The organism is Variovorax sp. CCNWLW235, assembly GCF_037204085.1.
In the GTDB taxonomy this organism is placed as follows: domain Bacteria; phylum Pseudomonadota; class Gammaproteobacteria; order Burkholderiales; family Burkholderiaceae_C; genus Variovorax.
The window spans coordinates 57,672-469,004 of sequence record NZ_JBBCBW010000002.1; the positions used below are offsets into that span (position 1 = coordinate 57,672).

At 65.9% G+C, this 411,333-nt stretch carries 401 protein-coding genes, 3 tRNA genes and 1 riboswitch (1 of these 405 cut by a window edge); of the genes, 188 read left to right on the plus strand and 216 right to left on the minus strand.

All coding sequences use genetic code 11. From position 1 onward, the window contains the following. The 21 genes from gyrA to mnhG all read left to right on the plus strand — a co-directional run. Positions 1-2,206 carry the 3' portion of a DNA gyrase subunit A gene (gyrA, locus tag V9L21_RS02725; protein ID WP_281149808.1) on the plus strand. Its footprint begins 440 nt before the window's first position, so only the last 2,206 of its 2,646 coding nucleotides appear in the window; its start codon lies off the left edge, out of view; it ends in the stop codon at positions 2,204-2,206. After that, on the plus strand, positions 2,203-2,790 hold the full coding sequence (locus V9L21_RS02730) for a DUF2059 domain-containing protein (RefSeq protein ID WP_337308954.1): 588 nt from the start codon (positions 2,203-2,205) through the stop codon (positions 2,788-2,790). The genes gyrA and V9L21_RS02730 overlap by 4 nt, the downstream gene beginning before the upstream one ends. 1 nt (position 2,791) lies before the next feature. Further along, entirely contained in the window at positions 2,792-3,931 is a 1,140-nt protein-coding gene (gene serC / locus V9L21_RS02735; RefSeq protein ID WP_337308956.1) for a 3-phosphoserine/phosphohydroxythreonine transaminase, read from the plus strand. A 24-nt stretch (positions 3,932-3,955) separates the two neighbouring features. Then, complete coding sequence (pheA, locus tag V9L21_RS02740) at positions 3,956-5,077, plus strand: prephenate dehydratase (RefSeq protein WP_157613000.1); 1,122 nt, start codon at positions 3,956-3,958, stop codon at positions 5,075-5,077. Positions 5,078-5,091: 14 nt separating this feature from the next. Beyond that, a complete protein-coding gene (locus tag V9L21_RS02745) occupies positions 5,092-5,973 on the plus strand; it encodes a prephenate dehydrogenase (protein WP_337308958.1) in 882 nt (293 codons plus the stop codon). Position 5,974: 1 nt separating this feature from the next. After that, positions 5,975-7,987: a bifunctional 3-phosphoshikimate 1-carboxyvinyltransferase/cytidylate kinase gene (locus V9L21_RS02750; protein WP_337308960.1), complete on the plus strand. Its 2,013-nt coding sequence runs from the start codon at positions 5,975-5,977 to the stop codon at positions 7,985-7,987. Positions 7,988-8,191: 204 nt separating this feature from the next. Beyond that, the gene (rpsA, locus tag V9L21_RS02755; protein WP_126747498.1) at positions 8,192-9,880 is read left to right on the plus strand and encodes a 30S ribosomal protein S1; all 1,689 of its coding nucleotides are present in this window, start codon (positions 8,192-8,194) and stop codon (positions 9,878-9,880) included. Between the two features lie 71 nt (positions 9,881-9,951). Further along, positions 9,952-10,278 carry an integration host factor subunit beta gene (locus tag V9L21_RS02760; RefSeq protein ID WP_337308962.1) on the plus strand — a complete coding sequence of 109 codons (327 nt, stop codon included), beginning with the start codon at positions 9,952-9,954 and terminating at the stop codon, positions 10,276-10,278. 49 nt (positions 10,279-10,327) lie between these two features. Then, positions 10,328-10,669 carry a LapA family protein gene (locus tag V9L21_RS02765; RefSeq protein ID WP_337308964.1) on the plus strand — a complete coding sequence of 114 codons (342 nt, stop codon included), beginning with the start codon at positions 10,328-10,330 and terminating at the stop codon, positions 10,667-10,669. Beyond that, a complete protein-coding gene (lapB, locus tag V9L21_RS02770; RefSeq protein ID WP_337308966.1) occupies positions 10,659-11,837 on the plus strand; it encodes a lipopolysaccharide assembly protein LapB in 1,179 nt (392 codons plus the stop codon). Before V9L21_RS02765 ends, lapB begins: the two co-directional genes overlap by 11 nt. A gap of 147 nt (positions 11,838-11,984) precedes the next feature. Continuing rightward, positions 11,985-12,332 (plus strand): ComEA family DNA-binding protein, encoded by a 348-nt coding sequence (locus tag V9L21_RS02775; RefSeq protein ID WP_337308968.1) that lies wholly within the window; start codon positions 11,985-11,987, stop codon positions 12,330-12,332. 209 nt (positions 12,333-12,541) lie between these two features. Continuing rightward, on the plus strand, positions 12,542-13,510 hold the full coding sequence (locus V9L21_RS02780; RefSeq protein ID WP_258505043.1) for a TRAP transporter substrate-binding protein: 969 nt from the start codon (positions 12,542-12,544) through the stop codon (positions 13,508-13,510). 21 nt (positions 13,511-13,531) lie between these two features. After that, positions 13,532-14,041, plus strand: coding sequence for a TRAP transporter small permease (locus tag V9L21_RS02785; protein ID WP_258505041.1), 510 nt, complete (start codon positions 13,532-13,534; stop codon positions 14,039-14,041). Continuing rightward, positions 14,034-15,335, plus strand: coding sequence for a TRAP transporter large permease (locus V9L21_RS02790; RefSeq protein WP_337308971.1), 1,302 nt, complete (start codon positions 14,034-14,036; stop codon positions 15,333-15,335). Before V9L21_RS02785 ends, V9L21_RS02790 begins: the two co-directional genes overlap by 8 nt. Before the next feature lie 30 nt (positions 15,336-15,365). After that, positions 15,366-15,743 (plus strand): fluoride efflux transporter CrcB, encoded by a 378-nt coding sequence (gene crcB / locus V9L21_RS02795; RefSeq protein WP_337308972.1) that lies wholly within the window; start codon positions 15,366-15,368, stop codon positions 15,741-15,743. An 82-nt stretch (positions 15,744-15,825) separates the two neighbouring features. After that, positions 15,826-18,768, plus strand: coding sequence for a monovalent cation/H+ antiporter subunit A (locus tag V9L21_RS02800; RefSeq protein WP_337308974.1), 2,943 nt, complete (start codon positions 15,826-15,828; stop codon positions 18,766-18,768). Next, on the plus strand, positions 18,768-19,121 hold the full coding sequence (locus V9L21_RS02805) for a Na+/H+ antiporter subunit C (protein ID WP_157612988.1): 354 nt from the start codon (positions 18,768-18,770) through the stop codon (positions 19,119-19,121). Before V9L21_RS02800 ends, V9L21_RS02805 begins: the two co-directional genes overlap by 1 nt. Then, positions 19,121-20,821, plus strand: coding sequence for a monovalent cation/H+ antiporter subunit D (locus tag V9L21_RS02810; RefSeq protein ID WP_337308976.1), 1,701 nt, complete (start codon positions 19,121-19,123; stop codon positions 20,819-20,821). Before V9L21_RS02805 ends, V9L21_RS02810 begins: the two co-directional genes overlap by 1 nt. Next, positions 20,818-21,309, plus strand: a complete 492-nt coding sequence (locus V9L21_RS02815; RefSeq protein ID WP_337308977.1) for a Na+/H+ antiporter subunit E — start codon at positions 20,818-20,820, stop codon at positions 21,307-21,309. The genes V9L21_RS02810 and V9L21_RS02815 overlap by 4 nt, the downstream gene beginning before the upstream one ends. Next, on the plus strand, positions 21,306-21,584 hold the full coding sequence (locus V9L21_RS02820) for a K+/H+ antiporter subunit F (protein ID WP_337308979.1): 279 nt from the start codon (positions 21,306-21,308) through the stop codon (positions 21,582-21,584). Before V9L21_RS02815 ends, V9L21_RS02820 begins: the two co-directional genes overlap by 4 nt. Then, positions 21,581-21,946, plus strand: coding sequence for a monovalent cation/H(+) antiporter subunit G (gene mnhG, locus V9L21_RS02825; protein WP_337308981.1), 366 nt, complete (start codon positions 21,581-21,583; stop codon positions 21,944-21,946). Before V9L21_RS02820 ends, mnhG begins: the two co-directional genes overlap by 4 nt. 27 nt (positions 21,947-21,973) lie before the next feature. Here the strand turns inward: mnhG and V9L21_RS02830 are convergent, their stop codons facing one another. The 7 genes from V9L21_RS02830 to V9L21_RS02860 are packed head-to-tail and all read right to left on the minus strand — an operon-like array spanning position 21,974 to position 29,647. Next, entirely contained in the window at positions 21,974-23,005 is a 1,032-nt protein-coding gene (locus V9L21_RS02830; RefSeq protein WP_337308983.1) for an XdhC family protein, read from the minus strand. A gap of 14 nt (positions 23,006-23,019) precedes the next feature. Next, positions 23,020-23,628 carry a CoxG family protein gene (locus V9L21_RS02835; RefSeq protein ID WP_337308985.1) on the minus strand — a complete coding sequence of 203 codons (609 nt, stop codon included), beginning with the start codon at positions 23,626-23,628 and terminating at the stop codon, positions 23,020-23,022. Positions 23,629-23,659: 31 nt separating this feature from the next. Further along, complete coding sequence (locus V9L21_RS02840) at positions 23,660-24,874, minus strand: vWA domain-containing protein (protein ID WP_337308987.1); 1,215 nt, start codon at positions 24,872-24,874, stop codon at positions 23,660-23,662. A 28-nt stretch (positions 24,875-24,902) separates the two neighbouring features. Next, a complete protein-coding gene (locus V9L21_RS02845) occupies positions 24,903-25,805 on the minus strand; it encodes an AAA family ATPase (protein ID WP_337308989.1) in 903 nt (300 codons plus the stop codon). A gap of 60 nt (positions 25,806-25,865) precedes the next feature. Further along, positions 25,866-26,657, minus strand: coding sequence for an FAD binding domain-containing protein (locus V9L21_RS02850; protein WP_337308991.1), 792 nt, complete (start codon positions 26,655-26,657; stop codon positions 25,866-25,868). A gap of 22 nt (positions 26,658-26,679) precedes the next feature. Further along, complete coding sequence (locus V9L21_RS02855) at positions 26,680-29,130, minus strand: xanthine dehydrogenase family protein molybdopterin-binding subunit (protein WP_337308993.1); 2,451 nt, start codon at positions 29,128-29,130, stop codon at positions 26,680-26,682. 13 nt (positions 29,131-29,143) lie between these two features. Beyond that, the gene (locus V9L21_RS02860; protein WP_157612977.1) at positions 29,144-29,647 is read right to left on the minus strand and encodes a (2Fe-2S)-binding protein; all 504 of its coding nucleotides are present in this window, start codon (positions 29,645-29,647) and stop codon (positions 29,144-29,146) included. 181 nt (positions 29,648-29,828) lie between these two features. Between V9L21_RS02860 and V9L21_RS02865 the strand changes: the two genes are divergently transcribed. Further along, positions 29,829-30,965, plus strand: coding sequence for a helix-turn-helix domain-containing protein (locus tag V9L21_RS02865; protein WP_337308996.1), 1,137 nt, complete (start codon positions 29,829-29,831; stop codon positions 30,963-30,965). Between the two features lie 10 nt (positions 30,966-30,975). On the opposite strand, the gene V9L21_RS02870 is transcribed toward V9L21_RS02865, so the two are convergent. The 11 genes from V9L21_RS02870 to V9L21_RS02920 all read right to left on the minus strand — a co-directional run bounded on the left by V9L21_RS02870 (position 30,976) and on the right by V9L21_RS02920 (position 41,365). Then, a complete protein-coding gene (locus V9L21_RS02870) occupies positions 30,976-31,353 on the minus strand; it encodes a nuclear transport factor 2 family protein (protein WP_337308998.1) in 378 nt (125 codons plus the stop codon). 131 nt (positions 31,354-31,484) lie between these two features. Further along, positions 31,485-32,342: a substrate-binding domain-containing protein gene (locus V9L21_RS02875; protein ID WP_337309000.1), complete on the minus strand. Its 858-nt coding sequence runs from the start codon at positions 32,340-32,342 to the stop codon at positions 31,485-31,487. Further along, complete coding sequence (locus tag V9L21_RS02880; protein ID WP_337309576.1) at positions 32,339-33,040, minus strand: ABC transporter ATP-binding protein; 702 nt, start codon at positions 33,038-33,040, stop codon at positions 32,339-32,341. Before V9L21_RS02880 ends, V9L21_RS02875 begins: the two co-directional genes overlap by 4 nt. Before the next feature lie 14 nt (positions 33,041-33,054). Continuing rightward, complete coding sequence (locus V9L21_RS02885) at positions 33,055-33,813, minus strand: ABC transporter permease (protein WP_157612973.1); 759 nt, start codon at positions 33,811-33,813, stop codon at positions 33,055-33,057. A 95-nt stretch (positions 33,814-33,908) separates the two neighbouring features. Then, positions 33,909-35,381, minus strand: a complete 1,473-nt coding sequence (locus V9L21_RS02890; protein ID WP_337309002.1) for a M81 family metallopeptidase — start codon at positions 35,379-35,381, stop codon at positions 33,909-33,911. After that, the gene (locus V9L21_RS02895; RefSeq protein WP_337309005.1) at positions 35,378-36,634 is read right to left on the minus strand and encodes a Zn-dependent hydrolase; all 1,257 of its coding nucleotides are present in this window, start codon (positions 36,632-36,634) and stop codon (positions 35,378-35,380) included. Before V9L21_RS02895 ends, V9L21_RS02890 begins: the two co-directional genes overlap by 4 nt. Positions 36,635-36,669: 35 nt before the next feature. Beyond that, entirely contained in the window at positions 36,670-37,380 is a 711-nt protein-coding gene (locus V9L21_RS02900) for an ABC transporter ATP-binding protein (RefSeq protein WP_337309007.1), read from the minus strand. Positions 37,381-37,525: 145 nt separating this feature from the next. Further along, a complete protein-coding gene (locus V9L21_RS02905) occupies positions 37,526-38,299 on the minus strand; it encodes an ABC transporter ATP-binding protein (protein WP_337309009.1) in 774 nt (257 codons plus the stop codon). Beyond that, complete coding sequence (locus V9L21_RS02910) at positions 38,296-39,264, minus strand: branched-chain amino acid ABC transporter permease (protein WP_337309011.1); 969 nt, start codon at positions 39,262-39,264, stop codon at positions 38,296-38,298. The genes V9L21_RS02905 and V9L21_RS02910 overlap by 4 nt, the downstream gene beginning before the upstream one ends. A gap of 8 nt (positions 39,265-39,272) precedes the next feature. Next, positions 39,273-40,133: a branched-chain amino acid ABC transporter permease gene (locus tag V9L21_RS02915; protein WP_337309013.1), complete on the minus strand. Its 861-nt coding sequence runs from the start codon at positions 40,131-40,133 to the stop codon at positions 39,273-39,275. A gap of 26 nt (positions 40,134-40,159) precedes the next feature. Next, positions 40,160-41,365 carry an ABC transporter substrate-binding protein gene (locus V9L21_RS02920; RefSeq protein ID WP_337309015.1) on the minus strand — a complete coding sequence of 402 codons (1,206 nt, stop codon included), beginning with the start codon at positions 41,363-41,365 and terminating at the stop codon, positions 40,160-40,162. Positions 41,366-41,557: 192 nt separating this feature from the next. Here V9L21_RS02920 and V9L21_RS02925 point away from each other — a divergent pair, with 192 nt between their 5' ends. Next, positions 41,558-42,343, plus strand: coding sequence for a FadR/GntR family transcriptional regulator (locus V9L21_RS02925; protein WP_337309017.1), 786 nt, complete (start codon positions 41,558-41,560; stop codon positions 42,341-42,343). 170 nt (positions 42,344-42,513) lie between these two features. On the opposite strand, the gene V9L21_RS02930 is transcribed toward V9L21_RS02925, so the two are convergent. Further along, positions 42,514-43,482, minus strand: coding sequence for a LysR family transcriptional regulator (locus V9L21_RS02930; RefSeq protein ID WP_337309019.1), 969 nt, complete (start codon positions 43,480-43,482; stop codon positions 42,514-42,516). A gap of 108 nt (positions 43,483-43,590) precedes the next feature. On the opposite strand from V9L21_RS02930, the gene V9L21_RS02935 reads away from it, so the two are divergent. The 3 genes from V9L21_RS02935 (at position 43,591) to V9L21_RS02945 (ending at position 47,615) form a co-directional block, all read left to right on the plus strand. Then, positions 43,591-44,946 (plus strand): aspartate aminotransferase family protein, encoded by a 1,356-nt coding sequence (locus tag V9L21_RS02935; protein ID WP_337309022.1) that lies wholly within the window; start codon positions 43,591-43,593, stop codon positions 44,944-44,946. A 75-nt stretch (positions 44,947-45,021) separates the two neighbouring features. Further along, on the plus strand, positions 45,022-46,128 hold the full coding sequence (locus V9L21_RS02940; RefSeq protein WP_337309024.1) for a substrate-binding domain-containing protein: 1,107 nt from the start codon (positions 45,022-45,024) through the stop codon (positions 46,126-46,128). 50 nt (positions 46,129-46,178) lie between these two features. Then, a complete protein-coding gene (locus V9L21_RS02945; protein WP_337309026.1) occupies positions 46,179-47,615 on the plus strand; it encodes an MFS transporter in 1,437 nt (478 codons plus the stop codon). A 32-nt stretch (positions 47,616-47,647) separates the two neighbouring features. On the opposite strand, the gene V9L21_RS02950 is transcribed toward V9L21_RS02945, so the two are convergent. Beyond that, positions 47,648-48,937: an SUMF1/EgtB/PvdO family nonheme iron enzyme gene (locus V9L21_RS02950; RefSeq protein WP_337309028.1), complete on the minus strand. Its 1,290-nt coding sequence runs from the start codon at positions 48,935-48,937 to the stop codon at positions 47,648-47,650. Positions 48,938-49,129: 192 nt separating this feature from the next. On the opposite strand from V9L21_RS02950, the gene V9L21_RS02955 reads away from it, so the two are divergent. Both V9L21_RS02955 and V9L21_RS02960 read left to right on the plus strand, forming a co-directional pair. Further along, complete coding sequence (locus V9L21_RS02955) at positions 49,130-49,729, plus strand: TRAP transporter small permease subunit (protein WP_258504994.1); 600 nt, start codon at positions 49,130-49,132, stop codon at positions 49,727-49,729. Positions 49,730-49,740: 11 nt separating this feature from the next. Then, positions 49,741-51,555: a TRAP transporter large permease gene (locus V9L21_RS02960; RefSeq protein WP_337295444.1), complete on the plus strand. Its 1,815-nt coding sequence runs from the start codon at positions 49,741-49,743 to the stop codon at positions 51,553-51,555. A gap of 100 nt (positions 51,556-51,655) precedes the next feature. Here V9L21_RS02960 and V9L21_RS02965 read toward each other — a convergent pair whose 3' ends face one another. From V9L21_RS02965 to xseB, 4 genes are all read right to left on the minus strand, one after another. Beyond that, positions 51,656-52,738, minus strand: a complete 1,083-nt coding sequence (locus V9L21_RS02965; protein WP_126749767.1) for a TRAP transporter substrate-binding protein — start codon at positions 52,736-52,738, stop codon at positions 51,656-51,658. Between the two features lie 113 nt (positions 52,739-52,851). Next, positions 52,852-54,708, minus strand: a complete 1,857-nt coding sequence (gene dxs / locus V9L21_RS02970) for a 1-deoxy-D-xylulose-5-phosphate synthase (RefSeq protein ID WP_337309579.1) — start codon at positions 54,706-54,708, stop codon at positions 52,852-52,854. 39 nt (positions 54,709-54,747) lie between these two features. Next, positions 54,748-55,662, minus strand: coding sequence for a polyprenyl synthetase family protein (locus V9L21_RS02975; protein WP_337309030.1), 915 nt, complete (start codon positions 55,660-55,662; stop codon positions 54,748-54,750). Then, positions 55,659-55,925: an exodeoxyribonuclease VII small subunit gene (gene xseB / locus V9L21_RS02980; protein WP_126749770.1), complete on the minus strand. Its 267-nt coding sequence runs from the start codon at positions 55,923-55,925 to the stop codon at positions 55,659-55,661. The genes V9L21_RS02975 and xseB overlap by 4 nt, the downstream gene beginning before the upstream one ends. A 282-nt stretch (positions 55,926-56,207) precedes the next feature. Between xseB and V9L21_RS02985 the strand changes: the two genes are divergently transcribed. Genes V9L21_RS02985 through V9L21_RS03015 form a run of 7 tightly spaced genes read left to right on the plus strand, consistent with a single transcriptional unit; the run spans position 56,208 to position 62,490 of the window. Then, the gene (locus V9L21_RS02985) at positions 56,208-57,350 is read left to right on the plus strand and encodes an aromatic ring-hydroxylating oxygenase subunit alpha (RefSeq protein WP_258504985.1); all 1,143 of its coding nucleotides are present in this window, start codon (positions 56,208-56,210) and stop codon (positions 57,348-57,350) included. A gap of 22 nt (positions 57,351-57,372) precedes the next feature. Further along, positions 57,373-58,290: a DMT family transporter gene (locus tag V9L21_RS02990; protein WP_258508319.1), complete on the plus strand. Its 918-nt coding sequence runs from the start codon at positions 57,373-57,375 to the stop codon at positions 58,288-58,290. Positions 58,291-58,327: 37 nt separating this feature from the next. Beyond that, positions 58,328-59,236 carry a sulfurtransferase gene (locus V9L21_RS02995; RefSeq protein ID WP_337309032.1) on the plus strand — a complete coding sequence of 303 codons (909 nt, stop codon included), beginning with the start codon at positions 58,328-58,330 and terminating at the stop codon, positions 59,234-59,236. Continuing rightward, positions 59,233-59,823 carry a DUF2796 domain-containing protein gene (locus tag V9L21_RS03000; protein ID WP_337309034.1) on the plus strand — a complete coding sequence of 197 codons (591 nt, stop codon included), beginning with the start codon at positions 59,233-59,235 and terminating at the stop codon, positions 59,821-59,823. The genes V9L21_RS02995 and V9L21_RS03000 overlap by 4 nt, the downstream gene beginning before the upstream one ends. 4 nt (positions 59,824-59,827) lie before the next feature. Beyond that, positions 59,828-60,574, plus strand: coding sequence for an ABC transporter ATP-binding protein (locus tag V9L21_RS03005; RefSeq protein WP_337309036.1), 747 nt, complete (start codon positions 59,828-59,830; stop codon positions 60,572-60,574). Positions 60,575-60,584: 10 nt separating this feature from the next. Then, positions 60,585-61,847, plus strand: a complete 1,263-nt coding sequence (locus tag V9L21_RS03010; RefSeq protein ID WP_337309038.1) for an ABC transporter permease — start codon at positions 60,585-60,587, stop codon at positions 61,845-61,847. Positions 61,848-61,851: 4 nt separating this feature from the next. Continuing rightward, positions 61,852-62,490, plus strand: coding sequence for a DUF3299 domain-containing protein (locus tag V9L21_RS03015; protein WP_337309040.1), 639 nt, complete (start codon positions 61,852-61,854; stop codon positions 62,488-62,490). A gap of 22 nt (positions 62,491-62,512) precedes the next feature. Here the strand turns inward: V9L21_RS03015 and V9L21_RS03020 are convergent, their stop codons facing one another. After that, a complete protein-coding gene (locus V9L21_RS03020) occupies positions 62,513-63,214 on the minus strand; it encodes a helix-turn-helix domain-containing protein (RefSeq protein ID WP_337309042.1) in 702 nt (233 codons plus the stop codon). 201 nt (positions 63,215-63,415) lie between these two features. Between V9L21_RS03020 and V9L21_RS03025 the strand changes: the two genes are divergently transcribed. After that, complete coding sequence (locus tag V9L21_RS03025) at positions 63,416-64,597, plus strand: NAD(P)/FAD-dependent oxidoreductase (RefSeq protein WP_337309044.1); 1,182 nt, start codon at positions 63,416-63,418, stop codon at positions 64,595-64,597. 25 nt (positions 64,598-64,622) lie between these two features. On the opposite strand, the gene V9L21_RS03030 is transcribed toward V9L21_RS03025, so the two are convergent. The 5 genes from V9L21_RS03030 to V9L21_RS03050 form a co-directional block, all read right to left on the minus strand. Further along, positions 64,623-64,838: a hypothetical protein gene (locus V9L21_RS03030; protein ID WP_126749779.1), complete on the minus strand. Its 216-nt coding sequence runs from the start codon at positions 64,836-64,838 to the stop codon at positions 64,623-64,625. Between the two features lie 133 nt (positions 64,839-64,971). Next, positions 64,972-65,946, minus strand: coding sequence for a ZIP family metal transporter (locus tag V9L21_RS03035; RefSeq protein ID WP_337309046.1), 975 nt, complete (start codon positions 65,944-65,946; stop codon positions 64,972-64,974). A gap of 106 nt (positions 65,947-66,052) precedes the next feature. Next, positions 66,053-66,952 carry a dienelactone hydrolase family protein gene (locus tag V9L21_RS03040; protein WP_337309048.1) on the minus strand — a complete coding sequence of 300 codons (900 nt, stop codon included), beginning with the start codon at positions 66,950-66,952 and terminating at the stop codon, positions 66,053-66,055. 131 nt (positions 66,953-67,083) lie between these two features. After that, on the minus strand, positions 67,084-67,821 hold the full coding sequence (locus V9L21_RS03045; RefSeq protein WP_337309050.1) for an aspartate/glutamate racemase family protein: 738 nt from the start codon (positions 67,819-67,821) through the stop codon (positions 67,084-67,086). 18 nt (positions 67,822-67,839) lie between these two features. Next, positions 67,840-68,727, minus strand: a complete 888-nt coding sequence (locus tag V9L21_RS03050) for a transporter substrate-binding domain-containing protein (RefSeq protein ID WP_126749783.1) — start codon at positions 68,725-68,727, stop codon at positions 67,840-67,842. Between the two features lie 234 nt (positions 68,728-68,961). On the opposite strand from V9L21_RS03050, the gene V9L21_RS03055 reads away from it, so the two are divergent. Next, the gene (locus V9L21_RS03055) at positions 68,962-70,188 is read left to right on the plus strand and encodes a D-amino acid dehydrogenase (RefSeq protein WP_443304495.1); all 1,227 of its coding nucleotides are present in this window, start codon (positions 68,962-68,964) and stop codon (positions 70,186-70,188) included. Positions 70,189-70,213: 25 nt separating this feature from the next. Here the strand turns inward: V9L21_RS03055 and V9L21_RS03060 are convergent, their stop codons facing one another. The 3 genes from V9L21_RS03060 to V9L21_RS03070 are packed head-to-tail and all read right to left on the minus strand — an operon-like array spanning position 70,214 to position 73,374. After that, complete coding sequence (locus V9L21_RS03060; RefSeq protein WP_337309055.1) at positions 70,214-71,116, minus strand: LysR family transcriptional regulator; 903 nt, start codon at positions 71,114-71,116, stop codon at positions 70,214-70,216. A 3-nt stretch (positions 71,117-71,119) separates the two neighbouring features. Further along, positions 71,120-72,415: a M20/M25/M40 family metallo-hydrolase gene (locus tag V9L21_RS03065; protein ID WP_337309057.1), complete on the minus strand. Its 1,296-nt coding sequence runs from the start codon at positions 72,413-72,415 to the stop codon at positions 71,120-71,122. Next, positions 72,412-73,374 (minus strand): LysR family transcriptional regulator, encoded by a 963-nt coding sequence (locus tag V9L21_RS03070; protein ID WP_337309059.1) that lies wholly within the window; start codon positions 73,372-73,374, stop codon positions 72,412-72,414. The genes V9L21_RS03065 and V9L21_RS03070 overlap by 4 nt, the downstream gene beginning before the upstream one ends. Positions 73,375-73,457: 83 nt before the next feature. Between V9L21_RS03070 and V9L21_RS03075 the strand changes: the two genes are divergently transcribed. Further along, on the plus strand, positions 73,458-75,005 hold the full coding sequence (locus tag V9L21_RS03075; protein ID WP_337309060.1) for an MFS transporter: 1,548 nt from the start codon (positions 73,458-73,460) through the stop codon (positions 75,003-75,005). Here the strand turns inward: V9L21_RS03075 and polA are convergent. Next, a complete protein-coding gene (polA, locus tag V9L21_RS03080; RefSeq protein ID WP_337309062.1) occupies positions 74,961-77,783 on the minus strand; it encodes a DNA polymerase I in 2,823 nt (940 codons plus the stop codon). The two genes, V9L21_RS03075 and polA, sit on opposite strands and share 45 nt — an antisense overlap. A gap of 97 nt (positions 77,784-77,880) precedes the next feature. On the opposite strand from polA, the gene V9L21_RS03085 reads away from it, so the two are divergent. The 3 genes from V9L21_RS03085 to V9L21_RS03095 are packed head-to-tail and all read left to right on the plus strand — an operon-like array spanning position 77,881 to position 80,173. After that, positions 77,881-78,243 carry a hypothetical protein gene (locus V9L21_RS03085; RefSeq protein WP_337309064.1) on the plus strand — a complete coding sequence of 121 codons (363 nt, stop codon included), beginning with the start codon at positions 77,881-77,883 and terminating at the stop codon, positions 78,241-78,243. Positions 78,244-78,286: 43 nt separating this feature from the next. Continuing rightward, the gene (locus tag V9L21_RS03090; RefSeq protein ID WP_337309066.1) at positions 78,287-79,333 is read left to right on the plus strand and encodes a homoserine kinase; all 1,047 of its coding nucleotides are present in this window, start codon (positions 78,287-78,289) and stop codon (positions 79,331-79,333) included. A 9-nt stretch (positions 79,334-79,342) separates the two neighbouring features. Next, complete coding sequence (locus V9L21_RS03095) at positions 79,343-80,173, plus strand: BPSS1780 family membrane protein (RefSeq protein ID WP_337309068.1); 831 nt, start codon at positions 79,343-79,345, stop codon at positions 80,171-80,173. A gap of 36 nt (positions 80,174-80,209) precedes the next feature. On the opposite strand, the gene V9L21_RS03100 is transcribed toward V9L21_RS03095, so the two are convergent. The 3 genes from V9L21_RS03100 to V9L21_RS03110 all read right to left on the minus strand — a co-directional run bounded on the left by V9L21_RS03100 (position 80,210) and on the right by V9L21_RS03110 (position 88,060). Then, positions 80,210-81,733, minus strand: coding sequence for a DUF3999 domain-containing protein (locus tag V9L21_RS03100; protein ID WP_337309070.1), 1,524 nt, complete (start codon positions 81,731-81,733; stop codon positions 80,210-80,212). Beyond that, positions 81,730-85,533, minus strand: a complete 3,804-nt coding sequence (locus V9L21_RS03105; RefSeq protein ID WP_337309072.1) for a DUF2339 domain-containing protein — start codon at positions 85,531-85,533, stop codon at positions 81,730-81,732. The genes V9L21_RS03100 and V9L21_RS03105 overlap by 4 nt, the downstream gene beginning before the upstream one ends. Before the next feature lie 121 nt (positions 85,534-85,654). Further along, complete coding sequence (locus V9L21_RS03110; protein ID WP_337309074.1) at positions 85,655-88,060, minus strand: UvrD-helicase domain-containing protein; 2,406 nt, start codon at positions 88,058-88,060, stop codon at positions 85,655-85,657. A 205-nt stretch (positions 88,061-88,265) separates the two neighbouring features. Between V9L21_RS03110 and V9L21_RS03115 the strand changes: the two genes are divergently transcribed. Beyond that, positions 88,266-89,243 (plus strand): GMP reductase, encoded by a 978-nt coding sequence (locus V9L21_RS03115; RefSeq protein WP_337309076.1) that lies wholly within the window; start codon positions 88,266-88,268, stop codon positions 89,241-89,243. A gap of 21 nt (positions 89,244-89,264) precedes the next feature. Here the strand turns inward: V9L21_RS03115 and V9L21_RS03120 are convergent, their stop codons facing one another. Further along, positions 89,265-90,131 (minus strand): alpha/beta hydrolase, encoded by an 867-nt coding sequence (locus V9L21_RS03120; protein WP_337309078.1) that lies wholly within the window; start codon positions 90,129-90,131, stop codon positions 89,265-89,267. A gap of 103 nt (positions 90,132-90,234) precedes the next feature. Between V9L21_RS03120 and V9L21_RS03125 the strand changes: the two genes are divergently transcribed. The 4 genes from V9L21_RS03125 (at position 90,235) to V9L21_RS03140 (ending at position 93,057) form a co-directional block, all read left to right on the plus strand. Then, positions 90,235-90,310 (plus strand) — tRNA-Ala (locus tag V9L21_RS03125). After that, the gene (locus V9L21_RS03130) at positions 90,283-90,498 is read left to right on the plus strand and encodes a hypothetical protein (protein ID WP_337309080.1); all 216 of its coding nucleotides are present in this window, start codon (positions 90,283-90,285) and stop codon (positions 90,496-90,498) included. The genes V9L21_RS03125 and V9L21_RS03130 overlap by 28 nt, the downstream gene beginning before the upstream one ends. A 155-nt stretch (positions 90,499-90,653) precedes the next feature. Continuing rightward, the gene (locus tag V9L21_RS03135) at positions 90,654-92,342 is read left to right on the plus strand and encodes a sensor histidine kinase (protein ID WP_337309082.1); all 1,689 of its coding nucleotides are present in this window, start codon (positions 90,654-90,656) and stop codon (positions 92,340-92,342) included. A 22-nt stretch (positions 92,343-92,364) separates the two neighbouring features. Continuing rightward, the gene (locus tag V9L21_RS03140) at positions 92,365-93,057 is read left to right on the plus strand and encodes a response regulator transcription factor (RefSeq protein ID WP_337309084.1); all 693 of its coding nucleotides are present in this window, start codon (positions 92,365-92,367) and stop codon (positions 93,055-93,057) included. Between the two features lie 16 nt (positions 93,058-93,073). Here the strand turns inward: V9L21_RS03140 and V9L21_RS03145 are convergent, their stop codons facing one another. From V9L21_RS03145 to V9L21_RS03220, 16 genes are all read right to left on the minus strand, one after another. After that, a complete protein-coding gene (locus V9L21_RS03145; RefSeq protein WP_337309086.1) occupies positions 93,074-93,982 on the minus strand; it encodes a type II secretion system F family protein in 909 nt (302 codons plus the stop codon). Between the two features lie 12 nt (positions 93,983-93,994). Then, positions 93,995-94,987: a type II secretion system F family protein gene (locus tag V9L21_RS03150; protein WP_337309088.1), complete on the minus strand. Its 993-nt coding sequence runs from the start codon at positions 94,985-94,987 to the stop codon at positions 93,995-93,997. A gap of 10 nt (positions 94,988-94,997) precedes the next feature. After that, positions 94,998-96,371 (minus strand): CpaF family protein, encoded by a 1,374-nt coding sequence (locus tag V9L21_RS03155; RefSeq protein ID WP_337309090.1) that lies wholly within the window; start codon positions 96,369-96,371, stop codon positions 94,998-95,000. Positions 96,372-96,424: 53 nt separating this feature from the next. Beyond that, complete coding sequence (locus V9L21_RS03160; RefSeq protein ID WP_337309092.1) at positions 96,425-97,576, minus strand: AAA family ATPase; 1,152 nt, start codon at positions 97,574-97,576, stop codon at positions 96,425-96,427. 20 nt (positions 97,577-97,596) lie between these two features. Next, positions 97,597-98,025 (minus strand): TadE/TadG family type IV pilus assembly protein, encoded by a 429-nt coding sequence (locus V9L21_RS03165; protein ID WP_337309094.1) that lies wholly within the window; start codon positions 98,023-98,025, stop codon positions 97,597-97,599. Then, entirely contained in the window at positions 98,022-98,483 is a 462-nt protein-coding gene (locus tag V9L21_RS03170) for a TadE/TadG family type IV pilus assembly protein (RefSeq protein ID WP_337309096.1), read from the minus strand. Before V9L21_RS03170 ends, V9L21_RS03165 begins: the two co-directional genes overlap by 4 nt. Before the next feature lie 5 nt (positions 98,484-98,488). Next, positions 98,489-99,712, minus strand: a complete 1,224-nt coding sequence (locus V9L21_RS03175; RefSeq protein WP_337309098.1) for a pilus assembly protein TadG-related protein — start codon at positions 99,710-99,712, stop codon at positions 98,489-98,491. A gap of 49 nt (positions 99,713-99,761) precedes the next feature. Beyond that, complete coding sequence (locus tag V9L21_RS03180) at positions 99,762-99,938, minus strand: Flp family type IVb pilin (RefSeq protein WP_258504929.1); 177 nt, start codon at positions 99,936-99,938, stop codon at positions 99,762-99,764. Positions 99,939-100,032: 94 nt separating this feature from the next. Then, entirely contained in the window at positions 100,033-100,218 is a 186-nt protein-coding gene (locus tag V9L21_RS03185) for a Flp family type IVb pilin (RefSeq protein WP_258504927.1), read from the minus strand. A gap of 86 nt (positions 100,219-100,304) precedes the next feature. Further along, on the minus strand, positions 100,305-100,520 hold the full coding sequence (locus V9L21_RS03190; protein WP_337295475.1) for a Flp family type IVb pilin: 216 nt from the start codon (positions 100,518-100,520) through the stop codon (positions 100,305-100,307). Between the two features lie 138 nt (positions 100,521-100,658). Further along, positions 100,659-100,940, minus strand: a complete 282-nt coding sequence (locus V9L21_RS03195; RefSeq protein WP_337309100.1) for a hypothetical protein — start codon at positions 100,938-100,940, stop codon at positions 100,659-100,661. Positions 100,941-100,968: 28 nt separating this feature from the next. After that, a complete protein-coding gene (locus tag V9L21_RS03200) occupies positions 100,969-102,471 on the minus strand; it encodes a type II and III secretion system protein family protein (protein WP_337309102.1) in 1,503 nt (500 codons plus the stop codon). 24 nt (positions 102,472-102,495) lie between these two features. Next, positions 102,496-103,338 (minus strand): Flp pilus assembly protein CpaB, encoded by an 843-nt coding sequence (gene cpaB, locus V9L21_RS03205; protein ID WP_258504918.1) that lies wholly within the window; start codon positions 103,336-103,338, stop codon positions 102,496-102,498. Between the two features lie 42 nt (positions 103,339-103,380). Further along, a complete protein-coding gene (locus V9L21_RS03210; protein ID WP_337309104.1) occupies positions 103,381-103,965 on the minus strand; it encodes an A24 family peptidase in 585 nt (194 codons plus the stop codon). A 37-nt stretch (positions 103,966-104,002) separates the two neighbouring features. Next, the gene (locus V9L21_RS03215; protein ID WP_337309106.1) at positions 104,003-104,149 is read right to left on the minus strand and encodes a hypothetical protein; all 147 of its coding nucleotides are present in this window, start codon (positions 104,147-104,149) and stop codon (positions 104,003-104,005) included. Positions 104,150-104,417: 268 nt separating this feature from the next. Further along, a complete protein-coding gene (locus tag V9L21_RS03220) occupies positions 104,418-105,128 on the minus strand; it encodes an SDR family NAD(P)-dependent oxidoreductase (protein WP_337309108.1) in 711 nt (236 codons plus the stop codon). Positions 105,129-105,266: 138 nt separating this feature from the next. Here V9L21_RS03220 and V9L21_RS03225 point away from each other — a divergent pair. Continuing rightward, positions 105,267-105,342: transfer RNA gene (locus V9L21_RS03225), tRNA-Lys, on the plus strand. 310 nt (positions 105,343-105,652) lie between these two features. After that, complete coding sequence (locus tag V9L21_RS03230) at positions 105,653-105,937, plus strand: hypothetical protein (RefSeq protein WP_337309110.1); 285 nt, start codon at positions 105,653-105,655, stop codon at positions 105,935-105,937. 22 nt (positions 105,938-105,959) lie between these two features. Here V9L21_RS03230 and V9L21_RS03235 read toward each other — a convergent pair whose 3' ends face one another. Next, positions 105,960-107,204, minus strand: a complete 1,245-nt coding sequence (locus V9L21_RS03235; RefSeq protein ID WP_337309112.1) for a glycerophosphodiester phosphodiesterase — start codon at positions 107,202-107,204, stop codon at positions 105,960-105,962. Positions 107,205-107,393: 189 nt separating this feature from the next. Here V9L21_RS03235 and V9L21_RS03240 point away from each other — a divergent pair, with 189 nt between their 5' ends. Then, complete coding sequence (locus V9L21_RS03240; protein WP_337309114.1) at positions 107,394-108,803, plus strand: GAD-like domain-containing protein; 1,410 nt, start codon at positions 107,394-107,396, stop codon at positions 108,801-108,803. Positions 108,804-108,839: 36 nt separating this feature from the next. Here V9L21_RS03240 and V9L21_RS03245 read toward each other — a convergent pair whose 3' ends face one another. After that, positions 108,840-109,238, minus strand: a complete 399-nt coding sequence (locus V9L21_RS03245) for a hypothetical protein (RefSeq protein WP_337309116.1) — start codon at positions 109,236-109,238, stop codon at positions 108,840-108,842. 225 nt (positions 109,239-109,463) lie between these two features. Between V9L21_RS03245 and V9L21_RS03250 the strand changes: the two genes are divergently transcribed. Continuing rightward, positions 109,464-109,643 (plus strand): hypothetical protein, encoded by a 180-nt coding sequence (locus tag V9L21_RS03250; RefSeq protein WP_337309118.1) that lies wholly within the window; start codon positions 109,464-109,466, stop codon positions 109,641-109,643. A 113-nt stretch (positions 109,644-109,756) separates the two neighbouring features. Next, positions 109,757-110,146 (plus strand): hypothetical protein, encoded by a 390-nt coding sequence (locus tag V9L21_RS03255; protein ID WP_337309120.1) that lies wholly within the window; start codon positions 109,757-109,759, stop codon positions 110,144-110,146. A 9-nt stretch (positions 110,147-110,155) separates the two neighbouring features. Here the strand turns inward: V9L21_RS03255 and V9L21_RS03260 are convergent, their stop codons facing one another. From V9L21_RS03260 to V9L21_RS03365, 22 genes are all read right to left on the minus strand, one after another. Then, the gene (locus V9L21_RS03260) at positions 110,156-110,614 is read right to left on the minus strand and encodes an acyl-CoA thioesterase (protein ID WP_337309122.1); all 459 of its coding nucleotides are present in this window, start codon (positions 110,612-110,614) and stop codon (positions 110,156-110,158) included. Next, positions 110,614-111,141, minus strand: coding sequence for a MarR family winged helix-turn-helix transcriptional regulator (locus tag V9L21_RS03265; RefSeq protein WP_258504903.1), 528 nt, complete (start codon positions 111,139-111,141; stop codon positions 110,614-110,616). The genes V9L21_RS03260 and V9L21_RS03265 overlap by 1 nt, the downstream gene beginning before the upstream one ends. Next, on the minus strand, positions 111,141-111,917 hold the full coding sequence (locus tag V9L21_RS03270) for an SDR family NAD(P)-dependent oxidoreductase (RefSeq protein ID WP_337309124.1): 777 nt from the start codon (positions 111,915-111,917) through the stop codon (positions 111,141-111,143). The genes V9L21_RS03265 and V9L21_RS03270 overlap by 1 nt, the downstream gene beginning before the upstream one ends. A 41-nt stretch (positions 111,918-111,958) precedes the next feature. After that, positions 111,959-113,557, minus strand: coding sequence for an ATP-dependent acyl-CoA ligase (locus tag V9L21_RS03275; protein ID WP_337309126.1), 1,599 nt, complete (start codon positions 113,555-113,557; stop codon positions 111,959-111,961). Continuing rightward, entirely contained in the window at positions 113,547-114,278 is a 732-nt protein-coding gene (locus V9L21_RS03280) for an ABC transporter ATP-binding protein (protein ID WP_337309128.1), read from the minus strand. Before V9L21_RS03280 ends, V9L21_RS03275 begins: the two co-directional genes overlap by 11 nt. Positions 114,279-114,360: 82 nt before the next feature. Next, positions 114,361-116,148, minus strand: a complete 1,788-nt coding sequence (locus tag V9L21_RS03285) for a branched-chain amino acid ABC transporter ATP-binding protein/permease (protein ID WP_337309130.1) — start codon at positions 116,146-116,148, stop codon at positions 114,361-114,363. After that, a complete protein-coding gene (locus tag V9L21_RS03290) occupies positions 116,145-117,200 on the minus strand; it encodes a branched-chain amino acid ABC transporter permease (protein ID WP_337309132.1) in 1,056 nt (351 codons plus the stop codon). The genes V9L21_RS03285 and V9L21_RS03290 overlap by 4 nt, the downstream gene beginning before the upstream one ends. A 37-nt stretch (positions 117,201-117,237) precedes the next feature. Beyond that, positions 117,238-118,401 carry an ABC transporter substrate-binding protein gene (locus V9L21_RS03295; protein WP_337309133.1) on the minus strand — a complete coding sequence of 388 codons (1,164 nt, stop codon included), beginning with the start codon at positions 118,399-118,401 and terminating at the stop codon, positions 117,238-117,240. A 40-nt stretch (positions 118,402-118,441) separates the two neighbouring features. After that, positions 118,442-118,909: an aromatic-ring-hydroxylating dioxygenase subunit beta gene (locus tag V9L21_RS03300; protein WP_337309135.1), complete on the minus strand. Its 468-nt coding sequence runs from the start codon at positions 118,907-118,909 to the stop codon at positions 118,442-118,444. Next, the gene (locus V9L21_RS03305; protein WP_337309137.1) at positions 118,906-120,225 is read right to left on the minus strand and encodes an aromatic ring-hydroxylating dioxygenase subunit alpha; all 1,320 of its coding nucleotides are present in this window, start codon (positions 120,223-120,225) and stop codon (positions 118,906-118,908) included. The genes V9L21_RS03300 and V9L21_RS03305 overlap by 4 nt, the downstream gene beginning before the upstream one ends. 22 nt (positions 120,226-120,247) lie before the next feature. Continuing rightward, entirely contained in the window at positions 120,248-121,393 is a 1,146-nt protein-coding gene (locus tag V9L21_RS03310; protein ID WP_337309139.1) for an ABC transporter substrate-binding protein, read from the minus strand. A 347-nt stretch (positions 121,394-121,740) separates the two neighbouring features. Further along, positions 121,741-122,907, minus strand: a complete 1,167-nt coding sequence (locus tag V9L21_RS03315; RefSeq protein ID WP_258504886.1) for an ABC transporter substrate-binding protein — start codon at positions 122,905-122,907, stop codon at positions 121,741-121,743. Between the two features lie 49 nt (positions 122,908-122,956). Beyond that, complete coding sequence (locus V9L21_RS03320; RefSeq protein ID WP_337309141.1) at positions 122,957-123,679, minus strand: SDR family oxidoreductase; 723 nt, start codon at positions 123,677-123,679, stop codon at positions 122,957-122,959. Positions 123,680-123,818: 139 nt separating this feature from the next. Further along, positions 123,819-124,631 carry a cyclase family protein gene (locus tag V9L21_RS03325; RefSeq protein WP_337309142.1) on the minus strand — a complete coding sequence of 271 codons (813 nt, stop codon included), beginning with the start codon at positions 124,629-124,631 and terminating at the stop codon, positions 123,819-123,821. A gap of 14 nt (positions 124,632-124,645) precedes the next feature. Next, the gene (locus tag V9L21_RS03330) at positions 124,646-125,899 is read right to left on the minus strand and encodes an SDR family NAD(P)-dependent oxidoreductase (RefSeq protein WP_337309144.1); all 1,254 of its coding nucleotides are present in this window, start codon (positions 125,897-125,899) and stop codon (positions 124,646-124,648) included. Further along, entirely contained in the window at positions 125,896-127,068 is a 1,173-nt protein-coding gene (locus V9L21_RS03335; protein ID WP_337309145.1) for a thiolase family protein, read from the minus strand. The genes V9L21_RS03330 and V9L21_RS03335 overlap by 4 nt, the downstream gene beginning before the upstream one ends. After that, the gene (locus V9L21_RS03340) at positions 127,065-128,699 is read right to left on the minus strand and encodes an AMP-binding protein (protein WP_337309147.1); all 1,635 of its coding nucleotides are present in this window, start codon (positions 128,697-128,699) and stop codon (positions 127,065-127,067) included. The genes V9L21_RS03335 and V9L21_RS03340 overlap by 4 nt, the downstream gene beginning before the upstream one ends. A 7-nt stretch (positions 128,700-128,706) precedes the next feature. Further along, entirely contained in the window at positions 128,707-129,207 is a 501-nt protein-coding gene (locus V9L21_RS03345) for an aromatic-ring-hydroxylating dioxygenase subunit beta (protein ID WP_337309149.1), read from the minus strand. Beyond that, positions 129,207-130,520 (minus strand): aromatic ring-hydroxylating dioxygenase subunit alpha, encoded by a 1,314-nt coding sequence (locus tag V9L21_RS03350; protein ID WP_337309151.1) that lies wholly within the window; start codon positions 130,518-130,520, stop codon positions 129,207-129,209. The genes V9L21_RS03345 and V9L21_RS03350 overlap by 1 nt, the downstream gene beginning before the upstream one ends. 16 nt (positions 130,521-130,536) lie before the next feature. Then, the gene (locus tag V9L21_RS03355; RefSeq protein WP_337309152.1) at positions 130,537-131,529 is read right to left on the minus strand and encodes a PDR/VanB family oxidoreductase; all 993 of its coding nucleotides are present in this window, start codon (positions 131,527-131,529) and stop codon (positions 130,537-130,539) included. Between the two features lie 18 nt (positions 131,530-131,547). After that, positions 131,548-133,056 (minus strand): indolepyruvate oxidoreductase subunit beta family protein, encoded by a 1,509-nt coding sequence (locus V9L21_RS03360; RefSeq protein ID WP_337309582.1) that lies wholly within the window; start codon positions 133,054-133,056, stop codon positions 131,548-131,550. A 7-nt stretch (positions 133,057-133,063) separates the two neighbouring features. Beyond that, positions 133,064-135,256 (minus strand): indolepyruvate ferredoxin oxidoreductase subunit alpha, encoded by a 2,193-nt coding sequence (locus V9L21_RS03365; RefSeq protein WP_337309154.1) that lies wholly within the window; start codon positions 135,254-135,256, stop codon positions 133,064-133,066. A gap of 159 nt (positions 135,257-135,415) precedes the next feature. Between V9L21_RS03365 and V9L21_RS03370 the strand changes: the two genes are divergently transcribed. Beyond that, a complete protein-coding gene (locus tag V9L21_RS03370; RefSeq protein ID WP_337309156.1) occupies positions 135,416-135,892 on the plus strand; it encodes a MarR family winged helix-turn-helix transcriptional regulator in 477 nt (158 codons plus the stop codon). On the opposite strand, the gene V9L21_RS03375 is transcribed toward V9L21_RS03370, so the two are convergent. The 6 genes from V9L21_RS03375 to orn all read right to left on the minus strand — a co-directional run bounded on the left by V9L21_RS03375 (position 135,889) and on the right by orn (position 142,600). Continuing rightward, positions 135,889-136,767: a quinone oxidoreductase family protein gene (locus tag V9L21_RS03375; RefSeq protein WP_337309158.1), complete on the minus strand. Its 879-nt coding sequence runs from the start codon at positions 136,765-136,767 to the stop codon at positions 135,889-135,891. The two genes, V9L21_RS03370 and V9L21_RS03375, sit on opposite strands and share 4 nt — an antisense overlap. Beyond that, positions 136,764-137,564, minus strand: a complete 801-nt coding sequence (locus tag V9L21_RS03380; protein WP_337309160.1) for an alpha/beta fold hydrolase — start codon at positions 137,562-137,564, stop codon at positions 136,764-136,766. Before V9L21_RS03380 ends, V9L21_RS03375 begins: the two co-directional genes overlap by 4 nt. Further along, complete coding sequence (locus V9L21_RS03385; RefSeq protein ID WP_337309162.1) at positions 137,561-138,568, minus strand: 3-hydroxybutyryl-CoA dehydrogenase; 1,008 nt, start codon at positions 138,566-138,568, stop codon at positions 137,561-137,563. The genes V9L21_RS03380 and V9L21_RS03385 overlap by 4 nt, the downstream gene beginning before the upstream one ends. Next, positions 138,558-139,631: an NAD/NADP octopine/nopaline dehydrogenase family protein gene (locus V9L21_RS03390; RefSeq protein WP_337309164.1), complete on the minus strand. Its 1,074-nt coding sequence runs from the start codon at positions 139,629-139,631 to the stop codon at positions 138,558-138,560. Before V9L21_RS03390 ends, V9L21_RS03385 begins: the two co-directional genes overlap by 11 nt. A 213-nt stretch (positions 139,632-139,844) precedes the next feature. Further along, complete coding sequence (locus V9L21_RS03395) at positions 139,845-141,773, minus strand: DEAD/DEAH box helicase (protein ID WP_337309166.1); 1,929 nt, start codon at positions 141,771-141,773, stop codon at positions 139,845-139,847. A gap of 230 nt (positions 141,774-142,003) precedes the next feature. Then, on the minus strand, positions 142,004-142,600 hold the full coding sequence (gene orn, locus V9L21_RS03400) for an oligoribonuclease (RefSeq protein WP_157612882.1): 597 nt from the start codon (positions 142,598-142,600) through the stop codon (positions 142,004-142,006). 59 nt (positions 142,601-142,659) lie between these two features. Between orn and V9L21_RS03405 the strand changes: the two genes are divergently transcribed. Genes V9L21_RS03405 through rsgA form a run of 3 tightly spaced genes read left to right on the plus strand, consistent with a single transcriptional unit; the run spans position 142,660 to position 145,276 of the window. After that, positions 142,660-143,925: a M48 family metallopeptidase gene (locus V9L21_RS03405; protein ID WP_337309170.1), complete on the plus strand. Its 1,266-nt coding sequence runs from the start codon at positions 142,660-142,662 to the stop codon at positions 143,923-143,925. A gap of 31 nt (positions 143,926-143,956) precedes the next feature. Beyond that, positions 143,957-144,304 (plus strand): 4a-hydroxytetrahydrobiopterin dehydratase, encoded by a 348-nt coding sequence (locus V9L21_RS03410; RefSeq protein WP_258504861.1) that lies wholly within the window; start codon positions 143,957-143,959, stop codon positions 144,302-144,304. Positions 144,305-144,319: 15 nt separating this feature from the next. After that, positions 144,320-145,276 carry a ribosome small subunit-dependent GTPase A gene (rsgA, locus tag V9L21_RS03415; RefSeq protein ID WP_337309172.1) on the plus strand — a complete coding sequence of 319 codons (957 nt, stop codon included), beginning with the start codon at positions 144,320-144,322 and terminating at the stop codon, positions 145,274-145,276. Positions 145,277-145,296: 20 nt separating this feature from the next. On the opposite strand, the gene hisC is transcribed toward rsgA, so the two are convergent. The 7 genes from hisC to rpsP form a co-directional block, all read right to left on the minus strand. Continuing rightward, positions 145,297-146,385 (minus strand): histidinol-phosphate transaminase, encoded by a 1,089-nt coding sequence (hisC, locus tag V9L21_RS03420; RefSeq protein ID WP_337309174.1) that lies wholly within the window; start codon positions 146,383-146,385, stop codon positions 145,297-145,299. 14 nt (positions 146,386-146,399) lie between these two features. Next, positions 146,400-147,401, minus strand: coding sequence for a CobD/CbiB family protein (locus V9L21_RS03425; protein ID WP_337309175.1), 1,002 nt, complete (start codon positions 147,399-147,401; stop codon positions 146,400-146,402). 48 nt (positions 147,402-147,449) lie between these two features. Further along, positions 147,450-148,169 (minus strand): CoA pyrophosphatase, encoded by a 720-nt coding sequence (locus V9L21_RS03430; RefSeq protein ID WP_337309177.1) that lies wholly within the window; start codon positions 148,167-148,169, stop codon positions 147,450-147,452. A gap of 159 nt (positions 148,170-148,328) precedes the next feature. Further along, positions 148,329-148,703, minus strand: coding sequence for a 50S ribosomal protein L19 (gene rplS / locus V9L21_RS03435; RefSeq protein ID WP_337309179.1), 375 nt, complete (start codon positions 148,701-148,703; stop codon positions 148,329-148,331). 123 nt (positions 148,704-148,826) lie between these two features. Then, positions 148,827-149,573 (minus strand): tRNA (guanosine(37)-N1)-methyltransferase TrmD, encoded by a 747-nt coding sequence (gene trmD / locus V9L21_RS03440; RefSeq protein WP_258504852.1) that lies wholly within the window; start codon positions 149,571-149,573, stop codon positions 148,827-148,829. A gap of 25 nt (positions 149,574-149,598) precedes the next feature. Further along, positions 149,599-150,153: a ribosome maturation factor RimM gene (rimM, locus tag V9L21_RS03445; RefSeq protein ID WP_281149661.1), complete on the minus strand. Its 555-nt coding sequence runs from the start codon at positions 150,151-150,153 to the stop codon at positions 149,599-149,601. A 16-nt stretch (positions 150,154-150,169) separates the two neighbouring features. Continuing rightward, positions 150,170-150,433, minus strand: coding sequence for a 30S ribosomal protein S16 (gene rpsP / locus V9L21_RS03450; protein ID WP_028259818.1), 264 nt, complete (start codon positions 150,431-150,433; stop codon positions 150,170-150,172). 183 nt (positions 150,434-150,616) lie between these two features. On the opposite strand from rpsP, the gene V9L21_RS03455 reads away from it, so the two are divergent. Both V9L21_RS03455 and V9L21_RS03460 read left to right on the plus strand, forming a co-directional pair. Further along, positions 150,617-151,141 carry a GNAT family N-acetyltransferase gene (locus V9L21_RS03455; RefSeq protein WP_337309180.1) on the plus strand — a complete coding sequence of 175 codons (525 nt, stop codon included), beginning with the start codon at positions 150,617-150,619 and terminating at the stop codon, positions 151,139-151,141. After that, positions 151,138-151,584 (plus strand): NINE protein, encoded by a 447-nt coding sequence (locus V9L21_RS03460; protein WP_337309182.1) that lies wholly within the window; start codon positions 151,138-151,140, stop codon positions 151,582-151,584. Before V9L21_RS03455 ends, V9L21_RS03460 begins: the two co-directional genes overlap by 4 nt. A gap of 25 nt (positions 151,585-151,609) precedes the next feature. On the opposite strand, the gene V9L21_RS03465 is transcribed toward V9L21_RS03460, so the two are convergent. From V9L21_RS03465 to hda, 6 genes are all read right to left on the minus strand, one after another. Then, positions 151,610-152,620, minus strand: a complete 1,011-nt coding sequence (locus V9L21_RS03465) for an inorganic phosphate transporter (RefSeq protein ID WP_258504846.1) — start codon at positions 152,618-152,620, stop codon at positions 151,610-151,612. Between the two features lie 13 nt (positions 152,621-152,633). Continuing rightward, positions 152,634-153,278, minus strand: coding sequence for a DUF47 domain-containing protein (locus V9L21_RS03470; protein WP_012746613.1), 645 nt, complete (start codon positions 153,276-153,278; stop codon positions 152,634-152,636). Positions 153,279-153,402: 124 nt separating this feature from the next. After that, on the minus strand, positions 153,403-153,585 hold the full coding sequence (locus V9L21_RS03475; RefSeq protein WP_337309185.1) for a TRIC cation channel family protein: 183 nt from the start codon (positions 153,583-153,585) through the stop codon (positions 153,403-153,405). 11 nt (positions 153,586-153,596) lie between these two features. Continuing rightward, on the minus strand, positions 153,597-154,256 hold the full coding sequence (gene folK, locus V9L21_RS03480) for a 2-amino-4-hydroxy-6-hydroxymethyldihydropteridine diphosphokinase (RefSeq protein WP_337309187.1): 660 nt from the start codon (positions 154,254-154,256) through the stop codon (positions 153,597-153,599). Further along, positions 154,253-155,878 carry a polynucleotide adenylyltransferase PcnB gene (gene pcnB / locus V9L21_RS03485; protein ID WP_337309189.1) on the minus strand — a complete coding sequence of 542 codons (1,626 nt, stop codon included), beginning with the start codon at positions 155,876-155,878 and terminating at the stop codon, positions 154,253-154,255. Before pcnB ends, folK begins: the two co-directional genes overlap by 4 nt. An 18-nt stretch (positions 155,879-155,896) precedes the next feature. Then, positions 155,897-156,583 (minus strand): DnaA regulatory inactivator Hda, encoded by a 687-nt coding sequence (gene hda, locus V9L21_RS03490; RefSeq protein WP_278189369.1) that lies wholly within the window; start codon positions 156,581-156,583, stop codon positions 155,897-155,899. 132 nt (positions 156,584-156,715) lie between these two features. Between hda and purM the strand changes: the two genes are divergently transcribed. The 5 genes from purM (at position 156,716) to V9L21_RS03515 (ending at position 161,145) form a co-directional block, all read left to right on the plus strand. Next, positions 156,716-157,756 (plus strand): phosphoribosylformylglycinamidine cyclo-ligase, encoded by a 1,041-nt coding sequence (gene purM / locus V9L21_RS03495; protein ID WP_258504841.1) that lies wholly within the window; start codon positions 156,716-156,718, stop codon positions 157,754-157,756. 43 nt (positions 157,757-157,799) lie between these two features. Beyond that, the gene (locus V9L21_RS03500; RefSeq protein WP_337309191.1) at positions 157,800-158,864 is read left to right on the plus strand and encodes an AI-2E family transporter; all 1,065 of its coding nucleotides are present in this window, start codon (positions 157,800-157,802) and stop codon (positions 158,862-158,864) included. A gap of 108 nt (positions 158,865-158,972) precedes the next feature. Beyond that, the gene (locus V9L21_RS03505) at positions 158,973-159,557 is read left to right on the plus strand and encodes a cysteine hydrolase family protein (protein ID WP_337309193.1); all 585 of its coding nucleotides are present in this window, start codon (positions 158,973-158,975) and stop codon (positions 159,555-159,557) included. Beyond that, complete coding sequence (locus V9L21_RS03510; RefSeq protein WP_337309194.1) at positions 159,554-160,180, plus strand: DJ-1/PfpI family protein; 627 nt, start codon at positions 159,554-159,556, stop codon at positions 160,178-160,180. Before V9L21_RS03505 ends, V9L21_RS03510 begins: the two co-directional genes overlap by 4 nt. Further along, the gene (locus V9L21_RS03515) at positions 160,147-161,145 is read left to right on the plus strand and encodes a GlxA family transcriptional regulator (protein WP_337309196.1); all 999 of its coding nucleotides are present in this window, start codon (positions 160,147-160,149) and stop codon (positions 161,143-161,145) included. Before V9L21_RS03510 ends, V9L21_RS03515 begins: the two co-directional genes overlap by 34 nt. A gap of 13 nt (positions 161,146-161,158) precedes the next feature. Here the strand turns inward: V9L21_RS03515 and V9L21_RS03520 are convergent, their stop codons facing one another. The 6 genes from V9L21_RS03520 to murJ all read right to left on the minus strand — a co-directional run bounded on the left by V9L21_RS03520 (position 161,159) and on the right by murJ (position 166,510). Further along, positions 161,159-162,457, minus strand: coding sequence for an RNA polymerase sigma factor (locus V9L21_RS03520; RefSeq protein WP_337309198.1), 1,299 nt, complete (start codon positions 162,455-162,457; stop codon positions 161,159-161,161). Positions 162,458-162,518: 61 nt separating this feature from the next. Next, the gene (locus tag V9L21_RS03525) at positions 162,519-162,944 is read right to left on the minus strand and encodes a YciI family protein (protein ID WP_337309200.1); all 426 of its coding nucleotides are present in this window, start codon (positions 162,942-162,944) and stop codon (positions 162,519-162,521) included. Between the two features lie 29 nt (positions 162,945-162,973). Beyond that, positions 162,974-163,402: a YciI family protein gene (locus V9L21_RS03530; protein WP_337309202.1), complete on the minus strand. Its 429-nt coding sequence runs from the start codon at positions 163,400-163,402 to the stop codon at positions 162,974-162,976. A 133-nt stretch (positions 163,403-163,535) separates the two neighbouring features. Further along, positions 163,536-163,964 (minus strand): bleomycin resistance protein, encoded by a 429-nt coding sequence (locus V9L21_RS03535; RefSeq protein WP_337309204.1) that lies wholly within the window; start codon positions 163,962-163,964, stop codon positions 163,536-163,538. Continuing rightward, on the minus strand, positions 163,964-164,815 hold the full coding sequence (locus V9L21_RS03540) for a SirB1 family protein (protein WP_157612858.1): 852 nt from the start codon (positions 164,813-164,815) through the stop codon (positions 163,964-163,966). Before V9L21_RS03540 ends, V9L21_RS03535 begins: the two co-directional genes overlap by 1 nt. Positions 164,816-164,956: 141 nt before the next feature. Further along, complete coding sequence (gene murJ, locus V9L21_RS03545; protein WP_337309206.1) at positions 164,957-166,510, minus strand: murein biosynthesis integral membrane protein MurJ; 1,554 nt, start codon at positions 166,508-166,510, stop codon at positions 164,957-164,959. Positions 166,511-166,616: 106 nt separating this feature from the next. Here murJ and rpsT point away from each other — a divergent pair, with 106 nt between their 5' ends. Beyond that, positions 166,617-166,931 carry a 30S ribosomal protein S20 gene (gene rpsT, locus V9L21_RS03550; RefSeq protein ID WP_007831346.1) on the plus strand — a complete coding sequence of 105 codons (315 nt, stop codon included), beginning with the start codon at positions 166,617-166,619 and terminating at the stop codon, positions 166,929-166,931. Positions 166,932-167,059: 128 nt separating this feature from the next. On the opposite strand, the gene V9L21_RS03555 is transcribed toward rpsT, so the two are convergent. Further along, on the minus strand, positions 167,060-167,389 hold the full coding sequence (locus V9L21_RS03555) for a DUF3579 domain-containing protein (protein ID WP_337309208.1): 330 nt from the start codon (positions 167,387-167,389) through the stop codon (positions 167,060-167,062). Between the two features lie 160 nt (positions 167,390-167,549). On the opposite strand from V9L21_RS03555, the gene V9L21_RS03560 reads away from it, so the two are divergent. The 8 genes from V9L21_RS03560 (at position 167,550) to V9L21_RS03595 (ending at position 174,733) form a co-directional block, all read left to right on the plus strand. After that, positions 167,550-168,758, plus strand: coding sequence for an aspartate aminotransferase family protein (locus V9L21_RS03560; protein WP_337309210.1), 1,209 nt, complete (start codon positions 167,550-167,552; stop codon positions 168,756-168,758). Next, positions 168,755-169,690 carry an ornithine carbamoyltransferase gene (argF, locus tag V9L21_RS03565; RefSeq protein WP_126749237.1) on the plus strand — a complete coding sequence of 312 codons (936 nt, stop codon included), beginning with the start codon at positions 168,755-168,757 and terminating at the stop codon, positions 169,688-169,690. The genes V9L21_RS03560 and argF overlap by 4 nt, the downstream gene beginning before the upstream one ends. Positions 169,691-169,711: 21 nt before the next feature. Then, positions 169,712-170,020, plus strand: a complete 309-nt coding sequence (locus V9L21_RS03570) for a YkgJ family cysteine cluster protein (RefSeq protein WP_337309213.1) — start codon at positions 169,712-169,714, stop codon at positions 170,018-170,020. A 74-nt stretch (positions 170,021-170,094) separates the two neighbouring features. After that, positions 170,095-170,748: an arylformamidase gene (kynB, locus tag V9L21_RS03575; protein WP_337309215.1), complete on the plus strand. Its 654-nt coding sequence runs from the start codon at positions 170,095-170,097 to the stop codon at positions 170,746-170,748. Between the two features lie 11 nt (positions 170,749-170,759). Continuing rightward, entirely contained in the window at positions 170,760-172,046 is a 1,287-nt protein-coding gene (kynU, locus tag V9L21_RS03580; protein ID WP_337309217.1) for a kynureninase, read from the plus strand. Between the two features lie 15 nt (positions 172,047-172,061). After that, entirely contained in the window at positions 172,062-172,547 is a 486-nt protein-coding gene (locus tag V9L21_RS03585; protein WP_337309219.1) for a hypothetical protein, read from the plus strand. Positions 172,548-172,563: 16 nt separating this feature from the next. Beyond that, positions 172,564-173,400 carry a tryptophan 2,3-dioxygenase gene (gene kynA, locus V9L21_RS03590; RefSeq protein WP_337309221.1) on the plus strand — a complete coding sequence of 279 codons (837 nt, stop codon included), beginning with the start codon at positions 172,564-172,566 and terminating at the stop codon, positions 173,398-173,400. A gap of 82 nt (positions 173,401-173,482) precedes the next feature. Beyond that, positions 173,483-174,733, plus strand: a complete 1,251-nt coding sequence (locus V9L21_RS03595; RefSeq protein WP_337309223.1) for an SMI1/KNR4 family protein — start codon at positions 173,483-173,485, stop codon at positions 174,731-174,733. 22 nt (positions 174,734-174,755) lie between these two features. Here V9L21_RS03595 and V9L21_RS03600 read toward each other — a convergent pair whose 3' ends face one another. From V9L21_RS03600 to V9L21_RS03615, 4 genes are read right to left on the minus strand one after another with little or no spacing between them, the layout of a single operon-like run. Beyond that, positions 174,756-175,940 carry an FAD-dependent monooxygenase gene (locus V9L21_RS03600; protein WP_337309224.1) on the minus strand — a complete coding sequence of 395 codons (1,185 nt, stop codon included), beginning with the start codon at positions 175,938-175,940 and terminating at the stop codon, positions 174,756-174,758. Positions 175,941-175,946: 6 nt separating this feature from the next. Continuing rightward, entirely contained in the window at positions 175,947-176,234 is a 288-nt protein-coding gene (locus tag V9L21_RS03605; protein ID WP_126749245.1) for a DUF6587 family protein, read from the minus strand. Positions 176,235-176,262: 28 nt separating this feature from the next. After that, positions 176,263-178,158 (minus strand): ferrous iron transporter B, encoded by a 1,896-nt coding sequence (gene feoB, locus V9L21_RS03610; RefSeq protein ID WP_337309227.1) that lies wholly within the window; start codon positions 178,156-178,158, stop codon positions 176,263-176,265. Beyond that, the gene (locus V9L21_RS03615) at positions 178,151-178,456 is read right to left on the minus strand and encodes a FeoA family protein (protein ID WP_337309230.1); all 306 of its coding nucleotides are present in this window, start codon (positions 178,454-178,456) and stop codon (positions 178,151-178,153) included. Before V9L21_RS03615 ends, feoB begins: the two co-directional genes overlap by 8 nt. Positions 178,457-178,759: 303 nt before the next feature. On the opposite strand from V9L21_RS03615, the gene V9L21_RS03620 reads away from it, so the two are divergent. The 22 genes from V9L21_RS03620 (at position 178,760) to V9L21_RS03715 (ending at position 198,165) form a co-directional block, all read left to right on the plus strand. After that, positions 178,760-179,155: a TcpQ domain-containing protein gene (locus V9L21_RS03620; protein WP_337309232.1), complete on the plus strand. Its 396-nt coding sequence runs from the start codon at positions 178,760-178,762 to the stop codon at positions 179,153-179,155. Beyond that, positions 179,155-180,129 (plus strand): virB8 family protein, encoded by a 975-nt coding sequence (locus V9L21_RS03625; protein WP_337309234.1) that lies wholly within the window; start codon positions 179,155-179,157, stop codon positions 180,127-180,129. The genes V9L21_RS03620 and V9L21_RS03625 overlap by 1 nt, the downstream gene beginning before the upstream one ends. After that, a complete protein-coding gene (locus V9L21_RS03630) occupies positions 180,126-180,905 on the plus strand; it encodes a TrbG/VirB9 family P-type conjugative transfer protein (protein WP_337309236.1) in 780 nt (259 codons plus the stop codon). Before V9L21_RS03625 ends, V9L21_RS03630 begins: the two co-directional genes overlap by 4 nt. 32 nt (positions 180,906-180,937) lie before the next feature. Continuing rightward, positions 180,938-182,149 carry a TrbI/VirB10 family protein gene (locus V9L21_RS03635; RefSeq protein WP_337309238.1) on the plus strand — a complete coding sequence of 404 codons (1,212 nt, stop codon included), beginning with the start codon at positions 180,938-180,940 and terminating at the stop codon, positions 182,147-182,149. Between the two features lie 15 nt (positions 182,150-182,164). Next, positions 182,165-183,205 (plus strand): P-type DNA transfer ATPase VirB11, encoded by a 1,041-nt coding sequence (gene virB11, locus V9L21_RS03640; RefSeq protein ID WP_337309240.1) that lies wholly within the window; start codon positions 182,165-182,167, stop codon positions 183,203-183,205. A 19-nt stretch (positions 183,206-183,224) separates the two neighbouring features. After that, positions 183,225-184,031 carry a lytic transglycosylase domain-containing protein gene (locus V9L21_RS03645; protein ID WP_337309242.1) on the plus strand — a complete coding sequence of 269 codons (807 nt, stop codon included), beginning with the start codon at positions 183,225-183,227 and terminating at the stop codon, positions 184,029-184,031. A gap of 39 nt (positions 184,032-184,070) precedes the next feature. Beyond that, the gene (locus V9L21_RS03650) at positions 184,071-184,520 is read left to right on the plus strand and encodes a TrbC/VirB2 family protein (RefSeq protein WP_337309244.1); all 450 of its coding nucleotides are present in this window, start codon (positions 184,071-184,073) and stop codon (positions 184,518-184,520) included. A 7-nt stretch (positions 184,521-184,527) separates the two neighbouring features. Next, positions 184,528-184,821, plus strand: a complete 294-nt coding sequence (locus V9L21_RS03655; RefSeq protein WP_337309246.1) for a type IV secretion system protein VirB3 — start codon at positions 184,528-184,530, stop codon at positions 184,819-184,821. Between the two features lie 22 nt (positions 184,822-184,843). Beyond that, positions 184,844-187,333, plus strand: a complete 2,490-nt coding sequence (locus V9L21_RS03660; protein ID WP_337309248.1) for a VirB4 family type IV secretion/conjugal transfer ATPase — start codon at positions 184,844-184,846, stop codon at positions 187,331-187,333. Between the two features lie 434 nt (positions 187,334-187,767). After that, positions 187,768-188,568, plus strand: a complete 801-nt coding sequence (locus V9L21_RS03665) for a hypothetical protein (RefSeq protein WP_337309250.1) — start codon at positions 187,768-187,770, stop codon at positions 188,566-188,568. A 12-nt stretch (positions 188,569-188,580) separates the two neighbouring features. Next, positions 188,581-189,633, plus strand: coding sequence for a type IV secretion system protein (locus tag V9L21_RS03670; RefSeq protein ID WP_337309252.1), 1,053 nt, complete (start codon positions 188,581-188,583; stop codon positions 189,631-189,633). Between the two features lie 98 nt (positions 189,634-189,731). Beyond that, positions 189,732-190,148: a DUF4189 domain-containing protein gene (locus V9L21_RS26370; protein ID WP_443304501.1), complete on the plus strand. Its 417-nt coding sequence runs from the start codon at positions 189,732-189,734 to the stop codon at positions 190,146-190,148. Between the two features lie 185 nt (positions 190,149-190,333). Beyond that, the gene (locus V9L21_RS03675) at positions 190,334-190,816 is read left to right on the plus strand and encodes a hypothetical protein (RefSeq protein ID WP_337309254.1); all 483 of its coding nucleotides are present in this window, start codon (positions 190,334-190,336) and stop codon (positions 190,814-190,816) included. Between the two features lie 27 nt (positions 190,817-190,843). Next, on the plus strand, positions 190,844-191,344 hold the full coding sequence (locus V9L21_RS03680; protein WP_337309256.1) for an NlpC/P60 family protein: 501 nt from the start codon (positions 190,844-190,846) through the stop codon (positions 191,342-191,344). 151 nt (positions 191,345-191,495) lie between these two features. Next, entirely contained in the window at positions 191,496-191,873 is a 378-nt protein-coding gene (locus tag V9L21_RS03685) for an XVIPCD domain-containing protein (RefSeq protein ID WP_337309587.1), read from the plus strand. 93 nt (positions 191,874-191,966) lie between these two features. Beyond that, positions 191,967-192,947 (plus strand): type IV secretion system protein, encoded by a 981-nt coding sequence (locus V9L21_RS03690; RefSeq protein ID WP_337309257.1) that lies wholly within the window; start codon positions 191,967-191,969, stop codon positions 192,945-192,947. A gap of 45 nt (positions 192,948-192,992) precedes the next feature. Next, complete coding sequence (locus tag V9L21_RS26375) at positions 192,993-193,469, plus strand: DUF4189 domain-containing protein (protein WP_443304502.1); 477 nt, start codon at positions 192,993-192,995, stop codon at positions 193,467-193,469. Positions 193,470-193,590: 121 nt separating this feature from the next. After that, a complete protein-coding gene (locus V9L21_RS03695) occupies positions 193,591-194,145 on the plus strand; it encodes a hypothetical protein (protein ID WP_337309259.1) in 555 nt (184 codons plus the stop codon). A 28-nt stretch (positions 194,146-194,173) separates the two neighbouring features. Next, entirely contained in the window at positions 194,174-195,211 is a 1,038-nt protein-coding gene (locus V9L21_RS03700; protein ID WP_337309261.1) for an XVIPCD domain-containing protein, read from the plus strand. Between the two features lie 141 nt (positions 195,212-195,352). Further along, on the plus strand, positions 195,353-195,961 hold the full coding sequence (locus V9L21_RS03705; protein WP_337309264.1) for a hypothetical protein: 609 nt from the start codon (positions 195,353-195,355) through the stop codon (positions 195,959-195,961). Then, positions 195,958-197,376, plus strand: coding sequence for an XVIPCD domain-containing protein (locus V9L21_RS03710; protein WP_337309265.1), 1,419 nt, complete (start codon positions 195,958-195,960; stop codon positions 197,374-197,376). Before V9L21_RS03705 ends, V9L21_RS03710 begins: the two co-directional genes overlap by 4 nt. A gap of 51 nt (positions 197,377-197,427) precedes the next feature. Then, a complete protein-coding gene (locus V9L21_RS03715; protein WP_337309267.1) occupies positions 197,428-198,165 on the plus strand; it encodes a hypothetical protein in 738 nt (245 codons plus the stop codon). Between the two features lie 48 nt (positions 198,166-198,213). Here V9L21_RS03715 and V9L21_RS03720 read toward each other — a convergent pair whose 3' ends face one another. Then, the gene (locus tag V9L21_RS03720; RefSeq protein WP_337309269.1) at positions 198,214-201,081 is read right to left on the minus strand and encodes an aconitate hydratase; all 2,868 of its coding nucleotides are present in this window, start codon (positions 201,079-201,081) and stop codon (positions 198,214-198,216) included. A gap of 162 nt (positions 201,082-201,243) precedes the next feature. Continuing rightward, a complete protein-coding gene (locus tag V9L21_RS03725) occupies positions 201,244-201,657 on the minus strand; it encodes a hypothetical protein (protein WP_337309271.1) in 414 nt (137 codons plus the stop codon). 132 nt (positions 201,658-201,789) lie between these two features. Here V9L21_RS03725 and V9L21_RS03730 point away from each other — a divergent pair, with 132 nt between their 5' ends. Beyond that, a complete protein-coding gene (locus tag V9L21_RS03730; protein ID WP_337309273.1) occupies positions 201,790-202,632 on the plus strand; it encodes a helix-turn-helix domain-containing protein in 843 nt (280 codons plus the stop codon). A 51-nt stretch (positions 202,633-202,683) separates the two neighbouring features. On the opposite strand, the gene V9L21_RS03735 is transcribed toward V9L21_RS03730, so the two are convergent. The 5 genes from V9L21_RS03735 to V9L21_RS03755 form a co-directional block, all read right to left on the minus strand. Then, the gene (locus V9L21_RS03735; protein ID WP_337309275.1) at positions 202,684-205,287 is read right to left on the minus strand and encodes a bifunctional aconitate hydratase 2/2-methylisocitrate dehydratase; all 2,604 of its coding nucleotides are present in this window, start codon (positions 205,285-205,287) and stop codon (positions 202,684-202,686) included. Between the two features lie 80 nt (positions 205,288-205,367). Continuing rightward, positions 205,368-205,919 (minus strand): hypothetical protein, encoded by a 552-nt coding sequence (locus V9L21_RS03740; protein WP_337295539.1) that lies wholly within the window; start codon positions 205,917-205,919, stop codon positions 205,368-205,370. Between the two features lie 31 nt (positions 205,920-205,950). Next, complete coding sequence (locus tag V9L21_RS03745; RefSeq protein ID WP_337309277.1) at positions 205,951-206,949, minus strand: HpcH/HpaI aldolase/citrate lyase family protein; 999 nt, start codon at positions 206,947-206,949, stop codon at positions 205,951-205,953. Further along, complete coding sequence (tam, locus tag V9L21_RS03750; protein WP_337309279.1) at positions 206,946-207,725, minus strand: trans-aconitate 2-methyltransferase; 780 nt, start codon at positions 207,723-207,725, stop codon at positions 206,946-206,948. The genes V9L21_RS03745 and tam overlap by 4 nt, the downstream gene beginning before the upstream one ends. A gap of 19 nt (positions 207,726-207,744) precedes the next feature. Further along, complete coding sequence (locus V9L21_RS03755) at positions 207,745-208,731, minus strand: malate dehydrogenase (RefSeq protein WP_309950168.1); 987 nt, start codon at positions 208,729-208,731, stop codon at positions 207,745-207,747. Positions 208,732-208,915: 184 nt separating this feature from the next. Here V9L21_RS03755 and V9L21_RS03760 point away from each other — a divergent pair, with 184 nt between their 5' ends. From V9L21_RS03760 to accD, 19 genes are all read left to right on the plus strand, one after another. Beyond that, a complete protein-coding gene (locus V9L21_RS03760; protein WP_337309283.1) occupies positions 208,916-209,671 on the plus strand; it encodes a GntR family transcriptional regulator in 756 nt (251 codons plus the stop codon). Positions 209,672-209,896: 225 nt separating this feature from the next. Further along, positions 209,897-210,343: a succinate dehydrogenase, cytochrome b556 subunit gene (gene sdhC / locus V9L21_RS03765; RefSeq protein ID WP_337309285.1), complete on the plus strand. Its 447-nt coding sequence runs from the start codon at positions 209,897-209,899 to the stop codon at positions 210,341-210,343. A 13-nt stretch (positions 210,344-210,356) separates the two neighbouring features. After that, on the plus strand, positions 210,357-210,722 hold the full coding sequence (sdhD, locus tag V9L21_RS03770) for a succinate dehydrogenase, hydrophobic membrane anchor protein (RefSeq protein ID WP_281149609.1): 366 nt from the start codon (positions 210,357-210,359) through the stop codon (positions 210,720-210,722). 7 nt (positions 210,723-210,729) lie between these two features. After that, entirely contained in the window at positions 210,730-212,538 is a 1,809-nt protein-coding gene (sdhA, locus tag V9L21_RS03775) for a succinate dehydrogenase flavoprotein subunit (protein WP_337309288.1), read from the plus strand. A 21-nt stretch (positions 212,539-212,559) separates the two neighbouring features. Further along, a complete protein-coding gene (locus tag V9L21_RS03780; protein WP_055804283.1) occupies positions 212,560-213,261 on the plus strand; it encodes a succinate dehydrogenase iron-sulfur subunit in 702 nt (233 codons plus the stop codon). Positions 213,262-213,280: 19 nt separating this feature from the next. Further along, positions 213,281-213,616, plus strand: a complete 336-nt coding sequence (locus V9L21_RS03785; protein ID WP_337309290.1) for an FAD assembly factor SdhE — start codon at positions 213,281-213,283, stop codon at positions 213,614-213,616. A 23-nt stretch (positions 213,617-213,639) separates the two neighbouring features. Further along, complete coding sequence (gltA, locus tag V9L21_RS03790; protein WP_126745779.1) at positions 213,640-214,950, plus strand: citrate synthase; 1,311 nt, start codon at positions 213,640-213,642, stop codon at positions 214,948-214,950. A gap of 146 nt (positions 214,951-215,096) precedes the next feature. After that, complete coding sequence (locus V9L21_RS03795; protein WP_126745778.1) at positions 215,097-215,237, plus strand: entericidin A/B family lipoprotein; 141 nt, start codon at positions 215,097-215,099, stop codon at positions 215,235-215,237. 243 nt (positions 215,238-215,480) lie between these two features. Next, a complete protein-coding gene (locus V9L21_RS03800) occupies positions 215,481-216,434 on the plus strand; it encodes a LysR substrate-binding domain-containing protein (RefSeq protein ID WP_337309292.1) in 954 nt (317 codons plus the stop codon). 43 nt (positions 216,435-216,477) lie between these two features. Then, positions 216,478-217,899, plus strand: a complete 1,422-nt coding sequence (leuC, locus tag V9L21_RS03805) for a 3-isopropylmalate dehydratase large subunit (RefSeq protein WP_337309294.1) — start codon at positions 216,478-216,480, stop codon at positions 217,897-217,899. A gap of 25 nt (positions 217,900-217,924) precedes the next feature. Beyond that, a complete protein-coding gene (leuD, locus tag V9L21_RS03810; RefSeq protein ID WP_337309296.1) occupies positions 217,925-218,575 on the plus strand; it encodes a 3-isopropylmalate dehydratase small subunit in 651 nt (216 codons plus the stop codon). A gap of 37 nt (positions 218,576-218,612) precedes the next feature. Next, a complete protein-coding gene (gene leuB, locus V9L21_RS03815) occupies positions 218,613-219,701 on the plus strand; it encodes a 3-isopropylmalate dehydrogenase (RefSeq protein ID WP_258504774.1) in 1,089 nt (362 codons plus the stop codon). Positions 219,702-219,790: 89 nt separating this feature from the next. Continuing rightward, a complete protein-coding gene (asd, locus tag V9L21_RS03820) occupies positions 219,791-220,933 on the plus strand; it encodes an aspartate-semialdehyde dehydrogenase (RefSeq protein WP_337309298.1) in 1,143 nt (380 codons plus the stop codon). Between the two features lie 261 nt (positions 220,934-221,194). Further along, a complete protein-coding gene (locus V9L21_RS03825) occupies positions 221,195-223,912 on the plus strand; it encodes a FimV/HubP family polar landmark protein (protein WP_443304496.1) in 2,718 nt (905 codons plus the stop codon). A gap of 27 nt (positions 223,913-223,939) precedes the next feature. Beyond that, complete coding sequence (gene truA, locus V9L21_RS03830; protein WP_337309302.1) at positions 223,940-224,752, plus strand: tRNA pseudouridine(38-40) synthase TruA; 813 nt, start codon at positions 223,940-223,942, stop codon at positions 224,750-224,752. Further along, on the plus strand, positions 224,749-225,444 hold the full coding sequence (locus V9L21_RS03835) for a phosphoribosylanthranilate isomerase (RefSeq protein ID WP_337309304.1): 696 nt from the start codon (positions 224,749-224,751) through the stop codon (positions 225,442-225,444). The genes truA and V9L21_RS03835 overlap by 4 nt, the downstream gene beginning before the upstream one ends. 49 nt (positions 225,445-225,493) lie before the next feature. Continuing rightward, complete coding sequence (gene trpB / locus V9L21_RS03840; RefSeq protein WP_126745769.1) at positions 225,494-226,780, plus strand: tryptophan synthase subunit beta; 1,287 nt, start codon at positions 225,494-225,496, stop codon at positions 226,778-226,780. Beyond that, the gene (gene trpA / locus V9L21_RS03845) at positions 226,780-227,625 is read left to right on the plus strand and encodes a tryptophan synthase subunit alpha (RefSeq protein WP_258504767.1); all 846 of its coding nucleotides are present in this window, start codon (positions 226,780-226,782) and stop codon (positions 227,623-227,625) included. The genes trpB and trpA overlap by 1 nt, the downstream gene beginning before the upstream one ends. A gap of 64 nt (positions 227,626-227,689) precedes the next feature. Next, complete coding sequence (gene accD, locus V9L21_RS03850; RefSeq protein WP_126745767.1) at positions 227,690-228,562, plus strand: acetyl-CoA carboxylase, carboxyltransferase subunit beta; 873 nt, start codon at positions 227,690-227,692, stop codon at positions 228,560-228,562. Positions 228,563-228,584: 22 nt separating this feature from the next. Here the strand turns inward: accD and V9L21_RS03855 are convergent, their stop codons facing one another. Next, a complete protein-coding gene (locus V9L21_RS03855) occupies positions 228,585-229,142 on the minus strand; it encodes a YggT family protein (protein ID WP_126745766.1) in 558 nt (185 codons plus the stop codon). A gap of 49 nt (positions 229,143-229,191) precedes the next feature. Here V9L21_RS03855 and V9L21_RS03860 point away from each other — a divergent pair, with 49 nt between their 5' ends. The 4 genes from V9L21_RS03860 (at position 229,192) to V9L21_RS03875 (ending at position 233,326) form a co-directional block, all read left to right on the plus strand. Beyond that, positions 229,192-229,839 carry an LON peptidase substrate-binding domain-containing protein gene (locus V9L21_RS03860; protein ID WP_337309309.1) on the plus strand — a complete coding sequence of 216 codons (648 nt, stop codon included), beginning with the start codon at positions 229,192-229,194 and terminating at the stop codon, positions 229,837-229,839. Between the two features lie 123 nt (positions 229,840-229,962). Continuing rightward, entirely contained in the window at positions 229,963-231,525 is a 1,563-nt protein-coding gene (lysS, locus tag V9L21_RS03865) for a lysine--tRNA ligase (protein ID WP_337309311.1), read from the plus strand. After that, positions 231,522-232,790: an Hsp70 family protein gene (locus tag V9L21_RS03870; RefSeq protein ID WP_337309313.1), complete on the plus strand. Its 1,269-nt coding sequence runs from the start codon at positions 231,522-231,524 to the stop codon at positions 232,788-232,790. Before lysS ends, V9L21_RS03870 begins: the two co-directional genes overlap by 4 nt. Then, on the plus strand, positions 232,787-233,326 hold the full coding sequence (locus tag V9L21_RS03875; RefSeq protein ID WP_337309315.1) for a YgjP-like metallopeptidase domain-containing protein: 540 nt from the start codon (positions 232,787-232,789) through the stop codon (positions 233,324-233,326). The genes V9L21_RS03870 and V9L21_RS03875 overlap by 4 nt, the downstream gene beginning before the upstream one ends. A gap of 7 nt (positions 233,327-233,333) precedes the next feature. On the opposite strand, the gene nagZ is transcribed toward V9L21_RS03875, so the two are convergent. The 22 genes from nagZ to V9L21_RS03985 all read right to left on the minus strand — a co-directional run bounded on the left by nagZ (position 233,334) and on the right by V9L21_RS03985 (position 252,789). Continuing rightward, on the minus strand, positions 233,334-234,428 hold the full coding sequence (nagZ, locus tag V9L21_RS03880) for a beta-N-acetylhexosaminidase (protein WP_337309317.1): 1,095 nt from the start codon (positions 234,426-234,428) through the stop codon (positions 233,334-233,336). Next, complete coding sequence (acpS, locus tag V9L21_RS03885) at positions 234,425-234,826, minus strand: holo-ACP synthase (RefSeq protein WP_126745761.1); 402 nt, start codon at positions 234,824-234,826, stop codon at positions 234,425-234,427. The genes nagZ and acpS overlap by 4 nt, the downstream gene beginning before the upstream one ends. A 13-nt stretch (positions 234,827-234,839) precedes the next feature. Continuing rightward, positions 234,840-235,604 carry a pyridoxine 5'-phosphate synthase gene (locus V9L21_RS03890; protein WP_337309319.1) on the minus strand — a complete coding sequence of 255 codons (765 nt, stop codon included), beginning with the start codon at positions 235,602-235,604 and terminating at the stop codon, positions 234,840-234,842. Next, the gene (gene recO, locus V9L21_RS03895; protein ID WP_337309321.1) at positions 235,601-236,374 is read right to left on the minus strand and encodes a DNA repair protein RecO; all 774 of its coding nucleotides are present in this window, start codon (positions 236,372-236,374) and stop codon (positions 235,601-235,603) included. Before recO ends, V9L21_RS03890 begins: the two co-directional genes overlap by 4 nt. A 1-nt stretch (position 236,375) precedes the next feature. After that, on the minus strand, positions 236,376-237,344 hold the full coding sequence (gene era / locus V9L21_RS03900; protein WP_337309323.1) for a GTPase Era: 969 nt from the start codon (positions 237,342-237,344) through the stop codon (positions 236,376-236,378). 7 nt (positions 237,345-237,351) lie between these two features. Continuing rightward, positions 237,352-238,038 (minus strand): ribonuclease III, encoded by a 687-nt coding sequence (gene rnc, locus V9L21_RS03905; RefSeq protein ID WP_126745757.1) that lies wholly within the window; start codon positions 238,036-238,038, stop codon positions 237,352-237,354. A gap of 17 nt (positions 238,039-238,055) precedes the next feature. Beyond that, complete coding sequence (locus tag V9L21_RS03910) at positions 238,056-238,424, minus strand: DUF4845 domain-containing protein (protein WP_337309325.1); 369 nt, start codon at positions 238,422-238,424, stop codon at positions 238,056-238,058. Positions 238,425-238,455: 31 nt separating this feature from the next. Continuing rightward, the gene (gene lepB / locus V9L21_RS03915; RefSeq protein ID WP_337309327.1) at positions 238,456-239,421 is read right to left on the minus strand and encodes a signal peptidase I; all 966 of its coding nucleotides are present in this window, start codon (positions 239,419-239,421) and stop codon (positions 238,456-238,458) included. Positions 239,422-239,429: 8 nt separating this feature from the next. Further along, a complete protein-coding gene (lepA, locus tag V9L21_RS03920) occupies positions 239,430-241,241 on the minus strand; it encodes a translation elongation factor 4 (RefSeq protein WP_126745754.1) in 1,812 nt (603 codons plus the stop codon). 521 nt (positions 241,242-241,762) lie between these two features. Next, the gene (locus V9L21_RS03925; RefSeq protein WP_337309329.1) at positions 241,763-243,262 is read right to left on the minus strand and encodes a DegQ family serine endoprotease; all 1,500 of its coding nucleotides are present in this window, start codon (positions 243,260-243,262) and stop codon (positions 241,763-241,765) included. 93 nt (positions 243,263-243,355) lie between these two features. Then, the gene (locus V9L21_RS03930) at positions 243,356-244,423 is read right to left on the minus strand and encodes a MucB/RseB C-terminal domain-containing protein (protein ID WP_443304497.1); all 1,068 of its coding nucleotides are present in this window, start codon (positions 244,421-244,423) and stop codon (positions 243,356-243,358) included. A 20-nt stretch (positions 244,424-244,443) separates the two neighbouring features. Then, entirely contained in the window at positions 244,444-245,109 is a 666-nt protein-coding gene (locus V9L21_RS03935) for a sigma-E factor negative regulatory protein (RefSeq protein WP_337309333.1), read from the minus strand. A gap of 17 nt (positions 245,110-245,126) precedes the next feature. Continuing rightward, complete coding sequence (gene rpoE, locus V9L21_RS03940; RefSeq protein WP_258504745.1) at positions 245,127-245,801, minus strand: RNA polymerase sigma factor RpoE; 675 nt, start codon at positions 245,799-245,801, stop codon at positions 245,127-245,129. Between the two features lie 9 nt (positions 245,802-245,810). Then, complete coding sequence (locus V9L21_RS03945) at positions 245,811-246,005, minus strand: hypothetical protein (protein ID WP_337309335.1); 195 nt, start codon at positions 246,003-246,005, stop codon at positions 245,811-245,813. Positions 246,006-246,306: 301 nt separating this feature from the next. Next, entirely contained in the window at positions 246,307-247,551 is a 1,245-nt protein-coding gene (fabF, locus tag V9L21_RS03950; protein ID WP_337309336.1) for a beta-ketoacyl-ACP synthase II, read from the minus strand. A 96-nt stretch (positions 247,552-247,647) separates the two neighbouring features. Next, positions 247,648-247,887 (minus strand): acyl carrier protein, encoded by a 240-nt coding sequence (acpP, locus tag V9L21_RS03955; protein WP_007830471.1) that lies wholly within the window; start codon positions 247,885-247,887, stop codon positions 247,648-247,650. A gap of 103 nt (positions 247,888-247,990) precedes the next feature. Further along, positions 247,991-248,734, minus strand: coding sequence for a 3-oxoacyl-ACP reductase FabG (gene fabG / locus V9L21_RS03960; RefSeq protein ID WP_258504739.1), 744 nt, complete (start codon positions 248,732-248,734; stop codon positions 247,991-247,993). Between the two features lie 27 nt (positions 248,735-248,761). Beyond that, positions 248,762-249,715: an ACP S-malonyltransferase gene (gene fabD / locus V9L21_RS03965; RefSeq protein ID WP_337309338.1), complete on the minus strand. Its 954-nt coding sequence runs from the start codon at positions 249,713-249,715 to the stop codon at positions 248,762-248,764. Positions 249,716-249,766: 51 nt separating this feature from the next. Then, positions 249,767-250,744, minus strand: a complete 978-nt coding sequence (locus tag V9L21_RS03970; protein ID WP_337309340.1) for a beta-ketoacyl-ACP synthase III — start codon at positions 250,742-250,744, stop codon at positions 249,767-249,769. Next, positions 250,744-251,841 carry a phosphate acyltransferase PlsX gene (plsX, locus tag V9L21_RS03975; RefSeq protein ID WP_258504735.1) on the minus strand — a complete coding sequence of 366 codons (1,098 nt, stop codon included), beginning with the start codon at positions 251,839-251,841 and terminating at the stop codon, positions 250,744-250,746. The genes V9L21_RS03970 and plsX overlap by 1 nt, the downstream gene beginning before the upstream one ends. A 61-nt stretch (positions 251,842-251,902) precedes the next feature. Continuing rightward, positions 251,903-252,085: a 50S ribosomal protein L32 gene (gene rpmF, locus V9L21_RS03980; RefSeq protein ID WP_007830466.1), complete on the minus strand. Its 183-nt coding sequence runs from the start codon at positions 252,083-252,085 to the stop codon at positions 251,903-251,905. A 146-nt stretch (positions 252,086-252,231) separates the two neighbouring features. Then, on the minus strand, positions 252,232-252,789 hold the full coding sequence (locus V9L21_RS03985) for a YceD family protein (protein WP_337309342.1): 558 nt from the start codon (positions 252,787-252,789) through the stop codon (positions 252,232-252,234). An 81-nt stretch (positions 252,790-252,870) separates the two neighbouring features. On the opposite strand from V9L21_RS03985, the gene V9L21_RS03990 reads away from it, so the two are divergent. From V9L21_RS03990 to V9L21_RS04000, 3 genes are read left to right on the plus strand one after another with little or no spacing between them, the layout of a single operon-like run. Further along, positions 252,871-253,452, plus strand: a complete 582-nt coding sequence (locus V9L21_RS03990; RefSeq protein ID WP_337309345.1) for a Maf family protein — start codon at positions 252,871-252,873, stop codon at positions 253,450-253,452. Further along, the gene (locus tag V9L21_RS03995; protein ID WP_337309346.1) at positions 253,449-254,213 is read left to right on the plus strand and encodes an SAM-dependent methyltransferase; all 765 of its coding nucleotides are present in this window, start codon (positions 253,449-253,451) and stop codon (positions 254,211-254,213) included. The genes V9L21_RS03990 and V9L21_RS03995 overlap by 4 nt, the downstream gene beginning before the upstream one ends. A gap of 2 nt (positions 254,214-254,215) precedes the next feature. Further along, complete coding sequence (locus V9L21_RS04000; RefSeq protein ID WP_337309348.1) at positions 254,216-255,373, plus strand: MFS transporter; 1,158 nt, start codon at positions 254,216-254,218, stop codon at positions 255,371-255,373. Between the two features lie 21 nt (positions 255,374-255,394). Here the strand turns inward: V9L21_RS04000 and V9L21_RS04005 are convergent, their stop codons facing one another. From V9L21_RS04005 to V9L21_RS04020, 4 genes are read right to left on the minus strand one after another with little or no spacing between them, the layout of a single operon-like run. Next, on the minus strand, positions 255,395-256,438 hold the full coding sequence (locus tag V9L21_RS04005; protein WP_337309350.1) for a S49 family peptidase: 1,044 nt from the start codon (positions 256,436-256,438) through the stop codon (positions 255,395-255,397). A 2-nt stretch (positions 256,439-256,440) separates the two neighbouring features. Next, complete coding sequence (locus V9L21_RS04010; protein ID WP_337309352.1) at positions 256,441-256,812, minus strand: Rieske (2Fe-2S) protein; 372 nt, start codon at positions 256,810-256,812, stop codon at positions 256,441-256,443. A gap of 14 nt (positions 256,813-256,826) precedes the next feature. After that, positions 256,827-257,498, minus strand: a complete 672-nt coding sequence (locus V9L21_RS04015; protein ID WP_126745738.1) for an HAD family hydrolase — start codon at positions 257,496-257,498, stop codon at positions 256,827-256,829. After that, positions 257,491-258,603 (minus strand): RluA family pseudouridine synthase, encoded by a 1,113-nt coding sequence (locus V9L21_RS04020; RefSeq protein WP_337309354.1) that lies wholly within the window; start codon positions 258,601-258,603, stop codon positions 257,491-257,493. Before V9L21_RS04020 ends, V9L21_RS04015 begins: the two co-directional genes overlap by 8 nt. A gap of 559 nt (positions 258,604-259,162) precedes the next feature. Here V9L21_RS04020 and V9L21_RS04025 point away from each other — a divergent pair. Next, a complete protein-coding gene (locus V9L21_RS04025) occupies positions 259,163-262,408 on the plus strand; it encodes an Rne/Rng family ribonuclease (protein WP_337309355.1) in 3,246 nt (1,081 codons plus the stop codon). Between the two features lie 124 nt (positions 262,409-262,532). Here V9L21_RS04025 and V9L21_RS04030 read toward each other — a convergent pair whose 3' ends face one another. The 4 genes from V9L21_RS04030 to hemC are packed head-to-tail and all read right to left on the minus strand — an operon-like array spanning position 262,533 to position 266,627. Continuing rightward, positions 262,533-263,816, minus strand: coding sequence for a heme biosynthesis protein HemY (locus V9L21_RS04030; protein WP_337309358.1), 1,284 nt, complete (start codon positions 263,814-263,816; stop codon positions 262,533-262,535). A gap of 2 nt (positions 263,817-263,818) precedes the next feature. Further along, positions 263,819-264,913 carry a uroporphyrinogen-III C-methyltransferase gene (locus tag V9L21_RS04035; protein WP_337309360.1) on the minus strand — a complete coding sequence of 365 codons (1,095 nt, stop codon included), beginning with the start codon at positions 264,911-264,913 and terminating at the stop codon, positions 263,819-263,821. Continuing rightward, positions 264,910-265,683, minus strand: a complete 774-nt coding sequence (locus V9L21_RS04040) for a uroporphyrinogen-III synthase (protein WP_337309362.1) — start codon at positions 265,681-265,683, stop codon at positions 264,910-264,912. Before V9L21_RS04040 ends, V9L21_RS04035 begins: the two co-directional genes overlap by 4 nt. 17 nt (positions 265,684-265,700) lie before the next feature. Then, positions 265,701-266,627, minus strand: coding sequence for a hydroxymethylbilane synthase (gene hemC / locus V9L21_RS04045; RefSeq protein ID WP_337309365.1), 927 nt, complete (start codon positions 266,625-266,627; stop codon positions 265,701-265,703). A gap of 81 nt (positions 266,628-266,708) precedes the next feature. Between hemC and ppc the strand changes: the two genes are divergently transcribed. From ppc to V9L21_RS04060, 3 genes are all read left to right on the plus strand, one after another. Then, complete coding sequence (ppc, locus tag V9L21_RS04050) at positions 266,709-269,555, plus strand: phosphoenolpyruvate carboxylase (protein ID WP_337309367.1); 2,847 nt, start codon at positions 266,709-266,711, stop codon at positions 269,553-269,555. 31 nt (positions 269,556-269,586) lie between these two features. Next, the gene (locus V9L21_RS04055) at positions 269,587-270,126 is read left to right on the plus strand and encodes a hypothetical protein (protein WP_337309369.1); all 540 of its coding nucleotides are present in this window, start codon (positions 269,587-269,589) and stop codon (positions 270,124-270,126) included. A gap of 160 nt (positions 270,127-270,286) precedes the next feature. Further along, positions 270,287-271,534, plus strand: a complete 1,248-nt coding sequence (locus tag V9L21_RS04060; protein WP_337309371.1) for an MFS transporter — start codon at positions 270,287-270,289, stop codon at positions 271,532-271,534. Here V9L21_RS04060 and V9L21_RS04065 read toward each other — a convergent pair. Next, the gene (locus V9L21_RS04065) at positions 271,506-272,471 is read right to left on the minus strand and encodes a LysR family transcriptional regulator (protein ID WP_337309373.1); all 966 of its coding nucleotides are present in this window, start codon (positions 272,469-272,471) and stop codon (positions 271,506-271,508) included. The genes V9L21_RS04060 and V9L21_RS04065 overlap by 29 nt on opposite strands. Positions 272,472-272,520: 49 nt before the next feature. Between V9L21_RS04065 and V9L21_RS04070 the strand changes: the two genes are divergently transcribed. Beyond that, a complete protein-coding gene (locus V9L21_RS04070; RefSeq protein WP_337309375.1) occupies positions 272,521-273,045 on the plus strand; it encodes a GNAT family N-acetyltransferase in 525 nt (174 codons plus the stop codon). Continuing rightward, a complete protein-coding gene (locus tag V9L21_RS04075) occupies positions 273,032-274,288 on the plus strand; it encodes an MFS transporter (RefSeq protein ID WP_337309377.1) in 1,257 nt (418 codons plus the stop codon). Before V9L21_RS04070 ends, V9L21_RS04075 begins: the two co-directional genes overlap by 14 nt. Positions 274,289-274,311: 23 nt before the next feature. On the opposite strand, the gene V9L21_RS04080 is transcribed toward V9L21_RS04075, so the two are convergent. Genes V9L21_RS04080 through V9L21_RS04090 form a run of 3 tightly spaced genes read right to left on the minus strand, consistent with a single transcriptional unit; the run spans position 274,312 to position 277,423 of the window. Next, entirely contained in the window at positions 274,312-275,583 is a 1,272-nt protein-coding gene (locus V9L21_RS04080; RefSeq protein ID WP_337309379.1) for an AI-2E family transporter, read from the minus strand. Continuing rightward, a complete protein-coding gene (locus tag V9L21_RS04085) occupies positions 275,580-276,326 on the minus strand; it encodes a LytR/AlgR family response regulator transcription factor (RefSeq protein WP_337309381.1) in 747 nt (248 codons plus the stop codon). Before V9L21_RS04085 ends, V9L21_RS04080 begins: the two co-directional genes overlap by 4 nt. Further along, entirely contained in the window at positions 276,323-277,423 is a 1,101-nt protein-coding gene (locus V9L21_RS04090; protein WP_337309383.1) for a sensor histidine kinase, read from the minus strand. Before V9L21_RS04090 ends, V9L21_RS04085 begins: the two co-directional genes overlap by 4 nt. Before the next feature lie 22 nt (positions 277,424-277,445). Between V9L21_RS04090 and argH the strand changes: the two genes are divergently transcribed. Continuing rightward, positions 277,446-278,843, plus strand: coding sequence for an argininosuccinate lyase (gene argH, locus V9L21_RS04095; RefSeq protein ID WP_337309385.1), 1,398 nt, complete (start codon positions 277,446-277,448; stop codon positions 278,841-278,843). 13 nt (positions 278,844-278,856) lie between these two features. Continuing rightward, positions 278,857-280,332 carry a rhomboid family intramembrane serine protease gene (locus tag V9L21_RS04100; protein WP_337309387.1) on the plus strand — a complete coding sequence of 492 codons (1,476 nt, stop codon included), beginning with the start codon at positions 278,857-278,859 and terminating at the stop codon, positions 280,330-280,332. Positions 280,333-280,345: 13 nt separating this feature from the next. Here V9L21_RS04100 and V9L21_RS04105 read toward each other — a convergent pair whose 3' ends face one another. The 3 genes from V9L21_RS04105 to V9L21_RS04115 form a co-directional block, all read right to left on the minus strand. After that, the gene (locus V9L21_RS04105) at positions 280,346-281,647 is read right to left on the minus strand and encodes a tetratricopeptide repeat protein (RefSeq protein ID WP_337309389.1); all 1,302 of its coding nucleotides are present in this window, start codon (positions 281,645-281,647) and stop codon (positions 280,346-280,348) included. A gap of 18 nt (positions 281,648-281,665) precedes the next feature. After that, positions 281,666-282,202 carry a hypothetical protein gene (locus V9L21_RS04110; protein ID WP_258504697.1) on the minus strand — a complete coding sequence of 179 codons (537 nt, stop codon included), beginning with the start codon at positions 282,200-282,202 and terminating at the stop codon, positions 281,666-281,668. Between the two features lie 98 nt (positions 282,203-282,300). Next, positions 282,301-282,846, minus strand: coding sequence for a DUF3455 domain-containing protein (locus tag V9L21_RS04115; RefSeq protein WP_337309392.1), 546 nt, complete (start codon positions 282,844-282,846; stop codon positions 282,301-282,303). 265 nt (positions 282,847-283,111) lie between these two features. On the opposite strand from V9L21_RS04115, the gene V9L21_RS04120 reads away from it, so the two are divergent. After that, entirely contained in the window at positions 283,112-283,918 is an 807-nt protein-coding gene (locus V9L21_RS04120; protein WP_337309589.1) for an SGNH/GDSL hydrolase family protein, read from the plus strand. 6 nt (positions 283,919-283,924) lie between these two features. Here V9L21_RS04120 and opgC read toward each other — a convergent pair whose 3' ends face one another. After that, positions 283,925-285,067, minus strand: a complete 1,143-nt coding sequence (gene opgC / locus V9L21_RS04125; protein ID WP_337309394.1) for an OpgC domain-containing protein — start codon at positions 285,065-285,067, stop codon at positions 283,925-283,927. Positions 285,068-285,221: 154 nt separating this feature from the next. On the opposite strand from opgC, the gene V9L21_RS04130 reads away from it, so the two are divergent. Beyond that, positions 285,222-291,230 (plus strand): alpha-2-macroglobulin family protein, encoded by a 6,009-nt coding sequence (locus tag V9L21_RS04130; RefSeq protein WP_337309396.1) that lies wholly within the window; start codon positions 285,222-285,224, stop codon positions 291,228-291,230. Positions 291,231-291,257: 27 nt separating this feature from the next. On the opposite strand, the gene V9L21_RS04135 is transcribed toward V9L21_RS04130, so the two are convergent. The 7 genes from V9L21_RS04135 to selD form a co-directional block, all read right to left on the minus strand. Next, a complete protein-coding gene (locus tag V9L21_RS04135; RefSeq protein WP_337309398.1) occupies positions 291,258-291,779 on the minus strand; it encodes an O-acetyl-ADP-ribose deacetylase in 522 nt (173 codons plus the stop codon). Between the two features lie 47 nt (positions 291,780-291,826). Further along, positions 291,827-292,495 carry a potassium channel family protein gene (locus tag V9L21_RS04140; RefSeq protein ID WP_337309400.1) on the minus strand — a complete coding sequence of 223 codons (669 nt, stop codon included), beginning with the start codon at positions 292,493-292,495 and terminating at the stop codon, positions 291,827-291,829. After that, positions 292,485-293,816, minus strand: coding sequence for a TrkH family potassium uptake protein (locus V9L21_RS04145; protein ID WP_337309402.1), 1,332 nt, complete (start codon positions 293,814-293,816; stop codon positions 292,485-292,487). The genes V9L21_RS04140 and V9L21_RS04145 overlap by 11 nt, the downstream gene beginning before the upstream one ends. A gap of 63 nt (positions 293,817-293,879) precedes the next feature. Beyond that, positions 293,880-294,155, minus strand: a complete 276-nt coding sequence (locus V9L21_RS04150) for a DUF3297 family protein (RefSeq protein WP_337309404.1) — start codon at positions 294,153-294,155, stop codon at positions 293,880-293,882. Between the two features lie 41 nt (positions 294,156-294,196). Then, complete coding sequence (locus V9L21_RS04155) at positions 294,197-294,640, minus strand: ribonuclease HI family protein (RefSeq protein ID WP_337309406.1); 444 nt, start codon at positions 294,638-294,640, stop codon at positions 294,197-294,199. Between the two features lie 13 nt (positions 294,641-294,653). Further along, positions 294,654-295,139: a hypothetical protein gene (locus tag V9L21_RS04160; protein WP_337309408.1), complete on the minus strand. Its 486-nt coding sequence runs from the start codon at positions 295,137-295,139 to the stop codon at positions 294,654-294,656. A 95-nt stretch (positions 295,140-295,234) separates the two neighbouring features. Continuing rightward, complete coding sequence (gene selD / locus V9L21_RS04165; RefSeq protein WP_337309410.1) at positions 295,235-296,314, minus strand: selenide, water dikinase SelD; 1,080 nt, start codon at positions 296,312-296,314, stop codon at positions 295,235-295,237. Between the two features lie 119 nt (positions 296,315-296,433). On the opposite strand from selD, the gene V9L21_RS04170 reads away from it, so the two are divergent. The 9 genes from V9L21_RS04170 to V9L21_RS04210 are packed head-to-tail and all read left to right on the plus strand — an operon-like array spanning position 296,434 to position 302,821. Continuing rightward, complete coding sequence (locus tag V9L21_RS04170; RefSeq protein ID WP_337309412.1) at positions 296,434-297,291, plus strand: putative selenate ABC transporter substrate-binding protein; 858 nt, start codon at positions 296,434-296,436, stop codon at positions 297,289-297,291. A gap of 31 nt (positions 297,292-297,322) precedes the next feature. Then, positions 297,323-298,162, plus strand: coding sequence for a phosphonate ABC transporter ATP-binding protein (locus V9L21_RS04175; protein ID WP_337309414.1), 840 nt, complete (start codon positions 297,323-297,325; stop codon positions 298,160-298,162). Then, positions 298,159-299,013: a PhnE/PtxC family ABC transporter permease gene (locus V9L21_RS04180; RefSeq protein WP_337309415.1), complete on the plus strand. Its 855-nt coding sequence runs from the start codon at positions 298,159-298,161 to the stop codon at positions 299,011-299,013. Before V9L21_RS04175 ends, V9L21_RS04180 begins: the two co-directional genes overlap by 4 nt. Next, positions 299,010-299,813, plus strand: coding sequence for a phosphonate ABC transporter, permease protein PhnE (gene phnE / locus V9L21_RS04185; protein WP_337309417.1), 804 nt, complete (start codon positions 299,010-299,012; stop codon positions 299,811-299,813). Before V9L21_RS04180 ends, phnE begins: the two co-directional genes overlap by 4 nt. Further along, on the plus strand, positions 299,806-300,879 hold the full coding sequence (gene mnmH / locus V9L21_RS04190; protein WP_337309419.1) for a tRNA 2-selenouridine(34) synthase MnmH: 1,074 nt from the start codon (positions 299,806-299,808) through the stop codon (positions 300,877-300,879). The genes phnE and mnmH overlap by 8 nt, the downstream gene beginning before the upstream one ends. 28 nt (positions 300,880-300,907) lie before the next feature. Further along, on the plus strand, positions 300,908-301,333 hold the full coding sequence (locus tag V9L21_RS04195) for a GNAT family N-acetyltransferase (RefSeq protein ID WP_337309421.1): 426 nt from the start codon (positions 300,908-300,910) through the stop codon (positions 301,331-301,333). Positions 301,334-301,355: 22 nt separating this feature from the next. Further along, entirely contained in the window at positions 301,356-301,850 is a 495-nt protein-coding gene (locus V9L21_RS04200; protein ID WP_337309423.1) for a GNAT family N-acetyltransferase, read from the plus strand. Positions 301,851-301,897: 47 nt separating this feature from the next. Then, positions 301,898-302,167, plus strand: a complete 270-nt coding sequence (locus V9L21_RS04205) for a DUF2277 domain-containing protein (RefSeq protein ID WP_281149528.1) — start codon at positions 301,898-301,900, stop codon at positions 302,165-302,167. A gap of 27 nt (positions 302,168-302,194) precedes the next feature. Next, entirely contained in the window at positions 302,195-302,821 is a 627-nt protein-coding gene (locus V9L21_RS04210; protein WP_337309424.1) for a LysE family translocator, read from the plus strand. Positions 302,822-302,839: 18 nt separating this feature from the next. Here the strand turns inward: V9L21_RS04210 and V9L21_RS04215 are convergent, their stop codons facing one another. Continuing rightward, positions 302,840-303,049 carry a thrombospondin type 3 repeat-containing protein gene (locus tag V9L21_RS04215; protein WP_258504674.1) on the minus strand — a complete coding sequence of 70 codons (210 nt, stop codon included), beginning with the start codon at positions 303,047-303,049 and terminating at the stop codon, positions 302,840-302,842. A gap of 271 nt (positions 303,050-303,320) precedes the next feature. Here V9L21_RS04215 and pbpC point away from each other — a divergent pair, with 271 nt between their 5' ends. From pbpC to V9L21_RS04235, 4 genes are all read left to right on the plus strand, one after another. Further along, positions 303,321-305,612 carry a penicillin-binding protein 1C gene (gene pbpC, locus V9L21_RS04220; protein ID WP_337309426.1) on the plus strand — a complete coding sequence of 764 codons (2,292 nt, stop codon included), beginning with the start codon at positions 303,321-303,323 and terminating at the stop codon, positions 305,610-305,612. Continuing rightward, positions 305,609-307,012, plus strand: a complete 1,404-nt coding sequence (locus V9L21_RS04225; protein WP_337309428.1) for a TPM domain-containing protein — start codon at positions 305,609-305,611, stop codon at positions 307,010-307,012. The genes pbpC and V9L21_RS04225 overlap by 4 nt, the downstream gene beginning before the upstream one ends. Positions 307,013-307,096: 84 nt before the next feature. Next, complete coding sequence (locus tag V9L21_RS04230; RefSeq protein ID WP_337309430.1) at positions 307,097-307,777, plus strand: FadR/GntR family transcriptional regulator; 681 nt, start codon at positions 307,097-307,099, stop codon at positions 307,775-307,777. 10 nt (positions 307,778-307,787) lie between these two features. After that, positions 307,788-309,068 (plus strand): CynX/NimT family MFS transporter, encoded by a 1,281-nt coding sequence (locus V9L21_RS04235; protein ID WP_258504670.1) that lies wholly within the window; start codon positions 307,788-307,790, stop codon positions 309,066-309,068. 17 nt (positions 309,069-309,085) lie between these two features. Here V9L21_RS04235 and V9L21_RS04240 read toward each other — a convergent pair whose 3' ends face one another. The 7 genes from V9L21_RS04240 to V9L21_RS04270 form a co-directional block, all read right to left on the minus strand. Then, positions 309,086-310,270, minus strand: coding sequence for a M20 aminoacylase family protein (locus tag V9L21_RS04240; protein WP_337309432.1), 1,185 nt, complete (start codon positions 310,268-310,270; stop codon positions 309,086-309,088). A 50-nt stretch (positions 310,271-310,320) separates the two neighbouring features. Beyond that, the gene (locus V9L21_RS04245) at positions 310,321-311,823 is read right to left on the minus strand and encodes a M81 family metallopeptidase (RefSeq protein ID WP_337309433.1); all 1,503 of its coding nucleotides are present in this window, start codon (positions 311,821-311,823) and stop codon (positions 310,321-310,323) included. Positions 311,824-311,870: 47 nt separating this feature from the next. Beyond that, on the minus strand, positions 311,871-313,487 hold the full coding sequence (locus V9L21_RS04250; RefSeq protein WP_337309435.1) for an ABC transporter ATP-binding protein: 1,617 nt from the start codon (positions 313,485-313,487) through the stop codon (positions 311,871-311,873). A 2-nt stretch (positions 313,488-313,489) separates the two neighbouring features. Next, the gene (locus tag V9L21_RS04255; RefSeq protein ID WP_443304498.1) at positions 313,490-314,437 is read right to left on the minus strand and encodes an ABC transporter permease; all 948 of its coding nucleotides are present in this window, start codon (positions 314,435-314,437) and stop codon (positions 313,490-313,492) included. A gap of 21 nt (positions 314,438-314,458) precedes the next feature. Next, the gene (locus tag V9L21_RS04260; RefSeq protein WP_337309437.1) at positions 314,459-315,400 is read right to left on the minus strand and encodes an ABC transporter permease; all 942 of its coding nucleotides are present in this window, start codon (positions 315,398-315,400) and stop codon (positions 314,459-314,461) included. 24 nt (positions 315,401-315,424) lie between these two features. After that, the gene (locus V9L21_RS04265) at positions 315,425-317,008 is read right to left on the minus strand and encodes an ABC transporter substrate-binding protein (protein WP_337309439.1); all 1,584 of its coding nucleotides are present in this window, start codon (positions 317,006-317,008) and stop codon (positions 315,425-315,427) included. Between the two features lie 192 nt (positions 317,009-317,200). Beyond that, a riboswitch (glycine riboswitch) is annotated at positions 317,201-317,330 on the minus strand. Between the two features lie 164 nt (positions 317,331-317,494). Then, positions 317,495-318,280, minus strand: a complete 786-nt coding sequence (locus tag V9L21_RS04270) for a hypothetical protein (protein ID WP_337309441.1) — start codon at positions 318,278-318,280, stop codon at positions 317,495-317,497. A 108-nt stretch (positions 318,281-318,388) separates the two neighbouring features. Between V9L21_RS04270 and V9L21_RS04275 the strand changes: the two genes are divergently transcribed. Next, the gene (locus V9L21_RS04275) at positions 318,389-318,979 is read left to right on the plus strand and encodes an NADPH-dependent FMN reductase (protein ID WP_337309443.1); all 591 of its coding nucleotides are present in this window, start codon (positions 318,389-318,391) and stop codon (positions 318,977-318,979) included. Between the two features lie 32 nt (positions 318,980-319,011). Here the strand turns inward: V9L21_RS04275 and V9L21_RS04280 are convergent, their stop codons facing one another. Next, positions 319,012-319,806, minus strand: coding sequence for an IclR family transcriptional regulator (locus tag V9L21_RS04280; protein ID WP_337309446.1), 795 nt, complete (start codon positions 319,804-319,806; stop codon positions 319,012-319,014). Positions 319,807-319,873: 67 nt separating this feature from the next. Between V9L21_RS04280 and V9L21_RS04285 the strand changes: the two genes are divergently transcribed. The 4 genes from V9L21_RS04285 to V9L21_RS04300 are packed head-to-tail and all read left to right on the plus strand — an operon-like array spanning position 319,874 to position 323,175. Beyond that, a complete protein-coding gene (locus V9L21_RS04285; protein WP_157612752.1) occupies positions 319,874-320,326 on the plus strand; it encodes a type II 3-dehydroquinate dehydratase in 453 nt (150 codons plus the stop codon). Between the two features lie 47 nt (positions 320,327-320,373). Beyond that, positions 320,374-321,363: a TRAP transporter substrate-binding protein DctP gene (gene dctP / locus V9L21_RS04290; protein ID WP_337309448.1), complete on the plus strand. Its 990-nt coding sequence runs from the start codon at positions 320,374-320,376 to the stop codon at positions 321,361-321,363. Between the two features lie 10 nt (positions 321,364-321,373). Further along, positions 321,374-321,877 (plus strand): TRAP transporter small permease, encoded by a 504-nt coding sequence (locus V9L21_RS04295; RefSeq protein WP_337309450.1) that lies wholly within the window; start codon positions 321,374-321,376, stop codon positions 321,875-321,877. Beyond that, entirely contained in the window at positions 321,874-323,175 is a 1,302-nt protein-coding gene (locus tag V9L21_RS04300; protein WP_337309451.1) for a TRAP transporter large permease, read from the plus strand. Before V9L21_RS04295 ends, V9L21_RS04300 begins: the two co-directional genes overlap by 4 nt. A 366-nt stretch (positions 323,176-323,541) precedes the next feature. Here V9L21_RS04300 and V9L21_RS04305 read toward each other — a convergent pair whose 3' ends face one another. Beyond that, the gene (locus V9L21_RS04305) at positions 323,542-324,552 is read right to left on the minus strand and encodes an alpha/beta fold hydrolase (protein WP_337309452.1); all 1,011 of its coding nucleotides are present in this window, start codon (positions 324,550-324,552) and stop codon (positions 323,542-323,544) included. Between the two features lie 199 nt (positions 324,553-324,751). On the opposite strand from V9L21_RS04305, the gene V9L21_RS04310 reads away from it, so the two are divergent. Then, positions 324,752-325,114: an Atu4866 domain-containing protein gene (locus tag V9L21_RS04310; protein WP_337309454.1), complete on the plus strand. Its 363-nt coding sequence runs from the start codon at positions 324,752-324,754 to the stop codon at positions 325,112-325,114. Positions 325,115-325,257: 143 nt separating this feature from the next. Further along, on the plus strand, positions 325,258-326,010 hold the full coding sequence (locus tag V9L21_RS04315) for an SDR family oxidoreductase (RefSeq protein ID WP_337309456.1): 753 nt from the start codon (positions 325,258-325,260) through the stop codon (positions 326,008-326,010). Positions 326,011-326,038: 28 nt separating this feature from the next. On the opposite strand, the gene cynS is transcribed toward V9L21_RS04315, so the two are convergent. The 7 genes from cynS to V9L21_RS04350 all read right to left on the minus strand — a co-directional run bounded on the left by cynS (position 326,039) and on the right by V9L21_RS04350 (position 332,199). Next, the gene (cynS, locus tag V9L21_RS04320) at positions 326,039-326,482 is read right to left on the minus strand and encodes a cyanase (RefSeq protein WP_157612740.1); all 444 of its coding nucleotides are present in this window, start codon (positions 326,480-326,482) and stop codon (positions 326,039-326,041) included. A 46-nt stretch (positions 326,483-326,528) separates the two neighbouring features. Further along, positions 326,529-327,356, minus strand: a complete 828-nt coding sequence (locus V9L21_RS04325; protein ID WP_337309459.1) for an ABC transporter ATP-binding protein — start codon at positions 327,354-327,356, stop codon at positions 326,529-326,531. 22 nt (positions 327,357-327,378) lie between these two features. Beyond that, positions 327,379-328,248: a nitrate ABC transporter permease gene (gene ntrB, locus V9L21_RS04330; protein WP_337309461.1), complete on the minus strand. Its 870-nt coding sequence runs from the start codon at positions 328,246-328,248 to the stop codon at positions 327,379-327,381. A gap of 3 nt (positions 328,249-328,251) precedes the next feature. Beyond that, complete coding sequence (locus V9L21_RS04335) at positions 328,252-329,607, minus strand: CmpA/NrtA family ABC transporter substrate-binding protein (RefSeq protein ID WP_337309463.1); 1,356 nt, start codon at positions 329,605-329,607, stop codon at positions 328,252-328,254. A gap of 148 nt (positions 329,608-329,755) precedes the next feature. After that, positions 329,756-330,424, minus strand: a complete 669-nt coding sequence (locus V9L21_RS04340; protein WP_337309465.1) for a response regulator transcription factor — start codon at positions 330,422-330,424, stop codon at positions 329,756-329,758. Between the two features lie 10 nt (positions 330,425-330,434). Next, the gene (locus tag V9L21_RS04345) at positions 330,435-331,616 is read right to left on the minus strand and encodes a sensor histidine kinase (protein WP_337309466.1); all 1,182 of its coding nucleotides are present in this window, start codon (positions 331,614-331,616) and stop codon (positions 330,435-330,437) included. A gap of 160 nt (positions 331,617-331,776) precedes the next feature. Then, on the minus strand, positions 331,777-332,199 hold the full coding sequence (locus V9L21_RS04350; RefSeq protein WP_337309468.1) for a nuclear transport factor 2 family protein: 423 nt from the start codon (positions 332,197-332,199) through the stop codon (positions 331,777-331,779). Positions 332,200-332,296: 97 nt separating this feature from the next. Here V9L21_RS04350 and V9L21_RS04355 point away from each other — a divergent pair, with 97 nt between their 5' ends. The 3 genes from V9L21_RS04355 (at position 332,297) to V9L21_RS04365 (ending at position 335,108) form a co-directional block, all read left to right on the plus strand. Then, positions 332,297-332,899, plus strand: a complete 603-nt coding sequence (locus V9L21_RS04355) for a TetR/AcrR family transcriptional regulator (protein ID WP_337309469.1) — start codon at positions 332,297-332,299, stop codon at positions 332,897-332,899. Positions 332,900-332,923: 24 nt separating this feature from the next. Next, positions 332,924-333,808 (plus strand): LysR substrate-binding domain-containing protein, encoded by an 885-nt coding sequence (locus V9L21_RS04360; protein ID WP_337309471.1) that lies wholly within the window; start codon positions 332,924-332,926, stop codon positions 333,806-333,808. A 142-nt stretch (positions 333,809-333,950) separates the two neighbouring features. Next, positions 333,951-335,108: an alpha-hydroxy acid oxidase gene (locus tag V9L21_RS04365; RefSeq protein ID WP_337309473.1), complete on the plus strand. Its 1,158-nt coding sequence runs from the start codon at positions 333,951-333,953 to the stop codon at positions 335,106-335,108. 22 nt (positions 335,109-335,130) lie between these two features. Here the strand turns inward: V9L21_RS04365 and V9L21_RS04370 are convergent, their stop codons facing one another. Further along, positions 335,131-336,015, minus strand: coding sequence for a LysR family transcriptional regulator (locus V9L21_RS04370; RefSeq protein ID WP_337309475.1), 885 nt, complete (start codon positions 336,013-336,015; stop codon positions 335,131-335,133). A 126-nt stretch (positions 336,016-336,141) separates the two neighbouring features. On the opposite strand from V9L21_RS04370, the gene V9L21_RS04375 reads away from it, so the two are divergent. Both V9L21_RS04375 and V9L21_RS04380 read left to right on the plus strand, forming a co-directional pair. Then, complete coding sequence (locus V9L21_RS04375; protein WP_337309476.1) at positions 336,142-336,984, plus strand: DMT family transporter; 843 nt, start codon at positions 336,142-336,144, stop codon at positions 336,982-336,984. A 184-nt stretch (positions 336,985-337,168) separates the two neighbouring features. Then, complete coding sequence (locus tag V9L21_RS04380; RefSeq protein WP_337309478.1) at positions 337,169-338,503, plus strand: MFS family transporter; 1,335 nt, start codon at positions 337,169-337,171, stop codon at positions 338,501-338,503. 26 nt (positions 338,504-338,529) lie between these two features. Here the strand turns inward: V9L21_RS04380 and V9L21_RS04385 are convergent, their stop codons facing one another. Continuing rightward, entirely contained in the window at positions 338,530-339,093 is a 564-nt protein-coding gene (locus V9L21_RS04385) for a putative glycolipid-binding domain-containing protein (protein WP_337309480.1), read from the minus strand. A 58-nt stretch (positions 339,094-339,151) separates the two neighbouring features. Here V9L21_RS04385 and V9L21_RS04390 point away from each other — a divergent pair, with 58 nt between their 5' ends. Continuing rightward, on the plus strand, positions 339,152-339,781 hold the full coding sequence (locus V9L21_RS04390) for a YiiX family permuted papain-like enzyme (protein ID WP_337309482.1): 630 nt from the start codon (positions 339,152-339,154) through the stop codon (positions 339,779-339,781). An 87-nt stretch (positions 339,782-339,868) separates the two neighbouring features. Continuing rightward, positions 339,869-340,492 carry a hypothetical protein gene (locus V9L21_RS04395; protein WP_337309484.1) on the plus strand — a complete coding sequence of 208 codons (624 nt, stop codon included), beginning with the start codon at positions 339,869-339,871 and terminating at the stop codon, positions 340,490-340,492. Between the two features lie 16 nt (positions 340,493-340,508). Here the strand turns inward: V9L21_RS04395 and V9L21_RS04400 are convergent, their stop codons facing one another. Then, complete coding sequence (locus V9L21_RS04400; RefSeq protein WP_258504624.1) at positions 340,509-341,348, minus strand: RNase A-like domain-containing protein; 840 nt, start codon at positions 341,346-341,348, stop codon at positions 340,509-340,511. Between the two features lie 72 nt (positions 341,349-341,420). On the opposite strand from V9L21_RS04400, the gene dinB reads away from it, so the two are divergent. The 3 genes from dinB (at position 341,421) to V9L21_RS04415 (ending at position 344,805) form a co-directional block, all read left to right on the plus strand. Then, on the plus strand, positions 341,421-342,713 hold the full coding sequence (gene dinB, locus V9L21_RS04405) for a DNA polymerase IV (protein ID WP_443304499.1): 1,293 nt from the start codon (positions 341,421-341,423) through the stop codon (positions 342,711-342,713). A 12-nt stretch (positions 342,714-342,725) separates the two neighbouring features. Further along, the gene (locus V9L21_RS04410) at positions 342,726-343,418 is read left to right on the plus strand and encodes a TIGR02117 family protein (RefSeq protein WP_337309487.1); all 693 of its coding nucleotides are present in this window, start codon (positions 342,726-342,728) and stop codon (positions 343,416-343,418) included. Positions 343,419-343,524: 106 nt separating this feature from the next. Further along, positions 343,525-344,805: a DNA topoisomerase IB gene (locus tag V9L21_RS04415; RefSeq protein ID WP_337309489.1), complete on the plus strand. Its 1,281-nt coding sequence runs from the start codon at positions 343,525-343,527 to the stop codon at positions 344,803-344,805. Here V9L21_RS04415 and V9L21_RS04420 read toward each other — a convergent pair. Continuing rightward, positions 344,751-345,428 carry a hypothetical protein gene (locus V9L21_RS04420; RefSeq protein ID WP_337309491.1) on the minus strand — a complete coding sequence of 226 codons (678 nt, stop codon included), beginning with the start codon at positions 345,426-345,428 and terminating at the stop codon, positions 344,751-344,753. The genes V9L21_RS04415 and V9L21_RS04420 overlap by 55 nt on opposite strands. Before the next feature lie 236 nt (positions 345,429-345,664). Further along, positions 345,665-345,844: a DUF3606 domain-containing protein gene (locus V9L21_RS04425; protein WP_337295628.1), complete on the minus strand. Its 180-nt coding sequence runs from the start codon at positions 345,842-345,844 to the stop codon at positions 345,665-345,667. A gap of 209 nt (positions 345,845-346,053) precedes the next feature. Here V9L21_RS04425 and V9L21_RS04430 point away from each other — a divergent pair, with 209 nt between their 5' ends. Continuing rightward, a complete protein-coding gene (locus V9L21_RS04430; protein WP_337309493.1) occupies positions 346,054-346,470 on the plus strand; it encodes a nuclear transport factor 2 family protein in 417 nt (138 codons plus the stop codon). A gap of 21 nt (positions 346,471-346,491) precedes the next feature. Here the strand turns inward: V9L21_RS04430 and V9L21_RS04435 are convergent, their stop codons facing one another. From V9L21_RS04435 to V9L21_RS04445, 3 genes are read right to left on the minus strand one after another with little or no spacing between them, the layout of a single operon-like run. Beyond that, positions 346,492-347,988, minus strand: coding sequence for a class I adenylate-forming enzyme family protein (locus V9L21_RS04435; RefSeq protein ID WP_337309495.1), 1,497 nt, complete (start codon positions 347,986-347,988; stop codon positions 346,492-346,494). Between the two features lie 3 nt (positions 347,989-347,991). Continuing rightward, positions 347,992-348,984, minus strand: a complete 993-nt coding sequence (locus V9L21_RS04440; protein WP_337309496.1) for a Bug family tripartite tricarboxylate transporter substrate binding protein — start codon at positions 348,982-348,984, stop codon at positions 347,992-347,994. A gap of 44 nt (positions 348,985-349,028) precedes the next feature. Then, positions 349,029-351,356: an acyl-CoA dehydrogenase gene (locus V9L21_RS04445; RefSeq protein ID WP_337309498.1), complete on the minus strand. Its 2,328-nt coding sequence runs from the start codon at positions 351,354-351,356 to the stop codon at positions 349,029-349,031. Positions 351,357-351,462: 106 nt separating this feature from the next. On the opposite strand from V9L21_RS04445, the gene V9L21_RS04450 reads away from it, so the two are divergent. Together V9L21_RS04450 and V9L21_RS04455 are read left to right on the plus strand one after the other, a co-directional pair. Continuing rightward, complete coding sequence (locus V9L21_RS04450; protein ID WP_337309500.1) at positions 351,463-352,626, plus strand: acyl-CoA dehydrogenase family protein; 1,164 nt, start codon at positions 351,463-351,465, stop codon at positions 352,624-352,626. Between the two features lie 12 nt (positions 352,627-352,638). Next, complete coding sequence (locus tag V9L21_RS04455; protein WP_337309502.1) at positions 352,639-354,000, plus strand: MmgE/PrpD family protein; 1,362 nt, start codon at positions 352,639-352,641, stop codon at positions 353,998-354,000. A gap of 22 nt (positions 354,001-354,022) precedes the next feature. Here the strand turns inward: V9L21_RS04455 and V9L21_RS04460 are convergent, their stop codons facing one another. The 6 genes from V9L21_RS04460 to yaaA form a co-directional block, all read right to left on the minus strand. Continuing rightward, positions 354,023-354,913 (minus strand): LysR substrate-binding domain-containing protein, encoded by an 891-nt coding sequence (locus tag V9L21_RS04460; RefSeq protein WP_281149489.1) that lies wholly within the window; start codon positions 354,911-354,913, stop codon positions 354,023-354,025. A gap of 79 nt (positions 354,914-354,992) precedes the next feature. Next, a complete protein-coding gene (locus V9L21_RS04465; protein WP_337309505.1) occupies positions 354,993-355,898 on the minus strand; it encodes an SDR family NAD(P)-dependent oxidoreductase in 906 nt (301 codons plus the stop codon). Positions 355,899-356,010: 112 nt separating this feature from the next. After that, positions 356,011-356,892 (minus strand): NADPH-dependent 7-cyano-7-deazaguanine reductase QueF, encoded by an 882-nt coding sequence (gene queF / locus V9L21_RS04470; protein WP_337309507.1) that lies wholly within the window; start codon positions 356,890-356,892, stop codon positions 356,011-356,013. Continuing rightward, positions 356,889-357,788, minus strand: a complete 900-nt coding sequence (locus V9L21_RS04475) for an alpha/beta fold hydrolase (RefSeq protein WP_337309509.1) — start codon at positions 357,786-357,788, stop codon at positions 356,889-356,891. Before V9L21_RS04475 ends, queF begins: the two co-directional genes overlap by 4 nt. A 9-nt stretch (positions 357,789-357,797) precedes the next feature. After that, positions 357,798-358,637 (minus strand): 2OG-Fe(II) oxygenase, encoded by an 840-nt coding sequence (locus V9L21_RS04480; protein ID WP_337309511.1) that lies wholly within the window; start codon positions 358,635-358,637, stop codon positions 357,798-357,800. Position 358,638: 1 nt separating this feature from the next. After that, positions 358,639-359,421 (minus strand): peroxide stress protein YaaA, encoded by a 783-nt coding sequence (gene yaaA, locus V9L21_RS04485; protein WP_337309513.1) that lies wholly within the window; start codon positions 359,419-359,421, stop codon positions 358,639-358,641. 108 nt (positions 359,422-359,529) lie between these two features. Between yaaA and V9L21_RS04490 the strand changes: the two genes are divergently transcribed. Next, positions 359,530-362,427 (plus strand): valine--tRNA ligase, encoded by a 2,898-nt coding sequence (locus tag V9L21_RS04490; RefSeq protein ID WP_337309514.1) that lies wholly within the window; start codon positions 359,530-359,532, stop codon positions 362,425-362,427. A 107-nt stretch (positions 362,428-362,534) separates the two neighbouring features. Next, positions 362,535-363,425 carry a UTP--glucose-1-phosphate uridylyltransferase GalU gene (gene galU, locus V9L21_RS04495; RefSeq protein ID WP_258504589.1) on the plus strand — a complete coding sequence of 297 codons (891 nt, stop codon included), beginning with the start codon at positions 362,535-362,537 and terminating at the stop codon, positions 363,423-363,425. 53 nt (positions 363,426-363,478) lie between these two features. Here galU and V9L21_RS04500 read toward each other — a convergent pair whose 3' ends face one another. The 3 genes from V9L21_RS04500 to cysM are packed head-to-tail and all read right to left on the minus strand — an operon-like array spanning position 363,479 to position 365,186. Further along, positions 363,479-363,706, minus strand: a complete 228-nt coding sequence (locus V9L21_RS04500) for a sulfurtransferase TusA family protein (RefSeq protein ID WP_126745659.1) — start codon at positions 363,704-363,706, stop codon at positions 363,479-363,481. Then, entirely contained in the window at positions 363,696-364,274 is a 579-nt protein-coding gene (locus tag V9L21_RS04505) for an NUDIX domain-containing protein (protein WP_337309517.1), read from the minus strand. The genes V9L21_RS04500 and V9L21_RS04505 overlap by 11 nt, the downstream gene beginning before the upstream one ends. Positions 364,275-364,283: 9 nt before the next feature. Continuing rightward, positions 364,284-365,186: a cysteine synthase CysM gene (cysM, locus tag V9L21_RS04510; protein ID WP_337309519.1), complete on the minus strand. Its 903-nt coding sequence runs from the start codon at positions 365,184-365,186 to the stop codon at positions 364,284-364,286. A gap of 41 nt (positions 365,187-365,227) precedes the next feature. Between cysM and V9L21_RS04515 the strand changes: the two genes are divergently transcribed. Next, positions 365,228-365,312 (plus strand) — tRNA-Leu (locus V9L21_RS04515). A gap of 15 nt (positions 365,313-365,327) precedes the next feature. Here the strand turns inward: V9L21_RS04515 and V9L21_RS04520 are convergent. Beyond that, on the minus strand, positions 365,328-366,260 hold the full coding sequence (locus tag V9L21_RS04520; protein WP_337309521.1) for an SDR family oxidoreductase: 933 nt from the start codon (positions 366,258-366,260) through the stop codon (positions 365,328-365,330). A gap of 63 nt (positions 366,261-366,323) precedes the next feature. Between V9L21_RS04520 and V9L21_RS04525 the strand changes: the two genes are divergently transcribed. Together V9L21_RS04525 and V9L21_RS04530 are read left to right on the plus strand one after the other, a co-directional pair. Then, on the plus strand, positions 366,324-367,388 hold the full coding sequence (locus V9L21_RS04525; RefSeq protein WP_337309523.1) for a CDP-6-deoxy-delta-3,4-glucoseen reductase: 1,065 nt from the start codon (positions 366,324-366,326) through the stop codon (positions 367,386-367,388). 31 nt (positions 367,389-367,419) lie between these two features. Further along, positions 367,420-368,397 carry a Bug family tripartite tricarboxylate transporter substrate binding protein gene (locus V9L21_RS04530; protein WP_337309525.1) on the plus strand — a complete coding sequence of 326 codons (978 nt, stop codon included), beginning with the start codon at positions 367,420-367,422 and terminating at the stop codon, positions 368,395-368,397. Positions 368,398-368,416: 19 nt separating this feature from the next. On the opposite strand, the gene V9L21_RS04535 is transcribed toward V9L21_RS04530, so the two are convergent. The 8 genes from V9L21_RS04535 to V9L21_RS04570 form a co-directional block, all read right to left on the minus strand. Next, positions 368,417-369,190: an ABC transporter ATP-binding protein gene (locus V9L21_RS04535; protein WP_207309959.1), complete on the minus strand. Its 774-nt coding sequence runs from the start codon at positions 369,188-369,190 to the stop codon at positions 368,417-368,419. Positions 369,191-369,200: 10 nt separating this feature from the next. Next, positions 369,201-369,974: an ABC transporter ATP-binding protein gene (locus V9L21_RS04540; protein ID WP_124957304.1), complete on the minus strand. Its 774-nt coding sequence runs from the start codon at positions 369,972-369,974 to the stop codon at positions 369,201-369,203. A 19-nt stretch (positions 369,975-369,993) separates the two neighbouring features. Beyond that, positions 369,994-371,190, minus strand: a complete 1,197-nt coding sequence (locus V9L21_RS04545) for an ABC transporter permease subunit (protein WP_157612705.1) — start codon at positions 371,188-371,190, stop codon at positions 369,994-369,996. Between the two features lie 13 nt (positions 371,191-371,203). Then, complete coding sequence (locus V9L21_RS04550; RefSeq protein WP_126745652.1) at positions 371,204-372,133, minus strand: branched-chain amino acid ABC transporter permease; 930 nt, start codon at positions 372,131-372,133, stop codon at positions 371,204-371,206. A gap of 240 nt (positions 372,134-372,373) precedes the next feature. Then, entirely contained in the window at positions 372,374-373,666 is a 1,293-nt protein-coding gene (locus V9L21_RS04555) for a replication-associated recombination protein A (RefSeq protein ID WP_337309527.1), read from the minus strand. Between the two features lie 22 nt (positions 373,667-373,688). Continuing rightward, positions 373,689-374,321 (minus strand): outer membrane lipoprotein chaperone LolA, encoded by a 633-nt coding sequence (gene lolA, locus V9L21_RS04560; protein ID WP_337309529.1) that lies wholly within the window; start codon positions 374,319-374,321, stop codon positions 373,689-373,691. Between the two features lie 163 nt (positions 374,322-374,484). Beyond that, positions 374,485-376,893: a DNA translocase FtsK gene (locus tag V9L21_RS04565; RefSeq protein ID WP_337309531.1), complete on the minus strand. Its 2,409-nt coding sequence runs from the start codon at positions 376,891-376,893 to the stop codon at positions 374,485-374,487. A 91-nt stretch (positions 376,894-376,984) separates the two neighbouring features. After that, on the minus strand, positions 376,985-377,659 hold the full coding sequence (locus tag V9L21_RS04570) for a Crp/Fnr family transcriptional regulator (RefSeq protein ID WP_126745648.1): 675 nt from the start codon (positions 377,657-377,659) through the stop codon (positions 376,985-376,987). A 182-nt stretch (positions 377,660-377,841) separates the two neighbouring features. Here V9L21_RS04570 and trxB point away from each other — a divergent pair, with 182 nt between their 5' ends. From trxB to rpmG, 3 genes are all read left to right on the plus strand, one after another. Further along, positions 377,842-378,801 (plus strand): thioredoxin-disulfide reductase, encoded by a 960-nt coding sequence (gene trxB, locus V9L21_RS04575; protein ID WP_258504570.1) that lies wholly within the window; start codon positions 377,842-377,844, stop codon positions 378,799-378,801. Between the two features lie 182 nt (positions 378,802-378,983). After that, positions 378,984-379,217, plus strand: coding sequence for a 50S ribosomal protein L28 (gene rpmB / locus V9L21_RS04580; protein WP_007830293.1), 234 nt, complete (start codon positions 378,984-378,986; stop codon positions 379,215-379,217). Positions 379,218-379,228: 11 nt separating this feature from the next. Continuing rightward, on the plus strand, positions 379,229-379,402 hold the full coding sequence (gene rpmG / locus V9L21_RS04585; RefSeq protein WP_007830291.1) for a 50S ribosomal protein L33: 174 nt from the start codon (positions 379,229-379,231) through the stop codon (positions 379,400-379,402). Positions 379,403-379,571: 169 nt separating this feature from the next. Here the strand turns inward: rpmG and V9L21_RS04590 are convergent, their stop codons facing one another. The 3 genes from V9L21_RS04590 to V9L21_RS04600 all read right to left on the minus strand — a co-directional run bounded on the left by V9L21_RS04590 (position 379,572) and on the right by V9L21_RS04600 (position 384,072). Next, on the minus strand, positions 379,572-380,786 hold the full coding sequence (locus tag V9L21_RS04590; RefSeq protein WP_157612700.1) for a DesA family fatty acid desaturase: 1,215 nt from the start codon (positions 380,784-380,786) through the stop codon (positions 379,572-379,574). A gap of 132 nt (positions 380,787-380,918) precedes the next feature. Next, a complete protein-coding gene (locus tag V9L21_RS04595; RefSeq protein WP_337295652.1) occupies positions 380,919-382,190 on the minus strand; it encodes an RsmB/NOP family class I SAM-dependent RNA methyltransferase in 1,272 nt (423 codons plus the stop codon). A gap of 28 nt (positions 382,191-382,218) precedes the next feature. Then, complete coding sequence (locus V9L21_RS04600) at positions 382,219-384,072, minus strand: M48 family metallopeptidase (protein WP_337309532.1); 1,854 nt, start codon at positions 384,070-384,072, stop codon at positions 382,219-382,221. A 45-nt stretch (positions 384,073-384,117) separates the two neighbouring features. Between V9L21_RS04600 and V9L21_RS04605 the strand changes: the two genes are divergently transcribed. Next, a complete protein-coding gene (locus V9L21_RS04605) occupies positions 384,118-384,351 on the plus strand; it encodes a DUF1653 domain-containing protein (RefSeq protein WP_337309534.1) in 234 nt (77 codons plus the stop codon). 35 nt (positions 384,352-384,386) lie between these two features. Here V9L21_RS04605 and V9L21_RS04610 read toward each other — a convergent pair whose 3' ends face one another. Further along, on the minus strand, positions 384,387-384,710 hold the full coding sequence (locus V9L21_RS04610) for an I78 family peptidase inhibitor (RefSeq protein ID WP_337309535.1): 324 nt from the start codon (positions 384,708-384,710) through the stop codon (positions 384,387-384,389). Between the two features lie 37 nt (positions 384,711-384,747). Continuing rightward, positions 384,748-385,344 (minus strand): phosphoribosylglycinamide formyltransferase, encoded by a 597-nt coding sequence (purN, locus tag V9L21_RS04615; protein ID WP_337309537.1) that lies wholly within the window; start codon positions 385,342-385,344, stop codon positions 384,748-384,750. A 154-nt stretch (positions 385,345-385,498) separates the two neighbouring features. Between purN and V9L21_RS04620 the strand changes: the two genes are divergently transcribed. From V9L21_RS04620 to V9L21_RS04635, 4 genes are all read left to right on the plus strand, one after another. Beyond that, on the plus strand, positions 385,499-386,680 hold the full coding sequence (locus V9L21_RS04620; RefSeq protein ID WP_337309539.1) for an acyl-CoA dehydrogenase family protein: 1,182 nt from the start codon (positions 385,499-385,501) through the stop codon (positions 386,678-386,680). Between the two features lie 12 nt (positions 386,681-386,692). After that, on the plus strand, positions 386,693-387,808 hold the full coding sequence (locus V9L21_RS04625) for an acyl-CoA dehydrogenase family protein (RefSeq protein ID WP_337309541.1): 1,116 nt from the start codon (positions 386,693-386,695) through the stop codon (positions 387,806-387,808). 81 nt (positions 387,809-387,889) lie between these two features. Beyond that, a complete protein-coding gene (locus V9L21_RS04630) occupies positions 387,890-389,242 on the plus strand; it encodes an alpha/beta fold hydrolase (protein WP_337309543.1) in 1,353 nt (450 codons plus the stop codon). Positions 389,243-389,252: 10 nt separating this feature from the next. Beyond that, complete coding sequence (locus V9L21_RS04635) at positions 389,253-390,044, plus strand: enoyl-CoA hydratase (RefSeq protein ID WP_337309545.1); 792 nt, start codon at positions 389,253-389,255, stop codon at positions 390,042-390,044. 8 nt (positions 390,045-390,052) lie between these two features. Here the strand turns inward: V9L21_RS04635 and V9L21_RS04640 are convergent, their stop codons facing one another. Then, entirely contained in the window at positions 390,053-390,613 is a 561-nt protein-coding gene (locus V9L21_RS04640; protein ID WP_281149446.1) for an HNH endonuclease, read from the minus strand. A gap of 166 nt (positions 390,614-390,779) precedes the next feature. Between V9L21_RS04640 and V9L21_RS04645 the strand changes: the two genes are divergently transcribed. The 10 genes from V9L21_RS04645 to V9L21_RS04690 all read left to right on the plus strand — a co-directional run bounded on the left by V9L21_RS04645 (position 390,780) and on the right by V9L21_RS04690 (position 403,157). Continuing rightward, positions 390,780-391,817 carry a bifunctional riboflavin kinase/FAD synthetase gene (locus tag V9L21_RS04645; RefSeq protein WP_337309547.1) on the plus strand — a complete coding sequence of 346 codons (1,038 nt, stop codon included), beginning with the start codon at positions 390,780-390,782 and terminating at the stop codon, positions 391,815-391,817. 121 nt (positions 391,818-391,938) lie between these two features. Continuing rightward, positions 391,939-394,788 (plus strand): isoleucine--tRNA ligase, encoded by a 2,850-nt coding sequence (gene ileS, locus V9L21_RS04650; RefSeq protein ID WP_337309549.1) that lies wholly within the window; start codon positions 391,939-391,941, stop codon positions 394,786-394,788. Further along, positions 394,788-395,300, plus strand: a complete 513-nt coding sequence (gene lspA, locus V9L21_RS04655) for a signal peptidase II (protein WP_337309551.1) — start codon at positions 394,788-394,790, stop codon at positions 395,298-395,300. Before ileS ends, lspA begins: the two co-directional genes overlap by 1 nt. A 134-nt stretch (positions 395,301-395,434) precedes the next feature. Then, positions 395,435-396,445 carry a LacI family DNA-binding transcriptional regulator gene (locus tag V9L21_RS04660; protein ID WP_337309553.1) on the plus strand — a complete coding sequence of 337 codons (1,011 nt, stop codon included), beginning with the start codon at positions 395,435-395,437 and terminating at the stop codon, positions 396,443-396,445. Positions 396,446-396,494: 49 nt separating this feature from the next. Continuing rightward, the gene (locus V9L21_RS04665; protein ID WP_337309554.1) at positions 396,495-397,508 is read left to right on the plus strand and encodes an ABC transporter substrate-binding protein; all 1,014 of its coding nucleotides are present in this window, start codon (positions 396,495-396,497) and stop codon (positions 397,506-397,508) included. A 374-nt stretch (positions 397,509-397,882) separates the two neighbouring features. Beyond that, positions 397,883-398,704, plus strand: coding sequence for an ABC transporter permease (locus V9L21_RS04670; protein WP_337309556.1), 822 nt, complete (start codon positions 397,883-397,885; stop codon positions 398,702-398,704). Positions 398,705-398,720: 16 nt separating this feature from the next. After that, positions 398,721-399,521 carry an ABC transporter permease gene (locus V9L21_RS04675; protein ID WP_337309558.1) on the plus strand — a complete coding sequence of 267 codons (801 nt, stop codon included), beginning with the start codon at positions 398,721-398,723 and terminating at the stop codon, positions 399,519-399,521. Beyond that, complete coding sequence (locus tag V9L21_RS04680) at positions 399,511-400,572, plus strand: ABC transporter ATP-binding protein (protein WP_337309560.1); 1,062 nt, start codon at positions 399,511-399,513, stop codon at positions 400,570-400,572. Before V9L21_RS04675 ends, V9L21_RS04680 begins: the two co-directional genes overlap by 11 nt. Further along, positions 400,569-401,429 (plus strand): phosphodiesterase, encoded by an 861-nt coding sequence (locus tag V9L21_RS04685; RefSeq protein WP_337309561.1) that lies wholly within the window; start codon positions 400,569-400,571, stop codon positions 401,427-401,429. The genes V9L21_RS04680 and V9L21_RS04685 overlap by 4 nt, the downstream gene beginning before the upstream one ends. Before the next feature lie 66 nt (positions 401,430-401,495). Next, complete coding sequence (locus V9L21_RS04690) at positions 401,496-403,157, plus strand: Na/Pi cotransporter family protein (RefSeq protein ID WP_337297800.1); 1,662 nt, start codon at positions 401,496-401,498, stop codon at positions 403,155-403,157. Positions 403,158-403,218: 61 nt separating this feature from the next. Here the strand turns inward: V9L21_RS04690 and V9L21_RS04695 are convergent, their stop codons facing one another. Next, complete coding sequence (locus V9L21_RS04695; protein ID WP_337309564.1) at positions 403,219-403,629, minus strand: response regulator; 411 nt, start codon at positions 403,627-403,629, stop codon at positions 403,219-403,221. 131 nt (positions 403,630-403,760) lie between these two features. Continuing rightward, positions 403,761-404,744, minus strand: a complete 984-nt coding sequence (locus tag V9L21_RS04700; protein ID WP_337297810.1) for a quinone oxidoreductase family protein — start codon at positions 404,742-404,744, stop codon at positions 403,761-403,763. Between the two features lie 102 nt (positions 404,745-404,846). On the opposite strand from V9L21_RS04700, the gene V9L21_RS04705 reads away from it, so the two are divergent. After that, a complete protein-coding gene (locus V9L21_RS04705) occupies positions 404,847-405,755 on the plus strand; it encodes a DMT family transporter (RefSeq protein ID WP_337309566.1) in 909 nt (302 codons plus the stop codon). A gap of 15 nt (positions 405,756-405,770) precedes the next feature. On the opposite strand, the gene V9L21_RS04710 is transcribed toward V9L21_RS04705, so the two are convergent. From V9L21_RS04710 to V9L21_RS04725, 4 genes are read right to left on the minus strand one after another with little or no spacing between them, the layout of a single operon-like run. Beyond that, positions 405,771-406,565, minus strand: coding sequence for an SDR family oxidoreductase (locus V9L21_RS04710; RefSeq protein WP_337309568.1), 795 nt, complete (start codon positions 406,563-406,565; stop codon positions 405,771-405,773). Between the two features lie 26 nt (positions 406,566-406,591). Next, positions 406,592-407,539, minus strand: coding sequence for a DMT family transporter (locus V9L21_RS04715; RefSeq protein ID WP_337309570.1), 948 nt, complete (start codon positions 407,537-407,539; stop codon positions 406,592-406,594). A 21-nt stretch (positions 407,540-407,560) separates the two neighbouring features. Then, entirely contained in the window at positions 407,561-409,174 is a 1,614-nt protein-coding gene (locus V9L21_RS04720) for a gamma-glutamyltransferase family protein (protein ID WP_337309571.1), read from the minus strand. Between the two features lie 32 nt (positions 409,175-409,206). Then, positions 409,207-410,184 (minus strand): Bug family tripartite tricarboxylate transporter substrate binding protein, encoded by a 978-nt coding sequence (locus V9L21_RS04725; protein WP_337309572.1) that lies wholly within the window; start codon positions 410,182-410,184, stop codon positions 409,207-409,209. 97 nt (positions 410,185-410,281) lie between these two features. Here V9L21_RS04725 and V9L21_RS04730 point away from each other — a divergent pair, with 97 nt between their 5' ends. Further along, a complete protein-coding gene (locus V9L21_RS04730) occupies positions 410,282-411,208 on the plus strand; it encodes a LysR family transcriptional regulator (RefSeq protein ID WP_337309573.1) in 927 nt (308 codons plus the stop codon). Positions 411,209-411,333 lie beyond the last annotated feature (125 nt).

A 411,333-nucleotide genomic window follows, 5' to 3' on the forward strand; every position in this document is an offset into this window, starting at 1 on the left:
CAATTACGATGGTTCCGAAAAAGAACCGAAGGTCCTGCCGAGCAAACTGCCTAATTTGCTGGTGAATGGCTCTGGCGGTATTGCGGTGGGCATGGCCACCAATATTCCGCCGCACAATCTCAATGAGGTGGTGGATGCCTGCCTGCACATGCTGCGCAATCCGCAGGCCACCATCGACGAGCTGATGGAAATCGTGCCGGCGCCCGACTTCCCGACGGCCGGCATCATCTACGGCATCAACGGCGTGAGAGACGGCTATCGCACCGGCCGCGGCAAGGTGGTCATGCGCGCCAAGTGCCACTTCGAGGACATCGACCGCGGCCAGCGCCAGGCGATCATCGTCGACGAGCTCCCCTACCAGGTCAACAAGAAGACGCTGCAGGAGCGCATGGCCGAGTTGGTGCACGAGAAGAAGATCGAAGGCATCAGCCACATCCAGGACGAGTCCGACAAGTCAGGCATGCGCCTGGTGATCGAGCTCAAGCGCGGCGAAGTGCCCGAGGTGGTGCTCAACAACCTCTACAAGCAGACGCAGCTGCAGGACACCTTCGGCATCAACATGGTGGCGCTGGTCGACGGCCAGCCGAAGCTGTGCAACCTGAAGGACCTGATCGAGGTCTTCCTGCAGCACCGCCGCGAAGTGGTCACGCGCCGCACCGTTTTCACGCTGCGCAAGGCCCGCGAGCGCGGCCACGTGCTCGAAGGCCTGGCGGTGGCGCTGGCCAACATCGACGAATTCATCCGCATCATCCGCGAGTCGCCCACTCCTCCGGTTGCCAAGGCCGAGCTGATGACCCGCAGCTGGGACAGCAAGCTGGTGCGCGAGATGCTCACGCGTTCGCGCGCCGACGGCGGCGTGGTCAATGCCGACGACTACCGCCCTGAAGGCCTGGAACGCGAATTCGGCATGGGCTCTGACGGCCTCTATCGCCTGTCGGAAACCCAGGCGCAAGAAATCCTGCAGATGCGCCTGCAACGCCTCACCGGCCTCGAGCAGGACAAGATCGTTGCCGAATACAAAGAGGTCATGGCGGAGATCGACGACCTGCTCGACATCCTGGCCAAGCCCGAACGCGTCTCGGTCATCATTGGCGAAGAGCTCGGCACCATCAAGCAGGAGTTCGGCCAGTCGAAGCTCGGCGCGCGCCGCAGCCTGGTCGAGCACAGCGCCTACGATCTCTCGACCGAAGACCTGATCACGCCCACCGACATGGTGGTCACGCTTTCGCACAGCGGCTACATCAAGAGCCAGCCGCTGAACGAGTACCGTGCGCAAAAGCGCGGCGGCCGCGGCAAGCAGGCCACCGTGACCAAGGAAGACGACTGGATCGACCAGCTCTTCATTGCCAATACGCACGACTACATCCTGTGCTTCTCCAACCGCGGCCGGCTGTACTGGCTCAAGGTGTGGGAAGTGCCCGCGGGCTCCCGCGGTTCACGCGGCCGGCCCATCGTCAACATGTTCCCGCTGCAGGAAGGCGAGAAGATCAACGTGGCGCTCGCGCTCACCGGCGAGAAGCGCAACTTCCCGGCCGACCAGTACGTGTTCATGGCAACCTCGATGGGCACGGTCAAGAAGACCACGCTCGACGAATTCAACAACCCCCGCAAGGGCGGCATCATTGCCGTGAACCTCGATGAAGGCGACTACCTCATCGGCGCGGCGCTCACCGATGGCAAGCACGACGTGATGCTGTTCAGCGACGGCGGCAAGGCCGTGCGCTTCGACGAAGAAGACGTGCGACCGCTGGGCCGCAATGCGCGCGGCGTGCGCGGCATGTCGCTCGACCCGGGGCAAGGCGTCATCGCCATGCTGGTGGCCGAGGACGAGCAGCAAAGCGTGCTCACCGCCACCGAAAATGGTTACGGAAAGCGTACAAGCATTACCGAGTACACGCGTCATGGCCGCGGAACCAAAGGCATGATTGCGATTCAACAGAGCGAGCGCAACGGCAAGGTCGTTGCCGCCACCCTCGTACATGCGGACGATGAGATCATGCTCATCACCGACAAGGGCGTGCTTGTGCGCACCCGGGTTGCCGAGATTCGTGAACTAGGTCGCGCAACGCAAGGCGTCACGCTGATCGGGCTCGACGAAGGCGCCAAACTAAGCGGGCTACAGCGTATCGTCGAAAACGACGCCAACGGCGAGATCGAGCCGGGCGCAGACGATACTTCCACATCTTCAACGGAGAACCCTCAGTGAAAAAATTCAAGCTCGCACTTCTGACTGTCGCCCTGGCTGGCAGCTCGATGGCCGCCATGGCCCAGGACAAAGCCGCGCTTATCAAGCAGTTCATCGACGTACAGCGCCCCGGCATCGAGTCGCTGGCACGCGGCCTGGTCGAGCAATCGAGCGCCCCGATTGCCCAGGCCGGCTCGCAGTACCTGCAAACGCAGGTGCCCGAAGCCAAGCGCGAATCGGCCGCCAAGGCTGCCGACGCCGAGCTCAAGAAGTACTTCGACGACGCCTACCCGATCGTGCGCGACAAGGCCGTGCAGCTGGCACCCGTCGCACTGACCCCGCTGCTCGAGCAGAACTTCACCGAAGACGAGCTCAAGCAGCTGCTGGCCTGGATCAACTCGCCGCTCAGCAAGAAGTATCAGGAACTCAACCCCAAGATGCAGACCGCGCTGACCGAAAAGCTCGTGACCGAAACGCGCGCCACCATCGAACCGAAGATGCGTGCGCTCGACGAAAACGTGGCCAAGGCACTGGGTGCGCCCACCGGCGGCCAGCAAGGCGCCGCTCCCGCCAAGGCCCCGGCCAAGGCTCCCGCCAAGAAGTGACGTGACAGAGCAGCAGCAGCAGCCCAAGCCCGCCGGCACGCGTCCGTTCAATTTTTCCGCAGGTCCGGCCGCCATGCCGGAGGCGGTGCTGCAACGCGCCGCCTCCGAAATGCTCGACTGGCAGGGCAGCGGAATGAGCGTGATGGAGATGAGCCATCGCGGCAAGGAGTTCGGCGCGATCTGCACGCAGGCCGAAGCCGACATCCGCACGCTGCTGGCTGTGCCCGAGAACTTCCACATCCTGTTTATGCAGGGTGGCGGGCTCGGCGAAAACGCCATCGTGCCGATGAACCTGTCGCGCGGAAAAACCGCCGACTTCGTGATCACCGGCAGCTGGAGCATCAAGTCCCAGAAAGAAGCGCAGCGCTATTGCACTGCACACGTCGCCGCAAGCAACGCAGGCGACCATCACACCAAGCTACCAGATCCCTCGACCTGGCAGCTGAGCCAGGACGCCTCGTACGTGCACCTGTGCACCAACGAGACGATCAACGGCATCGAGTTCCAGCAGTTGCCCGATCTTGCGGCCCTTGGCAGCAACGCGCCGCTGGTCATCGACTTCTCGTCGCACGTGGCCTCGCGCAGCGTCGACTGGAGCCGCGTCGGCCTTGCATTCGGCGGCGCGCAAAAGAACCTCGGGCCGGCCGGCCTCACGCTCGTGATCGTGCGCGACGACCTGCTCGGCCATGCGCTCGAAATCTGCCCGAGTGCGTTCAACTACAAGATCGTGGCCGACAACAAGTCCATGTACAACACCCCGCCAACGTGGGGCATCTACATGGCCGGGCTCACTTTCCAGTGGCTGCTGCAGCAGACCGAAGGCGCGCTCACGGGCGTGGCCGCCATCGAACAGCGCAACATCGCCAAGGCGAACCTGCTGTACGGGTTCATCGACGCCTCTTCGTTCTACGTGAACAAGATCGACCCGAGCTGCCGTTCGCGCATGAACGTGCCCTTCTTCCTCGCCGACGAAAGCCGCAACGACGCCTTTCTGGCTGGCGCCCGGGAAGCCGGCCTGCTGCAGCTCAAGGGCCACAAGTCGGTCGGCGGCATGCGCGCGAGCATCTACAACGCCATGCCGCTTGAAGGCGTACAGGCACTTGTGAGCTACATGCGAGAATTCGAGCGATCGCATGCCTAGGCGCATGCCCAGCTGCTCGCACCGATGACCGCCTCCGCTCCAACACCGCCCTCTTCTCCCGACAACTCCGAAAGCCTTGCCGGTCTGCGCGTGCAGATCGATTCGCTCGACCAGCAACTGCTCAGCCTGCTCAATGAGCGGGCCCACGTGGCAGAGCTGGTCGGCGAGGTCAAGAAACGCGAAGGCACGCCGTTTTTCCGCCCCGACCGCGTGGCCCAGGTCATCGAGAAGATGCAGAAAAGCAATGCCGGCCCGCTCAAGGACCTGCATGTGGCGGCCATCTGGCGCGAGATCATGTCGGCCTGCCTGGCGCTCGAGTCGCCCCAGCGCGTTGCCGTGCTCGGCCCCGAGGGCACTTTCTGCGAGCAGGCCGCCATCGAATACTTCGGCGGCGCCGCCGACCTCATCTACTGCGCCAGCTTCGACGAGGTGTTTCACGCCACGGCGGCCGGCAGCGCCCAATACGGCGTGGTGGGCGTCGAAAATTCCACCGAAGGCGTCGTCACGCGTTCGCTCGACCTGTTCCTGCATTCGCCCACCCACGTGGTCGGCGAGGTCAGCCTGCTGGTGCGGCACCATCTCCTGCGCAGCAGCAACACGCTCGACGGCGTGGAAGCGGTGCTCGCCCATCCGCAAGCGCTCGCGCAGTGCCAGACCTGGCTTTCGAAGCACCTGCCCAACGCGGAGCGGCGCGCGGTCTCGAGCAACGCCGAAGGCGCGCGGCTCGCGGCCACCAACCCGGCCTGGGCTGCGTTGGCCGGCGAACGCGCCGCCACCCGCTTCGGCCTGCACATCGTTGCGCACGCGATCCAGGACGACTCGTACAACCGCACCCGCTTTTCCGTGATCTGCCTGCCGCAGACGCTGGCGATGCCGCCCGCATCGGGGCGCGATTGCACGAGCCTGATCGTTTCCGTACCCAACCGTCCCGGCGCCGTGCACGACCTGCTGGTGCCGCTGAAGCTCAACAACGTGTCCATGACCCGTTTCGAGTCGCGCCCCGCGCGCACTGGCCAGTGGGAGTACTACTTCTACATCGACCTCGACGGCCATCCTTCGCAGCCCAATGTGGCCGCGGCACTGGCCGAACTGCGCGGCCTCTGCGCCTTCTACAAGGTGCTTGGCGCCTACCCCGTCAAAGCCTGAGCCGGACGCGCACCATGTTCGAGCAATTGGGATTGATCGGCTGCGGCCTCATGGGCGGCTCCTTTGCGCTTGCGCTCAAGCGCGCAAAGCTTGTGAAACGGGTCGTCGGCTACAGCAAGTCGCCCTCCACCACCGAGCGGGCCCGCCAGCTCGGCGTTATCGACGTGGTGGCGCCCTCGGCGCTGCTTGCGGTCTCAGGGGCAGACCTGGTGCTGCTCGCGGTGCCGGTGGCTGCGTCGGAAGCCACCTTCAGGGCCATCCGCCACGGCATGTCGAGCGACACGCTGGTCATGGACGTCGGTTCGACCAAGGGCGACGTGATCGAAGCCGCGCGCAACGGCCTGCAAAGCCAGTTCGCCAACTTCGTTCCGGCCCACCCGATCGCCGGCAAGGAGGTGTCGGGCATCGAACACGCCGAGGCTTCGCTTTACGCCGGCCGCAAGGTCGTGCTGACACCCGTGAAGGCGACGCTGCGTTCCAACGTGCAGCGGGCCTCGCAGCTCTGGAGCGGTATCGGCGCCAACGTGGTCACCATGACCCACGAGGAGCACGACAGCGCCTTCGCGGCCGTGAGCCATCTGCCGCACCTGCTGGCCTTTGCCTACGTCAACGCCCTCATCGCGCAGCCGCAGGGCGACCGCTTCCTGAGCCTTGCCGGACCCGGTTTTCGCGATTTTTCGCGCATTGCCGCCAGCGACCCGGTGATGTGGCGCGACGTGCTGCTTGCCAACCGCGAGCAGGTGCTGCTGCAATCGCAGGCCTTTCGCAAGGCGCTGCTGGACCTCGAGGCACTGATGGGCGCGGCCGACGCCCAGGCGCTGGAACAGTCGATTGCCGCCGCAAAAAAGGCGCGCGCCGCCTGGCAGCCCAACACAGACGCCTCCCAGGACTCCTGACATGTTCTCGACGGCATTCCTCGACATTCCCCCGCTGGCCGCGGCCGCGGGTACCGTGCAGTTGCCGGGCTCCAAGAGCATTTCGAACCGCGTGCTGCTGCTGGCCGCGCTCGCGAGCGGCACCACCACCATTCACGACCTGCTCGACTCCGACGACACCCGCGTGATGCTCGATGCGCTGCGCGCGCTTGGCTGCGGCATCGACGCCGCGGGCAGCACGCTGCGCGTGACCGGCATCGGCGGGCAATTGAAGTCCAAAGGCCAGCTGCTTCCGCTTTTCCTCGGCAACGCCGGCACCGCGATGCGCCCGCTGACCGCGGCGCTGTCGCTGCTCGGCGGTGATTTCGAACTGAGCGGCGTCCCGCGCATGCATGAGCGGCCGATCGGCGATCTCGTCGATGCGCTGACCCAGCTCGGCTGCCGCATCGACTACCTCGGCAACCCCGGTTATCCGCCGCTGCGCATCAGCCCGGTCGATCACGGTGCGCTGGTGCTCGATGCGCCCATCCGCGTACGCGGCGATGTGTCGAGCCAGTTTCTCACCGCCCTGCTGCTGGCCTTGCCCTTGGCAGCCCGCAAGGACATCGTCATCGAGGTGGTGGGCGAGCTCATCTCCAAGCCGTATATCGAGATCACGCTGAACCTGCTCGCGCGCTTCGGCATCACGGTGCGACGCGATGGCTGGGAGCGCTTCACCATTCCGGCCGGCAGCAGCTACAGCTCGCCGGGCGACATCCACGTCGAGGCTGACGCGTCCTCCGCCAGCTATTTCATAGCGCTCGGGGCCATTGCCGCCGGCAATTCCGGCCACAACGGCATCCGGATCGAAGGCGTGGGTGCCGATTCGATCCAGGGCGACATCCGCTTCATCGACGCGGCTCGGCAAATGGGCGCGCAGGTCGACAGCGGGCCCAACTGGCTCGAAGTGCGCCGCGGCGCCTGGCCGCTCAAGGCCATTGACCTGGACGCCAACCACATTCCCGATGCCGCGATGACGCTGGCCGTGATGGCGCTCTATGCCGACGGCCCGAGCACCTTGCGCAATATTGCGAGCTGGCGGGTCAAGGAAACCGATCGCATCGACGCCATGGCCAACGAGCTGAGAAAGCTCGGCGCCACCGTTGAATCCGGCCCCGATTTCATCCGGGTGCATCCGCTCGCGCCGGCCGATTGGCAGGCTGCCGCCATCCGCACCTACGACGACCATCGCGTGGCGATGTGCTTCTCGCTCGCGGCGTTCAACCCGGCCCGGGTGCCGGTGCGCATTCTCGAGCCGCATTGCGTCGCCAAGACCTTTCCGGACTACTTCGAAACCCTGTTCTCGGTCGCCGAGGCCACGGAAATACCCGCGATCTGCATCGACGGCCCCACCGCCTCGGGCAAGGGCACTCTCGCCGCCGAGGTGGCGCGCCTGCTGGGCTACCACTACCTGGATTCCGGCTCGCTCTACCGCGTCACCGGCCTGGCGATGCGGCGCGCCGGGCTTAGCGCCGATTCGCAGCACGAAGCACAGATTGCCGCCATGGCACGCACCTTGCCCCTGCACTTTGCCGAGGGCAAGGTCCTGCTGGCCGGCGAAGACGTGAGCGATGAAATCCGCACCGAAGCCGCGGGCATGGACGCCTCGCGCGTTTCCACGCTCCCCGCGGTGCGCGAGGCACTTTTAGCCCTGCAGCAGCAGTTTCGACAGCTTCCCGGCCTCGTGGCCGACGGGCGCGACATGGGCACCGTGATATTCCCCGACGCAGAGCTCAAGGTGTTCCTGACGGCCAGCGCCGCCCAGCGGGCCGAGCGCCGGCATAAGCAGTTGATTTCAAAGGGTATTTCGACTACACTTGACAGTCTTCGCTCCGACTTGGAAGCGCGCGACGCCAGGGACTCGTCCCGCAGCGTTGCACCTCTCAAGCCGGCGCAGGATGCGCGCCACCTCGACAACTCCCAGCTGTCCATCGAGCAATCGATCGATACGGTGTTGAACTGGTGGCAGCAAGTACAGCCTTTCAAGTCCGCTTGAAGGCTCGCGCCAGCCGGGTGTTCCGGGTGGCGCATACCGCTCCAGCAGGCTCTTCTCGCGCGACAGCGCACCGGCCGGCTGGTTGTTCAACCAACCCGGGTTTATATCCAAAAAGCCCACAAAACCGCCGTCTCCAGACCCACAGCAGCCGCACGCAATTTCGCATGAGCGCCTGCCAACCCTGCCTGACGGAAGGAACCATAAATGTCTGAATCTTTTGCCGACCTATTCGAAGAGTCCCTGAAGCGTTCCGAAATGCGCACCGGCGAGGTCATCACGGCTGAAGTCGTGCGTGTCGAACACAACCACGTCGTCGTCAACGCTGGCCTCAAGTCCGAAGCGTACGTGCCGATCGAGGAGTTCAAGAACGACAAGGGCGAACTCGAAGTCCAGGCCGGCGATTTCGTTTCCGTTGCCATCGGCAGCGTTGAAAACGGCTACGGCGACACCATCCTCTCGCGCGACACCGCCAAGCGTCTGGCCTCGTGGCTCGCGCTCGAGAAGGCCCTGGAATCCGGCGACTTCGTCACCGGCACCACCAGCGGCAAGGTCAAGGGCGGCCTCACGGTGCTCGTCAACGGCATCCGCGCATTCCTGCCGGGCTCGCTGATCGATACGCGTCCGATCAAGGATCTGACGCCGTACGAAAACAAGACCATGGAATTCAAGGTCATCAAGCTCGACCGCAAGCGCAACAACGTCGTGCTGTCGCGCCGTGCCGTGGTCGAAGCCAGCATGGGCGAAGAGCGCGCCAAGCTGATGGAAACCCTGAAGGAAGGCGCAGTCGTGCGCGGTGTCGTCAAGAACATCACCGAATACGGTGCGTTCGTCGACCTCGGCGGCATCGACGGCCTGCTGCACATCACCGACATGGCATGGCGCCGTGTCCGCCACCCGAGCGAAGTCGTTCAGGCCGGCCAGGAAATCACCGCCAAGATCCTCAAGTTCGACACCGAAAAGAACCGTGTCTCGCTGGGTCTGAAGCAAATGGGCGACGATCCGTGGATGGGCGTTTCGCGCCGCTACCCGCAATCGACCCGCCTGTTCGGCAAGGTCACGAACATTGCCGACTACGGCGCGTTCGTCGAACTCGAACCCGGCATCGAAGGCCTGGTGCACGTCTCCGAAATGGACTGGACCAACAAGAACATCGCTCCGAACAAGATCGTCTCGCTGGGCGACGAAGTCGAAGTCATGGTCCTCGAAATCGACGAAGACAAGCGCCGCATCAGCCTGGGCATGAAGCAGTGCAAGGCCAACCCGTGGCAAGAATTCGCGCAAAACACCAAGCGCGGCGACCGCGTCAAGGGCCCGATCAAGTCGATCACCGACTTCGGCGTGTTCGTGGGTCTGGCTGCCGGCATCGACGGCCTGGTTCACCTCTCGGACCTCTCGTGGAACGAAGCCGGCGAAACCGCCGTTCGCAACTACAAGAAGGGCCAGGAAGTCGAAGCCATCGTGCTGGCAGTCGACGTCGACCGCGAGCGCATCAGCCTGGGCATCAAGCAGCTCGACAGCGATCCGTTCACCACGTTCACCACGGTGAACGACAAGGGCCAGATCGTGACCGGCAAGGTCAAGACGGTTGACGCCCGCGGCGCTGAAATCGACCTCGGCGAAGACATCCTCGGCTACCTGCGTGCTTCCGAAATCTCGCGCGACCGCGTCGAAGATGCCCGCAACGTGCTGAAGGAAGGCGACGAAGTCACTGCCATCGTGCTGAACGTGGATCGCAAGACCCGCAACATCCAGCTGTCGATCAAGCAGAAGGACATGGTCGACGAACAAGGCGCCATGGCCAACCTGAGCCAGCAGTCGGCACGCGAAAACGCGGGCACGACGAGCCTGGGCGCCCTGCTGCGCGCCAAGCTCGACAACAACGACAGCAAGTAAGCTGAGCCAGAAGACAGAGCAGGCCCTGGGGCCGCTCTGTCTTTTTTTTCGTCCACGTTTTTGTTTGGCCTATGACCCGCTCTGACCTCGTCGAAGAACTCGCAGCGCGCTTTGCGCAGCTGACGCACCGCGATGCCGAATACGCCGTCAAGACCATCCTCGACGCAATGAGCGACGCGCTGGTGCGCGGGCATCGCATCGAGATCCGCGGTTTCGGCAGCTTTTCGGTCAGCCGGCGTCCGCCGCGCATCGGCCGCAACCCGCGTTCGGGTGAAAGCGTCCAGATTCCCGAAAAGCGGGTGCCGCATTTCAAGCCGGGCAAGGCGCTGCGCGAAGCGGTCGATGCAAAGACCGCCGAACTCGGCGGCAGCAAGGACGCCAGGGGCAGCAAGGCCTGATCCGCATGGATGATGCAAACGTAGAATGCTCCCGGCAACGGGAATGGCTATGAAATACCTCCTGTGGCTGCTCAAGGCAGCCATTTTTTTTACGCTTTTCGCCTTCGCGCTGAACAACCAGCACGACGCGACCGTCTATTTCTTCTTCGGCACCCACTGGCGCGCGCCGCTGGTGCTTGTCGTGCTCGCAGCCTTCGCCGGCGGACTCGTGGTGGGAGCGCTCGGCATGCTGCCCGGATGGTGGAAGCACCGCGCCGCCGCGGCGGCCCAGCAGCCTTCCACGCCGCAGCAAACCCCGGCAACGGCCGGGTCGGCGCTCGCCACCGCGCCTGTGCCGGCACCCTCCATCTCCGCCACCGACCTTCCCGCCGTACGTCAACATGGACTTTGATCCCAGCTGGCTGCTGATCAGCTTGCCCGTCGCCTTTGTGCTGGGCTGGCTCGCATCGCGCTTCGACATCCGGCAACTCAAGCTAGAGAACAGGCAAGCCCCCAAGGCTTATTTCCGCGGCCTCAATTTCCTGCTCAACGAGCAACAAGACCAGGCCATCGATGCCTTCATCGAGGCCGTGCAGAACGACCCCGATACGCAAGAGCTGCACTTCGCGCTCGGCAACCTGTTCCGCCGGCGCGGCGAATACCAGCGCGCCGTGCGTGTGCATGAACACCTGCTGGGCCGCGGCGACTTGAGCCGCGCCGACCGGGAGCGCGCACAGCACGCACTCGCGCAAGACTTCCTGCGCGCCGGGCTGCTCGACCGCGCTGAGGCGGCGCTGCAAAAGCTCGAAGGCACGCGCTACGAGAACGAAGCACGACTGGCGTTGCTGGCCATCTACGAACGCTCGCGCGAATGGACACAGGCCGCCGACGTGGCGCAGAAACTCGATGAGTCGGACCAGGCGAGCTACAGCACGCGACGGGCACACCACCTGTGCGAGCAAGCCGCCGAACAAGCGGCAGCCGGCGACCTGGCCGCGGCCAGCCGGCTGCTCTCCGAAGCCGTGGCACTGGCGCCGCAGGCACCGCGCCCGGCCATCGATTCGGCCACGCTGCAACTGCGCAACGGCGAGGCAACCGCAGCCTTCGACACCCTCCTTGCGTTGAGCGACACCGCACCGCTCGCGCTGCCGCTGTATGCGCCGGCACTGCAGCAAGCCGCCGTTGCCGCGCACCGCGAAGGCGAAGCGCTTGCACTGCTGCAACGGCGCTATGCCGATTCGCCGTCGATCGACGTTCTCGAGGCGCTGATGGCGCTCGGTGGCTCGCCGACCGCGGCGGTTCCGGCGGCCGATGGCCAACCGCTCGCGCCGCGCGACGGCTACATCGCGCATCTCGCCCAACAACCCTCGCTGGTCGCCGCCTCGCGCTGGCTAGCCGGCGAGCGCTTCGAGCACGAGCAGTTCCACCCTCAAGTGCAGCGCGCGCTCGACCAGGCCACCCGTCCGCTCATGCGCTATCGCTGCGCCGCATGCGGCTTCGAGGCGCACCAGTACTTCTGGCACTGCCCCGGCTGTCAGGCCTGGGACAGCTATCCGCCGCGCCGCGTCGAAGAACTCTGAGCAACGTTCCGAACATGGTTCGGAACAATGGTCACCAGGGGCCTTGCAGCACGCGAGGCCGTCAACGCCCCTTTCCCTGCACTCGTTGAACGCGAGCCGGCACCTCCGCCGGCAAACAGTCAAATCAACAAATCAGGGAGTTCGAACATGTTCAAGAAAATCCTGGCCACCATGGCCATGCTGTTTGCGGTTGCCTCGTTCGCCGCGGTCGACGTCAACAAGGGCACGGCCGCCGATCTCGACGGCATCAAGGGCGTCGGGCCCGCAATGTCCAAGCGCATCCTCGACGCCCGCAAGGAAGGCGAGTTCAAGGACTGGCCCGACTTCATGCAGCGCATCAAAGGCGTGAAAGAAAAGAAGGCAGAAAAGTTGTCGGCCGAAGGTCTCACGGTGAACGGCCAGGCCTTCGGTGGCCAAGCCAGCGCGCCGGCCACGGCCAAGGCAGCCAAGCCCGTGAAGGCAACCGCTGCCGACGCGAAGCCTGCCAAGCCCTGATCGCGTTCGCAGGTCCGCCCGCCGGTGCCGCGCTCGCGGCACCTGGCAACGCGATGAACGAAGCCGCCGCAAGGCGGCTTTTTTGTGCGCGCCGCAACACCAAAATGGCCACGGCACCAAGCCGCGTGGCAGGGAAATGCCTCAGGAGTGGCCCGGAATTTGCACGTATGCTCGCTTTCGTTTTCACTTTCATACGTTCCGGAGCGCTCATGAATCACAAGTTCGGTATTGCCCTCGCTGGTCTCACCCTCGGCGCCGCAGCCTTCGCGCAAACCAAGTGGGATCTGCCCACCGCCTACCCGGCGAGCAACTTCCACACCGAGAACAACGTGCAGTTCGCCAGCGACGTCGACAAGGCCAGCGGCGGCAAGCTCAAGATCACGGTGCATGCCAACGCCTCGCTGTTCAAGGCACCCGAAATCAAGCGCGCGGTCCAAGGAGGCCAGGCGCAACTCGGCGAGATCCTGCTGGTCAACTACCAGAACGAATGGCAGATGTTCGGTGCCGACGGCATTCCGTTCCTTGCGGACAGCTACGACGCCGCCTGGAAGCTGTACCAGGCGCAAAAGCCCGTGCTCGAGAAGAAGCTGGCCGAACAGGGCATCGTGCTGCTCTACGCAGTGGCCTGGCCGCCGCAAGGCATCTTCGTGAAAAAGGAAATCGCATCGGCCGCCGATCTCAAGGGCGTGAAGTGGCGCGCCTACAGCCCCGCCACCGCGCGCATCGGCGAGCTCGTCGGCGCACAGCCGGTCACCGTGCAGCAGGCCGAACTGTCGCAAGCCATGGCCACCGGCGTGATCGAGTCGTACATGTCGTCCGGTTCCACCGGGTATGACACCAAGACCTACGAATACATCAAGAACTTCTACGACACGCAAGCCTGGCTGCCCAAGAACGCGCTGCTCATGAACAAGAAGGCCTTCGACGCGCTCGACAAGCCCACGCAGGACGCCGTGTTGAAGGCGGCCGCCGATGCGGAGAAGCGCGGCTGGGAAGTCTCGAAGAAGAAGAATATCGAGTACCTCGACCTGCTCAAGAAGAATGGCATGACGGTTCATGTGCCTTCCGCCGCGCTCAAATCCGACATGAAGAAGGTCGGCGACACCATGCTCAAGGAGTGGATCGAAAAGGCCGGCCCCGACGGCCAGGCGGTGGTCGACGCCTACAAGAAGATGTGACGCATCGCCGAACAGCTTGCGATGCGAAAGACTCTCGATTTCCTGTACAACAGCGCCGCCGCCCTGGCGGCGCTTTTCATGATCGGCCTGCTGGTGATGGTGCTGCTCTCCATCATCGGCCGGCAGCTTCACTTCAACATTCCGGGCATCGATGCCTATGCGGGCTACCTGATGGCCGGTGCCGGGTTTCTTGCGCTCGCGCACACGCTCAAGCGCGGCGAGCATATTCGCGTGACCCTGGTGCTGCAGAACCTGCCTCCGGCCGCGCAGCGCTGGCTCGAGCGCTGGGCCATGGGCGCGGGCGCCCTGCTCGCACTGCTGTTCGCCTGGTACAGCGCGCGGCTGGTCTACCAGTCCTACGACTTCCACGACATTTCCACGGGCAACGACGCCACCCCGCTGTGGCTGCCGCAGCTCTCGATGGCCGTCGGCGCGCTGGTGTTCGCCATCGCGGCTTTCGACGAGTTCGTGATCGAGTGGCGCGGAAGACCGGCCAAGCCGGTCGAAACGGAGGCCTTGCGCCATGAGTGACATTGCCGTTGCAGGCCTGCTGATTGCCGCGCTCTTCCTGATTCTGGGCAGCGGCGTGTGGATCGGTCTCACGCTCTCCGGCGTGGCGTGGATCGCCATGCAGGTTTTCTCGTCGCGCCCTGCGGGCGACGCCATGGCCGTGACCATCTGGGGCTCGGCCTCGAGCTGGACGCTCACCGCGCTGCCGCTGTTCATATGGATGGGCGAGATCCTGTTCCGCACGCGGCTTTCGCAGGACATGTTCAAGGGCCTCGCGCCCTGGATGCAAAGCCTTCCGGGCCGGCTGCTGCACACCAACGTGGTGGGCTGCGCGGTGTTCGCGGCGGTGTCGGGCTCCAGCGCGGCCACCTGCGCCACCATCGGCAAGATGAGCCTGCCCGAGCTCAAGCGCCGCGGCTACCCCGACGATATGGTCATCGGCACGCTGGCCGGGGCCGGCACGCTGGGCCTCTTGATTCCGCCTTCGATCATCATGATCGTCTACGGCGTGAGCGCCGACGTGTCCATCGCACGCCTGTTCATCGCAGGCGTGATCCCCGGCATCCTGCTCGCGCTGCTGTTCTCGGGGTACATCGTTTTCTGGTCGTTGCGCCATCCCGACCGCATTCCGCCGGCCGACGCCAAGCTGCCCTTCATGGAGAAACTGCGGGCATCGCTCTCGCTGATTCCGGTCGCGCTGCTGATCCTGTCGGTGCTCGGCTCCATCTACGCGGGCATTGCCACGGCCACCGAAGCGGCGGCGGTGGGTGTCGTGGGCGCCATGATCATCTCGGCCGCGCAGGGCTCGCTCAGTTGGCACAGCTTCAAGGAAGCGCTGCTCGGTGCCACGCGGCTCTACTGCATGATGGCGCTGATCCTCGCGGGTGCGGCCTTTCTCACGCTCGCCATGGGCTACATCGGCCTGCCGCGGCACCTGGCCGAGTGGATCGGTTCGCTCGGGCTCTCCAAGTTCCAGCTGATCGTGATGCTCGCGGTTTTCTACGTCGTGCTGGGCTGCTTCCTCGACGGCATCTCGATGGTGGTGCTCACCATGGGGGTCATCATGCCGACGGTGACCTCAGCCGGCATCGATCCGATCTGGTTCGGCATCTTCGTCGTGCTGGTGGTCGAGATGGCGCAGATCACGCCGCCGGTGGGCTTCAACCTCTTCGTGCTGCAAGGCATGACGGGAAAAGACCTGCTCTACATCGCCCGGGTCACGCTGCCGATGTTCATGCTGATGGTGGTGGCCGTGCTCATCATCTACTTCGTGCCGCAACTGGTCACCTGGCTGCCTCAGCAAATGGCGCCATGAACAGGGCCGAGCGTCCCCGACAATAGGCCGATGCTGCTTCCGATTCTCGCCATCTGCATCGGCGCCTCTGTCGGCGCGCTGGCGCGCTGGGGCCTCGCGCTCTGGTTCGGGGCCGGGGGGCTCATGCCGTGGGGCACCCTGGCCGCCAACCTGATCGGGGGCTACCTCATCGGCGTGGCCATTGCCTCGTTCCAGTTGCTGCCCGATCTCGACCCCGTCTGGCGGCTCGCATTGGTGACCGGCTTCCTCGGCGGACTCACGACTTTCTCGAGCTTTTCGGCCGAAGTGGTGACCATGCTCCTCGAAGGCCGGCTGGGCGTGGCGCTGCTCACGGCAACGGCACATCTGGGCGGCTCCCTGTTCTTCACCTGGCTGGGCATCCGCAGCGTTCAGGCCCTGGCCACCTGACGTCGCACCGCGCCTAAATCGCGCGGAGTTCCCGGGTTTCTAGAAGGTCCCTCCAGAGGGCCGGTCGATAGAATCGACCGCAATGCCCCTGGTCTTTCTCGTCGCACTCCCCTTCATTGCCAGCGTGCTGGCCGCGTTGATGCCGTCGAACGCGCGCAACCGGGAGTCGACGCTGGCGGGGCTCGTCGCGCTGGGCTGTGCGGTGCAGGCCGCATGGTTCTTTCCGCAAATTGCACACGGCAACGTGCTGCGCCAGGAAATCGCGTGGCTGCCGGAGCTCGGCCTCAATCTCGTGTTTCGCATGGACGGCTTCGCCTGGCTGTTCTGCATGCTGGTGCTCGGTATCGGCGCACTGGTGGTGCTCTATGCGCGCTACTACATGTCGGCCTCCGACCCGGTGCCGCGCTTCTTCTCGTTCTTTCTCGCGTTCATGGGCGCGATGATGGGCGTGGTGCTCTCGGGCAACCTCATCCAGCTGGTGCTGTTCTGGGAGCTAACCAGCCTGTTCTCGTTCCTGCTGATCGGCTACTGGCATCACCGGCGCGATGCGCGGCGCGGCGCACGCATGGCGCTTACCGTCACCGGTGCCGGCGGGCTCTGCCTGCTGGCCGGCGTGCTGGTGCTGGGCCGCATTGCGGGCAGCTATGAGCTCGACGTGGTGCTTGCTTCAGGCAACGAGATTCGCGCGCACGCGCTCTACCCTGCCGCGCTGGTGCTGATACTGCTTGGCGCCTTTACCAAGAGCGCGCAGTTCCCGTTCCACTTCTGGCTGCCGCGCGCCATGGCGGCGCCCACCCCGGTTTCGGCCTACCTGCATTCGGCCACCATGGTGAAGCTCGGCGTGTTCCTGATGGCGCGGCTGTGGCCGGTGCTGTCGGGCACCGAGCTGTGGTTCTGGCTGGTGGGCGGCGCGGGCGCCATCACGCTGCTGCTCGGCGGTTTCATCGCCATGTTCCAGCGCGACCTGAAGGCGCTGCTGGCCTACTCGACCATCTCGCATCTGGGGCTCATCACGCTGCTGCTCGGGCTCAACAGCCCGCTCGCGGCGGTGGCGGCGGTGTTCCACGTCATGAACCATGCGACCTTCAAGGCATCGCTTTTCATGGCGGCCGGCATCATCGACCACGAGAGCGGCACGCGCGACATCCGCAAGCTCAGCGGGCTGATGCGGTTGATGCCGATCACGGGCACGCTGGCGGTGATTGCAAGCGCTTCGATGGCCGGCGTGCCGCTGCTCAACGGCTTTCTCTCGAAGGAAATGTTCTTCGCCGAGACGGTGTTCATCCAGGCAACGCCCTGGATCAACGTGAGCCTGCCGATCATTGCCACGGTGGCGGGCATCTTCAGCGTGGCCTATTCGGCGCGCTTCGTGTTCGACGTGTTCTTCGGTCCGCCCTGCGGGCCCGACGTGCCGCGGCAGCCGCATGAGCCGCCGCACTGGATGCGCGTGCCGGTCGAGCTGCTGGTGCTGGTGTGCCTCGTGGTCGGCGTCGCGCCGGCCTGGTCCATCGGCCCGCTTTTGGCCGCTGCCGCCACGCCGGTGGTCGGCGGCGTGCTGCCTGAATACAGCCTGGCCGTGTGGCACGGCTTCAACCTGCCGTTGGCCATGAGCTTCGTGGCGCTGGCCGGCGGCATGGCGCTCTACCTCTCGCAGCGCCGCCGCCGCGCGCGCGGCGACCTGGCGCACACGCCGCTGCTGCACCGCTTCGACGGGCAGGTCATCTTCGAGCACCTGCTCGCGCAACTCAGCGAAGCCGGCCGCCGGAGCCGACGTGTTCTGGGCACGCGGCGCCTTCAAACGCAGTTGCTGCTGCTGATTGCAGTGGCCGCTGCGGGCGCCGCGGTTTCGCTCTGGACCGCGCCCGTGGCGCGCGGCGCCCGCGAGCTGCTGCCCTTCTCGACGATGTTCGCGATGACATGGCTCATCGGCGGGGTCTGCGCGCTGGCCGCGGCATGGCAGGCCAAGTTCCACAGGCTCGCGGCACTAATGCTGGCCTCGGGCGCGGGCCTGGTGTGCTCGGTCACCTACATCTGGTTCTCGGCGCCCGACCTTGCGCTGACGCAGCTCGTGGTCGAAGCCGTCACCACGGTGCTGATCCTGCTGGGCCTTCGCTGGCTGCCGATGCGCAGCAAGGACGCGATCCAGCCCGCGCGCGCCAGGCTGCGCCCCTGGGGCCGGCGCGGGCGCGACCTGCTGGTGGCGGCCGCCGCGGGTGGCGGCATGTCGGCGCTGGCCTGGGTGATGATGACGCGGCCATTTCCGCAGAGCATCTCGCCCTTCTTCCTGGAGCGCGCGCTCACCGAGGGCGGCGGCACCAACGTGGTCAACGTGATGCTGGTCGACTTCCGCGCTTTCGACACCTTCGGCGAAATCACGGTGCTCGGCGTGGTGGCACTCACCGTGTATGCGCTGCTGCGCCGCTTCCGTCCGGCGCGCGAATCGATGGCCCTGCCGGTGCAGCAGCGCCTGCAGGCCGACGACGGCAGCAGCGACCTGCTGAACCCGCGTCTCGCCAAGGACACCGCCGTGGGCTACCTGATGGTGCCGGCCGTGCTGGTGCGGCTGCTGCTGCCGCTCGCGGTGCTGGTCGCGGTCTACTTCTTCATGCGCGGCCACAACGCGCCCGGCGGCGGCTTCGTGGCGGGGCTGGTGATGTCGGTGGCGCTGCTGCTGCAGTTCATCGTCTCGGGCACCGAATGGGTCGAAGAGCACCTGCGCATCTATCCGCGCCGCTGGATCGCCGTCGGCCTGCTGCTGGCGCTGGTGACAGGTAGCGGCGCAGTGGTCTTCGGCTATCCGTTCATGACCACGCACACCGCTCACCTGCACCTTCCGGTGCTGGGCGAACTGCATGTACCGAGCGCGCTCTTCTTCGACATCGGCGTGTTCGCGCTGGTGCTCGGCGCCACCATGCTCATTCTTACGGCGCTGGCCCACCAGTCGATACGCAGCCACCGCTGGGCCGACGAACAGGCCGAAAAGGAAGCACAGGCCCAGTCCGAAGCCGTGGAGGGGGTGCACTGATGGAAATCGTGCTCGCACTCGCCATTGGCGTGCTCACCGGCTCGGGCGTGTACCTGCTGCTGCGCCCCCGCACCTTCCAGGTGATCATGGGGCTCACGCTCATCTCGTACGCGGTCAACCTCTTCATCTTCAGCATGGGACGGCTCAAGCTCGACAGCGAGCCCGTGCTGGTCAAGGGCTTCACGTCCACGCTGGCCAACACCGCCGACCCGATGCCGCAGGCGCTGGTACTCACGGCCATCGTGATCGGCTTTGCGATGACGGCGCTGTTCCTCGTGGTGCTGCTGGCCTCGCGCGGCCTGGCCGGCACCGACCACGTGGACGGCGAAGAGCGGCAGGAGGCGGCCGAGTGATGGAACCGGTTCAACTGCTCGACCGCCTGCTCGACTTCAGCATGCCGCATCTTGTGGCGGTGCCGATCCTCGTGCCCTTGCTCACCGCGGCATTGATGCTGCTGCTCGGCGAAAGCCGGCGCCGCGCCAAGTCGGCCCTGAGCGTGGTCTCGGGGCTGGTCGGCCTGCTGGCAGCGCTGGCGCTGCTGCGCTGGGTGAATGCAGCCGATACCGGCGACGGCCCGGGCTCCATCGGCGTCTATCTGCCCGGCAACTGGCAAGCGCCCTTCGGCATCGTGCTGGTGGCGGACCGCCTGTCGACCATGATGGTGGCGCTCACCGGCGTTGTCGCGTTCGCGGCCTCGATCTATTCCACCTCGCGCTGGGACCGGGCCGGCGTGCATTTCCATCCGCTGCTGCAGCTGCAGCTCATGGGCCTGAACGGCGCCTTTCTCACCGGCGACCTGTTCAACCTCTTCGTCTTCTTCGAGGTGATGCTCGCTGCCTCCTACGGCCTGCTGCTGCACGGCTCCGGCCGGCTGCGTGTGCAGGCCGGGCTGCACTACATCGCCATCAACCTGGCCGCCTCGTCTCTCTTCCTGATCGGCGCGGCGTTGCTCTACGGCGTGACAGGCACGCTCAACATGGCCGACCTGAGCGTGCGCATCGCCGAGCTCGCGCCGGCCGATCGCGGCCTGGTGCATGCGGCGGCCGCCATCCTCGCGACCGCGTTCTTCGCGAAGGCCGGCGCATGGCCGCTCAACTTCTGGCTGGTGCCGGCCTACAGCGCGGCGGTGTCGCCGGTGGGCGCCGTCTTCGCGCTGCTGACCAAGCTCGGCATCTACACGCTGCTGCGGCTGTGGACGCTGCTCTTTGCACCGGACGCCGGCGCCTCGGCCGCGTTCGGCCAATCGGCGCTCATCGCCATAGGGCTTGCCACGCTGTTCGCGGGCGCCATGGGCATCGTCGGCACGCAGCGGCTCTCCAATCTTGCGGGCTTCAGCGTGCTGGTCTCGGCGGGCACGCTGCTGGCCGCCATGGGACTCGGCGAGCCCGCCGTATGGGCCGGCGCACTCTACTACCTGCTGAGCTCCACGCTCGCGGTCAGCGCCTTCTTCCTCTTGATCGACATGATCGAGCGCTGGCGCAACGCCGGCATGAGTGTTGCGCCGCACGAAGCGGCGGGCAACGCGCCGTTCCTCGCCGAAGACCTGCGCGTGCTGGACGACGTGAACCTCGACGATGAGGCGCAGGCGCTCTATGGTCGCGCCATTCCCGCCGGCGTAGCGTTTCTCGGCCTGAGCTTCATTGGCTGCACCTTGCTGCTCGCGGGCCTGCCGCCGTTCTCCGGCTTCGTGGGCAAGTTTGCGATGCTCTCCGGCGCCTTCGTGACCAGCGGCACCTCGACCCCGGCGTGGATTTTTCTGGCGCTGCTCATCGCATCGGGCTTCCTGGCGCTGATTGCATTGAGCCGCACCGGCATCCGCCATTTCTGGACCCAGCCGCATCCCACCATGCCCGCGTTGCCCGCGCTCGAGGTGCTGCCGGTGGCCGGCCTGCTCGCCGCCTGCATAGCGCTGACGGTGTGGGCGGGCCCCGTCATGCGCCACGCGCTCATCACCGCCGAAGGGCTGCGCACGCCCACGGCGTATCGCAACGCGGTGCTCAATGCACGGCAGGTGCCCAATCCCGTGCCTGCGCAGAAGGGCACGGCACCATGAAGCGCTGGGTTCCTTCGCCGCCGCTGTCGATTGCGCTGTTCGCCGTCTGGCTCCTGCTCAACCAGTCGCTGGAGGCCGCCACGCTGGCGTCGGCCGCCGTGCTGGCCATTGCGGTGCCGCTGCTCACCAAGGGCCTCCGGCCGGCCGCCGTGCGCATGCGCAAGCCCTGGATCGCATTGCGGCTCACGGGCCGGGCGACGGCGGACATGCTGCAATCGGCTCTCTTCGTGGCGCGCCGGCTGCTCACGCGCCGCACATCGCGCATCGAATCGAAGTTCGTGAACGTGCCACTCGATCTGCGCGACCCGAACGGGCTTGCCGTACTGGCCATGATCATGTGCCTCACGCCCGGCACCGCCTGGGGAGAAATCTCGTTCGACAGCAGCGTGCTGCTGATCCACGTGTTCGACGTCGACGACGAAGCCGCCTTCGTCGCCATGATCAAGCAGCGCTACGAACAGCCCCTGATGGAGATCTTCGAATCATGACGCCTGTACTCTTCTGGGCCTTGAGGCTCGCACTCCTGCTGCTGGCCGTGGCCATGCTCTGCGCCATGGCCCGCCTGCTGGTCGGGCCGACCGCGCAAGACCGCGTGATGGCGCTGGACTGCCTCTACATCAACGGCATGCTGATGATGCTGGTGCTCGGCATCGTCTATGCGAGCAACGTGTATTTCGAAGCGGCCATGCTCACTGCGCTGTTCGGCTTTGTCGGATCGACGGCCATGGCCAAGTTTCTCTTGCGCGGGGAGGTCATCGAATGACTGATTTCATCGTAGGGCCGCTGCCGCTGTGGGCCGAGATCGTCACCGCCGTGTTCGCCGTTCTGGGCGCTGCCTTCGCCGCCATCGGCTCTTTCGGCCTGGTACGCCTGCCCACCTTCTTCCGCCGCATTCATGCGCCCACGCTCGGCGCCACGGTGGGCGTGTGGTGCATGACCATTGCCACCATCGTGTATTTCTCGGTGCAGGGCTACAGCCTGTTCCTGCACGCCGTGCTGATCGTTCTCTTCATTGCGCTCACGGCTCCGATCACCACCATCTTCCTGATGCGCGCGGCGCTCTTTCGCGAGCGGCAAAAAGGCGGCGACGTGCCACCCGCGGCAAAGTCGGGCCCGCTGAATTGAACTGAGCAGGGAAGGCCCGCAGGGGGCTCAGCTCATCGCGAGTTGCTGGAGGCCCTTGGCGCGCGCCACTTCCATCTCGCGCGGCAGCGTCACGCCGTTCTTCACCGCAAGAATCTCCGCCATCACGCTCACGGCGATTTCCGGCGGCGTCTTGCTGCCGATGTAGATGCCGATGGGGCCGCGCAGCCGCGCAAGCGATTCGGCCGTCTGGTCGAAGTGCTCGATCATGCGGTCGCGCCGCGCATCGGCATTGCGGCGCGAGCCGATCGCGCCTACGTAGAAAGCCTCGCTCTGCAGGGCTTCGAGCAGCGCTAGGTCGTCGAGCTTGGGGTCGTGCGTGAGCGCGACCACGCAGCTGCGCCGGTCGGGCCTGAAGGCCAGCACCGCATCGTCGGGCATCTCGGTGGTGATTTCCACGCCGGGCAGTGACCACGCGGTGCGGTATTCCGCGCGCGGGTCGCACAGCGTCACGGCAAAGCCGCTGAACTTGGCCATCGTGGCAAGGTATTCGGCCAACTGTCCCGCGCCGATGAGCAGCATGCGGTATTCGGGGCCGAAGGTGTTGGTGAGCTCCGCGTCGTTCACCCTGAGTTCGTCAGGCGCCTTGGCTTCGTTCAGCCGCACGGCACCGTTGGCGAGCGCGACGGTGCGCTGCATGAGCTTGCCCTGCTCGAGCTCGGCCACCAAGTCGGCGAGCAAGGCGGCGTCAGGGTCGTATTCGAGCAGCAGTTCCAGCGTGCCGCCGCAGGGCAGGCCAAAGCGATGCGCCTCGTCGGCCGTGATGCCGTACTTCACGAGCTTGGGCGGCGCGCCCAGGGGCACCTCTTCGCCCTCGCCATTGTTCGCGTGGGCGTGGCTGTAGCGGGCAATCAGGTCGTCCTCGATACAGCCGCCCGAAACCGAGCCCACCACCGCGCCGTCGTCCGCCAGCGCCATGATCGAGCCGACCGGCCGCGGCGACGAGCCCCAGGTGCGCACCACCGTGGTCAGCAGCGCGCGCTTGCCAGCCTGACGCCAGTCGCGCAGCGTGCGCAGCACCATCACATCGAGATTTTCCATGGCGTCGCCAGTCCTCAGCTTTCGTTCCCCGGCGCGGCGGACGCGTCCTTGTCGTCCTTCTTGCCGAGACCCATTTTCTTCATGAGACCCGACATGACGCCTGCTTTCTCCGCGGGTGCCTCCGCCGTTTCTTCGGCGGCGGCCGGCGGCGGTCCGTAGCGGCTTTGCATTTCGGCCTCGAAGCGCTTGAAGAAGTCGTCGGCGGTCGACTTGGCGGCGCCGTCGATCAGGCGTTGCCCGAGTTGGGCGATCTTGCCGCCGACCTGGGCCTGCACGGTGTAGTCGAGCTCGCAGCCGGCCGGCGCCGGCTCGGCCGCGGCGCCGTCCAGTGGCCTGAGCGTCACGCTGGACGATCCCTTGGCGAACCCCGCGACACCGCCCTGCCCTTCGAAGGTGAGCTTGTAGCCGTCGGGCGCGACGATGTCCGACAGCATCACCTTGCCGTTGAACTTGGCCGACACCGGGCCGATCTTGACGGCCAGCGCCACGCTGTACTGGTTGTCGCCCGTGAGTTCGAACTTGTCGCAGCCCGGAATGCACTTCTTGAGCGTCTCCGGGTCGTTCAGCGCTTCCCACGCCTGTTGCTGCGTGATGCCGAGGCGGCGGTTGCCGAGCATTTCCATGGTGGGTTTCCTTCTTGTTTCCTGTAGGGGCCTAGCGGCCGGATCGCATCAGTGCGGCAATGCTGGCGGCCAACTGTTCGAGGGCACCGAGATTGTGGACTGCCAGCATCGCATCTGCATGCCGGTGCAGCACGCCGGCCCCACGCGCCAAAGGGGCGTAGCCCTCAAAGCGCAGCAGCGGGTTGAGCCACAGCAGCCGGCGCGAATGGCGCTTGAGCCAGAGCAGCTCGCTTTCCAGCAGATCGGGCTCTCCGGTGTCGAGCCCGTCGCTGATCACCAGCACCAGCGTGCGGCGGCCCGTGAGCCGGCGCGCATGCGCGCGGCGCAGCTCGGCGAGCGAACTGCCCAGCCGGGTGCCGCCCGCGAAATCGTCGATGGCGAGGCTGGCCGCGCCCAACATGGCGTCGGTGTCGGCCAGCCGGAACGCGGGGGTCAAGTCGGTCAGGCCGGTGCCGAACGCGAACACATCGCGCCGCCCGGCGCGGCGGGTGGCTGCATGCAGAAACGCGAGCAGCAGGCGCGCATAGCGCTCCATCGAGCCGGACACATCGACCAGCACCAGGAGCGGCAACGGCTGCTCGCGGCGGCTGAGTTTCGGCAGGCGAAGTATTTCGCCGCCCGTGCGCGCCGCCTCGTGCAGCACGCCGGGCCAGTGCATGCGCGCATGCTGCGAGCCCGCATCGTTGGAAGGGCGCAGCCGGCGCGACGGCAGCGAAGGAATGGGCAAGGAGATATCGCGCGCAAGTCGTTCGACCAGCCGGTATTCCGAAGCGCCGAGCGCGTTGAAGTCTGCATGCTGGAGCCGCTGCCGGTCGCTCGACGTCATGGCGGCATCGAACTCGACCTCCTTGTCGGGCTTGGCGGCCACGGCGGGCTTGGCCGGGTCACGCGGCGCGGTGAGGGCTTCGCGCACGCGCGGGCGGCGCTTCGAGGGTTCGGCCTTGCCTTCGGCGCTCGGCAGCATTTGCGCGAGCAGCTTGTTGGCGAGTTCGGGGTCTCGAAACCACGCATCGAACAGTTCGCGAAACACCATGCGGTCTTGCTCGCGGCTCACCATCACGGCTTCCATTGCCGCGCTCAGGTCGAGCCGGCTTTCCACGCCGACCAGCGTGGCCGCTTCGGCGGCGAGGGAGATTCGCATGGCATCGGTGCGCACACCGGCGCGGCGCAGCGCGCGGCCAAACGCGGTGATGTTGCCGGCGAGCTTGCCGCTGCGTACATCGCCGAGTTGCTGGATACCGGTCATACGGGGCGGCCTCGGCCTTCGGACACGCTCAGGGCGCGACCGGCTCCTCTGGCTTCAGCAGCTCGGACGCTAGTTCACGTGTGAGCGCGGCCACGTCGTCGCGCTGCTTGAACAGGATGCCCGCGGTGTCGACCACCACTTCAGGATCGAGCTCGACCGTATCGAGCGCAATCAGCGCCCTGGCCCACTCGACGCTTTCTGCGATGCCGGGAGCGCGCTGGAACGCGTTGACGAAAGGCGCATCGCGCAGCCGCGCGACGAAGGCAGCCACCTGGGCCGAGAGCTTCTCACCGGCCTGCGGCACCTGGGCCCGCACAATGGCCAGCTCGCGTTCGCGCTCGGGGTAGTCGAGCCAGTGATAGAGGCAGCGCCGCTTGACCGCATCGTTGAGCTCGCGCGTGCGGTTGCTGGTAAGAATGGTGACCGGCGGCACCACGGCGCGCACCGTGCCAAGCTCGGGAATGCTGACCTGGTATTCGCCAAGGTATTCGAGCAGGAAGGCCTCGAAGGGTTCGTCGGCGCGGTCCACCTCGTCGATCAGCAGCACCGCGCCGGGCGCGGGAGTTTGAAGCGCCTGCAGCAGCGGGCGGCGAATCAGGTAGTGCGGTTGGTACACCTCGGCTTCCACATCGCGCGCCGCGCCGGTGGCTTCGGCCGCGCGCATGTGCAGCAGTTGCGCGGCGTAGTTCCATTCATAAAGTGCCTCGCGCTGCTCCAGCCCGTCGTAGCACTGCAGGCGCAGCAACTCGCGGCCGAGTGCGGTCGACAGCGCCTTGGCCAGCTCGGTCTTGCCGACGCCGGGCTCACCCTCGAGCAGCAGCGGGCGCTGCAGCTTGAGCGCAAGGAACACGGCCGTCGCCAGGCGGCGGTCGGCAAAGTAGCCGGCCTTCATCAAGCCGTCCGAAAGAGAATCGATGGTCGGGAAGATCATGGCAAAGCGTAGCGGAAGACGCGAGATGTCGTCGCGCCTTCCGTTTCTCGCCTGGCTGCTTCAGCCCAGCGCCTTGGTCACCGCGCGCTGCGTGAGCACGCTGATCAGGTTGGCGCGGTAGGCCGCAGAAGCATGCAGGTCGCCGTTGAGCTCGCTCGCATCGATCTTCACGGCTGCGGCGGCCGCGGCGGTAAAGCTCTTGTTGAGCGCATCTTCGAGCCCCGCATGCCGGAACACGCCGTTGCCCGCGCCGGTAATGGCAACCCGCACCCCGCCGTCGTACTGCGCGAGGAACACGCCGACCAACGGAAAGTTCGATGCCTTCTGGCGCAGCTTTTCGTACACGGCACGCTTGGGAACGGGGAAACGGATCGCGGTGATCAGCTCGTCTTCTTCGAGTGCCGTGGTGAACAGGCCCAGGAAGAAATCGTCCGCCGCGATCTCGCGCTTCGTGGTGACGACCGTGGCGCCCGAGCCGAGCACCGCGCTGGGATAGCACGCAGCCGGATCGTTGTTGGCGACCGAGCCGCCGATGGTCCCCATCGCGCGCACCTGCCGGTCGCCGATGCGCGAGGCCAGGTCCGCCAGCGCCGGGAAGGCGGCTTTCACGTCGGGGTTGTTGGCCACGTCGAGGTGGCGCGACATGGCACCGATGGTGATTGCGCTGCCGTCTTTCTTGATGCCGGTGAGTTCCTTGACGCCGCCAAGGTCCACCAGCCGCTCGGGCGCGGAAAGCCTGAGCTTCATGGAAGCAAGCAACGTTTGCCCGCCGGCCAGCGGCTTGGCGCCGGCGGTCACCAGCTTGGCCGCATCGGCCACGGTAGAGGGCCGTTCGAGTGTGAAGGCGTACATGGTGTGATTCCTTCTTCTATGTTCAGGGAGCCGGGCGGCCTTGGGTGCTTGCGGAGAGCGCGGGCTCCTGCGGTTGCGTATCCGCCGCTGCGCTTCCGCTGCCTTTTTGCATCGCCTCCCACACGCGGCTGGCCGAGGCAGGCATGTCGAGGTCCTTGATGCCGAGCGGCGCCAGCGCGTCGAGCACGGCGTTGATCACGGCCGGCGGCGAGCCGATGGCGCCCGCCTCGCCGCAGCCCTTGGTGCCCAGCGGGTTGTGCGTGCAGGGCGTGCACACGGTGTCGAGCTTGAACTGCGGAAAGTCGGCGGCCCGGGGCATGGCGTAGTCCATGAAGCTGCCGGTGAGCAGCTGGCCGGTCTCGTTGTCGTACACGCAGTTTTCGAGCAGCGCCTGGCCAATGCCCTGCACCAGCCCGCCATGCACCTGGCCCTCGACGATCATCGGGTTGATGATGGTGCCGAAGTCGTCCACGGCGGTGAAGCGGTCGACGCGAACCTCGCCGGTCTGCTTGTCCACCTCGACCTCGCAGATGTAGGTGCCGCCCGGGAACGTGAAGTTGGTCGGGTCGTAGAAGGCGGTTTCGTTCAGCCCGGGCTCGAGCTTGTCGAGCGGGTAGTTGTGCGGCACGTAGGCCGTGAGCGCCACCTGGCCGAACGGAATCTTCTTGTCGGTGCCCTTGACCGTGAACTCGCCGTTGGCAAACTCGATGTCGGCATCGCTCGCCTCCATCAGGTGCGCGGCAATCTTCTTGGCCTTGGTCTCGATCTTGTCGAGCGCCTTCATGATGGCCGCGCCACCCACCGAAATGGAGCGCGAGCCATACGTACCCATGCCGAAAGGCACGCGACCGGTGTCGCCGTGCACCACATCGACGTTGTCGACCGGAATGCCCAGCCGCGCCGCGACCACCTGCGCAAAGGTGGTTTCGTGGCCCTGCCCGTGGCTGTGCGAGCCGGTGAACACCGTCACGCTGCCGGTCGGGTGCACGCGGATTTCACCGCATTCGAACAAGCCGGCCCGCGCGCCGAGCGCCCCGGCGATGTTCGAGGGCGCGATGCCGCAGGCCTCGATGTAGCTCGAGTAGCCGATGCCGCGCAGCTTGCCCTGGGCTTCGCTCGCCGACTTGCGCTGCGCGTAGCCCTCGACATCGGCCAGCACGCGGGCCTTGTCCATGCAGGCGTGGAAGTCGCCCGTGTCGTACTGCAGCGCCACCGGCGTCTGGTACGGAAAGGTGGTGATGAAGTTGCGCTTGCGGATCTCGTCCTGGCCCAGGTTCATTTGCCAGGCGCAGCGCGACACCAGGCGTTCGAGCAGGTAGGTGGCTTCGGGCCGCCCCGCGCCGCGGTAGGCATCGACCGGCGCGGTGTTGGTGAACCACGCATCGACCTCGACATAGATCTGCGGCGTGGTGTACTGCCCCGCGAGCAGCGTGGCGTAGAGGATGGTGGGCACCGCGGTCGAAAAGGTCGACAGGTAGGCGCCCAGGTTAGCGTCGGTGTGCACCCGCATCGCAAGGAACTTGCCGTCCTTGTCCATCGCCATTTCGGCGTGGCTCACATGGTCGCGGCCATGCGCATCGGACAAGAAGCATTCGGAGCGCTCGGCCGTCCACTTGATGTTGCGGTTGAGCTGCTTGGCCGCCCAGGTCAGGCACACGTCTTCGGCGTACAAGAAGATCTTGGAGCCGAAGCCGCCGCCCACGTCGGGCGCGATCACGCGCACCTTGTGCTCGGGCAGGCCGAGCACAAAGGCCGTCATCAACAGGCGCTCGACGTGCGGGTTCTGGTTGGACACATACAGCGTGTAGTCGTCGGTGCCGCGGCTGTAGCTGCCGATGGCCACGCGCGGCTCGATCGGGTTGGGCACCAGCCGGTTGTTGACCAGGTCGAGCTTGGTCACGTGCGCGGCATTGGCAAACACCGCATCCACCGCGGCCTTGTCGCCCAGCGCCCACTTGTAGCAGCGGTTGTCGGGCGCCTCGTCGTGCAGCGTGACGCCGCTCGCCGTCTTGGCTGCGTCGGCCACGCTCACCAGCGCGGGCAGCACGTCGTAGTCGACCACCACGGCCTCGGCCGCGTTCTTGGCCTGCTCGACCGTCTCGGCCACCACCATGGCCACGTGGTCGCCGACGTAGCGCACCTTGTTGATCGCGAGGATCGGGTGCATCGGCTCCTTCATGGGGGTGCCGTCGGGGTTGTTGATGAGCCAGCCGCAGGGCAGCCCGCCCATCTTTCCTTCGATGTCCTTGCCGGTGAAGATGCCGACCACGCCGGGCATCTTGAGCGCCTCGGCCGTGTCGACGGACTTAACGACGGCGTGGGCGTGCGGCGAGCGGACGAAGACCGCATGGCTCTGGTTGGCCAGCGTGATGTCGTCGGTGTAGTTGCCCGCGCCGGTCAGGAAGCGATAGTCTTCCTTGCGCCGCAGCGCCTCGCCGATGTGGGGCAGGTTCGAGAAGTCGGAAGCACCCATGATGCCGCTCCGTTCAGGCTGCGGCCGTGGCCGTGGTCTTGACCGGGGTGCCCGAGGCCATGGCCTCGCCGCCCATCTGCACCGCCTTGACGATGTTCTGGTAGCCCGTGCAGCGGCACAGGTTGCCGTCGAGCAGTTCGCGGATCTCGGATTCGCTCGACTTGGGGTGGTGCGTGCACAGGTCGATGGCGCTCATGACCATGCCGGGGGTGCAAAAGCCGCATTGCAGGCCGTGGCACTCCTTGAAGGCGGCCTGCATCGGGTGCATGGTGCCGTCGGGCTGGGCCACGCCCTCGATGGTGGTGATTTGCGCGCCGGCCACTTGCCCGACCAGGATGTTGCACGACTTCACCGCGCGCCCGTTCAGGTGCACGGTGCACGCGCCGCATTGGGCGGTGTCGCAGCCGACGTGCGTGCCGGTGAGATGAAGATGCTCGCGGATCGCGTGCACCAGAAAAGTGTTGGGGGGAGCGTCGACCGTGGCCGGTCGGCCGTTGACCGTGAAAGCTACCTGCATTTGGCTGTCTCCGTTGAAGGTGATGGCTGGTTCAGCGAATGGCATCTTGGACGCCGGCCCCCTGCACTATCCTAGGCAAAACCCTCGCCGCTTGCGCAGTGCGCGCGAAATTCTCAAAATGAAACAACTTGCGGCCAGGCAAGCTCCATAAAAAGACGCCCCATCCGAGCGAATCGACCCGATGTCCGCCTCCACCGTTCCGTCCATCCCCGAGCGCTCCCTCGCCATTGCGCAAGCCCGCCGGGAGCTGATCCACGGGGAGGCCGCCCGCTCGCGAGGCACCGTGCGCATCGAGCCGTGGATCGTCCGCTCGTGGCAGCGCTGCATCGAGGCGGGGCGGCAGCCGCAGCAGCGCGTGAACTTCGACCCCGTGGCCCAGTCGGCCATTCGAGAGGTGGCCGAGCGCAACCGCGCCCTCCTCGCGGCGGCCCGTCCGGTGATCGAGCGGGTGTCCCGCGCCATTGCCGACACGCGCTATTTCGCGGTGCTGACCGACGCCAAGGGCATCGTGGTCGACGTGGGCCCGCTGCCCGACGGCACCGACACCTCCACCCGGTATGCCCGCCACATCGCGCGCGTGGGGGTCGACCTTTCGGAGCGCGCGGTGGGCACCAGCGCCATCAGCACTGCGCTGAGCGAGCAGGAATCGGTGTGGCTGCACCGCGGCGAACATTTCTTCGAGGACACCAGCATCTACAGCTGCGCCGGAGCGCCGCTCTTCGGTCCACAGGGCGACTGCATCGGCATGCTCGACCTGACCGGCGTCCAGGTGGTGGAACGGCCCGAGCTGCGGCACCTGGCCGTTCTATCGGCGCGCAGCATCGAGAACACGCTGGTGCTGAACGAGCCTTGCGAGCTGCGCCTGCATCTCTCCTGGCCAGGCTGCCCCGGCAACGAGGCGACCGAAGGCCTGCTGTGCATCGACGAGAGCGGCAACGTCACTGGCGCCAATGCCGCGGCGCGGCAGATGCTGCACCAGCCCCTGGCACGCGGCCAGCATGCGCTGCATTGCAACGACCTGTTCGCCCTTCCCCTGAACATGCTTTTCGACGCCGCCCGGCGCGGCGACGCCATGCTCGAAGTGCCGCTCTGGTCGGGCCTTCGCGTTCAGGTCGAGGCCCGGCGCGGTGGCAGGCGCTCGGCAGGTGCGGCGCCCGAATCCCAACCACGGCTGCGCGACGTGGAGACCGCATTGATCCGCAAGGCCGTGGCCGATGCCCGCGGCAACGTGGCAGAAGCCGCGCGAACCCTCGGTATCAGCCGCGCCACGGTCTATCGCAAGTTGTGGCGCGGGCGGCCCGCCGGGTCTGCCGACTGACCTGCGGCCTTCAGGCGCCGACCGGCACCTTGTCGAGGAAGCCGGTCACCGAGCGCAGCTTGCCGGCGTCAAGGTGGGCAAAATCGGTACCCTGGATCAGGTCTTCAGCCCCGGTGGGGCCAAGCGTCCAGGAAAAGCGCAGGTTGTCGCCGTGCGCCTCGGCATTGCCGAACAGGCTGAAGCGAAAGCCGGGGTAGCGCTGGTGCACGGCACCGACCAGCGCGCTGATCTGCTCGCGGCCGCTGGCCTGCGCCATCGGGTCCACGTAGCGCGCATCGGCCGTCCAGGCGGCTTCGATCAGCTCGGCCCGGCGTGCGGCATCGGTCTCGTTCCAGACGGCGATGTAGCGCTGGGCAATGGCGGTGGCGTCGTGTGCGGCGGTGTTCATGATGACGATTCCTTTCGAAGATCTCGACCCGCAACATCGCGGGGTGAAGGAATGGTCGCGCCGGGCGCTTCCGGCGTCGATGACCTGGGAGGTCATGGTGCGCACTGCAGCGGCTGCCGCCGCCTCAGGGTTCAGTTCGCCAGCGCGTTCGGAAAGAACAGCTGCTCGCCGCCGATCTTGTAGGCCGCAATGCTCTGCTGCCCCGCGGGCGAGATCACCCAGTCGACGAACTTCTGTGCGCCCTTGCTGTTGAGCGAAGGAAACTTGGCCGGGCTCACGACCATCACGCCGTACTGGTTGAAGAGCCGCTTGTCGCCCTCGACCAGCACCGCAAGATCGGCGCGGTTCTTGAAGCTGAGCCAGGTGCCGCGGTCGGCCAGCACGTAGCCGCCCGACGACGCCGCGATGTTGAGCGCAGGCCCCATGCCGCAGCCGCATTCCTTGTAGCCCGAGCCCTTGCGGTCGTTGGGCACGGGCTGGCCCGCTTCGGCCACGCCGGCTTGCGTCCAGAGGCGGCGCTCGGCGGCGTCGGTGCCGCTCTTGTCGCCGCGCGAAACAAATGGTGCGTTGGCCGCGGCAATCTTCTTCAGCGCGGCGGCAATGTCCTTGCCGCTGGCGCCCGCCGGGTCTGCCTTCGGTCCGACGAGCACGAAGTCGTTGTACATCACCGGATAACGCTTGGCGCTGAAGCCCTCGGCCACGAACTTCTCCTCGGCCGCCGTGTCGTGCACGAACAGCACATCGGCATCGCCGCGCTTGGCCATGTCGATGGCCTGGCCGGTACCCACCGCCACCACCTTGACGTCGATGTCGCTCGCCTTCTTGAAGGCCGGCAGCAGATGGGCGAACAGGCCCGACTGCTCGGTGGACGTGGTCGAGGCCATGGTGATGGTCTCGGCTTGCACGGCACCCGCGGCAACGAAGAAAACAGTCACTGCCAGCGAGGCCCGGATGCCCGCATTGCCGCGGCGCTTGAAAAACGGATTCATGCCAACTCTCCTTTGACGAACAAGCGGGCCTCTTCAGGCAGGGGCCCATGGAAAAAATCATGCACAGGCAAATCGGCCAGCACGCGGCCGTGCTCCAGGTAGACCACACGGCTGGCCAGGCGCTTCACTTGGCCGAGGTTGTGGCTCGCAAACACCAGCGTGCGGCCGACCGCGGCTTCGGCAATGAGCGTTTCGACCTCGCGCTTGGCGGTGGGGTCGAGGCTGGCGGTGGGCTCGTCGAGCAACAGCACCGCCGGATGCAGCGCCCAGGCGCGCGCCAGCGCCACCCGCTGCTGCTGGCCGCCCGACAAGGCGCGGGCATTCCGGCCGGCCAGGTCTTCGAGCCCCACGCGCGCCAGCGCCGGAATGGCGGCGCGGCGCGCATCGCGCCAGCGCGTGCCGCGCAGCCACAGCGCCATCGCCACGTTAACGACCACCGAGGCGCGCAGCATGTGCGGACGCTGGAACAACATGGCCTGATGGCGCCGCGGCGCCGCGCTGGTGAAGCTCCCGGCCGCATGCGGCACCAGGCCGTGCAGCAGCCGCAGCAGCGTGGTCTTGCCGCTGCCATTGGCGCCGATGAGCGCCACGCGCTCGCCGGCCGCAATGGTCAAGGTCGCGCCCTGCAGCGCCGCCACGCGCCCCAGGCGAACATCGACGCCGTACAGCGCGAACACGGTGTTGTCGGCGCTCGCCATCTGCACCTGTTCGTTCAAGGCCGCACCTCCGGCCGGCGCCAAGCCGCAAGGCCGCTGCCTTCGCCCCCGCCGCCGTCGACCCGTTCACGCCAGCCGCGAACGGCGGCAATGGCCAGGTTGAGCACCAGCACCACGCCCAGCAGCACGATACCCAGCGCCAGCGCCAATGGCAGGTCGCCCTTGCTTGTTTCGAGGGCAATGGCGGTGGTCATCACGCGCGTGAAGCCGTCGATGTTGCCGCCCACCACCATCACCGCGCCCACTTCCGAGACAGCGCGACCGAAGGCCGCGATGAGCACGGTGAGCAGCGCGTAGCGCTCGTCCCACACCAGCAGCAGCGCGCGCACCAGCGGCCCGGCGCCCAGCGAGCGCAGCTGCTCACCGTGCGCGCGCTCGGCGTCTTCGATGGTCTGGCGCGTGAGTGCCGTAACCACCGGCAGCACCAGCACCGTCTGCGCGAGCACCATGGCCTTGAACGAGAAAAGCCAGCCCAGGAACCCGAGCGGCCCGGAACGCGACAGCAGAAGGTAGATGACCAGCCCGACCACCACCGAGGGCAGCGCGAGCAGCGTATTCAGCACCGTGAGCAGCGCAGCCCGGCCACGAAAGCGCGCCACGCCCAGCCATGCCCCCAGCAGCAGGCCCAGCCCGCAGGCCAGTGCACAAGCACTGGCGCTGACCGCAAGCGACCGTCCGACGATGGCCAGCAGCACCGGATCGCCGGACACGAGCAGCTGCCAGGCCGCGACGGCGCTCTGTGCAAAGGTGTTCACGCGGCAGGCTTCATAGGTGGAAGCGCCGCAGTATCGGGGTGTACCTCCAATTACCTATGCAATTCTTTGCATAGGTGGCGGGACACCCGATTTGCTCAGATCGCGTCGAGCGGAAACACCGGCCGGCGCACTTTGGAAAACGGGAACAGGCTGTAGTCCGAACTGGTCACGCCTGGGCTGTCGCACTCGACCAGGGCGGCCGAGATCGGCTCGAACACCGGCCGACAATACATGCGCGACTTGAGCAGCAAGAACCGCTCTTTGCGCGGGTCGAGCCCCGCGCATTCGAAAACGCCGATGTCCCAAGGCTCCTGCGTTCGCTCGGTTACTACGATGCGTGCTGCCCCGATGTCGAACAGCACCGTGCGGCCCATGCTGCTGCGCTGGCCGGTGTAGGTGGGGCCGGTGATCACGTATTCGCCGTTGCTCACGGTGCGCACCGTGCCGGTCAGCGCAACAGGCTTCTTCGACAAGCCGATGCCTTCCAGCGACACCTTGTTGCCGAGCGCCACCGTCACCGTCGCGCCCTCGCCCGCCGCGATCAGCGCGGCCACCGCCTCGGGGTCGCACAGCGGACCGACGCCGATGCCGTCGAGCCCCTGCGCCAGCGCTTCCTGCAGCACGTCCATGGTGTCGCAGCTGCCGCCCGACATGCAGTTGTCGCCATGGTCGAGCAGCAGCACCGGACGCGTCGCGCCTTCGGCAACGGCCTTCGCACGGGCCACCGATTCAGCCAGCGGCTCGCTGCGGTAGATGAACGCCTCGCGCTCTTCCCACATCTGCGCCGCAATGCGGTCGGCCGTGGCCTGCGCGCGCTCGGGAGATTGCGCATCGACCGCCACCACGCTCATGCAGGGCGCCTCGATGTCCGACAACGAGAAGCCGGCAAAGATCGACACCGCAAGCGACTCCGACTTCTCGGCTTCGCGCGCCGCCTCGATGGCCCGCTGCATTGCGCCGGTGAACGATGCGCTGCGCAGCGTGTGCGCCATCAACGGCAGCGGGTGCCAGCGCATCTCGGGCTTGCTGCGTCCCGCGAGCAGATCGAACAGCAGCCGGCCGGCATGCTCGCCCGTCTCGTACATGTCGATGTGCGGATAGGTCTTGAAGCCGACGATCACGTCCGCATTGCCGACCATCGCGGGAGTGACGTTGGCATGCAGGTCGAGCGCCACGCCAATGGGCACGCCGGGTGCCGCGGCGCGCAGACGCACCAGCAGGTCGCCCTCCCCATCGGCGCTGTTCTGCGCCACCATCGCGCCGTGCAGGTCGAGCAGGATGGCGTCGCAGCCCGGCGCCGCATCGACGATGCACTGCGTGAGCACGGTGTAGGCCTGCGCATCGACCGGCCCGCTCGGATTGGCCGAGGCCGACACCGGCGTGACCACCGTCGCGCCCGCCTGCTCGGCCAGGTCGATGAAAGCCGACATCGCGGTGCGCATGCCCTTGTTGTCTTTGTAGGCCTGCTCGCCGAATGTGGGGCCGTCGGGCCCGAACGCCGCCAGCGGCGTGGGCACCGGCGAGAAGGTGTTGGTCTCGTGGTTGAGCCTTGCGATCAGCACCTTCATTGCGATGCCACTCCCGCGCTTTGCAGCATGGCCTGCAGCAGCACATTGCAGCCGGCCTCCAGGTGGTCGGGCTGCGCGTCCTCGATCTCGTTGTGGCTGATGCCGTCGAGGCACGGCACGAAGATCATTGCCGTGGGACACACGCGTGCGAGGTACACCGCGTCGTGCCCCGCGCCGCTGATCACGTTCATCCAGGTCATGCCCTGCGCCTGCGCGGCCTCTCGAATGGCCGACACCAGCGTGGGCGTGAAGGGCTGCGGCGGAAAGTAGACGACCTGCTCCACCGTGGCCTCGACCTTGCCCTTGGCGGCGATGCGCTGCACGGCCTCCTTCAGTTCGGCGTCCATGGCCGAAAGCACCACGTCGTCCGCCGCGCGCAGGTCAACGCTGAGCTTCACGCGTCCTGGAATCACGTTGCGCGAGTTCGGATAGTTGTCGATCCAACCCACCGTGCCGCGCGCGTGCGGGGCATGGGCCAGCGCGATGCGGTTGACTTCGATCACCAGCTCGGAAGCCGCGAGCAATGCGTCCTTGCGCAACTCCATGGGCGTGGGGCCGGCGTGGGCTTCCATGCCCTGCACCACCACGTCGTACCAGCGTTGGCCCAGTGCCCCCTCGACCACGCCGATGACGCGTTCATTCGCCTCGAGCACCGGCCCCTGTTCGATGTGCGCTTCGAAATACGCGCCCACCGGCGATGCCGCGGCCGAAGCCGGCGCGCTGCCTGCGTAGCCGATGGAAGCAAGCGCTTCGGCCACGCTGATGCCCTCGGTGTCGCGCTGCGCCAGCGCATGCTCGAGCGTGAAGGCATCCACGAACACGCCGGAGCCCATCATCACGGGCACGAAGCGCGAGCCCTCTTCGTTGGTCCACACCGCAATTTCCAGCGGCGCCTCGGTCACTACCTTGGCGTCGTTCAGGCTGCGGATCACCTCCAGCCCTGCCAGCACACCATAGTTGCCGTCGAACTTTCCGCCCGTGGGCTGGGTATCGATATGGCTGCCCGTAACCACCGGCGGCCGCGTGTTGTCGCGGCCCGCGCGGCGCGCGAAGATGTTGCCGATCTGGTCGACACGCACTTCGCAACCGGCCTCGCGCGCCCAGCGGGTAAAGAGGTCTCGGCCTTGCCTGTCGAGGTCGGTCAACGCAATGCGGCAGACGCCGCCCTTTTCGGTCGCGCCGAGCTTCGCCAGGTCCATCAGCGAGTTCCAGAGGCGCTTGCCGTCGATGCGGAGTTGGGTGGGTGAGTTCATGGCTTTTGCAAAAAGAAGAATGAATGCGCGAGGCCTCAAGCAAGGCCCACGCCCAGATAGCGGTCTTTCACATCGTGGTCGGCCATGAAGGCGGCGTTGCCGGCTTCGTGCACGATCACGCCCTGTTCCAGGATGTAGTGGCGGTCGGCCAGTTGTACGCAAACTTCCAGGTTCTGCTCCACCAGCAGAATGGCCACGCCAGCCGCCTTGATGAGCTTGAGCTGCGCGACGATTTCTTCCACGATGACCGGCGCAAGGCCTTCCACGGGTTCGTCGAGGATCAGCAGGCGCGGGTGGTTCATGAGCGCACGGCCAATGGCCAGCATCTGCTGCTCGCCGCCCGAAAGCTGTCCACCGCCGTTGCGGCGCCGCTCCTTCAGGCGCGGAAAGATGCGGTAGATGTCGTCCAGCTGCCAGGGCGAATCACGGCGCTGGCCGAGCAGCAGGTTTTCTTCCACGGTCAGCAGCTTGAAGACGCCGCGGTGTTCGGGCACCAGGCACACGCCGCGCGTGGCAATGCGGTGCGGCGGCATGCCCGCGATGTCCGAACCTTGAAAGCGCACGCGGCCACTGGTTGGCGTAACCGCGCCGGCAATGCTTTTGAGCGTGGTCGATTTGCCCGCGCCGTTGCGGCCGAGCAGCGTGACCAGTTCGGCTTCGCCCACATGCATCGACACGCCCTGCAGTACATGGCTCTTGCCGTAGTGCGCGTGCAGACCTTCGACTTCGAGGATGTTCGCGCTCATCGGGGCGCCTCCGTTCTCCGAGAGCCGGCCATGGCCCGGCTGTTGCCCCCTCTCCCGTCGGGGAGAGGGCTGGGGTGAGGGCCGGCGGCGATGGCAAAGGCGGTGCATGTGCGAAGGCCGCGGCCCTCACCGGAAACAGTGTTCCTCATGCCTTGCCCCCGGTGATCATGTTTCCCAGGTAGGCCGTGCGCACGCGCGCATCGGCCCGAATGTCGCCCGGCAACCCTTCAGCCAGCACGCGGCCCAGCTGCATCACCGTCACGGTGTCGGAAATGTCCATCACGATGTTCATGTTGTGCTCGATCAGCACCACGGTGTGCGCATCGCGCAGGCCGCGAATCAGCCGCTTCATGTCGTCCAGGTCGTCGATGCCCATGCCCGAGGTCGGCTCGTCCAGGAAGATGGCCTTGGGTTTCGCTGCCAGCGCCATGCCCACTTCGAGGCGGCGCTGCTGGCCATGCGAGAGCTCGCTGGCGGGCACATCGGCCAGCCGCGTGAGGCCCACGCGCTCCAGCACCTCGGCCACCGTTTCTGCGCAGGCGCGTTCGCCAACCGGCGCGCGCCAGCAGTTCATGGCCTGTCGCGGCGCAATGCCCTGCGCCGCCACGCGCAGGTTCTCGCGCACCGGCAAGCTCGCGAACAGGCTGGTCACCTGAAAAGAGCGCGCCATGCCGCGCTGCACGCGCTTGTGGTCGGGCTCGCGCGTCACGTCGTGGCCGTCGAACAGAATGCGGCCACCGGTTGCTGTGCCGGTGCCCGTGAGCATGTGGAACAGCGTGGTCTTGCCGGCGCCGTTCGGGCCGATGACCGAGTGCACCGTGTTGCGCCTGATCTTCAGGTCGACCCCGCCGAGCGCGGCGAACTTGCCGTAGTGCTTGGTAACGCCGATGGCTTCGATGAGTACCGGTTCTTCGCTCATGCCTTTTCTCCCTGGGCCGCGGTTGCTTGCAGCGCATTCTTGGTGGCCGCCTCCTTCCGGAACACACGGCGCCATACGCTTTCGCCCAGCCCCCACAGGCCGCGTTGCATGCCGATGCTCACGCCGATCAGCAAGAGCCCCAGCAACAACAGCCATCGCGGCCACAGCGTGGAAAGCCAGTCGGCCAGTACCACGTAGAAGGCAGAGCCCAGCACCGACGCGAACAGGTTGCCGGTGCCGCCGATCACGGTAATGACCAAAATCATTTCGCTCGTGTGGTATTCGGCATTCGACAGCGGCGCAATGCCGGTCATCATCGCGTGCAGTCCGCCCGCAAGGCCCGTGACGGCGCCTGAGATCACGAAGGCCAGCAACTTGAAGCGCTTTAGGTCGTAGCCCACCGCGGCGGCGCGGTCCTCGTTGTCGCGAATGGCGAGCAGCGTGCGGCCGAACACCGAGTCGGTCACGCGCAGCAGCAGGCCGAAGGCGATGAGGAACACCACCGCCACAAAGGCGTAGTACTTCCAGGGCGTGTCCATGAAGGCGGGGCGCGGCACGTCGAGCAGGCCGTTGTCTCCACCCGTGAGCCCCGAAGCGGTGTACGCCACAAAGTAGAACATCTGCGCAAAGGCCAGCGTGAGCATCACGAAGTAGGTGCCGCGCTGGCGGATGGCCACCCAGCCGACCAGCGCAGCGCCGAGCGCACCCATGGCAATGGCCGCAAGCAGCGCGAGCGGCATTGGCAACTGAAGCCGCGTGAGCAGGATTGCGATGGTGTAGCTGCCCAGCCCGAAGAAGATGCCTTGCCCGAACGAGAGCAGGCCCGTGTAGCCCAGCAGCAGGTTGCAGCCCAACGCGGCAAGCGCGTAGATCAGCACCTCGCTCGCGAGCGAACCCGAGCGCAGCACCAGCGGAAGGCCCAGCGCGACGATCAGCGCCAGGAGGAAAGTGATTTTTCTTGGCATGGCGATGTTCATCCTCTGCGGCCGAGCAAGCCATGCGGACGCAAGAGCAGCACGGCGCCCATTGCAACGTAGATCATCAGGCTCGCACCCGGCGGCCAGATGGTGCTCATCAGGCTTTGCACAATGCCGATGAGCAAGCCACCGACCAGCGCCCCGCCAAAGCTGCCGAGCCCCCCTATCACCACCACCACGAAAGCGACGCTGAGCGCTTCCACGCCCATGAAGGGCTCCGCGCCGCGGATCGGCGCGGCCAGCACGCCGGCCAGTGCCGCGGTAGCCGCGCCCAATGCGAACACCAGGCTGAACACGCGGAACACGTTGATGCCGAGCAGCGACACCATCTCGGTCGATTCGCTCCCCGCGCGCACCGCGCTACCGAGGCGCGTGCCTTCGAGCACCCACCACAGCAGCACCGCGAGCACGGCAGTAAAGCCGATCACGAACAGCCGGTACTTGGGATAGATGAAGCTGCCCCACATCACCACGCCCTGCAGCAGGTCGGGCGTCGGCACGCTGTTGCCGAGCGGCCCCCAGAACACGATGACGATCTCCTGCACCGCCAGCGCAAGCCCCACGGTCACGAGGATGTGGAACTCGTGCGCCTTGGCATACACACGGCGCAGCAGCAGCTTCTCGGCCAGCCAGCCCAGCGTGCCCACAAACAGCGGCACCAGCACCAGCGCGGCCCAGAAGTCGAGCCCCCACTGCATGGCCTGAAAGCACAGGTAGGCACCCAGCAGATAGAAAGCCCCGTGCGCAAAATTCACGAAGCGCAGCAGGCCGAACACGATGGACAAGCCAACGGCCAGCAGGAAATACAGCATGCCAATGCCGATTCCGTTGATGGTCTGGAGCAGGTAGACGGTCATGGGCGCGTCGGTGTCCTTTTGCGGCCTCAGGCCAGCTTGCAGCCGGTCTTGTCTACGGCAAGGAACGATTTGCCCGAACTCACCACGTCCACATAGTCGGCCGCGTTCTTCATCTTCGACTTGGCCTTGCCCTTGAGCAGGTAGTAGTCCTTGATGACCTGGTGGTCGGCCTTGCGGATTTCTTCGGTGCCGGTGAGCCCTTCGTACTTCATGCCTTCGAGCGCCGCGATCACGGCCTTCTGGTCCACGGTGCCGGCCTTGACGATGCCGTCGATGAGGATCTTGGTGCACACATACGAGCCCGCGAGGCTGTAGTTGGGCACGATCTTGAGCTTGTCGGCCGTGAGCTTCACCAGGTCCTTGTTGAGCGTGGTGTCTGCGGTGTGCCAGTACTGCGCGCCGAAGTAGACGCCGTCGCACAGGTCGGCGCCGAGTTCGTCGAACTGCTCCAGGCCCGAGGCCCAGGCCATGAGGATGGTCATGTTCTTGTGCATGCCAAAGCTCACCGCCTGGCGCAGCGCGGCCGACGATTGCGCACCGAAGTTCAGCAGCAGCAGCACGTCGGGCTTGGCCGCCATGGCGTTGGTGAGATAGCCGCTGAACTCTTTCTCGTTGAGCGAGTGGTAGCTGTTGCCCACGTGCTCGATGCCCTTCTCCTGAAAGATGTTCTTGGCCGCGCCCAGCAGGCCTTCGCCGAACACGTATTGCGGCGTGATGGTGTACCAGCGCTTGGCCTTGGGCATGGAGGCGATCAGCGGGCGCACGGTCTGTTCGATGGCGCCGAAGGTGGGCACCGACCAGCGGAAGGTGGCGGGGTTGCAGTCCTTGCCCGTAATTTCGTCGGCGCCCGCGGTGGTAATGAACACGCCGCCGGCCTTCTCGGCCTCCTTGCCCATGGCCAGCGCTTCGGACGACAGGATGCCGCCCGCGAAGAACTTGGCGCCCTGCTGCTGCGAGGCTTCCTGCACCTTGCGAACGGCGGTGGCCGGCTTGCCTTCGGTGTCGAGCACGGTGTAGGCCAGCGGGCGTTTGAGCACGCTGCCGTATTGCTCGATGGCCAGCTTCATGCCCAGGTCCGCGAATTTGCCGTTGGCCGCGAAGGCGCCCGACATGGGCACCGGGCAGCCGAAGCGGATCGCGTCAGCCGACTGGGCAAAGGCGGCGCGGCTGCCCAGGAGCGAGGCGGGAGCGGCCGACAGGGCGGCAAGCTGAAGAAGGTGTCTGCGTTGCATGGAATTCTCCGGACGTGGTTTGGGAGGTAAGAGAAAAGGTGCGGCCTCGGGTCGGCAGCAAATTTAAGCGGATAAATATGATTAATATGCTGGTAAAAACCCGCTAGCAATGGTCGTGCCAAAATTCGGGGAAGGTCCGGGCCCGATACCTGCTCCAGATGCCTCATCACTCTCGAAAATGATTCGCTACGCATGAAATCGACGCAGGACGCCATGGCATTCGGGCAGAACCGCCCCAAGCGGCAAAAGCTCTCCGACGTCATCGTCGAGGACGTCAAGCGCTGGATCGTTGCCGAGCGCAAGCAGCCGGGCGACCGGCTGCCGAATGAGAAGGAGCTGATCGAGCTCTTCGGATATTCGAAGAGCACGGTGCGCGAAGCTTTGAAGGCGCTGGAAGTGCGCGGACTCATCTCCATCCGCACGGGGCCGGGCGGCGGGGCCTATTTGCAGCAGGTGTCGGTCGACCACGCGTCGGAGCCGCTACGCAACTTTCTGCACTTTCACCACCTGGACGGCCACCACATCTATCAGCTGCGCAAGGTGCTGGAGCCCGAGTTGGCAGTGAGCGTGATCGGCAAGCTGACGCCCGAACATTTCGAACGGCTGGAAGCGAATGTGCGCCTTTGCACGCTGGAGCCCACCAACGAAGACGAACTGCGCACGCAGCGCGAGGCCGAGCTTGCGTTTCACACGATGCTGGCGGAGGCCTGCCCCAATCCGGTGCTGTCATTCATGTGCCGCTTCTTGAACGACCTGCTGCGAGACTTGGTGGTCTACAAGAAGGCGCTGGACCATCACCATTTTGGCGAGACCAATGTCGACTACCACACGCAGCTGCTGTCGGCTTACCGCCGGGAAGACGCGGATGAGGTGCGCCGGCTGATGGCCGAGCACATGATCGATGCCGAGGCGCACATGCATGAGATGGAGGCGCATATCGGGGCCAAGCATTTGCTGCTGCCTAGCGGGCAGCGCTGACCGGCCAGGTTGAGAGCAGGCCGTTTTTCTTGTCCCCTCTCCCCTCGGGGAGAGGGTTAGGGTGAGGGCCGCGGGCCTTAACACCCGCACGCCCTTTGCCATCGCCGAAGCCCTCACCCCAGCCCTCTCCCGCAAGCGGGAGAGGGAGCAAGAGAGGTCGCGCACAAGCTTTACTTGTGTGCCTTCTCCAAGCAGTCTTGAAACGCCAGCACAGCCCGCGAAGGCTTGGGCGACCGCCGCAGCAAGCTCACAAACCGGCACGCGTAGTTGAACCGAGCCGGCAGCACAGGCTTCATGAGCCCGCGCTCATCGAACACCTGCGCGTAGTGGTCAGGCAAAAAACCGAGAAATCGCCCCGACAGAATCAACGTCGCAATCGCCTCCTGGTCGAAGCCCGTCGCCTTGCGCGAGAGCTTGGCCCGGTGGCTCAGTTCCATATTGGGCGAGTGGTAACCCAGGCCCGCGAAGTGGTGCTCCCGCAGCTTGGCCCAGGTGAGCTTTGCGTTGTTGCTGTCGAAGAGCGGATGTCCGTTGCCGCAGTAAAGCAGCATCGTCTCGTCGAACAGATCGGCGTACACCAGGCTTTTCGAGGCGCGGTGCGCGGGAATGATGCCGATCTGGAAATTGCCCTCCAGCACGCCCTGCTCTATGGCGTTGATCGAGCCTACATGCACCGCCAGGTTCACCTCCGGCGCCATCTCGGTGAAGCGCGCAATGGCATCGCCTATGCGCGCCTTCGGGTTGGTGGCTGTCTTGTCGAAAAGCGCCACCTCCAGCTGCCCGCCCATGCGGTTGTGAATGTCGTCGATGCTGCCGCGAAAGGCGTCGACCGAGGCCAGCAGCCGCAGGGTTTCGTCGTACACCCGCTGGCCTTCGGCCGTGAGCGCAAAGCCCGCCCGTCCGCGTCGGCACAGCACCAGCCCGAGCCGCGTCTCCAGGTCTTTCACGTGCCGGCTCACGGTGGAGGTGCCGATGTTCAGCTCCAGCTCCGCTGCCGCCATGCCGCCGCAATCGACCACGCTCTTGAACACCTTGAGCAGGCGCAGGTCCATGTCGCTGAGCTGCCCCAGAACGGCGCGGTTGCGCGTGCTTTGTGCACCGTTTTGTGCACTGTTTTGGGCTTTGGCTTTTACTTGCATGAAACGTCAAGTGAACATTGATATTGCGCCATTCTCCACACTGAAGGCCATGCCAACAATCGGCACACCTCATCACCCTTCTGGAGCCCGCCCTGCGCGGGAAGCGCCATGACCCTTGCAACACCCGCCATCGAACCGACGCCCGCCCTGCGTACCGACGCCGCATGGCTCGACGCGCACTGGATGCCCTACACCGGCAACCGCAACTTCAAGGCCGATCCGCGCATGATCGTGGAGGCCAAGGGCGCCTACTTCACCGATGGCGACGGCCGCAAGATCTTCGACGGCCTTTCGGGCTTGTGGTGCTCGGGCCTCGGCCATGGCCGCCCCGAAATCACCGAGGCGGTGAGCCGACAGATCGCCAAGCTCGACTACTCACCCGCCTTCCAGTTCGGCCATCCGCTCTCTTTCGAGCTGGCCAACAAGATCAAGGAACTGACGCCTGCGGGCCTGGACTACGTGTTCTTCACCGGCTCGGGCTCCGAAGCCGCCGACACCTCGCTGAAGATGGCGCGCGCCTACTGGCGCACCAAGGGCCTCGCCAGCAAGACGCGCCTGATCGGCCGCGAAAAGGGCTATCACGGTGTCAACTTCGGCGGCATTTCGGTGGGCGGCATCGCGGCCAACCGCAAGCTCTTCGGCCAGGGCGTGGAAGCCGACCACCTGCCGCACACGCAGATTGCGGCCAACGCTTTCACACGCGGCATGTCGGAGAACGGCGCCGAGCTGGCCGACCGCCTGCTCGACCTGATCGCGCTGCACGATGCATCGAACATTGCGGCGGTGATCGTCGAGCCGTTTGCAGGTTCGGCCGGCGTGGTGATTCCGCCCAAGGGTTACCTGAAGCGGCTGCGCGACATCTGCACGGCGAACAACATCCTGCTGATCTTCGATGAAGTGATCACCGGTTTCGGCCGCTGCGGCGCGCTCACGGGTGCCGAGGCTTTCGGCGTGACACCCGACATCATGAACATTGCCAAGCAGGTGACCAACGGCGCGCAGCCGATGGGCGCGGTGGTTGCCAGCAAGGACATCTACGACACCTTCATGGCAGCCGGCGGCCCCGACTACATGCTCGAGTTCCCGCACGGCTACACCTACGGCGCGCACCCGGTGGCCTGCGCCGCCGGCATTGCGGCGCTCGACGTGCTGCAGAAGGAAGACATGATCGGCCGCGTGAAAACGCTTGCACCGCATTTCGAGAACGCGGTGCACAGCCTCAAGGGCAGCAAGCACGTCACGGACATCCGCAACTACGGCCTGGCTGCCGGCATCACCATTGCCGCGCTGCCGGGTGAACCGGCGCGCCGCCCGTACGAGATCGCGATGAACTGCTGGAAGAAGGGCTTCTACGTGCGCTACGGCGGCGACACGATCCAGCTCGCGCCGCCCTTCATTGCGGAAAAGGGCGAGATCGACCGCCTGATCAACGCGCTGGCCGACGCTCTGGCCGAAACGAACTAGCGCACGGCGGCAGGCGGTTGGCGATGGGCGGCTCTGCATAATGAGCCGGCCTTCATTTCCCTCCTGCCAACCCCCGTGCAACAGATCGACCTTTCCTACGCGATCCGTCCCCGCCGCAGCGGTTCGCGGCAGATTCGCAATCCGCTGATGCAACTGCTGCAGGCGGTGCGCGAGCACGGCTCCATCTCGGCCGCGGCGCGCGCGCTCGGCCTCTCCTACCGCCACGTGTGGGGTGAGCTCAAGCACTGGGAACAGACGCTCGGCCATGCACTGGTGCAGAGCGAGCAGGGCCAGCGGGCGCAGCTTTCCGAATTCGGCGACAAGCTGCTGTGGGCCGAGCGCCAGGCGCAGGCGCGACTGGCACCGCAGATCGAGGCACTGCACGCCGAACTCGAGCGTGCCTTCGCGCTCGCCTTCGATGACCGCACCCATGTGCTGAGCCTGCAGGCAAGCCACGACGATGCTCTGGCGCTGCTGCGCACCCATGCGGCGGGCACTGTGCAGCTGCACCTGGACATTCATTTCACGGGCAGCGTCGACGCGATACGCGCGCTGAACCAGGGCCGCTGCGTGATGGCGGGCTTTCACACGCTGGAGCATCCGCCGCAGGGTTCGCTGGCACAGCGCACCTACCAGCCGCTGCTCAAGCCCGGGCAGCACAAGCTCATCGGCTTTGCGCGGCGCACGCAGGGGCTGCTCGTGGCGCCCGGCAATCCGCTGCGACTGCGCTCGCTGGCGGATGTGGCGCGGCTGCGCGCACGCTATGTGAATCGCACGATCGGCACCGGCACGCGCGTGCTGCTCGATGAGCTGCTGTCGCAAGCGGGCCTCGATGCCGCTGCGCTCATGGGCTATGAACGCTGCGAAACCTCGCATGCCGCCGTGGCGCACGCTGTGGCTTCGGGACAGGCCGATGCCGGACTCGGGGTTGAATCGGCGGCCCACGCCGAAGGCCTCGGATTCGTGCCGCTGGTGCATGAGCGCTATCACCTGGCCTGTCTGAAGTCGGCACTCGATCAGCCCGCTACGCGGGCGCTGGTGGCGGTGCTGCAGAGTGCAAGCTGGCAGCACCTGCTCGGCACCTTGCCCGGCTACCAAGCCGCGAACAGCGGCGAAGTGCAGTCGCTGCGCGAGCTGCTCCCGTGGTGGACCTTCCAGCGCGAGAAGGCGCACAAGCATTGAAATTGCCGGCAAAGGCAACGCCGGCCGGCCAATAAGTTAAGGTTGTGCCCATGACGGATGCTGTGCACAGCGACATTCCGGCCCGGCTCGACCGCCTCCCCTGGTCTCGCTGGCACTGGCGCGTGGTGATCGCGCTCGGCGTGGCCTGGGTGCTCGACGGCCTCGAAGTGACCCTGGTCGGCTCCATAGGCGCCGTGCTCGAGAGGCCCGACACACTGGGCCTCAGCGCCGCCCAGATCGGCTGGTCGGGTTCGATCTACATTGCCGGCGCGGTCATCGGCGCCCTGCTCTTCGGCCGGCTGACCGACCGGCTCGGGCGCAAGAAACTCTTTCTCGTCACGCTGGTGGTCTACACGCTGGGCACGCTGGCCACCGCGTTCTCGCCGGATTTCGCCTTCTTTGTGCTCTGCCGTTTCATCACGGGGCTGGGCATCGGCGGCGAATACGCGGCCATCAACTCGGCCATCGACGAACTCATTCCGGCCCGCGTGCGCGGCCGCGTGAACCTTGCCATCAACGGCAGCTTCTGGATTGGCGCAGGGCTGGGAGCCGCGCTCAGCCTGGTGCTGCTCGATGCGCGCGTGATCGGGCCGGTATGGGGCTGGCGCGCGGGCTTTGCGCTGGGTGCGATGCTGGCAGTGGCCATCTTGCTGGTGCGGCGCAACGTGCCCGAGAGCCCGCGCTGGCTGATGGCGCACGGCCGCGCCGACGAGGCGCTGCGCATTGTCGAAGCCATCGAGGCTGAAGTGCAGGCGCAGCATGGGCAGCTGCCTGCCGCGCAGGGCCGCGTCGCCTACGTTGGGAATCGCCGGAGTCCAACAATGCGCGAAGTGGCGCACGTGCTGCTGCGCCGCTACCGTGAGCGCAGCGTGGTCGCGGTGGCGCTGATGGTGTCGCAGGCCTTCTTCTACAACGCGATCTTCTTCACCTATGCGCTGGTGCTCACGCGCTTCTACGGCGTGGCCGAAGACAACGTGGCGCTGTATATCTTTCCGTTCGCGCTCGGCAACGTGCTGGGGCCGCTGCTGCTGGGCCCGCTGTTCGACAGCGTGGGCCGGCGCAAGATGATTGCGCTGACCTATGTGCTGGCCGGCGTCGGGCTCGCGCTCACCGGCTGGGCCTTCATGATGGGCTGGCTCGACGCGCGCAGCCAGGCGCTGTGCTGGTCGGCGGTGTTCTTCCTGGCCTCGGCGGCGGCCAGCTCGGCCTATCTCACTGTCAGCGAAGTGTTCCCGCTCGAGATGCGCGCGATGGCCATCGCCATCTTCTACGCCATTGGCATGGGCGCGGGCGGCTTCGTGGCGCCGGTGCTGTTCGGCGCGCTGATCGAAACCGGGAGCCGGGGCGCCGTGATGGTGGGCTATCTCATCGGCGCGTCGCTGGTCATCGTCGCGGGACTGCTGGCGCTGCGCTATGCGGCCGACGCGGAGCGCAAACCGCTGGAGGAAGTGGCGCCGCCGCTGTCGTCAGGTGACGGCGGCCATTGAAGCGGCGCAGATGCGCGAGGGCTCGGGGAGAGTCACAGACTGCAGGTCCGGAAGCCGAAGAAACCGTCGTCGCGGCCCGGCAAGGCGAACCCGCGGCGGCGTGGTGAGCGCAGGCGTGCCCGGGTCGCGAAAGACGCGCCGCGCAGCACGCGGGCCTGGCCGAACGCAGGGGTCGGGTCGAACTCTCCGCCCCCGCTCCACGGGTCGGCCCTGAAGCCGGGCCATGGCCGCAGCGTACCCGCCGTCCATTCGTGCACGTCGGCCCAACGAAAGCCGCGCCGCGCGGCGGTGTGCGCCGCAATCTCCCATTCGACCTCGGTTGCGATGCGCCGGCCGGCCCAGCGCGCCCAGGCGTCGGCCTCCCACCAGCTCAGGTGAACGGCGCCGTGGTGGCCGGCCGCACGCACGGTTGCACCGAAACGGTGCTGAAGCACCGAGCCGCCGGTGCCGTTGCGCGCGGCGCCGATCTGCTCGACATGCCGCGGCCCGCGGCGCCCATCGATCTGCGCGGAAAGCCAGCGCCAGCCTTCGGGGTGCCAGAGCTCCTCGCGGTCATAGCCGCCTTCGTCGACGAACTCGATGAACTGGTTCCAGGTCACGGGCTGGGCATCGATCTCGAATTCGGGCACGTCGACGCGGTGCGCACCCTGCTCCTGCGCAAAGGCGAATCCGCCGCCGGCCGGCAGGCCGAGCTCCCATTGCGTGGAAGGCAGCACCAGCGGCTCGCGCGTGACCGAAACCGGCAGCGGCTCGATGCCGAGGGAGAGCCCCAGCGTCTGCGCCATCACGATGAACTGCTCGCCGCGCAGGTCCTCATGGAAAAGCGCAAGGCGGTAGAAGTACAGGCCAGGGTCCGTCTCGGCCGCATGCTCGAGCAGCTCGAGCGTGCTTTCCAGTGTTTCGAGCAGGTAGGCCTTGGTCTGGCCGAGGTCCGGCAGGCCGGGCGACCAGATCCGCTCCCGCGTGGCCTGGGCGGGGTCCCACCAGCTGTCGGCATGCGGATCGATGGCGGCCAGCCGCGTCGGGCGCACCGGGCAATCGGCGCCGAAGGCACGCTGCGTGTTGCGGCCGATCCACCATTCGGCAAACCAGCCGATATGCCCGGCCAGCCAGACCGGCGGCACCACGCCCGCGTCTTCGGTGCGTGCCACCGCAAGATCGGGCGAACCCAGCGCCTCTTCATAAAGCGACAGCAGGTGAAGCGTGTGGTTGCGCGCGTCCATGAGGGCCAGCGACAGCAGCTCGCGGCCGGCTCGCCGCATGTCGGGCGAATCGATGGAGTGCGGCAGGCCCGTGGGCAGCAGGGGCGGCGACGATGGCATGTTTCATTATGGCGAGCCGCGGCACCAGCGTGGCGCACGGCGGGCGCGTCTACGGGAATACACCGCCCGGCCCCGCCTGAAAACGGCTTCCCGCGCCGATAAAATCGCGCGTCCGCAAAAGCTCCGACCGCCGCCTGCCGGCCGAGTCCGGGCCGCTTCTGCATCCAAGCATCCATTCTTCTGGAGAAGAGCATGAATTTCCTGCTCAGATTTTCGCGCGCGGTCGATTGGCTGAACGGCCAGATCGGCAAGTACGTGATCTGGCTCATCCTTGCGTCCACGGTCATCAGCGCCCTGAACGCGGTAGTCCGCAAGGCCTTCAACATCAGCTCCAACGCTTATCTCGAGGTTCAGTGGTACCTGTTCGCGGCATCGTTCCTGATTGCCGCGGGCTACACGCTGCTGAACCAGGAGCACGTGAAGGTCGACGTACTCGCCGGAAAGCTGTCCAAGCGTGGGCAGATCTGGATCGACATCATCGGCTTTGTCTTCTTTCTCACCCCGTTCTGCCTGGCCGTGCTCTGGTACGGCATTCCGTTCTTCATGCAGGGCTACCGCTCGGGCGAAATGTCGAACAACGCGGGCGGCCTGATCCGCTGGCCGATCTACGCAATGATTCCGCTCGGCTTCGGCTTGCTGATGCTGCAGGGGTGGTCCGAGCTGATCAAGCGCATTGCCTTCCTGCAGGGCCGCATCGAGGACCCGACGGCCAAGCGTGGCGAAAAAACGGCTGAAGAAGAGCTCGCCGAGTCGATCCGCCGGCTGGCCGAAGCCCAAACCAAATCCAGCTGAACCGGACCATCATGGAATTCATCATTCAGAACTACGCCCCGCTGATGTTCGCGGGCCTGATCTGCTTTCTGCTGGTCGGTTTCCCCGTTGCCTTCAGCCTTGGCGCCTGCGGCCTGTTCTTCGGCTTCGTCGGCATCGAACTCGGCTTGCTGCCCGAGGCGCTGCTGCAGGCCATGCCGCTGCGGCTCTTCGGCATCATGCAGAACGACACGCTGCTGGCCATTCCGTTCTTCACGCTCATGGGGCTGATCCTCGAGCGCAGCGGCATGGCCGAAGACCTGCTCGAGACCATCGGCCAGCTGTTCGGCCCGATTCGTGGCGGCCTGGCACTGGCCGTGGTGTTCGTGGGCGCGCTGCTCGCGGCAACCACCGGCGTGGTGGCTGCATCGGTGATCTCGATGGGCCTGATCTCGCTTCCGATCATGATGCGCTACGGCTACGACCGGCGCCTGGCGACGGGCGTGATCGCGGCCTCGGGCACGCTGGCGCAGATCATTCCGCCTTCGCTGGTGCTGATCATCCTGGCCGACCAGCTTGGCCGCAGCGTCGGCGACATGTACAAGGGCGCCTTCCTGCCCGGCTTCCTGCTGATGGGCATGTACGCGCTCTACGTCATCCTGCTCGCGGTGTTCAAGCCGGCATGGGTGCCGGCGCTGCCGCCGGAAGCACGTACGATGCGCGAAGACAACGGCAAGAGCGGCGGCCCCTCGCTGCTGGTGCTCACCGCGGTCTGCGTGGTTGCGTCGGTGTGGTTCGCACGGCACATTGCCGACATCCACACGTGGTGGAAGGGCGAAGAAGTCACGCGCGTGGCCACCGACGAGACCATCGTCGTCTCCATGTGCGCCGGCGTGCTGCTGGCGCTGGTCATCGCGGTCATCAACCGCGTCACGCGCCTGGGCCTGCTCTCGCGCATGGCCGAGCGCGTGACCTTCGTGCTCATTCCGCCGCTGCTGCTGATCTTCCTGGTGCTCGGCACCATCTTCCTGGGCGTTGCAACGCCCACCGAAGGCGGCGCCATGGGTGCCATTGGCGCACTCATCATGGCCATGGTGCGCGGGCGCATGAGCATGTCGCTGCTCAAGCAGGCGCTCAACACCACCACCAAGCTGTCGTGCTTCGTGGTGTTCATCCTGATCGGCGCAACGATCTTCGGCCTGGTGTTCCAGGGCGTGGACGGACCGCGCTGGGTCGAGCACCTGCTGGCCAAGGTGCCGGGCGGCCAGCTGGGCTTCCTGATCGTGGTGAACGTCATGGTGTTCTTCCTGGCGTTCTTCCTCGACTTCTTCGAGTTGTCGTTCATCGTGGTGCCGCTCTTGGCCCCGGTGGCCGACAAGCTGGGCATCGACCTGATCTGGTTCGGCGTGCTGCTGGCGGTGAACATGCAGACCTCGTTCATGCATCCGCCGTTCGGCTTTGCGCTCTTCTACCTGCGCAGCGTGGCGCCGACCAAGGCCTACAAGGACCGCGTCACGGGCCAGATGATCGAGCCCGTCACCACGATGCAGATCTACTGGGGTGCCGTGCCGTTCCTGCTGATCCAGCTGACGATGGTGGGCCTGATCATTGCGTTCCCGGGCATCGTGTCGAGCGGGCTGGACGAAAAAGAGGTCTACGACCTCGACAAGGTCATGCGCGAGATGGAAGCCAACATGCCGGGCTCTGCGCCCGAGATTCCCGCCCCCGAAGTGCCGGCGCCCGACGCGGGCACCGCGCCTGCACCGGAGTCCGGAGCCTCCGCGCCCGCGGGCGGTGCAGCGGCTCCGGCGGCCGAGGACGATCCGATGAAGGCCATGCTGGAATCGATGGAGCGGGAAAAGAAGTAAGCCCCCTCGCCCGTCCCCAGGGCCTGCGCACCGCGCAGGCCTCAGACAAAAAAAAGCCCGCGCGATGCGGGCTTTTTCTTTGCCGGGCCGAAGCCGCGTATCAGAGCTTCTGCTTGGACATGAAGTTGTCGAAAGCCGATTCGGCGAAGCGGAACCACAGCACCTGGTCGCGCTGGAACGTGCGCAGGTCGGCGTAGATCTTCTTCCACTCGGGGCTCTTGGCATCGTTCTCTGCGAACACTTCCATCGAAGCCTTGAAGGACGCGTCGAGCACGGCCTGCGAGAACGGCAGCACCTTGGTCTTGGACGCCACCAGTTGCTTCAGCGCCGTGGGGTTCAGCGCGTCGTACTTGGCGAGCATGTCGGACGAAGCGACGGCCGCGGCGGCTTCCACGATGGCCTTGTTCTCTGCCGAGAGGCCGTCGAACGCCTTCTGGTTGATGAAGAAGTCCACTTCAGGACCGCCTTCCCACCAGCCGGGGTAGTAGTAGAACGGCGCAACCTTGTTGAAGCCGAGCTTCTGGTCGTCGTAAGGACCGACCCATTCGGCCGCATCCAGCGTGCCCTTTTCGAGCGACTGGTAGATCTCGCCGCCGGGAATACTTTGCGGCACCGCGCCGAGCTTGGTCATCACGTCGCCGATGAGGCCGCCGCCCAGGCGCATCTTCATGCCCTTGAAGTCGGCCGGCGACTTGATTTCCTTGCGATACCAGCCGCCCATCTGGCAGCCCGTGTTGCCGCCGGCAAGGCTCAGCATGTTGTATTTGGCGTAGAACTCGTTCATGAGCTTGCGGCCGTTGCCGTGCATCATCCACGCGTTCATCTGGCGCGAGTTCAGGCCGAACGGAATGGCCGAGCCCAGCGCGAAGGCGGGGTTCTTGCCGTAGAAGTAGTAAGGCACGGTGTGGCACATCTCGACCGAACCGTTTTGCACGCCGTCCACCACGCCGAAGGGAGGCATCAGCTCGCCGCCGGCGTGAACCGAGATCTCGAACTTGCCGCCCGACATGGCCTTGACTGCCTTGGCAAACACTTCCGCGCCGCCGTAGATGGTGTCCAGCGACTTGGGGAAGCTGGAGGCGAGGCGCCAGCGGACGGCGGCTTGCGCATGAACTGCGGGCGCAATGCCGGCGGCCAGAACGCCGGCGATGCCGGCGTTTTTAATGAGGGAACGACGATCCATTGAAATTCACTCCGAGTGCATTGGAAAAAACGAAACGCGGCTTGTGGCCGCGTCGACGACTTTCGTAAGTCGTGGCGATTGTAAAAACCTGCTTACAGGCGGCCCGCCGGGGTTTACCCTGCGACGGAACCGAAGCGCCGAGCGATCGAGGCTTCGATGCCCGCTGCGTCGAGGCCGATGGACGCGAGCAGCTTGGCCGGATCGCCATGCTCGATGAAGCGGTCGGGCAAGCCCAGCTGCAACACCGGCTTCTGCACGTTGGCCGCCAGCAACGCCTCGAGCACCGCGCTGCCCGCGCCACCCATGACGGCGCCCTCCTCGAGCGTGACGATGGCGTCGTGCGTGCCAGCCACCTGCAGCAGCAGTTCGACGTCGAGCGGCTTGGCCCAGCGCATGTTGACCACCGTGGCGTCGAGCGATTCGGCTGCCGTGAGCGCCGGGTACAGCAAGGTGCCGAACGCGAGGATCGCAATGCGCTTGCCTTCGCGGCGCACTTCGCCCTTGCCGAACGGCAGCGCATCGAGTGCCAGGTGCGGCGTGACGCCGGCACCCGCCCCTCGCGGATAGCGCACCGCCACCGGATGGTTCTGTTCGTAGGCGCTCGACAGCAGCTGGCGGCATTCGCGCTCGTCGGCCGGGCACGCAATGCTCATGTTGGGAATGCAGCGCAGGAACGGGATGTCGTACGCGCCCGCATGCGTGGCGCCGTCGGCACCCACCAGGCCCGCGCGGTCGAGCGCAAACACCACGGGCAGGTTCTGGATTGCCACGTCGTGAATCAGCTGGTCGTAGGCGCGCTGCAGAAAGGTCGAATAGATGGCAACCACCGGCTTCAGGCCTTCGCATGCAAGGCCGGCCGCAAACGTCACGGCATGCTGCTCGGCAATGCCGACGTCGTAGTAGCGGTCGGGAAAGCGCTGCTCGAACTCGACCAGCCCCGAGCCTTCGCGCATGGCCGGCGTGATGCCCACCAGGCGGCCGTCATGGGCCGCCATGTCGCACAGCCATTGGCCGAAGACCTGCGTGAAGGTCTGCTTGGCCACGGCGGCGGGCTTGACCAGCCCCACCTGAGGATCGAACTTGCCGGGGCCGTGATAGGCCACCGGGTCGGCCTCGGCCAGCTTGTAGCCCTGCCCCTTCTTGGTGACCACGTGCAGGAACTGCGGGCCGTCCAGGTGCTTGAGGTTCTCGAGCGTGGGCACCAGCGAATCGATGTCGTGCCCGTCGATAGGGCCCACGTAGTTGAAGCCGAACTGCTCGAACAGCGTGGCCGGAACCACCATGCCCTTGGCATGCTGCTCGAAGCGCTTGGCCAGCTCGAACAGCGGCGGCGCGGCGCGCAGCACGCTCTTGCCCACGTTCTTGGCGGCGGCGTAGAAGTTGCCGCTCATCAGCTGCGCAAGGTAGCGGTTGAGCGCGCCGACCGGCGGGCTGATCGACATGTCGTTGTCGTTCAGGATCACCAGAAGCTTGCAGTCGCACACGCCGGCGTTGTTGAGCGCCTCGAAGGCCATGCCCGCGGTGAGCGCGCCGTCGCCGATGATGGCCACGGCATGACGGTCTTCGCCCTTTTGCTTGGCCGCCATGGCCATGCCCAGCGCGGCCGAGATGCTGGTGGACGAATGCGCGGTGCCGAAGGTGTCGTATTCGCTTTCGCTGCGCTGCGGAAAGCCCGAGATGCCGCCGATCTGCCGCAGCGTGGGCATGCGCTCGCGCCGGCCCGTGAGTATCTTGTGCGGATAGGTCTGGTGGCCCACGTCCCACACCAGGCGGTCGTGCGGCGTGTTGAACACATGGTGCAGCGCGACCGTGAGCTCCACCGTTCCAAGGTTGGAGCTCAGGTGCCCGCCGGTGCGCGAAACGTTGTCGAGCACGCAGGCGCGCACTTCGTCGGACAGCTGCTTGAGCTGGGCCCGGTCGAACTGGCGGATGGGCGAGGGATCGTGGAGCGTGGGAAGCAGCGGGGCCATGGGAGCGTCGTGGTTCTTCTTGTCCATCTGTTCAGCAGTTCATCGGTCGCGGTCGACGACCATGTGGGCCAGCGCGCGCAGTGCCGCGGTATCGGCCAGGCCGCTGCGCTCGAGCGCAGCGAGCGATTCGGCAAGCAGCTGTTTTGCCTGCGCACGTGCGCCGTCGAGGCCCCACAGCGAGACATAGGTGGGCTTGTCCGCGGCGGCATCCTTGCCGGCCGTCTTGCCAAGGGTTTGCGAATCGGCGGTCACGTCGAGAATGTCGTCCACCACCTGGAACGCCAGGCCGATGGCCGCGCCGTAGTCGCGCAGGGCGGCCAGTGCGGCGGGCGCCACGCTGGCGGCGCAGGCGGCACCCATCTCGACGCTGCCCTGCAGCAGCGCGCCGGTCTTCAGGCGGTGCATTTCACGCAGCTGCGCTTCGTTCAGGGCCAAGCCGACGCTGGCCAGGTCGATCGCCTGCCCGCCGGCCATGCCCTGGCTGCCCGCGGCACGCGCCAGCAGGCGGCACAGCGTGGCCTGTGTGGCTGCGGGAATCTCGTCGCCTTCGGGCGTGAGCAGTTCGAAGGCCAGCGCCTGCAGGGCGTCGCCGGCCAGGAGCGCATCGGCCTCGCCGAATTTCACATGCACGGTGGGCTTGCCCCGGCGCAGCACGTCGTTGTCCATGCTCGGCAGGTCGTCGTGCACCAGCGAATAGGCATGGATGAGTTCGGTTGCGCAGGCCGCGCGCAGCGCCGCGGCCGCGTTGCCGCCCACTGCTTCGCTCGCGGCCAGCACCAGCAAAGGCCGCAGCCGCTTGCCGCCGTCGAGCACGGCATAGCGCATCGCATCGCCGAGCAGCACCGGTGCATCGACGCCGACCCAGCGCGACAGCGCGGCTTCGACACGCGCCAGATGCGGTTCGCTCCAGTTGTTGAGCCGCGCGGCGTCCCAATCGGCCACAGCGGCGCTCATTCGGCCGTCCAGGGCTTGAGGCTGCCCGCGTCCAGCACCTTGATCTGGTCTTCGACCGCCTGGAGCTTCTCGCGGCAGAAGGCGAGCAGCGCGGCGCCGCGCTGGTAGCTGCCAAGCAACTGGTCGAGCGGCAGTTGGCCCGACTCGAGCTCTGCAACCAATTGTTCCAACTCCTGGAGCCCGGCTTCGTAGCTGGCCGGCAGCGGCCCGGTGTCGGGCGTGGGCGCCGGGCTGGAGGCGGCGGAAGAAGGGACCTTGGGCATGCGAGAGAACAAGTATGAAATCGGGCATTTTAGGGCGGGGAACCGAATGGCCGCCGCTGTCCGCGGTGCGCCCGGCAAAGGGCGCACCGATGAGCGGACGGCGCGGTTCCGGATCTGCCGCAATGGCATACGAAAGGCTGCGGGCACCGCGGTGCCCCCTTGGGTACAATCGCGTGTTCCCCTGCCGGTCGCGCCGGCACAACTCTCGGGCCGTTGCCTTCACAGACGGCGCCTTCCGTTTTCCTCTTTTTTCTCCCTGTGGGGAGCTTGGTCAGGTCCTCCATGTCTGATTTAAGTCTTCAACTGCAGCAGGCCACGAGCCAACTTCCAGTTTCCGCGTACTTCGACGAGTCGCTTTACGCGCGCGAAATGCAAACGCTGTTCGCGCAAGGTCCGCGCTACGTGGGCCATCGCCTGGCGGTGCCCGAACTGGGCGACTTCCACACGCTGCCGCAAGAGCACCAGGGCCGCGCGCTGGTGCACACGCCCAAGGGGGTGGAGCTCATTTCCAACGTGTGCCGCCACCGGCAGGCGCTCATCCTGCAAGGGCGCGGCCAGCTCGACAACCAGACCGGCGGCAACATCGTCTGCCCGCTGCACCGCTGGACCTACGCCGCAAGCGACCCGCGCACCACGGGCACGCTGATCGGCGCGCCGCATTTCGACCAGGACCCCTGCCTCAACCTGCACAACTATCCGCTCACGGAGTGGAACGGCCTCCTGTTCGAGCGCGGCGCAAACGGCGTGGGGCGCGACGTGGCGGCCGACATGGCCGAACTCGGCCCGCGCGCCGACCTTGACTTCACGGGCTACGCGCTCGACCGCGTCGAGCTGCACGAGTGCAACTACAACTGGAAGACCTTCATCGAGGTCTACCTCGAGGACTACCACGTCGGCCCGTTCCACCCCGGCCTCGGCAGCTTCGTAACCTGCGACGACCTGCGCTGGGAGTTCAACCGCAACTTCTCGGTGCAAACGGTGGGCGTGGCCAACCGGCTCGGCCGCGCGGGCAGCCCCATCTATCAAAAGTGGCAAGAGCAGCTGCTCAAGTACCGCGAGGGCAAGCCCCCGAAGTACGGCGCCATCTGGCTCACCTACTACCCGCACGTCATGATCGAGTGGTATCCGCACGTGCTCACGGTGTCGACACTGCACCCGGTGAGCCCTACCAAGACGCTCAACATGGTGGAGTTCTTCTACCCCGAGGAAATCGTCGCCTTCGAGCGCGAATTCGTCGAAGCGCAGCAGGCCGCCTACATGGAAACCTGCGTGGAAGACGATGAGATTGCCGAGCGCATGGACGCCGGCCGCCGCGCGCTGATGCTGCGCGGCGACGACGAGAGCGGTCCCTACCAGAGCCCGATGGAAGACGGCATGCAGCAGTTCCACGAGTGGTACCGCAGCGCGATGCAGCAGAACGCCTGAGCGAACAGTGCAAGCACTCTGGATGGTGCTTGGCGCCTTCTTGTTCGCCACCATGAGCGTGGTGGTCAAGGTGGCGTCGGCCTGGTTCAACAGCGGAGAGATGGTGCTCGGCCGCGGCCTGATCGGCATCGTCTTCTTGTGGTTGCTGGCGCGCAACCGCGGCGTTTCCCTCGGCACCCGCTATCCCGGCATGCATGCCTGGCGCAGCATCATCGGCGTGGTATCGCTCGGCGCCTGGTTCTATGCCATTGCCCACATGCCGCTGGCCACGGCCGTCACGCTCAACTACATGAGCAGCGTGTGGATCGCGGCCTTCCTGGTCGGCGGCACGCTGCTGGCCTGGGTGCCGGTGCCCGGGCGCGATGGCCGCGTCGAGCGGCCGCCGCTGCAGGGCACGCTCGCGCTGACCGTGCTCGCCGGCTTCGTGGGCGTGGTGCTCATGCTCAAGCCCAGCGTGGATGCGAGCCAGGGCTTTGCGGGACTGCTCGGCCTGCTGTCCGGCCTCACGGCCGCATTCGCGTACATGCAGGTGGTGGCGCTGTCGCGCATCGGCGAACCCGAACTGCGCACGGTGTTCTATTTCGCGGTCGGCTCGGCCGTGGCCGGCGCCTTTGCCACGGCCGCGACTGGGTTTTCGGGTGGCAATTCTTGGACGTGGCAGCATGCACTGTGGCTGCTGCCGATCGGCCTCCTGGCCGCCCTTGGGCAGCTTTGCATGACGCGCGCCTATGCCACTGCCAAGACGCAGGCCGGCACGCTGGTGGTGGCCAACCTGCAGTACTCCGGCATCGTCTTCGCGGCGTTCTACAGCGTGGTGCTGTTCGACGACCGCATCGACGCCGCCGGCTGGGCCGGCATGGCGCTCATCATCGTGAGCGGCATCGCAGCCACCGTGCTGCGCCAGCGGGCAGTGCCCAAGGCGCCGGCCGAAGAACACTGAACCGCACCGAATCCCATCGACAACGAAGGAGCCCGCCATGTACACCACCCTCATCAGCGTCGAACAACTCCAGCAACTGCAAGCCGGCGGTACGCCGCTCATGGTTTTCGACTGCAGCTTCGACCTCATGAAGCCCGAGGCCGGCGCGCAGCAATATGCCGCCGCCCACATTCCTGGCGCCGTGTTTGCGAACCTCGACACCGACCTCAGCGCGAAGCACGGCATGCCCGGCGCGCACGGCGACGTGGTGGTGGCCCAGGAAGACGGCGTGCCGGCCTCGGGCGGACGCCACCCGCTGCCGAGCCGCGAGAAGTTTGCGGCCTGGTTGTCGAGCATCGGTTTTTCGAACGAGATGCAGGCCGTGGTGTACGACCGCAACGGTGCCAACTACTGCGGCCGCCTCTGGTGGATGCTCAAGTGGATGGGCCACGACGCAGTGGCCGTGCTCGACGGCGGCCTGCAGGCATGGCAAGCCGCGGGCGGCGAAGTCACAAGCCGCGAGGAACCTGCGCGCTTCCAGTCGAACTTTGTGCCGGGCGAGCCGCTCGCACAGCTCGTGACGACCGAAACGGTAGCGCGCCGGCTCGGGCAGCCTGACCAGCAGCTGATCGACGCGCGTGCCGCCGCGCGTTATCGCGGAGAGGTGGAACCTCTGGACCCGATTGCGGGTCACATCCCCGGGGCTCTGAACCGGCCCTTCGCCGAAAACCTCGGCCCCGACGGCAAGTTCAAGCCGGCATCGCAATTGCGTGCCGAGTTCGAAGCGCTGCTCGCGGGACGCGATCCGGCGACGGTTGTCCACCAATGCGGCAGCGGCGTGAGCGCTGTGCCCAACCTGCTTGCGATGCAGATCGCGGGGCTTGGGACGACCGCGCTCTATGCCGGCAGCTGGAGCGAATGGAGCAACACGCCGGGGCTGCCGACCCGGCAAGGCGCAGAACCATGAAACACATCCGACTTCGACGACGCATTTCATCCGGACTCGCATTCGCAGCAACTGCACTGTTTGCAGCGCCCTTTCTTTCGATTTCCGCGCAGGCTCAGCAACAGCACGCGCATGTGCACGGCCAGATCAAGCTCGATGTGGCCATCGACGGCCCCACGGTGGTGATCGACATGGAGTCGCCGCTCGACAACATCGTCGGCTTCGAGCGCGCGCCCAAGACCGCTGCCGAGAAGAAAACCGCCGAAGACGCCATTGCCCAGTTGCGCGCGGCGGACAAGCTCTTTGCCATCGACCCGGCGGCCAACTGCAAGCTGGGCCCGGTCGACCTGCGCTCCAGCGCGCTGGGCCTCGGCAACCCCGACCCGAACGAGCCGCCCGGCCATGCGGACCTGGACGCCACCTTTTCCTTCAACTGCACCAATGCGGCCGCGGCAAAGTTCATCGACGTGAATCTGTTCACCGCGTTCAAGGGCACGCGCCAGATCGATTCGCAGATCGCTTCGGCGCAAGGGCAGTTCAAGCGCCAGCTCAAGCGCCCGGCCGGTGCGCAGGCAAGCCAGCCCGTGCGCCTTGGCTGGGGCAAGTGACACCGTGAGCATCGCCCCCGAGGCCGAGTCGGCGCCGCTGCGCGTTGTGCTCGCCGCCGAAGCGCTGCGCTTTGCGTGGCCCGGCATGAAAACGCCCTGCATCGACATCGAGGCCTTGCGCATCACGGCCGGCGAGCTGGTGTTTTTGCACGGCCCGAGCGGCTGCGGCAAGAGCACGCTGCTGTCGCTCCTGGCCGGCGTGCTGGTGGCGGACGAAGGCCGTGTCACGCTGCTGGGGCACGACTGGTCGCAGCTCTCCGGCGCCGCGCGCGACCGCTGCCGTGTTGCGCACGTGGGCTATATCTTTCAGCAGTTCAACCTGCTGCCGTACCTGAGCGTGCTCGACAACGTGCTGCTGCCCTGCCGCTTCTCGCAGCGGCGCGAAGCGCAAGCGGCTCGTAGCGGCAGTTCGCGTGAACAAGCCGAGCACCTGCTCGACCAGATGGGCCTCGACCACAACCTGTGGAAGCGCCAGGCCATGCAGTTGTCGGTCGGCCAGCAGCAGCGCGTGGCGGCGGCGCGCGCGCTCATCGGCCAGCCCGAGGTGGTGATTGCCGACGAGCCCACCTCCGCGCTCGACGAAGACCGGCGCGAGGCCTTTCTCGACGTGCTGCTGACAGCCTGCGCAACCAACCAGAGCGCGCTGGTGTTCGTGAGCCACGACCAGCGCATTGCACAGCGCTTTGCACGCCATGTGCTGCTGCCCGACATCAATCGCGCAGCAACCGCAGCAATGGCGGCGGACGCATGAAGGCACGCCGATGAACGCCCTTTTTTCCATTGCCTGGCGCAGCGCCTGGAACCGGCGCTTCACGCTCGCGCTCACGGTGTTCTCGATTGCGCTGTCGACTTTTCTGCTGCTGGGCGTGGAGCGCATCCGCACCGAGCTGCGCGAGAACTTTGCTTCGTCCGTTTCGGGCACCGACCTGATCGTGGGTGCGCGCACGGGCTCCACGCAACTGCTGCTGTATTCGGTGTTCCGCATCGGCGCGGCCACCAACAACATCTCATGGAAGAGCGTGCAGGCGTTGGCCGCGCACCAGGGCGTCGATTGGGTGGTGCCGCTTTCACTCGGCGATTCGCACCGCGGCTTCGCGGTGCTGGCCACCTCGCCCGAATACTTCACCCGCTTTCGCTACGGCAACCGCCAGTCGCTGCAGTTGCGCGAGGGCAAGCCTTTCAGCGCGCTGTTCGATGCGGTGGTGGGCGCCGAAGTGGCCGACAAGCTCGGCTACCACGTCGGCCAGAAGATCACCCTTGCCCACGGCAGCGGCGAGCTCAATTCGGCCGAGCATGCCGACAAGCCCTTTACCGTGGTGGGCGTGCTCGCCCGCACCGGCACGCCGGTCGACCGCACGGTGCACATCGGGCTCGAGGCCATGGGAGCCATTCATCTCGAATGGGTGGGCGGCGCGCCGATGCCCGGCGTCAAGATCCCGGCCGAGCAGGTGCGCAAGTTCGACCTCACGCCCAAGAACGTGACGGCCGCGCTCGTGGGGCTGAAGAACCGCTCCGCCGTGTTCGGCGTGCAGCGCTGGATTTCCACCTACAACGGCGAACCTCTAATGGCCATCCTGCCCGGCGTGGCGCTCGACGAACTCTGGAGCGTGATCGGCATCGGCGAAAACGCACTGCTGCTGATGTCGGCACTGGTCGCACTGGTGAGCCTTGCGGGCCTTGTCTCAGTGGTGATGGCGAGCCTGAACGAGCGGCGGCGCGAACTTGCCGTGCTGCGCGCCGTGGGCGCCGGCCTGCGCCAAGTGCTGGCGCTGCTCGCGCTCGAGGGCGCCATGGTCACCGTGCTGGGCGTGGCGCTGGGTGTGGTCATGGCGGTGCTCGGCATTGCCCTGCTCGCGCCATGGCTGCAGTCGCAGTTCGGGCTGACACTGAGCCTTTCAGAACCTACACTGAACGAATGGCTGCTGATGGCGAGCCTGCTGGTCGCCGGCTGGCTCGCAAGCCTGCTGCCCGGCATTCGTGCCTACCGGCTCTCTCTTGCCGACGGTCTCTCACCCAGGATTTGAAACCATGCGCATTGCAAAGAAGACCCCCACGTTCCGAGCTTTCACCCGGCTTTCGATGCTGCTCGCCGGTGCGGGCCTCGCAGCCGCGACATGGGCCGCCGACCCCGCGCCCAAGGACACGACCGCATCGAACCCGCTCGGCGGCAAGGCCGCACCTGCTGCTGCAGCCAAGGGCACGCCGGGCCAGCCGCGCCAGATCACCTGGGAAGAACTGGTGCCGAAAGACTGGGACCCGGCCAAGGAATTCAAAGGCATGGACCTGAGCTCGCTCAATGACGGCGACCCGCGCGCCAATGAGCTGCTCCTGAAGATGCAAGAGGTGTCGAACAACGCGCCGACCAATCCCGCGATGAACGGCGCCGAGATCAAGATCCCGGGCTTCATCGTGCCGCTCGAAGAGGCCAAGGGCGAAGTGACCGAGTTCCTGCTCGTGCCCTACTTCGGCGCCTGCATCCACACGCCGCCCCCGCCGGCCAACCAGATCCTGCACGTGGTCACGTCAAAGGGCGCCAAGTTCCGGGCCATGGACACCGTGTGGGTCACCGGCAAGCTGCAGACCATGCGCAACGACTCGATGATGGGCGTGAGCGGCTATCACGTGAACGCGACGAGCGTCACCAAGTATTCGGGCGGCGCCAAGTAGACCGGCCCAGCGGCGCGACGCCTCAGCGGGCCTTGCGTACCGGCTTTGGAGCGGGCGCCTCAGGCGCCTCGCGCGCCGACTTCATGTGCCCGCTTTCCGCCGTCGTCATGCCCACGATCTTTGCAAGCTGCCGGCTGACGCTCACGTAGGCGTGGCCGATTCGGCTGTCGAAATACAGCGAATCGCCGCGGGCAAGGCGCACCACCTTGCCGTTGTCGAAATGCACTTCGATCTCGCCTGAAAGCACATAGGCGAACTCTTCTCCCGCATGCCTCACGAAGTTCTCGGGCCCGTGAATGCGCCGCGCGTGCACGGTGCCGACGATCGGGCTCATCTGCTTGCCTGCGGCCGTGGTGCCCAGGAACTCGTAGGCGATTGAAAGGCCGCGGTACACCACGCCCTTGCCCGCGCGCGTGACCACCGGCCCGTCGAGCTGCGCGGGCTTGACGCCGGCACCCGCGAACATCGCGTTCATGTCCATCTCGAGCGCGCGGCCCAGCGCGGTGAAGTTCTCGTACCCGAGCGCGAGTTGCCCGCGTTCCGCGCGCGAGATGGTGGTGATCGACACGCCCGAGCGCTCGGCCAACTGCGCCAGCGTCCAGCCGAAGCGCTTGCGCGCGGTGCGCAGGCGGTTGCCGAAGGTGGTGCGGTCCAGCGCCGGCTGTTCGTCCTTCGGCTTTATCCCCGGCTTGGCTCGCGGCTTGTTGCCCGTGTGTGGATTCACGCTTGGCTTTCTCTTGTAGTGCAGCACGATTCTGCCAGTCCAGTGCCCGAATCCGTGCCACGGTGCCCGCAGCCGATGCACGGAAATTGCGTATGCGCAAATTGCGGAGACGCAAATTTCACCACCATGGTGCGTCCCACCTCCTCTTGGCAGGCTCGGGGCAAATTTGCGTATACGCAAATTTCTACCTACACTCCGCCAATGACTTCCAATACACCAGCGCCCGTTGCGGCCGACTATCTCGTGATTGGCGGCGGCATTGCCGGTGCCTCGGTGGCCTACTGGCTCGCGCCGCATGCCCGCGTGATCCTGCTCGAACGCGAGGCCCAGCCCGGCTACCACTCCACCGGCCGCTCGGCCGCGCTTTTCATGGAAAGCTACGGCACGGCGCAGGTGCGCGCGCTCACCATGGCAAGCCGCGCGTTTCTCGAACATCCGCCAGAGGGCTTTGCCGAGCACCCGCTCCTCACGCCGCGTGGCGCGTTGATGGTGGCCGACGCCGATCATGTGGCCGAGCTCGAAGCCCACTGGGAGGTGCTGCGCGCCATGAACACCGGCGCACAGCGGCTCAGCAGCGAAGAAGCCATCGAGATGGTGCCGGCGCTGCGGCCCGAACAGGTGGCGGGCGGTGTCTATGAGCCCGATGCGTCCGACATGGACGTGCACGCCATCCACCAGGGCTACCTGCGCGGCATGCGGCAGGCCGGCGGCAAGCTGGTGTGCGACGCCGGCGTGACCGCGCTCGAGCGCGTGGACGCCCGCTGGCGCGTGACGGCCGGCGACGTCGTCTACGAAGCGCCGGTGGTCATCAACGCGGCGGGCGCGTGGGTCGACACCATTGCGCAACTGGCGGGCGTGCGGCCCATCGGCATCGAGCCGCGGCGGCGCTCGGCCTTCATCTTCGCGCCGCCCGAAGGCAGCAACGTGGCGCACTGGCCCATGGTGTTCAGCGCCGATGAAGGCTGGTACATCAAGCCCGACGCCGGCATGCTGCTCGGTTCGCCGGCCAATGCCGATCCGGTCGAACCGCAGGACGTGCAGCCCGAAGAGCTGGACGTCGCCTTCGCCATCCACCGCATCGAGGAAGCCACCACGCTCACCATTCGCCGCCCCACCCGCACCTGGGCGGGCCTGCGTTCCTTCGTGGCCGACGGCGACCTGGTGGGCGGCTTCGAGCCAGAGGCGCCCGGCTTCTTCTGGCTTGCGGCGCAGGGTGGCTATGGCATCCAGACTTCGGCAGCCATGGGCGAGGCATGTGCGGCACTCGCGCGGGGCCTGCCTGTGCCGCAGCGCATTGCGGGCTTCGGTCTTACGGCCGAAATGCTCGGCCCGCAGCGCTTGCGTGCAGCAGCGGCAGCAGCGGCTGCGGCAACAGCTGGATAGCTCGAGAGAGCTCGTCGAAAGCGGCTTAGTCGGGCGCGTTCATCACGCGGGCAAACTCTTCGTCCGCCGGCACGTTGTCGGCGTCGAGTTCGCTGGCATCGGTCAGGTCGATGCCGGTTGCATCCGACAGGTCGTCCGCGGCTTCCGATTCCGATTCCTCGAAGTCGTCGACAGGCGAATCGTCGTCGTCATCTTCGGGCGATGGCGGAGCGGGGCGCTTCTTGGCGTCGACGTTGTTCATGATCGGTTCCTCGGCGATGGGATGAGCGAGACATTCGTCAGACCCCCAATGTTGCACCTCTTTCAGGTGCCGTGCGTCAATTCCCCGGAACAGCGTCGGTTTCGGAACGTATCCATCGAGCCGGCGCTGTAGGTCAGTCCTTGTGCGCCGGGGCTCCTTCGCCTTCGTGAGAATGGCCGTGCTCCGAGTGGCCGTGCTCGGCGTGACCGTGTTCCGAATGGCCATGGCCGTGCTCGCCGTGCGCAAGCCGGCTCACGAGCGTGACGAGTGCGATGCCCACCACCAGCCACACGATCTGCGCCGCGGTCTGCCGCGCCGGCAAACGCTTCTGCAATTGTGGAATCAGGTCGGCCAGCGCCACGTAGACGAAGCTGCTGCTGGCCAGCACCAGGAAGTAAGGCAACCAGCCGTGCAGCTGGTCGACCAGCCACCATCCGACGATGCCGCCCAGCATGGTCATGGTGCCGGCGAGCGACACCTTGATCAGCGCCGCGCGCTGGTTGGCCGAACTCTGGCGCAGCACGACAAGGTCGCCGATGTGGTGCGGCACCTCGTGCGCGAGCACCGCAATGGCGGCCACCAGGCCAAGGCGGATGTCCGCGATGAAGGCCGACGCAATCAGGATGCCGTCGCCGAAGCAGTGCACGCTGTCGCCGGTGAGCACGGCCCAGCCGCCGCCCGCGCGAGGCGCGTGGCTGTGCGAATGGCCATGGTCGGAGTGGTCATGGTCGTGGGGGTGGCCGTGCGCATGATCGTGCGCGGCGTGATTCGCTTGGTGCCCTGCGCCGATCGGCCCTGGCGCGGGGCTGCCATGGTGATGCTCGTGCCCGTGGTGCCAGAGCTCGGCCTTGTCGAGCAGAAAGAAGAACACCAGGCCGAACAGCAGCACGCCGAACAGCAGCGCGGGCTGAATGCGGCTTTCGAAGGCCTCGGGCAACAGGTGCATGAACGCGGTGGCAAGCAGCGCCCCCGCAGCCAGGCTCAGCAGGTGCTGCGAATTCACTCCGCCCGAGCCGCTGCGCACGCCCACGCGCAAGAGCAAGGCCGCGAGCCACACGCTTCCGATGCCGGCAACCAGGGTCGCCGCGATGATCACTATCAAATTCATAGCTGCTTGCGCAATTTCGATTGGGCACCGATGCCCGACAACGTTCATAAAAAGAGAAAGGCCGTCACGTGGACGGCCTTCGGCGGTGAGTGGCTACAGGCTGCCGTCAGACGACGCCATTGGCTTTGAACCAGGCCGTGGCTCGCTGCCATCCGTCATCGGCCGCGCTCTTGACATAGCTCGGGCGGTAGTCGGCATGGAACGCGTGGCCTGCTTCGGGATACACGACGAAGCTCGAAGCCTTGGCAGCCGGGGTTCCATTTGCCAACGCTGCTTTCATCTTATCAACCGTGTCAAGCGGGATGCCCTGGTCTTTTCCGCCGTACAAGCCGAGCACCGGCGCCTGCAGGCTGGCCGCCACATCGACGGGGTGCCTTGGCGTCAATTCGCTCGGCTGGCCGACCAGGCGGCCGTACCAGGCTACGCCGGCCTTGACCTTGCTGGTGGCGGCATAGAGCCACACGATGCGGCCGCCCCAGCAGAAGCCGGTGATGCCGGCCTTGGCAACATTGCCGCCGTTGGCCGCGGCATACGCGAGCGCGCCGTCCAGGTCGGCCATGACCTGCGCATCGGGCACCTTGGTCACGATGTCGGCCTGCAGCTTGGGAATGTCGGTGTAGCCGCGCGGATCGCCCTGGCGCGCATAGAGCTCGGGCGCAATGGCCAGGTAGCCGAGTTGGGCAAAGCGGCGGCAGGTGTCGGCGATGTATTCGTGCACGCCGAAGATCTCCTGGATCACCAGGATCACGGGCAGGCCCGTCTTGCCGGCCGGCGCGGCCGCGTAGGCGGGCACCTCGAAGCCGTTGACGGTGTACTTGATCGGCCCGGCCTTCAGGCCCTCGGCCGAGGTGCTGATGGCCGTCTGTGCCATGACCGGCATCACGGCGGCCGCATAGCCCACGCCGATGGCGGCCTTGAGTGCGGTGCGGCGCGTGGCGCCCTGCTCTGTGCTCTCGCCGGGGCGAAGCGAGTCGAAATCGGAACGGCTGTCGTCGCGAAGGGACATGGGAAGGGCTCCAGTTGAATCGTCGGACAAGGGACATGCGAGAAAACGCACGCCGCAATGTAGGCGAATTCAGCGCGGTCCGTATCCCAAGGGCCTGGATGTCAACAGGGTTGCAGTGCGGCCTAAAGTCTTCAGTCGCGATAGGCGCGGCGCGCCAATGCGGCGGCCAGTATCTGCGCCGGATCGACCAGGTTGAGCCCGGCGACGGCGGCCGAGCCCTGCAGGCCGAGCGGCACCTCGGTGCAGCCCATGATGATGGTGACCGGCCCGTGGCGTTCCGCGAGCTGCAGCGCCACTTGCGAAAAACACTCTTCGGCCAGCCGCATGTTCCCGGCCTTCACGCCGTCGAAGATGCCGCGCGCGATGATGCGGCGTTCTTCCTGCAGCGGCACAAGGCAGTCGAGCCCCGCCTCGGCCAGCGCATGTTCATAGAGGCGCACGCGGTAGGTGCCTTCGGTGGCCATCAGCGCCACATTGCCTGCCCCTTGCGCGGCAAGATGCTGCGCCACCTCGCGCGCCATGTGCAGCAGTTCCACTTGCGGAAAACGTTCCTGCAGCCGCGAATGCCAGGCATGCGCGGTGTTGCAGGCAATGGCCACGGCTCGGCTGCCCAGCGCGGCCAGCCGCCCCAGTGCCTGCAGCATCGGCTCGAGCGGCTGGTGCGCGCCGGTTTCTGCCGAATCCAGCGCGTCGGTTCGGTCAGGCACCGGCACCTGCGCCAGCCAGTGCTCCGGAAAGGACTGGTCCCGCACCGGCTCCCCGCGAGCGCGCATCTGCTGGGCGCAGGCCTGCACGAAGAGCCGGACGAAGTCCGCCCCCGCCGCAGGGCCCATGCCGCCCAGAATGCCCACTACGTTCGTCGAAGCCATTGCGTACGTCCAATCGCGTCAGGTCGCCGGTTTGTCGGACGGCGTCTTGAGGTTGTCCTTGAGTTGCTGGCTCATGGGCAGATTCAGCGGCACGTTCTTCGGCGGGATCGGCGACATGAACCACTTGGTATAGAGCTTCTCGAACTCGCCGCTCTTCATCATGCCGATGAAGGTGTCGTCCACCAGCTTCTTGAAGGCCGGGTCGTCCTTGGGCAGCATGCAGGCATAGGGCTCGACCTGCAGCGCCTCGCCCACCACTTCGTAGTCGGCCGGGTTCTTGGCGTTGGCAATCAGGCCGAACAGCAGGATGTCGTCCATGGCAAACGCCACGGCGCGGTCGCTTTCCACCAGCAGGAAGGCGTCGGCGTGGTCCTTGCCAAGCACGATGTCCATGTCGAGGTTCTTCTCGGTGTTGTACTTGCGCATGACCAGCGCGTTGGTGGTGCCGGTGGTGCTGGCCACCGTCTTCTTGGCCAGGTCGGCGTAGTCCTTGATCTTGGAAGACTTCTTGGTCAACAGGCGCGTGCCGGTATAGAAGTGATTGACGGCAAAGGCCACGTCCTTGCCGCGCGCGGTGTTGTTGGTGGTGGAGCCGCACTCCAGGTCCACCGTGCCGTTGGTAATCAGCGGAATGCGGTTCTGCGAGGTCACTGGCATCAGCTGTACCTGCAGGTTGGGCTTGTTGAGCTTTTTCTTCACCGCCTCGACCACGGCGTTGGAAAGTTCGACCGAGAAACCGATCGGCTTGTTGGGGCCGTCCAGGTAGCTGAAGGGCACCGACGACTCGCGGTAGGCGAGCGTGATCTTGCCGGACTCGGCGATCTTGGCCAGCGTGTCGGCGGCCTGGACGCCGGTGGCGGTAAGCAGCACCACGGCAGCAGCGGCCATCAATGCGGAGAGTTTCATGCGAGCCTTCTTCAGTTGGTTGAACAGAGCGGCCAGTGTAAGAAGGAGTGACACATGGCGACAATTCCAAATGAACCCTAGGCCATACCCAAAGGTTATGGGTTAGGAAGAGCGGGCACCAAGGCATGCGCTTTGGCTATGGGCCACCGCGCTTTTGGCATTTCCGGGCTGGCGTGCGCGCGCCTACATTCAGCACTCCCCTCTCTTTGCTTCCTCTTTCGGAAAGTTGCCTCCATGCATGTGTGTGTGCTCGGCGCCGGCATCGTGGGCCTGGCCACCGCCTGGCAACTCGAACGCCTGGGCCATCAAGTCACGGTGATCGACCGCGCGGCCCCTGGTGCGGGCGCGAGCGGCGGAAACGGCGCGCAGCTCAGCTACTCGTACGTGCAGCCGCTGGCCGATCCGTCGATCTGGAAGCAGTTGCCCAAGCTGCTGCTCTCGCCCTCCTCCCCGCTCAAGCTGCGCCCGCAACTCGATCCGCTGCAGTGGCGCTGGGGCCTGGCCTTTCTTGCGGCCTGCAATGCGCAGACCTCGCGGGACACCACGGCGCAGCTGTTGGCGCTGGCCGCGCTGAGCCGCAGCGGGTTCGAGGCCATGCAGGCCGACGTTGCGCCCGACTGCGACTTTTCCGCCACCGGCAAGCTGGTGCTCTACGCCAGCGCGGCCTCGCTTGAAGGTGCGCGCGCGCAGCTCGAACTGCAGCGCGCCATGGGCAGCGAGCAGCGCATTGTTTCGCCCGATGAATGCGCCGCCATCGAGCCCGCGCTCGCCGGCTATCGCGGCCAGATGGCTGGCGCTGTCTACACGCCCAGCGAGTGCGCGGCCGATTGCCTGAAGGTTTGCGCCGAACTGATGCGCGTGCTCAGCGGGCGCGGCGTGCGCTTTCTGCTCGGCGCCGACGTGCATGGCTTCGCGCGCAGCGAAGGCCGCGTGGCCGCAGTGAAAACGAGCGACGGCGACGTGGAGGCCGACGCTTTCGTGATGGCGCTGGGCTCGGCTTCGCACAAGCTCGGGCGAGCATTGGGCGCTTACCTGCCGGTGTATCCCCTCAAGGGCTACAGCATCACGCTCGAGGTCGATCCTTCACCCGGCGCAGCGCCCAGCGTGAACGTGACCGACAGCGCACGCAAGGTGGTGTTCGCGCGCATCGGCTCACGGCTGCGCGTGGCGGGCATGGCCGAACTCGTGGGGCACGACGCGAGCATTCCGGCGACGCGCATCGAAACGCTGGCAGCCGCAACGCGCGCGGTGTTCCCGCATGCGAGCCCGCTCGAAGAACTGCATCCGTGGACGGGAATGCGGCCCGCCACACCGAAGGGCCTGCCGATCATCGGCCGACTTGCGAGCGCGCCGTCGAACATGCTGTTCAACACCGGGCACGGCGCGCTGGGCTTCACGCTGGCCTTCGGCTCCGCACGGCGGATTGCCGATGCGCTGGAGCCCGCGAAGTCACTGGCCTGAGCTTCACGGGCGGCAGGCCGCGCCCTCAGGTGGCCTGCTCTATCGCCTCGCGCATGCAGCGCGTAATTCCGCGAACCGCCACCGAATCGGGCCGTCCCGCAAAACGCAATGCGCGCACCGGCACCGGAATGTGCGGCTCCAGCGCCAGCACGTCGACCTTGGTGCCGTCGGCCGAGCGTGCCGTACAGGCATCGACCAGCGCCACGCCCAGCCCGTGATGGGCCATCGACAGCGCGGCGTGATACGTCTGCACCGTGACCACCGCCTGCTGAAAGCCCACGCCGGCCTGGCGGCAGGCCTGGCTCAGGCTGGTGCCCACCGGGTCGCGGCTGTCCAGCCCGATGACGGGCCGGTCCACAAGGTCGTGTAGCGCCACCGACCCATTGCGCACCAGCGCACGCGGAAGCATGCCCTTCGGCGCGATGCACACCATGCGCGTGTCTGCAAGCGTTTCTTGCGTGAGCGAGGGATGCACCGCGGGACTGAAGACAAAGCCCACGTCGGCCTCTTGCAGCAGCAGCGCCGACATGATCTGCGGCGAATGCAGCGATTCGACCGTGATCGAATAGCCCGGGTGTTTTTCGCGAAAGGCCTTGAGCGCGCGCGGCAGCACCTCGTAGCTCAATGCGAGCACGCTCAGGATGCGCAGCTCGCCGGTGTCGCTGCCCGCACGCAGGTTGGCCGCGAGGCGCTGCACCTCGTCGAGCTGCGCGAACAGCCGCTCGATGTGCGGATACAGCGTGAGCGCCTCGGTGGTCGGCGTCAACCGGCCCTTGGCACGCTGGAACAGCGGAAAGCCCAGTTGCAGCTCGGCATGCTGCAGCGTGCGGCTCACCGCCGGCTGCGTGATGTTGATGAGCCGCGCCGCCGCGCTCACGCTGCCCGTGAGCATGATGGCGTTGAAGACCTCTATGTGGCGCAGCCGCATCGGTCAGTTGCCGATCTTGTTGCGCGAAAGATCCATCACCATGCGCGTGGCAAGGTACAGGCGCGGCTCGATGGAATCGACCAGCACGTATTCGGCATCGGCCGAGTGCGCGCCAAAGCCCTGCAGGCCGAAGCGCTCGACCACCGGCGCCTTGGTCTTGAGGGCGGCAAACGCCGCATCGGTACCGCCGCCGGCGGCCTTGTCATCGGCGCCCAGCGGCTTGCCGATTTCGTCCTTGTAGATGCGCTGCGCGTGCGCGGCAAGCGAGCGCGAGGCGTCGGTCGCTTCGAGCGGCGGACGGCGGCGCTCGAACTTCAGCTCGACCTTGGCTTCAGGAATCAGCTGCTTCTTCACGCGCTCCTGCACCTGCTGCTCGATGCGGTCGTAGTCGCTCACCTTCAGCACGCGCACGTCGGCGCTGGCGGTGGCGCTGGCCGGAATCACGTTGCGGTTGCTGCCCGACTTCGAGATGGTCCAGTTCATCTTGAGGCCCGTTGCCGGGTCTGACAGGTCGCGCATCTGCAGCACCTGGTGCGAGAGTTCGTAGAGCGCGTTCACGCCCAGCTCGGGCGCAGAGCCCGCATGCGATGCCTTGCCCGTGACGTTGAGCGTGACCGAGGCAATGCCCGCAGTGGCAAGCGAAAGCTTGTCTTCCTTGACCGAGGCGCCCTCGAACGACAGCACCGCGTCGTGCTCGCCGCCGAGCCGCGTGATGAGCCCGCGCGACGCCGGCGAACTGATCTCCTCGTCGCCGTTGATCAGCACGGTGAGCGTGCCGTATTCCTTGAACTTGAGCGCCTGCAGCATCGCCACCGTGTGGATGATGACCGCCACGCCCTGCTTGTCGTCGGCAATGCCAAGGCCGTAGGCCTTGTCGCCTTCGACGCGGAACGGCTGCTTGCCGAGCATGCCCACGGTGTAGACCGTGTCCATGTGCGCAATGAGCATGATCTTCTTCTTGCCCGTGCCCTTGAAGGTGGCCCGCACCACGCGGCCCATCTTCTCGGGCGTGTCCTCCATGCGGTAGGCCTCGGCGCTGGTGTCGATGAGTTCGACCTCGCCGCCCAGCGCCTTGAGCTTGCCGGCGATGAGGTCGGAGATTTTCTCGAGCCCTTCGAGATCGCGGCTGCCGGACTCGATGCCAACGAGCTGCGACAGCGAATCGAGCAGCGGCTGCTTCTGCTCGGCCGCCAGCGAGGCGATGCGTGCATCGGGTGCGGCCAGCGCGGCCTGGCAGGCTGCGGCAATCAGGAGTGCGCCGCCTGCGCGGCACCAGGAACGAACGGGGAACAGGGTCATGAACGGCTTCCTTGTGTTTTTCTGGTCCGCGCGGTGGACACCGGGCGGGTTCGGCATTCTTCCATGCAGGCCGGCATCGCGGCGACCAGCGCATCGACTGCGCAGCGCGTTTTCGCGGGCATGTGCCGCGAGCGCGGCCACAGCACATGGATGGGCATGGCCGCGGCGCGGTGATCGGCCAGCACGGGCTCGAGTTGTCCGGATTGCACGTAGCGTGCCAGCAGCCAGTTCGGCAGCCAGGCGAGGCCGGCACCTGCAATGGCCGCATCGGCCACCGCCTGCAGGTCGTTCAGCCGCGCATGCCAGGGCAGGTGCACCGTGTGCGCGCGGCCCTGCGGATCGCACAGTTCCCAGCGCTGCGAATGACCCGGGCCGCAATAGTCGATGCCCCGGTGCTGCGCCAACGCGGCCACGTCAGCCGGCCGCCCGAAGCGCGCCAGGTAGGCCGGCGCGGCAGCCAGCCTCATGGTCTGCTCGCCGAGCCGGCGGGCCACCAGCCGGTCGGTGTCGGGCAGTTCGCCGATGCGCACCGCCAGGTCGTAGCCGTCCTGCACCAGGTCGACCACGCGGTCGCTGATGGCAATGTCCACCTGCAGTTGCGGATAGCGTTCGATGAGGCCCAGCAGCGCCGGCGCCGCATGGTGGTGTCCAAATGCCAGCGGCAGGCTGGCACGCAGGCGGCCGCGCGGCTCATGCCGGCCGCTTTCGAGGCCCGACTCCGCGGCCTCGAGCTCGGCTTGCGCACGCAGGCAGTGCTCGTAGTAGGCCTGCCCCTCTTCCGTCAGGCTCTGGCTGCGGGTGGTGCGCTGGAGCAGGCGCACGCCGAGCCGCGCCTCCAGCCGCGCGAGCGCCTTGCCCACGGCCGACCGCGTGAGGTTCAGCCGCTCGGCCGCGAGCGTGAGGCTGCCGCTTTCGACCACCTCGAGAAAAGTCTGGATGCCATCGAAACGATCGGTCATGGCTCGGGATTGTGCCCTCTGGTTCCCGAATCTGCTGAATCGACGTCCTCAATGAAGAACCTGTTTCCCGACAAGATGGCGGCATGACACCATCTTCAACTGCTTCAACTACCAACCCGCGCCGCGATGCCGCCGCGCTCACTGCCATTTGCCTTGTCGCACTCATGTTCGGACTCGAGATCTCCAGCGTGCCGGTCATCCTGCCGGAGCTCGAGCGCGTGCTGCATGCCGACTTCCAGGACGCGCAATGGATCATGAATGCCTACACGCTGGCTTGCACGTCGGTGCTGATGGCGGCCGGCACACTGGCCGACCGGTACGGCCGCCGCCGCGTGCTGGTGGCAAGCCTCTGGCTCTTCGGGCTGGCATCGCTGGCATGCGGCTGGGCGACGAGCGCGCCGCTCCTGATTGCCGCGCGCTTCGTGCAGGGCGTGGGCGCCGGCACCATGATGATCTGCCAGTTCGCCATCCTGTCGCAGCAGTTCCGGGAGCCCGCGGCACGCTCGCGTGCCTTCGCGGTCTGGGGCGTGGTTGCGGGCATCGGGCTGGGCTTCGGTCCGCTGGTGGGCGCCGCCATCGTCGCGTTGGCCGACTGGCGCTGGGTCTTCCTGGTGCACGCCCCGCTGGCGCTCCTCACGTTGGGCCTGGTGCGCGCCAGCGTGCAGGAGTCGCGCGACCCCGATGCGCACCGCCTCGACGTGGCGGGCATGCTCACGCTCACGCTTGCGGTGTTCGCGCTGGTGTACTTCATCACGCTAGGCACGGTGCAGGGCTTCGGCAACCGCATGGGGCTGGCGCTGCTGGCGGGTGCGTTGGCGTGCCTCGCGCTGTTCGTCGCGGCCGAGCGGCGCAGCGCTCATCCCATGTTCGACTTTTCGGTCTTTCGCATCCACCGCTTCAACGGCGCAATGATGGGTTCAGTGGGCATGAACTTCAGCTTCTGGCCGTTCATGATCTACCTGCCGATCTATTTCCAGTCGGCGCTCGGCCATGACCTGATGCACGCCGGCTGGGCCCTGCTGGCCTACACGCTGCCTACGCTGCTGGTGCCGCCGTTGGCCGAGCGGCTGGCACTGCGCCATGGCGCCGAGCGCGTGATTCCCGGCGGCCTCGGCCTGATGGCCGCGGCCTTCCTGCTCATGGCCGCGGGCAATGCGCGCGGCAGCGATGCGGTGGCGATTGCCGCCTGCCTTGCGGCTGGCATCGGGCTCGGCCTCACGAACTCGCCCGTTACCAACACGAGCACCGGCGCGGTGTCGGCGGCGCGCGCGGGCATGGCCTCGGGCATCGACTTCAGCGCGCGGCTGATCACACTCGCATTGAACATCGCGCTGATGGGCTTCGTGCTGGTGAGCGGCATTGCCCGGCACCTGGGCGAGGCCGGCCTGCGTGCCGGGGCCGGCGAGTTGCTGCAACTGGCGCAGCACGTGGCAGCGGGCAAGCAGGACGTCGTGCCGGATGCAGCAGCGCCCGCACTCGCGCAGGCCGCCCTGCGCCAGGGGTTTGGCGACGTGATGCTTTACGCCGGCGTCGGCGTGGGATTGCTGGCGCTCGCGAGCCACGCCTTCTTCAGGCGCGGCCGGCGCTCAGTGGGCCTTGTCCCAGTTGGGGCCGATGCCGATCTCGGCTAGCAGCGGCACCTTCAGCTCGGCCACGCCGGCCATCAGGCGCGGGATTTCGGTGCGCACCCATTCGACCTCGGCCTCGGGCACTTCGAACACCAGTTCGTCGTGCACCTGCATGATCATTTTGGTGGCGCGCTTCTCGGCGTCGAGCACGTCCTGCACCTTGATCATGCTGAGCTTGATCAGGTCGGCCGCCGTGCCCTGCATGGGCGCGTTGATGGCCGCGCGCTCGGCGCCGCCGCGGCGCGGGCCGTTGGGCGAATTGATCTCGGGCAGGTACAGGCGACGGCCGAACACAGTCTCGACATAGCCGTTTTCCTTCGCGAGTGCCTTGGTCTCGTCCATGTAGGCCTTCACGCCCGGATAGCGCGCAAAGTAGCGCTCGATGTACGAAGCCGCGGCCTTGGTCTCGATGCCCAGGTTGCGCGCCAGCCCGAAGCTGCTCATGCCGTAGATGAGACCGAAGTTGATCACCTTGGCGTAGCGGCGCTGCTCGCTCGACACCTGGTCGGGCGTGGAGCCGAACACTTCCGCCGCCGTGGCGCGGTGCACGTCGATGCCTTCGCGGAACGCACGCAGCAGCGACTCGTCGCCGCTGATGTGCGCCATGATGCGCAGTTCGATCTGCGAGTAGTCGGCGCTTGCAATCACGCTGCCGGCCGGCGCAATGAAGGCTTCGCGCACGCGGCGTCCTTCGGGCGTGCGGATCGGAATGTTCTGCAGGTTGGGATCGTTGCTCGACAGCCGCCCGGTAACCGCCACCGCCTGCGCATAGTGCGTGTGAACGCGGCCGGTGCGCGGGTTGGCCAGCTGGCCGAGCTTGTCGGTGTACGTGCCCTTGAGCTTCGACAAACCGCGGTGCTCCAGGATCTTGGCCGGCAGCGGATAGTCCTCGGCCAGCTTCTCGAGCACTTCTTCGTCGGTGCTCGGCGCGCCGCTCGGCGTTTTCTTGACCACCGGCAGGCCCAGCTTGGTGAAGAAGATCTCGCCGATCTGCTTGGGCGAGCCCAGATTGAAGGGTTGCCCCGCGATCTCGTAGGCCTCTTGCTCCAGCGCCATGATGCGCGTGCCGAGCTCATGGCTTTGCGCGGCGAGCGTGGGCGCATCGATCAGCACGCCGTTGCGCTCGATGCGGTAGAGCGCCTCGCTCGAATCCATTTCGAGCTGATAGATGAAGCGCAGCTTTTCATCGCGCTCGATCTGGGGCCACAGCGCCAGGTGAACATCGAGCGTCTGGTCGCTGTCCTCGCATGAATATTCGGCAGCCTTGGCAATCTCGACCTGGCTGAACGGAATCTGGTGCGCGCCCTTGCCGCAGAGGTCTTCGTACGAAATGCCGCTGCGCCCCAGGTGGCGCTCGGCCAGGCTCGCGAGCCCGTGCGGCCGGTGCGCCTCGAGCACATAGCTTTGCAGCATGGTGTCGTGCGCATAGCCCTGCACCTCAATGCCATGGTTGGCGAACACGTGGCGGTCGTACTTGATGTGCTGACCGAGCTTTTTCTTTTCGGGGTTTTCGAGCCACGGCTTGAGCCTGGCGAGCACTTCGTCGATGGGCAACTGTGCGGGCGCATCGCCGTAGTTATGTGCCAGCGGAACATAGGCGGCCTCGCCGGGCTCCACGCTGAAGCTCACGCCCACGATCTGCGCAACCATTTCGTCGAGCGACGTGGTCTCGGTATCGATGGCGGCCAGGTCGGCGGCTTCCAGCCTTGCGAGCCAGCTGTCGAACTGCTCCCAGGTCGTGATGGTTTCGTACTTCAGGTTGCTCGCGGGCGATGCGGCTTCAATGGCGCCGAGGTTGGACGATTCATCGAACAAACCGCCCTGGTCGGCGCTCGCAGCGCCGCCGCGGGCCTGCTGCTTCTTGATGTTTTCCTCGATCAGTTCGGGCGGCACTTCCATCGCTTCGAGCGACTTGACCAGGCTCTTGAAGCCGAACTTTTCGTAGAAGGGCTTGAGCTCGGCCGTCTGTGGTGCACCCACGGGCAGCCCTTCGAGCGAAGGCAGTCCGGTGACGTGCCCGGCCAAGTCGCAATCGGTGCGAATGGTGACGAGCTGGCGACTCAGCGGCAGCTTGTCCAAGGCCTTGCGGAGGTTCTCGCCGGCCTGGCCCTTCACCTCGACGGCGCGTTCGATCAACGCATCGAGCGAACCGTATTCGAGCAGCCATTTGGCGGCTGTCTTGGGGCCGACTTTCTCTACGCCGGGCACGTTGTCGACGGCATCGCCGACCAGCGTCTGGTAGTCGATCATCAGGTTGGGCGGCACGCCGAACTCGGCCGTGACGCCGGCCACGTCGCGCTTCTTGCCGTTCATCGTGTCGATGATGGTGATGTGCTCGTCCACCAGCTGGCTCAGGTCCTTGTCGCCGCTGGACACGATCACTTCGACGCCCTGCGCCGCGGCCGTCTTGGCAAGCGTGCCGATCACGTCGTCGGCCTCGATGTCGGGCACGCAGAGCACAGGCCAGCCCATGAGCTTCACCACGTGGTGGATGGGGTCGATCTGGCTGCGCAGGTCGTCGGGCATCGGCGAGCGGTTGGCCTTGTATTCGGGATACAGGTCGTCGCGGAACGTCTTGCCCGGCGCGTCGAAGATGCAGGCCGCGTAGTCGGCGCGAACCTCGCGGCGCAGCGCCGTCATCATGTTGATCATTCCGCGGATGGCGCCGGTGGCCGGGCTCTTTGGGTCGCCGGGCACGGCCCGCAGGTCGGGCATGGCATGGAAGGCGCGGTAGAGATAGCTCGAGCCATCGACGAGCAGCAGCGTTTTCTTGTCGGTCATCAGGCCATTTTGCCGTGCCCGGCGCGGCGCCCTGAACCACGGCGGCGTACGCCGCCGACCGACACCTCGAAAGCGGCGCCAAGCCTACAATCCTCGCATGCCTAGCCCCACACTCCTGGTCGCCCGCCGCATTCTGCTGGCGCTGGCCTTTGCCGCTCCTTTTGCCGCCGTTCAGGCGCAGTCCGCACCCGCCCGGGCGCCTGCACCGGCCGAGCCGCTACAAAATCAGGAGCAACCCGACGGCCGACGCAACCAGAAGGTCGAGCACATCCATACGGAAGACAGCGGCGCTTCGGTCGACGAAGTCCGCTACGGCGGCCGCACGCAAAGCATCAACGTGAAGCCCAAGGCCAACGTGCCCGGCTACGAAGTGCTGCCCAACGACGCAGGCAGCGCACGCCCGGGCTCGGCCGACTCGAACGGCAACGGCCCGCGCGTCTGGAACGTGATGAAGTTCTGACCGTGCTGCGCGTTCAATCGTCAGCGCAACGCTGAGCACCGCCATGGCAGTTTTTACCGAAGTCGAATTCGGCGAGGCAGACGCGCTCGTGCAACGCCTGGGCCTGGGCCCGCTGCGCGAGCTGCGCGGCATCGAGGGCGGCATCGAGAACACCAACTACTTCGCCACCGCCGAAATCGGCGAGTTCGTGCTCACGCTGTTCGAGCGCCTCAGCGCCGAGCAGCTCCCCTACTACCTTTGTCTCATGAAGCACCTGGCGGGCCGCGGCCTGCCGGTGCCGGAGCCCGTGGCCGACCCGGCTATCGCGCCGCCGTCGGGCCATGCGCTGACGATTCCCGCGAATGCCCCTTGCGAGCTGCTGCTCAAGGTGGCGGGCAAGCCGGCCGCGCTGGTGCAGCGGCTCTCGGGCCGCAGCGAACTGGCGCCGGGCACCGCGCATTGCGCCCAACTGGGTGAAATGCTGGCGCGCATGCACCTTGCCGCACGCGACTTTCCGCGCATTCAGCCGAACCTGCGCGGCCTTGCGTGGTGGAACGAAACCGTTCCGGTGGTGCTGCCCTACATCGACGAGTCGCAAGCCGCGCTGCTGCGCGCCGAACTGGCCTACCAGAACCATGTGGCCGAAACATCGGCCTATGCCGCACTGCCGCGCGGCCCGGTGCACGCCGACATGTTCCGCGACAACGTGATGTTCGCAACCGGCGAGGAAGCTGGCGCGGCGCCGCGCCTGACCGGCGTGTTCGACTTCTACTTTGCAGGCACCGATACCTGGCTGTTCGACCTGGCCGTGTGCCTGAACGACTGGGCCATCGACCTGCCAACCGGTGAACACGACGCCGAGCGCGCGGACTCGCTGCTGTCCGCCTACGAAACCGTGCGTCCGCTGAATGCCTCCGAACGCGCCCTGCTGCCCGCCATGCTGCGCGCCGCGGCACTGCGCTTCTGGATTTCGCGGCTCTGGGACTTTCATCTTCCGCGCGAAGCCAGCATGCTGAAGCCGCACGATCCCGCGCACTTCGAGCGCGTGCTGCGCGGGCGCGCCTCCCATCCGCATGCCATGGCGCAATCGCTCGAGCCGCTGGCCGCCTGACCCTTAAAAATGAAACTCAACCTCGTGCCGGCGCGAACCGGCGCTACGTGGGTCCGCCTCGGACTCAAGACCTTCTGGCGGCAGCCGCTCGCCTTCATTTCGCTGTTCTTCCTGCTGATGGCGCTGATCTCGACGGTGTCGCTGCTGCCGCTGCTCGGCAGCGTGCTGGCGCCGGTGCTGCTGCCCTTCATGACGCTGGGGCTGATGGTTGCCACGTCGATCGCCTACACCGACAACGCCGAAGGCATCGGCACCGCCGGCCACGCGCAGCGCCCCACCGGCTCCGCCATGTTCGTGGCGGTAATTACCGCCATGCGTACCGAATGGCGCTCGCTGGTCAAGCTGGGTGTGATCTCCGCGGTGTACTTCGTGTTCGCGGTGCTGCTGACGTCCTTCATCGACGGCGGCCAGCTGGCCAAGGCCTACCTGCTCGACGAAGCGCTGACGCCCGAGATCATGGCAAGCAGCGACTTCCAGGTGGCGCGCATGTTCCTGATGTGCCTGAACCTGCCGCTTTCGCTCGCCATGTGGCATGCGCCGGCGCTGGTGCACTGGCATGGCGTGGAGCCGGTGAAGAGCATCTTCTTCAGCGTGGTTGCGGTGTTTCGCAACTTTGGCGCCTATGCGCTGTTCGGCCTTGCATGGCTCGGCGTGTTCCTGCTGGCGGGCATCGGCATGGGCCTGGTGGCCACGGTGCTGATCGGTGTCGGTTCGGTGGGTGGAGGCGGCGCCGCCGCGGCCATCGGCAATGTGCTGATCGTGGGCTCGGCGCTGGTGCTCGCGGCCATGTCGATGAGCTCGACCTGGTTCACCTTCCGCGACAGCTTCGACCCGAACTGAGGCGAGCTCCCGGCGCGCGGGCCGGAGATCTTTTCATCAACCGGCCGGGGCCCGGTCCTTGCGCAGGCTCGCGAAAAGCGACCACGCCATGCCGGCCAGCAGCAGAAAGCCGACGCCCAGCGCGCCCCACAGCCACCACTTGCGCGAGGGATCCGGCTGCGTGGGCACCGGCAATTGCGCCGTCGCTGCCACCACGGCATCGACGGCCGCCACCGGCGGCGGCGGCAACGCAACGGTGGCCTGGTCTGCCGCCACGGGCTTGTTCGGGTTGTAGCCCGGCACCAGCGTGGCGAGCGCCAGGGCCGCGCCCGGCACGCCGCCCTGCACCACGTTCTTTTCAGGCGCCGTACGCCACGTGAGCGAGAACGGCGCGGCGCCTTGCGCAAGGAACACCAGCGTGCGCGGCGTGGCGGCCACCGAAATCGTCGGTGGCGTTGCGCCCAGCAGGCTCACCGGGCCCGAGGTGCGAAGCCGAAGGTGCGAATGGCTCGTGCCGTCGAGCGCCAGCAGCGGCGAGCGCGCTTCGCCGCCGGCCTGCGCGAGGCGATACACCACGGTGTCGAGCAGCGGCACTTCGCCCGGCGTGCCTGAAGAAGACGAGGCCGGCCGGCGCTGCTGGTGCCGCAAGGCATACAGCGGATTGCGCGGCACGCGCGGCGGCTCGGAGGCAGCCGACGGAACGGCAGCAGGCAGCCCTGAAATCCCGACCTGCGCCAGCGTGTTGACGTCGGCCAGGTCGATGCGCAGGCTTTCGACCGGAACGCCGCGCGGCAACGCGTAGTCGCAATGGTCGGCGCCGCAGCGCTCCGGCCTCAGCGCGCCCGACCATTCGAGCGGCGCGACGGGTTCCACCTCTTGCACGCTGTCGATCGCCACGCTGGTCAGCGGCGCGCCGTTCTTCGGGTCGCTCCAGCGCAGCCGAAGGAAACGCGCCTGCACGTTGTCCAGGTCGACCGCCAGTCGCTCGATGGTCTGGCCGCCGTGAGCCAGCCGCACCAGCTGCTCTTCGCTACCGATCGGCCGCCAGTTCCGCAGGTCGTCGCTGGCCTCGAGCCTGAAGGCGAACAGGCCGCGCGCCTCGGGCGCCATTTCGAAGCGCGCCTGCAGCAGGCTGCCCTTGAGCTGGCTCGCATCGACGAGCCATTGCGCGGCGTCGTCTTGCCTGCGCGCCGGCTTGCGGGCGAGCGCCAGGGAGCCGTCGGGACGCACCCTGAAGCTCAATGCCGCGTCTTCAGATGCATCCGCCGCGCTTGCAGGCAGCGCGAAGATCGGCACCTCCTTCGAGGCAAGGCGAGGCTCCGCCGCCTCGTTGCGCAGCCATGCGTAGGGCACCGCGTTGCCGGCCGCATTGCGCACCCGCAGGTCGCGCAGGTCGCCGTATGCGGCGTGGGCATGAATGCCGAGCGGCAGCGTGAGCCGGTGGTACGGCCCGCTGCCTTGCAGGGCAATGGGCGCGGTGGCGGGAGGCTGCGCCCAGGCAGCACCGAACCCGGCAGTTGCCAACGCCACGGCCAGACCAATTCGCATCACATCGCGCATGGGCTTCGCACCCGTCTTCATGCTGCACCTCCTTCGGCCAACACATCTTTCTCCATTTCGTTTTTCTTCGGCGGCACCGGGGCGAAATAACCTACAAGCAGCAGCAATGCACCCACCGCAATGAACGACACGATGCGGAACAGGCCGCCACGGTCCGCCAGTTCGACGAAGAACAATTTCAGCACCACAACGCCCAGCAGCGCGGCGCCGCCGACCCACAGCGTGCGCACGCCGCGAGAGTGGCCGAGCACCATTGCGATCACGCCGCAGATCGCCCAGGTGATCGAGAGCGCCGCCTGCGTGAGCCACGATGCATAGAGCGCATCGAAGCGCCACTCGACGCCCGCATAGTGGTGGCAGGTGCGCAGCACCGCGCCGGTCAGCAGCGCCAGGCCGGTAACGCCGAGCACGCCCTTTGCCACCATCGGCTGCACGCGCGCGAACGATCCCTGCGGCAGGGCCCGCCACCAGAGCACCAGCGCAAACAGCACCAGCCATTGCGCCAGTTCCAGCGGGTTCAGCAGTGGCACATAGGGCAGCGGCGCGGCATTGCCCGGGCTCGTGCCGTTGGTCACCCACACCCATGCGAGCAGGTAGGCCGCCACCGGCATTGCCGCGAACTCGAGGTACGCGGCGCGGTACTCGGCCAGCGGCCAGCGTTGCAGCAGAGCGCGCGAACGCAGCAGCCACAAAGCTACCACGGGCACCATGGCCCAGCCCAGCAGCTGCCAGCTCGACCACTCCGCACCAATGCGCCCCAACTGCCATTGGCATTCACGCGCCGCCAGCAGCAGGAAGAACCAGAAACCCGCCACGTGGAAAGGCGCCAGCGCCGCCGGGGCAAGCCAGCGTTTTTGCGCATGCAGCAGCCGCAGGTGCCACAGCAGCGCCAGCGGCCAGGCTGCCCAGCCCAGCGCGCTCGAAGGCACGTAGACCAGCGGCGCGGCCAAGGCCACACCGTAGGCCGCGATCAGCACCAGGCCCGGCAACGTGGCCAGCGTCGCGCGGCCCAGCTGCGGCCAGCCGCGCCGGTGCGCCACCACGGCCGACAGCGCCGAGGTGACGAGCACGATGGCCAGAGCGGCCGCGGCCACATGGCCGTGCATTGCGTTGCGCTGCAGCACCGCGGCGGTTTCTGCCAGCCAGCCGAAGAGCCACCAGCCCAGCCCCCAGATCACCGGTGCCCACAGCACGGCCGGGTTGGCGCACCAGTCGTTGATCCAGCGCGTGCGTTTGGCCGTGGTGGTGCCTTCGGTGGCGCGCCGCCATGCCTCGTCGCTCATCCAGGCGCCGGCCAGCAGGGCCGCGAGCCCCAGCACCACCGGCGTCCAGAAGCCCAGGTGCGCGAAGGCCGCGGGCGGGGTATTGCCGTCGAAGATCCAGATCTGGCCGAAGACGTACAGCAGCGCCGAGACGACCTGCAGCACGCCGGCCAGTGCCGCGAGCGGCTTGTGCGCAATGCGCAGCGCCACCCAGAGCACGACCGTGGCCGTGAGCGGCCAGAGCAGAGCGGCTTGCGCCAGGCTCACCTGGAACAGCATCGCGAGGTGCAGCAAGCTCACGCCGGCGATCACCGCGACGGCATTGCCGAGCGACCACACCGGCTGGATGCCGCGTGCCAACGCGGTGCGGTGCGCCTGCAGCATCGACCATGCGGCGCTGCCGAGCAGGCTCAGCGCAATGAGGCTTGCCGCCACCGCGCCTTGCCAGCCGCTTGCCAGCACCTGCTCGGCGCTGCCGCGCACATCGGCCGCGCGATGCAGGGTCGCGATGAAGCCGGCCACCGCCAGCGCCTGCATACCGTAGGTCACGAAAGCCAGCGGCCGGAGCTTGAAGCGCACCGCCACCGCAAAGGCGGCCGAAGCCAGCACGGCCGTTGCCGCCGCCGCCCAAGGCGGCGTGAACCACTGCCACAGCAGCAGCGTGAGCGCGCCCATGCCGAGCCACGGCAAGGCGGTGCCCACCAGCGCCTCCCACCCGTTGCCCTCGTCGAGCTTGGCGCGCCGATGAATGGCCCACATGGCGAACGCACTCGCTGCCACCAGCATCGGGCCGATCACCGAGCCCTGCAGCAGCGGATGCCCCGGCGCTGCATCGAGTTGCGTGGCTTCGAGCAGCTTCCACACCGCACCGGCGAACACCAGGAACGAGAACGCCCGCGCATACACGCGCCCTTGCCGCGCGCCCAGCCAGTACATGCCGGCCGCTTCCACGGCCCAGGCCGCGCCCGTCCACCGGCCTTCGAGGCCGAGCGGAATGGCGAGCGTGCCGAAGATCACGCCCACGATGGCGTAGGCCTCCGCAAGCAGCGCCAGGCCCTTGGGCTGCGTGGCAAACACCAGCCGGCCCAGCACCAGGTAGAAGGCCGCGAGCGCCATCGCTGAGAAGGCGGCGCCGTATTCCCACGGCTGCATGAGCAGGTACTGCATGCCGAACGCGACCATCGGCGTGCCGAACACCAGCGAGCTGTCGACGCGGCCCGCGCGCCGCAGCGTGTCGAGCGCGCGCGTGGCCAGCGGCTGTGCGGGCTGCATGGGTGCGTCGAACAGCGTGCGGCGCGCAAACAGCAGGCCGACCGCGACGAACATCAGGAAGAACGCCAGCAGGAAGGGCTGCACGATGCCGTACTGGTCGTCCGTGTAGTACTTGTGCGCCCAGCCCGCGGCCAGCGTGAAGGTGCCGACAAAACCGATGAGGTTCAGCACGCGCCAGGCCTTGAACCAGGCGATCAGCACGATGCCGACGTCGAGCACCAGCAGGTAGGTGAAGAGCCCCACGGGCCGGTTCTGCCCCGTGGAGGCAAGCACTGGCGCCGCAAAACCCTCGAGCGCCGCAACAATGGCCAGCAGCGGTGCGTTCTGCAGCACCGCCAGCACCGCGCTGAGCACCGCCACGCCGAACAGGAAAGCGAAGCCGGCCGTCGGCGGCAGCAGCTCATGCACCTTCATGGCCGCGAGCGTGGTGAGATAGAAGACGCCGATGGCTGCGCCTTGCAGGATGAGCGCATAGCCGGTGCGCTTGCGGCGCAGGAACCAGCCCAGGGCCAGCAAGGCCGCGCCCACCAGCGCCACGGCGGCATAGCGCAGCTCGACAGGCACCGTCACCCGCTCGGCCGTGTAGCGCAGCAAAAAGGCGAGCCCCAGGAACAGGATCAGCACGCCGAGCTTCACCAGCATGTTGCCGCCGAAGATCAGGTTGGCAATGGGTGCGGGCAAGCGGTCGCGCAGCGGGATTGCCGGCGGGGGCGGCGGTGGAGGCAGGCGCCGGGGCGCTGGCACGGCAACCGGCGGCTTGGCTGGTGCCGGTGCGGGAGCTGCCTCGGCAGTTGCGGGCGGCGTGGCCGGAATCGAGGCACGTGCTGCGGCGGCTGCGGCTGCGGCCGCCTGGGCAGGCCGCGCAATCGGGTCCGGCGTGGCTGGCGTGATCGGCGTCGCCGGCGCGGCCTGGGGAACCGGCTGCGCCACGAGCGTCGCGGGGGCACTCGCTGCCGCCATGGGTTGTTCATCCGCAGGCGCCGCCTCGCCGGCGCCCTGGGTGAGCCGCCGCTCGAGCATGCTCACGCGCTGTTCGAGTTCGGCCACGCGTTGTTGCAGCTTCAGCATGCCGCCTGCCGGGGCCGTCGATGCGGCGGTGCCGGATGCCGATGCAACGCCGGAAGGCTGCGCGCGCTCGGCCTCGGTGCGCTCAGGCTCGGCGGTGCTCTTCTTGCCGACGATTTTCGGCAGCGCGAAAGCTCCGACGACGGCCAGTATCAGCGCAGCCGGAACCGACTCTGCGATGGCCCCTATGAAAAGGCCGGCAATCATGCCAATGAACCACATCCTCAGCTCCCCTTGTTTTGGCGAGCATGGAGTGTACGGCGATTGCCTTGTTAGAAACCGCTGCAAACGCCCGTGGCTATTGCAAGGTCAGCTATTTGTTTAATAGCAAACTTGGCGGCACTTACACCGGCGTGAGCTTGGCCACCGACAGCGCGAGCCACTTCACGCCATGCCGCGTGAACTTGACCTGCGCCCGCGCGTCGTCGCCCGTGCCCTCGAGCGACAGCACCGTGCCCTCGCCGAACTTGTTGTGGAACACCTGCATGCCCGAGCGCAGGCCGTGCGACGGTGCGGTTTTCTGCGGCGGCACCGGCGGGCTTGCAAAGGTGTCCTTGCTGCCGCCGTAGCTGCTACCGCTGCTGTAGCTGCCGCCACCGCCGCGGGTGCTCGCATAGCCGCCGCCGTAGCCGAAGGCCGACGGCGTGAACGCCTGGTTCTTGGGCGTGAGCCACTTGAGCGCGCCTTCGGGCAGCTCTTCGAAGAAGCGGCTCTTCACGTTGTAGCGCGTCTGGCCATGGAGCATGCGGGTTTGCGAATGGCTCAGGTACAGGCGCTTGCGTGCGCGCGTGATGGCCACGTACATCAGGCGGCGCTCTTCCTCGAGGCTCTCGAAGTCGCTCATCGAGTTTTCGTGCGGGAACAGGCCCTCTTCCATGCCGGTGATGAATACGCAGTCGAACTCCAGGCCCTTGGCCGCGTGAACGGTCATCAGCTGCACGGCGTCCTGCCCGGCCTGCGCCTGGTTGTCGCCCGATTCGAGCGCCGCATGCGTAAGAAACGCGGCCAGCGGGCTCAGCGTTTCGCCGGTTTCGGCGTCGGGCGCGAGCGGCTCGTCGACCACGGGGCGGGTCAGGTCGATGCCCTGGCTGGCGGGCGACTGCCGCAATTCGTCGACCGGCAGTGCCACCGCATCGCGGCCAAAGCCTTCCTGCGTGACGAAGCTCTCGGCCGCGTTCACCAGTTCTTCCAGATTCTCGATGCGGTCGGCGCCTTCGCGGTCGGCCTTGTAGTGTTCGACAAGTCCGCTGTGGTCGAGCACCAGCTCGATGATCTCGCGCAGGCTGACGCCCTGCGTCTGCTCGCGCAGCACGTCGATCTTGGCCACGAAGGCCGTGAGGTTCGAGCCCGCCTTGCCGCCCACGGCATGCACCGCGTCGTGCAGCGAGCGCCCGGCCGTGCGCGCCGCGTCCTGCAGCTGCTCGAGCGTGCGCGCGCCGATACCGCGCGGCGGAAAGTTGACCACGCGCAGGAAGCTGGTGTCGTCGTCCTTGTTCTCGAGCAGGCGCAAATAGGCCAGCGCGTGCTTGATTTCGGCCCGCTCGAAGAAGCGCAGGCCGCCGTACACGCGGTACGGCACCGACGCGTTGAAAAGCGCCGTTTCGATCACCCGGCTCTGCGCGTTGCTGCGGTAGAGCACCGCCATTTCCTTGCGGTCGAAGCCGTCGCGCACGAGCTGGCGCATTTCCTCGACCATCCACTGCGCCTCGGCCAGGTCGGTGGGCGACTCGTACACGCGCACGGGCTCGCCCGGGCCCTGGTCGGTGCGCAGGTTCTTGCCCAGGCGCTTCTTGTTGTGGCTGATGAGCTCGTTGGCCGAATCGAGGATGTTGCTGTAGCTGCGGTAGTTCTGCTCGAGCTTGATCTGGTGCTGCACGTCGAACTCGCGCACGAAGTCGGCCATGTTGCCCACGCGCGCGCCGCGAAAGGCGTAGATGCTCTGGTCGTCGTCGCCCACCGCAATCACGCTGTTCTGGCCCGGCGTGAACTGGCCCGCCACCGTGTTGCCCGAGAGCATCTTGATCCACCCGTACTGCAGCCGGTTGGTGTCCTGGAACTCGTCGATCAGGATATGGCGAAAGCGCCGCTGGTAGTGCTCGCGCACCGGGTCGTTGTCGCGCAGCAGTTCGTAGCTGCGCAGCATGAGCTCGCCGAAATCGACCACGCCTTCGCGCTGGCACTGTTCTTCGTAGAGCTGGTACAGCTCGACCTTCTTGCGATCGTCGTCGCTGCGGATCTCCACGTCGCGCGGGCGCAGCCCGTCTTCCTTGGCGCCCGCAATGAACCACTGCGTCTGCTTGGCCGGAAAACGCTCGTCGTCGACGTTGAACTGCTTCATCAGCCGCTTGATGGCCGAAAGCTGGTCTTGCGTGTCGAGGATCTGAAAGGTGGAAGGCAGGTTGGCCAGCTTCCAGTGCGCGCGCAAAAGGCGGTTGCACAGGCCGTGGAAGGTGCCGATCCACATGCCCCGCACATTGACCGGCAGCATGGCCGTGAGCCGCGTCATCATTTCCTTGGCGGCCTTGTTGGTGAAGGTCACGGCCAGGATGCCGCCGGCGGAAACCTGGCCGGTTTGCAGCAGCCAGGCGATGCGGGTGGTCAGCACCCGGGTCTTGCCCGAGCCGGCGCCGGCAAGAATCAGGGCATTGCCCGCGGGAAGGGTGACCGCGGCGCGCTGCTCCGGGTTCAGGTTCTGCAGCAATGGCAGTTCCAGGGGGTTGGCATCAGCCGCAGGTTCGTTAAACAACATCCGTCGATTGTAGAAACCAACTCGTATGCGGGTTATATGAAGAACTGGAAGACCTGCCTTCGCCACCCTGCGTAAAATCAATCACCGGGCCCAAGTTTCTTGCGTCCGGTTTTTTGTGGGCGTTTTCTTTCTGAAGCGCCACGGAAACCGGCCGGACCAAGCGCTCATTCGTTCGTTTCAACGATTCCTTTCCAGGAGCCTGGTCATGCAAATTTTCGATTACGACAACATCCTGCTGCTGCCGCGCAAATGCCGCGTGGAAAGCCGCTCGGAGTGCGACACCAGCGTGACGCTGGGCGCACGCAGCTTCCGCCTGCCGGTGGTGCCGGCCAACATGAAGACGGTGGTCGACGAGTCGATCTGCCTCTGGCTGGCGCAGAACGGCTACTTCTATGTGATGCACCGCTTCGACCTGGACAACGTGAAGTTCGTCAAGGAAATGCAGGGCCAGGGCGTGTTCGCTTCCATCTCGCTCGGCGTTAAGAAGCCCGACTACGACACGGTCGACAAGCTGGCGGCCGAGGGCCTGGTGCCCGAATACATCACCATCGACATTGCGCACGGCCATGCCGACAGCGTGAAGAACATGATCGGCTACCTGAAGCAGAAGCTGCCGGGCTCCTTCGTGATCGCGGGCAATGTGGGCACGCCCGAAGCCGTGATCGACCTGGAGAACTGGGGCGCCGACGCCACCAAGGTCGGCATCGGTCCGGGAAAGGTGTGCATCACCAAACTCAAGACTGGCTTCGGCACGGGCGGCTGGCAGCTCAGCGCGCTCAAGTGGTGCGCACGCGTGGCTACCAAGCCGATCATTGCGGACGGCGGCATTCGCGACCACGGCGACATTGCCAAGAGCGTGCGCTTCGGCGCTTCGATGGTGATGATCGGCTCGCTCTTCGCGGGCCACGAAGAATCGCCCGGCAAGACCGTCGAGGTCGACGGCGTGCTCTTCAAGGAGTACTACGGCTCGGCCAGCGACTTCAACAAGGGCGAGTACAAGCACGTCGAGGGCAAGCGCATCCTCGAGCCGATCAAGGGCAAGCTGGCCGACACGCTGGTAGAGATGGAGCAGGATGTGCAGAGCTCCATCAGCTACGCCGGCGGCCGCGCGCTGATGGACATCCGCAAGGTCAACTACGTCACGCTGGGCGGCGACAACGCGGGCGAGCACCTGCTGATGTAGGCGCCCTGCCCGGCTCGATGATCAAGCCTCCAGGAGTTGCACCGCCTGGCGGTGCAGCGCGTGGGCCGGGTCCGCCAATGCATCGACGACGCTGAAGTGGTTCAGGCCCGGCAGCGTTTCGCACACGGGCACCGTGTTGCGGCCCCATGCCTCGCGAATCAGCGCGTTGTGGCGCAGGAACTCCTCGCTTTCATCGCCCCCGACCACCGCATGCAGCTGGCCACGCGCCGGTGCCGGCCACAGCGCCGGGCTGGCGCGCAACGCGTCCGCATCGCTGAGCTTGAGCACGTTCGCGAGGAACGGCGTGCGCTGCAGCGGCCGAAGGTCGTAAAGGCCCGAGATCGACAACGCATTGCGCACCACTTGCGCCGGAAGATCGGGCGCAACCGCCTTCCAGTTGCAGGCGAGCAGCGCGGCCGCCATGTGGCCGCCGGCCGAATGCCCGGCCACGGTAATGCGCGACGGGTCCGCGCCAAAGCTCGCGGCGTTCCGCCAGGTCCACTCGAGCGCACGCACCATCTGCATGAGGATGCCCGGCACGGTCACGGGCTGCTCCGCCGTTCCGGGGCACAGCGCGTAGTTGGGCATGACCACGCACACGCCGCGGTCGTTGAATGCGGGCGCAATGAAGGAATGATCGCGCTTGTCCATCGCGCGCCAATAGCCGCCATGAATGAACACCAGCACCGGCGCACCGGGCACGGGGGCGGGAAAGATGTCGAGCGTTTCGTTGATGCCCTGGCCGTAGGGCACGTCGATCCGGCCGGCGAGAGCCTCGCGCGCGGCAACGGAATCGCCCGCCCATCGCTTGAAATACGCCGGGTGGTCTTTCACCCGCGCGAGATTGTTGTACATGCCTTCCAGCCAGGCGGGGTCGTGCGATGCCATGCGGTTCCTGCTTCCTTCTTTTTTTGGAGACCGCGCATCTTGGCGCATCCTGGGTTTGCCGCATGCGCGCCCAGGATGTTCCTGGTTAAAATCCGCCTGCGTTGGGGGGGTAGCTCAGCTGGGAGAGCGCCGCGTTCGCAATGCGGAGGTCGTGAGTTCGATCCTCATCCTCTCCACCAACACCCATGCAAAAAGGGCCCGGATTTCTTCCGAGCCCTTTTTTCTTGCACTGGGCGGCGTTGATTTGCGGTTTATCGCTGTTGCGCCCTTCACCAGCCGCCGGTTACAGTTACATAAAAGAAGACGAAAGTTTTCATTTGGTAACAAAATTACCCGCGTAACCACAGAAACAAAGTATTGCATTTGACTACCAAAGTAGTATTGTGAAATCTTCACATTAAACCTTTGGTATCAAACGTGAACAGAGCGGGGCCAGTACTCAATTTTCCGGAACGCCAAGGCTGGCGGCCCTCCGGACACACCGGCGGAGCATGAGATTGCTCAACGTACTGGAACAACGCCGTGCCAGCCACCTCCTTCGACCCGGACTGCGGGACCGACTTCAACCTTACCGCCGACGCGGTCATGGTCGCAAGGATGCGGCTGGTGCTGTCGATCTCCGCCGTGCTGGCGGTCGCGGTTGACGCAGGCGAGGCACAAAGGCACATCAGCAGCCCCATGTGGCTGGCATTCGCCAGCTACCTGCTCTACAGCGTCAGTGTTTACATCTGCACACGTACAGGGCAGCGCTATTTCCGGGGCAAGGCGATCCACTGGTTCGATGTGCTGTGGTTCACGGTGCTCATATTCGTAACGGGCGGTCTTCCGAGCCTTTACTTTCTCTTCTACTTCTTCGTCATCCTCACTTCGTCGTTCCGCTGGGGCTATGAAGAAGGCGCCAGGGTGACGATGGCCTCCGTGGCGTCGTTCGCCGCCTGCAGCCTGGCCACGGGCACCGACACCTACACGCCGCAGCTGCTCATGCGCACCACGTTCCTGCTGGCGCTGGGGCACATGATCGGCCACTGGGGCGGATCGAAGGTCGAACTGCGGCGGCGCCTCTCCCTGCTTGGCCAGGTAAGCCGGCTGTCGAACCCCCGGTTCGGCGTGAACCGCACGATTGCCAGCACGATGGAAAGAACGCTCGATTTCTTCAAGGCGAGCCACTGCATTCTGCTGATGCGGGATTCCGAAACCGGCACCTGGGTCATGCGCACGCTCAAGGCGGGCGACGCGGCAGACTCCGTCAGCGTGGAGACGATCAACCGCATCTCGGACTCGCCGCTCATGGCGCTGTCCGGCGAACGCATCGTGCTGAACAACCGCCGGCCGTGGCCGCTGAACTGGCTGCGCGCGCAGAGCCACGGCTGCGACCCCCGCACCCACCGCTGGCACGCGCTCGACGAACATGGCGCGCGCCGCAGCTCGGCCGTTGCCGCAATGCTGGAGGCACGCTCCTTCATGAGCGCACCGCTGCCGATGCGGCTGGGCGAGGGCCGGGTCTTCGTGTCGTCTCGCGACGGTCAATTCCGCAAGTCCGATGCGCTGTTCCTGGCGCACATCATGGGACACGTCTTCCCGGTCATCGAAACCATCGAAGTGTTGGACCGGATGGCTTCGGAGGCGGCTTCGAAGGAGCGGCTGAAGATCTCGCTGGACCTGCACGACACGGCGATCCAGCCCTACATCGGCCTCAAGCTGGGCCTGAGCGCCCTGCGCAAGAAGGCGGCCGCCGACAACCCGCTGATCGACGACCTTGAAAAGCTGGCGAGCATGGCCGAGAGCGTGGTGACCGACCTGCGGCGCTATGCCGGCGCCGTCAAGCACGGCGCCGACGCCCGCTGCGAGTTCATTCTTCCGCACCTGCACCAGCAGGCGGCGCGCATCAAGACGCTCTACGGGATCGACATTGCGATCCTGCTCGAAAGCGACGTCCACCTGGACGACCGGATGACGGCCGAAGTGCTTCAGCTGGTGCGCGAGGGGCTGAACAACATCTGCAAGCACACGCACGCACATCGCGGCTGCATCCGTATCGGCTGCACGAACGGCAAGCTGCACATCCGGATCGAAAACGAGAGCTGCGGCACGGAGTTCGCGAACTTCCGCCCCCGCTCCATCAGCGAACGCGCGGCGGCCCTTGGCGGCCGCGCGCAAGTCACCCAGGGCGCGGGCGGCGCCACGGCCGTTCTGGTCGAAATACCCATCTGATGAAGAAGGAAGAGGTGCAACCATGCAACCCGCTACCACCACCCAACCCATCGGCGTCATGCTGGTGGACGACCACCAGACCATGCTGTGGGGCCTGTCGAGGCTGATCGACGGCGAGCAGCCGCGCATGAAGGTCGTTGCCACGGCCAACTGCTGCGAAGACGCGGTGGAGCGAACCGGGCAATTCGCGCCCGACGTGATCGTGCTCGACCTGGACCTGGGCGGCCGGTCTGCCCTGGACATTCTTCCGATGTTGCTGTCGAACGAGGTGTCGCGTGCGCTCATCCTCACCGGCGAGCGCAGCCAGCAGACGCTGGATCTTGCCGTGCTGCGCGGCGCAAGGGGCGTGTTGCACAAGGACGCTTCCGCGGAGCAGGTGCTCGACGCGATCGAGCGCGTGCACAAGGGCGAGCTGTGCGTCGACCCGCAGGCCATGAGCCGTGTTTTCTCGGAACTGACCGCGCCAAAGAAGCCCGCGAAGGTCAACCCCGAAGCAGCCAAGCTGGCCAGCCTCACGCAGAAAGAGCGGCAGGTCATCCAGGCGGTCGTCCAGGGCAGCGGCGCCCCCAACAAGACGCTGGCTTCGCGGCTCTTCGTGACCGAGCACACGTTCCGCAATCACCTCACGTCGATTTATCAGAAGCTGGGCGTGGCAAACCGGCTCGAGCTGTATATCTACGCCATCAAGCACCAGCTGGACGCCGCGCCTCACTGAGCGCGGACGCCGGGCCTCACAGGCCGCCGCTGAGCATCGGCGAGATGATGCGGATCACACGGATGGCCGCTGGCGTCAAAATGACCATCGAGATGCACGGAAAGATGCACAGCACCAGGGGCAGCAGCATCTTGGTCGGAACCTTGGCCGCAAGCTCTTCCGCGCGAACCTGGCGCTTGTGGCGCAGGTCGTCCGAGAACACGCGCAGCGACTCGCCAACGCTGGTGCCGAATCGGTCGGCCTGGGTCAGCATGGTTGCGAAGGTTCCGATTTCCTCCACGCCGGTGCGAAGCGCGAGGTTGTGCAGCGACTTCTCGCGCGTGCCGCCGGCGCGCATCTCGAGGTTGGTCCAGTGCAGCTCCTGCGCCAGCGCCTCGCTCTTGACGCGGATCTCCTCGGTAACCTTGACCAGCGCGGCGTCGAGCCCCAGGCCCGCCTCCACGCATACCAGCATCAGGTCGGCGGCATCGGGAAAGTTCTCGAAGATCTCGCGCTGGCGCTCCTTGATCATCGTGCGTAGCACGATGTTGGGCAGGTAGCAGCCGAGCAATGCCACCACTGCCAGCCACAGCAAGGTCGCGATTCCGCCGTCTGCGCCTGCCGCACGTATTGCCACGAAGGCCAGCCCGGCAAAGCCCAGCGGCAGCAGCGTCTTCAGCCCGAAGTAGAAGAGGCTCGCGTCCGGGTGGCGTATGCCCGCGTTCAGGAACTTCAGGCGCAGCGGCGACGTCTCACCGTCGCCCGTGGGCGAAGACAGCTGGGCGAAGGGACCGACGATCTTGACGGCGGTTTCGGTCCAGGCCGACTTGCCCGACGAAGGAGCCACCGCCCGCAGGCGCTGCTCGGTGCGCGTGGGCAGCATCCAGACCGCAAAGCCCCCAACGGCCAGGGACACGGTAACGAAGACGAGAATTGGAAGCAGCATGGCAGTTCTCCTTCAGACACGGATCTTCACGATCTTGCGCAGGATCAGCACGCCGATCACCATCAGGACCAGCATGTACTTGACGACCGTGATGCCGATCGGATCGGTCCATAGCGGCGACATGAACTCCGGATTGAAGGTGTTCATGAGCACCGCGAGGGCAAACGGCATCAGCCCCAGAATCCAGGCCGACAGCCGCCCTTCCGACGACAGCACCCGCACCCGCGCCAGCAGCTTGAGGCGGTCGCGGATCAGCTTGCTCAGGTTGCCGAGCACCTCGGTCAGGTTGCCGCCGGAGTCGCGCTGGATCAGCACCGACACCACGAAGTAGCGCAGATCGGTGAGCGGCACGCGCTCGCTCATGTTCGTGAGCGCCTGTTGCAGCGAAACGCCGAAGCCGACCTCGTCGGACACCATGCGGAACTCGCCCGCAATGGGTTCGGACATTTCCTCTCCGATCATCTGCACGCTGCTCGCGAACGAATGGCCCGCGCGCAGTGCGCGTGTCACCAGGTCGAGTGCGTCCGGCAACTGCCGTTCGAGATGCGCCAGGCGGCGGCTGCGCCGGTGGTTCAGGTAGAGCAGCGGCACCGCCGCGCCGGCTGCGGCCACGAGCAAGGCAATCCAGGCGGGCTGGTTTGCGAGCGAGACCATCGCCATGAAAACGAACAGGCCGGACAGCGCACAGCCCAGCAGCACGTGGGACACCGTCCACTCCATCCCGGCCTGGAGAATGAAGCGGTCCAGGCGCTGCGCCCGCGGAAGCTTCAGCAGGGCGCGCTGCATCCACGGCGCGTCGCTGAGCACGCGGTCCTTCACGAGCCGCGCCTGGGCAATTCGGTCGCTGGCGGCCGACAGCGCCTGCAGCCGTTTGCCTATCTTCTGCGCCTCGGGGCCCCGGTACGCGCGCCAGAGCATGTACAAACCTTCGATCACCAGCAGTACCGTCACGAAGACCAGCACCGACAGGGTAATGAGCGTGTCGCCAACCAGGTTCTCGAACATGAGAGGCTCCTTATTCGTAGTGCTTGTCGGGATCGAACATGGTGTCGGGCAGCACGACGCCGAAGGAGTGCAGGCGCTCGACGAATTTCGGCCGCACTCCCGTGGCCTGGAAGTGGCCGCGCACGCGGCCGTCGGGGCCCATGCCGGTCTGGCGGAACGCGAAGATCTCCTGCATCGTGACGACCTCGCCTTCCATGCCGGTGATCTCCTGGATGCTGGTGACCTTGCGCCGCCCGTCGACCATGCGCAGCACCTGGATCACGACGGTGATGGCCGAGGCGATCTGCTGGCGCACGGAATGATGCGGAAGGTTGAGATTGGCCATGCTGATCATGTTCTCCAGCCGCGCCAGCGCATCGCGCGGGCTGTTGGCGTGGATGGTGGTCAGCGAGCCTTCGTGGCCGGTGTTCATGGCCTGCAGCATGTCGACCGCCTCGGCGCCGCGCACCTCGCCGATGACGATGCGGTCGGGCCGCATGCGCAGCGCGTTGCGCACCAGCGCGCGCTGCGTGATCTCGCCCTTGCCTTCGATGTTCATCGGCCGGGTCTCCATGCGGGCGACGTGCGGCTGCTGCAACTGGAGCTCGGCCGCGTCCTCGATGGTGATGATGCGTTCGGTGGCGGGAATGAAGCCCGAGAGAATGTTCAGCAGCGTCGTCTTGCCGGCGCCGGTGCCGCCGGAGATCAGCATGTTGATCTTCGCGCTGGCCAGCCCTTCGAGCATCAGCCCCATCTGCGGCGTCAGCGTCTTGAGGTCGTTCACCAGGTTTTCCATCTTCAGCGGAATCTTCGCGAAGCGGCGAATCGACATCATCGGGCCGTCCAGCGCCACGGGCGCAACCACCGCATTGACGCGCGATCCGTCCGGCAGCCGGGCATCGACCATGGGGCTCGATTCGTCGATGCGCCGCCCCACCAGCGAAACGATCTTGTCGATGATGCGCAGCAGGTGCTTCTCGTCGGTGAAGCTCACGTCCGTCAGTTCCAGCCGGCCCTTGCGCTCGACATAGATCTGGTCGTGCGAGTTGACCAGGATGTCCGACACCGTGGGGTCGGCCATCAACAGCTCGATGGGGCCGAAGCCGAGCATCTCGTGCTGGATGTCGCGTATCAGCGTGCGCCGTTCGATGTCGTTCAGCGCCTCGGGCTCTTCCTGCAGCAGCCGCGTGACCATCGTGGAGATCTCGTGGCGCAGCACCTCGGGCTTCAGGGTTTCGAGCACCGCCAGGTCGAACCTGTCCAGCAGCTTCAGGTGCATTCGCTCCTTCAGGAGCTTGTAGGAATCCGAGGCAAAAGACGAAAGCGCTGCATCGGCCACGGGCAGCGCCGTGGGGCGCGCGACCGGCTCGGCTTCGATCGCATTGAGCTGTTCTCTGAATGACATGTGGACCTGCCTTGCTGTTGGAGGAAGAGGATTCGTCGGGTGCAAAGCGGGCGTCAGGCGCGGCGGAAGAGCCGGCCGATGAAGCCCGGCGCTTCTTTCTGGCGAGGACTGAGCGTGTGGGCGATTTCAACCAGCCGCTTGCAGAGTGCGCTGCCACGCGACATCTCCGCCAGCGGCACGCCGCGGTTGATCGAAGCGTCCACGTCCTTGCCGCCGTCGGGCACACTCACCAGCGTGGCTCCGCCGAGCGAACGCCGCATGTCGGACAAGCCGATCTCCGTGCCACCGGCACTGCGGTTGACCAGCAGCTCGACCTTGCCGGCCGGGTAGCCGAGCGACTTGAACATCTGCATGAGACGCGTCACGTTGCGGATGTGCGGCAGGCTGGGCTGGAGCACCGGAAAGATGCGGTCCGCGCGGTCCATCACGCGGATGGCGAGCGGATCGATGCGAAGGCCGAGGTCGAACAGCACGAAGTCGTATTGCGCGACGGCCACCTGCAGGATGGCGTCGATGTGCTCGGCCTTGACCTCCAGGGCGCGGGAAAGGTCTTCAGGAGCCGCAAGAATGCTGAAGCCCGGCGCCACCTTCACCGCGCTGGCGGCAAGCAAGGAGGCATCGAGCCGGCCGATGTCGCGTGCCACGTCGGCCACCGTAGAAGTGGGCCGCAGGTCGCACACATAAGAAAGGGCATCGCCGAACTGCAGGTTCAGGTCGATCAGCAGCACCGAGCGGCGCATGGAAAGCTGATGCCCGATGTTGGTGGCAAGAAAGGTGGCGCCGCTGCCGCCTTTGCATGGCATGAACGCCACCACCTGCCCAGGCTCGCGCGCCTGCGCGCCGGCCATCTTGAGCGCAATGCGCTCCACGGCCGCCTCCAGCGCCGCGGGCTCGGGCGGCGAAGGCAGCACTTCGCGCACGCCCGAACGCATCGCAAGAATCAGGAACTCCGGCGTCTGCATAGCGCACAGCAGCACCACCGCAATCGCGGGATGGCGCATGGTGAGCTGCTCCACCATCGCCAACTCATGAGGGTCGCAGCACATGCCGTCCACCAGCAGGAGCTCGGGCGCCGATCGCTCGACCACCCATTGCATGCGGCTCTTGCCGCCTTCGAATGGCGAGACCACATGGGAGCGCGCCTCGAGCACCTTGCGCATGTCCTGCAGATGGCCGGGATTGGGGGAGATGATGGAGATCTTCATGGCGGGGTTCCGTTTCGTCTCTACGAGCAGATAGTCGGGCTGTGGGGGTCCTTGCGCATTACTTCGCGCGGCAGGAAGGTGGAAAAACTCGGCATGGGAATCAGCGGCGCGGCCGCCCCGACGATGGGCGAGATCCATTGGTAGTTGAGCCCGGTGATGCCCACCGTGACGCCCTGGCAAGTGGCGGCCGTGCAGCTGGCCGGTGTCCAGGCCACGCTCACCGCGGTGATCTGCGGCAGCAAGGCCTTCATGCGGGCCAGTACCAGCGCCTGCTGGGCGGTGTCGTCGCACACCACCGCGTAGCGCGCCCCGGCACGCGTGGCCTCGCTGGCCATGCTCCATGTGAACAGCATCCGCGAAAAGTCCACGATGCCCAACAGCAGCATGAGGAAGATGAGCAGGCCCAGCGCAAACTCCACGGTGGTCGCCCCTGACGTGCGGTGTCTCATGATGGAGCCCTCATGGTGGCGGTGATGTCGCTGAAGACGATGTTGCCGTTCGCATCGGCAAACGCGAGGCCCATCACCGAAGGAAAGAGCGAATGGAAGGTGTAGCTGCTGATGCGCACCGTCACCGTGGTGATGAGCGGGTTGGCCCCCGCCGACTGCCAGGTGCAGCAGCTGTCCGCGGGCACATTCGAAAGGCTCAGGCCGCGCGCGAGCGGCGTACCGGTGCCGGCGGTGTTGCCGAACACCATCAGGTTGCGCGCCTCGGTGATGTGCGTGCCGGGCGTCTGGACCGACAGGTAGCGAACCGCATCGCGCGTCGACTTGACGACCAGGTTGTATTCATACATCGCCCGGCCGAACTCCGTCGTGATGAAGGTGAGCAGCAGCAGGAGCGGCGTGATGAGCGCCAGCTCGACCAGCGCCGCGCCGCGCTGCCTGTGGTTCGTAGTCCTTTTCATTCGCTTCACCTCACCAGAACGGGCACCAGGGGCCCGGCCGTGCCACCGGCGAGTCCGCTGGTTGTGCAGGGGCTGCCGGCCGCACCCGCATTGCCGCGGAACTCGAGCCATGTGTCGCTCATCGGAATGGTCAGCGGCTGCAGCATCAGCATGCAGGCGTAGTCGATGACACGTCCGCCGCCGTCGATCACCGGCACCGTGACCACACGCCGGTCGAGCCCATATTGCTTGTGGCCTCCGGCGACGTTGCCGGACGCGGCCAGCTTCTGGAAGCTGTTGAGCGAAAGCCCGGTGAGGTCTTCGCAGTCCTTCACCTTGCCGGTGTCGATGCAGGACGCGAAGGCCGCGCGCTTGGCCAGGAAGTCGCCGAAAGCATTGGACTGCGCGGGCCAGGTGACGGCGGTATAGGCATAGCCCGTGTAATCAGGCCGCTGCACGCTGGGGTCGCCGCTGTTCTTGTAGATGCCGAAGCGCTGGTTCCAGACATCGACCACCGAGGTCTGCACACCGGGGGTGCCGAGTGTGTCGCCCACCTTCGTTCCGCAGTGGTTGTTCAGTTCGGATTCGGTTTCCGAGGCGCTGTTGCTGCCGTCGAGATTGGCCCAGCCGACCTCTCCGCCGGCGGATGCGTTCTGCGCCTGAATCAGCTTCACCCAGTCGCCGACGCTGAGCCCGTAGTTCGGCGCAACGCCTCCCGCCTTCGGCTTGAGTGCGACGGGAATCGGACAAGTGGTCTGCGCGCTGGCCCGTGTGGCCACTGCGCTGGCGAAGACGCTGCCCGTTGCAGGATAGGCGGTGGCATTGCCGGAGAAGGCCCCCAAGGCCTTCATGAGCCAGATAACGATGTTGGGCTGCGTGTGCACGCACTGTGCATAGGTAGCCACAGCGGGGTCTACCGTGGGCGCATAGGAGGCGTCGCGAAAAGTGATTTCGGCGGGGACAAGCTGGCCCTCTCCGCTCCAGGTGGCCGACTGCATGTTGACCCGGTTCGCGTTACCGGCGGTCTGGCCGGCGCTCTGGGCCCGCGTGATCGCGGTGCCCTGCTTGTCGAGTTCGCGCGCGGCGGCCAGTGCGCAACTGTCGACGGCGGTCTGCAGCTCTGTCCGTACGACGAACAGGTGGCCGAAGTCCAGCGCAATGCCCATGAATCCGAGGAGGAACAGCAGGACCAGTGCAGTGGTGATGATCATCGCGCCGCGCTGGCGGCGGCCGGGGTGGCGGACTTGCATGATCGGCTTCCTGTGCAATGGTGGCGGTTCAAGAAAAAGACTCTGCGCTTTATTCGCACTCCACGCCGCCGAGGCAGGTGAAGACGCGATCGACGAAATCGCTGAGGCTGGTGCCTGTTGCCAGTGGCTGCAGGGCGATGATCAGCAGGATCGAGATCACCGCGATGAGCAGTGCGTACTCCACCACCTGGGCGCCGCTTTCTTCCTTCAGAAAAGACTTGAACATGGGACTACTCCTTTTGTGTCTTGAGAAGAAGGCGGACCTGACAAGAAGTGAGCCGGCGAGCGTGAGACATGCCACGGTTCGCCCGCCCAGCGACTTACACGCACCCGCCAGTCGTCGAAGTCAGGCAAGTGACAACACGGCCGATGAAGGTCGAGAAGCTGCCGTTGCTATCGGTGAGCGCCTTCAATGCAACGACCAGTGCGATCGAGACGACCGCGATGATCAGCGCGTACTCCACGACTTGAGCACCGCTCTCGTCCTGCAGGAATGACTTGAACATGGGACTACTCCTTTTCATTGAGATGAATGCAGATCTAGTCAGTGAGCCGGCGAGCACGGGGTTTACCGGCTCGCCCGCCCAGCGACTTACACGCAACCGCCAGTCGTCGAAGTCAGGCAGGTTGTCACGCGACCGATGAAGGTCGAGAAGCTGCCGTTGCTGGCGGTAAGCGCCTTCAGTGCAACGACCAGCGCGATCGAAACGACCGCGATGATCAACGCGTACTCGACGACTTGGGCGCCGTCTTCGTCGCGCAGGAAGCTGCCGGTGGATTGGCCGATGGCCTGGAGAAGGTTTTTCATGGTTCTTTCCTTTCGAGGTTTGAACAGTTGGAAATCAGGTTTGAAGAATTGACGGGTGGGGACGAAAGTTGATTGAGATTCGTGGTGCTCTCCTTTCCATCTGTAACTCTGTGGAACAAATCCGCAAAAAGGATGCAGTCACTTCGCCGAGCCGCCGATCTGGCCGCCGATGTTGATGACGTTCACCGCAGGCGGCGGCGTCTTGTAGGACTCGTGGTACTGCTTCATCGACTCGCGTGCCGAGCGGCCGTCAATGCCCACGACCGGGTTGCCGTCCTTGCCGGCATCGGGATTGAGGGTCATCTTTTTCCTGGCATCGCGCACCGCATCGCCAAAGCGCGCGTCGTAGTTGGGCGTGACGTGGGAGCAGCCGGTGCCCAGGAGCAGCGTCAGCGCGAGAGTGGTCGACTTGATGAACATGGTGTGCTCCTGGCTGGGGTCATTGGGGTCATTGGGTATTGCCGGCCGGTGCAACCGGTGCCGGGGTGGCGCTTTCGAGGCTTCCGTTCAGGTAGACCTCGGCGCGGCTCGGAACAACGTGGTTGTCGGTCGGAACGCGGGGCACCTCGGCGAGCGGCCGTACCAGGCGCGGCGTGATCACGAACATCAATTCGGTCTGGTCGTTCTGGAACTCGGTGCTGCGGAACAGCGCGCCCATCACCGGCACTTCGCCCAAACCGGGGTAGCGCTTGATGGACTCGGTGACGTTGCTCTTGATGAGCCCCGCAATGACGAAGCTCTGCCCGTCGTTGAGCTGCACGGTGGTATCGGCGCGGCGCACCGTCAGCGAAGGCAGCACGGCGGTCACGCCAGTCACGGTGGTAAAGGGCGAGCCGGTCTGCGACAGGTCCGACACTTCGGAGACCATCTTGAGGTTGACGCGACCGCCGTTGAGCACCGTTGGGGTGAACTTGACCCCGATGCCGAACTCTTTTTCTTCCAGCGTGATGTTCGTTCCACCGCCGCCGGCGGCGCTCTGCGCAACCGGAATGAAGATCTTTCCGCCCGAGAGAAAACTCGCCTGCTGGCCGCTGATGGCCATGATGTTGGGCTCCGCCAGGATGCGCACCAGGCCGTCGTCCTTCTGGCCGTCGATGCCGATGGACGTGCGGCCGATCCTCAGCGCCTCGATCAGGCCGCCGCCCCCGCTCAGGAAGCTGGAAATCAGCGAGTAGCTGTCGCGGCCCCCGCTGCCCGAGCGGCTCAGGCCGACGCGCGCGCCCAGCCGGTCCAGCAGGGTCTTGCTGATCTCGGCAATCTTGACTTCGAGCATGACCTGCTGCGGCGCCGTGACCCGCAGCAGGTTCACGACCTTCTTGCCATCGGCGCCGTAGGCCATGGCCAGGCTCATCACGTCGTCGAGCTTGAGCGCGTCGCTGATCTCGCCGGTGAGCACGATCGATTTTTCTGCGCTGCGCACGCGGATGCGGTTCTCTTCGGGCATCAGCTCGGCGAGCTTCGACTGAAGTGCGCCCGGATCGATGGTGACAAGAACGTCCTTGATGTAGCAGGTGCCGTCAGTGCTTTGCAGCACCACGTTCATCGAGCCGGCCTGACGCCCGCGGAAGAAGAGATCGTTCGGGCTCAGCAGCATCACGTCGACATCGGCCACGCCGTCGCCTGCGTTCGCGGCCGTGGGTGCCGCCGCTGCGGGTTGCCCTGCCGGCGCAGCGGCCGGCGCGCGGTTTGGCGGCTGACCGCTGACCACGATGCGCGCCACGCGTGCCTTGAGCGGAATGACCACCGACTTGCCGAGCACCGCGTAGGTGGGCTGGTCGTCCGGAATGATCGCCGTGCAGCGGCGCATGGCGGGTGCGGCGGCCGGCGCGGGGGCCGAGGGCGCCGCAACGGGCGTCGGAGCCGGGGATGCGAGCTCCGCCGCAAACCCGGGCGTCGCCAGGGTCGTGAGCGCCGCCAGCAGCCAGGCGGGTGAAGAAGAGAGATATTGCACTTGTGGTTCCTCCGGACTGAGTGATCAGAAGCAGGTGAGCGAGCGGGCTGCGTGCTGGATCACTTCCACGCATTCGGATTGCCGCAACGCCACAGGAGCCGTACGCGGCACTCGCGCAGGGGCCGGCCGGGCTGCCACGGTGGTGGCAATCGGCAGGATTTCCTTCTCGCCGAACAACTGGCCCTTGGTGATGCCCGCTGTGGCCACAGTGGTCTTGTCCATCTGGTTGCGCAGCACCAGCGAGAGGGTTCCCACGCTGCGCGCCAGGTCGAGCTTTTCGGAGTCTTCGAGCGAGAGCTCCAGCGTCACGGCGCTGACCACCTTGGGCTTGGTGTCGTCGCGGTTGGCCTCTTGCGCCACTGCCAGCACCAGCACTTTTTCAAGCACGGTCTTGCTGATCTGGCGACCCTCTTCGCCGCGGTTCTTGTCTTGCTGCGCGTTGACCATCACGTCGACGTAGTTGCCCGGCAGCGCGAAGCCCGCCACACCGACCACGTCGTTGACCCGCACGGTCATGGCGCGCTTGCCGCTGGCAATGACCGCGGAGAGCCCGCCCTGGGTGCCGACCGGCGCGAGCTTGCCTTCGAGAATGGCCTCGCCGCGCAGCACGCCGACCTTGACGACGCGGTCCTCGAGCGACTTGGCATCCGTGAACGAACCAGGCGGCAGCGAGCCGCTCGGCCAGTCGACCAGCGACAGCATCTGGGGGTTGACCCGGCTGCCGAGTTCGATGTCGACGGCGGCCACCACCACCTTGTTGGATGCGATGCCGCCCTGTCGGGAGACCCAGCCCGCTGCGTAGACCGCGGCCGCCAGGCCGGTCAGGAGGGCCAGCAGAAGCAGCCCGAGCGCCTTGATGTTTTTCATGCGAATCTCCGCCGTGGATGAATGGATGAGGGATGGGACGGGCTAGACGAAGCCCAACTGATGCGCCAGGACCTGTGCAATCGTCCCCACGCAAATGCAGATGCCGTAAGGCAGCTTTCCGATGGATTGCCGCGTGTCGATCGCGCCGCTCGGCCGGATGCCCGCGATGCCCGAGACGACGATGCCCTGCGCCGCGCCCTTGACGTTGGCCAGCATGTGACCCAGGCGGCGCCGGTGAATGGCCACCGCCACGGCCGCGAAGCCGCCGGCAATGCAGGTGAACAGGATGGTCTGCAGCGTCTGCTGGGGACCGAGAAAGGCGCCGACCATCGCCATCAGCTTGACGTCGCCCGCGCCCATGATCCGCAGCACATAGAACGGCAGCATGATCGCGAAGCCGGTGCCCAGCCCGCCCAGGGCGTTCATCGCGCCTGCCGTTGGCGTGCGCGCCGCGAAGGTGCCATAGATGATTGCGAACACCGCGCCGCCGAAGGTGAGCCAGTTGGGAATGCGGTAGAAGCGCACATCGCTCACCGCGGCCATCACCAGCAGAACGAAGAGCCCGCCCATGCGGAAGTCCGACGCAAGCAGCATCAGCAGATCGAGGAAAGCGTCGAGTTCCGTCATGAGGTATGTGCTCCGTATGGGCAGGGTCAGTGGCACTTCAGGCGCTGCGCCGTACCGCAAGCAGCAGGAGCAGGCACACAACCAGCACCAGCGCGCCGATGAGCGCAAACTCCATGAACGACATGCCGGCGTCTTCGCGCAGCAGGTTCGTGAAGGTTCTTGGCAGCAGTTCGATCGGTTCCATGCGTGTTCTCCAGTGAGGTAGCCAACCGGCGCCGCCTTTCATCCGAACCGGATCGAAGCGTTTTGCCGTGGAGTCACTGTAGAAATTGCGCGCTCTGCGCACATGAGCGATGCGCCCCTTCCGGAGGGAGACAATCGCCCCGCCCCCGCCCGCCGCACCCATGACAAAGCGCCTGCCTCGCTTGGCGGCTGTCTTTGCGACGGCGCAAAGCAAAACGCCCTGGCGTTGCGCCAGGGCGTTTGTTCATTTGTGGATCAGGTGCCGCGCGTCAGGTGTCGAGCATCAGGTGCTGTCCATGCAGCGCCGCGGCGGCGGGCGATGCAAGGAAAGCGATAGTCTGCGCAGCAACCGAGGTCGACACCCATTCCGCAGGATTCGCGTCAGGCATGGCCTGGCGGTTGGCCGGCGTGTCGAGCACGCTGGGCGCAACGCTGTTGACGCACACGCCATGCGGTGCGGCTTCGGCCGCCATGGCTTCCACCAGCCGCTGCAGCGCGCTCTTCGATGCGATGTAGGCCGCCATGGCAGGCAGGCCGCGCGCCGCCACCTTGGCGGTGACGGCAACGATGCGCCCGGCACCGCGCTCGATCATCGAAGGCAGCACCGCCTGCGTGACCGCAACGAAAGACCACGCGTTGAGATTCATCATCCGGTCCCAGCTTGCGCGCGAGAGCGCGTGAGTCGCCTCGCCCATCTCGAAGCCGCCGGCAATGTGAACCAGCGCATCGATGCGGCCGAAAGCCTTGAGCGCCTGGCCCGACAGGTCCGCCATTTCGGACGGCGACGTCACATCTCCCGCGAGCAGCAGGTGCTGGGAATTGTCCAGGCCCGGAAAGACCTCCGTCAGGCGCTCGAGGCGGTGATCGATCAACGCAAGGCGGGCGCCCTGCGCAAGAAAGTGCTGGCCCACCGCGCGGCCCAGCGCGCCCGCGGCCCCGGTGATCACGACATGCGGCATGTCGGTGATTGGATCGGTCATGGAAAATCTCCTTGGTTGAGGGCCAGGCCCGTCGATGATGACGAATCCTACCGCCGCCCCGCACAAAATCGTTGAGCCCCGGAATTTTTACGCTATACTTGCGGTCTTGCCTAAAAACGCACAACGTTTTGAGCGCAAGGGCTCTTAGCTCAGTTGGTAGAGCAGCGGACTCTTAATCCGTAGGTCGAGTGTTCGAGTCACTCAGGGCCCACCACCAACACCAGAAATAGCGCGGTTCCCGTGCTATTTTTTTGCCAGGACTGTTCCGCAATTGCCGACAGTCTTTCGCAAGAAAGAAAAACCTCCCGCTTCACTGCAGGGAGGTTTTTTCTTTTTTGGCCTGCGCACTTGTGGCTCCGTGGATGGATTCGCCAACCGCCTCTCCAGCCCACTTCTCCCGCGACCCCCGCCGCTTGGTGAGGCGATGTCATTCACATGTGAAAGAGTCACATTTTTTACCACACACCCGTACACGGATGAGCCCGGCAAGGGGGATGCTGCGGCTTTTACCGGAGGCCAATGCAATGCTAAATCAAGTCATTCACAACGCGACCATCACATTGCAATTGCCGCTCGACATGAGCGCCAGCGCCGAGATCATGGCGCTTCGATCGGCGGGAATTCCGGTTGACGAACTGGGCAATGCGACGTCCGGCTATTTGTTCGTGCGAACCACGGGCCGCGGAGACCACCAGACCAACACCTTTCGATGGTTTGCCACCGGCATCGGCCTGGCGCCCGCGGTTTCGGTTTCGAGTCAGCCGGTGCCGGTGACTTCTGCAGCCGCCGAAGAAGCACCGGCCTGGTGACCGACAGGGGCGGCCCTCTTCCTCAATCGTTGTTGCGTTCGCACTTGCGTGAGTTGACCAGGCAGCCCGCATAGTCAGGGTCGTGCTTGAGCAGGAACATGGCGCGGGCCGCCACTGCCGTGTCCGCGAAATCGCTGAACAAGCCGTCGACGCCGGCCTCGTAGAACGCGAGGTACTCGTTGACGGCGTTGCCGCCGAAGCTGCCGGTCAGCCGCTTCTGCTCGCTGCGGAAGGTGTACGGGTGGACCAGCAGCCCCAGCCGATGCGCATTCGCAATCACGTCGGTAGGCGGCAGCAGCACGCGGTCGCGATCGTCGACCACGCCGTCGCCCGTCACATCGGCGCACGCGCCGCTCTGCACCGACTTGCAGGCGCTTGAAATCAGGTACGGCTTCCAGGGGCCGATGCCGTCCGCATAGCCCCTTACCTCTTGCAGGCCGCGCGGCGTCACCAAGTCCTTGAATTGGCCATCGCGGTTGGACACGACCCAGTCATAAGGCTTGTCGTAGGGCTTGCTGAAGTCGAGCGAGCCGTCGGGCTTGACGTCATTCGCGTCCACCAGTTGGATCAGCCGCACGCTCGTCTTGCTGCGCAGATAGCGAAGATTGGCGGTTTCGAACGACTGGATAAAGACCGGCGCGTTGCGCTGGTTCCAGCCCGCGGCACTCAGCACGGCCAGCAGGCGGTCTTCCAGCGGCAGGCCGATGGCCTGGTGATAGGTCGGATGCTTCGTCTCCGGATAGATGCCGATGCGCCGACCTTCCTCGCGCGACTTGCGCTTGGCCAGGTCGATCACCTCGGCCAGGGTGGGGATCTGGAACCTGCCGTTGAAGGATTGGTCGCGCTCAGGAAAAGACTGCACCGCGCGCAATTGCTTGATCTCGGCCAGGGTGAAGTCGCTGGCAAAGAAGCCATCGGTCGGAACGCCGTCGACCACGACCGTGCGCCGGCGGTTTGCGAACTGCGGCAGGTCCTTCACGTTGGTGGTGTCGATGAGGTTGGGCTCGTGGCGCGCGATCAGGTGGCCGTCCTTGGTGGCGACAAGGTCGGGCTCGATGTAGTCGGCGCCGAGGGAAATGCCCAGCGCATAGGCCTCGAGCGTGTGCTCTGGCAGGTAGCCGTTGGCGCCGCCCCGGTGCCCGATGACCAGCGGCGCGTTGTCGGCGCGCCGGCGCGCGCGCTCTTCGTGCGCGGTGGCCGGTGTGGCGGCCACAAACAACATGCCCAGGCCGAGCATGGCTGTGCAGATCTTCTTCAGGTGGTTCAAGGCAAGTCTCCTGGTTGGTGTGCGAGCGGAACTTAGGCGCCCTGCGTGACAAGCTGGTGAATCGGCCCCGGGGCCGCCCGGTTATCGGGGTGCGGATCATGACGCGCCGGTTTTGCCCGCGCAATCCCCCAGGGGAGCCGGTCGCGCAGAATCCGGGCTCATCGCATTCTTGAAAAAAGCGCCAAGCCCATGTTCGGTCGAATCAAGCTCCATCCATTCATCAAGGCGAACCCGCCGCATGCCGGCTGCACACCCGCCACGCAGGAGCTGCTGGGCAAGTACGAAGGCCGGCTGCCCGCGGCAATGCTCGAGCTGTGGCGCAAACATGGCCTGGGCCTTTACGGACGTCGGCAGATCTGCCTGATCGATCCGGATGCATGGCAAGCCACGCTCGACCGGTGGATCGTTGCTCCGCCGCAAGACGCCGTGATGCGGGTGCCGTTTGCGATCACGCCTTTCGGCACCCTGCTCTTCTACCGAAAGCTCACCGCCACGGACGAGGACGTGGCAACACTGAACCCCGTGACGCGCAGCACCAGCATCCTGAGCTGGGACGCGATGGATTTCTTCAACAGTGTGCTGAGCGATCCGGACTCGGTCGATGAATTCATCCGTTCGGACATGCTCGAAACGGCGCAGCGCGAAGCCGGCCCGCTCGCGGCCGGCGAGGTCTACTACGTCGATCCGATGCTGCTATCCATGCAGATGCTGAAGATCGTCAAGACCGATGCGCTGGCGCTCCACCAGAAGCTGCGCGCAGAGGTCGATCGCGAAAGCGCCCCGCCTGCATCGCCGCCCAACAGCGTTTTCGCAGCCATGCCCGCCGAATACCGCGAGGCCTTCAAGAACACGGAAAGGGACGACGACCGCCCAAGCGGCCTCTTCCTGTCGACCTACATCGACTGGCGCCGGCTGCTCGCGCTCGACGGCAATGGCAGCTACCAACTGCTGTTCTGGGAGAACGATGACAAGACACGCGAGGCGGTGGGAGTGCGGCACTACAGCGGGCCTTACGAAGTCGTCGAAACGGACGGCGGCGACCGCCTGGTTCAGCTCGAGGTCGTGCTGAGCGACGATTCGCTTGGCAGCGACGCCAACGACGAGCGCTTGTACTTCATGCAAAGCGGCCGCGAATCGTGGCTGCTGCAGGAGGGCTCCATCGAAGACATCGCAACGTCCATCGGCACCGACGGAACGATGGGCCGCTCTGAACACTACTTCCGGCGCTTGCGGTTGAACGATCCCTTTCCTGCCGACGAGCCCGACGAAGCCACCGCCCCGCCCTTCGAAGACCTGCCAGCCGCGCTGCAAGCCCTGGTGCACCGCGAACCGCTGCGGGCCACGATCGTCGAGGTCAGCGCGCAAAGCGATCCGGAAGAATCGACCGTGATGGTCAGGGTGAATCTGGGAAGCAACCACGGCCTGCGGATGAACATGCCGCTCATGTCGCCCAAGGGCAGCCCACGCAATCTTTACGGCTGGGTGTGGGAGATGGATGCCGAGAGCTGCGGCGTCGGCATCGAAGTGGAGTACGACTCGGCCGGCGCGATCGTCGACGGGCCGGAGATAGGCGACGTGCTTGTCACACGAGCGGATTGAAGCAGGCCCGCGCCGCTTGCCGCAGCCAGCGATCGTTCAACCCGCCATCCACCCTTCGACAAAGCGCGACAGCAGCTCGCGCTTTTCGCCCACTTCGGCAATCAGGTATTGCCGGGCATGCTGCTGGGCCAGTTCGCTCGCCAGGAACCATTGCTCGCGCGTTTCGTCGCCCTGCGGAGGCGGTTTGCCCCAAATGGCGCTTTCGCCGAGAAAAGCCTCAGTGACCGGCAGGCGCCCGTCAGTTCGGCCCAACTCCGACAGCGGGTTGGGCGGCCCGCCAAGGTCGACGCGGACGTGAACGGCATCCCCTTCCACGTCGATGGAAGCCCCCAGGCCGCCCGCCTGGAGCACACTCCACAGTTGTTCGGCGGAAGCGTGGCGAACCCAGCTTTCCAGTGCCCGCCTCAGGCTTTCAGTGATGATTTCTTTGTCCATACGGCAATATTTCACACTTTTCTAAAGTGATTTCACCGACACCCGGCCCTGTCCCGCGCCGAAGAGGTGTTTGGCGTGGCATCTTGCGGGTTGCTGTCATGCATCGCAAGAAGAACAAGAACTCCGACGATAGGGGCGCATAAGGTTTCGAAGCTCAAGCTCGTTGCACCCGCCTCGGCGGGTATTTTTTTGTTCCGCCTCGCGGGCTACGCTATATTTCCTGTCATGGAAAAGGCTTCCGACTTAGGCAAACCCACCGTTCCCATCGACCTGATCGGTCCGGAGCACTGGACTCGTTCAAGCCGCCGCAGCGGCCGCGCTACCAAGGTGATCTGCCTGATCGTCGGCGGCCTTGCAACCGCCGGGATCATCGCCTACGGCGTTTTCGGGGGCTTCAGCCGCTGAGCCTCCACCCTGGGGTGCTGCGGGTCTCTGCCCTTTCGGGCCGTAAATAGTGTTTACGGCACCATCGACAACCGGGACAATTGTTCTCGTCCCCTTGTTGGCGTTTTCAAACAGTGCCCAATCTCACCGTCGCGCGTCGCCGCAATGTTCTTGCGCTGCACCGCCGCTTTCTTGAAGGGGCCATTGCAGCCGGCCTGCCCGCCAAGGGACTGGACCAGGCCTTTGCCAGGAAGATCGAAGTCTCCCCCAGCATGTGGAGCCAGATCAAGAACTCGCGCCCCATCGGCGACACCCTGGCGCGGCAGATCGAGCGGCACTGCGAGGTGGAAGCGGGCTGGCTCGACAAGGAAGACCGCGCCCCGGAAGTGCCCGACGCAGCCGAAGAGCGCTTCATTGCGGCCGCGCGCGAAGCCTGGCGCCAGGCGAATGCAAAGGGAAAAAAGGAGCTCAGCGGCTGGCTCAAGCAGCGCGCACGCGGGCCGGGCGAAGAGCCGCAGGCCTGACCCTTTTCTTCAGGCGGCAGCAGAAGACGGCGAGGCGCGCAAGATGGCCGCGCGCAAGTCTTGCGGAATTTCCACCGCGCGATGGCTCTCGAGCGAAGTCGTCACCAGAACCTGCTTCACCTGCATGCGCAGTTCGCCGCTGGCCGGCTCGAAACAGCGCAAGACGAGCGACATCGAGCGCGAGCCCAGCCGCTCGACAGAAAGGCCGAGCGCTACCTGGTCGCCCATGCGGCTCACTGCGCGAAAGTCGGCCTCGAGCCGCACGGTGGGCAAGCCGATGCGCCGCTCCGAAATGAGCGCGTGGTAGTCGATGCCAAGCCCTTCGCTCACCCAGTCTTCCACCAGCCCATTGAGCATGACGAAGTACTGCGGATAGAACACGATGCCTGCCGGATCGCAGTCCGAAAAGCGGATCATCCGCGCGCGGCGGAACTCGGCCTGGGGCGCTTCCATCTCGCTCGCGCTCATCAGCCCTCCTCGCCGGACGGCTCGCTACGCATCACATGCACGCGAAGCTGCCCGAGTTGCGCATGCATCTGCTTGACGGTCTTCATGTCGAGGCCCGAGAACATTTCGAGAATCCATTGCTCGTGCTCCTTGGCCATGGTCTCGAAGCTGGCGCGGCCCTTGGGCGTGAGACTCACGATCCACGAGCGGCGATCGTCGGGGCTGTGCGCGCGCGCCACCACGCCGTCGCGCTCGAGCTCGTCGGTCAGGCCGGTAACGTTGCCGCCGGTCACCATCAGGTAGCGCGACAGCACGCGCATCTTCAGGCCCTCTTCGTAGCGATAGAGCTGCGCCATATAGTCGAAGCGCGCCAGCGAAATGCCGAAGCGCTCGCGCAGCCGGCGTCGAATTTCGGCTTCGATCTGCGTGGTGCTCGCGAGCATGCGCAGCCACAGCTTGAGCATGGCGTGGTCTTCACGGCCTGCGCGCGCCTCGTGGCCGAGTTCTTCGGCGTCGCTGAGAGCGGCATGCGAAGCATCGTTGCGCATTACATGACCTCCCCACCGGAAACCGATATTGACTGCCCCGTGACAGACGCAGCGCCCTCACCGCAGAGCCAACGCACCGCATCGGCCACCTCGGCAGGCTGCACGATGCGCCGCTGCGGATTGACGTTGGAGAACTCGGCCAGCGCATCGGCTTCGCTGCGGCCCGTCTTGCCCACCACGTTGGCGACGCTCGCGCGCAGGATGTCGGTGTCGGTGTAGCCGGGGCATACCGCGTTCACCGTCACACCCTTGCGGGCCACTTCGAGCGCAAGCGATCGCGTGAGGCCGATCACGCCGTGCTTGGCCGCCGTGTAGGCGGCCACATAGGCATAGCCTTTTTGCCCGGCGGTGCTCGCGATGTTGACGATGCGGCCCCAGCCCGCCTCAAGCATGTCGGGCAGCGCCGCTTGAGCGCACAAAAAGCTGCCCGTCAGGTTGACCGACAGCATGCGCTGCCAGAGCTCGACCGAAGTCTTGAGAAAAGGCGCGCTTTCCGCGGCGCCGGCGTTGTTCACCAGAATGGCCACAGGCCCGCGCTCGGCGCGCGCCTGCGCGAAGGCGGCCTGCACCGCTTGCGCGTCGGCCACGTCGGCGGCCGCAACCCCGTGGCCCTGGCCCGGGAGCGAGACGGCCACGCGCTGAAGCGAATCGATGTCGCGCCCGAGCAAGGTCAGCGTGGCGCCCTCGGCGGCCAGGGTACGGGCGATTTCGGCTCCGATGCCGCGTGCGGCGCCGGTTACCAGGGCATGTCGGCCCTTCAATGAATTTGCTTGCATGCCTGAAATGTTTAGTTCTGAACGATTTTAGCGATTGTGGCTCATCGCCTGTTCAGCGCACGGTCCCAGGTCTGCGTGCCGACACCGCGCTCGCGCAGCTTGAACTTCTGCACCTTGCCGTTCTCGGTGCGCGGCAGGTCAGGCAACACATCGACATAGCGGGGCACCGCAAAGTACGGCAGGCGGCTTTCGCAGAAGCTCATCAGCTCCAGCGGATCGATGCGCTCGCCCTCACGCGGCACCAGCGCGGCCATGACTTCGTCTTCTGCCAGTTCGGAGCGCACCGGATACACCGCGCAAGACGCAACACTGCGATGGCTCAGCAGCACCTGCTCGACTTCGAACGACGAAATGTTTTCGCCGCGCCTGCGGATCGCGTCCTTGATGCGGTCGACAAACCTGAAGGCTCCGTCGGTGTCGCGCACCACGCGGTCGCCGGTGTGAAACCAGAGATTGCGCCAGGCCTCGACCGTCTTCTCGGGCATGTTGAAGTAGCCGCTTGCGAAGGCATACGGCTCGTCTGCGCGCAGTAGCAGCTCGCCGGCTTCTCCGGCCGGCAGCTCCGCATCGCTTTCATCGGCAACGCGTGCCTGGAAGCCGGGCCGCAGCCACCCCATGACACCGCCGCGCGGCGAATCAGGCGCGGTGGCAATGGCAAAGTTGGTCTCGGTGGAGCCATAGCCCTCGAGCAGGCGCACGCCGGTGCGCTCGAAAAATTCCTTGCCGGCGGCCTCGGGAACACCAGGCCCGAGCCCGATGCGCACGCGATGGTTGCGCTCACCCTCGCCCGCGGGCTGCGCAAGCAGTATCGGCACCATGGCGCCCAGCAGGTAGACCACGGTGGCACCGTTCGCATGCATCGAGGGCCAGAAGCCCGAGGCCGAGAAGCGAGTTTCGAAGACGACCTCGGAGCCTGTGAGCGCGGCTTGCGCAAGGGTGTTGAGCGCATTGATGTGAAAGAGCGGCAGCGTGGTGCACAGCACGTCGTCCGCTGCCACGCCGAGCACCTCGGCGCTGTTCACACCCCACCAGAAATACTGCGCATGCGGGCAGATCACGCCCTTGGCGGGCCCCGTGGTGCCAGAGGTATACAGAATGGCGAGCGGGTCGCCCGGCTGAACATCGGCCGGCGTAACGGCGGCGCCGCCGGAGGGATACGCCAGCACGCGCACGCTGGCCGGTGCCAGCCACGCAGCAGGTTCGCCGCCGGACGCCTCGCCGACGACCCAGATTTCCTTGAGCTTCGTTCGCCCCAGGTCCGCAGCCTGCAGGCGGTTCAGAAAGCTCGCTTCGATGACCAGCAGCTTCGCTTCGCTGTGCGCAAGAAAGTACCCGATCTGCGGCCCCATGGAGGCAGTGTTGATCGGCACCGTCGAAGCGCCGATCCAACCGGCACCGAGAAAGGTTTCAAGAAACTCGATGCGGTTGCCGCACATCACGGCCACGCGGTCTCCGCGTTCGACACCGGCTTGCGCGAGCGCGCCGGCGCGAGTGCCGGCCGCGTGTGCCGCATCGGCATGCGACCAGCGAGAGCCCGCAATGCGCAGCAACGGGCACGTGCCGAACATCGCCGACTGGCGCTGCAGCATGGCCGGCAGCGTGCGCTGCGCCGGAGTCACCGAACGCGGTTCACTCGTCATCGTGCGTGCCTCCGCCAAGATAAGTGGCCTGCACACGCGGGTCGCTCGCCAGTTCGGCCGAAGCGCCTGAAAGCGCGATCTCGCCGGTTTCCAGCACGTAGCCGTGGTCGGAGGTTTCGAGCGCAGCGCGCGCGTTCTGTTCCACCAGCAGGATCGACACGCCGTCCTCGCGCAGCTTGCGCACGATGGTGAGAATGTCGCGCACGATCAGCGGTGCAAGGCCGAGGCTGGGCTCATCGAGCATCAGCAGGCGCGGCGCAGACATGAGCGCGCGGCCCACTGCCAGCATTTGCCGCTCGCCGCCCGAGAGCGTGTCGGCGCGCTGCGCGCGGCGCTCCGCGAGCCGCGGAAACCGGTCGTATACCGATTGCAGCCGCCTCTTCATCGCATCGCCGCGCAGCCGCTTGGCATAGGCGCCGAGCTGCAGGTTGTCCAGCACGGTGAGCTCGCCGAACAGCTCGCGCTTCTCGGGCACAAGGCACAGGCCGCGCTCCACGCGCGCTTCCACATCGAGCCCTTGCAGGTCTTCGCCCTCGAAGCGCAGCGTGCCCTTGCAGGGCAGCAGGCCCATGGCGGCGGCCAGCAGCGTGGTCTTGCCCGCGCCGTTGGGTCCGATCACCGAGATGATCTGGCCCGGCTGCAGGTCGAGCGACACGCCACGCACGGCCTCGACCTGCCCATACGACACATGCAGGTCGCCAATCTCCAGCATTGCGGTCATTTCGTCACCCCCAGGCTTGTCACTGCGTGTAATTCGCGCACCCCCTGAAGGGGGCCCGCGCCTTCGGGCGGCCGTGCGGCGCTCATACAACGCTCCCCAGGTAAGCCGCCTGAACACGCTCGTCGGCGCGCACCGCCGACGGCACGCCCTCCACGAGCTTGGAGCCGAAGTTCATCACCACCAGCCGGTCCACCAGTTTCATCACGAAGTCCATGTCGTGTTCAACGATCAGGATGGTCACGCCCTCCTCGCGCAGCTTGCGCAGCAGGTCGCCGAGCGCCATCTTTTCCTTGCGGCGCAGGCCCGCCGCGGGCTCGTCGAGCACCAGCAGCACCGGGTCTGCAGCCAGCGCGCGCGCAATTTCGAGAATGCGCTGCGTCCCCAGCGGCAGGCTACCCGCGAGCTCATTCGCGCGGTCGCCCAGGCCGATGCGGTCGAGCTGGCGCTGCGCCTCCTGCAGGATCTGCTTTTCCTCGGTGCGGTCCAGTCGCAGGCCGGCTTTCAAAACACCCGAGCGCGTACGCGAATGCGCACCCAGCGCCACGTTGTCGAGCAGGCTCATGTGCGGCCGCAGCTTCACGTGCTGGAAAGTGCGCGCCAGCCCCAGCCGCGCCACCTGGCGCTGCGGCATGCCGGCGATGTCGTGCTCCAGAAAGCGCACCTGGCCCGCGCTCATCGGCAGCGTGCAGGTCAGCAGGTTGAACATCGTCGACTTGCCCGCGCCGTTCGGGCCGATCAGTCCGATGATTTCTCCCGCATTCACTTCAAAGCTCACGTCGTTCACAGCCACCAGCCCGCCGAAGCGCTTGACCGCGCCCTTCACCGACAGCACCTGCGTGCCGCGCGCGGGCAGTTGCCGGTGCGGCAGCGGTTCGACCGCAGGTGCTTCATAGCGCGAGGCACCCTGCGAGCCGGCCCTGCGACGCGTCCAGCGCCGCAGCAGGCCCATAACGCCGCCCCGCGCAAAGTGCAGCAGCAGAATGAACAGCGTTGCGAACGCCACCGCCTCCAGCTGCCCGGCACGCTGCGTGAGCATGGGCAGCACGTCTTGCAGGCCGTTCTTCAACACCAGCACCAGGGCCGCGCCCACCAGCGCGCCAGCCAGTTGCCCGAGCCCGCCGGCCACTGCCATCAGCAGGTACTCGATGCTGGCGCGCACGTCAAACGGCGACGGGCTCACGAAGCGGTTCATGTGCGCATAGAGCCAGCCTGCCAGCCCCGCAAAGAGCGCGGCCGTCACAAACAGCGTGAGCCGCACGCGGTAGGCATCGGCCCCCACGCTCGCCAGTAGCGTGGCGCCACCGCGCAGCCCGCGAATCGCGCGGCCGGGGCGCGACTGCAGCAGGTTGTGGCTGAACAGGCACGCCAGCCCGACCACCACCCAGATCAGGTAGTACATCGACCGCGGATCGGCCAGCGACCAGCCTGCAATCTGCAGCGCCGGAATGTTCGACAGCCCCGTGTGGCGCCCGAGCGCATCGACGTTGCCGAACAGCATTGCGATGGACAACCCCCACGCAATGGTGCTCAGCGGCAGGAAGTGCCCGCCCAGCCGCAGCGTGAGCATGCCGATGGCGAGCGCCGACAAACCGGTAAGCAGCAGCGCGAACAGAAGGCCGATCCATGGCGACATGCCCTGCGTGGTCGTGAGCCACGCCGTCGCATAGGCCGCAATGCCCACGAAGGCCGCCTGCCCGAACGAGGTTGCCCCACCCACGCCGGTGAGCAGCACAAGCCCGAGCGCCACCAGCGCGCCGATGCCGATGTCGTTGAGCAGCGAAACCGTGAAGCTGCCCGCCACCGCCGGCACCAGCGCCAGGACGACGACGACCAGGGCGATCAAGCCCGTGCGTTTGCGGTTGCCGTTCATTGCTCCACCTCGTCTTCTTCCTCTTCGGAGTGCGCGGCCATGAAGGAGCGCAGCATGAGCACCGGAATGAGCAGGCTGAACACGATCACGTCTTTCAGCGCACCGCTCCAGAACGACGCAAAGCTTTCCACCACGCCGACCGCGAGCGCCCCCACGGCCGTCATCGGGTAGCTCACGAGCCCGCCGATGATTGCGGCCACGAATGCCTTCAGGCCGATGATGAAACCCGAGTCGTAGTACATGGTCGTCACCGGCGCAATGAGCACGCCGATGAGCCCGGCCAGCAGTGACGCACAACCGTAGGCCAGCAGCGCAGTGCGCACCGGCCGGATGCCGACCAGCCGCGCTCCCACGCGGTTGACGGCCGTGGCGCGCAGCGCCTTGCCGGCCACCGTGCGCTCGAACACCAGGAAGAACAGCCCGCTCAGCACAATGGCCGCGCCCACCATCAGCACCACCTGGCCGCTGACCGTGAACCCGTCACCCAGCGTGAAAACCGCGCTCGTGAGCGGCGTGGTGCGCGAGCCTTCAGGGCCGAAGAACAGCAGGCCCAGGCCCGACAGCAGGAAGTGCAGCGCCAGCGACACAATCAGCAGCACCAGCACCGACGCATCGGCAATCGGCTGGAACACCACCCGCGCGAGCAGCGGCGCGATGGGCACCACCAGCAGCACCGCCACCGCGATATGCACCGCCACCGGCACACCCGGCCGCGCCGCGAGCCACGCGAGCACGCAGGGAATCGCGGGCAACACGCCCCACATCAGCACCGCCTTGGGAATGCGGGCGGCTTCACCGCGCCGCAGCAGGCTGCCGACTTCCGTCGCCAATGCCAGCGCCGTGAGCACCGCCACCATGCCGATGGTCGGCGGCACGCGGCCGGTTTCGAAGGCCGCCAGCGACAGTGCGGCAAAGGCCGCGATGTCGCCGAACGGCACGAACACCACCCGCGTGACGGAAAAGATCAGTACCAGCCCGAGCCCGGCGAGCAGATAGACGGCACCGTTGGCCAAACCATCGGTGATGAGGATCAGCGCGACGTCCCACGTCATAGGAAAACCTCAGGCACAAACATCGTCGTCAAGCGGTTCAAGGTGCGAGCTTCCATTGGCCGTTGTCGAGCTTGACGATCACGCGGGCGCGTTCGTCCACGCCGTAGAGGCTGCCGGGCTTGAAGCTGTACACGCCATGCGTACCCACCACCTCCTTGGTGCTGAAGATGGCATCGCGCAGCGCCACGCGAAACTCCGCCGTGCCCGGCTCGGCCTTCTTCATGGCGCGCGATGCGGCATCGGCAAACACCAGCCAGCCGTCGAAGGAATAGGCCGAGAAGGCATCGCTGGTCTGCGCATTGTTGACCTTCTGGAACACCGCGCGGAAATCGGTCGCGATCTTCTTGGTCGGGTAGGTGTCCGGCAGTTGCTCGGCGACGATCACCGGGCCGGTGGGCATCAACGCGTTCTGGCCGGAAGCGCCGACCACGCGCACGAAGTCGGGGTTGATGAGGCCGTGCTGGCCGTACACGCCGCCCTTGTAGCCGCGCTCCTGCAGCGCTAGGAACGGCAGCGCGCCCGGCGTGCCGGCGCCGCCAGTCATCACCGCGTCCGGACGCAGCGCGACGATCTTCAGCACTTGCCCGGTCACGGAGGCATCGGCGCGCGCGTAGCGCTCGTTGCTCACCACCTTGATGCCGGCTTCGGGCGCGGCCTTCATGAGCGCGTTGTAGACCAGGTCGCCCCAGGCGTCGGTAAAGCCGATGTAGCCCACGGTCTTCACGTTGTTGCGCTTCATGCGCTCGACCACGGCATCGATCATCAGCTGCGTGGGCTGCGCAACCGTCATGACCCACGAGTTCTCGTTCGGATCGAGCAGGATGGGCGTGAGGCCGATCATCGGCGTCTTTGCGTCGCGGCCGACCTGCGCCATTGCGATGGCTGCCGGCACGCCCGACGTGCCCATGAGCACATCCACCTTCTCCTCTTCGACGAGCTTGCGCGCATTGCGCCCGGCGGTGGTGGGGTCGGAGCCGTCGTCAAGCACGATGAGCTGCACCTTGCGGCCGTTGATCTCGGGCTTGTAGGCCAGGGCCGCCTGCATGCCCTTCGCATAGGGCACGCCCAGCGAAGAGTTGGGGCCCGAAAGCGACACGCTCAGGCCGACCTTGAGGTCGGCCGCAAGCGCGCTCGCAACGCCGCAGGCGGTCAGCGCCGCGGCGATGGCACCGCGCGTCAAGGTCAGCATCAGGCTCTTCATGTCGTAGCTCCAGTGAGAAAGAATGGAAGGAACGGAAAACTCAGATGAACAACTGAATGGCCGGCAGAGCGCGTCCGGCGTTGAGCAGGTCGATGCGCTTCTCGCGAATGCGCCAGCCCGAGGGCGTTCGCACCAACTGGTGGCGGGCCGTGCCGCTCAGCAATATCTGGGCTTCGTCGCGCGCCTCGACATAGAGGAACGGCGTGCGAAGGCGCACCTCTTCGCCCGTCTCGCTCTCGATGCGCGAAGGCTGGAGCACATGCTGGCTGTGGCTTGCGGGGTGCTGCGAATGGGCTCGCGGGTTCTTCAGCCGGTCTACACGCAGCTGCAGAAGCAGCCGGTCTTCGTAGGCCAGAGAGTTGTGCGAGAACGGATCGGCCTGCGCCGCGCCGAGCAGCGGCACCCAGTAGTAGCCGTCTTCGGCAAAGAGTGCCAGCCAGTCGTCGAAGCGCCGCTCGTCGAGCAACGCGGCCTCGTGCGCAACGAAATCGCGCGGGTCGCCGGTCATGCCGCCACCTCCGAAGCCATCGCCTTCGCCCAGGCGCGGAACTGGTTGCGCATCAGCAGCTCGTTGGTGCCGTTGGTGGTGACGGTGGCTTGTGCGAGCTCGGCCGCATCGAAGTTGCGATGCAGGCTTACCCATTCGTTGCCGCCAGCCCGCAGGCCCTGCTGGATGCTTTCGAACAGGTGCACGTCGTCGTGCGCCACCACCGACATCGGCGAGAAAACGAGTCGGTTGTAGCTCATCGCCCGTTCGAAGAGCAGCGCCGGCGCGCCCGCCGCGCGGAAGCTCCAGGCTTCGATCAGCGTGCGGTCGGCCGCCAGCGGACGGATCACGCGGATGGCCTGCGGAGAGCCCTTCACCGAAAGGCTCGGATACAGCACCGAGTTCTGCGGGGAGCGCTGCAGGATGTCGGCCGCGCGCTCCGCACCGTGCGCGGCCTGCATGGCAGCCTCGTATTCGGGCAGCTGCGCGTAGTTGGAGTGAATGCTGAAGTTGACCCCCAGCACGCTGTGGCCGTTGGCGAACACCCGCCCGCCCATCTTGTCGAAGAACTCGTAGCCAGAGCCGAAGGGAAGGATTTGCTCCATCGCCATCGGCTTGGGGTCGGTGGGCGCATGACCCTCCCACAGCGCCTCGGCCGCCTTGGTGGCCGACTCGTGCGTGGACATCGGATGCACCGTGTCGTTGATGTTCTCGAGGTACATCTTCCAGTTGCAGTGGACGATGTTGCGCAGCACGCCGCCGCCTACCGTGAGCTTGCCCTCGGGCGAGCGGTCGACCATGTTGTCGATGGCGCCGAGCACCTCGCCGAAATAGCCTTCGAACGAAGGGCCGGCATCGGAGAGGCGCACGAAGACGAAGTCGCGGTACACCTTCACATGCTTGACCACCGACAACCCCTGCCCCGATTCGCAGGCCCTGAGCTGGGTGCCCTCGTAGCCGTTCTTCAGCGGCAGGCCGAGCGGCGCGCCGTCGAGCTTGTAGGTCCACGCGTGGTACGGGCAGCGGAAGAAGCGGCCGGTGTTGCCGCACTCGTCCGTGACCAGCTGCGTGCCCTTGTGGGCGCAGCGGTTGTACATGACATGCACCGCGCCGTCGGGCTGCCGCACCATCAGGAGCGGCCGGCCCGCGATCTCCTGCGTCACGAAATCGCCCGCCTCCGGCACCTGGCTCGCATGGCCTAGAAAGACCCAGGTGTTTGCGAACAGGCGCTCCTGCTCCAGCGCGAATATCTCGTCGCTCAGGTACAGGTCGCGGTGCACGCGGTCGTCCTGCACCAGGGCGGCAATGCGATCGGGATGATGGCGGTAGCTGGTCATCGGCGGGCGCTCGGTTTTTGTGTCAGGGAACCAGCTTCCACTGGCCCTTGTTCATCTGCACGATCACCACGCCGCGCTGGTCGGAGCCATAGCGGTCGTCGGGCTTGAAGGTGTAGATGCCGTGCGTACCCACCAGCTCGCGCGTCGCCACGATGGCATCGCGCAGCGCCGTGCGGTACTGCGGCGTGCCCGGCTCGCCCTTGGTGCGCGATGCGGCGTCGGCCAACAGCAGGTAGGCGTCGTAGGTGTACGAGGAGAAAGCATCGGTAGGCACCGCACCGTTCACCTTCTGGTAGGCGTTGCGAAAGCCCATTGACACTTTCTTGATCGGGTTGCTGTCGGGCAGCTGGTCGGCCACCAGCACGGGGCCGCTGGGCACCTGCAGGCCTTCGATGGAGGCACCGCCCACGCGCACGAAGTCGGCGTTGATGAGCCCATGCGTGCCGTAGATCTTGCCCTTGTAGCCGCGATCGGCAAGCGCGATGTAGGGCAGCGCACCGGGCGTGCCCGAGTTACCTGCAAAGACGGCATCGGGCCGGGCCGCGACGATCTTCAGCACCTGCCCAGCCACCGACGAATCGCTGCGCGCATAGCGCTCGTTCGCCACCACCTTGATGCCGGCCTTGTCTGCACTCTTCACGAGCGAGTCGTAGGCCAAGTCGCCGAGCGCGTCGGAAAACCCGATGAAGGCGACCGTTTTCACACCGGACTTCTGCATGCGATCCACCACGCCCGCGACCATGAGCGGGAACGGCTGCGACACGGTCACGGTCCATGCACCCTCGGGTCCGGCAATGGTCACGGGCGTGGGCGAGATGAGAGGCGTATTGAGTTCGCGCGCTACGGAGGCGATGGCCATTGCGCCCGGCACGCCGGAAGTGCCGATGAGAACGTCGACCTTGTCTTCGGTGACGAGCTTGCGTGCATTGCGCCCGGCGGTAGTGGGGTCGGAAGCGTCGTCGAGCACGACGAGCTGCACCTTGCGGCCGCCGATTTCCGGACGCTCCGCAATGGCTGCGCGTATGCCCTTTTCGTACGGCACGCCCAGCGCCGCGACGGGGCCTGAAAGCGAGCTGATGAACCCGATCTTCAGGTCGGCTGCCATGGCTTGTGCGGCGGCCATTGCGACTGTCGCGAGGCCGAGGATTCGAACTAGGTTCTGTTTCATCTTGGTTGCTCCGGGTTGTGTTGCTTCTTGCTTCGGTTGGGCGTGCTGTTTTTCAGGGCTCAGGGCGTGTGCACAGGCCACCGGGTACTCCCCTCCGCGAATGTCCCCCGCCTTCGGCTCCTCCTTTATTTCGCTGCGCGGAGCACCCGATGCCCTGTGCACTTGGGCACGCTCTGGGTGTACCGCTGATCAACGACTGCTCTGTGCAACGCACCCGCTGGCGGGGTACCTTGCGCAGCGAAATAAAGGAGGAGGCCGCAGGCCGGGGGACATTCGCGGAGCAAGGCACCCCGTCGGCGGGAGCGCGCCCCAAATGACCCCAGCGGCCCAAGCAGGAAAACCTCATCTCAGGGCACCAGCTTCCACTGACCCTTCTCAAGCTTCACGACAACACGTGAACGCTCGTCGGAGCCGTAGCGGTCGTTCGGCTTGAAGTTGTAGACCGAGTGCGTTCCCACAAGCTCCTTGGTGCTCACGATGGCGTCCCGCAGCGCTTCGCGGAACTGTGGCGTGCCCGGCTCCGCCTTGGTGGCGAGCGCGCGTTGGGCCGCGTCGAGGTACAGCAGCCACGCATCGAAGGTGTAGGCCGAGAAGGCATCGGTCGGCGGTGCGCCGTTGGCCTTCTGGTAGGCCGCGCGGAAGTCCATCGACACCTTGCGGATCGGGTTTTCGCTTGGCAATTGCTCGGCCACGATCACCGGCCCGGTGGGGGCCAGCAAGCCCTCGACCGATGCACCGCCCACCCGCACGAAGTCGGGGTTGATCAGCGCATGCATGCCGTAGATCTGGCCCTTGTAGCCGCGCTCCGAGAGCGCCAGGTAAGGCAGCGCGCCGGGAGTGCCCGAGGTGCCGGTGATCACTGCGTCCGGGCGCAGCGCGACGATCTTCAGCACTTGGCCGGTCACCGATGAATCGCCACGCGCATAGCGCTCGTTAGACACGATCTTGATGCCCGCCGGCTCTGCGCTCTTTTGCAGCGCGCCGTACACCAGGTCACCCCACGCATCCGAAAAGCCGATGTATCCGACCGTCTTCACTCCCGACTTCTTCATGCGCTCGACCACCGCGCTCACCATCAACGGCGCGGGCTGCGGCAGCGTGACCATCCATGCGCCCTCTTCGCCTGGCAGGTTGGCGTTGGCAATCGAGATCAGCGGGGTCTTCGTTTCGCGCGCTACGCCGGCAATGGCCAGTGCACCCGGAGAGCCCGCCGTGCCGATGATGACGTCGACCTTGTCCTCGTCGATCATCTTGCGGGCGTTGCGCGCCGCCGTGGTCGGATCGGACGCATCGTCGAGCTGCACCAGCTGAATCTTGCGGCCGCCCAGGTCGGCCTTGTAGGCGAGCGCGGCCTTCATGCCCTTTTCATAGGGAATGCCCAGCGAAGACACCGGCCCCGACAGCGACGTGATGAAGCCGACCTTGAGATCTGCGGCCCACGCACTGGCTGCGCTGAGTGCGCCGAGGCCCGCGGCAATGGCCGCGAGGGTGCGAATTCGGTTCAGGACTTTCATGGCGGTGCTCCAGGGTGTGATGGATGAACGAAACGAACGCTGAAAAAATCTAGAGGGCGAGACTGCCGACGCTGGTGCCGCCGCAGACGTACAAGATCTGCCCGGTGACAAAGCTGTTCTCGGGCGCAGCAAAGAAACGCACGGCGCGTGCCACATCGGCCGATTCGCCGAGGCGCTTGACGGGCACCGAAGCCGCGAGCGCGCGCTCCTTTTCGCTGCCGGCCTCGACCACGTCGTAGAACATGTCGGTGCGGATAGGACCGGGCGCGACCACGTTCACCGTGATGCCGTCCGCCGCGAGCTCGAGTGCCCAGGTGCGCGCCATGCCCAGCATGCCGGCCTTGGTCGCGGAATAGCTGGTGCGGGTAGCCAGGCCCAGCGCCGCGCGAGACGACAACAGCACCACGCGGCCAAAGCGCTGTGCACGCATCGCGGGCAATGCACCTTGCACGAGCTGGATGGCACAGCCCAGGTGCAGGTCGACGAGGGCATCGAGATCGTCCAGCTTCACCTCGGGCAGCAACGCGGCGCGGATCACGCCGGCGTTGTGCACGATGGTGGTGGGCGCAAAGCGCTCGACCAGTTCGCGCACAGCCTCGCCCGTCGCCGAGCGATCGCTCAGGTCGACCTCGATGCTGTGCAGCTTCGGGTGATCGATCTCGGCCTTGCGGCGCGCGAGCGACACCACCTCGTAGCCCTGCGCGAGCAAGTCTTCGCAGATGGCCTTGCCGATGCCGGCGCTGCCGCCGGTGACCGCTGCGACCTTGCTCATACGCGCACTCCCTGTCTTGCTCCCTCTCCCGCACGCGGGAGAGGGCTGGGGTGAGGGTGCGCGCAAGGCACAGAACCCTCATCCCCCGCCTTCTCCCGCAAGCGGGAGAAGGAGCCAAAGCCAATACCGCACCGCGGACTCACAGCGAAGCTCCCACCAAAGCCAACACGCGCAGCGGGCTGCCGCTGCCCTTCTCGATCTTGAGCGGCGGGCAGATCAGCACCGCACCCGATGGCGGCAGCAGGTCGAGATTGCTCAGGCACTGCAGGCCATAGCGCCCCGCGCCATGCATGTAGTAGTGGCACGGATACGGCGGGCGCAGGTGGTAGCCCTGCCCGGCATCGGTGCCGATGGCTTCGGACCCGAAGCCCAGCACATCGCGCTGCTCGACCAGAAAGCGCACGGCCTCGGTGCTGGGGCCTGGCGTGTGCTGGCCGGTCTCGTCGAAGTTCTGATACGCCTCGGGGTCGCTGCGCTTGGACCAGTCGGTGCGCATCAGAACCCAGGCGCCCTTCGGGATGCGACCATGCGCAGCCTCATAGCGCTCGATGTCGGCCACGCTCAGCAGATAGTCGTCATTCGCCTGCACGTCGGCCGAGCAGTCGATCACGCAGGCGGGCGCCACGAAATGCTGCACGGGAATGGTGTCGACCGAGTTGTTCGGCAGGTCGCGGCCCGAGATCCAGTGGATCGGCGCATCGAAGTGCGTGCCGGTGTGCTCGCCGCACGAAAAGTTGTTCCAGTACCAGGCCGGGCCGCGCTCGTCGTACTTCGACACTTCTTCGATACGGAAGGGCCAGCACTGGCCCATCTCGGGCGGCAATGCGATCTGCGGGAACTCGGGCGTGAGCGTCTGCGTGAGGTCGATCACGCGGATGCGGCCACTCGCCATGGCGGTCACCAGGCTGCCGAGGATTTCGGCGGCGGACATCAGTTCGGTGGTTGTCGTCATCGTGGGTTCCTTCTTCAGCCGCCTGCGGCCAGCTCGCGTTCGAGCACCTTGGGGTTGTCGCGCCAGCGCTCCAGCCACTCCTGCGCCACATCGCCGGGATACACGTCTTCCACGCCATCGCGCAGCGCCTTCACCATGGCGTTGGCCAGTGCGGTTGGTGCCAGCTTGGGCGGCGGTGTGTGCTGGTTCCATTCGTCGTCGATGGGGCCGGGAAACACGTTGATCACGCGGATGCCGGCGGGGCGCATCTCTGCGCGCAGGCACTGCGCAAGCGAATGTGCCGCCGCCTTCGAGGCGCTGAACGTGCCGTGCGGCGGGAAGTTGCTGAGCGCGTAGATCGACAGCAGGTTGACCCACGCCGTCGCGCCCGTTGCACCATCGGCCGAGCGGCCCTTGAGCGCGGGGCCGAACTCCTGCGCAAGGCGCAACAGGCCGAAGTAGTTGATGTCCATCTCCGCCTTGGCCACGTCGGTGCCGCGGCGCGCGCCGATGCCGAAGGTGCGGTGCACCTCGGCGTTGTTGATCACGATGTCGACCTTGCCGCCGATGGAGCCCGCAAGCTCGGTCACCTGGCGGCCGTTGGTGAGGTCGAGCGGCACCAGCGTCACCTGCGGCAGCGCCGAGATGTCGTCCAGCCCGTCACCCATCTTCTTCCAGGGCTCGGCATGGCCGACCCAGACGATGTCGGCGCCGGCCTTCACCAGCGCACGCACGATGGCCTGGCCGGTTTCGGTCTTACCGTCGGTCACCAGCACCTTGCGGAACTTCGGGTCGCTGGTCATCTCGCGCAGCATCTTGTCGTCGGCCATGTGGGGACTCCCTTCATTCGGAAAACCAATGAGAACGGCTTGGCCGGCGCGGTCGAGCCGGGCGCCGACACGGACGCGCTGGGGCGCATCGCCGACCTCGCCATGCAGGTGGACCATGAGCGTTGGGCCGGCATCCAGGTGCACCAGGCCCAGCCGCCAGGGCAGCCGCTCGCGGAAGAACAGGTCGTTGCTGTGGTGCAGCGTGGTGCTGCCAAGCAACTCGCCCTCGCCGCTTTGCGCGCGCCAGCGCAGAGAAGCAGACAGGCACTTGTGGCAGACCTCGCGCGGCGGATACTGCACGGTGCCGCAGTTTTCGCAGGTCTGAAGCTCGAAGCGGCCTTCGGCGGCGGCGGCCGTGAGGCCGAGCGCCACACGGCCGCGTGCGCCGGGCGGCAGGTTCATCTGCCGGGTGCGCAGCACCGGGTTCTTGCGCGGGGGGCGCATCATCGGCATCGTCATGCGGGTCTCCCCAGGATCACCGCGCCTGTGCACAGGCAACGGTCATAGGTCACCATGCCGAAGCCGGCGACGAGGCCCAACTGAGCGTTGGGCACGGCGCGTGCGCCGGCTTGGTCAGTCAACTGGCGAATCGCCTCGACCATGCCGAGGAAACCGCCTGCCGCGCCGGCCTGCCCCGCCGAGAGCTGGCCACCGCTCGTGTTGTTCGGAAAGCTGCCGTCGAAAGTCATTGCGTGGGCCTGCACGAAGGCGGGGCCCTCGCCCTTCTCGCAGAAGCCCAGGTCTTCGAACTGCATCATCACGATGACTGGGTAGTCGTCGTAGGTCTGCACGAAGTCCAGTTGGGCTGGCTGAACTCCGGCCTGCGCATACAGGTCGTCGCGGTCCATGCGCCAGCCGCCCTGCACCATTACCGGATCGTCGGCATAGGCGTTGTGCCGCTCGATGGCGCCGCGGATCACGGCATGCGGCAGGCCCAGGTCCCGCGCGCGCTCCTCGCTCATCACCAGGAAGGCGTCGGCGCCGGCGCAGGGCATCACGCAGTCGAAGAGATGGATGGGGTCGGAGATCGGCCGCGCAGCCATGTATTCGTCCAGCGTCAGCGCCTTCTTGAACATCGCATTCGGATTGCCGAGCGCGTTGGTGCGCTGGTCCACGCAGATGCGGCCGAAGTCTTCGCGCTTCGCGCCATAGGTGCGCATGTAGTTGGCGGTGATGAAAGCGAAGATGGAGTTGGGCCCGCCCGAGCCGTAGGGGTAGCTCGCATCGCGCGCAAAGTTGCTGAAGCTGCCGAGCGTCTGTCGGAAGGAGTCGACATGGTTGGTGTCGGCGCCCACGCAGGCGACGATGTCGGCATCGCCCGCCTGCACGGCGCGGGCGGCGCGACGCAGGCACATCACGCCCGAGGCGCCGCCGGTGGGCACGTGGTCGAGCCAGCGCGGCGAAAGCCCCAAGTGCTGAGTGACGCCCACGGCCGTGTCGGGCGCGAGCGAGAAGCTGCTGAGGCACAGGCCGTCGATCTGCTCCTTGGCAACACCGCTGGACTCGACCAGCGCCTCGATGGCCTGGCCGATGAACCAGTGCGCGGTGCGGGTGGAGTAGCGCACGTAGGGCACCGTGATGGGCACGGCGACCGCAACGCCTTCATAAGAGAACCGTTGCCTGGTCATGCCTGCCCCACTTGTCTTTTCTTCATCGAACGGGTGTCGATGCAGTGGCCCTGCCCCGGCAGCGACTGCGCCATCTCGCGCAGCTGGCCGCGCTGGATTTTTTGCGACGGCGTGAGCGGCAGCGCATCGACGAAGGCGACGTAACCCGGCGCCTTGTAGTAGGCGAGCTGCGCAAGCGCGTGCTGCACGATGCTTGCCGCAACTTGCTCGCGCTGCGACGCATCGGCGTCCTCGCGCATCACGATGCAGGCGAGCACCTCGTCACCGCGCACCGCATCGGGCGTCGCAGCCACGGCAGAAGTCTTCACCGCCGGATGTTGGTTGAGCACGCTCTCGACCTCGACGGCGGAAATGTTCTCGCCGCTGCGGCGGATCACATTCTTCTTGCGGTCGACGAAGAAGAAGTTGCCTTCGGCGTCGCGGCGCACGAGGTCGCCGGTGTGGAACCAGCCATCGGCCCAGGCTTCGCGCGTAGCGTCTTCATCCTTCAGGTAACCGGAGAAGAAGTAGCGCTTCGGGTCTTCACCGGCCGAACGCACGAGCAGTTCCCCCGGCGCATCGGTGCCGACATCGCCGCCGTCTTCGCCCACAAGGCGAATCTCGACGAAGTCTTCCTGCCGGCCGAAGCAGCTTGTTCCCACAAGGCGCGGCTCGCGGTTGGCCATGATGCAGGCGGCCGCGCCGGTCTCGGTCATGGCCCAGGCCTCCACCAGTGGAAAGCCGAAGCGCTCCTCGAAAGGCGCGTGGTTCTTGCGATCCACGCCGGCGCCGAAGCCCCAGCGGATTGCGTGGTCGCGGTCTGCGGCAGACGGTGGTGCCGACAGCAGCATCGCGGGCATCACGCCAAGGTAGTGCACGATGGTTGCGCCGCTCTCGCGAGCGCTTGCGAGCCAGGTCTTCGGGTGAAACCGGTCGAGCTGCACCAGGCAGCCGCCGGCCACCAGCACCACCATCGTGGAGAACGCCATCGCGTTCATGTGGTTGAGCGGCAGTGGCGTGATGACGCGCTCGGCGTCGGGGCGAATGCTGCAGACGCCATCGAGCGCCGCGTACCACTCGCCCGCACGCAGGAAGTAGGCGTTGCTCAGGATGCAGCCCTTGGGGCGCCCGGTGGTGCCCGACGTGTAGAGCAGGCCGCATTCGGTGTCGGCGCCGATGGGTTCGCGGGACCGCGGCGCGGCGGCCTTGGCGCTGGGCACAGCGTCGTCGGGTCCCATAGTCTCGAAGGGCACGCCGGCTTGCGCAGCGGCTGTGCGCAGATCATTCGCGCGTTCAGGCAGCGTCACCGCCAAGCCGATCTCGCTGTGGCCGATCAGGTACACCAGTTCGGCCGAACGCATCTCGGCATTGATCGGCACCACGCTCACGCCCAGTGCGTTGAGCGCGAACCAGTGGAAGAGAAACGCGGGCCGGTTCTCCAGCAACAGCCCCACCCGATGGCCATGGCCGTAGCCGGCTTTTGCGTAGGCAGTGCGAAGGCGCTCGACCTCGGCGGCTGCCTCGCCCCAGCGGATGGCGCCGGCCGGAATGCCGTAGGCCGTGGCGGTGACCGACTCGGTAAACAGGAACTCGGCCTGCGGCGTGCGTGCTGCAGTGGCCGCGAAGACTTGATGGACGGTGACGTGTTGCATCGCGTCCCTAGATGAAGAGCTGCACGGCAGGCAGCGCCGCGTCGCAGTTGAGCAGGTTCACGCGCTTGAGCGTCATGCGTAGCGCGCCGTCCCGCACCGTGAGGTAGTGGAAGAAGGTGCCGACATAGAACTGCAGCTCGTCGCCTTGCGATTCGGTGTAGTGAAACTCGGTGCGCACCACGAAACGGTTGCCTTCGGCGTCGAAGGTCTCGACCACCGGCACCTGCAGCAGATGGTGGCAGCGGCTCGGCGGCTGCTGCGAAAAGGCACGCGGGCTCTTGAGGCGCTCAATGCGCAGTTCGCGCAGCAGCTTGTCTTCGTAGAGGTGCGAGGTGTGGTTGAGCCCGTCTTCCTGATCGGGCACGAGCGGCACCCAGTAGAAGGCATCTTCGGAGAAGAGCGCATTCCACTCCTCATAGCGACGGGTGTCGAGCAGGCGCGCTTCGTTCACGACGAAGTCGATCAGGTCCTGGCGGGTGATCTGGGTCGAGGTGTCGGTGCCGGCCATCACATCGTCTCCGTCATGCGCTGCACCCAGCTGCGGTACTGGTTGCGCATCGGCAGTTCGTTGGTGCCGCCGGTGGTGATCTCGCCGCCCTTCAGCTCCGACTCGTCGTAGTCGCGGTGCAGGCTCACCCATTCGTTGCCGCTCGCGTGCAGCCCGGCCTGCATGCCGCGGTAGGCCTGCAGGTCGTCGTGGCCCACCACCGAGAACGGCGAGTTGATGAGCCGGTTGTACATGGTAGTGCGCTGCAGCAGCTCGGGCGGCGCGCCCTTCAGGCGGAAGGTCCAGCTCTCGATCAGCGTCTTGTCGGCGGAGATCGGCTTCACCACGCGAATCGCCTGGATCGCACCCTTGATGGTGAGGTTCGGGTAGTACACGGTGTTGTGCCGTGCCATGCCGAGGATCTGCGCGGTTTTTTCCTCACCGTAGCGCGCCTTCATGGCGTCGTCGTACTCGGGAATTGCCTTGTACTTGCTGTGGATGCTGAAGTGCACGCCCGTGAAGCTGTGGCCGTGGTCGTAGGTGCGAATGCCCATGTCCTCGAAGAACTTGTAGTCGGACATGAAAGGCACGAACTGCTCCACCGCCATGGGCTTGGGCTCGTCGGCGGGCTTGTCGGCCCACATGCGCTTGGCGGTACCGGCCGACGATTCATGCGCCACCATCGGGTGCATGGTGTCGTTGAGGTTCTCGACGAACATCTTCCAGTTGCACTGGTGCATGAAGCGCAGGCAACCGCCTGCAATTTCTAGTTCACCTTCGGGCGAGCGGTCGGCCATGTTGTCGATGGAACTCAGCGAGTCGCCGAAATACTCGTCGAAGTCCGGACCCGCGTCATTGATCTTCACGAAGATGAAGCCGCGGTGGCTGCGCACGTGCTTGAGCGTCGTCAGACCCTTGGCCGACTCGCACTCATGCAGCGCGGTGTTCTCGTAGCCGGTCTTGAGTGGAATGGCCAGCAGCGAGCCGTCCGTCTTGAAGGTCCATGCGTGATACGGGCAGCGAAAGAACTTGCCGGTGTTGCCGCACGGTGCGCTCACCAGGCGCGAACCCTTGTGGGCGCAGCGGTTCATCATCGCGCGCACGCTGCCGTCGGTGTGGCGCACGACGATGAGCGGGCGGCCGGCGATCTCGTTGCTGATCCAGTCGCCCGGCTTGGGCAGCTGGCTCTCGTGCCCGACGTAGTTCCAGGTGTTGGCGAAGAAGTGCTCCTGCTCCAGCTCGAAGAGCTCCTGGCTGGTGTACAGGTCGCGGTGCACGCGATCGTTCTGCACCAGCGCGCGCACGGCTTCGGGGTTGTCTCGGTACGAAGGCATGGTTTTCGTGGCTCCTTCACATGTCGAGCACCAGGCGCGCACCCTTGGCGCGCGAGATGCAGATCTGCATGACGTTGCCCTCGGCCTTCTCGCGGGCCGTGAGCACGTAGTCGCGATGGTCGATTTCGCCTTCGATCACGGGCACGGCACACACGCCGCATTCGCCGCGCTTGCAGTCGAACATCGGGTCGCAGCCGTTGTCGATCAGGCAATCGAGAATGCTCTGGTCGGCCGCGACGGTGAAGCGCTGGCCCGACTGCGCGAGTTCCACTTCGAAAGGCTGGTCGCCCTCTTCCGCGACGGGCTCGGTAAAGAGTTCGAAGTGCACGCGGTCGTGTTCCCAGCCGCGGGCCTGAGTGCGGGCCAGCACGGCGTCGAGCATGACCTTGGGGCCGCAGACGTAGAGGCGGTCACCGGCCGGCACGTCGTCGAGCAGCGCATCGATGTCGAGTGGTGCGCCGGCTTCGGCGTCGGCATGCACGCGCAGGTCGTCGCCGAGCAGCGCCTGCAGCTCGGGCAGGAAGGCCATCAGCTCGCGGCTGCGGCCCGCGTAGTGCATGCGCACCGGCGCCTCTTCGGCACGGCGGCGCGCGGCCATGGTGGCCAGCGGCGTCACGCCGATGCCGCCTGCCACCAGCACCGAGCCGCCAGGGCCGGTGTGCAGCGGAAAGTCGTTCTTCGGCGCTTCGATGGCGAGCGTATCGCCCTCTTTCAGCTGCTCGTGCATGAAGCGCGAGCCGCCGCGCCCTTCGGCCTCCTTGCGCACGGCAATCACGTATTCGGTCGGCGCGTTGGTGGCGTTGCGCGCGGTCGCAAAGTTGATCAGCGAGTAGTGGCGCCAGTCGGCCTTGCCATCGGGCAGCTTCACCTGCACGCGAATGTGCGCGCCGGCTGCAAAGCCGGGCAGCGGGCGGCCGTCTTCCGCGCGCAGGCGCAGCATGCGGATGAGCGGATTGAGCTGGCGTGCCTCGGCAACGCGGAGCTGGAGCGTGGCGGTGGGTGCGGTCATCGTGCGTCCGTTGTCTCTTCAGGCCAGTGCGTGCTGCGCCAGCGCGGCCTGCAGCTTGTGGCCGTGTTCATCGGCGAGCGCGGCGTCGCGCAGTTCGCGCAGGGTGGCGGGCGCCAGCCGTGCGCCGGCGCGCTCCACCGCGCGCATCACGGTGTCGTAGTTGCGGATGCCGCGCTCGTGCGTGTCGCTGTAGCCTTTGACGAGGCGCTGGCACTGCGCGAGCTCCACCGCCAGCTCGGGGTTGTGCCTGGCGGCGGCGGCAATGCGCTGCAGCCATTCCTCGATGCGACGGTTTTCCTCGGCATAGCGCATCGTCGAAAGGCGCCAGCGCTTGCATGCCGCAACCATGCGCAGCATCAGGTAGCCGTGCAGCGAGCTGGTCTGGATCACGCGGCCGTGCTGCGTGAATCGCTCGACGAGCTTCTTCGGCAATGTGGAGTTCATGAGCCAGCGGCCGACGCCGCCCGGCAGGGTTTCGCAGATTTCCTGCAGTCGCGGATGCATGTATTCGTTGATGGCGAGCACCTGGCCGGGCTGCACGCGGGCCTCGCCGCGCACGCGCTCGAAGCGGGTGGCGCGTGTCTTGAGCGCAGCGACGCGGGCGGTGTCTTCGTACGACATCCAGAGCGCGAGGTGGCGAGCGGTTTCGCGCAGCAACCGTTGCGCGCTGTCGCCGGGCAGCGCCGCAATGGCAGCCATGCGGTCTAGGTAGAGGCCGGCATACGCCGGATCCTGGTAGTCGATGAGGCGACGCACGCCTTCGAGCAGGAAGTCTTGCGCAGCGAGTGGAAAGTCGCGCTGCACGCGCTCGACCAGCACACGCACCGCCGGGTGGCGCGGCTGCGGCGCAGGCGTGGCAACCGGTACATCCTGCTGCGGCTCGCCGTCGTCGCCGTGTTGTGCGCGTTCGAACGCTGCGCCAAAAGCCTTGAGGCTGGGTTTGACGCCCACGCCGCCGCGCTCGATGGTTGATTCGAACTGCGCGCGGCTGAACGGGAGCACGCCCGATCCCGCCAGCGCGCCGAACAGCACCGCACTGATCACGCTGCCCGAGGCTTCGGCGGCCTCGGCCATGTCGAAGCGGATGAAGCGCTTGGCGGCCCGAGCCGTGTGTGCGAGCAACTGCGTGCTGTCGACGCGGCCGTCGCCCAGCGCGCTTTTCTCGGCAATGGAGAACACGCGGTGCGTGGATGCGATGAGGGTGGTGCGGTCGCTGGTGACCAGCCCGCGCTGCACTGCCCGGCCCGCTTCCATGAGTTCCGATGCGAGCACCACGTCCACGTCGCCAGGCAGCGGCATCAGCGCCAACACGGGGCGGCCGCCATCCGATTCGGCCTGCGCCGCTGGATAGAGCTCGACGTAGTAGATGGTGGCCCCTGTGCGCTGCGCCACGCCCGGCACCGAGGTGGTCTGGGCGACGTAGCCGTTGGCTTCGCCCATGTCGACGATCCAGTCGGCGAGCACACCGCCGCCCTCCCCGCCCATGGCGAGGATCGCGATCTTGATAGGTTGGGCCTTGGTCGCCATCATTGCTTCAGAAGGCATAGGCTTCGCGGCGGCGCGCCTCGCCGCGCTGCAGCCAGCCGATGACGGCGCCGCGCACACGCTCGCGCAGCTTGTCCCAGCCTGTCGGGTTGCTCACGACCTGCGCCTTGTAGAACGAGGGGCACAGCACGGCGGCATGCGAAACGTCGCCGCAGTTGCCGCAGCCCACGCAACTGTCGAGCACGGTGGCCACGGGATCGATGCGCAGCGGATCGGGGTTGGGCTTGATGGAGAGCGACGGGCAGCCCGACAGGCGGATGCACGAGTGGTCGCCGGTGCAGGTATCCGAATCGACGCCGAACTTCTCGCGCACCATGCGCTTGCCGTCCGCGATGGCCTTGCGCACGAGCGGCTTCTCGCGGCGCTGCTTGTTGAGCATGCACTCCGATTGGGCGATGAGGACCTTCGGCCCCTTCCTGGTGGTGGTGAGCGCCTCTTTCAGCGCGTCGCGCATGCCGGCCACGTCATAGGTGCGGCGCAGTGTCTTGACCCACTCCACGCCCACACCGCGCACGGCACGCTCGATCTCGTGGCCGGTGCTGCGCGTCTTGTTGGTGGCGTTCGACGAGAGGATGTCCTGCCCGCCGGTGGCCGAGGTGTAGTTGTTGTCGACAATGATGGTGAGGTTGTCGCTTTTGTTGAACACCGCGTTGGCCACGCCGCTCGTGAGGCCGTTGTGCCAGAAGCCGCCGTCGCCCATCATCGAGATGGCGCGCTTGCCGGCGGGTGCATTCAGCGCCGCCGCACCGGCACCGCCCAGGCCATAGCCCATGGTGGTGTTGCCGATGTTGAAGGGCGGCAGGATGGAGAACAGGTGGCAGCCGATGTCGGCGCTCACGTGATGGGCGCCGAGTTCGCGCTCGACCAGCTTCATTGCACTGAAGATCGGGCGCTCGGGGCAGCCGGTGCAGAAGCCCGGAGGACGCGCATGCACCACTTCGCCGAGCGACGTGGACGGCTGCACCGGCTCCGGCGCAGCGTCGACGCCGATGGCGGCTACTTCCCTCAGCGGAATCACCTTGCGCACCGGCGTGGGCACCGGCAGCGGTGCGAGCCGCTCGTAGCGCTCGCAGAAGGTGCGTGCACCCTTCAGCAGCTCGGACGCCGTGTACTCGCCGGCCACGGGCAGCATGTCCTTGCCGTGCAGCACGGTCGTGGAGCCTGCCTGCCGCAGGATGGTCGCGAGGTTCTGCTCGACGAAGTTGGGCTGTCCCTCTTCGACGATCAGCACCGCACGCTTGCCTTCGCAGAAGCGGATGACCTCGCTCTCGATGACCGGGTAGGCCACGTTCATCACGTAGAGCGGCACCTGGGTGTTGCCGTACACGTCGGCCAGGCCCAGGCGCTCCAGCGCGCGCAGCAGCGTGTTGTAGCTGCCTCCCTGCACGATGATGCCGATGTCGTCGGCGTCTTCAGAGAAGAATTCGTTGAGCTTGCGCTCCTCGATGAAGCGCACGGCGGCGGGCCAGCGGTCCTTCACCTTTTCTTGTTCGTGCACGAAGCTCGCAGGCGGCAGCACGATGCGGCTGACGTCGCGCTGCGGGTTCTCCAGCGCCTCTTGCAGCGTGAACTTGGCGCGCTTGTTGTCGCCTGCTATGAAGTGGCCGTGCACATGGCAGGCGCGGATGCGCAGCTGCAGCATCACGGGCGTGTTGCTGGCCTCGGAGAGATCAAAACCCGTTTTCACCGCATCGACGATGCTCGGCAGGTTGGGCCGCGGATCGAGCAGCCAGATCTGCGACTTCATTGCGAACGCGTGGCTGCGCTCCTGCATGATGGAAGAGCCTTCGCCGTAGTCTTCGCCCACGATGATGAGCGCGCCGCCGGTGACGCCGCCCGAGGCCAGGTTGGCCAGCGCGTCCGACGCCACGTTGGTGCCCACGGTGGCCTTGAAGGTGACGGCGCCGCGCAGCGGGTAGTTGACGGAAGCGGCCAGCGTGGCGGCGGCGGTGGCTTCGCTCGCACTGTTCTCGAAGCGGATGCCCTGCTCGGCGAGGATGTCCTGCGCATCGGCCAGCACGTCCATCAGGTGCGAGATGGGTGCACCCTGGTAGCCGGCCACATAGGAAACTCCCGATTCGAGCAAGGCCTTGGTGACGGCCAGAATGCCTTCACCACGGAACACCTCGCCCCCGGAAAGTCGCAACTTCTTGACTTCTTCGACGAATGAACGCTCAGCCATGTGGGTCCTTCTTCTTTCTCGTGGGAGGATGCGCTTCAGCTGCCACATCACGCTTTCTATAATGTTGACAAATGAATGTATCCACAATCATGAATTACCCTAGACATGCAAGCAGCGTGCCTGCGGCCGGCATGAGGCGCTTGGCCACGAGGTGCGTTCATGGCTGAGCAATCTCCTAAAACACATCGCTTCGTCGATGACTACCTGCCGGCATTGCTGGCGCAAGCCAGCCAGTTGATCTCCTCGGAGTTCCACGAGGTGGCGCGCCAGCAAGGCTTCTCTGTTTCCGAGTGGCGGGTGATGGCCTCGCTTGCCGGCAGCGAGCCGATCAGCATCGGCCAGCTTGCGCAGGTAACGGTGACCAAGCAGCCCACCGTCACGCGCCTGCTCGACCGCATGGAAGCGCGCGGACAGGTCGAGCGGCTGCCCCATGAGAGTGATCGCCGCATCACGCTGGTGCGCATCACGCGCAAGGGCTTGAAGGCAGTGGAGCATCTGATGGAACTCGCGCGCGACCACGAGCGGCGCGTGCTCGAACCCTTCGGCCTGCGCCGCGCCGAAGAACTCAAGCAGACCCTGCGGCAGATGATCGACCTGCACGTGCATGTGCCGGTCGAGGAGCCGGAGGAAGACTAGGGCACGAGCACGGCGCGGCCGCGGTGGCCGCGCTGCGCAATCCAGTCGAGTGCAACGGCGGCGTCTGCGAGCGCAAAGCTGCGCACGTCGAGGTGCAGGCGGCCATCTGCAAGCCGCGCAAGCAAGCCAGGCACCGCCGCACGGCCAGCGGCCTCGCGCCTGAACATGTTGAGCGGCAGCAGCGCCACATCGTGCTGCAGAAAGTGGGCGATGTCGAGCTGCAGCGTGGGGCCTGCGGTGTAGCCGATGAGCACGGCGCGGCCGCCTGGCCGCACGGCGGGCAGTACCGCCGAGAGGACGCTTCCTCCCACCGTGTCGATCAGCAGGTCCGCACTCGCGACGGGCGGAGGCTCTGCGTCCGAACCGACCGCCGCCGCGGTGCAGCCGGCTTCGATTGCGAGCTGCACGGCCAGCGAGCCGACGGCACCGCTCGCGCCCGTTACCAACACCTGTTCGCCGGCCTGCAGCCTGGCGACTTCATGCAGCGCCACCCATGCCGAGGTGGTGGGCGAGAAGAACGCGGCGCCGAGGGTCATGGGCAATGCATCGGGCAACGCGCCGAGCGCTTCGTCGGGTGCATCGATCAGCTCGCACCAGGTGCCGTCGAACAGCGTGCCCAAGCCGCTGCCGCGCAGCCAGACGCGTTGGCCTGCGGCGTAGCGTTCGCTCGCGACGACGATGCCGGCGGCTTCCACGCCCGGCGTGTACGGCAGCGGTGGATGCCGCAGGAAACTGCCGCGCCACACGGTGCGATCGATGTGGCCGACAGTGGCGGCCTGCATGCGGACGACGGTGCGGCCCGGACTGTGCACCGGGTCGGGCACTTCTTCCAGCACGGGCTGTGCCTCGAAGCCGTGGATGCGAATCGCCTTCACGGCAGCGTCTCAAAAAAGTCGAGCACCGTTAGCGCAAAGGCCTCTGGCATCTGGTCGGGCAAGGGAACCATGCCGCCTTCGACGTCGACGATGCGCGCTTGCGGCAGGTGGTGCTGCAGCTCTGCCGCATGCGGCGCGGCGAACGGATCGTGGGTTGCGCGGATGATGAGCGCGGCGTGCGTCACGCGGCCGATGCGGTCTTCCATGCGGTACGACGCGACGGCACGATGGCCCTCTTCAACCCGATGGCCGACCTTCAACGCATCGAGCACGAAGGCCTCGAGCAGGTCGGGCCGATCGGGCGGATAGAAGCCCTGCCGCTTTTGCCACAGTTCCGCGAGGTGGCTTCCATCCTCGCTAGCCGCGACTTCGTCGATGGGCGGCCGTTGCGCTCGCGCGCGGCGAAAAGCTTCGTCGGTGAACGGCGTGGACGACAGCACCAGGCCGCGCACGTGGTCAGGAAAGGCGGCCGCCAGTTCGATGGCCACGACGCCGCCGGTGTGATGCCCGACGACATCGGCATGCGCAATGCCCAGCGCATCTAGCAGCTCGCACGCCACGCGCGCCCATTGTTCGATGCTCGCCGGCATACCGCCGTCAGCGGAATCGCCGAAGCCCGCGGTGTCCATCGCGATGGCCCGATAGCGTGCACCGATCAGTGGAAGCACTGCACGGTACTCGGCCCAGCTGCGGGGCGACTGGTGCAGCAGCAGCACGGCCGGTGCATCTGCATCGCCGCACGCCGCGTAGTGCACCTGCCCCACCGACAGGTCGGCAAAGGCGCGGCGGATGGTCATGACAACGTCTCGTCAGCAGGCGCGCGCCACAGGCCTGCATGCTTCAATTCGCCGAGCGTGCGCGACAGCACGTCGCGTCGGTAGGCGGCGATGTCGCGGCCTTCGTAGTCGTAGAAGCCGCTGCCGCTCTTGAGACCGAGCCGCCCTTCCTCGACCATGCGATCGACGATGGCCGGCGCGGTATAGCGCCCCTTGTCGATCGAGGCCGACATTTCTCGGCTGGCATGGTGCAGGATGTCGCAGCCGCCAAAGTCGATGAACTCGACCACGCCGAGCGCGGCGAAGCGCAGGCCAAGGCCGTAGCGCGTGGCCTTGTCGATCTCCTCCGCCGTGGCGGCGCCCTCCTCGATCATGCGGGCCGCTTCGTTCATTACCAGCGCCTGCAGGCGCGGCACGATGTAGCCCGGCGATGCACCGCACACCACGGGTAGCTTGCCGATCTCTTCCATCAACGACTTGGTACGCGCGAGAACGGCCGCATCGGTGCCGGGGTGACAACTGAGTTCGACCACGGGAATCACATACGCCGGGTTGAGCCAGTGCATGTTGAGGAAGCGCTCGGGCAGCCGCACGAGTGCCGCGAGCTGCGTAACCAGAATGCTGCTGGTGGTCGAGGTGAGGATCGCATCGTCGCGGCAGTGGCGGTTGAGGTGCTCGAACGCTTCGCGCTTGGCGTCCATGGTTTCCGGCACGCCTTCGAACACCAGTTCCGCGGCGGCCAAAGCCTGCGGTGCTTCGGCGGCATTGACCAGGCTCACCCGTTCGGCGATGGCCTGTCTCTGCTTTGCATCGATCACGCCGAGCTGCGCCAAGCCCGCAAGGCTTGCTTCGATCTCGGCCCGGGCCTCGCCTTGCAGGCGCTGCCAGGCTTCATCGCTGCGCTGGCGAAGGTCGATCAGCGAGATGCGGTGGCCTGCGTAGGCGAATGCAATCGCAATGCCGCGCCCCATGCGGCCCGCACCGACGGCTGCGAAGCGGGGCAACGGCGCGCGCTCACTCGCCATCGTGCAGCCTTTGCTTGAGCTGCGCCGCGCTGAGGCCGGCAAGGCCCAGGCTTTCGAAGGTGCGCGGGCCTTGGCGCAGGTCGCGGCCGAGAAAACCGCCGACGATGGCAAGCAGCCCGTGTGCGATGGGCGCATCCACGCCCGCATGGCGCGCGGCAGAGGCGAGAAATGCGAGGCCGAGTTCGGTGTCTTCGGTGATGTAGCGGTGCGTGTGCAGGTCGATGTTCTCGCGCCAGTCGCCGGATTTGACGAGCTGCTTGTGCGCATCGCCGTACATCCACTGGTCGTTGTTGTAGTGGTCGGCCAGCGGATAGTGCGGCGCACTGTGCCCGAAGGCCTCGCGCACGGCCATGCGCTCGCGGTCGAGCCGGTCGGTCACGTCGCGCACCGCACGCTGGGTGCCCTCGTTGTGGATATCCCAGCGCTCGAAGTGCTGCAGCGGCGCGGCGTTCATCACCATGAGCGGCGGGTGGATGACTGGGCCGGCATTCATGAGAGCGCCCGACAGCGCATCGCCACAGCCGTGCACGGCGGGATAGGCCCTGCGGATCACTTCGATTGCCTCGGCTTCCTTGCGGGCCGGGTAGACGCCGGTCGGCAGGCGGATGGCGCGGATGGTGACGTTTACTTCGCGCTCGCCGTGCTTGCGCGCGAGGTACGGCAGCGTCCCGGTCTCGGCCCAGGCGACGTCGGCACGGCTGCCGGCCTCTTTCACCGTTCGCGCCATCACGTAGCTGCCGAAGGTGCCGGGCGGCAGAAAGACGACCTGGCCGTCGACGAGGTGAGGCGCCATGGCCAGTGCGATGTCGTGCTGTGCAATGGCAGGCGTGGGAAGAACAATCAGCTCGGCACCCTTCAGCGCCGCGGCGATGTCGGCGGTGGCGAGTGCGAGCGGCACCTCGCGCGTGCCGTCGGCATCCTTCAGCGTGATGGCGCCCGCTTGCAACACCGCCTCGAGCGCGGCGGCATCGCGGCGCCACAGGCGCACCTCATGGCCGGCTTCGGACAGGTCTGCGGCAGCCGCGTAGGCGCCATGACCACCACCAAGAATCGCAATTTTCATATTCGAAATTTGAAAAGCAGATGTCGATGAACCGGCAGCCGCGGTACGGACCGGGGAAGCAATGCCTTATTACATTACTTTTCATCTGTTCATGTGTCAATCAAATTTCGAGCCTGTCGCCTCCACGGAAACCCTCAAGTAAAAAGCCCGCGCTTCTTGCGAAGCGCGGGCTTTCTTTTGGGGCAAAGCGGCCGGCGGCCGCTCTGGAATGGATCAGCGCGTGGGCTTGAACGCACGCTTTTGTGCGTCGCGGGGCACAAAGACCTTGCCCGGGCCGCCGTGGCCTGCGCCATTGCCGCGCGGAGCAAAACCTTCGCGGGGTGCAAAGCCTTCGCGCGGCGCGAAACCGCCGTCGCCGCGACCGCCGCCGTGGCCATGACCATGGCCGCCGCGCGGGGCGCTGTCGCCCCAGCCCGGCTTGCGGCCATAACCACCGCCGCCACCGTTGCCGCCGTCATCGCGGCCGCCGCCAAAGCCGGCGTTGTTGCCGCCCTGGAAGCCGCGCGGGCCTTGGCCCTGCGCCGGACCACGCGAGTTGCGGTCATTGAAACCGCTGGCGCCGGCATAGCCGCCGCCGTTGTTGCCGCGGTAGCCACCGCCGCCGCCTGCACCGCCGTTGCCGAACTTGCGGTCGCGCGACTGGTTGTCGCCGCGGCCGCCGCGGTACTCGCCCATGGGCGGACGCGATTGCGGCATGCGCTGTTGCGGCTCGAGGCCTGCAACCACTTCAGCCTTGAACTGCTGGCGGCTGTATTGCTCGATGTCCATGATCTTGCGGCGATCGCGGAACTCGGCAAACGTGATGGCCAGGCCGTCGCGGCCTGCACGGCCGGTACGGCCGATGCGGTGGGTGTAGTCCTCGGCCTTCATCGGCAGGCCGAAGTTGAAGACGTGGGTGATGGTCGGCACGTCGATGCCGCGGGCGGCAACGTCGGTGGCCACCAGGATCTGGACCTGGCCCTGGCGCAGTGCCATCAGGCGGCGGTTGCGCAGGCCCTGGCTCAGGGCGCCGTGCAGCGCCACGGCGCTGAAGCCTTCTTGCTGCAGGTCGTTGGCGAGGCCGTCGCACTCGACTTGCGTGCTGGCGAACACGATGGCCTGGTTGATGCTGGTGTCGCGCAGCCAGTGGTCGAGCAGCTTGCGCTTGTGCTGGCTGTTGTCGGCCCAGTACAGCGACTGCTTGATGTTGGCGTGCTTCTCTTGCGGGCTGTCGATGGTGATGCGCTGCGGCTCGCGCATGACTCGCTGGGCCAGTTGCTGGATGCGCGGCGCGAAGGTGGCGCTGAACATCATGGTCTGCTGGCGCTCGATGGTGAGCTGGTTGACTTCAGCCAGGTCGTCCGAGAAGCCCAGGTCGAGCATGCGGTCGGCTTCGTCGACCACCAGGAACTTGACCTGGTCGAGCTTGAGCTGCGACGAGCGCTGCAGGTCGAGCAGGCGGCCGGGGGTGGCGACCACGAGGTCGGCGTTCTGCAGCTTGGCGATCTGCAACTGGTAGGGCATGCCGCCCACCACGTTGGCAACGCGCAGACCGCGGCAATGGCGAACCAGCTCGATGGCGTCGTGCGCAACCTGCTGCGCGAGTTCGCGCGTGGGGCACAGGATCAGGGCGCCAGGGGTGGCGGCCTTGAAATGGCGGGCGTTGGTCGGGTCCTTGCGCTTCGGCTTCTTGGGCACTGCCTCGCCGCGGGCAGCGGCTTCAGCGGCCAGGCGCTGGAACTCGGCCTTGGCTTCGGCTTCGGCTTCGGCCTGGCGCTTGAGCAGCGTGTGCAGCACGGGCAGCAGAAAGGCTGCGGTCTTGCCCGAGCCGGTCTGGCTCGAAACCATCAGGTCGACGAAGCGTGCCTTGCCGTCCTGGCCGGCTTCACCGGCCATGGCGAGCGGAATCACCTTGTCTTGCACGGTGGTGGGCTGGGTAAAGCCCAGGTCCGCCACGGCGGCGATCAGTTCAGGCGCGAGGCCGAGCTTGATGAAGCCGTTAGGAATGCGGGCTTCTTCGGCCACGGCCGCTTCGGGAGCGGCAGCGTCGAGCGCCTCGAGGATCGGCGCTTCGGACATGGTGTCCGCGGCAGCGACAAATTCGTTGTTGTTGGTGGATTGCACAGGCGCGAACTCGCCCTGCGCTTCAAAAGCGTCGGTCATGTGAATATCAATCTCAAACGCGAGCGCTGCCGTAGGCGGCGCCCCGTTGGTGGTTAAAAACATCAACCATCCAACGACATTCAACTTCTGGCTTACGCCGGAGGCTGCGGCCCTTTTTGATCAGCGGATGCGATCGGGCGCGGTGTGCAAGATAGGGAGATGCAAGAGACGCTGGCCGGAAAACCCGAATCAGCGAAGCTCTCGATTATGGCACGACTCGGGGTTTTTACCTAATCCGTCAATTTCAAGAAAGTTTCCCGGTAGTGCGCGAGCTCCTCGATGGACTCGTGCACGTCGGCCAGCGCAGTGTGCGCCTGCTGCTTCTTGAAGGCGCTGTAGGCCGAGGGCTTCCAGCGCTTGGCCAGCTCTTTCAGGGTGCTGACGTCGAGGTTGCGGTAGTGAAAGTACGCCTCCAGCTTGGGCATGAACTTGACCAGGAACCGCCGGTCTTGCCCGATGGTGTTGCCGCACATCGGCGAGCCGCTGCGGGGTACGTATTTGGCAATGAATTCGAGCAGCTGCTGCTCGGCCGCGGCTTCGTCGAGCGTGGAGGCCTTCACCTTGTCGATCAGACCGCTGCGGCCGTGCGTGCCCTTGTTCCAGGCGTCCATGGCGTCGAGCACCGCGTCGCTCTGGTGAATGACCAGCACCGGGCCGTCGATTCGGGGGGTGAGATCGGGGCCGGTAACGACCACGGCGATCTCGAGCAGGCGCTCTTTTTCGGGGTCGAGGCCGCTCATCTCGCAGTCGAGCCAGACCAGGTTCTGGTCGCTTTTCTTCAGGACCGGAGGGGTCGTGACGATCGTGGGGTCAAGGGATTCGGGCATTGCAGGATTGTCGTCGAAGGTCTGCGCCGGCCGGACCCGAGGGCTAAACTCGACGCTCCATGTCCTATTCGCTCATCTTCACCACTGCCTTCGCGGCTGCACTGGTCCTTGGCCTGCTCGTGAAGTTCTGGCTCGCATCGCGGCAAGTGCGCCATGTCGCACGGCACCGCGGCGCCGTGCCGGCCGCTTTCGAGCACAAGATCACGCTCGCCGCCCACCAGAAGGCCGCCGACTACACCATTGCCAAGGCGCGCTTCGGCATGGTCGAGATGGCCTGGGGCACGGCGCTGCTGCTGGGCTGGACGCTGCTGGGCGGCCTCGATGTGCTCAACAAGCTGCTTCTCGCCTGGCTGAGCGGCGGCATGGTGCAGCAGCTTGCCCTGCTGGCGGCCTTCGCGGTCATCGGCGGCTTGCTCGAACTGCCCTTCACGCTCTGGCAGACCTTCAGGCTCGAAGAGCGCTTCGGCTTCAACAAGATGACATTCGGCCTCTGGCTGCGCGACACCGTCGTCTCCGCGCTGATCGGCGCGGCCATCGGGCTGCCGATCGCGACGCTGATCCTGTGGATCATGGGCGCAGCCGGCACCCTGTGGTGGCTCTGGGCCTGGGTGGCATGGATGGGCTTCAACCTGCTGCTGATGATCGTCTACCCGATGTTCATCGCACCGCTCTACAACAAGTTCAAGCCGCTCGACGATCCGACCGTCAAGGAACGGGTCACTGCGCTGATGGCGCGCTGCGGCTTTCGTGCCAAGGGCCTGTTCGTCATGGACGGCAGCCGGCGCAGCGCGCATGCCAACGCCTACTTCACGGGCTTTGGTGCGAGCAAGCGGGTGGTGTTCTACGACACGCTGCTGCGCCAACTGAACGCGGCCGAGATGGAGGCGGTGCTTGCGCACGAGCTCGGCCATTTCAAGCACCGCCACATCGTGAAGCGGCTCGCGGCAATGTTCGCGCTGAGCCTCGCGGGCTTCGCGCTGCTGGGCTGGGTCTCGACCCAGGTGTGGTTCTACACCGGGCTCGGCGTGCAGCCGAACATGACGCCCACGGCGCCGAACAATGCGCTCGCGCTGCTGCTGTTCATGCTTGCGGTGCCTGTGTTCGGTTTCTTCGTCGCCCCCCTGCCCGCCCGACTTTCGCGCAAGCACGAGTTCGAGGCCGACGCCTATGCCGTGGCGCAGACCAGCAGCGCCGACCTGTCGGCCGCACTGCTCAAGCTCTACCAGGACAATGCATCGACGCTCACGCCCGACCCGGTGTTCGTCAAGTTCTACTATTCCCACCCTCCGGCCTCCGAGCGCCTTGCGCGCATGACGGCGGCCTGAACCACGATATTTCTCCCCGGAAGCCGAGCCCATGAGCAGCATGTTCAAGCCCAAAGACTGGAAAGCCATTCCACGCCACGCACTGAGCGCCACCGAGATCGTTTCCGGCCTGGCCAAGCTCGACGGCTGGAAGCTCACCGGAGACGGCGCCGACGTCGCCATCGAGAAGACCTTTACCTTCGCCAACTACTTCGAGACCATCGCCTTCGTGAACGCGCTGGCCTTCATCGCCCATACCCAAGACCATCACCCGGATCTGTCGGTGCACTACAACCGCTGCGTTGTGCGGTTCAACACGCACGACGTGGGCGGACTCTCGGTCACGGACTTCGATTGCGCACGCCAGGCCGACGCCCTCGTGGCCAGCCCGGCGCCGTGATGAGGACACCCGCCGTTGGCTAAGCCGCCTCGCACGCTCCCCAAGGGAGGCGGCACATCCGCACGCGTTCTGCATGACGGCTTGGTCATTGCAAGCCACGGGCGGCATTGCCTGGTCGAAACCCCCGCGGGGGACCGCCTGATCTGCCATCCGCGCGGCAAGAAGAGCCAGGCCGTGGTCGGCGACCAGGTGCGCTGGCAAGCGAGCGAAGACGAAGGCACGATCGAAGAGGTGGTTCCGCGCCGCAATCTCTTCTATCGACAGGACGAGATCCGCACCAAGTCGTTTGCGGCCAATCTCGACCATGTGCTGATCCTGATCGCGGCGGAGCCGGAGTTCTCCGAGCACCAGCTGGCGCGCGCACTCATCGCCGCCGAAGCCGAACACATTACCCCGATCATCGCGCTCAACAAGAGCGACCTGGCGGAGCCCTTCGAGCGCGCATGGAGCAAGCTTGCGCCCTATCGCCGCATGCACCATGGCGTGCTGCCGCTGTCGCTCAAGGCCTCGGCCGAGGCCGACTACGCATCGCTCATGAAACTGCTGGCGGGCAAAAGCACGCTGGTGCTGGGCCCCTCGGGCGCCGGCAAGAGCACGCTCATCAACCTGCTGGTGCCGGGTGCCACGGCATTGACCGGTGAGATCTCGCAGGCGCTGAATTCAGGCAAGCACACCACCACGAGCACCACGTGGTACTGGGTGGACGAAGCGCGCACCACCGGCCTCATCGACTCGCCGGGCTTTCAGGAGTTCGGGCTGAACCACATCGAGCCGATGCAGCTCGCGAGCTTGATGCCGGACATTGCCGAGCACGCGAACGACTGCAAGTTCTACAACTGCACCCACCTGCACGAGCCGGGCTGCGGCGTGATCGCGAACGTCGATTCGCCCGCCAAGCCGGGGCCGATCAGCGCCACGCGCTACAAGATTTACGGCGAGCTCTTCGCCGAGCTGAGCCAGCCGCGCTACTGAAGGCGCACCGAGCTTGGCGCTCACGACCTGTCCAGGATTTCCTGCAGCCGCTGCACCAGCACGCTGCATTGCTCCCGCGAGCCGATGCTGATGCGCAGGTACTGCGCAATGCGCGGCTGCTTGAAATGCCGCACCAGCACCGCACGCTCGCGCAGCAGCGCCGCCAGTTCGGCAGCATCGCGCTCCGGATGCCGCGCAAACACGAAGTTGGCCTGAGAAGGCAAGACTTCGAAGCCCAGGTCCTCGAGCTGCAGACTGAGCCCTTCGCGGGTATCGACGATCTTGTCGCGCGTGGACTCGAACCATGCCTCGTCTTCGATGGCCGCTACGGCACCCGCCAGTGCAAGCCGATCGAGCGGGTATGAGTTGAAGCTGTCCTTGACGCGCACGAGCGCATCGATCAGATGCGACTGGCCGCAGGCAAAACCGACGCGCAAACCGGCCAGCGAGCGCGACTTGGACAGGGTCTGCACCACCAGCAGGTTCGCATACTTGCCGACGAGCGACAGTGCGCGCTCCCCGCCGAAGTCGACATAGGCCTCGTCCACCAGCACCACCCGCTCGGGGCACGCCGCGAGCAATTGCTCGATACGCGCGATCGGCAGGCCGATACCGGTAGGCGCATTGGGGTTGGCGATGACGACGCCCGCGCAGCCGCGGCGAGCCCTGGCCGCCATGGCATCGACGTCGATGCGCAGGCCTTCGTCCACTGGCAGCAGTTCGCAATCGATGCCGTACAGCTGCGCATATACCCGATAGAAGCTGTAGCTCACATCGGGCATCAACAACGGCTCGGCGTGCTGGAAGAAGGCGAAGAACGCGTGTGCCAGCACTTCGTCCGATCCGTTGCCCGCAAAGACCTGGTCGGCCTGCAAACCGTGGCGCCGCGCGACCGCTTCGCGCAGCGCCAGGGAGGTGGGATCGGGGTAACGCTCCAGGCCGCTTGCGGCCGCCTGCTGGATCGCATCGACAGCCACCGGAGACGGCGGGTACGGGTTCTCGTTGGTGTTGAGCTTGACGAGATTTTCGATGCGCGGCTGCTCGCCGGGCACGTAGGGTTCGAGCGCGCCGATGCGCGGACTCCAGAAGGCCGGTATTGCAGCGGTCATGACGGTTGCGGCGCTCAGCCGAGCAGGCGAGCCAGGGTGAGCAAGGCCAGCAGCACCATCCACATCACAACCGAGCGCCAGACCAGGCCGACAACGCTGCGCAAATGACCAGGCTCAGGCTCGCGGCCGGGCGTGCTGCCGCTGTCGAGCCGGCGGCCATCAGCCATCGAATCGCCGGCTTGCGCGCGCGGCAGAGGGTCGGTCACCGGAATCGGGCTCAACGCTCCGCCGCCCAGCCGCACATTGACCGCACCCGAAGTCGCCGCAAGGATCACGCCGTCGTTCTCGCTCCGGAAACGCCGCGCGTCGTTGCGCCAGCAATCGATCGCTTCTTCAAAGCTGCCGACCACGGCAAAACCCAGCGCGGTGATGCGCGCGGGCAGCCAGTCGATGGCATGCCAGGCGCGTTCGGCGGCACGCTGCACCGAAACGCTCGAAGGCTGCACCGCCGCGCCGTTCTTGTGCATCCAGTAGCGCGACACGAATTCGCTCATGCGATAGAACACCGCGCCGGCCGGGCCGAGCCCCATGGCGGCGAGTATCGAGAACCACGCGAGCACGCCGAACACATGGCGATGCGCCGCAATCACCGAATGCTCGATCACATGCCGCACGATTTCGCTGCGCGGCAGTTCGGCCGCGTCGACGCCCTGCCAATGCGCGAGCAGCGAGCGCGCGAGCGGCTCGTCGCCTTCGTCGAGCGCATCGCGGATGTCCGTGAAGTGATGGCTGAACTGCCGGAACCCGAGCGTGACGTAGAGCACGGCAATGCTCCAGAGAACTGCAAACGGCAACCCCAGCGTGTACACCAGCAGCAAGTGAATGCCCAGCGTCAACAGCGTGGGCACCAGCACCGCCAGGCCCCAGGCCACCCATCCGTGATGCGGCTTGCCGGCATCGAAGTTGCGGCTTGTCCAGCGGGTCCATGCCAGCACGCCGCCATACACCGGGTTGTGAGAGGCGAGCGGCCGCACCTGCTCGATCAGCAACGCACACAGGATGGCAAAGAAGCTCATCCTTCGATGATAGCGAGAGCGCCCGGGCGATCCCGGTTCAGGCGAAGGTCAGGCGGAGAGAAAACGATAGAGGTTGCGCAGCATGCCGGCGGTGGCACCCCAAACAAAGCGCTCTTCGGCGCCGTCCTGGTAGGGCATCGAGTACCACTCGCGCCGCGTGCCGTCCGGTGCGGGCACGGTGTGGCGGCGGTGATTGGCCGGGTCCATGAGCCAGGCCAGAGGCACCTCGAAGGCCAGTGCCACTTCGTAGGGATTGATGGTGAGTTCGAAGTCCGGCTTCACCAGCGCGACCACGGGTGTCACGACGAACGAGGTGACGGTCGTGTAGGTCGGAAGGCTTCCAAGCACCTCGATGAAATGGGCGGACAAGCCCACTTCTTCCCAGGCCTCGCGCAGCGCAGCCGCCGCGATGTTCGCGTCCTCCGGATCGACGCGGCCGCCGGGAAATGCGACCTGCCCCGAATGATTCGACAGGTGCGCGGTGCGTTCCGTCAGCAGCACGGCCGCGCCTTGCGGGCGCTGCACAATGGGCACCAGCACGGCCGCCTGCGCAGGGGCGCGGTCGGTCAGGCGCGGCTCGCGCCGCAGCTCGGGCGTCCACTCCGGCGGCGTGGCAAAGCGCCTGCGCAGGGCATCGGGCATCAGCTGCGCGGGTGCCACGGCAGGCAGGCCATCAGGACCGCCGACCACAGGCGCCTTGCGCGGATCGATCGGCAGCAGCGTGGGCGGCACCACGGCATTGACGGGTTCGACGGGGGCAAATTGCATGGGAGCGGTGGAGTCGGTCAAGTGCTGGAGTTTCAGTCAAGGAGTAGAGCTTAAAAAAGCGGCGCTGTCTTTTTGCAGAAAGACCGCAAGAAGCATGCACGGCGCCACAACGCAAAAAGCCGCCAGAGCGGCGGCTTTTTGCAAGGCAGAAGGCAGTGCTTACTTGGCAGCCTGCGACTTGCCCGGCAGCTTTTCCTTGATGCGTGCCGAACGGCCGCTGCGGTCGCGCAGGTAGTACAGCTTGGCGCGGCGAACGTCGCCGCGGCGCTTGATTTCGATGCCGGCGATCAGCGGGCTGTAGGTTTGGAACGTACGCTCCACGCCTTCGCCGCTGGAGATCTTGCGCACCGTGAATCCGCTGTTGAGGCCTCGATTGCGCTTGGCGATCACGACGCCTTCGTAGGCCTGCACGCGCTTGCGGGTGCCTTCGACGACGTTCACGCTGACGATGACCGTGTCACCGGGCATGAAATCGGGGATCTTCTTGCCGATGCGGGCGATTTCTTCCTGCTCGAGGGTTTCGATGAGGTTCATGATTTCCTGATATTCGATCGTGCTCGCGCTACACAAAAGGCGCCGTTGGTTTCATTGCCGTGCTCACCAGGGGTGAACAATGAAAGCCGGACGCGGCCGGGCAGAGGATCGGGGAACCGAAGATTATAGCTTTTTTTTCAGCGCCGTCTCATCGGCTTTGCTCAGGCGGCCTGCAGCACGCGCGGCGGCAATCAGGTCGGGGCGCCGGGCTGCGGTAATGGCCAGCCGCTGGTCGCGCCGCCAGCGCTCGATCTGCACATGGTGCCCCGAGAGCAGCGGTGCAGGCACGCCCTGCCCGTTCCACTGCTCGGGCCGCGTGTAGTGGGGGCAGTCGAGCAGGCCGTCGAGCGCAGGGTTGAAACTGTCCTGCACGTGGCTGGCTTCGTCGCCCAGCACACCGGGCTGCAGCCGGGCCACTGCGTCGAGCAGCGCCATGGCGGCAATTTCGCCACCCGAAAGAATGAAATCGCCGAGACTGATCTGATGGGTGACGCGCGTGTCGATGAAGCGCTGGTCAATGCCCTCGTAGCGGCCGCAGACAAGTACCGCGCCCTCGCTGGCGGACCAGCGCTCGACCGCTTCATGCCGAAGCGCCTCGCCGATGGGAGAAAACAGCACCACCGGCGCTTGCGCCCCGCGCGCGGCCAGCGCGGCGTCGAGACAGGCGGAAAGCGGCTCCGCCATCATCACCATGCCGGGGCCACCGCCGAAGGGCCGATCGTCCACACGCTTGTAGTTGCCTTGTGCGAAGTCGCGCGGGTTCCACAGCACAACCTCGACCTGCTTCGACTCGTAGGCGCGGCGCGTCACGCCGCTGGCCATCAAGGGCGCGAACAGTTCGGGAAAGAGCGTGAGGACGTCGAAGCGCATGCGCGCAAGGCCCGTATCGGCGGAATCAGAAATCGGGCTGCCAGTCGACCGTGATCAGCCGGCCGGCCAGGTCGACCTTGTCGACGAAGACCGAGACGAACGGCACCATGCGTTCGATGGTCTTGCCATCTTCTTCGGCCGTGAGCACCAGCGTGGTCTGCGGGCCGGTGGCGAGCAGCTCGCGCACCGTGCCGAGCGTGACGCCTTCGCGATTGACCACGGAAAGGCCGATCAGGTCGACCCAGTAGTACTCGTCGTCGCCGGCCGTCGGGAAGCTCGAACGCGGCACGAACACGCGCGCACCGCGCAGCGCCTCGGCCGCATTGCGGTCGGGCACGTCTTCGGACGATGCGACGATGCAGTCGGAATGTTCTTTGGCTTCGCGGATTGCGAGCCGGAAAGCCGCGGTTGCCGAGGCTCCGGGAGCCTGCAGGAACCAGCGCTTGGAAGAAAAAAGCGCCTCGGGCTGGGCGCTGTGGGGCAGGACCTTGAACCAGCCCTTGATGCCCCATGCATCGGCGATGCGTCCTACCTCGATCGCATCCGCCGGCAATTCGGCGGCTTCGAGTGCGGGCAACATCGCCGTGCCGGGCAGCTTAGGCTGCCGCCTTGGGGGCCGCGGCAGCAGCTTGCTTGATCAGGCGCAGGACCGTGGGCGAAGCTTGTGCGCCGACGCTCTTCCAGTAGGCCAGGCGATCCTGGGCAATACGGATGCTTTCTTCGTTTTCCTTGGCGATCGGGTTGTAGAAACCCAGGCGCTCGATGAAACGGCCATCGCGGCGAACGCGCTTGTCCGACACGACGATGTTGAAGAACGGACGGCCTTTGGAGCCGCCGCGGGAGAGTCGAATGACGACCATGATTTATCCTTGGGTGGTGCAGCAAGCCCGTTATCTAAACAAGAAGCCCGCTCACAGTGTTCTTTCAACGTCGAGACACGCGACATGGCCACCCGGCCAGCGACACGCTGAAAAGCCTGCGATTATAGCCCGACCTGCGTTTTCTCCGAATTCCGGCCTTTGCGCCGTTTGCTTGCGACTTGCATGACCCTCACCATCCGCCCGAGCCGCGACGAAGACATCGCGGCCATCACGGCCATCTATGCCCACCACGTGCTGAACGGCACCGGCACCTTTGAAACCGAAGCCCCCTCTGCCGCCGACATGGCTGCGCGGCGTGCCGATGTGCTCACCAAGAACCTGCCCTACCTTGTTGCCGAAGAAAATGGAAAAGTGTTGGGTTTTGCCTACTGCAACTGGTTCAAGCCGCGCCCGGCCTACCGTTTTTCGGCGGAAGACTCGATCTACATGTCCGAAGCTGCGCGCGGCAAAGGTCTTGGCGGGCAGCTTCTGGCGGCGCTTTCGCAAGCCGCTGAAGCGGCCGGCGTTCGCAAGCTGATCGCAGTCATCGGCGACTCGGCCAATGCCGGCTCCGTAGGCGTGCACCGCCGCAACGGCTTCACGCACGTGGGCGTGCTCAAGGACTGCGGCTGGAAGTTCGGCGAGTGGCGCGATGTGGTCCTGATGGAAAAAGTGCTCGGCGAAGGCAGCACCACCAAACCCGAATGAAAAACAAGACCATTGCCGCCTGGCTCTCTTTCCTGGGCGGCCCGCTGGGCCTGCACCGCTTCTATCTGCGCGGCATGGGCGACTGGCTCGGCTGGCTGCTGCCCATTCCCACGGCGCTGGGCCTCTATGGCATGGAGCGCGTGCGCATGTACGGCGTGGACGACGGCTGGAGCTGGGTGCTGATTCCGCTGCTGGGCTTCACCATTGCGGGCTGCGCGCTGATGGCCATCATCTATGGCCTCATGACGCCCGAGAAGTGGAACGCCCGCTTCAACGCCGGCGCGCCGCCGGACGCCGAGCCGGGCCGTACCAACTGGGCCACCATTGGCGCGGTGGTACTTGCGCTCTTCTTCGGCAGCACCGTGCTCATGGCCAGCATCGTGTTCAGCTTTCAGCGCTACTTCGAACACCAGGTCGAAGAAGGCCGGAAGATCTCGCAGTAGCCGGCGCGCGCCAGCTCTGCCGGCCTCAGAAAATCTGCAGGCTGAGCCAGTAAGCGATTGCGGCCACGAAAGCCGACGCCGGAATCGTAAAGATCCAGGCCCAGACGATGTTGCCCGCCACGCCCCAGCGCACGGCACTCGCGCGCTGCGCGGAGCCCACGCCGACGATGGCGCCGGTGATGGTGTGGGTGGTCGACACGGGAATGCCCAGCGCCGTTGCCAGGAACAGCGTGAGCGCACCGCCGGTTTCGGCGCAGAAGCCGCCCACGGGCTTGAGCTTGGTGATCTTCTGGCCCATGGTCTTCACGATTCGCCAGCCCCCGAACATGGTGCCCAGGGCAATGGCGGCGTAGCAGCTCACGATGACCCAGTTGGGCGGCGCCGCGTCGCCGGCCGTGGCATAGCCGGTGGCAATCAGCAGCATCCAGATGATGCCGATGGTCTTCTGCGCATCGTTGCCGCCATGGCCCAGGCTGTAGGCGCCGGCTGAAACCAGCTGCAGCCGCCGGAACCACCGGTCGACCCGCGACGGGGTCGCGCGCCGGAAGCCCCAGGCCACCACCACCATCATCATCGAACCCAGCACGAACCCGAGGAACGGCGAAACGAAGATGAAGGCCACTGTCTTCCAGATGCCGGTGGCCACCAGGCCGCTGGCACCGGTCTTCGCGATCACGGCGCCCACGATGCCGCCGATCAGCGCATGCGACGAACTGCTGGGAATGCCGTAGTACCAGGTCACCAGGTTCCAGCTGATGGCGCCGATGAGCGCGCCGAAGACCACGTGCACATCCACCACCCCGGGCTGGGCAATGCCCTTGCCCACCGTGGCCGCCACGCTCAGGTGGAAGATGAAGATCGCGATCAGGTTGAAGAAGGCCGCGAACAGCACCGCGTGTCCCGGTTTGAGCACACCGGTCGACACCACGGTGGCGATGGAATTCGCCGCGTCGTGGAAGCCGTTCATGAAGTCGAAGGCGATCGCGAGCGCGACCAGCAATATCACCACCCAGAGGGCGACCTGAACCGTTGCCATCGATCGCTACCGCTCAGGAGTTCTCGAGGACGATGCCCTCGATCACGTTGGCCACGTCTTCGCATTTGTCGGTGATCGTCTCGAGCAATTCGTAGATTGCCTTGAGCTTGATCACTTCGCGAACGTCGGGCTCCTCGCGGAACAGCTTGCTCATGGCGCTTCGCATCACACGGTCGGCGTCGGATTCGAGGCGGTCGATTTCCTCGCAGGTCTTCAGCGTGGCCTCGGCCACCGCCGGATCAGCGATCTTGCCGAGAAACTTGACGGCGTCCTTCAGGCGGTCGCAGCACTTCACGCTCAGGGCCGTGAGGCGCACGATCTCGTCGGTCATGTGCCGCACGTCGTACAGCGCCATGGTCTCGGCCGAGTCCTGGATCAGGTCGGCCACGTCGTCCATCGTATTGATGAGCTTGTGGATCTGCTCGCGGTCGATGGGCGTGATGAAAGTCTTGTGGATGAGCCGGTTGACGTCGTGCGTCACGCGGTCGGCCGCACGCTCTGCGTTGTCGACGTCGCGGTTGTACTGCTCGCGCAGGTGCACGTCGCTGTAATTGGCAACGAGTTGCTCGAACGCCCGCGCCGCTTCGACGATGCGCTCGGCGTGCTGGTTGAACATCTCGAAAAAATTCCCCTCGCGGGGCAGCAGCTTGCCGAACATTGGAACTCCTGGGGCGCGTCAATCACAATTTCATGACGCCTTCATGAAAAACCGACGAAGTTTAACGGGCGCGCCGGTCCGACCCTGTCCGGACCGGTTTTCAGGCCGCCGGGCGGCCGCGATTTCAGCCCGGCAAGCGCAGTACCAGCCGGACGGTGAACACGCCGCGCAGCGTGCCGCCGCCCACCGCCGTAACCGAGGCGATCACCACCATGCCCAGCCAGTCGAGGCCCGCATGGCCGGCCCCCAGTGCTCCACTGACCGCGAAGACCGCCACACCGGCGAGATCGAGGACGTAAAGCAGCACGGCCGCCTTCTTCAGACGATGCGCTTGACCACCTGGCCTGTGACGCGTGCCAGCGCAGCGCGCGGCACCTTGTCGGGCGCGATTTCAGCGAGCGGCTTCAGCACGAAGGCGCGCTCGCGCATGCGGGGGTGCGGCAGGGTCAGGGTCGGCGTGTCGATCACCGAATTGCCGTGCATCAGCAGGTCGAGATCGAGCGTGCGCGGCGCATTGGGGAATGGCCTTTCGCGGCCGGCCTGCGTCTCCAGGCGCTGCAACGCCACGAGGAACTGCTCGGCGTCCAGGCCGGTGCGCACGGCCACCACGGCGTTGATGAAATCGGGGCCTTCGGCATCCACCGGCTCACTGCGATAGAGCGATGAACGGGCCGTCACCTGGGTCCGCTGCAACGCGCCGATCGCAGTCATGGCGGCCTTCACGGCCGCCTCTGCATCGCCCAGGTTGGCGCCGATGGCGACGAAGGCCTGCACGGTGGGGTAGTCCTCGCGCGGGCCGCGCGGGCGACTCGTGGGAGCGCGGACAGGCGCACGGCGCGCAGGAGGGGTGCCGGGCGGGCCCTTCCTGGCGCCGGCCGGCGGGGGCCTGGCACCGCCCGCGCGCGATGGAGCGGCCTTGGCCTTGTCACTGGTCTTGGAACTCTTCTTGCCGTCCTTCGGCAGGTCGGACGTGCTCATGCGCCTTCGGCGCTGCCGCCGCCCTCACCGCCACCGCCAGTGCGCGGCTTGCGGCGACGGCGGCGCTTGCGCGGTGCGGCCGCTTCGCCATCGGGCGGCACGGCACCGGCCTCGACTTCCGCTTCCGCCTCGTCGTCGTCCTGCCGCGGCTCGGCGTCGGCCAGGCGCTGGCGCGCCGCCGGTTCACCGCGGGGCTTCGGCGCCACGGGGTCGCGCGTGCGCACGCGCTGGCGGGTCTTTTGTTCGTCGCGCACCTGCTCCAGCAGGTCTTGCCGGCGCACGTCGTCGGCGGTGCTGAACTCCTGCCACCACTCGGCAATGGCCTCGCTGACCTCGCCCACGTCGGCGCGCAGCCGCATGAAGTCGAAGGCGGCACGGAACCGCGCCTGCTCGACCAGGCTGTAGGGCGTGGAGCCGGTGCGCTTGTCGAAGCGCGGCTGCATCATCCAGATCTCGCGCATGTCGCCCGCGAGCTTGCCGCGGCCCGACACGTCGCCGATGCGGGCGTTGAACACGTCGTCGATCGCGTCCTGCAGCGCCGGGAAAGGCGGCTGCGGGCGCTGGCCGTGCCGGCCCTCGATGCGCTGGGCCCAGCCGTCGCGCACATCGGCCCACAGCACGCAGGCCAACAGGAAGCTGGGCGCCACGGGCTTGCCCTCGCCCACGCGGCGGTCGGTGTCCTGCAGGGCGGCCTTCACGAAAGGCGAATCGGCACGCTCCACCACCACGTCGAGCAGCGGATAGATGCCCGTGACCAGACCCAGCTTGCGTAGCTGCTCGACCGTGGCAATGGCGTGGCCGGTTTGCAGCAGCTTGAGCATTTCGTCGAACAGGCGGCTTTGCGGCACGTCGGCCAGCAGCTTGCTCGACTCGACCAGCGGGGCGGCCGTCTTGGCTTCCATCTTGAAGCCGAGCGCCGCGAGCTTGGCCGAGAAGCGAATGGCACGAATGATGCGCACCGGGTCTTCGCGGTAGCGCGTGGCCGGATCGCCGATCATGCGCAGCGTGAGCTTCTGCGCGTCCTTGATGCCGTTGTGATAGTCGACCACGATCTGGTTGGCCGGGTCGTAGTACATGGCGTTCACGGTGAAGTCGCGGCGGGCCGCGTCTTCTTCCTGCGGGCCCCAGACGTTGTCGCGCAGCACGCGGCCGCTGGCGTCCACCGCATGCTTCATGCTTGCGAGCTCGCCCTTGCTGGTGCGCTCGTTGCCGGCCACCTGCTCGGCGGCGGCGTTGTCCATGTAGGCGCGAAAGGTCGAGACCTCGATCACCTCGTGTTCGCGGCCCCGGCCGTACACCACGTGCACGATGCGAAAGCGCCGCCCGATGATGAAGGCCCGCCTGAAGAGCGACTTGACCTGCTCGGGCGTGGCGTTGGTGGCCACGTCGAAGTCCTTCGGGCGCAGGCCCAGCAGCAGGTCGCGCACCGCGCCGCCCACCACATAGGCCTCGTAGCCCGCCTGCTGCAGCGTGGTGACCACGTTTTTCGCGCGTTCGTCGACCAGGGCCGGATCGATCTTGTGAACCTCCGCAGGCACCTCTTGGCGCTTGCCGAAGCGGCTCTTGCCCTGTGCGCCGCCGGCGGATTTGCCGAGCAGCTTGTCGATGAATTTCTTGATCATTGTTGGTTGAAGCTCTTCTTATTCGTTTTCGAGCATGGATCGGATCAGCGGGATCGTGATCGCGCGCTGTGTCTGCAGGGCATAGCCGTCGAGCTGCGTGAGCAGTTCCATCAGGCTGCCCAGGTCGCGGCTGAAGCGGTGCAGCATGTAGTCGAGCACGTCGTCCGACAGCATGACGCCCCGCGCATCGGCCGCCTGGCGCAGCACCGCGCGGCGTTCGCTTTCGCTCAGCACCTGCAGGTGGAACACATGGCCCCAGCCCAGCCTGGTGCGAAGGTCTTCGCGCAGCGACAGGTCGGCCGGCGGCAGGGCGCCGGCGGCCACTACCCCGCGCTGCAGGGTTTGCGCGTTGACGAACCAGTTGAAGGCCGCGTGCTGCTGCACGGCGGTGTAAAGGTGCACGTCGTCGAGCAGCACGGCGCCCCAGCGCTCGTCGAACTCGGGCGGCTCCAAGAGGCCGGCGTGCAGCCAGCCCACGCTCGCGCCCTGCTCGCGCAGTGCGACACGCACCGATTCGAGCAGATGGGTCTTGCCGCTGCCGCCTTCGCCCCACAGATAGGTAGGCACAGGAGAGTGCGGCACCGAATTGCCGGCGCCGCCCACCCACAGTTGCAGGTGCCGCAGCGCCGCCTCGTTCGGGCCGGCAAAAAAAGCGTCGAAGCTGGGGCCCGTCGCAATGCCGATATCGAGCGCGAGCTGTTTCATCCCGGGAAGGTTCATGGAAGGGGCCGCTGGGGCCCTTAAAATCGTGAGGAATTCTATCGGCCCGGCCGCTTCGGTTACCGGCGCCTCCACCTCTTCGCCTCCTTCCCGTCCCTTTCTCGACACCGTCCGACCATGACTTCCCCTACGCCCACCCCGCTCAGCTACAAGGATGCCGGTGTCGATATCGATGCCGGCGACGCCCTGGTCGACCGCATCAAGCCCCTGGCCAAGAAGACCCTGCGCGAAGGCGTGCTGGCCGGCATCGGCGGCTTCGGCGCGCTGTTCGAGGTGCCCAAGCGCTACAAGGAGCCGGTGCTGGTAAGCGGCACCGACGGCGTGGGCACCAAGCTCAAGCTGGCCTTCGAATGGAACATGCACGACACCGTGGGCATCGACCTGGTGGCCATGAGCGTCAACGACGTGCTGGTGCAAGGCGCCGAGCCCCTGTTCTTTCTTGACTACTTTGCCTGCGGCAAGCTCGACGTGGACACGGCTGCGGCCGTGATCGGCGGCATTGCCCGCGGCTGCGAGATCTCCGGCTGCGCACTGATCGGCGGCGAAACCGCCGAAATGCCCGGCATGTACCCCGCCGGCGAATATGACTTGGCGGGCTTTGCGGTCGGTGCGGTCGAAAAATCGAAAATCCTCACCGGCCAGAACGTCAAGCCCGGCGACGTGGTGCTGGGCCTGGCCTCGGCCGGCGTGCATTCCAACGGCTTCAGCCTGGTGCGCAAGGTAATCGAACGCGCCGGCGCAGACCTGCCCGCCACGCTCGACGGCAAGCCCTTCCGCCAGGCCGTGATGGAGCCCACCCACCTTTACGTGAAGCCGGTGCTCGAAGCGCTGGCCAAGCACCCGATCAAGGCGCTGGCGCACATTACCGGCGGCGGGCTGCTCGAGAACATTCCGCGCGTGCTGCCCGAAGGTACGGCGGCCCACCTCAAGAAGGGCAGCTGGCCGCAGACCGAGCTCTTTGCCTGGCTGCAAAAGGTGGCCGGCATCGACGACATCGAGATGAACCGCACCTTCAACAACGGCATCGGCATGGTGGTGGTGATCGACGCCGCCGAAGCGGCCGCCTGCGCCGCCACGCTGCGCACGGCGGGTGAGGCGGTGTACGAGATCGGCACTATCGCCGAACGCGGCACCGGCGCCGCCGTGGTGGTCGGCTGATCTTCCTTCCGAGTCTCGCAACAAGCGCAGCACCCGGAGCCTGATGTCCAAACCGCTCGTCGTCAACATCGACACCAAACCACAGCCCGCCTCGCGCAACGTGGTGCTGGCCAGCTACCTGCTGATGCCGGCCGCCCTGCTGCTGGTGATGTGGCAGCACCTGCTGCCGGGGCTGCTGTGCGTATGCATCGGCTTTCTCGCCACCCGCCGGTTCGCGCGCCTCATCGGCGGCGGCCTGGGCCGGGCAAGGCTGCCGCAAGCCCGTGCCGATGTGCTGGCGCGGGTACTGGCGGTCACGCTGGTGCTGCTGGCGCCCATCGCGCTGATCTCGGTGGGGCTGTCGCAAGCGCGCGAGTACATCGTCGACGCACCCGACCAATACCGCGAACTGCTCGACTACACGGCCCGCACGGTGCTGGAACTGCGGCTCAAGCTGCCGCCCGAAATTGCGGTCTACCTGCCGGAGGGCGCGGCCGAGGTGCAGCGCGTGGTGGCCAACTACCTCCGGGCGCAGGCCGGCTCGCTGGCGCTGGCCGGGCGCGCATGGCTGGGCGGACTGCTGTTTGCCTATGTGGGCCTCATCGTGGGCGGGCTGGCCGCCATTGCGCCGTCGCCGCTGCAGCGCCGGCCCCTGGCCGCGCAGCTGTACCGCCGCATCACAATCTTCGGCGAGGCGTTCGGGCAGATCGTTGCGGCGCAGTTCTGGATTGCGGCATTCAACACCCTGCTGACTGCCATCTTCCTGCTGTTCCTGCTGCCGCTCTGGGGGCCGCACCTGCCCTACACGCCGGCACTCATCACGCTGACCTTCGTGGCCGGCCTGGTGCCGATCGTGGGCAACCTCGTCTGCAACGCGGTTATCACGCTGGTGGCGCTATCCGTCTCGCCGATCACGGCGCTGGCCTGCCTCGTATTCCTCATCATCATCCACAAGGCGGAATACGTGATCAACGCCAAGGTGGTCGGCAGCCGCACCCAGATGAGGGTGTGGGAACTGCTGGCGGTGATGTTCGTGGCCGAGGCGGTGTTCGGCCCGGCCGGGCTGGTGGCGGCGCCACTTTTCTACGCTTACCTCAAGAAAGAGCTGCAGGCCGCCGGCCTGGTCTAGCTCCAATGTCCTGATTTGATCGGTTCTGGTCCGCTTTGGCGCGGACCACGGGCTGGCGGCACAAAAGAATAGGGGCATCATTCACTCCGCCCTTCGAGCCCCATACCCATGAAATCGTGTCTGATAGTGATCGACGCGCAGGAATCCTTCCGCCAGCGCGCCTACTGGTCCGAAGAAGTTGCGCGGCCTTATTTCGCGGCCCAGAACGCGCTGATCGAAGGCTGCGCGGCCGCCGGCATTCCGATCGTGCGGGTCTTCCATGTCGATGAGCCTGCCCTCGCAAGCCACCCCTTCGCCGTCGAGTCGGGCCTGGTGCGGCCGATCGAAGGCCTGGCGGCATTCGAAGCCGCGGCCACATTCACCAAGCACCGCCACAGCGCGCTGGTCAACAGCGGGCTCGACATCTGGCTCACGCAGCAAGGCATCGGCCGGCTGATCGTGAGCGGCATCCGCACCGAGCAATGCTGCGAAACCACCACGCGCCATGCTTCCGATCTGGGCTGGGAAGTCGACTACGTGACCGAGGCCACGCTCACTTTCGACATGGTGCAACCCGACGGCCGCCCGCTTGCCGTGGCCGACATCAAGGCCCGCACGGCGGCTGTGCTGGATGGCCGGTTCGCCACCGTCTGCACCGTGGCACAGGCGCTCGAACGCGCCGGCGCCCTCTCCGCCGAGACCGTGGCGGCATGACGTTGCGGGTACTGATCCTTGCCTTCGACGGCATCGAGGCGCTCGACTTTGCGGGCCCCTTCGAGGTGTTCACCACGGCAAGCCGCGTCAGCCAGCGTTTGAATCCCGGCACGGAGGCGCCGTTCGAGGTCGCCTCCGTGGCGCTCGCAAGCGCGGGCCAGCCCGTGCAGGCACGAGCCGGCCTGCGCCTGCTGGCGGACCACGACCTGGCCGGCAACCCCGCGGCCGACCTCTTGATCGTGCCCGGCGGCGTGGTCGATGCGCCGATGGCAAGCGCCGCCACCCTGCGCTGGATTACGGAATGCGCGGCCGGCGCACAGCTGGTCGCCTCGGTATGCACGGGCGCGTTCCTGCTCGCAAAAAGCGGCGTGGTCACGCGAGAGGCCGTGACCACCCACTGGGAAGACATTGCAGACCTGCGCGAACAGTTTCCGCTGCTGGATGTGCGCGAGGGCGAACGCTGGATCGACAGCGGTCGCGTCGTCAGCTCCGCGGGTATCAGCGCAGGCATCGACATGAGCCTGTACCTGGTCGAGCGGCTGGCCGGCCGCGCGCTGGCCGAACGCACGGCGCGCCAGATGGACTACGCATGGACCTCCAGCAGCAGCACCCCATCCGCGTAGTGTTCGTGCTGCTGCCGGGCAGCCTGGTGCTCGACTGGGCTGGGCCCGCCGAGGCGTTGCGCATCGCCAACCAGCGGCTGCGCGCCGCCGGCCAGCCGGAGCGCTTCGAGATCGAATTCGCGAGCCCGCGGCCCACCTCCGTCGGCTCGGTGGGCGTGGCGCTTGCCAACCTTGCGCCCTTGCCGGCGCAATGGCACGGGCCGGCGTGGCTGGTGCTGGTCGGGCTGCCCGGCGACGTCATCGCGATCGACAACGCCGAGACGCAAGACCTGTTGCACTGGCTGCGCGGCCAGCGCTTCGAACGCGGCCGGCTCGAGCTGGTTACCGTGTGCGCCGGCGCCCTGCTGGCGGCGCATGCGGGCGCGCTCTCCGGCCGGCGCGCCACCACGCACCACCATCACCTGGACGAGCTGCGCGCGGTGGAGCCGCGCTGCGATGTGGTCGCCAACCGCGTGTTCGTGATCGACCCGCCCGTCTACAGCAGCGCGGGCGTCACGACCGGCATCGACCTGGTGCTGCACCGCATCGCGGATGTGTGCGGCGAAGCGCTCGCGGCGCAGGTGGCGCAGACGATGGTGGTGGCGCAGCGGCGCGGCCCGCACGACCCGGAGCTTTCGCCCTTTCTTGCATACCGGAACCATCTGCATGCCGCCCTGCACCGCGTGCAGGACGCCGTCAGCGAGCAGCCCCAGGCCGACTGGAACGTGCCTCGCATGGCGGAGGTGGCCCACACCTCGGCGCGGCACCTGACGCGACTGTTCGTGGAACACGCGGGCGTGGCGCCCCTGGCCTACCTGCGCCGGCTGCGGCTGGCGGCCGCACAGCTCGCGCTGGCCTCGGGCGCGAGCGTGACGCGGGCGGCGGAAATTTCGGGCTTCGGCTCGGACACGCAACTGCGGCGCGCGTGGCATCAGTTCGGATTGCCGGGCTCGCCTTCGGCTGCCACGCCTGCGCCGACTGCCTAGCAAGGCAGCGCAGTCAGGCAGGCGGAAGGAGGCAGGCGCGTGCCCGCGCCTGCAGCAGCGTCCGCTCGCGCGTGTTGCGCGTAAGCGCGGCGGCGCGATCGAATTCCTTGCGCGCCTCGTCGTGGCGGCCCAGCTTGAAAAGCAGGTCGCCGCGCACCGCCGGCAGCAAGTGATAGCCCTGCAATGCGGGCTCGCCGAGCAGCGCGTCCACGACCTCCAGCCCCGTCGCCGGCCCGAACGCCATGGACAGCGCCACGGCGCGGTTGAGCTCGACGACAGGCGACGGAGAAAGCTCGGCCAGCGCGTCGTACAACGCCGCAATGCGGGACCAATCGGTCTCGCCGGCCGTCCGCGCGCGGGCGTGGCAAGCGGCAATAGCCGCTTGCAAGGCATAGGGCCCCAAGGCTCCGCCGAGCGCCTCCGCACGCGCGAGCGCCGCCAGGCCGCGGCGAATCAGCATGTGGTCCCAGCGCGCGCGGTTCTGCTCCAGCAGCAGCACCGGTTCGCCCGACGGGCCGATACGGGCCGCCGTGCGGGACGCCTGTATTTCCATCAACGCCACCAGGCCGTGCACTTCCGACGCATCGGGCACGAGCTCGGCCACGATGCGGCCGAGGCGCATGGCTTCGTCGCACAGCGCGGGCCGCATCCAGTCGTCACCCGCCGTGGCCGAGTAGCCTTCGTTGAAGATCAGGTAGAGCACCTCGAGCACCGAGGCGAGCCGCGCCTCGAGCTCGTGCCGGCGCGGCACCTCGAACGGCACGCGCGCTTCGAGAAGGCTGCGCTTGGCGCGCACGATCCGCTGCGCCACCGTGGCCTCGGGCACGAGGAAAGCTCGGGCAATCTCGTCCGTCGTGAGGCCGCCCATCAGGCGCAGCGTGAGCGCCACACGCGCCTCCGTCGAAAGCACCGGGTGACACGCCGTGAACACCAGCCGCAACAGGTCGTCGCCGATGTCGTCGTCGAGCGCGGCATCGACCGCTTCGGCTAAATCGGCTTGCGCCATTGCGTGCTGTGCGTCGAGCTCGCGGCCGATCTCGCCGGCCTTGTGCTCGGCCATCTGCCGATGGCGCAGCCGGTCGAGCGCGCGGCGCTTGGCCACGGCGGTGAGCCAGGCGGCGGGGTTGTCGGGCACGCCATTTTCGCTCCATTGCTCCAGGGCCGAGACCAGCGCGTCCTGGGCCAGCTCTTCGGCCAGGCCCACGTCGCGCACCATGCGCGCAACGGTGGCGATGATCTTCGCGGACTCGATGCGCCACACCGCCTCGATGGTGCGGTGGATGGCGGCGTGGTCCGGAGGCGCGGTGCTCATCGGGCAAGCTCCGTGCTCCGCACTGCGGCGGGAGCCCTCTTCGAAGAGGCCGGGCGAGGGCTCATGCCTGGGTCTTCTTGACCGCCTGCATCGACGCCATCTCGGCCGTCAGGGCCTGCACGTCGGGCGGGTAGTCGGCAATCTCCTGGATCTGGCGGACCTCGATCACCTCGTTTTCACTGCCGGGGCAACGCGTGGCCCATTCGATCGCATCGGCGCGCGAGGGCACGTCGATGATCCAGTAGCCGCCGAGCACTTCCTTGGCTTCGGCAAAGGGGCCGTCCACCACCTTGGGCTTGCGGCCCGGAAAGCTTACGCGTGCGCCCATCGAGGGCGGATGCAGGCCGTCGCAGCTGATCAGGATGCCGGCCTTCTGCATCGACTCGTTGTAGGCCATCATGGCCCCGACCGCTTCGACGTCGTCCGGAATGGTGCCGGGGGCGGCTGTTTCGTAGCCGTGGGGAATCATCAGCAGCATGAATCGCATGGCAGGTCTCCTTGACGCGGTTTCTTGGCTCAGTTGCCGGCCTTGGCACGAACCTCGGTCTCGGCGCGCAGGCGGTCTTCTTGCGCCAGCAGTTCGGGCGTCATGGAGTCGCCGAAATCGGAGGCCTCGAACACCTGGCGGATCTCGATCTCGCCCTCTTGGAACGGGCTGCGCTTGATCCATTCGATGGCTTCTTCCTTCGACTTGACCTGAAGCAGCCAGAAACCCGCGAGCAGTTCCTTCGTCTCGGCGAAGGGGCCGTCGATCACCGTGCGCTTGGAGCCCTCGCAGCGCACGCGCGCACCCTTTGAAGACGGATGCAGCCCTTCGCCCGCCAGCAGCACGCCGGCCTTGACCAGCTCCTCGTTGAACTTGCCCATGGCCGTGAGCACTTCGGTGCTGGGCATCACGCCCGCTTCGGAATCCTTGTTGGCCTTGACCAGAACCATGAATCGCATGTCGTTTCTCCTGAAAGTTGTTGAATGAAGCCGGAGGCACTGAAAACTGCGCGCTCCTGTTCACACGTCGGACGAGCGGAAGCCGGATCGACACGTTGGCGCCGGTCCATTTGTAAATTTATGTATCAGAAACTCAGGGCAAATAGCCGCAGAAGCGCAGGATATGTCCGTCGGGCTCGCGGATCGCGAATTCGCGCAGGCCCCAGGGCTGCGACGCGGGCGGCTCGACCACGGTAACGCCGCGCTTCACATAGGCGGCGTGCAGGCCGTCGATGTCCTTGCCCACGTGGATCACGATTTCGCCGCGCCAGGGTGCGGCCCCGCGCGTGTTGCATTGCCACAGGCGCAGGTAGACCGGATCGCCATAGGTGCGGTCGCCCTTCTTCACCCGGGCATAGCTGGGCGGCTCGCCGGCGATGAAATCGAGTTCGAAACCCAGGATGTCCCGGAACCAGCGCGCGGCGCGCGTGACGTCGGACACCGGCAGAACCGGCTGCACGCCGTGAAATTCATGAAGCGTGCCGAGATCGGAGGCGTCGGCAACGCCGCTCCTGGCGCTCATCAGTTGGCCGCTCGGCGCAAGGCGGCCACCCGCTCCGCAATGACGTCGACGTCCAGCGCGTCTTCCGCGTGCTCCAGGTAGGTTTCCAGGTCCCGCACCGCGGCCGCGGTGTTGCCCTGCTCAGCATGCGCAATGCCGCGGTCACGGTATTCGCCCCAGGCGGTGGGCAGCAGCGCAATCAAGCGGTCTTGCACGGCGATGGCGCGCTGCCAGTCTTCCTGGGCGCGGTGCACTTCCTTCAGGTTGCGCAGCATGCGGCCGATGATTTCGCGCGAGCTGGCGGGCTGGAGGTAAAGGCCCAGCGGCACGTCGAAATCGCCGACCAGCCCGTTGCTGCGCTTGTACGGCTCGAGCCGCTCGCCGAGCTCTTCGCGCGAGAGCGACTTGCCGGTGAAGGGATCGATGACCACCTGCCCCTTCGGCAGCGTGACCTTGAGCATGAAGTGCCCCGGAAAACCGATGCCGCGCGCCTGCAGGCCCAGGCCCTGCGCCAGCTCCATCCACAGCACCGCCAGCGAAATGGGAATGCCGCGGCGCGTGCGCAGGACGGCGTTGAGGTAGCTGTTGTCCGGGTCGTAGTAGTCGTTGACGTTGCCGCCGAAGTTCAGGTCATTGAAGAAGAACTGGTTGAGCGCGCGCAGGCGGGCGAGCGGCGCGGCGTCGGCGGGCAGCCGGCGCTTGAGGCGGGCCAGCAGTTGGTCGACGTCGCCGAGCACCTGCTGCACGTCGAGGTCGGGGTATTCGTCCTGTGCAAGGCTGGCGGCAGCCTCGAGCAGCGGAAAGTGGTCGTCGCTTTGCACCAGCGATTCGAAATACGCCAATGCTGTGGGAACCTGAAAGCTGAACGTCATGTGTCTTTGTAGAGGAGCATTCGGGGAGCGTCAAGGCGGTGTTTTCAGCTTGCGCAATACGAAAACGCCGCGGCCGAGAGAGCCGATGGCGACTTTGTCCGGCCCTGCTGTCGGCCTTTTTCCGGCCGTTTTACCGGTGCCTTAACGGCGCATGAAACTGCGCAGCCGCACGCCCACGGCGGCCAGCACTGCAAAGTACAGCAGCCCCGCCCCCGCGATCAGCGCAGCCAGCAGCCCGATGCGGTGCAAGCGCTGGGCCCGCAGGCCAATCCAGTCGAAGTAATACGAGCCCCAGGCCAGCAAGGCGGCCAGCACCAGCGTGCCCGCCGCCACCTGCAGGATGAACTTGCCCCAGCCCGGCTCGGGCTTGTAGCTGCCGCGCCGGATCAAGCCCACCAGCAGCCAGATGGCATTGACCACCGCGCCGATGCCGATGGTGAGCGTGAGCGCGGCATGCTGCAGCACCGGCACCAGAAAGACGTTGAGCAACTGGGTCAGCACCAGCACCGACACCGCAATGACCACCGGCGTGCGCATGTCGTATTTGGCGTAGTAGCCCGGCGCTAGCACCTTGATGGCGACGATGCCGACCAGCCCGACGCCGTAGCCCATCAATGCGAGCGTGGTGCGCTTCACGTCTTCGGCGCCATACGCGCCGTTGTGAAAAAGCACCGCAACCAGCGGCTGCGAGAACAGCAGGAGCGCAATGGCGCAGGGAGCCGAGAGCAGCACCACCAGCCGCAGGCCCCAGTCGAGCAGCGCTGAATAGCGCTCGTCGTCCTTGGCTGCGCGCGCGCCGGCCAACTGCGGCATCAGCACCACGCCGAGCGCGACGCCCAGCATGGCGGTCGGAAATTCCATCAGGCGATCGGCATTGACCACCCAGGTGACGCTGCCCGTGGCAAGGTGCGATGCAATCTGCGTATTGATGAGCAGCGAAACCTGCGCCACGCTCACGCCCAGCAAGGCCGGGAGCATGAGCTTCAGCACCTTGCGCGTGGTCGGGTCGGCCCAGGCGGCGCGCAAGGCGCCAAAGGTTGCGCCGATGCGCGGCATGAGGCCCAGCGCGCGCAGCGCGGGCACCTGCAGCGCCAGTTGCAGCACGCCGCCGACCAGCACGCCTGCGCACTGCGCGTAGATCGGCTCGATGCCGTAGCGCCTGAACAGCGGCGCGCCGACCGTAATGGCAAGAATCAATGAAAGATTGAGCAGCACCGGCGAGGCGGCCGGCACCGCGAACTTGCGCCACGTGTTCAGCACCCCGCCCGCCAGCGCCACGAGCGACATGAAGCCGATGTAGGGAAACATCCAGCGCGTCATGACCACGGCCGCGTCGAAGCCCTCCAGCCCGCTGGCCATGGCCCAGACCAGCCAGGGCGCGCCGACCACGCCGGCCACGCACACGATCACCAGCGCCCAGGTCAGGAGGGTGGCCACGTGGTCGATCAGCGCCTTGGCGCCTTCTTCTCCGGCCTCGGTCTTGTGCCCGGCCAGCACCGGCACGAAAGCCTGGCTGAAGGCGCCTTCGCCAAAAACCCGCCGGAACAGATTGGGAATGCGGAAGGCGACGTTGAAGGCGTCGGTCAGGGCGCTGACGCCGAACACCGAGGCAAAAAGCACGTCGCGCACAAGGCCCGTGATCCGCGATGCGAGCGTCAGAAGGGAAACGGTGGAGGCGGATTTGAGCAGTGACACGGGGCGAGTGTAGGGCCCGGCAAGCCCCCGATTCGGCGAAAAACCCAACCCGGCCTATAATGGAGGGCTTTGCTGCATCATCCTCAGACACCTAAGGAACTAAATCATGGCATCCGCCAAGCCCAAGAAAAAGAACCCGCGCCTCGCCTCCGGCCGTAAGCGCGTCCGCCAGGACACCAAACTCAACGCTGCGAACACCTCGCTGCGCTCCAAATACCGCACCGCCGTGAAGAATGTCGAAAAGGCCGTTCTGGCCGGCGACAAGACCAAGGCAAGCGAACTCTTCGCGAAGGCCCAGAGCATCGTCGACACCGTCGCCGACAAGGGCATCTTCCACAAGAACAAGGCAGCTCGCGACAAGAGCCGCCTGTCGGCGAAGGTCAAGGCCCTCGCCCTCGCGCCTGAAAAGGCAGCCGCCTGACACCTGTCAGGCAAGCCCGGATCGGAATTCTCCGGTCCGCCGTTTGATCGGGGTGCGCTGCAGCAAAGTGTAAAAACCGCCTTCGGGCGGTTTTTTCATGGGCGATCGCTTTTGAGTCAGCCCAGGGTTCAGGTCTTGGGCGTTGCGCCCGGCGCGTCGGGAACCAGGCAGGCCTCGGCCACCTGCAAGTCGTTGTCCCGCGCAAAATTGACGCAGAAGTCCCAAGCCATGGGCTCGGCATCGCGCAGGGCCCGGTTCACAACCACGCACTTCACGCCGTTGATGGTGGTGGGAACGCACCAGGGCGAATAGCTCAGGTGGCTTCCGGGATAGGCGCCCCCCGGACGAAAAGAGCACATCACGCCGGCCAGCCGCTCGGCCCAGTCGCTCGGGCGAAAAGTCCGGCCATCATGGGTGATGCCCTGGATGAAGATTTCTTTGGCAGTGGGGGAAATCATCGTTGAATGAGGCGCCCGGAAGCAGGTGCTGCGGTGCAGCAAGAGATTCTATCCGCGGCACTTTGCGGCTCGGCCCGAGGGCATTGCTGTAATGCGGAATCCTCAATGAAGCTGTCGAACTGGACGCCTAGAATCCGCGGTTCCCTATCTGGAGAACCGAATGAGCGCTACCGCCCAGCCCACCTCGCCCCACGTCATGAACACCTACGGTCGCCTGCCGATCGCGCTGTCGCACGGCCAGGGCTGCCGAGTCTGGGACACCACGGGCAAGGCCTATCTCGACGGCCTCGGCGGCATCGCCGTGAACACGCTGGGCCACAACCACCCCGAGCTGGTGCCGGCGCTGCAGGACCAGATCAGCAAGCTGATCCACAGCTCCAACTACTACCACGTGCCCGGCCAGGAACAGCTGGCCACCAAGCTGACCGAGCTTTCGGGGCTGACCAATGCCTTTTTCTGCTGCACGGGCCTGGAAGCCAATGAAGCTGCTCTGAAGCTCGCGCGCAAGTTCGGCCACGACAAGGGCATCGAGCGGCCCGAAATCGTGGTGTACGAGGCCGCGTTCCACGGCCGCAGCATCGCCACCCTCTCGGCCACGGGCAACCCCAAGGTGCAGGCCGGTTTCGGCCCGCTGGTCGAGGGCTTCATCCGCGTGCCGCTGAACGACATCGAGGCGCTCAAGAAGGCCACCGAAGGCAACCCCAACGTGGTGGCCGTGTTCTTCGAAACCATCCAAGGCGAAGGCGGCATCAACCCGATGCGCGTGGATTACCTGAAGCAGGTTCGCGCCCTGTGCGACGAGCGCGACTGGCTCATGATGATCGACGAAGTGCAATGCGGCATGGGCCGCACCGGCAAATGGTTTGCGCACCAGTGGGCCGGCATCAAGCCTGACGTGATGCCGCTGGCCAAGGGCCTGGGCTCGGGCGTGCCGATCGGCGCCGTGGTGGCCGGCCCCAAGGCCGCCAACATCTTCGGCCCGGGCAACCACGGCACCACCTTCGGCGGCAATCCGCTCGCAATGCGTGCCGGCATCGAGACCATCCGCATCATGGAAGAGCACAAGCTGCTCGAGAACGCCGCCGCCGTGGGCGAACACTTGAAGGCCGCGCTGGAGCGCGAAATCGGCGGCCTCGCCGGCGTGAAGGAAATCCGCGGCCAGGGCCTGATGCTGGGCATCGAGCTCGACCGGCCCTGCGGCGTCATCTTGAACCGCGCCTGCGATGCCGGCCTGCTGCTGAGCGTGACGGCCGACAAGGTAATCCGCCTCGTGCCGCCGCTCATCCTGAGCATTGCCGAGGCCGACGAAATCGTCGCCATCCTCGCGCCCATCGTCAAAACATTCCTGTCGGAGCCAGCAGCGCAATGACGACCGCCACCACGCCGAACGCCATCCGCCACTACCTGCAGTTCTCGGACCTCACGGCCGACGAGTACGCCTATCTTTTCGATCGCATGGCGATCATCAAGAAGAAGTTCAAGACCTACGAAAAGCACCAGCCGCTAACCGACCGCACGCTGGCGATGATTTTCGAAAAGGCCAGCACGCGCACCCGCGTGAGCTTCGAGGCGGGCATGTACCAGCTCGGCGGCAGCGTGGTGCACCTGACCACCGGCGACAGCCAGCTCGGCCGCGCCGAGCCCATCGAGGACAGCGCCAAGGTCATCAGCCGCATGGTCGACATCGTGATGATCCGCACCTACGAGCAGACCAAGATCGACACCTTTGCCGCGCATTCGCGCGTGCCGGTAATCAACGGCCTGACCAACGAGTTTCATCCCTGCCAGATCCTGGCGGACATCTTCACCTACATCGAGCATCGCGGTTCGATCCAGGGGAAGACCATCGCCTGGGTGGGCGACGGCAACAACATGGCCAACACCTGGCTGCAGGCGGCCGAGATCCTGGGCTTTACCGTGCACGTGAGCACGCCCAGCGGCTATGAAGTCGACCAGTCGATCGCCGGCATCCGCTCGGGCGACAGCTACAAGGTCTTCAAGGACCCGATGGAAGCCTGCCGCGGCGCCGACCTCGTCACCACCGACGTCTGGACCAGCATGGGCTACGAATCGGAGAACGAGGCGCGCCGCAAGGCCTTTGCCGACTGGTGCGTCGATGAAGACATGATGCGCATCGCCCAGCCCGACGCCCTCTTCATGCACTGCCTGCCCGCCCACCGCGGCGAGGAAGTGCAGGCCGAGGTCATCGACGGCCCGCAGTCGGTGGTGTGGGACGAGGCCGAGAACCGACTGCACGCCCAGAAGGCGCTGATGGAGTTTTTGCTCCTGGGCAGGCTCTGAAGAAAACCTGAAGGCGGCGGCGTGTCCCATTGCCAGCAATGCGGTGCCTGCTGCGCCAGCTACCGCGTCGACTTCAGTGTGCACGAGCTCGACGACAACGGCGGCAGGGTGCCCTCGGGCCTTGCAGTCGAGGTGACCGACGCCCTTTGCCGCATGCGCGGCACCGACCACACGCCGATGCGCTGCGCGGCGCTCACCGGAAAGATCGGCCAGTCGGTGGCCTGCGGCATCTACGAGTGGCGGCCCAATCCGTGCCACGAACTGCAGGCCGGCAGCGACGCGTGCGAGCGCGCACGCGCCAAGCACGGGCTGCCCGCACTGCCCTACTGAACCGATCATCTGGTCACGTCGTGTGTTGGAAATAACCGACACCACGACCCCGCTCCCGGCGCTAACTTTGCGCCATGCGTTCTTTGCAACCTCAACCCCGCATCTGGGACATCTCGCCGCCCGTGCATGAAGGCACGCCGGTGTTCCCCGGCGACACGCCCTACCAGCAGCGCTGGGCCGCGACTATTTCGCCCGAGTGCCCGGTGAACGTCAGCGAAATCAAGCTTTCGCCGCACGTGGGTGCGCATGCGGATGCGCCCCTGCATTACGACCCCGAAGGCCAGACCATCGGCCACGTCGATCTCACGCCCTTCCTCGGCCCTTGCCGCGTGATCCACGCGATTGCCAAGGGCCCGCTGATCGAGTGGGAGCACATTGCGCATGCGATCGCGAGCGACCTGCCGCCCCGCGTGCTGGTGCGCACCTATGCCGCCATGCCCGTGGCCCAGTGGGATCCGCAGCTCGCGGCCTATGCGCCCGCCACGGTCGAGCGCCTTGCGGCCATGGGCGTCAAGCTCATCGGCATCGACACAGCCAGCATCGACCCGGCCGACAGCAAGACGCTGGAGAGCCACCAGCGCATTCGCCGCCTCAACTTGCGCGTACTCGAAAACCTGGTGCTCGACGATGTACCTGAGGGCGACTACGAACTCATCGCGCTGCCGCTCAAGCTGGTCAGCGCCGACGCATCTCCCGTTCGCGCCGTGCTGCGCGACCTTCCACGCTGAAACCCCGCCCAATGACGACCCTTGAAGACTGCCGCGCGCTCGACGCGCAAGACCCGCTGCGCTCGCTGCGCGACCAATTCACCCTGCCGCCGGGCGTGATCTACCTCGATGGCAACTCGCTCGGCGTGCTGCCCAAGGCCGCGCCGGCACGCATTGCCGAAGTGGTCGCCGAGGAATGGGGCCAGGGCCTGATCCGCTCGTGGAACACGGCCAGCTGGTTCGACCTGCCGCAGCGTCTCGGCGACAAGGTGGCCCGGCTGATCGGCGCCGCACCGGGTGAAGTGGTGTGCACCGACAGCACCTCGGTCAATCTCTACAAGGTGCTTTTCGCGGCGCTCTCGCAGCAAAAGGACAGCGGCCGCAAACTGGTGGTCAGCGAGCGCAGCAACTTTCCGACCGACCTCTACATTGCCGAATCCCTGTGCCGCGAGCGTGGGTTCACGCTCAAGCTGATCGACGCGGACGAGCTGCAAGGCCCCGGCTCGGTGCTGACCGACGAAGTGGCCGTGCTGATGCTTACGCACGTGAACTACCGCACCGGCGCCATGCACGACATGAAAGCCATCACGGCCGCCGCGCATGCAGCCGGCGCGCTCACGGTGTGGGACCTCGCGCACAGCGCGGGCGCAGTGCCGGTTGCGCTGAACGAAAGCAATGCCGACTACGCCATTGGCTGCGGCTACAAGTACTTGAACGGCGGCCCTGGTGCGCCGGCGTTCGTGTGGGTTCATACCCGGCACGCGGGCAAGTTCGAGCAGCCTCTGTCGGGCTGGTGGGGCCATGCGGCGCCTTTCGAATTCACGCCGCACTACCGCCCTGCGCCGGGTGTGGGCCGCTACCTCTGCGGCACGCAGCCGATCATCGCGCTGGCGGGGCTCGAATGCGGGCTCGACACCGTGCTTGCGGCCGAGGCGTTCGACGGCGGCAAGGGCGGGCTGGCAGCCCTTCGTGCCAAGTCGCTCGCGCTCACCGACCTTTTCATCACACTGGTCGAAGAGCGCTGTGCAGGACAAGGCCTTTCGCTCGTCACGCCCCGCGAACATGCGCGCCGCGGCTCGCAGGTGTGCCTGAGCCGCAGCGAAGGCGCCTACGCCATCGTGCAAGCGCTGATTGCGCGCGGCGTGATCGGCGACTACCGCGCCGGCGATTCGCAAATGCCGGACATCCTGCGCTTCGGCTTCACGCCGCTCTATCTCGGCTTCGAGGATGTGTGGAATTCCGTCGAGCACCTGGTGCAGGTGCTGGAGGCTGGCGAGTGGCAGCGCGAAGAATTCAACCGCAAGAACGCAGTGACCTGAGCAGTACACATACCCATGAAACACACACTGATCGCCATCTTCACCTCGCTTCTGACGTTGGCCGCACCGGCCTTTGCGCAGCAGCCGAGCTATACGTTGGACCAGCTCAAGGCCTTCGTCGCCCTCACGCCGGATGCGTTCCGCCAACAGGTCAAGGCCCAAGGTTTTTCCTACGCCGACAAGACCGTGACCCCCGAGGTCAGCATGATCGAATACGACAAGGTGGTCGACGACCAGACGATCCGCTTCATGAAGTCCACTTACGCGGAAAGCCGCGCCGGCGAGAACAACATTCAGCTGTCGCTGACCGACAAGGCGGCCTTCGAGAGACTGGTGAAGGAAGTGCGTGCAGCAGGCTATGCGCCGGCTGAAAAGGGCCGCATTCCGGGCGGCGAGACCTACCAGGAATTCAAGCGCAAGAACGATGTCGTGCGCTTCGTCTATCCCGCAAAAGATTCGGTACCGGGCCGTCCTTCCTACACCGCCGTCGTCTGGCGATGACCGGCCGGCAAGCATCATGAGCACCGAAAAAATCGTCCACGAAGAAAAGGCGCAGCTGGATTTCAGCGCATCGATGAGCTACGGCGACTACCTGCATCTCGACCAGATCCTCAATGCGCAGCATCCGCTTTCACCAGCGCACGACGAAATGCTTTTCATCGTGCAGCACCAGACCAGCGAGCTCTGGATGAAGCTCATGCTGCATGAGCTGCGCGCCGCCACCACCTGCATTGCGCAAGAAAAGCTGGCCGACGCCTTCAAGATGCTGGCCCGCGTGAGCCGCATCATGGAACAGTTGGTGAGCGCATGGACCGTGCTCTCGACCATGACGCCGCCCGAATACACGGCCATGCGGCCCTACCTGGCCAACTCGAGCGGCTTTCAAAGCGCGCAATACCGTTGCATCGAGTTTGCGCTGGGCAACAAGAACGCCGCCATGCTCAAGCCGCATGCGCACCGGCCCGATCTGCTGGCGCAGGTCGACGAAGCCTACCGGTCGCCTTCGCTTTATGACGAATCGCTGAAGCTGCTGGCGCGCCGCGGCCTGCCGGTGCCCGCCGATCATCTGGAGCGCGATTGGACGCAACCCTATGAAGTCAGCGACGGTGTCGAGGCCGCGTGGCTCACGGTGTACAGAAACCCGCACGACCATTGGGACCTCTACCAACTCGGCGAAAAGCTTACCGACCTCGAAGACGCTTTCCGGCTCTGGCGCTTTCGCCATGTGACCACGGTCGAACGCGTGATCGGCTTCAAGCGCGGCACCGGTGGCACGGGCGGCGTGAGCTACCTGCGCAAGATGCTCGACGTGGTGCTGTTCCCCGAGATCTGGAAGCTGCGCACCGACCTTTGATGCAGCCGCATGCGCGGCACGCCACGCAAGTGCTTGCTCCATTTGCACAAAGCGCTACATTGGCAACAACGGAGGCGCTGCAATGAAAGATGTCCAGTTCTCGCTCGAAGAGCTTGCTACCCTGCGCGAACATGGCGTGGTCCTGTTCGCGGACCGCGTGATCTTCGACGCGCAGCCGCCGATGCCCGAGCAGCAGATCGCGGCCGTCCAGGCCCTGTGCGCAGGCCCGATTCCCGAGCCGCTACTCGAACTGTGGCGGCAAGCGGCGGGCGGCCGGCTCGACTATGACCTGTCGCTGCCGATGAACGGCAACATCGAATCCGTCAGTTGGTCGGAGCTGTTCTGGAACGGCAGCGACGGTTATCGCGATCTGCAGGGCTGGATCGAGCATGAGCAGGAGCTGGCCGAAGAGGCTGCCGAAGCAGAGGGCCGCGACTGGAGCGGCAAGCTCACGCACCTGCCCTTCGGTGGCTTCGAGTATCTGGACCGGGTTTATGCGGTGGTCGAACCCGGCCCCGAACACGGCCACATCACCGCATGGAAGCACGGGCTGCCGCCGGCCTGGACGCATGCGCTGCATGAAGACGGCGTGAGCACCATCGCGCCCGATCTGTATAGCGCCTTTGGGGCACTGCATCTCGATGAAGACCCGCTGGCACCCACCGGTGACTATTTTTCCGGCCAGGCCCTCCTCCAGTATCTGGATGACCGGCATCAGGACCATGACCTGGACCTCGACCTGATGGACAAGCTGGTGAGCTTTTATTGCCGCGCCGTGATCGACTGGCGCACACCGCTGGCCAACGGAACGCTGCGCAGGCTGCCGGCCACTGCGCGCGCGGCGCTGCACCACGCCATTGCCAGCGACGATGCAGACCTGGTGGCCGAGCTCGCCGCCGCTGGCGTCAGTTTCGAGGGCCCGCAGCAGGGAAGTGCGCTGGCCACGGACGTCGCGATAGGCAAAGGTGCCTTTGCCGCAGCCATGGCGCTGGTCCGCGCGGGCGCTCCCGTGGCACGCGACGCCTTGCGCAACATCGACGGTCAGATTTCACCCGAGCTCACGCATGCGCTGCTCGCGAACGGAGCCGAGCCGAACGTGGCGGCCATCGTCAAATGCGCGGCCTGCGGCGCGCCCGCAAGCGCACACCTGATCGCCGATGCATGCGCGCAGGCCGGCATCGACGTGGCGCCCGCTTTCGCTGCCGAGCGCGATGCGATGCTGGCCGAACTCGAAGCCACGCTGCTCGAGGTGCGCGACGGTTCTCACGGCCACTATCTCGGCCCCGAGGGGTTGGCCGAACGGATCGAGCACCTGCAGACATTCAGGCTCTGAGAGCCCGGGGCGCGGCAGCCTCTCAGCCTCCGTACAGCCAGGGCTGGTCCAGCAGCCGCGCGCCCAGCGTGCGCAAAGCAAGGTCGCGGCCCAGGCGCATGGGGCCGGTGGCATGAAAGACTTGCCCGTTGCGCCGCGCCCTGGCCTGCACCGTGGCATTGCGCTGCCAGCGAGCCTCGGCATAGCGGGCAAAGGCCGCCGGCACGTCGGCCGCCCCACCGTCGCCGAGCGCTTCGGCCAGCGCCGCAGCGTCTTCGATGGCCATGCCCGCGCCCTGCGCGAGGTAAGGCACCATCGGATGCGCGGCATCGCCCACCAACGCAATGCGCTCGTGGGCCATGTCCGCCGCAGAGGCCAGCGGCGCACGGTCGCAAAGGGTCCAGGCGCGCCAGCTGGGCATCGCTTCGAGCAAGGCTTGCAGGGCGCGGCCGCTGCGGCCGGTGGCCTGCTGCAGTGCCACAAGGCTGCTAGCCTGGTCCCAATCGCGCGCATCGCCTGCCGGGGCCGACTCTGCAATCACCACCACGTTGAGCCAATCGCCGCCGCGCACCGGGTAGGCCACCACATGCAGGCGCGGACCGAGCCATACATCGATGCGGCGGCGGCGCAGCGCCTGCGGCAGTTCAGCCTGGGCGACCAGGCCGCGCCAGGCCGTGTGGCCCGTGATGCGGGGCGGCTCGGCGGCCGAGGGAGATTCGAGCCGCTGGCGCACCACGCTCCAGAGACCGTCGGCGCCAACCAGCGCCTCACCTTCCCAGGCGCGCGCGCCGCTGCTCGATACGCAGACGAGATCGTCGCTCATCTCGACCTGCGCGATGCGGGCATCGGTCACCAGGGTGCCCGCGCCCTGTGCCAGAACGGCGTCGAGCAGCAATGAATGCAGGTCGGCGCGGTGTACGCAAAGGTAGGGGGCACCATAGCGCTGGCGCATGGCATCGCCGAGCTGCAGGCGGGCCAGTTCGGCGCCGCTGCCGGCGCTCTGCACCACCAGGGCCTCCGGACGCGCGGCTATGGCATCCAGGCTCTGGTCCAAGCCCAGCTGCCGGAGGCGCCGCGTGACGTTGGGCCCGATCTGGATGCCGGCGCCGATTTCGGCAAATGCAGCCGCTTGTTCGAAGACATCGACGCGATGGCCGCCGCGGGACAGCGCCAGCGCGGTAGCGAGCCCCCCGATGCCGCCGCCGGCGACGAGGATGTGTGTGGGCATCGGCCTTCAGCGGCTGTGCGTGGACAGCGAGCCGCGGCCGGCTTCTTCGGCGTCTTTCCTGTCGGTGGCCTTGGGGCCGCAACTGCCGCAGCTGTCGCAAGAGCCGCAGCCCGAAGTCTTGGCGAGCGAAGCCGCCAGCTGGTCGGCACGCTCCTGATCGACAAGGCCCGCACGGTGCGTGCCGGCCGCGAGTTTGCGGGCGGCGCTGCGCCGCCAGCCCGCGGGCATCCAGCGCCACACCGCGTAGAACGCGGCGGCGGCGACGATCAATCCGACGATCAGTTGCTGTGCCATATCTTCTCTAGACCTTTCACTGCAGGTTTTAACCTGCCCCGAGCGCCACTGCAACGCGGTAGGTAATGAAGCAGGCCGCGTAGGCGAGCGCGAAGAGATAGCCCGCCATGATCCACACATAGCGCCACGAACCGGTCTCGCGCTTCACGGCCGCCAGAGTCGAGATGCACTGCGGCGCAAACACGTACCAGACCAGCAACGACAGCGCCGTCGCGAGCGACCAACTCCCTGCAATCAGCGGCTCGAGCTGGCCCGCCACGTCGTCGCCGCTGGCCGAGAGCGCATACACCGTGCCCAGCGCGCCCACCGCCACCTCGCGCGCCGCCATGCCCGGCACCAGCGCAATGGATATCTGCCAGTTGAAGCCGATGGGCGCAAAGATGTGCTCCAGCCCACGCCCGATCATGCCGGCCAGGCTGTACTGGATGGCGGGCCCTGTGGCGCCTTCGGGCGGCGAAGGAAAGGTCGACAGGAACCACAAGAGGATGGTGAGCGTGAGGATGATCGTGCCCACGCGCTGGATGAAGATCCATGCCCGCTCGTAGAGGCCCAGCGCCAGGTTGCGCAGGTTGGGCCAGCGATAGGCAGGCAGTTCCATCATCAGCGGCGATTGCTGCTTGTTGTCGCGGAAGCGCTTCATCACCCAGGCCACCGCCATGGCCGAGACGATGCCGAACACATACAGCGCAAAAAGCACCACGCCCTGCAGGTTGAACACGCCGCCCACGGTGCGCGCCGGAATGAAGGCCGCAATCAGCAGCGCATAGACCGGCAGGCGCGCCGAACAGGTCATGAGCGGCGCAATCATGATGGTGGTGATGCGGTCGCGCCAGTTGCTGATGGTGCGCGTCGCCATCACGCCCGGAATGGCGCAGGCAAAGCTCGAAAGCAGCGGAATGAACGAGCGGCCCGAAAGCCCCACGGTGCCCATCACCCGGTCGAGCAGGAACGCGGCACGCGGCAGGTAGCCCGAATCTTCCAGCGCCAGGATGAACAGGAACAGGATCAGGATCTGCGGCAGGAACACCACCACGCCGCCCACGCCGGCAATGACGCCGTCGACCAGCAGGCTTTGCAGCATGCCTTCGGGCATGCGGGTCTTCAGCAGCTCGCCAAGGCCCTCGGTCGCGGCCTTGATCGCGTCCATTGGCACATTGGCCCAGCTGAACACGGCCTGGAACATCAGGAACATGGTGACCGCGAGCACCAGCATGCCCCACACGGGATGCATCACCACGCGGTCGATGCGGTCGCTGGTGGCCAGGCTTCCCACCGGCTCGCGCACGGCAATGCCGAGAATGCGGCGCACTTCGCGCTGCGTGGCAAGCACGTCGTCCAGCCCCGGTGCCTGCCAGGGCTGCGGCGCGGCGGCGGCCACGGGCGCATCCAGGGCTTCGAGCAGGCCCTGCGCGCCGCCGGAATGCACGCCGACGGTTTCGATGACCGGTACGCCCAGTTCGCGCGAAAGCACGGCCGTGTCGATGGCAATGCCCTGCTTCTTCGCCATGTCGGTCATGTTGAGAGCCACCACCATCGGCAAGCCAAGGCGCTTGGCCTCGAGCACCAGCCGCAGGTTGAGCCGCAGGTTGGTGGCGTCGGTCACGCACACCAGCAGGTCGGGCAAGGGCTCGCTGCTCTTGCCGGTGACCACGTCGCGCGTCACGGCCTCATCGGCGCTGAGCGCGTTCAGGCTGTAGGCGCCGGGCAAATCGAGCACGAACACGCGGCGACCCGATGCGGTGCGAAGCGTGCCCTCTTTGCGCTCGACGGTGACGCCGGCGTAGTTGGCAACCTTTTGGCGGCTGCCGGTGAGCAGGTTGAAGAGCGCTGTCTTGCCGCAGTTCGGATTGCCGAGCAGTGCGACGCGTCCGGGCTGTGCGGTGGCTGCGAGGCGCCCCGGCCCCTGGATGACCGCCTCAACCATGGTTTGCGCCCCCCGGCACGCCCGGTGCCACATGGATCAACGCGGCCTCGTGGCGGCGCAACGCAAAAGTGGTGTGGCCCAGCCGCACGGCCAGAGGCTCGCGTCCGGGGAGGCCGCTGGCGACGATGCGCACCGCCTCGCCGGGCACGAAGCCGATTTCGGTCAGGCGCAGTGCCAATTCTTGCCCTTCGGCATCGGCCGACCGCGCGACATCCAATACCGTCGCCCACTGATGGCTGGGCAGTTCGTCCAGGCGTAAAGAAACAGGCGCAGCGGCCACGGGAAGAGGGATCGTCATGCGGGTTGGGACTCGTTCATCTCAGCAATGAGAACTATTATCATTGAAACGGACTCACCCCTAGCCTCGGTGGGCCATCACTGCCTACCCGATGTCAGCCAATCGCGCCTAGGCGACATGTGGGACTAAAAGCCGCCCATTCGTGCACTCCTGCACGGCTCTGAGCTGCGCTGGGCCGCCCCATCTACCTAAGATCGGCGGACATAAAAAAGACTTCAGGGAGTCGCAGTGTTTAACCAAACGCAAGCTATTGCGTGGGGCGCCCGTGTGCGCGCTACAAACCGCCTATCGGCGGCTACGGCCTTGTCCATTCTGGCCGCTACGCTCGTCGGGTGCGGTGCGCCCGCACCCAAGGAATATGGTGGCTCCTGGACACCGGTCAACCGGTTCCAGAGTGCGGCCACCGAGATCCCGCTCTCGCCCGCCTATACGTTCTACGCCTCGCCCATGGACGCGACGCTCAGGACCATGCTGAAGCGCTGGGCGTCGGACAACGGCCTGCAGTTGTCCTATCAGATAGGTTCTGACTTCACCCTTCATCAACCCGTAGCGAAGGTTCGCACCAACGACCTCCAGTCCGCCATGGGTGAGCTGAGCGCCATCTACGCTCAGCAGGGCGTATCCGTTTCGGCGGACGGCAAGCAAATCCTGGTTCAGGCCACAGGCGCTGCTGCGCCGGCTGCACCCGAGCCGCGCTGATGTTCAAGAACAAAGCGTCGGCTTCGAAGGTCGACGAAGCCATCGGTCAATCGGTCGACTTCGAGCTCACTGTTGCAGACATCGCGCGACGCAGCGAACGGCGCGCCTGGTGGGTTGCGGGCTCTGCGGTGGTCATGTCGCTCGTGCTGCTGGGCGGCTACTTCTACGTGCTGCCGCTGAAAGAGAAAGTGCCATACCTGGTCATCGCCGATGCGTACACGGGCACCAGCACCGCCGCGCGCCTGACGGACGACGTTGCATTGCAACGCATCACCACGAGCGAAGCGATCAATCGCAGCAACGTTGCCCACTTCGTGCTGGCCCGCGAATCCTACGACCTGGCGATCACCAATTTGCGCGACTGGACCACGGTGCTGACCATGTCGTCGGGCAACGTCTCCGGCGGCTACACCAACCTGTATTCGTCGGGAAATCCCGCCAATCCGTACACGCTTTATGGCAAGGACAAAGCCATCCGGGTCCGCATCCTGAGCATCACCCTGATCGGCGGCGGAGGCGGTGAAGTTCCCAAGGGCGCCACGGTGCGCTTCCAGCGCAACGTCTACAACAAGCAGAACGGCTCCTCGGCGCCTCTGGACAGCAAGATCGTGACGATGGCGTTCACCTACAAGTCGAACCTCACGATGGACGAGCAGCAGCGAATCGAAAACCCGCTCGGCTTCCAGGTTACCGACTATCGCGTCGATACCGACTACGCGTCATCGCCGCCCGAAGAAGTCCTGAGCAATCCCAAGCCCGCCGAAAGCATGCCCGCCATGCCCGGCGCGGCGCTCCCGCCGGGCACCGATGGCCTTGCCGGCGCGGCAGGCAGTGCGCAAGCAGTGGCTCCGCCTGCGCAAACCGCTATGCCAACCACTCCTCCTCCACCCGGATTCGGGGCACCGGGCGCACCCGCGCCCACCGCTCCAGCCATCGCGCCGACAGGTGCCAATCAGGGAACGCGCCGCCGATGAAATCACAACAGTCCAACCGCCGCCGATGGGCGCTGATGGCCACGGCGTGCGCGGTCGTCGCCAGTGCCATGCCGTCCGCCTTTGCGCAAACCGTCCAGATGTACGAGTACCAGCCCGACCGCATCTACCCGGTGCGCGCCGGCCTGGGCATCAGCACCCAGATCGAATTGAGCCCCGAAGAAAAAATCCTCGACTACAGCACGGGCTTCAGCAGCGGCTGGGATCTCAGCCGCCGCGACAACGTCTTCTACCTGAAGCCGAAGAACGTCGACGTGGACACCAACATGATGATCCGCACCGCGACCAATTCGTACATCTTCGAACTCAAGGTCGTGGCCACCGACTGGCGAACCCTGGAGCAAGCGCGCAACGCGGGCGTCCAGTACCGGATCAAGTTCACCTATCCCGCCGACATGACCTTCGGCAAGGAAGCCAAGAGCGTCGCCGAGGCGCCGGCCCTCAATACGGCGCTGCTCAAGGACCGGAGCTACAACTTCGAGTACGACTTTTCCACCAGCAGCGCCGGCGCTGCGTGGCTGGTTCCGGTCAATGTCTACGACGACAGCCGTTTCACCTACATCAAGCTGAGCGACCTCAAGCAGTTCCCGACGGGCAACTTTCCAACGGTCTACATGCGCCAGAAAGAGCGCGACGAAGACTCCGTGGTGAACACCACCGTCGAGGGCAGCACCCTCATCGTCCACGGGACCTATCCCTACCTGGTCATCCGCCACGGCGACAACGTCGTGGGTCTTCGCAGGAACACCGCCCAGTGAACCAACTTCCTCCTTCCCGACCAGGAGACGCCGTGCCTGACCACGATCAACAAGATCCCTCGTACGGCAACAGCCAATCTGCTTCAGCAGCCAATCCGTATTCGAGGCAATTCGAGGGCATGGGTGCGCCCGCCGCACCCAACCTCGATGCGCACGCGCCGGAACTCAAGTCCAGCGAAATGCAACGCATGAATCGCCGTGCACTCGGTTTCCTCGCGGGCATCGTGCTTCTGCTCGGGTTGGCTGCCATCTGGCTGATCGGCAACGTGCTGCGCCCCGACAAGCCACAACAAGCCAAGGAAGAAGTGGTAACGGTCCCTGCGGCGCCTCAACTTCCGCCGCCACCGCCGCCCCCACGGGTCACCGCGCCACCAGCCCCTCCCATTCCCCTGGCCCAGCCGGCGCTGCCGCAGATGCCATCCGGACCGCAAGGCCCACAAGGTCCGACGCTCATGGAACGCCGCATGGCATCGAGCGCGGGCACTATCGCAGTGGGCCCCGCTGATGGTGGCCAGCCTGGGCAAAGCCAATATCCCGCAATGGCGCCGGGCATGGGCGGCATCCCCGGCATGCCCGGCGACCAGGGCATTGCGCCGAACAGCGCCTATCGCATGAAGCCGTTGTCGGCCGTGTCGAGCGCACAAGCCCTCGTTCATCCGAACGTGCTCATGCTGCGCGGCACCTACATCCGCTGTGTGCTCGAGACGCACATCGTCAGCGACATTCCAGGCTTCACGTCCTGCGTTGTCACCGAGCCGGTCTACTCCGTCACGGGCAAGCGCATGCTCTTGCCGAAGGGCTCCAAGGTGCTCGGAAAGTACGACACCGAACCCAATGGCGATCGCATCGCCGTCATCTGGGACCGCATCGTCACCCCGAACGGGATTGATGTGAACATGGCCAGTCCCGGCGTCGACAACCTCGGCGGCTCGGGTCATCCGGGCCACCTCGATCAGCATTGGGGCCAGCGCATCACTTCGGCTCTGCTGATCAGCATGTTTGCCGACGCCTTCAAATACGCACTGGCACAGAACGGACCGCAGTCGACCACCGTTGCAGCGGGCGGGCTCGCCGTTCAGTCGCCTTACGAGAGCACCACGGCGCAGACGTTGCAGAGCCTGGCCACCCAGGCTGTGCGCCGCAACGCCAACCGGCCCGACACGGTCACCATCAACCAGGGCACTGTCGTCAATGTCTACGTCGCCAAAGACGTCGACTTCAGCGCCGTGGTCGCAAGCTTCTGACCGGCATAGCTCGACATGACCGAAGAACTCGTTGCCGCCGTCTCGAACGAATTTCTGGATTACCAGTACCAGGTGCTGGGTATCCGGGACTTCATGCACTCGCCCGACGTCACCGAAATCTGCATCAACCGGCCCGGCGAGATCTACCTTGAGAACCGTTCCGGCTGGCAGCGCGTCGAGGTGCCTGGCCTCACCGCCGCGCGTGCACTGCAGTTCTGCACCACCGTGGTCAACGAGAGCAACACCGGCCAGCGCATCACCGACGTCAACCCGGTCGTCTCGCTGACCTTTCCCACCGGCCAGCGCGCACAGTTCGTCATTCCCCCGGCCGTCGAAGCGAGCCAGGTGTCCATCACCATCCGGCTTCCGTCCAGGCAGACCCGCACCCTGGGCCAGTACCACGAGGACGGCTTTTTCGACAAGCTTCTCGAAGAAACATCAGGCATCAGCGCGCACGACAGGGAACTGCTCGAACTGCGCGCCGCCGGGCGCTACGCGGACTTTTTCAAACAAGCCGTTCTTCACAAGAAAAACATCGTGGTCTCGGGTGCCACCGGCAGCGGCAAGACCACCTTCATGAAGTCGCTGGTCAACCATATCCCGCCCGACGAGCGCCTCGTCACCATCGAAGACGCGCGCGAACTCTTCATCGAGCAGCCGAACGTGGTGCACCTGCTCTACTCCAAGGGAGGCCAGAGCACCGCCAACATCAGCGCCAAGATGTGCATGGAAGCATGCCTGCGCATGAAGCCCGACCGAATCATCCTGGCTGAGTTGCGCGGCGACGAAGCGTTCTATTTCATCCGCAATTGCGCCTCAGGCCATCCGGGCTCCATCACGAGCTGCCACTCGGGCAGCACCGAGCAAACCTGGGACCAGCTGGCGCTCATGGTCAAGGCTTCGAGCGAAGGCGCCGGGCTCGAGTTCGCCACCATCAAGCGGCTGCTCATGATGACCATCGACATCATCGTGCACATCAAGGCACATGCGGGGCGGCGGTACATCACGGGCATCGACTTCGATCCCGGTCGCCTGGCGCCCTCCGGCGCCTCCTGAGGCCGAAGGAACAAACACCGTGTTCCCAGGAATGGAAGCCATCGCTTGCCCCAACCTCGCCGTTCCGGTGCAGGTGATGCGGCACGTCGTGCACATCGAATCGGGTGCCAATCCGTTCGCCATCGGCGTCGTCGGAGGCCGACTCGTGCGGCAGCCCAAAACGCTTGAAGAAGCGGTGGCCACGGCGCAAATGCTCAAGTCCAAGGGCTACAACTATTCGCTTGGCGCAGCGCAGGTCAATCAAGTCAACTTTCGCAAGTACGGGTTCGACACCCACGAGAAAGCCTTCGATCTTTGCGCCAACCTGGCCGCCGGTGCCAGCATCCTGGCCGACTGCTATGCGCGCGCCGGCGGCGACTGGGGCAAGGCCTTCAGTTGCTACTACTCCGGCAACTTTGTGACTGGCTTTCGCACCGGCTACGTGCAGAAAATCTACGACTCGATCGGCCGCGGCGTTGCCGTTGCACAGGCACCAGCCACGGCAGCCGCCGCGATCCCCCTGCGTCAGGCCGGCACGCCACCGACTGCCGCCGCACCGGCATCCATGCCCACCCCGGCGAGCGCCCCATCCTTCGCGGCAGTGCAACCCACCACCGCAGCATCGCGCATCTCGATGCGAGTGGTTCCGCTCGGCGCTTCCACGCAACCAGTTACCGCGCCCGCAATCGCTGCAGCGCCCGTTGCCCCGCCAGTTGCGGCAGTGGCGGGCGCTCCCGATGCCTTCGTGCCCCAGGTTCGCCACCCGGGCGCCAGCAACTTGCCAGCCGCAGCAGTACAAGCCGCACCGATCGATCGGCCCGCCGGCGACGGCGCCTTTGTGTTCTGACGCGGCCCTTCATTTTTATCAACCAGAGAGGAACTCACCATGCACCGCCCATACAACAACACCGCCGCTTCGTCGTTCGCCCGCAGCGCGCACGCACGCACGCTTCGCGATCTCGCAATTGCCGCGCTGGTCGTCCTGCCTTGCCTGGCCATAGCTCAGACGTCAGGGTCGGCAGACGGCGGACTCGGGGACACCGCCTGCAAGATGGTCAAAACCATCGTCGGCGTGCTTAACGCCGTGTCCATCGTGGTGGTCACCATCGCCATCATTTTCTCGGGCTACCAGATTGCATTCGCCCACAAGCGCATCAGCGACGTTGCTCCAGTCTTCATCGGCGCCCTGCTGATCGGCGCGGCCACCCAGATCGCGAAACTCTTCCTTGGCGACAGCTCCAAGGTCGGCGGCGGCAGCGGCTGCTCGGCCAGCATCACGGTCGATCCCTTGACCCAACTCGCCGGCATCGTGCAGTCGCTGGCCCACTATGCATAAGAACGCGATGTTCCGCGGCTGCACCCGTCCGCCCATGTTCATGGGCGTGCCCTACGTGCCCTTCTTTCTGGGCGCGGGCGGATGCATGTTGCTGGCCATGTACTTCAACCTGTTCTATCTGCTGCTGATTCCGCCGGTGATCTTCGCCATGCGCCTGATGGCCAAGCGGGACGAAATGATTTTCCGGCTGCTCGGGCTGCGACTGCAGTTCCGCATCCGCACGCGCAACATCGCACAGCACGAGGGCATGTGGGTGTTCACGCCCAACGTGTACCGCGGGCAGTCCAGAGACAACGCCTAGAAGAAGCCGGGATTCCACAACCATGTCCACGCCACCCTTCAGCCCCGACACGCCCATCAGCGAATTCATTCCGCTGTCCACGCACGTGTCTCCCACCGTGCTCAAGACCACGGGTGGCGACTACCTCCTGACATGGCGGCTGGAAGGGTTGCCCTTCGTCGGCCGCGAAGAATGGGAGCTCGAGCACCGGCACAACACCTTCAACCGCATGCTGCAAACGCTGCGCGCGCCGGACTTCACCAACGTGGCCTTCTGGGTGCACGACCTGCGCAGACGGAGGCACCTCAAGGACAGCAGCCGGTTCAAGGAAGCCTTCAACCAGTCGCTGTCCGACGCGTACTTCAAAGGGCTCTCGTCGCAAAAGCTCATGCAGAACGAGCTCTACATGACGATGCTGTACCGCCCCGTGGTCTCGGGCAAGCGCTTCGTCGAAAAGTCCGCCGATGTTTCTCGGCTCGCGTCCGAGCAGCAGCAAGCCATCGACAAGGTGCTCGAACTGGCCAGCAACATGGAGGCCGTTCTCAAGGACTACGCGCCCACCCGCCTTCGCATGTACGAGGCCGCTAACGGCGTCGTCTTTTCGGAAACCCTCGAGTTCTTCGGCTACCTGCTCAACCGCGTCGATGAACCGGTGCCGGTGTTGAAGGCGCCCGTCTACCGCTACCTGGCCGTCAGCCGCCAGCGCTTCTCGGCCAAGACCGGCGACTTTGTGCTGACCACACCCAACGGCGTCAATCACTTCGGCGCCATCCTCAACGTCAAGGAATACCCCGACGGCACCCACCCCGGCATTCTCAACGGGCTCAAGTACCTCGACTTCGAATACGTCATCACCCATTCGTTCAGCCCCATGGGGCGGCACGACGCGCTCAAGGCGCTCGAGCGCACCAAGGGCATGATGATTTCGTCGGGCGACAAGGCCGTCAGCCAGATCATCGAGCTCGATCAGGCCATGGACCAGATCTCGTCCGGCAACTTTGTGCTGGGCCAGTATCACTTCACCATCGCCGTCTACGCGCCCGACCAAGCGACGCTCTCCCAGCACATCGCCACCACGCGTGCCGAACTCTCCAACGCGGGCATCGTCTCGATCAAGGAAGACCTGGCCGTTACCGCCGCGTTCTACGCGCAATTTCCCGGCAACTGGAAATACCGCACCCGGCTGGCCAACGTGAGCTCGCTCAACTTCCTGGGCATGTCGCCGCTGCACAACTTTGCCAGCGGCAAGCGCGACAACAACCCCTGGGGGCCGTGCGTCACCACGCTGCAGACCGTCAACGGCCAGCCTTATTTCTTCAACTTTCACGCCACGCTGCCAGGCGAGAACTCGCTGGGCGAAAAGGCCATTGCCAACACCATCGTCATCGGCAAGTCCGGCACCGGCAAGACCGCGCTCATCAACTTTCTGCTCAGCCAGATCCAGAAACTCGACCCGTCGCCCACCATCTTCTTCTTCGACAAGGACCGCGGCGCCGAGATCTTCGTACGCGCCTGCGGTGGCAATTACCTCTCGCTGGAAAACGGACAGCCCACCGGCTTCAACCCCTTTCACTGCGAGCGCACCGAGGCCAACGTGCAGTTCCTGAGCGACCTCGTCAAGGTGCTGGCGGCCAAGCCGGTCTACACCTCTCGCGAGGAAGACGACATCTTCCGCGCCGTCGAAGCCATGCTCGACACGCCAGAGCACCTGCGCAACATGACCAACTTTCAGAAGAGCCTGCCCAACATGGGCGACGACGGCCTCTTCATCCGCATGCGCAAATGGACCGCGGGCAACTCGCTGGGCTGGGTGTTCGATAACCCCAAGGACACCATCGACCTGCAGAAGGCCAACATCATCGGCTTCGACTACACCGATGTCATCGACAACCCCGAGGTGCGCATTCCGGTCATCAACTACCTGCTGCACCGGCTCGACACCCTGATCGATGGTCGCCGCCTCATCTATGTGATGGACGAATTCTGGAAAATTCTCGACGGCGGCGGCGCCCTCAAGGACTTTGCCAAGAACAAGCAGAAGACAATCCGTAAACAAAACGGCATGGGCATCTTCGCCACCCAAAGCCCCGAAGACGCACTGGGCAGCGACATCTCGGCCGCGCTCATCGAGCAGACCGCCACCATGATCCTGCTGCCCAACCCCAATGCAAGCCGCAAGGACTACATCGAGGGCCTGAAGCTCACCGAGTCCGAATACCAAGAGGTGGTCAGCCTGGACGAGCGCTCGCGCCGCTTCCTCGTCAAGCAGGGCCATATGTCTTCGGTGTGCCAGCTCGACCTGCGCGGCATGGACGACGCGCTGGCCGTCATTTCAGCCTCTACCGACAACATCGAGATCCTGCATGACGTGCTGGACGCAAGCGCCAGAGCCGAGGGCGTCGCCGTCAATGAACTGCGGCCCGAGCAATGGCTGCAGGACTTCTACGACCAGCGCAAGGGCAGCGGCAAGCGCGCCTCCGCGCCCACCGATCAGTCCGTCGAGCGCTCGGCGCGCCCGCGCCTGATCGCCTGAGCGGCATTCAGCTGTCATCTACCTTCCGGAAGCAAAAAATGCATATGAAAACTTGGATTTGGATGGCCACCTTGTGCCTCGGCCTACAAGCCACAGCACAGGCGGAACCGGGCTTCTACCAAGAACTCCCCTGCCGCGACAACGACCCCTTCGTCTTCTGCACGCAGGGGTGCAAGGGCCAGGACAGGAACTGGACTCCCCTCGACCCAATTTCTGGCACCTACAACCCGGTGCAAGGATATTGCCCGTACCCAAGCCCGATTGATTGCTGGTTTGGCCCGATCTACTTGGGGAGGGCCTGGACGCAGACGGCGATTGAGGCCTTGGGCAAATACATGTTGATTTGCCCAGCCGCCAAACAGCAAGGGGATTGGAAGGGATCGGGCCGACCGGAAAGCACCCCCTACGAACACTGAAGCCCTTCGGGAACCGCCATGAACCGCATCAAACACCATCGCCGACTTTTAACCTCCCTCGCAGCCCGCGCCGCCCTCTCCCTGGCCGTGGTGTTCGCGGGAGCTGCCAATGCCGATTGGGCCGTCAATGACAAGGACGCCAACGAAAAGCTCAAGGATATTAAAGACCGCATTGGCGAAGGCGATCTGAACCAGACTGCCTCCGACCTCCTCAACCAAATCAAGACCAAAGTCTCCAAGCTGGACTTCACGCCTGCGCTGACACCCAACAACCAGCTCCAGAAAATCTCGGACACCTCTGGCTACGTGCGACAAGCCTGTCCCGGCCAGGGCGGCGGCGCATTGAGCAGCGCACTAGGCAGCGCATTGGGCGTTGCCGCAGGGGCTGATGGCTCCAGTCAGAACGTCACCAACGTCGCCACCATCGGAGCGGGCAACTCTTCTTCGATCAAGCAGCAAATCTGCCAGCAGCTCATTCAGTTGCGCGTTCAAGCCTTCAACGACAGCATCGATATGGCGAACCGCTTCCAGCAATACGGCGATCTGCTCACGAAGATCGACGACAACCGCAGGTCAATTTCGAATCAGGGCGACCTGTGGGCCAACACCAACGAATCGTTGCGCACCATCGGAAAGTTGCAAGCCGAAATGGGTTTCTGGCGCACCCGTTTGGCGGCGTACGAATCCGCCATCAAGTTCCACGAAGGCCAGCAAAACGCCGTCAGCCAGACCGCCATCAAAGGCGGCACCGGCAGTCTTCCCAGTACAGGTCAGCTTATCCAGACAGGCGCCCTGGCAGCCGCGCTGGCCGTTAAGTAAAGGCTCCTCACCATGGACATGGCCTATTTCGCGCTGATCTACGTTTGGGTCGACAACAAGATCAACGCTTTCCGCGACGACTTCATGCATAACACCATGTCGGCGGTCGCCGCCATTGTCCTGGTGCTGTTTACAGCCTGGATCATGGTGCAGGGCTTTCGCATCCTCACGGGCCAGTCGCGCGAGCCGATGATGGGGCTGGTGGTCAATGCGAGCCGCACCACCCTCATCCTGATCGCCGCCTCCACGATGGCCCTGGGCGGCTCCAACATCCAGACCTTCTTCACCGAGACCATGGCCTCGGGCATCAATGGTCTGGTCACCGGCAGCAACGAGGCACCTGAAAAGGTCATCGACAAGAACCTCGCCTACACCGTGGTGGCGATGGGCGCCATCGACGGCGCACAGGGTCTCAACGCCAGCAACAGCGCCGACAACGTGGCCGCCGCGGGCCGCGCCTCGCTGATCGCCATGCTGGGCGTGGCCGGCCCGCCGATGACAGCTGCGGCCATGCTGCTTATGTACAAGGTGGCGCTGGCGCTGTTCATCGGGTTCGGCCCGATCTTCATCATGTGCCTGATGTTCAAGGTGACGGAGCAGATGTTCTGGAGCTGGCTCAAATACGGACTGGGCACCTTGTTCTCGATGGCGGTGCTCAGCTTCATGGTCTCGATCGTGCTGGAGCTAACGCTGCGCGTGGCGGCCGCCTTGTGGGCGACCAGCGCCATCACCAACCTCGAAGGCAGTCAGGGGTTGACCAACCAGGCAATGCAGCAAGGAGGCATCGGGCTGTTGATGACGACGCTGCTGATCTCCGCGCCACCGATGGCGGCTGCGTTCTTCGGGGGGACGATGGGCAACTTCAACCCATATCCGGCAGTGAGCGGGGGGCAGCAGAACGCGGGCAGTCCGGGGCCGAGCGGGCAGCCAGCGGGGTCTTATCAGCAGCAAACGCCCCAGACAACACCAAAGGTTCCTGCTGGTCAATCATCCCGTGGTCTCAGCGACCGCACCGCTGGTGTCCCACCGCCCCCGCCAGTCGATGCAGTGATACAGAGGAGCTAACGATGTCGACACATCTCTCGCGTAGTTTGCTCGTAGTGAGCCTGTGGTTGCTGGGAACGGGGGGCGCAGCACACGCCGAAGGGGGGTGTCCTCCAGGTATGTACCCCTTTCAGTTCGCACCCAATCAACCCACGTCTTGCGCGCCTATTCCGGGCGCTGGAAATCAGCAGGCACCGCAGCCGCCATCAGAGCAGTGGGAGCGTCGATGGGGGGCCATTGCGACGGATGCCCCTAACGGCGTTATTGGCGTAACCATCGACAAGCGAAGCAAGCGAGAAGCATCTCGAGCGGCAATAAGTGATTGCCAGCGGCAAGGCGGTGTGACTTGCCAGCTTGAAGCCGCGTATGACAACCAGTGCGCCGCGCTTGTGGTGGGTAGTAGAACTTACACCACACCCAATGCCGCCACCATAGAAATAGCCACCGAACTTGGCATGAAGGCATGTCGTGATGCGGGAAACCAAAACTGCCGCGTTCTCTACTCCGCCTGCAGTCTCCCCGTGCGCACCCGGTAACGCCCCGCTTGCCAAACACCCGGCCAATGCCTATGAATGCATACCTTCGAGCAATAACCCTATGGCTTGCCCTGCTAGCCGCTAGCGCCATCGGCCATGCAGCCTCGCCATCAAAAGATACCGCCCCACGACAGAGCAGCGCAGCAAGGTCGCTTTCCGTCGACTCCACCAGCACGCTGCCTCCCATGGTCGCCAACCTGCCCAACGCGTCCTGTAAGCAGTCGAAAAGAGGCTGGAATCAGGAATGCACGTTCAACGATTGGCGCATCGACATTGATGCCGGCGGATGCAGTGCGAAGAAGGGCTCCTATGGCAAGGTCTACATTGACGACGAGGCCGCCGTCATGCTCCGGCGCTCGCTGCCTCCGTCCCAGCCCGATGTTGAAGCAAAGCTCAAGGACGGACAGTTCGTTTGCGTCACGGCCAGCGCGCGTGGGTCCACCGGTAGTGAGCCCGAGTGGTACTACGTAATGGCCATCCCGGTTCGGTCGGTCAAAGCTTGTGCCGCCAAGTCGTTTTGTGCCAAACCCGGCGACCTTCCTATCGAGTGGATGCGGTCCACATCCGGCCAACGCTGCCGCGTGAATGCTCGCGGCCGGTATGCGGGCGACTGTGCTGCCGGGTGGGTCAAGGCCAAGGAATTCGGCGAATTTTCGATGGGTCTTTGACGCCTCATTTTTTTTAAGGAGCATTGCATGAGCCAAGACATCTTCAACGAAGCAAATCTGCACTTCATGGAAGAAGGGCGGCGCTATGAATATGGCCGCGGTGACAAGGACTTGAGAAACCACTCGCCCAACGGTCGCTCCGATTCGAGCCGTACCGAGCAGGATCTCGATGGCGATGGCTTGCGCGGCGTGGATTGCTCGTCACTCGTGTGGCGAGGGCTCAAGAACGCTGGCTATGACGTGGGAGACGCACCCTTCGCTACCAGCAAATTGTTCAACGGCAGCCAAGTCAGCGATTACTCAAGGCAGCAGTTCGACGTGGTCGACGCCAAGAGGGCCAGTCAACCTAACGGCGAATTGCAGCGTGGCGACGTTCTGATGTTCAAGAGCGGGCACGGTCAGCACGTAGGCATTTTCAAGGGCTACGACAAGCACGGGAACATCGAGTTCTTGGGCTCGCAGGTCAGTACCGGCCCTGCTGTGGTGTCCAAAGGCACGCAGAAAGACGGGTATTGGAACGGGGGGTGATTTTGAGATCGTCGGCGCCCTGCGGGCCAAGCCAGAGTTCAGGACCCAGCCTCCACTGCATGGCAGCGCCGCAAGCTCCACGCCACCATCTTCTGCGCATGAGCAAGTCCATGCGCAGGCATCGCGCAGAGGAGATCTACTCACCGACCCCATCCACCCTCGCAATGCCTTGTTCAAGCAGGCCCAAGCCGGCATGCAGGCGATCGATGTCAAGTACGGCCGCACCTCGGATCACCAGACCGACAACGCCGCAGGCCACGTGGCGCTGAAGGCGCAATGTGCCGGTATGCAGTGCATCGACCATTTGGTGTTGGGCGGCACCAGCGGCGACAGGATCATTGCCGTACAGGGCAAGCTCGGAAGCGGGCTGTCGAAGGTGGTTTCTGTGGACACAGTGGAGGCCCTGAACACGCCGTTGACGCAGAGTTCGCAGGCCTCGGCCGAGGTGCATGCCCAGCAGCAGGGCCAGCAAGCGCAGCAGGAGGTTCTGCCTGTCCGGGCGCAAGAGGCTCCGGCCATGTCACGCTGAATCCCGAGCTCACAAGACAAATCACCGGAGCGGCCCATGTGCAGTGCGACACCAGATAGCAATTTGATTGCGACCTATACGTTCGACAGAAGGATGGCACAGCCTTGGACGCTCGTCCCGACCAAGGGCTTTCGCATCCTCACCGGCCAGTCACGCGAGCCGATGATTGCCCTGGTGGCCAGCATGAGCCGCAACGCCTTGATCGTGATCGCCGCAAGCACCATGGCCCTCGGGGGCCCGAACCTGCATTCGATCTTCACGGACGGCCTGCTCAAGGAGGTCAACTACATGGTCACCGGCGAGAAGGAATCGCCGGTCTCGGCCATCGACAGGAATCTGGTGCTCACCCAGGTGGTCATGTCGGCCATCGACAACGCGCAGGGCCTGAACGTGAGCACCAGCGGCTCCAACGTCACCAGCGTGGGCATGTCCTCGCTCGTCGGGGCGCTGGGCGTGTCCGGCCCGGCGATCACGGCCGGGGCGCTGCTGCTGACCTACCAGGTGGGGCTGGCGCTTTTCATCAGCCTGGGCCCCCTGTTCATCCTGTGCCTGATCTTCAAGCAGACCGAGTCGCTGTTTCACAAGTGGCTGCTGTACGGCATCGGGCTGCTGTTTTCGATGGCGGTGCTCAGCTTCATGGTGTCGCTGGTGCTGGAGTTGAACCTGCGCATTGCCGCGGGGCTGTGGGGGAGCAAGGCGATCACCAGCTTTCTGGGCATCAGCGGCAGCACGGGTCTGACCAGCCAGGCGATGCTGCAAGGGGGCATCGGGCTGCTGCTGACGGTGCTGCTGGTGACCGCGCCTGCGGCGGCGGCGCAGTTCTTTGGAGCGACCCTGGGGCAGTTCTATACGAGTTCGGTGCTCGGTGGCGGGGCCGGTGCGCAGCAGGGGCCGGGGGGGCAGGCGCCGGGGACTTATGCGCCGGCGGCCGGGCAAGCGCCGCAAACAACATCGAATCAAACAGGCAGCACTGGGGGGCTCGGTGGCAGTCCCAACCGCACCTCGGCGCATCCACCTGCTGATGAAATCAGAGCTGCATCAGCCCCACTCGCCACCAAAAGCCCTCAAGGTTGATGGAGCCGCATGATGAAAACGTTGGCGCGAGTCTTGTTGTTGATGATGGCGGGGTTGCTTTGGAATTGCGTGGTGCATGCCGAGGGCGGGTTCTGCCCACCGGGCACTATTGACCATAACAACGGCAGAGCAGCTGCCATTGTTTGCTCGCCGATCCCGGGGTATGGACAGCAACAAGCACCCCAGCAATCAGCACCGCGATGGGAAAGCCGGTGGGGCGCGATTGCGACAGACGGACCCAATGACGCTTTGGGAGTAGCCATTGACAAGCGGAGCAAACGAGAAGCGTCACAAGTAGCCATGCGGAACTGCCAGTCAAAAGGCGGTGTGAACTGCAAGATTGACATTGCCTATGACAACCAATGTGCTGCCGTTGTCGTAGGTGACGGCGCCTACAACGTAGGCAATGCTCCGACAGTGGATCAAGCGGTTGCCTCGGGCGTAAAGACATGTCGTGACGGTGGATTCACCAACTGCCGCTCCTACTACACCGCTTGCAGCCTCCCAGCGCGCATTCAATAGCCATCATGAGGCGCCCTACCGCAGCGCGCTTCATTCTTTTCTTGCAATCGCACCACTTCATGCTGCCAACGCCGATGGATAGCGCGGCGACAAACTAGCAATTTTTCATAGCAAGTACTTCATGAACCGCATCGCCTCATTCCTCGCCGGCGCCACTCTCAGTCTGGTTTGCCTTCATGCCGTTGCGCAGAACGCGCGGACACAGACGCAGGTACCCAGCTTGTGCGCGGCCAACGAAGAGCCGGTGTTCTCCTGCACGCTGCAAGGCTCCAGCCGCAAGATGGTTTCGCTGTGCGCATCGCCTGCATCGACGCAGGGTGAAAGACGCGTCCGTTACCTGTATGGACGACCTTCAAAAATCGAACTGAGATATCCGGCTAGCGGCAACAGCCATGAGGTCTTCACGTTCACGCGCCTGTTCTATGCCGGTGGCACGTTTGGCTATGCCCACTCGTTCCGCAACGAGGGCTACAAGTACATCCTCTATTCGATCGAAGGCACCAACACCCACTCGGGCTTGTTGGTGCAGCGCGACGGGCAGCTACGTGCGGCCCGCGAGATGGTGTGCCGGCCATCGACTCTGGTGGAGACAAAAGACACTGAGCTGGTACGCATCACATCCGAATGGAAGGCCGACGCGGACATCGAAGCCCACGGCCTGCCAAGCACGCGCTGAAGTTTGATTCATCCAGGGAGAACTCGCCATGTCACAACGTCCAACTCGTCACGCACCGCACCCACACAACGCGCACCACGCAGCCCCCTACTCCAAAGGAAACGGCGACTTCGTGTTGCAGGCCGCGCAGGGAGCGGGCATCACAAACGCGAAGGAGCTGGCCAACTTCATGGGCCAGATGCAGGTGGAATCGCACGGCTTTACCAAAGCGCACGAAAACCTGCGCTATTCGGGCCAGAACGTGTTCAAGGCTCCGCACAAACGGCACCCGGAGATGACCCAGGAAGACGCCAGCGCCATTGCCTCGGGTGGGCCGGATAAGGTGGCTGAAGCCATCTATGGTGGTCGCCGTGATCTTGGCAACACTGAGCCAGGCGACGGGTGGAAGTTTCACGGTCGCGGCTTTGTTCAATTGACGGGCCGCTACAACTACGAACGCTATGGCAAAGCGCTTGGCCTGGACCTCGTGAATCACCCCGATTTGGCTTCAGAGCCAGCCAACTCGGCCAGGATCGCAGTGCAGTATTGGAAGGAACGCGTGGTGGCCCACGGCCATCAGCACGACATCACCCGTGCCACCGAAGATATCAATGGCGGCCAGAACTCCCTCAAGGAACGCAAGGCCGCCGCCGCCGAATGGGAAACCAAGCTCGTCCGCGGCTACAAGCCCGGCGATCCCGAGCCCGGTCAGTCGCTGCAAGACAGCCCGCTTTTCAAGCAGGCGAAGTCCGCCCTTCAAGAGATCGACGCCCAGTTCGGCCGCAAGTCCGATCAATTGACCGACAACGCCGCGGCCGCCATCGCAGTGGCCGCATTGCGAGGCGGTTTGACCCGCATCGATCACATGACGCTGGGCGGCAACGACAACAGCACGATCTTCGCGATTCAAGGCAAGCCGGGCGCCGCGCTTTCCAAGTTTGTCGATGTGCCGACGGTGGAATCTATGAATACGCCGGTTGCCCAAAGCTCGCAGGCGTTCACAGTCGTGCAGCAAGCACAGCAGCAAGCTCCGCAGCAGAACAACCAGCAGACCGCGCAGCAGGCAGCGCCTGCGATGTCCCGCTGAAGGTGGCATGGCACCTTTTTCAACAAGTCTTAGATACCGCCAAACAAAAAGCTTTCCAAACCTGTAATGGCGTCGCTGGCAACACAACTGCCGCACTTACGGCGCCGACTGCAGCCAACCGGTTCGCATTCAATAGCCATCATGAAGCGCCTCATCCCCGCTCTAGCCGTTCTTCTTGCCCTCACCACAACCGCTTGCGGCCAAGCCATGAAACAACCCGATATCAAACTCAATCCGCATCCGAAGATGCGCTATGAAATCACGTTAACCATCGAGGACGCGCCGGGGCCGTTTGATGCCATTGAAGGGTCCACTGGCTACCAAGTGTCGAATGATCGTTGCGTGCCGCTCACCTCTTTCAGCGGCGTCAGGCTGACGCCCGAAAAGCATGTCCCGATGGCCCTGACCCGCGTGAGCGACAAGGTCTACAAAGGTGAACTCTATGTCGACCTGTTGAAGGACGAGGACTACTTTGGACTGGGTCTTTGCCGCTGGTCCATGCCCTTCGCCGACTTCGGTCTGCAGATTGGCAACTTGGTGTTCGGCCACTCCATCGCCCTTGAAGACATTCTGGTGGGCAAGTCCGTCACCCGTTATTTCAACAACGGGTCTTACTTCAGCGAATACGCCAAGTCGAAGAAGGACGACCACCCGCTTATCAGCAGCGGCAGGGCAAACCGGTCCGACTTCGGGCAAGACTCGAAGAACACTTTCTCGACGACGCTCACTGCCAAGGAGAAATTCCAATGACGATCACGTCCAGGGACTACGCGCTGCTGGCCAAGGATTCATACAAAGACCATGAGCCCAACCATGAAGTCGTCCTGGGGGATGTGAAGTACAGGACCTTCGACCATGAAGACAACCCGACGACAGGCTTCCAAGCAACGGCTTATCAGCGGATCGATACGGGCGAGGTGGTGATTGCCTATCGCGGCACCGAATTCGGCCGCGAGCCGGTGCAAGACGGCCTCGTCGATGTCGGCATGGCGTTGGCGGGCGTCAACGCCCAGGCGCGTGACGCGAATGCCTTCACGCAAAAGGTGTTGGACAAGGCAAAGGCCGATGCAGAAAAGAACAATCAGCCTCTCAATGTCACCGTCACCGGCCACTCGCTCGGCGGCACGCTGGCCCAACTTCACGCCCACAAGTTCGGCCTCAAAGGCGAGACCATCAACGCCTTTGGCGCGGCCGGGCTGGTGCATGGCGTTCCCAAAGGCGGCCATCAAGCCATCAACCACGTTCGCGCAGGTGATCCGGTGAGCGCGGCCAGTGCGCACTTTGGCGAGGTGCGGGTGTATGCGGTCCAGCAGGACATCGACACGCTGGGCAAGGCCGGATATCGCGACGACGGCGGCGCTCTGAGTGCGCGCAATCCCGCCAAGGCTACTGATTTCAGCGCGCATTTCGCCGACAACTTCTCGCCCGACGGCGAGACCCTAGGTCGCTCGATCATCTCGCCGGAGAACGAGGCGCGCTATCACGCCCATCGCGGCATGATCGATCGCTATCGCAACGACGTATACAACGCCCGTGCCATCGCATCCGTTCCGCTGCAGAACAATGTGCATGCCGCCCAAGCAGTCGGTCAAGGTGTGACGGCCGTCGGCCGTGCGGCGGGGCAGGCCTACGATGCGGTGCGCGACACGGTGACTACGGGTACCCAGCGGGCTGGGCTGGCGCTGCAAGAGACGGGGCAAAAGATCCGCGATGATGCCTCCCGTGCCGTGGACAGGCTCACCCGTCCGTGGCTTCACAGCCAGACTGAGGCAGCCCCGCTCTTGAACCAGCCAGGGCATCCAGGCAACGGGCTGTACAAGCAGGCTTTGGCCGGCCTGGAGAAGATCAACGCCGAGCACAGCATCCCTTCCGATCAACGCACCTGCAATGCCGCCGGCACGTTGGCCGCATCGGCTTGTGAATCCAGGCTCAAGCAGATCGATCATGTGGTGCTGAACGACAACGGCAGCAAGCTCATTGCGGTGCAGGGCCAGCCGGGCGCCGCACTGTCGAAGGTGATCGGTGTGGACACGGTGGTGGCCCTGAACACACCCCTTGCGCAAAGCTCGCAGGCCTTCGCCGAGGCGCAGAACCAGCAACAGAACCAGCAGCCTCTGCAGGTGAATCGGCCGGTTCAGGCGCAACCCGGGCCTGTCTTGGCTTGAGCTAGCGCTGTCAGTCAATCCAGCCCATTACGTTACCCAAGGGAATTTGAAGTGAAATCAAAAACACACATCAAGAGCATCGCTCTCGGAGTTCTTTTCAGTGTTTTCATGGCACCCCTTGCCGCCCACGCGCAGGACAGGACTGTCAGGGTGCAAACTCTCCAGGACGCGTGGCAGGTACGCCGCGCGGAGACGCGTGCGCTCATCACGGCAATTGGTGACGAGAAAACCACTCAGGCGCAGCACGCCAGCGCGCTACGCGACTTCGATGCTCGCTTGACTGCCGCCGAGAAGGGCGAACTAACGCCCATGGAGACCATGGAACTGTTTCAGGTCTTCTATATCCCCAAGGCGCTGCAGCAAAAGCCGCCGCGTTTCGACACAATGCTTCGAATCATTGCCGCGCAGGCCACCATGGGTTGGTACGACGCGTTGCGCTTCGCGGACGACAGTGGCCGGGCCGAGATCTCGAGCAACGAGGCTTTTTTTACGCTCGCCTTCGACAAGAGCACTCGGGACTTTGTCCGGTTCATGAAGGAGCAGCCTGATCAGGCCGCCGCAGCGGTCAAGGCCGGCATCCAAGATGCCCGCGACAAGATCGCGGCCAAGCACATCAACTACGACCCGACCTGGCCGGCCTCCTATGGCATGTTGCGCATGCAATGCGCCATGACGAACGCCAAGACATGCGAGGTGCCCGCGCCGCGCCCCGCTGGCGACTGGCCTGTGCTGCTCGATCAAGCCGCTCAGCGGGTCAGCACCGTCTACCGGGCCGCTAAAGGCGAGTAAATGACACGTGCTCCTGTCTGGTCGACCTGAAGCGGGCGCCCTGCACCATCAGTCGTTGAGCAACTGCCGCAGCACGAACGGCAGGATGCCGCCGTGCTTGTAGTAGTCCACCTCGATCGGCGTGTCGATACGAAGGCGCACCGTCACTTCCTGGTGCGTGCCGTCGGCACGGTGCACGACCAGCTTCACGTCCATTTGCGGCTTGAGTGCTCCACCGATCACCACATCGATTTTTTCTTCGCCCGAGAGGCCCAGCGTCTGCCATGAATCGGCACCGCGGAACTGCAGCGGCAGCACGCCCATGCCGACCAGGTTGGCGCGGTGAATGCGCTCGAAACTGCGCGCCACCACCGCCTTGATGCCCAGCAGCTGCGTGCCCTTGGCGGCCCAGTCGCGCGACGAGCCGGTGCCGTATTCCTCGCCGCCAAAGACCACCGTTGGAATGCCCTGCTCCATGTACTTCATGGCGGCGTCGTAGATGAACATCTTCTGGTTGCCGGGCTGGAACAGCGTGACGCCGCCCTCTTCCTGCGTGCCATTGATGTCCGGCGGAATCATCAGGTTCTTGATGCGCACGTTGGCAAAAGTGCCGCGCATCATCACATCGTGATTGCCGCGCCGCGAGCCGTAGCTGTTGAAGTCGGCCTTGGCCACGCCGTGCGCCTTGAGCCAGATGCCCGCGGGCGAGCTTTCCTTGATGGAACCTGCGGGCGAAATATGGTCGGTGGTGATCGAGTCGCCGAAGAGCGCCATGATCCGCGCGCCCTTGAAGCCCGCGTCCGATGCGTGCGGCTCCATCTTGAAGCCCTCGAAGAACGGCGGCTCGGCGATGTAGGTCGAAGAAGGCCAGTCATAGACCTGACCGTTGGTGCCCTGGATGCTGCTCCAAAACTTGCCGGGGTCGGTCTTCACCTTGTCGTAGTTCTCGCGGAACGACTTGGCGTTCATCGCATGGCGCAGGTTGTCGTCGATTTCCTTCGGCGTGGGCCAGATGTCGCCCAGGTACACGTTCTTGCCGTTCTTGCCCTTGCCGACCGGCTCGGTCATGAGGTCGACCATCACGTTGCCCGCAATCGCAAAGGCCACCACCAGCGGCGGCGAGGCCAGGAAGTTGGCCTTCAGGTTCGGATGGATGCGCGCCTCGAAGTTGCGGTTGCCCGAAAGCACGGCCGCACCGACCAGGTCGTTTTTGATGATGGCGTCGTTGATCTCGGGCGTGAGGTCGCCCGCATTGCCGATGCAGGTGGTGCAACCGTAGCCGGCCAGGTAGAAGCCGAGCTTTTCGAGATACGGCAGCAGGCCCGCTTTCTCGAGGTATTCGGTGACGATGCGGGAGCCGGGCGCGAGCGAGGTCTTGACGTGCGGCTTGACCGTGAGGCCCGCCTCCACCGCCTTCTTGGCCAGCAGGCCGGCCGCGAGCATCACGCTCGGGTTCGACGTGTTGGTGCACGAGGTAATGGCCGCGATCAGCACGTCGCCGTTGCCGATGGTCACACCGCCCTTGGGCGCTGCCGGTGCCGTGGCGTTCACATGGGCGGCAGCCTTGGTCGACCGGTTTGCCACCATCTCGACCAGTTCGCGCGGCGCGCCGGGGGGCGGCGGCGCGGCTTCGTTGTCGTCGCCCTGGCCGCTCGTGGTCAGCGGATAGCGCAGCTTGAGCCGCTCGGCCGGCTGGTTGAAGCCGTTGGCGTCGTTGGGCTTGCTGAAGAGTTCGGAGAACTTGGTGGACAGGTGGCCCAGGTCGATGCGGTCTTGCGGCCGCTTCGGACCCGCGAGGCTGGGCGATACCGTCCCCAGGTCGAGCTTGACGATCTTGGTGTAGTCGATGTCGCCGGGCGCGGGCATGCCGAAGAGGCCTTGCGCCTTGTAGTAGGCCTCGAAGCGCTCGACCTCTTCCTTGGTGCGGCCGGTGCCTTCGAAGTAGGCGACAGTGGCTTCGTCGACCGGAAAGAAGCCCATGGTGGCGCCGTATTCGGGCGCCATGTTGCCGATGGTGGCGCGGTCGGGCACGCCGATCGAAGCCGCGCCGGGTCCGAAGAATTCGACGAACTTGCCCACCACCTTCTCGGCCCGCAGGATGGAGGTGACGTACAGCACCAGGTCGGTGGCCGTTACGCCTTCGCGCAGCTTGCCCGTGAGCTCGAAGCCCACCACGTCGGGCGTGAGCATGTAGACCGGCTGGCCCAGCATGGCGGCTTCGGCCTCGATGCCGCCCACACCCCAGCCGACCACGCCAACGCCGTTGATCATGGTCGTGTGGCTGTCGGTGCCGACCAGCGAGTCTGGGTAGTACACCGGCACCTCGGCGTTGTCGCTCGAGCTCTTGTAGACGCCGCGCGCAAAGTATTCAAGATTGACCTGGTGCACGATGCCGAAGCCGGGCGGCACCACGCGGAAGGTGTCGAAGGCCTGCATGCCCCACTTCATGAACTGGTAGCGCTCGTTGTTGCGCTGGAACTCCAGTTTCATGTTCAGGTCGAGCGCCTTCGGCGTGCCGTAGTAGTCGACCATTACCGAGTGGTCGACCACCAGGTCTACCGGCACCAGCGGCTCGATGGTCTTGGGCGACTTGCCGAGCTTGGCGGCCACGCTGCGCATGGCGGCCAGGTCAGCGAGGAGCGGCACGCCGGTAAAGTCTTGCAGCACCACGCGGGTGACGACGAACGGAATTTCATCGACGCGGTCTGCGTTGGGTGCCCAGTGCGCCAATTCTTCGACGTGCTTGGGCGAGACCTTCTGCCCATCGCAATTGCGCAGCACCGACTCGAGCACGATGCGGATCGACACCGGCAGCCGGTTCACGGAGGGATACTGCTTGGCCAGCTCCTTCAGGGACCAGTATTTGCCGGATGCGCCGGACGGGGTCTTGAAGGTCTTGAGGGTGGACGCAAAGGCGTGCGCCGGTGCTTTGGCCATTGAGGAACTCCTGTTGGTTCGATCTGTTCGTGGATGCACCTCAAAGATAGCAGGGATCGATGTCAGTTGTTGTAGTCGGTCTTCCCTGCCATGCCCCCGCGGCGCCACATTCCTCATGGCCGCGAATGCCGGGTAAATAGGCGTCGCCGGCATCCGCTTCGCTCAAGCCAGGGCCATATTCGCGCTGCCGCGGGTCCGGCGCAGGCCCGTCCATTGCAGCTCGGCCAGCACCACCACGCACAGCGCCTGCGCCAGCACCCAGGCCATGCCCAATACGGTGACTGCGAACAGGCCGCTCATCAGCAGGGCCACGCAGGCCACCGCCCAGCCGAAATTGCCGGCCACCACCAGCCCGATGAGTGTGCGGGGCGGCATGCGGCGGGTGGCCATGAAGGCCGCGGCTGCCGCATATGCCAGCAGGAATACGCCGGTGCCCATGAGCAGCGGCGCCGGCAGGCCGGTCAGCCGTGCCAGCGCGTCGGTAAAAGCCACCTGCAATGCGCCGGTCGCGGCGCATGAAACGGCGTCGGCCCACATGACATTGGGGAGGAAACGGGGGGATGCAAAGACGGACATGAGAATCTCCTTCGGTTGGTACGCCGCAAGCCTGTCCTGCCGCGTTGGACCCAATGATTTCGAAAGGCGGGCACAGGGTCGATAACCTGGGAGGTCATGGCGCGCCGCCGCCGCCGCGCCAGAATGCGGGCCATGAACACCCCCCGCACCCACTCGTCCAAGGCCGGCCAGCCCGGCGCGCGCGACCCGTTCGGCGCGCATCTTCGGCACTGGCGCACGCATCGCCGCCTGAGCCAACTCGATCTCGCGCAAGAGGCCGAGGTTTCGACGCGACACCTGAGCTATGTGGAAACCGGCCGCGCCGCGCCGAGCCGCGAGATGGTGCTGCGCCTGGCCGAACGATTGGAAGTGCCGCTGCGGGAGCGCAACGCCCTGCTGGTGGCCGCGGGCTTCGCGCCGATGTACCGGCAGCGCTCGCTCGACGACCCTGCCCTGGCCTCGGCGCGCCGCGCCGTCGACCTGGTGCTGAAGGGCCACGAGCCCTTTCCCGCGCTGGCAGTCGACCGCCACTGGAACCTGGTGGCGCACAACGCACTGGTGCCGATGCTCATGGCCGGCGCAGCGCCGGAACTGGTTCAAGCCCCGATCAACGTGCTGCGCCTGAGCCTGCACCCCGACGGGCTGGCCTCGCGCATCGCCAATCTGGCGCAATGGCGTGCCCACCTGCTCGAACGGCTGCAGCAGCAGATTGCCGCGACAGGCGATGCGGTGCTGCAGGCGCTGCACGACGAGCTCGAGGCCTACCCCACGCCCAGCGTGAGCCACGACACGCCGGCCGCGAACACCGAACTGTCAGGCGTCGTGGTGCCATTTCAGCTGGTCACGCCCAACGGCGTGCTGAGCTTCATCAGCACCACCACCATCTTCGGCACGCCGGTGGACGTCACGCTGCAGGAGCTGGCGGTGGAGTCGTTCTTCCCGGCCGATGCGCAGACTGCCGCGGCGCTGACCGCACTGGCGGCACAGCCGACATGAAAAAAGCCCCGCCGAAGCGGGGCTTTTTTTAAAGCGCGAACCGTGCGCTGATCAGGCTGCGACCACGGCAGGCGCAACGGCAGCAGCCGCTTCGGTCTTGTACTCGTCGAGCTTGTCGAAGTTGAGGTACTGGTAGATCTGCGCGCTCGATGCATCGAGCACGCCCGTTGCGGCCATGTACTCCTCGCGGGTCGGAATGCGGCCCAGGCGCGAGCAAATGGCGGCCAGTTCCGCCGAGCCAAGGTACACGTTGGTGTTCTTGCCCAGGCGGTTCGGGAAGTTGCGGGTGCTGGTCGACATGACCGTCGCGCCTTCGCGCACCTGTGCCTGGTTGCCCATGCACAGCGAGCAGCCCGGCATTTCGGTGCGGGCGCCGGCATTGCCGAAGACACCGTAGTGGCCTTCTTCGGTGAGCTGGTGTGCGTCCATCTTGGTGGGCGGTGCAATCCACAGCTTGACCGGAATGTCGCGCTTGCCTTCGAGCAGCTTCGACGCAGCGCGGAAGTGGCCGATGTTGGTCATGCACGAGCCGATGAACACTTCATCGATTTGTGCGCCGGCCACGTCCGACAGCGTCTTCACGTCGTCAGGGTCGTTCGGGCAGGCCACGATCGGCTCATGGATGTCGGCCAGGTCGATTTCGATGACGGCCGCGTAGTCGGCGTCGTCGTCGCCCTTGAGCAGCTGCGGGTCCTTGAGCCAGGCTTCCTGCGCGGCGATGCGGCGTGCCAGCGTGCGGGCGTCGGCGTAGCCTTCGGCAATCATCCACTTCATCAGCGTGATGTTGCTGTTGATGTACTCGATGATCGGTTCCTTGTTCAGGTGCACCGTGCAGCCGGCGGCCGAGCGTTCGGCCGAGGCGTCGCTCAGCTCGAAGGCTTGCTCCACCTTCAGGTCAGGCAGGCCTTCGATTTCGAGAATGCGGCCCGAGAAGATGTTCTTCTTGCCCTTTTTCTCGACGGTGAGCAGGCCGCTCTTGATGGCGTACAGCGGAATGGCATTGACCAGGTCGCGCAGCGTGACGCCGGGCTGCATCTTGCCCTTGAAGCGCACGAGCACCGACTCGGGCATGTCCAGCGGCATCACGCCGGTGGCGGCCGCGAAGGCAACGAGGCCGGAGCCGGCCGGGAAGCTGATGCCGATGGGGAAACGGGTGTGGCTGTCGCCGCCCGTGCCCACGGTATCGGGCGTGAGCAGGCGGTTGAGCCAGCTGTGGATCACGCCGTCGCCCGGGCGCAGCGAAACGCCGCCGCGGTTGGCCATGAACTCGGGGAGTTCATGGTGCATCTTGACGTCGACCTTCTTCGGGTACGCCGCCGTGTGGCAGAACGACTGCATCACGAGGTCGGCCGAGAAGCCCAGGCAGGCCAGGTCCTTCAGCTCGTCGCGCGTCATGGGGCCGGTGGTGTCCTGCGAGCCGACCGAGGTCATCTTGGGCTCGCAGTAGGTGCCAGGACGCACGCCCTGGCCTTCAGGCAGGCCGCAGGCGCGACCGACCATCTTCTGTGCAAGCGAGAAGCCCTTCTTGGTGTCGACCGGGCTTTGCGGCAGGCGGAACAGCGTCGATGCGGGCAGACCCAGCGCCTCGCGTGCCTTGGCCGTGAGGCCGCGTCCGATGATCAGCGGAATGCGGCCGCCGGCGCGCACCTCGTCGAACAGCACGTCGCTCTTGACCTTGAACTCGGCGATGACCTTGCCGTCTTTCAGCGCCTTGCCGTCGTAGGGGCGCAGTTCGACCACGTCGCCCATGTTCATCTGGCTCACGTCGAGCTCGATGGGCAGTGCGCCCGAGTCTTCCATGGTGTTGTAGAAGATGGGGGCGATCTTGCCGCCGAGGCAGACGCCGCCGAAACGCTTGTTGGGCACGAAGGGAATGTCTTCGCCGGTGAACCAGAGCACCGAGTTGGTGGCGCTCTTGCGCGAGGAGCCGGTGCCGACCACGTCGCCGGCGTAGGCCACGAGATGGCCGCGCGCGCGCAGGTCTTCAATGAATTTCACCGGGCCGCGCTTGCCGTCTTCCTCGGGCACGATGCCGGGGCGCGCGTTCTTGTGCATCGCCAAGGCGTGCATCGGAATGTCGGGACGCGTGGTGGCGTCGGGTGCGGGGGACAGGTCGTCGGTGTTGATTTCACCGGCCACCTTGAAGATGCTGACCGTGATGCTTTGCGGCACCTCGGGGCGGCTGGTGAACCATTCGGCATCGGCCCAGCTTTGCAGCACGCCCTTGGCGTTGGCGTTGCCCTTGTCGGCCTTTTCCTTGACGTCGTGGAACTGGTCGAACATCAACAGGGTTTTCTTGAGGCCCTCTGCGGCCACGGCGCCGACTTCGGCGTCGTCGAGCAGGTCGATCATCGGGCTGATGTTGTAGCCGCCGAGCATGGTGCCGAGCAATTCGGTGGCGCGGGCGCGCGTGATGAACGCGTTCTTTTCGGTACCGTGGGCCACGGCCGCCAGGTAGCTCGCCTTGACCTTGGCCGCGTCGTCGACGCCGGCGGGCACGCGATAGGTGAGCAGATCGAGCAGGAAGGCACCGTCCTTGGCGTTCGCGCTCTTGAGGAGCTCGATGGCTTCGGCGGTTTGCTTCGCGCTCAATGGCAGCGGCGGAATACCGAGCGCGGCGCGTTCGGCAACATGGTCAACGTAGGCTTGCAACATCTTCTTTTCTCCGGAAACTGGGGCTGGCGGGCGTGCAGTGCGGCAAGCAAGAGCCGCGCCGCACCCCGTGTTTGGTAAGACTACTTCTTGGCCGCGTCGGCGCCTTCGAACAGGCTCTTGGGCGGGTTCTTCTTCATTTCTTCGGCAAACGCGACCTGCTCGGCCGTCTGGCATTCGTCGGCAATGCGCAGGCCTGCCTTCTGGTTCATCAACATCGACTTGTTGCCCAGCTGCAGCCACATGGCGCCTGCGCGGGGGTCTTCGAGGCGGATGGCGCCGGTGCGGCTTTCGACCGGGTGCATGCGGTACTTCAGGCCCTTGGTCGACACGTTGAAGAAGCCGGGCTTCTTCTCGTCAGCTGCCACGGTCACGTCGGCACCGAGTTCGCACTGGGCCTTGCCGAGCGAAACGCGCTTGGCGACTTCGAGGTCGGCATCGGTCAGCACGATGTTGGTTTCGTCGGCAATGGGCGTCACTTCTTCGACGGCCTTGGCGGCCTTGCGGGTGACCTGCTTCTTGGGGGGCGCCTTCTTGGCTTCAGCCTTGGCGGCCGGCTTGGCGGGGGTGGTCTGCGCCGTGGCGGCAAACGGGAGCGCCAGGGCCAGGGCTGCGATCAGAGCAATTTTCTTCATGGGTGTTTCCTTGAGGCTGGATTCGTAGGTTTCAGGAGGCCGCGAGTGCAAACCAGGCTTTTGCCTCTGGAGGCAACGCGCGCCCTGTTGCGTGGGCACGCGTCAGCACTTGCCAAAAATGGCGATAGCTCGCGCGGTCGTGCAATGTGCCATCAATTTGTGTCGGCGCCCAATCCGCGAGTGCGGCATTTGTAATGATTTCTACGGCAATCTGAATCTGGGCCTCGTCTGGCGCAAACGCCTCGAGGATCGGCCGGATCTGGTTCGGGTGAATGCTCCACATGCGCGTGTAGCCGAATTCGGTGGCCGCCTTGCGGGCCGCCGTGCGCATGGCGTCGGTGTTGTTGAACTCGGTAACCACGCAGTGCGAAGGCACCTTGCCGTAGGCGTGCGCTGCGGATGCGATGGCCAGCTTGGCGCGCACCACCAGCGGATGCGTGAACTGGCCGGCGGCCCCCATGCCATCGGCCGGAATGGCTCCCGCATGGGCGGAAACGAAATCCATCAGACCGAAGCTCAGCGATTGCACACGCGGGTGCGCCGCAATTTCGAATGCGTTGTGCACCGCCAGCGGCGATTCGATGAGCACGTGCAGCGGCAACGCATCGGCGTCGGCCGCCTCGAGCGCCGCCACGGCCTGCGCCACGTCGGCCACAGATTCGACCTTGGGCACCATCAGGTGGCTGAGCCGCTGGCCGGCACGCCCGGCAATGGTGATCACGTCGCCGGCAAAGGCCGGGTGATCGACAGGATGAACGCGCACGCCGACACGCATGCCCGGCTTTGCGGCAAGCGCCAGTTCAGTGACAAGCGCGGCGTGCTCGGCCTCGCCGCCCACGGGGGCGCCGTCTTCGCAATCGAGCGTGACGTCGAATACGCAGGCACCGAATTCATCGGCCATTTCGGCCTGCAGAGCGAGGCTCTTCTTCATGCGGGCTTCAACGCCGCTGTAGTGGTCGCAGACGGGCAAGGTCACGGCACCGGCTTGCGCGCCAAGCAACACTTCGCCGGGATGGACGGACTTCGTCATGCCTTTTTCTGCGCCACGATGAACATGCGCGGAAAGGCAAGCAGCCGCTTGCCGTCGGCACGGGCGGGATAGGCCTGGTCGACACAGCGTTCGTATTCGGCCAGGTAGCTTGCGCGCAGCTCATCCGGCAACCGGTCGACGAAAGGCTTCAGCCCGGTGCCGCGCACCCATTCGACAATGGCTGCGGCGTCGGCCATGGGGTGCTGGTAGATGGTGTGCCACACATCGACCTTGGCCGCTTCGGGCGCCAGCAGGTCGTAGTAGCCGCCGAGCGGCAGCAGCAGCGTGCGCATGCGATCAGCGTCGCCGATGGGCTCCGCCCACGGCGCCTCGGAGGCCACGGCGCGCATCAGGCGGTGCGTGGGCTCCTGGCGGTTGTCGGGCATCTGGACGGCGAGCACGCCGCCCGGCGCCAGCGCAGCAAAGAGGCGCGGGATCAGCGTTTCATGATCCGGCACCCACTGCAGGGCTGCGTTGGCATAAATGAGGTCGGGCGCTTGGTCTTGCGGCGCCCAGGTCGCGATGTCGCTCAATTCGAAGCTTGCCTGCGGCAGGCGCTCGCGCGCGCTGGCCAGCATGGCTTCGGAGTTGTCGGTCCCGACGACACGCGCCTTCGGGAACCGGTGAAACAGCAGCTCGGTGGAATTGCCCGGCCCGCAGCCGAGGTCGACCACATGGGCCGCCTCGGACAGCGACACCCGCGCCAGGAGCTCCTGTGCGGGCCGGGTGCGCTCGTCCTCGTAGCGACGGTAGAGCGCGGGGTTCCAGTCGAGCATGCCGATGCAGCGATTTCGATTACAGGAGGTGAGCGACGCCCGCCTGCTCGCCCTGCAGCTCCTCCAGGGTCTTGTTGATGCGTTCCTGGCTGAATGCATCGATTTCCAGGCCTTCGACCAGCTTGTATTCGCCGTTTTCGCAGGTCACGGGGAAGCCGAACATCGTGTCCTTCGGAATGCCGTATTGGCCGTCCGACGGAATGCCCATGGTGACCCACTTGCCGTTGGTGCCCAGGGCCCAGTCGCGCATGTGGTCGATGGCGGCGTTGGCGGCCGAGGCGGCCGACGAGAGACCGCGTGCCTCGATGATGGCCGCGCCGCGCTTGCCGACGGTCGGCAGGAAGGTGTTGGCGTTCCATTCCTGGTCGTTGATCATCTTGGCGACGCTTTCGCCGTTGATGGTGGCAAAGCGGTAGTCGGCGTACATCGTGGGCGAGTGGTTGCCCCACACGACGAGCTTTTCGATGTCGGCCACGGGCTTGCCCGTCTTGGCGGCGATCTGGCTGGCAGCGCGGTTGTGGTCCAGGCGCAGCATGGCGGTGAAGTTCTTGCGCGGCAGGTCAGGGGCGCTCTTCATTGCGATGTAGGCGTTGGTGTTGGCGGGGTTGCCGACCACCAGCACCTTCACGTTGCGGCTGGCAACGGCGTTCAGCGCCTTGCCTTGCGCCGTGAAGATGGCGCCGTTGACGGCCAGCAGTTCGGCACGTTCCATGCCCGGGCCGCGCGGACGCGAGCCAACCAGCAATGCGTAGTCGGCGTCCTTGAAGGCGGTCATCGGGTCGCCGTGGGCTTCCATGCCGGCCAGCAGCGGGAAAGCGCAGTCGTCGAGTTCCATCATCACGCCCTTGAGCGCCTTCTGGGCCTTCTCGTCGGGGATTTCGAGCAATTGCAGGATGACCGGCTGGTCTTTGCCGAGCATTTCGCCCGACGCGATACGGAACAACAGGGCGTAACCGATTTGACCGGCGGCACCGGTGACGGCAACGCGGACGGGTTTTTTGCTCATGGGAAGACTCCAGAAGATGGTGAAAACGGTATCGGCGGGCGCGCTTGGCGCCGGTGTCCTGCAGGGCGGGAATCCTTCCCGCGGCGCAGGCCGGCCCGCATTTTAAGCCGAATCGATGCAGCCCGTCTTATGTCTTATATAAGATATGCTCGGAGGTTCCGCCACGGCGCACCCCACCGCTGCCATGAATGCCACCGTCCTCGAAGACTCCGCGACGCCTTCCTTCAGTCCGCTCTACCAGCAGATCAAGACCTTGATCCTGCAGAGCCTGCAGGCCGGCGAGTGGAAGCCGGGCGAACCGATCCCGAGCGAGATGGACCTTGCCGTGCGGTATCGCGTGAGCCAGGGCACGGTGCGCAAGGCCATCGACGAGCTGGCAGCCGAAAACCTGGTGGTGCGGCGCCAGGGCAAGGGCACCTTCGTCGCCACTCATGCCGAGCAGCACGTGCAGTACCGCTTCCTGAAGCTCGTGCCCGATGTCGGCACGCCAAGCACCGAAGGCCCGGCCGAACGCACCATCATCGATTGCCGCCGCCAGCGCGCCTCGGCCGACGTGGCGCGCGCATTGGCGCTGCGCACCGGCGACGCGGTGCTGCAGGTGCGGCGCGTGCTCGCCTACGGCGGCGTACCGACCATTCTCGAAGACCTGTGGCTCCCCGGCGCCCCGTTCAAGGGCCTCACGGCCGAGCGGCTGCGGGCCTGGCCCGGCCCGATGTACGCGATGTTCGAAACCGAATTCGGCGTGCGGATGGTGCGCGCCGAAGAAAAAATCCGTGCGGTGCTGCCCGATGCGGAGCAGGCGGCGCTGCTCGACGTGTCGCTGCAGATGCCCTTGCTCAGCGTGGAGCGCCTGGCGCACACGTATCACGACACGCCGATGGAATTGCGCCGCGGCCTGTATCGCACCGACACGCACCACTACCGGAATCAGCTCGGCTGAGATCGCGCCCAGATGAAACCACGATCGAACCGCATTGCAGCACCTGCGCACCGCGCGCAGCACGCTCCGAAGTCAATAGCATCCGACTTCGGTACTGCGCCGACGCGGGCACCTCCGCCATGCAATGGTGCATTGCAATAGAATTTTGCGTTGTTTGCATTCCGCAGAAGAAACAAAAGCGTTCGCTATCAGAACAAGCCACCAAGCCACGAAAGCCTCCCCCCAATGACAGAGCTTGCAACCCCTCCCCGGCCGCCGCGCCGCGAATTCCGGAACATCAATGCCTTTACCGATCTCACGACCTACCGGCTGCCGCCGGCCGGCATCGTGTCGATCCTGCACCGCGTGAGCGGTGTGCTCATGTTCCTGCTGCTGCCGTTCATCATCTGGATGTTCGACACCTCGCTTTCGTCCGACTATTCGTTCGCCAGATTCAAGGCCGCCTTCAACAGCGGCCTTGGTTTCGTTCCGGGCTGGTTCTTCAAGCTGGTCGCGCTCGCACTGATCTGGGCCTACCTGCACCACTTCATCGCCGGCCTGCGCCACCTCTGGATGGACGTGAGCCACGCCGCCGTCACCAAGGAGTTCGGACACAGCTCCGCCCTGGTCACGCTGGCCCTGAGCGTTCTGCTCACCGTGGTGCTCGGCGCCAAGTTGTTCGGCCTGTACTGAGAAGGAGCCAACCATGTCTGTGAATTACGGCTCCAAGCGCATCGTCGTCGGCGCACATTACGGTTTGCGCGACTGGCTCAGCCAGCGCATCACGGGCGGCCTGATGGCGCTCTTCACGATCATCCTGCTCGCGCAACTGATCTTCACGCGTGGCCCGCTCGGCTACGACCTCTGGGCCGGCATCTTCGCCGCGCAGTGGATGAAGGTGCTGACCTTCTCCGTGATCGCTTCCCTGCTCTATCACGTATGGGTTGGCATGCGCGACGTGTGGATGGACTACGTCCAGCCCGTCGGCATTCGCCTCGCCCTGCAAATTTTCACCATCGTCTGGCTTGTCGGTTGTGCGGGTTGGGCCATTCAAGTGCTTTGGAAGATCTGACCCCACCATGACCTACACAAAAGAACAAATCACCAAGCGCAAGTTCGACGTCGTGATCGTCGGCGCCGGCGGCTCCGGCATGCGCGCTTCGCTGCAACTGGCCCGCGCCGGCCTGAACGTGGCGGTGCTCTCCAAGGTGTTCCCCACCCGTTCGCACACCGTGGCCGCCCAAGGCGGCGTGGGCGCATCGCTCGGCAACATGAGCGAAGACAACTGGCACTACCACTTCTACGACACCATCAAGGGCTCCGACTGGCTCGGCGACCAGGACGCGATCGAGTTCATGTGCCGTGAAGCACCCAAGGTGGTGTACGAGCTCGAGCACTTCGGCATGCCGTTCGACCGCAACCCCGACGGCACGATCTACCAGCGTCCGTTCGGCGGCCACACGGCCAACTACGGCGAAAAGCCCGTGCAGCGCGCCTGCGCCGCGGCCGACCGCACCGGCCACGCCATGCTGCACACGCTCTACCAGAAGAACGTCGAGGCACGCACCCAGTTCTTCGTCGAGTGGATGGCGCTCGACCTGATCCGCGACGCCGAAGGCGACGTGGTCGGCGTTACGGCCCTCGAAATGGAAACCGGCGACCTGCACATCCTGCAGGCCAAGACCGTGCTGCTGGCCACCGGCGGCGCGGGCCGCATCTTCCAGGCCTCGACCAACGCCTTCATCAACACCGGCGACGGCCTGGGCATGGCCGCGCGTTCGGGCATTCCGCTGCAGGACATGGAGTTTTGGCAGTTCCACCCGACCGGCGTGGCCGGTGCCGGCGTGCTGTTGACCGAAGGCTGCCGCGGCGAAGGCGCCATCTTGCTCAACAGCAACGGCGAACGCTTCATGGAGCGCTATGCGCCCACGCTGAAAGACCTGGCACCGCGCGACTTCGTCTCGCGCTCGATGGACCAGGAAATCAAGGAAGGCCGCGGCTGCGGTCCCAACAAGGACTATGTGCTGCTGAAGCTCGACCACCTCGGTGCCGAGACCATCCACAAGCGCCTGCCCTCGGTGTATGAAATCGGCGTGAATTTCGCCAACGTCGACATCACCAAGGAGCCGATTCCCGTGGTGCCGACCATCCACTACCAGATGGGCGGCATTCCGACCAACATCAATGGCCAGGTCGTCATCCAGAAGGGTGAAGACAACAGCGCCGTGGTGAACGGTCTCTACGCCGTGGGCGAATGCTCCTGTGTGAGCGTGCACGGCGCCAACCGTCTGGGCACCAACTCGCTGCTCGACCTGCTGGTGTTCGGCCGCGCGGCCGGCAACCACATCGTCGAATTCAACGACAAGCACAAGGAACACAAGGAACTGCCCAAGGATGCGGCCGACCGCACCCTGGAGCGCCTGAACGAACTCGAAGCCGCAACCGGCGGCGAGTACGCCCAGGACGTGGCCGGCGAGATCCGCGCCGTCATGCAGCAGCACGCCGCCGTGTTCCGCAAGCAGGCCTCGATGGACGAAGGCGTGGTCAAGATCGCTGCCGTGCGCGAGCGCGTCAGGTCGATCGGCCTGAAGGACAAGTCCAAGGTGTTCAACACCGCCCGCATCGAAGCGCTCGAAGTCGACAACCTGATCGAAGTGGCGCAGGCCACCATGGTCTCGGCCGCTGCCCGCAAGGAATGCCGCGGTGCTCACACGGTGGAAGACTACGAGCGTCCCGCGGACGACCCGGTCGCACCGCTGGGCCGCGACGACGCCAACTGGATGAAGCACACCCTCTGGTACAGCGCGGACAACCGCCTCTCATACAAGCCCGTCAAGCTGCAGCCGCTGACGGTGGCTTCGGTGCCCCCCAAGGTCCGCACGTTCTAAGAATATTTACAAGGTCATACGATGAAGCGCACATTCCAAATCTACCGCTACGACCCGGACAAGGACGCCAAGCCCTACATGCAGACCATCGAGATCGAACTCGACGGCCATGAGCGCATGCTGCTCGACGCCCTGATGAAGCTCAAGGCACAGGATCCCACGCTGTCGTTCCGCCGCTCGTGCCGCGAAGGCGTCTGCGGCTCCGACGCCATGAACATCAACGGCAAGAACGGCCTCGCCTGCCTGACCAACATGCTCACGCTCAAGGGCACGATCGTGTTGAAGCCTCTGCCGGGCCTGCCGGTGATCCGCGACCTGATCGTGGACATGACGCAGTTCTTCAAGCAGTACAACTCCATCAAGCCGTACCTGCAGAACGACAACGTGCCGCCCGAGAAGGAGCGCCTGCAGTCGCCCGAAGAGCGCGACGAGCTCAACGGCCTCTACGAGTGCATTCTGTGCGCGAGCTGCTCCACGAGCTGCCCGAGCTTCTGGTGGAACCCCGACAAGTTCGTGGGCCCGGCCGGCCTGCTGCAGGCTTACCGCTTCATCGCCGACAGCCGCGACGAAGCCACCGCCGAGCGCCTGGACAACCTCGAGGACCCGTACCGCCTGTTCCGCTGCCACACGATCATGAACTGCGTGGACGTGTGCCCGAAGAACCTGAACCCGACGAAGGCGATCGGCAAGATCAAGGAACTGATGGTGCGCCGCGCCATCTGATCCTTTGCCGAGAGAAACCATGCAAACCGCCGCCGAACTCGCACAGCCTCTCAGCGAACGTGCGCTGAGCAAGCTGAAATGGCGCTGCCGGCGCGGTCTGCTCGAGAACGACCTGTTCATCGCGCGCTTCTTCGAGCGGCACGAGTCGCACATGACCGTCGGCCAGGCGGGAGCGATGGAGACATTGATGGACCTGTCGGACAACGACCTCCTCGATCTTCTGCTGCGAAGAAAGGAGCCCGAGCCCGCATGGGCCGGGGCCGAGGTGGTCGAGTTGCTCCAGCTGATGCGCACCGACGGCGCGCAGCGTCCCGCCACCTCTGTTTCCGCCTCCGTTTCCTCTTCGCCTTCCTGAATACTCTCTGAAAGAAACCCGAAATGAAAGCTTCCGATACCAAGGCCACGCTGTCGTTCAGCAACGGCGGCGACAGCGTCGAACTGCCGATCTACAAGGGCACCGTGGGCCCGGACGTGATCGACATCCGCAAGCTGTATGCACAGACCGGCATGTTCACCTATGACCCGGGTTTCATGTCGACGGCCGCATGTCAGTCGGCCATCACGTACATCGACGGCGACAAGGGCGAACTGCTGTACCGCGGCTACCCCATCGAGCAGCTCGCAACCAACTGCGACTTCCTCGAAACCTGCCACCTGCTGCTCTACGGAGAGTTGCCCGACCAGGCCAAGAAGACCAACTTCACCAAGCTCGTGACCAACCACACGATGGTCAACGAGCAGATGCAGTTCTTCCTGCGCGGCTTCCGCCGCGATGCGCACCCGATGGCCATCATGACCGGCCTGGTGGGCGCCCTGTCGGCCTTCTATCACGACAGCACGGACATCAACAATCCCGAGCACCGCGAGATCGCCGCGATCCGCCTGATCGCGAAGATGCCCACGCTCGTGGCCATGGCCTACAAGTACACGATCGGCCAGCCGTACATGTACCCGAAGAACGACCTGAGCTACGCGGGCAACTTCCTGCACATGATGTTTGCCACGCCGTGCGAGGAGTACAAGGTGAACCCGGTGCTCGAGCGCGCGCTCGACCGCATCTTCATCCTGCACGCAGACCATGAGCAGAACGCTTCGACCTCGACCGTGCGCCTGTGCGGCTCGTCGGGCACCAATCCCTTCGCGGCCATTGCGGCCGGCGTGGCCTGCCTCTGGGGCCCTGCCCACGGCGGCGCAAACGAAGCGGCGCTCAACATGCTGTACGACATCCAGAAGGAAGGCGGCGTCGAGAAGATCGGCGAGTTCATCAAGAAGGTGAAGGACAAGAACTCGAACGTCAAGCTCATGGGCTTTGGCCACCGCGTGTACAAGAACTACGACCCGCGCGCCAAGCTGATGCAGGAAACCTGCAATGAAGTGCTGACCGAGCTGGGCCTGGAAAACGATCCGCTCTTCAAGCTCGCCAAGGAACTGGAAAAGATCGCCCTCGAAGACGAATACTTCGTCTCGCGCAAGCTTTACCCGAACGTGGACTTCTACTCGGGCATCGTGCAGCGCGCCATCGGCATTCCCGTGCCGCTGTTCACCGCGATCTTCGCGCTGGCTCGCACGGTTGGCTGGATTGCCCAGCTGAACGAAATGATCGGCGACCCCGAGTACAAGATCGGCCGCCCGCGCCAGCTGTTCGAAGGCTCGCCCAAGCGCGACGTGCAGCCCATCGGCAAGCGCTGAAGGCGCACCGGCGCTCACCGCAGAAAGCTGCCCTCGGGCAGCTTTTTTGCGTCTTGGCTGACAGGATTGATGGCGGGGCCTCGGTACTTTGTGTATCGGAGGCCCGAGGTCGGGCCGCCTTTTTCAACGCCTTCAGGAGATCCGTCATGAAGAAAATTGCCGCGCTGATTGCCGTCACCTTCGCGTTTGCCGTCCCGCTGTCCGGCTGCAACACCTTCCGGGGTGCGGGCCAGGACATCCAGAAGGGCGGCGAAAAAGTAGAAGACGCCGCCAAGAAGCGCCAGTAAGCAGGCACCGACCCCGGGTCTTTCGAGACCTGCGTACCGCGCGCTGACGCACGCCCTGCTCCCTCGCCTGAAAAGCGAGGAGCGGGCGTTTTGCCGTGTGCAGCGTGGGAATTCACCGCGCACGGGGTTCTAGGCTAAGCTCCTCGCCTCAGGGCAACGAACCCATCGCAGATGACGATGGCAAGTTGATCAAAACCCAGAGAAAATGGCGAACTCATCGCCAGACGCGATGTCCGACACCCCATGAGCACTTCCGAACGCAATTTCGCCCGGCGCATCGACCTCACGTCGCTGCAGTTGTTCGTGGCCGTGTGCGAATTGGGCAGCATCGGGCGGGCGGCGGAGCGCGAATTCATTGCCGCCTCGGCCATCAGCAAGCGGCTGTCCGACCTTGAAGCCACCCTGGGCACCACCCTCCTCTACCGCCATGCGCGCGGGGTCGATCTTTCGCCCGCGGGGGAAAGCCTGCTGCACCATGCGCGGTCGGTGCTCTACAGCCTCGAGAAGATGCAGGGCGAACTCAGCGAATACGCCGAGGGCGTGCGTGGCCATGTGCGGGTGCACGCCAACATCTCGGCCATCGTGCAGTTTCTTCCTGAGGACCTCGGCGCCTTCACGCGCGAGCACGACGCGATCAAGATCGACCTGGAAGAGCACCTGAGCAACGAAGTGGTGCGCGCGGTGCAGGAAGGCGCCGCCGACCTGGGTATTTGCCATATTCCCGACGGCACGAACGAATTGCAGACGCTGCCCTACCGCCACGACCGGCTCGTGCTGATCGTGCCCGCCGGGCACCCGCTTGCAACGCAAGGTTCTATCGATTTCACGGCTTCGCTCGACTTTGATCACGTCGGGCTGCACACCAACAGCTCGATCTACGTGGCCATGCACCAGGCCGCGGTTGAAGCGGGCCGCAGCGTCAAGCTGCGCATCCACGTGACCGGCCTCGACGCGATGTGCCGCATGATCGACAACGGCCTGGGCATCGGCGTGATGCCGCAGCGCGCATTCGAACTGCTGCAGGCCGGCATCGGAAGCCGCCTGTGCAGCGTGGCGCTGAACGACGCCTGGTCGAACCGCGAAATCCGGCTGGTGGCGCGCGACTTCTCCACCCTGCCGGTGGCCGCGCGCACGCTGGTCAACCATTTGCACACGCCGGCCACCGCCCACGATGCGGCCGAGCCGATGGCCGCATAGAAAACAAGACAATTCACTTCCCCACGAAAGACAAGAGAACGACATGGCACGCACGCTCTACGACAAGATCTGGGACGAACACGTCGTCCACACCGAGGAAGACGGCACCGCCATCCTCTACATCGACCGCCACCTGGTGCATGAAGTGACCAGCCCGCAGGCCTTCGAGGGTCTGCGCGAAGCCGGCCGCAAGCTGTGGCGCATCAGCTCGGTGGTGGCCACGGCCGACCACAACACGCCCACCACGGGCTGGGAGCGCGGCTACGAAGGCATTGCCGATCCCACCAGCAAGGAGCAGGTCACCACGCTCGACAAGAACATTGCGGAGTTCGGTGCTGCGGCGTTCTTTCCGTTCCTGAGCAAGCGCCAGGGCATCGTGCATGTGATCGGCCCCGAATCGGGCGCCACGCTGCCCGGCATGACCGTGGTCTGCGGCGACTCGCACACCTCCACGCACGGCGCATTCGGCGCGCTGGCGCACGGCATCGGCACCAGCGAGGTGGAGCACGTGATGGCCACGCAAACGCTGCTCGGCAAGAAGGCGAAGAACATGCTGGTGAAGGTCGAAGGCAAGCTGCCGTTCGGCTGCACCGCCAAGGACATCGTGCTCGCGATCATCGGCAAGATCGGCACCGCAGGCGGCACGGGCTACACCATCGAATTCGCGGGCTCTGCGATTCGCGACCTGAGCATGGAAGGCCGCATGACGGTCTGCAACATGGCCATCGAGGCCGGCGCTCGCGCGGGGCTCGTGGCGGTCGACGAGAAGACCATCAACTACATCAAGGGCCGCCCGCTCGCCCCCTCCGGCGTGGAATGGGACCAGGCCGTGGCTTACTGGCGCACGCTGCAGTCCGACCCCGACGCGAAGTTCGACGCCGTGGTCGAACTCGACGCGACACAGATCCAGCCGCAGGTGACCTGGGGCACGTCGCCTGAAATGGTGGTCGACATCAACGGCCGCGTGCCCGATCCCGACAAGGAAAAAGACGCCAGCAAGCGCGGCGCCATCGAGCGCGCACTGGTCTACATGGGCCTGGAGCCCAACAAGGCGATGAACGACATCTTCATCGACAAGGTGTTCATCGGCTCGTGCACCAACAGCCGCATCGAGGACATGCGCGAAGCCGCGGCCGTGGTGAAGAAGCTCGGCCAGAAGGTTGCGAAGAACGTGAAGCTCGCGATGGTGGTTCCGGGCTCCGGCGTGGTGAAGGAACAGGCCGAGCGCGAAGGCCTCGACGTGATCTTCAAGGCCGCGGGCTTCGAATGGCGCGAGCCCGGCTGCTCGATGTGCCTGGCCATGAACGCCGATCGTCTGGAGCCTGGCGAGCGCTGCGCATCGACCAGCAACCGCAACTTCGAAGGCCGCCAGGGCGCCGGTGGCCGCACCCACCTGGTGAGCCCGGCCATGGCTGCCGCCGCTGCGGTGCACGGCCACTTTGTCGATGTGCGCACCTTCGCCTGAGCAAGAAAAGACAAGAGAGATTCACATGCAGAAATTCACCGTGCACAAGGGCCTTGTCGCCCCCATGGACCGCGAAAACGTCGATACCGACGCGATCATTCCGAAGCAGTTCCTCAAGTCGATCAAGCGCACCGGCTTTGGCCAGAACCTGTTCGACGAGTGGCGTTATCTGGACGCCGGCTTTCCGGGCCAGGACCCGGCCAGCCGCAAGCCGAACCCCGACTTCGTGCTGAACCAGCCGCGCTACGCCGGCGCATCCGTCCTCCTGGCGCGCAAGAACTTCGGCTGCGGTTCGTCGCGCGAACATGCGCCGTGGGCGCTCGACCAGTACGGCTTTCGCGCGATCATTGCGCCAAGCTACGCCGACATCTTCTTCAACAACAGCTTCAAGAACGGCCTGCTGCCGATCGTGCTGCCCGAAGCGCAGGTGGCGCAGCTGTTCGACGAGACCTTTGCCTTTCCCGGCTACTCGCTGACCATCGACCTGGAGCGCCAGGTGGTCGTGAAGCCCGACGGCGGCGAGTTTGCTTTCGACGTGCAGGCCTTCCGCAAGTACTGCCTCATCAACGGGCTGGACGACATCGGCCTGACGCTGCGCCACAAGGACAAGATCAAGGCCTTCGAGGCCGAGCGGCTGGCCCAGAAGCCGTGGCTTGCGCACACGATGATTGCCTGAAGCTTCGCATCTCCCATTTCAAACCTCAGACCAACTTATGAAAATCGCAGTTCTCCCGGGTGACGGCATCGGCACCGAAATCGTGGCCGAAGCCATCCGCGTGCTCGACGCGCTCGACCTCTCGTTCGAAATGGAAACTGCGCTGGTCGGCGGCGCGGCCTACGAGGCCCATGGCCATCCGCTCCCCGAATCGACGCTCAAGCTCGCAAAGGAAGCGGACGCGGTGCTGTTTGGTGCCGTCGGCGACTGGAAGTACGACAAGCTCGACCGCCCCCTGCGCCCCGAACAGGCGATTCTTGGCCTGCGCAAGAACCTCGGCCTGTTCGCCAATTTCCGCCCGGCCATCTGCTACGAGCAGCTGGTGGACGCGTCGAGCCTCAAGCCCGAGCTCATCGCGGGCCTGGACATTCTCATCATCCGCGAGCTGACCGGCGACATCTACTTCGGCCAGCCGCGCGGCCGCCGCACCGCCGTGGACGGGCACTTTCCGGGCGCCGAAGAAGCCTTCGACACAATGCGCTATTCGCGCCCCGAGGTCGAGCGCATTGCCCGCGTGGCCTTCGAAGCGGCCCGCAAGCGCAACAAGCGCGTGACCAGTGTCGACAAGGCCAACGTGCTCGAGACCTTCCAGTTCTGGAAGGACGTGGTGACCGAGGTGCACAAGGACTACCCGGACATCGAGCTCGACCACATGTACGTCGACAACGCAGCCATGCAGCTGGTGAAGGCGCCCAAGAAGTTCGACGTGATCGTCACTGGCAACATGTTCGGCGACATCCTCTCGGACGAGGCCGCCATGCTCACCGGCTCCATCGGCATGCTGCCCTCGGCCTCGCTCAATTCGAGCAACCAGGGCCTGTATGAACCCAGCCACGGCAGCGCGCCCGACATTGCCGGCAAAGGGGTTGCCAATCCTTTGGCTACAATACTGTCCGCTGCCATGATGCTCCGTTTTTCACTCAACCAAGCCGAAGCTGCCGACCGTATCGAGTCGGCGGTCAAGCATGTGCTCGCCTCCGGGCTGCGCACGGGTGACATCTGGTCAGAAGGTACGAAGCGCGTCGGCACCCGTGAGATGGGCGACGCGGTTGTTGCAGCAATCACCAAAAAGACGATTACCGGCTAACCGCAGCCCGCTTCGTCACGCCCCTCCCCGGCTCGACGAGTCGGGGGCAAAAAAGACAATTTCTTTCTTTTTCACAAGGGCAAACTGAAATGGCGAACGCATCTCAACCTCTGGTCGGCCTTGTAGGCTGGCGCGGCATGGTCGGCTCGGTCCTGATGGACCGCATGCAGGCCGAAGGCGACTTCGGGCTCATCGAGCCGCTGTTCTTCTCGACCTCCAACGCCGGCGGCAAGGCCCCGGCCATGGCCAGGAACGAGACCGCGTTGAAGGATGCGAACGACATCGACGCACTGAAGAAGTGCGACATCATCATCACCTGCCAGGGCGGCGACTACACCAGCGAGGTGTTCCCCAAGCTGCGCGCTGCGGGCTGGAGCGGCCACTGGATCGACGCCGCTTCCACGCTGCGCATGAACAACGACGCGGTCATCGTGCTCGATCCCGTCAACCTGCCGGTCATCCAGAATGCGCTCGCCAACGGCGGCAAGAACTGGATCGGCGGCAACTGCACCGTGAGCTGCATGCTCATGGGCGTGGGCGCCCTCTACAAGGCCGGCTTGGTCGAGTGGATGACCAGCATGACCTACCAGGCTGCCTCAGGCGGCGGTGCGCAGCACATGCGCGAGCTGCTGACGCAGTTCGGCACCTTGAATGCCGAGGTGCGCGCGCTGCTGGACGACCCGAAGTCGGCCATTCTCGAAATCGACCGCAAGGTGCTGCACAAGCAGCAGAATCTGAGCGCGGCTGAAACCGCCAATTTCGGCGCCCCGCTCGGCGGCTCGCTGATTCCCTGGATCGACAAGGACCTGGGCGACGGCACCTCCAAGGAAGAATGGAAGGCCGGCGCCGAAACCAACAAGATTCTCGGCCAAGGTGCCGGCTTCGGTACCGCCGCAGTGCCGGTCGACGGCTTCTGCGTGCGCATCGGCGCGATGCGCTGCCACAGCCAGGCATTGACCTTCAAGCTCAAGAAGGACGTGCCGCTGGCAGACATCGAGGCCATGATCGCGGCCGACAACCCGTGGGCCAAGGTGGTGCCGAACACCCGCGAGGCCAGCCTCAAGGACCTGACGCCGGTGGCCGTCACGGGCACCATGAACATCCCGGTGGGCCGCATCCGCAAGCTGGCAATGGGGCCTGAATACGTCGGCGCTTTCACCATCGGCGACCAGCTGTTGTGGGGCGCGGCCGAACCGCTGCGCCGCATGCTGCGCATCTTGCTCGAGGCTTGATGGGGGCGCGCCGGCTCTCCGCAAGCCCGAAATGTTGCTCAACAGCAACGGAAGATGTGTGCGTAAGTATGCGCGTACTGGGTAGAACAGGCGCAGCGCCTTGTCAGTACCCGGTGTTGGTGCTAACGTCCTCTTACAATTTCTGGGCCTGAGCCGCCCCCTATCAGCATGACAAGACATCTGTTGCCCGCGGCCCGCCCATCGGCCGCTCGCCCTTCTCTGCCTTTGAAAGGCCTCCGCCTTTCCGTTCTCGGTGCCGCCATGGCGGTTGCCTTGGGCGTTTCGAGCACCGATGCGAGCGCTTTTGCACTGGGCCAACTGAAGGTGCAATCGGCACTGGGCGAGCCCCTTCGCGCTGAAATCGACGTCACCGAAATGGCGGCCGCTGAAGCGGACAGCCTGAAGATCAACGTTGCCAGCGCCGACGCCTTCAAGAATGCAGGCGTTCCATACAACGCGGCCTTGAGCGACGTGAAGGCAACGCTGCAGCGCCGCGCCGGCGGGCAATACGTGGTGCGGCTGACGGGCACGCGTCCGCTCAACGACCCCTTCATCGACCTGTTGCTCGAAGCCAACGGCTCGTCGGGCCGCATGGTGCGCGACTACACCGTGCTGCTCGACCCGCCGGTGACGCGCCAGGCAGCGCCAAGCGCGCCGATTTCTCCGTCTACGCCGCAGATCGGCACGGCCCCGGCAGAGCGCTCGGGCCAAGCCCCGGCCCGCACGCGCCGCGAGCGCGCTCCTGTCGCGCCCGTCACCGCACCGCCGGCCGCCGCGCCGGCACCGGCACCAGCTACTTCGGCTGCCCCAGCCCCCAGCGCCGCGGCGCCGATTCGTCCGACAAGCGGCGAACAGGTCACGGTGCAGCGCGGCGATACCGCCAGCAAGATCGCCGGAGCCTACAAATCGGCCGACGTCTCGCTCGACCAGATGCTGGTGGCGCTCCTGCTTTCCAACCCCGATGCTTTCATCGGCGGCAACGTCAATCGCATCAAGGCCGGCGCCGTGCTCGACCTGCCAAGCGCAGCCGAGGCCGGTGCCATTCTTCCCGCGGAAGCGAAGCGCACCATCACCGCGCAAAGCCGCGACTTCGGTGCCTACCGCCAGCGCCTGGCAGAGAACGCGCCCACCGCCAACGTGGCCGCAGCAGGCCGCAATGCCTCGGGCAAGGTGCAAGCCAACGTCGAAGACCGCAACGCCACCGCAAGCGCACCCGACAAGCTGACGATCTCCCAAGGCAGCGCGGCTGCCCGCGCCGCCGACGAGAAGGTCGCGCAGGCACGGCAGGCGCAGGACAGCAACAACCGCGTTGCGGAGCTTTCCAAGAACATCAACGAACTGGCCAAGCTCAAGGCGGCCACCGGCTCGGCCGCCGCGGGCGCGGCGCCGGCACCGGCACCGGCACCAGCCGCTCCGGGCATTCCGGTTCCCAATCCGGGCGTAGCCGCCACGGCATCGCCGGCAGCGGCCACGCCAGCACCCGCCGCGGCTGCGGCCCCTGTCGCTCCCGCGGCTCCTGCTGCAGCGCCTGCGGCTCCAGCGGCACCGGCCACTGCTTCGGCCCCGGCAGAAGCTTCCGCGCCCGTCGCGGCAGCAACGCCCGCAACCGCTCCCACCGCCGCAGCCCCTGACGCCAACGCATCGGTTGAAACCATGCCGGGCGCTCCCGCCGCGGCCGCCAGCGCAGCCGCCCCTGCGCCGGCACCCAAGCCGGTGGTCAAGGCAGCCCCGCCGCCGCCCCCGGTCGAGCGCAGCTTCCTCGACGAGTTGATGGAGAACCCGCTGATGCTCGCCGGCGCGGCGCTGATCGCACTGCTGATCGGCTTCCTGCTCTACCGCGTGCTGGGCCGCCGGCGCGAGGAAATGAGCGAAAGCGTGTTCCTCGAAAGCCGCATTCCCAAGGACTCGTTCTTCGGTGCCAGCGGCGGCGAGTCGGTCGACACCAAGCACCGCGGCGATTCCACGGTTTCGTCGCTGTCGTACTCGCCAAGCCAACTCGACGCGGGCGATGTCGACCCCGTTGCCGAAGCCGACGTGTACCTTGCCTATGGCCGCGACCTGCAGGCCGAGGAAATCCTTCGCGAGGCGCTGCGCGTCAATCCGGACCGCACGGCCATTCACCTCAAGCTGCTCGAAATCCACGCCAAGCGCCGCGACGTCCGGGCCTATGAAGGCCTGGCGACCGAAGTGCACAAGCTGACCAACGGCACCGGCTCCGACTGGAACCGCGTGGTCGAAATGGGCAAGGACCTCGACCCGGGCAATCCGCTGTACGAATCGGGCACGGCCCGAGGCGGTGTGAGCCCGGCCGAAAGCGCCGCATTCGCCGGCGCCCTGGCTACCGCAGCCAAGCCTGTTGCCGCAACGCCTCCGGCCGCAGCACCGGCCCCCGTGGCAGCTGCTGTCGCCGCGCCGGCCTTCGTGCCGTCCGTCGCACCGCTGGACTTCGACCTTGACCTGAGCCAGCCGGCTGCACTTGCACCGAGCCCCGCTCCGGTGAGCGCCAGCCTGCCGAAGACGGCCTACGCACCCGCCGCAGCCGCCCCGCTGTCGAACGGCCATGCGCATGCACCAGCACCGGTCGACCTGGAAAACGACTTCGACACCGCTCCTGGCGCGCTGGCCCCGATCAGCCGCCCCGCGGGACTGAACGACGCCGACGACAATACCCGCCCGGCGACGCTGCGCAGCGGCAACAACCTTCCCGCGGATTCGGGCTTCATCGAATTCGACATGAGCGCACTGGCCGGCCTTCCGGCCCGCCCGGTGGCCGGCACTGCCGAAGCAACCCGCCCCGCAGCAGCCATGCCGCAGGACGACGGCGACGACAGCCCCCACGCGGTCAAGCTGTCGCTGGCCCGCGAGCTGCAAGCGATCGGCGACGTCGAAGGCGCCCGCTCGCTGGTCGAGGAAGTCGAAGCTGAAAGCGCCGGCGACCTCAAGTCGCAGGCAAGGCAACTGCTCGCCGAACTGCGCTGAGCGGCTCTTCCCTCTGTTTCTGAATTCGTGAGGCTGGCGCTAGGCATCCGCTACAACGGCCAGGCATACGAGGGCTGGCAGAGCCAGCGCTCGGGCCGCACGGTTCAGGACAAGCTGGAAGCGGCACTCGGCAAATTCGCCGCACAGCCCATCGGCACGCTGTGCGCCGGCCGCACAGACGCCGGCGTGCATGCGCTGATGCAGGTGGTGCACTTCGACACCGACGTCGAACGAGAGCCTTTCTCGTGGATGCGCGGCACCAACCGCTACCTGCCCGACGACATCGCCGTGCAGTGGGCACACCCGGTGCCCGACGAATTCCATTGCCGCGCCAGCGCACTGGCCCGCCGCTACCTTTACGTGCTGTCGCAATCGCCCGTACGGCCCAGCCTCGATTCGGGCCGGGTCGGCTGGTCGATGCATGCGCTCGACGGCGATGCCATGCGCGCAGCAGCCGCCCTGCTGGTGGGCAAGCACGACTTCAGCTCTTTTCGCGCCTCGGCCTGCCAGGCGCGCTCGCCGGTGAAGGACCTGCGGCGCATCGAGATCACGCGTCACGGCGAAGGCGAGCGTTGCCGCTGGCACTTCGAGTTCGAGGCCGATGCCTTCCTGCACCACATGATCCGCAACCTGATGGGCTGCCTGGTGCGCATCGGACGCGGCGACGAGCGGCCCGAATGGATCACGGAAGTGCTCGAGGCGCGCAGCCGCAAGGTGGCGGCGCCCACCTTCTCTGCCGACGGGCTGTACTTTCTGGGGCCTTTGTACGACGCCAAGTGGGGTCTGCCGGCGGAGGCCACGCTGCAGGCCGGCGGTGCTCCTTATGATGGGCCGCCATGACGTCGCCCCGCACCCGCATCAAGATCTGTGGCCTCACGCGTGAAGCCGACATCGATGCCGCGGTCGACGCGGGCGCAGATGCGGTCGGCTTCGTGCTCTATCCCAAGAGCCCCCGCGCCATAACATCGGCCCGCGCCGCGGAACTGGCTTCGCGCCTCCCGCCCTTCATCACGCCGGTGCTGCTGTTCGTCAACGAGGCTGCTCCTGAAGTCGTAGCATCCCTCGCACGTGTGAGAGGATCGATCGCGCAGTTTCATGGCGAGGAAACGCCGGAACAATGCGAAGAAGCCGCCGGCCACGGCCGCTTTCGCTACATGCGCGCCGCGCGTATTCCGTTGGGGGCTGCCGGAGCGAGCTTCGACCTCGTAAAATACGCTTCCGATTACTCCCACGCCCAGGCCATCCTGCTCGACGCCCATGTCGAAGGTTATGGCGGTGGCGGCAAGGCATTCGATTGGTCACTTCTTCCACCCGCCGTCGACGCTCACCTCGTCTTGAGTGGTGGGCTCACACCTGCAAACGTGAGCGATGGCATTCGCATCCTGCGGACGCGCTGCAAGACGCTGTCCGTTGATGTGAGCTCGGGCGTCGAAATCGACGGCCCGGGAAACAAGGGCCTGAAGGACGCCGAAAAAATCCGGCAATTCGTCGCCGCCGTGAGAGCGGCTGACGCCTCGTCCTTCTCCAGTTAGCCGCCGCACCCGATCGTGATTTCGGGCTGCGGCCCAACGATCGAGAACCATGCAAAGCCAATTCCAGGACTACCAGCAACCCGACGCCACCGGCCATTTCGGCAACTACGGCGGCACCTTCGCGAGTGAAACGCTCACCCACGCGATCAATGAACTGCGCGATGCGTACGCCAGGTTCAAGGACGATCCGGCGTTTCTGGCCGAATTCCACTACGAGCTGAAGCACTTCGTCGGCCGGCCCTCCCCCATCTACCACGCGGCCCGCACGAGCCGTGAAATGGGCGGCGCGCAGATCTACCTGAAGCGCGAAGACCTCAACCACACCGGCGCGCACAAGATCAACAACGTGATCGGCCAGGCGATGCTCGCCCGCCGCATGGGCAAGCCCCGGGTCATCGCCGAAACCGGCGCAGGCCAGCACGGCGTGGCCACGGCCACCATCTGCGCGCGCTACGGGCTCGAATGCGTGGTCTACATGGGCAGCCAGGACGTGAAACGCCAGAGCCCCAACGTCTACCGCATGAACCTGCTCGGCGCGACCGTGGTGCCGGTGGAATCGGGCAGCAAGACGCTGAAGGACGCGCTCAACGAAGCCATGCGCGACTGGGTGACCAACGTGGAAAACACGTTCTACATCATCGGCACCGTGGCCGGCCCGCACCCCTACCCGACGATGGTGCGCGACTTCCAGAGCGTGATCGGCACCGAATGCATCGAGCAGATGCCCGCCATGCTCGCGGCCGACGGCATTACCGGAGAGGCCGAGGGCAAGCAGCCCGACGTGGTGGTCGCCTGCGTGGGCGGCGGCAGCAATGCGATCGGCATCTTCCATCCCTACATTCCGTTTGCCGGCACCCGGCTCATCGGCGTCGAAGCGGCAGGCGAAGGCCTGGACAGCGGCAAGCACGCGGCATCGATCCTGCGCGGCAGCCCGGGCGTGCTGCACGGCAACCGGACCTACCTGCTGCAGAACGAAGACGGCCAGATCACCGAAACCCACAGCATCAGCGCCGGTCTCGATTACCCGGGCGTGGGCCCGGAGCACGCGCACCTGGCCGACATCGGCCGCGCGGAATACGTGGGCATTACCGACACCGAAGCGCTCGAAGCTTTTCACTACCTGTGCCGAACCGAGGGCATCATTCCGGCCCTCGAATCGAGCCACGCCGTGGCCTACGCGATGAAGCTCGCCAAGACCATGCGGCCGGACCAGTCGATCCTGGTGAACCTTTCGGGCCGCGGCGACAAGGACATCGGCACCGTGGCCGACCTCTCGGGCGTCGACTTCTACGACCGGCCCTCGATGCGCGGCCTGAGCGTGAAGGGAGGCAAGTGATGAGCCGCATTGCCGCCACCTTCGACGCACTGAAAAAAGACGGCCGTCGCGCGCTGATTCCCTACGTTACCGCCGGATTTCCCTTTGCCGACATCACGCCCGAGCTGATGCACGGCATGGTTGAAGCCGGTGCCGATGTGATCGAGCTGGGCGTGCCGTTCTCCGACCCCATGGCCGACGGCCCGGTGATCCAGAAAGCCGGCGAAGCGGCGCTGGCGTTGGGCGTCGGCATGAAGCAGGTGCTGGCCATCGTCACTGCCTTCCGCCAGAAGGACGCGACCACGCCCGTGGTGCTGATGGGCTACGCCAATCCGGTCGAGCGCTATGACCTTGTGCACGGCAAGAAGGCCTTCATCCGCGATGCATCTGCCGCGGGCGTCGACGGCCTGCTGGTGGTCGACTACCCGCCCGAGGAATGCGAAGACTTTGCCGCGGAGCTCAAGGCCGCGAACATCGACCTGATCTTTCTGCTGGCCCCCACCAGCACCAACGAGCGCATGGCGCAGGTCGCGCGCATTGCGAGCGGCTATGTCTACTACGTCTCGCTCAAGGGCGTGACGGGCGCCGGCCACCTCGACACCGAGGCCGTCGGCCAGATGATCCCGCGCATCCGCGAGCACGTGAACATTCCCGTCGGCGTGGGCTTCGGCATTCGCGACGCGCGCACCGCGCAGGCGGTGGGATCGGCGGCCGATGCGGTCGTGATCGGCACCAAGATCATCCAACTGATCGACGGACAGCCGCGTGAAAAGGTTGTGCCCGCGGTACGCGAATTTCTCGCCGGAATCCGAGAGGCGCTGGACGCCCTGCCCGCCGCTACCCCCAAGAACGCGGCTGGCAGATAATCGCCGCTGCCCTCACCCAGCCCCTTTTCCGCATTGCGGAAGAGGGGAGCTAATTCGGAGTCCTATGAGCTGGCTTGAAAAACTGCTACCCGCCAAGATCGCACAAACCGACCCGTCGGAGCGCCGCCAGGTGCCCGAGGGCCTGTGGATCAAATGCCCCGCCTGCGAGACCGTTCTCTACAAGACCGATCTCGAGCACAACCAGAATGTCTGCCCGAGCTGCAGCCACCACCATCGCATCGGCGCCCGCGCACGGCTCGACGCCTTCCTCGACGCGGAAGGCCGCTATGAACTCGGCCAGGAAGTGCTCCCCGTCGACGCGCTGAAGTTCAAGGACAGCCGCCGGTACCCCGAGCGGCTCAAGGAAGCGCTCGAGAACACCGGAGAAACCGACGCGCTGGTCGTCATGGGCGGCTCGGTCCACAGCATCAGCGTGGTCGTGGCCTGCTTCGAATTCGAATTCATGGGCGGCAGCATGGGCAGTGTGGTCGGCGAGCGCTTCGTGCGCGGTGTCGAAACGGCCATCGAGCAGAAGGTGCCGTTCATCTGCTTCACCGCCACCGGCGGCGCACGCATGCAGGAAGGCCTGCTGTCGCTGATGCAAATGGCCAAGACCAACGCGGCGCTCACGCGTCTTGCGAAGAAGGGCCTGCCCTACATCAGCGTGCTGACCGACCCGACCATGGGCGGCGTTTCGGCCGGCTTCGCTTTCGTAGGCGACGTGGTCATTGCGGAGCCGAAGGCGCTGATCGGCTTTGCCGGCCCGCGCGTGATCGAATCGACCGTGCGCGTGACGCTGCCCGAAGGCTTCCAGCGCGCCGAGTTCCTGCAGACCAAAGGCGCCATCGACTTCATCAGCGACCGCCGCGAACTGCGCAAGACCATTGCGAGCACGCTCGCGATGCTGCTGCGTCAGCCGGCCGACGCGGTCATCTGACGGGAATCCTGCCGGAAGGGCCTCAGCCCAGCCGGTAGGCCCAGACCAGCAGGTTGCCCAGCACGATGGCAATCACCTGCAGCACTACGATGGCGGCCAGGGGCGACAGGTCCACGCCGCCAATCAGCGGAATGAAGCGCCGAAAGGGCCGCACCAGCGGCTCGGCCAATCGCGAGATGAGGTCGAGCAGCATCGGCGACGCGCCCGGTATCCACGACAGCACGGCATAGACCACCAGCAGCGCGGTAAGGCCCGACACCGCGAGCTGCATCAGCCCCACCAGCGACACCAGCGGCAAGGCCGCGATACGTCCCAGGTTGCCGATCAGCAGCCACAGCAGCAGGAACTTCACGATCACCAGCAGCCACGCCGCGATGGCGCTCGCCAGGTCCCAGCGCTTGACCGACGGCACGATGCGGCGCAGCGGCAGCACGATCCAGTCGGTAATCGCGAACACGAAGCGCCCGAGCGGATTGCCGAAAGGCACCCGGTGGTACTGCATGTAAAGGCGCAGCAGGCAGGCGCCGCCGAGCAGGCCGACGATCACGTCGAGAAGAAACGAGGGGATCTGGTAGAGCATGGGGCAGGGTCGTGAGCGGAATGCGATGATAGCCATGCAAGGTTCTTCGATGACGACACAGCCCCTTCTGCATTCACTGCCATTGTTCCCGCTCGGTACGGTTCTGTTCCCGGGCGGCGTGCTCCCTCTGCGTATTTTCGAAGTACGTTATCTCGACATGGTCGGCAAATGCCGCAAGGCCGATGCACCGTTCGGCGTGGTCAGCCTCACGAGCGGCAGCGAAGTGCGCAAGGCAGGTGCCGATGCCGAAAGCTTTGCGGCCGTCGGCACGCTGGCCGTCATTCGCGAATTCGAATCAACGCAAAGCGGCCTGCTCCAGATCGAATGCGTCGGCACGCAGCGGTTTCGGGTTCGCCGGACCGAGCTGCAGAAATACGGCTTGTGGGTGGCCGAAGTCGAGGCAGTGATTGCAGACACCGCCATCGAAATTCCCGACGACCTGCAGCACACCGCCACCGCGTTGCGGCGCCTTGTCGACACGCTCGAAGAACGCCGCCGCGCGCAGGGCGCCGAGGCCGTGCGACTGCCCATCGGCGAGCCCTACCAGTTCAACGATTGCGGCTGGGTTGCCAACCGCTGGTGCGAACTGGTGCCCATGCAACTCGAACTGCGGCAACGGCTCATGGAGCTCGAGAGCCCGCTGATGCGGCTCGAACTGGTCAGCGATCTGCTCGCGCGCGCGGGAATCACTGAATAGTTCGCTACTTTTTTCATAGCGCATCGCACAGGATTGGCGGGCACTGGAGGCCGGTTCCATTCGAACCCTATCGGCTAAAATGGCGGGTTGCGCACGCTCCCGTTGCGCCCTCCTCCGCTCTCCATGTCCGACCACCTGATCCCTTCCATTCCCACGCCCGCTGCGGCTCCGGCTTCCGCACCCGCCGTCGACGACAACCAGCTCATCGCCGAACGCCGCGAAAAGCTCAAGCTGATGCGTACTGCGCAGGCCGAGGGCAAGGGCGTCGCGTTTCCGAATGACTTCAAGCCGGGTCATCGTGCGGCTGCGCTGATCGAGGCGCACGGCGCCACCGAAGCCGAAGCGCTCGAAGCGCAGGCCGTTTCCGTGAGCGTGGCGGGCCGCATGATGCTCAAGCGCGTGATGGGCAAGGCCAGCTTTGCAACGCTGCAAGATGCCACGAGCCGCATCCAGCTCTATGTGACGCGCGACGCGGTCGGCGAAGAGGCGTACGCCGAGTTCAAGCGCTGGGACCTGGGCGACATCGTCGGTGCCGAAGGCACGCTGATGAAGACCAAGACCGGCGAGCTGTCGGTCAAGGTAACCAGGCTGCGCCTGCTCACCAAGAGCCTGCGTCCGCTGCCCGACAAGTTCCACGGCATGGCCGACCAGGAGCAGAAGTACCGCCAGCGCTACGTCGACCTGATCACCGACGAATCGGCGCGCGTGCGTTTCACCGCTCGCAGCAAGGCCGTGAGCGCGCTGCGAGAGTTCATGGTGGCCAACGACTTCCTCGAAGTCGAAACGCCCATGCTGCACCCGATTCCGGGCGGCGCCAACGCCAAGCCGTTCAAGACGCACCACAACGCGCTCGACCAGGAGATGTTCCTGCGCATTGCGCCCGAGTTGTACCTCAAGCGCCTGATCGTCGGCGGCTTCGAGCGCGTGTTCGAAATCAACCGGAGCTACCGCAACGAAGGCATCTCGGTGCGGCACAACCCCGAGTTCACCATGATGGAGTTCTACGCGGCCTACTGGAACTACCGCGACCTGATGGACTTCACCGAAACGCTGATCCGCACCATTGCCGACAAGGCCGTGGGCGCGCAGCAGCTCACCTACCAGGGCAAGCCGGTCGACCTGACGCAGCCCTTCGAGCGCCTGACGATCCGCGAAGCCATCCTCAAGTACACGGAAGCCGGCACCGGCGTTGACGACAGCGCCTGGCTCATCAACGCCTTGCGCAAGATCGGCCTGAGCGAAGAAAAAGACAAGCTCTCGCAGCGCAGCCTTGCCAGCCTGCAGGTGATGTATTTCGAAGAGACGGTGGAAGAGAAGCTCTGGCAACCGACCTTCATCATGGAGCACCCGACCGAGATCTCACCGCTGGCTCGCGCCAACGACGAGCGGCCGGAGGTCACGGAGCGCTTCGAGCTCTACATCACCGGCCGCGAATTCGGCAACGGTTTCAGCGAGCTCAACGACGCCGAAGACCAAGCCGCGCGCTTCAACGCCCAGGTGGCCGCCAAGGACAGCGGCGACGACGAAGCCATGTACTACGACCACGACTTCGTGCGTGCGCTCGAGTACGGCATGCCGCCCACCGGCGGCTGCGGCATCGGCATCGACCGGTTGATGATGCTGCTGACGGATTCGCCGAGCATCCGCGACGTGATCCTGTTCCCGGCGCTGCGCAGGGAATCTTGAGCGTGAAGTTACCGTCGTCGCTGCCGACGATCGGCATCGACTTCGGCACCTCCAATTCCGCCGTGGCCTGTCGGGTCGATGGCGTGGCCCGCCTACTGCCCATCGAAGGTGCGGCTACCACCCTGCCCACTGCGATCTTCTTCAACGCCGAAGACCGCACCACGCACTTCGGCCGCGATGCGGTTGCGCTCTACCTCGCGGGTGTCGAAGGCCGCCTGATGCGTTCGCTGAAGAGCCTGCTCGGCAGCGCGCTGATGCAGGAGAAAACTGCCATCTACGACGGGCTGGTGAGCTTCGAGGACATCATCGCGCGCTTTCTGCACGAGTTGGCCGCGCGGGCCGGCCGTGAACTGGGCGGCGTACCCGAGCGCGTTGTCATCGGCCGCCCGGTTCATTTTGTGGACGACGATTCGAAGCGCGACGAGCGCGCGGAAGAAAGCCTGCGCCACGCCGCCCGTGCCGCGGGGTTTCGCGACATCGCCTTTCAGCTCGAGCCCATTGCGGCGGCCTTCGACTACGAGCAGCGCATCACGAAAGAGTCGCTGGTGCTGATCGTCGACGTGGGCGGCGGCACGTCCGACTTCACCGTGGTGCAGGTCGGCCCCGACCGCGCGTCGCGTGAAGACCGCAGCCACGACGTGCTGGCCACCAGCGGCGTGCACATCGGCGGCACCGACTTCGACCAGCGCCTGAATCTCGACCGCGTGATGCCGGAATTCGGCTTTCGCCACACGGGGCCGCAGGGGCGCGAGGTTCCGAGCAAGGTGTTCTTCGAGCTTTCGTCCTGGCACCTGATCAACTGGCTGTATGCCGCCAAGGCGGTACGGCAGGCGAAGGACCTGCGCACGAGCTACAGCGATGTGCGGCTGCACGACCGGCTGATGGCGGTACTCGAAGAACGGCACGGACACCGCATTGCCAGCGAAGTGGAGCAGGCCAAAATCGACACCTCCGTCAACGATGCGCCCACCGCCATCGACCTGTCGTGCGCCGAACCAGACCTGGTCGCCTCGCTCTCGCCCGCCGACATGACTCAGCAGCTCTCGCCGTTGCTCGACAGCGTGATTGCCTGCGCCCACGCCTGCGTCAAGCGCGCGGGGCTGCGCAGCGGCGATCTCGACGCCATCTACCTGACCGGCGGCTCTTCGGCCCTGCGGCCATTCCAGCAGGCCTTGCGCAAAAGCTTTGCCGGGGTGACGCTCGTCGAAGGCGACCTGTTCGGCGGCGTGGCCACCGGGCTCGCCTGCGCCGGATCGGCTGCATGAAGTATCTCGCGGGCTATCCGCCCACGCTGCTGGCCCAGGTCCGGCAACTGGTCGAAACCGAAGGGCTCGCGCCGTTGCTGCGCAGCCGCTATCCCGGCCCCATGCACGAGGTGCAGACGGACCGCGCGCTCTATGAGTACGTGAGCGAGCTCAAGAGCGACTTCATGCGCAAGGCGCCGCCACTCTCCAAAGTGGCGTTCGACAGCAAGCTGCACGTGATCCGCAATGCGCTCGGCACGCACACCACCGTTTCACGCGTGCAGGGCAGCAAGCTCAAGACCAAGCGCGAGATTCGCGTGGCAACCCTGTTCAAGGAGGTGCCGCTCGAGTGGCTGCGCATGATCGTGGTCCACGAGCTCGCGCACATGAAAGAGCGGGACCATGACAAGAGCTTCTACGCGCTGTGCGAGCACATGGAGTCGGGCTACCACCGCCTGGAATTCGATGTCCGGCTGTACCTGACGCACCTGGATTCGGGCGGCGAGCGCCTGTGGACGAACTCGCCGCCGCCTCCGGTTGCAGGCAAGGCCCCGTAACCGGGCTTCAGGCGCTGGCCAGGCCGGCCTTCGCCAGTACTTGCCTTGCTTGCCTGTATCCCGTCGAGCCGACAAGCGCATTCCAGTCGGCGTGCGGCGCATCGGGGAGCAGCGCCCGCCGGCGCGCTTCGCTAGCGGCTTCGGGCTGCCAACGCCCTGCCTTGGCGGCAGCGCTGAAGTCATCGAGCAATTCGTCGAGCGGCCGACCTTCGCCGATGCTCTGGTTGCACAGCATCGCCAGGTCGCAGCCCGCGTCGAGCGCCGCCAACGCGGCATCGGCATAGCTCAGTAGCTGGCCGTCGATGTAGCGCCCGGCTTCCATGCTCAGGTCGTCGCTGAAGATCGCGCCTTCGAAAGCGAGCCGGGTGCGCAGCACATCCTTCAGCCACTTCGAAGAGAACCCGGCAGGCCGCTTGTCCACCTTCGGGTAGATCACGTGTGCCGGCATCACGGCTGTGAGCGTGCCCGACAGCCAGTCGAACGGCCGTGCGTCATCTTCCAGGATCGCCTTCAGTCCGCGGCGGTCGACCGGAATCTCGACGTGCGAGTCGGCCGTGACGAAACCATGCCCCGGAAAGTGCTTGCCGCAGTTGCGCATGCCCATCTGCAGCATGCCGTGCATCACGCTCTTCGCCAGCAGCGCCACCACCCGGGGGTCGCGGTGAAAGCTGCGGTCGCCGATCACGCTGCTGCCGCCGTGGTCGAGGTCGAGCACCGGCGCAAAGCTGAAGTCGATGCCGCAGGCGCGCAGCTCGGCCGCAAGCACCTGGCCCGTTGCTGTTGCGGCCTGCGTGGCGTGCATTGCATCGCGCATCCACAGCTCGCCCAGTGCGCGCATCGAGGGCAGGCGCGTGAAGCCGTCGGTGCGAAACCGCTGCACGCGGCCACCTTCATGATCGACACAAATCAGCAGATCGGGGCGGATGGCCCTCAGCTCGGCATTGAGCGCAGTCATTTGCGCGCGATCCCGCCAGTTGCGGGCGAAATGGATCACGCCGCCGACCAAGGGGTTTGCCACGCGACCGCGATCCGCATCACTGAGTTCCGTGCCCGCCACATCGATGATCAGCGGCGCGTGAAGGGTTGTCGTTGCCAGGGTCATGCCTCGTTCTTGTATTCGACCACGACGAAGCTCGCGGCATATTCGGTTTCATCGGTCACCGTGACATGGGCCGTGAGGCCCTTGGCCTCGAACCATTCTTTCAACTCGCCATGCAGCACGATGACGGGTTTGCCGCTGCGCAGGTTCGCGATCTCGCACAGGCGCCAGGTCATCGGCATGCGCATGCCCAGGCCGATGGCCTTGCTGAAGGCCTCCTTGGCGGAAAAGCGCGTCGCGAGATAGCTCAGGCCGCGCTTGGGCCAGCGCTCGCTGCGGGCTTTCCACACCGCGAACTCGGCGTCGCTGAGCACCCGATGGGCAAAGCGCTCGCCCTGACGCTCGAAGGTCGCGGCGATGCGACGCAGATCGCAGATGTCGGTGCCGATGCCGTAGATCATGCTGCTGGAGCGTTCACTTGGCCTCGTCGATGCAGCGCAGGTAATCCCGCGTGGTGGCCGCGTAGCCCAGTTCGAGCGCATCGGCGATGAAGGCGTGACCGATCGAGACCTCCTGGACGCCGCGCACGGCACGCAGGAAAGCGGTCAGGTTGTCGCGGCTCAGGTCGTGGCCCGCGTTGATGCCGAGGCCCGCAGCCTGCGCCGCACGGGCCGATTCGACGTAGCGCGCAAGCACGGCCGCTTCGTTCGAAGTGCCGCGCGATGCGGCATAGCCCTCGGTGTACAGCTCGACGCGGTCGGCGCCCACGGCCTTCACCGCGGCCATCATCTCGGGGATCGGGTCCATGAACAGGCTCACGCGGACGCCCAGCGCCTTGGCTTCGGCGATCACCGGACGCAGGCGCTCGGCGTCTTCGGGAAAGCTCCAGCCATGGTCGCTGGTCGATTGGGATTCGCTGTCGGGCACAAAAGTGGCCTGGTGCGGCTTCAGCTCGCGCACGAAGTCCATCAGGTTGTGGAACGGATTGCCCTCGATGTTGAATTCGATGCCTGGCCAGTGTTTCGCGAGCAGTGCGGAGAGGTCGCTCACGTCGTGCGCGCGGATGTGGCGCGCGTCCGGCCGCGGATGCACCGTGATGCCGTGCGCACCGGCGGCAAGGCAGGCGCTGGCGGCCTTGAGCACGCTCGGAATGCCCAGGTGGCGCGTGTTGCGCACCAGGGCCACCTTGTTCAGGTTGACCGACAGCGACGTGGTAGCGGAATGGCCAGGAGTGCTCATAGGGCTTGCAAATCTCTCATCATCTGCCGCGTGCGCAGCGTGGACACACCGCAATGGTAGTTGAGCAAGGCGCGCAGCTGGTTTCTGAGGGCACTGTTGCTGCCGGCGTTCATGGTGGCCACCTCTCGCAGCGTGGCGGTGAAGGGGGCGCGGTCATCGAGCACGCCCTGCAGCGATTGCCAATCAGCACCGGCCAGGGCCGCCTCGCCCTCGCCCGCCAGCCGCAAGCCGGCTTCCGGCACCAGGCTGTAGCGTGCCTCGGCCACCAGCGGTTCGAGCGTGAGGGTCTGCACATCGAGCGACGGCAAGAGGCCCACTTCGCGCAGGAGCAGCAGCTCGAAAGCGCGCAGCGCGGCGGCCTGGGTTGCCGCCTGCGCGCCGGCGTGGTCGCCCGCCAGCACCTGCACCACGCCCGCGTAGGCGTCGAACAGCGCCTCATGGGCATCGTCCCGCGCAAGCAGGCGCAGCAGCAGTTCGTTGACGTAGTAGCCCGAGAGCAAAGCCTCGCCGGTCGGCATGACATGGCCGCCCATCCACTCGGCTCCCTTGAGCGTGCGGATCTCGGCGTCGCCGCCGTAGTTGAGTTGCAGCGGCTGCAGCGGCAGCAGCACCGGCCTGAAGTTGGAGCTCGGCCGCTTGGCACCCTTGGCCACGAGCGCAATGCGCCCGTGGTGGCGGGTGAAGACCTCGAGGATCAGGCTCGATTCGCTCCAGTCGTAGCGATGGAGCACATACGCCGGTTCGTGCGAGACGCGGTGGGCGGTCGCCACTTCATTCGTAGCCGAACGAGCGCACGCGCGCTTCGTCGTCGGCCCAGCCGGACCGCACCTTGACCCACAGTTCGAGGAAAACCTTGGCGTCGGCCAGCTTCTCGAGCTCGACACGGGTTTCCATGCCGATGCGCTTGATGCGCTCGCCCTTGTCGCCGATGACCATGGCCTTGTGGCCGTCGCGTTCCACCACGATGGTGGCCGCAATGCGCAGCAGGCGCTTCTGGCCCTTTTTCTGCGGCGGCTCTTCCTCGAACTTGTCGATGATCACGGTCGAGGTGTAGGGCAGCTCGTCGCCGGTCAGGCGGAACAGCTTTTCGCGCACCAGCTCGCCGGCAAGGAATTTCTCGCTGCGGTCGGTGAGCTCGTCCTCGGCGTAGAACCAGGGTTGTTCGGGCAGGTATTTTTCGCAGATGCCGAACAGGCGCTCGACATCCTTCGGATTCTTGGCCGACATGGGCACGAACTCGGCAAAGGGGTGCTTCGCCTGCATGGTCTGCAGCCAGGGCGCGATGTCGCCGCGGCGGTGCACGTTGTCGAGCTTGTTGGCCAGCAGCACGGTTGGAATGCCCTTGCCGAGCAGCTTGAGCACCCGCTCGTCGGCCGGCGTGAAGCTGCCCGCCTCGACCACGAAAAGAATCAGGTCCACATCGCCGACCGCGCCCTGCACGGTCTTGTTGAGCGACTTGTTCAGCGCATTGGCGTGCAGGGTCTGGAAACCCGGCGTATCGACAAACACGAACTGCGTGGCACCGATGGTGCGCATGCCCGTGATGCGGTGCCGCGTGGTCTGCGCCTTGCGCGAGGTGATGCTGATCTTCTGGCCCACCAGCGCGTTGAGCAGCGTCGACTTCCCCACGTTGGGCTTGCCGACAATGGCCACCAGCCCGCAGTGCTGGGGCCCCGTTGTACCCGTTTCGCTCGCTGCGTCTTCGGGGTTTTCTGCTGCTGAATTTATAGCGTCGTTCATTCTGGTTTCACGCGGCCCCGCGTGCCTTGAGCCGGATCAACATGGCTGCCGCGGCAGCCTGCTCGCCGGCGCGGCGCGAGCCACCGATGCCGCGTTCGCGCAGGCCCAGCTCCGGCACCTCGCACTCGACATCGAAAGTCTGTTTGTGCGCGGCGCCGAGCGTGGCCGCTACGCGGTACACCGGCAACTTCATTTTGTGGCCCTGGAGCCATTCCTGCAATTCGGTCTTCGGGTCCTTGGCGGCCGCTTCCATGCGTGGATTGATCTCCACGGACTCATAGAGGCGGCGCACCAGCGCCTCGGCGGCTGCAAAGCCCGCGTCGAGGTAGACCGCACCGATCAGCGCTTCAAGCGCGTCGGCCAGGATCGAAGGCCGGTTGGGCCCGCCGGAACGCGCCTCGCCCTCCCCGAGCCGCAGCAGCGGCGACAGCTGCAGCTCGAGCGCCAGGCGGTGCAGGGTGTCTTGCTTGACCAGATTGGCCCGCACGCGCGACAGATCGCCTTCGGGCAAGGCCGAAAGGCGGGTGTAGAGCAGGTGCGAAACGGCGAGGTTGAGCACCGAGTCGCCGAGAAACTCCAGGCGCTCGTTGTGGTCAGCCGAAAAACTGCGGTGCGTGAGCGCGAGCTGAAGCAGCCGCGTGTCGGAGAACGAATGCTTGAGGCGCTCCTGCAGCGCTACGAGGCCGCCGTCCACCTTGCGTGTCGCCGCGTTCAGCGGGTCTCGCCTTTGTACTTGAGCACCAGGTAGGCCGGGCCGAACAGCGGGATTTCCCGCTCATAGGCATACGAGACGACGACCTTGTCGCCGACCTTCTTGATGTCGAGGTCCTTGCCCGAAACGGACTTGAAGTCGTCGATGGCCTGCGCGCGGTCGAAGATGGCGCGCACTTCGGGCACGGTGGTGCCTTCCTTGGCCTTGTTGGCGGCCTTGTCGATGGCCTGGTATTCGATCAGCGTCGGGATGACCTGAGCGACGACCACGCCCAGGCAACCCAGCACCACGGCGACAAACACCAGACCGATGAACGAGATGCCGCGCTGGTGCGCGGCCCTGCTGCGGATGGACCGATTTGTTCTCATGCCCTCTTACCCCTCGAACAATGCTGATTACTTATTGAAATGGACCGATGCGACCCAGATCGCCGAAGTTCATCCACACAAAGAACGCCCTGCCCACGATGTTCTTGTCCGGTACGAAACCCCAGAACCGGGAGTCCGCCGAATTATCGCGGTTGTCGCCCATCATGAAGTAATTGCCGGCGGGCACCTTGCAGACCACGCCTTCGACCGAATAGCGGCAGTTTTCGCGATAGGGAAAATCGGTGGCGCCCTGGACGAAAGCCGGGCCGGCGTCGTCGTTGAGCAGCCTGTGCTGCTTGCCGCCGAGGTCTTCGGTGAACTGCCTGAGCAGGCGCATCGAGTCGCCGTCGAGGTAGTCGGGCATCGCGTTCTTGGAAACCGGCTGTCCGTTGATCGTGAGCTTCTTGTTGAGGTAGGCCACCTCGTCGCCCGGAATGCCGACCACGCGCTTGATGTAGTCCATGCTGGGCTTGGGCGGGTAGCGGAACACCACCACGTCGCCGCGCGCCAGCGGCGTGCCGTCCGTGATCTTGGTGTTGATGACCGGCAGGCGCAGGCCGTAGGTGAATTTGTTGACCAGAATCAGGTCGCCGGTGAGCAGCGTCGGCATCATCGAACCCGACGGGATCTTGAAGGGCTCGTAAAGGAACGAGCGCAGCAGGAACACCACCAGAATGACCGGGAACAGCCCGGCCGTCCAGTCGAGCCACCACGGCTGCATGAGCAGGCGCTCGCTCGCCTTGGCATCGACCGTGTCCACCTGCGTGATGCCCTGGCCAGCCAGGCGGGCGTTGCGCTCGCTCAGCGAAGCCTCGAGCGCGGCGGCGGCGCGTTCGCGGCGCGGCAGGAAATAGAAGCGCTCGGCCAGCCAGTAGAGACCGGTAACCACGGTGGCGCAGAACAGGAGCAGCGCGAAGTTGCCTTCGATGGCACCAAAGTACCAGGCACCGACGTAGCCGGTAAAGGCCGCGAGGACCAGAGTAGTGATGAATGCCATTTTTGAGATCAGTCTTCGACTTGCAGAATCGCGAGGAAGGCCTCTTGCGGGACCTCGACGGAGCCGATCTGCTTCATTCTTTTCTTGCCCGCTTTCTGCTTCTCGAGCAGCTTTTTCTTGCGGGTGATGTCGCCACCGTAGCACTTGGCAAGAACGTTCTTGCGCAGCGCCTTGATTGTCTCACGCGCAATGATGTTCACCCCGATGGCCGCCTGGATGGCAACGTCGAACATCTGGCGCGAAATGATCTCGCGCATCTTCGACACCACCGCCCGGCCGCGGTACTGCGACTGGGTGCGGTGCACGATGATGGACAGCGCGTCGACCTTCTCGCCGTTCAGCAGGATGTCGACCTTGACCACGTCGGACGCGCGGTACTCCTTGAACTCGTAGTCCATGGAGGCGTAGCCACGGCTCACCGACTTCAGCTTGTCGAAGAAGTCGAGCACGATTTCGCCGAGCGGCATTTCGTAGGTCAGCATGACCTGGCGGCCGTGGTAGGCCATGTTCATCTGCACGCCGCGCTTCTGGTTGGCCAGCGTCATCACCGCGCCCACGTATTCCTGCGGCATGTAGAGGTGCACGGTGACGATCGGCTCGCGAATCTCGCTCATCTTGCCTACATCGGGCATCTTGGACGGGTTCTCGACCATGATGACTTCGCCGTCGTTGCGCACCACCTGGTACACCACGCTCGGCGCGGTGGTGATCAGGTCCTGGTCGAACTCGCGCTCGAGCCGCTCCTGCACGATTTCCATGTGCAGCAGGCCCAGGAAGCCGCAGCGGAAGCCGAAGCCCAGCGCCTGGCTCACTTCGGGCTCGTAACGCAGCGACGAGTCGTTGAGCTTCAGTTTTTCCAGCGCATCGCGCAGAGAGTCGTACTCGCTCGCCTCGGTCGGGTAGAGGCCGGCGAACACCTGCGGCTGGATTTCCTTGAAGCCCGGCAGCGCCTCGGTGGCGGTGGCTGCCGCGCCGCCGGTGCCCGGCTTGATGAGCGTCACGGTGTCGCCGACCTTGGCGGCCTGCAGCTCCTTGATGCCCGCGATGATGTAGCCCACCTCGCCCGCCTCGAGCGATGCGCGCGGCTCGTTGGCCGGCGTGAAGACGCCGATGTTGTCGGCGTTGTACATGGCGCCGGACGCCATCATCTTGATGCGCTCGCCCTTCACCAGGCGGCCGTCCACCACGCGCACCAGCATGACCACGCCCACGTAGGGATCGAACCAGCTGTCGACGATCATCGCGCGCAGCGGGCCGTCGGGGTTGCCGCGCGGCGGCGGCATCTTGTGCACGATGGCTTCGAGGATTTCCTCGATGCCGAGACCTGTCTTGGCGGAACACGGAATCGCATCGGTCGCGTCGATGCCGATCACGTCTTCGACTTCCTTGCGCGCGTTGTCGGGGTCCGCGTTCGGCAAGTCCATCTTGTTGAGCACCGGCACCACTTCCACGCCGAGATCAAGTGCGGTGTAGCAGTTGGCCACCGTCTGCGCTTCAACACCTTGCGATGCATCGACGACGAGGAGTGCACCTTCGCATGCAGACAGCGAGCGGCTCACTTCATAAGAGAAGTCGACGTGGCCCGGCGTGTCGATCAGATTGAGGTTGTAGACCTGTCCATCGAGCGCCTTGTAGTGCAGCGCAGCGGTCTGCGCCTTGATGGTTATCCCACGCTCTTTTTCGATGTCCATCGAGTCGAGCACCTGCGCTTCCATCTCGCGTTCCGCGAGGCCGCCGCAACGCTGGATCAAACGATCGGCGAGCGTCGACTTGCCGTGATCGATGTGCGCAATGATCGAAAAATTTCTGATGTGATTCATCAACGGGAACGCTTAAGTACTTGAATTGGCTCGTGCGCAGAGTGCGACAGGCAAGAAAAAAGGGCGCGTCTTCTGGAGACGCGCCCTGAACCAACAAGCAATGGCAACTGCAGTAGTTGGAACTTCATTGTAGGCAAAAAGGGAGGCACGTACATCCGGGGACAGGGTCAAAACGGGTCGTTGCGGGTCCACAACATGAAAGATATAAACAACTTATCCACAGGATCGGTGGAGCACTCCATGAACAACTTGTGGGCGATCTGTGGAGCAGCGGTGGACTGCTGTCTGACATCTCGCATCGTGAAGGAATTCACCTTCCTTATGCATGGACCCACCGCCCAATGGCGCCTATTCTACCGAAAACCGTCCTAAGCCCACCTGAAAGTTAGTGAACACCAACAAAACAGCGCCTCTTCGTAGCCCAAAAAAATTTTTGAACCAGGCTGCCGAGCGTCGCAAACACCTCAAAAAAAGACCCCAAACCCGACTGTCGGGTGGGGCCACTTGACGGCAGCGCCAGATCAGCGTGCGGGTCGGATCAGGGCATATTGCGCCCATTCGCCGCGGCGGAACAGCACACTGAGCGGCTTGCTCTTGTCGGCCTTGGCCAGGGCGGACTCGAATTCCTTGACGCTGGTCACTTCGATATTGCCGACCGAAAGAATCACGTCGCCTTCACGCAGACCGGCCCTCGCAGCGGCATCGGTCGCCGCATCGATACGCACGCCGCGCGCCTTGAGTTCCTTCTTCTGCGCGTCGGTGAGGTCGCTGACCACGAGGCCGATCGACTTTCCGGCGGTGGACGACGGCTTGGCCTGTGGCTCCTCGCGGTCCGACTGGCGCTTGCTCGTTGGCTTGGTCTCGGGGTCGCCTTCCGCCACGGTGATCGAAAGCTCCCGCGAGCTGCCGTTGCGGAACACGGTCAGCGTGCTTTTCACGCCCGGCTTGGTGCTGGCCACCGAGCGCGAGAGATCGCTCGGCGTTTCGATGACCTTGTCGCCGTACTTGGTGATGATGTCGCCTTCGCGCACACCGGCCTTGTCGGCCGCCGAGCCCGGCACCACGCTGCTCACCACGGCGCCGCGCGCCTTGCCAAGGCCAAGGGACTCGGCCACGTCCTTCGAGACCGAGCCTATAGTCACGCCGATCAGGCCGCGAGAGACGCGGCCCGTGGTGCGCAGCTGGTCGCTGACGCGGATCGCCTCATCGATTGGAATCGAGAACGAAATGCCCATGTAGCCACCGGAGCGCGAGTAGATCTGGCTGTTGATGCCGACCACCTCGCCGCGCAGGTTGATGAGCGGCCCGCCCGAGTTGCCGGGGTTGATGGCCACGTCCGTCTGGATCAGGGGCACCAGGTCACCGGTGTCGCGCTGCTTCGCGCTCACAATGCCGGCGGTGACGGTGTTCTCAAGGCCGAAGGGCGAGCCGATGGCCATCACCCATTCGCCGACGCGCAGCTTCGAGATGTCGCCGACCTTCACCACGGGAAGCCCCGTGGCCTCGATCTTGACCACCGCAACGTCACTGCGCTTGTCGGCACCGATAAGCTTGGCCTTGAACTCGCGCTTGTCGGTGAGCGTGACCAGGATCTCCGAAGCATCCTCGATGACGTGGGCGTTGGTCATCACATAGCCGTCCGCAGTCAGGATGAAGCCCGAGCCCACGCCGCGCGGACGCTCTTCTTCCTGGGGCTGCGGCCGGTTCGGACGCGGGCCCGGGCGCGGATTGCCGGGCAGCGGCTGCCCGAAGAAGCGCCGGAAAAACTCCTGCATTTCCTCGTCCATTTCTCCACCGCCTCCGCTGCGGGTGGAAACCTTCTCGACGGTGCGGATCCCGACCACGGCAGGCCCTACCTGCTCGACCAGATCGGCGAAGTCGGGCAAGCCGCGCGCTTGCGGTGTCTGAGGCGTCTGGGCAACGGCCGACGTTGCCGGCAGGAAACCCACGCCGGCCGAACAGGCCAGGCCGAATGCGAAGAGATAGGAACGAAGCTTGTGTCCCTCGACTTTGAACATCATCGGTTTTCTTTCAAAAGAACAGGGCGACCAGAAGAAGAGCTATGAGTCTGTGATGCGGACTTGGTTCAGCGCCACTTGCGCATGCGCGTCAGGTCAGCGCGTGCGCGCGAGGCTCTGGGCAAACGCATTGAGCGTCTGCTGCGGCACTTCGCCCACGGCGGTGAGCCACCAGTCGCTCGCCGGCTCGGGCAATCGCCGGCGAATGGCGTTGGTTGCGCCAATGGTCAGCACGCCGTCGCGCGGTGCACGCTTTTCATCGTAGCGCTCGATGAAAAGCGACACCGAAGCCAGGCCATCGGAGAAAGTCCACTGAACGGTGCGGTCCTGCCCTGTCTTGTCGCCGCCGGCCGGGCGCCGATAGAAGCTGCGCGGCTTGAAGCCGGCCACCGGCGTCTTGAGAACCCAGCCCTCGTCTTGCGCGCTGGTGCGCTCGAGCTCCAGCTTCTCGATGCGGTAACCGCTTGTATTGGTCATCATCTGCGCGAGGGCCTGCGCCTTGACCGGGGCATCGAGCTGCAATTCGGAAAACGCCGATTGCTCCACCACGCGGGAATCGCCGTCCACGGTCTGCAGCTTGATGACAAGACCGGAGCGGCGCTCGCTCCAGATGCGGTAGCCGAAGCGCAGGGTGTCGTGCGGCACCAGCTGCACGACATCGGCGTCGAAGCCCGCCACGCGATCCTTGCCGATGGCCCGGACGTCGTAGAAGTCGCCAATCGAAGAATCCGGCTTGTCGGGCAGGTTGGGGAAAAGATCGAGGTTTTCGCGCTTTTCGACCTTCACGACCTTCGCCTCGGGCAGGAAGGTCATGACGTGGTGGTTGCGTCTGAATGTCGAACGCGGCGGCCCCGAGAGGGCCTCGATGCGCTCGATCTGCAGGTCGCCGTCTCGCACATGCCAGATGCGCGCGCTCGAAAGATCGCCGCCCGCTGCCGAAACCACGAAAGTGCCCACGTAGTTGCGTTGCCGCGCTCCCGTGTGCATGCGCTGAAGCCACTCGACCACGCCCATGGCCGGCGGAGCATCACCGGCTTGCGCCGAGGCCGCGCCCTTTGCATTTGCCGGACCCGAACGGGTCTGTGCAGTCGCGACCTGCGCCAGGCAGAAAGCAGTGAACACCAGCGCGAACGCGCGTACGGAGATCGGCATCTGAACGGTCATTGGGAGCGACAGGCGCGCAATCAGCGCGTGGGCCCCTCGAAGGTCGCGTTGCGCAAGAAGCCCGAAGGCATCTGCGAAGCGCCGCCGGCTTGCTGGTGCGCCTCAAGCAGTTGGTCGAGCCGCGGATCGCGCAGCATGACCTGCGGGCTGCCGTTGCCGACCATCACGCGGGTCGGCGTCAGCGTGGTGGCGGCAGGCGATTGGCCGTTGACCGCTGCAGCGGCCAGCACCGAATTGGCGGCCGGTTGCTGCTGGGCCGCGATCTGCGCCCCGGAAGACGGGAAGCCAGCTCCGTTGCCCACCAATGTCCAGCTGATGGCTGCCACAGCCACCAGCGACGCGGCGCCGGCCACCAGCTTCCAGCGGAACACCGGCTCGTTGGCGGCATCGGCCCTGCGCTGCAGCGTGACCACCTTGGTGGCCGTTACCGGCGCCAGGACCGGCATCGCAACCACGGGTTCGGCCGCAAGGCGCTGCTGGAACCGGGTCAGGAACGCGTTGCTGTCGCTGCAAGGCGCATGGGCCCCCGAGCGCAGGACGTCGCCCACCAGGTGATAGGAACGCCAGGCAGCGCGCGCATCGTCTTCGGCGCAGACGGCTTCGATGGCCCGCGCGAAGTCGTCGCCCTGCAAATGACCGTCCGCCAGTGCGGACACCTGTTCACGAGCCGTCATCGTCTGATTCATTTCATTCACCTGCTTACCTACCAACGCTTGCCCGACTGGTTGTCCAGCAGCGGTTTGACCCTGGCCGAAATGGCCTCGCGCGCCCGGAAAATACGCGAACGCACCGTGCCGATAGGGCAATCCATGACCTCGGCAATCTCTTCGTAACTCATGCCCTCGATCTCGCGGAGGGTGACAGCCTGCCGCAACTCGGCAGGCAGCGCTTCCATGGCCGCTTCGACCACGCTGGCGATTTCGTTTGCCGCCAGCACCGATTCGGGGGTTTCGTCGCTGATTGGTTCGTTTCCGGGGCGGTAAGTTTCATCGTCTTCGTCAGAAGACGGCCGCAAGGCGCTTTCGGAGATGGTGGGGTCGCGCTTCATGTCGACCAGCGCCTTCTTGGCGGTATTGACCGCGATCCGGTAAAGCCAGGTGTAGAACTGGGCGTCGCCGCGGAACTGGTGGAGCGCCCGGTAGGCCCGGATGAAGGTTTCCTGGGCGATGTCCTCGACCAGGTCGACATCACGCACCATGCGCCCGATCAGGCGCTCGATCCGGCGCTGGTATTTGATGACCAGCAGCTCGAATGCCTTCTGGTCGCCCGCAACCGTCCGCTGGACGAGCTGGAGATCGACCTCACCCGGGCGCGGCGCCTCGACGGACACATCGGTCAAGCCGGAGTCCGGTGGCACTGGCGGCGGAGAAGTGGTCATCGGGGAGATTCAGGGCGCATCGGCCGGCACGGTCGCCCGCCAAGGCTCGCCGGCGGGCGAGGCTGACGGGGGGCGCGAATATACCGCACGGCGCAGATCGCGCCAGCGCTCAGGCATGGCGCGCTGTTCGATCCATATCCAACGTGCGGCGCGGCCGGTCTGGGTCAGCCGAACCAGCAGCAGCGACTGAAGATCGAGTGCCACGGAGGCCCGCGCGGCATGGACAGCGCGGCCCCGATCGGTGCCCGTCAGGCTCCAATGGAGTCCGTCGAAGTGCAAGACACCGGCACCGTCGCTTCGCAGCCCGAGCGCGGCCGCAATGCCTGAGAACAGAACACTCAGAACCAGGAGCAGCTGGCGCCAGCCGGCACTATCGAAGAGATAGCACGAGAGGCCTGCGCAGCAGGCTCCCAAGGCCCAGGTGGCTATCAGTATCCGGGTTGCGCCGCGCGAGCGCCCCACCGGGTAGGTCACCGACGGTGCGCTGTGCATGAAAGAGCAAGGGTCAAGCGCGCTTGAACACCAGCGTGCCGTTGGTGCCGCCGAAGCCGAAGTTGTTCTTGACCGCGACATCGATCTTGAGATCGCGCGCCACATTGGCGCAGTAGTCGAGGTCGCACTCCGGATCCTGGTCGAATATGTTGATGGTCGGCGGGCTCTTCTGGTGATGCAGTGCGAGCACCGTGAACACCGACTCGATGCCGCCGGCACCGCCCAGCAAGTGGCCGGTCATCGACTTGGTCGAGTTCACGACCAGCTTCTTCGCGTGATCGCCGAAAGTCCTCTTGACCGCATTGGTCTCGTTGAGGTCGCCGATCTGCGTGGAAGTGCCATGGGCATTCAGGTACTGCACCTGGTCGGCATTGACACCCGCATTGGCGAGCGCCATGGCCATCGACCGGCTCGGGCCGTCGACGTCGGGCGCCGTCATGTGGTACGCGTCGCCGGTCAGGCCGAAGCCCGCCACTTCCGCATAGATCTTGGCGCCGCGCGCCTTGGCGCGTTCGTACTCTTCGAGCACCAGCACGCCGGCGCCCTCGCCCAGCACGAAACCGTCGCGGTCCTTGTCCCACGGGCGCGAGGCCGTTGCGGGATCGTCGTTGCGCGTGCTCAGCGCGCGTGGTGCGGTAAAGCCGCCGATGCCGAGCGGAGAAATGGTCGACTCGGCGCCGCCGGCGATCATGACGTCGGCATCGCCGTATTCGATCATGCGCGCCGAGGTGCCGATGGCGTGCAGGCCGGTGGTGCAGGCGGTGACCACGGCGATGTTCGGGCCCTTGAAGCCGTACTTGATCGACACGTGGCCCGAGATCATGTTGATGATGGAAGCCGGCACGAAGAACGGCGAAATGCGGCGCGGGCCGCGACTCGCGTATTCGCCATGCGTTTCTTCGATCATCGGCAGGCCGCCAATGCCCGAGCCGATGTTGCAGCCGATGCGCACGGCTTCTTCATAGGACAGCGCTTCGCCGGTCGGCAGTCCGCTGTCCTGCACCGCCTGGATGGCGGCGGCAAGCCCCAGATGAATGAAGCGGTCCATGTGACGCGCTTCCTTCTCCGAGATGTATTGGGTGATGTCGAAACCCTTCACCTCACCTGCGAACTTGCAGGCGAAGGCGCTTGCATCGAACGCGGTGATGTTCGCAATGCCCGACTTCCCGGCCAACAGATTGGCCCAGGACTCGGTTGCGGTGTTTCCGACAGGAGCGATGCAACCGAGTCCGGTCACGACGACGCGGCGTTTGGTCATGCCGGCAAACCTTTCTGGAAGCGCTGAACAGCTGCTGGCGGCGCGTACGGAGCTTGAAAGAAGCGCCGCCGGCCGTCGCAGTTGCAGCCGGCCCGATCAGGCCTTTTGATTCTTGGTGGCGTAGTCGACGGCGTTTTGCACCGTGGTGATCTTCTCGGCGTCTTCATCCGGAATTTCAATGCCGAATTCGTCTTCGAGTGCCATCACCAGTTCGACCGTGTCGAGCGAGTCCGCGCCGAGGTCGGCCACGAAGGCCTTTTCGTTCGTTACTTGGGACTCTTCCACGCCGAGTTGCTCGGCGATGATTTTCTTGACACGTGCTTCGATATCGCTCATTTGGTTCCCTCTGAGGGTTGTAGGTAATCGGTGGATTTTAGCCGGGCGCATTGTGGCATTTGCCGTGCACCCGGGACGGGGAAAGATTGCGCCTTGCGGCCAATTACATGTGCATGCCGCCGTTGACGTGCAGTTCCTGCCCCGTCACATAGGAAGCCTGCGGAGATGCGAGATACGCCACCGCATGCGCGATGTCGGCTGGCTTGCCCAGGTGGCCCAGCGGAATCTGCTGGAGCAGCGCCTGTTGCTGTGCCTCGGGCAGGCTGGCGGTCATGTCGGTTTCAATGAAGCCCGGCGCAACGCAGTTGACCGTGATGTTGCGGCTGCCGAGTTCACGTGCCAGCGCGCGGGTCATGCCCGCGACGCCGGCCTTGGCTGCGGCGTAGTTGGCCTGGCCGGCATTGCCGGAGGCCCCGACCACGCTGGTGATGCTGATGATGCGGCCGTAGCGCTGCTTCATCATCGGGCGGATCACGGCGCGCGAGAGGCCGAAGACGGCCTTGAGATTGGTGGCCAGCACCGCGTCCCAGTCGTCGTCCTTCATGCGCATGGCGAGCGTGTCGCGCGTGATGCCGGCGTTGTTGACCAGCACGTGGATGGCGCCATAGGCCTTCACGATCTCGTCGATCAGGGCCTCGACGGCAGCGCCGTCGTTTACGTCGAGTGCGCGGCCGCGGCCGCCGAAGGCGCTGAGCGCCGAAGTGATCTTGGCCGCGCCTTCTTCGGTGGTGCCGGTGCCAACCACCTTGAGGCCGCGCTGGGCGAGCTCGAGCGCAATAGCTGCGCCAATGCCGCGCGACGCGCCGGTGACCAGGGCGACTTGCCCTTCGAATTTGGGAATGCTCATAAAAGAAGTGTCCGGGCCTTTCGCCGCTCAGGCGGCGAGCAGTTGTCGGGTGTCCGCGAGCGTTGCCGGGTCGTACACCGACGCGGCTTCGAGCTCGGGGGCGATGCGCTTGACCATTCCGGCCAGCACCTTGCCGGGCCCGCACTCGATGATGGCGGCTACACCGCGCAGTTTCAAGGCCTGCACGCTTTCAACCCAGCGAACCGGGCCGGCGGCCTGGCGCACCAGGGCTTCGCGGATGCGGGCGGGATCGGTTTCCACGGCCACATCGATATTGTTGAGTACCGGAATCTGGGGCGCAGCGAGGGAGATGGTGCTGAGCTTCTCGCGCAGCGCTTCGGCCGCGGGCTTCATCAGGCTCGAATGGAACGGCGCCGACACGGGCAACAGCAACGCACGCTTGGCGCCATTCGCCTTGAGCAGCTCGCAGGCCTTGTCGACGGCCGCCTTGCTGCCTGCGATCACGGTTTGCATCGGATCGTTGAAATTCACCGCCTCGACGATCTCGGCGCTGCCCGCGCCGAAAGACGCGGTAGCTTCCGCGCAACCCGCCACGACCTTGCCAACTTCCATACCGAGAACGGCAGCCATGGCGCCAGTGCCCACTGGCACTGCCTGCTGCATGGCCCGCGCACGAAACCGCACCAGCGGCGCGGCTTGCGCCAGCGTGAGCACGCCAGAGGCCACCAGCGCGGAGTACTCGCCCAGCGAATGCCCCGCCACGACCGAAGGTGCCGCGCCGCCTTCTGCCAGCCAGGCGCGCCAGGCCGCCACGCCAGCTACCAGCATGACCGGCTGCGTGTTGGTGGTGAGCGCCAGCTCTTCCTTGGGGCCGTTCTTGATCAGCGCGGCAAGGTCTTCGCCCAGCGCTTCGGACGCCTCGCGCAGGGTTTCGACAACGGCCGGATGGTCGCCCCAGGCGTCGAGCATGCCGACGGCCTGCGAGCCCTGACCCGGAAAGACAAAAGCGAAGGATTTCATTGTTTTAAAGCGTCATGTCGCACTGCGGCCCCACGCGGGCACCGCAATACGCTACAGATTCAATAGCACCGCACCCCAGGTGAAGCCACCGCCCACGCCTTCGAGCATGACGGTTTCGCCTTTTTTCACCTTGCCGGAGCGCACGGCTTCGTCGAGGGCCAACGGAATCGAGGCGGCCGAGGTATTGCCGTGCTCGTTGACCGTGACGATGAGCTTCTCGCGCGGAAGCTTCAGCTTCTTGGCCGTGCCTTCCATGATGCGGATGTTGGCCTGATGCGGAATGAGCCAGTCGATGTCCGCTTCGGTCTTGCCCGCCTTTGCGAGTGTGGCACGCGCGGCTTCTTCGAGCACGCGCACCGCGAGCTTGAAGACGGCCTGGCCGTCCATATGCAGCAGGGGCGTACCCAGCACGTTGCCGCCAGACACATGGCCGGGCACGCAGAGGATGCCGACGTGCTTGCCGTCCGCGTGCAAGTCGCTCGCCAGGATGCCTGGCTCTTCGCTCGCTTCGAGCACCACGGCGCCAGCGCCGTCGCCGAACAGCACGCAGGTGGTGCGATCGTTGAAATCGAGAATGCGCGAGAACACTTCGGCGCCGACCACCAGCGCGCACCGCGCGGTGCCGGTGCGAATCATGGCGTCGGCCACGGTCAGCGCATAGACAAAGCCGCTGCAGACCGCCTGCACGTCGAACGCAGGGCAACCGGCGATGCCGAGCTTGTTCTGAAGGATGGCGGCCGACGACGGAAACACCATGTCGGGCGTCGACGTGGCGACGATGATCAGGTCGACCTCTTCCGCCTTTCGTCCCGCCGCCTCGAGGGCGCTTCGGGCGGCTTCAAGGCCGAGATCGCTGCTTGTTACCTCGGGTGCCGCGAAATGGCGCGCGTGAATGCCGGTGCGCTCGACGATCCATTGGTTGGAAGTTTCGATGCCGCGCGTTGCCAATTCCTTGGCAAGGTCGTCGTTGGTCACCCGGCGCGGAGGCAGATAGCTGCCAGTGCCGGTGATGCGTGAATAAGGGCTCATCAAGCGTGAAGGGCTGTCGCGTCCGCTGGCACCGCTGGCTCCTGCCGCGCGAGCAAAGGCGCGGCGTGGGCGATGCGGGCCCGAACGCGATCGAGCAGGTTGTTGCGAGCGGCATCATAAGCGCGATCCAGCGCATGACCGAAAGCCACTTCGTCAGCCGAGCCATGGCTCTTGAAAACCAGCCCGCGCAGGCCCAACAGGGCTGCACCGTTGTATCGACGGTGATCCAGGCGATTTTTAAAAGCTTTTAGCACCGGATAGGCAACGATAGCCGCAGCCTTGGTGAAAATACTCCGCGAGAATTCCACACGAATGAACTCGCCAATCATCGACGCAACGCCTTCGCTGGCCTTCAGGGCGACGTTGCCGACAAAACCGTCACACACGACGATGTCGGTCGTTCCCTTGAATATGTCGTTGCCTTCCACGTTTCCGTAGAAGTTCAGATCTTTAGAGTTGGCTGCAGTACGAAGCAGTTGGCTCGCTTTTTTGATTGTTTCGCTGCCCTTGATGGCTTCTTCACCCACATTGAGCAAACCGACCGAAGGCGACTCGTTGCCCGTGAGTGCGGAGACCAGCGCTGAGCCGAGCACGGCAAATTGCAACAAATCTTCGGCGTCGCAATCGACATTCGCACCCAGGTCGAGCACGGTCGTGGCGCCGCCCTTGATGTTGGGCAGCTGCGGCGCAATCGCGGGACGGTCGATGCCGTCGAGCGTCTTGAGCAGATAGCGGGCAATTGCCATCAGCGCGCCCGTATTGCCTGCCGAGATGGCGGCTTGGGCAGCACCGTCCTTGACCTGCTGGATTGCGATGCGCATCGAAGAGTCCTTCTTCTTGCGCAGTGCAATCTCGACCGGGTCGTCCATGCCCACCACTTCGCTGGCGGCAACGATGCGCGCCCTCGGGTGCTCGCCGAAGGCGGCCAAGGCCGCGGGCGCGCCCACCAGCAGCAGCGATGCTTCCGCATGCCGATCTAGAAACGCGCGGCAGGCCGCAAGCGTGACGCGCGGCCCATGGTCGCCACCCATGCAATCGACGGCAAGCGTGATTGCGGCGGGCGCGGCGGAGGATTCGGAGGAGGAAGACGTAACCATCAAAACAAAGGCCCGACGCTACAGCAAAAGTAGCTTCGGGCCTCGGCCTTGGGATGCGAAATCAGGCTTCGGACTTGTTCTTGAGGACCTGACGGCCACGGTAGAAACCGTTCGGGCTGATGTGGTGACGCAGGTGCGTTTCACCGGTGGTCGGTTCCACGGCAATGCCGGGCACGACCAGCGCATTGTGGGAACGGTGCATGCCGCGCTTGGAAGGCGACTTCTTGTTTTGCTGGACGGCCATGATGGCTCCTGGACTGTTAGGTGAGTGAGTGGATGCGCTCTCTTGCGGTGGCAATACAGGGGCATGTATGGAATGCCTTTGTCTGTCTTGCTGCTCACGGCGGCGCGCGCGAAGCCCATGATTATAGCCCAGCCTGCGAGAAAGGGCTACTTGCCCTCTTCCGGCTTGCGCGAACGCAACGCACCGAGCACCGCGAACGGGTTGGGCTTGGCCTCTTCGGCCGCCTTGAAGTCCTCGTCGCTGGACGAAAGCTGGATTGGCGTGGGGCACACCTCGTGGACGGGCATGACGGGAATTTCCATCAAAAGCTCGTCCTCGATCAAGGCATGGAGGTCGAAATCGCGGCTCACGACGAGCAGGTCTTCCTCGGATTCGTCGTCCTCGGCATCCGCCGTGGCCTCATCGGCCACAAAACGGAACCAGCGGTCGGATGCAACAAGCGTATCAACCGGTGCCAGGCAGCGCTGGCACACCAGCGGCACCGTCGTTTCGGCCACCAGGTGCAGCCAGGGTTCGGCCTTGCCGTCGGCACCGGTGCGCTGCTCGCCGGTCGCCTCCCAGTGCACCAAGGCTTCTGGCGCCGGTGCGGCCAGTTCTTGCGCCAGCCGGGAGTAATCAGGAACCGCGTCGTCAGCCGAAAGCACCGCGGCTTCGGCGGCAAAGGCGGCCACATCGAGCCGCTGGGGAACAAATTCTCTCTTCATCCGCACCAGTCTAGCGCGCCCGCCGGGGGAATTGCCGTGGTGCGGCCAAAGGCTCTTGCGGGCTCACGCACAATCGTCTCCATGCAACGCCCCTTGATTCTTGCCTCGACCTCGCGCTACCGGCGCGAACTGCTGAACCGCCTCCACTTGCCCTTCGATGTGCTGCCCCCGGAAGTCGACGAAACCGCGCTTCCCGGCGAACCCCCGCGCGAACTGGCCGAACGCCTGGCGTTCGAAAAAGCCCGTGCCGTGGCCGCCCGCTTTCCCGAGGCCGTGGTCATCGGCTCGGACCAGGTGGCCGACCTGGCCGGCGAGGCGCTCGGCAAGCCCGGCGACCACGCGCGCGCCACCGCCCAGTTGCGCAAGATGCGCGGCCAGACGCTGATATTCCAGACCGCCGTGGCCGTCGTTTGCCAAGCCACTGGCTTTGTCGAACGCGACCTGGCGCCGGTCCGGGTCGTTTTTCGGGACCTCAGCGATGCGGCCATCGAGCAGTACCTGCAGGCCGAACAGCCCTACGACTGCGCGGGCAGCGCCAAGAGCGAAGGGCTCGGCATCGCATTGCTGAGCGCCATCGACAGCGACGACCCCACCGCCCTGGTCGGCCTGCCGCTGATACGCACCTGCCGCATGCTGCGTTCCGCCGGAGTCGAACTGCTGTGACGCCGGGCAAGCTCTATCTGGTACCCGCACCGCTCGACTTCGGCTGCGACACCCAGGCGCCGCTCCAGGACGCCCTGCCCCTCGGCACGCTTCAGGCGGCCGCCGGCATCACCCACTGGATCTGCGAAAACGCCAAATCGGCCCGCGCCTACCTGAAACGGATCGATGCGGTCGTTCCGCTGGCGGCGCCCCTGCAGGCGCAGGACATCCGGGAGCTGCCGCGCGAAGTGCACAAGAAGGGCGACCATGCCGGCCAGTTCGACGCACGCCCCTTGCTGGCCGCCGCGCTCGAAGGCCACGACATCGGCCTGCTGAGCGAAGCCGGCATGCCGGCGGTGGCTGACCCGGGCTCTTCGGTGGCACGCGCCGCGCATGACCTGGGCATTGCCGTGGTGCCGCTCACCGGTCCGGTGTCGCTGCTGCTGGCGCTGGCCGCGAGCGGCCTCAACGGCCAGAACTTCGCTTTCGTCGGTTACCTGCCGCAGGATTCGGGCGAGCGGCAAAGCCGCATCCGCGAGCTCGAAGCGCTGGCGCTCAAGACGGGCCAGACGCAGCTTTTCATCGAAACCCCCTACCGCAACGCCGCGCTACTCCAGGCGCTGGTTCAAACGCTGCAGCACAACACCCGCCTTGCGGTGGCGCGCGGCCTCACGCTGGCAACCGCCCATGTGCGCAGCGAAACGGTGAAGGCCTGGCGCGCCAAGGCGCCCGGTGCCGCGACGGACGAACGCCTGCCCGCGGTGTTCGCGATCGGGCGTTGACGATGCTGGTCACCGCCAGCACCCGCTGGGCCTCGCGCGCGCAGTTCTTTTCCTCCGGCTTCATCTTTGCGACGTGGGGCGTGCACGTTCCCACCGTCAAGGCCCACTACGGCATCGACGAGGCCCAACTCGGCCTCGCGATGCTCGCCGCGGGTGCCGGGGCGATGTACGGCCTGACCAGCGCCGGCCGCTGGATCGGGCGCCACGGCCCCCGGCGGATGGCGGCCGTCTGCGGCTGCGTGTACGCACTGCTGCTGGCCGGGTTGATCGCCATGCCCGGCTACCTCGCCCTGCTGGGGCTGCTTGCAGTCTTCGGCCTTGTGACCAGCGTGTTCGACGTGGCCATCAACACCGAAGCGGCGCAACTCGAACTTCATGGCGGCACGCCGCTGATGAGCGGCATGCACGGCATGTTCAGCCTTGGCGGCATGGCAGGTGCCGCAAGCGGCAGCGCCGCACTCGCCGCCGGCCTGGGCGCGCAGGCGCATCTGCTGTGGGTCGCGGCTGCCATGGTGCTGCTGGTGGCAGTGTCTTCGATGCGCATGCTGCCCAACCCTCCAGCGGCGAACGATGGAAATACGGCAGACCGCAAGTTCCAACTGCCCCGTGGCGCGCTAGCGGTGCTGGGGGTGCTGGCGGCCCTGGGCCTGATTGCCGAGGGCGCCATCTACGACTGGAGCGTGCTCTACATGCAGCAGGAACTCGGCAGTCCGCAAAAGCAGGCCGCGCTGGCCTACGCGAGCTTCTCGGCAGCGATGGCGGCCGCGCGCTTCGGCGGCGACGCCATGCGCGCACGTTTTTCGCCGGCCGCTCTGCTGCTCGGAAGCGGCGTGCTGGCAGCCGCGGCCATGACGCTGGTGCTGCTGACGAATCTCCCGTGGCTCGCGCTGATCGGCTTTGCGGGCGTGGGCGTCGGTTTCGCGAACGTGGTGCCGATTCTGTTCGGCGCATCGGCGCGCGTACCGGGCGTCGAACCCGCCACCGGCATTGCCGCCGTCTCGGCCGTGGCCTATTTGGGGTTCATGGCCGGCCCGGCGGTCATCGGCCTGCTGGCGCGGGCCAGTTCGCTGACGGCCGCGCTGTATGTGGTGGTGGTTTTTGCCGTGGCGCTTGCGGCCTCGGCCCGATACACGAACAGCGGCGGCGACCAGCCCGCCTGAGCCGGCCGCCGGGGGAAAGCCTTAGCGCAACGCCGGGGCGGCGGATTGCAGCGAGCGCACCGTGGCGTCGCCCATGGCGGCGCCGAATTTCTTCGCGAGCTTCTCGGCCACGTTGTCGCGGCGGGTGTAGTCGGTCACCTCTTCGGCCTTGATGACTTCGCGCGCCACGTAGTCCACGTTGCCCAACTGGTCCGCCAGGCCGAACTCGACGGCTTGTTCGCCGCTCCAGAACAGCCCGCTGAAAAGACCGGGGGTGTCGAGCTTGAGGCGGTCGCCCCGCCCGCTTTTCACCACGTTGATGAACTGCTGGTGAATCTGGTTCAGCATGGCCTGCGCATGCGCGCGCTGCGCGTCGCTCATGGGGCTGAACGGATCGAGAAAGCCCTTGTTGTCTCCGGCCGTCAGCAGCCGGCGCTCGACGCCGACCTTTTCCATCACGCCGGTAAAGCCGAAACCGTCCATCAGCACGCCGATGCTGCCGACGATGCTGGCCTTGTCGACGTAGATCTTGTCGGTGGCGGCGGCAATGTAATAGGCCGCGGAAGCGCAGGTTTCTTCGACCACGGCGTACACCGGCTTCTTGTGCTTGGCCTTCAGGCGCTTGATCTCGTCGCTGATGATGCCGGCCTGTACGGGGCTTCCGCCCGGCGAATTGATGAGCAGCACGATGCCCTTGGCGCCCTCGTCCTCGAAGGCCGTCTTCATTGCGGCAATGACGAATTCGGCACTCGCGTCGCCGCCGTTGGCAATTTCGCCCTTGATTTCCACGACGGCCGTGTGGGCCGTGGTCTTGGCGGTGCTCGGCGTGCTGCGCGACATGGCCAGCCAGACCAGGAAGATGAAGAAGGCGAGCCACGAAAGACGCGTAAAGGTCTTCCAGCGGCGCGCGGCCTTCTGCTCGTTCAGGGAGGCGAAGGCGAGTTTCTCGAGCGTTGCGCGCTCCCACCCGGGACGCTGCGTGGGGTCTTTGGCCATGTTTTTCGGCGCGCCTTCGGAAGACGCAATGGGAGTGGCCGGCTCAAAAGGATCAAAACCTTCAGGTTCCGTGCGGTTCGGGTCGGTCATTGTCAAAAGGTCAGGGGATGGAGGTTCCAGGCAGTATGCCAGTGCACCACGCCGTCACGTTCGCTGAGGGCGATCTTCACCAAGCCGCCGCGGCACGGGCCGCCGGCGCATTCGCCGGTGTCCGGCTTGTAGACCGCGCCATGGGTGGCGCAGAGCAGCCATTGACCGCTGTCGTCAAAGAAGCGGTCGGGCTGGAAATCCATCTCCATGGCCACGTGGCTGCATCGGTTCAGGTAAGCGTGCGGCTGCCCGTCGAAACGCACCGCGAAGGCGCGGCAGGTTTCGCCGCCGTAGACCACATCGAACGGCACGGCCCGGCTGCCTTCGACCAGGTCCGAGGCATTGCAAAGGGGAATGGGCTCTTCTTCGCTCATCGCAAGATCTTCGGTCAGGCGTTGTCCAGGAGCCATGCCTCGAGGCTGGCCACAGAGTGGGCAATGAACAGCGGCTTCAGCGCATCGAAGCTTTCGGGCTCGTGCGCGCCGTAGCTCACGCCCACGCTGGCGCAACCGGCGTTGAGCGCCAGCTGCAGGTCGTGCGTGGTGTCGCCGATCATCAGGGTGCGTTCGGCCGGCACCTCGAGTTCTTCCATCAGTTCCAGCAGCATGCGCGGATGCGGTTTGCCGAATGTCTCGTCGGCCGTGCGCGAAGCGTCGAAGCGGTCGCGCAGCGCGACTGTCTTTAGCGCCTCGTTCAATCCGCGGCGCGATTTGCCGGTAGCCACGGCAAGCTTGTGGCCGCGCGCGCGCAGGGCGTCGATCATCTGCAGCACGCCGTCGAACAGCACCAGGTCGTCCTGGTGCTGCAAGTAGTGGTAGCGGTAGCGCGCACCGAGTTCGGCGTATTTTTCCTTCGGCACATCCGGCGCCGCGCGCGCCAGCGCCTCGGCCAAGCCCAGGCCGATGACCCAGGCGGCGTCGTTCTCGCTCGGCTTCGCGCCGCCGACGTCGATCACCGCCGCCTGGATGCAGCGCACGATGAGCCGGGTGGAGTCGTAAAGCGTGCCGTCCCAATCGAAGGCGATCAGGTCGAAGCGCAGGGGGCGGGAAGAATCAGTCATTGGCCGTGGGAGTGGGATGTTGGGCGAGCGCCTCGAGCGCCTGCGGCGGCATCAAGCCGTGCAGTTCAGGCGGCAGGCCGGCCTGCAGCGCCACGCGCTCGCCGGTTGCGGGGTGGCTGAACTGCAAGCGCCAGGCGTGCAGGAACATGCGCTTGAGGCCGAGTTTTTGCAGCGCGCGCTGGCGCTCGAAGTCGCCATACTTGTCGTCGCCCGCAATCGGGTGGCCGGCCGAAGCAAGGTGCACGCGAATCTGATGGGTGCGGCCGGTCTTGATGGTGACCGCGAGCAATGACAGCGGCGCGGCGTCGCCCGGCAGCGTGAGCCGTGCCAGCACGCGCACCAGCGTGACGGCGCGCATCGCGTCGGGATGGTCCTTGGCGACCACGCGCACGCGCCGCTCGCCGGCACCTGCGCCATCGCCCGGCAGCAGATATTTGGCAAGCGGCGCATCGAGCACCTTCTTGTTGGCAGGCCAGGCGCCCTCGACCAGCGCGAGATAGGTCTTGCCCGTCTCGCGCTCGCGGAACTGGTCCTGCAGGGCCACGAGCGCGCTGCGCTTCTTCGCCACCAGCAGAATGCCCGAGGTCTCGCGGTCGAGCCGGTGCACCAGTTCCAGGAATTTCGCGGCCGGCCGCGCCGTTCGCAGCTGCTCGATCACCCCAAAGCTCACGCCGCTGCCGCCATGCACCGCCACGCCGGCGGGCTTGTCGATGGCAAGCACCGCGTCGTCTTCCAGCAGCACCGGGAATTCGCGCGCCGGTGCGGGCGGCGTGGCGCCTTCTTCAGCGCGCGGCGATATGCGCACCGGCGGCAGCCGCAGCACGTCGCCGGCCTCGATGCGGGTTTCGGCCTGCGCCCGGCCCTTGTTGATGCGCACCTCGCCCGACCGGATGATCCGGTAGACATGCGTCTTGGGCACGCCCTTCAGGTGGCGGAACAGGAAGTTGTCGAGCCGCTGGCCCGCCGATTCCGCGTCCACGGTAATAAATTTGATGGAGGCGTGCGGCGCCGCGGCGTCCACCGCGGCCTTTTGGGCCGCGGGATCCGGAACTGCGGGATTTGGAGCGGCCGCGGGGCTTCGCTTCGCACCTATAATGTTTTTCACCAGCGCGGTCGTGTAAGTGCTTGATTAGACAGAAGTTTAGATCACTGCAGTCAAACGCCCAGGACAACGCTGCGAGGTCGATGCCGCTTTGGCGCCGAGACTGCAAACCCCGCGCAATTGCGCAAAGTGGCAGCCCCTGCGCCCAAGTCAAGCCGACACCCACGAAACACCGATACGGAATACCCAGCCTGCAGCTTCCAAGCTGCCGGCGGATCGAAGCGAGTCCCTTGTGTTGATGCTGCTGATTCAACTGTGCCTGCGTTGGCCCACCTGGCTTTTGCCAGCGGCCTCAGGCATTGGATCATCCGCACCGCGCGCCACCATTGCGCAACCAGCTATCAATAAGATAGCTGCTCAACACCGAATCTGGCTCGCGCCCATCCACGCGCCCCCACCCCGGCTGTCTTCTTGAGCTGACGCTCAAGAGGCCTGCTCGCGCTTGCCGCGACAGTGACAGCATCCGGGGCCAAGCGGCAATTCCCCTCGTTTCGCGGGCGTCGTCCGTGCATCGTTGGCCCGTCATGGGCCTGTAGAACGATACATATAAGGACAACGCATCATGAAGCGGATGCTGATCAATGCCACGCAGGCCGAAGAACGCCGCCTGGCCATCGTCGACGGGCAAAAGCTCCTCGACTACGAAATCGAGATCGAAGGGCGCGAACAGCGCAAGGGCAACATCTACAAGGCTGTTGTCACGCGCGTCGAGCCCTCGCTCGAAGCCTGTTTCGTCGACTACGGCGAAGACCGCCACGGCTTCCTGCCGTTCAAGGAAATCTCCAAGCAATACTTCGCCGAAGGCGTTTCCGCCAACCAGGCGCGCATCCAGGACGTCATCAAGGAAGGCCAGGAACTGGTCGTCCAGGTCGAAAAGGAAGAACGCGGCAACAAGGGCGCGGCCCTCACCACCTTCATCTCGCTGGCCGGCCGCTATGTGGTGCTGATGCCCAACAACCCGCGCGGCGGCGGCGTGAGCCGGCGCATCGAGGGCGACGACCGCGCCGAACTCAAGGAGGCGATGGACCAGCTCGAATACCCGAAGGGCATGAGCATCATCGCGCGCACCGCCGGCATCGGCCGCTCGGCGCCCGAACTCCAGTGGGACCTGAACTACCTGCTCAAGCTCTGGACCGCCATCGATGGCGCGGCCAAGGGCGGCAAGGGCGCCTTCCTGATCTATCAGGAATCCTCGCTCGTCATCCGCGCCATCCGTGACTATTTCAATCACGACATCGGCGACATCCTGATCGACACCGACGACATCTACGACCAGGCGCAGCAGTTCATGGCGCACGTCATGCCCGAGCATGCCGCCCGCGTGAAGCGCTACCGCGACGACGCGGCGCTGTTCAGCCGCTTCCAGATCGAGCATCAGATCGAATCGGCCTACGCCCGCACTGTGCAGTTGCCCTCGGGCGGTGCCATCGTGATCGACCACACCGAGGCGCTGGTCTCGGTCGACGTGAACTCGGCCCGCGCCATCAAGGGCGGCGACATCGAAGAAACCGCCACCCGCACCAACCTCGAAGCCGCCGACGAAGTGGCCCGCCAGATGCGCCTGCGCGACCTGGGCGGCCTGATCGTCATCGACTTCATCGACATGGACGAGTCGAAGAACCGCCGCGAAGTCGAAAGCCGCCTGCGCGACGCGCTGCGGCAAGACCGCGCCCGCGTGCAGTTCGGCTCGATCAGCAAGTTCGGCCTGATGGAAATGAGCCGCCAGCGCCTGAAGCCGGCGCTCAGCGAAGGCTCGTCGATCCCCTGCCCCCGCTGCGGCGGCTCGGGCCACATCCGCGACACCGAATCGAGCGCGCTGCAGATCCTGCGCGTCATCCAGGAAGAGTGCCTGAAGGACAACACGGCCGCGGTGCACGTGCAAGTGCCGGTCGAAGTGGCATCGTTCCTGCTGAACGAAAAGCGCCCTGAAATCGCCAAGATCGAGCTCAAGCAGCGCGTCACCGTGCTGATGGTGCCCAACAAGACGCTCGAAACGCCGAACTACAAGCTCGAACGCCTGAAGCACGACGATCCGCGCCTCGACCACATCGAAGCCAGCTACAAGATGGCCGACGAGATCGAAGACCCGACGGCCGTCACGCGCCGTTCGCAGGAACCCACCAACAAGCAGACGCCGGTCATCAAGGGCGTGCTGCCCGACGCACCGGCGCCCGTGGTGCCGCCCAAGCCTGAAGCCGTGCGCACGCCCGCCGTTGCCCCGGCGCCGGTCGCGCCGCCCGTGGCAAGCGCACCCGCGCCGGCTGAAATGGGCTTCTTCGCCCGCATCAAGAGCTGGTTCGGCGGCACGCCGGCACCGGCGCCCGCTCCGGCCGTGATTCCCGTCGAAGCGCCGAAGCCCGCACGCCGTGATGGCGGCCGCTCCGGCCGTGACGGCGAAGCACGCGGCGCCCGCGACGGCGAGCAGCGCCGTGGTGGCCGCGGCGGCGAAGGCCGCAGCGAAAACGGTGGCCGTTCCGGCGGCCGCGACGGCGAACGCCGCGGCGGTCGCGGCGGCGAGCGCCGTGGGGAAGGACGCGAAGGCCGCGAAGGCCGCAGCGGCGAACTGCGCAACGAAGCCGCGCTGCCACGCGAGCAACGCGAACCGCGTGAACAGCGCGAGCCCCGCGAACAACGCGAACCCCGTGAAGCACGCGGTCCGCGCGAAAGCGAACAACGCCGTGGTGGCCGCGGCGAGCGCCGCGAAGGCGAAGGCCGCGAAGCACGGCCCGCATCGGCCGAGCTGATCGACGGCAACCTCGAAGCGCAGCAACTCGCGCCCGCCGGCGACGAAGGCAATGCCCCGGCAGAGCGCGCGCCCCGCGCCCGCGGCGAACGCCGTGAACGTGGCGGTGAGCGCGGCGAACGTGCGGACCGTGGCGAACGCGGTGAACGCAACGAACAGCGCAATGGCACCGACGCACCGCGCGAAGCGTCCAGCGACGACAACAACGTCGCTTCGCAGGACGGCTCGCAAGCCGAGCGCGCACCGCGCAACGGCCGTGAAGAGCGCGGCCAGCGTGGCGAGCGCAACGACGGCCGCCGCGAACGCCGCGGCGAAGGCCAGCCGCGTTTCGCCAACGGCGACGCACAGGCACCTGCCGACGAGGCAACTGCCGTCGCTCCAGGCGCTGAAGGCGAAACCGATGCCAACAACGATCAGGCACCGCGCCGTGAAGGCGAGGAGCGCCGCGGCCGTTCGCGCGACCGTTATGGCCGCGACCGCCGCGAACGCGGCCCGCGCGACGAAAGCGAAGCCAACGTGGCCGGCGCATCGACCGACAACGCCATGGCCGAGCCGACCGAAGCCCGCGCCGCAGTGCCCGAAGAAGAATCGCGTGCAACCGCCGCATCGCGGAGCTACTTCGACCGCCCCGCAACGGCGCCTGCGCCGGTTGCAGCTCCGGTGGCACCTGTGCAAGCCGTTGCGCCTGCAGAAGCTGTTGCACCAGTCGCAACCTTCGCTCCTGCTCCCGTGGTGGCACCGATTGCCGTCGAGAAGAGCAGCAGCAAGCCCGCCACCAACGGCCGTGCCTTGCCGAAGGTTCAGCCCTTCGAACTGCCGTTGAACGAACTCGCGCAAATCGCCGAGCGTTCGGGTCTGCAGTGGGTCAACTCCGATGCAGAACGCATTGCACAGGCCCGCGCAGCCATCGCGGCCGAGCCGAAGCCGGTGCATGTGCCGCGCGAACGCCCGCCTGCAATCACGCTCGACGAAGGTCCGCTGGTGCTGGTCGAAACCCGCCGGGAACTCAGCGCAATGACGCTGCCTTTCGAGAAGGCATCGACCGACGCGCAAGGCGTGAACTGAAGACGCTCAGGCCCTCGGGCCTGAACCCATAAAAAACGGCGCCAATTGGCGCCGTTTTTTTTATTGGGGAACGATGAGATGCCTGCCGGCAACAACAACGCTCAGCAAGGTCGCGCCCGAATGCTCAGGCCTTCTCCGCCTGGGCCGCGCGCTTCCACGCTGCAGCGGCCTGTTCCGCGTCTCCGCGCGCCTCGGCCAACTCGGCCAGCGCGAGCCATGCGCGGCGATAAAGGTCCGTGTCCTGCAAGCCCATGCCGGCCTGCATGAGCAGCTGCTGGGCCTTGCCCCACAGCTGCCGCTTCATGCACGCCATGCCGGCCAGGTACTGCAGATTGGGGTCGCTCGGGTTGTTGCGTTGCGCCGTCTCGATGCGGGCGAGCCAATCGGCGTCCACCGAATCGAGCCCCGCCTCGAGCGCGCGCGCCAACCTGACGCGCAACGCATCGCCGAGGCCGCGCGGCTGCGACACCATGCGCTCCCAGGCCGGCAGCAGCCAGCCGCGCGCCAGCGCCAGGTCGCCGCGCAAGGCAACCATCCGTTGGGCGGCATGAATCGCCACTTCGGGCATTTCGCGCTCGGCGGCGTCGAGCTCGCCCCAGGCGCGGAGCAATTGCGCCGGGTCGTGCGCGCCGCCCAGCAGTTCGGTGGCCAGGCCGCGCACGATGCTCTGCGCCGCCGCGTCGGAAAATGCGCGGTGCTTGGCGAGCAGGCGCGCGGTTTCCAGCGCTTCCAAAGTGCGCCGGTCCTGGCGGGTCGCTTTCAGGCGAATGCGCAGCGCAAGCGTTCGCCGCTGCACGCCTTGCGGAAGCTCTTCGAGCCGGGCCAGTGCGCCCGCTGGATCGTGGTCTTCGAGCGCCCAGCGAGCGGCACGCAGCTGCACGCCCTCGCGCGTCTCGGGGCTTGCCAGTACCGTCCGGTCGACGCTTTCATTGAGGGCTTGCTGCAGATGGGCATCGCGCGCCGGCCGGTCTTGCAACGCCTGTGCGCTCTCGGCGGCCAGCAAATGCGAGATCACGCGGACCTGCTGCGCCTGCGGCAGGCTGGCGCCCAGGGCAGCCAGCGTTTTCTCTTGCACCAGCGCGGCCTGCGCAGCCTTGCGCGCGCGAGAGAAGCGGCCTGAGAGCAGCTGCACCATGGCGTCGAGCAAGGCCGAATGCAGCGTGCGTTCCTTCTGCTGCAGCCGCCACTGGCGTGCCTGGGTCGGAAGAGAGAACAGCGCCGCCAGGCCACGCAGCGCAAGGTGCAGCAATGCGAAGGCGCCCAGCAGGATCACCAGCACCAGGTTCAGCGAAAGGTCAACGCGCCACGGCGGCCAGAACACGGTGATCGTGCCCTGGTTGTTGCCGGCGAACAGCGCCACCGCCGCGGCGATGGCGAACAGCGCGAGAAGCCACAGTGCCGCCCGCATGATCAGCGCCCCGCCGCTGCCGTCGCCAGCGCGGCCAAGGTGTCGTCGATGCGCGGGGGTTCGGAGGTCTTCACCTGTGCCTGGAGCTGCTGCAGCAGCGTGGCGGCCGCTTGCGTGCGCCGCGACGCGGGATCGAAATAGCGGTTCAGCGATGCGGACACCGTGGCGAGCTCGCTGCGCGCGGAATCCACCTGCCGGGACAGCAGGGAAAGCCTTGCGTTGAGCAGCTTGAGCTTGAGGTTCTCGCGCAGGAAGTAGGTCTGGTCGGGCGCCAGCAGCACCGCCTCGGGCCGCTCGATGCGACCGACGCGCACCAGCGACCGCAGTTCGGCACGCACGGTCAGCAGCGCCCGCTCCCACCAGGCCGCATCGGCCGGAATGGGCTCTGGCTGCCAGGCGTTGACGCCGGAGCCGCGCGTGGCCACGGCATTGAGCGGCGGCAGGTCGTCCACGCTGCGCATCAGTTCGTCGAGTTTCTGCAGCGCCTCGCCGCTGTCGGCGCTGGCGCTGCTGCGCAGGCGGTCGGCGTCGCGCTGCATGGCGCGCTGCAGCGGCGCAAGCCTGGGCTGCGCGGCGCGCGCGATGCGCAGGTCGCCGGACTTGAGCGCTGCCAGCAAGGGCTCCACGCTGCCAGTGACCTGGGCCTGTTGCAGCGCCAGGCGCACAGCCGACTCGATGTCGACCACCAGGTTCTCGTCGCGCGAACGCGAGAGGCTTTGCATGAGTTCTTCGAGTTGCGAGCGCTGCAGCGCAACTTCGGCCACACGGGTCTCGGTAAGGGCGGCGCGCGCGGCGGTGTCGCGCACGGTGTCCATGGCCTGCCGCGCGAGCGTGCGCGCCTCGAGCGACTGGGCCTGCGCATCCGCGCTCTGGCGCGCGAGCTGCTCCTGCATGCCGCTCACCTTCTGCCAAAGCGCAATTGCAATGGCCAGGGCCGCGAGCGACACGACGGCCAGCAGGCCAAAGCCGATACGGGAAAGCGTTGTTGCGGCGGCCGCCAGCGCCTCTGGCGACTGCGGCGGCGCCACGAGCGTTGCGGGCACCGGCGCGGCGGCAGTTGGGGGGGAGAAGTCGTCGGACGGAGACGCGGCACTCATGAGAAGGATTCTATCGACGCGATCAACGCCTCACGCTGGGGGCTGCACACGCGCACCGTTCCGAATCCCGCGGCGCGCGCGGCTTCGCCGATGCGTGCGTGAGTGGCCACCGCGCTGGCTGCCTGCCAGCCGGTTGCGGGCATCGCCAGCCGCAAATTGGAGATCGCCTCCGAGCTGCTGAACAGCCAGACCGCGCGCCCTTCTGCACCGTCGAGTGCGAGCGCGCGCTCCTCGTCGCCAAAGGAGGGCGGCAGGCGGCGGTAGGCGACCACCGTGTCGCGCAATCCATGCGCGGCATCGATTTCATTGGCGAGCCAGTCGCGGCCCTTGGGGCTGCCCGCCGCGTCTCCGCCGCGCACGATCAGCACCCGCACGCCCGCCGAAACTTGGCCTTTCACGCGCTCCCACAAGGCTTCGGAGTCGAAGTTCGACGCATCGGGCGGCGGTGCGTCGATGGCTTCGTCGGGCACGCCGGCGCGCCGAAGTGCGCGCGCCGTGCCGGGGCCGGTGGCCCAGAAGCGCGGACCCGCCGCAACGGCATTCTTCTCGGCATGGAAAAAGAAGTGCTCGACTGCAGCCGCGCTCACGAACATCAGCGCGGCGTAGTCCGAAATGCGGCGCCATGCGGCCCGCAGGGGCTCAGCGTCGGCGGCCGGTTCGATGACGATCAACGGCAACGCCGCAGCAACCAGCCCTGCGGCGCGAAAGTCGTCCACCCACTGCGCGGCTTCGCGCGCCGGCCGCGTGACGATGACGGGCTTGGCGGCCATCTGTCTTCGGTCTGCGCTCAGTGCGCGCCGGCGTTACGCAGCAGATCCGCGGCCCGTTCGCCAAGCGCGCCCGCCTGCGCGAAATCGGCCGCTTCGGCCTGGGCGTGAATCCGCACCAGCGCGGCATTGCCTTCCGGATCGCCCCAAGCGGCATCGATGCGCAGCGTGCCGTCGGCCTGCCAGCGCGCGTGCGCCGCCAGCGGCATCGAGCAGCTGCCGCCCATCGATCGGCTCACCGCGCGCTCGGCGGCGGTGGCCAGCCAGTCGCTGCGGTACGACAGAGGCGCGAGCAATGCAATCAGGTCGGCGCGGTCGGCCCGCACCTCGATGCCGAGGGCGCCCTGCCCCGCCGCCGGCAGCATGGTGTCGGGATCGAACGCGACCCGGATGCGCGACTCAAGGCCGAGCCGCTTGAGCCCGGCCGCAGCGAGCACGATGGCGTCGTACTGCCCTTCGTCGAGCTTGCGCAGGCGGGTGTCGAGGTTGCCCCGCAGCGGCTCGATGCGCAGGTCGGGCCTCATGGCGCGCAGCAGCACCACGCGACGAAGGCTGGAGGTACCGACCACCGCGCCCTGCGGCAGCTCTTCCAGCGAGGCGTAGCGGGGCGACACCAGCGCATCGCGCGGGTCTTCGCGCTCAAGCACGCAGGCCAGCACAAAGCCCTCGGGCAAATCCATCGGCACGTCCTTGAGCGAATGCACCGCGATGTCGGCGCGGCCTTCTTCCAGGGCGAGTTCGAGTTCTTTCACGAAGAGGCCCTTGCCGCCCACCTTGCTGAGCGACTTGTCGAGGATCTGGTCGCCCCGCGTGGTCATTCCCAGCAGGCTGACCGTGTGGCCTCTTTCTTGCAGCAGCGCTTGCACGTGTTCGGCTTGCCACAGGGCCAGCCGGCTTTCGCGCGTGGCGATCACGATGTTGCTCAAGATCGCTCCCAAAAAGTACATGTTTCAGACCGCCGGAATGCTAGCATGTTGCGCCGCAGCAACGCAGGCGACGTCTCCTTTCTAGTCCAGGAAAAACATCGAATGAAAGCCAGCAAGACTCCTGCGCCCGCCAAGCGCCGGCAAGCCGAAGACCAGCCACTGATCGACGACATCCGGCTGTTGGGCCGCATCCTCGGCGACGTCATCCGCGAGCAGGAGGGCGAAGAAAGCTACGCGCTGGTCGAGAAGATTCGCACGCTCTCGGTGGCTTTCAGGCGTGACGCGGACCATGCGGCCGACCGCGCACTCAAGAACCTGCTCAAGGGCCTGAGCGCGGCCGAAACAGTGCGCGTGATTCGCGCCTTCACCTATTTCAGCCATCTGGCCAACCTGGCGGAAGACCGGCACCTGATTCGCCGCCGCACCGAGGCCGAGCGTGCCGGCGAGAGCGCCGACGGCGACCTGCAGACCGCCCTTGCACGCATCCGCAAGGCCGGCGTCAAGCCCGACGAGGTGGTGGCCTCTCTTGCACACAGCTACGTGTCACCAGTGCTCACCGCGCACCCCACCGAAGTGCAGCGCAAGAGCATCCTCGATGCCGAGCGCGCCATTGCCCAGCTGCTCACCACGCGCGACGAGATCAAGCTTCGCCAGAGCGCCTACGCAGGCGGCAAGGACGCGCTCACGCCGCTCGAGTTTGCCGAGAACGAAACCCAGATGCGCATCCGCGTGACGCAGATCTGGCAGACGCGCCTGCTGCGCTTCTCCAAGCTCACGGTGGCTGACGAAATCGAAAACGCGCTGAGCTACTACGAAGCCACATTCCTTCGCGAAATTCCGCGCGTCTATGCCGACCTGGAAAAAACACTGGGCCAGAACGGCGTGGTGCCCTCGGTGGCACCCTTCCTGCGCATGGGCCAATGGATCGGCGGGGACCGCGACGGCAACCCGAACGTCACGGCCGAAACGCTCGAGTACGCATTGCGCCGGCAGGCCGAGCTGGCGCTGCGCCACTACCTGACCGAGGTGCACTACCTCGGCGGAGAGCTCTCGCTCTCGGCCACGCTGGTCGACGTATCGGTCGAGATGCAGGCGCTGGCCGAGCGCTCGCCCGACACCAGCGAGCACCGCAAGGACGAGCCCTACCGCCGCGCACTCACCGGCGTGTATGCACGCCTTGCGGCCACGCTGCGCGACCTGACCGGCGGCGAGGCGGCACGCCACGCGGTGCCGCCGCAAAACCCCTACACCCGGGCCGAGGAGTTTCTGGCCGATCTTCACACCGTGGAACAGTCGCTCGCCGAGAAGCACGGCACCGTGCTGGCAGCACCGCGCCTGCGGCCGTTGATCCGCGCGGTCGAGGTGTTCGGTTTTCACCTGGCCACGGTCGATCTGCGCCAGAGTTCCGACAAGCACGAGGCCGTGATCGCCGAACTGCTGGCCACCGCGCGCATCGAACCCTCGTATGCGTCGCTGGCCGAAGAAGCCAAGCAGCAGTTGCTGCTCAAGCTGCTCGACGACGCACGTCCGCTGCGCGTGCCCGACGCGGAATATTCGCCGCTCGCGCAGAGCGAGCTCGCGATCTTCGCGGCCGCGCGCACCGCGCGTGCACGCTACGGCGCGGCGGCCATTCGCCACTACATCATCAGCCACACCGAAACGGTGAGCGACCTGCTCGAGGCCTTGCTGCTGCAAAAGGAAGTGGGCCTGCTGCGCGGTGCCATGGGCAGCAACGCAACCTGCGACCTGATCGTGGTGCCGCTGTTCGAAACCATTGAAGACCTGCGCAACGCCGCGCCCATCGTGCGCGCCTTCTACGCCCTGCCCGGTATTGCCGATCTCATAGAGCGCTCGGGCGCCGAACAGGACGTGATGCTCGGCTACAGCGACAGCAACAAGGACGGCGGCATCTTCACCAGCAACTGGGAGCTCTACCGCGCCGGCATCGCGCTGGTGTCGCTGTTCGACGAGCTCAACAAGAAAAAGAAGACCCACCCGATCCGCCTGCGCATGTTCCATGGCCGCGGCGGCACGGTGGGACGCGGCGGCGGCCCGAGCTACCAGGCCATCCTCGCGCAGCCGCCGGGCACGGTGCGCGGCCAGATCCGGCTCACCGAACAGGGCGAAGTCATCGGCTCGAAATACGCCAACCGCGAGATCGGCCGGCGCAACCTCGAGACGCTGGTGGCCGCCACGCTCGAAGCCACGCTGCTGCCGCAGGGCAAGTCGGCACCCGCCACCTTTCTTTCGGCGGCCGCAGAGCTGTCGACCGCAAGCATGGCGGCTTACCGCAAGCTGGTCTACGAGACCCCGGGCTTCGGCGACTACTTCTTCGGCTCCACGCCCATCCGCGAAATTGCCGAACTCAACATCGGCTCGCGCCCCGCCTCCCGCAACCCGAGCCACAAGATCGACGACCTGCGCGCCGTGCCGTGGAGCTTCAGCTGGGGCCAGTGCCGGCTCACCATACCGGGCTGGTTCGGCTTCGGCTCGGGCGTGGAGCAGTTCCTCGCGTCGGCCGGCACACCGGCTGCGCGCAAGGAGCGCGTGGCGCTGCTGCGCCGCATGTATGCGCAATGGCCGTTCTTTCGCACCCTGCTCTCCAACATGGACATGGTGCTTGCCAAGAGCGACCTCGCATTGGCTTCGCGCTATGCCGAACTCGTAGGCGACCGCAAGCTGCGCCAGAAGGTGTTCTCGATGATCGACACCGAATGGCATCGCACCTCCGACGCGCTCACACTGATCACCGGCGCCAAGCAGCGCCTCGAAGGCAATGCCGAGATGCAGCGCTCGGTGCGCCACCGCTTTCCGTACATCGACCCGCTGCATCACCTGCAGGTAGAGCTGATGCGGCGCTACCGCGCGGGCGAAGGCGGCGAGCGGCTGCAGCGGGGCATCCACATTTCGATCAACGGGGTGGCGGCCGGCTTGCGGAACACGGGCTGATGCGAGTGAACGCACAGGCAACCGCTCCGCCATGAGCACCATACAGTCCCGGCGCAAGCTGATCGTCGCCGTTCTGCTGTGCGTGGCTGTCGGCGGCGCGGTCGTGCGGCACTACGCAACTCCCGGCTCGACCACGCGCGACATCGGCACGCTGCTGATGGTGTTGTGGGTGCCGATCATCGGCAACGTCATCGCGTGGCTCATCGGCAAGCTGCCGCGGCGTGCACCACCCGCGCAGCCCGCGACCTTCGACGCTGCGCGCGCCTTCACGCCGCATCTTTCCGTCGAACTCACGCTGCGCCCACCGGCGCTGCCTTCGCACGACGTGCCGTTGGCGGCCGGCGAATACCGCTGCGCGCTGGTGATCGGCAACGAAGGTTTTTCGGCGCGGTGGCTCGTGCCGCACGGAGCGCAGCTCGAACGCGGAAAGCCGCACGCGCTCGACGTCGAGCTGCTGACGCCAGACATGGCGAGCGCGCGCTTTCCCGACGGTGCGGTCTTTCGTGTACTGGTCGGCGACTCTTTCATTGCCGACGGACGGGTGCTGCAGCACTGCCCGCCAGCCATCTGACACGGCGCTGCGAAACGAGCGATTGTTCGCCTCCGGGAAACTGACTACTGCCCGCAAGGCCCTTTGTGAAGAGCCCGTCCGCTTCGACACTGGACGGCCTTTCGCAAACAACGCATCGGTGCGCGCTTTTTTTCCGCCGATGCGACTCCAGGACCTTCTCATGATGAATTCACCCACCGGCAACCCCTGCGTGGACGATCTGGCTCGCGAGCCGACCAGGACGACCCGCTCCGCCTGGCTGGCGGTCAGCTCGATTGCCGTCGGCACCTTCGCAATGGTTTCGACCGAGTTCATGCCCATCGGCCTATTGACCGATATCGCCCGCGGGCTCAATGTGTCCGACGGCACGGCGGGGCTCATGATCACCATGCCAGGCGTGCTTGCCGCTCTTGCAGGACCCGGTCTCATCGTCGCTTCGGGCCGCCTGGACCGGCGCACGGTGCTGATCGCGCTCACCACGCTGCTGATCGCATCGAACCTGCTGGCGGCCTTTGCGCCCAACTTCGCCACGATGCTGGTCGCGCGGCTCATGCTGGGCCTGTGCGTGGGCGGTTTCTGGACCTTCGCACCCGCGGCTGCCACGCAACTGGTGCCGCAAGCCTCGAAGGCGCGGGCCATGTCGCTGGTGCTGGCGGGTGTGTCCGCGGCCGCGGTGCTCGGCGTGCCCGCGGGCTCCTTGCTTGGAACACTGTTCGGCTGGCGCGCCTCGTTCGCGGTGACGGGCGCGCTTGCCGCGGTCGTGCTGCTGGTGCAGCTGTGGCTGTTGCCTTCGATACCGCCGGTGCGCGCCATCGGCGCACGCGACCTGCTCACGCCGCTGACGCGCCGCATGGCGCAGGTCGGCCTGCTTGCCGTGCTGTTCTTCATCGCCGGCCACTTCGCGGCCTACACCTACCTGAAGCCGCTGCTGCAGCAGGTGTTCGGCCTGGCGCCGCACTCGGTCTCCACGCTGCTGCTGGTGTACGGCGCCGTGGGCTTCATCGGCACGTTCCTGGGCGGTAGCCTGGTGGCGCGCAGCGTGCGCGGCACCACCCTGCTCGCGGCGCTGATGCTGGCAACCGCGCTGCTGCTCTCGACGGTGATCGGCAGCGGCTTCGTGGCGGGCGCGGTCGTGGTCTTCATCTGGGGCGTGGCCTTCGGCCTGATTCCGGTGGCGCTCACGGGCTGGATGATGGAAGCGGTGCCCGACGCACCAGAAGCCGGGCAAGCCCTGCTCGTGAGCGGCTTCCAGGTGGCCATTGCCTCGGGCGCGCTGATCGGCGGCGTGACGGTCGACAACTACGGCATCTCGAGCGCGATGGTGCTCAGCGGCGCGCTGGTGCTGATTGCCGCGCTCATCGTCGGCACGCTGGGCCGCGCACGCAGCGGCGCGGCGCGTGCTACGTCTTCGGCCTTTTCGCCGGAGTAACGGCCGGAGTAACGGCCGAACTCCCCTTCTTGCCGGCCGCAAGAATCGCATCGAGCACCACGCGCAGCGCCTTGCTGACCGGCTTGTCGCGCCGGATCACGATGGCCAGCGTGCGGTGCATGCCGGGGTTCAGCCGGCTTGTCTTCAACCCGGGGTGGGCGCCGCGGCCCGCCATGGACATGCGCGGCACGATGCCGTAGCCCAGCCCCGCGGCCACCATCTCCTTCATGGCCTCGACACTGCCCAGCTCCATGACGGGCTGCGGCTGCAGACCTTCGGCGGCAAACCACCGGTCGACCAGCTTGCGCGTGTTGGCCGCAGGCTCGAACAGCACCAGCGGCAGCGCGGCCAGGTCGGCAGGCCCCACCCGGGCTTTCAGCGGAGCGAGATCGCCGCGGCCGATGGCGACGAACTCGTCGTCGAGCACCGGCAGCACGCTCAGCGAGCGGCCCGCCGCCGGCAGCGTGACCAGCGCGAGGTCGATGCTGTTTTCTTCCACCTTGCGGACCTGGTCGTCGGTGTTGCCGGTGCTCACCACGATGCCCAGCGCCGGAAACTGCTCCCGCAAGCCGCGCAGCAAGCCCGGCAGGAAATAAAGGCAGGCCGTTGCGCCGGTGCCCAGCCGAACGCGGCCCGTCACGCCGCTGGTGTGGTCCGCCAACGCGTCGATGGCGTTCTCCACAGCGGTCTCGATGTGCTGGGCGTGCAGCAGCAGTGCCGCACCGGCGGGCGTGGCCTTGGCCTGCCGGCCCACACGCTCCACCAGGCGCACGGCCAGCTTGCGCTCCAGCTGGCGGATCTGCAGGCTTACCGCCGGCTGCGTAAGGCCGAGCCTGTCGGCCGCGGCGGAGAAGCTGCCGGTTTCAATAACCAGCCCGAAGGACTTCAGCTGGTCGAGGTTCAATGTCTTTTCCAAAGTATTCCTTATGCTTTGCATAGGCTGGCCAAGCTTCACTTATCCATGACGGACCGTCAAGATCCGGGGCATGCCCTCACACCTCGTTGCCTCTACCTCCTTCGAAATCCTCGACGCCGAACCGCATCACATGCCCGCGGTGCAGGCCATCTACAGCCACTACGTGCTGCACGACCTGTGCTCCTTCGAGGAAGAGGTTCCCACCGTCCAGCAGATGCAGTCGCGGCGCGCCGACGTGCTAGCACGCGGCCTGCCCTACCTCGTGGCAATGAAGGACGGCGAGGTGGCCGGCTATGCCTATGCAAGCCCCTACCGCAGCCGGTCCGCGTACCGCCACACGGTGGAGGATTCGGTCTACATCGCGCAAGGCATGCAGGGCCACGGCATCGGCAAGGCGCTGCTTCAAGCGGTGATCGGGCGCTGCACCGATGGCGGCTTCACGCAGATGGTGGCGGTGGTCGGCAACAGCGCCAATGCCGGATCGCAGCGCCTGCATGAAAGCCTCGGCTTCGAACTGGTGGGTGTGCTGCGCAACGTCGGCTTCAAGTTCGGGCAGTTGGTCGACACCGTGCTCATGCAACGTGCACTGCGCTGAGCCGGCGCCCGCGCGCGGCTGGCTGGCGCTGCTGTGCGCGAGCCGGCTGCTGCAGGCGATGATCGTCACCGCCTACTCCGGCGTGCTTCCGTTCATGATGGCCGACTGGCACATGACGGCCGCGCAGGCAGGTTCGATCCAGAGCGCCTGGCACATCGGCTACATGAGCTCGCTGTTCGCGGTGGGCCTTCTGGCCGATCGCTTCGGCCCGCATCGCGTGTTCCTCTTCGGCAGCGCCATCAGCGCGGTCGCGGCAGCGGCTTTCGCAGTGTTCGCACACGACCATCGTTCGGCCATGCTGCTCTACGGCCTGACGGGTTTGTGCGCGGGCGCCTCGTACACGCCGGGCCTGCAGCTCCTGGCGCGCAACACCCAACCCGCCGTGCGCGGCCGCGCGATGGGGCTGTTTCTCGGCGCGGCGTCGATGGGCTATGCCTTGTCGCTCGCGATGGTGGCGGTGTTGAGCCATGTGCAGCACTGGCGGCTCGGGCTGTTCGTGGCGGCGGGCTGCACCTTTGCGGGTGCACTGCTGACCCTGCCCGCGCTGCGGCGCATGCGCCCGCCCGCGCCGCCCGCCAGTGCCGGCACGCCGCGCGAAGGCACCTGGCACGCGCTGCGCGAAACGGTGCGCGACAAGCCTGCGATGGCCGGCAACTGGGCCTACGCCTTTCATTGCTGGGAGCTGATGGCCCTGTGGGCGTGGCTGCCCGCCTACCTCGTCGCTTCCGCGGGCGGCAGTACGCCATGGCAAGGCGCGGGCATTGCACTGGCGGCGCTTGCCCACCTGGTGAGCGTGTTCGGCAGCATTGCGGGCGGCGCCGCATCCGACCGGTTCGGCCGTGCGCGAATCATGATGGTCGCCACGGTGGCCAGCCTTTGCATGTCGTTCAGCTTCGGCTGGATGTGGACCTGGCCGCTGTGGCTGCTGGCCGCAATGGCCGCCATCTACAACCTGCTTGCCATCGCCGACTCGTCGGTCTATTCGACCGCGCTGGCCGACGTGGTGGCGCCGCACCGCCTGGGCGTGGCGTACTCGGTGCGCTCGGTGATGGGCTTCGGTGCCGGCGCGTTGAGCCCCTGGGTGTTCGGCCTGGCGCTGGACTGGGGACAGTCGCAGTTCGGCTTCGGCAGCACCTACGGCTGGGTCGCGGCATGGAGTTCCGTCGGCCTGGGTGCGCTGCTGGGGCCGTGGATGATCGTGCGCTTCTCAAGGCTGAACCAGGCCCGCGCGCGATCCAGCTGAAGCCCTGTAGCGGCGCCAACTGCCTAGTCTCCCAGCAGCTCCCCGATCGGCTGCAGGTCTTCCACCCGGTCGCAGATCGACTTGACCACCATGGTGATGGGAATGCCCAGCAGCAGCCCCCACACGCCCCAGAGCCAGCCCCAGAAGATCACGCCGACGAACACCGCCACCGGGTTCATGCGGCTGGTGCGGCTGGTGAGCCACGGCAGCAGCAGGTTGCCCACCAGCGTGTGGATGAGCAGCGACGTGCCGGCCACCAGCAGCCCCATTTCAAGCGTGTTGAACTGCAGGAAGGCCACCAGCCCCGCGGCGGCCATGACGATGACGGAACCGATGTACGGAATGAGGTTGGTCACCGCCGCAACAATGCCCCACACGGCCGCGTTCTCCAGCCCCAGGCCCCAGAACGCGAGCCCCGTGGCCACACCGACCAGCACGCTGGTGAGTATCTGCACCAGCAGGTAGCGCTCGATGTTGCGCGTGATGTCGTCCAGCACGTGCACGGTGATCTTTTTCTTTTCCAGGCTGGGGCCGGTGATCTTGATCAGCTTGCGCCGGAACGTGTTGCCCGAGCACAGCGCGAAGAAGGTCAGAAAGACCACCAGCGTGAACTGCCCCGCCGCGGCCAGCAGCCCGACGGTGCCGCTCCACAGGTACTCGCGCACATTGAAGGCCGGCCGCTCGATGACGACGCGCGCCACGCCTTTGCGGGCCGCAACGCGGGCCGAATTTTCCTCGGCCGCGCGTTCGAGCTGCGCAGCGGCCTGCTGCACGCTGTCGAGCGGCGTGGCGGTGGCGCTCTTGTTGCTGCGCGTGGCCTGCCGCAGCTTTTGCGCTGCAACGGGCAGCGAATCGAGCAGTTCCGAGGCGCTGCCCGACAGCGAATAGCCCGTCCAGCCCAGGCCGCCGGTCAGGCCCAGCAGGATCACCGTCGCGCCGATCCAGCGCGGCACCTTCCAGTGCTCCAGCCGGTCGACCAGGGGCGAGAGCGCATAGCTCAGCAGCAGGCTCACCATCAGCGGAATGAAGACCGCCGAAGCCCATCGCAACGCGAACACGCCGGCCAGCACCGCAAGCACCACCAGCGAAGCGCTGCGCACATCGACCGGCATGTGCAGCAGCATGCGCGGGGGTTCGGGCTCCGGCTCCGGTTCAGGTTCGGGGGCGGCGGCAGCGGCTTGCGGCTCGGGCGCCGCCGCGGGCTCGGGGGGCAGTTCAGGCGGAGTTTCGGCAGCCTCCGGCGGAGGCTGTCCTGCTGCCGTTGTCTCGTCGGCGGTTTTCTTGTCGTCGGTCATCGGGCTTCCTTCAGCACTTCGCGCACTGCAGCCAGTTGCCGCCGCGAAACCGCGACGGGTTCGGGAATCGCGTCGAGCCGCAAGGCCCAGCCTTCGGCGTCTTCCCCGTCATCGTATTTCTCCAGCGCGCGGATGGCTGCGCGCGCCACTAGCGCATTGCGGTGCACGCGCAGAAAGCGCCCCGGGTACCGCTCTTCGAATTCGTTCAGCGAACCGTCCAGGATGTGGCTGCGCGTGGCGGTGCGCACCGTGAGGTACTTGTATTCCGACTTCAGGTAGAGCACCTCCGAGAGCGGCACCCGCTCGGCGCGGCCCCGGTCTTGAATGAGCACGCTCTCCTGCACGGCGTTGGCCTGCAGCGCCCGCCGCTCCTTCAGAAAGCGCTCGGCTTTTTGCAGCGCCTGCTGCAGGCGTTCGGCCCGCACGGGCTTGGTCAGGTAGTCGACCGCATCGAGGTCGAAGGCCGTGACCGCATGGGCCGCATGGGCTGTGACGAACACCACGGCCGGCGCGTCCGCCTGTTCGCGCAGCATGCGCGCCACCTCGATGCCATCGACGCCGGGCATGTGGACGTCGAGCAGCACAAGGTCGATTGCCATGCTCGCCAGGTGTTGCTGCGCCTCGGCGCCCTGGGCCGCCTCAGCCACCACTTCAGCCGCGGGCGCGCGGCAGTCGCGCAGCAAGGTGCGCAACCGGGAGCGCGCAAGGGTTTCGTCGTCGACGATCAGGGTCTTGAGGGTCATGATTCGGCGGGAATGGCAATGCGCACGCGGTAGTTCTTCTGGTCCATGCCGGCGCTGAACTGCATCTGCATGTCGTGCAGCAGCCGCAGCCGGTCTCGCACATTGGCCAATGCAATGCCGTGGCCGCGCGGCAAGGGCTCGTCGGCCCAGCGCAGGGGCGGAAGGCTGTTGACCACCTCGATCACCACCACGTCGCCCCGGCGCTCGGTGCGGATGCGCAGCCTGGCACCTTCGGGGCTGGGCTCCACGCCGTGCTTGATGGCGTTTTCGACCAGCGGCTGCAGCAGCAGCGGGGGCAGCCGCGCACTGCTGGCCGCGGCATCGAGGTCCCAGCGGATGCGCAGGCGGTCGCCGAAACGCACCTGCTCGATGGCCAGGTAGCGCTCGGCCAGCGCGATCTCGTCGGCCAGCGTGCCCGATTCGCCCGGGTCGGCCAGCGCCTGGCGGAACAGCTCGGCCAGGTCTTCCAGCATGGTTTCGGCCTTGGCGGGCTCTTCGCGCACCAGTGCAATGGCGCTGTTGAGGGTGTTGAACAGAAAGTGCGGGCGGATGCGCGACTGCAGTTCTTCCAGCCGGGCAGTCATTGCGGCGGGCGTCTGGCCGCGCGCGCGCAGCACCATCGCGGCCATGACCATGCCGGCAATGAAGGCGCCCGCCACGGCGCTGGCGAGCCACGGCGCCGTGCCCAGCACACCGGTCAGCCGCAAGAGGCCGCAGCCGTAGAGCGCCGAAACCGCGCCCAGCACTGCGCCCGCGGCGTACTGCGCCTGCCGCGGCAGGCGCCCGAGCGGCTTCTTGAGCGCGCAGGTAACCACCAGCCAGAGCAAGGTCGCTGGCAGCGCGCCGCCTGTGACGGTGGCGGTCTGCACCAGCCATTCGCCCGGGGAGGACGAGACGAAAAGCGTGGCGGTCGCCACCAGCGCCTCCACGAAGAGAACCGTGCGCAAAACCACGCCGATCTGGCAGGCGTCGAACAACCCGGAACTGCCGCGCGCAGGCAAACGCCCTCTTTCCGGCGAGGCCGGAGGCGTGGGGTTGGAGGTGGCCGATAAAATCGCCGGGTTGCGCATCACAGATACATTGGGTAACCAACCCATTATTGCCTCTCGAACGGCTCCCATGACCCAAAACCAACTCGACAAGAAATCCGAAGCCTGGTCGGCCCTGTTCTCCGAACCCATGAGCGACCTCGTGAAGCGCTACACCGCCAGCGTGTTCTTCGACAAGCGTCTGTGGCAGGCCGATATCGAGGGTTCGCTGGCGCATGCCGGCATGCTGGCCGCCCAGGGCATCATCGCCAAGCAGGACCACGCCGAAATCGAGCGTGGGATGGCGCAGATCCGCGCTGAAATCGAATCGGGCGCTTTCGAGTGGAAACTCGACCTCGAGGACGTGCACCTGAACATCGAGGCCCGGCTGACGCAGCTCGTGGGCGACGCCGGCAAGCGCCTGCACACCGGCCGCAGCCGCAACGACCAGGTTGCCACCGACGTGCGCCTGTGGCTGCGCGGCGAAATCGACCTGATTGCCGAGTTGCTCGTGGCGCTGCAAGTCTCGCTGGTGGACATTGCCGAAAAGAACGTCGACGTCATCCTGCCCGGCTTCACGCACCTGCAGGTGGCGCAGCCGGTGAGCTTTGGCCACCACATGCTGGCCTACGTGGAAATGTTCAGCCGCGACGCCGAGCGCCTGCAGGACGTGCGCAAGCGCGTCAACCGCCTGCCGCTGGGCGCCGCCGCGCTGGCCGGCACCAGCTATCCGCTCGACCGCGAACTGGTGGCCAAGACCCTGAAGATGGACGGCGTGTGCCAGAACAGCCTGGACGCCGTGAGCGACCGCGACTTTGCCATCGAGTTCACCGCCGCCGCCAGCCTGTGCATGGTGCACATCAGCCGCATGAGCGAAGAACTCATTCTCTGGATGAGCCAGAACTTCGGCTTCATCCAGATTGCCGACCGCTTCACGACCGGCTCTTCGATCATGCCGCAGAAGAAGAACCCCGACGTGCCCGAGCTGGCGCGCGGCAAGACCGGCCGCGTGGTCGGCCACCTGATGGCGCTCATCACCCTGATGAAGGGCCAGCCGCTGGCCTACAACAAGGACAACCAGGAAGACAAGGAGCCGCTGTTCGATACCGTCGACACGCTCAAGGACACGCTGCGCATCTTTGCCGAGATGATCGGCGGCATCACCGTGAAGCCCGAGGCCATGGAAGCCGCCGCGCTGCGCGGCTACGCCACCGCCACCGACCTGGCCGACTACCTCGTGAAGAAGGGCCTGCCCTTCCGCGACGCGCACGAAATCGTGGCCCATGCGGTGAAAGCCGCCACCTCGCACAAGGTCGACCTGGCGGAACTGCCCCTGGCCGTGCTGCAGCAGTTCAACCCCAAGATCGAGAAGGACGTGTACGACGTGCTGAGCCTGCGCGGCTCGCTCAACGCGCGCAACATCTTGGGCGGCACCGCGCCGGCCCAAGTGAAGGCGCAGATCGCGCGCCACCGCGCACGCCTCGCCTGACCGAAAGCGCCGCTTGTTCTACGCCATCCCGCTCGAGAACAAACCGAGCTGGCGCAATCCACCGTGGATGACGGTGCTGCTGATCCTCGTGAACATGATCGTGTTCTGGGGACCGCAGCGCAGTGAAGAAAAGGCCGACGAACGCGCGGCCCACTATTACTCGCAAAGCGTGCTGCCCGAACTGGAGCTGCCGCCCTTCGTGGCGTGGCTCGAGGAAACGCGCTCGCCCCGTGCCAAGGCCGCACAGCGGCTGCTGGCCCGCAAGCAGACAGGGCCGCTGCTCGAAGGCATGCAGCAGGAAAAAACCTTCCTGCAAAAGCTGCGCGCAGATGGCGTGGTCACGCCCGCCAACCCGCGGTATGCCGAGTGGAAGCGCGACCGCCAGCAGTACGAATCGATGCAGCCCGCGCCGTTCACCGAACGCTGGGCGCAGGACTACACCAAGGACGCGGAGTTCAAGCCCTGGACCTGGGTGACCGCCGCCTTCCTGCACGGCAGCACCGGGCATCTGCTGGGCAACATGCTGTTCCTCTTCCTGTTCGGCTTTTCGGTCGAGCTGGCGCTGGGCCGCGGCACCTACCTGAGCTTCTACATCCTGGGCGCGGTGGGTGCCTCGGTGCTGGCCGACTGGGCCTACGCGGGCAAGGGCAGCTACGGGCTCGGCGCCTCGGGCGCGGTGTCGGCGCTGATGGGCATGTACGCGGTGATGTACCGGCTGCGGCGCATCCGGTTCTTCTACCAGCTGTTCTTCTATTTCAACTACGTCACCGCGCCGGCCCTGCTGCTGCTGCCGGCGTGGATTGCCAACGAATTGCTCCAGCACGCGGTGGGCGGCCAGGGCATTGCCTACATGGCCCACCTGGGCGGCCTTCTGGCGGGCGCGGCGCTGATGGCCTGCGCCATGGCGCTGAACCGCGTGAAGACGCCGGAGACCGTGGCCTCGGAACAATCGAACGGCGACGAGGAGTTCAACGGCCACGTAGCCGCGGCGCGGCGGCTGGGTGCCGCCATGAAGTTCGAGGCTGCCGCCGCCGAATGGCGCGCCGCCGCCGCATTGCAACCCGGCGACACCGACACGCTGCGCGCCTGGTTCAACACCGCGCGGCTGCAGCCCGCGAGCGAAGACTTTCACCAGGCCGCGCGCCGCATCTTCCGCCTGCCGGCCACCGACCCCGACACGCTGGCCCTGCAGCACGCCAGCTACACCACCTACCTCGACCAGGCCAAGCCCGGCGCGCGCCTGAAGCCCGACGACATGGCCCGCCTTGCGCGCCGCTTCACGCGCGTGCGCCAGTTCCAGGACGCCGACAAGCTGTGCCGCGTGCTGCTGAAGACGGCGCCCGACCATCCGGAACTGGCCGATACGCTCTCCGCCTGCGCCAACGGGTTGCTGCATGCCGGCGAGCGCGAGATGGCCAAGGGCTGGCTGCCGCATCTGCTGCGGCTTGCGCCCAACGACATGGTGACGCGCGCCCTCGAGCGCGCCTGAGCCGGCAAGAAGATCAGGCCGCGGGCCGCAGCAGCCAGCGCACTTCCTGCGTCTGCTCGCTGTCCGGAAAGCGCGATTCGAGCGTCTTCAGGATCGGCTGTGCCATGTCGGCGCGGCCCAGCCCCTGCACCAGCACCCTGGCCGCCAGTTCGTAGGCCTGCGGAATGGCCGCATGCCCGCGAAAGCGCCGGTCGAAGCCCGACAGCAGCGCCAGTGCGGCATGCGCATCGCCGTTGCGCCATTCGGCTTTTGCCAGCGTCATGACAGTGGGCGCGTCGTCCAGCGCAAATGCCTTGTCTTTCTCGCGGCAGGCCTTGAAGACCTTGAGCGCCTCGGAAGCCAGGTCGCGGCGCAGCAGCAGCGGGATGTAGCGGCGCGCATGGTCGAGCAAGGTAGACGCCTTGTCGGGCACGAGCAGCAGCACGCGGTGATAGCGGCGCTGCGCCGCCAGGTCGTCGGCCGCCGCCACGCGCTGCGCTTCGTAGGCCACGCCCAGCGCGCCGGCCACGTCGCCGTCGGTCACCAGCTGCGCCACTTCGGCATCGGTGCGCTGCGCGGCAATCTGCTCGGGCGTGCGGCGGTCCACCGGCGCGCCATCGTCCACGCCGCCGCCGGGCAGCAGGTCGATGCCGAAGGCGTCATGGTGCTGGTACATCACGTAGCCGAGCAGGCTGGCCATTACCCAGCCGAAGTAGATGAACGCGAAATTGGCAATCGGCAGCACGATGAGGCCGTCGATCATCGGCAGCACCATGCCAATGGCAATCTGGGCGCCCGCGCTCAACAGAAACAGGAAGAAGCACAGCAGTGCATACGGCCAGCCGATGATGCGCATCGCATCCATCACGTGGCCGGGGTTCATGGCCTGGAAGAAGCTGCCCGACTGCACCAGCACGATCACCGCGGCCGGAAAGGTGAACGACACCACGAACACCCCGACGGTGCCCAGCACCGGCTCGTACCAGGCCAGCCAGCCGATCAGCGCGCCCTGCACCACCGAAATGGCAAACAGCTTCCACGGCAGGTTGACCCAGTCTTCATTCAGCTCGCGCGGAAAGTCTTCCGAACGCCAGATGCCGCGCGAGCCGAGTGCGGTCACCTTGAAGCCGTAGCGGCTGGCCGCCAGCACGATGCCCAGTTCGATCACGATCAGCGACAGGCCGGGATGCAGAAAAGGAATGGCCTCGAACAGCAGGCTGCAGAACGCGAGCACCAGGCCGTACATCAGCGGCCGCAGCTGGAACGGAAAGGCGAAGAAGCTGTTGAGGCGGTGCCAGAACGGCGGCGGGGGCGGGAGCGAGTCGTTGACGAGCATGGTGGCGGCGCCTCGCGCTTACTTGAAGAAGTCGCTCTGGCTCATGGCGCCGCGCCCGCCCATGCGCACCACGGTCACGTCGTCGCCGCGCACCAGCCGCATCTGGCCCAGCTCGCGCTCCAGCCGCTGCGTGAAAGTGCTCTTGAACTGCATGGCCGCCTCGCCCATCTTCAGCACGCTGGTGCCTTCGACGGTGGCGCTCTTGCGGTCGCTGGCCACCTCGATGCTGTCGATGTGGTATTCGTACTCGATGGTGAGAATGCCGCCCATGCGCTCGCCCACCGACTCGAACATCTTGAAAGTCTTGCGGAGCGAGTCGCAGGCCTGTTCGCGGTCGCTGCTGGTCTCGGTGGTGCGGCCCATCATCACCGTCTTGCTCTGGATGACGACCTTCTTGCTGAGCTGCTTGCACAGCTTGTCCGCGTCACGCGAATAGATGGCGTGGGCTTCTTTCTCGTAGTACGTGCGCACCATCGATTCGTCGAGCTTGCGCCCGCCGATGAAGAAGTACCACGCGCCCACGCAGAGCGCGACAACGATCGCAATTTGCTTCATTCCCCGCCCGCACACGCTGGTGCGCTCCGCTCCGATTTTGCGGGGAAGTATACGTTGCCGAATGTTTCCTGAGGCGGTGAACGGGGCCCGAAAGCCGCTCAGACGGCGCGGTAGAAGATGTAGTCGGCCTGGTATTTCACGACCTGCTTCTGGCCCATGTTCGATGCGCCGCAAGCCGCCGCCGGTGCCACGCCGCCCTGGGTCGACACGCGCTGGATGTAGCTCACGCCCTGCATCGCGCCCGAGCCCATGGCCGGGTTGGCCTTCACCAGTTGGTAGGGAATGTTGCCGGTGCCGGCGGGCGCCACCGCCACCTGGGTGGCCGTGAGCTTGGAGCCGTCCATGCTTTCCCACGTGGCCGGCGGGCCGTAGTACTTGCCCACCTGCTTGCCGGCGCGGTCCATCAGCCTGGCGTCCGGGCCGACGAAGACCCACTCGTGCTGGCCGGGCATGTTGGCCTTGGCGCGGCATTCGTAGGTGATGTCGCCCGCGCCCACGGTTTCCATGGCCACGGCGTGGCCGGCCGGCACCTTCACCGCATCCGGCAGGCCGGCCTGGGAATACATCGGGGGCTTGGTGCCCATGCCGGAACAGGCGGCAAGGCCGGCGGCGGCTGCGAGGACGGTCAGGGTGCGGATGGTCATGGTCGGTTCCTTTGTCGCCTGAGCGAGAGGTGAATGAAAAGACAAGCCCGTGAAGGCGAGTCCGTGCCTCGGCGCCGTGCGCCCGGACGGTCTCGCATGCTTGTACGCACGCCGGGCGCAAATGGATTGCAGGGCCGGCGCCAAAAGGCCGCCGGCAGCTGACTGCGTCAGAATAGGACGCTCGCGTGCCCGCGCTGGCGATCAGCCTTGGGCCGTGCTTGAAAAACCACCTGACCTGCGTTCCGCCTTGTTTCCGATGCCTTCGATGAAAACCGCGCTGGCCGCGGCCTTGCTGCTCACGGCGGCACTCGCCTCGCACGCCCAGAACCACAATGCCGTGCTGCCCTACGAGTCGCTGGACAGCACGGCGGTCGATACGTCTTCCGAATACCTGGCGGCCAAGGCGCGCTGGCACAACGAGCTCGCGGCCTTTTTCCGCGCCGACCAGCAGCAGTTTCCGGCGCCCGGCGGCGTGGTGTTCGTGGGCAGTTCTTCCGTGCGCATGTGGAAAAGCCTGCTGCAAGACTTCCGCCAGGTGCCGGGCGTCGTCAACCGCGGCTTCGGCGGCTCGACCATGGCCGACTGCAGCCTGTTCGCGCGCGACCTGGTGGTGCGCTACAAGCCGCGGCAGGTGCTGGTATACGCCGGCGACAACGACCTGGCCGAAGGCCGCACGCCGCTGCAGGTGCTCGAAAGCTTTGCGCGCTTCGTCAACACGGTGCGCGCCGAACTGCCCAACACGCGCATCAGCTTCATCTCCGTCAAGCCGAGTCCCTCGCGCGAGCACCTGATGCCGCTGGTGCGCGAAACCAACAACGTGATTGCGGCCTACCTCAACCGGCTGCCCGACAGCGAATACATCGACGTCTTCACGCCGATGCTCGGCGCCGACGGGCGGCCGCGGCCGGAGCTGTTCCGCAGCGACAGGCTGCACATGACGGACGAGGGCTACCGGCTCTGGCAGTCGATCATCGCTGCCCGGCTGCCGGGAGCTGTTGCGGCGGCGACCCCGGTTCCGGCCCCGGCACCGATGCCCGTTCCTGTGACGGCACCTGCGCCTGCCCTGCCCTGACCGCTTTCAGGCCCGCACAGGCTCGGTCGGCACATCGTCCGCCGGCGGCGGCACGTCGGCCCCGCGCGTGAATCGCGCCACCGCATACATGCCGGCAAAAACCGCCAGCAGCAGCAAGCCATCGCCCCACCAGGGCCGCGCGGTCTGGCTGTCGCCGTAGAAGGCCAGCACCAGCAGCACCGCCACGAGGTGCGCACAGAACACCGGCAGCGAGGCCGAGCCCATGGCCTCCAGCCAGTGCAGGCGCGGAATCTTGCGCATGAACCACGGCCCGAAGCGCACCGCCAGGATGCCCAGCGCCACCAGGTTGACCAGGCGCAGCGGCCCGAGCTGCCATTTGTCGAACAGCAGGTTCAGCTCCACGTCGCCGCCAAAGGGCGCCTGGCCGTTGATCCCGTGGTGGCGCCACCAGAAGCCATAAACCGCAATGGCCAGCGCGGGCACCCATAGCCAGACCGGAAAACGCATTGGCCGCGCATCGGGCAGGTTGCGGCTCGCGCCGATGCACAGCCCCGCGAACCAGAGAAACTGCCACGCATAGCTGTTGAAGGCGCCCATTTCGTGGAACGGCACCGGAACGTGCAGGTAGTGCACGGCCAACCCGTAGATCCATTCGCTGAGCCCGAACTGGGCCAGGGCCCACACCGTCGCGCTCACGGCCATGACCAGCGCCCAGCCATGCCGCATGGCAAACGCCAGCACCCAGGGGCTCATCAACATGAAGAAGATGTACATCGGCAGGATGTCGAGCAACGCCGGTTCGTAGACCAGCAGCAGCCCGAACAGGAAACCGTCGCGCGGCTCCGCAAGGTAGTACGACACCAGGTTCTTCACGGCCGGCTGGTCGATGTGCAGCCCGAGCGCGGCAATGACCGTGAACAGGAAAAGCAGGATCGCCGCCTGGCAGAGATACACCTTGAGCACGCGCCGCCAGAAGGCCTGGCGCATCGAATCGACGCCGCGCACGTAGCCGATGCGGCTGTAGACCAGGCCCGCCACAAAGGCCGACAGCAGCACGAAGCCTTCAGCCGCCGAAACGAAGCCGAACGGCTGCCCCAGCGGATCGGTGAGGCGCGTCGGCAAATGGGTGACGGTCATCAGCACGAGCATCAGCCCGCGCAAGGCGTCTATTTCCCAGTAGCGTTTCATCGGTCGGCGGCGAGGTCTTGGTGGCGGTCCGCGCGGCGCACGCACGACACCTCCGATTGTATGAAGACCGCCACGGCATATGACTCCTGGCACTGCCGAACCGCCATTCAAATCGGCTACGCTGCGCGGTGCTTCAAGGTGGAGAAACGAATAAATGAAAAAAACCATTCCAACACTGCTTCTGGCCGGCGGCGCCTTTTTTGCCGGCCCGGGCCATGCCCTCCAGATCACCAGCCTGACGCCCCAGGGCGAAGTGGCGCGCGTACGGCAGATCGTCGCCAAGTTCGACCAGGCCGCCGTGAATTTCGGCGACCCCAAGGCGCCCGCGCCGCTGGCCGTGAGCTGCACCGACGCCCAGGCCGGCAAGGGAACGGGCCGCTGGACCGATGCCAAGCAGTGGGTGTACGACTTCGAAAACGACCTCCCGCCCGGCGTGCGCTGCACCGTCACCCGGATTTCCACCTTCAAGCCGAGCGGCGGCGGCGAGTTGAGCGGACCGGAGCGCTATCAATTCAATAGCGGCGGCCCGTTCGTGCGCAATTTCATGCCGGGCAGCTATGGGCGGATCGACGAGCAGCAGATGTTCGTGCTCGAGCTCAACGGCGCCGCCACCGTCGAAAGCGTGCGCCAGAACGTCTGGTGCGCGGCCGAGGGCATTGGCGAGCGCATTCCCGTCAGGCTGCTCGAAGGCGAGCAGCGCGCCGGCCTGCTCAAGGCCTTCAGCCGCGAGAAGGAAGCCGCGAAAGACCCGCTGCGCTTTATTGCGCTGCAGTGCAACCGCACGCTCACGCCCGGCAGCAAGGTGCAGATCGTCTACGGCAAGGGCGTGGCCACGCCTTCGGGAGTTGCCAACAACGTGGAGCGCCGCCTGAGCTTCCAGGTGCGCGAGCCGTTCGCGGTGTCGTTCACCTGCGAGCGCGAGAACGCGCAGGCCGGCTGCCTGCCGCTGCGGCCGATGCAGCTGCAGTTCAATGCGCCGGTCACGCGCAAGATGGCCTCGCAAATCCAGCTCAAGGGCGGCGGAAAGTCGATTGCCGCCACGCTCGAGAACGACGGCGGCACACCCAGCGAAGACGACGTGGTCAGCTCTGCGAGCTTTGGCCCACCGCTCGCCGAAGACACCAAGTTCACCGTCGAGCTGCCCGCCAAGTTCGAGGACGCCTCGGGCCGGCCGCTGGCTTCGCCCGGCAGCTTTCCGCTGAACGTGGCAACCGGCGCCATGCCCCCGCTGGCCAAGTTTGCCGCCTCGCCTTTCGGCGTGGTCGAGCGGCTGGCCGAGCCCGGCACGCCGGCCATGATGCCGGTGACCGTGCGCCGCGTGGAACCCGCGCTCATGGTGCAGGCGCTCACGCCCGGCAAGGTGAGCGACATGAACCCCAAGACCGACGCCGAGATCATTGCGTGGTTCCGCAAGGTGCGCCGCTACGACAACTACACCGTCTCGCGCGAGCAGGCCCGCAAGGACATCAAGGGCGCGCTGCCGCCGGTCATCGACAAGGACGACCGCACCAGCCTGCAGACCCGCATGCTGTCTCTTCTTGCAGGCCAGCCCGGCGTGAAGGCGCTCGACATGCCCAAGGCCGAGAGCGGCGATCCACGCCCTTTCGAAGTCATCGGCATTCCGCTGACGCCGGGCTTCCATGTGCTCGAGATCGCGTCGCAGAAGCTCGGCGACGCGCTGCTCGACGAGCGCTACGGCGCCAGCCGCACGATGTATGTGCGCACCACCGCGCTGGCCACCAACCTGGCCGTGCACTTCAAGCTCGGCCGTGAAAACTCCGTGGCCTGGGTCACCACGCTCGACAAGGGCAAGGTGGTGCCGAACGCCGAAGTGCGCGTGTCCGACTGCCGCGGCGTGGCCGTCGCATCGGGCAAGACCGATGCCAACGGCGTGGTCAACCTGGCGGGCGTCGCGCCCGAGGCGCCCAACTGCAGCGGCCCGGACGACTACAACGCGGGCGCATGGTTCGTCAGCGCGCGCGCCAAGGACGAGAAGGGCATCGAAGACCTGGCTTTCACCTGGAGCGACTGGCAGCGCGGCATCGAGCCCTGGCGCTTCAACGTGCCCACCAGCCTGCAGGCCGAGCCTGACCACGTGGCCCACACCATCTTCGACCGCACGCTGCTGCGCGGCAGCGAAACGGTGTCGATGAAGCACCTGATCCGCACCCAGACCAGCAAGGGCTTCGGCCTGCCCGAAAAGCGGCCCGACACGCTGGTGGTAACCCACACCGGCAGCGGCCAGCGCTTTACGCAGCCGCTGGCATGGCGCAAGACGCCGACCGGCGGCCTGAGCGCCGAAAACACATTCGCCATTCCGCCGGCCGCCAAGCTCGGCGTGTACGAAGTCATGCTGCGCAACGGCGACGGCGACTCCGAAGGCGAAGGGGAAGACGGCGACTACAACCGCAGCTTCTCCACCGGCCAGTTCCGCGTCGAGGAATTCCGCCTGCCGGTGCTCGAAGGCCGCATCACGCCCGCCGACAAGAAGCCGCTGGTGAGCGTGACCGCGGTGCCGGCCGACGTGCAGATCAACTACGTGGCCGGTGGCGGCGCCGCCAACCTGCCGGTGCGCGTGTCGGCCATGGTGCGCGGCAAGAGCCTCGCCTTTGCCGACCATGACGCCTTCAGCTTCAGCCCGCCGCGCGTGCAGGCCGACGGCGCGCAGGCGGCCACGCCGGCCGCCGATGCTGCAGGCGACGAGGAAGACATCAACAGCGCCAGCGACACCCGCGTGATCGCCGACAAGCTGCCGCTCACGCTCAACAAGGACGGCGCCGGCAAGGTCACCATCGACAAGGTGCCCAAGGTCAAGGCCGCGCGCGAGCTGCTGCTTGAAGCCACCTACGCCGACCCGAACGGCGAGGTGCAGACCATCCGCAGCACGCAGACGCTGTGGCCCGCCTCCGTCATTGCCGGCATCAAGACCGAAGGCTGGGTTTCCACCAGCCAGAAGCTCAAATACCAGGCCCTGGCGCTCGATCTTTCGGGCAAGCCCCAGGCCGGCGTCACGCTCAACGTGCGCGCCGTGGCGCGCATCACCACCACCAGCCGCAAGCGCATGGTGGGCGGTTTTTACACCTACGACAACAAGACCGATACCAAGGACATCGGCACCGTCTGCAGCGGCAAGAGCGACGCACGCGGCCTGCTGCTGTGCGAATCCGAGCTGAAGGAAGCCGGTGAAGTCGAACTGGTGGCCAGCGCCACCGACAGCGAAGGCCGCGACAGCCGCGCCGCCAGTTCGGTGTACGTGACCAAGCAGGGCGAACTCTGGTTCGGAGGCGAGGACAACGACCGCATCGACGTGCTGCCAGAGAAGAAGAGCTACCAGCCCGGAGAGATCGCCAAGTTCCAGGTGCGCAGCCCGTTCCGCTTTGCCACCGCGCTGGTGTCGGTGGAACGCGAAGGCATCATCGAAACGCACGTGGTGCAGCTCAACGGCAAGGACCCGACCGTGAGCCTGCAGGTCAAGCCCGAGTGGGGGCCGAACGCGTACGTGAGCGTGCTCGCCCTGCGCGGCCGCCTGCGTGAAGTGCCGTGGTACAGCTTCTTCACCTGGGGCTTCAAGGCGCCGCGCGAATGGTGGACGGCCTTCTGGTACGAAGGCAAGGAATACGTCGCGCCCACCGCCATGGTCGACCTGAGCAAGCCCGCCTATCGCCTCGGCATGGCAGAGATCCGCGTCGGCACGCGCGCGCACCAGATCGACGTGACCGTGACCAGCGACAAGCCCAGCTACCCCGTGCGCAGCAAGGCTCAGATCACCATTTCCGCCAAGCTGCCCGACGGCAAGCCTGCGGCCGGCGCCGAAGTAGCCCTGGCCGCGGTGGACCAGGCGTTGCTGGAGCTCATGCCCAACGACAGCTGGAACCTGCTCAACGCCATGCTGCAGCGGCGCAGCTGGGGCGTGAGCACCTCCACCGCGCAGATGGAAATCGTCGGCCGGCGCCACTACGGGCGCAAGGCCGTGCCCGCGGGGGGCGGCGGCGGCAAGGGCCAGACGCGCGAACTGCTCGACACGCTGTTGCTGTGGAACCCGAAGGTGGTGCTCGACGCCAACGGCCAGGCCGTGGTGACGGTGCCACTCAACGACGCGCTCACCACCTTCAAGATCGTGGCGGTGGCCGATGCGGGCACCAGCCTCTTCGGCACCGGCCAGGCCAGCATCCAGGCCACGCAAGACCTGCAGATCATCAGCGGCCTGCCGCCGCTGGTGCGCGAGGACGACCAGTTCCGCGCCCAGATCACGCTGCGCAACACCACGCAAAAGCCGATGAAGGTGGAAGCCACGCCGCGCGCCACGCTGCTCACGCTGGAGACGCAGACGGTGGAAATTCCGCCCGGCGAGGCGCGTGAAGTTGCATGGACCGTGACCGCACCCGCGCAGCTTGCGCAGACGCGTGCCGAGGCCATCCTGTGGGAGATCGAGGCCAAGGACACCCTCGGCGGCGCGCGCGACGCGCTCAAGGTGCGCCAGCGCATCGTGCCCTCGGTGCCGCTCACGGTGCAGCAGGCCACGCTGGTGCAGCTCGACGGCCCCTTCACCATCGACGTGGCGCCGCCGGCCGATGCCCTGCCGGGCCGCGGCGGCCTCAAGCTCGCCCTGCAGCCCAAGCTTGCCGAAGGCCTGCCGGGCGTGCGCGACTGGTTCGCGAACTACCCCTTCATCTGCCTCGAGCAGAAGACCAGCAAGTCGGTGGGCCTGCGCGACGCAAAGATGTGGCAAGGCGTGCTGGCCCAGCTGCCAACCTACCTGGACAGCGACGGCCTGGCCAACTACTTTCCACCACGCGACGGCGAAGCCAACCGCGGCAGCGACATCCTCACCTCGTACCTGCTTGCGGCAACGCACGAGGCCGCCGCGCTGAACCCGGCCTTCGCGCTGGCCGACGACGTGCGCGCGCCCATGGAGTCGGGCCTCATCGCTTTTGTGGAAGGCCGCATCCAGCGCGAGTTCTGGAGCCCGCGCAAGGACCTGGACGTACGCAAGCTCGCCGCGCTCGAGGCGCTGTCGCGCTACGGCAGCGCAAAGGCCAGCATGCTCGGCAGCATCACCATTGCGCCGAGCCAGTGGCCCACCAGCGCCGTGATCGACTGGCTCAACATCCTCAAGCGCATGCCCGACGTGCCGCAGCGCCAGCAGCGGCTGGACGAAGCCAACAACGTGCTGAAGGCGCGCCTGTCCTACCAGGGCACCAAGCTCGTCTTCAGCACCGAGCGGGACGACTACTGGTGGTGGCTCATGACCAACGGCGACGTCAACACCGCGCGGCTGCTGCTCAGCGTGATGGACGACCCGGCGTGGAAGGACGACATCGGCAAGCTCGCCAACGGCTTCATCGGCCGCCAGCAGAACGGCGCCTGGCACACCACCACCGCCAACCTGTGGGGCGGGCTCGCGCTCGAGAAGTTCTCCAAGGTGTTCGAAAGCACGCCGGTGGCCGGCATCACCGCCGCCACGCTCGGCGCAGCCAAGGCGCAGGTCGACTGGAGCAAGGTCGATCGCGTGAAGACCTCCGATGCGGCCGGCGCACCGAACCAGAGCACCTTCTTCGGCGCGCCCGCGTCACCGGGCAACCTGAAGAACAACACCATGTTCCTGCCGTGGGCGGCATCGCCTTCGGGCGCGCCGGTGCGCGACACGCTGCTGGTCACCCAGCAAGGCACCGGCAAGCCGTGGCTCACGATGCAGTCGATTGCCGCCGTGCAATTGAAGGCGCCGTTCGCCGCCGGCTACGCGCTCAAGAAGACCATCACGCCCGTCGAGCAGGCCACCGCGGGCAAGTACACGCGCGGCGACGTGCTGCGCGTGAGCATCGAGGTGAACGCCAGCGCCGACATGACCTGGGTGGTGATCAGCGACCCGATTCCCGGCGGCGCCACCATCCTGGGCAGCGGCCTTGGCCGCGACTCGCAAATCGCCACGCAAGGCGAGAAGAAGTCGGGCGCCGGCTGGCCGGCTTTCGAGGAGCGCAGCTTCGAGGCCTTCCGCAGCTACTACGAGTACCTGCCCAAGGGCGTGGTGAAGATGGAGTACACCGTCCGCCTCAACAACGTGGGCGACTTTGCGCTGCCGCCGAGCCGCGTCGAAGCGATGTATGCGCCCGAGATGTTCGGTGAAACGCCGAATGCGCGGGTGAAGGTGGAGGCGGTGAAGTAAGGCGAAGTAAGGCGCAGCGGGCCTGCCTTATGCAGGCCCCGCCGCCGCAAGTGCCGCTTCGTACACCGCGAGGTCCGCGTCCGAGAAGCAGCAGAACGTGACCTCCTCCACGCTGGCACTCTCCGCCAGTGCCGACCGGACCGCGGCCACCGCAAGGGGTGCCGCGAGTTCGATCGGATAGCCGTAGATGCCCGTGCTGATCGACGGAAACGCGATGGTCCGGACGCCGTGCTGGCCGGCGATTTCCATGGACCTTCGGTAGCACGATGCAAGCAGTTCCGGCTCGCCGTTCGAGCCCCCGCGCCAGACCGGCCCCACGGTGTGGATGATGAACCGCGCCGGCAGCCGGTAGCCCTTGGTCAGCTTGGCGTCGCCCGTCTTGCAGCCCGCCAGCAGGCGGCACTCATGCAGAAGCTCGGGCCCCGCTGCGCGATGAATGGCGCCGTCGACACCGCCTCCGCCCAACAGCGATGAATTCGCCGCATTGACGATGGCGTCGACCTGCAGCTTGGTGATGTCGCCGCGTACGGCGCGAAGCGGTGTGTGCATGACCTTGCTCCTGCTGCGCCCTCCTAGGCGCGTCGATTGCCCCGACCTCAAACACGCGCGGCAAACCGCTCCACAGCCTCCGTCGGCCCGGCCACGATCAGAAGGTCGCCGGGTTTCACGACGGTGTTCTCCTTGGCATAGATGAAGTCTTCGTGCCGGCGCTTGATGCCCACGACCGTGACGCCGTGCTTGGTGCGCACCGCAGATCCGGAGAGCGGCTTGCCATGGGTTTCGCTTGGCGCCCTGGTCTTTGCAATCGCGAACCCGTCTTCGAATTCGATGAAATCGATCATCTTGCCCGTGACCAGGTGCGCGACGCGCCGGCCCATGTCAGCCTCGGGGTACACCACGTGATGGGCGCCCACCCGCTCGGCGATGCGGCCGTGCTGCTGGCTGTTGGCCTTGGCCCAGATGTCCTTGTTGCCCATCTGGCTCAGGTTCAATATGGTGAGAACGCTCGCCTCGAGGTTCTGGCCGATGCTGACCACAGCGTGCTGGAACTCGTTCACGCCGAGTTGCTTGAGCGACTCCAGGTCCGTGGCGTCGGCCTGCACCACATGGCCGAGCACGCCGGCATGCGCCTGCACCGCCTCGGCGTCGGTATCGATGGCCAGCACGTCGTGCCCCAGTTCCGCCAGGGCGCGCGCCACGCCGGAGCCGAACCTGCCGAGCCCGATCACGACCACGCTGTCTGCGTTGTTTCTACTACCCAACAATTGGCTTCTCCTCTGGAAAACGATAGCCACGCCGGGTGTGGTTCACCGCCATTGCGGCGGCCAGCGTGACAACACCTACACGCCCCGCAAACATCAGCAGGACCAGAACGAACTGGCCCGCCGGCGGCAATTCGGCGGTAATGCCGGTCGACAGACCGACGGTGGCAAAAGCGGAAATGACCTCGAACAGCACCTTCTCGTACGGCAGCGAGGTCATGGGCACGAGGGTCAGGGTGGCCAGCACGATGGCGCCTGCGCTCAGCACCAGAATGGACAGCGCCTGGCGCTGGACGGCGGTGGAAATCCGCCGCCCCTGGAACTCGACGTCCTGGTGCCCGCGAATCTCGTTCCAGACGACCAGCAGCAGCACGAAGAATGTCGTCACCTTGACGCCCCCCGCCGTTCCGGCGCTGCCGCCGCCGATGAACATCAGCAGGTAGTGCAGGTTCAGCGACTCCACGGTGAGCGCACCGATGTCGATCGCATTGAAGCCGGCCGTGCGCGCCGAAACCGATGTGAATGCCGCCGCAAGCAACCGGGTGGGCCAATCGAGGGCGCCGAGCGTCGCCTTGTTTTCCCACTCGGCCAGCAGAAGCGCCACCGTGCCCGCAACGATCAGGAAGACCGTGCCCCAGACAGTGAGCACGGTGTGCATCGATTTGACCTGCCGGCGCCGGCGCAGGCCGATGACCTCGTGCAGCACCGGAAAGCCGAGGCCACCGACCACGATGGCGAACATCAGCGGGCCCAGAACCCACGCGTCGTGCACGAAGCGCACCACGTTGTCGTTCCAGGTGGAAAACCCGGCATTGTTGAAAGCCGACACCGAGTGAAAGACGCCCTGCCACAGCGCTTCGCGCCAGCCCATGTCGTGGCCGAAGGCGAATCGGGCAGCGAGAACCAGCGCGGCAGAGGCCTCGACCACGACGGTCACGATGAGAACCAGTTTCGCCACGCTCCTGACGTCGCCCAGGCCCAGCGAGTGGGTTTCCGCCTGCAGCAGCAAACGCGATCGCAGGCGCATCTGGCTGTTGACGAGCAAGCCGAGCAGCGTGGCGGAGGTCATCATGCCGAAGCCCCCGACCTGGAACAAACCCAGTATCACGGATTGCCCGAAGCCGGACCAGTAGGTGCCGGTATCGACGACGACGAGCCCCGTCACGCACACGGCCGATGTGGCGGTGAAGAGCGCCGTCAACCAGGGCGCGCTCTCGCCCGCCACGCGAGAACCGGGCAGCATCAGCAGCGCCGTGCCCAGGCCGATGACCGTGAGAAACGCAAGCGCCAGTACGGACGACGGATGCGTGAGCCTGGTGCTCACGCGTTCCCGCCGAAGCGGCTCACCGGCCCGGTAGTGGACTTGCGCATGCGCCGGACGCCCACGCTAGCGGTAGAACGCCTCGACCCTGCCCTTGAGCTTGATCAGGAGCGGCTTGCCCTTGCGGTCCACCGTCTTGCCCGCGGGCACCTTGATCCAGCCTTCGCTGATGCAGTATTCCTCGACGTCGAGGCGCTCCTTGTCGTTGAAGCGGATGCCGATGTCGTGCTCGAAAACGGCCGCGACGTGGTGCGGGCTGCGCGGGTCGGTGGACAGGTGGTCGGGGAGAGGCGGAGGAGGCGGAAGAGGCGGAAGAGGCGGAAGGGAGTTGGCTTCGGTCATGGAATAAACGGGTATCTATCTGAAAAACTGAACCGCGCAGCTTAACGCCGCTTCTTTGTTGCCTTGGCGGGCGCCTTGGGCGCAAACCCCAGCGAGGCGCGCGCGAGCGCATCGGCCTCGTGGTTGCGGTGCCGCGGTACCCAGCGCAGGCTAGCCTCCTCGAACGAGCCGAGCAGCGCACGGGCGTCTTCGAACAAGCCGGCCATGCGCGCGATCGGCCTGGCGCCGGACCCGCCGAGCTGCTCGACGAGGATGCTGTTGTCGGTATAGGCCAGCACCGCGGTCGCGCCCCTTGCCTTCAGTTCCTCCAGTGCGAGGGTCAGCGCCCTCAGCTCGGCCTCGTTGTTGCAGCCGATGGCATGGCTGGCCGCCGACAAGGTATGGCGGGTGCCGTCGGGCTCGGTGATGACGGCGCCGGCGCCCATGCGGCCGGGGTTCGGCATGGCGCTGCCGTCGCAGTACACGGTCCAGGGGCGAAGTTGCATCGGCTGAGTCGGCTCAGCAGTTGCTGCGCTTGATGCCCGCCAGGTTCTGGCAGGGGCGCTGGCCCGGCGGCGGGCCCGGATCCTGCGGGCGCGGAGGCCGCGGGCGAATGACCGGGCGGCCGCCGTCGTAGTACGGATCCGGCCCCCAGCTGTACACCGGCGGCGGCTCGGGAGCCACGCGCCGCTCTTCGACGTTGCGCGGAATGATGGCGGGGCCTTGCGGCACGTTGCTGACAGGGGGCTGCGGCAACGCCGCGCTTGGCGGCGGCGGCGTGTAGGCCGGGCGGCGCGCTTCTTCAGACGAAGCGGGCGGCACCACCGCCAGCGGCTCGGAAATGGGCACCTGGCGCGAGAGCTTGGTCCCGGCGGGGCACTGGCCGTCCGTGTAGACGATGCCGCCACTCGCGTCGGTGCAGCGAACCACGTCCGCGGCATACGCGGCCATGCCCATGGCCGCGGCAGCAAAGACCGAGATGAAAAGAACCGTTGTGCGCATCATGCGACCCTCGTTGTTCGCTGCCGGAGTCTTGCAGCGTTTCCCCTTGGCAGCATTCTGGCCCCAACCCGGGACTTGCGGCGGCATCCGTGCGGCCGTCAAGGCAACACGCGCAGGCGCGCCGGGCCCTGTTCCATGCGGCCGACCACGGCGGCATGGGCGAAGCCTTCGCTCCGGAACACCTGTAGCACGGCGTCGGCCGAATCGGCAGCGCAGCTCACGAGCAGACCGCCCGAGGTCTGCGGGTCGCTCAGCAGCGCCTGGGCCGTGGCGGGGAGGCCGTCCGCAAGCTCGATGTCTGTACCGTAGCCGGCCCAGTTGCGGCCCGAGGCACCGGTCACGAAACCATCCGCCGCCATGGCGGCCACGCCTTCCAGCAGCGGCACGCGGGGCCAGTCGATGGTGGCCGTGAGCCTGGCGCCGCGCGCGAGCTCCAGCGCATGGCCGGCCAGGCCGAAGCCGGTGACGTCGGTGAGCGCATGCACACCCGGCATCGTGGCCAGCGCAATGCCCGGGGTGTTGAGCCGCGTGGTGTTCTCGATGAGCTGCCGGTAGCCCACGAGCGAAAGCTTTTCTTTCTTGAGCGCGGCCGAGAGCACGCCCACGCCCAGCGGCTTACCGAGCACCAGCACGTCGCCCGCACGCGCCTCGGCATTGCGCTTGACGTAGGCCGGGTCGACCAGGCCCATCACCACGAGCCCGTAGATCGGTTCGACCGAATCGATGGTGTGGCCGCCCGCAATCGGAATGCCGGCCGCGCGGCACACGTCCTGCCCGCCACGCACGATGTCGCCGATGACTTCCACCGGCAGCTGGTTGACGGGCATCGCCAACAGTGCCAACGCCATGATCGGCTTGCCGCCCATCGCGTAGACGTCGCTGATGGCGTTGGTGGCGGCAATGCGGCCGAACTCGTACGGGTCGTCCACGATGGGCATGAAGAAGTCGGTGGTCGCGATCAGCGCCTGCTTGTCGTTCAGGCGGTACACGGCCGCATCGTCGGCGGTTTCGATGCCCACCATCAGCTCGGGCGGAATCAGGCCGCCGCCGCTGTTCTTCAAGATTTCGGACAGCACGCCGGGCGCGATCTTGCAGCCGCATCCGCCGCCGTGCGAAAAGCTGGTAAGCCGCAGCGGGGCCAGCGGGTTGAGGGGGGAAATCGTCGGCGTGTCGGTCATGGCGCAATCCGTATCAGGGGCAGTCCCCCATTATCGAAGCCACGCCCAAACGGCGCCCAAACGCGGGTTTCTACAATCGAGGGTTGTCCCTTCCTCCCTGCGCCATGCCGCGCCATTCCATGAAAAACCTCCTTCGCATTGCCCTCGCGCTCTCGCTGTCCGCCTTTGCCCTGGGTGCCTTTGCACAAGGCAAGGTGCTGCGCGTGTCCGCCATTCCCGACGAGGCGCCCACCGAATTGCAGCGCAAGTTCTCGCCGCTGGGCGACTACCTGAAGAAGGAAACCGGCATGGACGTGCAGTTCACGCCCGTGACCGACTACGCCGCAGTGGTCGAAGGCCTGGCCACGAACAAGATCGACCTGGCCTGGCTCGGCGGCTTTACCTTTGTGCAGGCCCGCATTCGCACCAACGGCGGCGCGGTGCCGATCGTTCAGCGCGCGGAAGACGAAGTGTTCACCAGCAAGTTCATCGTGCCGCAGGACAGCACCGCCAAGACGCTGGCCGACCTGAAGGGCAAGACCTTCGCGTTCGGCGCGCCCTCCTCCACCTCGGGCAGCCTGATGCCGCGCTACTTCCTCATGCAGGCCGGCATCGACCCTGAAAAGGATTTCAAGACCGTGGCGTTCTCCGGCGCGCACGACGCCACCGTGGCCTTCGTGGCCGCCTCACGCGCCGAAGCTGGCGTGCTGAATGCGTCGGTGTGGGAGAAGCTGGTCGAAAGCAAGAATCCGAACGCCGCCAAGGTGCGCGTGCTGGCCACCACGCCCACCTACTACGACTACAACTGGACCGTGCGCCCCGGCCTCGATCCGGCGTTGACGAAGAAGCTCACCGAGGCCTTCCTGAAGCTGGACCCGGCCAACCCCGCCATGAAGGACATCATGGCCCTGCAGCGCGCGAGCAAGTTCATTGCCACCAAGTCGTCGAACTACGACGGCATCGAAGCTGCCGCCAAGTCGGCGGGCCTGGTCAAGTGATGCGGCTGCGGCGCGCCAGCGGAGCCGTCGCGTGAGTTTTTCGCTCGACGAAGTCGGGCTGGTTCACCCGAACGGCCATCGCGCGCTGCAAGGCGTGTCGTTCGCCGCGCGCGCGGGCGAGCGGGTGGCCGTCATCGGGCCTTCGGGCGCGGGCAAGACCACGCTGCTGCGCGTGCTCGGCGCCGCGCTGCGGCCCGGCGAAGGCACGGTGCAGCTGCTCGGCGAATCGCCTTGGAGCCTGGCTGCGCCCGCATTGCGCAAGCTGCGCGCACGCATCGGCACCGTGCACCAGAGCCCGCCGATCGCGCCGCGCCTGCGCGTGGTCACCGCCGTGCTCTCGGGGCGGCTGGGGCAATGGAGCGCGATGCGTGCACTGGCCTCGCTGCTGCGCCCGTCAGACCTTGCCGGGGCGCACGAGGTGCTGTCGCGCCTCTCGCTCGAAGACCGGCTGTTCGACCGCTGCGACCGCCTTTCCGGCGGCCAACTGCAGCGCGTGGGCATTGCGCGCGTGCTCTATCAGCGGCCCGCGCTGCTGCTGGCCGACGAACCCGTGTCCGCGCTCGACCCGACGCTGGCCGATGCCGCGTTGCAGCAGCTGGTGGCGCAAAGCGAAGCGACCGGCGCCACGCTCGTGGCTTCGCTGCATGCGGTCGACCTGGCGCTGCGCTGGTTTCCGCGCATCGTGGGCATGCGCGGCGGGCAGGTAGTGTTCGACGAGCCCATAGGCAAGGTGACCGAACCGATGCTCGCGGCGCTTTATGCGAGCGAAGGCGGGCTGCCGATGCAGGCACCGGAACGGCCTCTCGGCATCGCGTCGGGTCCATTCGCTTCGGGCGCCGTGAACTCCATCGAACGCCCTGACTGCCTGTGAGCACCGTGCAGCAGCCATTGCCGCCACGCACAGTGCCCGCGCTGCGCGACCCGCTGGCGCGCCGCCGCCTGGTGTGGCTGCTGGCCGCGCTCGTCATCACATGGCCGATGCTGCAGCTGTCGGGCTTTGCGCCCTCGGCCCTGTTCGCACCCGGCAACCTGCAGGTGATAGGCGGTTTCCTCGCTGGCTTTCTGCCGCCCGAAACCGCGCCGGACTTTCTGGCGATGCTGGCCAAGGCCACGCTGGAGACACTGGCCATGGCCACGGCCGGCACGGCGCTGGCATTCGTCATCGGCGCGCCGCTGGCTTTCGTGACCACACGCGCGCTCTCGGTCTCGCGCATCGGCCCCGGACCGGGCCGTGCGCAGGCCGGCATGGTGCGGCAAGCCGGGCGCTCGGTGCTGATGGTGCTGCGCGCCGTGCCCGAGATCGTCTGGGCGCTGGTCTTCGTGCGTGCGCTCGGCTTGGGCCCCGCAGCAGGCGTGCTGGCGCTGGCCATCACCTATGGCGGCATGCTCGGCAAGGTATATGCCGAAGTGCTCGAATCGACCGACACGCGCCCCGCCCGCGCGTTGCTGGAAAGCGGCAGCGGGCGCTTTGCCGCACTGGTGTACGGCCTGTTGCCCAACTCCGCGCAGGAGCTCATCTCTTACACCGTGTACCGCTGGGAATGCGCCGTCAGGGCCTCGGTGGTGATGGGCTTCGTGGGCGCGGGCGGCCTGGGCCAGCTCATGGACCAGTCTATGAAGATGCTCAACGGCGGCGAAGCCAGCAGCATCCTGCTGGTGTTCCTGGTGCTGGTGCTGCTCGCCGATGCGCTGAGCAATGCGTTGCGGCGGTTGCTGGCATGAACCGGCACGTTGACTTGGCCGGGCCACCTCGCTGCGTCCGCTGCTGGGCGGCATCGGCCCTGGTGCTCGCCGCCGTGGTGGCGAGCTTTGCCTACCTGGCCATCGACTACCGCGCGCTGTTCACGGCGGAGTCGATCGGCTTCATGGGCAAATTCATTGCGGAGTTTTTTCCGCCCGATTTTTCGAACGCCTTTCTTGCCAAGACGGCGTGGGGCGCACTGCAGACGCTGGCCGTTTCGGCGCTGGGCACGCTGCTGGCCGCCGCGGGAGCCGCCGCGCTCGCATTGCTGGCCTCGGGCAGGTCAGGCCTGCTGGTGCGGCAGGGCTGCCGTTTTGTCCTCAACTTTCTGCGCAGCGTGCCCGAGCTGGTGTGGGCCGCGCTCATGGTGCTGGCCGCGGGCATCGGCCCGTTTGCCGGTGCGCTCGCGCTCGCGCTGCACACCACCGGCGTGCTGGGCCGCCTGTTCGCCGAAAGCCTTGAGAACGCGCCGCGCGAGCCTGAACAGGCGCTGTCGCTCAGCGGCAGCGGCGCCGCGGCGGCGTTTGCCTACGGCAGCCTTCCACTCGTGCTGCCGCAATGGGTGGCCTATGCGCTGTATCGTTGGGAAATGAACATCCGGATGGCCGCGGTGCTGGGTTTTGTCGGCGGCGGCGGCCTGGGCCAGCTTCTCTACTTTCACTTGTCGATCTTTCAACAGCAGCAGGCCATGACCGTATTGATTGCAATGTTCGTCCTGGTGGCGCTTGTCGACCTGGCAAGCGGCCGGCTGCGCCGCAACCTGGGACATGCCCATGCGTGAACACGACAACCCGCGCCACCAGCCCACGCGCGTGGCCGACCTGCACCGGTTCGACACCGTCATCGATGCGCGCTCGCCTTCCGAGTTTGCGCTCGACCACATTCCCGGCGCCATCAACTGCCCGGTGCTCGACGACGAAGAGCGCCGCATCGTCGGCACCATCTACAAGCAGACGGGTGCGTTCGAGGCGCGGCGCGTCGGCGGCGCCATGGTGGCCGCCAACCTCGCGCGGCACCTGCGCGAACGCTTCGGCGAGCAGCCCCCGAGCTGGCGACCGCTCGTGTATTGCTGGCGCGGAGGGCTGCGCAGCGGTTCGATGGTCACCTGGCTGCGCCTGGTCGGATGGGACGCGCAGCAGCTTGCCGGTGGCTACAAGAGCTTTCGCCACCATGTGCTGGCGCAAATCGAGGCCACGGTGCCGAAGCTTCGGCTCAAGGTGATCTGCGGCGCCACCGGCAGCGCCAAGACGCGCGTGCTGCAGGCGCTGGCCGCGCGCGGCGAACAGGTGCTCGACCTGGAACACTACGCCAGCCACAAGGGCTCGCTGCTGGGCGCCCTGCCCGGCGTGCCGCAGCCGTCGCAAAAGCAGTTCGAAACCCGCATTGCCACCTGCTTCGGTGCGCTCGACCTTTCTCGCACGCTGTATGTGGAAGGCGAGAGCGCCCGCATCGGCCGGCTCTCGGTTCCCATTCCCCTGGTCGCCCACATGCGCGCCGCGGCATGCATCGAAATTCAAGCGGATGCGGCCGCACGGCTCGACTACCTGCTGCGCGACTACGCCTACCTGGGCGACGACCGCGCCGCGCTCGCGGAACAGCTAGGCAGGCTGAAGGAAATGCAGGGCAAGGCCGTGGTGCAGCGCTGGCAAGAGTGGGCGATGGCGGGCGACCTGCCGCAACTTTTTGCGGAACTGATGGCGCTTCACTACGATCCGCACTACGAACGCTCGCAGGCGCGCCATTTCGAGAAGTGGCCGCTGCGCCAGCAGGTGGCTGCGCCGGACCTCACGGACCAAGGCATCGAAGCCGTCGCGGACGCCGTCCTGCGATTGAACGCGGCCGGGTGACCGGCCAAAAACAGAGGAGACACGCTCCATGGCACTCGAATGGCGCCATTCGCTCGAAGGCATCGATTGGGAAGAACTCTCCCGGCTCTACCAGGCCGCACCGCTCGGCAACAAGCAGCCCGACGGACTGAAGCTCGTGTTCTCCAACAGCATGTTCAAGTGCTTCGTGTACGACAACGGCCGCATGGTCGGCGCCGGGCGTGCAGTGGCCGACGGGCTCGACTGCTCCTACATCTGCGACGTGGCCGTGCACCCCACCCATCAGGGCACGGGCCTCGGCAAGCAGCTCGTCTCTCGGCTCATGGATCTTTCGAAGGGCCACCGCAAGATCATTCTGTATGCGGTGGCCGGCAAGGAACCCTTCTACGAAAAGTTCGGCTTCAGGCGCATGAAGACCGCCATGGCCGTTTTCGAGAACCAGGCGCAGGCCGCGGAGCGCGGGCTGATCGAGTGAACACGCGTTTCGTCTCGCGCCCATGAACCATTCCGTAGTTGCGACCGAAGAACACCACTTCGAAAGCCTGCACAAGGCGCTCGACGCCGTGGCACGCGAGCAGAAGTACCTCGCGCTCACGCAAGCGCCGCCGCTGGAACAGTCGCTTGCCTTCTACCGGAATGTGCTGTCCACGGGCTTCCCTCATTTCGTTGCCGTCGATCGCACCGGCAAGGTCGTGGGCTGGTGCGACGTGTCGCCGGTATTCGGCCATTCACGCGCCCACATCGGCCTCCTGGGCATCGCACTGCTGCCCGAGGCACGCGGCCAAGGGCTCGGCGCGCAACTGCTGCAGGCCGCCATCGATAGGTCGTGGACACGCGGACTCACGCGCATTCAGCTGACGGTTCGCGCGGACAACCTGAATGCGAAGGCGCTGTACGAACGCTTCGGCTTCGAGCACGAAGGCCTCGTGCGCCGCGCCAGCCTGATCGACGGCGTCTATCACGACGCCCACGCGATGGCGCTGCTTCGCTAGACTGGTGGGCGAATTCACTGCCGAATGCCGCCGAATGGAGTTCGCCCATGTGCAGAAGCATCAAGACCCTCTACAACTTCGAGCCTCCCGCCACCGAGCAGGAGATCCGCGCCGCGGCGCTGCAGTTCGTGCGCAAGCTCAGCGGCTTCAGCGTGCCTTCCAAGGCCAACCAGGAGGCCTTCGAGCGCGCGGTCGACGAAGTGGCGGCAACGGCTGCGCGCCTGATCGATTCGCTGGTTACCACCGCCGAGCCGCGCGACCGCGCCATAGAGGCGGAGCGTGCCAAGGCCAGGTCGGCCGCGCGCTTCGGCACCTGAACGCAACAACAACCCTGGAGACTTTTCATGCCCGTTGAACTCTGGCTCGCCTTCGTGGCGGCATCTGCCGTGCTCTTGATCATTCCCGGCCCGACCATCCTCACGGTGATCAGCTATTCCATGTCGCACGGCCGGCGCGCCAATGTGCCGCTGGTGGCGGCAGTGGCGCTGGGCGATTCGACGGCGCTGGTGGTTTCGCTGCTGGGCCTGGGTGCGCTGCTGGCCGCTTCGGCGTTCTGGTTCACGGTGGTGAAGTGGGCGGGCGGCCTGTACCTTCTGTACCTCGGCATCAAGCTGCTGCGCGCGGGCATCACGTCGTCCGAAGTCGCGGCGCCTGCCGCGCCCGATTCGCACTGGCGGCTGTTTGCCAATACCTACCTGGTAACGGCGCTCAACCCCAAGGGCATCGTGTTCTTCGTGGCGTTCCTGCCGCAGTTCCTGAGCCCTGCGGCCGACATGACGCGCCAGCTGTGGATGCTGGCGGTCACCTTCGTGGCCATGGCGGCGCTCAATGCCACGCTCTACGCCGTGTTTGCGGGATCGGCCCGCAAGCTGCTTTCGTCGCCGCGCGCGCAGCGGCGCTTCAACCTTGCGGGTGGTTCGCTGCTGAGCGCGGCGGGCGTGTGGGCGCTGCTCGCGCGCCGACCCGTCTGAGCCGCGCGCCAGCCCGCATCAGCGATACGGGTTGTTCGGCCTGCGGTCGTAGCGGTTGGGCACCCCGTCGCCATCGCGGTCGCGGTCATAGCGGTTGGGCACGCCGTCGCGGTCTCGGTCGCCGCCGTAGTACTGGCCGCGCGGCGGAGGCGGACGGTCGTAAGGTGCAACCACGCAGCCGGCCAGAACAGCCGATGCGGCAAGCAGAATGGCCAATGTCTTCTTCATGATTTTCTCCTTGGAGTTTTCAAACGCGGCCTGCCTCCGCAAGCCGTCCTCTGCATTGAAGGCCACCTCCGTCTCGGGTGCGTATCCCGAATGACGCTCGGGCGTGAAGTTCGTTACCGGATGTGGAACCTTGCTGCGAACTTTGGCTGTAATTGCTGAGCAAGGGAGGCGGCGGCACGCCCGAGTCGGAGTAGGTGCAGTTCCCGTGGGCGCATCGCCGAGAATGGCGCGGCTTCGACATCTATTTGCCTGCCTCCAGTTCACGCCCCCCATGCATCGCTCGTCATTTACCGCCAGCCATCTTGCCGCTGCATTGATCGTGGCAAGCTGCATGCAGCCGAGCCTGGCGTTTGCCGCCGGTGCGGTGAGCTTCGACGAGGTGAAGCGCGGGTTTCGCTCGTCGGACGCCGCGGTGCTCGACCGCAACGGCGAACTGCTGCAGCGCGTGCGCACCGATGCCACGGTGCGGCGCGGCCAATGGATTGCGCTGGCCGATGTGTCGCCGGCGCTGCGCATGGCCATGGTGCTGAGCGAGGACAGGCGCTTCTACGAGCACAGCGGCATCGACTGGCGCGCGGTGTCGTCGGCGGCGTGGGCCAACCTGTGGAACACCCGCACGCGCGGCGCCTCGACCATCACGATGCAGCTGTCGGGCCTGCTCGACGAAGACCTGCGCCGCGCCAACAGCGGGCGCACTTTCACGCAGAAGATCGGCCAGACGGTGGCGGCCACTCAGCTGGAGCGCAACTGGCGCAAGGACCAGATCCTGGAGGCCTACCTCAACACCGTGCCGTTCCGCGGCGAGATCGTGGGCATCGATGCGCTTTCGCGCACGCTGTTCGGCAAGGCACCGAGCGGGCTGGACGCGCGCGAGGCCGCCGTGGCCGCGGCGCTGGTGCGCGCGCCCAACGCCAAGCCAGCGCAAGTGGCACAGCGCGCATGCGAGGTCATGCGCGCGATGGAGCCGGGCCAGAAGATCGACTGCGATGCGCTCGACATGTTCACCAGTGCGGCGGTGCAGCGGCGGGCGTTCGATGCGAACGAAGGCATTGCGCCGCACGCGGCTCGTCGCGTGCTGAAGGAACTGGGCGAGGCCGAAGCGACCGCAAAGCCCGCGGCGCCCGCGCGGCAAGCGGGCCCCAGGGAAGCCGCCGTGCGCACCACCCTGCGCGCGCCGCTGCAGCGCTTTGCGCTCGACGCGCTGCAGCGCCACCTGAAGGAACTGCGCGGCCGCCATGTGGAAGACGGCGCGCTGGTGGTGCTCGACAACGCGAGCGGCGAGGTGCTGGCATGGGTCGGCTCGTCGGGCCCGCTGAGCCAGGCGGCAGAGGTCGATGCCGTCACCGCGCTGCGCCAGCCGGGCTCCACGCTCAAGCCGCTGCTCTATGCACAGGCCATTGCCGAGAGGCGGCTCACCGCGGCATCGCTCATCGACGATTCGTCGGCGCAGATCAACACCGCCAGCGGCCTCTACATTCCGCAGAACTACGACCGGCAGTTCAAGGGGCCGGTGTCGGCGCGCACGGCGCTCGCCGCATCGCTCAACGTGCCGGCCGTGCGAACGCTGGTGATGGTGTCGCCCGAATCGTTCGCGCGGCAACTGCGCGCGGCCGGACTGCCGCTGCGCGAAAGCGGCGACTACTACGGCTACAGCCTCGCGCTCGGCAGCGCCGAGGTGTCGCTGCTGTCGCTCACCAATGCCTATCGCATGCTGGCGAACGGCGGGCGCCACGGGCTCACCACGCTCACGGCGCGCACGGCCGCGCCGCCGCCGGCCTCATCGGCCAAACCCAGGGCCGCCGACAACACATCCGCCGCCGCAGCGCCCATGCTCGACCCGGCCGCGGCCTTTATCGTCGGCGACATCCTGTCCGACGCGAACGCACGCACGCGCACCTTCGGGCTCGACAGCATTCTTTCGACGCGCTTCTGGACCGCCGTGAAAACCGGCACCAGCAAGGACATGCGCGACAACTGGGCCGTGGGCTGGTCGCAGCGCTACACGGTGGGCGTGTGGGTCGGCAACGCGAGCGGCGCGTCGATGTGGGACGTGAGCGGCACCAGCGGCGCGGCCCCGGTGTGGGCCGAGGTGATGCGCTTTTTGCACGCACGCGAGCCGAGCCGTGCGCCCAGGCCGCCCGCTGGCCTGGTCGAAGCGCGCGTGGCTTTCGGGCCCGGCGCCGACGGCAATCCGCTCGAAGCGGCGCGCAGCGAGTGGTTCCTGCAGGGCACGGAGCAGCCGCTCTTTGCGCTCGACACCGGCGCGGGCACGCCGGCGGCAAACACCGCGGCGGCGCGCATCATCGCGCCGGTCGACGGCACCATCATCGCGCTCGACCCGGACATTCCGCCCCTGCACCAGCGCGTGCGCTTCGAGTCCGAAGGCCGCGGCGTGCAATGGCGCATCGACGGCAAGCACTTTGCGCGCGGCAACAGCGCGCAATGGCTGCCCTGGCCGGGGCGCCACGTGATCGAACTCGTCGACGCGACGGGCAAGGTGGTCGACCAGCGCAGGCTCGAAGTGCGCGGCGCGGGCGTGGTCGCGAAAAGCGCCCGCCGATGAAGTCGGTCATCGGCGGGGTGCGGGCTCTGCGGCTCTGGTGGTGGTTGAGCCTGCATGTGGCTGCGCTGCTCGCGTGGCCCTTGCCGGCGCAAGCCAAGCCTGTGCCTATGCCACCGATGCAGTCGCGCGTGGTCGATCTGACGAACACGCTGAAGCCCTCCCAAGCCGAAGCTTTGCGGCAGCAGATTGCATCCATCGAGAGCGAAACCCAGGCGCAGTTTGCGGTACTGATCGTGCCCACCACCGGGGAAGACTCGATCGAGCAGTACGCCACGCGTGTCTTCGCCGCCTGGAAGCTGGGCCGCGAGCAAGAAGACGACGGCGTGCTGCTGCTGGTGGCGCTGAAAGACCGCCGCATGCGCATCGAGGTGGGCACGAGCCTGGAAGGCGCCATCACCGACATACAGGCCGCCCGCGTCATCGACGAGCAGTTGATGCCGGCCTTTCGCAGGGGCGAGTTCGCGGAGGGCATCGAGGCGACGCTGCGAGTGCTGTCGCAGCGGGCCGGCACGCAGCCTTCCATGATGATCGCCGAGCCGGACACGCCGGAGGACGAACAGCACACGCTGCAAGCGCAGGAAGAGCCGGATGAAAGCGCCCCCACCGGTGGTATGGGCCGCGTGACGCCTGCAGGCTGGGCCCTCTTCGGCGTTCTGCTCTGGAGCGTTGGCGTGGGCATCTGGCACAGCCGGCGGTCCGGCAAGCCGAAGCGCAGGCGCGCGGCCGCCCCGGCCCCGGATTCGTTCTCGCGCGCGCATTCCCACTGGAAGCTGTCGTTCGGCATGCTCATGGCCCCTGCGCTGGCGGCCGCCGTCATCCTGCGCGAACCTGTGATGCTTTTCATGCTTGCGACGATGCCCGCCCCGCTCGGCTTCGGGCTGGGAATGGCCTGCGCTCGCTCGCGTACCGCGCGGCGCATTACCGCCGCCGCGGTGCTGCTGATCGTGCTGCTCGTCGTGGCGGCCCGCAGGGTGGGAGCGGACGTGCTGCTGCAGGGTGCCATGTACCTGTTCGCCGCCATGATCGGCCTTGCGTTCGCCTCGGGCGTGGCGTTCGGCATGCGCAATGCCTGGCGCGCAAGCTTCGCCAGCTTCGGTTTGCGCCTTCTCTTCGTGCTCGGTGCCATGGCCGCGATGAGTGCGACGGCCTTCCAGGGCATTGCAGAGGACACGATGTGGATGCCGCTCACGTTGGTGGCTGTGGTGACATCGGCATTCGCCTTTCTTCCGCTCGCCTTCGGCAATGGGAGCGGCGCGGGCCGCGTTCGCTACAGCTCGAGCGACAGTGGCTGGAGCGGCAGCAGTTCCTCCAGCAGCTCTTCTTCCTCGTCGTCGTCTTCGTCATCTTCATCGGGCGGCGGCGGCTCCAGCAGCGGCGGCGGGGCATCCGGCAGCTGGTAGCTGCAATCCCCTGCTTGCGACTGCGGCATTGAAGCCGGCGGACAATTCATCCAATGATTCAATGAATAGGCCTTTCTGATACATATGCTGGCCCAAGCACCCCGAACCTCCCTTGCCGACAGCGCAGCCAACAGCATTCGCGCCGAAATCTCGGCCGGCCGCTGGGCCGTCGGTTCGCGCATTCCCGTCGAGCCACAACTCGCACTGCTCCTGGGCGTGAGCCGCGGCACCGTACGCGAAGCCGTGAAAACGCTGGTCTCGCGCGGGCTGCTCGAAGTGCGGCAGGGCTCCGGCACCTATGTGCGCTCCGGGTTCGATCCTTCAGCCAACTTGCAGAAAATGCGGCGCGCGAGCCTGCGCGACCAGTTCGAGGTGCGCCGCGCGCTCGAGGTAGAAGCCGCCCGGCTTGCCGCCGTGCGCCACACCGCCAAGGACCTGCGCAACCTGAGGGCCCTGCTCGACCAGCGCGGCTCGCCGGACGCAAGCGACGGTGGCGCGAGCTTCATCCAGCGCGACCTGGATTTCCACCTGGCGATCGTCGACGTTTCGGGCAACCTGGCGCTGGCGGAAACCTGCCGCTTCATTACCGGCTACATCAAGGACACCATCGGCAGTTCAATCGGCACCAGCCTGCCGGAACCTGACCAGGCGGCGCACGAATCCATCGTCGAAGCCATTGCCAGCCGCGACCCCGACCGCGCCGCGGAAGCGGTTCGCGCCTTCATGGCGCCCATGCTTCACGCACTGTCGAAAGCCGAGCCATGAAGGGCATTCGATGAGCGCGGTGCCTTTTTCCACCAACCGGGCCGCCGGCGAACTGCTGATCGACGCCGAGGCGGACAGCATGCCCGCGCCGCACCCCACGCCGGCGCCGAGCCTGGCCCGCCGCATCCTGCTGGGCGCGAGCGTGGTGCTGATTGCCTTCAACCTGCGGCCGGTGTTTGCCAGCCTTTCGGTGATGCTGCCCGAAATCATGGCGGCCACCGGCCTTTCGGCCACCGCCGCGAGCCTGCTGACCACCCTGCCGATCGTCTGCCTGGGCGTGTTCGCGCCGCTGGCGCCGGGCCTGGGCCGGCGCTTCGGCACCGAGCGCACGCTGCTCGGCTGCATGGTGCTCATTCTGGTGGGCACAGCGCTGCGCGGCACCGGCAACATTCCGCTGCTGTTCCTGGCCTCGGCCGTTGCGGGCAGCGGCATCGCGGTGTCGAACGTGCTGCTCTCGGGCCTGGTGAAGCGCGACTTCGCCGGACAGGCGGCGCTGATGATGGGCCTCTACACCATGGCGGTGTGCGGCGGCGCGGCCAGCGCGGCCGGGCTCACGGTGCCGCTCGAACATGCATTGGGCGGCGGCTGGACTTCCGCGCTGGCCATGTGGGCGCTGCCGGCCCTGCTGGTCACGCTGATCTGGGCGCCGCAGGCCCTGCCGCTGAAGCCGGTGGCAAGCGAATCGGGCTTTACCGTGCGCGGGCTCTGGCGCGACCGCCTGGCTTGGCAGGTCACGTTCTTCATGGGTCTGCAGTCGGCCCTTGCGTACATCGTGATGGGCTGGCTCGCGCCCATCCTGCGTGAGCGCGGGTTGGGCGGCGAAACCGCCGGCTACGTGGTGTCGCTCGCCGTGATGACGCAGGTGGTGACCTGCCTCGTCGTTCCCGCCGTGGCGGTAAGGCTGCGCAACCAGCGCGGCCTGGCCGTGGGGCTGGCCCTGCTCACCCTGGCCGCCATGCTGGCGATGCTGTTCGCGCCGCTCTCCGGCGTTTGGTTCTGGGCCGTGCTGCTGGGCATTGCGCAAGGCGGCACCTTTGCACTCGCGCTCACCTTCATGGTTCTGCGCTCGCCCGATTCGCATGTGGCGGCGCACCTCTCGGGCATGGCGCAGGGCGTGGGCTACATGGTGGCCGCGTGCGGCCCGCTGCTTGCCGGCCTGCTGCACGGCTGGACCGGGAGCTTCCGCGCATCGTCGTGGCTCTTCATCGGGCTGGGCATTGCGCTGGTGATTGCGGGCCTCGGCGCGGGGCGCACGATGCATGTGGGCGCGGTAACGGTTCCCCGGCGCTGAGGCCGGCGCACCACCCGCTATCGCAGGTAGCTCTCGGCAAGCATCGCCCAGTAAGCCGCGCCGATCGGCAGGTTGCTGTCGTTGAAGTCGTAGCCCGGGTTGTGCACCATGCAGCCGCCGTGCTCGCCTGTCGCGCCGTTGCCGATGAAGAGATAGCAGCCGGGCTTCTTCTCGAGCATGAACGCGAAGTCTTCGCTGCCGGTAACCGCCGGGCCCTGCGGCTCCACGTGTTCGGCGCCCACCAGCTCGCAGCCGATGCGGCGTGCGAACTCGGTTTCTTCGGGTGTGTTCACCAGCACAGCGTAGCCCTTGCGGTAGTCGACCTGCGCCTTCACGCCAAAGCTTTCGGCCTGGGCCGTGACGATGGCCTTCAGGCGCTTTTCGAGCAGCACGCGCACTTCGCGGTTGAGCGAACGCACGCTGATCTCGAGCACCGCCGTTTCGGGAATCACGTTGTTGGCCTTGCCCGAGTGAATGGCGCCCACGGTCACGATGGCCATCTCTTGCGGATCGGCATTGCGCGAGACGATGGTCTGCAGCGCCATCACGATGCTCGACGCGGCAACGATCGGGTCGGCCGTGCGGTGCGGCATGGCGCCGTGGCCGCCCACACCGGTGAGCGTGACGGTGGCGTAGTCCGACGAGGCCATGGCCGCGCCCTCGCGAAACACCAAGTCGCCTTGCCGGCGCCCCGGCGAGTTATGCATGGCATAGACCGCATCGCACGGGTACTTTTCGAACAGGCCGTCTTCCATCATCTTCACGGCGCCGCCCATGCCCTCTTCGGCCGGCTGGAAGATGAGGTTGAGCGTGCCCGAAAACTCGCCGTGCTGCGCGAGGTACTTGGCCGCGCCGAGCAGCATGGCGGTGTGGCCGTCATGCCCGCACGCGTGCATGATTCCGGGGCGTCCGCTGCGGTAGGCAAGACCTGTTTTCTCCTCGATGGGCAATGCGTCCATGTCGGCGCGAATGCCGATGGCGCGCGTTCCGCTGCCGCGCTTCAGGCGGCCCACGAGCCCCGTCACGCCCAGGCCGCGCTCCACCTCGTAGCCCCAGGCGGTGAGGCGCTCGGCCACCAGGTCGCTGGTGCCGAATTCCTCGAAACCGAGCTCTGGGTTCTGGTGGATCTGCTGGCGCACCGTGACGAATTCGGCGGCATTCTTTCTCATGTACTCGAGGTAGTGCTGGGCGCTTTGAGGCATCGTGGTCTCGTGTTGCGAATGGGTGGGTGGATGGATGACGGAAGGTCGGCTCAGGGCTGCAGCGCCATCGAGGCGGGCAGCCGGGTCCACGGCAGGTCGGCCGGGTCGGCCGCCATCGGACCGGGCGCCTTGGCCACGAGGATGTGGCTCGCAATGGGCGCGAAGTCGGCGCGAAAGTGCACGGAGCTCTTGTTGACCAGCACCTTCATCGCCTCCGGCTCGATGCCGACGAAGCGGAACAGCTCGCGGTCGAGCATCTGGCTCTTGCCGCTGCCCACGGCAATCAGCACGCCATCGATCTCGAGGCAGGCGCTCGGGCCCAGCTGCACCGCGCCGCCCCGGAACATCGGGCCCTTGAAGGTCACCACGCCATCGCTCAGCGCCCGCACGGTGAACAGCCCTTCCACCGGCTTGTCGCTGAACCTGCCGCCCCAGGTCGGCACCGAGGTGCCCACGCCGATGCGGATCTGCGCGCCCACGCCGGCCTCGTGGGCGGCCGCCGCGGCGGCGGGATCGAACATCAGGCCGAGCGCGATCTTGCCCGGGTAGCGCTTGCCCGCGCCTTCGGCCAGCAGCGCGTGCAGCATGCCCGAAGTGTTGCTGTCCGCGCCCGCGCCGGGGTTGTCCTGCGTGTCGGCAATGACCACCGGCTTGTCGGCGCCTTCGGCCAGAGAGAGCGCACGGGCCACCGCGGCGCGCGGCTCCAGCACTTCGAGCCGCCATTGCGAACGCGGCTGGTCGATGCGCTCGAACAGCGTGGCAACGGCGGCGCCCGCGTCGTCGCCATAGCCCCACACCACGGGGCCGCATTCGGCAATGTCGGCAGCCGGAAAGCCGGTGGCAAAGCTCAGCACCGCATCGTGCTTTTCGTCCAGCTCCTTGAGCAGCCGGTACACCGAGGCGGCCGGCTCGATCATGGTCGATTGCACATTGAGCGGCAGCAAAAAGGAAAGCCGCCGCGCATGCAGCGGCTCTCGCGTGCCGCGTGCAATGCGGCGCGCGAGCAGCCGGGCGGCCAGCTTTCCGGTGTCTGCCATGTCGACGTGCGGATAGGTGCGGTAGGTGGCCAGCGCATCGGCCTCGGCCAGCATTTGCGCCGTGATGTTGCCGTGCAGATCGAGGCTCGCAACGATGGGGATGTCGGGCCCGACGAGCTTGCGGATGCGCGCAATCAGTTCGCCTTCGGGGTCTTCAAGATGCTCGGTGACGGCCGCGCCATGCAGGTCGAGATACACCGCGTCGATGCCGCCCTGCGCGAGTGCGGCGGCCAGGTCTTCGGTGATGGCCCCCGCAATGCGCTCGAACGCGTCTTCGGTTACGTGGGCCGAGGGCGTGGCACCTGCCCATGCCGACGGCACGAGCGACCAGCCGTTCTCGCGCGCCGCATCGATGAAGCCGCCGATGGGAATGTTCTTGCCCGCGTAGGCGGCAATGATCTCTGCGCCGCGCCGGTACGGAGGAAAACTCGAGCCGGCGTTGAATGCGGCCCAGTCCGCCTTGCTGGGTGCGAAGGTGTTGGTCTCGTGCTGGAAACCGGCGATGAAGACTTTCATGGGATCCTTTTTTCTCGAACTTTTCTCGAACGGACGAACGAAGAATTTCAGCTGCGTGCAAAGGCAAAGTCGCGGCCCGGCGCCGCTGCCAGCAGTTTGCGCGTGTAGTCGTGGCTCGGGGCGAAGAACACGTCGCGCACCGAACCGCGCTCCACGATCTCGCCCTGGCTCATGACAAGCACGCTGTCGCAGATCTGGCTGGCCACGCGCAGGTCGTGGGTAATGAAGAGAATGCCGATCTTCAGCCGCTGCTGGATCTCGTCGAGCAGGCGAAGGATCTGCGCCTGCACCGAAACGTCGAGTGCCGACACGGCCTCGTCGGCAATCAGCACCTTGGGATCGCAGGCCAGCGCGCGCGCAATCGAGATGCGCTGGCGCTGCCCGCCCGAAAACTCGCTGGGGTAGCGGCGAAGCGCATCGGGCGAAAGGCGCACAAGGCGCATCAGCTCTTCGGCGCGCGCCCACGCCTGCTCGTAGGGCGTTCCAAAGTTGACCGGGCCTTCTACGATCGAGGCACCCACGGTCTGCCGCGGATTCAGCGAACGGTACGGGTCCTGGAAAATCACCTGCACCGTGCGCCGGAACGGCGACAGCGCGCGCCCTTTGACATGCGCCACCGAGCGGCCGTCGGCAAAGATGTCGCCCGAGCTCGGGTCGATCAACCGCGCGATGCAACGCGCCACCGTCGACTTGCCCGAGCCCGATTCACCCACGATGCCCACGGTTTCGCCGGGCCTCACTTCGAGTGACACATTGCGCGCCGCATTCACCGTGCGGCGCTTGCCGGGCCAGCTGCCCGTGATGTAGGTCTTGCAGATGTTCACCGCGTTGAGCAGGGGATAGGTGTCCACCACCGGCGGCCGGCGCGGCGGCGAGAGCTCGGGCACCGCGTCGAGCAGCATCCGTGTGTAGGGCTCGCGCGGGGCCGTGAGCACCGCCATCTTGTCGCCCTTCTCGATCATGGCGCCCAGCTCCAGCACCACCACCTCGTCGGCAATTTCCGCAACCACGCCGAAGTCGTGCGTGATGAAGAGCACGGCCGTACCGTTCTCGGTTTGCAGCTCCAGGATGAGCCGCAGTATCTCGGCCTGCGTGGTCACGTCGAGTGCGGTGGTCGGCTCGTCGCAGATCAGCAGCACGGGCTTGAGGATGAGCGCCATCGCAATCACGATGCGCTGGCGCTGCCCACCCGAAAGCTGGTGCGGATACGAAGCGTAGATGCGTTCGGGCTCGGGCAACCGGACGCGCGCCATGATGGCCATGATCTTTTTCCGACGCTCGGCCGAGCCCATCTGCACGTGCTGCGCCAGCATTTCGTCGATCTGCGCACCGCAGGTCATTACCGGGTTGAGCGCGGTCATGGGCTCCTGGAACACCATGGCCATCGACGGTCCGCGCAGCTGGCGCAGGCGCGCGGGAGTTGCGGCCAGCAGGTTTTCGCCCTGCAGCTCGACGGTGCCGCGCACCGGTACAAGGCCGGAAGGCAGCAGCCCCATTACCGCGTTGGCAATGACCGACTTGCCCGAGCCGGACTCTCCGAGCAGGCAGACGATTTTTCCGGGCGGTACGTCGAATGAAATCTTGTCGACCGCATGCGGCCGGTCGCCGCCGCGCGGGAGCGAAATGGCCAAGTCGCGAACGGAAAGAACAGGTGCTTGCGCCATGTTCAGCCCCCGCGCTTGTTGAACTTGGGATCGAGCGTGTCGCGCAGCCCGTCGCCGAGGATGTTGACCGCCAGCACCGTGAGCGCCAGGAAGATGCCGGGGAACAGCACGTTGTGCGGGAACTGGTTGAACTGCGCCCTGCCCTCGGCCATGATGTTGCCCCAGGTGGCCATGTCGGCCGGCAGCCCGACACCGAGGAACGAGAGGATGGCTTCGACAAGAATCGCCGAGGCGCACACATAGGTCGCCTGAATGATGAGCGGCGCAACGGCGTTCGGCAGGATGTGGCGCACAAGGATCTTCCACGTCGGCGTGTCCAGCGCAATGGCTGCTTCCACATAAGGTTCTTCACGCACGGTAAGCACCACCGAGCGCACGAGGCGCGCCACGCGCGGAATCTCGGGCACCGCAATGGCCACCACCACCGTCAGCAGCTTGCCGCCGAACAGCGCCACCAGGCTGATCGCGAACAGAATGCCGGGGATGGCCATGACGCCGTCCATCAGCCGCATGATTGCGCTGTCGAGCCGCCGAAAGTAGCCGCCCAGCAAACCGACGAGCATGCCGAACACCACCGCCAGAACGGCCACCGACACGCCCACGGTAAGCGACACGCGTGCACCGTAGAGGGTGCGGCTCCATATGTCGCGGCCCAGGCTGTCGGTGCCCATGACGAACAGGTGCTCGAAGGTGTCGCCCGCCAGGCTGTTGAACTCGCCGCGCGTGCCGGGCAAGAGGTTGCCGCTGCCGGGGTCGATGGCGGTCGGGTCGATGGTGCCGAGCCATGGCGCGGCAAGCGAGATGAGCACCAGCAGCAGCAGCACGCCGCCGCCGACGCGTACCGACCAGTCGGCCAGGATGCGCTTGAGCAGCGACCGGCGCTTGGGCGGCGGCAACGGTTCTACGATGGCTTCGCCTGCAGGCATGGGAGTGGCAAGTGAATCGGTCATGTGTTTGCTTCTTCTTGCGCCTCAATAGCGAATGCGCGGATCGAACACCAGGTAGCTCAGGTCGATCAGCAGGTTGACCAGCACATAGACGACTGAAAAGAACAGCGTGATGCCCTGTATCAGCGGAAAGTCGCGCGACAGCACCGCATCCACCGTAAGCTGGCCGAGGCCCGGAATGGCGAACACGGTTTCGGTAACCACCACCCCGCCGATCAAGAGCGCAATGCCGATCCCGATCACCGTGACGATGGGAATTGCCGCGTTGGCAAGCGCATGCCGCATGAGCACCCGTTTTTCCGAGATGCCCTTGGCGCGCGCGGTGCGGATGTAGTCCTCGGTCATCGCCTCGGCCACGGCCGCGCGCGTGACGCGCGCAATCAGCGCCACGTAGATGATCGACAGCGTGATCGACGGCAGGATGAGGTGCTTGATCCAGAGCAGCGGCCCCTGGCTCAGCCGCTGGTAGCCCTGCACCGGCAGCCACTGCAGGTGCAGCGCAAAGATCCAGATGAGCACATAGCCGATCACGAACGCCGGTATGGAAAAGCCCATGACCGAAAAGCCCATCAGCATGCGGTCGAGCCAGCCGCCGTGCCGCCAGGCGGCAACAACCCCGAGCGGCACCGCGACGAGGATGGTGACCACCAGCGTCACCGCCGCGAGAGACACCGTCGGCTCGATGCGCTGGCCGATGAGCTCCACCACCGTTTTCTTCATGAAGTAGGACTCGCCCAGGTTGCCTTGCAGCAGCCGGCCGCTCCAGTGCAGAAACTGCACGGGAAGGGATTCGTTCAGCCCCAGCTGCTCGCGCACCTTGGCGATGTTCTCGCTGGTGCCGCTGTCGCCCACGATGGCGGCCGCCGGATCGCCGGGTGCCAGCCGGAGCATGAGAAACACGATCAGCGCAACGATGACAAGCACCGGCACGGTCGACAGGATTCGGCGCGCAAGGAAGATCAGCATGGGGTTTCCAGAAAAGAGCGCCCGTCAGTTCTTCTTGATGTTCCAGAACACGGCAACGGGCGAGCGCACCACGCCGCTCACCGCCGCCTTGCGGTAGGCGGTCAGCGGCTTGTATTCGCCGATGGGCGCGTAGATGCCGGTGTCGTACACGCGCTGCTGGATGGCCGTGGCCAGCTCCTTGCGCCGGGGTTCGTCGGCCGTTGCGAGGAAGTCGGATTTCAGCTGCTCCAGCTTCTCGTCGGTGGCCCAGCCGAACCAGCCCTTCTCGCCGTTGCCCGTGAGAGGCGCATAGAACATCGGGTTCATGTTGTCGGCAATGCCCCAGCCGGTGATGAAGAGATTCCAGCCGCCCTTGTCGACCGGATCTTTCTTGGCGCGGCGCGTCACCAGCGTGGGCCAGTCCATCGACTGCATGTCGACATTGAAGCCGGCCTGCTTCAGCAGCTGCGCCATCACGGGCGGAAACTTGTTGAGCAGTGCAAAGTCGGCCGGGTACATCAGCACCACGGGCTTGCCGTCGTAGCCGGCGTCCTTCAGCAGGGCCTTGGCTTTCTCGAACTGCGGCTTGCCGGTGAAGTAGCCGGTCTTGTCGCTGGAGAAGATCGTGCCGCAGGGGTACACCGATGCGCAGCTGTTGTAGAGCTCCTTGTGCACCATCTGGGCGCGCATGAGCGCCTCCTGGTTGATGGCCATGATGGCGGCCTGCGCGATCTTCGGGTTGTCGAAAGGCGGGATGATGTGGTTCAGGTGCAGCGCGAACGAGCCCTTGGGAATCGGGTTGTCGACCGTGATGGACGTGTTGCCCTTGAGCGCCGTGTACTGCTCGGGCGGCAGCCACTCGATCATGTCGACCTCGCCGTTGGCAAGCGCATTGGCCTGCGTTTGCGCATCCTTCAGGATGATCCATTCCATGCGGTCGACATACACGTTCTTGCCGCCCGCCGTGCCCGAGGGTGCTTCGACGCGGGGCACGTATTTGGCGTTCTTCAGGTACACGATCTTCTCGCCCGGGCGGTACTCGTCCTTCTTGAAGATGTAGGGCCCGGAGCCCGTGGCGTCGTCGATCTGCTTGTCGGGCGGCGTGGCGGCCACGCGCGCCGGCATGATGAAAGGCGGATTCGACGAAGGCTTGCTCAGCGCGTCGAGCACCATGCCGAAGGTTTCCTTGAAAACCAGCTTGAACGAATTGGCGTCGACGGTCTCGGCCTTGTCGAGCGCCGCATACATCTTCTGCCCCAGCCCGTCGCGCTGGCCCCATCGCTTGAGCGACGCCAGCACGTCTTCCGACGTCACCGGCTTGCCGTCATGAAATTCCAGGCCCTTGCGCAGCGTGAACGTCCAGGTCTTGCCGTCTGCGCTGGTGGTGTACTTGTCGACCATCTGCGGCTTGACCTTGCCCTGCTCGTCCACGCCGAAGAGCGTGTCGTACACGGCATAGCCATGATTGCGCGTGATGAACGCGGTGGTCCAGATCGGATCGAGAATCTTCAGATCGGACTGGGGCACCACCCGCAGCACCTTGCCCGCCTCTTGTGCGAACGCGCTTGCAACGCCAATAGCGAGCATGGCGCTCACGACAACGGCTTTCAGGTTTCGTTTCGACAGCATCTTCGGTTCTCCGGTTGAAAAAATCGTGAGGAAAGTCAGCGAAAAACGGGGGTCGATTCGGGCAGGCGCCTGCGTGCATGCGCAGGCCTCGGCACACCCGATGAAGAAGGGAACGATGCGCGGTGCGCTCTGGCAAAGGTCATGAAGAAGAAGGCTCCGGAAGCGCGCAAGGCCACCCCGCGCACTGCGCGAGATGCCCCTGCTGTCCTTTGGCCTGAGAGATTCACCATGCACGCTCATCGCGCATGGCTTGCCCCTTCGGCGGCCGCCCTCGGAGTCCTTTTGTTCAGGACGCCGGGCAGCGCTCTCCAGCGTTAGTCGTTCATCCAGTCTGGGGACCTGAGCGTTACGGGCTGTCGCCTTCGGTAATGCACTAACTCGAAGCACCGAGCCGGCATTTCTCCTGGATGTTTTCTTCTAAGCAGAATGCGTGCCACTCGGGCGCGTGCGCACAGGGGCGCATGCGGATTGAAACGCGCCCCGAAGCTACTGCGGTCCGCCGCAGAAGCTCACTCTTTCGGTGGTCTTGGCGGTGAAGTGAAGACGCGTGGTGGTGGTACCGCTGGCGGGTGTGTTGGCGGGCCACTCGCTCTGCAGCCACGTGTATTGCCAGCTGTAGGGTCCGCCTGGCTTGCCGGGTTCTTCGTAGGCGATGCGAAGGCTGCCGTTGCTCTCGTCGTGGCAATGCTTCGAACTCTTGTATTCCTTTTCGCTGAAGCAGGCGCGGATCATCTTCGAGCAAGAGAAAGGAATGCCCTCGTGCACGGCCCGGGTGTCGTCCAGCGGCACGAAGTCGGCCTTGCTGAACGATGCGCCGCCGCCCGAATACATCTCGGACACGGTCTGCAGCACGGCCATGGCCCATTGCCCTTCGGCCAGCGGATAGAGTGCCGGCGCAAGCGAAAGGCGCGTGTCGGACATGCCGCCTGCGGCGTCTTTCTTCATGCCGGCCACATAGGCGCTGAAGTCGTGCAGGCGCTCGATCTGCCAGGTCTTCGCGTCCTTGTCGCGCTTGACGCGGGCCATGGCCAGCGGCTCGGCCGAGAGCACTGCAAAGCTGTTTGCCGCGGCGCCGCGCAGCCGGTACAAGCCCAGCGCATGCGGGTCGCAAGGCTGCGGCAGCAATGCGCACAGGCGGGCGCGCCAGTCCGGATCGACCGACTGCGGCTTCTTGACCGCGTCGAGCACCTGCGCCGAGGGGGCGGCGAACACATGGCCGGCCGATGCGGCAAGCACCATGGCGGCAGTGCAAAAAGCAGGCAGCTTGTTCATGCCGGAATGGTAGCCAGAGGATTCGAAAGATGCTGCTACCAAATGCGCCGACATGCCAATGTTGTAGCCTTCGCCCGTGGCCGCCCGGCCTCGACAACGGAGCGACGAATGGCTGACAAGATCCTGGTGTTCTACGGTTCCTACAGGTCGGACCGCATGGGCATTCGCCTGGCCGACTACCTGGTGGCGGGCCTCGGTGCGCGAGGTGCCGATGCCGAACTGATCGACGCGCAGGCGGTGGGCCTGCCCATGCTCGACCGCATGTACAAGGAGTACCCCAAGGGCACCGCGCCCGCCCCCATGGAAGCACTGGCGCAGAAGATTCGCGGCGCGGACGCCTTCGTCTTCGTGACGGGCGAATACAACTGGGGCCCGCAGCCCGGGCTGAAGAACCTCACCGACCACTTCCTGGAAGAATGGTTCTGGCGGCCCGCTGCCGTTGCCAGCTATTCGGCGGGCCGGTTTTCAGGCGTGCGCTCGGGCACCGTGTGGCATTCGATCCTGTCGGAGATGGGCATGGTCGTCGTCTCGAGCACGCTCGCCGTCGGGCCGATCTCGCAAACGCTCGATGCGGACGGCAAGCCCACGGGCAGTGCGGGCGAATCTCTCCAGCGCTCGTTCGGCCGCTTTGCCGACGACCTGGCGTGGTGGACCGACGCCGCGCGCGAGCAGCGGGCGCGCAAGGCGCCGCCTTACTGAGAAGCCGGGTCTGGCAAGCCGGGTCGCGCCGCTCAGCCCTTGCCCAGCGAAGGGCGGCCGAACAGGCTCGACGCGTTGCTGATCGGCCCGAGCTCGGCCGTTGCGGCCAGCAGCGCGGGCGCCAGCTCATGCATGCGCTCGCTGCCAAGGCGCGTGCGTGGCCCGGCAATGCTGATGACGCCGATCACCTCCTTGCGGCGGAACACGGGCGCGGCCATGGCGGCCATGCCGGGCGCGAAGACCTCGTCGATCATGGCGTAGCCGCGCACCCGCGCCGCATGCAGAAAACCCAGCAGCGCGCGGATGGTGGTCGGTGCCTTCGGCCCGTATTCCGCCGGCGTGCCGAAGCCCTGGCGCGAGACGAGCTCCAGCGCGCGTTCATCGGTCAGCGTCATCAGCCAGGCGTGGCCGGACGACGTGCACGACAGGCGCGCATCCATGCCCATGTCGGGGTCGTAGCGCAGCCCCGCTTGCCGTGTGCCCTGCGACTTGGCCACCCAGGTGAGGCGGTCTTCGTCCACGATCGAAAGGCGCACCAGTTCGCCCGATGCCTGCGCAAGCCGCTCCAGCAGCGGCTCGGCAATGTTCACGATGCCGGCGCCGCTCAGGAAGCCGAGACCCAGCGACACCACCTTGGTCGTCAGCACGTAGTCGCCCTGCTTGCGCGTCTGGCGAACGTAGCCGCAGCGCTGCAGGTCGGCCAGCAAGCGGTGGCAGGCGCCGAGCGGAATGTCGAGCTCCGACGCGAGCAGCGTGAGCGGCAGCCCCTGCGGATGCCGCGCAAGGTGTTCCACCATCGAAAGGCCGCGGTCGAGTGAAATGCTCATATCCTGCATTATGAAAGCTGTTTCCAGTTTGGAAAGTCTTTCGTGGCCGCGCCAAAGAATCGGCCGCATGAGTTCCATCGTCTACATCCTCAACGGCCCCAACCTCAACCTGCTGGGGGTGCGCGAGCCGCACCTGTACGGCAGCACCACGCTGGCGCAGGTGGAACAACTGTGCCGCCGCGTGACCGGCGAGCTGGGCCTGGACTGCGAGTTTCGCCAGACCAACCACGAAGGCGTGATGGTGGACTGGGTGCAAGAGGCGCGCGAGCGCGCCGCGGCCGTCGCCATCAATCCGGCGGGGTTGTCGTTCCGCTCCATTCCGCTGCTCGATGCGCTCAAGACGCTCGACCAGCCCATCGCCGAAGTGCACATCACCAACATCCACCGCCGCGATACGCTCTACCAGCACTCGCTGGTGTCGCTGGCCGCCACGGGCGTGATCTGCGGCTTTGGCCCGTTCGGCTACGAGCTGGCGATCCGGGCGCTGGCGCAGCGCCTGGCGGCTGCGCCGGCGGCCTGAGTTCCCCGAGTTACCGCTTCATCATCACAACACGACAGGAGACCACCATGACCTTTTCCATCGATCGCCGCACGCTGCTGGGCGCAGGGGCCGCGCTGGCCGCGGGCGCCGTCTTGCCGGCCGGCGCCCAGGCGCAGCCTACGCTGCGGTTTGCCGCGGTGTTTTCGGACAAGGACATCCGCGCCGACATGATGAAGATGTTCGCCAAGGACATCGAGGCCGACTACAAGGTCGAGATGTTCCTGAACTCCACGCTGTTCCGCCAGGGCACCGAGCTCATCGCCTTGCAGCGCGACAACCTGGAGATGGGCAACATCGCGCCGCAGGATATTTCCAAGCAGGTGCCGGCCTGGTCGCTGCTCACCTCGGCCTACCTGTTCCGCGACCCCGATCACCTCGGCAAGTTCTTCGCGAGCGACCTGGGCGCGCAGATGAAGAAGATGGTGGAAGACCAGCTGAAGGTGAAGATCCTCGGGCCGACCTTCTTCGGCACGCGCCACGTGGGCCTGAAGACGAAGAAGCGCATCGGCACGCCCGCCGACCTGGCCGGCGTAAAGCTGCGCATGCCGCCCGGCGACACCTGGCAGATGCTGGGCCGCTCGCTCGGCGCCAACCCCACGCCCATGGCCTACGCAGAGACCTACACCGGCTTGCAGACGGGCGCCATCGACGGCCAGGACAACCCGCTGCCCAATGTGCAGAACATGAAGTTCAACGAGGTGATGTCGCAGATCGTGCTGACCTCGCACCTGGTGGCCTTCGACCTGCTCACGGTGAACATGAAGACCTGGCAGGGCATGGCGCCCGCCAAGCAGCGCAGCTTCCAGGCTGCCGCGGACAAGGCCATTGCCTGGAGCACGGCCGAGCACCAGAAGCGCGAGGCCGAGCTGGCCGAGAGCTTCCGCAAGCAGGGCCTTGAGGTGTATGTGCCCAACATCAACGCCTTTCGCGAGTACGCGCAAAAGGCCTACCTGGCCTCGGACGATGCGAAGAACTGGCCGCCCGGCATGCTCGACAAGATCAACGCCATGAAGTAACCCGAAAGCCATGTTCGACCGCGCGCTTTCGTTGCTGCACCGCTTCGCCGAAGCGGTTGCAGCGCTTTTCCTGGGAGTGATCTTCGTCGCGTTCATCGTGCAGATCGCATTGCGCTACCTGTTCAACTGGCCGGTGGGCTGGACCTCCGAGGTTTCGCTGGCGGCGTGGCTGTGGCTGGTGCTCTGGGGCGCGGCCTTCGTGCTGAAGGACTCGGACGAGATCCGCATGGACTTCGTCGCCGCGAATGCCGGCCCGCGCATGCGCCGCATCGTCGGCGCCATTGCGGCGCTGGGCGTGATCGTGCTGTTCGGCATGTCGCTGCCGGCCTCGTACGCCTACGTGAGCTTCATGAAGGTCGAGAAGAGCTCGTATCTCGGCATTCGCATGGACGTGATGTACGCCATCTACCTGGTCTTCGTCGTGGCGGTGATTGCCCGGAGCCTGCGCCAACTCGTTCGCGGGCCCGCGCCGCTGACGGACGAACCACCCTCTTCTTCCTCATCCGCATTGTGAATTTCACCAGTCCTTTTTCGCTGGCGCTCTACGTGATCGTGGCGCTCAGTCTCCTGGGCGTGCCCATCGGCCACGCGATGATCGGCGGCTCCGTTCTCTACCTGTACCTCAAGGGCATGGACATGGGCGCCGCAGCGGAGCAGTTGCTGAACGGCACCTACTCCAGCTTTCTGATGCTGGCGATTCCGCTCTTCATCCTGGCGGCCACCATCATGAGCTCGGGCAGCATCCTGGACCGGCTGCTGCGCTTCTGCAACGCCATCGTGGGCCGCTTTCCGGGCGGGCTGGCGCAGGTGAACGTGCTGCAGAGCATCGTGTTCGCCACCATGTCCGGCTCCGCGCTGGCCGACGCGGCGGGCTCGGGCAAGCTGATGCAGGAGATGATGACCAAGAACGGCAAGTACACGCCGGGCTTTGCCGCCGCGTTGAGCGCGGTGTCGTCCGTGATCGGGCCGATCCTGCCGCCTTCCATTCCCCTGGTGCTGTATGCGCTGGTGTCCGGAACTTCGATCGGCTACCTGTTCATTGCCGGCCTGCTGCCGGGCCTGCTGCTGGGCGTGGTGCAGATGGGCCTCATCTATGTGCTGGCGCGCCGGCGCCGCTTTCCGGTCGAGCCGCGGGTGCCGCTGCGCGAAATGCCCCGCATTACCCGCGAGGCGCTGCCGGCGCTCATGCTGCCCGTCATTCTGCTGGGCTGCCTGTACAGCGGCGTGACCACGCCCACCGAGGCGGCGGGCCTTGCCGCCGCCTACGCGCTGCTCATTTCGGCGGGGCTGTATCGCAGCATGCGCTGGGCCGACCTGTACCAGTCGCTGCTCTCCAGTGCGCGCATGAGCATCTCGATCGGGATGCTCATCGCGGGGGCGATGGTGTTCAACTACGTCATCACCTCCGAGAACATTCCCGCGACGCTCAGCACGGCAATGAAGGGGCTGGATCTTTCCCCGCTCGGCTTTCTGCTGCTGGTCAACGTTCTGCTGCTGGTGATGGGCGCGTTCCTCGAGGGCTCGACGATCATCCTGATCATGCTGCCGGTGCTGCTGCCGACCGCCACCGCACTGGGCATCGACCCCGTGCACTTCGGCGTGATGGCGGTGCTGAACATCATGATCGGGCTGGTGACACCGCCCTATGGCCTGCTGCTGTTCATGATGGCCAAGATCGCGAACGTGTCCCTGATGGTGCTGATCCGCGAGACCTTTCCCTTTCTCATGGTCATGCTGGGCGCGCTGGCACTGGTGACCGTGTGGCCGGACATGGTGCTGCTCCTGCCGAGGCTGGCGGGATATTCGGGTTGAGCGCAACGGGCCAGGCCGCAAGAGCGGCCCTGAGTTCGCGCCCCTCCACCTCATTCAGTTCGAGCGCCAGATTTCTGAACTCGGCCTGGTAGCAGGGCAACATCAGCGCCGCCGTGAGCGCATGAACGTCGTTGCCGCGCTCGATATATGCATTGCACAGCGCAATGCTTCTCAAGATTTGCATTGCGTGCTTGGCTCGGCCGGGAGCGTGGTCATCGCGGGTGGTGGGAGCTTTGCATGCGTCGTCGTGGGTCATCGCCAATCCTTGTGGCGCCTTTGATGGCGCCGGCAAGATGACTCTATTCACCGGAGAGCAAAGCGGGGAGTAACAACATCGTCGTGAATCGGCTCGTTGCCGTGCAATCGTCACGGGGACCCGGCAGGTCCGCCAGCGCGCACCGCACGCACCACCGACAGCACCGCTTCGACCACCGCATCCGGATCTTCGAGCTGGATGTTGTGCCCTGAACTCGGCAGCACCCGGTGGGTGCTTCGGGATGACCAGGTCGCCTGCTCTTCATGCAGCTGCTTCCAGATGGCCTGGACCTGCGTGCCTTGCTCCGGCGTGATCTTCATTCCCCGGAGTTCGGCATCGGTGTAGGGAGCCATTGCCGTGAGCACCACCAGCGGCCGGCTGCCCAGATCCCGAAAGTCCCGGCTCTCGGCGAGCGTGCTGTCCGTCGAATCGCTCTCCGCGAGCTGCGTGGCCAATGACTTGGGCGCGTAGGCCCATACTGCCTGCATGGCCTGTGCATCGCGTGCAGTCCGCTGCGGCGGCCGGGGCAGAAGCACCGGGGCCGCCGCGCGCAGCACACCGGTCCACGCAAGCGCCACACCGACCCGCGACAACATGGACCGCGACTCGGTCATGAAGCCCGCCACCCGTTCGACCTGCTCCGGATGCGAGGGGTCGACGAAGACAAGCCCCGCGACCTCCGGGCCGAACTGCCTCGTAAAGCCCATGGCATAGAGGGCCCCGATGGACTGGCCCACCAGCACGAAGGGACCGCGCTCGCCGGCTTTGGCCAGCGCTGCACGAAGGTCTTGCGCCACCTGCTTGGCGCTGTGGGGGGCGCTCGAAGAATCGCTCCACATCAGGCCCGCGCGGCTGTACGCGCAGGCGCGCGTGTGGGCGGCGATCCTGGGCTGGACGGCGGACCAGCTCAGCGAACCTTCGACGCTCAGCCCCGCCTCGAACACGACGGTGGGAGAGCCCGAGCCCCGGCAATCCAGCTGGATTCTCCGGCCGCCGATGTCGACCATTGTTCCGGACGGAGGAAAGTCCCGTGCGGCCCGGTACTGGCCCAGGCGCTCGTAGACGATGCCCGCCAGCACGAGCAACGCTGCGAATGCGGCGACTCCCAAAGCGATATGCATGGTTCGGCGTCTGGAGGTTTTCAATGGCGGGCCTCAGGGCGCTCTATTCTTCCGCAGAACTTCCGCAGACTTCCGCAGAATTGGGCAAAAAATCGACACGAAGCGGATACCGCTCGCAGGGGTGCTCTTTTCACAATGGACTGGCACGAGAAGCCAAACCGGCTGATCGATCCACCCCATCGAAAGAAAGGCGCACACCATGTCCACCGGCACCACGCACCGCAGCGGCAGCACCCTGGCCGCACTCTCGCTCTCCCTGGCAATGGCTTCGGCGCCATCGCACTCGCAAACCGAACCGGCCCGCGCGCCGACCGATCAGAACCGCTATGTCGGCATGTGGGTCACCAAGGACGGCTACATCCGCCACGAGCTGCTGCCGGGCGGCCGCTACGACGAGGCGCGCGGCAACCGCCGCAGCGCCTACCAGGGCCGCTACACGCTGCGCGGCGATCACATCGACTACGTCGACGACACCGGCTTTACGGCCGACGGCGACTTTCGCGACGGCGTGCTGTACCACGCCGGAATGGTGCTTTACCGCGAAAGTACACCGCGGCGCTGAGCCCGAAGACGCGCGTTTTGCAGGATCAGGCAAGAACGCCGTTCGATTCGTATAACGCCCGAGACACCATCGGCGCGAGACTTGTCACCATGCCGGCGCAGCGTTGCGCCATGGTTCACACAGACCAGCACGAGGAGTTTCTTATGAGCACAATCCAGGAAAAAGTCGTCCTTATCACGGGCGCAAGCGGTGGCATTGGCGCAGCGGCTGCACGGCTGCTGGCACGGCGCGGTGCCAAGGTGGTGCTCGGCGCGCGCCGCACCCACCAGCTGGAGGCACTGGCCGAAGAAATCACGGCGGCCGGCGGAACGGCGAGCTTCCAGCGGCTCGACGTGACCTACCGGCCCGACGTGGAAGCATTTTCCGAGTTCGCACTCGAGCAGCACGATCACATCGACGTGCTGGTGAACGCCGCGGGCGTGATGCCGGTCTCGCCGCTGTGGACGCGCAAGATCGATGAATGGGAACTGATGATCGACGTGAACCTGCGCGGCGTGCTGCTGGGCATTGCGGCGGTGCTGCCGACCATGCAGGAACAAGGCTGGGGCCACATCGTCAACGTGGCGCCGGTGCCCGCGCACGGCGTGTCGCCCAACTCGGCGGTGTATTGCGGCACGCAGTACGCAGTGGACGCCATCTCCGAAGGGCTGCGGCAGGAGCATGCCGGGCGGGTGCGCGTAACGGTGGTGCGCCCAGACGTGAATGAGGCTGACAACACGCTGGCCGACCGCATTGCCGCCTGCAGCACCTTCGAGCGCATGGTCACGCGGCGGCGCATCGCGGTGCCGGTGGACGCCGTGGCCCGCTCTATTGCCGGCGCCATCGAAGGCGGCAGCATCTCGGCGCCCCGGCGCCAGGCGTGGCGGCCGAAGCCGGCCGAGCACGCGGCGTTCTGACGGGCCGCGTGTTCCGAGCGGCCGCGGGTCAGTAGGTCTTGTAGGGCAGGAACTTGCCCGACAGCACCACATTGACGCGGTCGCCCTTCGGATCGGCCTGGCGCTGGATGTCCATGCTGAAGTCGATGGCGCTCATGATGCCGTCGCCGAACTCTTCATGGATCAGTTCCTTGATGGTGGTGCCATACACGCTCACCACCTCGTACCAGCGGTAGATGAGCGGATCGGTCGGCACGGGCGTGGGCAGCGAGCCCTTGTAGGGCACGACCTTGAGCCACTTCTGCTCCTCCACGGTCAGGCCGAAGATCTTGCCGATGATCTTCGCCTGCTTGTCGTCGAGCGTCATCTGCCCCAGGCACGCGGCGGTGGTCCACTCTTTGGAGAGGCCCACCTTCCTGGCCACGTCGGCCCATTGAATGCCTTTGGAGACCTTCACGGTGATGATCTTCTCGGTGACGTCGTTGCGGTTCATGCGGGTTTGCTCCTGATCAAGTTGGATGGAATGAGTGAAGTGAAACTCACGACGCCTTGGCGCGCGTGACGAGAAAGTCGACGATGTGGTTGCGCAGCGCGTAGTAGCCGTCCAGGTGGTGCAGCGAGGCGCGCGTGCGTTCGCGCGGCAGCGGGTTGGCCACGGTCTCGGCGATGTTGCCGGGGCGCCAGCCGCCACCGGGCCGCTCGGAGCCGTTGGTCATCAGCAGGATGCGGTCGGCCAGCAGGATGGCTTCGTCCACGTCGTGCGTGATCATGAAAACGGTTTGCTGCGTCTGGCGCACGATGGCCATCAGCTCGTCCTGGATGGTGCCGCGCGTGAGCGCATCGAGCGCGCCGAAGGGCTCGTCGAGCAGCAGCATCTTGGGCTGGATGGCAAAGGCCCGCGCAATGCCCACGCGCTGCTTCATGCCGCCCGAAAGCTGCGATGGCTTCTTGTCGATGGCGGCTTCCAGGCCGACCATCGCCACGAAGCGCCGCACCTGTACATCGACCTGCGCGGCCGACCAGTCGGGCCAGCGCGAGCTCACGGCAAAGGCGATGTTCTTTCGCACGGTGAGCCACGGCATGAGCGCGTGGCTCTGGAACACTACCCCGCGCTCCAGGCTCGGGCCGGCCACCTCGCGGCCGTCCATGAACACGTGGCCGGCGCTGGCCTGGTCGAGCCCGGCCAGCACATTGAGGATGGTGGTCTTGCCGCAGCCCGAGTGGCCGATGATGCAGACGAACTCGCCCCGGTCGAGCGTGAACGACACGTCGGCGAACACCGGGCGCGCGGGCGCGAATGCCTTGGCCAGGCCCTCGATGCGCAGGAAGCCGCCGGTGGCGGGCAACGGGTTGGAAGCAGCTGTCATGAGGGCGCCCCGGGCTGATCGATCACTCCACATAGGTCACCTTTCGCTGCAGCCCGGCAAAGGCCTGGTCCAGCAGCATGCCGACCACGCCGATCACCAGGATTGCGAAGATCACGTTGGTGAGCGAGAGGTTGTTCCACTCGTTCCACACGAAGTAGCCAATGCCCGTGCCGCCCACCAGCATTTCGGCCGCCACGATGACAAGCCACGCAATGCTCATGCTGATGCGCATGCCCGTGAGAATGGTGGGCGCCGCGGCGGGCAATATCACGCGGAACGCACGGCGCAGCGGCTTCACTTCGAGCGTACTGGCCACGTTGAGCCATTCGCGCTTGACCGATGCCACGCCGAACGCGGTGTTCAGCAGCATCGGCCACACCGAGCAGATGAAGATCACGAAGATGCCGCTGACCGACGAATCCTTGATGGTGTAGAGCGCAAGCGGCATCCACGCGAGCGGCGAGATCGGCTTGAGCACCTGGATGAACGGATCGAAGGCCTTGTGCAGCAGCGGCGACATGCCGATGGCAAAGCCCAGCGGCACCGCCACCACGCAGGCCAGCAGAAAACCCAGGCCCACGCGCCCGAGCGAATACGCCAGCTGGACGGCAATGCCCTTGTCGTTCGGCCCGTTGTCGTAGAAAGGGTTCGACAAGTGCTTCCACGCGGTCGCGGCCATTTCCGCCGGAGCCGGAAAGCCCGAGCTCTTGACCTGGCCGCCCGGGTCCTTGCCGAGCATCTTCTGGTATTCGATCTGCTCGGCAGTCATGCCGGCGGGGGCGCCGTTGCCGGCGGCCGGCATGGTGGCCAGCTGCCACGCGCCCACGAGCAACAGGAACATCAGGAGCGACACCAGCGCCGCCTTGAGCGACAGGTTCTTCTTGCCGTTCATGGCTCAGGCCATCTTGCTGATGGCAAAGCTCTTGACGTAGTCGTCAGGCTTGGCCGGGTCGAACACCTTGCCCATGATGGTGAACTTGGGGTAGGCACCATCGGGCGCGCTCTGGCCGAGCTCCTTCATGCGCTTCTTGGCGTCGGTCAGCAGAAAAACTTTTTCCGCAATCTGCCTGTAGTTGACGTCGCCCTTCACATAGCCCCAGCGCTTCATCTGCGTGAGCATCCACACCGCCATCGACTGCCACGGAATCGGGTCGAAGTCGGCGCGGTCGGGCACGGTGCGGATGTTGCCCAGGCCGTCGGCAAACTTGCCGGTGAGCACCTGGTTGATCACCGTCTCCGGCTGGTTCAGGTACTGCGCGGGCGCAATCACCTTGGCGATGAGTTCGCGGTTCTTCGGGTCGCGCGCCATGGCCGAAGCGGTGAGCACCGATCGCACCAGCGCGGCGAAAGTGTTGGGGTTCTTCTCGATGAACTCCGTCGAGGTGCCGAAGGCGCAGCACGGGTGGCCGTTCCACAGGTCCTTGGTCAGCAAGTGCAGGAAGCCGATTTCCTCGAACACGGCGCGCTGGTTGAAAGGGTCGGGGCCCAGGTAGCCGTCGATGTTGCCGGCGCGCAGGTTGGCCACCATCTCGGGCGGCGGCACCACGCGGATCTGGATGTCGGTGTCGGGGTTCAGGCCCGCCTCGGCCACGTAGTAGCGCAACAGGAAGTTGTGCATGCTGTACTCGAAGGGCACGGCGAACTTCATGCCCTTCCACATCTTCGGGTCGCGCTTGTCCTTGTGCTTGTTGGCCAGCGTGATGGCCTGGCCGTTGGTGTTCTGGATGGTGGCGACATTCATCGCCACCTGGTTGGAGCCCGCACCCATCGAAATGGCCAGCGGCATGGGCGACAGGAAATGCGTGGCGTCGTATTCCTTGCTGAGCATCTTGTCGCGAATGAGCGCCCAGCCGGCCGTCTTGACCACTTCCACGTTGAGCCCCTGCTTCTGATAGAAGCCCAGCGGGTGCGCCATGATGAGCGGCGTGGCGCAGGTGATGGGAATGAAGCCGATCTTGAGGTTGGTCTTCTCGAGCGGCGCCTTGTCCTGCGCCATGGCCTGCAGCGCACCCAATGGCAGCACCGAGGCAATGGCGGCGCGCGCGGTGTTGGCGCCCACGGCCCGCAAGAAGTTGCGGCGCACGCTGTCGACGGGGAATAGCGCCTTCATGAGGCTGGCCTCGAGCTTGTTGTCGGGGCTGACGTCGATCTCCGCCCCGCGGCCATGGTTGCGGCCGCAGGCGCAGCGCATGTTCAGTGGCCGGTCGGCGTCGTAGAGATCGCAGGCGGTCGAATCGGATGGGCTGGACATGGTGGTGCACCTCGGTGAAAAGATGCATGCCACGATGCAAGGCGCGGGCCGGACGCGAGGCCGAAAGGCCTATGAACCGCAGATCGTGCAGTTGTTGTCGAGGCTTTGTAGGGGCAGCACTACACGCCGGTGCCCACCGGCTTCGTTTTCAGGCTGCGGGAGCGGCTTTGCCGTGGCGCTCGGCATACAGCGCAAGCTCCACGTCGTTCTTGGTGCCGGTCTTTTCGAGAATGCGCGCACGGTAAGTGCTCACGGTGTTGGGCGCCAGGCCAAGCTGCGCACCAATTTCGCTCACGCTGCGCCCGGCGCTGAGCAGGCGGTACACCTGGTGCTCGCGGTGCGAGAGTTGTTCCGTGCCGTTGCCCGCGTTGCGGCCCACAGCCGCAGCCAGCGCTTCGGCCGTGGCGGCCGATACATAAAGGCCGCCTGCCGCCACCTTGCGCACCGCACCCACCATGTCGTCGGCGTCCGCGCTCTTGTTCAAGTAGCCCGAAGCGCCCAGCTTGATGCAGCGCACCGCGTACTGCTTTTCGGGGTAGGTGCTGAGCATCAGCACCGGGAGCATGGGCCAGTCCTTGCGCAGGGCCTGCAGCACATCGAGCCCGTCCCGGCCGGGCATCGCAATATCGAGCAGCACCACGTCCAGGCCCTCCGGGCCGCCGAGTTCCTGCACGGCGGCCAGCACTTCGGGGCCTGTCTGCGCCTCGGCGCGCACCGTCATCGAGGGCAGTCCGTTGGAAAGATCGCCGAGCATCTGCTTGAGGCCCTCGCGCACGATGCGGTGGTCGTCGCCGATGAGTACGCGGATGTCGTTCATCTCGTGAAGCCTACACCGGCAACGGCAGATGCAGGCAGAAAGTGCTGCCCTCGCCCACATGGCTTTCGATCTCGATGCGCCCGCCGAAGTGCCGCGCGCGCTCCCGCATGCCGAGCACACCATAGGCGGTGGCCGCCTCGAAAGCCTGCGCCGGCGCGCCGATGCCGTCATCGCGCACGCTGATGCGCAGCTGATGCTGTTGGACATCGATGCGGATGTCGAGGCTGCGCGCCTTCGCATGGCGCCCGACGTTGCTGAGCATTTCCTGGAAGATGCGGAACACCGCCATGGCCGCGGGCTCCGGGAGCTCCACGCCCGCCGGCACGTCGAAGTGCCACTGCAGCGCGAGTTCGGCCGACTGCACGAACTCATGCGCCTGCCATTCGAGCGCGGCCCACAAGCCCTGGTGGTCGAGGATGCTCGGGCGCAGGTCGGTGATGATGCGGCCCACGTTGTCGACTGCGCGCTCGATCAGCTGGCTCATGTTGCCGCACTTGCCGCGCATCTGCTCGCGCATGGCCTGCGCCGCGTCGGGTGCGCGCTCCTGCTGTTCGCCCAGGCGCTTGCCGATCCAGTTGACGTCCATCTTCAGCGCCACCAGAAGGCTGCCGAGTTCGTCGTGCACTTCGCGCGCGATGCGGGTGCGTTCGTCTTCACGCACCTTGTCGAGCCAAGCCGAGAGCTCCCGCAACTGCACCAGCGCATCGCTCAGCTCGCGCGTTCGTTCTTGTACGCGCAGGCCGAGTTCGTCCTTGGCCTGCTGCAGCGCCTCGGCCTGCCGGCGGCGTTCGGTGATGTCGACAAAGGTAATGACGGCGCCGCGCACCTGCGCGCCGTCCATGATGGGGTGGCTCGAATACTCCACCGCAAAGGCGCTGCCGTCGCGGCGCCAGAACACCTCGGTGTCGATGCGGCACGGCAGGCCGCGGCGAAAGGCGTTGAAGATGGGGCAGTCCGTGTCGGCATAGTGCGAGCCGTCCGGATGCGAGTGGTGCGTGAGCTCGTGCATGTTGCTGCCGATCACGTCGCGCGCCTCGTGGCCCAGCATCTGTGCGCCGGCCCGGTTGATGAACATGCAATGGCCGTCCAGGTCGATGCCGAAGATGCCCTCGCCGGTCGACTCGAGCAGCAACCCTAGTTGGTGCTGCCAGAGCGGGTGGCTGGCGGTGGGGTTGAGTACGGGCGTTTCCATGCACCAAAAGCAAGCAACAAACGTTCCTGGTTACTTGCTCCCTCTCCCCTGGGGGAGAGGGTTGGGGTGAGGGTACGTCGGCAGTGGATGAGGCGCGGCGGTGCACAGGCCGACGGCCCTCACCCTAACCCTCTCCCAGAGGTAGAGGGGACAAGACCGGTCAGCGGTCCCAGCGGAACTTGCGCCCGGACTCCTCGATGGGCTGGTCGTTGATGCTCGCGTAGCGCCGCTGCATCAGGCCGTTCTCGGCGAACTCCCAGTTCTCGTTGCCGTGGCTGCGAAACCATTGCCCGGCCGCGTCGTGCCACTCGTACTCGAAGCGCACGGCAATGCGGTTGTCCATGAAGGCCCAGAGCGTCTTCTTCAGGCGGTAGTCGTGCTCGCGCTCCCACTTGCGGGTGAGAAATTGCACCACCTCTTCGCGGCCGTTGACGAAGTCGGCGCGGTTGCGCCATTCGGTGTCGGGTGTGTAGGCCAGGCTCACGCGAACCGGGTCGCGCGTGTTCCATGCGTCTTCGGCGGCCTGCACTTTCCTGGTTGCGGTTTCAAGGGTGAAGGGAGGCAGCGGCGGGCGGGATTCCATGGCGGTCTTTCGTTGAATGAAAAAGGAAGGAAGGGATGGCGAAGGCCCGCAATGTGCCACACGTAGACAGACCTGTCTACATGCCTACAATACGGGCATGGACATCTCCGGACTGCCCGCGCGCGAGCGCATCCTGCACACGGCGCACGACCTCTTCTATGCCGATGGCATCCGCGCCACGGGCATCGACCGCGTCATCGCGGCCTCGGGCGTGACCAAGGTCACCTTCTACCGGCACTTTCCGTCGAAGGACGACCTGGTGCGCGAGTTTCTCGATCACCGCCATGCGCGCTGGATGGCATGGTTCGTCGATGCGCTGGGCCGGCGCGGCGCCCACGAACGCGCCGGTGGAGCGGAGGCCTTGCTGCTGCTGCCCGAGGTCATGGCCGAATGGTTCTCCGACCCGGTCTTCAGGGGCTGCGCGTTCATCAACTCGGTGGCCGAGGTGGGCGGCAGCGTGCAAGGCGCCGCCGAGCGTGCGCGCGAACACAAGCGCGAGATGGTCGAGGTCATCGCGGGCTTGCTGCCTGCCGGCGCTGTTTCGCGCATGGCGCTCGCGCAGGCTGCCGCGCTGGGGGTGGACGGCGCCATCGTCAAGGCGCAGATGGGCGGCCCGGCCCTGGCGCGCGAAGCCGTGGACGATCTGCGCCGGTTGCTCGAGGCGCTGGCTGCCGCCTCGGCACTGCCCGCGAGTCGATAACATCCGTTCCGGACACGCAACAACATGGCTTCGACGCGACTTCCCTCGACGCAGGGCCTGCAGGCCTTCGAGGCCGTGGCACGTCTGCGCAGCGTGAATCTGGCGGCGGAGGAGCTCAGCGTTACCCCCAGCGCGGTGAGCCACCGCATACGGCAGCTCGAATCGCAGCTGGCGCTCAAGTTCTTCAGCGGCAACGACTTCAGCCTGAGCGCCGAAGGCATTGCCTACCTGGCCCGCGTGCGCGAAGCCATTGCGGCGCTGCAGCAGGTGCCCGGGCGCGAGCCCGAATCGCAGGTGCGGCGGCTTCGCGTGGCGGTAACGCCCACCTTCTCGCGCCAGATGCTGCTGCCGCGGCTCGCCCTGTTCCGCGACGCCTACCCGAACATCGAACTCATGCTCCAGGTGACCACGCCGGTGCGCAACATGACGGCGGAAGAGGCCGACATCGAGCTGCGTTTCGGCACCGGGCCTTTTCATGACCGAGAGTTCTTCCAGCTGCTCGCGGACGAGATTTCACCGGTGTGCAGCCCGGCCTACCTGGAGCGCTACGGCCCGTTCGACGGTTTTGCCACCGATGCGGAGGTTGCCCGCGCGCAGTTGCTGCGCACTCCGCTGGAAGCCTGGCGCACCTGGTTCAAGGCCTGCGGCATCGGCCTGCCCGAGCCGGCCGCCGGGCACCAGTTCCACGACCTGGGCCTGGCGCTCGATGCGGCGGCCGAAGACTTCGGCGTGGTGCTCATGCACCTGAAGCTGGGAAGCGCCTGGCTCGAGAGCGGCCGGCTCGTGCGGCTTTCGGATGTGAGCGTTCCCTCGCCGAATGCCTATTTCATCTGCTGGCGGCCGGGCGCCATGGAGCGCTGGGAATGCGCGACCTTCGTCGAATGGCTGCGCGAGGCGCTGCGCAGCTAGCTGAATTCTTTTCAGGCCGGGGCAGGGTAAATTTCAGGTCGGCGGCAGGCGGGTGAATCACACTCGGCGCCGTTGCGGGTCCGTCGAGCCAGACGTGGCCTCGCCTTGCGCAAACGTAGAACACACAACAGGAGACCGCCTCGTGCCCGACCTTTCCAAGATCACCTGCATCGAAGACCTGCGGGTGATCGCCAAGCGGCGCGTGCCGAAGATGTTCTACGACTACGCCGACTCCGGCGCATGGACCGAGAGCACCTACCGCGCCAACGAGAGCGACTTTCAGAAGATCAAGCTGCGCCAACGCGTGGCCGTAAACATGGAAGGCCGCTCCACGCGCTCCACCATGATCGGCCAGGACGTGGCCATGCCGGTGGCCATTGCGCCCACCGGCCTCACCGGCATGCAGCATGCCGACGGCGAAATACTCGGTGCGCGCGCGGCCAAGGCTTTCGGCATTCCGTTCACGCTGTCGACCATGAGCATCTGCTCGCTCGAAGACATTGCGGAAAACACCGGCCGGCATCCGTTCTGGTTTCAGCTTTACGTGATGAAGGACCGCGACTTCATCGAGCGGCTGATCGAGCGCGCGCGCGCGGCGAACGTGTCGGCGCTGCAGCTCACGCTCGACCTGCAGATCCTCGGACAACGCCACAAGGACATCAAGAACGGCCTCTCGACGCCGCCCAAGCCGACGATCGCCAACATGATCAACCTGGCAACCAAGCCGCACTGGTGCCTGGGCATGCTGGGCACCAGGCGCCGCACCTTCGGCAACATCGCGGGCCATGCCAAGGGCGTGAAAGACCTGTCGTCGCTGTCGTCGTGGACGGCCGAGCAATTCGACCCGGCGCTGAGCTGGGCCGATGTGGAATGGATCAAGAAGCGCTGGGGCGGCAAGCTGATTCTGAAAGGCATCATGGACGAGGAAGACGCACGCCTGGCCGCCAACAGCGGCGCCGATGCGCTCATCGTTTCCAACCACGGCGGGCGCCAGCTCGACGGCGCGCCCTCTTCCATCTCGGCGCTGCCCGCCATCGTCGATGCCGTGGGCAGCAACATCGAGGTGTGGATGGACGGCGGCATCCGCAGCGGGCAAGACGTGCTCAAGGCCCGCGCGCTCGGCGCCCGCGGCACGCTGATCGGCCGCAGCTTTCTTTATGGCCTGGGCGCCTACGGCCAAGCCGGCGTAACGCGCGCACTGCAAATCATCCACAAGGAACTCGACATCACCATGGCCTTTTGCGGCCACACCAATATCGAGAACGTGGATTCGGGCATCCTGCTGCCGGGCACCTTCTAAGCCCTCGACTTGCCCCAGACCTTCATGCGAACTCGCCCAAGGTTTGCAGCACGCTCTGGACAGCGTTGTCGCGACTCTTGGTCACGCGAAAGGCAAGGCCCAGCGGGCGACTGAGCATCGGCTTCAGATGCCGAAGCACCAATTCGTCCGCAATGGCGTCCTTGCTGTGCGGCTCAAATGGCAGGATGGCCGCCGCGTGGCCTGCGGCGACCAGGCTCTTGATGGCTTCCGGATAGTTGAGATGCATCCGCGCCTGCGGATTGAGTCCGGCGCGGCCGAACCATGCGGCGATGAGCCCGTACATCTGCGTGCCAGGGTCGAATGAGATCCAAGGTCGTTCCGCCAACCATTGGGGCGTGATCAGCTTCGGGACCTTCCAACTGCGAGGCACGATGGCCACCATCGGGTCATTGCGCCACGCGATCAGCTTCACGCCAGCGCAAGGAGTCTGGGGCATCGCGACGATGCCGATATCGAGGGTTCCGGCTTGCAGCCGCGCAATAGCCTCGACCGAACTCAGGATGCAGACAGTAACGTCGAGACCCGGGCTGCGGTTCGACAGGCGGGCCAACAGTGTCGGCAGCAGATGCGCGCTGACGCCGGCAGATGAGCCGATTCGGACGACGCCTTCGCGCCCCTCCGATTTTCTGCGGACCTGATCGCTCAGTTCCTCCGCACTTGCGAGGAGCTTTCGGCCGCCTTCCACGAGCGCCAACCCGGCGGGGGTCAGGCGAGCTTGGCGCCGCCCTCTTTCGACAAGCACCGCACCGAGCCTCGATTCCAACTCGCGGATGTGCAGGCTGACCGTGGGTGGTGCGAAGTGCAGCGCCTTCGCCGCCGCCGCCAGAGTGCCAAGGTCGGCGATGGCAATGAGCGTTTGAACCTGGTCCAGGTTGAGATTGCGCATTCAGGATTTCTGACTTTAGCGAGCATGAAATTCAACTTTACGGAATGGTACCGAGAAACCACCATTCCTCGCATCGACAAATCAACAGGGAGCGGGAATGAGTTCATCGAATAAGGCGGGTGGCGCATGAGCGACGGTGTATTCCTGGCCATTCTTCTGGCGGCGCTCATGAACGCCATATGGAACAGCGCCATAAAAATCGGCGGCGACAAGGTCGCCGTTATGGCGCTTACTACATTGATCGGGAGCGGAATTTCTCTTGTCGCGCTGCCATTCATTGGTGTTTTTGCATCGACGGACTGGCTTCTGCTCGCTCTCTCGATAGGCATTCACACCGTCTACCACTTTGCTCTTCCTATCGCCTACCAGCACGGCGACTTGGGGCACGTCTACCCCATCGCGCGAGGTGGAGCCCCGTTGCTTGTGACCCTGGCCGCGGCGTCCGTAGTGGGAGAGAAGCCCTCGCCGGGAGAGATTGCCGGCGTCCTGTGTCTCAGCGTCGGTGTGTTGGCGTTCGCCTTTCAGCACCGGGCGCAGGGCGGAGCCCACCGGGGAACGCTCTATGCAATGGCGATCAGCCTGCTGATCGCGTCCTACACCGTCGTCGACGCGCTGGGCGCGCGCAGGTCGGAGTCTGCACTGGGCTTTGCCGTGCTGCTGACCATTGGCGACGGCATTGCGACTGCATTGATCGTCCTGTGGTGGAAAGGACGCGCCGCGTTTCTTGTCGACCGCCGAACGCTCTCGATGAGCGCAATCGCCGGCACCATGCAGATAGGCGCGTACTGGATTGCCGTGTGGGCACTCGCGCAGGCACCCATGGGTACCGTGTCGGCCCTGCGGGAGAGCAGCGTTCTCTTCGTGGCGCTGATATCCACCTATCTCCTGAAAGAAAAACTGGGCAAGCACCGCATCGTTTGCTCTCTGCTCATCTTTGCGGGCATCTTGCTGGTAAAGGTCCGCCTCTAGCTTTGCGGCGCGAACCTCTCCTCGACAGCGGAGCCACAGCATGAGCGGTAGCGAGCCGGTGCCAGGTACCTTCTAAGCCCCCTCGGGCATCAGGCTTGCGGCACTGGCCGACAGCGCATGAATCCGCGCGTTGAGAAAATGTTGCTTCCAACAACATCGCCCCGCACGGGCGGCAAAAACCATCATGAGCGCAGTCACGCCTATCACGGAAGGCCCTTCGGCCTCCGCACCCCCTCCACACCACTACACGGCAGAAGAAAAACACCACCGCGTTTTCTCGATCATGGCGGCCTCGTCGGGCAACCTGGTCGAGTGGTTCGACTTTTACGTGTACGCCTTCTCGGCGCTGTACTTCGCGTCGGCCTTCTTTCCCAAGTCTGACCCGACGGTGCAGCTGCTGAACACCGCAGGCGTGTTCGCGGCCGGCTTCCTGATGCGGCCCATCGGCGGCTGGCTCTTCGGCCGCATTGCCGACAAGATCGGGCGCAAGACCTCGATGCTGATTTCCGTCACGATGATGTGCGGCGGCTCGCTGGTCATCGCTTTCCTGCCGACCTATGCGCAGATCGGCGCGTGGGCGCCCTTCCTGCTGCTGGTGTGCCGGCTGTTCCAGGGCCTTTCGGTGGGCGGCGAATACGGCACCACCGCCACCTACATGAGCGAAGTGGCGCTGCGCGGGCAGCGCGGCTTCTTCTCGTCGTTCCAGTACGTCACGCTGATCGGCGGGCAGCTGCTCGCGGTGCTGGTGATCGTGGTGCTCGAACAGCTGCTCACAGAGGCCGAACTCAAGGCCTGGGGCTGGCGCATTCCGTTCGTGGTGGGCGCGGTGGCCGCCGTGGTGGCGCTGCTGCTGCGCCGCACGCTGCACGAAACCCAGAGCGCCGAGGCCAAGGCCAACAAGGAGGCCGGCAGCATGGCCGGGCTGTTCAAGCACCACACGCCGGCTTTCCTCACGGTGCTGGGCTACACGGCCGGCGGTTCGCTCATCTTCTATACCTTTACCACCTACATGCAGAAGTACCTGGTGAACACGGTGCACCTGCCGATCAAGACCGCGAGCTACGTGATGACCGGCGCGCTCTTCGTCTACATGTGCATGCAGCCGGTGTTCGGCGCGCTGTCGGACCGCATCGGGCGGCGCAACAACATGCTGCTGTTCGGCGGGCTCGGCGCGCTGGCCACGGTGCCGATTCTCACGGCGCTGCAGCACACCACCAACCCGGTGGTGGCCTTCGTGCTGATCATCGTCGCGCTGGCGATCGTGAGCTTCTACACCTCGATCAGCGGCATCGTGAAGGCGGAGATGTTTCCGCCCGAAGTGCGCGCGCTGGGCGTGGGGCTGGCCTATGCAGTTGCCAACGCCATCTTCGGCGGCTCTGCCGAGTACGTGGCGCTGGGCCTCAAGTCGCTGGGGCACGAGTCGGCGTTCTTCTGGTACGTGAGCGCGATGATGGTGATTGCCTTCCTGGTGAGCCTTCGCCTGCCGCGGCAGGCGGCCTACCTGCATCACGACCACTGACCCCGGCCGCTGCGCGCGGGCGAGCGCTACTCTTCGGCGATCCAGAGACCGGGATAGTCGCGCACGAAGCAATCGGAGGTGACGCTCAGCGTTGCCGCGTAGTCGAAGCGCTTCGCGTCGTAGGCGTATTCATCGCTGGCGGTGCGTTCGTAGCGCTGCATCAGCTCGCTCAGCACGCCGCCGCCATCCAGGTCGACCCATGCCGCCGGCGCATCGGCGCCCTCGCCTTTCGCAAGATTGAGCCGGCGCAGCTGCAGCAGGTTGGTGGCGGGCGTGAAGCCCAGGTCCAGGTCCACGCAATGCGAGAGGTCCGGCACCGCCTCGTCGTTGAGCTTCCAGTGCCCGCGCGCATCGCGGGCAATCGACAGGTCGATGGCGTCGGCGCCGAGCCAGCCGCGCACGGTGCCCCATTGCGTGTGCCAGTGCAGGTCGCAGCGCACGCGGTAGTGCAGTTGCGCGATGCGGCGGTCTTCAAGACGGAATACGGCGGCGCCGTCGAGCTGCCATGCGGTGGCATTGCGTTCGAGGCGGCAGGCGTCATGGCCCGGTGCATCGAGCCTGCGCCACAGAATGGAAGCGACGGTTTGCATGCCGCGGATGATGGCGCGTGCGGGCGCAACAGGCAAGCCTTGTCACAATGCCCCGCACATGAACAAGAAGAAGACCCGACTCCCCGCGGCGGCCCTGTTGCTGCTGCCCGCCCTGCTCTGCCTGACTGCCGCGCCGGCCGATGCCGCGCTGAAAGACGGCGACATCGTCTTTCACACCTCGCGCTCCGCCCAGAGCCTGGCCGTGCAGCGCGCCACCGGCTCGCGCTACAGCCACATGGGCATCGTGCTGCTGCGCGGCGGCAAACCCTATGTGTTCGAAGCGGTGTCCACCGTGCGCTACACGCCGCTCGCGCAGTGGACGGCACGCGGCGATGGCGGACACTACGTGGCGAAGCGGCTGCGCAATGCCGGTGCATTGCTGACGCCCGGCGCGGTGGCCCGCCTGCATGCGGGCTCCGCCGACTACGAAGGCCGCCCCTACGACCTGACCTTCGAATGGTCGGACCAGCGCATCTACTGCTCCGAACTCGTGTGGAAGCTCTACCAGCGCGCGCTGGGCGTGCGCATCGGCGAGCTGCAGAAGATCCGCAGCTTCAACCTGGGCGACCCCGCGGTGCGCGCCAAGATGCGCGAGCGCTACGGCGACAAGGTGCCGATGGACGAGCCGGTGATCTCTCCGGTGGCGATGTTCGAATCGCCGCTGCTGGTGACGGTGGAGACGCGCTGAGCGCCGGGCGGCCTCGCCCAAGGCGCCGTTCGCATCGATTCATGGCGAGCTAACATCGTACGCCCGACCATTCAGAGGAGCGCGCAATTGGAACCCTGGTTCGCCCATGCCAAGCCGATCGACTCGCTGGAGCCCGAGATCGCCTTTCATCTGCAGGACGAGTTCAGTCCCGTGTCGGGCGGCCCGGCCGAACCGCTCGCCTTGCCCGGGTTTGCGCGCGCCGAGCGTTTGCTGGCGCGCACCTCCGAGGTGGTGGGGCATGAGTCGGAGCTTGCCGCGTACTACGCGCAGGTGGTTGCGGCGGCCCGGCGCCACGCGCTCAAACCCGACCAGGTACGGCACTACTTCTGGATGGATCTGCGGCTGGACAACGAGGAAGCCGGCGTTGAGCTGTCGTTCCCCTGGTATGACACCTTTGCCACGATGGACCATTTTCTTGCCGCAATAGCCGGCAACGACCAAGGCATGATCTACGACGACCAGGACCAGGGCTGGGCCGTGGAAGTCTGGGCCCGCAATGGCACGCTCTACATCCGCGAAAGCGATCCCGAGGCTGACGATGACCCCGGCCTGGCCGTGACGCTGCCCAGGGCGGGCCTGCAGGCCCGCATCGCACCGCTGCGGGAGCGCACCGTGAAGATCGTGGCCCAGCTTGCAAAGGAGTTTGGCGCCGACGTGTGGACCACCGGCGAGTTGCCTTCGTTTCCTTAGCGCAGGGCCTCGGAGCTCAGATCGGATACGCCGTCAAAATGTAGAACGGCTTGCCGTTGTAGCTTTCCATCTTCAGGATGATCCGCACGCCGGAGAGGTCATTGACGGCCGTGCTGCCAAACTGCACGCCGCGCCCCACCACGTAGCCCAGCACGTGCTCCAGCTCCGGCGATTTGCTGCCCGCTGCCGCACTGCGTGACCAGGCTTGCACCGCGGCTGCATTGGCGCGCAGGGTTTCGGTGATTGCGCGTTCCGCCGTGGCCAGGTCGGCAAAGGTAGATACCGCCTTCGGGCCCGGCCGGGTGGCGGTTCGCACCCTGGCCAGCAGTTGCGCGTCGGTCTGGCCGACGTGCCGCGCCATGGTGTGGCCGCCAAGCCTCGAGCCGGCAGCCGCTTCATGCTCGGCCAGGCGAATGCGGCCGCCGCGCGTCACGGCAATGATGCGGGCGGCTCCGAGCCCCGCGGCCACCACCAGCGGCACCGCCACGTCAACCGCAAGCCCGATACCGTCAGCCGTTTCACGCGAGGCGCCCAGGGCCTCCGCCGCCGAGCTGGCGGTCACTGCGGTGGCGGTGCGCTGCGGGGTGCCTGTCCAGACCTGGCGGCCCGAGGTGGCCAGCGTGTCGAAGCCATGCACGCCCAGCACCACGCAGCCGGCCTTGGTCACCATCGTGGGCTCGGGCGCGAGGCACAGCACGCCGGCACCCACCAGTTCCACAACGCCGCCCACCAGCCCGACCGTACCCCAGAGCCGGTTGCTCAGGCTCGCGGATTCGGGCACGTCCTGTCCGCCCAGAACGCCGGCCATCTGCACCGGCGTCAGCGCAATGGTCATGCCTTCGACTTCGTCACTCATGCCAGATCCCTTTCCTTGCCATGCTTTTCGATGCCATCGGGCGGCCGAAACCGCGGTCCGCCGCATTCTGGCATGCACCCGCCGCAGGCAGACACGGCCCCGCCGCGAGACAATCGGCCTGTGAGTTCCCAGCCTTTGCCAAAGCCGCCGATACGCCGCATCGCCCACCTCGACATGGACGCCTTCTTCGCGTCCGTCGAGCTGCTTCGCTATCCGCAGCTCAAGGGCTTGCCGGTGGTGATTGGCGGCGGGCGGCGCAGCGTGGACGAAGCGATTCGCCACGTGCCCGAGGGCGGCACGCTGGCCGACATTCCCATCGACGCCTTTCCGCGCCTGAAAGACTACGTGGGCCGCGGCGTGATCACCACCGCCACCTACCCCGCGCGGCAGTTCGGCGTGGGCTCGGCCATGGGGCTCATGAAGGCAGCCAAGCTGTGCCCGCAGGCAATCATCCTGCCGGTGGACTTCGAAGAAATCCGCAAATACTCGCGCACCTTCAAGCAGATCATCAGGGAGGTTGCGCCGCTGATGGAAGACCGGGGCGTGGACGAGGTGTACATCGACTTCACCGAGGTGCCCGGCGGCCAGCGCGACGGCGGGCGCTCGCTCGCGCGGCTGATCCAGAAAGCGATTCTCGACGCGACCGGCCTCACCTGCTCCATTGGCGTGGCGCCCAACAAGCTCATTGCCAAGATGGCGAGCGAGTTCAACAAGCCCAACGGCATCTCGGTGGTCTACGAGGACGACTTGCAGACCCTCATCTGGCCGCTGCCTTGTCGCAAGGTGAACGGCATCGGACCCAAGGCCGACGAAAAGCTCAAGCGCTTCGGCATCGAGACCGTGGGCCAGCTCGCGGCGCGCGACAGGGATTGGCTCATCCAGAATTTCGGCAAGTCCACCGGCGCCTGGATGCACGAAGTGGCCTGGGGGCGCGACGACCGGCCGGTGGTGACCGAAAGCGAGCCTGTGTCGATGAGCCGCGAAACCACGTTCGACCGCGACCTGCATGCGGTGCGCGACCGCGCAGAGCTGGGCGCCATCTTCACCCACCTGTGCGAGAAGCTGGCCGAAGACCTGCAGCGCAAGGGCTACGTGGGCAAGACCATCGGCATCAAGCTGCGCTATGACGACTTCAAGATTGCCACGCGCGACCAGACCATCGACCGCTACACCGCCGACGGCAAGACCATCCGCCAGATTGGCGGGCTGTGCCTGAAGCGCGTGCCGCTCGAGCGGCCGCTGCGCCTGTTGGGCGTGCGTGTGGGTGCGCTTGCGAAGGCCGGCAGCCCCGAGGCGATGTCACCCGCAGGCGCGGGTGCCCCGCGTGCGCCAGCGGACGCGGCGACCACCGCATCGCTCTTCTAGGTTCCAGGCTCGATGCCGAACCGCTGGCCCCGGCGCATTGCCATTGCACTGCTGGCGCTGCCGCTGCTGGCCGGGCTTTATGTGGGCACGGCCTGCGCGCTGATGTTCTGGCCAGCCAACGCAACGCCCCGGGACGCCACCACCGCAAACACGCCCGGAATGCAGGCCTGGGTCTTGAGTAACGGCGTGCACACCGACCTGGTGTTTCCAATCCGCTCGGCAACCATCGACTGGCGGCAGCTCTTCCCGCTCGCGCATTTCAAAGCCGTGCCGCCCGACGCGGAGTTCATCGCCATCGGATGGGGCGATCGCGAGTTCTACCTGAACACGCCGACGTGGGGCGACCTGACCGTGTCGCGCGCATTCGGCGCCATGCTCGGCGGCAACCGCGCCCTGCTGCATGTCACCTACCTGCGACGCGCGCAGCTGCGGCACAACGCCTTCCACCTGCCGCTTTCCGAAGCGCAGTACGCACAGCTCGCGGGCTACGTGCGTGCCGCCCTGCCGGCAGGCCGCGCAACGCCGATTGCCGGCGCCCACTACGGCAACGACGATGCCTTCTACGAAGCCAAAGGCGGCTACCACCTCTTCGAGACCTGCAACACCTGGACCGGGCGGGGCCTGCGGCAAGCGGGCGTCAAGGTGAGCCGTTGGACACCCTTCGATTTCAATGTGACGTGGCACCTGGAGTCGGCGCGGCCCTGACGCACAGGAACAAAGCGCCTCCATCGCACCAGCGACGAATGCGGCGTCCTACAGGCGGCGATTGCCGGTGCTGGCACAAGCGCTGGGTACTCACCATGCAAACCACATGCCGGCAAGCTCCACATCGCCTCCACAGCCCTCACCGCCTTCCAAGCCAACGCCGATCGCCAACGGCCTGGTCTATGTGAACCCCGACATGCCGGGCATCCGGCGCCTGAAGCACGGGGACCACTTTCGCTACCGCGATGCAAAGGGGCAATGGGTGCGCAACCCGGACGAGCTCTCGCGCATCCGCATGCTGGCGATTCCGCCGGCCTATACGCAGGTGTGGATCTGCCCCCTTCCCAACGGTCATCTGCAGGCCACCGGCATCGACGCGCGGGGCCGCAAGCAGTACCGCTATCACGCCGACTGGCGGCTCTTCAAGGACGAAACCAAGTTCGAGCGGCTCGAAGCCTTCGGGCTTGCGTTGCCGCGCATCCGCGCACGCGTGGTGCGCGACCTGCAAGAGGGTGGCAAGGCGGCCGCGCCGGGGCGCCAGCAGGTGCTGGCGGCGCTGGTGCGCCTGCTCGACACCACGCTGCTGCGCGTGGGCAATGAAGAGTACGCGAGCAGCAACGGCTCCTACGGCCTCACCACGCTGCGCAACCGGCACGCCGCCGTGGAGGGCGCGGCGCTGCGGCTGCGCTTCCGCGGCAAGAGCGGCGTCATGCACGAAGCCCTGCTCGACGATCCGCGCGTGGCGAAGGTGGTGCGCCAATGCCAGCAGCTGCCCGGCCAGGCTCTCTTTCAGTACCAGGACGAGGACGGCGAGCTGCGCAGCGTGTCGTCCACCGACGTGAACGACTACCTGGCCGAAGCCTCTCCGGGCGAGCGCTTTACCGCCAAGGACTTTCGGACCTGGCACGGCACCGTGCAGGCGCTGGAGCTCACGCGGCTGGCCTGCGAACCGGGCCGCGCCGCCGCCGACGGCAGCCGCTACAGCGCCAAGGAGATCCTGACGGCCGTGGCCAAGCAGTTGGGCAACACGCCCGCGGTGTGCAAGAAAGCCTACGTGCACCCCGCGGTGCTGGCGCTTGGCAGCGCGCTTGCGGGCGACGGCGAAGACGAATCCGCAGAAGTGCTGCGAAAGATGTCGGCCCGCACCGCGGCCCGGCGCACGCGCGGGCTCCACGCCGCGGAGGAACGGCTGCTCGCCTTTTTGCGGGCGCACCGGCAGCGGCTGGCGCGCGAACTGCGCGAGGCATCCACGGCACGCAAGACGAACGGCAAACGCAGTTCAACAGTTGCACCCCGGCCTACCCGGCGCCCCGCGCCGCGGCAAAGGCCTGCTCAGCCTGCGGCGAGCGAGAAGCGAACGCTGTCGCGTTCCAGCGCCACGGTGTAGCCCAGGTCTTCGGCCAGGCTTTGCAGCGCAATGGCGTCGATGGCCAGTGCGCGCGGCGCACGATGCGCGCCGAGCACCGGGCTCACGCCACCGGATTCGCGCGGCAAGGCGTTCAGGCGAAGCGCGTCAGCCCTGTCGGCATCGATGCGTATGGCACCGGCCTCGGGCACGCTGTCGTGCAGATAGCCGAGCCCTCCAAGAAGCAGGTAGCGCAACGCGGCTCCCTGCGGCCGGCGGGGCTCACCCTCGAGCGGGTCGAGCGCGGCGTCGACGTCCAGCGTCACACCGTGCATGTCGAAGGCTGCGCGCATCAGGCCCACGCACTGCGCCACCAGCGCGCTGCGCGTGATGCCGTCATCCGCCGTGGCCAGTTCCCAGTCGCGCAGCGAGCGGATGCCTTCGACGAGCTCTGACACCTGGTTGTCGATGAGCGCCACGCGTTCTTCGCAGGCTGAGGGGTCGATGGGCGTGGTGCCGACCTGGCGCTTGAGCATGAGCAATGCCATGCGAATGACCGAGACCGGCGCCGCCATGTCGTGCCGCAATGCCGGCAAGGCGCGAGTGAGCAATTCATGGCGGACGCCGGCGGCGATCCAGCTGCGGGCTCCTGGCGAGGCCTTCATTGCACGGCGGCGCCCGAAGGCTTCGCCTCGTTTTGTGGACAGGCCGGCAGACGGCTGCGGCCTGCAGGTCGGGGGACGGCAATGGGCACGTTCACTTTGCGCTTCCTGAGCGAAGGAAAGTCAACAAGTATCGGCCCCGCCTTCTTCGGCGGGTGTAGGAGCGTGCCTACGCTTTGGCCCTCGGGAAGAACGGGTTTTCGGGGCGGGGAACGCCGCAGAACAGGCGGGACGCAAAGCTACGGTTTTCCGAGGTAGACCCGCACGTCCTTCACCTCGACGCCCGCGGCCGCGACGGCCGAGCGCAGTTGCGCCTCGGTCACGCCCAGGGTCTGGGTCCAGTAGCGCACCTCGTGCGGCTCGTTGACGTTGATGCGGCTCCGGTCTTGCGGGCCGCGCTTGCTGAGATCGTCTGCCATGGTGGTCGAATGCTCCTTGATCGGTGCAGACAAGATGCCCCCTTTTCCTGCGCGGCACTGGAGGACGGCGGCGCGGGTCGATGCAGGAAAAGTCCGAGCAGCAGCGCAGTGCCACACGGCGCCGTGGGCGTTGGAGATGTCCGGAAGCGGCGCGCCCGGCGATGGCCTCGCGCCTATCTTCAGTGCTCGATCACTTCCCCAAAAGCCGCATGACACCCGAACAGAACAAGCGCACCGTTTCCGATGCATGGAAGGCCTTCGCAAGCCACGATGCGGCACGCATTGCCGCCTGGTTCACGGAAGACGCCGAGTGGCTCGCGCCGCAGCGCAACGCCACTGCGCTGGCGCTTGGCATTCCCGACCACATGATCGGACAGAAGGCCATCGTGCACTTTCTGGCGGAGATATTCCCGAAGCTTTTCGTCTCCGATGTCACCGTCGATTTCCGCAGCAGGTACTGCGAAGGCGACACCGTGATCGTCGAGCTGCGCATACAGGCCCTGCTTGCGAACGGCAGAAAATACGACAACGACTACTGCTTCATCTTCGAGCTCAGAGATGGACGCATCGCCCGCATGCGCGAGTACATGGATACGCAGAAAGGCCATGCCTGCATCTTTGGCTGATGCATGCAGCGCGCAGGGCCGCTATCTGCAGCGCGCCTGCAGTTCGCGCTTGAGCACCTTGCCGTTGGCTGTGGTCGGCATGGCGTCGATTGCCTCGATGCGCGCCGGTCGCTTGTAGGGCGACAGATGCTCGGCCAGATACGTGCGCAGCGTGGACTCGTCGAGCACCGCGCCGGGCTTCATTTCGACGAAGGCGACGATCTGCTCGTTGCCGTCCGCCTCGGGCACACCGACCACTGCGCAAAGGTGTACGCCGTCGAAGCGGCCGATCACCGTTTCGATCTCGGCGGGATAGACGTTGAAGCCCGAGCGGATGATCATCTCCTTGAGCCGGCCGACCACGAACAGTGCGCCGTCCGCATCGAAGCGGCCGAGGTCGCCGCTCGCGTACCAGCCGCCCGGACGCATGACCTGCGCCGTGGCCGCCGCATCGCGGAAGTAGCCCAGCATGAGGCCGGGGCCGCGCAGCCAGATTTCGCCTGTCTCGCCCGGTGCAACATCGATGCCGCCGGAGTCGACGATGCGCGCCTCGCCCCCTTCCACCACGCAGCCTGCGGCCGTGTCCGCGCGCGGAGCCTCGACGCGCGTCAGGAACACCGAGCCCGCGTACTCCGAAAGGCCGTAGCCATAGTGCAGTGGCTGGCCGAACAGCGCCTCGACGCGCTGCTTGAGCCCAAGGTCGAGCGGCGCGGAACCCGTGTAGACGTAGCGCAGCGCCGGAAAGCGGACCACCGCGCGCTCCGCCTCGATGTGCGCCAACAGGCGCGCATACATGGTGGGCGGGCCGAGCAGGTTCGACACCTGTTCATGCGCGAGCGCCTGCAGCATGTCGGCAGGAGAAAAGCTCGCGCGCAGCACCAGCGCAGCGCCGCCGGTGAGCGCAGCCATCAGCACCGTGCCGATGCCGAAGATGTGCGTCATCGGCAAGAACGCGTAGACCCGGTCGCGCTCGTTCAGCGCACGCACGCGGGCCGACACGCGGCCGAAATGCAGCAGCCCGCCGTGCGACACCATCACGCCCTTGGGCGTGCCCGAGGTGCCGGATGTGAAGATGATGGCGGCCGCGTCCGCCAGCGCAGGGTCGGCCTCCAGCTGGGCCTCGGCGCGGATGGCCGATCGCATCACGCCGGGCAGTGCCGATGGCACTGCGCCGGCGCGAATCGCGTGCTGGCGCGCGGCCTCCGAAGCGCCGGTGGTGAAGTAGCACAGCCGCGCGTCGGCGCGCTCGGCAATGGCCGCGATTTCGCCCGGCGACATGCGCGCATTGACGCCGCACGACCAAGCACCGACACGGCTGCACGCCATGATCAGCGCGATGTGCGCGGCGCAGTTCTCGGCCACCAGCAGCACGCGGTCGGTCGGCCGCACGCCCGCTGCCAGCAAGTCTTGGGCGGCAGCCTCGGCCATGGCCTGCAACGCCGCATAGGACACGGTGCCCGAGGGCTCGAAAAGAAAAGCCGCCTCGGGCGAGCGCGATGCGCGCGCTTCGAGCAGTTCGTGGATTCGCATGGGCACCATCGGCTATTCCGCTTCGATGCCCTTGGACGCGGTGGCCCAGAGCTTTCGGTCGGCCTGGCCCTTGGTGGCCAGCAGTTCCGCGGCGCCGGTCCACACTTCGTAGCCCTGCTCGCGCAGGCGACTGGCGATGTCCTCGCGCGCCATGGCCTTGTGCGCGGCCGCATTCAGGCGGGCAACCAGCGCCGGGTCCATGCGCGCGGGGCCGTACAGGCCGAACCAGCCGCCCACGTCATACCCGGCCACGCCGGATTCGATCATCGTGGGCACCTCGGGCAGCATGCGGTTGCGCTGGCGCGAGGTAACGGCCAGCGCGCGCAGCTTGCCCGACTGGATGAATGGCCGCGAGGTGGCGATGATGTCGAACATCATCGTCACGGTGCCGCCCATCACGTCGGCCAGCGCGGGCGCGCTGCCTTTGTACGGCACATGCGTCAGCTGCACGCCGGTCATCTTCTCGAGCAGCGCACCGCTCAGGTGGTTCGAGGCGCCGATGCCGGCCGAGCCGTAGAACACCTTGCCCGGCCTCGCCTTCGCGTAGGCCAGCAGCTCGGCCACGCTGTGCACCGGCAAGTCCTTGTTGACCACCAGCACGTTGGTGTAGTCCACCAGCGGCGCGATAGGCGTCAGGTCCTTCATCGGGTCGAAGGGCATCTTGCGCTGGATGTTCGGGTTGATGGTGATCGTCGGGCTCGCGCCGAAGAACAGCATCGCAGCATCGGGCGCAGCCTTGGCAACCGCATCGCCGCCCACCGAACCGCTGGCACCCGGCCGGTTTTCCACGATGACCTGCGTGCCGAGCTCCTGGCCGAGCGCGGGCGCAAGCAGGCGCGCCGCGCCGTCCACCGGCCCGCCCGCGGAGTAGCCGACCACCAGCTTGATGATTGGCGGCAGCTGCGATTGCTGCTGCGCGAAGGCGCGCGAATGCAGTGCGGCCAGCAGTGCGCTGCCTGCCAGCGCGGCGACGGCTTGCCGCCGTGTGATGTCCGTGGTTTTCATTGGCTTGTCTCCTGTTGTTTATTTCTTGGGCGAACGCAACCGGCTCAAACAGGCAGATCGAGCACCTGCCGCGCGAGGATGTTTCGCTGGATCTCGTTGGTGCCGCCGTAGATCATTGCGGCTGTCGAACCGATCAACGGCGACAGCACATTGAAGGTTTGTCCGTCGAGCACCTGGTCACCGGCCACGGCACCCTGCTCTTCCCCGGCCTCGATCAGCATTGCGCCAATGCGGTGATAGGTTTCGCTGGCCCAGATCTTCAGCAGCGACACCGAGGCGGGCAGCGGCTTGCCCGCTCGCACGATGTCGGCAAAGCCCGTGTACGCCGCCGACAGGTCGAGCACGTCGAGCCGCAGCGCCGCAAAGCGCTGCGCAAACACCGGGTCGGCAAAAAGGCGCCGCGCCTGTGCAAGCCGCGCCAGTTGGCCGAGCGCGTACTGCGACTGCTTGGGGCTGCCGAGAAAAATGCGCTCGAAGCCCAGCAGCGCCTTGGCAATGGTCCAGCCGCCGTGCAGCTTGCCGACCAGGTTTTCGGCCGGCACGCGCACGTTGTCGAAAAACACTTCGCAGAACTCGGGCTCGCCTGAAAGCGTGTGAATCGGCCGCACCGTGATGCCCGGCGTGCGCAGGTCGCACAGCAGAAAGCTGATGCCCTCTTGCTTACGCGCGGCCTTGTCGGTGCGCACGAGCATGAAGATGTGATTGGCGTCCTGCGCGAGCGTGGTCCAGATCTTCTGGCCGTTGACGATGAAGTGGTCGCCCTCTGCATCGCGCCCCGCCACGGCCTCGGTGCGCAGCCCGGCCAGGTCGGAGCCGGCGTTGGGCTCCGAATAGCCCTGGCACCACACATGCTCGCCGTTCAATATGCGTGGCAGAAAGCGGCCTTGCTGCTCGGGCGTGCCGTGCTGGATCAACAGCGGCCCGATCATCACGATGCCCTGGTCGGGCGTGCGCGCGACGCCGTATTGCTCCAACTCCTCGATCCATGCAATGAGCTTGTCGGCGGGCAGACCCATGCCGCCATGCGCCTGCGGCCACGCCGGCGCGATCCAGCCTTGCTCGGACAGGGTGAGATACCAGTCGCGTATCTCGCTCCAGCGGGCCCGGTGCGAAAGGTAGCGCAGCTGCTGCGGGTAGCGCTGCTGCAGAAAGCCGCGCACCATGCGACGGAAATCCGCTTCGGGCATTTCGCTCCAGTCGGCAGTGCGCGGAAACTCGCCCTCCCATTCGGCTGCGCCCGTTCGTGCTTCCCCGCCTTCAGCCAGCACGGCATGACGGCGCTGGTGCGCAGCGGCATTGCCGAGCCACGCCGAAAGGCACAGCGTGCGCTTGTAGTACAGGCTCAGGTCGCACTCCTGCGTGTAGCCGATGGCGCCATGCAACTGCACTGCCGCACGCGAGACTTGCAGCGCCGCGGCGGTACAGCGGGCATTCACGCGGCTGGCCTCGGCTTCGAGCCGGTCGGCGGCAAGCCCCTGGCCTGCGAGCGGCAGCACCTCCGCCAACGTGGCTTGCGCCACTTCGAGGTGAATGAACATGTCCACGCAGCGGTGCTGCAGCGCCTGGAAGCTGCCGATGGGTTTGCCGAACTGCGAGCGGGTGCGCAGGTACGCCAGCGTCTGGGTGAGCATGGCCTGCCCCACGCCCAGCAGCTCGGCGGCCTGCAGGATCTGGCCGGCAGCCAGCGCATGGCGCAGGGCGTCCTGCGCGGCGGGGCCTTCCGCCAGCACTGCTTCGGGTGGCAGCTCCACTTGTTCGAAGCGCAGGCTCGCGGCCTGGCTGCCGTCCACCAGCGGCATCAGGGTTTCGCTCACGCCGGCCGTGCCGCGCGGCACCCATAGCAGCACCGCATCGTCGCTGCCCCTTGCCGACACCAGCCAGCCGCTGGCCGCCGCGCCGGGCAGCACCATGAGCTTCTCGCCCTGCAGCAGCACGCCGCCCGCATGACCCGCGCGCGGCTCGCAGCCGCAGGCCAGCGGCACGGCGCTCAGGTCGCCCGCGCTCTCCTGCCAAGCCAATGCGGGCAGGCTGCGGCCCGCCACAAGGTCGGCAAGCAGCGACTGCGCGCTCTTCGATTCGAGCCGCGCCAGCAGCAACGCGCTGAGGCCCGCCACCGCCAGCAGCGGTTCGGGCGCAACGTGCTCGCCGGCCGCCCGCAGTACTTGCGCGGCACCCGCGAGGCCCAAGGCCATACCGCCGGCCGATTCAGGTGCCAGCATGCCGGTCCAGCCCAGTTCGGCAAGCGCGCTCCAGCCTTGCGCCTCGTCGGCATCGGCGTGTTCCATGCGCTCGCGCCGGCGCTGGATGGAACGGCTGCGAACGAAGTAGTCGAGCGCGGCTTCGCGTATTGCGGAGAGTGATTCGGTGTCCATCGCCGCAGCGTGACAGAACACCCTTTCGCGCGGCATTTGCATTTGGCGAAGGGAGGGTTTCGCAATGACAGAACCGCCTCGCGCGGGAGAGGCATAGATTCGGTGGATGAACAGCAGCAACGACACCCGTTTTTCCGACATCCGCGACGCCGTGCGCGACCTGTGCGCGCAGTTTCCCAACGAGTATTTCCGCAAGGTCGATGAAGCGCGCGGCTACCCCGCCGAGTTCGTCGATGCGCTCACCAAGGCCGGCTGGATGGCCGCGCTCATTCCGCAGGAGTACGGCGGCTCGGGCCTCGGGCTTACCGAGGCTTCGGTGATCATGGAAGAAATCAACCGCTGCGGCGGCAACTCCGGCGCCTGCCACGGCCAGATGTACAACATGGGCACGCTGCTGCGCCACGGCAGCGAGGCGCAAAAGCGCAACTACCTGCCGCGCATTGCCACCGGCGAGCTGCGCCTGCAATCGATGGGCGTGACCGAGCCCAGCACGGGCACCGACACCACCAAGATCAAGACCACGGCCGTGAAGAAGGGCGACCGCTACGTCGTCAACGGGCAGAAGGTGTGGATCTCGCGCATCCAGCACTCGGACCTGATGATCTTGCTGGCGCGCACCACGCCGCTGGCGGACGTGAAGAAGAAGTCCGAAGGCATGTCGATCTTCATCGTCGACCTGCGCGAAGCCATCGGCAACGGCATGACGGTGCGGCCCATCCTGAACATGGTGAACCACGAGACCAACGAACTCTTCTTCGAAAACCTCGAGATCCCGGCCGAGAACCTGATCGGCGAAGAAGGCCAGGGCTTCAAGTACATCCTCGATGGCCTGAACGCCGAGCGCACGCTGATTGCGGCGGAATGCATCGGCGATGGCTACTGGTTCATAGACAAGGTCACGGCATACACAAAAGAGCGCGTGGTGTTCGGCCGGCCCATCGGCCAGAACCAGGGCGTGCAGTTTCCGATTGCCGAGGCCTTCATCGAGATCGAGGCCGCCAACCTCATGCGCTATGAAGCCTGCCGCCTGTTCGATGCGCGCGAGCCCTGCGGCGCGCAAGCCAACATGGCGAAGTACCTTGCGGCCAAGGCAAGCTGGGAAGCGGCCAATGCCTGCCTGCAGTTCCATGGCGGCTTCGGCTTTGCCTGCGAATACGACATCGAGCGCAAGTTCCGCGAGACGCGGCTCTACCAGGTCGCGCCAATCTCGACCAATCTCATCCTGAGCTACGTGGCGGAGCACATGCTCGGCCTGCCGCGCTCGTTCTGAAGGGACTGATCCATGACCGATTCGACCCACCCGAGCAAGGTGCTCGCCACCTTTGCCGCCGAGCTGCAGTTCGCGAACATCCCCGCGCCCGTGCTGCGCCGCACCGAAGACCTGATGCTCGACTGGCTGGGCTCGGTGCTCGCCGCCCGCACTGCGCGGCCGGTGCGCTCCATCGAACGCTTTGCACAGATGATGGGCCCCGCCGATGGGCCGAGCGAAATACTCACCTCGCGCCGCACCAGCTCACCGGTGTTTGCGGCGCTGGTCAACGCAGCGGCTTCGCACTACGTGGAACAGGACGACGTGCACAACGGCTCGGTGTTCCACCCCGCCGCGGTGGTCATTGCACCGGCACTGGCCGTGGCGCAGAGCATTGGCGCCAGCGGTGCGCAACTGCTGGTGGCCGTGGTCGCGGGCTACGAGGTCGGCATCCGCGTGGGCGAATTCCTGGGCCGCTCGCACTACAAGACCTTTCACACCACGGCAACGGCGGGCACGCTGGCGGCGGCCGCCGCGGTGGGCAGCCTGCTGAAGCTCACGCCTCAGCAGATGCTGCACGCCTTCGGCTCGGCCGGTACGCAGTCAGCGGGGGTGTGGGAGTTTCTGCGCGATGCGGCCGATTCCAAGCAGCTGCACTGCGCGCATGCGGCAGCCAGCGGGCTCATGTCTGCCTACCTTGCGCAGGACGGCTTCACGGGCGCCGCCAAGGTGCTCGAAGGTGCGCAGGGCCTTGGCGTTGGCATGTCGAGCGACGCCGATCCGGCACGGCTCACCGACCGCCTCGGTACGCGCTGGGCGCTGGCCGAAACCTCGTTCAAGTACCACGCCTCGTGCCGCCACACCCATCCCGCGGCCGATGCGTTGCTGCAGGTGATGACGCAGCACGGCCTCAAGCCCGACGACGTGGCCCGTGTGACCACGCATGTGCACCAGGGCGCCATCGACGTGCTGGGCCGCGTCACGGTGCCGGCCACGGTGCACCAGGGCAAGTTCTCGATGGGCACGGTGCTGGGCCTGATTGCGGTGCACGGCCGCGCAGGGCTGGGCGAGTTCGACCGCGATTTTCTTGCGCCCGAGGTGGCCGCGTTTCGCGACAAGGTCGCGATGGAGCTCGATGCAGAAGTCGATACCGCCTACCCCGCGCGCTGGATCGGCAAGGTGAGCGTGCAGACCCGCGACGGCCGCACGCTGCAGGGCCGAGTGGACGAGCCAAAGGGCGATCCGGGCAACACGCTGAGCCGCACCGAGATCGAAGACAAGATGCAACGCCTTGCGCACTACGGCGAAGGCGCCACGGCCGACGAAGCCAAGGCGCTGTGCCAGCGCATCTGGCAACTGGCCGACGCGCCCCGCGTGGAACGCTGGCTGCCCTGAAGGCAGCACGTGCTAGCGCCAGTTAAGGCGCGACGAGGTGGTCGAACAGCTCGCGCGCCGAAGCCGGCAGCTGTTCGCGGTCGCGTGCAATCAGCTTGAGTTCTCGCTCCGCCCATGCATCGCTGAGCGCGACGGTTGAGATCCGCATCGCCATCGACAGCCGCTGCGCCGATGAAGCCGGCAACACGCCGACGCCCACGCCCGCTTCGATCATCAGGCAGATGGCCTCGAAGCTGCTGACCTGGATGCGCGGGTTGAAGCCGCGGCCGGCCAGCTCGGCGCGGCGCTGCAAAAAGCGGTGGATGGCGCTGCCGTGGTGCAGGCCCACGTGCTGTTCGTCGAGCGTGTCGGCAAAAGCCACCGACGGCGCGCCTGCCAGGTGATGCGTCTCGGGCACCACCAGCACGAGCTGGTTGCTGCCGAAGGGGCGCGCGTCGAATTCACCGGTGTGCACATCGCCCGCCAGGATGCCGATGTCGGCCTCGCCATCGGCCACGGCGCGCACGATTTCTTCGCTCAGGTATTCACGCAGGTCGACCTGCACGGCCGGATGCTGCGTGAGAAAACCCGCGAGCTTTTGCGGCAGGTATTCGGTAATCGACGTGGTGTTGGCGAACACGCGCACATGGCCCTTGATGCCCTTGCCGAAGTCCTGCATGTCGCAGCGCAGGTGCTCCATCTGCTGCATCACGCGCTTGGCGTGGTAGAGCACCGCCTGCCCCGCCGCCGTCAGGCTCACGCCCTGCGCGCTGCGGTGCAGCAGCTTGCCGCCCACGGCCTCTTCCATCTGCTTGATGCGCGTGGACGCCGCCGCGAGCGAGATGCAGGCTTTCTCTGCGCCGCGCGTAAGGCTGCGTGCGTCCGCCACGTAGACGAACAGTTTCAGGTCGAACAGGTCGAAATGCAGGTTCACCGGACAAGCGCGCCAAGAAGGAAAGAAGCGTGCATTGTCGGCCGAATGGCGCTGTATGCGCCCTTCTCGGGGTTTGACCTCAGACCGGGTCCCAGCTGAACACGTCCGCCGAGCGGTCCAGCGGATAGAAGCTCGCACGCATGGCGGGCATGGCGTGCTCGGCAATGCTCTCGGGCGTCCAGCCTTCGGAGCGGTGAATGGAGCGCACCGGCCGCGGCTGGCTGATGAGCGAAATCTCGTTGTTGCGCACCGCAAATATCTGGCCGTTGACCGCGCCGGCCGCGTCGCTCGCAAGGTACACCGCAAGCGGCGCCACCTTGGCGGGCGTCATCTGCTTGATCTTGTCGACGCGGGCGCGCTGCTCGTCGGTGTCGGTGGGAATGGCGCCGATCATTCGGCTCCATGCGAAGGGCGCGATGCAGTTGGAACGCACGTTGAACTTGAGCATGTCGAGTGCAATCGACTTCGACAGCGCCGCGATCCCGAGCTTGGCCGCCGCGTAGTTGGCCTGGCCGTAGTTGCCGATGAGGCCCGAGGTCGAGGTCATGTGCACCATGGCGCCCGAGTTCTGCTCCTTGAAGTGCGTTGCGGCCGCGCGGCTCACGTAGTAGGCGCCGTAGAGGTGCACCTTGATCACGGCGTCCCATTCGTCGACCGACATCTTGTGGAAGAAGCGGTCGCGCAGGATGCCGGCGTTGTTGACCACGGCGTCGACGCGGCCAAAGCTCTCGACCGCGCATTCGACGATGCGCGCCGCACTGGCCGCTTCGGCCACGCTGTCGGTGTTGGGCACGGCCTGGCCGCCGGCGGCACGGATTTCGTCGACCACCTGCTGCGCAGGGCCGGCACTGCCGCCCGCGCCATCGAGCGCGGCGCCGATGTCGTTGACCACCACCTTGGCGCCGCTCTTCGCCATTGCCAGCGCAATGTCGCGCCCGATACCGCCGCCCGCGCCAGTGATGACGACCACTTTTCCTTCAACCATGTGTGTCTGCTCCGGAAATCCGCCCGCAGTTCACGGGCAGTTCCAGAATGCCACAGGGGCCGGCTGGCGAGTTCCGGATTTCCGAAGAGGGGCTTCGGCGGCGCCCTCTTCGTTATTGCCGCGCGGTGCGGATGTTCGGCGGCAGCGCCTGCGGCCAGCTGGTGCGAAATGGATTGATGTCGAGCCCGCCGCGCCGCGTGTAGCGCGCATACACCGCAAGCTTGTTCGGTTTGCAGCGGTTCCAGATGTCCGTGAAGATGCGCTCGGCACACGGCTCGTGAAACTCGTTGTGGTTGCGAAAGCTCACGATGTACGCCAGCAGGCCGGCCTGGTCGATGGCGGGCCCGCTGTAGCGGATCTGCACGCTGCCCCAGTCGGGCTGCCCGGTAACGAGGCAATTGCTCTTGAGCAGGCGGCTGGTGAGCGTTTCGTTCACCGGCGGCTGGGTGGCGTCGCTCGACAGCAGCTCGGGCGCGGGCTGGTAGTGGGTGCACTCGATGTCGAGCCGGTCGAGGTCGAGCCCGTCGAGTTCATGCACGGGCTCGCGGTCGAACATGTCGGGCGCGAGCAGCTTCACGCCAATGCCGGCGGATTGGTCGCTGCCGCGCCAGAGCGCCTCGGTCAGGTCGGTGCGCATGAGGTCACGCACGGCATCGATGCTTGCAAAAGCGGTGCTGTTGAAGCTGTTGAGGTACAGCTTGAACGACTTGCTCTCGATGATGTTGGGCGTTTCGCAGGGAATGGTGAAGTGCGCAATGGCCAGCTGCGGCTTGCCGCGCAGGTTGAGCCAGCTCACTTCGAATGCGGTCCAGAGATCGGCGCCGAAGAAAGGCAGCGCGCCGGCGGCAATGCCCATGGCCTCGCGCTGGGTGGCGCGCGCAATCGGAAAAAGCAGCGAGGGGTCGTACTTGTCCGCATAGGCCGAGGCGCGGCCCAGTTGCGACTGCTCGGGCGTGTTCGGGTTCGGGTTGGGGGGAATGTTGTCCAGGCTCATGGCTTGTGGTGTTCTTCGGCCGCGTGCAGAAACGGGGCGATGTGATTGACGAGGATGGCGCACACCTCGGGCGGCAGGTCGTGGCCCATGCCGGGAATGCTGATGAATTTCGAGCCGGGAATTCGCTTGGCGGTGTCTTGCCCGCAGACCATCGGCACCAGCGCATCGGCTTCGCCATGCAGCACCAGCGTCGGGCATTTGATGCGCGGCAGCACTTCGGGCCGGCGCGAATCGGCGCCAATCGCGAGCATCTGGCGGAACATGCCGGCCGGGCGGTAGGCGCGGCGCATGCTGAAGGTCAGGCGCTCGGACAGCTCTTCGGTGCTTTGCGGGTAGGCGGGGCTCTGGATGAGCCTGAGCAGCTTGACGCTGTGGGCCACCAGTTCGGCCTCGCCGCCGCCCAGCGGGCGGCGCAGCAGCATGGCGGCAACGTCGCTACGGGGCCCGGGCAGGCCGCGCGCGCCGCTCGAGCTCATGATGCTCACGAGGCGGGTCACGCGGTCGGGTGCAGCGGCGGCCAGGTGCTGCGCGATCATGCCGCCCATCGAGGCGCCAATGACGTGCGCCTGCTTGATACCCAGCGCGTCGAGCACGCCCAGCGAATCGCGCGCCATGTCTTGCAGCGTGTAGGCCGAACGCACCTGCAGGCCGAGGCGCTGGCGGATGCTTTCCCACACGATGTTGCCGGTGCCTGCATGGTCGAAGCCCTGGCTCAGGCCGATGTCGCGGTTGTCGTGGCGCACCACGCGAAAACCCGCATCCACTAGGCCCTGCACAAAAGGCTGCGGCCAGCCGACGAGCTGCATGCCCAGGCCCATGATGAGCAAGGCGACCGGGCGCCCTTCGCCGCCGGTGTCTTCGACCTCGATCTGCAATCCGTTGGCTTGGAGCTTCATGGGTTCGTTTTATTTGAATTCGCGTTCGCGCAGCCACTTGGTGGCCACCCACTTCTCGCCCGCGAGCACCGGTGCGCCGCCGTGCAGCGTGCGGGTGGCGGGGTCGGGTTCGTCGTAGCTGAAGAAAACGCCTGTGCCGCGCACGGGCGCCACTTCCAGGCCGACATCCGGGAAGGTGGTGGCGCCGCCCTGCTCGGGCTCCTGCAGGTACATGACCAGCGTGGCCACGCGCTGGCCGCCGCGCTTGAGAATGGTGGGCGTGCCCGGCTCGCCGGGGTCGAAGTAGTCGTAGTGCGGGCGGTACTGCGCACCGGGTGCGTAGCGCAGGATCTGCAGGCCCTCGCCAAACTCCACCGGCCAGCGCAGCAGCGCGGCAATGCGCTGCTCGAGGCGCGCGACGATTTCGTTTTCACCGCGCTCGAAGAACATGCCGTCGCTGGTGCGATCGACGTTCAGCACCTCGCCGCCGGTGCGGGTTTCAACCGTGAGCGAGCGCGCGAGCCGCACCCGCGCGGCGGCAATCAGGCCTTCGCACTCTTCGGGCGACAAGAGGTTGCCGAAGACGACCACGCGTGGATGCTGCATGGTGTGCAGCACCTGAACGCGCCGGTCGCCGGCATCGATGTAGAGCGGCGCACCTTCCAGGTTGGGGCCGGGCATGTCGGTGCGGCGCGGCTTGGAAACTTCCACATGAGGGAACCCAGCCTCGAGCTGCGCCAGCGCGAGGTCGGTGGCGGCGTCCTGCCAGCCGGCGGCGCGCATCGAGGCGCGCAGCGCGGGCACCGAATGCCCCGCCGCGAGCTGCGACACCAGCCATTCCCTCAGCTCGGGACTGATCGCCTGTGACATATCAAGTCTTCCTTCTGAACACCAGCTTTTCGGCCGTCGAGGCCTCGGCGTCGAAACCATAACCTTCGAGATCGAATTTTTCCAGCGCCTTGGGCGTGGCGGCCTTGTGCAGCACCGCCCAGCGCGCCAGCAGGCCGCGGGCGCGCTTGGCGTAGAAGCTCACGATCTTGTACCTGTCGCCCTTCCATTCCTCGAACACGCATTCGACCACGCGCGCCTTGAGCACCTTCAGGTCGACCGACCGGAAGTATTCCTGCGAGGCGACGTTGACCACCACGGGCGTGCGGTCTGCCGCCAAGCGCTCATTCAAGTGCTCTGCAATGCGCGAGCCCCAGAAGGCATACAGGTCCTTGCCATGCTTGTTGGCAAGCGGCGTGCCCATCTCGAGCCGGTAGGGCTGCAACAGATCGAGCGGGCGCAGCAGGCCGTAGAGACCGCTCAGGATGCAGACATGCTCCTGCGCCCACTCCAGCTGAGCGGGCGTGAGCGACCGGGCATCGAGACCGCCGTACACGTCGCCATCGAACGCGAAGGCGGCCTGGCGGGCGTTTTTTGGCGTGCTTTTACCGGCCCAGGCGTGGTAGCGGGCCACGTTGAGGGTGGAGAGCTTGTCCGACAGGTGCATGAGCTCCGAGATCTGCTGCGGCGACTTCTCGCGCAGCAGCTTGATCAGTTCGGCCGACGGGCCGCGGGGGGCCTCGAAATGGGGTTTGGTGGCGGGGATTTCATCGGGAACGGGCGTGTCGTAGTCGAGCGACTTCGCAGGGGAGAGCAGAAACAGCATTCGCGGAATTATCGGGCGCGCCGATGACGGGGTACCTCCCCGGTAAAATCGCCGCCATTCCCACCCTGTGACCGACGGCACCCGCGGGTGCCGTTTTGCATTCTCCCCATGAGCGAATCCACCACTCCCACCGCCCAACCTGGACTGGACAGCCTGTCCAAATCGTTCGAACCCGCCGCCATCGAGGCGCACTGGGGCCCGGAGTGGGAAAAGCGCGGCTATGCCAAGGCAGGCTTCCGCGGCACCCAGCAGCCCAAGGAAGGCGCCGATTCCTTCGCCATCCAGCTGCCGCCGCCCAACGTGACGGGCACGCTGCACATGGGGCATGCGTTCAACCAGACCATCATGGACAGCCTCACGCGCTACCACCGCATGAAGGGCGACAACACGCTGTGGGTGCCGGGCACCGACCATGCGGGCATCGCAACGCAGATCGTGGTGGAGCGGCAGCTGCAGGAACAGAAGATCAGCCGGCACGACATGGGCCCCACGCCCGCCGAGGCGCGCAAGAACTTCGTTGCCAAGGTGTGGGAGTGGAAGGAAAAGAGCGGCAACACCATCACCGGCCAGATGCGCCGCATGGGCGACACGGTCGACTGGAGCCGCGAATACTTCACGATGGACGAAGACCTGTCGAAGGTGGTCACGCAAACCTTCGTCTCGCTGTATGAAGAAGGCCTGATCTACCGCGGCAAGCGCCTGGGCAACTGGGACCCGGTGCTCAAGACATCGGTGAGCGACCTCGAAGTCGAAAGCGAAGAGGAAGACGGCTCGCTCTGGCACATCGCCTATCCGCTCGAGGACGGCAGCGGCACGCTCACTGTTGCCACCACCCGCCCTGAAACCATGCTGGGCGACACGGCCGTGATGGTTCACCCCGAAGACGAACGCTACAAGCACCTGATCGGCCAGCGCGTGAAGCTGCCGCTGGTGGACCGTCTGATCCCCATCATTGCCGACGACTACGTCGACAAGGAATTTGGCACCGGCGTGGTCAAGGTGACGCCCGCGCACGACTACAACGACTACGCCGTGGGCCAGCGGCACAAGCTCGAGCTGATCGGCATCCTGACGCTCGATGCGACCATCAACGACAACGCGCCCGAGAAGTACCGCGGCATGGACCGCTTCGTGGCGCGCAAGGCCATCGTGGCCGACCTGGAGGCGCTCGGCCTCATGGTCGAGGTGAAGAAGCACAAGCTGATGGTGCCGCGCTGCGCGCGCTCTGGCGCCATCGTCGAGCCGATGCTCACCGACCAGTGGTACGTGGCCATGACGCGGCCGGGTGCCGACGGCACCTCGATCGCGCAGAAGGCCATCGACGTGGTGAAGACCGGCGAGGTGCGCTTCGTGCCCGAGAACTGGGTCAACACCTACAACCACTGGATGGAGAACATCCAGGACTGGACCATTTCGCGCCAGCTCTGGTGGGGCCACCAGATTCCGGCCTGGTACGACGACGAAGGCAATGTGTACGTGGCGCACGACGAGGCGGAGGCCGAGGCCAAGGCACAGGGCAAGAAGCTGCGCCGCGACGAAGACGTGCTCGACACCTGGTATTCGTCGGCGCTGGTGCCCTTCTCTTCTCTCGGCTGGCCCGAAAAGACCAAGGACCTGGAGCTGTACCTGCCCTCGAGCGTGCTGGTAACGGGCTACGACATCATCTTCTTCTGGGTCGCCCGGATGATCATGATGACCAAGCATTTCACCGGCAAGGTGCCGTTCAGGGACGTGTACATCCACGGCCTGGTGCGCGATGCGCAGGGCAAGAAGATGAGCAAGTCCGAAGGCAACGTGCTCGACCCGGTGGACCTGATCGACGGCATTGCGCTGCCCGAGCTGCTCGACAAGCGCACGCAGGGCCTGCGCAAGCCCGAGACCGCGCCCGCGGTGCGCAAGAACACGCAGAAAGAATTTCCGGACGGCATTCCGGCGTTCGGCGCCGATGCGCTGCGCTTTACCTTCGCGTCGCTCGCATCGCTGGGACGCAGCATCAACTTCGACAGCAAGCGCTGCGAGGGCTACCGCAACTTCTGCAACAAGCTCTGGAATGCCACGCGCTTCGTGCTGATGAATTGCGAGGGCCAGGATTGCGGCCTTCGCGAGCACACCAAGGAAGAGTGCGCGGTCGGCGGCCCGGCCCACGGCTACCTGAAATTCAGCCGCGCCGACTTCTGGATCGCCTCGCAGCTGCAGCGCGTCGAAGCCGAAGTGGCCAAGGGCTTCGAGGAGTACCGGCTCGACAACGTAGCCAACGCCATCTACCAGTTTGCATGGGACGAGTTCTGCGACTGGTACCTGGAGATTGCCAAGGTGCAGATCCAGACCGGGGACGACTCGCAAAAGCGCGCCACGCGCCGCACGCTGATCCGCACGCTCGAAGCGCTGCTGCGGCTAGCTCATCCGGTGATTCCGTTCATCACCGAAGAGCTGTGGCAGAAGGTTGCGCCCGTGGCCGGGCGCGAGGGCGACTCGATCATGGTGGCGGCGTATCCGAAGAGCCAGCCCGAAAAGATCGACGAAGCGGCCGAGGCGCATGTGGCGCGGCTGAAGGCGCTGGTCGATGCCTGCCGCACCCTGCGCGGCGAAATGAATGTGTCGCCCGCGGTGCGCCTGCCCCTTTATGCGGTGGCCGACGATGCCGAAGGCGCGGCTTTCCTGCGCGATGCGGCGCCGGTGCTGCAGGCGCTGGCCAAGCTCAAGGAAGTGAAGGTCTTCGACGACGAGGCTTCATGGTCTGCCGCGGCCGAAGCGGCGCCCGTGGCCGTGGTCGGCTCGGCACGCCTGTGCCTGCACATGGAAATCGACAAAGCCGCCGAACGTGCGCGCATCGGCAAGGAAATTGCTCGCATCGAGGGCGAGATCCTCAAAGTGAACAGCAAGCTGGGAAATGAGGCCTTTGTAGCTAAGGCACCGCCCGCCGTGATCGAGCAGGAACGTAAACGTCTGGCTGACTTCACGGCGATGCTGGAGCGTTTGGGCGAACAGCTTAGGCGCCTCGGCTGACACACATGGATCGGGCCTGGGTTTAGCATGGCAACGGCGGCTTTTTGCGCCGCCGTTGACTGTAAAACCTTCTTCTTCAACCGAACGAACCGACGCCCAATTTGTCCATGCCCACTCCCTCGACACGCATCCGCAAGGCCGTATTTCCTGTTGCAGGTTTCGGCACCCGCTTTCTGCCCGCCACCAAGGCGCAGCCAAAGGAAATGCTGCCCGTTGTCGACAAGCCACTCATCCAATACGCGGTTGAGGAAGCCTACGCGGCGGGCATTCGCGACATGATTTTCGTAACTGGCCGAAACAAACGTGCCATCGAAGACCACTACGACACCGCCTACGAACTCGAGAGCCAGCTCGAAGCCAGCGGCAAGCACGCATTGCTCGAAATTGCGCGCTCCGTCATGCCCGACGACATGACCTGCTCCTACGTGCGCCAACCGCGCATGCTGGGCCTTGGCCATGCGGTGCTGTGCGCCGAACACCTGGTCGGCAACGAACCCTTTGCCGTGCTGCTGGCCGACGACTTGATGGTCGGCCCGGTGGGTGGCGCTCCGGTGCTCGCGCAGATGACGGCCGCCTTCGGCAAGCTGGGCGCCTCGGTGCTGGCAGTGCAGGAAGTGCCGCTCGAACACGTGAAGCGCTACGGCATCGTGGCGGGCGAATCCATCGGCGACGATCTCGTGAAGGTCGACCGCATGATCGAGAAGCCATCGCCCGACAAGGCACCTTCGCGCCTTGGCGTGGCGGGCCGCTACATCCTCACGCCCGGCGTGTTCGACGAAATCCGCAACCAACCCAAGGGCGCGGGCGGCGAGATCCAACTCACCGATGGCATCGCGTCGTTGATGAAGAAGGAATCGGTCTACGCCTATGCCTACAAGGGCATCCGCTACGACTGCGGTAGCAAGGAAGGCTTTCTGCAAGCTTCCGTCGAGCTTGCGCTGGCGCACCCCGAGGTGGGCGCGCAATTCCGCGAATACCTCAAGAGCCTGGAGCTCTGAAAGAAGAAAGGGCCCCACGGGGCCCTTTTCTTTTGCCGGTCAGCTTTTGCTGCTCAGCGCCGCTTCAGCACGTGGATGAAATCGCTGCCGACGGTCTGCTGCTCGACCAGCTCATTGCCGGTTTGCCGCGAAAAGGCCTGAAAGTCGCGCAGCGAGCCGGGGTCGGTCGACACCACCTTCAGCAGCTGGCCGCTGGCCATGTCGTTGAGCGATTTCTTCGCCTTGAGAATGGGCAGCGGGCAGTTCAGGCCCCGCGTGTCGAGTTCGCGATCAATTTGCATGCTTCGGCTCCTCGGGCGGCAAGTTCAGGCCGCGCCGCCGCTCTTCGTTTTCCGCCGCGGTAAAGAACACCGGCTCGTGCCCCCGGGTGCGCAGCCAGTCGGCCAGCGCATAGCCGGTGCCCGCGGGCCAGCACTTGAGATCGGGCAAGTCGTAGAGGCGATAGTCCAGCAACTCGGGCGAGAGCTTCACCTCGCCGTCGGCCACCACGTGGTACGCGATGATGATCTGGTTCATGCGCTGGAAGTCGTACGCGCCCACGAGCTTGGTCGCGCTCACGTCGAGGTTGGTTTCTTCCTTCACCTCGCGCGCAATGCCTTCCTCAGGCGTTTCACCGGCCTCCATGAAGCCGGTGATCAGTGCGTACATCTTCACCGGCCAGGCGGCGTTTCGCGCCAGCAGCACCTGGCCGTGGTATTCGACGATGGCCGCGAGCACGGGCGTGGGGTTGTTCCAGTGGGTGTGGCCGCAGTTGGGGCAACGCAGGCGCTCCTTGGCGCCGCCGTCTTCCATCAATGCGATCCATTCGAGCGGCGTGGCGCAGGCCTGGCAGAACTTGGGATGGGGCATGGACTTCTGTCAGGCGGGGAACACGCCGGTCGAAAGATACCGGTCGCCGCGGTCGCACACCACGAACACGATGGTGGCGTTTTCGACCGTCTTCGCGACCTCGAGCGCCACCCACAGCGCACCGGCCGCGGAAATGCCGCCGAAGATGCCCTCTTCGCGCGCTAGGCGCCGGCACATTTCTTCGGCGTTGTCCTGGCTCACGCTGATTTCTTCATCGACCCGGCTCGCGTCGTAGATCTTGGGCAGGTATTCGGTCGGCCATTTGCGAATGCCCGGAATGCGCGAGCCTTCGGCCGGCTGCGCGCCGATGATGCGCACCGCGGAGTTCTTCTCTTTGAGGAAGCGCGAAACGCCGGTGATGGTGCCGGTGGTGCCCATGGCGCTCACGAAATGCGTGATCTTGCCCTTGGTGTCGGCCCAGATCTCGGGGCCGGTGGTCTCGTAGTGAATGCGCGGGTTGTCGGCGTTGGCGAACTGGTCGAGCACCCGGCCCTTGCCTTGCGCCACCATCTGCTCGGCGAGGTCTCGCGCGTATTCCATGCCGCCGCTCTTGGGCGTGAGCACCAGTTCGGCGCCGAAGGCCTTCATGGTCTGGGCGCGTTCCACGGACAGGTCCTCCGGCATGATCAGCACCATGCGGTAGCCCTTGATGGCCGCAGCCATGGCCAGCGCGATACCGGTGTTGCCCGAGGTGGCTTCGATCAGCGTGTCGCCAGGCTTGATTTCACCGCGCTCCTCGGCGCGCTTGATCATCGAGAGGGCGGGCCGGTCTTTGACCGAACCCGCGGGATTGTTGCCTTCCAGCTTGCCGAGGATCACGTTGCCGCGCTTGGCGTTTTCGGCGGCATCGATGCGTTGCAGTGCCACCAGGGGGGTCTTGCCGATGGCGTCTTCGATCGTCGGATAATTCATGGCAGCCACTGTGCCATAATTTTGGGCTTCCTTCCGGATGTGCCCGGGTGGTGAAATTGGTAGACGCAGGGGACTCAAAATCCCCCACCGAAAGGTGTGCCGGTTCGATTCCGGCCCCGGGCACCATATTTTTGACGCGCATCAGGCCGCCTCGCGCAGCCCCGTATGCACCGTCGGGTGCGCAAGCCGCACGCGCAGTTCGCGTTTGAGGCGCGTGTTGTCGAGCCGGCGCGATTCCCCCATGAAACTCAGCAATTGCAGCGGCAACTGGCGCTCGGCTTCGTCACGCGCCACGCGCGGCGGGCGGGGCATGCCGTACATGTCGGCGGCCAGGTCGATGTAGTCGCCCATGCGCAGTTCGGTGTCGTCGGCGGCGTGCACGATGCGCTGCGGCCGGCCCCGGAACAGCGCCGCCACGCAGGCACGCGCAAGATCGTCGGCGTGGATGTGGCTGGTGAACACGTCGTCCTCGCGCCGTAGCACGGGCGTGCCGCGCTGCAGCCGCTGGCGCGGTGTGCCGCCCTCCCGGTCGGGCGCGTAGATGCCCGGAATGCGCAGGATGCTCGCGCGCACGCCCGCGCTGCGGCCGAGCCAGCGCACGGCGCGCTCGGCATCCACGCGGCGGTGGGCGCGGGGCGTGTCGGGCCGCACGGCGCGTGTTTCGCTCACGCGCGCACCGCCGCAGTCCCCGTAAACCCCGCTGGTGGAACCATAGACGAACGCGAGCGGCGTGGAACGCAGCCGCAGCGCGCGTGCCAGCGCGGTGGTGCGCTGGTCGCGCCACCAGGCCGCACCGCCGTCGCGCGCCGGAGGGGCCAGGTGCAGCACGCGGGTGGCCACGCCAGCCAGCCGGCGAAGCGTGGCCGGGTCGTCGAGATTGCCCACGAGCGGACGGATGCCGGCCGCCCGCAGCGCCTGCACCCGCTCAGCCGATGAAGTGAGCGCCACCAGCTGCATGCGGCCGCGCAGATCGCGGGCCACGCGCTGGCCGACGTCTCCGCAACCGACAATGAGCAGGCGTTCGCGGCGAAAGCGCGCCGGCAGCGCGCCGGAAGGGCTATTGATTGAAGGCAAAATCCGGGTTCCTTTCCCTTTTTCTCTTTTCTGCTCCAGGCTGAAACAAGCCGAAGAATACCGATGACTGTTGCATCGCCGCATGACGCGGGCTTTTCCATCACCGTCGAGCCCAGCGGGCGTCATTTCGTGGTGCATGGCGACGAAACCATTCTCGCGGCCGGCATCCGGCAAGGCATTGGCCTCCCCTATGGCTGCAAGGACGGCGCCTGCGGCTCTTGCAAGTGCAAGAAGCTCTCGGGCGAGGTGGAACTTGGCCCGCACCAGAGCAAGGCCCTGAGCGCCGAGGAGCAGCTGGCCGGCTTCGTGCTCACCTGCTGCGCCCATGCCAAGACCGACGTGGTGCTCGAATCGCGCCAAGTCACGGAAGCCGGTGCTTTTCCGATCCGCAAGATGCCCGTGCGGGTGCTGGCACTCACGCGCCTGTCGCACGACGTGATGAAGCTGCGCCTGCAGCTGCCGGCGGGAGAGCCGCTGCAGTTCCATGCCGGCCAGTACGTGGAGTTCATCCTGCGCGACGGCGCACGCCGCAGCTATTCGATGGCGAATGCGCCGCACACCCTGGGCGAACCCGGCACGGGCATCGAACTGCACCTGCGACATTTGCCGGGCGGCAAGTTCACGGACCACGTGTTCGGCGTGATGAAGGAAAAGGAAATCCTTCGCATCGAAGGCCCCTACGGCAGCTTCTTCCTGCGTGAAGACTCCAGCAAGCCGATGATCCTGCTGGCCTCCGGCACGGGCTTCGCGCCCATCAAGGCGCTGCTCGAACACATGAAGTTCAAGGGCATCGACCGGCCGGCCTCGCTCTACTGGGGTGGCCGCCGGCCCGAAGACCTGTACATGGACGCCTGGCTGCGCGAGCAACTCGCGGAAATGCCGAACCTGCGCTACGTGCCGGTCGTGTCCAACGCCACGCCCGAAGACAACTGGACCGGCCGCACGGGCTTCGTGCACCGCGCGGTGCTGGAAGACTTTGCCGACCTCTCAGGCCACCAGGTGTACGCCTGCGGCGCGCCGATCGTGGTCGACTCCGCCAAGCACGACTACGTGGCGCTGGCCGGCCTGCCCGAAGAAGAGTTCTTTGCCGACGCGTTCACCACCGAGGCCGACAAGGCGCTGCCCTGATCGGCCTGCCTCCCTTGGACCACACAAAAAAATGAAAACGAGACACTTCCTCTTCACCCTGCTCGCGAGCGCCGCCGCACTGCTTGCCACCGGCCAAGCCGCAGCGCAGCAGCAGCGCCCCATTCGCCTTGTGGTGCCGTACGCCGCGGGCGGCCCGATCGACGTGACGGCCCGCATCCTGGCCGAGCGCGTAAAAGACAGCCTGGGCACGGTCATCATCGACAACAAGCCCGGCGCGGGCGGCAACATCGGCGCCGACGCTGTGGCCAAGGCCGCGCCTGACGGGCTCACCATCGGCATTGCGGCCACCGCAACGCATGCGGTCAATCCGTGGCTCTACAGCAAGATTCCGTTCAATGCGGCCAGCGACTTCGCGCCCGTCACGCAGATGGTGCGCGTACCCAATGTGCTGGTGATGAACGCCGAAACGGCGCAGCGCCTGAAGATCAACACCGTGGCCGACCTGATCCGCTACGCCAAGGCCAACCCGGCCAAGCTCAACTACGGCAGCGGCGGCAACGGCAGCGCCGGGCACCTGGCGGGCGAGCTGTTCAAGAAGCAGGCGGGCATTTTTGCGCTGCACATTCCTTACAACGGCGGCAATCCGGCGCAGTTGGCCCTGCTGTCGGGCCAGGTCGACTTCAACTTTGACAACCTTGCCACGGCAGCGCCGAACATCCGCTCGGGCAAGCTCAAGGCCATTGCCGTGACCACCTTGCAGCGCAGCAGCGCCATGCCCGACGTGCCGCCCGTGGCCGACACGCTCAAGGGCTTTTCGATCGACACCTGGTGGGGGCTGGTTGCGCCTGCCGGCACGCCGCACGACGTGCTCGCAAAGCTCAACCAGGCCTTTGTGGCGGCGCTGAATGCACCGGAAACGAAGACCCGTTTTGCCACGCTGCTGGCTGAGCCGGTGGCCAGCTCGCCGGAACAGTTCGGCGCGTTCATGAAGAGCGAGCTCTCCAAGTACGAAGCCGTGGTGAAGGCCACCGGCGCAAGGGTCGACTGACCCTCGCGGCCTTTGCCGGCTATTCGCCCAGGTAGGCGGCCCGCACGCGCGGGTCGCGCAGCAGTTCTTTCGCGTCGCCCGTCATGGTGATGAGCCCGGACTCCATCACGTAGCCGCGGTCGGCCAGCTGCAGTGCGCGATTGGCGTTCTGCTCCACCAGCAGAATGGTCACCCCCTGCGCGGCCACGGTTTGCACCACCTCGAAGATCTTGTCGCACATGATGGGCGACAGGCCCATGGTGGGCTCGTCGAGCAGCAGCACCTTGGGGCGCGCCATGAGCGCGCGGCCCATCGCCAGCATCTGCTGCTCGCCGCCCGACATCGTGCCCGCGAGCTGGTCCTTGCGCTCGCGCAGGCGCGGGAAGGTCACGAACACCCGCTCCATGTCGCTGGCGATCTCGGCCTTGTCCTTGCGGATATAGGCGCCGATCTGCAGGTTCTCCGTGATCGTCATTCGCGTGAACACGCCGCGGCCTTCGGGCACCATCACGAGGCCCTCGCTGACCAGGTCCCACGCCCCGCGGCCCTTGATGTTGCGGCCCAGGAACTCGATGCTGCCGGCGCCCGCCGGCAGCGTGCCGGTGATCGCCTTCATGGTGGTGGTCTTGCCGGCGCCGTTGGAGCCGATGAGCGACACCAGCTCGCCTTCGTGGACCTCGAAGTCCACGCCCTTGACGGCCTGGATGCCGCCGTAGCCGACCTTCAGGCCACTGACCTTGAGCAGCGTCTTGCCTGGGGCATTGGCGGCGGTCTTCGGCGGGGTGGCGGTGGTTGTTTCTTCTGCGCTCGTCATCGTCGTCATTTCAGTGTCCTCCGGTGCCGAGGTAAGCCTCGATCACCTTCTCGTTCTTCTGCACGTCGTAGGGCGTGCCTTCGGCAATCTGCTTGCCGTAGTCGAGCACGGTGACGCGGTCGCACAGGCCCATGATGAGCTTGACGTCGTGTTCGATGATCAGGATGGTCCGGTCGTCCTTGCGGATGCGGTCGATCAGTTCGCGCAGCAGCACCTTCTCGGTCGAGTTCATGCCGGCGGCGGGCTCGTCGAGCGCGATGAGTTGCGGATCGGTGGCCAGTGCGCGCGCAATTTCGAGGCGGCGCTGGTCGCCGTACGAGAGCGTGCGCGCCTTGTAGTCGGCAAACTTGCCGATGCCCACGTAGTCGAGCAGCTCTTGTGCGCGGTCGGCAATGGCCTTTTCCTCGGCCTTGAACGAACGCGTGCGCAGCATGGCGCCGAACACGCCCGAATGGGTGCGGATGTGGCGGCCGACCATGACGTTCTCGAGCGCCGTCATTTCGGAGAACAGGCGAATGTTCTGGAAGGTGCGCGCAATGCCGGCCTTGGCCACTTCGTGCACGGCCGTGGGCTGGTAGGGCTTGCCGGCCAGTTCGAAGCTGCCGCTGTCGGGCGTGTAGAGCCCGGTGATCACGTTGAAGAACGTGGTCTTGCCGGCGCCGTTGGGGCCGATCAGGCCATAGACCTGGCCGCGCTTGATGGTGATGCCGACGTCGGAAAGCGCCTGCAGGCCGCCGAAGCGCTTGGAAATTCCGCGAACGTCGAGGATGGTGTCTGTCGTCATGTTGATTGTTTCCTTCGGCTCACGGATTGATCGACATGGGACGCGAAGCCGCACCCGGCAACTCGTCGGCGGGTGTCTCGATGCCGGGCGCGTGGGTCTGGAGCGAGCCCGGGGCCACGGGGGCATCCGGGGCCACGCCCTTGCGCTGCAAGGTCTTGCCGTGCTCGGGCGAAGGCCAGAGGCCGCGCGGACGCATCAGCATGATGACGATCATGGCCAGCGCAATGAAGAGCTGGCGCAGGATGGACGCGTCGAGGCGGCCGTCGGTCATCGCCTGCAGCGGGCCGGCCACGTAGCGCAGCACTTCGGGCAAGGCGGCCAGCAGCACGGCGCCGAGAATCACGCCCGGCAGGTGGCCGATGCCGCCCAGCACCACCATGGCGACGATCATCACCGACTCCATGAGGCTGAACGATTCGGGCGACACGAAGCCCTGGAAGGCAGCGAACATGGCGCCCGACACGCCGCCGAAGCTGGCGCCCATGCCGAAAGCCAGCAGCTTCATGTTGCGGGTGTTGATGCCCATCGCCTTGGCGGCAATCTCGTCTTCGCGGATGGCCATCCAGGCTCGTCCGATGCGGGAGATCTGCAGGCGGTGCGAAATGATGATCGTGGCGATCACCAGCGCGAGGAACAGGTAGTAGTAGAGCGTGACCGACGAGATCGTGAAGCCGTCGAACTTCCATGCCTTGCCGAGGTCGAGCCCCCAGAACTTGATGGAGTCGATGGCGGTGATGCCCTTGGGTCCGTTGGTGATGTTGATCGGCTGGTCGAGGTTGTTCAGGAACACCCGGATGATTTCGCCGAAGCCGAGCGTCACGATGGCCAGGTAGTCGCCGCGCAGCTTGAGCGTGGGCGCCCCGAGCATCACGCCGAGCACCCCCGCCACCACCAAAGCCAGCGGTATCACGATGAGCAGCGAGGTGTGCAGCCCGTTCGGGAACATGGCCTTGAACCACGGGAAGGTGTCCGAAAGGTGCGACGAGCCCATGAGCGCGAAGAGGTACGCGCCCACGGCAAAGAAGGCAACGTAGCCCAGGTCGAGCAGGCCGGCGTAGCCGACGACGATGTTCAGGCCGAGCGCCAGCATCACGTAGAGCAATGCGATATCGGCGATGCGCACCCAGGCATTGCCCTGGCTTTGCAGAAAGATCGGCAGTGCGAGCACCGCGACGACGCCGAGGATGTAGAGAGCGAGGTTCTTGCTGTTCTTCATGGTGTGCTGCTCCTCAGGCCCGATCCGCCACGCGTTCGCCGAGCAGGCCCGAGGGCCGCAGCGTGAGCATGACGATCAACACAATGAAAGCGAAGATGTCGCTGTAGTTGCTGCCGAGCACGCCGCCGGTGATGGCACCGATGTAGCCGGAGCCGATGGCTTCGATCAACCCGAGCAGGATGCCGCCGACCACCGCGCCGGCCAGGTTGCCGATGCCGCCGAACACTGCCGCGGTGAAGGCCTTGAGGCCGGGCAGGAAGCCCATGGCGTGCTGCGCAATGCCGTAGTTCGAGGCGTACATGACGCCGGCAATGGCCGCGAGCACGGCGCCGATGATGAACGTGGCCGAAATGACCATGTCGGGGCGGATGCCCATGAGCGCCGCGACGCGCGGGTTCTCGGCGGTGGCGCGCATGGCGCGGCCGAGCTTGGTGTAGTTGACCAGCCACATCAGCACCACGAGCGAGAACGCCGTGACGCTCAGGATCATGACCTGCGTGGGCGAGATCACTGCGCCGCCCACCTCGATGGGCGTGGTCGACAGCAGGTTGGGATAGGCCTTGTTGGTGGGCTTCCAGATGATCATTGCCAGCGTCTGCAGCAGGATCGACATGCCGATGGCAGTGATGAGCGGCGCCAGCTTGGGGCTGTTGCGAAGGGGCCGGTAGGCGACCTTCTCGATCACGAAGTTGAGCGTGGCGGCCACCACGCAGGCAATGACCAGCGAGATGATGAGGATCAACCAGCCGGGCGTGCCGGGCATCGATTCCTGCATGAGCCCGATGATGGTCCAGCTCGTAAGCGCCCCCACCATCAGCACTTCGCCGTGCGCAAAGTTGATCAGATTGATGATGCCGTACACCATTGTGTAGCCCAAGGCTATCAAGGCATACATGCTGCCGAGGACCAGACCGTTGATGATCTGCTGCAGCAATATTTCCATAACGCGTTCCTATTTATTGCACCGTTGCAGGGTGCCATTCACCCACCGTGGCACCGGTTTGGCACCTTGGCTTGATAAGCAAAAAACCAGCCAACATGTGTCGCTGGCTGATTTGTGGGCGGGATTGTAAGCACGCGCCAGCGCCGATTTGGTGCGCGCTCACCGGGGTTTACCCGCTCAAGTCATGCTATATGTAAGTGAAGCCATGCATCGCACGCACGCAAGCGTGCATGCGGCACGTTACTCGTCGTGCTGGCCGTTAAGGCGGCGAAGTTCGCGCAATTTTTCTGCTATGCGGATCTCGAGTCCGCGTTCCACGGGCTGGTAGAAAACCTGGCCCTCGAGGCCTTCGGGCAGGTAGCGCTCGCCGGCGGCAAAACCGCCCTCCTCGTCGTGCGCGTAGCGGTAGCCCTTGCCGTAGTCGAGCTCCTTCATGAGCTTGGTGGGGGCGTTGCGCAGGTGCATGGGCACCGGGCGCGTGCTGTCCTTCTTGATGAGCGCGCGCACGGCGTTGTAGGCGGTGTACACCGCGTTCGACTTGGGCGCCATGGCCAGGTAGATCACGCACTCGGCCAGCGCAAGCTCGCCCTCCGGCGTGCCGAGCCGTTCGTAGACTTCGGCAGCATCGAGCGCCAGCCGCAGCGCGCGCGGATCGGCCAAACCGATGTCTTCGCTGGCCATGCGCACCAGCCGCCGGGCCATGTAGCGCGGGTCGGCGCCGCCGTCGAGCATGCGCACGAACCAGTAGAGCGAGGCGTCGGGGTCGCTGCCGCGCACCGACTTGTGCAGCGCGCTGATGGTGTCGTAGAACTGCTCGCCGCCCTTGTCGTAGCGCCGCATGCGCTCGCCGAGCACGCGCAGCAGCCATTCGTCGGTGATGTTGTCGAGCTTCTCGGCCTTGGCCGCCACGGCCAGCGTCTCGAGCGTGTTGAGCAGGCGCCGCGCATCGCCGTCGGCATAGGCGACGAGCCGGTCGACGGCCGCACCTTCGATGGCGGGAACGGCCTGGATGGCCTGCGCCTTGGCCACGATCTGCTTGAGATCGGCCTCGGTGAGCGGTTGCAGCACATACACCGCCGCCCGCGAAAGCAAGGCCGAGTTGACCTCGAACGACGGGTTTTCGGTGGTGGCGCCAATGAAGGTGAAAAGCCCCGATTCCACATGCGGCAGGAACGCGTCCTGCTGGCTCTTGTTGAATCGGTGCACCTCGTCGACGAAGACGATGGTGCGCCGCTGCTCAAGGCCGTCGCGCGCCGCGGTGGCGCGCTCGACCGCCTCGCGGATGTCTTTCACGCCGCCGAGCACGGCACTGATGCTCAGGAACTGCGCATCGAAGGCGTCGGCCATGAGACGCGCAATGGTCGTCTTGCCGGTGCCCGGCGGCCCCCAGAGGATGCAGGAATGCGGCTGGCCCGACTCGAAGGCAATGCGCAGCGGCATGCCCGGCCCCAGCAGATGCTGCTGGCCGATCACCTCGCCCAGCGTCTTCGGACGCAGGCGCTCGGCAAGGGGTTGATGCGAACTGGTGGCCAAACCTGCCTGTCTGTCTGATCTGCTATTGCTTGATGACGTCGGCACCGGCCGGCGCCTTGAATTCGAACACATTGGCGTTGAGCGCCGGGTTCACTTCGACCTTGCTGAACTTGAGCACCGAGCGCTGCCCGAAGCTGTCGAGAATTTCAAGCGCCGCCAGGGAGTCGCCCTGGAAGCCGACCAGCACATTCTGCAACTGGCCGTCCTTGTTCTTGGGAGTGGCTTTGACCCACTGCAGGCCATCGCGCTCGGGCGCGGCCTCGAGCGTGAAATCGGCCTGCAGCGCGCGTACGTCCGGCGCCGCGGCAATCAGAGCGGCCGGCGTGGAGCCCAGCGCCTGCGATTGCGCACGCTGCGTCACCTGGTTCAGGTCGGTGTCGTACAGCCAGAGCGTCTTGCCGTCGGCCACGATGACCTGGGCGAACGGCTTCTGATAGTCGAACTTGAATTTACCGGGGCGCTGGAATTCGAAAGTGCCGTTCGATGTCTTGGTACGGCCCGGCTGCCCCTCACGCGGCGGCGCGGTAACGGTCTGGGTGAATTCGGCGCGGCCCGACTTGACCGTCTTCACGAAGGCTTCGAGGCTCTCCAGCCCCCCGGCCCAGGCGTTGGCGGATGAGAGAAGGCCGATCAACAGCCAATGACGAATTTTCAATTTGGATTCCTCGGAAAAGCAGTGGCGTTGAAGCGACCTTACCCCGCCGCGCGTTGCGGCATGTGCGGGGTTTGATGAAGTTTTGCAACGTTATTGCAGCTTTTGCAACGTGCCTGTCGGCGCGTGACGCCTGGCCTCGCAGGTATTTGGCGGTGTTCGCCGGTTATTCGGCGCGCGCGGGCACCAGGATTTCGCGCTGCCCGCTGCCGCTCATGGCGCTGACAAGGCCCGCCTTTTCCATGTCTTCGACGAGCCGCGCCGCGCGGTTGTAGCCGATCTTCAGGTGGCGCTGCACCAGCGAGATGCTGGCCTTGCGGTTCTTGAGCACCACCTCGACCGCCTGGTCGTACATCGGGTCCTTTTCGGCGTCGCCGCCACCGCCGAGCAGGTCGCCGTCACCATCGCCATCGACCGTGCCGCCTTCGAGCACGCCCTCGATGTAGTCGGGCTCGCCCTGGCTCTTGAGGTAGGCCACCACTCGGTGCACTTCTTCGTCGCTCACGAAGGCGCCGTGCACGCGGATCGGCAGGCCGCTGCCGCTGGCCATGTAGAGCATGTCGCCCATGCCCAGCAGCGCCTCGGCGCCCATCTGGTCGAGGATGGTGCGGCTGTCGATCTTGGAGCCCACCGAGAACGCGATGCGCGTGGGGATATTGGCCTTGATGAGGCCGGTGATCACGTCGACGCTGGGGCGCTGCGTGGCCAGAATCAGGTGGATGCCGGCGGCGCGGGCCTTTTGCGCGAGGCGGGCGATGAGCTCTTCGATCTTCTTGCCGACCACCATCATCAGGTCGGCCAGCTCGTCGATGATCACCACGATGTGCGGCTCGCGCTTGAGCGGCTCGGGATCGTCCGGCGTGAGGCTGAACGGGTTGTAGATGAACTCTTCGCGCGCCTTGGCTTCGTCGATCTTGGCGTTGTAGCCGGCCAGGTTGCGCACGCCCAGCTTGCTCATGAGCTTGTAGCGGCGCTCCATTTCGGCCACGCACCAGTTCAGGCCGTGCGCAGCTTGGCGCATGTCGGTGACCACGGGCGCGAGCAAATGCGGAATGCCTTCGTAGACCGACATTTCGAGCATCTTCGGGTCGATCATGAGCAGGCGAACGTCGCGTGCCTCGGCCTTGTAGAGCAACGACAGGATCATGGCGTTGATGCCGACCGACTTGCCCGAACCGGTGGTACCGGCCACCAGCACGTGCGGCATCTTCGCGAGGTCGGCCACCACGGGGTTGCCGATGATGTCCTTGCCGAGGCCCATCGTCAGGAACGACTTGCCTTCGTTGTAGACCTGCGAGCCCAGGATTTCGCTGAGCTTGATCGACTGGCGCTTGGCGTTCGGCAACTCGAGCGCCATGTAGTTCTTGCCCGGAATAGTTTCGACCACGCGGATAGACACCAGCGAGAGCGAGCGCGCAAGGTCCTTGGCAAGGCCGACGATCTGCGAGCCCTTGACGCCGGTGGCAGGCTCGATTTCGTAGCGCGTGATCACGGGCCCCGGAGAGGCCAGCACCACGCGCACCTCAACGCCGAAGTCCTTGAGCTTTTTTTCGATCATGCGCGAGGTCATCTCGAGCGTGTCGGGAGAAACCGTTTCCTGGCGTGCCTGGGCCGCGTCGAGCAGGTCGACCTGCGGCAGCTTGCTGTCGGGCAGTTCCTTGAAGAGCGGCTTCTGGCGTTCCTTGACGACGCGGTCGCTCCTGGGCACTTCGGTCATCGCAGGTTCGATCTGCACCGGCGGAGAGGGCACCCGCCGCTTGGGGCGCGGCTCGATGCGCAGTTCTTCGTCGTCATCGGCGCCCATCGGCTCGACAACGCCGCCCGGTTCACGCGAGAACACGGGCTCCTCGGCTTCCGCGCGTTCGCGGGCGGCCTGCTTGCCCATGGCAATGTCGGCCGCCAGTTCGCGTTTTTCGCGGCGCGATTCAAACAGCGAGTAGGCGCGCGCGCCGATGCGCTCGGCAATGAGGCTCCACGAGAAACGGAACACCAGCGCCGAGCCGATCACGCCGGCGGCAATGGCCACCAGCGCGGAGCCCGTGAAGCCGAGCCAGCGCACGCTGGCGGGGCCGACGAGATAGCCGAGCGCGCCGCCGCCTGAACCCGGCAAATACGATTCGAGCCGGTACAGGCGCGACCACTCGAGCGTGGTGCTCGCACAGAGCAGCAACACAAGGCCGAACCAGAACGCCAGCCGGCTGCGGTTGAACCGGCCGCGCACCGGCTGATCGGCAGGCGCGGCCTCGCCGCCGCGCAGCCAGTTGGCCAGGGACGACAGCCAGGCCCGAAGCCCCGCGGCCAGGCACCACCAGACCGAATAGCCCGCCAGGAAATAGCTGCCGTCCGCCAGCCATGCGCCGATGCGGCCCGCCCAATTCTTGATTTCCCCTCCGGTGCCGGAGGTCGACCACGCCGCATCCGAAGGCGTGAAGCTCAGCATGGCGAGCAGCCAGAACAGCAATGCGGCAAATCCCGCGATCAGCGTGATTTCGTGGGCGAAGCGCATGGCGCGAACGCGCACCGGTTGCCCCTCGGCGGCCGAAGAAGATTGAAGCGTATTGAGCGAATAGGTCATGAAAAACACAGCACCCAGCGCCCGGAAGCGGCGGCTGGAGGCCTGAACACTACAACAAAAGCACGTGGCCGCCAGGAGCGCCGGTGACGACTCAGGTCAGCGACAGGAGCCGTTCCTTGACAAGCATGGAGCCGTCGTCCTGCGTCTGCACAAATCCGCGCTCCTCCAGATCCTTCATCACGCGGCTCACCATCTCACGCGAGGCACCGACCATTTTCGCAAGGTCCTGGCGGGAGATCTTGTCGCGCACCTTGAGGTTGCCCGCGCCGTCGTCAATGGCGAACTCGAGCAGCGAGCGCGCCACGCGGCCATACACATCCATGAGTGCGAGCGACTCGATCTTGCGGTCGGCATGGCGCAGGCGCTGCACGAGGCCGCGCATGATGTTGTAGGCCATGGAGGAGTTTTCGGGCAGGCAGCGTGCAAACGCATCGCGGCCGAGCATGAGCACGTCGCACTGGATTTCGGTGCGCACCGTGGCCGAATGCGGCTCGTCGTCGATCAGGCTCATTTCGCCGATGTAGTCGCCGGGGTGCAGCGTCGCAAGAATCACCTCGCGGCCGCGGCTGTCGGCGCTGGTGACGCGCGCACGCCCAGTCAGAATGATGTAGAGCGCATCGGACTTCTTGCCCTGCTCCACAATGATTTCCGCTCGCTTGAGACGCTTCTTGACGATCGCATCCGCAATGCTCGACGACTGAGAGGATGTCAGCGAAGCAAAGAGCGGAACGCGCCGCAGCAATTCAAGATTGGACAGCATCGACATTTATCAATCCCTGATACGGCGCGTGGGGAGCCCGTCCGCCGGCAAGCCGATGGATTACTACAATCGCGCGCATTGAAAACACCGTGCACCCGGTGTTGAACCGAGCGGTGATACTCCACATATATCGCTACCACCCTGAAAATGTACACGCTGAAGCAGCGCAAATCCTAGGTTTTCTACTCATGTCCGCACCCCAACACGCCAAGGTTTTGATTCTGGGCTCCGGCCCCGCCGGCTATACCGCCGCTGTTTATGCAGCCCGCGCGAACCTCCAGCCTTTGCTGATTACCGGCATTGCCCAAGGCGGACAATTGATGACAACCACCGAAGTCGACAATTGGCCAGCCGACGTGCACGGCGTGCAAGGCCCCGAGCTGATGCAGCGTTTTCTTGAACACGCAGAGCGCTTCAAGACACAAATTGTTTTCGATCACATTAACAAAGTTGATCTAAGCAAGCGTCCCTTTACATTGACGGGCGACAGCGGCACTTACACATGTGATTCCTTGATCATTGCCACAGGCGCTTCCGCCAAGTATCTGGGGCTCGATTCGGAACAGAAATTCATGGGCCGTGGCGTTTCGGCTTGCGCAACCTGCGACGGATTCTTCTACCGCGAGCAGGAAGTCTGCGTGATCGGCGGCGGCAATACGGCCGTCGAAGAAGCGCTGTATCTCGCCAACATCGCAAACAAGGTCACGCTGGTTCATCGCCGCGACAAATTCCGCGCCGAGCCCATCCTGATCGACAAGGTCAAGGAAAAGGTGGCCGAAGGCAAGATCGTGCTGAAGCTGCACAACGAACTCGACCAGGTGCTGGGCGACGACACCGGCGTGACAGGCATCCGGATCAAGAACACTCAAACCGGCGAAACCGAGCAGATCGACCTCAAGGGCTGCTTCATCGCCATCGGGCACCACCCCAATACCGACATTTTCCAGGGACAGCTGGAGATGAAGGACAACTACATCCTGACCCGCTCCGGCCTGCAGGGTTTTGCCACGATGACCAGCATTCCGGGCGTTTTTGCCGCCGGCGACGTGCAGGACAACGTGTACCGCCAAGCCATCACGAGCGCAGGCACCGGCTGCATGGCCGCGCTGGACGCCCAGCGCTTCCTGGAGCAGGACGGCACACTCTAAACCCGGGCTGCGCCGAAAGGGCTATAATCCGAGGCTTTGCCGAAATGAGGCCGCCCTTGTGGTGGCCATCAGCGTTCCGGCAAGCCGGGGTACCGCCACCCGTTTCTGGCGAGGTCAAGCTGCAAAACACCTGCAATCTCCACGGTTGCGCCGGTGCCAGCTGTTCAAGAAAGAGTGTCCTCATGGCACGCGTATGCGACGTAACGGGCAAAGGCCCGATGGTCGGAAACAATGTTTCCCACGCCAACAACAAAACCAAGCGCCGGTTCCTGCCGAACCTGCAATACCGCCGTTTCTGGGTCGAAACTGAAAACCGCTGGGTTCGCCTGCGTGTTTCGAGCGCCGCGCTGCGCTTGATCGACAAGAACGGCATCGACGCCGTGCTCGCAGACCTGCGTGCACGCGGCCAAGCTTAAGGAGCTGAATCATGGCAACGAGCAAAGGCGGACGCGAAAAGATCAAGCTGGAATCCACCGCGGGTACCGGCCACTTCTACACGACCAGCAAGAACAAGAAGACGATGCCTGAAAAGATGTCGATCATGAAGTTCGACCCCAAGGCGCGCAAGCACGTCGAATACAAGGAAATCAAGCTGAAGTAATTCAGCGCTGGTTCCACCAACAAGAAACCCCGCCGGGCTTGCCCAGCGGGGTTTTTTGTTGCCCGCTTCTTTCTCTCTCGCTCCCTTGGGCGCAGAAAACGGGCGCAAAAAAGCCGGCTCGAAGCCGGCTTTTTTATGAGGAGCGCGGTTCCCCGCCTCTTCTGATCGATCAGGCCCGTGCTGCGCGCAGACGCGTCGAGAACTCGCGCAGGCCGGCAATGCCGCTGGCTTCGGCGCGATGGCACCAGGCGGCCAGGTCGGCAGCCAGTTGCTCGCGCGATTGCGAGGTGTTGAGCCAGAGCTGGCGCAGCTCTTCGCGCATCGTGACCATCTTGTCGATCACCGGGTGGGCAGCGCGCGCCTGCACCAGGTGCGTGCGGGCCGATGCCGGAACCTTGTCGTCGTCGCGATGCAGCCAGTTCTTGGCCGCCTTGAGCACCGAGATGTCGCCGCCCTTGGTCTTGAGCGCAATCAGCTCGGCCTTGGTCACGCGGCGCATTTCGCGGGCGTAGCCGGCCATGACTTCATAGCGGTTGGCAATGACGGCCTCGAGCGTCTTTTCGTTGGCCACGGGCTGGATGTCGCCCATCTGCATCTTCGGCGGCACCTTCTTGACCTTGGCCCAGCCGATCGCCTGCATCATCTGGATGTAGACCCAGCCGATGTCGAATTCGTACTTCTTGACCGAGAACTTGGCCGACGTGGGATACGTGTGGTGGTTGTTGTGCAGCTCTTCACCGCCAATGATCAGGCCCCAGGGCGAGACATTGCGGCTGGCGTCGGGTGCCTCGAAGTTGCGGTAGCCCCAGTAGTGGCCAATGCCGTTGATGATGCCGGCGGCCGTGATCGGGATCCACAGCATCTGCACAGCCCAGACGGTCAGGCCCAGCGCGCCGAAGAGCGCCAGGTTGATGACCAGCATGAGGCCCACGCCTTGCCAGCTGTAGCGGGTGTACAGGTTGCGTTCGATCCAGTCGTCGGGCGTGCCGTGACCGTAGCGGTCCATCGTTTCCTTGTTCTTCGACTCGGCGCGATACAGCTCGGCGCCGCGCCAGAGCACTTCGTCGATGCCCTTGACCTGCGGGCTGTGCGGGTCTTCTTCGGATTCGCACTTGGCGTGGTGCTTGCGGTGAATGGCCACCCATTCCTTGGTGACCATGCCGGTGCCCAGCCAGAGCCAGAAACGGAAGAAATGCGAGGGGATCGGCCCCAGGTCCATCGCACGGTGCGTCTGCGTACGGTGCAGGAAGATGGTGACCGCGGCGATCGTGATGTGCGTGGTGACGAGCGTGTACAACACGATCTGCCACCATGTCAGGTCCCACAAGCCGTGTCCGAGCCACTGGAGGGCCGCGCTCAAAACGGCAGAGTCAGGAATCAACATTGAATTAAGTACTCCATGGCCACACGAAGGTGCAGCCTTCAGTTAACCCACGATTTTAAGGTGGCAAGGCCAAAATGAGGCCTTTTACCCTTCCTTAATAGCGCAGATTTACCCTACTTTGGAGTGCCGCGCCTATTTGCGGTTCCACACCGCCGCAAAGAAACCGTCCGTGGCGTGGCGGTGGGGCCATAGCCGCAGGTAGCGGCGTCCGTCCTCGCCGCCCGCGCAGAGGGCCTCGAAACCCTCTACTTTCAGGCCCTGCAGCAGTTCCGCGGCGTCCTGTGGCACGAAGTCGGGGTTGGCGGCGCTGAAAGCCTCGGCAATGGCCTCGTTTTCCTCCGGCAGCACGCTGCAGGTGGCATAAATGAGACGCCCGCCCGATTTCAGGAGGCGTGCCGCGCTCTGCAGGATGGCCGCCTGCTTGACCGTCAGTTCCTCGACCGACTTGGCCGATTGGCGCCATTTCAGGTCGGGATTGCGCCGCAGCGTTCCCAGGCCCGAACACGGGGCGTCGACCAGCACCCGGTCGATCTTGCCCGCCAGGCGCTTGATGCGGTCGTCGCGCTCGTGCGCAATAGCCGCCGGATGAACGTTCGAGAGCTTGCTGCGAGCCAGCCGCGGCTTGAGCGCATCGAGCCGGTGCGCCGACGTGTCGAAGGCGTAGAGCCGGCCGGTGTTGCGCATCGTGGCGCCAATCGCCAGCGTCTTGCCGCCGGCGCCAGCACAGAAGTCGACCACCATTTCGCCTCGCTTGGCGTCCAGCAACAGCGCCAGCAGCTGGGAACCCTCGTCCTGCACCTCGACGGCACCTCGGGCGAACGCGTCCAGCTTGGTCAGCGCCGGCTTGCCGTCGATGCGCAAGCCCCATGGCGAGAACGGCGTCACTTCGGATTTGATAGCGGCCTTGGCAAGCTCCGCCTTGACTTCCGCCCGCTTGTCGGTGAGTGCATTGACGCGAAGATCGAGCGGCGCGGGCTGCTGCAGGCTTTCGACCAGCGGCCAGAAACCGTCGCCCAATTGCGCCTTGAGCGGCGCGACCAACCACTCGGGCAGGTTGTGGCGATGGCGTTCCAGCAGGTCTTCGGGCTTGACCGCGTCGCAGTTGTCGAGCCAGCGCTTTTCAGTGTCGTTGAGCGCGCTTTTCAGAAAATCGCGCGGGCCATGAAAGCCCAGGATCGCCATGCGGCGCTCCTTCGAGCCAGAGCCCGAGGGCGACAGGTGATCGAACAGGAGCTTCTTGCGCAACACGGTGTAGACCGTCTCGGCAAGCGTGGCGCGCTCGCGGGGGCCGAACTCGCGGTGGTCGCGAAAAAAGCGCGAAACGACCTGGTCGGCCGGGTGATCGAATTTCAGGACAAGGCCGACCAGATCGGCGGTGGCCTCCAACAGGGCTTTGGGGTGCATACCCCGATTGTCTCAGCCGGAGGGGCCCCTACGCCCCGCGCGTCCAGATCGGCCCGAAAGCCTGTCGTTCAATGTCGGCCAGCGTGGGCGAATGGCCGGCCCACAGAACCAGCGCCGCGCCGGGCAGGCTCAAGGTGTGCTCGAGGTGGCGGCAAAGCTGCCAACGGTCTTCGTCGTCCATGCCCGGCAGGTCGACAAACACGATGTAGGCCCGGCGCCACGGAAACTCGCGCAGCGTCTTGCGCACCAGCCAGGCGCGCGAAATGGGAAGGCACCGCGCAAGGTCGGCCTGCAACTCGCCCAGTTCATAGTCGCTCAGGTCATGCCGTGCGATCTGGCTGAAGAAGGGCGTTTCGGTGATCTCCTCCCAAGCCCGAGCCTCGGCTTCTTCCGCCTCCTTGAGGCGGCCGCGCCACAGCTTGAGTGCTTCTTCGTCGTGAGCGCCGGCATCGGGGTTGTCGAGTGCGGCCACGGCGCTTTTTGCAGCCCACCATCGGCTGGCGGCACTGGACCCGTGCAAGCGCTCGAGCACGGCAAGACGTGCTGCGCGATCGCGCACGGGGAGCATCTGGGACAGCCCACGCAAGGCGCCGGCATGCTCGGGCGAGATCTGAAGCGCACGTTCGTACCGAACGCGCACGGGCGCCGCCGGATCGAGCCGCCGCTCGGAATCGGCCCATTCGACGAGTTCGTCAGGCGTATTGCGCTCGCCACGCGCCGCAAGAAGCTCGACGCGCTCCCGGATGCGAGACCGGTGCGCATGGTGCTGCTTCCAGTCGCTAGCATGGTTGCGGCGCCACTGGTTGTCGAAATGCGCGATCCACTTGGTACTGTCGGCCAGCATGCCCAGCGCCGGCTCGGCCGACCAGGGCGGCACCACGGCCTTCTGGCCGAGCGCTTCGAGTCGGTCGCGCAAGACCGGATGGGTGTCTTCGAGATCGCTGACGCGCCGCATGGCGTCGCGCAACGCCCGGCGCGCGAATTCGTCGCTGGGCGGCGTTGCGGCAAGCTCCTTCAGCGCCTTGAAAGGCCCCGGCGGCTGCGGCTCCCTTTCGGCACGGGCCCAGTGCGAAGCCCAGAACTCATCGGCATACCAGTTCGCCTTGATGGCAATTTCCGTCAGCGCCGCCGCGGCGACGGTCGTGCCCAGGAGGCGGCCCGAGATGCGGTCGGCCTCGTACTCGTCTTGCCGCGCGAGCGCGAAAGTGCGGGCCGCAAAACGCGGAAAGTACCAGCGAAAGAAGCTCTGCGACACCAGTGCCATCACCCCTTCGTCGCGCTGCAGGCTGGCGTCGAGCTTGAGCCACGACAGCCGGGTGCGGTAGATCCAGGCGCTCAGCTTGCCGTGGTTGCCGCGCAGGTGCCCGTACTCGTGGGCAAGCACCGACAGCAGCCGCCGCCGGTCCAGCATCATCAGCAACGGCAGCCCGATGCTGAGGGAGTTAACCGCGCCGCCAAACAGCCCGAAACGCGGCACTTGCCGGATGCTGGCGTTGAATTCGTCGTCCAGATAGACGCGGTGGACCGGCGGGCCCTTGATCTTCTTGCGTATGCGGTCGAGCGCTTCGAACAGCGCAGGCGCATCTGCGCGCGAAAGCTCCCGCCCCTCGGGTTCGTCGAACCGCACCCAGAGCGCGCGAAGCGTGGCCCAAAGCAGGCCCAGCGCAAACAGAGCCAGCCAGCCGCGCCCGAAACTGAAGCGTCCCTGTCCGGCCGACAGCGCAACCCAGGCGATGATGCCGACGGAAAGCGCCAGGCAGGCCAGCACCCACAGATAACCGAGTGCGGCAAACGCCGCGACGCTGCGCCGGTAGCGGGCACTGTCGTCCGCGCTGGCATGCTCGCTCAGGCGGACAAGGTGAACAAAATCAGCGCGATCCATCCGACTTTCCCCCAACCGACCCTACAGTTTGAAAGAAGCAAGACCGTGAACGACAACGCCCTGCCACCCCTGATAGAGACACCGCCTGGCCGTTATCGCCACTACAAGGGCGGTGAATACGAAGTGCTGGGCACCGTGCGCCACAGCGAAACGCTGGAGCCGATGACGCTGTACCGGGCCCTTTACGGCGCCAAGGGGTTGTGGGTTCGGCCCGCCGGGATGTTCGGCGAAACCGTGGAGATCGACGGTGTTCGCCAACTGCGCTTCACCCCTATTTAGAGCGCTACGTATTCGATAGCGTCATCGACGGCCGCTCAGCCGCAGCGAACGTCCGTCACGCGGCCGCGGGCGTCCACGTCGAGGTTGAGTCGTCCGCCGTTGAGTTCCATCGTGACCACCTCACCGGGCTTCAAGGCCCGCACCGTGCCTGCACCGGCGCGAACCCGGGCTGCGGCTTCGAGCTGGGGCGACAGCGGCTGGCCGACGGCGAAGCGCGCGCCATCCGCATTGCACTGGAACACCGGCTCGGGTGCCGGAGCAGCTGCAGCGGGGGTTGCCGCGGGAGTCGAGCTTTGCGTGGCACAAGCCGTCATCAGGACAGCGCCGGCAACGATGAACAGTAGTGATTGGGTTTTCAATTTGTCTTCTCCCGAAAACCCGCGAATATAAACAACTTTAACGAATGTGACCTGATGTATCTGCAAGCCATCCCGCAATGGCGCGTGGATACAACTGATGTTCCTGCGCCAGCACGCGCCCGGCCAGCGTGGCGGCCGTGTCGTCCGGCAGCACGGGCACTACCGCTTGCGCCAGGATAGGCCCGTGATCGAGTTCGGTCGTTACCTGGTGCACGGTGACGCCGGCCACCTTGCAGCCCGCGTCGATAGCCCGCTGGTGGGTGTGCAGGCCCGGAAACGCCGGCAGCAGCGACGGGTGTATGTTGATCAGGCGCCCGGCGTAGCGGCCGACAAAGCCGGGTGTCAGGATGCGCATGAAGCCCGCCAAGACCACGAGCACCGGCGCGTGCGCATCGACCACCTTGGCCAATGCCTCGTCGAAAGCTTCGCGCGTCGGAAATTCCTTGTGCGGAACCACCGCGGTTGCGATGCCGTGCGTGGCGGCAATCGCAAGCCCGCCCGCTTCGGGCTTGTTGCTGACCACCGCAGCAATGCGGGCGCCAAAGCGCTCGGCCCAGCGGTCGCGCTCGGCGTCGCGCACGATGGCCGCCATGTTGGAGCCGCCGCCGGAAATAAGGATCACGATGTTCTTCATGGGACGCGGGATTATCTGTGCTCGGCTCCGGCCGCCCTGAACTTGTCGCCGCGCGGACACCGATTCACAGCACGACCGTGCTAAAACTCGAAGTTCCGGAGACACACCGCCATCGGCGCGATGGCGGCGGACCGATCAACACAGCGAGGCACGCATGGATTTGAGCTTCACGCCCGAAGAACAGAAGTTCCGCGAAGAAATTCGCGCATGGGTCAGGGACAACCTCCCCAAGGAGATTTCGCACAAGGTGCACAACGCGCTCGAGTTGACGCGCGACGATCTGCAAGGCTGGGCCAAGATCCTCGGCAAGAAGGGCTGGCTGGGCTACGGCTGGCCGAAGGAATTCGGCGGCCCCGGCTGGACCGCCATCCAGCGCCACCTGTTCGAGGAAGAAACCGCCCTGGCCGGTGCGCCGCGCATCGTGCCCTTCGGCCCGGTGATGGTCGCTCCGGTGATCATGGCGTTCGGCAATGCCGAGCAGCAGAAGCGCTTTCTGCCCGGCATCGCGAGCGGCGAGGTCTGGTGGAGCCAGGGCTACAGCGAACCCGGTTCGGGCTCCGACCTGGCTTCGGTCAAGACCAAGGCCGAGCGCAAAGGCGACAAGTACATCGTCAACGGGCAAAAGACCTGGACCACGCTCGGCCAGTACGGCGACTGGATGTTCAACCTCGTGCGCACCAGCAACGAAGGCAAGCCGCAAACCGGCATCAGCTTCTTGCTGCTCGACATGAAGTCGCCCGGCGTCACGGTGCGCCCCATCAAGCTGCTCGACGGCAGCCATGAAGTGAACGAGGTGTTCTTCGACAACGTCGAAGTGCCGGCCGAGAACCTGATCGGCGAAGAGAACAAGGGCTGGACCTACGCCAAGCACCTGCTCTCGCACGAGCGCACCAACATTGCCGACGTGAACCGCGCCAAGCGCGAGCTCGAGCGCCTGAAGCGCATTGCCAAGAGCGAAGGCGTGTACGACGACCTGCGCTTCCGCGACGAGATCGCCAAGCTCGAAGTCGACATCGTCGCGCTCGAGATGATGGTGCTGCGCGTGCTCTCGGCCGCCACCTCGGGCAAGAACTCGCTCGACGTGGCCGGCCTGCTCAAGATCCGCGGCAGCGAAATCCAGCAGCGCTACAGCGAACTGATGATGCTGGCCGGCGGCGCGTATTCGCTGCCCCTCGTCCGCGAAGCCATGGAAGCGGGCTGGCAGGGAGACTTCCCGGGCGGCAACCCGGCTCTCGCGCCGCTCGCATCCACTTTCTTCAACATGCGCAAGACCACCATCTACGGTGGCTCCAACGAAGTGCAACGCAACATCGTCGCGCAGACGGTTCTGGGCTGAGGAGACAAGAACATGGATTTCAATTTTTCAGACGACCAGGAACAACTGCGCGACGCCGTGCGCAAGTGGGTCGACAAGGGCTACGACTTCGAACGCCGCCGCGGCATCGAGGCCAAGGGCGGCTTCTCGCGCGAAGCCTGGGACGAACTGGCCGAGCTCGGCCTGGGCGGCCTCTACATCGCCGAAGACGACGGCGGCCTGGGCATGGGCCCGGTGGCCGGCATGGTGGTGATGGAAGAGCTGGGCCGCGGCATCGTGCTGGAGCCCTTCGCGCAGACGCTGATTGCGGGCGCCGTGCTCAGCGGCTACGCCGGCGCGGACCTCAAGGACAACTGGCTGCCGCGCCTTGCGGGCGGCCAGGCCATCGTGGTGCTGGCCTACCAGGAGCGCAAGGCACGCTACCGGCTCGATGTGTGCGAAGCCAAGGCCGTGAAGGCCGGCGACGGCTGGTCGCTGACCGGCGCCAAGAGCGTGGTGCCCGTGGGCGACGAAGCCGACGCCTACATCGTGCCCGCGCAGGCCGACGGCAAGATCGCACTCTTCCTGGTCGAGCGCAGCGCCAGCGGTGTCGAGGCACGCGGCTACGGCACGCAGGACGGCAGCCGCGCCGCCGAGGTCGTGTTCGACAAGGCAGACGCCACGCTGATCACCGCAGACGGACTGACCGCACTCGAGTACGCGGTCGATGTGGGCATTGCGGCCACATGCGCCGAAGCGGTCGGCGTCATGGACAAGACCGTGGCACTCACGGTCGACTACATGAACCAGCGCAAGCAGTTCGGCGTGGTCATCTCCACCTTCCAGGCGCTGCGCCACCGCGTGGCCGACATGAAGATGCAGCTCGAGCTCGCGCGCTCGATGAGCTACTACGCCACGCTCAAGCTCAACGCGCCGGCCGACGAACGGCGGCAGGCGTTGGCGCGTGCCAAGTACCAGCTGGGCGTTTCGATGCGCTTCGTGGCAGCCAACTCGGTGCAGTTGCACGGCGGCATCGGCGTAACCGACGAATACATCGGCAGCCACTATTTCCGCAAGCTCACGCAGCTTGAAATGACCTTCGGCGACACGCTGCACCACCTGGGCGAAGTGTCGGCCCGCATGCAGGACACCGCCGGCGTCTTCGCCTGACGATGTTTTTCCCATAGCATCCAACGCCCGCCCGCCTTGCGCCGGCGGGCGTTTTTACTTGGAACCAGCCAGGAACAAAACATGCCATCACGCCGCACTCTTCTTGCCCTCGGGCTCGCATCGACCGCCATGCTGACCGCTTGCGCCACCGCACCCTCGCCTTCGCTCAGCGAACGTCCGCCGATCGTCTTCATGCACGGCAATGGCGACTCGGCCGCGCTCTGGCAAACCACGATCTGGCGCTTCGAATCGAACGGCTGGCCGCGCAACCGGCTCTTTGCGGTCGATCAGCCCTATCCGCTGGCACGCGACGACGACACCGTGGCGCAGCCGGGCCGCAGTTCGACCGCCGATTCGGCCGCCTTCCTGAAGGCCGAAGTCGAGAAGGTGCTGAAAGCCACGGGCGCCAGCAAGGTGGTGCTGCTCGGCAATTCGCGCGGCGGCAACACCATTCGCAATTACGTGCAGAACGGCGGCGGGGCGGCTGTGGTGAGCCACGTGGTGCTGGGCGGCAATCCGGCGCACGGCATCTGGGCGGTGAAGGGCTTCCGAGAGAACAATGAATTTTCCGGGCTCTCGGCGTTCATGCAGCAGCTCAATGCACCGAAAGGGCCGAATGGCGACGAAGTCGCGCCCGGCGTGAAATGGCTCACTCTGCGCTCCGACAGCAACGACAAATACGCGCAGCCCGACGGCCTCTGGATCGGCGCGCCAGGCCAGCCGACCAACATCGGATTCGACGGGCCGGCACTCAAGGGCGCGACCAATGTCGCGCTGCCGCGCGTGGACCATCGCGAAACTTCGTTCTCCCCCGCCGCCTTTGCCGCGACCTGGCAGTTCCTGACGGGCGAGCCGCCGCGCAGCACGGCCATTGCAGCCGAAACGAATGTTGTTCTCGACGGCCGTGCCATCGGGGCGGAAAACCTTTCGCTGAACGGCGGCCAGGTCACCGTCTATGCGGTCGACTCCGCCACGGGTGCCCGGCGCGGCAACGCCGTGCACAGCAAGAACATCGGCGCGGACGGCCGCTGGGGCCCCTTCAGCGCCCGCGGCGACACGGCCTACGAATTCGTCCTCAGCGCGCCGGGCTACGGCATCACCCACATTTACCGCAGTGCGTTTCCGCGCAGCAGCAGCGTGGTGAACCTGCGCCCCGAACGCCTTGCCACGGCCGACGCGAATGCCGGCGCAGTCGTCGTCTTCACGCGCCCACGCGGGTATTTCGATGCGCAGCGCGACACCATGCGCTTCGACGGCCAGAGCCCGCCGCCCGGCGTGCCGCCCAAGGGCTCGGGCGTGTCGAGCTCCCGGTTGCGCGTTGCCGCGGCGGAGCCTCAGCGCGCCGTTACCGGTGAATTCAACGGCGAGCGCATCACGGGCCTGACTTGGCCCGCGGCGCAGCAGCATGTGACGGTGCTCGAACTGACTTACTGAGGGCAATGGCATGAACGACGCGGCTTCCTCCCCTTTCGTGCTGAAGACACGCGATGCACGCGGCGTGATCACGCTGACGCTGAACCGCCCGGCCTCGTTCAACGCGCTTTCGGAGGGCATGCTCGGCGCGCTCGAGCAGGCCATCGCCGAGATTGCAGTGGACGAGAACGTGCGCGCGGTGGTCATCGCGGCGGCGGGCAAGGCCTTCTGCGCGGGCCATGACCTGAAGGAAATGCGCGCGGAGCCGTCGCTCGGCTATTACCAGCAGCTTTTCGAGCGCTGCGGCGCGATGATGCTGTCGATCCAGCGGCTCCCCGTGCCCGTAATTGCGCGCGTGCACGGCATCGCGACCGCGGCAGGCTGCCAGCTGGTCGCGGTGTGCGACCTGGCGGTGGCTTCCAGCGACGCGCGCTTCGCGGTCAGCGGCGTGAACGTGGGACTGTTCTGCGCCACGCCCAGCGTCACCCTCTCACGCAACCTCGGCCGCAAGGAGGCGTTCGAGATGCTCGTGACCGGTGAGTTCATCGATGCGCAGGAGGCCAGGCAGAAGGGCCTGGTCAATCGGATCGCTGCACCGGCCGAGCTCGATGCCGCGGTCGAGACGCTGGTCGCCAGCATCGTCGCCAAGCCCCGCAAGGCACTTGCACTGGGCAAGGCCCTCTTTTACCGCCAGCTCGAAACCGGCATCGAGGCCGCGCTGGCAGACGCCAGTCAGACCATGGCCTGCAACATGATGGACGAGAGCGCGCTCGAAGGCGTTCAGGCTTTCATCGAGAAACGCCCGCCCGACTGGAAACGCTGAGCCCCAGGCTAGGTGTCGTGCAGCCGCGAGCTCTGCGGCAGGTGCGCCATAAGAAATTCCATCTGGTCCGCCAGGATGCGGCGGTTTCGCAGAATGAAATCTTCCCAAAGGCTGGGCACATAGGGCGCATACAAGAGCGGCATGTTGGCCTGCTCGGGCGTGCGGCTGCTCTTGCGGTGGTTGCACGGCTTGCACGCTGTGACCACGTTCATCCAGGTGTCGATGCCTTTTTGCGCGAACGGAATGATGTGCTCGCGCGTGAGTTCGTCTTCGTGGAAATGCCCGCCGCAATAGGCGCAGATGTTGCGGTCGCGCGCAAAGAGCTTGCTGTTGGTGAGCCCCGGGCGCTGGGTAAAGGGGTTGATGCGCGGCACGCCCTTGGTGCCGATGATGCTGTTGATGGCAATCTGCGATTGCTCGCCCGTGATGGCGTTGTGGCCGCCACGGAACACAGCCACCTGCGCGCCCACCTCCCAGCGAACTTCGTCCGCCGCATAGTGGATGACCGCCTGTTCGAGCGATATCCATGACTGGGGCAGCCCTTGGGCCGACAGCTTCAAGACCTTCACCACACGCCTCCTCAAAAAGGGAAGAATCACGGAAAGACCAGGGACACGGAGCGCGCCGGAGACCACTTCAAGCGACGCACTGAGTCACAATATACCGGCTTTGTGACAAAACGGCCTGATTCGCCCAATTGACGGGCAAAAGGCGCTATCAAAAAGATACTCACCGATGCAGGTTTTCCGCGGCTTCCGGCACCCGGGCGTGGCTCCGGCCTGCGCCCTCACCATAGGCAATTTCGACGGCGTGCACCGTGGCCACCAGGCCATGCTGGCACTGCTGCAGACCGAGGCGCGCCATCGCGGGCTGCCCAGTTGCGTGCTCACGTTCGAGCCACACCCGCGCGACTATTTCGCCGCCGTCACCAAAAAACCCGACCTGGCGCCGGCCCGCATCGGCACGCTGCGCGACAAGCTCACCGAGCTTGCGGCCTGCGGCGTGGCGCAGACAGTCGTGCTGCCCTTCGACGGCCGGCTGGCGTCCCAGTCGCCTGACGAATTCATCCAGAACGTGCTGATCGACGGCCTTGGCGCGCGCTATGTGCTGGTGGGCGACGACTTTCGCTTCGGCGCCAAGCGGGCGGGCGACTACGCCATGCTCGACGCGGCCGGCGACGCGCATGGCTTCGACGTGGCGCGCATGAACAGCTACGAGGTCCACGGCCTGCGCGTTTCGAGCTCGGCCGTGCGCGAGGCGCTGGCCGAGGGCCGCATGGCCGACGCCCAGCACCTGCTCGGCCGGCCCTACACAATTTCAGGCCACGTGGTCCACGGCCGCAAGCTGGGCCGCGCGCTGGGCGCCTCCGAGCCCGGCAAGGACGACGGTTTTCGCACCCTCAACCTGCGCTTCAAGCACTGGAAACCGGCCGCCAGCGGCATCTTCGCGGTGCTGGTGCACGGCCTGGCCGACCAGCCCCTGCCCGGCGTGGCCAACCTGGGCGTGCGCCCCTCTCTGGACGCCAACGATGTCAACGCCGGCCGGGTTTTGCTGGAGACGCATTGCCTGGAGTGGCCCTCGCATCTGGGAGCCGAAGGTGCCTACGGTAAAATCGTCCGCGTGGAACTCCTGCACAAACTGCACGACGAATTGCGCTACACCAGCCTCGAGGCCCTCACTGCGGGCATCGCGAAGGATGGGCGCGACGCGCGCGCGTTCTTTGCGTCGACCCACGCCGAAACCCATCGCCAGACGACACGCGATCGAATTTAGCCCTGCACGCACCGTGCTGCCGCCCTTCGACAAGCTCAGGGCGAACGGCTTTTCTTCCGCACCGACCGCTCAATGCAGTTCGGGCTGAGCCTGTCGAAGCCCCTCTGTTTCGCACCCCAACATGTCTGACGCTGCTTCCACCACCGACTACCGTTCCACGCTGAACCTGCCCGACACCCCCTTTCCGATGCGCGGCGACCTGCCCAAGCGCGAACCGGGCTGGGTGAAGGAATGGAACGACGAAGGCCGCTACCACCGCCTGCGCGACGCCCGCCACGGCGCGCCCAAGTTCATCCTGCACGACGGCCCCCCCTACGCCAACGGCCAGATCCACATGGGCCACGCGGTGAACAAGATCCTGAAGGACATGATCACCAAGGCGCGCCAGCTCGAAGGCTACGACGCGCTCTACGTGCCCGGCTGGGACTGCCATGGCCTGCCGATCGAGAACGCCATCGAAAAGCAATATGGCCGCAACCTGAGCCGCGACGAAATGCAGGCCAAGAGCCGCGCCTACGCCACGGAACAGATCGCGCAGCAGTTGCTCGACTTCCAGCGCCTGGGCGTGCTGGGCGAGTGGGACCATCCGTACAAGACGATGGACTTCGCGAATGAAGCCGGCGAGCTGCGCGCGTTCAAGCGCGTGATCGAGCGCGGCTTTGTGTATCGCGGCCTGAAGCCGGTGTACTGGTGCTTCGACTGCGGCTCGTCGCTCGCCGAATTCGAAATCGAATACGCCGACAAGAAGAGCCAGACCATCGACGTGGCGTTCAAGGCGCACGACCGCGAGAAGGTGCTCAAGGCCTTCGAGACCGACCACACGATCCTCGGCGACATCTTTGCCGTGATCTGGACCACCACCGCGTGGACCATCCCGGCCAACCAGGCGATCAACCTGAACCCCGAGATCGAGTATTCGCTGGTCGACACCGAACGCGGCCTGCTCATCCTCGCCAACTCGCTGGTCGAGATGTGCATGACCCGTTATGCGCTCGACGGCAAGGTGCTGGCCACGGTCAAGGGCGAGAAGCTCGGCGGGCTCGAATTCGAGCATCCGCTGTACGACGTCGACGCTGGCTACAAGCGCCTGTCGCCGGTGTACCTGGCCGACTACGCCACCGCCACCGACGGCACCGGCCTCGTGCACTCCTCGCCCGCCTATGGCGTGGATGACTTCAACTCCTGCATCGCCCATGGCGTGGCGTACGACGACATCCTGAACCCGGTGCAGGGCAACGGCAGCTACGCGCCCGACTTTCCGCTCTTCGGGGGCCAGAACATCTGGAAGGCCGTGCCGGTGATCATCTCGGCGCTGCGCGACGCCAACCGCCTGCTCACCACCGAGACCATCACCCACAGCTACCCGCACTGCTGGCGCCACAAGACGCCGGTGATCTACCGCGCCGCAGCGCAGTGGTTCGTGCGCATGGACGAAGGCGAAGGCGTGTTCACCAAGGACAAGGCGCCCAAGACGCTGCGCCAGACCGCGCTCGAAGCCATCGAGAAGACGAACTTCTATCCGGAGAACGGCAAGGCGCGCCTGCACGACATGATTGCCAACCGGCCCGACTGGTGCATCAGTCGCCAGCGCAGCTGGGGCGTGCCGATCCCGTTCTTCCTGCACAAGGATTCGGGCGAGCTGCATCCGCGCACGATGGAAATCCTCGACCAGGCCGCCGACATCGTCGAAAAGGGCGGCATCGAGGCCTGGAGCCGCGTCACCGTCGAAGAAATTCTCGGCGCCGAAGACGCGCCCCACTACACCAAGAGCACCGACATCCTCGAGGTGTGGTTCGACTCGGGCTCGACCTTCTATCACGTGCTGCGCGGCACGCACCCCAACGTGCACCACGCTGCGGGCCCTGAAGCCGACCTGTACCTCGAAGGCCACGACCAGCACCGCGGCTGGTTCCACTCGTCGCTTTTGATCGCCTGCGCGCTGGAAGACCGCGCGCCCTACCGCGGCCTGCTCACGCACGGCTTCACCGTGGATGCCAAGGGCATCAAGATGAGCAAGTCGCTCAAGAACGGCATCGACCCGCAGGAAATCAGCAGCAAGCTGGGCGCGGAAATCATCCGCCTGTGGGTGGCTGCGAGCGACTACTCGGGCGACATCGCGGGCGACGACAAGATCCTCGCGCGCGTGGTCGACTCGTACCGCCGCATCCGCAACACGCTGCGCTTTCTGCTGGCAAACACCAGCGACTTCGACATCGCCAAGGACGCGGTGCCGCTCGACCAGCTGTTCGAAATCGACCGCTATGCGCTTGCGCGCGCGTCGCAGTTCCAAGACGAGATCCTTGCGCACTACAAGGTGTACGAGTTCCACCCGGTGGTGGCCAAGCTGCAGATCTACTGCTCGGAAGACCTGGGCGGCTTCTACCTCGACATCTTGAAAGACCGGCTCTACACGACCGCGCCCGGCTCGCTTGCGCGCCGCAGTGCGCAGACCGCTCTCTGGCATATCTCGCAAGCCATGCTGCGGTGGATGGCACCGTTCCTGAGCTTCACGGCCGAAGAAGCCTGGAAGTTCGTGAGCACCGGCAAGCCCGGCGAATCGATCTTTGCGCAGACGTTCAGCAAATTCGCCGCGCCCGACGAAGCACTGCTCGCCAAGTGGGGCCGCATCCGCGAGATCCGCGACGTGGTCAACAAGGACATCGAGGCGGTGCGCGCCGAAGGCAAGGTCGGTTCGTCGTTGCAGGCCAACCTGCAGCTCACCGCGCCGGCCGACGACTTCGCGCTGCTGGGCTCGCTGGGCGATGACCTGAAGTTCGTCTTCATCACCTCGGCCATCGCAATCGCTGCGGGCGAAGCGCTCTCGACCACGGTGACGCCGAGCAGCGCGCAGAAGTGCGATCGCTGCTGGCACTACCGCGAGGACGTGGGCCACGACCCGGCGCATCCGACGATCTGCGGCCGTTGCACCAGCAACCTGTTCGGTGCCGGCGAAGCACGGAGCTTTGCCTGATGGCCGCGGCACGCTCCATGTCGGCATCGCGTTCGCGCAGCGGCAGCATCTGGCCATGGCTTGCCCTGGCGGTCATCATCCTGATCATCGACCAGTTCACCAAGACGCTGATCCTGGGCTACTACAAGCTTGGTGACGCGACCTACGTGACGAGCTTCTTCAACGTGGTTCGCGCGCACAACACGGGCGCCGCGTTCTCGTTCCTGGCAGACCATTCGGGCTGGCAGCGCTGGTTCTTCACGGCCATTGGCCTCGCGGCTGCGGTGTTCATCGTGTGGATGCTGAAATCGCACGCGGGGCAGAAGCTGTTTTCGTTCGCGATGGCGTGCATCCTGGGCGGCGCCATCGGCAACGTGATCGACCGAATGATGCACGGGTACGTGGTCGACTTCCTGAGCTTTCACGCGGGGAACTGGTACTTTCCGGCCTTCAACGCGGCGGACAGTGCGATCACGCTGGGGGCCATCTGCCTGATCGTGGACGAGATCCGGCGGGTTCGGCGCGGGAAGTAAGCCAGTTTCTCAAGGGGCCTTTTGGCCCCTTTCTCTTTAAGACGCAACGCGAGGGTTTTTCCCGGCTTTCTCGGCTTGTCATGGCAGGGTCATACTGCCGCGGTGAAATGTAATCGATTACATAACACCGCACGATGAGCATTCAATCCGTCGCAGCCAAGGCCGGGGTTTCCGTGGCCACCGTGTCGCGGGCGTTCAACTTCCCCGACAAGGTCACGCCAGCCACGCGTGAGTTGGTGGAACGCGTGGCGCGCGAGCTTCACTACGTGCCCAACGCCAGCGCGCGCACCTTGCGCACCCAGCGCAGCCGCGCGTTGGGCGTGGTGCTGCCCACGTTGCTGAATCCGACTTTCGCCGAGTGCCTGCAAGGCATTGCGGGCGCAGCCATGGCGGGCGGCTACGCCATCATTCCCGTCACCACCGGCTACCGGCTCGACGAAGAAGAACGCGCCGTTCACCTGCTGCTCGCGGGCAATGTCGATGGGTTGATCCTGGTGGTATCGAACCCCTCCACTTCGGCGGCACTCGCACGGCTTCGCACCGCCGGCACGCCTTATGTGCTGGCCTACAACCGGCATCCTGACCACCCTTGCGTGACCGTCGACGGCGAAGCTGCCGTTGCCGACGCGGTCGCACGCCTGGTGCTGCTGGGGCACCGCCGCATCGCCATGGTCAGCGGCACGCTGGCTGCCTCCGACCGGGCGCAGCAGCGCTACCGGGGCTACGAGAAAGGCATGGCCGATGCCGGGCTCGACGCGCCGCCACTCATCGAGGTGCCCTTTGTCGAAAGTGCGGTGGACATGCTCGCGCACCTGCTGCAAGCCAAGGAGCGGCCTACCGCGCTGGTCTGCTCGAACGACCTGCTTGCCATCCGCAGCATTCGCGCCGCGCACCTGAGCGGGCTCTCCGTGCCCGACGACCTCAGCGTGGTGGGCTTCGACGGCATTGCGCTCGGCGAAGACCTCACGCCGGCGCTCACCACCATTGCGCAGCCCAACAGCGACATCGGCCGCCGCAGCGTCGAACTGCTGGTCCAGGCCATGGCCGGCGGCACCGCGCTGCAAGCCGACGCGAGCCTGCTGCTGCCTTGCGTCTTCCGCGACGGCGAATCGTGCGCATCCGCGCGCGATATCGCCAACGACTGATCACTCGTTTCACCCGCCTCAACCCTCACATCCATCAAGGAGTTCTTTCATGTCTCTCCGCATCTCTCGCATGGCCCGCCTGGGCTTGCTCACCGCCGCGCTCGTTGCCGCCGGCAGTGCCGTGGCACAGACCGCCATTTGCTACAACTGCCCGACCGAGTGGGCCGACTGGGGCACGCAGCTCAAGGCCATCAAGGCCAAGACCGGCATCACCGTGCCGGCCGACAACAAGAACTCGGGCCAGTCGGTCGCGCAGCTCGTCGCCGAGAAGGCCAGCCCCGTGGCCGACGTCACCTACCTGGGCGTGACCTTCGCGGTGCAGGCCCAGAAGGACGGGGTGGTCGAGCCCTACAAGCCCGCAGCGTGGAAAGACATTCCCGACGGCCTGAAGGACCCGGCCGGCAACTGGTTCACCATCCACTCGGGCACGCTCGGTTTTATGGTCAACGTCGATGCGCTCAAGGGCAAGCCGGTTCCCAAGTCATGGGCCGACCTGCTCAAGCCCGAATACAAGGGCCTCATCGGCTACCTCGATCCCGCCTCGGCCTTCGTCGGCTACGTGGGTGCGGTGGCGGTGAACGAAGCACGCGGCGGCACGCTCGACAACTTCGGCCCCGCCATCGACTACTTCAAGGCGCTACAGAAGAACGAACCCATCGTTCCCAAGCAAACCTCTTATGCGCGAGTGCTGTCGGGCGAGATCGCGATCCTGCTCGACTACGACTTCAACGCCTACCGCGCCAAGTACAAGGACAAGGCCAACGTCGCATTCGTCATTCCGAGCGAAGGCACGCTGGCAGTGCCTTACGTGATGAGCCTCGTCGCGAAGGCACCGCATGCCGCCGAAGGCAAGAAGGTGCTCGACTTTGTACTCTCCGACGAAGGCCAGGCCATCTGGGCCAAGGCTTACCTGCGGCCGGTGCGCGCCGGTGCGATGCCGAAGGACGTGGAGGCGCAGTTCCTGCCTGCTAGTGAATACGCTCGCGCGAAGAGCGTGGACTATGCGCGCATGGCTGAGGCGCAGCGGGCGTTCTCCGACCGCTACCTGAAGGATGTGCGCTGAATAGATCCCTCGGATGAAGCCTTGCTTCTTTCTACGTCACGTTGTGCGGTTGATGCTCCGTTCAGGGCGCGCTCCCGCCGACGGGGTACCTTGCTCCGCGAATGTCCCCCGCCCTTCGGGCTCCTCCTTTATTTCGCTGCGCAAGGCACCCCATCGACGTGAGCGTTGGGCAGTGCGGTGGTTGATCGAACGGAACAAGCGCAGCGCCCGGTGTGCACAGGGCATCGGGTGCTCCCCGCAGCGAAATAAAGGAGGAGCCGAAGGCGGGGGACATTCGCGGAGGGGAGTACCCGGTGGCCTTTGCACTCGCCCTGAACAACAGCGCCCAGCACAGCAGCGCCAAGAACAACAACACCGTAAGACAAGCAACTGAGATGAAGCAACCCAACGCCTGGAACCCACGCTGGCGCCTGCTGGCCTGTGCAGCCCCTGCAGCCGTGTTCTTCGCCGCCTTCTGGCTGCTGCCGGTGGTGCGCCTTCTCACGCTGCCCGCGACCAAGGGCTGGTCCACTTACTTCGCTGTGCTCACCGACTCGCGCTACTTGCAGAGCATGGCCAACACTGTGGCGCTTTCGGTGGCCGTGACACTCGCAACGCTGGTGCTCGGCGCAGCCGTGGGCATCTACCTCGCGCGCCATGCCTTCACGGGCAAGCGCATGCTGCTGTCGCTGCTCACGCTGCCTCTCTCTTTTCCGGGCGTGATCATCGGCTTCTTCGTCATTCTGCTCGGCGGACGGCAAGGGCTGGTGGCTGACATCGGCGACAGCCTCTTCGGTGAACGCATCACCTTTGCGTATGGCCTGCTCGGCCTGTTCCTGGCCTACCTGTATTTTTCGCTTCCACGCGCCATTGCCACCTACGCCGCAGCGGCAGAAGCCATGAACGTGCAGCTCGAAGAGGCCGCGCGCTCGCTCGGTGCCTCTCGCCTGCGCGTGGCGCGCGATGTCTGGATGCCTGAGCTTGCCCCCACCACGCTGGCCTGCGGCGCCATTCTTTTCGCCACTTCGATGGGCGCCTTTGGCACCGCCTTCACGCTCGCCAGCAAGTTCGAGGTGATTCCGATCACCATCTACAACGAGTTCACCAACTACGCCAACTTTGCGCTCGCCGCTTCGCTCTCGATTGCGCTGGGTATCGTGACCTGGCTGGTGCTGTTCGTGGCGCGGCGCTTCGGGGCCAACCCGGTCGCGCGCTGAATCGAGGAAAACGCTCATGCGAAAGAACACGCAACCCAAGGCGCCCTTCCTGCTGGCCATCACAGTGCTCGTGAGCATTTTCATGATCGCGCCGATGCTGCTGTCCGTCATGGCCGGCCTGGTCAACAACTACAGCGCGGGCCTGAAGAGCGGCCTCACGCTGCGCTGGCTCGGCGAGGTATGGGAGAACTACGGCGGCACCGTGGGTTGGTCGCTCGCACTGGCGCTGGCCTGCGTGGTCGGCACCGTGCTGCTGGGCGTGCCCTGCGCCTATGCGCTGGCGCGCAGCCGCTCGCGCGCTGCGCACGTCTTCGAGGAACTGCTCACGCTGCCCGTTGCGGTGCCCGGCCTTGCGACCGCGCTGGCGCTCATCCTGGCCTACGGCCAGCTCACGGCCTTCCGCCAGAGCTTCGCCTTCATCCTCGTCGGCCACATGGTGTTCACTCTACCGTTCATGGTGCGCACGGTGAGTTCGGCCTTCCAGCGCGACGACCTGCTCGCGCTCGAGGAAGCCGCCCGTTCGCTGGGCGCGAACTTCCGCCAGCGCTTCATGGGCATTCTGGTGCCGGCCGTGTTCCCCGCCATCGTGGCCGGCAGCCTGATGGTGTTCACGCTCTCGGTGGGCGAATTCAACCTTACCTGGATGCTGCACACGCCGCTCACGCGCACCCTGCCCGTGGGCCTGGCCGACAGCTATGCCTCGATGCGCATCGAGATCGGATCGGCCTACACGCTGGTCTTCTTCGCCGTCATTCTTCCGGTGCTGTGGGGGCTGCAGTACCTTGCCAACCTGATCCAGAAACGCCATGGAACTTGAACGCATTCCTATCGACATCGCCAACTGCGCGAAGACTTATGCAGACGGCACGCGCGGCCTGCTGCCGACCGACCTGCACGTGGAAGCGGGCGAAGTGCTCGCGCTGCTCGGCCCCTCCGGCTGCGGCAAGACCACGCTGCTCCGGCTCATTGCAGGACTCGAGGCGCCCGACGAAGGCAGCCGCATCGTGTTCGGCGGACAGGACGTGACGCAGCGGCCGGTGGAGCATCGCGGCGTGGGCATGGTGTTTCAAAGCTATGCGCTCTTTCCGCAGATGACCGTAGCCGCCAACATCGGCTACGGCCTTCGCATTCGCGGCGTGGCGCCCGAAGAAGAAAAGCGCGCCGTGGGCGAGCTGGTCGACCTGACGCGGCTCGGCGGGCTTGAAAACAAGCGCCCCGCCGAGCTTTCGGGCGGCCAGCGCCAACGCGTGGCGCTGGCGCGCGCGGTTGCCGTGCGCCCGCGCGTGCTGCTGCTCGACGAACCGCTGGCCGCGCTCGACGCCAAGCTCAAGGAGTCGCTGCGCGACGAGCTCGCCGAACTGCTGCGCCGCCTGCACATCACGGCCATCCACGTCACTCACGACCAGCAGGAGGCGCTGGCCATTGCCGACCGCCTGGCGGTTATGAGCGCGGGCCGCATCGTGCAGGTCGGTCGCGGCGAAGAGTTGTACCGCGCGCCGTCCCACCCTTTCGTGGCGGAGTTCCTGGGCCGGGTGAATCGGCTCACGCGCGAGCCCGACGCCATTGCGCAAGGCGTTGTCCGACTCGGCGGAAGCACGCTGCCTTGCCCACCTGCCTGGCGCGACCATGCGATGCTCCTGGTGCGACCCGAAGACGTGGAAGTGAGCGCGCCCCGGCCCGACTGGGGGCTTGCCGCCGTCGAACGCCGCACCTTTCTCGGCGACCGTGTGCAGTTGCACCTGCGCATGCAGGACCAATCCTTGCTGGTGGCCGACGTAGGCCGCGACACGCCTTTCGGCCCGGGTGATCCGGTCGGCCTTCGCATCCAAACCGATCGCCTGATGACGTCGCAGGAAACCAGCGCATGACCACAGCAACCACACAAGACACCACTTTCCTGGCGCAGTTGACGGACCTGCACATCCGTGAGCCCGGCCGGCTGGCATACGGCCGCATCGACACCGCGCCCTACCTGGAGCGCGCAGTGCAGTCGGTGCTGCGGCTGCCGCAGCTGCCCGACGCGGTGGTGATCACCGGGGACCTGAGCGACTTCGGCCGCGCGGCCGAATACGAGCACCTGGCGCGCCTTCTGGGGCCGCTGACCATGCCGGTGTACCTGATGCCCGGCAACCATGATGACCGCGACCAGCTGCGCCGCAGCTTTCCGGGCCACGGCTACCTGGCGGCGGGCGTGGGCTCCGCCGGCTTCGTCCAATACTCGGTGCGCGTGGGCGCGCTGCGCCTGCTGACGCTCGACACCTGCGTGCCGGGCGAGAGCCATGGCGCCCTCTGCAACGAACGGCTGGCCTGGCTGGAGCAACAGCTCGACGCTTGCCGGGGCGAGCCCGTGGTCATTGCCATGCATCACCCGCCCTTCCAGACGCTGATCGGCCACATGGACGAGATCGGCCTGCTTCAGGGTGCCGAGGCGCTGGAAGCACTGGTCGCGCGGCACCCCAATGTCGAACGCGTGATCTGCGGCCACCTGCACCGCGCCATCGACGCGCGCTTCGGCGGCACCATTGCATCCATTTCGCCCGCACCGGCCCACCAAGTCTGCCTGGACCTGGCGCCCGATGCGGCCTCTGCATGGACCCTGGAGCCGCCGGGATTCCGGGTTCACGCCTGGTCTGCGCGCAGCAGGCGGCTGGTCACCCATCTGGCGGCTTCCGGCACATTCGAGGGCCCTTTTCCTTTCCATGACAACGGAGCACTGATCGATTGAGCCCATAGTGTGGAAAATGGGGCTGAAGAAAACGAACCAAAACGAAAAGGATAGAAACCGGCACCCATGAAGCATCTTCTGAACCTGCTCGCCGCCGTCGCACTGCTGGTGTGGGGCACGCACCTCGTTCGAACGGGCGTGCTGCGCGTGTTCGGGGCCAACCTGCGCAAGATCCTGGTGCAGAGCATGCGCAACCGCTTCACCGCCGCACTCTCGGGCATCGGTGTAACCGCGCTGGTGCAGTCGAGCACGGCCACGTCGCTGATGACTTCGTCCTTCGTGGGGCAGGGCCTGGTCACGCTGCCTGCGGCGCTGGCTGTGATGCGCGGGGCGGACGTCGGCACGGCGCTCATCTCGGTGCTGTTCTCGGCAGACCTTTCGTGGCTCTCGCCGATGTTCATCTTCGTGGGCGTGGTGCTGTTCATTTCACGCTCCGCCAGCGTGGCGGGCCGCGTGGGCCGGGTGCTCATCGGCCTGGGGCTGATGCTGCTGGCGCTGCAGCTGGTGGTGGAAGCCACCGAGCCGCTCTTCTCGGCCCCGGCCGTGCGGGCGCTGCTGGCCTCGCTCAGCAGCGACGTGCTGCTCGAAATCACCATTGGCGCCGCGCTCGCCATCGTGGCATATTCCAGCCTGGCCGTGGTGCTGCTGGTGGCGGCCATGGCAAGCTCCAACGTGGTTCCGCTGGACGTGGCGCTCGGGCTGGTGCTCGGCGCCAACCTCGGCAGCGGCTTGCTGGCGGTGCTGACCACCGCCAAGTCGGCCATACCGGTGCGGCAGGTCACGGTGGGCAACCTGCTGTTCAAGGCGCTCGGCGTGGCGATCGTCGCGCCCTTCGTCGGGCTCTGGCTGCGCTACGTGCAGCCGCAAGTGCCCAACGCGACCCACGGCGTGGTGCTGTTTCACCTGGCGTTCAACGTGATCATCAGCGTGGGCTTCATCGGCCTCACGCAGTGGGTGGCAACGCTGGTCACCAAGATGCTGCCGGTGCCGCAGCAGCCGGCCACTTCCACGCGGCCGCATCACCTCGACCCCTCGGCGCTTTCAACGCCTTCGCTGGCCATTTCGAATGCGGCGCGCGAGGCGCTGCACCAGGCCGACATCGTCGAGACCATGCTCATCGGCACGCTCGACGTGATCCGCCACAACGACCTGCGCCTGTCTCAGGAGCTGCGGCAGCTCGACGACACGGTGGACGAGCTTTACTCGGCCATCAAGTACTACATGACGCGCATCTCGCGCGAGGCGCTGGGCGAAGAAGAGAGCCGGCGATGGACCGACATCATCAGCTTCACCATCAACATGGAGCAGATCGGGGACATCATCGAGCGCGTGATCATCGACATCGAAGACAAGAAGATCAAGCCGCAGCGCAACTTCTCCGCCGCCGGCATGGCGGAAATCGTGGAACTGCACGGCCGGCTGGTGGCCAACCTGCGGCTGAGCATGAGCGTGTTTTTGAACGGCAATGTGCGCGACGCGCAAAAGCTGCTGGAAGAAAAAGCCCGCTTCCGCGACCTTGAACGGGCCTATGCCACCACCCACCTCGATCGCCTGTCCGACCGCACCACGCTGAGCATCGAGACCAGTTCGCTGCACATCGACCTGATCAGCGACCTGAAGCGCATCAACTCGCACATCTGCTCCATCGCCTACCCGATCCTCGAGTCGGCGGGCGCCTTGGCACCGAGCCGGTTGCGTGAATCGCGGCTGGGAAAGATCGAGGGCTGAGTCGCTTACGCGGAGGGCGCGGCCTGCAGGCCTGCGGATGCAGCAGGCGGCAAGGTGAGCGTCAGTGCGCCGCCGAGAGCGGCGAACGCATGAACTGCTCCTGCCGGCGGCGCAGGCAGAAGTCGATCAGGTCGTCGATCTCCGTAGCTTTATCGAACACCGCATCGGCGCCGAGCTGTGTGCACTTGCGGCGCATTTCGGGGGTGAGATGGTTGCTGAGCACCACCATCTTCTGCGCCGGCTCGCGGTTGCGGCAGGCCTCGAGCACGCTGAAGCCGGTGCCGTCCTTCAGGAACAGGTCGACGATGGCGAGGTCCCATTGCGCGAGGTTGCTCGTCAGCCAACGGGTGCCCTCACGCTCCGATTCCGCTTGGCCCACGGGGTCGACCCTGGCCACTTCGCGCAAGGTGCCCAACAGGTTTTCGCGGATGGTGGGGTTGTCCTCGACAACAAAGGTTCTAACGGTGTCCATGGCGGCGGCGTTTCTCAAGCTTTGTAGCAGGCTACAAATTGCGCCCTGTACAAGACGAAGGCATGACACCCCATCGCGGGTAGGACAAGGCTGGCCCGTCGCCGGGCCGGCCGTGGCCCACTACCAGCGCATCAGAGCGTGAGGATCGTGCAGCCGGTGGTCTTGCGCGCTTCGAGGTCGCGGTGCGCCTGCTGCACGTCGGCCAATGCATAGCGCTGGTCGATCGGGATCTTGACCGCGCCGCTCTGCACCACCGCGAACAGGTCGTCTGCCATGGCCTGCGTGCTCTCACGCGTGGAAATGTGCGTGAACAGCGTCGGACGCGTGACGTAGAGCGAACCCTTCGATGCCAGCGTGCCCAGGCTGATCGGTGGCACGGGGCCCGAGCCGTTGCCGAATATCGCCAACAGGCCGAACGGGCGCAGGCATTCGATCGAGGCCTCCCAGGTGTCCTTGCCGACCGAGTCGTACACCACCTTCACGCCCTTGCCGCCGGTGATCTCCTTCACGCGGGCCGCGAAGTTCTCGGTGCTGTAGTTGATGGCATGCGCCGCGCCATGCTCGAGCGCGAGCTTGCACTTGGCGTCGCTGCCGGCCGTGCCGATCAGCTGCAGCCCCAGCGCCTTGGCCCATTGGCATGCGATCAGTCCGACCCCGCCGGCCGCGGCGTGAAACAGCACGAAGTCGCCCGGCTGCAAACCTTCCGCCGGCAGCGTCTTCTTCAGCAGGTACTGCGCCGTGAGGCCCTTGAGCATCATGGCCGCGCCGGTTTCGAACGAAATGGCATCGGGTAACTTGCAGACGCACTTGGCCGGCATTACACGCAGTTCGCTGTAGGCGCCGGGCGGCTGACTCGCGTAAGCGGCGCGGTCGCCCGCCTTGAGGTGCGTGACGCCCTCGCCCACCGCCTCGACCACGCCCGAGGCTTCCATGCCCAGCTGCAAAGGCATCTGGAAAGGGTAGAGGCCGCTGCGCTGATAGGTGTCGATGAAGTTCAGGCCCACGGCCTTGTGACGGATGCGGATTTCGCCCGGGCCGGGCTCGCCGACCTCCACGTCGACGATCTTCAGTTCTTCGGGGCCACCATGGCGGTCGATACGGACGGCTTTGCTCATCATCTTTGCGGTCTCCAGGCATGCGGAAAAAGAAGACGCGCATCGTGCCACGTTTGGCCTTTTAGCGGCGGCAGAGGGCAATGCCCGGTAGAGTCGGCGGCCATGCAGATTCAGCAGCGCCTCACGCCTTCGACCGTCTTCCTGCTCACCGTGCCGCCGCTGCTGTGGGCCGGCAATGCGGTGGTCGGCCGCATGGTGCGCGACCTGGTATCGCCGCTCACGCTGAACTTCGTGCGCTGGGTCATCGCCTTCGTGCTGTTGCTGCCGCTTGCATGGCCCGTGCTGCGCCCCGGCAGCCCGATGTGGACGCACTGGAAGCGCTACGCGGTGCTGGGGCTGCTCGGCATCGGCTGCTACAACGCGTTCCAGTATTTAGCGCTGCAGACCTCCACGCCCATCAACGTCACGCTGGTGGGTTCCAGCCTGCCACTGTGGATGCTCGCGACCGGCGCTGTTTTCTTCGGCGCCCGCGTCAGCGGGCGCGAGATCGGCGGCTCGCTGCTCTCGATGCTGGGCGTGCTGCTGGTGCTGAGCCGCGGCGAATGGCGGCAGCTGCTTGGGCTGCGGCTGGTGCCGGGCGACCTGTACATGATCCTGGGCACCATCGCGTGGGCGTTCTACAGCTGGATACTGGCCCGCACGCGGGAGCCGCAAACCGTGCGGCAAGACTGGGCCGCGTTTCTCATGGCGCAGATGGTGTTCGGTCTTGCGTGGTCGGGCGCGTTCGCGGCCGGCGAGTGGACGCTGGCAGACGCGCGCATCGTGCCGGGCTGGCCCCTTTTCGCTGCCCTGGCCTTCATCGGCATCGGCCCCGCCGTACTGGCCTACCGCTGCTGGGGCAGCGGCGTGCAGCATGCTGGGCCGCAGGCGGCGAGCTTCTTCATGAACCTCACGCCGCTGTTCGCCGCGCTGTTGTCTGCCGCGTTCCTGGGTGAACCACCGCAGTGGTACCACGGCGCGGCATTCTTGCTGATCGTGGGCGGCATCGTGGTCTCATCGTCTAAACGTTGAGACCATGGGGCGGGCTCAATAAGTGCCCGGGTAGGCGCCGCCGTCGGCCAGCACGTTCTGCCCGGTCACGTAGCCGGCCTGGATGCTGCACAGAAAAGCGCAGATGGCGCCGAACTCGGCCGGCGTGCCGAAGCGCTTGGCCGGGATGTTCTTCTTGCGGGCTTCCCACACGGTGTCGAAGTCCTGGCCGGTCTTCTGGGCCGTACCGGCCATCGTGCCCTTGAGGCGATCGGTATCGAAGGAGCCGGGCAGCAGATTGTTGATGGTCACGCCCTGCGCCGCAATGGCCGTGCGCGCCACACCCGCCACAAAGCCCGTGAGGCCGCTGCGCGCGCCGTTCGAAAGGCCCAGGATGTCGATGGGCGACTTCACAGAGCTTGAAGTGATGTTGACGATGCGCCCGAAGCCGCGCTTGGCCATGCCGTCGACCGTGGCCTTGATGAGCTCGATGGGCGTCAGCATGTTGGCGTCGACCGCCTTGATCCAGGCCTCGCGGTCCCAGTTGCGGAAATCGCCGGGGGGCGGGCCGCCTGCATTGGTCACCACGATGTCGAAATCGTGGCCGAGCGCGAACACGGCGGCGCGGCCGGCCTCGGTGGTGATGTCCGCCGCCACGTGCTTGACGAAGGGTGCCGGCGAGCCGGCTGCCGCCGCAGCCAGCTTTGCAGCGGCTGCTTCGAGCGCCTCGGCTCCGCGCGCCACGATCACCACGTTCACGCCCTCGCGCACCAGCGCTTCGGCGCAGCCGTAGCCAAGTCCCTTGCTCGCACCGCACACCAGTGCGGTCTTGCCTGCAATGCCCAGATCCATGTTTTTTCTCCTGTACTGCAGGGGCGCTAGCGCCCCGTGCGTGTGAAAACGAAGATGCCCGCAATCACGAGCACCGTGCCGGCCGCGATCCACGCGGTGAACGGCTCGCCAAGTATGACCACCCCCATGAGGATGGTCGAAAGAGGCCCGATCATGCCGGTTTGCGCGGCCATGGCCGGACCGATGCGCTCAATGGCCATCATGACCATCAGGACAGGCACGGCCGTGCAAAGCGTGGCGTTCAGCACCGACAGCCAGATGACCTCGGGAGCGACCTGCATCGCAACGCTCATGGGCCGCGTGAGCACGAACTGCAAGATGCACAGCACGCACGCCACGGTGGTGGCCAGGCCCACGAGCCGCAGCGACCCGAGCCGCTTGACGAACTCACCGCTGTAGACGAGGTAGCCCGCATAACTCACCGCGCTCAGGAACACCAGAAAGGCGCCCCAGGCCGCCGCCCCGCCACCCTTTCCTCCGCCGCCGGTCCAGAGCTCGTGCCCGAACACGAGCAACACGCCGGCATAGCTCACGATCATGCCCAGCACCTGCGGCCGGGTTGCGCGCCGCCGGTACAGCAGCCAGCCGAACAGCAGCACCAGCGTGGGGTTGAGATAGAGAATCAGCCGCTCGAAGCTGGCCGAGATGTATGCGAGCCCCGCAAAGTCGAGAAAGCTCGCGAGGTAATAGCCAGAGAAGCCAAGCCCGATCACCCCAAGCCAATCGCGAGACGTGAGCGCAGGCTTGCCGCGCCCCGCCCACCACGCCATGACAGCAAAGAGGGGCAGCGCGAACAGCATGCGCAGCATGATCAGCGTGATGGCATCCACGCCATGCCGGTAGGCCAACTTGACGATGATGGCCTTGCCGCTGAACGCGATGGCGCCCAGCGAAGCGAGGATGAGGCCGGGCGCAATGCTCTTTGCGCCGCCATGTGCGGAGGGAATGCCGGTCTGTACGGCGGACTTGGTCATCCCTCGATCATCGCGCGGTCTTCAATAGCCTGCAGCCACGCCATCGCGGCGCGGATCGCTGGCGGCCACGTAGCCTTCGACCGACGGATCGCCCGCGCGCCAGATGAACTGGCCGGCACCGAAGTCCTGGTACGAGTCGTTGATTACATCAAGCTGGTGGCCGAGATCGCGCAGGCCCTGCACCGTGTTCGGATTCATCGCGGCCTCGACGTTGATCTCGAGCCCCGCGTTGAAGCGCCAGCGCGGCGCATCGCAAGCGGCCTGCGGGTTCTGCTTGTAGTCGAGCATGCGCACCAGCGTTTGCATGTGGCCTTGGGGCTGCATGTTGCCGCCCATCACGCCGAAGCTCATCACCGGTTGGCCGTCCTTGGTAAGGAAGGCCGGAATGATCGTGTGGAAGGGCCGCTTGCCCGGCGCGACGACGTTCGGGCTTTCGGCCTTCAGGCTGAAGCCGTGGCCGCGGTTCTGCAGGCTGATGCCGAACTCCGGCTCCACGCAACCCGAGCCGAAGCCCATGTAGTTGCTCTGGATGAAGCTCACCATCATGCCGCTCTCGTCAGCAGCCGTGAGGTAGATGGTGCCGCCCTTCACGGGATTGCCGGCCTTGAAGTCCTGCGCCTTTTTCACGTCGATGAGTCTCGCACGCGATGCCAGGTAGGCGTCATCGAGCATTTGCGCGGGGGTCACCGTCATCGACGATGGCTCCGACACGTAGCGGTACACGTCGGCAAAGGCCAGCTTCATGGCCTCGATCTGCAAATGCTGCGAAGCGACCGAGTCGACCGGCAGCGAAGCGATGTCGAACTTTTCGAGAATGCCGAGCGCGATCAGCGCCGCAATGCCTTGGCCGTTGGGCGGTATCTCGTGCAGCGTGTGGCCGCGGTAGTCGCGCGAAATGGGTTTGACCCATTCGGGCTGGTAAGCCGACAGGTCGGCCACGGTGAGCGAGCCACCCTGCTCTTTCGAAAACTTGGCAAGCGCCTCGGCGATTTCGCCGTTGTAGTAGGCCTCGCCCTTGGTGCGGGCAATGGCCTTGAGCGCGCGCGCGGCGGCCGGAAAACGAAACAGCTCGCCGATCTCGGGTGCGCGGCCCCAGGGCAGAAAGGCTTGCGCAAAGCCGGGTTGCGACTCGAGCAGCGAGGTGGCTGCGAGCCACTTGCCTTGCACCACTGGCGGCACGAGATAGCCGCGCTCGGCAATGTCGATGGCCGGGGCCATCAGGTCGGCGAAGGGCAGCTTGCCGAAGCGGTCGCTCAGCGCCACCCAGCTGCGCACGGCGCCCGGCACCGTGACCGAGTCGATGCCGCGCATGGGCGGCGTTGCGGCATCGGCGCCGTACTTGGCCTTGAAGTACTCGGGCGTCCAAACCTTGGGCGCGGGACCCGAGCCGTTCAGGCCATGCAGTTCCTTGCCGTCCCACAGGATGCAGAACGCGTCGCTGCCGAGGCCGTTGCTCACCGGCTCGACCAGCGTCATCACGGCCGCCGTGGCAATGGCCGCATCGACGGCGTTGCCGCCCTGCTGGAGCATGCGCAGCCCGGCTTGCGATGCCAGCGGGTGCGAGGTCGACACCACGTTGCGCGCGAAGATCGGAATGCGGGTGGAGAGATAGGGGTTGCTGAAATCGAAGTTCATATCGGTTTGTCTCGTCGTGATTTGTCTCGTCATCAGTCGTTGGTGATCTTGCGTTCGACCACGATCTTTTTCCACTTGGCGGCATCGGTGGCCACCATCTTCGCGAACTGCTCGGGCGTTCCGGCATTGGCGGGTTCGATGCCCAGGCGAGAAAGCTTGTCCTTCACCTCGGGGTCGGCCAGCGCCTCATTGGCCGCCTTGTTGACGCGCGCCACGATGTCCGCCGGCAGGCCCTTCGGTCCATAGAAGCCGAACCAGGTGTTCGACTCGTAGCCCGGCAGCGTGTCGGCAATGGGCGGCAGCTCCGGCGCCAGCGGGCTGCGCTTGAGCGTGGTGACGCCGAGCGCACGCAGGCGCCCGTCGCGCACATGAGGCATGCCGGTGGGGAGCGAGTCGAACAGCACGTCGATCTTGCCGCTGATCAGGTCGGGAATGGCAAGCGCCGTGCCCTTGTAGGGAATGTGCGTGACGAACACGCCGGCCTGCGCCTTGAAGAGTTCCGCCGTGAGCTGCACGATGGTGCCGTTGCCGCTGGAGGCGTAGTTGAGCTTGCCGGGGTTCTTCTTTGCATGGTCGATCCATTCGCGCACCGTCTTCGCGGGCGAATTGACCGGCACCAGCATGATGCTGGGCGCGTCGCCCACGTGCGCGATGGGCGAAAAATCGCGCACCGTGTCGTAGGGCAGCTTGCTGGTAATGGCCGGGCCGATCGAATGCGTGCTGGTGGTGGCCAGCAGCAGCGTGTAGCCGTCGGCCGGTGCCTTGGCGACCAGGTCGGAACCGATGGCACCGCCAGCGCCGGGCTTGTTGTCGATGATCAGCGTGGCGCCGAGCTTGTCGCCCATCTTCTGCCCGAGCGTGCGAGCAAAGAGATCGGTGGCGCCGCCCGCGGGAAACGGCACGACGAGCCGCACCGGCTTGTTGGGATAGCCCTGTGCGAAGCTGGCTGTGCTTGATGCAGCCAGGCAGAGCGCTGCGGCAACCCCCTGAAGGAACTGGATTCGTTTCATGGTGCTGGATTCTGGCCCGGTGGAGAAACCCTGCATGCTATGCAGCCGCCGCGCATCAAGCCAGATAATCCACCTTATTCAACTATGAACATGGTTTATGGCAAAGAACGCCACCGAAGAAGTCTCGCTGCAGCAGTTGCGGGCGCTGGCGGCAGTAGCCGAAACGGGCAGCTTTACGCTGGCCGCGGAAACCCTGCAGCTGACCCAGCCCGCGATCAGCCACCTGATCAAGCGCATGGAAGAAGAGATCGGTCAGCCGCTGGTGGTGCGCGGCCGCCGCATCCAGCTGACGAGCGCGGGCCAGGTGATGGTCGAGACGGCCGTGCGCGCGCTGCGGCTCATCGATGAGTCGGTAGACGCCTGCCGTTCGCAGTCGCAGTTGCGCGAAGGCCGCGTGGTGCTGGCTGTGGGCCACCTCACGGCCGGTGCCCTGCTGCCGCCGATGCTCGGCCGCTTTTCGCAGAAGCACCCCACGCTGGCCACCACGCTGCTCGACAGCACCGCCGAGCAGATGATTTCGCGCCTGCTCTCGCAGGAAGCCGACCTGGGCTTTGGCTCGGACATCGGGCAGAAGCACTCGGAGCTGGCCACCGAGCCGCTGTTCACGGAGCGTATGGCTCTTTTCGTGCGCGAAGATCATCCGCTGGCGCAGCGCGTGGTGGTCGACGCCAGGCACCTGGAGGCGCTGCCGTTCATCCACGTGAATCCCGACGCCAATGTGTGGCGCTCGGTCAGCCGCCAGTTGTCGAGCGTGGCGAATGTGTACCCGCAGGTGGCGCACCACGTATCGATGTTGTCGACCGCCTTCGGCCTGATCCAGGCAGGCGCCGGAGTGGCGCTGTTGCCGCGGTACGTGGAGGTGCTGATGCCCGGCAACCTGCGTGCGGTGGCGGTCACGCGGCCCACGCTCGAATACCCGGTGGTCGCGGTGCGACTGGCCAAGCACCCGCTCAGCCCTGCCGCGCTCGCCTTCTTGGCCATGGCTCGGCAGCACATGAAACCACCGAGGGCCGGCAAGCCGTAGGTTTTGTTAGTTCGTGTCGTGGCGCGATCAGCGTCGACGTTCAGGGTCCGCACCCGCCGACGGGGTACCTTTCTCCGCGAATGTCCCCCGGCCTGCGGCCTCCTCCTTTATTTCGCTGCGCAAGG

Coding starts and splice junctions, on each gene's coding strand:
- pheA (WP_157613000.1), top strand. CDS start 3,956: ATGACCGCCTCCGCTCCAACACCGCCCTCTTCTCCCGACAACTCCGAA.
- V9L21_RS02745 (WP_337308958.1), top strand. CDS start 5,092: ATGTTCGAGCAATTGGGATTGATCGGCTGCGGCCTCATGGGCGGCTCC.
- V9L21_RS02750 (WP_337308960.1), top strand. CDS start 5,975: ATGTTCTCGACGGCATTCCTCGACATTCCCCCGCTGGCCGCGGCCGCG.
- rpsA (WP_126747498.1), top strand. CDS start 8,192: ATGTCTGAATCTTTTGCCGACCTATTCGAAGAGTCCCTGAAGCGTTCC.
- V9L21_RS02760 (WP_337308962.1), top strand. CDS start 9,952: ATGACCCGCTCTGACCTCGTCGAAGAACTCGCAGCGCGCTTTGCGCAG.
- V9L21_RS02765 (WP_337308964.1), top strand. CDS start 10,328: ATGAAATACCTCCTGTGGCTGCTCAAGGCAGCCATTTTTTTTACGCTT.
- lapB (WP_337308966.1), top strand. CDS start 10,659: ATGGACTTTGATCCCAGCTGGCTGCTGATCAGCTTGCCCGTCGCCTTT.
- V9L21_RS02775 (WP_337308968.1), top strand. CDS start 11,985: ATGTTCAAGAAAATCCTGGCCACCATGGCCATGCTGTTTGCGGTTGCC.
- V9L21_RS02780 (WP_258505043.1), top strand. CDS start 12,542: ATGAATCACAAGTTCGGTATTGCCCTCGCTGGTCTCACCCTCGGCGCC.
- V9L21_RS02785 (WP_258505041.1), top strand. CDS start 13,532: ATGCGAAAGACTCTCGATTTCCTGTACAACAGCGCCGCCGCCCTGGCG.
- V9L21_RS02790 (WP_337308971.1), top strand. CDS start 14,034: ATGAGTGACATTGCCGTTGCAGGCCTGCTGATTGCCGCGCTCTTCCTG.
- crcB (WP_337308972.1), top strand. CDS start 15,366: ATGCTGCTTCCGATTCTCGCCATCTGCATCGGCGCCTCTGTCGGCGCG.
- V9L21_RS02800 (WP_337308974.1), top strand. CDS start 15,826: ATGCCCCTGGTCTTTCTCGTCGCACTCCCCTTCATTGCCAGCGTGCTG.
- V9L21_RS02805 (WP_157612988.1), top strand. CDS start 18,768: ATGGAAATCGTGCTCGCACTCGCCATTGGCGTGCTCACCGGCTCGGGC.
- V9L21_RS02810 (WP_337308976.1), top strand. CDS start 19,121: ATGGAACCGGTTCAACTGCTCGACCGCCTGCTCGACTTCAGCATGCCG.
- V9L21_RS02815 (WP_337308977.1), top strand. CDS start 20,818: ATGAAGCGCTGGGTTCCTTCGCCGCCGCTGTCGATTGCGCTGTTCGCC.
- V9L21_RS02820 (WP_337308979.1), top strand. CDS start 21,306: ATGACGCCTGTACTCTTCTGGGCCTTGAGGCTCGCACTCCTGCTGCTG.
- mnhG (WP_337308981.1), top strand. CDS start 21,581: ATGACTGATTTCATCGTAGGGCCGCTGCCGCTGTGGGCCGAGATCGTC.
- V9L21_RS02830 (WP_337308983.1), bottom strand. CDS start 23,005: ATGGAAAATCTCGATGTGATGGTGCTGCGCACGCTGCGCGACTGGCGT.
- V9L21_RS02835 (WP_337308985.1), bottom strand. CDS start 23,628: ATGGAAATGCTCGGCAACCGCCGCCTCGGCATCACGCAGCAACAGGCG.
- V9L21_RS02840 (WP_337308987.1), bottom strand. CDS start 24,874: ATGACCGGTATCCAGCAACTCGGCGATGTACGCAGCGGCAAGCTCGCC.
- V9L21_RS02845 (WP_337308989.1), bottom strand. CDS start 25,805: ATGATCTTCCCGACCATCGATTCTCTTTCGGACGGCTTGATGAAGGCC.
- V9L21_RS02850 (WP_337308991.1), bottom strand. CDS start 26,657: ATGTACGCCTTCACACTCGAACGGCCCTCTACCGTGGCCGATGCGGCC.
- V9L21_RS02855 (WP_337308993.1), bottom strand. CDS start 29,130: ATGGGTGCTTCCGACTTCTCGAACCTGCCCCACATCGGCGAGGCGCTG.
- V9L21_RS02860 (WP_157612977.1), bottom strand. CDS start 29,647: ATGCAGGTAGCTTTCACGGTCAACGGCCGACCGGCCACGGTCGACGCT.
- V9L21_RS02865 (WP_337308996.1), top strand. CDS start 29,829: ATGTCCGCCTCCACCGTTCCGTCCATCCCCGAGCGCTCCCTCGCCATT.
- V9L21_RS02870 (WP_337308998.1), bottom strand. CDS start 31,353: ATGAACACCGCCGCACACGACGCCACCGCCATTGCCCAGCGCTACATC.
- V9L21_RS02875 (WP_337309000.1), bottom strand. CDS start 32,342: ATGAATCCGTTTTTCAAGCGCCGCGGCAATGCGGGCATCCGGGCCTCG.
- V9L21_RS02880 (WP_337309576.1), bottom strand. CDS start 33,040: ATGGCGAGCGCCGACAACACCGTGTTCGCGCTGTACGGCGTCGATGTT.
- V9L21_RS02890 (WP_337309002.1), bottom strand. CDS start 35,381: ATGAAGGTGCTGATCGCAAGGCTCAACCACGAGACCAACACCTTCTCG.
- V9L21_RS02895 (WP_337309005.1), bottom strand. CDS start 36,634: ATGAACTCACCCACCCAACTCCGCATCGACGGCAAGCGCCTCTGGAAC.
- V9L21_RS02900 (WP_337309007.1), bottom strand. CDS start 37,380: ATGAGCGCGAACATCCTCGAAGTCGAAGGTCTGCACGCGCACTACGGC.
- V9L21_RS02905 (WP_337309009.1), bottom strand. CDS start 38,299: ATGAGCGAAGAACCGGTACTCATCGAAGCCATCGGCGTTACCAAGCAC.
- V9L21_RS02910 (WP_337309011.1), bottom strand. CDS start 39,264: ATGCCAAGAAAAATCACTTTCCTCCTGGCGCTGATCGTCGCGCTGGGC.
- V9L21_RS02915 (WP_337309013.1), bottom strand. CDS start 40,133: ATGACCGTCTACCTGCTCCAGACCATCAACGGAATCGGCATTGGCATG.
- V9L21_RS02920 (WP_337309015.1), bottom strand. CDS start 41,365: ATGCAACGCAGACACCTTCTTCAGCTTGCCGCCCTGTCGGCCGCTCCC.
- V9L21_RS02925 (WP_337309017.1), top strand. CDS start 41,558: ATGAAATCGACGCAGGACGCCATGGCATTCGGGCAGAACCGCCCCAAG.
- V9L21_RS02930 (WP_337309019.1), bottom strand. CDS start 43,482: ATGCAAGTAAAAGCCAAAGCCCAAAACAGTGCACAAAACGGTGCACAA.
- V9L21_RS02935 (WP_337309022.1), top strand. CDS start 43,591: ATGACCCTTGCAACACCCGCCATCGAACCGACGCCCGCCCTGCGTACC.
- V9L21_RS02945 (WP_337309026.1), top strand. CDS start 46,179: ATGACGGATGCTGTGCACAGCGACATTCCGGCCCGGCTCGACCGCCTC.
- V9L21_RS02950 (WP_337309028.1), bottom strand. CDS start 48,937: ATGCCATCGTCGCCGCCCCTGCTGCCCACGGGCCTGCCGCACTCCATC.
- V9L21_RS02955 (WP_258504994.1), top strand. CDS start 49,130: ATGAATTTCCTGCTCAGATTTTCGCGCGCGGTCGATTGGCTGAACGGC.
- V9L21_RS02960 (WP_337295444.1), top strand. CDS start 49,741: ATGGAATTCATCATTCAGAACTACGCCCCGCTGATGTTCGCGGGCCTG.
- V9L21_RS02965 (WP_126749767.1), bottom strand. CDS start 52,738: ATGGATCGTCGTTCCCTCATTAAAAACGCCGGCATCGCCGGCGTTCTG.
- dxs (WP_337309579.1), bottom strand. CDS start 54,708: ATGGCCCCGCTGCTTCCCACGCTCCACGATCCCTCGCCCATCCGCCAG.
- V9L21_RS02975 (WP_337309030.1), bottom strand. CDS start 55,662: ATGAGCGCCGCTGTGGCCGATTGGGACGCCGCGCGGCTCAACAACTGG.
- xseB (WP_126749770.1), bottom strand. CDS start 55,925: ATGCCCAAGGTCCCTTCTTCCGCCGCCTCCAGCCCGGCGCCCACGCCC.
- V9L21_RS02985 (WP_258504985.1), top strand. CDS start 56,208: ATGTCTGATTTAAGTCTTCAACTGCAGCAGGCCACGAGCCAACTTCCA.
- V9L21_RS02990 (WP_258508319.1), top strand. CDS start 57,373: ATGGTGCTTGGCGCCTTCTTGTTCGCCACCATGAGCGTGGTGGTCAAG.
- V9L21_RS02995 (WP_337309032.1), top strand. CDS start 58,328: ATGTACACCACCCTCATCAGCGTCGAACAACTCCAGCAACTGCAAGCC.
- V9L21_RS03000 (WP_337309034.1), top strand. CDS start 59,233: ATGAAACACATCCGACTTCGACGACGCATTTCATCCGGACTCGCATTC.
- V9L21_RS03010 (WP_337309038.1), top strand. CDS start 60,585: ATGAACGCCCTTTTTTCCATTGCCTGGCGCAGCGCCTGGAACCGGCGC.
- V9L21_RS03015 (WP_337309040.1), top strand. CDS start 61,852: ATGCGCATTGCAAAGAAGACCCCCACGTTCCGAGCTTTCACCCGGCTT.
- V9L21_RS03025 (WP_337309044.1), top strand. CDS start 63,416: ATGACTTCCAATACACCAGCGCCCGTTGCGGCCGACTATCTCGTGATT.
- V9L21_RS03030 (WP_126749779.1), bottom strand. CDS start 64,838: ATGAACAACGTCGACGCCAAGAAGCGCCCCGCTCCGCCATCGCCCGAA.
- V9L21_RS03035 (WP_337309046.1), bottom strand. CDS start 65,946: ATGAATTTGATAGTGATCATCGCGGCGACCCTGGTTGCCGGCATCGGA.
- V9L21_RS03040 (WP_337309048.1), bottom strand. CDS start 66,952: ATGTCCCTTCGCGACGACAGCCGTTCCGATTTCGACTCGCTTCGCCCC.
- V9L21_RS03045 (WP_337309050.1), bottom strand. CDS start 67,821: ATGGCTTCGACGAACGTAGTGGGCATTCTGGGCGGCATGGGCCCTGCG.
- V9L21_RS03050 (WP_126749783.1), bottom strand. CDS start 68,727: ATGAAACTCTCCGCATTGATGGCCGCTGCTGCCGTGGTGCTGCTTACC.
- V9L21_RS03055 (WP_443304495.1), top strand. CDS start 68,962: ATGCATGTGTGTGTGCTCGGCGCCGGCATCGTGGGCCTGGCCACCGCC.
- V9L21_RS03060 (WP_337309055.1), bottom strand. CDS start 71,116: ATGCGGCTGCGCCACATAGAGGTCTTCAACGCCATCATGCTCACGGGC.
- V9L21_RS03065 (WP_337309057.1), bottom strand. CDS start 72,415: ATGACCCTGTTCCCCGTTCGTTCCTGGTGCCGCGCAGGCGGCGCACTC.
- V9L21_RS03070 (WP_337309059.1), bottom strand. CDS start 73,374: ATGACCGATCGTTTCGATGGCATCCAGACTTTTCTCGAGGTGGTCGAA.
- V9L21_RS03075 (WP_337309060.1), top strand. CDS start 73,458: ATGACACCATCTTCAACTGCTTCAACTACCAACCCGCGCCGCGATGCC.
- polA (WP_337309062.1), bottom strand. CDS start 77,783: ATGACCGACAAGAAAACGCTGCTGCTCGTCGATGGCTCGAGCTATCTC.
- V9L21_RS03085 (WP_337309064.1), top strand. CDS start 77,881: ATGCCTAGCCCCACACTCCTGGTCGCCCGCCGCATTCTGCTGGCGCTG.
- V9L21_RS03090 (WP_337309066.1), top strand. CDS start 78,287: ATGGCAGTTTTTACCGAAGTCGAATTCGGCGAGGCAGACGCGCTCGTG.
- V9L21_RS03095 (WP_337309068.1), top strand. CDS start 79,343: ATGAAACTCAACCTCGTGCCGGCGCGAACCGGCGCTACGTGGGTCCGC.
- V9L21_RS03100 (WP_337309070.1), bottom strand. CDS start 81,733: ATGAAGACGGGTGCGAAGCCCATGCGCGATGTGATGCGAATTGGTCTG.
- V9L21_RS03105 (WP_337309072.1), bottom strand. CDS start 85,533: ATGTGGTTCATTGGCATGATTGCCGGCCTTTTCATAGGGGCCATCGCA.
- V9L21_RS03110 (WP_337309074.1), bottom strand. CDS start 88,060: ATGTTGTTTAACGAACCTGCGGCTGATGCCAACCCCCTGGAACTGCCA.
- V9L21_RS03115 (WP_337309076.1), top strand. CDS start 88,266: ATGCAAATTTTCGATTACGACAACATCCTGCTGCTGCCGCGCAAATGC.
- V9L21_RS03120 (WP_337309078.1), bottom strand. CDS start 90,131: ATGGCATCGCACGACCCCGCCTGGCTGGAAGGCATGTACAACAATCTC.
- V9L21_RS03140 (WP_337309084.1), top strand. CDS start 92,365: ATGCAACCCGCTACCACCACCCAACCCATCGGCGTCATGCTGGTGGAC.
- V9L21_RS03145 (WP_337309086.1), bottom strand. CDS start 93,982: ATGCTGCTTCCAATTCTCGTCTTCGTTACCGTGTCCCTGGCCGTTGGG.
- V9L21_RS03150 (WP_337309088.1), bottom strand. CDS start 94,987: ATGTTCGAGAACCTGGTTGGCGACACGCTCATTACCCTGTCGGTGCTG.
- V9L21_RS03155 (WP_337309090.1), bottom strand. CDS start 96,371: ATGTCATTCAGAGAACAGCTCAATGCGATCGAAGCCGAGCCGGTCGCG.
- V9L21_RS03160 (WP_337309092.1), bottom strand. CDS start 97,576: ATGAAGATCTCCATCATCTCCCCCAATCCCGGCCATCTGCAGGACATG.
- V9L21_RS03165 (WP_337309094.1), bottom strand. CDS start 98,025: ATGAGACACCGCACGTCAGGGGCGACCACCGTGGAGTTTGCGCTGGGC.
- V9L21_RS03170 (WP_337309096.1), bottom strand. CDS start 98,483: ATGAAAAGGACTACGAACCACAGGCAGCGCGGCGCGGCGCTGGTCGAG.
- V9L21_RS03175 (WP_337309098.1), bottom strand. CDS start 99,712: ATGCAAGTCCGCCACCCCGGCCGCCGCCAGCGCGGCGCGATGATCATC.
- V9L21_RS03180 (WP_258504929.1), bottom strand. CDS start 99,938: ATGTTCAAGTCTTTTCTGAAGGAAGAAAGCGGCGCCCAGGTGGTGGAG.
- V9L21_RS03185 (WP_258504927.1), bottom strand. CDS start 100,218: ATGTTCAAGTCATTCCTGCAGGACGAGAGCGGTGCTCAAGTCGTGGAG.
- V9L21_RS03190 (WP_337295475.1), bottom strand. CDS start 100,520: ATGAAAAACCTTCTCCAGGCCATCGGCCAATCCACCGGCAGCTTCCTG.
- V9L21_RS03195 (WP_337309100.1), bottom strand. CDS start 100,940: ATGTTCATCAAGTCGACCACTCTCGCGCTGACGCTGCTCCTGGGCACC.
- cpaB (WP_258504918.1), bottom strand. CDS start 103,338: ATGAAAAACATCAAGGCGCTCGGGCTGCTTCTGCTGGCCCTCCTGACC.
- V9L21_RS03210 (WP_337309104.1), bottom strand. CDS start 103,965: ATGACGGAACTCGACGCTTTCCTCGATCTGCTGATGCTGCTTGCGTCG.
- V9L21_RS03215 (WP_337309106.1), bottom strand. CDS start 104,149: ATGGAACCGATCGAACTGCTGCCAAGAACCTTCACGAACCTGCTGCGC.
- V9L21_RS03220 (WP_337309108.1), bottom strand. CDS start 105,128: ATGACCGATCCAATCACCGACATGCCGCATGTCGTGATCACCGGGGCC.
- V9L21_RS03230 (WP_337309110.1), top strand. CDS start 105,653: ATGCTAAATCAAGTCATTCACAACGCGACCATCACATTGCAATTGCCG.
- V9L21_RS03240 (WP_337309114.1), top strand. CDS start 107,394: ATGTTCGGTCGAATCAAGCTCCATCCATTCATCAAGGCGAACCCGCCG.
- V9L21_RS03245 (WP_337309116.1), bottom strand. CDS start 109,238: ATGGACAAAGAAATCATCACTGAAAGCCTGAGGCGGGCACTGGAAAGC.
- V9L21_RS03250 (WP_337309118.1), top strand. CDS start 109,464: ATGGAAAAGGCTTCCGACTTAGGCAAACCCACCGTTCCCATCGACCTG.
- V9L21_RS03260 (WP_337309122.1), bottom strand. CDS start 110,614: ATGAGCGCGAGCGAGATGGAAGCGCCCCAGGCCGAGTTCCGCCGCGCG.
- V9L21_RS03265 (WP_258504903.1), bottom strand. CDS start 111,141: ATGCGCAACGATGCTTCGCATGCCGCTCTCAGCGACGCCGAAGAACTC.
- V9L21_RS03270 (WP_337309124.1), bottom strand. CDS start 111,917: ATGCAAGCAAATTCATTGAAGGGCCGACATGCCCTGGTAACCGGCGCC.
- V9L21_RS03275 (WP_337309126.1), bottom strand. CDS start 113,557: ATGACGAGTGAACCGCGTTCGGTGACTCCGGCGCAGCGCACGCTGCCG.
- V9L21_RS03280 (WP_337309128.1), bottom strand. CDS start 114,278: ATGACCGCAATGCTGGAGATTGGCGACCTGCATGTGTCGTATGGGCAG.
- V9L21_RS03285 (WP_337309130.1), bottom strand. CDS start 116,148: ATGAACGGCAACCGCAAACGCACGGGCTTGATCGCCCTGGTCGTCGTC.
- V9L21_RS03290 (WP_337309132.1), bottom strand. CDS start 117,200: ATGACGTGGGACGTCGCGCTGATCCTCATCACCGATGGTTTGGCCAAC.
- V9L21_RS03295 (WP_337309133.1), bottom strand. CDS start 118,401: ATGAAGAGCCTGATGCTGACCTTGACGCGCGGTGCCATCGCCGCGGCG.
- V9L21_RS03300 (WP_337309135.1), bottom strand. CDS start 118,909: ATGACCGGCGACCCGCGCGATTTCGTTGCGCACGAGGCCGCGTTGCTC.
- V9L21_RS03305 (WP_337309137.1), bottom strand. CDS start 120,225: ATGACCAGCTACCGCCATCATCCCGATCGCATTGCCGCCCTGGTGCAG.
- V9L21_RS03310 (WP_337309139.1), bottom strand. CDS start 121,393: ATGAAACAGAACCTAGTTCGAATCCTCGGCCTCGCGACAGTCGCAATG.
- V9L21_RS03315 (WP_258504886.1), bottom strand. CDS start 122,907: ATGAAAGTCCTGAACCGAATTCGCACCCTCGCGGCCATTGCCGCGGGC.
- V9L21_RS03320 (WP_337309141.1), bottom strand. CDS start 123,679: ATGAGCAAGGTCGCAGCGGTCACCGGCGGCAGCGCCGGCATCGGCAAG.
- V9L21_RS03325 (WP_337309142.1), bottom strand. CDS start 124,631: ATGACGACAACCACCGAACTGATGTCCGCCGCCGAAATCCTCGGCAGC.
- V9L21_RS03330 (WP_337309144.1), bottom strand. CDS start 125,899: ATGACGATGCCGATGATGCGCCCCCCGCGCAAGAACCCGGTGCTGCGC.
- V9L21_RS03335 (WP_337309145.1), bottom strand. CDS start 127,068: ATGACCAGGCAACGGTTCTCTTATGAAGGCGTTGCGGTCGCCGTGCCC.
- V9L21_RS03340 (WP_337309147.1), bottom strand. CDS start 128,699: ATGCAACACGTCACCGTCCATCAAGTCTTCGCGGCCACTGCAGCACGC.
- V9L21_RS03345 (WP_337309149.1), bottom strand. CDS start 129,207: ATGGCCGGCACCGACACCTCGACCCAGATCACCCGCCAGGACCTGATC.
- V9L21_RS03350 (WP_337309151.1), bottom strand. CDS start 130,520: ATGCCTTCGTACCGAGACAACCCCGAAGCCGTGCGCGCGCTGGTGCAG.
- V9L21_RS03355 (WP_337309152.1), bottom strand. CDS start 131,529: ATGACCGCACCCACCGCCACGCTCCAGCTCCGCGTTGCCGAGGCACGC.
- V9L21_RS03360 (WP_337309582.1), bottom strand. CDS start 133,056: ATGGCGACCAAGGCCCAACCTATCAAGATCGCGATCCTCGCCATGGGC.
- V9L21_RS03365 (WP_337309154.1), bottom strand. CDS start 135,256: ATGGCTGAGCGTTCATTCGTCGAAGAAGTCAAGAAGTTGCGACTTTCC.
- V9L21_RS03370 (WP_337309156.1), top strand. CDS start 135,416: ATGGCTGAGCAATCTCCTAAAACACATCGCTTCGTCGATGACTACCTG.
- V9L21_RS03380 (WP_337309160.1), bottom strand. CDS start 137,564: ATGACCATCCGCCGCGCCTTTGCCGACCTGTCGGTGGGGCAGGTGCAC.
- V9L21_RS03385 (WP_337309162.1), bottom strand. CDS start 138,568: ATGGCGAGTGAGCGCGCGCCGTTGCCCCGCTTCGCAGCCGTCGGTGCG.
- V9L21_RS03390 (WP_337309164.1), bottom strand. CDS start 139,631: ATGAAAATTGCGATTCTTGGTGGTGGTCATGGCGCCTACGCGGCTGCC.
- V9L21_RS03395 (WP_337309166.1), bottom strand. CDS start 141,773: ATGACCGACGCTTTTGAAGCGCAGGGCGAGTTCGCGCCTGTGCAATCC.
- orn (WP_157612882.1), bottom strand. CDS start 142,600: ATGCCCGAATCCCTTGACCCCACGATCGTCACGACCCCTCCGGTCCTG.
- V9L21_RS03405 (WP_337309170.1), top strand. CDS start 142,660: ATGTCCTATTCGCTCATCTTCACCACTGCCTTCGCGGCTGCACTGGTC.
- V9L21_RS03410 (WP_258504861.1), top strand. CDS start 143,957: ATGAGCAGCATGTTCAAGCCCAAAGACTGGAAAGCCATTCCACGCCAC.
- hisC (WP_337309174.1), bottom strand. CDS start 146,385: ATGACCGCTGCAATACCGGCCTTCTGGAGTCCGCGCATCGGCGCGCTC.
- V9L21_RS03425 (WP_337309175.1), bottom strand. CDS start 147,401: ATGAGCTTCTTTGCCATCCTGTGTGCGTTGCTGATCGAGCAGGTGCGG.
- V9L21_RS03430 (WP_337309177.1), bottom strand. CDS start 148,169: ATGCAATTTGCCCCCGTCGAACCCGTCAATGCCGTGGTGCCGCCCACG.
- rplS (WP_337309179.1), bottom strand. CDS start 148,703: ATGAACCTCATCGAAACCCTCGAGCAGGAAGAAATCGCCCGCATCGGC.
- trmD (WP_258504852.1), bottom strand. CDS start 149,573: ATGCGCTTCGACGTCCTCACGCTCTTTCCCGAACTGTTCGCGCCCTTG.
- rimM (WP_281149661.1), bottom strand. CDS start 150,153: ATGTTGCCCGCACTCGAAGCCGCCGAATTGCCGGCGGATGCGATCGAG.
- rpsP (WP_028259818.1), bottom strand. CDS start 150,433: ATGGTCGTCATTCGACTCTCCCGCGGCGGCTCCAAAGGCCGTCCGTTC.
- V9L21_RS03455 (WP_337309180.1), top strand. CDS start 150,617: ATGACCCTCACCATCCGCCCGAGCCGCGACGAAGACATCGCGGCCATC.
- V9L21_RS03460 (WP_337309182.1), top strand. CDS start 151,138: ATGAAAAACAAGACCATTGCCGCCTGGCTCTCTTTCCTGGGCGGCCCG.
- V9L21_RS03465 (WP_258504846.1), bottom strand. CDS start 152,620: ATGGCAACGGTTCAGGTCGCCCTCTGGGTGGTGATATTGCTGGTCGCG.
- V9L21_RS03470 (WP_012746613.1), bottom strand. CDS start 153,278: ATGTTCGGCAAGCTGCTGCCCCGCGAGGGGAATTTTTTCGAGATGTTC.
- folK (WP_337309187.1), bottom strand. CDS start 154,256: ATGAGCACGTCCGACCTGCCGAAGGACGGCAAGAAGAGTTCCAAGACC.
- pcnB (WP_337309189.1), bottom strand. CDS start 155,878: ATGATCAAGAAATTCATCGACAAGCTGCTCGGCAAATCCGCCGGCGGC.
- hda (WP_278189369.1), bottom strand. CDS start 156,583: ATGAAACAGCTCGCGCTCGATATCGGCATTGCGACGGGCCCCAGCTTC.
- purM (WP_258504841.1), top strand. CDS start 156,716: ATGACTTCCCCTACGCCCACCCCGCTCAGCTACAAGGATGCCGGTGTC.
- V9L21_RS03500 (WP_337309191.1), top strand. CDS start 157,800: ATGTCCAAACCGCTCGTCGTCAACATCGACACCAAACCACAGCCCGCC.
- V9L21_RS03505 (WP_337309193.1), top strand. CDS start 158,973: ATGAAATCGTGTCTGATAGTGATCGACGCGCAGGAATCCTTCCGCCAG.
- V9L21_RS03510 (WP_337309194.1), top strand. CDS start 159,554: ATGACGTTGCGGGTACTGATCCTTGCCTTCGACGGCATCGAGGCGCTC.
- V9L21_RS03515 (WP_337309196.1), top strand. CDS start 160,147: ATGGACCTCCAGCAGCAGCACCCCATCCGCGTAGTGTTCGTGCTGCTG.
- V9L21_RS03520 (WP_337309198.1), bottom strand. CDS start 162,457: ATGAGCACCGCGCCTCCGGACCACGCCGCCATCCACCGCACCATCGAG.
- V9L21_RS03525 (WP_337309200.1), bottom strand. CDS start 162,944: ATGCGATTCATGCTGCTGATGATTCCCCACGGCTACGAAACAGCCGCC.
- V9L21_RS03530 (WP_337309202.1), bottom strand. CDS start 163,402: ATGCGATTCATGGTTCTGGTCAAGGCCAACAAGGATTCCGAAGCGGGC.
- V9L21_RS03535 (WP_337309204.1), bottom strand. CDS start 163,964: ATGAGCGCCAGGAGCGGCGTTGCCGACGCCTCCGATCTCGGCACGCTT.
- V9L21_RS03540 (WP_157612858.1), bottom strand. CDS start 164,815: ATGACGTTCAGCTTTCAGGTTCCCACAGCATTGGCGTATTTCGAATCG.
- rpsT (WP_007831346.1), top strand. CDS start 166,617: ATGGCATCCGCCAAGCCCAAGAAAAAGAACCCGCGCCTCGCCTCCGGC.
- V9L21_RS03555 (WP_337309208.1), bottom strand. CDS start 167,389: ATGATTTCCCCCACTGCCAAAGAAATCTTCATCCAGGGCATCACCCAT.
- V9L21_RS03560 (WP_337309210.1), top strand. CDS start 167,550: ATGAGCGCTACCGCCCAGCCCACCTCGCCCCACGTCATGAACACCTAC.
- argF (WP_126749237.1), top strand. CDS start 168,755: ATGACGACCGCCACCACGCCGAACGCCATCCGCCACTACCTGCAGTTC.
- kynB (WP_337309215.1), top strand. CDS start 170,095: ATGCGTTCTTTGCAACCTCAACCCCGCATCTGGGACATCTCGCCGCCC.
- kynU (WP_337309217.1), top strand. CDS start 170,760: ATGACGACCCTTGAAGACTGCCGCGCGCTCGACGCGCAAGACCCGCTG.
- V9L21_RS03585 (WP_337309219.1), top strand. CDS start 172,062: ATGAAACACACACTGATCGCCATCTTCACCTCGCTTCTGACGTTGGCC.
- kynA (WP_337309221.1), top strand. CDS start 172,564: ATGAGCACCGAAAAAATCGTCCACGAAGAAAAGGCGCAGCTGGATTTC.
- V9L21_RS03595 (WP_337309223.1), top strand. CDS start 173,483: ATGAAAGATGTCCAGTTCTCGCTCGAAGAGCTTGCTACCCTGCGCGAA.
- V9L21_RS03600 (WP_337309224.1), bottom strand. CDS start 175,940: ATGCCCACACACATCCTCGTCGCCGGCGGCGGCATCGGGGGGCTCGCT.
- V9L21_RS03605 (WP_126749245.1), bottom strand. CDS start 176,234: ATGGCACAGCAACTGATCGTCGGATTGATCGTCGCCGCCGCCGCGTTC.
- feoB (WP_337309227.1), bottom strand. CDS start 178,158: ATGGTTGAGGCGGTCATCCAGGGGCCGGGGCGCCTCGCAGCCACCGCA.
- V9L21_RS03615 (WP_337309230.1), bottom strand. CDS start 178,456: ATGACGATCCCTCTTCCCGTGGCCGCTGCGCCTGTTTCTTTACGCCTG.
- V9L21_RS03625 (WP_337309234.1), top strand. CDS start 179,155: ATGTTCAAGAACAAAGCGTCGGCTTCGAAGGTCGACGAAGCCATCGGT.
- V9L21_RS03630 (WP_337309236.1), top strand. CDS start 180,126: ATGAAATCACAACAGTCCAACCGCCGCCGATGGGCGCTGATGGCCACG.
- virB11 (WP_337309240.1), top strand. CDS start 182,165: ATGACCGAAGAACTCGTTGCCGCCGTCTCGAACGAATTTCTGGATTAC.
- V9L21_RS03650 (WP_337309244.1), top strand. CDS start 184,071: ATGCACCGCCCATACAACAACACCGCCGCTTCGTCGTTCGCCCGCAGC.
- V9L21_RS03655 (WP_337309246.1), top strand. CDS start 184,528: ATGTTCCGCGGCTGCACCCGTCCGCCCATGTTCATGGGCGTGCCCTAC.
- V9L21_RS03660 (WP_337309248.1), top strand. CDS start 184,844: ATGTCCACGCCACCCTTCAGCCCCGACACGCCCATCAGCGAATTCATT.
- V9L21_RS03665 (WP_337309250.1), top strand. CDS start 187,768: ATGAACCGCATCAAACACCATCGCCGACTTTTAACCTCCCTCGCAGCC.
- V9L21_RS03670 (WP_337309252.1), top strand. CDS start 188,581: ATGGACATGGCCTATTTCGCGCTGATCTACGTTTGGGTCGACAACAAG.
- V9L21_RS26370 (WP_443304501.1), top strand. CDS start 189,732: ATGTACCCCTTTCAGTTCGCACCCAATCAACCCACGTCTTGCGCGCCT.
- V9L21_RS03675 (WP_337309254.1), top strand. CDS start 190,334: ATGGTCGCCAACCTGCCCAACGCGTCCTGTAAGCAGTCGAAAAGAGGC.
- V9L21_RS03680 (WP_337309256.1), top strand. CDS start 190,844: ATGAGCCAAGACATCTTCAACGAAGCAAATCTGCACTTCATGGAAGAA.
- V9L21_RS03690 (WP_337309257.1), top strand. CDS start 191,967: ATGGCACAGCCTTGGACGCTCGTCCCGACCAAGGGCTTTCGCATCCTC.
- V9L21_RS26375 (WP_443304502.1), top strand. CDS start 192,993: ATGGCGGGGTTGCTTTGGAATTGCGTGGTGCATGCCGAGGGCGGGTTC.
- V9L21_RS03695 (WP_337309259.1), top strand. CDS start 193,591: ATGAACCGCATCGCCTCATTCCTCGCCGGCGCCACTCTCAGTCTGGTT.
- V9L21_RS03700 (WP_337309261.1), top strand. CDS start 194,174: ATGTCACAACGTCCAACTCGTCACGCACCGCACCCACACAACGCGCAC.
- V9L21_RS03705 (WP_337309264.1), top strand. CDS start 195,353: ATGAAGCGCCTCATCCCCGCTCTAGCCGTTCTTCTTGCCCTCACCACA.
- V9L21_RS03710 (WP_337309265.1), top strand. CDS start 195,958: ATGACGATCACGTCCAGGGACTACGCGCTGCTGGCCAAGGATTCATAC.
- V9L21_RS03720 (WP_337309269.1), bottom strand. CDS start 201,081: ATGGCCAAAGCACCGGCGCACGCCTTTGCGTCCACCCTCAAGACCTTC.
- V9L21_RS03725 (WP_337309271.1), bottom strand. CDS start 201,657: ATGTCCGTCTTTGCATCCCCCCGTTTCCTCCCCAATGTCATGTGGGCC.
- V9L21_RS03730 (WP_337309273.1), top strand. CDS start 201,790: ATGAACACCCCCCGCACCCACTCGTCCAAGGCCGGCCAGCCCGGCGCG.
- V9L21_RS03735 (WP_337309275.1), bottom strand. CDS start 205,287: ATGTTGCAAGCCTACGTTGACCATGTTGCCGAACGCGCCGCGCTCGGT.
- V9L21_RS03740 (WP_337295539.1), bottom strand. CDS start 205,919: ATGAAGAAAATTGCTCTGATCGCAGCCCTGGCCCTGGCGCTCCCGTTT.
- V9L21_RS03745 (WP_337309277.1), bottom strand. CDS start 206,949: ATGACGAAGTCCGTCCATCCCGGCGAAGTGTTGCTTGGCGCGCAAGCC.
- tam (WP_337309279.1), bottom strand. CDS start 207,725: ATGCTCGACTGGAACCCCGCGCTCTACCGTCGCTACGAGGACGAGCGC.
- V9L21_RS03755 (WP_309950168.1), bottom strand. CDS start 208,731: ATGAGCAAAAAACCCGTCCGCGTTGCCGTCACCGGTGCCGCCGGTCAA.
- V9L21_RS03760 (WP_337309283.1), top strand. CDS start 208,916: ATGAATGCCACCGTCCTCGAAGACTCCGCGACGCCTTCCTTCAGTCCG.
- sdhC (WP_337309285.1), top strand. CDS start 209,897: ATGACAGAGCTTGCAACCCCTCCCCGGCCGCCGCGCCGCGAATTCCGG.
- sdhD (WP_281149609.1), top strand. CDS start 210,357: ATGTCTGTGAATTACGGCTCCAAGCGCATCGTCGTCGGCGCACATTAC.
- sdhA (WP_337309288.1), top strand. CDS start 210,730: ATGACCTACACAAAAGAACAAATCACCAAGCGCAAGTTCGACGTCGTG.
- V9L21_RS03780 (WP_055804283.1), top strand. CDS start 212,560: ATGAAGCGCACATTCCAAATCTACCGCTACGACCCGGACAAGGACGCC.
- V9L21_RS03785 (WP_337309290.1), top strand. CDS start 213,281: ATGCAAACCGCCGCCGAACTCGCACAGCCTCTCAGCGAACGTGCGCTG.
- gltA (WP_126745779.1), top strand. CDS start 213,640: ATGAAAGCTTCCGATACCAAGGCCACGCTGTCGTTCAGCAACGGCGGC.
- V9L21_RS03795 (WP_126745778.1), top strand. CDS start 215,097: ATGAAGAAAATTGCCGCGCTGATTGCCGTCACCTTCGCGTTTGCCGTC.
- V9L21_RS03800 (WP_337309292.1), top strand. CDS start 215,481: ATGAGCACTTCCGAACGCAATTTCGCCCGGCGCATCGACCTCACGTCG.
- leuC (WP_337309294.1), top strand. CDS start 216,478: ATGGCACGCACGCTCTACGACAAGATCTGGGACGAACACGTCGTCCAC.
- leuD (WP_337309296.1), top strand. CDS start 217,925: ATGCAGAAATTCACCGTGCACAAGGGCCTTGTCGCCCCCATGGACCGC.
- leuB (WP_258504774.1), top strand. CDS start 218,613: ATGAAAATCGCAGTTCTCCCGGGTGACGGCATCGGCACCGAAATCGTG.
- asd (WP_337309298.1), top strand. CDS start 219,791: ATGGCGAACGCATCTCAACCTCTGGTCGGCCTTGTAGGCTGGCGCGGC.
- V9L21_RS03825 (WP_443304496.1), top strand. CDS start 221,195: ATGGCGGTTGCCTTGGGCGTTTCGAGCACCGATGCGAGCGCTTTTGCA.
- V9L21_RS03835 (WP_337309304.1), top strand. CDS start 224,749: ATGACGTCGCCCCGCACCCGCATCAAGATCTGTGGCCTCACGCGTGAA.
- trpB (WP_126745769.1), top strand. CDS start 225,494: ATGCAAAGCCAATTCCAGGACTACCAGCAACCCGACGCCACCGGCCAT.
- trpA (WP_258504767.1), top strand. CDS start 226,780: ATGAGCCGCATTGCCGCCACCTTCGACGCACTGAAAAAAGACGGCCGT.
- accD (WP_126745767.1), top strand. CDS start 227,690: ATGAGCTGGCTTGAAAAACTGCTACCCGCCAAGATCGCACAAACCGAC.
- V9L21_RS03855 (WP_126745766.1), bottom strand. CDS start 229,142: ATGCTCTACCAGATCCCCTCGTTTCTTCTCGACGTGATCGTCGGCCTG.
- V9L21_RS03860 (WP_337309309.1), top strand. CDS start 229,192: ATGACGACACAGCCCCTTCTGCATTCACTGCCATTGTTCCCGCTCGGT.
- lysS (WP_337309311.1), top strand. CDS start 229,963: ATGTCCGACCACCTGATCCCTTCCATTCCCACGCCCGCTGCGGCTCCG.
- V9L21_RS03875 (WP_337309315.1), top strand. CDS start 232,787: ATGAAGTATCTCGCGGGCTATCCGCCCACGCTGCTGGCCCAGGTCCGG.
- nagZ (WP_337309317.1), bottom strand. CDS start 234,428: ATGACCCTGGCAACGACAACCCTTCACGCGCCGCTGATCATCGATGTG.
- acpS (WP_126745761.1), bottom strand. CDS start 234,826: ATGATCTACGGCATCGGCACCGACATCTGCGATCTGCGTCGCATCGCC.
- V9L21_RS03890 (WP_337309319.1), bottom strand. CDS start 235,604: ATGAGCACTCCTGGCCATTCCGCTACCACGTCGCTGTCGGTCAACCTG.
- era (WP_337309323.1), bottom strand. CDS start 237,344: ATGAACGACGCTATAAATTCAGCAGCAGAAAACCCCGAAGACGCAGCG.
- V9L21_RS03910 (WP_337309325.1), bottom strand. CDS start 238,424: ATGAGAACAAATCGGTCCATCCGCAGCAGGGCCGCGCACCAGCGCGGC.
- lepB (WP_337309327.1), bottom strand. CDS start 239,421: ATGGCATTCATCACTACTCTGGTCCTCGCGGCCTTTACCGGCTACGTC.
- lepA (WP_126745754.1), bottom strand. CDS start 241,241: ATGAATCACATCAGAAATTTTTCGATCATTGCGCACATCGATCACGGC.
- V9L21_RS03925 (WP_337309329.1), bottom strand. CDS start 243,262: ATGATGTTCAAAGTCGAGGGACACAAGCTTCGTTCCTATCTCTTCGCA.
- V9L21_RS03930 (WP_443304497.1), bottom strand. CDS start 244,423: ATGACCGTTCAGATGCCGATCTCCGTACGCGCGTTCGCGCTGGTGTTC.
- V9L21_RS03935 (WP_337309333.1), bottom strand. CDS start 245,109: ATGAATCAGACGATGACGGCTCGTGAACAGGTGTCCGCACTGGCGGAC.
- rpoE (WP_258504745.1), bottom strand. CDS start 245,801: ATGACCACTTCTCCGCCGCCAGTGCCACCGGACTCCGGCTTGACCGAT.
- fabF (WP_337309336.1), bottom strand. CDS start 247,551: ATGACCAAACGCCGCGTCGTCGTGACCGGACTCGGTTGCATCGCTCCT.
- acpP (WP_007830471.1), bottom strand. CDS start 247,887: ATGAGCGATATCGAAGCACGTGTCAAGAAAATCATCGCCGAGCAACTC.
- fabG (WP_258504739.1), bottom strand. CDS start 248,734: ATGAGCATTCCCAAATTCGAAGGGCAAGTCGCCCTGGTCACCGGCGCG.
- fabD (WP_337309338.1), bottom strand. CDS start 249,715: ATGAAATCCTTCGCTTTTGTCTTTCCGGGTCAGGGCTCGCAGGCCGTC.
- V9L21_RS03970 (WP_337309340.1), bottom strand. CDS start 250,744: ATGAGCCCTTATTCACGCATCACCGGCACTGGCAGCTATCTGCCTCCG.
- plsX (WP_258504735.1), bottom strand. CDS start 251,841: ATGGTTACGTCTTCCTCCTCCGAATCCTCCGCCGCGCCCGCCGCAATC.
- rpmF (WP_007830466.1), bottom strand. CDS start 252,085: ATGGCCGTCCAGCAAAACAAGAAGTCGCCTTCCAAGCGCGGCATGCAC.
- V9L21_RS03985 (WP_337309342.1), bottom strand. CDS start 252,789: ATGAAGAGAGAATTTGTTCCCCAGCGGCTCGATGTGGCCGCCTTTGCC.
- V9L21_RS03990 (WP_337309345.1), top strand. CDS start 252,871: ATGCAACGCCCCTTGATTCTTGCCTCGACCTCGCGCTACCGGCGCGAA.
- V9L21_RS04000 (WP_337309348.1), top strand. CDS start 254,216: ATGCTGGTCACCGCCAGCACCCGCTGGGCCTCGCGCGCGCAGTTCTTT.
- V9L21_RS04005 (WP_337309350.1), bottom strand. CDS start 256,438: ATGACCGACCCGAACCGCACGGAACCTGAAGGTTTTGATCCTTTTGAG.
- V9L21_RS04010 (WP_337309352.1), bottom strand. CDS start 256,812: ATGAGCGAAGAAGAGCCCATTCCCCTTTGCAATGCCTCGGACCTGGTC.
- V9L21_RS04015 (WP_126745738.1), bottom strand. CDS start 257,498: ATGACTGATTCTTCCCGCCCCCTGCGCTTCGACCTGATCGCCTTCGAT.
- V9L21_RS04025 (WP_337309355.1), top strand. CDS start 259,163: ATGAAGCGGATGCTGATCAATGCCACGCAGGCCGAAGAACGCCGCCTG.
- V9L21_RS04030 (WP_337309358.1), bottom strand. CDS start 263,816: ATGCGGGCGGCACTGTGGCTTCTCGCGCTGTTCGCCATCGCCGCGGCG.
- V9L21_RS04035 (WP_337309360.1), bottom strand. CDS start 264,913: ATGAGTGCCGCGTCTCCGTCCGACGACTTCTCCCCCCCAACTGCCGCC.
- V9L21_RS04040 (WP_337309362.1), bottom strand. CDS start 265,683: ATGGCCGCCAAGCCCGTCATCGTCACGCGGCCGGCGCGCGAAGCCGCG.
- hemC (WP_337309365.1), bottom strand. CDS start 266,627: ATGTACTTTTTGGGAGCGATCTTGAGCAACATCGTGATCGCCACGCGC.
- ppc (WP_337309367.1), top strand. CDS start 266,709: ATGAAAGCCAGCAAGACTCCTGCGCCCGCCAAGCGCCGGCAAGCCGAA.
- V9L21_RS04055 (WP_337309369.1), top strand. CDS start 269,587: ATGAGCACCATACAGTCCCGGCGCAAGCTGATCGTCGCCGTTCTGCTG.
- V9L21_RS04060 (WP_337309371.1), top strand. CDS start 270,287: ATGATGAATTCACCCACCGGCAACCCCTGCGTGGACGATCTGGCTCGC.
- V9L21_RS04065 (WP_337309373.1), bottom strand. CDS start 272,471: ATGCAAAGCATAAGGAATACTTTGGAAAAGACATTGAACCTCGACCAG.
- V9L21_RS04070 (WP_337309375.1), top strand. CDS start 272,521: ATGCCCTCACACCTCGTTGCCTCTACCTCCTTCGAAATCCTCGACGCC.
- V9L21_RS04080 (WP_337309379.1), bottom strand. CDS start 275,583: ATGACCGACGACAAGAAAACCGCCGACGAGACAACGGCAGCAGGACAG.
- V9L21_RS04085 (WP_337309381.1), bottom strand. CDS start 276,326: ATGACCCTCAAGACCCTGATCGTCGACGACGAAACCCTTGCGCGCTCC.
- V9L21_RS04090 (WP_337309383.1), bottom strand. CDS start 277,423: ATGGGTTGGTTACCCAATGTATCTGTGATGCGCAACCCGGCGATTTTA.
- argH (WP_337309385.1), top strand. CDS start 277,446: ATGACCCAAAACCAACTCGACAAGAAATCCGAAGCCTGGTCGGCCCTG.
- V9L21_RS04105 (WP_337309389.1), bottom strand. CDS start 281,647: ATGCTCGTCAACGACTCGCTCCCGCCCCCGCCGCCGTTCTGGCACCGC.
- V9L21_RS04110 (WP_258504697.1), bottom strand. CDS start 282,202: ATGAAGCAAATTGCGATCGTTGTCGCGCTCTGCGTGGGCGCGTGGTAC.
- V9L21_RS04115 (WP_337309392.1), bottom strand. CDS start 282,846: ATGACCATCCGCACCCTGACCGTCCTCGCAGCCGCCGCCGGCCTTGCC.
- V9L21_RS04120 (WP_337309589.1), top strand. CDS start 283,112: ATGAAAACCGCGCTGGCCGCGGCCTTGCTGCTCACGGCGGCACTCGCC.
- opgC (WP_337309394.1), bottom strand. CDS start 285,067: ATGAAACGCTACTGGGAAATAGACGCCTTGCGCGGGCTGATGCTCGTG.
- V9L21_RS04130 (WP_337309396.1), top strand. CDS start 285,222: ATGAAAAAAACCATTCCAACACTGCTTCTGGCCGGCGGCGCCTTTTTT.
- V9L21_RS04135 (WP_337309398.1), bottom strand. CDS start 291,779: ATGCACACACCGCTTCGCGCCGTACGCGGCGACATCACCAAGCTGCAG.
- V9L21_RS04150 (WP_337309404.1), bottom strand. CDS start 294,155: ATGACCGAAGCCAACTCCCTTCCGCCTCTTCCGCCTCTTCCGCCTCCT.
- V9L21_RS04155 (WP_337309406.1), bottom strand. CDS start 294,640: ATGCAACTTCGCCCCTGGACCGTGTACTGCGACGGCAGCGCCATGCCG.
- V9L21_RS04160 (WP_337309408.1), bottom strand. CDS start 295,139: ATGATGCGCACAACGGTTCTTTTCATCTCGGTCTTTGCTGCCGCGGCC.
- selD (WP_337309410.1), bottom strand. CDS start 296,314: ATGACCGACACGCCGACGATTTCCCCCCTCAACCCGCTGGCCCCGCTG.
- V9L21_RS04170 (WP_337309412.1), top strand. CDS start 296,434: ATGAAAAACCTCCTTCGCATTGCCCTCGCGCTCTCGCTGTCCGCCTTT.
- phnE (WP_337309417.1), top strand. CDS start 299,010: ATGAACCGGCACGTTGACTTGGCCGGGCCACCTCGCTGCGTCCGCTGC.
- mnmH (WP_337309419.1), top strand. CDS start 299,806: ATGCGTGAACACGACAACCCGCGCCACCAGCCCACGCGCGTGGCCGAC.
- V9L21_RS04195 (WP_337309421.1), top strand. CDS start 300,908: ATGGCACTCGAATGGCGCCATTCGCTCGAAGGCATCGATTGGGAAGAA.
- V9L21_RS04200 (WP_337309423.1), top strand. CDS start 301,356: ATGAACCATTCCGTAGTTGCGACCGAAGAACACCACTTCGAAAGCCTG.
- V9L21_RS04205 (WP_281149528.1), top strand. CDS start 301,898: ATGTGCAGAAGCATCAAGACCCTCTACAACTTCGAGCCTCCCGCCACC.
- V9L21_RS04210 (WP_337309424.1), top strand. CDS start 302,195: ATGCCCGTTGAACTCTGGCTCGCCTTCGTGGCGGCATCTGCCGTGCTC.
- V9L21_RS04215 (WP_258504674.1), bottom strand. CDS start 303,049: ATGAAGAAGACATTGGCCATTCTGCTTGCCGCATCGGCTGTTCTGGCC.
- pbpC (WP_337309426.1), top strand. CDS start 303,321: ATGCATCGCTCGTCATTTACCGCCAGCCATCTTGCCGCTGCATTGATC.
- V9L21_RS04225 (WP_337309428.1), top strand. CDS start 305,609: ATGAAGTCGGTCATCGGCGGGGTGCGGGCTCTGCGGCTCTGGTGGTGG.
- V9L21_RS04230 (WP_337309430.1), top strand. CDS start 307,097: ATGCTGGCCCAAGCACCCCGAACCTCCCTTGCCGACAGCGCAGCCAAC.
- V9L21_RS04235 (WP_258504670.1), top strand. CDS start 307,788: ATGAGCGCGGTGCCTTTTTCCACCAACCGGGCCGCCGGCGAACTGCTG.
- V9L21_RS04240 (WP_337309432.1), bottom strand. CDS start 310,270: ATGCCTCAAAGCGCCCAGCACTACCTCGAGTACATGAGAAAGAATGCC.
- V9L21_RS04245 (WP_337309433.1), bottom strand. CDS start 311,823: ATGAAAGTCTTCATCGCCGGTTTCCAGCACGAGACCAACACCTTCGCA.
- V9L21_RS04250 (WP_337309435.1), bottom strand. CDS start 313,487: ATGGCGCAAGCACCTGTTCTTTCCGTTCGCGACTTGGCCATTTCGCTC.
- V9L21_RS04255 (WP_443304498.1), bottom strand. CDS start 314,437: ATGACCGATTCACTTGCCACTCCCATGCCTGCAGGCGAAGCCATCGTA.
- V9L21_RS04260 (WP_337309437.1), bottom strand. CDS start 315,400: ATGCTGATCTTCCTTGCGCGCCGAATCCTGTCGACCGTGCCGGTGCTT.
- V9L21_RS04265 (WP_337309439.1), bottom strand. CDS start 317,008: ATGCTGTCGAAACGAAACCTGAAAGCCGTTGTCGTGAGCGCCATGCTC.
- V9L21_RS04270 (WP_337309441.1), bottom strand. CDS start 318,280: ATGAACAAGCTGCCTGCTTTTTGCACTGCCGCCATGGTGCTTGCCGCA.
- V9L21_RS04275 (WP_337309443.1), top strand. CDS start 318,389: ATGGCTGACAAGATCCTGGTGTTCTACGGTTCCTACAGGTCGGACCGC.
- V9L21_RS04280 (WP_337309446.1), bottom strand. CDS start 319,806: ATGAGCATTTCACTCGACCGCGGCCTTTCGATGGTGGAACACCTTGCG.
- V9L21_RS04285 (WP_157612752.1), top strand. CDS start 319,874: ATGAGTTCCATCGTCTACATCCTCAACGGCCCCAACCTCAACCTGCTG.
- dctP (WP_337309448.1), top strand. CDS start 320,374: ATGACCTTTTCCATCGATCGCCGCACGCTGCTGGGCGCAGGGGCCGCG.
- V9L21_RS04295 (WP_337309450.1), top strand. CDS start 321,374: ATGTTCGACCGCGCGCTTTCGTTGCTGCACCGCTTCGCCGAAGCGGTT.
- V9L21_RS04305 (WP_337309452.1), bottom strand. CDS start 324,552: ATGCATATCGCTTTGGGAGTCGCCGCATTCGCAGCGTTGCTCGTGCTG.
- V9L21_RS04310 (WP_337309454.1), top strand. CDS start 324,752: ATGTCCACCGGCACCACGCACCGCAGCGGCAGCACCCTGGCCGCACTC.
- V9L21_RS04315 (WP_337309456.1), top strand. CDS start 325,258: ATGAGCACAATCCAGGAAAAAGTCGTCCTTATCACGGGCGCAAGCGGT.
- cynS (WP_157612740.1), bottom strand. CDS start 326,482: ATGAACCGCAACGACGTCACCGAGAAGATCATCACCGTGAAGGTCTCC.
- V9L21_RS04325 (WP_337309459.1), bottom strand. CDS start 327,356: ATGACAGCTGCTTCCAACCCGTTGCCCGCCACCGGCGGCTTCCTGCGC.
- ntrB (WP_337309461.1), bottom strand. CDS start 328,248: ATGAACGGCAAGAAGAACCTGTCGCTCAAGGCGGCGCTGGTGTCGCTC.
- V9L21_RS04335 (WP_337309463.1), bottom strand. CDS start 329,607: ATGTCCAGCCCATCCGATTCGACCGCCTGCGATCTCTACGACGCCGAC.
- V9L21_RS04340 (WP_337309465.1), bottom strand. CDS start 330,424: ATGAACGACATCCGCGTACTCATCGGCGACGACCACCGCATCGTGCGC.
- V9L21_RS04345 (WP_337309466.1), bottom strand. CDS start 331,616: ATGGAAACGCCCGTACTCAACCCCACCGCCAGCCACCCGCTCTGGCAG.
- V9L21_RS04350 (WP_337309468.1), bottom strand. CDS start 332,199: ATGGAATCCCGCCCGCCGCTGCCTCCCTTCACCCTTGAAACCGCAACC.
- V9L21_RS04355 (WP_337309469.1), top strand. CDS start 332,297: ATGGACATCTCCGGACTGCCCGCGCGCGAGCGCATCCTGCACACGGCG.
- V9L21_RS04360 (WP_337309471.1), top strand. CDS start 332,924: ATGGCTTCGACGCGACTTCCCTCGACGCAGGGCCTGCAGGCCTTCGAG.
- V9L21_RS04370 (WP_337309475.1), bottom strand. CDS start 336,015: ATGCGCAATCTCAACCTGGACCAGGTTCAAACGCTCATTGCCATCGCC.
- V9L21_RS04375 (WP_337309476.1), top strand. CDS start 336,142: ATGAGCGACGGTGTATTCCTGGCCATTCTTCTGGCGGCGCTCATGAAC.
- V9L21_RS04380 (WP_337309478.1), top strand. CDS start 337,169: ATGAGCGCAGTCACGCCTATCACGGAAGGCCCTTCGGCCTCCGCACCC.
- V9L21_RS04385 (WP_337309480.1), bottom strand. CDS start 339,093: ATGCAAACCGTCGCTTCCATTCTGTGGCGCAGGCTCGATGCACCGGGC.
- V9L21_RS04390 (WP_337309482.1), top strand. CDS start 339,152: ATGAACAAGAAGAAGACCCGACTCCCCGCGGCGGCCCTGTTGCTGCTG.
- V9L21_RS04400 (WP_258504624.1), bottom strand. CDS start 341,348: ATGAGTGACGAAGTCGAAGGCATGACCATTGCGCTGACGCCGGTGCAG.
- dinB (WP_443304499.1), top strand. CDS start 341,421: ATGCACCCGCCGCAGGCAGACACGGCCCCGCCGCGAGACAATCGGCCT.
- V9L21_RS04410 (WP_337309487.1), top strand. CDS start 342,726: ATGCCGAACCGCTGGCCCCGGCGCATTGCCATTGCACTGCTGGCGCTG.
- V9L21_RS04415 (WP_337309489.1), top strand. CDS start 343,525: ATGCCGGCAAGCTCCACATCGCCTCCACAGCCCTCACCGCCTTCCAAG.
- V9L21_RS04420 (WP_337309491.1), bottom strand. CDS start 345,428: ATGAAGGCCTCGCCAGGAGCCCGCAGCTGGATCGCCGCCGGCGTCCGC.
- V9L21_RS04425 (WP_337295628.1), bottom strand. CDS start 345,844: ATGGCAGACGATCTCAGCAAGCGCGGCCCGCAAGACCGGAGCCGCATC.
- V9L21_RS04430 (WP_337309493.1), top strand. CDS start 346,054: ATGACACCCGAACAGAACAAGCGCACCGTTTCCGATGCATGGAAGGCC.
- V9L21_RS04435 (WP_337309495.1), bottom strand. CDS start 347,988: ATGGTGCCCATGCGAATCCACGAACTGCTCGAAGCGCGCGCATCGCGC.
- V9L21_RS04440 (WP_337309496.1), bottom strand. CDS start 348,984: ATGAAAACCACGGACATCACACGGCGGCAAGCCGTCGCCGCGCTGGCA.
- V9L21_RS04445 (WP_337309498.1), bottom strand. CDS start 351,356: ATGGACACCGAATCACTCTCCGCAATACGCGAAGCCGCGCTCGACTAC.
- V9L21_RS04450 (WP_337309500.1), top strand. CDS start 351,463: ATGAACAGCAGCAACGACACCCGTTTTTCCGACATCCGCGACGCCGTG.
- V9L21_RS04455 (WP_337309502.1), top strand. CDS start 352,639: ATGACCGATTCGACCCACCCGAGCAAGGTGCTCGCCACCTTTGCCGCC.
- V9L21_RS04465 (WP_337309505.1), bottom strand. CDS start 355,898: ATGGTTGAAGGAAAAGTGGTCGTCATCACTGGCGCGGGCGGCGGTATC.
- queF (WP_337309507.1), bottom strand. CDS start 356,892: ATGAGCCTGGACAACATTCCCCCCAACCCGAACCCGAACACGCCCGAG.
- V9L21_RS04475 (WP_337309509.1), bottom strand. CDS start 357,788: ATGAAGCTCCAAGCCAACGGATTGCAGATCGAGGTCGAAGACACCGGC.
- V9L21_RS04480 (WP_337309511.1), bottom strand. CDS start 358,637: ATGTCACAGGCGATCAGTCCCGAGCTGAGGGAATGGCTGGTGTCGCAG.
- yaaA (WP_337309513.1), bottom strand. CDS start 359,421: ATGCTGTTTCTGCTCTCCCCTGCGAAGTCGCTCGACTACGACACGCCC.
- V9L21_RS04490 (WP_337309514.1), top strand. CDS start 359,530: ATGAGCGAATCCACCACTCCCACCGCCCAACCTGGACTGGACAGCCTG.
- galU (WP_258504589.1), top strand. CDS start 362,535: ATGCCCACTCCCTCGACACGCATCCGCAAGGCCGTATTTCCTGTTGCA.
- V9L21_RS04500 (WP_126745659.1), bottom strand. CDS start 363,706: ATGCAAATTGATCGCGAACTCGACACGCGGGGCCTGAACTGCCCGCTG.
- V9L21_RS04505 (WP_337309517.1), bottom strand. CDS start 364,274: ATGCCCCATCCCAAGTTCTGCCAGGCCTGCGCCACGCCGCTCGAATGG.
- cysM (WP_337309519.1), bottom strand. CDS start 365,186: ATGAATTATCCGACGATCGAAGACGCCATCGGCAAGACCCCCCTGGTG.
- V9L21_RS04525 (WP_337309523.1), top strand. CDS start 366,324: ATGACTGTTGCATCGCCGCATGACGCGGGCTTTTCCATCACCGTCGAG.
- V9L21_RS04530 (WP_337309525.1), top strand. CDS start 367,420: ATGAAAACGAGACACTTCCTCTTCACCCTGCTCGCGAGCGCCGCCGCA.
- V9L21_RS04535 (WP_207309959.1), bottom strand. CDS start 369,190: ATGACGAGCGCAGAAGAAACAACCACCGCCACCCCGCCGAAGACCGCC.
- V9L21_RS04540 (WP_124957304.1), bottom strand. CDS start 369,974: ATGACGACAGACACCATCCTCGACGTTCGCGGAATTTCCAAGCGCTTC.
- V9L21_RS04545 (WP_157612705.1), bottom strand. CDS start 371,190: ATGAAGAACAGCAAGAACCTCGCTCTCTACATCCTCGGCGTCGTCGCG.
- V9L21_RS04550 (WP_126745652.1), bottom strand. CDS start 372,133: ATGGAAATATTGCTGCAGCAGATCATCAACGGTCTGGTCCTCGGCAGC.
- V9L21_RS04565 (WP_337309531.1), bottom strand. CDS start 376,893: ATGACCTATTCGCTCAATACGCTTCAATCTTCTTCGGCCGCCGAGGGG.
- V9L21_RS04570 (WP_126745648.1), bottom strand. CDS start 377,659: ATGTCGATGCTGTCCAATCTTGAATTGCTGCGGCGCGTTCCGCTCTTT.
- trxB (WP_258504570.1), top strand. CDS start 377,842: ATGTCCGCACCCCAACACGCCAAGGTTTTGATTCTGGGCTCCGGCCCC.
- rpmB (WP_007830293.1), top strand. CDS start 378,984: ATGGCACGCGTATGCGACGTAACGGGCAAAGGCCCGATGGTCGGAAAC.
- rpmG (WP_007830291.1), top strand. CDS start 379,229: ATGGCAACGAGCAAAGGCGGACGCGAAAAGATCAAGCTGGAATCCACC.
- V9L21_RS04590 (WP_157612700.1), bottom strand. CDS start 380,786: ATGTTGATTCCTGACTCTGCCGTTTTGAGCGCGGCCCTCCAGTGGCTC.
- V9L21_RS04595 (WP_337295652.1), bottom strand. CDS start 382,190: ATGCACCCCAAAGCCCTGTTGGAGGCCACCGCCGATCTGGTCGGCCTT.
- V9L21_RS04600 (WP_337309532.1), bottom strand. CDS start 384,072: ATGGATCGCGCTGATTTTGTTCACCTTGTCCGCCTGAGCGAGCATGCC.
- purN (WP_337309537.1), bottom strand. CDS start 385,344: ATGAAGAACATCGTGATCCTTATTTCCGGCGGCGGCTCCAACATGGCG.
- V9L21_RS04620 (WP_337309539.1), top strand. CDS start 385,499: ATGGATTTGAGCTTCACGCCCGAAGAACAGAAGTTCCGCGAAGAAATT.
- V9L21_RS04625 (WP_337309541.1), top strand. CDS start 386,693: ATGGATTTCAATTTTTCAGACGACCAGGAACAACTGCGCGACGCCGTG.
- V9L21_RS04630 (WP_337309543.1), top strand. CDS start 387,890: ATGCCATCACGCCGCACTCTTCTTGCCCTCGGGCTCGCATCGACCGCC.
- V9L21_RS04635 (WP_337309545.1), top strand. CDS start 389,253: ATGAACGACGCGGCTTCCTCCCCTTTCGTGCTGAAGACACGCGATGCA.
- V9L21_RS04645 (WP_337309547.1), top strand. CDS start 390,780: ATGCAGGTTTTCCGCGGCTTCCGGCACCCGGGCGTGGCTCCGGCCTGC.
- ileS (WP_337309549.1), top strand. CDS start 391,939: ATGTCTGACGCTGCTTCCACCACCGACTACCGTTCCACGCTGAACCTG.
- lspA (WP_337309551.1), top strand. CDS start 394,788: ATGGCCGCGGCACGCTCCATGTCGGCATCGCGTTCGCGCAGCGGCAGC.
- V9L21_RS04660 (WP_337309553.1), top strand. CDS start 395,435: ATGAGCATTCAATCCGTCGCAGCCAAGGCCGGGGTTTCCGTGGCCACC.
- V9L21_RS04665 (WP_337309554.1), top strand. CDS start 396,495: ATGTCTCTCCGCATCTCTCGCATGGCCCGCCTGGGCTTGCTCACCGCC.
- V9L21_RS04670 (WP_337309556.1), top strand. CDS start 397,883: ATGAAGCAACCCAACGCCTGGAACCCACGCTGGCGCCTGCTGGCCTGT.
- V9L21_RS04675 (WP_337309558.1), top strand. CDS start 398,721: ATGCGAAAGAACACGCAACCCAAGGCGCCCTTCCTGCTGGCCATCACA.
- V9L21_RS04680 (WP_337309560.1), top strand. CDS start 399,511: ATGGAACTTGAACGCATTCCTATCGACATCGCCAACTGCGCGAAGACT.
- V9L21_RS04685 (WP_337309561.1), top strand. CDS start 400,569: ATGACCACAGCAACCACACAAGACACCACTTTCCTGGCGCAGTTGACG.
- V9L21_RS04690 (WP_337297800.1), top strand. CDS start 401,496: ATGAAGCATCTTCTGAACCTGCTCGCCGCCGTCGCACTGCTGGTGTGG.
- V9L21_RS04695 (WP_337309564.1), bottom strand. CDS start 403,629: ATGGACACCGTTAGAACCTTTGTTGTCGAGGACAACCCCACCATCCGC.
- V9L21_RS04700 (WP_337297810.1), bottom strand. CDS start 404,744: ATGAGCAAAGCCGTCCGTATCGACCGCCATGGTGGCCCCGAAGAACTG.
- V9L21_RS04705 (WP_337309566.1), top strand. CDS start 404,847: ATGCAGATTCAGCAGCGCCTCACGCCTTCGACCGTCTTCCTGCTCACC.
- V9L21_RS04710 (WP_337309568.1), bottom strand. CDS start 406,565: ATGGATCTGGGCATTGCAGGCAAGACCGCACTGGTGTGCGGTGCGAGC.
- V9L21_RS04715 (WP_337309570.1), bottom strand. CDS start 407,539: ATGACCAAGTCCGCCGTACAGACCGGCATTCCCTCCGCACATGGCGGC.
- V9L21_RS04720 (WP_337309571.1), bottom strand. CDS start 409,174: ATGAACTTCGATTTCAGCAACCCCTATCTCTCCACCCGCATTCCGATC.
- V9L21_RS04725 (WP_337309572.1), bottom strand. CDS start 410,184: ATGAAACGAATCCAGTTCCTTCAGGGGGTTGCCGCAGCGCTCTGCCTG.
- V9L21_RS04730 (WP_337309573.1), top strand. CDS start 410,282: ATGGCAAAGAACGCCACCGAAGAAGTCTCGCTGCAGCAGTTGCGGGCG.